We start from the raw sequence: 426,056 nt of genomic DNA, 5'->3' as shown, positions 1-426,056 counted from the left end.
GATCTTTTTCCCAGGTAACTGCGCAATTTTTAACGAAAGCGCTTCAGTTGCGCAGTTACTATATGCCCCGATTCGTTACCAATTTACAAATGCTTAACCAAACCGCCCGTTTCAGCCGATCGAGACGGCTGACGACATGACACAGATTTCAGGTGATTCGCGCATTGCCGACGGCTCGAAGTAACTGATACCAACGGTGGCTTTCCAGCCGACCGGGAGGTCAATGGCGTCGCCGTATAAATCCACTTTATCAATAGCTTGGGCGCTGTCTCTCATTTCCGCGCTTATCGTCCTCCGTTTCCGGAAAATCTTTCTGCAGCATAAAGAGATTGCCCTTGCCAGCCTTCCTCCAGCCCGAAGCGGCATCAGGCGACGTCACCGTCAGGCCGCCGATATCGGCAGGCGGCGCAAATGCCTGGCGGCAGGAGAAGAGGCCGAAAAGCACGAGAACGAAACCCAAGGCTGATTTGACCCGGCCGATCCGATCGATATGCGCGTTGCCCATGCGCCCCTGCCCTTGCGTTTCGACTACCGCCGACGGATTTGGAGCCGGGTGCGGCCATTTCAACCCCGAGCTTTCATGAAGGTTTCTTGAGGTCTGATCGCAAAGCTCAGAGCGAGCGATGCGAAACTTTCGCCTGTCGATTTCTCATGAAACCATCCCGATGCCGCTTTGCAAGCAACGAGAACTCGGTCGAGTTCAAGAAGCGCGGCAGGATCTTGAAGTTCATCCTGTTCGGCTCCGATGCCCAGGATAGATGGGCCGATCAACCTTTCGTCGTGAAGGCAATAGCGATCTGATTTTGATCAGCTCATTGTCATAGCGGCCCGTCACGACGACCTGCAGGCTGCACGCGACGAGCCTGATATTCACCAAAGTGAGAATAAAACAGACGTTGCAGTCGTTGCACTCAGTTCCCAGGCTTCTCGTCGTTTTGCAGCGGCAAGCCGGCTGCCTGCAGTCCTACAAAAAACCGCTCTTGGTCTTCGATCCGCACCAGCCGACTGGCGACCTCCTGTTTAATATTCGGGATCAACGCCGGTGAGTGGAGCTCGATCCAGTCGAGTTGCTCCTTTGCCTCGGCCTTCTTTCCCATGGAGCCGAGGATAGCGACCAGCACGAGACGATGCATCGGATTGTAATTGAGGTCCGACATGCGGGACCATAATTCCGCAGCCTGTGTATCCCCTCGCATGAAGGCGCAAAGCGCCATTCCCACCTCGTAATATCCGCGGGGGCCAGCATTTTTGCTGACGACCGCAGAAATCAGCTCGCATCCCCTGCCCCATTGGCCCGACATCGACAAGCGCAAGCCGTATTCACCGGCCACTTCAGTGTCGTTCGGATTGCTGGCATAGGCCGCCTCGCCGGCGCGCATGGCCCCGGCCAAATCTCCACCGAAAAAATTGGCAAGCATGAGGGCCTGAAGTGCGCGCGCATTCTTTGGGTCGAGTTGCACGGCGCGCTCTGCAAATTTCTTTGCGACGCCAAGCGTGGCGACGGTCGGCCTTGTGTTCAACTGATACGGAAAGCGAAACTCATCAAGATAGGTCAGGGACAACAAGGCCGTGGCATTGGAATCGGCCGATTTTTCCTCAACTGACAGTTGCAGACAGGTTTTTGCCATTTCGTGTGCACGGGCAGTCATTTCGCTGCGGTAGCTGTAATAGGACAAGACACATGAAAAGGCGTCCGCGCCATTAGCGATATTGGCGGTATCGGTCTGGAACATGACGCCAAATGGACGCGCGACTGCCGTTGCAATTTGTTCGGCAAGACTTGCCTGCGTTTTCAGGATGCCCTGCACTTTCATGTCGGCATCGTAATTGCTCGCCCAGATAACGGCCCCATCCGTCCGCCGTACAAGCCGCGCGGTTGAACGCAGCATGCTGCTTTCCAATCGCACGCCTCCCTGAAGGGCATAAAGCGGCTCTGGCGAAATCTGCCCCTCTCTGGACCGCGGCAAGTCGGTAACGACGACAATGTCGTTAAAGGGAACTAGCTTTTCAATAATGTCGTCGGTGATGCCCTGCGAAATGTCCAACGCAAGTCTCCCGTCGGAACTGCTTTCGAAGCGCTCGACGACAATGATCGGGCGACTGCCGACTCCGGATGCTATCTCAGTTCCCGCGTCAAGCGGCCTGTCATGCTGAAGCAGCGCGGCGGCCGAGAGAAGACTTAACAACACGCCTCCGGCAAGGAGCCAATTTCGGGATCGTGACAATTGGGGATCTGCCGTAATTCGCTTGATTACATCCCCGGGGGCATCAATCCGTTGTAAGCCCTCCTCCGAAGATATCGGCCATTCGGATTGCGGCATCGCTAACGTTTCAACGCCCGGCCTCACGTCGAAGACCGGAGCATAGCCGCCCCTCGGAATCGTGATGATGACCCGGTCGGCGCTGCCGGCAGTCAGATAATAGTGCTCCAGCTCTCTGCGCAGCCGCCCTGCTTCGATGCGCACGCATGGATCCTGCTGGGCGTCGAAATTCGCATCTCTGCCAAAAACGGCTTGCGCGATGGTAAACGCCTTTAAATAGTCGCGACGACCGGCAAGCGTTTCAGTCACGACAAATTCCAGGAATCGTCTCGCCCGCTCGGGAAGGCGAAATTCCGGACTGGAAAGAATGCGCTCGAGTTGCTGCTGCACTTCTTCGTGTGAAGCCAAGCCGCTGCCAGTCGCACCAACACCTGCACTTGTCATCGGTTCCCCGCCAGTTTCCGATTGCAAACAACCTGCAGTATAATGCTTCAAACAATAGTCCCGACTTGTCAGAACGGCAACGCCATTCGACAGAACCAGCTGATCGGGACAAACTAACTTTCGGCCACCGACGTTCAGGGAGGGGCAGAGAGCCTCATGCCAGCGTAAGATACAGTATACTACCGAAGCGGACGTGTATTTTACTGCCCTAGCCTCCCCGCGCGCCTTATCATTTCCGCGCATTATGGAGGAAGCGACGATGACATCACCTGAGACGCCAACATCCCATCCGATGACAAGCGCAGAGGATCTGCGCAAGCGTGCTCTGGAGCTTCAGCTTCTCGAAATGGAGCGCAACGAAAAGATCAAATCGCGGGAGGCAAAGAAACATGCCGAATTCGTGGAGGATTTTTTTCGCAAGCAAATCGGTGAAGCGGAACGCGCCGTTATCAAGCGGCTCGTGATGAAGGCAGCTGCGGACGGCAAGTACGAGGCCCTGATCTACAGCTTCCCCTCGACTTTCTGCACCGATAGCGGTCGAGCTATCAATAATAATCTTCCCGGATGGCAGAAGACGCTGCAGGGAAGGGCAAAGGAGCTTCTGGAACTGTTCGAGGAGGTTGCCAAGCCACAGGGCTACGGGCTCAAGGCGATGATCATCAACTTCCCCGACGGCATGCCGGGCGACGTGGGCTTCTTCCTGACCTGGGAACCGCCTGTCGAGTGACTGACCGACGGAGCGATTCCAAGCGAAGGAACCACAATTGAAAGCGACTGAAATCGAGCGCAAGTTTCTGGTCCGCGACGACAGTTGGCGTCATTGCGCCGACAATGGGCAGGTCCTACAGCAGGCTTATCTGTCCCACCGCAATCAGAGCTGCGTGCGCGTTCGCCTGATTGACGGACATTGTGGATACCTCACAATTAAGTTCCCCATGTCACGCCTCGCTAAAGAGGAATATGAGTACGAAATTCCCGTCGGCGAGGCACGTGATCTTCTGCTCGCCGCCGGTCACATTCTCGAGAAAACCCGCTACCGCGTTCTTCATGACGATAGACATTGGCAGGTGGACGTCTTTGCGGAACCGTACGAAGGATTGACGCTCGCCGAGATCGAAATGGCGAGCGAGGATGAGCGCTTCACGCTGCCGCAATGGCTTGGACGCGAGGTAACGGGCAACAACCGGTACTCCAACCGCGCCATGGCCGCTGCCTCGCGTGTGTCGGCCATAGCGCAGGGAGCCACCGGCTGGGATCCTACTCGCCTACGATGGTCCAATCGGCATCCGGATTGAAATCTTTTATCGCCGCGGCCCGCGCTTCGGTTTGCGGGCCGAGATCGCGCTGGTAGATGGCACTCCTCCCGTTGACGACAAATGTCTGCACGCCGGTCACCCGGTATTTGACCGGCCAAGCGATAAGGGCAAAGCCGCCCGTCATGTAGCCGTTGACGATATAGCTTTTCTTGCCCTCAAGGACTTGGTCTCCCTGTGCAGTCAGGATGCGATAGCGATAGCCAAAGTAACCTTCCCCGCGTTTGGCGGCGCCGAAGGCCGCCGTCTCGACCAGCGCGCTTGCCGGGCTTTCCTCGGGATAGACGTTCGGATCCCAGTATAGGCCATCAAGTTTGCCCGGACTGCTGATCAATTTCTTCGCGAACTCATAAATGCCATCGCCGTCACGATCCTCGGATGCGTATTGATACTGCGCCGCGACATATTCGTGCATCGTATCAAGGGTGGCGAGTTCATTTTCTCCGATGCGGCGGTTGATGATCTCTTCGAAACCGCGCTGGGTGTCAAAGGACCATTTGCCGTCCTTGCCTTCGGTCAGCGGAAACGGCAGCGGCCAGAGCCGATCGCCGATCGCAACGATCTTCATGCCTGCAGAATCCCGCAGGACCACTTGACGCTCGGCGCCCTCGCGGATCAATCCGTAGGCGATCATCGCCTCATTGCTCGAGCGCAGCTTGTCTGGCTTCAAGCCGAGCAGAGCGGCAAGATCGTCGATACTGTCGGAACTCAGGGCAGATTTCAGTTTGTCTAGAGCAAGCGATGGATTGTCGAATTTCGGCGACGGCGTTGCCGCCTTGTATTCGGCGAGATCTGTCTGCACTTGGGAGAGCGCCGGTGCCGCCGGCATTGCGCAAAGCACCGTCGCAAGCATAAACGGAATTGCGATCGATTGACGTCTCATGATGTAACTCCTTGAGCTAGAAAGAGGTTTTACCGCCGTCCGCCGCCACCGCCGCGTCCGCCACCGCCGCCACGGCCGCCACCGCCGCGACTCGGCATTGGGCGCGACCGCTGCTGGGGGGGACGCGCTGACTGGCGATGGGCGCCCATGCTCTGCGCTCCCCGCTTTGAGGAGACAGCCTCGCGACGACCGGACTGGACGTTGCCAAGCGCGCTTGGTTGCCGTCCGCGATTGTCAGGTCTGGCGGCCATCTGCGGCTTGTTGGGCTTCTTGACGGATTTCTGCGCAGGCTTTGACGGACGATTGGCTGCCTTCTGAGGACGCGCCTCGGGCCGGGATGCAGCCGGGCGATTGGCGGCCGTAGGCCTATTTCCCTGCGGCCGCTCCTTCAGTCCCTGCGCCGTGCTTTTGCGAATATCTTCCGCTCGCGCCGAATTGGCGCGATTCGCGGGTCTCTGGCTCGCCTGGATATCGTTAGCCCTGTTGCGCAACTGGTTGCGATTGTCGGCCTGCAGCCCGGACTTGATCGCCGATCGGTCCAGCTTCGAAATCTGGTCCTTGCCGATACTCAGCTTGCTGCGATCGACATTGCTCCAATCGACGTCGTTCCATTTCAGCTTTCCGTTGAAGTTACGGTCGTTCAGGCAATTGTTGCAGTCGATATCGATATCGCCATCCCAGCGGCCACCCCATACACCCCAGTCATCCCAGTTGACGACGGCTGCCCAGGCAAGGCCGGTCACCGCGCCGGCAAAGAACGTCGCCCCGGGATAATAATAGTTGTCGTAATAATCGGGGTAATAAGAGACCGGCGCTGACGCATAGTCCGGCTCATAGAGCATTTCCGGCGGATATTGCGGGATATAGATCTTTTCCGGATCGGTTGGCCGGATGATGATGTTGTCGTTTTCGGTAACAACCGTCACCTTGTCATCCGTCTTGATGATGTTCTTTGCCACCGCTTCGTCGCGAAGCTGCTGGATGGCAATCAGGACATCCTTCTGCTGGTTGGCGAGCGCATCGGCGAGCGATTGGGTCCAGTCGAGATCCTCGCTCATCATCTTGACGATGTCTGGATAGTTGAGAAGCGAGACGACACTGCCGTCCCAATCACTCTTGGGCTTGAGATCGGAATTTTTCTTCTTCGCCTCCAGGAACCGCTGCGCCTCGATAATCTGGAGAGGAAAGAGCGAGGCAGCTGAAATTGCCGCGACCAACTCGTCCGGATAGAGCGCGATCCGTGCCACCAGTACTTCTAGCTCATCATCCGACAGAAGCGCGGTTTCGGGTTGGTCGGCACTCGTCTGTGCGGGTGCCGTTGCCGGCGCAGGGGTCTGGGCTCGCGCCGGGAGGGCCGGCTGGAACGCAATGATTGCGAGAGCCGACAATCCACCAAGCAGTTTGCGAGATATTGCTTTCATAACGCACGTACCTCCCTAGGATCATTGAATGACAGAAGCGCTTACGGAGATTTCGGGCCGGTCGGCGGCGACCGCCTGAGCACCACAATCTTCGATTGGGCGATCGCCTCCCCCATTTCTTTCAACAGGGCGTCGACGAGATCTGTATATTCCTGCCGCCGCGCCTCTCGAACCGCCTCCGGTAGCCGCTCGATATGTGCCAGAGCCTGCGCCGCAGCAGCGAGATCCTCACACATGCTGTGAAAGGGTTCGTCTACATAGAAAAGCCGCTGCACCAGCCGCTTCTGTTCGGGAAAAGAAGTTTCTGCCGTCTCGAGGGCGGACAAGTATGTCGAACCACTTTCTCCCGACACCATCCCCGCCTCCGCCGTCGAACTACGCTAAGCAGATGCAAGGGACTATATAACAGGCGGATCGTCGAGAGACGTAAAATACGCGATCTTACGTTAGCCGGCTTCCGAAAAACTCGGGAAATTCCGCACACGGAAACTCGAATGGCATCATCTCACGGACCCCACCTCTTTAGTTTCCGCAGAGACGTTCTTGTCGCACGGGCCGACTACCAAGCCGCCCGTGTAGCTTACGTGATGCTACGGGTCTTTGGGCCAAAGCGGGTCTAGAATTTCATGGTCGACAGCGACGGAACGGTGTGAATTCAGATCATGCCGGGCGGCGTCGTCGCGGAGGTCGCGGTCTATACCCACCACTGGCACCACGTGGCAGTTCTGCGAAAAGTGCTTCTGCGCATGAGCAGCTGGATGAACTTCGTGTTCCTGGAACATTGAAATGAGACGCCGATCCTTTCGGCATCAGCGATGCAAACGTGATGCCGGCAAGGTGCAGAGAAACATGTCAGGAGGCCGCGGTGATAGCCAATCTTCCGATCCTGCGTGGCCTGGCCGGTTTCAATCGAGACTGGCTCCGCAGTGACATTCCGGCTGGACTTTCGATTGCGGCCGTGGGCTTGCCGAGCGCCATCGCCTATCCGGCGATCGCCGGTCTGCCGCCTGAAACCGGCATCTACGCCAGCATCGTTGGTCCGATTGCCTACGCGATCTTCGGTCCTTCCCGGCTGTTGGTCATCGGCCCCGACGCCGCCACAATGACGGTACTTGCGGCTGCGATGGCGGCGATCATTGCGGCAGAGCCCGCCGCCGCCGGCATCGATCGGGTCGCCATCGCCTCGACCCTTGCCCTCGGGGTCGGTTTCTTTTGCATCGCTGCAAAGCTGCTGAAGCTCGGCGTCCTGGCAAGTTTTCTCTCCCGCCCCATCCTTGTCGGTTTCTTCGCAGGCGTGTCCCTCTCGATCCTGGTCGGCCAGATCGGTCGTTTTACCGGAGTGAAGATCGAGTCGGAGGGATTGATCCCGCCGCTCCTCGAGATTCTCCGCAAGAGCGCTTCGATCCATTGGCCGTCGCTCCTTTTCGGCCTGCTCATGTTCGCATTGCTATGGGCAGTCCGGGCCTTCCCGGTCAAGGTCCCCGGCCCCGTTCTGGTCGTCGTCCTGTCGGTCGTTCTTTCCGCAATCTTTGATTTTCAGGGACGAGGCATCGCCGTCGTCGGCGACATTCCGAGCGGGCTGCCGATGCTCTCCTTGCCAGCACTCCATCAGATGCCGCTCGACAAGATCGTGCTCGGCTCCGCTGCGATCTTTCTTGTGAGCTTCGGCGCCGGCATCGTAGCCGCGCGCAGCTTCGCATCGCGGACCGGCGAAGAGGTCGATGCAAATCAGGAACTGATCGGCCTTGGCGCCGCCAATATCGCGCCCGGCCTCTTCGGTTCGTTTCCGATCAGCGTATCGGATTCGAGAACCGCCATAAACCTGTCGACCGGCGGCGTCTCTCAAGCTTCAGGTTTGGTTTCGGCCGCCACGCTGATTGCGGCACTTGTTTTCCTTCATAGTGCCTTGCGGATACTTCCAATCCCTGCGCTCGCGGCAATCCTTGCAACGGCAGCCATCAGCCTTATCGATGTTCATGAGCTCAAAAAGATCTGGCGCATCAGTCGCATGGAATTCGTCTTTGCGCTGATCGCAATGTGGGGCGCAATCAGCTTCGGCGTTCTCAACGGCGTAATCGTCGCCGTTGCCGCAACCCTTGTCTATCTGGTGCGCAAGACGATGTTCCCGCGCGACGGCCTTCTTGGCCGCATCCAGGGACGGCACGGTTTCTTCGACCTGGCCCGCTTTCCGGAAGCACGCCCCGTCGAGGGTGCGGCAGTCTTCGCGATCCAGGGCAACATCCTGTTCTACAACGCCGATTACCTGCGTATGCGGCTGACGACGATTGCGAAGGAGCTCACGGCCGGAACAAGGTGCTTTGTGCTGGATGCCAGCGCTATCACACATATTGATAGCACTGGCGCGACCGCGCTCGCCGCTGTGGCCGAGATCCTTGCGAAGCGAGATATCATCTTCGCAATCGCCGACCTCAGCGAAGAAAGCCGCGACATTCTCGACCGCGCTGGAGTGATCAAGGCGATCGGCGCTCACAACCTTTTCAATGGCAGGGAAGAAGCCCTGACGGCGCTCACGAGCAAGAATAGCCAAGCGGGCGATGCCGGTTCGGCAAGCACTGAGCTTTAGACGCGAAGGAGGAGAACCATGGACGAGAAATATGAACCCCAACAGGTCGATGCAGAGGCAGGCCGCAATGGCAAAGACAAAAAGAAGAAGAAGAAGTCATGGGATTATGACAAGGAAATCAGCCGCCTGCAGGTGGAACTGGCCCATCTGCAGGCTTGGATAAAAAAATCCGGCGCACGAGTGGTCATCGTCTTCGAGGGGCGCGATGCCGCCGGGAAAGGTGGCATGATCAAGCGTATCATGGAAAAGGTAAGCCCGCGCGTCTTTCGCGTGATCGCCCTGCCCGCTCCGACCGATCGCGAGAAGTCCCAGATCTATATGCAGCGCTATATCGGCTATCTGCCGGCGGCTGGGGAAATCGTGATCTTCGATCGCAGCTGGTACAACCGTGCAGGCGTCGATCGCGTCATGGGCTTCTGCAGCGAGAAGAAGGCACAGCGATTTCTTGAACTGGCGCCTCGCTTCGAAGCGGCAATCGTCGAAAGCGGCATCATTTTGTTGAAATACTTCCTGACGGTCAGCGAAGATGAACAGGATCGCCGTTTCAAGCGCCGGATCGACGACCCATTGAGACAATGGAAGCTCAGCCCCATGGATGTCGAATCCTATCAACGCTGGTGGGACTACACACGCGCCTATGACGAAATGCTGCGAATGACCGACAGCAACCATGCGCCGTGGTGGATCGTGCCATCGGATGACAAGAAGCATGCGCGGGTCAACTGCATCTCGCACATCCTGCAATCCATTCCCTATGAGCGTGTGAAGTTTGCGGCACCTGATCTCGGCAAACGCCAGAAACGCCCGTCGGATTTTGTCGAGGATAGCAGTATTCGGCACGTCGTGCCCGACACGACGTCATAGATCACCTCGGCCGGAACGGCGCGGGACGGGATGCGACGATGGAACAAACAACCGGAGATACGACGGCGCAGAGAGCCGACACGGGGCAGATTTCGATAGAGGCAAAGGTAAGCGACCTCGTCAGATTGGGTATTATCGGGCTCTTTGCCTATTGGACCCTGCTTCTCATCGCACCCTTCGCGCTGATCGTCGCCTGGTCGGCCATCCTTGCGGTGGCGCTCTTTCCGATGTTCGAGGCGCTTTCGAGACTGATCGGAAACAGGCCCGTCATTGCCGCGATTGTCATTGTCGTAGCCTGTCTCGTCCTGATCATCGTGCCCCTGGCGCTCATTGCGGTCAACGTTACCGATGCAGTACAGCCGCTTGTCGCCAAATTGCGGGCCGAGAACTTCACACTGCCCGCCGCGCCGGCGACCATTCGCGAATGGCCGGTCGTCGGGGAGCGAATTTATAACGCATGGAACCAGCTCGCTACCGACCTGGCATCAACCATCGTCAAGCTCCAAGCGCCAATACTCGAAGTCATGGGTGTCATCGTCGCAAAATTGGCCTCGCTCAGTGGCGGTGTCTTGAGCTTCGTCGCCTCGATCATTTTCTCCGGCATCCTACTCACCATGTCGCCGCGGCTGGCTGTGGCAATACAGGTCCTGGCAAGCAGGATCGCTGGCGACAAGGGCGTCGGCTTTGCGCACCTGGCCGGAATGACCGTGCGAAACGTCTCGAGGGGCGTCATAGGCGTCGCCTTCCTCCAGGCGCTCTTATGCGGATTGTGCTTTGCCCTCTTTGGCATTCCGGCCCGCGGGGCCTTGACGTTACTGGTGTTTGTCCTTTGCGTAATGCAACTCGGGCCTGCACTGGTACTCGTGCCTGCCATCATTTGGGCGTGGTTCTCCTGGCCGACTTCGACCGCGCTCATCTTCACAATCGTCGCTGTCCCGATCATGGTCGTCGACAACGTCCTGAAGCCGATCCTGATGGCGAGAGGTCTCTCGACCCCGATGCCGGTCATACTGATCGGCGTGATAGGGGGCACCCTGTCATACGGTCTGCTGGGGCTGTTTTTGGGACCGATCGTCCTCAGTGTCTTTTATGAATTGCTGAGAGCCTGGGCCTGGCCGTCAGAGGCACCAGGCGGATCGAAAAATGCTTGAAACAAAGCGTGACCGGCAAGCCGGGAGGCATGAAAACACGCCGAACTCGTGTCAGGACTTGTCACAAGTCGAAAAATCTCCATCCGCCGACGGACTACCTTCCGGTTTTTAAGTGTGCATTCCCTCCTCACCGATCGGTGCAATACATGATGACTTCTTGCTCTATCTCGCGGCAGAGTTGCTCGTACTCCTTGATCAGCACTTCCTCCCTAGGACTCTGTCTTCGAAACCGGTCCAGCGCATCGGCGGCAAGATCGTAAGCTTCAAAGATCTCGTCCAGTGTCTCACTGGCCTGGTCGGCCAAAACACGACGGAAATCGGGGAGTCTAAGCATCAATTTCCTCCGTCCACGCTCTCTGCCCATTGATTAGCTCCGCGTTAAGCACCCCCGCAAATCATACGAAATCGCTCGAGTATCAGATCGTACCATAGGAGATCTGCATTGATGTGTTTTCGGAATGAGAGTTCGGCTGGGATGCAATGGCTGTTGGGAAGCCGTTTGCGGCGAACGTGGACATGCCAGCGCGAAAACGTAGCTTTATGTGACCTAGCATATCGATAGCACGCCGCCGGACGGGGAAGACGTCTCGTTGACATGTCCTACTCCGCGCTGCCGCGATCAGTCGCGTTCAAGGCCTTCACAGTGACCGCGGCAACGACGCCGGTCAGTATAATTCCCGCAAAGCCGATCACCACTGCCAACACCCGCGCCGACACGTGCTTGGGCGTAAAATCGCCATAGCCGATAGTAAGCCCTGTAACGAAGGTGAAGTAGAGAGCTTCGTCGATTCGCCAATCCTCTATGCGCCATATCGCAAGGCCGGAGATGATCATTATCGACACAATGCCGGATAGGATCGGCCAAATTACCCGCAGCTGCTTAGCAAGCGCGATGAAGAACAGACGTCTTATTTGCCTATTGCTCGGCTCATTGCCTACTTTTGACGGCATGACTTCGACCTTTCTGCGGTCAGCGTCAGGAGAGAGCAATGAAGCGTGGAGAACTCAAGCCCGAGATCCACCAGACCGCATCAGTCGCGCTCACATCCAACCACAGTCTATTTGCCTCCGGACGATTGCCGCTTCACGGCATTCGTGGCGGCAAGACATAAAGCGTTATGGCGAAGATCAAATAAACCATCAGCACCAACACGCCGACGAACCATGCAGACCGTCCGCTATTGGTTACGAACATCGCCGTAATGGTCGCAAGCAGCACCATCACCACGACGCCTGGCGGGAACTGCAGGTCCATCGGTGACGGGCCGATCACGTAACTGAGCAAGACCAGGACGGGCGCTACGAACAAAGCGATCTGCGAAGCGCTTCCCAGCGCGATGCCCACGCTGAGGTCAAGCCGGTTCTTGCGGGCGCCGGAAAACGCCGAGGCCATTTCGGCAGCGCCGCCAACCAGTGCGACGACAATGAAACCGACAAAGGCAGGCGTCATTCCGAAAGCCTCCGCTGCCTTTTGCACGGATTCGACGAAGATCTCGCTTACCAGCGCCACGAGGACGGTGACCCCGGCGAGCGTGACCAGGGCCAGGCCGATCGGCCACGGCATTTCGTCTGTCTGTGCGTGTTCTGCGGCGGCGAAAATCTCGCGATGCGTCCTGAGGCTGAACAGCAGCCCAAGTCCGTATCCGACGATGAGCAGGAGGGCTAGGCCAAGACTGAGCTGTTGGGTGACGGCGGCTGCGGAGGTGGAGCCCATTTCAGCAACAGCCGAAGGCATCAGCAACCCGACTGTGGCGAGAAAGAGCAGGCCGGCTTGAAGACGCGCGCTGGCTCGGTTGAACTCCTGGAAGTGGTACTTAAGCCCGCCAAGCAAAAACGAAGCGCCCAGCATGAACAGCGTGTTGGTGACGATCGCGCCGGCAATGGACGATTTCACCAGCGTGTACTCGCCGGCGCGCAGGGCTGCCAGCGCGATGACCAACTCGGTGAGATTTCCCAGGGTGGCATTGAGCAGCCCGCCTGCGGCGTCACCCGTCTTGGCGGCAACTGATTCCGTAGCGTGACTGAGCAACCCGGCCAGCGGCACGATAGCAAGCACCGACAGAACAAAGAGTGTCGTGTGGGCCTCGGGGATGAATATCGCAGCAACGAACACCACCGGCACGGCGATCAGCAACCACAGCATAGGGCTGTCGCGTATCTCTTTCAAAAGGAGGCTCAACGGACGCTCCTGTTCGGGTGATGCTATTCAGGCAAGGCCGTCTGCTGGAAGAAAGTGACAGTCGCTTCATCCGGGGGACCGAACCACGTCGTAAAGAATGTGCGGAAATTCTGCGCCGCATAGGCCTGGCTAAGCGCGCGGTCGACGATGAGCCGGAAGTCCTCGTCTGCGCGCGCCAGTTCAAGACCGAGTGGCTCGTAGGTGAAATGCCGCTTCAGGACGACAAGATTGCCGGAATTGTCGCTGCGCGCCGCAACGTCCATCAGGAGCGGCATGTCCCCGAAAAGGACAGCTGAACGACCGTCAAGGACCCGCTCGATCCCTTGCTGGAAGCTGTCAACCGATGCCGTCGTCGCGGCGAGCTGAAAGGTCTTGATTTTGTCCGACAGCCAGTGCTCGCTCGTCGTCCCGGTGATCGATGAGAATGTCTTGTTCTCAAGTATCGTGCGCGCCGGCGAGCCTCGCCAGACAGGCCGGCTCGACGGTTCGCCATATTCCAGCACCTCGCGCAAAGCCAGGGGTGCGCTCGTACTGACGACAGCCCCGGTGCCGCTCGGAAAAATGGGGATCGAGAACGAAACCTGCTGTCTGCGGCTGAGTGTGACGGGCTCCGCCCCGCAAACGAGATCCACCACGCCATCCTGTATCGCACGCGCCCGCGCCTCGCCGGTGAGAGGCACCCATTCCACAGCGAGCTGCGACAGCTTCAGTTCGGCTTTCACGCTGTCGGCAACCTTGTTGCAAAGAGCAACCGCATAACCGTCGGGCGCACCGTTGTCCGTCTTGAACGAGAAGGGCCTCGCATCGGCCTCATAGCCGAATTTCAACGAACTGCTTGCGCGGACGCGGTCCAGTGTCTGTGCATGAGCGGGCGCAAAACCCACTGCTGAGACTACGATGACGAATATGGAGGCGCCTGTTGCGATCCACCGACCTTTGCTGATTGGCATGGTTTTCCTCCTTTGCTACTCGGCCGGCGCACGGTTCACGGCGAAGCGCGGTGCGATCAGGCCATAAATTATGAAGCTGATACCTGTTACCAGCATTCCACCCATCACCGCATCCTTGCCGGAAGCGTAGATAGCGAACACGCTGTAGAGCATACCGATGATGCAGACGGCGGCGTTCAGCCTGTACTTCGCCTGCGGCACGCCCGCCGCCTTCATGATGACGAACAGGGCCGAGAGTGCGATGATATAGGGCAGCACGTTGGTTACCACCGCGAGATTGACCAGAGCGGAAAACTGTTCGCTGAGCGTCGGAGAAATGGTCATCAGGGCAAGACATGTCTGCACGACGCCGAGAATGATCATCCCCTTTACCGGTGCGCCCATCTCGTTCACACGTGAGAATACGGCGGGGAACATTCGCCCCTCCGCGGCGGTGCGCGCGGTCTGCGCGATCGTGAACTGCCAGCCCAGGAGCGAACCGAGACAGGCAAGGACTGCGAGCGCCATGATGATCGAGCCGATCGTCGGGTTGAACATGGTGGCATAGGCCAGCGCGAACGGCCCGGTCGAGGCCGCAAGTTCTGCGTTCGGCACGATGCCCTGAATGACCGTCGTCGACAGGATGTAGATGACGGCGGCGCCAAGTGTGCCGAACATGCAGGCAAGCGGCACGTCGCGCTTCGGGTTCTCAACGGCATCCGAATTCTGCGCAGCCGACTCCATCCCGAGGAAGGCCCAGAGCGTCAGCGATATGCTCGATCCCATTCCTTGGCCGAGCGACAGTCCCTTCGGATTCCAGGCGGCGGCGAAGGTGCTTGAACTGAACCACAGCCACCCGATGATCGAGAGCAACCCCACTGGAATGATCACACCCCAAACCGTGATTGAACCAATACGCCCGGTGATGCGAGGCCCTCCGAAATTTGCCGCAGTCGTCAGCCAGAGAAGTACGATCAGCGCCAGACATGTCATGATCGGCGTCGAGGTCAAGACGGGAAAGAAGCCCGCGAGGTAGCCCACCGCAGAGATGCCGATCGCGACATTGCCGATGGCAAGCGACAGAAAATACAGAAAGAACACCAGGAAAAAGCCGTCCTTCCCATAGGCGTCCTCCGCATAGGCCGACATGCCCCCCGGCCGCTGGTTGAAGATCCCGGCCTGAGCGAACCCATAGGCTATCGCCATCGAGCCGATGGCGGTCACAAGCCAGGAGAGCAGCGAGATCGCACCCACCTGCGCCATGTTGGCAGGCAGCATGATGATGCCTGAACCCATCATATTGACCGCGACGATGAAGGTGAGTTGCACCAGGTTCATCTTTTTCTTGGCCGTGGCCTCACTCGCGAGATGCATTGTGTTGTCGGTCATGATGAGATCCTCCCGTCCCCCTGCTCGCGCACGACGTACGTATAGAACTTGATCCGCCCATCGATCCGTTCCTGGAATACGCCCTGGACTTCGTAGTTGAAGCCCGGGAAGCGATTGAAGGACTCTTCGAAAGCCAGGAAATAATCGCGCATCGGCCGCGCCCTTTCGTCCCACCGCTCTCCCGGCACGATCACTCCGATGCCTGGCGGATAGATCAGTGCCAGCGTCGCCGAGATCCGGCCAGCGGCTTCAACAAGCGGCACATAGTCGACATTGTTGGCCACCAGCGCTTCATAGGCCTGTTTCGGCGAAATTGCCGGTTCCGGAAAACTCTCCGAGCGGAAGCACAGGCGCTGCAGGCCCTTGACGCCCGCATCGCGATAGAACGAATGCATCTCCCGGCAGACCTGCCGCACCGTGTAGCCCGCATAACGCTCGCGATTGGCCGCAAACACCGTCGGCAGAACCTCCTGTAGAGGCGCGTCGCGATCCCAGAGGTTCTTGAACTTCACCAGCTTGGCAACCAGCGTATTCAGCTTGCTCTCATCTTCTGCCGGCGTGAGCAGGAAAAGCAGGCTGTTGAGATCGCATTTCTCCGGCACGACCCGCTGCTCGCGCAGATAGTTGGCGACCACGGTCGCCGGAATTCCGAACTCGCGATATTCGCCGGTCTCCCGGTCGATGCCGGGCGTCAGCAGCGTGAGCTTGTTGGGATCGACCATGGTGTAGCCGGGCGCATAGCCGGCGTAGCCATGCCATTTTGCCTCCGGGTCGAACCGCCAGCACTGCTGCTCGCGCTTGAGCACATCGGTGGGGATATCTTCCCAGGGTGTCTCAGCGAGGTCGCTCGTATGCTTTGAACCGGACACCGAGATCTTGTCCGGCACGAAGGGATCGAAGAACCACTGCTCTTCGGGACTTCCACCCTTGGTTTCATAATGCTTGACGAAGCCGCGCAGCTTCTTGCGAACCTCGATCCCGAGTTCGATACAACGATCCCAGAGCATTTCGCCCGCCTTGCCCTCATGCACCTTGGCGTTGACGTCAAGCGAGGCGAAGAGCGGATAGAAGGGAGAGGTTGACACATGCATCAGCAGCGATTCATTGAAGCGCTTGTGCTCAACGAACCTGCGTTGGCCGCGGATATGTTCGTCGCGTTTGTGGATCTGCGAGGCCTGTGAAAAGCCGGCGCCCTGCTTATGTACCGACTGCGTCGAGAACAATCCCGGCATGTCAGGCCGCAGGTCCTCGAGGCGCATGGGACTGTGCCCCAAAAAGAGCGGATGAAAGGCATTGTAACCGATCCAGGCTTCGTCCCAGAGAACGTAGTCGCAGAGATGACCGATCTTCTCCATCACCTGGCGCACATTGTAGATGGTGCCGTCATAGGTGGCGAGCTGGATGCAGGCGAGACGAAAGGGTCTCTCGGCATTGGCGCGGCCTTTGTCGGCAACGAGCGGATGCGCGGCAATCTTCTGCCGCAACCAACCTTCGTCCCAAGCCTCCCAATCGACCGCACCAATCATGCCGAAGGAGTTGCGGGCCGTTGGCAGGTAGATGGGAATAGCACCAGCCTGCACAAGCGCACCCTGGTGAAGGGACTTGTGATTGTTGCGGTCGAAGAGCACGAGATCGCCGCTCCGCAGCACCGCGTTAGCAACAACCTTGTTGGAGGTGCTGGTTCCGTTCAGGATGAAATAGGTGCGATCCGCGCCAAAGATGCGCGCCGCCTGCTTCTGGGCCTCGGCCGCAGGCCCTTCATGGATCAGCAGATCACCAAGATCCACATCTGCATTGCAAAGATCATTGCGGAAAATGCCCTCCCCGAAATACTTGAAGAAGAGCTGCCCCGCGGGCGACTTCCGATAGAACTGCCCGCCCTGGTGGCCGGGGCAATCGAAGGCGATATTGGCCTCGCCGTCATAGGCCATCATGCCTCCGAAGAACGGTGGCAGCAGCGACTTGCCGTAATTGACCAGGCTGGAGATGATCTGCTTGGCGTAGAAGGCCGGTGTCTGCTGCCCGAGATAGATGAAACCGTCCACCTCGCCAGCCATTTCCACAACGTCCAGGTCCGCGATGGTCAAGGTATCGGCCATCGCCCAGACGGGAGTGCGAAATCCAACGTCCCGGACGGAGCGAAGGAAGGAACGCGCACCCGCCAGGCGCCCGCCTTCGACCGAGCCGATATAGGCTCCGACGGAGGCATCCTCGGACACGTCGGCGGAATAATCATACCTCAGTTCCACCTCGAAATTCTCCGAAGCGATCTGCGTCAACAACTCCTGCACCTGCGGGTCGTCGCGATCGACGACCGCCACCACCTTCAGCATCTTGTGAAACGGGATGGCAACGGTCGGAGACTTCACATCACGCGGGATCATTGTGGCCGTCCCTCTGCAACACAATCGACGAGGTACCGACGCCCCTTGTCGCCGGCTGTGAATCGTAGGCCGTGAATATCGGTTTCGAAACCGGGAAACTTCCGGTCGAATTCACGGGCATAGAGCAGGTAGTCCTGGATCGACTTCGTCGATTCCGTGATCCGTTCACCTGGCATGATCAATGGAATGCCCGGCGGATAAGGAACGATCATCACGGCAAGGACGCGGTTCATGAGGTTGTCGATCTCGACGCTCTCGATCCGCCCTTTGACGAGGTGATCGTAGGCGTCTGCGGGCCGCAGCGCCATGTCGGGCAGCACGGTGTACATCTCGCGCTGCGCCTTCGGCACGTCATCCTTGCGGTAGATCGCGTGGATGCTTTCGCATAGATCTCGCAATCCCATGCCGGCATAGGCCTCGGGATGTGCTGCGGCGAGAGCCGGCAATGCCCGCGTCAGCGGAGCGTTGGCGTCGTAGAGATCCTTGAAATTGATCAGTTCGGTGACAAGCGTGCTCCACTTGCCACGCGTAATTCCCATCGAGAAAAGGACAAGGAAGGAATAGAGGCCGGTCTTCTCGATTTCGATGCGGCGCGAGGAAAGGAACTTCGTGATGACGCCGGCCGGGATCCCGTGTTCCTGCATGGTGCCGTTCGCCGATAATCCCGGTGAAAGGATCGTGACCTTGATGGGATCGACCATCACATGATTTTCGGCAAGGCCTTCAAAACCATGCCAGGCATCACCGGGCTTCAGAACCCATTCGGCATGGGTATCGCTCGGCGTCTGCTCGGCGACGGTCGGTTCCCACACATCGAACCACCAGCTTCCGTTCATCTGCTTCCTGACCGCGTTCATCGCACGGCGGAAACTGATTGCTTCGTCGATCGTCTCTTGCACCAGGGAGCGCCCGGCCGGCTGCTCCATCATGGCCGCCGCGACATCGCAGGAGGCAATGATGCCGTACTGCGGCGAGGTCGAGGTGTGCATCATGAAGGCTTCGTTGAAGCGCGTGACATCCAGGCGCTTGTTCTCTGCATGCTGGATGTGGATCATCGATGCCTGCGAAAGAGCCGCCAGCAGCTTGTGCGTCGACTGCGTCGCAAAGGTAATGGCGTTCTGCGAGCGCGCAGGCTGGGTGGATGAGATTCCGTGAAAGCCGTCGTAGAACTCATGGAAATTCGCGTAGGCGTACCAGGCCTCGTCGAAGTGCAGCACCTCGACCGCATCGCCAAGCGATGCTTTGATGGCATCGACGTTGTAGCAGAGCCCGTCATAGGTCGAATTGGTGATGACCATCAATCGGACCTTGCCGCTGGTTTCGCCGGCGTACCGGCTCGCAGCGATTTTCTGGGCGATAGCCTCCGGCGTAAACTGGTCCTTCGAAATCGGGCCGATAATGCCGAGCCCGTTGCGGGACGGCGTCAGGTAGATCGGCGTTGCGCCCGTCATGATCAGCGAATGCAGGATGGACTTGTGGCAATTGCGGTCGCAAAGCACGAGATCGCCGCGTCCGACCATGCCGTGCCAGACGATCTTGTTCGCGGTCGACGTGCCGCCGACGACGAACAGCGTTTCGTCGGTACCGAAAATGCGCGCCGCGTTGCGCTCGCCCTCGGCGATCGGCCCGACGTGATCCAGCAACGAACCGACGCTGCCGACCGATACGGAGATATCGGAGCGGAGCGTGTTTTCACCGAAGAACGTGTAGAAGAGCTGACCAACCGGGCTTTTGCGGAAGGCGATTCCTCCGCCATGACCGGGCGTGTGCCAGGAATATGCTCCCTCGAGCGTATACTTCATCAGAGCCTTGAACATCGGTGGCGGCAGCCGATCGAGGTAATTGCGGGCAGCCTGCACGATGGCCCGCGCCATGAACTCTGCCGAATCCTCGAATAGCCGCATGAAAGCGTTAGCGTGGCGCAACACTGTGGCCGGAACATCCTCCGCCGTCGTGTCGTCCCCGAAAAGGAAGATCGGCATCCGGTCGTTCTTCTGGCGCTTTGCGCTTAGAACCTCTTCCAGCACCTTCCAACGCGAGGCTTTGTCCTCAGTGCCGTCGACGGAAATCAGCCAGCAAGATTCCGTATTGAAAATATGTACCAGGCGACGCGCGTCCTCGTAGGAGACGCCGGAAACAACACGGAACCCCTCGTTTTCGATCGCCGCTGCCAGATCGCGCATCCCGCGCCCTGCAGCACTCTTGCCCTCAAAATCCTCGTCGATGACGGCAATGGGAAATGCCTTTTGGAACTCCATGCGCCCCTCCAGACCCGATGTTCAATGCAGCGGCCGCCGCGCAGCCACCGTCATCATGGGTGAAAAGATCGTACACACCAGGCGCATAGGCGTCGTTGATTGCAATCAACGTGGGAGCAAAATGCCATTGGGCAGAGCAAAACCACGAACTATTCGGCCCATTCCGCATCGGCGGTAAAGGCGATGGTGAGCCAGCGGTTTGCGCTTTCATCCCCGATTGCGGCACCGATTTCGTCGCGAAGCGCATCCCATTCCTCGACCGTCTTCGCAGGAAGTCCCTCGGGCACGATGAAGTAGAGCTCTATCTGCGTCGCTCGACCGACGCGGGCGACATAGGCGCGGTAGGAAAGGAAGCCGAGACGGCGAACCGTTTCTGAGGCGACATGATCGACATGATCCTTGAGCTCGACAGGTGCAATCAACAGGACTTCGGTCAGTGCCTTCCAGACCGTGCCGATCGGCAGCGGGATCATTACAAGGCAGACCAGGGCCAGCACGAAGGGATCCATGTACTTGGCAACCCAAGCGACGGGCGTCGGCTGCACGGCGAAGCCAATCAGAAATGCTATGAGCAGGGCGAACGAGATACCGCCCGACATGATCCAGGCCTTGATATCGAGTGAGATGAAATCGGATTTCAGTTTGCGGTTCAGCCTGATGCCGATGATGGCCATGACGACACAGATGAGCACCGTCGTGGCGGAATATGCGATGGCAATGCCGAAACGGAGTTCGTGTCCGCCATTGAGGATGCTGATAATCGCATTGATCAGCGCGTAGACCGCGACCGTCATCAGCACGCAGCCGTTGAGCATGAGGACGATCGGCTCAAGGTGCCAGAAACCCATGGTGAAGCGGTTGTGAACTCTGCGCGACAGCGCATCGCGCTGCGCCGATTTCACGATCAGGCTCGAAACCGACAGCGCAAGCCCGGTCATTGCAGCGTCAGCCAGCGAATAGACCCCATCAAAGGCGATGGAGAACGAGCCTGAAAGGATGCCGAAGATGATGCCGAGCGCGGCAATCACGATGGTGGCCGCAATCGAAATGCGTAGAAACCCTTGTTCGTTCCACATCGCCACCTCCCGCGCAGCCCACACGCCTCGCGCTCACTCTAGCGTGTCCGCGCCAATCGTGAAGGCATTCGAGACAATCGCCGACTACGGAGTGAACCGGATTTTCTATTCTTTGGATGGAGGTTCGCGCCCTGGAATGACTGTCCGAAGGAGCTATAGACACTGGGGAGGAAGCCCCGGAGGCTTCGTGACAACCTCGTCGAATGGCGGGCCGCGATCGCGCCCTGCGGCAATCTCGCGATCATTGCCTGAACATCATGAGAGCCGGGGCGATCTGCCCCGGCTCGACATTTGGAGGCATGGCCGGCGCAGATTTCGGTTATTCCACATAGAAAGTCATGTTGCCATTGCGCGCTCGCGTTACCCACTCAATATCATTTGGCGTGAGCTTTTTGGCCTTGAGCTGCGCCACAAGCCATTTGTTCGACCGAACTGCGGCTCTGATGGCTGCGACATGCTCCGCACTCCCCGCCCGAGGGTGTGCGCCAGTCTCTGAAAAATCTGCGATTCTGTAGCTTACAATCGTGAACCTTTTGCTATGATAGGTCCGCACCGCCTCAGGCAAACTCTCACTCCAGTTCATTCTTCGGTATTCGCGTCGATCCTGCTGGGCTTGAACCGGAACGATACCGGCAGCAGTCAATGCGACAATCCCAATGATCATGGCCATTTTCATCGTTCTAACTCCCAAGAACAAAATGATCCTCAGTCGCAAGATATCTTATGCCCAAGAGCCTCGCATTGAGTGTGATCAATAGTGTTCGAGCAAACACCCTGAATAGTTACGTGATTTACGGACACCTTCCTCTTACAATGAGGCAAGGTGGCCGACTGACAATCCAGTTTCAGCGAGGAATTTAAGGGAGACGGGCTGCGCCAGATCGTCGACCGGGGTGATCCTTATCCGGAACGTGCGCAACGCTCGTCGACTACGCATTGAACCGGATTGCAGCGCCAAGTCTTTGGAGGGAAGATCGCGCTGGGCAATGGCGGTCCAACGGAGCCATGAGCACCGGCCTTCGCGGGAGGAGACTTCATGACAACTCCGAATGGCAAGAGCCTCGGACTGGCCGCCTGTACTGCCATCGTGGTCGGAAACATGGTGGGTTCGGGCTTCTATCTCTCGCCGGCCGCAGTAGCGCCCTACGGCAATCTCGCCATCGTCGTCTGGATCGTCATGGGAGCCGGCGCGATCTGTCTCGGCCTCACATTCGCGCGGCTTGCCAGTCTCGTGCCGGCTGTCGGTGGCCCCTACGCCTACACACGGCTGGCCTACGGCGATTTTGCCGGCTTCCTCATTGCCTGGGGCTACTGGATTTCCATTTGGACATCGCTTCCCGTGATCGCCATCGCCTTCGCCGGCGTGATGATCGATCTCGTTCCCGCTTTTGCCAACCGCCTCGCAGCGACATTGCTGACGCTTGGGGTGATATGGGCGATCGTGCTGGTCAATCTTCGCGGCGTTCATGCGGCGGCCCTGTTTGCGCAGGTTACCACCTATGCCAAGCTCATGCCCTTTGGCGCTGTCGCTATCATCGGTCTTCTCTTCATCGACACCTCCCATTTCGCGGAGTTCAACCCCAGCGGCCAGCCGCTGCTAAAGTCGGTCGCGGCCTTGGCGCCGCTGACCATGTTTGCTTATCTCGGGCTGGAATCAGCAACAGTTCCCGCTGGCGATGTTCGGGACGCGAGACGAACCATTCCCCGCTCGACCGTTCTCGGAATTTCCATCGCTGCGGCTCTTTATGTGCTGGGCACCATCGTCGTCCTTGGTGTCGTGCCCCGGGAACAGCTCGTGCATTCCGTCGCGCCGTTTTCCGAAGCTGCGGGGATCATGTGGGGGCGCGGCGGGGAACTGGCAATATCGGTCGCAGTCTTGCTGTCATCGATCGGCGCCCTGAACGGCTGGACGCTGCTGATGGGGCAGGTTCCGATGGCTGCTGCCCGGGACGGGCTCTTCCCTCCCCTGTTCGCACGGCTCTCGAGCCGGGGCGTCCCGGCGGTTGGCATGATTGTCTCGGCATCATTTGCGACCATGCTGGTGCTCGTTCAAGCTTTCGGGTCGGAGGGTTTTGCTGCGGTCTATCGGCTCATGGTCGGGCTGAGCACCATGACTGCCGTCGTCCCCTATGCCTTCTGCTCGCTGGCCGGAAGCCTTGTAGCAGCCGGTGTGACCAAGGAGCGACGAATGCCGCGCGTCACCGCAATCGAGCTCATCGCCTTCATTTTCGCGATATTCACGCTCTATGGGTCCGGCGCCGAGCCGGTCCTCTATGGTCTCGTTCTGCTCATGCTTGGGATCCCGGTTTACGTCTGGCAGAGAAGAAACACGTCCGCCATGCAGGTGGACAGTGAAGAAACGGCAGCGGGTGCTGCGACACACCCGGCCGTATCCTGATAATTTCACATTGAAACCTGCGTCGCCCTCAAGCGTACCAGCTCAGGCCGGTGAAACCACTGCTGATGATCGTTCCGCGCTCGCCGCGCACCATGGCAGCTATATCCGCCAGGGCGCCGATTGCCGTGCTCTTTCCGCTGGCCTGAGCAAAATGGCAGGCGGCATCGACCTTCGGGCCCATCGAACCGGCCGGGAAGGAAAATTGCCTGAGATCGTCAGGCCGGGCTTTATGGATGGACTTCTGAGACGGCTTGCCCCAGTCCGTGCAGACGGCCTGGGCGTCTGTTGCCAGGATGAGGAGGTCGGCATCAAGTTCGCGCGCCAAAAGTTCTGAGCACAAATCCTTGTCGATCACGGCTTCGACGCCGATGAGCTTCCGGTCGCTGCCTTTTTCGTACATCGTCGGGATACCACCGCCGCCGGCACAAATGACGATCGTCCGCTGCTCCAGCAGCCACCGCACCGGACGGACCTCAAAGATGCGCTTCGGCAGCGGTGATGCGACCACACGCCGCCACTTTTCACCATCCTGCTTGAACACCCAGCCCTTCTCCGTGCGGATGCGCTCGGCATCCGCCTTCTCATAGATCGGGCCGACGAACTTGGTCGGGTTGCTGAAGCCCGGATCGTCGGCATCGACCTCGACCATCGTCAGAAGCGTTGCCAGTGGCTGCTCGAACGGCAGCAAATTGCCGAGTTCTTGTTCCAGCATGTAGCCGATCATGCCCTCGGTTTCCGCCCCCAGCACATCGAGCGGATAGGCCTCGTCAGGCTTGTAGGCCGCGCCCTGAAGCGCGAGCAGCCCGACCTGAGGCCCGTTGCCGTGGGTTATGATCAACTCATGTTCGGCCGCCAACGGCGCGATCGCTTCCGCAGCGATGCGCGCATTCCGCCGCTGGACATCCGCGGTCATGGCCTCTCCACGCCGGAGAAGGGCATTGCCGCCAAGCGCAATAACCACACGCATTTTAGTCTCCCAGAGTGGCGACAAGCAGCGCCTTGATTGTGTGCAGGCGGTTTTCGGCCTGCTCGAAGGCGATATTGGCTTCGGACTCGAAGACGTCATTGGTCACTTCGAGGCCGTTGCTCATGCCGTAGTCCTCGGCAATCTGCTTGCCCAACGTCGTCTCGGTATCGTGGTATGCCGGCAGGCAATGCATGAACTTCGTCTGAAAATTGCCCGTTGCCTTCATCAAGGCGTCGTTGACCTGGTAAGGCGTCAACAATTTGATGCGTTCGCGCCAGACGTCCTTCGGCTCGCCCATCGAGACCCAGACATCCGTGTGAATGAAATCGACACCTTGCACGGCCTCCTTGGGGTCGTCGGTAACGAGCAGGCGCGCACCGGATTTCTCCTTCAGGTCCTCGGCGATTTTCATGTACTCCCGGGACGGCCAGAGCGATTTCGGGCCGCAGATGCGCACATCCATTCCCACCAGGCACCCGACGATCAGCAGCGAGTGCCCCATGTTCGAGCGCGTGTCGCCCACATAGGCATACTTGATGTCCGCAATCGGCTTGTCGCTGTGCTCGCGCATGGTCATCACGTCGGCCAGCATCTGCGTTGGATGGTATTCATCCGTCAGACCGTTATAGACCGGCACGCCTGCAAAACGGGCGAGTGTCTCCACGCCCTGCTGCGCAGCTCCGCGATATTCGATGGCATCAAACATGCGGCCGAGAACGCGGGCAGTGTCCTTGAAGGATTCCTTGTGCCCGATCTGCGAACCGGACGGATCAAGATAGGTCACGTTGGCGCCCTGATCCGAACAGGCAACTTCGAAGGCGCATCTGGTGCGCGTGGAGGTTTTCTCGAAAATCAGACAGATTTCCTTGCCTTTCAGGTGCTCTTGCTCGGTGCGGGCATATTTGGCGCGCTTGAGGTCGCGGGCGAGATCGAGAAGGTATCGGAATTCCCGCGGGGTGTAGTCCTGCACGGTCAGAAGTGAACGATTGCGCAGATTGAAGCTCATTGTCTTGCTCCGTCGAGGCTGTTTCGTGGATGCGATGTGTCAGTATGCGGGGTCGCGCCATATCGGGCATGTCATGCAGTGCCCGCCGCCGCGGCCGCGGCCGAGTTCGGAGCCGCGAATGGTGATGACCTCAACGCCTGCTTTGCGCAGAAGCGTATTCGTGTACGTGTTGCGGTCGTAAGCGACGACCACGCCGGGCTCGAGCGCAACGACATTGTTGCCGTCGTCCCATTGTTCTCGTTCGGCCTGATAGGAATTGCCGCCGGTCTCGACTATGCGCAGCTGCGGCAAATCGAGCGCTTCGCTGACGACGTCGAGCATCGGGCGATTTTCGGGATGAATCTCGAATGTGCCCTCATCATCCTTGGGATACATGCTGTAGCAGCGGATCTGATCGACAACCTCGGCAAACAGCGTAACGACATCGCGATCGCAGAAACTGAAAACGGTATCGAGATGCATTGCCGCGCGGCTCTTCGGCATCAGACAGGCGATCACCCGCTTTACGGCATTGCCCCTGAACAGGGCCTGCGCCACTTGGCCGACTGCCTGATAGGTGGTGCGCTCGCCCATGCCGATTAGGACAGTGCCGTTCCCGATCGGCATGACGTCGCCACCCTCCATTGAGGCATTGGCAAACTGGCCGTCTGAATCACCCCACCAGATCCGGAAATCGCTCCCGAGAAAGATCGGGTGAAACTTGTAGATCGCGCGCTGGATCAGCGTCTCGGCGCGTCTTGCTGGCCAGAACATCGGGTTGCAGGTCACACCGCCGTAAATCCAGCAGGACGGATCACGCTGGAACAAGGTATTGGGAATCGGCGGGATGACAAACTCCGTTTCCTGCAAGGCGCTGAGCATCAGCGACTTTGCCTTGACATCCGGCAGGTCGGAAATCGCGATCCCGCCGATCATAAATGCGGCAAGCTGCGTGGCCGGCATTTCGTCAAGCCATGGCCGCATCGCCTCGGCGATCTGCGAGCCGAGCACATTCGGGGTGATGCGCCGATCCAATATGAAGTCTCGCGCCTGCTTGTTAGCGAGCGCCTGACCGAGCATATCGTGGAGTTCTAAAACCTCGACACCTCTCTCCTGCATTTTCAGGACAAAATCATAATGATCCTTCTGTGCCTCATGGACCCATAGGACGTCGTCAAAAAGCAGATCGTGGCAGTTTGCAGGCGTCAGCCGCTGATGTGCCAGAGACGGTCGGCACACCATGACGGTTCTCAGCTTTCCAACCTCGGAATGAACACCAAAACCACGCATGCGGTCCTCCCCGGTCTTTCGTATAGCGGCCGCGCCGCCGGCTCTTTGAACACAATCAAACGATTTTGGCCGGTCATGTCATTGATCGCAGACAAGGTGCGCTGCAGCATCCTGCGATTGGGCACATTCAATGGAGGCGTGAAACTTCGCCTCGATGGATCTGCCATATGCGCCAATGGGTGGGGTGGACTTCCAGTCGTTCACCGGTCATGGCATTCGCCCAACCATCAGGCAGGCGCCGACATGGAAAAATCAGGGCATCAACGCCTTGATCGCCGATGACGGCGAGTTCTATATCCTCTTCGAATGGAGCTTCGACAATCAACCGCCACATCACCGAATCCTCCACGACGATGCACCAGCATCAACTGGATAGAACATCCTCTCGGCTTGCCAGCACTCGGCCGACGTGCTTACTCCTCAAGCGCTTTGCACTTGTCGCGACTACGCTTGCCTGTCCCAACTCGGCGATGAGGCGATCAATGGCGATTTCACGGGCGGAAAAACATCCTGTCAGTGCGACAATCGCTCATCCTATATAGAAAGTCAGATTGCCATTACGGGTCTGTGTCACCCATTCGATGACTTCAGACGCCAGTTTCTTGGCTTTCAGTTTGAACCAGCCACTTGTTGGAACGGGCGGCCGCCCATTTGCTTGCCATAGTAGCGGAACAATCACGCCCGGGCATTGCGCCGGATCAATGGGAATGAGGAAGTCCAAGATATCGCGAGCTTCTCGCTGGGGGGCGCAAGACGACAATAGAGCCTACGCGATGCTACACCGCTCATCCGTTCAAAGGTGGTAATCTTGCATCATTATCGACGAGCAAAACGGTCCAGCGACTGCATAACTTCTCGGATGAGCGCAGGAGACCATCATGTCCATCAAGATGGAAACGCCGCATGTTGCAGAGTACGGTCCTGACGTTTCAACTATGGTCGAAGGGGACTCGTTCATACTAGGGCGCAGCCAACCTTCACGCGTGCTCCGCGAGGAAGATGAAGCGCCCAGGATGGACTGGATCCGGAAGCTCTACGAACACATGCCGGATGCGGTGTTTTTTATCACCGACAGCCATCATATTTCGGCCTGCAACAAAACGGCAGTCGCCCTGTTTGGCTACGACGAAAGCGAATTGGTCGGCCGCAAGATCGACTTCGTCTGGCGCTCGACACCAGATGTTCAACTAAGAGGACGCTGGGCAGACCAAGGCGCAGCGCGCGCCGGTCTTGCCATCACCAAAGGCGGTGCTCAATTCCCGACTGCCCTTACAATCATCAGGGGGCAGGATGCAAAGGAAGGCTTCACTGCAGCGATTTTCGAGGACTTCCGCGCCGAGCGCGAGACATTGCAGCAGGTTCAGGAGCTTCAATGCGAGATTGCCCGCCTCGCAAGAATAACCGCGCTAGGGGAAATGGCATCGACCCTTGCCCATGAGCTTTCACAACCGCTCTCGTCAATCGCTGCTTATTCGCAGGGATGCAGACGCCTCGTCATGAATGATCACCGTCGATGCGGCGAGAAGCTTCGCGAAGCCCTATCGGACATTACGCAACATGCTATGTGGGCAGGAACGATCGTCCAGAACATAAGAGACTTGGTAAAGCCCGGCGCTGGCGCAAGAAAACAGGAAGCGATGCACGAGTTGATCCATGAGGCGACCACACTCGCGTTCGTGGGATCACAGCGCAAGGGGCTCCATGCGGATCTCCGCCTCGAAGCGGCGTGGGACACGGTCATTGTCGACCGTGTCCAGATCGTGCAGGTGTTGACAAACCTTGTTCGCAATGCCCTCGAGGCAACCGACGATGTCGATCAGCCCCATATTGCGATCCGAACCAAATCCGACACATCTTCTCATCTCGTTGTCGAAGTGTCTGACAACGGCTGCGGTATCGCAGCCGAGATCGAGGAGGCATTGTTCCGTCCCTTCGTGACCAGTAAACCGCGCGGCCTCGGCATGGGGCTGGCCTTGTCCAAGCGCATTGTCGAAGCGCATGGAGGCCGCATAACTGCGCGCAAGGGGATGGATTGCGGTTCGATGCTCTGTTTCTCGCTTCCGCTGGCGGAGATCTAAACCGATGGCAAACGACCTCACGATCCATCTCGTTGACGACGAGGAGTCGCTCAGACGGTCGGTGACATTCCTATTGGTATCGGCAGGTTTTGCCGTTCGCGCGCATAGCTGCGCAAAGGCGTTTCTCGAACTTCTGCCCCTTTCCGGGAGGAACTGCCTTGTTACCGACCTCCGCATGCCGCATATCGACGGCATCGAACTGCTCCACCGCTTGCACGATTTCAACACGGACGTTCCGACGATCGTTATCACCGGCCAGGGCGATGTTGCCACAGCCGTTCTGGCGATGAAGGCCGGAGCATCAGACTTCCTGGAAAAACCTCTCAAAGAAGAAGCGTTGATGGCAGCCATCAACGGAGCGATGGGACAAAGACGTCCCGGCAGGGCGATTGCCGATCCCGAAAGTGTGGCGGCACGACTTCGTCAACTCACGGACCGCGAACACCAAGTCCTCATCGGCGTGCTTGACGGCCTGCAGAACAAGATGATCGCCTATCATCTAGGCATCAGTTCGCGGACGGTGGAAGTCCACCGTGCCAATGTGATGGCAAAAATGGGCGCGCGCAACCTGACGGAGCTCATGTGGATGGCCATTACTATTGACGCGACCGGACAGCGATCTGAAATCGAGAGGGGCGCGCCCGCCGTCCACATATTGCCCCACCTTCGCTGATCGGAAAGCAATCCTTGCAAGCAAAGACATGTAGGATATGATGCGTTAGAAGATGCTTAAATAATAGCGCGATCTTGTCGTGGGGGCGGGGCGGTCATGGGAAGCGCAAAGGTCAACACTTTCCGCAGTTTTGAGCCGACAGCAGACGAAATCTGCCTGCAAGTCGAGCGCATCCTCATGAGCGAGGAATTTCACACCCCGAAACGCGGGCGAAATTTCCTGGAATTTGTCGTCAACGAGACACTTGCGGGTCGATCGGGGTTTTTGAAGGCGTTTACGATAGCAAATATGGTTTTCGGCCGGGAAGCATCGTTCGATCCGCAAAACGATCCGGTCGTCCGGATCGAGGCCGGCCGAATAAGAAAAGCCCTCGAGCGCTACTACCTTGTCGCGGGCCAAGCGGACGAGGTCATCATTACCGTGCCGAAAGGCGGATATGTTCCCCATTTCGAATATGCTCAGGATGCGCTCGACCCCGTATCTGAGCCCGTATCTGAGAAAACGCTGGAAAAGTCGCCGGCCGGGGGACTGGATGATCAAGACGATCCGCTTCCGGACATAGGTCGCAGAGCGAGGCCAGTCGCTCTTGGCCTTGGAGCCACTCTCGTCACCGTTCTTGCGCTTCTGCTCCTCGCTCTTGCTGGCGCACTTTCGGTTTCGCGGAATGTTTCAAGCCGGGCACCGCCGCCGGGATCAGCGGAACCAAAAGTGGTTGTCGATTTTTTTGCCGAAAGCGGCCTCATTGGCGCCGGTTCGGACATCGCGCGTGGCCTGAGGGACGACGTCATCGGCCAACTCGCTCAGTTTGATGACATCGTCGTGGTTACCGGCTCGATACGCGGCGAACCTGCTGACGGCGCCGCCTATGCGCTCCAAGGCAATGTCCAGCTCGATGGCAGCAGGATGCGTGCCGCTGCGAGGTTGGTGCGTCAATCCGATGGTGCCGTCATATGGGCCGACAATTATGATGCTAATCTCGATGTTCAAAACAAGCTTGTGATTCAAGCCGATGTCGCCGGGAAAATCGCCAGCGCGATTGCACAGCCCTATGGCGCTATCTTCCAAGCCGATACGGAAACGATCGCCAGGCCTGCGGAGAATGGCGGCTCGGACGCCTATGCCTGCACCTTGATCTATTACAGCTACCGGCAGACCATGACTGAACAAAGCCATCGGAAAGCACGCGAATGCCTGCAACAGACAACCCAGCGTTTTCCCGATAACGCATCCTCTTGGGCCCTCCTGTCCATGGTCTATCTTGACGAGATACGTTTTCGCTACAAACTCGGCACGCCAGCTTCAGCCCAGCCCCTCGAACTGGCGATTGCTGCGGTGGAACGGGCAATATCGCTGGCGCCCGGCAATCCGCGCGTGCTTCGGGCTCAGATGCTGGTGAGCTTCTTCAGAGGGGATATCGGGAAGGCGCTGACGGCCGGGACCTCTGCCTATGCCGCAAATCCAGACGATGTCGAAGTTGCAGGCGAATACGGCTCCCGCCTTGCGATGTCAGGAAAATGGCAATCAGGTTGCGAATTGCTGTCGATCGCTCTCAGCAGGAACGCCGGACCTAAAGGTTTTTATGAGGTTGGCATGGCTTTATGCGCCTTCATGCGAGGCGATATCGAAGCGGCGGAGCAGTGGTCGCGACGGTCCGATCTCGATGGCAACCCCATGCACCATCTCTTGCTGCTGTCCATTCTCGGGACCGCTGGAAAGACGAATGAAGCCAGACTGGAACGGGAATGGCTCAACACCCACGCACCGGAAATGATGGGCAATGTCCATGCGGAGATCTCTCTGCGTTTGCAAAGACCGGAAGACCAGGAGCTGTTCCTCAACGGCCTGCGCGCCGCGGGAATGGTCATTTCTCCTGTCAACACGCCAAGATAGTTACGGGTCAGGGCTCTGCGTCGCCAAACTTGCGAAATTTTGAAATCTCCATCGCGATTTGCACGGCGATGTCGTCCTCGACATCGAGAATGGTCTGGCCACTCAGATCGCGATCATATTGATTTGCCCAGACGACTACCCCGTCGGCGCCGTCTATCAGGCGGATATGCAGATGCACGACCGTGCTTTCGACAAGTGCACTTCCTTGCAGGTTGAAATGCGGTCCGCTCGTTACCGCGCCGGAGCGGCCTGGAGTAAGCACGACCAGGTTTTGCACCTCCATGAGTTTTGAAATCAGCTGATCGCCCAGTCCCTTTGCAAAATTAGCTGTCTGCGCCGTGCCGTCGAGGGCGACGAGGGGGTCGACAGCAATCCTGATCCTGTTCGTCGGCGTTGAGGCAACAGGGGTCCGGGTCGCTTGCGGTGGTGATAGGTAGGATTCGAGGGGGCGAATGAGGGCTAAGATCGCCATTGCCCCGAATAGTGCAGGGACACCAATCGGCAGCAGAAGATGGCGATAGGTCGTTGGCCCCTGCTGCCCAGTCTGTTTTTGTGGATTCTCGTGATCTTGCGAAGCGGCCACTTCGCTAGCAATCGACGTGTTTTCGCCGCTCGAAAACCGCGTCGCGTAGCCTCCTTTGGGAATTGTGATACGTATCGGGTCGTTGCTTCCACACACGAGGTAATATCGCTCGAGTGCGCGGCGGATACGGCCGGCCTCTATGCGTACGACCGGATCATTCTGGGCATCGAAGGACGCGTCGCGTCCGAAAACGACCTGCGCGATCATATAGGCCTTAAGCCGTTCGCTGTGCCCTTCAAGCGTCTCTTCAACAATATACTGTAGAAAGCGACGCCCGCGCTCGGGAGCATGGAATTGCGGGCTTGCGAGTATGCGTTCAAGCTGCTCGCGCACACTTGCCGGATCTTGAGATAAGTCGCGTTCCCCTCCATCTTCCGATGCCATACGACCTCCCACGACATTTTCGTGTCGCTCTCCCCAAAGGGCGAATGCCTTATACACCGTAGAGTAATCCGGGGCTTCCGTAGCAATACGTAAGGGGTATCTCGAATATCGGGTCCCGCGGCAATTGCTTATGCTCCGATGCGGATAGGGGCGACGCAGATGCTTCAAAATCACGCAATAAATTACACGACTGCTCGAGGCCACCGGTATGGAGGCGCAGCCGCTACAACCAAAGATCAGTCGATTAGGCTCAAGGCCGATGAGACGATCTACAGCGAAGGCGAACACGCGCTTACGATCTACCACGTAGAAGCGGGCGCTGTGCGGATCTACAGACTGACGGCCGCCGGACAGAGATACATTCTGTCGTTTTACGGAAAGGGCGAATGGTTCGGACTTGAAACGGGCGATATACGCACCGATTTCGCCGAAGCCGTCTGCGAAACCTGCGTCACGCCCTTTCGCGCCAATCATGACGCCGTCGTTCCCATCGATCTTCTGCACATTGCCTTGACGAATCTTGCCAAGGCGCAACACAAACAACTCGTCATCACCGAGCAGAGCGCACTGAAGCGCGTCGCGGCCTTTGTCTGCGAAATGGCCGACCGTCATCCAGGCGATTGCGAATTTGACATGATGATTTCCCGCAGCGATATCGCCGACTATCTTGGACTGACAGTCGAAACCGTTGCCCGCTGTTTCACGAAGCTCCGCGAAAAACGTATCCTTTGCCTGAACGGCAAACTGCAACGCATCGTTCGCCTTCTCGATCGCGATGCGCTGATCAGCCTCACGATCTAACGGCAAAGCATTCGCAGGTTCGATCTCCGAAAGAAGGACTTTGACGATGACGCATACATCTCGCCGGAAATCAGGCACATCGGGCAAAATGCTCTATGCAGGCTTGATATCGTTGGCCTTTCCCATGACGGCAGTTGTGGCGCAAGACAATCCGTTTGATCAGTTCCCGGTGGTTATCCAGTGCAAATACCACGAAACCTTTCACGCCTTTTATCTGTCGCGTGTGTCTCAAGATGGAACTGCAACCTATTCTGCATCCGACCGGATCGCCGGCACCATCACGATCGACGGCAAGGCAAAGGCAATAGGCGCTGAAGGCGGAGGCAGTTGTGTCGGCAAAACCTTGTCAGAGCTTCGCGCATCGCACCAGGCCTACGACCTGAAACGCTAGGGCATCGAATTGAAAATGAGAGATCCAGAGGATCTTTCGCATCCTGGCAAGGCTGCCCCCTGCAATCGCTGCGTCCTCGGACTCGATCGCGGTGGTCGGGCCGGAGGAGACGACGGTTAGTTCAGCCCTGAGCTTCATAAAGGTTTCTTGAACGCCTCGATGCGGTGAAGCCCAACGACTTATATGAAAAAATCCAAACCTCCGGCGTCGCGCTCCTCGACCGTCCGACGGACGCCGTCCTCAGCATCGGGCGGTAGGGTACGCCTCAGCATCACGGGTTTGCACCGGCCTAACGTGACTTACCCGGCAAATGAATGTTTGCCATTTCTTGTTTTGCAGTGCACAATATTTACTGCTAACAGGGACGTGAGCCGTTGAGAATTTGCATCTACAAATCAGATGAAGTTCCTGAAGTAACGCTGTTCTTACGAGAAGGCGTACCGGTGCCCGCACATCCGAAAAGCCAAAAGTGGCGGCACATAAAAGCAGTCGTTGGCAAAGAGGTAAGGGCGGACCTTCTGACGCAAATCGAGATCGGCAATGGATGTCTTTTTGTCAAGCTTGGGGCATCTCCGAAGCACTGATCTAGGCTGCTGGAGTTGAACGCTGTTCGGCCGCCATGGAAACATGCTCGCTCATTATCGTCCCCCGCTAGATCACCAATCGGCTGTCCTCAAGCAGCGCGCCGATAGCGGCGTGCATATCGCCCTTGTGATAGGCGACACCTCCTCATGCCCACGGCTTCGCTGATCGGCGGCTCGCGCATCTCCGCACTCCATATCTGAGTTTTCAGATTGGCAGCCGCCCCGCCGATGTTCTTATTATGTTCTCGTGAATTCAATAATCAATCTGGGTGAATTGCTTTTTAAGGCTTTGCTGATGAACTGCCATCATGACAAAGCCGCCCCGCAAGCCGTCCGAGCCGCTGCTCGGTGAAGCCTACGAGCAGCTCCGCAGCCGACCGCGTCGGCGGCGAGATCCCGCTCAGCCTAATCTTCCTCACGATCCGATGCCGGCGCGTATCGCGCCGCCTCGGCCGTCACGGAAGACAGGGTTTCAGATGACAGACGACCTGGAATTGAAGCAGGCCGAAGGTCAGCAATACCCGCAGGAGACGACCGACCGGGACATGGCTGCTGGCAACTACCTCAACACGGCGATCTTGCTGGGGATCCTGTTTATTGCAATCGTCTTCAGGTTCCACAAGATCACCTTGCCGCTGGTCGACGGCTTCAGCTGGCGCGAGATAAGCACTGCAATGATGGCCGACAATTTCCAGCAGCGCAGCTGGAACATCTTCTTTCCGGAAGTCAGTTGGACCGGGCCCGGGCCAAGCTATCAGGGCCGCGAGTTCCAGATCGTCAGCTATCTCACAGCCCTGCTCTACCAACTCTTCGGTTGGCACGACTGGTTCGGCCGCATGGTTGCGGCCTTCTTCGGTCTCGTGACGGTGTTTTCGTTGCACAGGCTAACGGCCCTCTGCTGGGACGAGATGCGTGCCCACGCGGCGGCACTTGCCTACGCGCTGATGCCGGCGGCAATCATGATCGACAGCTCGTTTCTTCCCGATCCCGCGATGCTGGCCTTAGTGACCCTTGGCGTCTGGCTGTTCGCCAAATACTGGGCCGGCGGCAGCGGCTGGCTCTTGCCGCTCGCCACGGTCAGCTTCTCGCTCGGTGTGCTGTCAAAGCCACCAGGCATCGCTGCCGGTGCCGTCATCTTCTATCTGATGGTCTGCTGGATTCTGGAGAAGAAGCGAAAGCAGGCGACCTGGGTCTTCCTGTCGGGGCTTTTGAGCCTGGCCATCATCGGCGCTTATTTCAGCTGGGCGATTTATCTCGGCCGCAGCTATCCGCCGTTTCATGTCGCCGGCAGCGGCGGCTATATCTGGGATTACGGCTTCTGGACATATGTCAGGGACAGGTTCTACTTCAAATCCGTGTGGAACACCTCGGTCCTGTGGTTCTACGGCTATCCGTTCATGGTGCTGCTCGCGGTCGGCTTGTGGATGCCGGCCAGCCTCGCCGAAGACCCGAAGCAACGCACCCTTTCGGCCATTCCCTATGTGTGGCTGGCTGCCGCCCTAATCATCTATCTGGCAGCGGCGGGCGAAATCACCAGCAATGTGTGGAATCTCCACATCTTCCATGTGCCGGTCGCGATGTTCTGCGGTCGCGGCGCGCTTCTTCTGGCAACGCTTGCATCGAGAACCATTCTAACGCCGGCGGTGATGCTTCGCTCGATCTGCATCGTGGCTCTCACGCTTGCCTGGTCGACCTTGCCGCTCGTCAGGACGATGAAGAAGCCGATCGCCATGAACGGCAAGCTGCTTGGCGAGGAACTGGCGCGGTTGGCGCAACCGGGCGATCTCGTCGTCGCCATCGCCCCCGAGGTCGGCGATCCCGTCGCAGTCTACTACAGCAGGGCGCGCGGCTGGGTATTCCCGCCTGGCGGAGGCGATGCGGAATGGTCGAAATTCGTCGCGGATGACGCCACTGCGATCGCGCAGCTCGAGGAACTGCGCGCGCAGGGCGCGGACCTGTTCGGCGTGGCCAAGAACGCCACCGACAAGCAGGACCTGCTGTTCATCGAGCATCATGATGGGGTTGTCGACTATCTCGACAAGACCGCAACCAAGCTTGTGGATTCGGCTGGTTTACTGATCTACAGGATCACCCGCCCATGAGAGCCGCGACAGGCTGGGGCCGTGGGCCTTGCCTTCCCTCGGAAAAGGAAGCGCCAAATCGCGCCGGTCGTCCGCCACACAGACTATTGGCCGCATGAACTCGCCCTAATCCGTCGGACACGCTCTGGGTTGTTCACCGCTGACGATCTTTGGGAAAGCGCGCTTAAGCTAATTTAGCGAAAACTTCCTGCCCATGTAAGCACGGATAGGTTTATCGAAGTGGGTGAATAGAAAATGTGCTGCAGCAATAGCAGCTAAGAGCGTGCCGCTCACCGTGATTGCCAATGGTATGACGCCATCGCTAGCGCTTTGGAACTGAGCGCCAAGTCGAATAATAGGCTGGTGAATAGCGTAGAGCGGATAAGACAACAATCCGAAGTATGCCGCGAGTGGCCGCTCCTCGTTGGGCGGAACTGCCGCTGCCAGAGCGACAACGACTGGAATTATAATAGTGATACAGAAAAAATCGTATAACCCCCTGGGGACGGAAAACGGAAGGAATAGAACCACGATCAGGATAAAAAGCGGAATCTGAGGCGGGACCCTCCCGACGCGATGATTGATGTTCCAGCGAAAAATCAGAACACCGGCAAAAAATGAAAAACCGACTCTGACAAAACCTTCAAGGAATGTTCGCCAGTTCGAAAATCCAACTGGACCAATTGTACCCTCGATGCCGACAATTTGGAAAAGCGCGACCGCGAAGAATGCGAGAAACGCGACATCGCCCCATAAGCGAATTTTACGGCGAGCGGCCGATCCGTAAACGACGCTGGCGACCATTTCAAAGCAGAGTGACCAGAGTGGGCTGTTAATCGAGAACGCTTCTTGCCCCGCCAGTAGTCCCAAGGGCAGGAGAAGTAATGCACCCACGGTAAGAATTGGGATGTCGTGGAGAGAAATATGCGGTTCTGAAGCAAATACCGCCGCAAGAACGCCTACGGCAACACCGACCACGATCATGGGATAGAGGCGCGCCAGGCGCTTCAGGAAAAATGCACTGCTCCGCAAACCACCGGACCTTAGTTTTTGGTCATACCCGTTTGCGAGAACAAAACCGCTAAGGCAAAAAAAGAAATCCACGGCGAGATAGGCGTAAGAGCCAAGGCTGAAACCGAAGATCTGGCTCGCATGCAAGAGGACAACGGATAGCGCAGCTACCCCTCGAAGTTCGTCCAGAAACGCAATGTGGTTCGTCAATTTACCGGCCCTGCTACCGGAGGTCACATTGCCAAGTCTTCGTTTGCAACCGATTAACGGATGACCTGTTTTCTGGCTGACGGCTTGCATGCATAGCAGCCGCGGAGGTGAAAGACGCTAACAACAACGGGACGAACGCCGCACTCGATGACGGTGCCGCCGCACGGATAAAGCGCGAAGCATAGGCTAGGTTAAGCGCCTAGGCAGCGGCACGTATCCCGCGCTGTGGAATGCCTTACCATCGTCGCACCACGACCGGATCAATGTTGATCCGGTCGCAGAATCACAGTGCGGTCTATTTCCTGGATGCAGCGTCTTCAATGACCTTCGCGACTTTATCGGGATGAGAGACCATCACGACGTGAGACGCGCCTTTAACCACAACCGTCTCTTTCGAGCCCGCCCGCTCCGCCATCCATGCGAGCGCTGCCGGCGGTATGTTCTTATCCGCGTCACCATAGACGAACCAAGACGGGATCTTCCTCCAGCTCGCCGCAGTCGAGGCCTCGCCAAGAGCCTTATCAGTGATGGGGCGCTGTGTTGCGGCCATCAGCTTGCCCTCCGCCTTGGATACATCTGCAGCGAATTGATCGTGAAACGCGCTCTGCTTGATGTACAGGTCCTTTACTCCACCATCCAACGGGACGGGCTCGTCAAGGGTCGGTGCGAGCGTGCTTCCCGGAAACTTACCTGAAAGCGCAACGGCGGTTTCTCCGACATCAGGCGCGAAGGCCGCGACGAAGACGAGCGATTTGACGTTGGCGCTGTCTGCTGCTGCCTCATTGATGACTGAGCCACCGTAGGAGTGACCGACGAGAACAACGTCCGTCTTCAGTCCCGCCACCACTTTGCGCACGTAATCGCCATCCGACGTCACGCTTCGAAGCGGATTAGCAACCGCCACCACCGGATATCCATCCTTTTCCAAACGTGTAATTACGCCATTCCAGCTGGAGGCGTCGGCGAATGCGCCATGCACCAGCACGACCGTCGGCTTCTCGGCGGCGTAGGCATTCAAAAAGCTTCCCGCAGTGATTGCGGCGGCGGCGACAAACATCTTCAACATAGCTTAACTCCTTTTGTATCGCGTACGATTATTTAATGCACAATATTTTAGAAAGCAAGTCTTGGAATCCCGTTCACCTCGATTTGAAGATTGCGATGAGCCTTTGAGGTCGCGCTCATTGCTCAGACCAGGCCCGACAACTATGCCGGCCTATTGCCACATCCGGCTCGAACTCGACAAAACTCTTGCGATTCCGCCGGGCCTGGCCACTTGTCGTATTCAAAGGCGCCAGGGCTCTAATTGCAGCCAGGCGAAAGTTCAGTGGCAGATCAGTTAATCCCCTGCCGGCCGGGAGAGAAACCGCACAGCCTACTCCCCCATCGATTGGTAGAGCCAGTCGGATAGCTTTTCGGTCGCCACCCGTGCACCTGCCTCAGGAAGCAGCGCGTCTTCAGTCAATTCAACCCCGAAATACGATGCGGATGGATCCGTCACCACCTGCCGCTCATCCTCATTCGCGGTGAGATAGATCCGGGCGATTTCGTCGATACCGAATTGTTCCGGGCCGCTGATTTCGGCGATATCGTCCAAGGGCGCTCCGACTGCCAATTCCGCCAGCAATGCGGCGACGTCGCTCGCTGCGACCGGCCTCATGAACGCCGGGGGCAATCGAAACACATCGCCATCAGCACCGGTATCGATCAATCCGCTGATGAACTCGTAAAACTGTGTGGAGCGGAGAATAGTGTAGGGTCGGCCTGAAGCCCTGATGAGATTTTCCTGCACCATTTTCGCGCGAAAATAATCGCCTTCCACGAGACGAGGCGTGCCGACAACAGAGAGTGCAAGATAGTGCCTGACGCCAGCCTCGGTCGCGGCCGCGAGCAAATTCTTCGTCGAAGCCTTGAAAAAATCCAGTGCAGCACGGTCGCCGAATGATGCGGCATTGGTCACATCGACAATGACTTCGGTTCCCGCCACGGCCGCTTCGAGACCCTTGCCCGAAACCGTATCGACACCCAGCGACAATGATGCGGCCATTACCTCGTGACCTGAGCGGCGCAAGTTCTCGCTGAGCCGCGTTCCGATAAGGCCGCTTGCTCCAACCACCGTGATTTTCATATCAGCATCCTCCATCGCATGCCGTCTTCCCAAACCGCGGCACCCTTTCGGGCGACATGCATTATAGCCGCCGAGTTGCGCGGCGCGAACGGCGACACAATGACCGGAAAGCCAGACCCCTTCCACTATGTAAGAGGTCTAGCGGCTTAGACTTGGGATATAGCGGAGCCATCCCGAAGGTTAGGAAGACCAATCGGCAAGACGGAACGACATGCCGGTCTTCGTTCGCGCGGAAAATTCCGACCCGGCGCGGCGGCTACATCCCCGCGCAATGCATGGGTTTCCATGAGTTGCGGTTGCAATGTGGCGGGGTTACGGTTCGAATATGAGCCCGCCAGACCCGAAATTGAGAACAACGACAGTACGAAACGCTGACGATCCCCTGACTTTGTCTGTCCTGCAGGAACAGCTGATGATCAGCGTCTGGTCGCACCGCCCCCAACTCCTGCACCTGGGGCTTTTTATTGCGGCCTATGTGCTGGCCTGCGGATTCGCGCAGTCGCTCGCGATCGTCCCTGGAACAGGTATTTCCATCTGGCCAGCGGCGGGGCTTTTCATCGCGACACTTGTCGTCGCATCCGGCTACAGCTGGCCTTGGTGGGTGCTGGGAGGCTGCCTGGCTGAATTGTTCAGCAATTTTCTGTGGTTCCACAGTCCACTGCCTGCGGCTTTCCTGATCTACATCGGCAACGCCCTTGAAGCGGTTGCCGGGGCATGGCTCGTCAACCGGACCTTGACGCGGCCGGTTCGGTTGGAGACCTTGCAGGAGGTTCTCGCATTCGTCGTACTGGGGGCTGGGATCGCGCCCATCGTCAGCGCGACCGTGGGAAGTGCGACCCTGGCGTGGTTTGGCATACAATCGCAATCCTTCGCAGCGGCTTGGCCTCTATGGTGGATCGGGGACGCCACCGGCGTCCTGATCGTAGCGCCGCTGGCACTGGTCGTGTTTCACAGCTGGCGTGGCAAGACCCGGCTCTCGGCCGCGCAATGGGTGGAAGCTTGCGTCCTGGCACTGATCTTTCTCGGCGTTGCCGCTCTTTCTCTGAGCGGCTACCTCCCCTTCGCATACATCATCATGCCGCCTCTTCTTTGGGCCGCGGTTCGCTTCGAGTTCAAAGGCGCTGCCGTATCCTTGGCTCTCCTCGCCCTGATCACGGCGCTGTTCACGATAACAGGCACCAGCCAATTTGCCGGCGATCCCGAATCCCAGAAGCACAAGCAGGTCATGCTGCAGCTTTTTCTGGCCATCTCGGCATTTTCGGCGCTCATCGTGGCCGCCATATCCCGGCAGCACCAGCTGGCAGTGCTCACATTGCGCCAAAGCCTGGATACGCTGCGCGACCGCGAGCGGGAACTCTCGCAGCTCGTGGATATGGTTCCGAGCCACGTCTGGCGTCTGACCCCTGACGGTGAGCCGACCTTCTTTAACAAACGGATGATCGATTTTCTCGGTCTCGATGTGGCGGATTTCGACAAGCCCGGCATGAGCCGGCTGGAGGCTGTCCTGGAGGCCACCGTTCATCCCGAGGACGCGGCGGGGTTCGGAGATGCCCTTCGCCATTGCCTCGTTACCGGCGAAAGCTTCGCCATGCGGTATCGACTGCGCCGCGCCGACGGCCTCTATCGCTGGATGTCGAGCCGTGCCGAACCGATGCGGGATCAGTCGGGGCGCATCGTTCAGTGGTACGGTCTTTGTCACGATATCGACGATCAGGTTCATGCCGAAGAGGCTGTGCGGCGGAGCCAGCAACAGCTTCAGCAGATCATAGACGCCGTACCGGTCCGCATCTGGAGTGTGGAGCCCACCGGCGGCTCGTTCTATTTCAACAAGCGGTATCAGGATCATTTCCGCTCCGTTATCGCCGATTTCGACGCTCTCGGTGAGCCGCGCATCGACGATCTGCTGCAGCAGCTGGTTCATCCCGAAGACGCTCCCGACGTTCAGCGTACGCTCAGGAACTGCTTCGAAACCGGCGGCGGCTGCGCGATGCGATTTCGCTGGCGCGAAAAGGATGATGTCTACCGCTGGGCAGAGTGCCGGGTGGAGCCGCGGCGCGACGAAAACGGAACGGTCGTGGAATGGTATGGCGTTTCTCTCGACATCGACGATGAGGTGCGTGCGCTGGAGGCGTTACGCGAACGTGAGCGGGAGCTGTCATTGCTCGTCGATATGGTCCCCGTTCATATTGCCCGCATGGCGCCCAGCGGCGAGCCGACCTTCTTCAGCAAGCGTACCCTCGAATCCATCGGGGTGGATGACGTCGCGGCTTGGGACAAGCCGGACGTCAGCCGCTCGGCGGCCATCATCGGGGCGACAGTCCATCCCGAGGATGCACCCCGCATGAGAGAGGTGCTCAGCCATGCCCTCGCCACCGGCGAACCCTACACCATAAGGTATCGTCGGCGCCGTGCGGACGGCGAATATCGCTGGATGGAGGGTCGCGCAGAACCATTGCGGGATGAAAACGGAATTATTCTACAATGGTACGCTGCTGCACTCGACATCGACGACGAGGTGCGCGCGCAACAGGCCCTACGAGAGCGGGAACGCGAGCTGTCACAGCTCGTCGACATCGTTCCGAGCCTTCTCTGGCGGTTGGACTCGCAGGGCGAGCCGACTTTCTTCAACAAACGGCTGATCAATTTTCTGGGACTGGACGTTGCCGATGCAGACAAGCCCGGCATGAACCGTCTTTCCGCCATCATGGAAGCCGCCGTCCACCCTGACGATGCGGAGAGCCTCGCCGAGGCGCTCGACCATTCCTTCGTCACCGGCGAGCGCTTCTCCAAGCAATATCGCCTGCGGCGCGCCGACGGCATCTACCGCTGGATGAAAGGCAGCGCGGAGCCTCTGCGGGACGAGAGCGGCCGGATCGTCCAGTGGTACGGTCTGACGCATGACATCGACGATCAGCTGCGAGTCGAGGACGCGCTGCGAGAGAGAGAACGCTCGCTCTGGCAGATCGTCGAAACGCTGCCGGCAATGATCGATTGCGCGGCGCCTGATGGAGAACCGGTATACCGAAACCCTCAGCTCCGCGACTTCCTCGGATATAATCTCGAAGAGCTGGACGGAACGGGGAAAACCCGGCTGGACGGCACACTCGATGCCGGTGTTCATCCCGACGACGTGGCGGGGGTCAAAGAGAACTATGCCCATTCATTGTCCACCGGCGAGCCCTATGCGCGCAGGCATCGTCTGCGGCGCCACGATGGTGAATATCGCTGGGTTGAGACGCGTGCGGCGCCGATGCGCGATGCCGACGGCATCATCGTCCAGTGGAATGTCATCTGCCTTGATATCGACGGTGAGGTTCGGGCGGAGGAAGATTTGCGTCAGGCGCGAGAGGGCCTTGCACGGGCGAGCCAGGTGGCGAGCCTCGCCGAGCTTTCGGCCTCGATCGCGCACGAGGTGAACCAGCCGCTCGCGGCCGTCGTGGCCAACTCACATGCCTGTCAGCGCTGGCTCATGGCCGAACCGCCGAATATGGAGCGGGCGCAGAGGACGGTGGAGCGCATCATCCGGGATGCTAACTCAGCGGCAGATGTCGTCAGCCGTATCCGCGCCTTGTTCAAGCAATCCGCAGACCGCAGGATCCACACGACGCTCTCCGGCGTCGTCGACGAAGCGCGCAACCTCATGGCCGACGAAGCAGCGCGCCGCCGCGTTCGGATCGACATGGGCATCGACGGCAACCTTCCGCTGGTCGCAATCGACCGCGTCCAGATCCAGCAGGTGCTGATCAATCTCATCCGCAACGGCATCGAGGCGATGGACGCCGTTGCAGACGACAGGGTGATCGAGATCCGTGTGCAGCATATGGGGAATGCCGTCCGGACCGAAATCAGCGACCACGGCCCGGGCATCGAGTTTCCCGAGAGGATGTTCGAGCCGTTCTTCACGACGAAAGAAAATGGCATGGGCATGGGACTGGCAATCTGCCGCTCGATTGTCGAGCTGCATGGCGGACGATTGTGGGCCGAGAAGAACAATCCGCGCGGAGCGACGTTGATCTTCACCTTGCCCATAGAAACGAAGGCGGCGCCATGACAGCCGATGACCATATTGTCTTCATCGTTGATGACGATGGACGCATTCGGGAAGCGCTCGGCGAGCTGCTGGAATCGCATGGCATGCGCGCCATCGCCTTCGAATCAGCCTGCGATTACGTCAGAGCGGACAAGCCGGATGTCCCCGCCTGCCTCATCCTCGATATCGAGCTGCCTGACATCAACGGCCTCGATCTGCAGAAACAGATCGCCGACAGGGACCATCCGCCGATCGTGTTCATCACAGGACACGGCGACATCCCCTCCTCCGTGCGTGCGATCAAGCATGGCGCGGTGGATTTCCTGACCAAACCCTTCAGCGACGCGGACCTGATGGCGGCAATTCACGCGGCGATCGCTGAGGATCGGGAGAAGAGATCGCAACGCGCCGAACTCGACATGCTGAGGCAACACTATCTCGACCTGACGCCGCGAGAGCGCGAGGTGCTGCCTCTCGTGGTCAGCGGCCTTCTCAACAAGCAAGCAGCAGCCGAATTGGGGATCAGCGAAGTGACGCTGCAGATCCACAGAAGAAATGTGATGCAGAAAATGGCGGCGGCATCGCTCGCCGATCTCGTGCGGATCGCGGAGAGATTGGAAATACCGATAACCCACTCGCGCCGAGTGGGAGGGAATTGAACATGAACAAGACAAGACATGTGGTGGCAATTGTCGATGACGATCCAAGGCTGCTTGAATCGATGGGCGACCTTCTGGAATCCGCGGGTTATGTGGCTCGCAGCTTCTCGTCGGCGGGCTCGCTGCTCGTCAACGGGCTATCGGACCTCGACCTGCTCATCACCGATATCGGAATGCCTGGCATCGACGGCTTCGAACTTCGCGACCTGGTGAGGAAATCACGCCCGGAGCTGCCGGTATTCCTGATCACGGGCCGCCACGAGATAGCAGATCAGGGCCGCGCTCAAGGCGTGGGCGGATTTTTCCGCAAGCCTTTCGATGCCCAGGCGCTGCTGGCGGCCATCGCCAACGCTTTGCATAAATCGACAGATGGAGGGTAACATGAGAGTTGACCAGCCGTTGCTGCGGAAATCGGCGCCGTTATCGTTACAGTGCAGTTGTGAAGAGAACCAGCCGCTCGTCATTATCGTCGATGACGACGCCTCCGTTCGCGAGGCGCTGTCGGAGCTGATCCTGTCGGCTGGCTTCCAGTCGACCAGTTTTGCCTCGACCCGCGAACTGCTTGACGCCGATATCCTGGATTGCCCCGGCTGCCTGATCCTCGATGTGCGCATGCCGGGAGCAAGCGGCCTCCACCTGCAGCGCCATCTGGCTGAAAACGGCATATCCAAACCGATCATCTTCCTGACCGGGCATGGCGATATTCCGATGACCGTCCAGGCGATGAAGGCCGGCGCCGTGGATTTTCTCACCAAACCGGTGCGGGACCAGACGCTGCTCGACGCCATCACAGCGGCCATTGCGATGGATGCCGAACGAAGGGCGGAAGCCGCGGTCGCCGAGCGCAATATCAAGCGCTTGGAGACGCTGACGCAGCGCGAGCGCGAGGTTCTGCATGAAGTGGCGCGCGGACGCCTCAACAAGCAGATCGCCTTCGATCTCGGCATCAGCGAAGTGACGGTCAAGCTGCATCGCAGCAATGTCATGCACAAGATGGAGGCCGCCTCCATCGGCGAATTGATCCGAGCGTGGGAAACACTGCCCATGCAGATGCGCCAGGCTGGCGCGCGCTAAAACGCGTCGCGTCAATCCGGATCATCGACGCGCGCTTCAAGTCATTGATTTATGCTTTTAGCCGCGTGTCTTCCAATGGTGGAAGATACCGGCCTCGAACATCATCTGCGGCCGCTGTCCATTTGAGGCGAGTCGTATCCGATTTGCGCCAAAAAAAGCGATGCGGCGCCGGCAATGGGTTTCGGTCTCGCTCTCATGCGGTAATCCTAAATTAAAGCTCGGGGATATGACCTGGTGCCCAGCTTTGGTTCCCTAAAGGAGATCTCGCCGTGAACAATCAATCGTCAACCGCGCCCTCCCCTGAAACCAACGCCTTCGAAAACGAAGCAAACTTCTTGTCGGCTATGGGGAATGCCAAACGGCTTCACATTCTGCATCTGCTGGCCGAGGGAGAAATGTCCGTGAGCCTCCTGGCCGACGAGGTGGGCTTGAGCCAATCTTCGACGTCCCAGCATTTGGCAATTCTTCGAGAACAGGAACTCGTGCAGACGCGAAGAGCTGCTCAGACGATCTACTATTCACTTCAATCCGGCGCGGCCAGGGCAATGCTCGATACGCTCGCTGACATCTTCGGATCGTACCGTCGCACCGAAGTAGAATGTGTCCGAGCCCTGGGCACCCAATAAAAAATACGAAACGTCGATCCTACACAGCTGATGGTTGGCGCCGCGGCAGCGAAGAGCAGCGCAATGGCGAAGAACGCGGTTTCGAGGAGATGACTGCGGCTTGAGTGTAAGCACCAAGTCCCGCGATGCCTCGCCGACATGCCCCTCGAACACATCGATCCCTGATGTACGTTTGATGTACCCCTCCTAGACCACCGTGTGATTACGCCTCCATTGCGAATGGAGATAATGAACCACATCAGGAACGGAACAGTCAGGACGAAACGACCATGAGTATGGACAACACCTCATACCCCGGCAGACTGGAACCCGGCGAGCTGGTTCCGTCGCGCTATGCGCTTGATATCGGCGAGATTGACGTAACGGCGGTCAGCGATGGGATGCGAGCGCTGCCAGGCGCGATGTTGGGCCACAACGCTGGCCCGGCCGTCCGGGCGGACGGAGGCGATCATGGACGTATATGAGGCAGTCAAAAGTCGACGATCGGTGCGCGGGTTCAAAGACAAGCCTGTGGAGAGGGAGGTGCTTGAGCGTGTGCTGTCCGCCGCAGCTTGGTCGCCGTCAGGATCGAACATCCAGCCGTGGAACACCTACGTGATGACTGGCGCGCCGCTGGCTGAGCTCAAGACGTCCGCCGTCGAGCGCGTGGCCCATGGCGACGCCTGGGACAAGCGGCAGTACGAGATGTACCCGCCCGCACTGAAGTCCCCCTATGGGGAGCGCCGGTCCGCCTTCGGCAAGGAGCGCTACAGCGCGCTCGGTATTGCGCGCGAGGATTGGGAGGCGCGCCAGCGGGCAGCAATCGCCAACTGGAACTGTTTCGGCGCGCCCGCCGCCCTGTTCTGCTACATCGATCGTGACCTGGGCCTGCCCCAATGGGCCGACGTCGGCATGTATCTGCAGACGGTCATGCTGCTGCTCCGCGCCGAAGGTCTTCACAGTTGCCCGCAGATGGCGTGGTCGCAGGTTCGCGAGACGGTCGCGGAGGTCCTGTCACCCCCCGACGGGCTCATCCTCTTCTGCGGCATGTCGATCGGGTACGAGGACCCCACGGTCAGTTATGCCCGTACAGGCCGCGCCCCGCTCGGCGAGACGGTCACGTTCCTCGGCGAATAGTGACTTGCCATCATCATGCGAGATATTGGAGAACGCCATGACCACGCATAAAGTAGGTTATCTCATCGGCAGCCTGGCCAAGGGCTCGATCAACCGCAAGCTCGCCAAGGCGTTGGTGCGGTTCGCGCCGCCGGAACTTGAAATGTCGGAGATATCCTTCAAGGACCTGCCGCTCTACAGCTACGACTATGACGCCGACTACCCTCCGGCTGGCAAGACATTCAAGGCGGCAATCGCAGCCGTCGACGCCGTGCTGTTCGTTACGCCCGAATACAATCGATCCATACCCGGCGGGCTGAAAAACGCAATCGACTGGGCGAGCCGCCCCTACGGCACCAACTCGTTCACACGTAAGCCGTCAGCGGTGATCGGCACGTCGCCGGGCGCGATAGGCACAGCAGTCGCCCAGCAGAATTTGCGCAGCGTGCTCAGTTTCTGCAACTCTCCCCAGATGAATGCCCCGGAAGCCTACATCCAGTTCACGCCGGGCCTGATCACCGATGACGGCGAGGTCACGAAAGACACCACCGCCGATTTCCTTCGCACTTTCATGCAGGACTTCCATGTCTTCATCGCAAGGGTTCGCTCAGTGCTGCCGAAAGATGCCTAGAGCCCTGCGGGAGCTGGCCGCGTCCATCCGGGCGGCCAGCTCCTGTTTTTAAAGGGGGCAATGCCCTCAGGCGAAGGCGTAGGAGCCGTCGGGCCGCTTCGGCACGCGCCGCTGCCAATGGATGTAGCCTTCCTCTTCCATCGCCTTCTCGTCCATTTCGACGCCCCAGCCGGGCCGGTCGGGACGCAGCTCCAGATAGCCGTCCTTCGGCAGATAGGGATCGACGACGTAACGGGTTTCCCCCTCCCGCTTCTCGATATCGAGGCCGCCATAGACGTAGGCCTGTCCCTTTGGCAGCCGGTATTCGAGGATACGGAAATTCTGTGCCGCCGCAGAAAAATGAACGTTGACCGCCGTCGCAAGTGGACCCATCGGGTTGTGCGGCGCCACGCCGACGAAGAAGGCTTCGGCGAGGGTGGCAATACGGCGCATTTCGCTGATGCCGCCGACGACGCAGATGTCGGGCTGGATGAGGTCGGCGCCCTTGACCTGCAGCAGGCGCAGGAACTCGTTTCTGTTATAGAGCGACTCGCCGGTCGCCAGCACGCAGTTGAGCCCCTGTTTCAGATCGCCCCAAGCCTCGATATTTTCAGGACGCAGCGGCTCCTCGAAAAACAGAGGGTCGTAGGGCGCCAAGGCATTGCCGAGTTGCCTTGCGGCGATCGGCTCGAAAATCTTCGCATGGGCGTCGAAGGCGATCTCATATTCGTCATTGACCGTTTCGCGCAGCGAGCGGAAATAATCCGCCGAGGCTTTGACGACATTGCCCCAGCGATTGGAGTGCATGTCGATACGCCAGGGGCTGAGCTTGAAGGCGGTGAAACCCCACCCTTCCTTCAGACGATCGAACTCGTCGCGGGCCGCCGGTGCATCCGGTGCGGTATAGACGCCGGCATAGACCTTGATGCGGTCGCGCACCTCGCCGCCCAGCAGCTTGTAGACCGGGACGTTTGCCGCCTTGGCGGCGAGGTCCCACAGGCAGTGATCGAGTGCGGAGATCGCGGCAAGGCCGAGCGCGCCCGGCGGGAACCGGCTTTGCTGGATCAACAGATTGACGAGATAGTCGACGCGTGTCGGATCCTGGCCGGACAGAAATTCGTAAAGATAATCCAGGAGCGGCGGAAGCGCCTTGTCGGGGCCGTGATTGTAGCATTCGCCCCAGCCCGTTAGCCCGTCATCGGTGTCGAGCGCGACGATCACGCGGGGACGGTCCTTGTCGCGGGTCATGAAAACCCGCATGCGGTCGATCTTCATCTTTCTGTCCTTCTAGCGATTGAAATAGGTGCGGCGTGACAGGCGCGTCTGCACGTAGAGATGCTCGTTGTCGGTTCCGGGATTGTAGGCGCCGGCACTTTGCGGCACCGAGACATTGCCGTTGCTGGGGAAGCGCGCCACGAAAGCCTCGTCGATATCGCAGCCAAGTCCCGGGCCATCAGGAACGGCGATCAAGCCGTCAACCTGTTGCGGATGCGGCACGATCGTCTGGCGGCGGCCGTCCCAGTCATCGTCGAGGCGCTCGAGAATGAGGGCGTTCGGGATCGCCGCAAGCAGATGCAGAGCCGCATATTCCGCCACCGGCCCGAGCGAGCCCGAATGCGGCGCCATCTGGATATGATGCGCCTCGGCCATGGCAGCGATCTTCTTCATCTGGGTGATGCCGCCGGCCCGGCCCGTGTCCGGCTGGATCACGTCCACCAGCTCCTTTTCGATGAGCTCGCGCTCGCCGAAGATAGTCGCCGAACGTTCGCCGGCCGCAAGCGGCACATGCGCTGCGTCGCGGATGCGCCGGTAGCCGTCGAAATTCTCCGGCGCGATCGGATCTTCCACCCACATCAATTCATAGGGTTCAAGCGCCCGAACCAGCCGGCAGGCATCCGCAGGCGTCAGCCACGGCGGTCCATGCAGATCGATGGCGATGTCCATGTCGTCGCCGACGGCGTCACGCAACGCGGCGACCTTGCGGACCGGATCGGCGACACCGCCGCATTTGATCGCCTTTATGCCGCGCGCTTTGAGGGCAAGCGCTCGCTCGGGCGTATTCGCATGCGAATAGATCGGGATCCGGTCACGCACCTTGCCGCCGAGCAGCATCCAGACAGGCACGCCGAGCGCCTTGCCCTTGACGTCCCAAAGCGCCATGTCGATGCCGGTCATCGCACCGCCGCCGACCGTCCCGAGCATGCCGTGGCCCATCATGGCGATATGCATCTTCTGCCACAGCCGTTCGATATGAGCCGGATCTTCGCCCACGAGGAGTGGCGCGAGATCATGGATCGCCGTCTCGACGACGCGCGGCCAGCCCGAGCATTCACCGATGCCGGTAATGCCCTCGTCGGTATCGATCTTCAGAAAAAGCCAGTTTCTGGTGCCGCCAAACTGCTTGGAGGCGCCACCGCCAGAACGTTGGTCGGAAGCCCAGTTCGCGGGGTCGGGCTGACCGACATGCATGAGAAAAGTACGGATCCCGGTGATTTTCATCGCTGAAAAGTTCCATTTTTCAGAATGTCCGGCGCGACGTAGCGGAAACGCCGCGAATGATCGCGATCGCGCGGATCGGGGCGCGGGATCGCTGATATGAGCGCCTGCGTATAGGCGTGCTCGGGCGTGCGGCAGACCTTCTCCGCATCGCCAATTTCGACGAGCTGGCCTTTGTACATGACGCCGACACGGTCGCACATGTAGCGGATAACGCCGATGTCATGGCTGATGAAGATATAGGCGAGACCGAGTTCGTCCTGCAGGCGCATCAACAGATCGAGCACCTGCGAGCGCACGGAGACGTCGAGCGCCGAGGTTGCCTCATCGGCAACGATGACACGCGGATTGAGGGTGATGGCGCGGGCAATGCCGATGCGCTGGCGCTGGCCGCCGGAGAATGCGTGCGGGTAGCGTTCGCGCGCCCTCGGGTCGAGGCCAACCTGTTCCATCAGATGGCAAACGCGCTCCTCCAGCGCCCGCCCCTTTGCGACGCCATTGACGAGCAGCGGCTCGCCGATGATCTGGGAGACGGTCATGCGCGGGTTGAGGGAGCCGAAAGGATCCTGAAACACCATTCGCAATTCCCGCCTTGCGGCGGCAAGCGTCTGACCTTTTGCCGTTGCCAGATCGATGATGTCGCCGTCGGCGCGGCGATAGAGGATTTCACCTGCAGTCGGATCGATCAGCCGCATGATCGAGCGGCCCATCGTCGTCTTTCCGGAGCCGCTCTCGCCGACGATGCCCAGCGTTTCGCCCGGCAGAAGCGAAATGGAAACATCGTCCAGCGCTTTCACCTCACCGAAATCCATCGATACATTGCGGAGTTCGAGGATCGGTGGCGCCGTCGTATCGAGCGGCGCGCGCGCCTGCCGGATTTCGGCCTTTGCTTCCAGCTTCAGCACCGAGCCGATCAGCATGCGGGTATAGTCGTCTTGCGGCGCATGAAAAATCTGCTCGACCGGCGCATATTCCTTGGCGACGCCGTTGTGCATGACGAGCACATCGTCGGCAATCTGCGCCACGACGCCCATGTCATGCGTAATGAACAGAACGGCCATGCCCTTGGCCTTCTGCAGCCTTGCGATCAGGTCGAGAATTTCGGCCTGGGTCGTCACGTCGAGGGCCGTGGTCGGCTCGTCGGCGATCAGCAGTTGCGGTTTGCAGGCGAGCGCCATGGCAATCATAGCGCGCTGACGCATCCCGCCGGAATATTGAAAGGCATATCGGTCCAGCGCTTTATCAGGCGAGGGAATTTCGACCTGCTTGAGCAGCGATATGGCTTCAGCGCGCGCCTCTGCCTTGCTCATCCTGGTGTGAAGGCGAAGCGCCTCGACGATCTGGTTGCCGACCGTGTGGATCGGCGACAGCGACGACATCGGCTCCTGGAAGATCATGGCGATGTCGCGGCCGCGGATCGCTCGGATCTGACGCCCGCGCGGATTGAGGCTGGTCAGATCGATCGAGCCGCCGTCCTGATTGTTCAGTATGATCGATCCGCCGGATATGCGGCCGGGCGCATCGACGATCTGCAGGATCGATCGCGCCGTCACCGACTTGCCGGATCCGCTTTCGCCGACGACACAGAGCGTCTTGCCCGGCTCGATCGAGAAAGACAGATCGCTAACGGCGCGAAAGACGCCGGTGCGCAGAGGAAACTCGACCGTCAGATTTTTCACCTGGAGCAGCGGCCTACCGGCAATGGGAACGATATCGGTCATGCCGGCCTCATTTGTTGTAGGGATCGGCCGCATCGCGCAGGCCGTCGCCGAGAAGGTTGAGCGCCATCACGGCGACCACGACGGCACAGCCCGGCATGAAGAGCCATGGCGCGGTGGCGATCGAGCGAATGTTCTGGGCCTCGCGCAGAAGCACGCCCCAGGAGATGGTCGGTGGCTGCAGACCGAGCCCGAGGAAGGAGAGAGAGGTTTCGGCAAGGATCATCGCCGGCACCGCAAGCGTGATCGACGCGATGATATGGCTGGCAAAGCTCGGCAACATGTGGCGAAAGATGATGCGCCTTTCGCGAACACCGTCGAGCCTCGCGGCGGCGACGAATTCCTCGGTGCGCAAAGACAGGAAGCGGCCGCGAACGACGCGGGCGAGCTGTGCCCAACCCGTCAGCGACAGGATGATCGTGATCATCATATATTGCAGCGTCGCAGGCCAGTCCTGTGGCAGCGCCGCGGCCATTGCCAACCAGATCGGGATCGTCGGCAGCGACAGCACAAAATCGATCACCCGCTGCAGGAAGAAATCGATGCGGCCGCCGTAATATCCCGAGATACCGCCGAGCACGATGCCGAGCATGAGCGAGAAGAAGACACCGACGAGGCCGATCGACAACGAGATCTGCGAGCCTTGGACCGTTCGGCTGAAGACATCGCGCCCAAGCCTGTCGGCGCCGAACAGAAGCAATGGCGTCGTCTTGTCGGGTGAGGCGATCAGATGGATGTTGGTCCTGAACAGGCCGAACACCGAATATTCGTAGCCGCGCCCGAAGAACTCGACGTCGACACGTTTTGTCGTGTCTTCCTTGAAGATGGCGGCCAGCGTCTCAGGATCGCGGGTCAGCTTCATCGGATAATAATGCGGGCCGAAGGAGAACCCGTTCTGCGTATCGATCAGATGCAATCTCTGCGGCGGGTGAAAAGTCGCCCGCGCATTTTGCAGGTTCGGATCGTTGATGGCGAAAAAGCCGGGAAGCAGGGCGACGATATACATCAGCACGGTGACGACGAGCGCCACCATGGCCAGCCGATGCCGGCGGAAAGCCCACCAGATGAGCTGCCACTGCGACGCGACGGCGGCGCGATCCGGCGGAATGTTCGTAACGGTGATGTCGGCCATGTAAGGCTCCTATTCCAACCGGATGCGGGGATCGACCAACGCAAGCAGGATGTCGCTGATCAAAGAGCCTATCAGCGTCAGCGCGCAGATCAGCAGAACGAAGGCGCCGGCGAGATACATGTCCTGGGCCATCAGCGCCTGCAGCAGCAAAGGTGCTGCCGTCGGCAGATTGAGGACGATGGCGACGACGACCGAGCCGGAAATGAGGTTGGGCAGCAGCCAGGCAATCGTCGAGATGAACGGATTGAGCGCGATCATCAGAGGATATTTCATCAGCAGCCGGAACTCAGAGAGACCTTTTGCCCGTGCCGTTGTGACGTAAGGCTTCGGCAGCTCATCGAGCATGTTCGCGCGCATGACGCGGATGAGGCTCGCCGTCGAGGAGACGGCAAGGATGATGACGGGAAGCCAGAGATGCGAGAAGAGGTCGACCATCTTGGCGAAGCTCCAGGACGCGTTCTCATATTCCGGCGAAAAGAGCCCGCCGACATCCTGTCCGAATTCGACCGCCGCGACATACATCAGTACCAGCGCCAGCAGGAAGGACGGAACGGCCAGGCCGAAAAAGGTGAAGGCAGTGAAGAAATAGTCGCCGATCGAATATTTGCGCACCGCGGAATAGACTCCGATCGGCAGTGCGATCGCCCAGGTAGCGATCAATGTCGACAGAGCCAGAACGAGCGTCAGCGCCATACGCTCCCAGATCAGGTCAGAGACCGGCTGCTGCCATTCGAAGGAAATGCCGAAATCGCCGCGTGTAAGAATGCCCCATATCCATTTGAAATATTGGATGAGCATAGGGTCGCCGAGGCCGAAGCGCTCGCGCAACTGCGCCGCCGTGTTCTGATCGACGATCTCGTTGGAGGCTGCCAGCGTCGCAATATAGGTCGTAACATAATCGCCTGGCGGCAGCTGGATCAGCACGAAAGCGAGGAAGCTGACGGCAAACAGCGATGGAATCATCCATAGGAAGCGTTTGGCGATAAAGACCAGCATAAGGCGCCTCTTGCATTGAACGCCGCCCACCCGGCCTTGTCGGCCGTCAGGACCGGCAAGGCATCTCGGAGGGCGAACTGAAAGAAAGCGCCGTACCGTCGGGCACGGCGCTTAAGACGAAAATCAGCTCGTGAAGGTGAATTGCTGCGGCATTGCAGGGCCGGGATTGGGCCAGGACCAGCTATCCGGCTCCTTCTCGGGAACATTGCGCAGATTGTTGCGGATGATGCCGAAACCGCCGACAGCAAGGCAAAGGCCGACGGTCTCGAACTCCTCAGCCGCGATGTCGAAGATCTGCTTCATGATCGCGCCGCGTTTGTCGAGATCAGCCGTCGAACGTGCTTCGTCGAAGAGCTTCATGCGCTTCTTCTGGCTTTCCGGCGGTTCTTCGCCACGTGCACCGTTGGAGGTGTACCAAAGCGTCCACGGAATGGCATAACGCGAGCCCTGCGGATGGAAAGCGAAGAAATCGCGCGGATCGAGCATCGGATCGAGACCGCCAGGGCCCGGCCATACCGCCGCATCATGGGCATTGTCGTCGCCGCGGGTGTAATAGAGCGCCCGCTCGATCGTGTTGACCTTCATGTCGATACCGATCTGGGCCCAATGCGTCTTGACCAGTTCCAGGGCATCGACGAGGTCGGGATAGAGCGTCGGAATGACGTCGATCGAGAAGAATACTTTCTGGCCGTCGGGCCTCAGCCGGAAACCGTCGCCGCCTTTCTTGTAGCCGGCCTCATCGAGCATCGCGCCTGCCTTGTCGGCGTCATATTCAGTGAACTGGCGTGCGTATTTCTCGTTATACCAGGGATGGGTCGGACGCGGCCCAGCCTGGTAGGGCTCGCTCTGTCCGAAATAGACGATGTCGATGAGTTCCGGGCGATTGATGCCGATCGAGAGCGCTTGCCGGAACGCCTTATCCGCAAACATCTTGCGCATGGCAGGATCTTTGTGGGTGATGTTGAAGTAGATCTGGCACTGTTGCGAGGCCGAAGGCACGAGCGTCAGCAGCCGATAATCGCCTTTCTCCATGTTCTTGGACAGCGTCGGCTTGTTGGCCAGAACGCTGATATGGCGTTCCTGGATGTCGATCTTTCCCGAGATGACATTCAGCATCAGCGATTCGACGTCCTGCGAGATGCCGAAGTTGATTTCATCGATGTAGGGAAGCTGGTTGCCCTCGGTATCGACCTGCCAGAAATAAGGGTTGCGGGTCATGACGACGCGCGTCGCGCCACCGGCATAGGGCTCCTTGATCACCCATGGATCGAGTGTCGGCTTGTCGACATTACCCCATCGCGACGGGATCTCGATGTCGCCGCAACGGCTGCGGAACAGCTCCGTCCAACTGGTGACGCCGGCCTTCTTCGCATCGGCCTCGATATTCGGATTATATTTCGGCAGGAACTGGCTGCAGTAGTGCTTCGGGAACAGCGTCGGATGCTGACCAAGCGGCGTGGCGAGGTTTTCCAGATAAAGCGCGTTGGCGGCCGCAAAGGTGAACTTCACCGTATAATCGTCGATCTTCTCGACGGTGACCGGCTTGCCGGCGACCGCAAGCTGCGCCGGTGTCGAGCTGTAAAGCTCGGTGTTCTTGACGCAATCTTCGATCGCGAAGACAACGTCATCGGCCGTAAAGGGATGACCGTCCGACCAGCGCACGCCTTCGATGAGATGGAACGTGAATTGCGTTGCGTCATCGCTGACTTCCCAGCGTTCGGCAAGGTTCGGCTGCACGGCGGTAAAATCGAGGTTCCAGCGCACGAGGCTCTGGTTGCCGACCATGCGCAGGATGCCGTTATGGTCGGATGAACCGCGAAGGCCTCGGCGCAGCGAACCGCCGTAGGTGCCGACTTTCTCGAACGGCGTCACGACCATCGGCTTTTTCGGCAGGCGCTCGGCGAGCGGCGGCAGCTTTCCATCCTTGGCGAGTTGCGCAAGTGCTGGCGCTTCGCCACCTGCGGCAGAGACGCGACCGGCGATAGACAGCGCCGCGACACCAGCCATGCCGCCAAGTACGGCGCGGCGGGTGACACCACGCGACAGTATTTCATTGGCCATCGAATTCCTCCCTTTTGTGCCGGCGCAGCCTTTGCCCCGGCCGATGCGGCGGGCTCCCGACCCGCCGCTGCGCCCTCCTCGGCGCTACGACCTGAACCATAGACACGTTCGCAAATGATTACAAGAGTTGACAGATAATTACAAATTTTGTAGCGATGCAGCATCGAAATACGATGTTGTGCCGCTGAAATACGGCCAGCAGGATCAAAAACGTTCGATCTGTCAGATGCTGTGCGCCGCCCTGAACATCATGGTCGGCGACAGCCAGGGTGCGACCGTCAACGCCGTCGCATGGCGTCGAGAGACGAGAGAAAAGGACCAGAATGACATTTACGGTCGATGCCGTTTCGAACAGGGGCGCAACGCGCTTCAGCGACATCATCTACGAGAAGATCGTGGGGATGATCGCCGACGGCAACTTTCCGGTGAACGAACGACTGCCACCGGAGACGAAGCTTGCCGCAGATTTCGGCGCATCGAGACCCGTCGTGCGCGAAGCGCTTGAACGCTTGAGAGCCGACGGCTTGGTCGTTTCGCGCAAGGGTTCCGGTTCCTATGTCAGGCAAAGGCCGGATTCGTCGATGCTGAAAATGGTGCCGGTCGGCTCCTTGGCCGATGTCCAGCGGTTCTTCGAATTCCGCGCCGGTCTCGAAGCCGAGGCGGCGGAGCTTGCCGCACGGAACTGGCAGCCGGCCGACAAGGAGCGGATAACGGCAGCGCTTCTTTCGATCGAACAATGCCTGCGCAACGGAGAGCTTGGTGCCGAGGAAGACCAGGCTCTGCATGACGCAATTGCCATGGCGACCGGTAACCAGTTCCACATCACGCTGCGCGAGTGGTTCAAGCCGCATTTCGCCATCGGGCATTCCGTTACGAGAAGCTTGAGCTTGAAGCGGACGCCGGAACAGATCCGCAGCGTCCAGGACGAGCATGCGGTGATCGTCGAGGCAATCTTCGCGCACCGGGAAACCGAAGCGCATGATGCGATGAAAAAACACATACTGAATGCTCGCGCCCGCATGTTCCAAGGCGTGTGAGCACAATGGGAGGAGAAATGATGAAACGGGTCGCCATGACGGGTGCTGCCGGACGTGTAGGAACTCTGCTGCGCCCGCTCCTTCGGTCGCATGTCGAGCACCTCAGCCTGATCGATCTCCAGGAGCCTGACGAGCTTGGCGAAAACGAGAGCTTCCTAAAGGCCGATCTTACAAAGCTCGACGAGGCGACGGCTGCGCTGAAGGATGTCGACGGTGTGGTTCATCTCGCCGGCATTGCAAGCGGCATCGACATGAACGCCATTCTGCACGCGAACGTGCTTGGAACATACAATCTTTACGAAGCGGCGCGGACCAACAAGGTCCAGCGGGTCGTCTATGCATCGAGCAACCATGCCACGGGCTTTTATCCGCGCGGCCAACTCGTGTCGCCGCTCGACCCGATGCGCCCCGACAGCCCTTATGGACTTTCCAAATGCTGGGGCGAACTTGTGGCGGGGCTGTATTACGACACATCAGGCATTCGCTCTCTTTCCATCCGCATCGGCAATGCGGGCACCTATCCCAACAGCGAGCGATCTGTTGCGATCTGGATCAGCGCGCGAGACCTGGCGCAATTGGTCAGGATCGGCCTGTCGCACCCGTTGATCGCAGCAACGGTGGTTTATGGCGTTTCTGATGCCGAGGAGATCTGGTGGGACAACGGTCTGGCGGCACGATTGGGCTACCAGCCACAGGACCGGCCGCGCGATCACGCCCGCATCGAGGAGGGATCCGAAGGGCCGGTCGCGCTTGCGTTCCAGGGTGGCGGGTTCTGTGAGATCAATCACGACGGCACCATCCGCATGCGCGACGCCGAGGGTCTGGCCACGAGCCTGGAGACAGTTGAATGACGGCCCCGCTAGTCATCCGCCCGGACGTCCGTTCCGTGATCCAGCAGCCGCTGACGGTTGGTGAATCGCCGGTATGGGACGAGGAGACCGGCACTTTGTGGTTCGTCGATATTCAGGCGCCGGCGCTCGTCCGGCTCTCGGGTTCAGGAAAGATCGACCGCTTCGACATGCCGACAGCAATCGGCGCCCTCGGGCTTTGCCGCGATCACAAGATCGTCGTGGCGCTTCAGACGGGCGTCCATCTCTTCGATCCCGCCTCTGGAGATTTTGAGCTCGTGTCCGATCCAGTCGGGCGACACATCAACTGCCGCCTCAATGACGGAAAGGTCGGCCCCGACGGGCACTTCTGGATCGGCTCGATCAGCGAAGCCAAGCCGCAGATCGATGATGCCGCACTTTACCGCGTTAGCGCCGATGGCCGCACGCGGACCGTTGCAACCGGACTGACGAGCTCCAACGGCCTTGCCTGGTCGCCGGACGGCCGGCGGATGTATCACTCCGACAGCCGGCAATGCTTCCTGCAGGCATTCGACTTCGATCCTGATACGGGCGACCTCGGCGATGGGCGCCGGCTTCGCAGCTTTACGGAAGACGAGGGTCGTCCGGACGGAGCGACAACCGATCGCGATGGGTTCTACTGGAGCGCCGGCGTTTCTGCCGGTCGCCTCAACCGAATATCGCCCGAAGGCGAAATCGTCGAGATCTACATTCTGCCGGTCGCGGCACCGACAATGCCGTGTTTCGGAGGGCCGGATCTGCGCACCCTCTTTGTCACGAGCCTGTCGACGGACCGTACCGGACGTTTCGAGGCGGGGACGGTCATCGCCTTCGACGTGGATGCAAAGGGCCTGCCGCCCTTCCGCTTCGGGACCGGTCACCCTCCGGGATGACAGCGAGCCTCCCTTCGAAATGACAGCGAATAGATGGAAAGATAACGGGGAAGAAAGATGAGCATCGCAACCATGCGCAAGGCGCTTACAGGCGTATCGGGTGTTCCGGTCACCGCCTATGACGGCAAAGGTGAAGTCGAACCTCGGATCACGGCGAAAGTCTATGAGCGGGTCGCGGCAGCCGGCATTCACAACATTGTCGCTGCCGGCAATACCGGGGAATTCTATGCTCTGACGCCGCAAGAAATCAGGATCGTCCATGAGGCGGCGGTTTCAGGCGTCAACGGCAAGGCGCCGGTGACGGCGGCAATCGGCCGATCGCTGCGCGAGGCGATCGGCATGGCGAAAGATGCGGCCACGATCGGCGCATCCGCCGTCATGTCGCATCAGCCCGTCGATCCTTTCGCAGCACCTTCGTCCCAGATCGACTATTTCTGCAATCTTGCGGATGCTTCCACCCTGCCGCTCATCGCCTATGTCAGGGCCGAGGGTTTCAGTGTCGAAGATATCACCCGTCTCGCAAATCACGGCAATATTGCCGGCATCAAATTTGCCACCACCGATCTGATGCTGCTGTCCAGAGCGATCGCTGCAGCCGATCCGGCCGGCGCACTGTTCGTCTGCGGCCTGGCGGAGAGCTGGGCGCCGACATTTACGGCTGCGGGCGCGCGCGGCTTCACATCCGGTCTCGTCAATGTCGCGCCGCACCTGTCGCTTGCCGTTCACGATGCACTCGAAAGAGGAGACTTCGGCGCGGCAAGGGCTATCGTCAACCAGCTTGAACCGTTCGAGCGGATGCGGACCAAATTCCGCAATGGTGCGAACGTGACTGTCGTCAAGGAGGCCGTCACCTATTCCGGCCTCGATGTCGGCCCCGTGCGCGTGCCGGGATTGCCGCTGCTCGATCGGCATGACCGCGAGGAACTCCATCGGCTGCTTCAGCGCTGGGATGCCGCCGGCAACAACCAGATCCATCCACACCAGCAGGATTCCGCAAAGGCGGCCGGCTGAGTTCGACACGAGAGCGGCTCCGCTATTCATGGAAACGCGGAGCCGCTCTAACCCTTTGTTTTTACGCAATTCCGGACGGAAAACCGCTTCGCACTTTTCCTGGAATTGCTCTATTTCCGCAAACAACAGGATTGGGAGGTCTTGAGATGTTGAGACAGGTACTGACAACGATCGCAATTACCGGCGCCATGATGACGGCGCAGCCCAGCTTCGCGGCGTCGCCGCCCAATATGCTGGTGATCGGCACCAATCTCACGGGCATAAGGACGCTCGATCCGGCGCAGAACAACGCCCGCACGGTTTCCGAACTGATTTCGAACATTTACGACAACCTCGTGCAGCTGTCGCCGGACGACCTTAAAACGTTGAAGCCGATGCTCGCGACGCAATGGAGCGTCTCGGCGGATGGCAAGATTATCACGCTGACATTGCGCGATGATGCGGTCTTCCAGAGCGGCAACAAGGTGACGGCCGACGATGCGGCCTGGTCGATCCAGCGCGTCATCAAGATGGGCCAGGTCGGCTCCACCGACGTCGCTCTCTGGGGCTTTACACCCGACAACGTCGAAAAGCTTGTTCGGGCAAAGGACGAGCATACCCTCGAAATCGAGCTGCCGCAGGCTGTGAACACCGATCTGGTGCTCTATTCGCTTGCCGGCTCATCGATCGGCATCATCGACAAGAAGACGGCACTGTCGCATGAGGCAAATGGCGACTTCGGCGGTGCATGGCTTTCTGCCAATTCCGCCGGCAGCGGCCCGTTCGCTCTGACGCAATGGCGGCCGAACGACGTTGCGATCTTCAACGCACGGAAGGACTATTGGGGCGGGGCGCCGGCCATGGCTCGCGTCGTCGCCCGGCACATTCCAGAATCCGGCAACCTCAGACTGCAGCTCGAAGCCGGAGACGTCGATGTCGGCCAATACCTAGCAAGCGGCGACCTCGACGCCCTGTCCACCAAAAAGGACATGGTGATCGAAAGCGTTCCAGGCCTCGGTTTTTATTATATCGCGCTCAACCAGAAGGACCCGGATCTGCAGAAGCCGAAGGTTCGCGAGGCCTTCCAGCATGCCTTTGACTGGAAGGCGATCTCCGGCAACATCATGCGCTATACCGGCTTCCCCTGGCAGTCGATGATCCCGCGCGGCATGATCGGTGCCCCTGAGGAAGCTGCCTCACGTTACGATTACGATCCTGCCAAGGCCAAGCAACTGCTGGCGGAAGCCGGCTACCCCAATGGGCTGAAGAAGGTGCTCAATCCGTCAGGTGCGCCGACACTGCCCTTCGCCGAAGCGCTGCAGGCGAGCGCCCGCGCCGCCGGCCTCGATCTCGATCTCGTGCCAGGCGAATTCACGCCGGCCTTCCGCGAGCGAAAATACGAAGTGCTGCTTGGCAATTCCGGCGCCCGACTGCCTGATCCTTTCGCGGTAGCCACGCAATATGCCTACAATCCCGACAATAGCGACGAGGCGCGTCTCGGCAGCTATTATCTTTGGCGCACAGGCATGAAGGTGGACGAGCTCAACACACTCGTCGACCAATCGATGAAGGAGCGCGATACCGGCAAGCGCACGGATATCTTCAAGAAGATGGACGGCATTTACAGCGGCATGGCCTCGCCGCTCGTCATCTTCTTCCAGCGAACCGACCCTTATGTCATGCGCGCCAACGTCAAGGGCTATCATGGGCACACGACATGGTCGACGCGCTGGCATGACGTGACCAAGGAGTAGAACGCCGTGGCGAGCGCCGATCTGACATCGAAGCGAGAAAACAGCCTTCGTTCTACGGAGGGCGGGTTCGCCGATGCGGCCCCGCACCCTCTAATGAGCCTGTTGCGGCGCCTGGCAGGGCGCGCCGTCGCGGTCGTGACGACGCTGCTCGGCCTGCTCTTCCTGACCTTTTCGATGGGTCGCCTGCTGCCTGCCGACCCGGTGCTTGCCATCACCGGGGCGGAGGTCAGCAAGGAGGTTTATGATCGCGTCTATAATGAGCTGGGGCTCGGGCAACCTGTCTGGATGCAGTTCCTCGCCTATGTCGGGAAGATTGCGACAGGCGATCTCGGCACATCGGCGACGACCGGCCAGCCGATCCTCACCGATCTCCTGACGATTTTTCCCGCCACCATCGAATTGGCGGTCATCGCCATGATCATCGGGGCGATCATCGGCGTTCCGCTTGGGATCACGGCTGCCGTCAGGCGCGGAACGATCATCGATCACGTTGCCCGCATCATCGCCCTTGCCGGCCATTCCATCCCGATCTTCTGGACCGGGTTGATGGCGCTCTTCATCTTCTATGCAAAGCTCAAGCTCGTCGGCGCATCGGGCCGGATCGATGTCTTCTACGAGGGTCTCGTCACGCCGGTGACCGGCTTTCTTCTGATCGACGCGGCGATAGAGCAGCAATGGGACGTGTTTCACAACGCCCTTGGCCACATCATCCTGCCGGCAGCGATCCTCGGCTATTATTCCGTCGCCTATATCAGCCGTATGTCGCGAAGCTTCATGCTGGAGCAACTGAGCCAGGAATACATCATCACGGCGCGGGCAAAGGGGCTCGGCACCCGCAAGGTGGTCTGGCGCCATGCATTCAAGAACATCCGGGTGCAGCTTTTGACGATCATGGCGCTGACCTTCGGCGGGCTGCTCGAGGGGGCGGTGCTGATCGAGACCGTCTTCGGGTGGCCGGGGCTCGGCCAGTACCTGACCCGGGGGCTGCAGATGAACGACATGAACGTGGTCATGGGTTCCGTCCTGACGATTGGCGCCGTCTTCCTGACGATCAACATCCTGTCGGATTTCCTTTATCGCATTCTTGATCCGAGGACACGGTGACGCCATGACGATCTCTTCTGAGCACGCAGACAGCGTTAACACTGGCGGCCTTCGCAACTGGCTGCTGGCACCGGAGCCTCGAGGGTGGTTCCAGTCATCGGCGCAGCAAATTCATCAGGGCTGGCGGAAATTCAGCCTGCACCCGCTAGGACTGGCCGGGCTAGCCATCATCGTAGTGCTGATCGTCGTGGCGCTGGCCGCCCCCCTGCTGACGAGCTATGATCCGATCGTTCAGGATATGGCCGGGCGGCTTGCGCCGCCATCCGCCAGCCATTGGCTCGGCACCGACAATTTTGGCCGCGACGTCTTTTCCCGGGTGATCTATGGCGCCCGCACCACGCTCTACATCATCATGCTCGTCACGGTCATCGTCGCACCGCTCGGCCTGCTGATCGGCACCGTCTCAGGCTATTTCGGCGGCATCGTCGATGAAGTACTGATGCGCGTCACCGACATTTTCCTCTCCTTTCCCGGGCTCGTCCTCGCGCTTGGTTTTGCCGCAGCGCTCGGTCCAGGCATCACCAATGCGATCATCGCAATTTCATTGACGGCCTGGCCGCCGATCGCGCGTCTTGCCCGCGCCGAGACGCTCAGCCTGCGCAAGGCGGACTATATCGCCGCCGTACGCCTGCAGGGCGCGACATCAATCGCGATCATCACGCGCCACATCCTGCCGATGTGCATTCCCTCGGTGATCGTCCGCGTCACCCTCAACATGGCCGGCATCATCATCACTGCCGCCGGCCTCGGTTTCCTCGGCCTTGGCGCGCAGCCACCGTGGCCGGAATGGGGTTCGATGGCCGCCAGCGGACGTGAATTCATGCTCGACAGCCCCTGGGTCATCGCAGCACCCGGCATTGCCATCGCACTCGTCAGCCTCGCCTTCAACCTCGTCGGCGATGCGCTTCGCGATGTTCTCGATCCCCGAGGTTCAGAATGACGGACTTGATCGATATCCAGAACCTCGAAATCGCCTTCGGCGGCGGACAGGTGCGGGCCGTGCGCGGCGTCAGCTTTTCGCTTGGACAGGAAAAGCTCGGGATCGTCGGTGAATCCGGCTCGGGAAAGTCGACCGTCGGCCGCGCGATCATGAAGCTGCTGCCACCGACCGCGATCGTCAATGCCGAGCGGATGCGCTTTCGCGACGTGGATCTGCTCAAGGCGACCGAAAAAACGATGATGACGATCAGGGGCCGGCGGATCGGCCTGATCCTGCAGGACCCGAAATATTCGCTCAATCCCGTCATGCGGATCGGCGAACAGATTGCCGAGACCTACCGCTTCCATCATCCGAGGACGAGCAGGGCAAAGACCTGGCAGCAGGCACTCGATATGCTCGAGGCCGTTCAGATCCGCGATCCGGAGCGTGTGGCCCGCCTTTATCCGCACGAAATCTCGGGCGGGATGGGCCAGCGGGCGATGATCGCCATGATGCTGATTGCCGAACCCGAAGTGCTGATCGCCGACGAACCGACGTCAGCGCTCGATGTGACGGTGAGGCTCGAAATTCTCGCCCTGCTCGACGAGCTCGTCTTGCGCCGCAATCTCGGGCTGATCTTCATCAGTCACGATCTCAATCTCATCAGGAACTTCTGCGATCGCGTTCTCATCATGTATGCAGGGCGGGTCGTGGAAGTGCTCGAGGCGCGCGATCTCGACAAGGCCCGACACCCTTATACGCAAGGGTTGCTGGCATCCTTGCCGACGATCGAAGATCCGCCTGCCCGGCTGCCGATCCTGAAACGAGATCCGGCCTGGCTTGAAGAATTCGCATTGGAGCCGTCGCGGTGATTAAAATCGACAATCTTACGGTCCGTTTCGGGCCTGGGCAGCGGCCTGTCGTCCGAGACGTAAGCTTCGCCATCGAAAGGGGAACTGCTTTCGGCCTGGTCGGCGAGTCCGGCTGCGGGAAGTCCACTGTCCTGAGGGCGCTTTCCGGCCTCAACGCCAACTATGACGGCCGGATCGAGCTCCACGGCGAGACGTTAAATCAGCAGCGCAGCCGGCCTTTCTTCCGCCGGGTGCAGATGGTGTTCCAGGATCCCTACGGATCCCTCCATCCCCGCAAGACCATCCGCTCGCAGCTGAAAGAACCGCTGCGCAACCAGGGGCTGGATACGAATTCGGTCGACATGAACGCGGTCCTGAGATCGGTTGGCCTCGACCCGGCGCTGAGCTACAGATTTCCGCACCAGCTGTCTGGGGGCCAGCGGCAGCGCGTGGCGATCGCCCGTGCGCTGATGCTGGATCCGGACGTTCTGCTTCTCGACGAACCGACATCGGCGCTCGACGTGTCCGTTCAGGCCGAAATCCTCAATCTCCTCCAGGATCTGCGCACCAATCGCGGTCTGACCTATCTGCTCGTCAGCCATGATCTCGCCGTCGTCTCGCACATGTGCAGCCGCGTCGCCATCATGGAAGCGGGCGAGATCGTCGAACAGGTCGATGTCGGCGCCTTGCGAAAAGGTGCGGTCGAACACCCCTATTCGCAACGCCTGCTGCGCGCGAGCAGGATGTATGGAAAGGCGTAGCTGTTCTCGGCCTTTGTTGAAAAGATTAAAGCTTGCAACGCCGGCCGCGTGTCATTGGCTCAGACGCATTTAGATATGGCAGACTTCATCTCAGACGATTTTCTTCAGGCGTACTAACCAGTCGTGCAGCCTCGATATTTGCCTTCTGAAGCGCGGCGTTCATCGTCTTCCCGGATGCGATTTCCGCAGCAAGGACGCCGATGAACTCGTCTCCGGCCCCATGCGTGCTCTCAACCTCAACCTTGACTGCTGCAACGGCGATCTCTTCTCCGCTGCGATTTGCGTAGGCGACACCCGATCCCCCGGCGGTCACCACCACTTCGGGGAAGATCTTCACAAGCTTCCTCGCCGCCTCCAGAGCGCCGTCAAGCGTTTCAACAACGGGAACGCCTGCCAGCATTTCGGCTTCGATGGCATTGACGACGATGATGTCGATCAGGTGTTGCAGATCGTTCGACAGAATGCGTGCCGGGGCTGCATTGATCAGCACGCGCCCGCCTGCCTGCTTCACGGCCTTTGCCGCCGCAACGTTGGCGGCATCGGGAATCTCGTTTTGCAGGACGAGAATTGTTGTTCTGCTGAGCAGATCTCGAGCTGCCGAGACATCGTGGTCGCCAAGCGTCAGGTTGCTTCCCGACACGATAACCGCACCATAGTCGCCTTCGGCATCGAAAGTCGCGACACTCATGCCGGTTGACTGCGATGCATCACGTCGGACGAATGTATGATCGACATTTTTGCGAGCGAGATTTGCGATAAGAAAATCCCCGAAGTCATCACCAGCAACCGCCCCGATCATGAAGGTGGCGACCCCGGTGCGGGCAGCCGAAACCGCCTGATTGCCGCCCTTGCCGCCGCTTTTCGGATGCCAGGATGTCCCCGTCACTGTCTCGCCCTTTCGGGGCCGGGCCGGTCCAAAGACGGCGATATCGTAGTGAAGGCTGCCGAAGACGGTGACAACAGGCGAAAATGTCATGGGAGGCGATCTTTTCGTTTGGACGTGACGGCGGACATAGTGCGTTCAAGATTGCGTTCGGCTGCCTGATAGTCACGCTGGGCGACGGCAACGAAGATGGCATCAAGGATGTTGAGCTGGGCGATGCGCGCTGCGGCATTTTCCCCCATCAGCGGTGAACCTTGTGCGGTGGAACACAGAACCACGTCTGCGGACTGGGCGAGAGCCGAGGAATCGTAGTTGGTGATTGCAATGGTGCGCGCGCCGTTCCTGCGCGCGAGCTGGATTGCCTCGATCACAGCGATCGTGTTGCCCGAATGGGAAAAGCCAATGGCGATATCGCCATCCACCAGCAACGAGGCCGACATCAGCATCATGTGGGAATCGTCGAAGACGCTGGCGCGCACGCCGATACGAAGAAACTTGTGCGCCACATCCCGTGCGATCTGCGCCGAGCCGCCGACACCGTAAAAGTCGCGGTTTCTCGCCTGGTGGATTAGATCCGCGGCCCTGTCGAATGCTTCCATATCGAGAATGGCAAGCGTTTCCTCAAGGGCGTGGATCGAGGTGCGAAACACTTTTTGGACGATTTCAAGCGACGTATCCTCCACGGACAGTTCCTGATGCATCTCTGCCGTTGGCTGGCGGTTATACTGGCTGACGGCGGAGCGGAAGTCACGGAAACCGGAGAAGCCGAGCTTCTTGGTGATCTTGACCACCATGGCTTCGGAAACGCCGGCGTTCTCGGCGATCTGCTTGAGCGACGTCTCGTCACTGAAATCGCGCATGGCGAAAACGGTATCGACGACCTTTGCTTCGAGCGGCGTCAAGAGCGGCATCATCATGCGGATGCGTGGCCCGACGGCCTTCATGTCGAAGCTTTCAGCGTTCATCCCCGTCCCCTTGTCGCGCGATCGATCATCATGGCGACGAGGATTATAAGGCCGGTGGCGAGCAGTTGATAGAAGGCTTGAACGTTCATCAGCGTCAAACCGTTACGCATCGCACCAAGGATGATGGCGCCGAGGATCGTGCCGAGAATGCTTCCCTTGCCACCCATCAGCGAAGCGCCGCCGATGGCCGCAGCCGCAATCGCGTCAAGTTCCCATAGGTTGCCGAGGATAGGCTCGGCAGCCCCGAGACGCCCGATCAGGATCAGCGAAGCGAGTGCTGCCAGCCCCCCGGAAATGACATAGGCCGTGATCTTGGTGCGCGCAATCGGAACGCCGGCCACATAGGCTGCCTCTTCATTGCCACCGACCGCCATCAGATATTCGCCGATCGGTGTCTTCTTGAGCAGGATCCAGGCGGCAATCGCAACGACAGCGACGATAATGACTGGCGTCGGAATGCCGAAGAGATTGCCGTTGAAGAGTGAGCGGAAGCCCGTGGGAATGCCGAGAACAGGATTGCCGCCGGTATAAATGAGCGCGATGGCCCGGTAGGTGCTGAGCGTGCCGAGCGTGACGATGAACGGCTGCAGGCCGACATAGGCGACGAGCGCGCCATTGATGAAGCCGCAGACGACGCCGACGCCGAGACCGGTGAAGATCGCCAGCGGTATCGGCGTGCCGGTCAGAAGAAGGGTCGCGGTGATGACGGCGGAGATTGCGGCCGTCGGACCAACGGATAAATCGATGCCGCCCGAGATGATCACCAGCGTCATGCCGAGCGCAAGGCACGCATTGATGCTCGACTGCTGGAGGATATTGATGAGGTTTCGTTCGGAGACGAAGCCAGGAACGAGCGCGGCAAACACGGCCATGATGATAATGAGCCCGATCAGGGTTCCGGCATCGCGGAGCGAAAACGAGAAGCGGCGAAAGACCGGTGCGGGCTTAACGGATGCAGTCGAAGAACTGGTCATTGGATGTCCTGTCTGGTTCACGCGGAGCTCGCAGTGCGGGCGACGGTGGCGCCGGGGTTGGCCCCGGGAATGGCATGCGCGACGATCGCGCTTTCGCTCAGCTGGTCGCGTGGAATGTCCGCAGCGATCGAACCTTCCCGCATCACCAGCACGCGGTCCGAAAGCCGGATAACCTCCGGCAGTTCCGAGGAGACGACGATGATCGAATGGCCTTCGCGGGCAAGATCCTCGATCAGATGATAGATCTCGGACTTGGCGCCGACATCGATACCTCGGGTGGGCTCGTCGAACAGCAAGATCTGCGACTTGGCCGCTAGCCAACGGGCAATAATCGCCTTCTGCTGATTGCCGCCGCTGAAAAGGCGAATGGGGCGATCCAGTTGAAACGGCCGCAGATTGACGCGCTTCAACAAATCTTGTGCGGCCGCACGGAGCTTGCCCGTGCTGATCATGCCGCCCGACGAAAAGCTGGAAAGCGAAGCGAGCGCAATGTTGGTACTGACTGGACGTAAGGGAATGATCCCTTCCCGCTTGCGTTCTTCCGGCACGAGACCGATGCCGGCGGCGATCGCATCGCGCGGGGAGGCGAAGCGCACGACCTTGCCGTCGATGGCGATCGACCCGTCGCTCAGGCGGTCAGCGCCGGCCAGAAGCCGCAGCAGTTCCGTGCGACCGGAGCCCACGAGCCCGGCAATGCCAAGCACTTCACCCTTGTGCAGCGTGAACGACACATCGCGGATCTTCGTTGCGGATGACAGCTTCTTGGCCTCGAGCTTGACCGTATCGGTGACGAAGGAATTGTGTTCCTCTTGCATCAGCTCGCGACCGACCATCATCGCGATCACGTCCTTTTCCGAGGCACTCTTGAGATCGACCATGCCGACGAGCTTGCCGTCGCGCATGACGCTGGCGCGCTGGCAGATGCGGAAGACCTCGTCCATCTTGTGGGAGACATAGATGATCGAGACCCCACTCGCCGAAAGGCTGGCGATCACCTCTGCCAGACGGTCGAACTCGCTCGGCGTCAGGCTCGACGTCGGCTCGTCCATGGCGATGACCTTCGCCTTGTCGAGCAGCGCGCGACCGATCTCGACGATCTGGCGTTGCGCGACCTTGAGGGAGGAGATCGGCGCTGAAGGATCAATAGTCCTGTCGATCAGCGAGAGGGCTTGCGCCGCGCGGCTCTCCTGCTCACGGCGGGAGACGAAAAGACCACCCAGGCGGGTCAGCGGATGACCGAGAAACATGTTCTGGGCGACGCTCAAATGCGGCACCTGCTGCAATTCCTGGTGAATCATGGCGACGCCCACACTGCGGGCATCTATCGGCCTTTTGAGGATCAGGGCCTGACCATCGACAAAGACCGTTCCGGAGGTCGGGCGGAACACGCCGGAGAGGATTCGCAGAAGTGTGGATTTGCCGGCGCCGTTTTCGCCTAGAAGTCCGTGGATCTCGCCGGCTGCAACATCGAACGACACGTCGGCCAGGGCGTTCACCCCGGGGAAGCTCTTGGAGATCGTCTCGAATCTCAGTCGCGGCACCATCACTCCACCTCCTTCAACACATCGGGATGCCGGCCTTGACGGCCGGCATCTTTGACCTTCGCTACTTGGCTGCCTTGGCATCTTCCATCAGCACCGCCCGGACATCGACGCCCGCACCCTGGTAGCGGCTGAGATTGTCGGCGGTGATGAGGGCCTGCGGGGTCGCCACCACGCGTGGCAGCTTCTGGCCGGCAACCAGGCGCAGCGCGGCCTCGAGCGCCACTTCGCCGGTCAGGACCGGGAAGCTGTCGACCGTGCCGGTCAGTTCGCCGGCCTTGATCGAAGCGTAGGCGTCAGAGATGCCGTCGGTGCCGAAAACAGCGACCTTGCCCTGGAGGCCTGCGGCTTTCACGGCCTCGACGATGCCGAGGGCCATGCCGTCATTGTTGGCATAGAAGCCGACCAGGTCGGGATGCTGGTTAAGGATGTTGGTCGCAGCATCGTAGGACGTCTGACGATCCCAATTTCCCGGAACGCTGGCGACGACTTCGAACTTGCCGCCTTCGCTGATTGTCGATTTGAAACCGTCGGTGCGTTGCACCGCCGCATAGACGCCGGCCTGACCTTCAATGATGGCGACCTTACCGCCCTCGGGACGATGCTCGATGAACCATTTGGCCACGCGCACGCCGTTGTCGCGCTGGACGTTACCGACGTAATGCTCGGCCTGCGGAATGACGGCATCGTTGACGTTGACGACCGGAATATTGGCCGCCTTGGCCTGCTCGATGACCGGCTGCAGGTTGGCGTCCGTCTGCGGAGAGACGAGCAAGACGTTATAGCCCTGCGTGATCATGCCCTCGGCGATGGTCAGCTGGCCGAGCTGGTCACCCTCGCTCTGGGCAGCCTGATAAATGACGGGAACGTTGACCTTCTTGCCGAAGGCCGCGTAGCCTTCGCCCAGCGAGCGCCAGTATTCGTTCGTCAGTGTCTTGGAAACGGCACCGGCCTTCGTGCCTTCGGGCAGCTTGGGCAGCGCGCCAAGCTTGGCTTCGAGCTGCGACCAGTCCATGCGGTCCTTTTCGGTATCGGAATTGAGGGGCGCGAGTTCCTGCGCGACGGCCGCGCCGAACAGGAGGCTGGCGGCAATGCCGGCAGCAAGGGTCGTCTTCAAAAAGGTCGTCATCGGTTCCTCCCGGATAGGGTCGATCGGCACGCCTCCGGCATGCCTTGGGTTCAAGGGTCGTAGAAATTCAGGGTATGTTGACGGTCAGGCAGTTCAGCCGAGCATGAGTTCCTGGACAACCGCCTGCGCAGAGACTGCATCCTGTCGGTCAATCGCCCCGGAGAGACGATTGTCCTGCTCGAGGCGATCCACCACCGTCAGCATCCGCTTGACGGTCTGGATGTTCACCTCGCATTCGTGGACCGGATCGAGACCGGTCATATCGGGGAACGTGTCGAAATAGATCGCGCCGTCATAACCGTCCTTGCGGATCTGGCGTAGCAGCTCGATCGTCTGCTGGGTATGCACCGCGCCGACCATCAGACCGTCGTCGCGTTTGGCATAGCCGTCATTGAGATGAACACCCAGAACGCGGCTGTAGCGGGCAATGAGAGCTGCGGCAAATGCCGGCTGCTCGTCGGCATAGAGCACATGGGCAAAGTCCAGCGTGACGCCGAGATTGGGCATATCGACATCCTTGATCGCCAGGAGCGTGGTCGCGCAGTCGGGCATCAGGCTGTAGGAGCGTGGCTCGTTCGGCTTGTATTCGATGCTGATCTCGCAGTCGGGATCATGCATGCAAACTTCACGAATTCCGTCTATTTCGTGTTGCCAAAGCGTATGGTAGTCCGCCTGAAAGGCATAATCGAAACCATCCTGTCCAAGCCAGATCGTCATCAGCTTGCTGCCGGCGGCGCGGGCCGAGTCGATGCCCTTCTTGGTGAGATCGATCGCTTCGCGGCGAACTGCCGGATCGGGGTTGGTGAAAGCGCCGATTTTGAAGGCCGGATTGGTATAATAGCGCATGGCGAAGCCGTTGATGGCTAGGCCGAGATCACCGATCTGACGCGCCAGGACGGCCGGATCGTCGGCCACATGGTCAGGATAATTGAGATCGAGATCGGTTAGACCATCGACCTTGGCAGCGCGCGTCGCCATTTGCAGGACGGTCGGCTTGCCGGAAAGCTCCGGCCATTCGGCCGTTGGCTTCGAGGCAAAAGAATTAAGGCGGGTGGCGAATTTCAATTGGGTCACGGCTTTGGCTCACTTCAGTCGCTATGCACACTACTTCACAGAATAATTTAGATTTGTAAAGTTATAAGTGTTGTGCAATGCGTCAATTCGTTGTGGGCCGCGTCGGAGATATCTGCTTCCGCCCTTGCCTCCCTCGCCAAAGCACCGGCGTGCGGAAACCCGCCGCCGGTATTGACAGCCTTGGCTGGATGGAATTCGAAAGGGCCCCAAATGGGTCGCCTGTACGGCAGGATGTCGGCGTCAGCCGGCCATTACGGCCTCGATCTCGGCAAGCGAGGGCATGGCAGGGGCCGTCCCGCGTCTCGTCACGGCGATGCCGGCAGTGGCGCAGCCGAAGCGGACAGCATCGAGCGGCGGCGCGCCTCGCGCAAGTGCTGCTGCAAAGCCGCCGACGAAGGCATCGCCGGCGCCGGTCGTATCGATGACCGGGCCGCAGGAGACGGCTGGCACATGAGCCGACTGCCCGGCATTGTGAAACAACACGCCGCGGGCGCCGAGCGTGATGACCGCCGCACCCACTCCCTGCGCCAAAAACACGTCAGCTGCGCGTTTCGCATCGTCCAGCGTTTCGATCGGAAAGCCGACCAGGGCCGCGGCTTCTGTCTCGTTCGGGATGATATAGTCGCAGAGCCGGTAGATCTCCGCTGGAAAGGCGCCCGCGGGTGCGGGGTTGAAAATCGTGGTGACACCGGCCTTCCTTGCAATATCAAGCGCCCGATGGGCCGCGGGTGCAGGCTGTTCCAGTTGGGTGATGAACACTGCGGATTGCTCGATCGTCTCGCGCGCTCCCTCGACATCCTCGATGCCGATCGTGCCGGCTGCCCCGGCATAGACGATGATAGCGTTGTCGCCGGTGCGGTCGTTGACATAGATGAAAGCGGCCCCTGTCGGCTTGTCGTCCATGACGATCAGCTTCGCCGTCACGCCGGCCTGCTCATAGGTCTTGAGCGCCAGATCGCCGAATGTGTCGCGACCAATCTTCGAAATGAAGGACACGTCAGCTCCGGCACGCGCGGCAGCCACCGCCTGATTGGATCCCTTGCCGCCAGGGCCAACAGAAAAGCCGCTGCCGGCGATGGTTTCGCCCAGGGCCGGCATGCGCGGCGCGAGATAGGCGGTGTCGGCGACAAAAATGCCGAGAATGGAAATTCCGGTTCTCATGGCTGACACCTCACACGCCTGCAGGTGCGATGACGCCCTTGGTGAACAGGAAGCAGCCATAGAACCGCGTCTCGCCGGTCGAGATTACACAATAGGCCTTCTTGGCGAGATCGTAGAAGGCGAAGCGCTCGATGCCGTACATGGGCGAAGGTTTGCCTTCCGCCCGGTCGATCTCCGCCTGCACCTCGCTTTGCACCGCCGGCATCTCCCCCGGCGCACCCATGACTTCCATGCGGCCGGCGGAATTCTGGAGCGGTGTGTCGAGTGGCAGCACAGAGAGGATCGCACGGATCGCCTGCGGTGCCGAGAGATTGGCCATGCTGAGCGGCCTACCGATCACCGTCTGGCGGGCCACACTGTCGCTCGGGAAATTGGTATCGGACACAACAAGCGTGTCCCCATGCCCCATGGAGCGCAAGGCGTGCAGCACGTCTGCATTGAGCGCCGGGTCAAGATTTTTGAGCATTAGAAATGTCCTCCTCGTGCCTCTATTTAACGGCGCCTGCCGTCAGGCCCTTCACAATGTAGCGCTCCAGGAAAATGCCGACGAGCACCAGCGGCATGATCGCCGCCGTGGCGATGGCGGCCATTGACCACCAGTTAATCCCCTGCGACCCCGTCTGGCTTGCCACCATCACCGGCAGCGTTTTTGCATTCGAACTCGTCAGCAGTGCCGCAAAGAAATATTCGTTCCAGCAAAGAATGACCGAAAGGATGAAAGCTGCCACCATGCCGGGCAGTGCGATCGGCAGGACGATCCGTAGGAAAGCGCCCCAGATCGAGCAGCCGTCAACCAGTGCCGCCTGTTCCAGCTCGACCGGGATGGTGTCGAACTGGTCGCGCATAATCCATATCACGATCGGCAGCACCATCAGCGTGTAGATAAGAATGAGGCCGATCAGCGTATCGAGCAGCATCAGGTGCTTGTAGAGAACCAGGAACGGCATAGCGAGCACGACCGGCGGCAGGATCAACTGCGACAGGAAGAAGAAGGAAATGTCCTTGTTCGCCATCCAAAGGAATTTATAGGAGAACCGGCTGAGCCCATAGGCCGCCAGCGATCCGATGAGCACCGCCAGGAACGACGCCCCCGCTGACGCCACGATGCTGTTGAGAAAGCGACGGATGAACTCATCGCGCACAGTCGATGGCGCCAAGATCGTATCCGGCGAGAGGCCGAGCGAGCGCCAGCCCTTCCAGTCCGGCGTAAAGTCCACGAACGGGATCAGATGCCCCTGCGTCACGTTGACCGCTGTCTTGAACGAGGTCGTGATCGTCCAGTAGATCGGAAAGAGCGAGATGAAGGCCCAGAAGACCAGAGCCGCATAGATCAGCAGGCTGTTGGTCAGGAATTGCGGGCGCCGCGACCAGAGGCTCCCCGGCCTATCGGATGTTTCAGCGATGATCGCCATGGGCTTCGCCTCAATTTTCACGTTGCATCCATCGGCTCGCCCCTTTCAGGATGAGCGCGACGAAGATGATGATGATGACGAGATAGAATTCCGCAAGCATGGTGCCGTAGCCGACATTGGAACGGTCACGATATTCGCGGAAGATGAAGCTCGACACGGTATCCGTCGCCCCGCCCGGTCCGCCAGCGGTGACGTTGATGACGATATCGGCGAGCTTCAGCTGGAAGATGATGCGCAGGATGATCACTGTCATGCTGACCGGAAGCATCAGCGGAAAGGTGATCTCCTTGAAACTCTGCCAGCCTGACGCTCCATCCACTTTCGCCGCCTCCTTGATTTCGGAAGGAAGCGCCTGAAGGCCGGCGAGCAGCAGGATCATCATGAACGGGATCGACACCCAGGCATCCATGGCCATGATCGAGGTTCGCGCGAGCCACGGCGTCGAGAAGAATGCCGGATTGTCCCAGCCAAGATGGCGCGCAAGGGTCGCCGCCGGGCCGAACCGGTATTCCATGAGTGATTTTCCAATCATCCAGCTGACAGCTACCGGGCTCAGCATCAGCGGCAGGAGAAAGGCAACACGGAAGAATTTGCGCGCCTTGATCTCGGCGTTGAGCAGCAGCGCCAGCCCGAAGGCAATGACATATTGAACGAGGACCGAAAGAACATAATAGACCATGTTCAGCAGCGCGTTCCAGAAATACCGGTCCGCGAACAAAGTGCGTAGATTGTCGAGCCCGTTGAAGCGTCGGCCGGCCGCCGCGCTCAGGTTCCAATCCGTGAAAGCGATATAAAGCCCGAAGACGGTCGGGAAAACCACCATGGCGACGGTGAAGAGCACGGCAGGAAGCACGAAAACCGCGCGCTGCCCCGCCTCACCGCGGATCATCACCTGGCTCGCACACAGTGCCACCGCCCAGACGATATAGGCAAACAGCAGCGGTCGCCAGCTGACGAGGCCGAGCGCCGTGACCCCGCTCGCATCGAGGATCTGGAGAATGAGGACGGCGAACAACAAGATGGTCGCAGCGAAGAGCAGCAGCCGACCGCGCCTGGCGGCGGCGCGCTGGACCGTCGCGCCCTCCACAGGGCTGACGGCTGGGGTAATCGTATGCGACATAGGCAAGACCCTTGAGGCAGAAAGGCGTGCGGAACCGGGCAACGGTTCAGGCGGCACGACTTTGTGCCGCCTGAGATCATGGACGAGACATCCGAAGATGTCCGTCGTATATCAGGCCCCGAGCGAGGCCTTGTAGAGCGCAAGCTGCTTGTCGCGGCCGAGCTGATCGGTGATCTTCTCCCAGGCGGCAGCGATCGCATCGGCGCCGGCCTGTGCGGTTACCTGTCCGGCGAAAACCTTGGCCAGTTCGTCTTCCGCGACGCTGTAATATTGGAAGATGCCCGGAATACGCGGCTCGATAGCGGCGTTCGGATGGTTGTAGGAATTCGACTGCGAAGCGAGATAGCCTGAGATAAAGGCTTCGTCATAACCTGCCGACACCCATTCCTTGATGTCGAACTGGCTCTTGCGATAGCACTGGAAGCCGGACGGATAGGCCGCCGTCCAGAGTGCCAGATCCTTGCCGCCGAGATGGGCTGCAGCACTCCAGGCCGCTTTCTTCTTTTTCTCGTCGCTGTCGACCCGGGCCATCACATAGACGCCCCAGCCCAGATAGGCCATGTTTGGCGCGTGGTTCGGGCCGCTGGCAAGCTTTTCCCACTGGCCGGTCTTCGAATTATAGACATCGTCCGATCCCGGAAGGATGTCGAAGCCGATGGTGTCGCCAACGACCGAGCTGTCGCTGGTGCGCGCGCTTGCACCCACGTCTCCCCACCAGGAGACCATGGAACCGGTGCCGGCCAGAAATTGCTGGAAAGCTGTCGTGCCCGGATCGGCATTGAGCTGATCGCCCGCTTCCGATGGCAGGGCGTCGATGACGTCCTGAATCGCCCGGACCCATGCCGGGTTGTTGATGCGCGGCTTCATCGTGTCGGTGTCGAACAACCAGGCCTTGTCATCGGGATGCTTGGCATAGGCCGTGGCGCGGCTGCCGAGGAAGTAGAAGCCGAAACCGCCCCAAGCCTTGGGTGCGTCGAGATAGCCGACCGCTTCCATGCCGCCGATGGTCTTGCCCTTGAGGAATTTGGTGACCTCCTGAACCTTCTGCCAGGTCTTCGGAACGCCCCACTCGCCCTCGTGGCCTTCGTCCTTCCAGGCCTTCGCCAGGTCGGCATCGGCGAAGTAGTCGGTGCGGTAGTTGAAGTTGTGGCAATCGCCATCGACCGAGACGCGGTAGGTCTTGCCGTCCCAGGTGCCAACCGGCGCCTTGAGGTAGTCGACATAGTCGTCCATGTCGATCTGGGTCTTGACCCAGTCCGGCATCTCCGACGCCAGCCCCTTGCCGCAGACATCACCCTCGAACGGCGCGCCCATCTCGAGCAGGTCGAAATCGACCGTACCCGTTGCGATCGCCTGCTGCAGGCGTGGATTGTAGTCAGCCTGCGCAAGGTCGATCCAGGTGATCTTGGCGCCGGTATAATCCTCCCAAGGCTTGAGGAAGCCGCGGAACAGAACGTTATGCAGGTTCTGGTTATTCAGGCCCATGAAAGATAGTTCGACGCCGGCGAACTCGCCCTGTTTGACGCTCTTCTTCGTCGCTTCCAGGCACATTTCGCCAACTTTCTGCCAGTCGGCATCCGTCGGCGAGCCTTTGCCGACACCCGGCACCTGCAAGATCTGGCTGCGCAAGGATGCATCCTGCGCAAAGGCCGTTCCGAATGGACCGAGCATGGCGCTTCCGGCTGCGACCGCACCGAGGCTTGCACTGGTCTTCAGGATGGCGCGCCGGCTCAGGCCGATCGCCATCATTCTCTCGAAATCACTGACTTTCATATGGGTCTCCTCCCGTTGATAAACCGCCACGGTTGTGGCTGCCGGCGCTTCCTCCTCGAAGCGGCAGCAAGAACTCTCAGATAAGCCTCAGTCCGCTCTCTCCGTCAAACAGATGGACGAGGGCGGCGTTCGGCGTCATCGCGATCACATGGTCCGAGGGCTCCTCGACGCGGTCGCGAAAGACGCCGATGATCTTCTGTTGCCCAAGCTTTGCAAAGACCTGCGTTTCCGATCCGGTCGATTCAACGACCGTCACATGTGCGCTGACCGAGCCGCCAAGCGTGAAGTGCTCGGGCCGAATGCCGTAAAAGGCTGGCCGCCCGTCCGAGCCCGCAGGCGCGCGGTGGAGCGGCAGCCGAATACCCTCATCCGTCTCGAAGAACGGCTCGGCGGCAGAGCGGATGTGGCCCTTGATCAGGTTCATCGACGGCGAACCGATGAAACCGGCGACGAAGGTGTTGGCAGGCGTATCGTAAAGCGTCAGCGGCGAACCGATTTGCTCGACACGTCCGTCGCGCAGCACCACGATTCGGTCGGCCATGGTCATGGCCTCCACCTGATCATGCGTCACGTAGATCATCGTCGTTGCCAGCCGGCGCTGCAACTCCTTGATCTCGGCGCGCATCTGCACGCGCAGCTTGGCATCAAGGTTAGAGAGTGGCTCGTCAAACAGGAATACCTTGGGATCGCGCACGATCGCCCTTCCCATCGCCACGCGCTGACGCTGGCCTCCAGAAAGCTGGCGGGGATAGCGGGCAAGATACGGCACCAGATCAAGGATCTCGGCCGCCTTGCGCACCCGCCCCTCGATATCGGCCTTCGTCTCACCGCGCATCTTCAGCGCGAAGCCCATATTCTGCGCCACCGTCTTGTGCGGATAGAGCGCATAGCTCTGAAATACCATGGCGATATCGCGGTCCTTCGGCGGCAGGTCGTTGACCACCTTGCCGTCGATCCGGATGTCACCGAAGGTTATCGGTTCGAGGCCGGCGACCATGCGCAGCAGCGTCGATTTTCCGCAACCCGACGGCCCCACCAGAACGACGAACTCGCCGTCGGGGATTTCGACGGAAACGCCATGGATCACCGTCAGGCTTCCATAGGCCTTACCGACATTGACGATATTCATCGATGCCAAATATGATCCTCCTCCAACGGCGTCGCGCACTCCTCGCGACGTTTGATCGACCTTCCTGCAAAGCGGCGGCAGGTAGAGCGCTCAGCTGCACCCGCCGCCCCTATCCTGGGAGGACGTCATTCGCACCGATAACTTCACACATGGAATTACCGTTGTAAAGTAATCCATTGCAGAATTCTCAGATATTTCTCGTTTTCGTTCTCGCGACGACTTGACTAACCATAAGCATCATCGGATATGTGCGGTGCTTTTGTCCAAAAATATAAACGAAGCATTTGAGGCTGAACCCATTTCCAAACATTACGGAATTTGCATAATCTGTAAAGATTAGACCTTTGGACAGGGAGGCACAACATGCTGAGGGGAATCGATCCAGTCTTAAACGCCGAGCTGATGCATGCTTTGATGCTGATGGGGCACGGGGACCAACTGGTCTTGTGCGACGTCAACCACCCTGCCCAGACCATAGCCCGGCATACAACCTACGGCCATCTCATCGACGTTTCCGGCTGCGGCTTGGAGCGTGTCGCTGAAGCTATTCTGACGCTCTTCCCACTGGACACGTTCATCGATGCGCCGGTGAAAAGGATGCAAGTTGTTGGCGACGCCAGCGGGCAAATGCCGATTTTCGCGACGATACAAAAAGTCATCGATCGCGCTGAAGATCGCCCTGTTCGGATGGAGGCATTGGAGCGTTTCGCATTTTACGAAGCAGCGAAAAAATCCTTCGCGATCGTCAGAACCTCCGACCCAGGGCCCTATGGGTGCTTCATTTTCAGCAAAGGTGTCATCTAATCTTTGACTGCGAAATTGGTCCGAGACGCTTGCGTTTTCGGCGACCGGTACGGCTTCGGCTGCCTGCCTGCGTCGTCGCAGACCAGGACTGAATGAATTAGAGCCGTGAAGCGCTTCGTGGAGACGACGCCAGAGCGACCGGCCGTTGAGCGAGCGGCCGTTGAGCGAGCGGTCGCTTTGACGGCCTCACATGTGTTCAGGACTGATTTGGACGCAGAAACGCCGAAAGCTTTCACCGCAAAACGGCCCGCCCTGGTCTACCGCCGATCGTGAAGGCTCGGTCAAACAGCGCGGACCGTCTTGCTATTTCCAGCTCGTGTAATCGTCGGCGACGCAACCAAGAGGCGCGCGATCCTGACCAAACCGCTTCTTGAGCTGCCCGCATCCCCACTCGTTTAACGGCGCCGGCATAAGATTGTTGATGTCCATGCCAGGCGATTGGAATGGTGTCGTGGAGGTCGTGACGTACCAAAGCCAGAAGCCGACCACACCGACGAGGATCAGAAGCAACATACCGAAGAAAACCTGCAATCGCCTCCAGATCGATACCCCCGCCTGCTTGGGGTCTTCGATCAAAACCGGCACACTCCGATCGCTTTCTTGCTGATGCGCGAAAGGTGCAAGAGCCGCGTTGCGCTCATCATCGGTAAGCTTCACGCGCTGCAGACGATCGTCCAGAAGCACTGGCAGGGCAGTATTGCCGTGCCTGACAGCCAGTCCGATCGCTTTGCCATTGGCTTCCCCGACGATCAGAGGCTCTTCTCCATTCTTCATGCGCGTGTAAGCCGATCGCCCCGTTTTGTCGTTGGCAATCTTGTCATTGTAGGTGATGGAAAGGACGCCGCGTCTGCGGTCGAATGCGGTGACCTCGACCGGAACGGGGGTCAGCATGGCAGGCCGAAGCAATTGGCCCTTGACCCACCAGATGCGGATAGCGAGAAAAATCATCCCCAGGCCCATGCCGCCAAACAGTAGCGCGAACACGGTGAGCGTGATGATCCGGTTCCAGAGCATGTCCAGACCCAAGCTCATCGTCGCAAGTTCCGGATGATCGGCTGATATCACAAGACCGGTTTCGTAGTCGCCAGTATGGAAATCGACGAACATGACCTCGACTTCGGTGTCGTAGTCTCGTCCGCCGTAGCTGTAGACAAGGCGTGCCTCGCAATCGGTAAAGACTGCCTTGCGTGTCGTGCATCGCCCGTTTTGCACGTCGCCATTTTCCAGCGTCAAAGGGTTCTGGCTGATCTGGAAATCGCGGATTACGCCTGGTGCTTCCGAGACGAATAGAAAGACAGCCAGTGCCAGGATGATGGGCGTTGACCAGAAGTAAGCATTCGGGGTGGAGATGACGTTGCGCGCCAACGAGAGCGGGCGACTAGGAAGAACAAGCGAAGACAATGGCGTAGGTCCCCTCATGTGGCAGCGCAGTGCGCTGGGAAAGCTTCAGACAGTGACCGATAACGAACGAGCGGAGTTGACGTCATTCCGGCCGCTTGCACAATCCCATTGTGCGAAACTCATCTACAGCCTGAGACAGGCGATCGGCAATCCCTTTCAGCACGCGTGGGTAGCATTGGCATGGTGATCTCTTCGGCAAGGGCCGGTGGTCTTGTTCCGCGTCGAGCAAAACCGCTGCGCACTTTTACCGGAATTGCCCTACAGCCGATTGGCGCGCAACAAAGTGTCCCGCGACAGATATCCCGCAAGCGTGCCATCGGCGGCTCGGACATGCAGGCCCGGCATCTCACCGGAGAGGATGAGCGCCAAGGCGTCGTGAACCGTGGCGTCAGCGGCGATCTCGGCATCGCCGTTGGACGGTTCCGGCGTGGTCATGATCGTCGATACGGCAATCAAGCTCAGCCTTTTTATGGCTCGGTCAGGGCCGAGGAAACTCTCGACGAATTCATTGACGGGACGCGCAAGGATCTCCTGCGGGCTATCATATTGAAGGAGGCGGCCATCCCGCATGATCGCGATACGATCGCCCATCTTGATTGCCTCATCGAGGTCATGCGTGACGATGACGACGGTCTTCTTCACCTTCCTGAGAATATCGCGGAATTCGTCCTGAAGCCGGACGCGGGTGATCGGATCAATCGCGCCGAACGGTTCGTCCATCAGCATGATCGCCGGATCGGCGGCGAGAGCGCGGGCGAAACCGACGCGCTGACGCTGCCCGCCCGACAATTCGTGCGGAAGACGCTGCCGCATGATGGCCGGATCAAGACCGACGAGATCCAGGAGTTCGTCGACCCGGCGATCGCTGCGCGCCTTTTCCCAGCCGAGAAGCCGCGGGACGGTCGCAACATTGCGTGCGATCGACATATGCGGAAACAGACCAACCTGCTGGATGACATAACCGATGCTGCGGCGCAGCTCCTTCTGATCGACCCGGGCGATATCCCTGCCGTCGACCAGCACACGTCCCGTCGTGGGGGTCTCCAACTGATTGATCATGCGCATGGTCGTGGTCTTGCCGCAGCCCGAAGGACCGATCAGGGCAACCGTCGTACCGGTCTCGATCAGGAGATCGAGATTGTCGACCGCATGCTGGCCGCTTCCGTCGTAATTCTTCGTAACATGATCGAGATGAATCATCCTGATATCCGCTTTCGGCCGCTTAGCGCCGTTGAGTGAAGACGCGCTCCAGGGCGCCGAACGCCAATTCCGCAAAGATTGCGAGCAGGGCTATCGGGACCGCTCCGACGAGAAGGCGCGGCATGTTCATGATCGCAATGCCGGCATTGATGAAATCGCCAAGTCCGCCGCCGCCGATAAAGGAGGCGAGTGCCGCCCCGCCGATCACCTGGACGGCACTCGTCCTGACGCCTGACAGAATCGCGGGAACGGCCAGAGGAAGTTCGATCTCCCACAGCATCTGCCCGGCGCTCATCCCCATTCCATCGGCCGCATCGATCACCGAGGCGTCGATCTCGCGAATGCCGATGATCGTGTTCAACAGCAGCGGCGGCACGGCAAGGACGATGAGGGCGATCACCGACGGCAACAATCCGATGCCGAGGAAAGGCATCGTCGCCGACAGGATCGCAAGGCTCGGTATGGAGCGCAAGGCGCCGGCGATATTGACCACTGCAAAGGCGGCGCGGGGTGCCCGTGCGACGGCAAATCCGAGCGGCACGGCAATGACAAAAGCGATGCCGAGCGACAGGACGCACATCAGAAGATGGCGATTGAAAGCGTTGAAGAAGGTGCCGGAGTTGTCGAAGATCCAGCTGAATGCATCGATCACGATCATGCCGCTTTACCTCCACTGCGGCGGCGCAGCAGCTTTTCGAACGACGCAAAACAGTAGTCGGCAAAGAGCGCCAGAAATGACGTCAGCAGCCCGCCTGCGATGATCTTTTCAGGAAACCGCTGGTCGATGCCTTCGAAAATGATGACGCCGAGCCCGCCGGCATTGATATAGGCGGCAACGGTCGCGATGCCGATCACTGTTACCACGGCAATGCGGATGCCGCCGACAATATAGGGCATCGCCAGCGGCAGCTCGACTTCCCAGATCCGCCGCGCCGTGCCGTAGCCCATGCCGTCGGCAGCTTCGAGTATGTCACGCGGAATAGCCTGAAATCCCATGCCGATATTGCGGATCAGGATCATCAGCGAATAGGCGGCAAGACCTGTTATAGCGGGCGCCGCCCCGATACCCATGATGGGAATGAGAAGCGCAAACAGCGCCAGGCTGGGCACGGCGAACAGGATACCGGTGAAGATGACGATGGCCGCAAAACTTCGCGGTCGCCTTGCCGCCCATATCCCGACGATCAGCGAGATCACCAGGGCAATGCCGACCGATGAAAAAACGAGATACAGGTGCTCCAACAGCGCTTCGAATAGCCGGTCGAGATGTTTAGGGACCCATTTCATCGCCGAGACCTCCGCGTCCGGGCGCTCATTCGCCTGTCTACCATGGGATCCCCAATCTGCGATCGGCGTCGTCGGCTCTCTGCGGCAGAATATCGTAGGCGGACGGAGTGACCGCCGAAAATCGCCTGAGGCCGAGCCGTTCCAAAACCGCCGCTCCCTCAGGCGTTTCATGCAATGCCACGAGGCTTTGCTTTAACGCTGTGGTGATGTCCACAGGCAATGTCTGCGCGGCAACCAATAGCGGCGCGGGAAGCGGCTCGGTCGTCGCCAGAATACGAAGACCATCGATCGCGTCGGGTTCGTGCATCGACAACAATTGGAAGGCGTAAGCGTCGATCGCGCCCGCATCGATCCTGCCATCCTTGAGGGCGGCGACGATGCCTGAAGGGTTGAGCAGCGGTCCGACCGTCATGCTCTGCTTCATTTTCCCGGCAAACTGGCCGGCAAGGAAGGAGCGCGCCGCGTGGTAGCCCGATTGAGAATCGCGCACGGTCCAGCCCCAGCGTGCCGCAGCGAGATCGGCCACCGCGTTGACTGGCCCGGTGGAGGCGACGAGAATGTGGCTGGCATAGAGCGGCTGGTCCAAAGACCATGCCTCGCTCGAGACGGGTGCGGCAAGCATCGTCGGTCGCGCAGCCTCGCGCATGCGCGAAAACGGATAGCCGCACATGAAGACCGCGCCCATGTCCGGCCTCGCCCATAATTCCGACAGGGGGGCTGGTGCTGCATGAGCGATGATCTCGAGTTCTATGCTGGACTGCGAGCTGACCAGCGCAAACAGCGCGTCCCACAGGCCGCGAATGCGCGGGCTGAGATTATACATTCTCGAACAGGCGATCGGCTTGGACATCACCATGGCGACTATGCGAACCGAAGCCGCTGGCCGATGTTCATCTCTTTTGCCTTGTCGACCATGGCGGCGCCGAGCGCCACGTCGGTCGTGCTGAGGCCGCGATGCCAAAACAGGATCGTCTCCTCATCACTTTCGCGGCCGGGCTTCATGCCGCAGACGATCTGGCCGATTTCGGCATGCAAGTTCTCGGCCGTCACCTTGCCCTCGTCGACGTGACGGCGAAGCGCCCCGAAAGGTTTGCCGGGGCCGCATTGTCCCCAATCGTCGACGACGACCTTGTCCATGATATCGGTGAGATCGAATTCAAGCGCGCTCATCGTGCCATAGGGCACGACGAAGGCCCCCTTCTTCACCCATTCGGTCTTGAACAGCGGCGCTGGTTCCGGCAGGCGGCTGGCCTCGACCATGATGTCGGCGCCCTTGAGGCAATCCTGCCAATTGTCGGTGACAACGATCTTCTTGCCGAGATCCGCCTCAAGACGCTTTGCGAAGGCATCGCGACTTTCCGGCCGGCGCGAATGCACGCGGATTTCCTCGAAGTCGAAGAGATGGTCGAGAAGCCGGACATTCCAGTAAGAGGTTCCGCGCGCACCGATATGACCGAGAATCTTGCTGTCCTTGCGGGCGAGATATTTTGCGCCAAGAGCGGTGACGGCCCCGGTGCGCATGTCGGTGATAGCAGTTGCGTCGATGATGGCCTTCGGCACGCCGGTGTTCGGGTCGAACAGGTTGAGGACCGCAAGCTCCGAGGGCAGATCGACCTTATAGTTGTCGACGAAGTCACCGACAACTTTGACGCCGGCATAGTTCAGCGCTTTGACATAGCCGCGAAGCACGTTGAAATGGCCTTTGTCGGAGCTCTCTGGCACAAGATGGACGCGCGGCTCGATGACGGTTTCGCCCCTGCCCTGCGCATCCAGCGCCTTCGACACTGCATCGAGAACCTCGTCATTCGTCAACGCCAGCGCCTTGGCATCAAGGGCATTGAGATAATCGATCCAGATTTCCTGCATTTCCCGCTTCTCCACATTCCTGTCCGGCTGCTGAGCGGACGGACTTTCGAACAGACACCGTGAAAGGATCGCCACGCCAGGTCGCGGCCGGATCGATATCCGGCCGCGGGGCATGACAATCATTTCGGCAGCAGGCCGTTTTCCTTGAGGAAATCGACCGCCACGTCCTTGGCTTCCTCGTGGTCGGTCTCGACCTTGGCATTGAGGACCCGCATTTTCTCGTTGTCGAGATGGGTGCCGACCGCTTCCAGCAGTTCGGCAACTTTCGGATTGGCCTTCAGCACGTCCTGGCGGATAACGGGGGCCACGTAGTAGGGCGGAAACAGACCCTTGTCGTCTGCCAGCGGCACGAGGTTCTTCGAGCCGATCTGCCAGTCGGTCGCTGCACCGTTGGCGACGTCGATGTCCTTTTGGTCCAGTGCATCATAACGAAGACCAAGCTTGGCAAACTGCTTGAACTCCTTGAACTCGGCATCGTAGACGCGCTTCAGGCCGGGCAGGCCATCGGCGCGGTCGGGAAATTCAGCACCGCCGCCGAAGACCAGGGTCTTGGAAACCTTGGCGAGATCCGACAGGCTCTTCAGATTGCTGGCCTGCGCCGTTTCCTGCCGGACAACGATGACGTAGCCGTTGTTGATGCCGCTCGGCTTCAGCCATGTGAGGTTGAACTGCTTGGCGTAGAAATCCTTGACCTCAGTGTAGACCTTGTCGGCATCGGTCGACATCTCACCCTTGACGACAGAAGCGAGCGCTGTGCCAGTATATTCCGGATAGAGATCGATCTCGCCGGCCACCAATGCCTGGTGAGCAATCAGCGTGCCGCCGAGATTGATCTTGCGCTCGACGGTGATGCCGGCATTTTCCAAAACGGCGGCGTACATTTCGGCGAGGATAAACTGCTCGGTGAAATTCTTGCTGCCGACCTTGATGGTCTCTGCGGATGCAGGCTGGAACATGGCGGCTGCCATGATGCCGGCTGCAAAGATGCCTTTTGTCCAATTTTTCATAACCATTCCCTCTTGTTGACTTTTCAATGAACGAACCGACGGCATTCCCCAGAATGACCGCCGGCATGACCGGTCAGTGCCCTGCCCTTCTTGCCGGGGCAGTGGCGAACCGGGCTTATTGCGGGCCGAGCCCGATCAATGCGGCAATCGTCGCAAAATCCGGCCCTTGTGCGCGATCCTCTTCGAGCGCCGGGACTTGGGTGCGGACGAAAGCATAGGCTTCCGCCGATCCCTTGCCCAATTCGCCTGAGACCCCTCGCAGCTCGACGGCCTGTACCGAGGCGATCAGTTCGATGGCAGTGAGATAGCGCAGGCGCTCGACGATCGCCTGCGTCTTTGCCAAAACGCTCGGAGCCATCGACGCCTGGTCTTCGACGCCATCGGCAACAGGAATGGGCGAAAGCGAAACCGGCATGGCCAGATGGCGGATTTCGGCCTCCATGGCCGAGACGGTCTTTTGCACGGTCGCAAAGCCGGTGCGGCTCTGGCCCATCGCGGTCAGGAAGCGCGGGAGGTCGGACATGGCAGGCGACATGATCTTCATGATCCGATAGGCGGTGCCTGCCGCGCAATGCGCCATGGCCTGCCCCAGCCTTTCCCAGGCGAGCACAAACGCGGTCATGTCAAAATTGCCGTGTGAAAGAATGACGCCCTCGGATACGATCACGACAGGATTGTCGCCGGAACTGACGAGCTCAATCTCGGTCGCCTGCCTTGCCTCGTCGATCGCATGCCTCAACGCACCCCAGACCTGCGGCGTGCAACGGTAGCTCAAAGGATCCTGGAGACGTCTTGCTGCATCGGCGGCAAGCAAGGAGCTGCCCGAAAGCAGCTCCATCAGTTGAGCGGCGACACGGCGTTGCCCGAAGGCGGGTCTTGCAGCCAGAGCGCGATCGTCGAAGACGCTGACATTGGCCCGGAACGCTTCGAAATTAACGGCAATCGCCTTCAGGGACCAATCGAAGAGCCGCTCGATCTCCTCAAGCGCCAGACAGGCGAGGCCGATGGAGAGGCTGTTGGCCACAACAAGCGCATGCCCGTCCTTCGGCGCCAATTCGAGGGGCTTCAGGCCGGCCCTTTCAAGAGCGATGGCGGCCGGCAGCACTTCGCCGCCAAGCTCGATCTCGCCGAAGCCGAGAAGGCCGCGGCTCATATGGGCAAGCGGAGCCAAATCCGCCGCACCAATCGAGCCCAATGATGGGACGACGGGATGGACACTTGCATTGATGGCGGCGATCAGACCGTGGAATACTTTCAGCGAAACGCCGGAACCGCCAGCCGCCATGCCGGCAGCCCTGACGGCCATCATCGCCCGCACGGATTCCTGTGCGAGCGGTTGTCCGACGCCGACGGCGCGGGCTTGCGGCACACGCATCTGGAACGCCACGAGGTCTTCCGTTGCAAGTCGCGTGTCGACACCGGCTCCCAGTCCCGTCGTCAGGCCATAGACCGGCAGATCGTTTGCCGTATAGCGATCGACGACGGCACGCGCCGCGACAATCCGGGCTTCGACCTCGGCGGATATCTCAATCCGCGCATGACGACGGGCAACCGCTGCGATGTCCTCGATCGTCGGCGGAGCCGCGCTGAAGATGATCGATGGAGAATGGGTGGCGCTCACTGTTTCTCTCCGAGAATGGCGACGGGCTTAGAGGGACCCTTGCTGGACCGTGCTTCCAGCCGATATTGCGCGCCGGGATAGTATAAAAGCGCGCAGGTCACGACGGCCTCGCCCGACCAGGTCCGTCGAAAGACGCGCAGGCAAGGGTGATCATTCTTCAGGCCGAGATATTTGCGTATGGCCCTATCCGGTTTGACGGCCTGGACGATATGTTCGAACGCCGTTATCGGTGCGACCTGCGTCAGATATTCGTGCGGCGTCATGCTGTAGAAGTCGGCAGACAGATAATCGGGCGCCACCAGCGGATTGACATAGCGCTCCTCGACCTGAATGGGCTGGTCGTTTTCCATGTGCACGATCAGCGAATGCATCACCTCAGCGCCGAGGATCAGTTGGAGCGCGTCGGCAACGTTAGCATCCGCCTTCATCAGCCCGGCCTTGACGACCACCGCCTTATGCGTGTGACCCCGTTCCAGTATTTCGTCGGCTATGTTGCGGATTTGAAGCAGATCGACGTCGAGGTGCTTTGGCGACACGAACGTTCCGATCCCGGCGGATCGCTTGAGAACGCCCTCGAACATCAGCTCCCGCAGGGCCCGGTTCGCCGTCATGCGGCTGACGCCGAATGCCGCCACCAGTTCGCTTTCGGAGGATACCCGGTCTCCCGGCTGCAGCTTGCCCTCGGCGATGTCGGCCAGGATCTGCTCCTTGATCCTGATATAATGGCGCGCTTCGCCGGCGGCCGGTTTGACTGCTTTCGTCATGACAGCCTCGCCACGCCATTGTCGAGGATGATAGCGCTCCGCGAAGCAACGAGCCCCCTGAAGTGAATCTCGGCGCCGTTGCGCCATATCTGCAGGGTGATCGTTTCTCCGGGAAAGATCGGTGCGCTGAAACGCGCCGCGATTGCGCTCAAGCCAGTCGCCATGCCTGGATCGATGGCAGCGACGATGGCGTAGCCCGCATGGCCGAAGCTGCACAGCCCATGCAGGATCGGCCGGTCAAAGCCGCTTTTGCCGGCTGCCTGCGGATCGACATGCAGCGGATTAAGATCGCCGTTCAGGCGATAGATGAGAGCGGCGTTACCAGGGATGTCGACATTGAATTCGAAGTCCGGCTCTCCGTCCGGGACTTTGGGCAAGGGTTCAGGCGCAAATCCCCCCGAACCGCATCCACCGTCGCCGCGGCACGCGTTCGTCTGGACGATCGTCGCGATGGGCTCGTCACCGTCCGCGGTTGCGATCAGGCGCTCGAAGCTGACGAACATTCCTTTTTCAACACCGCGATCGACTACCGAGAGGACGCGTGAGCGAGAGGTCAGCGGCACATCAAGCGGGACCGGCCGGTGGATCGTCAGGCGATGTTCGGAATGCACGAGACGCGCCCAGTCGACGCCTGTCTGTCGCATCCATGGGCCTGGATGCGCTACGATATTGGCAAGGGTCGGCGCGGTCACGAGATCGCGTTCATAGACGTAGTTCAATGCCTTTTCGTCGAGCGCGTTGGTGCCGTAGCCAACCGACAGGGCGTAAAGGATGGCATCTCTTGCGGTGACCACATGTGTTGCTTGCGGCACCGGGAAGTCGAGGATGGATTGGGCCGGCAGCGTCACGATGCGGCGCCCCCAGATGTCGCGGGTTTGCGAACGCCTCCGGACAGGCGGATGCCGCCGTCAACGGACAGCAATTCACCGGTGACGAAGTCGGCACCCTGAACAAGCCAGACAATGGCGCCGGCAACGTCTTCCGGTGTCGCGACACGGCCGAGCGGCGCGGCGTCCGAAAATCGCTTGGCAGTGGCTCCATAGGCGTCCGGCCCGAGCGTGTCGCGCATCCAGCGCGTATCGATGATGCCAGGACAAACGGCATTAACGCGGATATCGGGACCGCAGGTGCGCGCCAGGGCCAAGGTCAGCGCATTCAGCGCGCCCTTGGAGGCCGTATAGGCAAGCGAGCTGCCGCCGCCAGTAAAGGCAACATTGGATGAGACATTGACGATCGCACCGCCGCCGCTGTCACGCATCGCAGGCACTGCCGCCCGGCACATCTGATAGGCGCCGATGACATTGACACCGAAAACGTTCTGAAAATCTTCGGCCGACAATGTCTCCAGATCGAAAGGATCGGATTTGACCGTCATTGCGGCATTGTTCACCAAGGCGTCGAGCCGCCCCCATCGATCGACGGCAATCGCGACCATTCGGCGGCAAGCCGCGTCATCGGCAACGTCGGCCTGGACGATCTCCACCTCCGCGCCCAGGCTGCGGCAGATATCGCCAGTCTCATCGGCCTCTTTCTTGCTGCGGCTGTAGTTGACGACCACCCTGGCACCGCCCGCGGCGAATTGTTTGACGCATGCAGCCCCGACGCCCGTTGCCGAGCCTGTGACGATGATGGCGGCTCCATCGATTTTCATGGGGCAAAGTCCTTCATGGCGTGGGGCGAAAACAGACGCGCATCCATCTGCTTCAGCCGATCTGACACCGCGACGCTCTTCGGCAGGCGATCGAGAACATGGGCGGCAAGATCGATGCCGGGGGCAAACTCCGTCAGCGTCAGGCATCCGTCAATTACCCGAAAGACAGCCCGTTCGGTGACGACGAGCTGTGATTGCCCTTCCGGCGCAAAGGCGGGGCTCGAACTGATCTGGTCGACATCATCGACGATCTTGCAGAAGCGGCCGTCCTGGATGATGTCGAGCGTGCCGTCGGCAACGGCAATTTCAGCGCCACCGGCCGAAAACGCGCCGAGATAGACAACGTGCTTGGCCGTCTGCGAAATATTGGTGAAGCCGCCGACCCCGACGATGGAATTGTTGAAGCGGCTGACATTGACCGCACCGTGCCGATCCACCTCGGCCATGCCGAGGAAGGCGATATCGAGGCCGCCGCCGTCGTAAAAATCAAACTGCGATGCCTGTGGGATGATGGCGGTCGGATTGACGGCGGCGCCAAAGGACAGCTCCTCGGCCGGCACGCCGCCGATGACGCCGGATTCGATCGTCATCGTATAATCGTCGAATCCCTCTTCGCTGGCGATGCGGCCGATCCCGGCGGCAATGCCGATGCCGAGGTTGATGGTTGGGCGATTGAGCGGCGCCAGCTCCCGGAAGGCACGTCGCTGAATAATTTTATCGACCGACAGTGGCGCCGGCTGCAGGCGGCTCATCGCCATCCGGACGCGCCCGGTATAGGCGATATTGTCCGTCTCGGCGAAACTGACGCCGTGCTGGGCCGGATCATCGCAGACGACGACATAATCGACCAGCACCGCCGGGATGCGAACATCGCCCGGCGGCAGGGAGCCGCGTTCGGCAATCCGCTTGACCTGGACGATGACGATGCCACCGGAGTTTCGGCCCGCCTGCGCCATGGCGAGCACGTCGAGCGGGAACGCCTCGTCCTCGAGGGTGATGTTGCCGTCTTCGTCGGCCGTCGTTCCGCGCAACAGCACGCAGTCGAGCGGCATCGACGGATAAAGCAGCCATTCCTTGCCGCGCAACGACACACGCTCGACAAGCGCACGCGGCGCCGTCGCATTCATGCGGCCGCCGCCATGAAGCGGATCCATGAAGGAGCCGAGCCCGATATGGGTGACCACTCCAGGCTGACCGGCGGCAATCGCCCGATAGAGCTGCGCGATGACGCCCTGCGGCCAGCAATGCGCTTCGATCTTCTCCTCGATCGCCAGCCTGCCAAGGCGCGGCGTTCCGCGCCATCCCCCGGCGATCACGCAGGCGACGAGGCCTTCATAGCCAAAGTGCCCCATGCCGCGCGTCTGACGATCGCCCGTGCTGGCAGCAAACAGAAGTGTCAGGTTGCGGGGTTTTCCAGAGGCGAGGAAACGCTCCTCGACGGCCGCCGTGATGGCTTCGGGATGACAGCATCCTCCAAAACCCGAAGCAGCGACAGTCATCCCATCTTCGAGGAGATCCGCAGCTTGCTGTGAAGAGATGACCCGCATGACGATCTTTGCTTCCCCGGCCTGTATATACAGGCTAGCCGCCGATCGTTTGTAAGGCAACTGGAATCTTTGCCAGTATTTTAGGCACACCACCTTCGATCAGACGATATTCAGCAGTCCGATCAGGCAAAGCCCAAGAGCCGCCAGCGCCAATAGCGACAGCGCCGCCGCCGCGAGGACACGACCGCCGGTATGGGCGACGGATCTGACATCGACGGAGAGACCCAAAGCGGCCATGGCGGTGACGGTGAAGGCGGCGGAGACAGCCGACACCCCGGGCAGCAGCGGCGCCGGGATCGCGTCGAGAGAACGAAGTGTCGCCATGGCTGCAAAACCGAGGATGAACCAGGGGAGAACATGGCGGAGATTGACTGCAGAGCCGCCAGCACGGCGGCCATGAACTGCACCGAGCAGAAGGATGACCGGTCCGAGCATCATCACGCGGATCAGTTTGACGAGCGTGCCCACCTGGGCGCTGACGGCTCCGGCAGAGGCCGTGGCCGCCAATACCTGCGGGACGGCATAGGCTGTCAGGCCTGCGAAAACGCCATATTGTACGGCGCTCAGACCCAAGAGCAGATGAAGAAGCGGCAGCGTCAGCACTGCCCCGATGCCGAGCAGCGCGGTAAAGGCTATCGAGGCCGCGATATCATCCGGTTTGGCGCCGATCACGGGCGCTGCGGCGGCAATCGCAGAATTGCCGCAGATCGAGTTGCCGCAAGCAACCAAGGTCGCCAGGCTGGCCGACAGTCCGAAGAGCCGTCCGATCAGAAAGCTGCCGGCCAAAGACAGAGCAACCAGAACGGCAATTCCGCCGACAAGCGGGAGCCCAGCCTGCCGAATGGCAGCCGTGCTGAGCGAGGCGCCAAGCAACACGACGGCAATTTCGAGAAGCGTCTTGGCGGCGAACTGGATGCCGGGAATGAAAGTCTGCGGCAGACAGACCGAGGAGCGCACGGCAATGCCGATCAGAATGGCAAGCACGAGGCTCTCGATCCAATGCGAGCCGAAAATCATCAACTGCAGCCGCTCAACAAGATGCGCAGCGAGCGTGACCGCCGCACAAAGAACGAGTCCCGGCAGGACAGCAGGAAACGACGGGGAACGGGAGGCGGAAACGAGCATCGGCAAGACCTTGCGCAAGGACTGCACTGTCCCACACTCAATTATCGACTTCCATTGAATAGTTTATTATGATTCATTCGGTAAAATCGAACGATTGATCATGACATTTGAACAGCTTTCCATTTTCGTCGCGGTTGCGGAACGCGAGCATCTGACCAATGCTGCCTCCGCGATCGGGCTGACGCCATCGGCCGTCAGTTCGGCGATCCGCAATCTCGAGGCCTCCTATGGCGTCGAGCTTTTCCACCGCGTCGGACGCCGCATAGAGCTGACATATGAAGGACGGGTGTTTCTAGGGGAGGCAAGAGCGACGCTGGCGCGCGCCAAGGCCGCGGCGCTTGTCTTGTCCGATCTCGGCGGCTTGCAAAAGGGTGAACTGGTCGTTTTTGCAAGCCAGACGATCGCAAGCTACTGGCTGCCGGCGATGCTGATGCGTTTCAAGATCCGCTACCCGGGCATTGACCTGAAGCTGATGATTGGCAACACGACCACGGCGGCAAAAGCGGTTCTCGATGGATTGGCCGAAGTCGGCTTCGTCGAAGGCAGCGTTGACGAGCCGGCGCTGAATATTCAGCCGCTTGCCGAGGACGAACTGCTTGTCGTCGTAGGTCCGCGTCATCCCTGGGCGCGTGGCAAGGCAATTGCACCGACGGACCTGGTTTCAGGCACGAAATGGGTCATGCGGGAAAGAGGGTCCGGAACCCGGTCGGCTTTCGAGGCGGCGATTTCCAATCTCGGCATAGCCCCCGGAAATCTGGCTGTCGCGCTTGAACTGCCGTCGAACGAGGCGGTCATATCGGCAGCAAGAGAAGGCCTCTGCGCGACGGTCGTCTCAGGTGCCGTGGCGGCGCCGCTCTTGACGCAAGGTCTTCTGGTGAAGGTGCGCTTTCATCTGCCGTCCCGGCAATTTGCAATCCTGCGGCATAAGCAAAGGCACTCCAGCCGTGCCTCATTGGCGCTGGAAACGATTTGCCGCGAGGATAAAGCTGCCGAAGTCAAAAATGGGGAGGACTGGGCGCTCTAGATGTGAGCTTCCAATAGGTTGTCCATTCGATCCGGACCGGGAAAGCTGAGGTTGTCGAAGCTTCAGTGATTCTCGGGGGACCGAATGGACATCCATATGAATGCCCGCCTCACGCCGCTCAGTCGAGCGGTAATTGCGCACCGCGTGCTGATGGAAGGACAGCGACCGATGGCCGTCGCTGCGGCTTTCGGCGTCTGCGTGAAGACTGTCTATAAGTGGGTAAGACGCTATCGACGGGAGGGCGAGGCCGGTCTCAATGATCGCAGTTCCCGACCGCACCGCCTGTATCATCCGACCTCGCAGGCCACCGCCGCCCGGATCGAGACGTTACGCCGCCTGCGCATGACCGGCCAACACATCGCCAAGGAGACGGGTGTCTCGCCAGCCACAGTCAGCCGCATTCTCAAGCGCCTTGGCCTGAACAAGCTCAAGGCCTTGGCCCCGGCTGAGCCGGTGCGGCGCTACGAACGCGACCAGCCCGGCGAACTCATCCATATCGACATCAAGAAACTCGGCAAATTCAACCGAACCGGCCACCGCATCACCGGCGATCGCACGGGGCAGAGCAACAGCCGCGGCATCGGTTGGGAATACGTCCATCTGGCCATCGACGACCACTCACGCCTGGCCTATTTGGAAATATTACCCGACGAGACGCGACGCTCCTGTCTGCGCTTTCTCTTCAATGCTTTGCGCTTCTTCAAAGCCCATGGCGTCAAGGTCCAGCGCGTCATGACCGACAACGGCACAAGCTTCCGCTCCCATCGATACGCCAAGGCGCTGCGGCGGCTCAGCATCAAACACATCCGCACCAAACCCTATACGCCGAAGACAAATGGTAAGGCCGAACGCCTCGTCCAGACCGCACTGCGCGAATGGGCATATGCCAAGGCCTACGAAACCTCGCAGCAGCGCGCCGCCGACCTGCCGCTCTGGCTCCACCGTTACAATTGGCATCGCCCGCACGGCAGCCTACAATCCAAACCGCCCGTCAGTAGACTCGGCCTGATCAAGGACAACCTGTTGAGGCTCCACATCTAGAGCCTTTCCGGGTTAGATTGAAGCATTCTGCCGGAGCAGGTTTTCGTCAGGGCAAAGGCGATTGGCGACGGGCATACCTCTTGGTACGTCCGAGCCGATCGCCTTTGCCCTGGCGGAAAGATGCCCGGCCCTTCGGGTTGGCTGAAACGGGCCGGCTGATCGACCGGCCGGCTTGGCCGTAGAGCTGGGCTACGACGCGCGCCGGCCGGTCGACCATCCGACTCCGTTTGAGCCAACAGAATGCTTCAATCTAACCCGGAAAGGCTCTAGGTGTGGATCCTCAAGAGGTTGTCTCGGTTGAGGCCGAGGCGACTGATGGGTGTTTTTGATTTCAGGCTGCCGTGCGGACGAGCCCGCGAAGGCCCCGGCGAAGGTTCCTGCTCGGGAGATGGTGGTGGCTGCGAGCCCAATCGATGCTTCCCGTATGGAACGAAAACCACGTGCGGCGGTTATATGACCGCCTTCCTCCTCAACAACCGAGCGTGGCGGTCCTGATGTAGCGCGATCGAAAGTGATTCACATGATCAAAGTCCTTGCATGCTCCATCGCCGTTGCGACGGCCGCAATGGCAACGGCAGGCGCCGCCCACGCCGACGAATCCGCCTTCTTGAAAACACTGGCGGGAAGTTGGAGCGGTAACGGGACCGTGAAAGTGCGGACAAATGCACCCACCATTAAAGTCACTTGCCGTTTCAAATCGGATGCGAATGCAAGCTCCCTCGCACTCAATGGGCGTTGTACCAGCCTTGTCGTTTTTTCCCGCGTCATCAGCGCGAACCTCAAGGCCACTGGTGACACCTACACTGGCTCCTACGTGGGCGCGGGCACCGGCACCGCGGGTCTTGGCGGAAAGCGCGCTGGTAATGCCATAAGTCTCGCGATCAGATGGGCGAAAGAAGTCAACGGCGATCGGCGTGCGCAGATGACGATCGAAAAAACCGGAGCATCGGGCATGCGCCTCACAACCATCGATACCGACCCTGCTACCGGTCGATCGGTTGTTACGAGCCGCATTGAGCTTCGTCGGAGCTGACGTCTTTTTGCGTTCAAAAAGCCACGAGTGTGCTAAAGGGTTGATAGAGAAGCGTCGAAGCTATAGTTTCGCCTTCGCAAATCGTCGAACGATACAAGGAAATATTTATCTCATGCCGACAGGTACCGTTAAATTCTTCAATGACGACAAGGGCTTCGGCTTCATCACCCCTGAGGGTGGCGGGCAGGACGTTTTTGTTCACGTGTCTGCGCTGCAAAGCGGCGGGTCGCTCCGCGAAGGCGACAAGGTCAGCTTCGAAGTTGGCCAGGATCGCAAGACCGGAAAATCGAAGGCTGAGAACGTCTCGACTCTCTGATCGAAAATCGATGGCCCAACCTGCATTGAGCGGGTTGGGCTCATCGTCACGAGCCGCAATTCCACGCATTCACTTTAGAGAATGCGAGGGGCTAATTACGCCCCTGATAGGACGCTCTCCGCGGCCTTCTCGGCAATCATTATCACCGGCGAGTTGGTGTTTCCCGACACGATCGTCGGCATGATCGATGCATCGACCACCCGCAGTTTCGCCAGCCCATGCACCCGCAATTGCGGATCGACAACCGCCATCACGTCGTTGCCCATCTTGCAGGTGCCGACCGGATGGAAGATCGTTGTGGCGATATCGCCGACGCGACGGATCAGTTCCTCGTCACTCTGGTATTCCAGGCCCGGCAGCATTTCCTGCGGCCGGTACTTGCGAATGGCGCCGGCCTCCATGAGCCGGCGGGCGTGCCGAACCGATTTCGTCGCAAGCAACCGGTCGCCGACGGTCGAAAGATAATTCGGGCGGATTTCCGGCGCCACGGAAAGGTCCGGGCCGCCAACATGCACGGTCCCCCGGCTTTCCGGCCGCAGATTGCAGACGGAGACGGTGACGGCGGGATATTTGTGCAGCGGCTCGCCGAGCCGGTCGGTGCTCAAGGGCTGTACGTGATATTCGAGATCGGCGGTCGCAACAGCGGGGTCGCTCTTGGCAAAGATACCGAGCTGGCTCGGCGCCATCGACAGTGGCCCTGACCGGCGCAGCATATATTCAAGCCCCATGCCCGCCCGGGTGAACAGGTTGTGATAGAGCTGGTTCAGCGTCTTTGCGCCCTCGATGCGGAAGACCGTACGGATTTGCAGATGGTCCTGCAGGTTTTCGCCGACACCCGGAAGTTCATGGACGACGTCGAGTCCGGCAGCCGACAGCACATCCGGGCGACCGACCCCGGAAAGCTCCAGGATTTTCGGTGAATTGATCGCACCGGCAGACAGAATGACCTCGCGACCGGCGCGAGCCAGATGATTCTGCCCGTTCAGCCGGAATCGCACGCCGGTCACCATTCTGCCGTCGAATTCCAGCCGCTCGGTTTCGGCGCTGGTCAGCACATATAGATTGGGCCGCTTCATTGCCCGGCGCAAAAAGGCCTTGGTCGTATTCCAGCGCAGGCCGCCGCGCTGGTTGACCTCGAAATAGCCTGAGCCCTCATTGTCGCCATCGTTGAAATCGTCGGTCTTCGGGATACCGAGTTCTTCTGCGGCATCACGAAAGGCATCGAGGATCGGCCAGGAAAGCCGCTGCTTTTCCACCCGCCATTCGCCGCCTGCCCCGTGCATAGGCGACTTGCCGCGATAGTTGTCCTCGGATTTCAGGAAATAGGGCAGCACGTCGTCCCAGCCCCAGCCGGAATTGCCCGCCTGCCGCCAACCGTCGTAATCGGCCGCCTGGCCGCGCATGTAGATCATGCCGTTGATCGACGAGCAGCCGCCCAGCAGTTTTCCGCGCGGATAGGGCAATGACCGGCCGTTCAGTCCGGCCTCCGCCGCCGTCTTCATCATCCAATCGGTGCGTGGATTGCCCATGCAGTAGAGATAGCCGATCGGCACATGCACCCAATGATACCGGTCGCTGCCGCCGGCTTCGAGCAACAGGACGCGGGTTTTCGGATCGGCCGACAGCCGGTTGGCCAGAACGCATCCCGCCGATCCTGCGCCGACGATGATGAAATCGTAGCTTCCCGCATCAATGGCCGCATAATTCATACGCATGTTCATGCCGCCGCCCCCGCTGCCGCCGGCGGAACCGCTGTCAGACGCCGCCAGAGCGGTGCCATCGCTTCGGCGATATCCTGATAGAGAGCGTAACGCCGCGCATAGTGTGCCTCGAGCGAGACATCCGGACGATAATACCGCTCTGCCCGAACCATGGCCGCAGCACCAGCGCCGAAGTCCGCGAAAATGCCGACGCCGGTTCCGGCCGCAATAGCCGCTCCCAGCGCACCGGTTTCACGCGAGCGGGCAACGCTGACCGGAACGCCGAGCACATCGGCGAAGATCTGCGGCCAGATCAGGCTGCGCGAGCCGCCGCCGGACAGCACGGCTTCGTTGAAGACCGCGCCCGCCTTTCGGATCGTCTCGATGTGCTGGCGATGACCGAAGGCGACACCTTCGAGAAGCGCGCGAACGAGATGTCCCTTGGTGTGCCAACCGGCAAGACCGTAGAAGCCGGCGCGCGCGTGGCCGTCCTGCTGGGCGCCATAGAGATATGGATGGTAGATCGGATCGTCTGTCGTGGGCTCGATCGCCCCGGCCAGCGCGCAGCAGGCATCAAAGGGCGAAACGCCTTCAGCATGCTCGCCTTCGAAGAACTCCCGCACCAGCCATTCGAGATTGGCAGCCGAGGTGGCGCTGTTCTCCATCGCCATGTAGCGGCTGCGATCGAAGGTCGAGGACATGAAGACTGGCTCGTCGAGGCCGGGGCTGTCGATGATGACCTGGTTGATGCTCCAGGTGCCGGCAATGATCGAGGCGCTGCCGGTGCGCGCAACGCCGGAGCCGAGCGCCGAGGCGACGACGTCGAACAGTCCGCCGACCACAGGTGTACCAGCGGCGAGCCCGGTTTGCCCCGCCACCTCTTCCGTCACCGTCCCGGCAATGTCGGCGCTTTCGATGAGCGGCGGCAAGAGGTCCATGCAATCGTCCAGTCCATAGGCCTCCATCAGCGCCTTGTCGTAGCGGCGCGCGGCAAGATCCAGCAGACCGGCCCCCGACATGTCGGACACTTCGCTGACACGCAGGCCGGTCAGGCGGTTGACGACAAAATCCTTGGAGAAGAACACCGTACCGATGCGGTTAAACAAATCCGGCCGGTGACGCTTCAGCCAGGCAAGCAATGTCGGCGTCTGGGATGGCCACGGACGCTGGCGGGCAATCGGATAGGTCCGGTCACCAACGCCGGCATCTCGCCATTCATCGACCAACCCGGCCGCCCGCGTGTCGAGCGACTGGATGCCGATGAGCGGAGCGCCGTCGCGATCAAGCGCATAAAGACCGTTGCCATGCCCGGCGCAACCGATCGCGGCGATTTCCTCCGGCTGGATCTCTGCCTTTTCGATGCAGGCGCGGATGACCTGCCGTGCATTTGTCCAGAGTTCGTCCAACCCTCGCTCGACATGCCCCGGGCTCGGCATGCGGCTGTGTCCTTCTTCGGACGCAGCCGCGATCTCGTTGCCGTGCCGGTCGAAAATCACCGCCTTGATAACGGTGTTTCCGGCGTCGAGCCCCAAAAGATACTCTCCCATGCAGAACCCTCCCGAGATTCGAAATCGCTGCTCAGCCCTGCTGATAGAGCGCAAAGGCCTGTTCGCTGCTCGCGTCCTCGTGCACGATCGCCATCAGCCCGCGCACCACGGCACTCGGATTGGCGTGCTGATAGATGTTGCGGCCATAGACCATGCCCATTGCACCCTGCCGCATCAAGGCCGCGGATTTGTCGAAGACGGCACCAAGATCCTCCTTGCCGCCGCCGCGCACGAGAACCGGGCAACGGGCTGCTTCCACCACTCTGTGGAAATCCTCGGCATTGGTGGTTGGGTCCGCCTTGACGATATCCGCACCTATCTCGCGGGCGAGCCGCGTCAACGTAACGATCTTGTCGGCATCGCCGTCGACCATGTAGCCGCCCTTTTCCGTCACCGGCTGCATCACCAACGGCTCGATCATCAGCGGCATGCCATACTTGTCGCAATCGGCCCGGACGCGGGAAATATTCTCAACGCACTGGCGGAACAGGTCCGGCTCGTCCGGCAGCATGAACAGGTTGACGACGACGCAGGCTGCATCCATCTCGATCGCGCCGATCAATGGTTCGGCCTCGTTCTGCAGCACCGCCCACATGTCGCGGTGGCGGACCCGGTTATAGGGATTGCCCATGTCGATGCGCATGACTAGCGCCGGCTTGTCCTTGCCGGGCACATGCTGCAGCAGGTCGGCCTGGCCGTAATTCATCTGGATCGCGTCCGGCCCTGCAGAAACCAGCGCCTTGACGACGGCCTGAATGTCCTCCAGCCCGTTGAGGAAGGATGGTTCGTTGCAGACGCCGTGATCGATCGCCACATCGAGGCAGCGGCCGCCGCCGAACAGCCGGTTCATCCGGACTTTGCTGTTGTGTCGCATTCTGTGCTCCTTGGTTCGTTCCTTGCGGAAAGCATGTCTTCGTCGACGCCGTGGCGTTGGTTGAGAAGGGTGAGAAAACGGTCGCGCTCACGGGCGCGATGCGCGAGCGTCCAGCGCTTTTCCTGCGCCAGCAGGTCGAGTGCGGCATCCATCATGTCGAGCGTAAGCTCGCCGGAAACGGCAAGCGTCGTGCGCCGCAAAAGCAGGTCGTCGAGATGTTCCACCGCTTCCTCGCGGATCAGGAACTGCAATTCGCGTATCGAGTAGCCGGCGTGCGGCAGCGCCGCATCGGGGCCTGCCGCGGTGAAGCCGGCAATTGCCTCGGCATCCGTGCCGTATCGGGCAAACAGCTCAGCCATGCGCCCTCCGGAAAGGCCTTTGTTGGCTGCCATCTGCGTTAGCCAGGCGAACGCGTTGGCCGGAAATGCCCGCCCGCCGCCGATCGGCCGATCGGTTGTCGCAACGCGGCGGCGCCTGCCGAGCCTTGCCAAAGCCATGTCGGCCGCCAGTTCCCCGAAGGACCGGAATGTCGTCCACTTGCCGCCGATCATGCAGAATACCGGCGGACCACCCTTGGAAGGCTCCAGCACGGTGCAGAAGTGATCGCGCGGGATGCGGCCGGTAAAACTGTCGGTGCTGGCCGGCAGCGGCCGCACGCCGGAAAACTGGAAAACGATTTGTTCGGGCCGGATGGGAATGCCCGGCAGCACGAAGGCGAGCGACTGCAGGATATAATCCCGCTCGTCCGCCTCGCAGCGCACCGTTTCCGGATCATCGACGCGGATATCGGTGGAACCGACGAGAACCTTGCCGAGATAAGGAAACAGGATGCAGATCCGCCCGTCCTCGTTCTCGTAGTAGATCATGTGATCCGCGAGCGCATCGCGCAGGTCCGCATTGTCGATGATGAGATGCGAGCCCTTGGTGCCGCCCATCAGCGGTGACGGCCGCGCTTCCGGCGAAAACAGGGTCTGATTGGCAAGGTCGATCCAGCCGCCGGTGGCGTTGATGATCAGCGCCGGTTCGACGCTAACGGACGCGCCGCCGATCTGGTCTTCGACACGATATTGGCCATCCTCTGTCCGCTGCAATTCGGCATAGTTCAGCGCCATCGCCCCGAACTTTGCTAAAAGACCATCCTGCAGAAGCTCGATGCCTAGCCGCTCCGGATGGCTGACCCAGGCGTCGAAATAGGTGGCGGAACTCTTGATGTCGGGATTGAGCGCCGGCCATTTGGCAAGCGTCGTGCGCCGGCCGCGAAACTGGTGGCGCGGCATCAGTGCCCGCTTGCGCGTCAGGAAATCATAGATGCTCAGGCCCGCCTTGATGGCGACGGCGCCACGCCGGCTCGGGCGACGGCTGAGGCCCAGAAAGCGGACGATGCCATTGCCGAGGCCGGAAAAGTTATCGAACACCGGCACCGTCGTCGGCAGCGGCGCGACATAATGGGGCGCGTTGCGCAACAGCCGGTCCCGCTCGACCAGCGATTCCTGCACCAGCTTGAATTCGCCGTTCTCAAGATAGCGAAGCCCGCCATGCACCATGCGCGACAGCGCCGAACTGGCCCCGGAGCAATAGTCGTGCTTCTCGACGAGCAGCACACTCAGTCCCTGCAGCGCCAGTTCCCGAAAGACGCTGATGCCGTTGATGCCGCCACCGATGACGCACACGTCCACCTTCGGGCTCTGGCTGAGCCCGTCCAAAATCTCTTGCCGTTTCATGATGGCGATCCGCTACCTGTCCATGTCAGTCAGTTTCGCCGCTATGGCCGTATCGATGGTCGCAAGATCGGCCGCATCCAGCCGGATGGTCCCGGCCCGCGCATTGTCGAGCGCTTGTGCCGGATTGCGCGCCCCGCAAAGTGCAAAGGTGATGCCCGGCTGCGCCAGCGTCCAGGCAATCACGATTTGGGCGATGCTCGCGCCGTGTTTTTCTGCGACCGGCCGGATGGCGTTGGCCAGCGCCGTCGCCTTCTGGCGGTTGTCGACTGAAAAGCGCGGATTGTCCTTGCGCTGGTCATCGCCGGAAAACACACGGTCGGGACCGATGGTGCCGGACAGCAACCCCAGCGCCAGCGACGAGTAGCTCAGCGTCGCAATGCTGTTGGCCTTGGTCAGTGGCAGAAGCTCCGCCTCGATCTCCCGGTCGATCATGCTGAACCGCTCCTGGATCGCATCGAGACCACCGACAGCGATATAGGCATTGAGGTCGTCGGGGCTGACATTGCTTGCGCCGATTGCCCGGATCTTGCCCGATGTGCGCAGGTCTTCCAGCGTCCGCATCGTTTCCTCGACCGAGGTCGTCGGATCCTGCCAATGGGTGATGTAGAGATCGATATAGTCGGTCCCGAGCCGCCTCAGGCTTTCCTCGACCTCGTGCAGGATCGCGTCGCGGCCGAGATAACGGTGGACCGGTTTGCCGTCTTGATCGAAGAAATGACGACCCTTCTGCGTATGCCAGACAAGGCCGCATTTGGTGGCGATGACAGCCTTGTCGCGGCGCCCAGCCAGTGCCTTGCCGACGATCTCCTCGGAACGTCCGAGCCCATAGGCTGGCGCCGTGTCGATCAGCGTCACGCCGGCATCGAGCGATGCCTGGATCGCAGCAATGGATTCGGCCTCATCGGTCCCGCCCCACATCCAGCCGCCGATAGCCCAGGTGCCCAGTCCCACCGCCGAGGCGGAAACGCCGGATTTGCCGATCTCACGTTTCAATTGCTGCCCGCTCATGCCCATTTTCCTTCGCCATTCGCCAGTGCCAGCACCCGCGCACCCGTCGCCTCATCGGTCACCAGCGTATCGAGATGATTGCCCCTGAGAACGCTGAGGATCGGGCCTGCCTTGTTCGGCCCGCTCGCCACACCGATCTTGGTGGGGATCGAGGCGAATTCCGGCAGCGTCAGCGACACCAGCGAACGGTTGAGGCTGTAGTCGCAGACCTGGCCATGATCATCGAGCAGATGCGCCAGCAATTCGCAGGAGGCGCCGGACCGCTCGATCGCGGCGCGGTCGGTGCTTGAGGACGGATGCAGGTCGTAATAGCTCGAATCGTCCGACAGGATCGAGCCAATGCCGACCACCGCCACCTTCGCCTCGCGCGCCCGTTTGAAAACGTCAGCGACGGAACGCATGTTGATCAGCATCGCCCGCTGCTCGGCATCATCGGCAAAGAGAGGCGCATGGATCTGGTAGGAACGTCCCCCAAGCCGGTCGGCCATCAAGGTCGAGACATGATTGACGTCGGTATAGTGTTTACCCTGCACGCAGCCGGTTGCTGGAATGACCTCGACATTGAACCGACGCGGCGGCTGCAGACCGGCAACGACGGCGCTCACCCCTTTGCCGCCGGTGATGCAGATCGTATCGCCGTCGGTGATCTCTTCCAGCAGCAACCTTGCTGCCGCTTCGCCGACGGCCTGGAGCGCCGTCTGCGGATTGTCGGACACGGTCGGCACCACCACGGCGCGGCCGATGCCGCCAAGCGCCCGTAGCCGTTCTTCCATGTCGACCAGCGGCTCGACCGGCGACTTGATCTTGATCTCGACCAGGCCGAGCTGGCGGCCGCGCTTGATCAGGCGGTTGACGGTGGCGTGCGAGATGCCCAGCTGATCGGCAATCTGCGCCTGTGTCAGTCCCTCGAGGAAATGCAGAACCAGAGCCTGGTGCATCTGTCGGGCGATGACGATTTCCTCGCGCGGCGCGTTTGCGGGTTTGAGTTTGGCTATCGGCATATCAGGCAGCCTTCCGCTTGTGCAGGAAATGGTCGATCGAGACGGCGGCAAGCAGAATGCAGCCTTTGATCATGTCTTGCCAATAGACGGACACGTCGAGCAAGATCAACGAGCTTGTTACGACCGACAGCAGGGCAATGCCGAGAATTGCCCCCAAGATCGTGCCGGAGCCGCCATTCAGCGATGCACCGCCGATCACCGCGGCTGCGATGATGTTGAGCTCCATGCCGACCCCAAAGGTCGGGGTCGCGGCACCGAAGCGGGACATGTAGATCACACCGGCAACACCGGACAGCGTGGCGCAGAGCACCGTCACCCAGAACTTCACCTGGTTGGTCTTGATCCCGGAATAGAGCGCCGCTTTCTCATTGCTGCCGGTGTAGAACACCTTGCGGAAGGCGGTTGCCCGGCGCAGCAGGAAATCGAACAGCACGACGACCGCGACAAAAATCAGGATCACATAGGGAACGCCGTAGAACGTGCCCTGCCCGACCGCCTTGAACGAGGGTGGCAAGGTGAACAGCGACAGCGGCGTGCCCTTGGTGATGATCAGGCAGATACCGCGTACGATCACCATCGCCGCAAGCGAGGTGATGAAATGGTTGAGGCCGACCACCGTGACGAAGAAGCCCATGACACAGCCGATCAGGCCGCTGGCAATGATCCCGATCAGGGAAGCGCTCCACGGATCGAGCCCCATCAGGAACAGCGAGCCCGACAGCACCATCGAGAAACAGACGACCGAGCCGACCGACAGGTCGATGCCGCCGACGATCAACAGGATGGTCATGCCGACGACGACGATCCCTTCCACCGAGAACGACATCAGCATCGCCCGGAAGTTGCCGAGCGTCAGAAAATGCGGCGAGGCAAAGCTCATGACGATGCAGAGCGCCAGGATGATCGCGATCAATCCCGCCTCGCGCATCGTTCCCAGCCGTTTCCAGCCGGGCGTGCGTGCCTGATGTACAGCTGCCAACGTAGCGTCCGCCATGACCTTGTCTCCTGCCCCTGCGTTTTCTTTATGCGGCATGCTCTGATGCCTTCGAATTGTTATGACCGCCGATACCCGACGCGAGCCGCATGATCGCTTCTTCCGTCATCGTCTCGCCCTCGACCTCGCCTGCAACCGTGCCCTCGTGGATGACCAGCACCCGGTCGCACAGACCAAGAAGCTCCGGCAGTTCCGACGAGATGACGACGATGCCGATGCCGGAGCCCGCGAGATCGCGCAGCAGCCGATGGATTTCCGATTTGGCGCCGACATCGATGCCGCGGGTTGGCTCGTCCATCAGGATGACCTTGGGATTGACCGCCAGCTGCTTGGCAATCGCCACTTTCTGCTGGTTTCCGCCCGACAGCGACGAGACCGGCATGTCGATGCCACCCATCCGCACGCCGAGCCGCCGGACTAGGTCGTGGGCCCGATCCGCCTCGGCTTTGGAATTCAACAGTCCCAGCGGTCCGGTCAGCGATTTCAAATCGAGAACGGCAATGTTCTGGGCGATGGAAAGATCAAGGAAAATGCCGGAGCCTTTCCGATCTTCCGACAGATAGACGACACCCGCCTGCGCGGCCTGCGCATAGGAGTGCGCCCACAGCCGCTGTCCATGCAATTGCACCTCGCCGTCGATTACCGGCCGCAATCCGCAAATGCCTTCGGCTATCTCGGTGCGGCCCGAGCCGATGAGCCCGCCGATGCCGAGAATTTCACCCTTGCGCAGGTCGAAGCTCACATCCGTGAAGCGGCTACCGTCGCCGAGATCGCGGACGCTCAAAATGATCTCGTCGGTCCGCTCCGCCAGCGCCTGCTTTTCCGGATAGAGCTGGGTGATCTCGCGTCCGACCATGCGGCGCACCACATCATCCGGCGTCAATTCCGCCACCATTTCCGTCGAGACATAGCGGCCATCGCGAAAGACGGTGACCCGGTCGCACAGGCTGAAGATTTCGGCCATGCGGTGGCTGATATAGATGATCGAAATACCCTGCGCCTTGAGGTCGCGGATGATTTCGAACAGGATCTGGGTCTCCGATTCCGTCAAAGCCGCCGTCGGTTCGTCGAAGATCAGCACGCGACAATCGAGCGTCAGTGCCTTGGCGATCTCGACAAGCTGCTGGCTGGAAATCGACAAATCACCGACTTTGCGGCGCACGTCGATTGGTGCCAGACGATTCATCACGACCTGCGCATCCCGCTCCAGCCGGCCATAATTCATGAAAGGCGAGCGGCGGCGGTTGGTCGCTGCCATGAACATGTTCTCGGCCACCGTCGCATCGGGGCAGAGCGCGATTTCCTGATGCACGAGGCCAAGCCCGAGCGATTGCGCCACGGCCGGCGACGTCACCTTTACCGGCGCGCCATCGACGAGAACGTCGCCCTCGGTCGGCTGCAGCACGCCGGCAATGATGTTCATCAGCGTCGACTTGCCCGCGCCGTTTTCGCCGCAAAGCGCATGAACCTCGCCCTTCTCCAGGCTGAAGCTCACATCCGTCAACGCCTTCACCGCCCCGAAGTGCTTGCTGACATTGCGGATTTCCAGAACCGGCACCGACGCCATCATCGTCTCCTCCTCACGCTCGCGGTGGCTGTCCGGAGTTTCCTGCCCCCGGACAGCCGGCACAAAGGCTTACTCCTCGATGCCTTTGGTGCCCCGCCGCTTCAGATACTTGTCCCAGTAGAAATCGTCGGCATTATCAGCCGTGACGATCGACAGGCCGTTGTCGACGAACGGAATGCTCATCGGGTTGAAGCCGGCGCGCTTGGCGTCGTTCATCGGGTCGATGAGTTCCGGATGCTTGGCAAGCCACAAAAGCATGAAGCCCATGTAACCCTGCATGCCCTGGTTCGGATTGATCGAACCGAACACTTCGCCCGCCTTGATCATGTCGAGGATGTTGGCATTGACGTCGGCGCACATCACGAGGATCTTGCCGCCGCTTTCCTTGTTGGCCTGCGAAGCGCCGATGGCCGAATTCGCTTCCGGCATGAAGACGGCCCCAATATTCGGATGGGCCTGCACCAAGCTCATCAGGCCCTGATAGGCCTTGTTCGGGTCCTGGTTGGACGCAGCGCGGCCGACCAGCTTCATATCAGGATATTTTTCCTCCATACGGGCGATGAAGGCGGCGATACGCTTGTCGTGGTTGTCCTGGCCCGGATTTTCCAGAACGGCATATTCACCCTTGCCACCCATCTTTTCGGCAATCGCGTCGGCCGCATAGGTGCCTTCGCGGGTATTGTCCGAGGTGACGAACGAGATGCGCTTGGAAAGCGGCGCATCGGCCGCGAAGGTCACGACCGCCGTGCCCTGGTCGATCGCCCGGTTGATCGGCTCGATGAACGGATCGGAGTTCATCGGATGAACGAGGATACCGGCCGGGTTCTGGGCCAGCGCCTGGTCGAAGGTGGCGATCTGCTTGTTGACGTCATATTCCGGCGTGCCGGTATAGGCGGTCTCGCAGCCGAGCTGCTGACCGGCCTGCTTGAACATTTCATAGACCGGGAACCAATATTCGACGCCCGATACCATGACGTTCATGACGTATTTTTCACCCGGCTTGCAGCGGAACGGATTTTCCGTGCCCGCGCTGGCCACGCCGGCCAAAAGCGTCGATGCAAGGACCGCCAACGCGGTCGTGCTTAGAAATTTGCGCAAGTTTCCTCCTCGAGGCCGAAGCCCCTCCCAAATATCCGGCGGCGCCTCAGCGGCTGCCGATGATCCATTGAAGACCGGAGTTCCTCCTCGAAGTCCGGTATGGGCAGATAATCGCAACGGCAGAGCTCTGTCAATATAATTCATACTGTGAAATATATTTCAGGTATCGACGTTCTGAATGGCGATTGATGCCGCCTTCCGGCGCTCGAAGACATCGAGAAGCGGCATTGATGTCGCTGCATCGATTTGCCTGAAGACGGTCGCTCGAAGGCCGAAGCGGACCTTCCTCGCACGCGCAGCCGTTTTGGCAAGAATCTGAAGGGTAAAGACTAAGACCGCCGGAGCCTTTGATGGACGATTGTCTGGGCTCCGCAAGTTCTGCATTTCATCGCCTTCGGCAGGTCGAAACGCTGGTCAGAGACTCTCTAGAAGAACCCCAAAAGTAGGCCGCCATTCGTAGATATCGACGCTGCCGTAAACACCGGATTGGACGAAGGGATCTCCTGCGCTGAACGCCTCGAACTCCGCGAGCGTTTCGACTTCCGCGATCACCAAGGCGGTAGAACCCTTGCCCTCCGCCGACGGTGTAGAGGGTCCGGAAAGCAGGATGCGGATCGCCGCGCCTCGCAGATAGGCCTTGTGTTCGTCGATCAATCGGGAACGTTCGGCAGCCTTGCCGGGGTCGGATACCGCATAGCGGGCAACGATCATTCTCCACTCTCCACTGGCGTCAGCACGAAATCGAAATCGGAACGCCAGACCGTCGCACGATCGACACGCTCGAAAGGCGCAACCAGGCTGTTTTTCACCCCAAACACCGTATCGGATCCCAGATAGGGATCGTCGCCGACAAAGGTGTGGGTTACCAGCTTCCGATAACCTGAAGCCGTGATCAGGTAATGGGTATGGGCAGGACGGTAGGGATGGCGGCCGAGGGAGGTCAGCATCTGGCCGACCGGGCCGTCATCCGGAATCGGATAGGAAACCGGCTTTATGCCGACGAAACTATAGGTGCCATCTGCGCTGGTGACGAAGATGCCCCGGTTGTTCCACTTCGGCTGGATGTCCGGCTGCTGGACATCGTAGAAGCCATCGGAATTATCCGACCATACATCGATCTGGGCTCCCTCGATCGGATTGCCGTTAAGATCCAGCACTCGCCCGATGAAGAGACAGCTCTCGCCCTTGCCGTCGAGAGAGATGTTTTCACCCATCTGCCGTATGGGCGCGCCGTCGACATGGAACGGCCCGAACACGGTATTTTCCGTGGCGCCCGGCGGACGCCGGTTGTTGATTGCATCCACCAGCATCGACAAACCCAGCGTATCGCTGAGCAGGATGAACTCCTGTCGCTCGTCATGACAGAGATGGCCGGTTCGGGTCAGAAAGCCGATGGCCAACTCCCATTCCTCCTGGGCCAGGCTGATATCCTTGGCAAAGGCATGCAGGTGCCTGACAAGCGACGCCATGATTTCGGCCAGACGCGGATTAATGTCCCGCCCCATCCGCGAGTTGACGGCCTCCGCGGATCTCTCTTCGCTGAAATATTCGGGCACGTGGCCATCCTCCAAAGCGTTAACGCGGCCGCGCGCCCTCCCAGGCGCTCTCCAACAAAACCCGGATCGCTTCCCGTTCGATCGGGCGCGGGTTCCAGTAGGGGTTCTGGGCGGCGAGTTCCGCCGCAGGGTCCAGATCGGCTTCCTTCATACCCAGATCGCGCAGCGCCAAGGGGGCGCCGATCGAAGCGGCAAAATCATAAAGACCGCCGCCCAGCGAGCCGCCAAAAAGATCGGTAGCGGGTTCTAACGCATCCGCTGCGGCCTCCGCATTGTAGGCGGCAGAATGGGGAAGAATGACCGCATGGGTTTCCGCATGCGGCAGATCGAAGCTACCGCCTAGCGTATGGCAGAGCTTGTGATGCAGGGCCATGCCTACCGCTCCGAGCACCGTGCCGCACAGCCAGGAACCGTAAAGCGCTTCGCTTCGCGGCTCGATGTCCCCAGGGGCATTGACGATTTGAGGTAAAGCCTGCTTCAGCGCGCGCAGGCCCTCGACCGCCATCATCGACGAAATTGGATTGCGATCCTGTGCATAGAGACCTTCGACCGCATGCGCCATTGCATTGAGCCCGCTGCTGACGCTGATGTTGACCGGCAATCCCAATGTCAATTCTGGGTCGTAGATCACCACTTCGGGCAGGATGCCAGGCCCGCGGACCGTCGTCTTCTGCCCGTTTTCTGTCTGGCCGAGGATCGGTGTAACCTCCGATCCCGCATAGGTCGTCGCCACCACGATTTGTGGCGCGTCGTTGCGATAGGCGATCGCCTTGCCGAGACCGATCGTAGATCCGCCGCCGATTGCGACCACGCAATCGGCGCCGGCCAAGTTGTATGCCGCAATCGCGCGCTCGGTCACATCGACCGGCGTATGCATCGTCGCATCGTGGAATAGTCCCGCCGCAAGCGGACCGAGGGTAGCAGCGATCCGTTCGGCCTCCGCTTTCTGGTGCGGGGTCGAAAGGATCAGCGCGCGCTTGCCGCCCTGCCCTGCAATCGCCTCGGCGAGACGGTTCAACGAGCCGCTCCCGAAGAAGACCTGGGCCGCGCTGGCCGTGTATCTGAAAGGTGCAACCATGCTATCGATCGAGTTTGAATAGCGAAACCGCGTTGGTGCGACCGATCTTCAGACGGTCGGCCTCGGAGATGGTCGTGCTGTCGAACCAGTTTGCAGCATGGTCGACGTTCTCGAATGGCCAGTCTGTCGAGAACAGAATTCGGTCCGCGCCGATTTCCAGCATAGCATCGATAAGCGATTGCGTGCGGAAGTTCCCCGACGTCGTGATGTAGAAATTCTCGTTGAAATAATCGGCAATCGGGCGTTTGGCCGGATAATTCTTTTCCACCTTGACCCACGCATTCCGGTTGTCGATGCGCCACATCATGTACGGCAGCCCCTCGCCCATGTGACCAACGATGATCCGCAAAGCCGGATGTTCGTCAAACAGGCCGGATCCCATCAAACGTAACGCATGAACAGCGGTCTCCTGCGCGAACGCCCATGTCGGACCCATCAGCCAGGAATGGCCGGCATAGATCCGGCTATCCTGCGGCAACGGGTTGCGCGGATGCAGATAGAAGGGAACGTTGAGTTTTTCGACTTCCGCCCAGAACGGACGATATTGCGGCAGGTCGTAGTAGAGCGGCGTCGTTCCGTCGCCTTCCTGCGAGAAGCCATTGACCAGTGCGCCGACGAAACCCAGCGTTGTCACGCAGCGCTGCAATTCCTGCGCGGCCGCATCTGGATCCTGCAGGGGCAAAGCTGCAAATCCCAGGAAACGGTTCGGGTTCTTGACGCATTGCTCCGCCAGAAAGTCGTTGGCGCGCCGGGAAATTTCCAGGGCCTTTGCCTTATCTGGGATCGCCTGCACGGCCGGAGCGTTCAGCGACAGGATCATTTTCTCAATGCCGTGGGCATCCATCAGCCGCAAACGCTTGTCCTGGATATCCAGAAGACGGGCGGACAGTTCCGTCCAGTAGTCGCCCGGCACGAATCCAGCCGAATCCTGTAGCGTCTCGGGAATGGCGAAATGTTCTTCAAGCGCGATCTTGCCTTGCACGATATGCTCTCTTTCCTGTCTTAAGTCGAAACAATGGGGATGGCGGATCAGAATTGTCCCTTGGGCGGTAGACCGAGCAGCTGCTGGCCGACCATGGTGCCCACGGCATCCCAGTTCATGGAAATATGGCGCCCGACGGCATTTGCATCGCGCCATGCCCGCTGGACAGGATTGGACATCTGGAGGCCGAGGCCGCCTGTCGATGCATTGAGTGCTTCCACGGCCCGAAGGGCCAGGCTGACCGCAAAGGACTGGCTACGACGGGCGAGAATCCGATCGTCCTCGGTGATCTCGCCGGTGCCATCCTCGCGGGCCTGGGCCAGTTGCTGCGCCCGGGCAATGTCGCGCAGAATGATTTCGCGGGCGGCATCCACGGATGCGGAGGCTTCCGCCACGCGAAGCTGGATCGTCGGAAATTCCGCGATCTTGTTGTTGCCACCGGCCACTGCACCACGTGTCACACGGGCCCCCATATGGTCGATATAGCTCTCCAATGCGCCCTTCGCCGCACCGACGGCTGCGCTGCCGAGGCAGAACGGAACCCCCATGAGCAGCGGAATGTTGAAAAGGCCGATACCCTTGTAGCCACGTCCGCCCGGCGTTCTGCCGGAGGTCGCATCCGGAAAGCTCAGCATGCGGTATTCCGGAACGAAGACATCCTTGAGGATCAGGCTTTTTGAGCCGGTGCCCGCGAGGCCGACAACGTCCCAGGTCTCGGCAATGGCATAATCGCTGGCGGGAACCAGAAGGAACGCCGGCACAGGACGCTCCCCCTCGCCATTTGGCGGAATGATCGCCGCACAGAGCGCCCACTGGGCATTTTCGCATCCGCTTGCAAAGGCCCAATCGCCGGTTAACCGGAAGCCACCGTCGACGCGTTCCGCCATGCGGACCGGCGCATAGGAACCGCAGAGCAGCGCATCCGGATTGCTGCCCCACACTTCCTGCTGAACCCTTTCATCGAACATGGCGAGGAGCCATTGATGCGCCGAAAGGAGGCCGGCAACCCAGCCGGTGGAGGCACAGGCCGACGACAGTTGGATATTTGCATCGACAAGCTCGGCAAACGATCCTTCGTCGCCACCGAAACGGGCAGGCTTGACGATATCGAAATAGCCGGCGGAGCGCAGCAGATCAATATTGCGTGCCGGCACGCGGCCGGATTTTTCCGTGTCGCGCGCGCCGGCACTGATCTCGTCCAACACCGGGGCGATACGATCTGCAAGACATGCGTTCTCAACCCGCGCCGAGGCGGGAAACAGGGCAGCTGTATTGTTCATGGAACTACCTTCAGTTCTGGGATGCAGGAAGCGCGTGCTGTGGCGCGCAATATTTCGAGTTCTCGTACATCAGCGCGGTCGTGTCGTCGGAATGGCGTGTATCCACCACCTGCCCGATGAAGATCGTGTGCGTTCCATAGGGAACCGCGCCCATACGGCGGCAGACAACCGAGGCATGAGCGGAGCCCAGCACCATCATGCCGCGCTCATGGCGAACCCAATCGGCAGCATCGAAGCGACGCTCAGGCGCAATCTTGCCGCTGAACCCTTCCGATACGGCTGCCTGCCTGTCGGTCAGAACGCTGACTGCGAATTCCGGCACCTCGAGCAGCATGTCGTGCAGGTAGGTGCGATTGTTCAGGCAGATAATGAGAGATGGCGGATCCATCGAAAGTGATGTGACGGCAGTAGCCGTCATTCCATGATCGGCACCGTTGCGACAGGCGGAAATGACCGTCACCGTTGCCGGGAAACGGCGCATGGTCGATCGAAACGCATCGCTGATCGGTGCGGGGGCCGGCGCTATGCCGAGGGCAGCAGTGGCAGACATGATTTCCTCCCGTGTCTCCTTGGTGTCCAAACTATTGCATTTGCAACTATTGTCAATGCAAATTTAGAAATTAGACGGGAAAATGCTTGATCTACCCAGCCGTTCTCGGCAGCAGAAAGCCAATCGTGTTGTCATCCCGGTAATTTAGGTGCATGTCGGAGGGAGCCCTCAGCAAGCCGAATCCCGCCAGCAGACAGAGACATGTACAAACTTACCGATTCCGTTCCCTATCTTCTCAATCGCGCCGGCGTGCGGATAGCCGAGGTATTCGCGCAGAGAATCGCCGAAGACAATCTCAGCGTGGCGATGTACCGGGTCCTGGCCATGCTCAAGGAACGCCGGGAGAGCACCCTGGGGGATCTCGCCGACGTCGTCTCTGTCGAGATTTCGACGCTTTCGCGCCTCGTCGGTACATTGGCCAAGCGCAAGCTGGTGTCGCGAACACGTCCGGAAGATAACGGCCGTATCGTCATCGTAAGGCTGACCCCGCAGGGCGAGGCGATGACGGAAAGGCTTATGCCGCTTGCCGTGGAACTTGAACGCACCGCGGTGCAGGACATGTCGGACGAAGAGGTCGCAGCCCTGAAGAAGGCGCTGCGCCGCATGCACAGCAACCTGCCGGCAATATCCGGAAAAGGAAAAGTTGCGAGCTGAAAAGTTTGCAGTTGCAAATATTTTATTCGCAAGTATTTAATAGCGTGTCATCGTTGTCTTGACATCGCCCTCTCACGGGCGAGTCTGGCGCTGGGAGGAACCACGCCGGCAACGATCCAGGAGGATTTGTACATGGATCGACGCGGACCTGCCGCTGGCAGGAGCGTACTTCTTGTACTCAAATGTATGGGGAGGGAAAATTGGCCATACAAGATCTCGCTATTATCAAGGAACACGTTCGCAGCCCGAATATCATCATCGCTCTTTGCGGTCTGCTGATCCTGTTCGACGGCTATGACCTGATCGTCTACGGCGCCGTCGCGCCGGCATTGCTCGGCGAAGCCAGCTGGGGCCTGACGCCCGGCCTGGTGGGACGCGCTGCCTCCATCACCCTGTTCGGTATGCTGCTGGGCGCTCTCGTTGCCGGAACACTCGCTGACAGGATAGGTCGCCGCAAGGTCATCATAGGCAGCCTGCTGAGCTTCTCCGTTATGATGATCGGCAGCGGTCTTGCGCCGAGCTTTCTCATTTTCGAGGGAACACGCTTTCTCGCCGGTCTGGGCCTTGGAGCTCTTTTTCCCACGGTAACCGCTTTAATCATCGAGTTTTCTCCGCCGAAGCGGAAGGCAATAGCCTACTCGATTGCTCTTCTCGGTTATCTGGCTGGCGGCATCATCTCGGGTATCCTCGGAATGCTGCTGGTGCAGACATACGGATGGCGTCCACTGATGATCATCGGCGGCGCACCGATCCTGCTTCTGCCCTTCTTCATCCGCCTCATCCCCGAATCCCCTGAATGGCTGGCAACGAAGAACCGCCAGACCGAAGCCAATCAGATTGCAAACCAGTACGGGCTGCCCGATCCCGTCGCCAGGCCTGTTGCGTCACGCCAGGTCGGCATCCGGTCGCTGTTTTCCGAAGGTCGCCTGCTGCCGACATTGAACGCATGGGGCATCCACTTCTGTTCGCTTCTGCTCACATTCGGCATGGTCAACTGGCTTCCGACCATCATGAACAAGATGGGCTATGACCTCGGTTCTGCCCTGCTCTTCTCGGTAACGCTCAATCTCGGAGCCGCAGTCGGCCTCCTGATCGGCGCAAGGATTGCCGACCGCGGAAACGTCAAGATAGTCGTTGCAGGGATGTTTCTTGTCGGAGCCGGCTCGATCTGGTTGCTGACGCAGGTGGATCAGGGCCTCCAGGTCTATGGTCTCGTCGCACTTGCAGGTACGGGAACGATCGGCACGCAGATCCTCGCCAACGTTCTCGTTGGAAACCTCTATCCGGTCGAAATCCGTGGAACCGGCCTTGGCTTCTCGCTCGGCATCGGCCGTATCGGAGGCATGATAGGACCGGCCATCGGCGGTGCGGTTCTGGGTGCAGGCCTGGCTCCGCAGTGGAACTTCTACATCTTCGCATCGGTAGCAGCCTTGGGATGCATGCTCGCACTCATGACGTTGCTGTATCGAAAAAAGGCTGATTGACGGCCAGGTTGTCGGCAGGCCTGCATCCAGAACCTGCCGACAAGTGGGCACAAGTGCCTAAAGAGACATCTCGCTGCCCAATTCGAGTGCAATCGCTTCAAACTGACCATTGACATCGGCAGTGTTAAGGCAGAAGCCGCATTCGGCCGCGCATGCGCGGCCGTTTTTGCGAGGATGCCACAGATGAAGACCCAGACGGGTGTCGCCAACGCCGGAAACCTGATCATAACAGGCGTCGTGCTGATGCTGCTCGGCGATCTGCTCTTTGCACTGAACGATGCAATGGGCAAATGGCTGGTCGCGAGCTTTGCCGTCGGCCAGGTGCTGGTGATCCGCTCGGTCGGCGCTTTCATCGTGCTCGGACCAATGATCCTCCGGCAAGGGCCGATGGCCCTGTTTCGCGTCGAGCAGAAAGGCCTCCAGTTCATACGTGTTTTGATGGCGACTTGCGATGTCGCGCTGTTTTATGCTGCCGTCGCCTATCTGCCGCTCGCAGATGTGATGACCTTCTATATGGCGGGACCGATCTATATCGCGGCGCTCTCGCATTTCTTTCTCGGAGAAAAGATCGGTTGGCGCCGTTGGCTGGCTGTTCTGATCGGCTTTGCAGGCGTCGTCATCGCGCTGCGTCCATCCACGGCGATGCTGTCGCTTCCATCGCTCTTCGGTCTTGTAGGCAGCTTTGCCTTTGCGCTGTCTCTGGTGATGAGCCGCTATCTGCGCTCGACCAGCGATACCACTCTGGTGACATGGCAGACGATTGCGGCCCTCGCGATCGGTATCGTCTTGAGCATTGGCCACTGGCAGCCGGCAACGCTCGTCGATTGGTCCGGCATGCTGCTGCTCGGGATCGTCGCCTCCTGCGCGCATCTGCTCATCACGCGCTCGCTGAAGCTCGCACCGGCATCGCTGCTCGCGCCGCTTCAATATACGCTGCTGCTCTGGGCAATCGTCCTCGGCTACCTCTTCTTCAACGATGTTCCCGATATGCAGATCATCATCGGTGCCGCGATCATCGTCGTTGCAGGGCTGTTCATCTTCCACCGGAAGAATCTGAAAGAGACGGTTCCGACTGAGGCCGTCCCGCCCGACGGCCATTGAAGCTATAGCGCTGCGTATCTGTAGCTTCCGTGGACTTTCCACGGAACAATCTGGACGCTTGCACGCTACTCCCGAGCATTCAAACATGGGAGATTTCAATGGCATCCATGACCCTCGAAGACCTATCCTCGCAACTGAAGAAGATCGATTTCTGCATGCTGTCGACGAACGCCGGGTCGGGCCGCATCTCGGCCCGACCGATGAGCAACAACGGCGACGTCGAATATGATGGGGATTCCTGGTTCTTTTCCTATGAAGACAGCAGAAAAATCACGGAGATCGAAGGCGTCGGCACCGTCTCGCTGACGTTCACGGCGCCTCCCAGCCTCCTCGGCAAGCCGGGGATTTTCATTGCTGTCGAGGGCGTCGCTTCGCTGGTACGGGATAAGGCGGCACTCGAAGAACATTGGATCCCCGATCTCGAGCGGTGGTTTCCTGACGGAGTGGACACTCCTGGGATCGTTCTCATCAAGGTTTCAGCGTCCTCCATCCGGTACTGGGATGGTGAGGAAAACGGCGAGGTCGCCCTGGCTCGCTCAGCGAGTTAAGGTAATGGCATAAAGGGTGCCCTACTCCGCGGACGGCTCCTCCCAGCCGAAGACGCTCCGGCCGCCGAAATCTGCGGATTGGCGAAATTCGCAGGCGATGATTTCCTTGAGGTCGGGACCCGTCACATAGCGTTCCAGCTGCCTGGATTGGTCGTCCAGGCGCTTGAGCGCCTGCAACTCCTCCTCGCGTCCCAGCCTGCCCTTCTGCACCGCCGATTTCATCACGGCGATCGTCTCGTCATAAACTTTGAGCGGGACCGGAAAAGGATGGCGATCCTTGCCGCCATGGGCGATCGAGAAGCGCGCCGGATCGGAAAATCGGCAGGGCGCACCGTGCACGACTTCCGCCACCATCGCCAGAGCGTTCACCGTGCGGGCACCGACGCCGGGAACGAGCAGCAACTCTTGGAAATCCGCTGGCCCGCGGTCGGCGGCGGCGGCCAGATTTCCGTGCAGGCGCCGCATGTTGACGTCACTCTCGCGGACATCGTGATGGGCAGGCATGATCAGGTGCGGCAGCATCGGCTGTTCGGCGGGTTCGGGCGCCGGCGCTTCGGCACGCAGCAGTGCGGCGGCTTCACGGATGATTCGGTCGGGACCGAGGGTCGCCAGCAGATCGAGCTGACCGCGCCGCGAGCGTTCGGCGCGCCTGTCGGCAAGATTGACGATCTCGCCCTGGCTCCGTCCCTCGATTGCCGCATGCGGCGAGTCGACGAAGCTCTCCAGCCCTTCGGACAGCCAGTGATACCGCCGGGCCTGACGCTTGTCGCCGTTCATGCCTTGCTGAACAACCACCCAATGGCCGTCATCGGCGACGATGAACCCGTGCAGATAGAGGTCGAACCCGTCCTGAAGGGCGGCGCTGTCGACCTTGGCGATGAGACGGCTCGTGGTCGCGAGCCCCTCCCCGTCAAGGCCGACACGCTCGCCGATCGAGACGAGCTCCTGCGGCGTCTTGCGAGAATGCGCGCCACGACCACCGCAGACATGCAGGCCGAGCTCGCCGGCGCGGGGCTTCAGCCCGCGCTTCAGCGCGCCGAGAACGCTGGTCGTGATACCGGAAGAATGCCAGTCCATGCCCATGACCGCGCCGAAGGACTGGAACCAGAAGGGATGCGCGAGCCTGCGCAGGAATTCGTCGCGGCCGTAGTGATGGACGATCGCCTCGGTGATCAGTGTTCCCAACCGCGTCATCCGGTCGCCCAGCCAATGCGGCACGCGTCCCCCGTGAAGGGGAAGATCGGCGCTGCCTGCTCGTTGTGACATCTCGTTTCCTTGCATTCTGCATCGCAGGCGGCCGTCGTCCGACGCCATCGGGGAACCCAGGCAAATTCCGGGCGTTTGTGCTCCAGTTAGAGGCCGAGGCAATCATGACGACATTCGAAACCATCTTCAATAACCCGAGCTTACCCCAGACAAAATCACAACGGCCGGGCGACCGCCAAGAACAGGAGGGCAGCGCCTTGCGCCTGAAAGGGAGTGCTGCCAAGGCGGCCTTCCTGATCAACGGCAACAGCTATTTCGCCGAGCTGGCGCGCACGTTGCGGCAGGCGCGGCGCACCATCTGGATCGTCGGGTGGGATTTCAATCCGAACATCCGGTTGGAACCCGAGAAGTCCGACGAAACGCTGGCCGACCTGTTGCATGCCCTGGCAGCGGTAAATCCGGAGCTCGAAATACGCATCCTCATCTGGGCGCTCGGCCCCGTCTATTCTGACAAGTCCCTGCGGGTGCTGCGGAAGAAAAACTTTCCCAGAAATGGGCGGATCGATTTACGCTTCGAGCCTCAGCCAACATTGCGCGGTTGTCACCATCAGAAACTCGTCTGTATCGACGATGCCGTCGCCTTCATCGGCGGCATAGACCTGACGTCGCGCCGGTGGGACACCTGGCTCCACCGCGCCAAGGATAAATTGCGACGTGACCCCAAGGGCGTTTCCTACGATCCGCTGCATGACGTTCAGGCAATGGTCACCGGCGACGCCGCAAGGCTGATCGGCGATATCGTCAGGCAGCGCTGGGAAAACGCTACCGGCGAAAACCACCTGTCGTTGGCCGAAGACGTCCCTTTCGCCTGGCCGGAGGATCTCGCCGTTTCGATGAGGGAGATCGCGGTCAGCTTCGCGCTGACGGAGCCGTCGACCGCACTTCGCCCCGGCATCAGCGACGGCATCGCCATGACATTGGACGTCATCGCCCGGGTTCGGCGGCAGCTTTACATCGAGGCGCAATATCTCGCCTCCTTCCGCGTCGCCGACGCCATTGCCGCGCGACTGCAGGAGGAAGACGGGCCTGAAGTCGTCATCATCTGCACGCGCAGCTCTCACGGGCTGATCGAAAAGCTTGTCATGGGCGGCAATCGCGACCGGGTCATCCGCCGCCTGAAACGCGCCGATCGTGCGGACCGCCTGCGCGTCTATTATGCCGTCGTGCCCGGGCCAATCGTACCCGAGCCACTCCCGCCTGGAGAGAATGGCGAGGTCGAGGTGCTCGTCCATTCCAAACTGATGATCGCCGATGACGAGCTGGTCCGCATCGGCTCCTCCAACCTCAACAATCGCTCGGAAGGACTGGATTGCGAATGCGACATGCTGTTCGAGGCCGGCAACAACGAGCATCGCCGCGCGATCGCGGATCTGCGCAATCGCCTGCTTTCGGAATATCTCGGAACCACCCCGGAAAGCTTTGCCGCAGCCTTTATGCAAAGCGGCTCGTTGATCGAGGCGGTCGACGCGCTCAATGATGGCCCTCGGGGCTTGCGGGAATTCACCGTCGAGCTGCCGGGCAGCATTTCGCCGATTTCAGGCACCGCGCTCTTCGACCCGGTTCGACCCTTCGCCCCTCTAGACCGACTGGGCCTCGGCGCGCTCGTCCGCCTCCTCATCCGCCCCGCGTGATCTCCAGCGGAAGATCACCTCGCTGATGACGAGAAGCGTTGTGCCGAACACCAGCGGAATGAAGAAATAGGCACAGCGAAACGCAATCAGCGCGCCGATCGAGGCCTCCTTCGGCACGGCATAGGAGACGGTTGCCTCGAGGACGCCCAGACCGCCTGGAACATGCGTTGCGAGAATAGCCGAATTGGCGAGGACGTAAGCCGTCACCGACCTGAAGAAGGCGACGTCGCCGAAGGCAGAGAGCATCTGGTGCAGACAGGCGGACACGAGCATGAAGTTGACCGTCCCGACCCCGACCTGCGCGACCGCGATCGAAAATCGCGGCAGCTGAAATGACCAGCGCCACAGCCGCAACGTGCCGCGGATGAAGAACGCCAGGCCCGAATAGACGACCGGCACGACCAGCGCCAGCGCACCGAAGATGCGGACGCTTGCAGGATCGATGCGCAGCAGGCGTCCGGCATCGCCGGGATTGACGATCATCGCAAGACCACCCAGCGTGATCAGCCCGAGCCCCACGGTGACACCGCAAAACAGGATGATCTTCGCCACGTCCTCCGCTGTCAGTCCCCAGCGCGAATAGAAACGATAACGGAAGGCGCCGCTGCTCAGCCCGGCAAAGCCGATATTGTGGCCGAGCGAGAGGCTGATGAAGGACGCCAGCGCAATCCTGGAATAGGGCAAGGATTTGCCGAGCGAACGGATCGCCAGGAGATCGAAACAGCCGAGGCACAGATAGGATGCCGCCGCGAAGAGCAGTGCTGTGCAAAAGGTCGAAAGAGGTATGCTGCGGACCGATTGGACGATCTCTCCCAGACTATACTGCTCGAAGATCCGACAGAGGAGAAAGACCGCGAGACAAAGGGCGGCAACGAGCAGTCCATTCCAGATTATGCTTTTCAAGCTCATCGATTGTCCATTTCCGAGATGCGAGCGCCACGGCTCGATCATCTGGAACGATCAAACGAGTTCCGTGTTCCCCCGGGGAACAAGTTCTATGTTCCCCGGGGGAACGAGCTTTCAGCGGGCCTATGCCGGATAAATCAATCAGACTCCTGACCTATAACGTCCACAGTTGCATCGGCAGTGACCGGAAGCTCGATCCCGGCCGCATCGCTTCCGTCATCGCTGAAGCTGAGGCCGATATCGTCGCGCTTCAGGAGGTCGATGTCCTCAGGCGCAGGACCGGCGGCGTCGACCAGGCCCACGCGATCGCCTCGCTTCTGAAGATGCAGGCGCATTTCCATCCGGCCCTGTCGATTGCCGAGGAGCAGTATGGCGATGCGATCATCACCTCGCTGCCGACAGGCGCGGTCAAGGCCGGCCCGCTGCCGTCCATCGGCGAACAGCGGGGCGCCTTATCCGTCGAAATACTGGTCGGCGACAGAAAACTGCTGGTCATCAACACCCATCTCGGCCTTCGCGGCCGCGAGCGCATCCGGCAGATGACGACGCTGCTGAACTCGGGCTGGCTGCGCGGCACGGCGGACGAGCCTCTTCCCACCATTCTCTGCGGCGATTTCAACGCCATTCCGTCATCAGCGACTTACCGACTTGCCACGCGGTCATTGAAGGACGCCCAGCTCGCAGGCGACGCCGCGCCGAGAGCGACCTTTCCCTCCCGTTACCCGCTGATGCGCCTCGACCACATCTTCGTCAGCGACGATCTCATCGTCAAGCAAGCGGCGGTCCTGCAAAACCGCCTGACAAGGGTTGCCTCTGACCACCTCCCTCTGTTTGCCGAAATCGGTTTCGCCTGATCAGTCATCGCTGCTGACGATTTTCACCTGGCGAACTTCCGGTTCATCGCCGCCGCCACCAACGGCAACGCCGTCGTCGCCACGGCACCCAGAGGCAGTCGCCTGATGCCCCTCGTGACGACGAAGGTCGCCGCCATTGCGGCTGCCAGCTTGAGCCAGGGCTGATTGCCGAGCTGCGCATGAGCGCTTGCATCGGCCCATCGGACGTTCTCTGTAACGACGGTCGCGGCCTGTTGTTGGATCACGTGAAGGCGAGCGCGAAGGTTTTCGATCTCTTCTCTCAGTTCTCGCAGCCGGCCTTCGAGGGCATGACCATCGGAGACCAGGAGAGGTTCCTCGACGGTGCCTTCAACCGGGGCATGACCACCGAGCGTGGCAATATACGCCCGATACTCGGCCTCGCTGGCAAAACCCTCACGTCTGATGAGATCAGGGTTGATATTCGCCTCTTCGAAGGAGGCCGGTGCGGTTTCCACACCGTCGCGCATACCCTTGTCTGTGCCGATGTCCCCGCGTTCGTCCTTGAACATGATGCGTCTCCAGTTGTTCCTGGCGATAGAACGCCCGACGGCTCAGAAGGATGCATCGGCTGCCCGCCCTCGGGCTGGACAAAATGCTGGTTTCGGCGAATATTGAAACGAATATTTCACGAGTTGTGCAGTATGAAATATTTATTCCACTGATGCGTCATGCGTCCGGCAGGGATTATGTGCAGAGCCGGTTCGAGGGGACCGGTATCTTCACCCGAGATTGATTGTCTGCTTCAAGCCATTTCCTTCCGACGGATCTAGGAATTTCGGAAGGTCAAGAGGAGGGGCGAGCAGCCGTTGGTTGCGAGCAAACCCGTGGCTGCCGCCTCAGGCGGAAGGAGGATTTCACTCGAAGGGAGGCGATCTGCAACAGCCCTGCGCCAAGGCGCCGCAACGAGACTGTGAGCCGAGGAGGGACTCATGTTGGGAAGGCTGTTGTCACGTGTTCGCATCCAGACGCAGGTGATGGTGTTCATCGTTCCCTTCGTCTTCAGCATCATGGCCGTGGGTGCGACCGGTTTTTATGCGTCGAGCTTGCTTCAGGGGCGGATGGATATTTCCAATTCCGTTCTGCAGTCGTTGAGCGGATTTCGCGATTTGTCGGCCGCGATGGGCGAATTCCTCGCCAATGCCACGCAAGAAAACCGCGATGTTGTCACCCGCAAACTTGCCGATCAGCGCGTTCTTCTGAAATCCGGCATCGATAGGCTCACCGCGGATCGCGGCGGTCAGCAGGAGCTGGAGCAAGCGCTGTCTTCCATCGACGGAATTTCGGCCCGCATGGATACACTGTGGCAACTTCAGGAAACTCGGTCGGCGCTCTTTACCGATCTACAGAAGGCGCAGAGCGTCGTCGTGTCGTCCCAGACGGATATCGTTGAAGGCTCCAAGGTCCTCCAGCGCGCCGCCGACATGCAGGAAGATGAAGCCCGCAATACGTTGGGCGATGCACAGCGCATTTCGGACTTCGCCTCCTTCGCCCAATCGCTAAACGACAAGGCTCAAGCCGCCGCCCCTATCGGCGGCCCCGATATGGAGGAACTCACCCGGCAGCAGCGCATCGTGGGAATGGCGCTCGGCGGCGAGGCACCGGAAGCCAAAAAGGCGATTGACGATGCCATTGCTTCGTTGAAGCCGCTTGTCGAAGCCTCCAGCCAGACCGAGGAGCGTACAGCCGGTCTCAGGAATGCGACGAGCCATATCGTCGGCAGGCTGCCCGAATTGCAGGAGGTCGCCTCACGGCGCGTGAAGGCGGTTACGGATAAGGCGGCCGAGACCGCCAAAACGGTCGAGCGCGCCAAAACCAGCCAGAGAGACGGCCAGAAACTCACGACCTCGGCTTACGTGATTCAGATCGTTATGGCGAAACTGACCTTGGCGCCAACGGACGCCAATCTCCAGCGGCTTTCGCAGGAAATCGCGGCTGTCAGAAAGGGCCTGGACACGCTGATTTCCAATGCCGGCGGTGTCGCGCAGTTCGATAATCTCAAAGCCAAGCTTCTGCCGGCGCTGGACAAAATGCAGAAGGCTGCCACCGACCTCGTTCGCATCAGCGCGCAGCGCCAGGACGAATTCCATTTGGCCGCGGCCGACGTGGACCGGATGTGGTCTCAGTTGACTGCATTCGCCGAAGTGCAGCGGCAGAATGCTGCTGAGGAACGCGCGGATGCCAATTCGATGTCCCTGGGAACGACGATCCTCGGCGTGGTGATCGCAATCCTCGCAGGCGTCGGGCTGACCGTTACGCTCAAGGGGCCGATCAATCAGATCACCTCGGCTATGAGGCGCTTGGCGGACGGCAAACTCGAAACATCCATCGTCGGTGACAGCCGAGCCGATGAAATCGGCGATATGGCCCGCGCCCTGGGCGTATTCAAGAATAATGCCATCGCCAAAGTCGAGATCGAGGAGCGTAGCGAGGTCGAGCGATCGAGGGCCGAGGAGGAGCGGCATCGCAATGATGAAGAAAAACGCACGGTCGAAGAGCAGATAGACTTCGCGGTTACGGCGCTGGCGGAAGGTCTCGGACGTCTGGCACGGGGCGACATTTCTCAGACGATCGCAACCCCCTTCTTCGGCCGATTGGAGCAGCTTCGTAACGATTTCAACTCGTCGCTCCTCCGGCTGCAGGAAACGATCGACCAGATCCGCACCAACACCCGGATGATCGAAGGGAACGCCGGTCAGATGGATCTTGCCGCGAACGATCTTGCGCGGCGCACCGAACAACAGGCCGTCGCACTCGAAGAGATAGCCGCAGCTATCGAAGAGATCACTACTACGGTTCGTTCGTCGGCGGCCTGCGCCGATGATGCCCACCAGATCATCACGGACACCAAACAGGTGGCCGATTCGTCATCCCAGGTCGTTGCAAGCGCCATCGACGCGATGGGCAAGATCGAAGCGGCATCCGACGAGATCGTTCAAATCATCGGCGTCATCGATGAAATCGCGTTCCAAACGAACCTGCTTGCCCTGAACGCCGGCATCGAAGCGGCCCGCGCCGGCGAGGCCGGAAAAGGCTTTGCGGTCGTGGCCCAGGAAGTGCGCGATCTGGCTCAACGCTCCGCGGAGGCCGGCCAAAGGATCAAACAGCTCATCGGACGTTCGCAGACGGAGATTACCAACGGAGCGCGTGTCGTCCGCGAGACGAGCGAAGTCCTCGAAAGCATTTCGGCGAAAGTGGTCACCGCCTCCGAGCAGATGGACGTCATCGCTCGCTCGAGCAGAGAGCAGTACAACGCCCTCCATGAAGTGAATTCTTCCGTCAACCGGATGGATCAGATGACGCAGCAGAATGCGGCCATGGTCGAAGAAACCAGCGCGGCGACGAAGGAACTTGCCGACGAGACGAGGATACTCCTCCAGTTGATCGATCAGTTCCAATTGGAGCAAACGGGGGCGCTTCGTCGAACCGCCGCGGCATAGAACGGTCATCCGCTTGGCGAGCGGCTCAAGCTTCCGCATCGCGACCTTCACCGTCGCGATGCGCTGAAACGCTCCGGCCGAAAGTCCGCCAGCAGTGGATGGCGGCGTCCGGTGGCGATCTCGTCCGCCAGCAGTTCGCCGGCAATCAGGCCGAGGGTGGCACCGCTATGGCTGAAGGCAACGAAATAACCAGGGATTGACGGCAACTCGCCGAAGACCGGCTCACCATCGCCCGGAATGGGCTTCGGACCGACCCCATAATCTTCGATCTCCAGTTGCGGATTGCCTTCGAGAACCCTTGAGGCCTCGCGCAGCAGCCCCTCCAGCGTCGATTGCCTGACATCATAGCTGCCGTCGGGCTTCACGCTCACCTCTTCCTCGGACCAGGCGGAATCGAGCGCGAAGCCGCCGCCGGGCGTCGGGCGGATGGCAATGCGAGGTGTGTTGAGCACCGCCTTCAGCGGATGGCGGAGCGGCTTGGTCCTGACGAGAAGCGCAATAGGCGTTGCATCGCCGATATGCTGGCCGACCTCAGCCACGATCGCGGGAACGTCACCGCCCGCAGCAAGCAGCACGGCATCCGCATCGCGGCGCATGCCGTCGGCCGTGATCACGCCACGGGCACGCCCGCCTTCGATATCGACCGTCGCGCGACCGGCGTCCGTGACGATCTCGCCGCCCAGCGTGCGGAATTCTTCCGTAAGCGTGCCGATCAAGGACGGAAGATCGACCCAGCCCTCCCCGGGATTGAAGATCGCGCCTTGCGGCGTCACGGCGCTTGCGTCGACACCCGGCGTCGTCGCGGCAATCCTTGCCGGGGCGAGCCATTGCGCGTGATAGCCGAGATCGCGCTCATAGTCGAAGATCTCGGCGATCTCGTTGCTACCATCGTCCGCATCCCAGGTCAGGCCGCCGTCGAAGCGCAGCCACGGCGCATTGGGATATCGGGCGGCCAGCGTGCGATACCGATCTATGCCGGCCAGACGCAGCCGGTGATAGGCATCGGCGCGTTTACGCGCCGAGTTGAGCCAGGCAAGCGAACGGCCGGAGGCGCCGTTGGCAAGCGGACCGTCGTTAATGAGCACGGTGCGGACCCCGAGCCGCGCCAGATGGACTGATGTCGAGACGCCAAAGATCCCGCCACCGATGACGACGACCTTCAAGGGTTTGGTGGAAGCATTCATGTCGATAACCTTGTTTTCTGCTCTTGCTACAGCGGGTGAAATCCGGCGCAGCCGGTGTGAGGACGACCGGGGCACCATGCGTTGCCTCGGGCGCTTCAGAGAACTTCCGCAAGGAAGCGCTTCAGCCGCTCGCTTCGGGGATTGTCGAAGATCTGCTTCGGGCAGCCGGCCTCGACGATGCGGCCCTCATCCATGAAGACGACCTGGTCGGCCACCCTGCGCGCAAATCCCATCTCATGCGTCACCACGGCCATCGTCATGCCCTGGCGGCCGAGGGCGGCCATCAGGTCGAGCACGCCCTTCACCAGTTCGGGATCGAGCGCACTCGTCACTTCGTCAAACAGCATGACCTCCGGATCCATGGCCAGCGCGCGTGCGATGGCGACGCGCTGTTGTTGCCCACCCGACAGACCTGCGGGCCGATGATCCTTACGCCCTGCAAGACCGACATCGGCCAGACGTGCCTCGGCGATGCGCCGCGCCTCCTGCCTCGGCATCTTCTTGATCTTGGTCAGCGAAAGCATGACGTTCTCGAGTGCCGTGTGGTCGGGAAACAGGTTGAAGTGCTGGAACACCATCCCCACCCGCCGGCGCAGCCTCTCCGGCTTCATCGCCAGGATGCTCTCGCCATCGAGCAGGATGTCACCACCCTTCGGTTCGACAAGCCTGTTCATGCAGCGCAGCAGCGTCGATTTGCCCGAGCCGGAAGGGCCGATGATGCAGGTGACGGTACCGGCGGCGATGTCGAGATCGACCCCCTTCAGCACGTCGAGATCGCCATAGGCCATGGTGAGGTCCCGGATGTTCAGGGCGCCGCCTTTGAAGCGCGGCGTACTCTCCTCCGCCGCCTTGGCTGTGGGACCTGGGCCGGTGGCGGCCTGCAGCTCGCTCACCTCGATTAATCCGCTCGCAGCACCCGAGCCGCGACCTTGTTTTCCGAGCCGCAGTCTCGCATCGATATAATTGACGAAGTGGGTCAGCGGCACCGTGATGACGAGGTAGAAGACGCCCGCCAGCAACAAGGGCGAAAGATTGCCCGTGACGACAGCCTGATCCTGCCCGACACGGAATATCTCCCGCTCGGAGGCGAGCAATCCCAGGAAGTAGACAAGGCTGGAATCCTTGACGTTTCCGATGAATTGATTGACCAGCGCCGGCAGAACGCGCCTGATGCCTTGCGGGATGACGATCAGGCGCATGCCCTGCCCGTGGCTCATGCTGAGCGCCCGGCAGGCTTCCATCTGGCCGCGCTCGACGCTTTGAATGCCCGATCGGAAGATTTCGCCGATATAGGCTCCGGCAATCAGGCTGAGCGCCAGGATGCCGAGCGGAAATGGCGATGGACCGAAGATCTCACGCCCGATCCGGGCAAAACCCTGGCCGATGATCAGGATCGTGACGATCGCCGGCAGCCCGCGGAAAACATCGGTGTAGATGCGTGCCGGCAGCCGCAGCCAGCGTGACTGCGAGATGCCCATCACGGCGAGAGTCATGCCGATGACGACACCGAGTACGGTCGAGGCGGCGGCCAGGATCAGCGTATTCTTCAGGCCGACGCTGATCATGCTCGGCAGAACTTCCGCCATGGCATCCCAGTCCAGGAAGCTGCGGCGCAGATTTTCAAGCCAGTTCATTCAGATCCCCATGAATTCGTGCTCGGCGCAGACGCCGCCGTCCGGCAGAGCCTTGGTAAGCCGCCCGCCATGAGCGGGCGGCTTGCGGCGTCACTTCTTGGGAAGATACTGTTCCGGCATCGGTGAGCCGGGGAACCATTTTTCATAAAGGGTCTTCCAGGTACCGTCCTGCATCGCATCGTGAAGCGCGCCGTCCAGCGCCGTGCGAAAGGCATCATTTCCCTTTCGGACCACGAAGCCAGCAGGCGCATCGAAGGACGGGATATTCACGGCAACCTTCAGAGCGGGATAGCGCTCGCCATATTGCTTGGCGGCCTCGTAGTCGAGAAAATGCGCATCGACCGTTCCGTTGTTGAGCGCGGCCACGGCAGAATTGTTGTCGGGGAATTTCACCAGATCAGTCCCCCCGAAATTCTTGGCTGCATAGACTTCCTGCAAGGTCCCCTGCACGACGCCGAGACGCTTGCCCTTGAGGCCATCGGCATCCTTGATACCGGCATCCGGGGTCAGGACAGAGAGATAACCGGCAAGATAGCCGTCGGAAAAATCGACGGTCTTCTTGCGGGCTTCGGTTGTCCCGATCGCCGCAACGGCAACGTCGAACCGTTCATTTGCGACCGACGGCAGGAGTGCTGAAAATTCCTGGCCCGTGAACGTCACCTTGTCTTTTTGAAAGCCGAGGCGGGAGACGACGTTGAGAAACAGCTCGATATCGAAACCGGTGAACTGGCCGTCCGCCGTCGCAAACGTATAGGGCTTGGAATCGCCCATCGTCCCGACGCTGATCACCCCGGGCTCGATGAGGTTATAGGGATTGTCGGCGGCGGCCGCAGAGCCTGCGCCCATCGCAAGAAGGCATGTCAAAAGGCCAGCCCGCAATGGGGCGAGGGTGGCCACGAATGATTCAAAAGGTTTCATGTTCGTTCTCCGCTCTGAAAGGAATGCTCTTGTCGGCATCGTCGGGTCGCCCTGCCCCACCGCACATTGCGATAGAGATTTCTGGACAAGATACCGGTCTCCTGTATAAAGAGACCGGTCTCACAACATATTTGATATCCGTCAATTGACCGGTCGTCAACAACTCTTGTAGTCCTCGGCTCATGGAAGATTCCGCTCATTCGAAACGTGCAGTTACGGTCGCCGACGTCGCCAAGGCCGCAAAGGTTTCGAAGGCGACGGCCGCCCGTGTGCTCGGCGGCTACGGCGTGGTCAGCGCCAAGATCACAGATCAGGTCATGGCGGCGGCCGCCGCCCTCGAATACCGCCCGAACGAGCTCGCCCGGAGCATGAGCACCGGAAGGTCCGGCATCATCGGGGTCGTGGTCGGCGATATCGAGAACGCTTTCTTCAGTCTGGCGGTACGCGGCATCAGCGACGCGGCCCGTCTTGCTGGATTCAACGTCATCATCGCGAATTCGGGCGAAGAGCTCGATGCGGAAAAATCGGCCGTCGACCTCCTGATCGGCAAACGTGTCGATGGCCTGATCGTCACTCCAGCCCGCTGCGACAGCATCGAACATCTGCGGCACGTCCGCCGCGCCGGCGTGCCGCTGGTCCTGTTCGACCGGGCCATCCCGGAACTCGATGTCGACGCCGTGACCGGCGACGACCGGGATGCGGCCATCACCGCGACCCGCTATCTGATCGCGCAAGGACATCGCCGCCTCGCCTACGTCTCTGCCATGGATGCCGAGGATGGTGGGCTCACCGATATCGGGCGGATCTCGAATTCCGCCGTCCGCGAACGCGTGGAGGGTTTTGTCAGCGTCCTGACCGAGGCGGGTTTGCCGAACCCTCTTCATTATATCAGGCTCGGCGCCACGAACCATCAACAGACGGACAGCGTGATCAAACGCCTGCTCTCGGAGGGATCGCCGCCAACGGCACTGCTGGCTTCAGACAGCCTCGTCGGCTTGCGCATCTTCAAGTCGCTGCAGTCGCTTGGCCTGTCGATCCCCAAGGACGTCTCGATGATTTCGTTTCTCGACGCCGACTGGACCAGCGTTACCGTTCCGCCGATCACCATCGTCGACCAACGCGTCTATGAGATGGGCAAGCTCGCCGGCGAGCGGCTCATCGCCCGCATCGAACGCGCCCCGCTTGCCGTCGAACGCCTGCGCGTCAGCACGAGCCTCGTCGTGCGCGGCTCCGTCGCAACTATCGACCGGTGAGAACTATGGAGTTGGCCATACCTGCATCGCTTGCGAAGCAGCGAGTAGTACCGCATTGCGATTGGTCACGAATGCCCATGGCCGCCGATTTGATATTACATGGGGCTGCTGTTGTCTTTGCCTGAGCAACGTTATTTAATACCGGAAATACTCGCTGTGGGATTTTCAGAAAGATCATGCTCCAGTCAAAAGACGCTTCATCTGAGCTGATAGATTTGATCTATGGAAGTCTATTCGGTGAGTGCGATTGGCAGGATTTTCTGGATCGCGTGGCGCAAACTTCGCCAAATGGAAAGGCCGCCCTCCATTACCACGATCTGGCCTCGCCTGTGGCCCATGTTCCTTACGTATCGGGGTTCTCGAGGACCGAGGTCGACCAGTTCAGCAGCCACTTTGCCGCTGTGAACCCCTGGATTCCGAGATTGAGCTTTGTGCCCGTCGGTCAGGGTGTCTGCGGAGACGAAATCTTTCCACGCAAGGACTTGCTCAAATCGGAATTCTACAATGATTGGCTGAAGGGACAGGCCCAATGCGAGACGAGCATTGGTGTCTCCATCATTCGGGAGGAAACCCGCACCTTCGTCCTATCGACCTGCACGTCGTCAGCAGACCCCGATTTCAACAAAGAAGCAGCCGGGCGCTACACGATACTCGCTCCCCATTTGAAAAGGGCTTTCGATTTCATCCGGAAGCGCGATCTGCTCGCCCCGGAAAGACAGACAACGCAAACGCTGTTTGATAGCATCGGCGTCGGACTGATCTACGTTTCGGAGCATGGGCGAGCACGCCAATGGAATAAGAGCGCAGAAGCCTTAATGGCGGCTGGCTTTCCTATGCATGTCGCCCCAAGCGGCAAGCTCGAACTTCAATGCGAGAAGTCGACTGCCGTTCTCGATTTCCTGACGTCAAGAAAGGGTGTGCAAACAAGGCCGCATACGGCGATCGCAAAGGGGAAGGACAAGGCTAGTTATCGGATCACACTCCTTCGGCTCCAGTCCGATGCATTCACCGAGTTCTTGGAGGGGCCGACTGTGGCCGTCATTGTCGAGCCGATGGTGGCCACGCCACTCAATGAGCGGCGAGACTTCTTAATGGAATCCTACAAACTGACTGCGACGGAGATTCGGATCGCCTCAAGCATTGCCTCCGGCCATTCTCCAAAGGAGGTGGCCATAGCCGATCACATCAGCTACGAAACGGTCAGAACCCACCTCAGAAACATCTATTCCAAGCTCGGGGTAAACTCCCGGGTTGGTTTGGTCGCGCTGCTCATGCGCTGACGATAGACTTGCAATTCGTCTCCTACCGCCCGCATGGCTCATATTGCGAACGGGTTAATACGACCTAGCAAGTCTGGAACACGGCTAGTGTTACCGTGGGCCTATACCGCAAAGCTCGAACCCGCAGCCCAGTAGAACCGCCTGGGCTTCACTCGCCGTAGATGGCAATTCCAATGGTGGCAGTGGCGACGTAAACGCAGAATCCAACGGCTACCCCAGCAAAAAACCCAGCAGCCAAGCTCGTCCTTTTGGTGATAACGATTGCGGCAGCTAGTGGTCCAAGCAGCAAACCGAGCGCTTGCACAACACCTAGCGCTCCATAGTTCATATTGTGAACTGACTGCTGGACAACATAAATCCAGACGAATATGCCGCCGAAGACGATTAAGCCTGCACCGGCTCCCAAAATCCAGCCATGCCGTCTCCACACATTCCGTAATTCCCAAAGAGCGGGAGGCAGCGCAAACGCCCACGGTATAAGATCAGTTATTGTCCACATTTACGAAACTTCACAAGTTTCTAGTCTGTGAACTAACCGTTCGAAGACGTGGCCTGGGAACACCGTCTACACTAGTCATAGAGCTCGCCGTGACCAATCTGCTCCCTGGCAGGCGCATCGCTGATTGAGGGGTCGTCGGCCGGATCTGGCTCTCTCTTGTTGGCATCGCTCAGAAACTGCGCGGCCTTAAGGAGTGCCGCGGTTATCTCCTCGGTGCCCCATCCGGCTTCATTGGCGGCTGCAATCAGCCTTTCCAACGCGTCGCGCGCGGCTACGGTCGCCTCTTCGAAGCGCTTCGCGGGAGATTCGGTCTTCGGCGGTGGAAAGGTCATCGGCGTTCCCTCCATAGGTCCGGCTATTGTGGATGAACGCGGCCCAGCGGAAATGGATGCACGACCATGCTGATTTAACAAACCGATGCCCTGCCCCGCCATACCGGCTACGACTGGCGACGTCTTTCCGCCTCAGATGACCGTTTTCAACAGAAACGGAGAGCGCTCCAACGGACGCTGGGCGAGGATTCTCAGCATCGCCGGGCCTTGTATGCCGGAAGTCGTGCAAGAGTGGCCGTCGTGATAGACCACCGTCATGACGCGGCTCAGACTATCGTATCTGATCTCTGCGATCGTCCGGGTGTGAACCGGAAAGATGAATTCATGGGGTTGAGATTCCTCCCCCGAAGTGTTCAAGCTCATTGCGATGCCCCAACGAAAAAGCAATTTTGGCTCGACCCTGCCCTGGTCTGAGCCTAACTGCGCCAATCAAGCACATATTGCTGCGACGGTCGCGTGACATCAGCGTGACACGCAGAATCAGCCGTCAATGCAATGTCCCACGGATCTCGTGTGCGAGAGCGGTTTGCGACCAGCATTCAACCGTGCGCGCCAGCGATCGAACGGCTTCGTCCACATTGAAAACCACGTCCCCGAGCCGCTCGATCTCATAATCGAGCTCATAGACCTCGACTTCGTCGAGGTCGTCACTCTGCAGCAGTCGCCTCATTGCTTCGACGAGGCGCTCAGTGCGCCCAACGACATCAAGAGCGCTGCGTATGATGATATCCAACATGAATGTCCCCTCGCTTCGATAACGAAGCGTCGGCCATAATCGTGACGCTGACAATCCTGAAATCTTGTCAGACGCGGCCTCGGATCATGTCGTAGAGATCCCTCAACTCACGCAGTGCGGGTTGGGGCCGATGGCGCGGTAGTGCGGCGCGACGTCCGGCGAATGCGAGCGCGCCGGCGATCACCGCGACGAGGAGGAGCGTCGAGGCCGGGTAGAGCTTCACCGCCGCTTCCGTCTGACGCATTGCTCTCCCGGCACTTCCTTTTGCCGACCGGGCAGCATCGAGGACTTGATCCTGAAGCGCGCCGATCTGCTTTCGCAGCACGCTCAGTTCTTCGCCCAGGTCATGATCAGGCTGCCGGGGAACGCCGACGGAGGCTGTGTTCGTATCGATGACGGCTTTCGGAACCGGCTCGCCGATCTTGGCTCCTCTGCTATCGAGGGTCGTCGTCTCAGTGCTCTTGCGGCGCGGCATGATCATTTCTCCTTCCTAGAGCATGACGCCGAAAAATGTCAGCGATTTTCGGGCGACATCATGCTCTAACTAACGAATTTAAAACAGGATTCAGACTAGCCAACCGGGCCTAAAGTCATCCTGTCTAGTCATCGTCGAGGGCGAAGACCGGCCGGTAGTGGCGCTCGGCGATCAGCAAGCTCCTGTCGGGCCGGATGATGTAGATCTCCTCAACCTGGCGTCCCCATTGATCTGTGAAATCATGCGGGAAGGAAGAACCCACGGGCGATTTCGTCAACTTCGTGCGAGGCTGGCCATTATACGTGATGCTGCCGGGAATGGGGGCCAGTCCCGCCGACGAATAACTGCCTGCGCTGGTCGTGCAGCCGGTCAGCACAACGGCAAAAACCAGCCCAAATCCTATGCTCCGCTTCATCGAGCCCTCCAGCTGCTTCGTCTTTCGCGCGGCACTCGTTTTCATCGTCAATGTAACAGGGGACGACAGACATTGTTCCAGAACATGCGAATAAGTCCTGGAGCTATCCTTCTGGCTGTCGCAACCATTTTGGGCGCACCGGTCTTCGCGTGTGCCGGAGCGGTGGAACCACCAGATGTTTTCACCGTCATTCTCTCCGTCTCACCACGGACCGTCGTTGGGCCACCGCCCATAAACATCCGGAGCCCGCCGATCACGATCCTTATTACCATGTCGAGGTGGTCGAGAAGGAGCGAGGTTCGCCGCCATGGCAATTCAAACGGCTTGCCGCGCTCGTTGTCGTAACGGCAGACGCGTTGGACAGGAACCGCCTGAGACGAAAAGCCAGGACCTATTTTTACAAGGACATCGAATTCCGGATCGCCTACGGGCCTGGCGCGCGCAACCTGTCATTCGGCAGGAGGCCGGCGTTTGCCGCACGATAATTCTTGAATGCGTTGGCGCCGCTGACAATATGCACCCATGAACGTCAGTGCATACTGAAAAGACGCGCGGCGCTGTAGGCGCGCGGATATGGTCACAGGAACGGGCCGCATCGACGAGGGAGTGTGAACAAAAGGGAGGTTCGGCCATGTTGGCAAGACCAGCAGGATATGTAGGGGCCACAATCGCTGCTCTGTGGGCGGCCCGCCAAGTCAGCCGACTTTATTCCCTCACTGAACCGTTTGGTCCTGAGTTCCTGAATGTTGCGAGAAATCTCGGCATTTTTATTCTGCCGGCGTTCGTTCTGCTCCTGGCGGGGCCTTTCAGGATGTGGTTCGACAGGTTTGCGCCACTCTATCCTTTGGTGCTCGGAGCCGGAGTCCTCAACATCTATCTTCAAGACGATGCGCTGGCTGCCGGTCTGCCGCTGATCGTGCTCGTCTACCCCTTCCTGGTCATCTTTTCGCTCGCCTATTTGTTGCGCGGGCGAGTGTCGCAGGCATAGGGACACTGGAAGGTGGCATTCAGCCGGACTGGCCGTTTCCGCGGGCGTTCGAAATGCGCACTAAATCCAGTCGAACACTTCCCGGTTTGGCATCCGATTCGAAGGGTTGCAAGAATCGAGGAAATACACTTTCTGTGTAGCGGATGAGTCGAAACGCTACCCCTGCTAGAGAAAATGCTGCCGCCCGTCGCCGGCGGAAGGATGACTATATTTTTTCAGTCCGAGCGTTCCGGCTGATCCTAACTGCACCACCCCCAAATTAGCTGACCAGATGAAAGCCGTGATATCCAGCGGCGCTCTTCGTGTCCCCCGCCTTTCCGATCTGAGAGTGGAAGGTGGCACATCTGGGAATTTCGAAATCCTCGCATCTATTTTCTACATAAGGACATCTCCATGAAGCATATGCGTAATCTCCACCTGATGATGGCAAGCACCGCGTTTCTGACGTTGGCCGGCCCGGCGCTTGCCCTTGATGGCACCGACATGATGAAGAAGCTCAATGCCGCAACCAGTGCCGGCGGTACGGTCATCACCTTCGAGAAGGCGGAAGCCGATGGCGACACGGTAACGGCGACCGGTGTCCAGGTAGGATCTTCGAGCCTGCCCGGCGATACTTTGAAGATCGGCGATCTCACCTTCGAGGGTGTTGAGGAAATCGAAGGCGGTGGCTATCACGCCAAGACCGTCTCCTTCCCGGATATCGATATCAGCCAGGAGGAAGGACGTTTTTCCACAAAGGAGATCCAGATCACCGGCCTCACGATCCCCGCCAATGCGACGGGCGATACGCTGAACGACATCCTCCTCTATGAAACGGTCAGCACCGGACCGATCGCTCTCAACATCAAGGGCAAGGACGTGCTTGCGATCGAGAGCATCGAGTCGAACCTGGGACGCCAGGATGGCGGCTTTTCCTATGACGCCAATGTCGCCGGTCTCAAGGCCGACCTGTCGCAGGTCGAGGATGCGAATGCGAAGGAGGCCATCGAGAAACTGGGCCTGACGACGCTCGACGGCACGGTGACGATGAAGGGCATCTGGGAAATCGAAAGCGGCAAGGTCGCTGTCGACGAATATGCTTTCGACTTCAAGAATATCGGCCGGCTGAATTTCGCCGTCGACTTCTCCGGTTACACGCTGGGCTTCATCAAGTCGCTGCAGGAGGCCGTGAAGACCGCCGAGGCCAATCCGAACAAGGAAGAGGCCAACCAGGCCGTGGGCCTTGCGATGTTGGGGCTGATGCAGCAGCTGACGATCAACAGTGCCTCGATCCGCTTCGACGATGCCTCGATCACCAAGAAGGCGCTCGATTATGCCGGCTCGCAGCAGGGCGTCACGGGCGACCAGCTGGCGCAATCGCTGAAAGGTCTCGTGCCGATGATGATGGCACAGCTCAACATGCCCGAGCTGCAAAACCAGGTGTCGGCTGCCGTCAACGCCTATCTCGACGGACCGAAAAGCCTGACAATCAGCGCCGCACCGGAAAAGCCGGTTCCCGTCCCGATGATCATCGGCGCGGCCATGGGCGCACCGAACACCATTCCTTCCGTGCTCGGCGTCAAGGTCACGGCGAACGACTAACGAATAGCAGAGACGCTTCACGAAGCGCCGGCTGCCGGAGGCGGGTTTTGCCGACCTGCCTCTGGAACCCCTGGGAAAGCCGAGCAACGTCCAACTAAAACTCGTCGCTGCGACGCTTCACGGCGTGCTTCAACGCCACCATATGCCTTCGCCGCTCCAGCATATAATCGGCATATCCGACGCAGATGAACAGCAATGTCGGACCGGCGTAGATGATGATGAGAGCCAATGCGATAAGAATGAATGCGCTCGTCATGGTCTTGTTTTCCATCAATATTGGTCGCCGCAACTGAAGCGGCGAAAGCGGACAGGTCCTCATCTCGGCAATGCCTGTCCCTATTCCTTCAAAATTCGCCGGCTTCCTATTCGTTCCCTCCTCGATCGATTTCCACATGCGCGACGAGCCCGATCGAACGACAATGACGAAGCTGATGGCCGCCCGGCATCGGTCACTCCCGCGGCCTTTCCTCCCGCATTGCCGCCGTCACGCTCTTCAGCAGCGGGCTCGACATCAGATCCGCGAGCAAAACCGATAGCTTCGGCTTCCAGTTCGGATAGCTGTCGCTGGTGCCTGGCACATTGGTTGGCCTTTTTTCGTCGGTGAGATCGGCGAGACGGATCGCGGCGAGAAGCGAGGGCGTTCTGGCGATGAAGCGATAGGCGCTGACGGTGAATTCCCTCAGCGTCTCCTCGCTTGCCCGCGCTTGGGAAAGCCTGGCCGGCAGGTCGAGGCCGGCAGCCTTCAGCGCCGCTTTCAGGTTCCTCCGCTCGCGCTTGCGGTCTTCGAGATGTGCCTCGGTGAGATCGGGCGGCACGATGCCGTGCTCGCACCGGGCCTGAATGTCGGCGCCGCGCCACCAGCCGGCAAGGGTCTGGTGGTCGTGCGTCGAAATGCAGGCCAAAGCCAGGACTGGATAGACGTCCGCCGGCTTGAAGCCCTTCTCATCCTGTTCATAGGAAAGGATGCGGTAGGAGAGAATGTGGGCCGCGGCCAGGTCGTCCTGCAATCCCTTGGGGATCAGTCCCAGGTCTTCTCCGATGACGAGGCACCGATGCTCGGCGGATACGTCGGCGAGGATCTGCAGCAACCGATCCTGTGGATAGCGGACATAGGCGCCGCCGTCCGGCCTGCTGCCCAATGGCACCAGGAAGAGGCGGCGAAGCGCTGCGGCGTGGTCGATGCGGATGGCGCCGGCATATCGCATGGCAGCACTTAGCATACGCCGGAAAGGCGACATATCTCCTGCGGCGATCGCGGAAGGCAGGTATCCGGCAAGGTGCCAGTCCTGCCCATCTATGGCGAAGGGATCAGGAGGGCTGCCGATCGTGGCCTTGGAGACATAGATATCCGGCTCACTCCATGTCGCCGAGCCATCGACGGCCTCCCCGACGGCAAGATCGAGATAGAGCCCGATCCGCAGGCCGGCCTTCCCGGCCCGGTCCGCCGCCTGCATCAGCTGGCGGTGGGCGAGCCACTGCAGCCACATGTGGAAGCGGACATCCTCCGCGTGTCCGCGCTCGAATTCGGCGACAGCGGCGCTGTCGAAGCGCTGGAAATCGGCCGGCCACCGTTGCCAGCCGGCGCCTGCCCCGCGCTCGACCATTGAAAGAGAGAGGCATTCGAAAAGCGCGTGCAGCCGCAGGCTGTTACCGCCTTGCGCGATAAAAGCGTCGAAATCGGCCGGATCATAGGTATCGCACTGTCGCCAGGCCGGCCAGAGATCGCGCAGGACCCTAAGCTTGATCTGTGCGACGCCGGCGTAATCGACGAGATCGGTTTGGCGAAGGCGTGCCAATTGCCGTTCGAGTTCCGGACTACAGGCAAAACCCGGTAGCCGGTCAACCGCGATATAGAGCGGATTGAGATGCTGGCGGTTCGATGGCTCATAGGGGCTGCAACGCTCGGGATCGGCGAGAAACGGTGCGTGAAGCGGGGTGAGGCCGATGAAATCACCGCCCAGCGATCCCAGGAGATCCGCCATATCGGCCAGATCCTCGAAGTCTCCTATGCCCCAGTTGCGTCCCGAACGGAGTTCGTAAAGCTGCAGGCTCACACCCCAGACCCGCGTGCTGGAAAAGAACTCCGGCAGAAATGACCTGGCGATCTTCTTAGCCGCCGGCTTAGGCTCCCGCCGCATCGCGCCGGTCTCGTGATCGGCCGCTCCCGGCAAGTCGATCTTCAATGCCGAGAGGATCTTGCGCTTGGTCTCGCCTGATATCGCCACCTCCCGATCGTCGGGACTGGGCCTGGTCGGGCTGATGCCGTGCCGGCGGGCGAGCTTGTCGAGCTCAGCAGATTTCATCGTCCGATCGCCTTCCTGTCAGCAAGCCGTCACGCCTCGCTGATTTTCCAGATCACCGTCCAGGGCGCGAGATTGCCGCCATCGCTACCGCCGAGACGGAAGATCGTCTCGCCGTCGTCCTGCTGCGAGGCGAGCGTCGCCGCCTCGGTACCGAGGTTTGCGCGCAGATGCAGACGCCGGTTTTGCGCCAGGGTCCAATCCACCGCGAGTGCGCTTCCCGCCGAGCGATAGACCGCGTTTCCGGCGCCAGCGCCTTTGAGCAATGGCACGATCCTCCGGTGTCGGAGGTCGAGAAGCGTCCTGTAAAAATCGAAGACATCGGAGGAGGCGAGTTTCGACCAGTCCAACTTGGCAGCCGCGAAGGTCGATGGCGCCGTCGGGTCGAGAAGGTCGTCGGCGTCGAAGCCCGGCAGACGGGAGAGCTCCTCACGACGGCCTTTCCTGACCTTCTCGTTCAGGTCCTCGTCGAAATCGCAGAAGAAGGGGAAAGGTTCTCTGGCGCCCCATTCCTCGCCCATGAACAGCATCGGGATCTCGGGCGCCAGCAGGTAGATCGCAGCGACAGCCTTGACGACATCAGCCGGGCTCGAAGCCAGAACCCGGTCCCCCAGCGCCCTATTGCCGATCTGGTCATGGTTCTGGATGAAGGAGATAAAAGCGGTGGGCGGCAGATGGCCGCTCGGCCTGCCGCGGCTTCCGCCGCGGTAGGGCATATGTTCCCCCTGAAACACGAAACCTTCCGCCAGCGCCCGGCCGAGCTTACCGGCGTCACCGACGTAATCGGCATAGTAGCCGAAGGTTTCGCCCGTAGCAGTGATATGCAGCACATGGTGCACGTCATCGTTCCATTGGGCGGTGAACAACCTCACTTCTCCGTTTTCGTCACGCTTCAGCAGATCGCTGTCGTTTTCCTCGTTTTCGACGATCAGATGGACAAGTCGGTCGCCGGCGGCAGCCTTGACGCGGCGGGCGAGCGCGTGAAGCAGATGCTCGGCGCTGTTGTCCTTGATGGCGTGGACGGCATCGAAGCGGAAACCGTCGAGCCTGAACTCGGTGATCCAATAGATGGCGTTCTGGATGATGAATTCGCGGATCATCTCCGATCCGTCGCCGTCGTAGTTGATGCCGTTGCCCCAGGGCGTCTTGTGGTGCTCGGTAAAGAGCGGCGCATAGGCGGGGATAAAATTGCCGTCAGGTCCGAAGTGATTGTAGACCACGTCCAGGAAAACCGAGATGCCGCGCAGGTGTGCTGCGTCAACCAGCGCCATGAAATCTTCCGGCCGGCCGTAGCTGCTGTCCGGAGCATAGGGAAGCACACCGTCATAGCCCCAGCTGTAACGGCCGGGAAATTCACTAAGCGGCATGATCTGCAGCGCCGTAACGCCCAGCGCTTGCAGATGGTCGAGCCGCTCGATCGCGGCCTTGAAAGTACCCTCCGGCGTGAAGCAGCCGATATGCATCTCGTAGATGACCATCTCTTCCCATGGCCGACCCGTCCAGTCGCTCGTCGTCCAGCGATAGGTGGAAAGGTCGACCACTTCGCTCGGCCCGCGCACATCCTGTGGCTGGAACCGCGAGGCGGGATCGGGAACTTCGGAACCGTCCGGCAGGACAAAGCGATAAAGCGTACCGGTATGGGCTTGCGCGACCGTGCAGCGGTGCCAGCCGTCCTCAGTCGCCTGCATCGGCCACGGATCAGCGCCTTCGATCTTCAACGACACGCTTTCATGCAGGGGAGCCCAGAGGCGGAATAGAATGCCCCCTTCGGTGAATGCCGGTCCGAATGTCATTTTGGTCAAGAGAAAGCCTTCGATGAAATTGGGATGGGATTTGGGTAACTTTTGCGGGAGGAAAAAGTTTCGTCCGCAAGCGGACGCGCGAAAGCGGTCGCTGTCACCAGCATGGCCGCGCCGGTCGCCTCGGCATGTTTACGCTTTGATCGTCAGGCCGCCGCGATTTTACCCGAGCGCTTGGTCCATCGCCGCCTGAAGCTGTTCCTGTGTGAATGGCTTCTTCATCCGCAGCATCCGGCCGAGGCCATGGTCTTCGGAAAACTCGGCATAGCCCGAGGCAAGGATGATGGGCAGGCCTGGAAAGGAGGAGCGAAGGTGACGCGCAAGCTCTGCGCCCGTCATCCCCGGCATGGCATGATCGGTGATGACGAGATCACAACCCTGTCCGTCAGCAAAGAATTCCAAAGCCTGGGAAGCGGAAGACGCCTCTTGCGGCAGATGCCCGAGATCCTCCAGCATTGCCACGGTTCCCGTCCTGACAAGGGCGTCGTCGTCGACGACGAGAATGGCGAGCGGCCGCGACGCCGGTTTCAAAGGCTCCGTCGCCGGAGGCTCGACGACCGGCTGCACCTTGACGAATGTCTCGGCAACGGGGAGCCACAGGGAAACGGTCGTGCCCTTGCCCCTGACGCTCGATATCTGGATCGAGCCGCCGGATTGCGCTGCCAGGCCATGCACCATCGACAGGCCGAGACCGGTGCCCTTGCCGACCCCCTTGGTGGTGAAAAACGGTTCGGCGGCACGCGAGACCGTTGCCTCGTCCATCCCCTCGCCATCGTCCGACACCGATATCCTGATGTAATTTCCGCCTGCGAGGCTGGTCGGCAGGGCTTCTTCGGCTGCCGCCGCGGCCACCGTCACGGCTCCGCCGCTTTCGAGCGCATCCCGGGCATTGACAAACAAGTTGAGCAGCGCCAGTTCCAACTGGTTGCTGTCGACCAGAAGAGGGGCGAGATCCGCCGGGATGCTCTTGTGGATTTCGATGCGCGGCCCCACCGCCTTGGCGAGAAGATCCTCGACGTTTTCGAACAGCCGGAGGAAGTCGACCGCCTGCGGCTTGAGCTCCTGGCGGCGTGCGAAGGCAAGCAGGCGCTGGGTCAGCGCGGTGCCGCGCTCGGCCGCCTGAATCGCGTTCGTCACCAGGCGTTCGCTGCGTTCATCGGCCGGAAGCCGTTTCTTCAGAAGATTCAGGCTGCCGAGAACTGCCATCAGGAGGTTATTGAAGTCGTGGGCCACGCCACCCGTCAGGTGACCGATCGTGTCGAGCTTCTGCGCCTCGAACAGCTGTGCGAGCGCCTCTTCGCGCTCCCGTGTCCGTTGATCGATCCGATGCTCGAGCTCCTCGTTGAGCTCACGCAACTGCGCTGCCGAGGCCTCGAGCTCGGCGGTGCGCTGGTGAACCCGGGCCTCCAGCTCGGCGTTCAGGCGTTCGAGTTCCCTCGTCTTCCTGTAGAGATCGGCAAAGACCCTAACCTTGGCTCTCAGCACTTCGGGGACGATCGGGACGGAGACATAGTCGACCGCGCCCACCGCATAGCCGCGCAGCCGGTCTGGTTCCGCCAGCATGACGGCGGAAACGAAGATGATCGGCGTGTTTTGATAGCGCGGATGCTGCCGGATCATGCTGACGAGCTCGAACCCATCCTGTTCGGGCATACAGACATCGACGAGGATCACCGCGATTTCGGTGCGCAACAGGTGCTCAAAAGCTTCGCGTGCGGATTGCGCCTTGATGAGGTTTTCTTGGAGCTCTTCGAGTATGACCTCGTAACTCAGGAGCTTTGCCGGTTGGTCGTCGACGAGGAGGATGTTGACGGGGTTCATGGCGAGAATCCTCAGCGATGCAGCCACATGCGAAGAGCCGACAACAGCTGTTCGGTATTGACCGGTTTCGCCAGGTAGTCGGACGCGCCCGCTTCCAGGCATTTCTCGCGGTCGCCCTTCATCGCCTTGGCCGTCAGCGCCAGGATTGGCAGCCGCCGGAACCGGGGCTCCGAACGGATGACCTGCATTGTCTCGTAGCCGTCCATTCCGGGCATCATGATGTCCATCAGCACGATCGCCACAGAGGGTTCGTTGTTGATGACGTCGATGGCTTCGCTACCGGTCGTCGCGGTCAGGACCTTCATTCCCCGGCGTTCGAGGACGCTGCTCAGCGCGAAGATGTTACGGGCATCGTCGTCGACAAGCAGCACGGTCTCGCCGACCAGATCCTCGTCCGAGCTGTGCAGGTCCTGCAGCGTCGCCTGCTTTGCCGCCGGCAGGTCGGCGACAACCCGGTGCAGGAACAGGGCCGTCTCATCCAGCAGACGCTCGGGCGATTCGACCCCCTTGACCACAACGCTGCGGGCCATGCTGTGCAGTGTCGCGTCTTCCTCAGCGGAAAGCTCCCGGCCGGTGAACACGACCACCGGCACCTCGCCGATCTCGGCGTCGTCGCGTATTTGCTCCAGCACTTCGAAGCCGGACATGTCGGGAAGGGAAAGGTCGAGCACCACGCAGTCGGCGGCATTCTGCCGAAGAGCGGCGAGAGCCTCCGAGCCGGAGCCGACGCTGGTGATATCGATGTCGTCGTGTCCGAGAAGGGCGGTGACGCTCAGACGCTCGGCCTCGTTGTCTTCGACGAGCAGCAGATGCTTGCGGCGGGGCTGCGCATAGGCCTTCAATCGCGACAGCGCCTTGCCCAGGCCTTCCGGCGTCGTCGGCTTGCTCATGAAAGCGAAGGCGCCGCGGGTCAGCCCATGCTGACGATCCTCGTCGAGGCTGATAATCTGGACCGGAATATGCCGCGTCTGCGGATTCTGCTTGAGCTGGCTCAGCACCGTCCACCCGAGCATGTCGGGCAGGAAGATGTCGAGCGAGATCGCCGCCGGCCTGTAGTCCTGCGCGAGTGCGAGCGCATCGCTACCGCGCATCGCCACCAGAACCTTGAATCCGTTGTCGCGGGCGAGATCCACCAGGACGCGGGCGTAGTGCGCGTCGTCCTCGACGACGAGCAGCACCGAGTCGCCGGCCGCTATGTGGTGGCGATCGTCTTCGACATGTTCGGTCGGCTTGTCGGCGCGGCGGTTTGCTGCCGCTTCGGCAAATTCCACGACATTTGCCGGCGGAACCGACTTCGGCGCAACCGCGCCGGCGCCCACATAGGTGAGCGGCAGGTAGAGAACGAAGGTGCTGCCGACACCGGGGGTGCTGCGCAGCTGGATCTCGCCGCCCAAGAGGTTTGCCAGTTCGCGGCTGATCGCCAGGCCGAGGCCGGTGCCGCCATATTTGCGGCTTGTCGAGGCATCCGCCTGTTGGAAGGCCTCGAAAATGATGCGTTGTTTTTCAGGCGGTATGCCGATGCCGGTGTCGACGACTTCGAAGGCGATGACAGAAGGCGCATGCTTCAACGAGGGGTGATCGGACGACCAGCCGCTCGTTGCCGAAGCGACGCGAAGCGTCACGCCGCCCTGCGCGGTGAACTTGAAGGCATTCGACAGCAGGTTCTTGAGGATCTGCTGCAGTCGCTTCGAATCCGTGATGAGGCTCTTGGCGACATCGGCGCCGACGTCGACCGAGAACGACAGGTTCCGGTTTTCGGCCTCGTGCCGGAATGGCCGCGCCATCATCTCGAGCAGGTTGCTGACAAAAATCTCCTCGGCATCGACCGAGACCGTTCCGGACTCGATCTTCGACAGGTCGAGGATGTCGCTGATGAGGTTCAACAGATCGGTTCCCGCGCCGTGGATCGTCTTTGCGAACTCGACCTGTTTGCCCGACAGGTTGCCATCCGGATTTTCTCCCAGCTGCTGGCCGAGGATGAGGATCGAATTCAGCGGCGTGCGCAGCTCATGCGACATGTTGGCGAGGAATTCGGATTTGTACTTCGATGTCAGCGCGAGCTCGGTTGCCTTTTCCTCCAGCGCGCGCCGGGCCTGCTCGATCTCCTGGTTCTTCGCCTCGACTTCGACGTTGCGTTCCTCCAGCTGCTGCGCCTTCTGTCCGAGCTGCTCGTTGGTCTGTTGCAGCTCGCGCTGCTGCGTCTGAAGCTCGGCGGCAAGCTGCTGGGACTGCTTGAGCAGGCCTTCGGTCTGCATGGTCGCTTCGATCGAGTTGAGGACGATGCCGATCGATGTCGTCAACTGGTCGAGGAAGGACAGCTGCAACTCGGTGAATTCGCCGGCCGAGGCCAACTCGATCACGGCCTTCACCTGCCCCTCGAAATGCACCGGCAGCACGATGGCGCTTCTCGGCAAGGTCGTGAACACGCCGGAGCTTATCGGAACGACATTGTCGGGAAGGTCGGTGACCAGGATGCGGCGAGCGTCGCTGGCGCACTGGCCGACAAGTCCCTGGCCGAACTCGAGACGTGCCGGGTGCGCCGCCTCGCCCCCTTTCGCGTAAACGGAGAGCAGCGACAAGATCGGCTGGCGCTCGTCGGCATCCACCTGGTAGATAACCCCTTGATGGGCACCGACCAGAGGCGCCAGCTCCGACAGCAGCATCTTGCCGACCAGCGTCAGGTCGCGCTGCCCCTGCAGCATGTTGGTGAAGCGCGCCAGGTTGGTCTTCAGCCAGTCCTGCTCGGTGTTGCGCTCGGTGGTGAGCCTGAGGTTATCGATCATCGTGTTGATGTTATCCTTGAGCTCAGCCACTTCGCCGCGCGCGTCGACCTTGATCGAGCGCGTCAGGTCACCCTTGGTGACGGCGGTCGCCACCTCGGCGATGGCGCGCACCTGCGTCGTCAAGTTGGCTGCCAGCAGGTTGACGTTGCCGGTCAAGTCCTTCCAGGTTCCCGCGGTGCCCGGAACATTCGCCTGACCGCCGAGACGGCCTTCCACGCCCACCTCGCGCGCAACCGTGGTCACCTGATCGGCAAAGGTCGCGAGCGTGTTGGTCATGTTGTTGATGGTCTCGGCAAGGGCTGCCACCTCGCCCTTGGATGCGACGGTGAGATTTTGCTCGAGGTCGCCGTTCGCCACCGCCGTCACCACCTTGACGATGCCGCGGACCTGCTCGGTCAGGTTGGCGGCCATGACGTTGACGGTGTCGGTCAAGTCTTTCCAGGTGCCGGCAACGCCAGGCACCTGCGCCTGGCCGCCGAGCTTGCCTTCGGTGCCGACTTCGCGGGCCACACGCGTCACTTCGCCGGCGAAGGCGTTGAGCTGGTCCACCATCGTATTGATGGTGTTCTTCAGTTCGAGGATTTCCCCCTTCACGTCGACGGTGATCTTGCGCGACAGGTCGCCACGCGCCACTGCTGTCGTGACTTCGGCGATGTTTCGAACCTGGGTCGTCAGATTGGCGGCGAGCAGGTTGACGTTATCGGTCAGGTCCTTCCAGGTGCCGGCGACGCCGGGAACGACAGCCTGACCGCCGAGCCTGCCATCGGTGCCGACTTCGCGGGCGACACGCGTCACTTCGCCGGCAAAGGAGCGAAGCTGATCGACCATGGTATTCAAAGTATCCTTCAGGAGCAGGATTTCGCCGCGCACGTCGACGGTGATCTTGCGCGACAGGTCGCCATTGGCGATTGCGGTCGCGACCTCGGCGATATTGCGCACCTGCGCCGTCAGGTTGCCCGCCATGGAGTTGACGCTGTCGGTGAGGTCCTTCCAGGTGCCGGCGACGCCGGAGACCTGCGCCTGGCCGCCAAGCTTGCCTTCGGTGCCGACTTCGCGGGCGACGCGCGTCACTTCGCCGGCGAAGGCGTTGAGCTGGTCCACCATTGTATTGATGGTGTTCTTCAGTTCGAGGATTTCCCCCTTCACGTCGACGGTGATCTTGCGCGACAGGTCGCCGCGCGCCACGGCCGTCGTGACTTCGGCGATGTTTCGAACCTGGCCGGTAAGGTTGGAGGCCATGGAGTTGACGTTTTCGGTGAGGTCTTTCCAGGTACCCGCGACACCCGGCACCTGCGCCTGGCCACCGAGCTTGCCCTCGGTGCCGACTTCACGGGCAACGCGCGTGACTTCGGAAGCAAAGCGGTTCAGCTGATCGACCATGGTGTTCAGCGTTTCCTTGAGCTCGAGGATTTCACCCGAGACTGACACCGTGATCTTCTTCGACAAGTCGCCATTGGCAATCGCGGTCGAGACTTCGGCGATGTTGCGCACCTGCGCCGTCAGGTTGCCCGCCATGGAATTGACGCTGTCCGTCAGATCCTTCCAAGTGCCCGCGACGCCGAGCACGTTCGCCTGGCCGCCGAGCCGGCCTTCGGTGCCGACCTCGCGCGCCACGCGCGTCACCTCGCCGGCAAAGCCGTTGAGCTGGTCGACCATCGTGTTGATGGTCTCCTTCAGTTCGAGGATTTCGCCAGACACGGTGACGGTGATCTTCTTGGACAGGTCTCCCTGGGCGACGGCGGTCGCGACTTCGGCGATGTTGCGCACCTGCCCGGTGAGGTTGGACGCCATCGAATTGACGCTGTCGGTCAGGTCCTTCCAGGTGCCGGCGACGCCGCGCACATTGGCCTGGCCGCCGAGCCGGCCCTCCGTGCCCACTTCGCGGGCGACGCGGGTGACTTCCGAGGCAAAGGCATTCAGCTGATCGACCATCGTATTGATGGTTTCCTTCAGCTCGAGGATCTCCCCCTTCACGTCGACCGTGATCTTCTTCGACAGGTCGCCATTGGCGATGGCGGTCGAGACCTCCGCGATATTGCGCACCTGCGCCGTCAGGTTGCCGCCCATCGAGTTGACGTTCTCGGTAAGATCCTTCCAGGTGCCGGCGACGCCGCGCACATTAGCCTGGCCGCCAAGCCGGCCCTCCGTGCCCACTTCGCGGGCCACACGGGTCACTTCGGAAGCAAAGGCATTGAGCTGATCGACCATCGTGTTGATCGTCTCCTTCAGCTCGAGGATTTCCCCCGACACCGTGACCGTGATCTTCTTCGACAGGTCGCCATTGGCGATCGCGGTCGAGACTTCGGCGATATTGCGCACCTGCGCCGTGAGGTTCGAGGCCATGGAATTGACGTTGTCGGTCAGGTCCTTCCAGGTGCCCGCCACACCGGGCACTTGCGCCTGGCCGCCGAGCCGACCTTCGGTGCCGACTTCACGCGCCACGCGCGTCACCTCGCCGGCGAAGCCGTTGAGCTGGTCGACCATCGTGTTGATGGTTTCCTTGAGCTCCAAGATTTCGCCCGAAACGTCGACAGTGATCTTGCGCGACAGGTCGCCGCGCGCAACGGCCGTGGTCACCTGGGCGATGTTGCGGACCTGCGCCGTCAGGTTGCCACACATGGCGTTGACGGAATCGGTCAGGTCTTTCCAGGTTCCGGCGACGCCTGGCACCAGCGCCTGGCCGCCGAGCTTGCCTTCGGTGCCGACCTCGCGCGCGACGCGCGTCACTTCCGATGCGAAGGACCTGAGCTGGTCGACCATGGTGTTGATCGCCTCCTTCAGCTGCAGGATCTCGCCGCGCACGTCGACGGTGATCTTCTTGGAAAGATCGCCATTCGCGACGGCGATCGTCACTTCCGCGATGTTGCGCACCTGCGCCGTCAGGTTCGACGCCATCGAGTTCACACTTTCGGTGAGGTCCTTCCAGACGCCCGTCACCTCCGGCACCTGCGCTTGGCCGCCGAGTTTTCCGTCGGTGCCGACCTCGCGCGCGACGCGCGTCACTTCCGATGTGAAGACGCTCAGCTGCTTGATCATCGTATTGACGATATCGGCCGAGCGTAGGAACTCACCTTTGAGCGCCCGACCGTCGACATCGAGCGGCACGGTCTGCAGAAGATCTCCCTTGGCGACCGCAGTGATCGTGCGCGTGACAGCTGTCGTCGGCCACAGAAGGTCGTCAATCAGACCGTTGATCGATCCTTCCATTTCGGACCAGGAACCGTCCGACAGGCCGAAGCGCACGCGCGTGCTCGTTCGCCCGTCCCGGCCGACCACCTGCCCGACATGTTCGAGCTGCTGGGCCATGCGCTGATTGGCGGCGATGATGTCATTGAGAGCGTCGGCGACCTTGCCGGTGACACCGGTCAGATCCGACCGCATCCGCACCGAAAAGTCGCCCCGTCTTACCGCAACCAGCACCTCCAGAAGGGCACTGGCCTCGTCCAACGCCATTGCTTTGTGGACCTGACCATTGAGGTTATCTGCCGCGGCATTGTCGCGCGCGAATTCGCTGGTTTGGTTGTTCACGAGAATCCCCCTCTTCGACGACTGGTAATTTAGTGCTCGACTGGGAAAATGGTATGGCCGTCCCGCGTTGATCCTAACATGATTCAGCGCCCAAAATGAGCCTGATAGTTGCAGATATCCAAAGTGCGCGCCGGACATCGTCTGGGTGGAATTTGCGGTTTTTCGTGCGTGGGGGAACACTTGGCTGCCGGCCGTCGTTTCCGTCCTGACAATGGAGAGCGATATGTCGAACGTCTCAAGGACAGGCAAGGAAGAGATCAACAACGCGACCAGCCAGACCACGTTCGGGAAGTCGGTCGAGAGCCAGGCGCAAATCGAGGATGCGGCTTCGCAATCGTCGCCCGACGCTGGCGACGAGATGCTCAACATCTATCGGCTGGAGCCGATCGCGGCGCCCGACGATCCGAGATGGGACAACTCCCCCGGACATGGTACCGTCGTCGTCGCTGCCAGAACGGCCGGTGATGCCAGGATCGTCGCTGCGGCTCGTGAGCTTGACTTCATGGAAGTGGATGCGGCTCCCGCCGAGGACGTCACAACGGTCAATGCCAGCGCTTTTCGCGACGACAAGCTTTACACCGTCATTGAGATCGAGCGGAACAAGCGCGATGTTAAGCGAGGGATCCTCGAAGGCGCCATCGCTGTCGACACGATCCGGCCGATTCAATCGGACTGACGTAGCAATTTACCGACGAAATCGGCGAGGCGCTACGGCGTCACCATCATAGGTCCCTCGTTCCCTTGGAGTTCTCATGAATACGGCCAACCTCCAGCTCAAGGGCCTCATCATGGCCATGGCGTCGATATGTGATGCGATCGTCGAGAAGGAACTGCTGACCAGCGGAGAACTCAATGCCGCGCTCGCGAAAGCCAAGCAGGCAGTCGAGGATGACGACGACCATGAACTGTCGGATGCCAATCGCGCCGCGATCCTGTTCCCCATCCGTGTGCTGCAGCTTGCCGAAGAGGCAGGCAGGAGAGGCGAACGGTTGACGTTTTCGGACTATGCCAAGCTTGTAGGAAAGATGACCTGAACAATGTCGAAGGCTTCGCAGACGAGAACCCGTATGTTCTCTCCCGGGCAATCGGGGCTTTCTGGAAGCTTATTGATGCACGTGGCCTCTACACATGTGGTTGACTTCATATCGGCATGAGCCATATAAATACCTTGTCAACCAAGGAGCCGCTCCATGGCCCGCCACGCATCCACTCCCGTCACAGAACAGGAAGAGCCGAATTCCATCAGAGCCGCGTTTCTGCGACGCGCGACTTCGGCGCTCGAGCGCATTTCTGCAAACGTGCCGGCAAAGGATCTGGCCGATGCGCTTTCAGCCCCGACCGACGCCGGATCGTTGGCGCAGCTTCTCAGCCGCTCGGATATGGTGGGCGCGGCGATAAACGATCTCGATCCGCTGGTTCCGGCGTTGGCTCGCAACGTCGAGCATCGGCAAAATCTCGTCGAACGGGCCGGCGGGACGATGTCAGCCGAGGACGCCGGACGGATCCTCGGCATCAGCAGACAGGCCGTCGACAAAAGGCGGCGAGCCGGCACGCTGCTTGCCATGCGCGAAGGCAGCGACTGGCGCTATCCGCTCTGCCAGTTGGATCAAGGTGAGGTGATCGCAGGGATTTCCGATGTCGTGCGTGGTTTTGCCGCCGCCGGTCCCTGGATCGCATTGGATTTTCTGCTTGCTTCCGATACGGTTCTCGGTGGTCGGACAGCTCTGCAGGCGCTGCGCGACGGCGATCGTGAAGCAGTCCGGCGTCTGATCCGGATCGAAACCTCCGGCGGCTTTGCCTGATGCCGGCAAATGCAGGCAGAGGGCCGTCGGGAGCTGCACTGCCCCCGCCCGCTTGGCTCGCCCATTCGTCATTGCCGATCGACCTCATTCCGGTCGGGCAGGTTCTCCATAGGGTCCATCGGACGCATCTCGACCCCATCTTCTTTGGACCCGGCCCCGGGATTCCCGCCACCAATCGTTTCGACAGCGCCAGCGGACGTTTCGGAATTCTCTATGTCGGGATGAGCCGCAGGGGAGCGCTTACGGAAACGATCCTGCGCAATCCCCAGCGGTTGATGGTGTCCATGACCGAAATCACCACACGCGCCATCAGTGAACTCAGCTGTATCAGACCGCTGAGGATCGTCCGCATGCACGGAACCGGCCTGCAGACCCTCGGCACTGATAATGCCAACTCCACCGGCCCCTACGGACCATGCGGCCTTTGGACCGACGCGCTTTGGGACCATGCCGACCGGCTGGATGGCCTTGCCTACCAATCGCGCCATGATTCGAGCGAGATCTGCCTCGCCCTTTTCGAACGCAGCGACATGGCGTTCGACAGAAAAGGCACGCTTCCGCTCTCCGGCATCCTCAAGGAGATTGCGGCGATCCTCGAGGTCTACGGCAAGTCGCTGTCACCGGTCGGCCCCGTTTAGACGGCGAACGCGGCTGCCGTTCGACAGGCGGTGGCACGTTGTTCCCGCAGCAATGCCTTGTCAATTTTGCGATAAGTTGATTTATTTGGTCTTGTTTTCTGGCTGTTTCTGAGGCTATACGGCGACCGCATATACTCACGCACCGGGAATTTCTTCGTGACCAGCCTCAAATCGCTTCTGGCCGCCTGCGGCCTCTCAACCATGATCGGCCTTGCCGCAGATCTGTCTTTGGCCGCTTCGACGACGTATCCGCTGACCCTGGAAAACTGCGGCGCGCAGGTGACTTTCCAGAAGGCGCCCGAACGGGCGATCGGCCTCGGCCAGAACAGCGCTGAAATCCTGCTGCTGCTCGGCCTCGAGAACAAGATGGCCGGCACGGCCTTCTGGCCGAGCAAGGTTCTGCCGCAGCTCGCAGAAGCCAATGCCAAGGTCAAGCTTCTGACCGTCGAGATGCCGACTTTCGAATCGATCCTCGCCGAAAATCCCGATTTCGTGGCGGCGGCTCTGCCGAGCCTGGTTGGGCCGAACAGCAAGGTGGCCAAGCGCGAGGATTTCGACAAGGTCGGCGTCGCGACCTATCTTTCTCCCAGCACCTGCCTCAGCACCAAGGACGTCAAGGACCAGTACGGCAGCCGCGCCGAGCTGTGGAACATGGATCTTCTCTACAAGGAGATCGACGAACTCTCTGAGATTTTCGATGTCGCCGATCGCGGCCAGGCGTTGATCGCCGACTTCAAGGCGCGCGAAGCCAAGCTTCGCTCCAGCGCTTCAAAGGACGGCAAGAACCTTTCCTACGTCTTCTGGTTCTCCAGCCCCAGCCCGTCGGCCGACGCCTATCTCGGCGGCAAGAACAGCGCGTCCGGCTTCATCGCTGATCTGCTCGGCGGACACAACGCGATATCAGCGGAAGCGGAATGGCCGACGCTCGGCTGGGAAGGCATCATCGCCTCCAATCCCGACGTCATTGTCGTCGCCAGTCTCGACCGCAATCGTTGGGAGCTCGATAAGCCGGAGGCCAAGATCAATTTCCTGAACACCGATCCGGCCGTCAGCCAGATCCCTGCCGTCAAGAACAAGGCGATCGTGATCATGGACGGCCAGGCCATGAACCCGACCGTCCGCACGGTCTACGGCGCTGAGCAGGTGGCCGGCCAGCTGAAGGCTCTCGGTCTGTTGAAGTGACGGAAGCGGGCCGTATCTTCCGGCAGCTGGGAGCCGTCCTCGCAGTGCTCCTGGCCTCTTTCTGCCTCATCGCTGTTGCCATTGGCGTCAGCGTCGGGATCGGCGACCTGCCGATCCCGCTTGCAACCACGTTTTCGGCCGTCACCAACCGGTTGGGATGGACCGCGGTCGAACTGAACCGCATCCACGAGACTGTCATCTGGGATTATCGTCTCAGCCGGGCGCTGGTTGCCGCTTTCTGCGGCGCGGGCCTTGCGCTATCGGGCGCGATCATGCAGTCGCTGCTGCGCAATCCGCTTGCCGAACCCTATGTTCTCGGCATCTCGGCCGGCGCCTCCACAGGCGCCGTCGCGATCGTCATCTTAGGCGTCGGCGCCGGCGCGGTCTCGCTTTCCGCCGGCGCCTTTGCCGGAGCCTTCGCGGCCTTCTTCTTCGTCGCCCTGCTGTCAAACGGCACGCGCGGCGGAGCCGATCGCACCATCCTCGCCGGTGTCGCCGCTTCGCAGCTTTTCAACGCCACTACGTCTTACATCGTCACGACATCGGCCAACGCCCAGCAGGCCCGCGACGTCATGTTCTGGCTGCTCGGCAGCTTCGGCGGCGTGCGCTGGCCGGAATTCGCGCTGGTCTCGATCGTTGTCGGCGTCGGCCTCGTCGGCTGCCTGTTTTACGCCCGCGTGCTCGACGCCTTCGCTTTCGGCGACGAGGCGGCATCATCACTCGGCGTCAATGTCGGCCGCGCGCGGATGGCGCTCTTTGCGCTGACGGCAATGATGACGGCGACGATCGTCAGCATGGTGGGGTCGATCGGCTTCGTCGGCCTTGTCGTGCCGCATGTCGCGCGCTTTGTCGTCGGGCCGCTGCATGTCCGCCTCCTGCCGGCTTGCGCAATAACAGGGGCGATCTTCATGGTGCTCGCCGACATCGCCGCGCGCGCCCTCATTCCGAACCAGATCCTGCCAATCGGCGTCGTCACGGCCCTGGTGGGCGTCCCCTTCTTCTCGATCATCCTCTACCGGTTCCAGCGCGCATCATGAGCATCAAGGCCGAAAACCTCATCTGGAAGATTGGCAGGAAGACCATTCTCGACGGCGTTTCCCTGGACGCGCCGCCGGGCAAGATGCTCGGCCTGCTCGGGCCGAACGGCTCGGGCAAGACCTCGCTCCTGCGGCTTCTCGCCGGCCTGAAGCGGCCGCATTCCGGCCGCATCACGCTCGACCGGAGCGACGTCGCCACGATCAGCCGCCGCGCGATCGCCCGGCGGATCGCCTTCGTCGAGCAACACGCCACCACAAATGCCAATCTCAGAGTCGTCGACGTCGTCAAGCTCGGCCGGTTCCCGCACCGGTCGATGTTTTCAGGCTGGACGAAGACCGACGACGAGGCGGTCGAAGCCGCGCTGGCGCGCGCCGGCATGGCGGAGAAACGCGACGATCGCTGGCAAAGCCTGTCGGGCGGCGAGAAGCAGCGCACCCATATCGCAAGGGCGCTCGCCCAGTCGCCCCAGGAGCTGATCCTCGACGAACCCACGAACCATCTCGATATCCAGCATCAGATCGGCCTGATGCGGCTCGTCTCCGGCCTGCCGATCACCAGCATCGTCGCCCTGCACGATCTCAATCATGCTGCCATGTTCTGCGACCAGCTGATCATCATGCAGCATGGCAGGATCGTCGCCTCCGGCGCGCCCCAGGACGTGTTGAGCGAGGATCTTCTAAGGAATGTCTTTTCCGTCGAGGCCCGTGTCGAAGCCTCTCCCTATCACTCGCGCCCGCATATCCATTATCTCAGGTGACGGTGAAACTGTCACCGAGTTGACTATCTACGGTCGTCTCAGATGACGGTGGAACCGTCATCGACGTGACCACTGTCAAGGCGACGGCCCCTGCAGAAAGATCGTGGACAGCGGCGGCAGCGTCAGCGACAGAGAGACGGGCCTGCCGTGGGCGGGCACCGGTTCGGTCGACACCGCGCCATTGACAAGGCCCGAGCCGCCATATTCCCGCGCATCCGTCGTCATCCGCTCGATCCACACACCGTCGCTGGGCACGCCGACCCTGTAGCCGTAACGCGGCACCGGCGTGAAATTCGACATGACCAGGATCGACGAAGCACGATCGGGTGCATAACGGAGCATCCCGAGCACGGAATTGACGGCGTCGTCGGCTGCCGCCCATTCGAAGCCCTCGGGATGAAAGTCGCCGAATTGCAATGCCGGCTCGTCCGCGTAGAGGCCGTTCAGATCCTTCACCAGCCGCTGAATCCCCACATGCTGGGGCCGGTCCAGCACATCCCAGGTCACCGAACCATCATGATTCCACTCGCCCGGCTGTGCGACTTCGCTCCCCATGAACAAGAGCTTCTTGCCGGGATGACCCCACATGAAGGCGAGATAGCTGCGCAGATTGGCGAATCTCTGCCATTCGTCGCCCGGCATCTTCGTCAGCAGCGAGCCCTTTCCGTAGACGACCTCGTCATGTGAAATCGGCAGAATGAAGTGTTCGGAATAGGCATAGATCATGCCGAAGGTCATCGTGCCATGGGCGTAGCTCCGGTAAATCGGATCCTTCTCGATGTAGCTCAGGCTGTCATGCATCCAGCCCATGTTCCATTTGATGTCGAACCCCAGCCCTCCCTGCTCCGGCGGCTTCGTCACGCCGGGCCAGGCAGTCGATTCCTCGGCGATCGTCATCGCGTGCGGGCAGCGCTCGTGAATGATGCTGTTCAGGTGCTTGAAGAATTCGACCGCTTCCAGATTCTCGCGGCCGCCATATTGGTTGGGGATCCATTCGCCCTCGTTGCGGCTGTAGTCGCGGTAAAGCATCGAGGCAACGGCGTCGACCCGCAAACCGTCGATATGGTAGCGCTCGAGCCATTCCAGCGCGCTGGCGATCAGGAACCCTTTCACCTCGTTGCGGCCGAGATTGTAGATCAGCGTGTTCCAGTCGCGGTGAAAGCCTTCGCGCGGATCTTCGTGCTCGTAGAGCGCGCTGCCGTCGAAGCGGGCAAGCCCCCAGACGTCTGTAGGAAAATGAGCAGGAACCCAATCGAGGATGACGCCGAGCCCGGCGCCATGGCACCGGTCGATGAAATAGGCGAAATCTTCAGGCGTCCCATATCGGCCGGTGGGCGCGAATAGCCCGAGCGGCTGATAACCCCAGGACCCACCGAACGGATGCTCCATGATCGGCAGCAGCTCGATATGGGTAAAGCCCATGTCGCTGACATAGGGAACCAGCCGCTGACTGAGTTCAACCCAGTCGAGCGACCTGTTGCCGTCCTTTAGATCTCGAAGCCAGGAGCCGGCGTGCACCTCATAGACCGAGAATGCGCCCTCCAGCCTGTCTTGGCGGGACCGGCCCTTCATCCAGCCGTCATCGGTCCATCGAAACGGCGTCGACGATGCGACGATGGAGGCGGTGGACGGAGCCGCCTCGCTCGCCCTCGCGACCGGATCGGCCTTCTGCGGCAAGCATGTCCCCTCAGCATCGATGATCTCGAACTTATATCTTTCACCGGGGGCGAGGCGCGGAACGAACAGCTCCCAGACGCCCGCCGACGGTCTCAGCCGCATCGGATTGCGCCGCCCGTCCCAGGCGTTGAAGTCGCCGACAACCGAGACGCGGCGCGCATTCGGGGCCCACACGGCGAAACGAACGCCCGATATCCCGTCGATCGACATATCAACTGCGCCGAGCGTCCGGCTCAGACTGTAGTGGGTGCCCTCCGATATCAGATGGAGGTCGAGCTCTCCGAGCAGCAGACCGAAACTGTAGGGGTCCTCGGTGATCTGAACTGCATCCGGCCATGTGATCCGCAGCCGGTATCCCGTCCTCGAGGCCGCCACCGCCGCAAACAGGCCGGACGGGTGGGCGATGCTGAACGGCGCCACCACCCGGCCGCTCGTCGCATCGATGAGATCGACCGCTTCCGCTCCGGGCAGATACACCCGCATGATCGTCATGCCGCCGCTTTGGTGGGGACCGAGGATCGAAAAGGGATCGCCATGGCGCCCCTCGATCAGGGCCCATAGCGCATCCTGTCCGATGCCCGCCAGAAGTTCCGAGCGCTCAACATTCATGCCTTGACTCCCGTCAGACGCGCTACGATTTCGGTAAGGCCGAATAGCGGGATCGGAAGCCATTTCGGTCTGTTGCGGGCTTCATAGGCGATCTCGTAGGCGGCCTTTTCGAGTAGAAAGGCATCGAGAACCCGGCGTCTTTGGTGGGGTGGCATGTCAAGCTCCTTCGATACGGAAACCGCCTGCGAATAGGCATCGAGAAAGGCCTCCTCGGCATGGCGCCCGAAGCGGGCGATCGCCTCGCGGCGGACCTCGTTGTCGTGTTCGATGACCGCGTCGTTATCGAGCTGGGCGGTGGCCACGAGGTAGCTCAGCGATCTCAAAAGCCCGGCGACATCGCGCAGCGGGTTCGTCTTGGCGCGGCGCTCGGCCAGGTTTTTCGCAGGCTCGCCCTCGAAGTCGATGATGACGGCATCACCCTCGCTGACAAGGATCTGGCCAAGATGGAAGTCGCCATGCGTGCGTGTCATCAGCGTATGGCGGGCGCTCTCCGCCAGCGTCGCGGCGAGCTCTGCGAGTTCGGAACGACGCTCGAGAAGCGGCCTTGCGAGCAGGTCGATTGCAGGGTCGGCATTCTCGTCGCGTTCCTCGAGCTTCGACATGGCATAGGCGAGCTCCCCGGCAACGGCCTTCCTCATCGCCTCGACCTCGCTGTCGCCTGATACCACCGGGCTGAAGGCCTCGTCCCCGGTCTTCGCAGCGAGTACGACATGCAATTCGCCGAGCCTGAGACCCACCATCGCGACGAAACTGATCAGCGACCGGAAGACGTCATCGTCTGGTTGGACCGCCGGATCGTTCAGCACGAGTTCGTCGGCCCCGCGGCGTAGATTGTTCAGCATCCAGTTCCAGGCGTCGCCCTGATTGCGGATCGCGCCCTGGACGATGATCAAGGTGGAACGGCGTCCGCTGGAATCGGTATGCGCGACCTCTCCGAGCAGGGGCGCCGTGTGGTCATAGCCGGCGCGGGTGAGATAGCGCGTCATCTCGACTTCCGGATGGATGCCCGGGAAGATGTGTCTGATCAGTTTGATCATCGCTACATCGCCGACGAGCAGCGAGCTGTTGGACTGTTCAGCCGATAGCCAATGCACCGGCAGCTCGTCTGAAATATCGAGACTGTCGAGCCGTTCTGTCCCAATGAATTCGAGCGTGCCGGTCCGGCCGGTGGTGCGCGAGCGGTCGCGAAGTCCGTGCAGAATGCCGCGCGCCATTGCCTCCACGGCAAATCCGTCTGTGAGGAAACCGACGCGTCTACCTTGGCGAATCCTCCCAAGCGCAAGCTGCTGGGCAAGCGCGGAAGGATGCGCATCGTCCCAGGCGACCGTGAGCGGCAGTTGGTAGGATTCGCTGTGGTTCGGCAGCTCGACCTCCAATTCGCCGAGGACGACGCCGTCGGCGAATGGGATTGGTGTCGCGGAGATCAGTCGAGCGGCCTGAACCGCCTGGTCCTTTGCCCCGAACCATCGCCGCTTAGAGAGATAGGCGGGCAGGATTTCGCCGCTCAGAATGCGCGCATGACCCGGTTCATCCACGAGGTCGAGCAGGCTACGCCGGATGACCATCGTCAACAGATCGGGAAGCTGTTCCGGCGGTGCGGTGCGCCACGCCGGCGGGTCGGCATCAGCCGTCAGCTGGAACCAGAAGAAACCGTAGGGCGGTAAGGTCAGCAGATAGGTCAACTGGCCGATCGGCGGAAACGGCGACATCCCGGTCAGTTCAATGGGCACGCGCCCCTCGAAGCTCGACAAGTCGAGTTCGACGGCCTGGGGCAGCCGCGAGAGACTTGCAACACAGAGCAGAACCTCGCCTTCATACTCCCTGAGATAGGCAAGGATCTTGCGATTTTCCGGTGAAAGGAACCGCAGCGTGCCACGCCCGAAGGCCGGATGCCTGCCGCGCAACGCCAACATTCTGCGCGTCCAGTTGAGCAGCGAATGCGCGTCCGTACTCTGCGCCTCGACGTTGACGGCCTCGAAACCGTAGAGCGGGTCGGCGACGGGCGGCAGGACGAGACGCGCCGGATCTGCCCTGGAGAAACCGCCATTGCGGTCCGGAGACCATTGCATCGGCGTCCTCACTCCATCCCGGTCGCCGAGATAGATATTGTCGCCCATGCCAATCTCGTCACCGTAATAGATCACCGGCGTTCCCGGCATCGAGAGAAGAAGCGCGTTCATCAGCTCGATCCGCCGGCGGTCGCGCTCCATTAATGGCGCCAGGCGCCGTCTGATGCCGAGATTGATGCGGGCACGTTTGTCGGATGCATAGGTCTCCCAGAGATAATCCCGCTCGGCGTCGGTCACCATTTCGAGCGTCAGCTCGTCGTGGTTGCGAAGGAAGATCGCCCATTGGCAGTTGTCTGGAATCTCCGGCGTCTGGCGCAGGATGTCGGTGATCGGAAACCGATCCTCCTTGGCGATCGCCATATACATGCGCGGCATTAGCGGGAAGTGGAAGGCCATGTGGCATTCGTCGCCCTCTCCGAAATATTCGCGCGTGTCCTCCGGCCATTGATTGGCCTCGGCAAGCAGCATCACGCCGGGATGAGTGGCATCGAGCGCGGCGCGTATGCGTTTGAGGATCCCGTGGGTTTCCGGCAGGTTTTCGTTGATCGTCCCCTCGCGCTCGACGAGGTAGGGGATCGCATCGAGACGAAACCCGTCGATGCCGGTTTCCAGCCAGAAGCGCATAACCCTCAGCAACTCCTCCATGACAAGAGGGCTGTCGAAATTCAGGTCGGGTTGATGGGAATAGAAGCGGTGCCAGTAATAGGCGCCGGCCACCGCGTCCCATGTCCAGTTGGATTTTTCCGTATCGATGAAAATGATGCGTGTTTCCGGAAATTTCTGATCGGTATCCGACCAGACGTAAAAGTCGCGCTCCGGCGATCCCGCCGGCGCCTGGCGCGCGCGCTGGAACCAGGGATGCTGGTCGGAGGTGTGGTTGATGACGAGTTCGATGATGACGCGAATATTGCGCTGGTGGGCGGCGTCGACGAAGGCTCGGAAATCCTCCATCGTCCCGTAATCGGGGCTGACATTGCCATAGTCGGCGATGTCGTAGCCGTCGTCGCGGCGCGGAGAGGGAAAGAAAGGCAGGAGCCAGATGGCATTGACGCCGAGCGCTGCGATATGATCGAGCTTCTGGTGCAGGCCGGCGAAGTCGCCGACCCCGTCGCCATTGCCATCGTAGAACGACTTGATGTGCAGCTGGTAGATGATCGCATCCTTGTACCAGAGCGGCTGCGGCGCGCTATCTGCATTCATCGTGTCCATTCATGCCTCCCTTGAGCGAATGCGCCAGATCGCATAGGGCAGGATCTCAGGATTGAGCCCGATGCTCTGCCATTTGCCGGTCCACTTGAAACGATGGCCGCCGATCAGATCTTCCGCATCCAGCGTGCCGTCGTCTCCGAGCGACCAGTGCCAGAGCGGCAGCTCGACGTCGCTTTGCTGGAAATTATGGGGGTCGAGGCTGATGGCGATCAGCAGGACGTTGTCGCGGGCGCGGCTTGCCTTCTCGAAGAACAAGATATTGTCATTTCGCGCATTCAGCAGCGTCAGCCCGAGATGCGAATGCAGCGCGGTGTTTTCGGTCCGGATGCGGTTGAGCGTCCTGATTTCGGCAATGATATTGCCCGGCCGGTCATAGTCCCAGGCCCGGATTTCGTACTTTTCGCTGTCGGCATATTCCTTGCGCTTGGCATCGGGTCGCCCCTCGCAAAGTTCGAAACCATTATAGACGCCCCACAATCCCGAAAGAGTGGCGGCAAGTGCTGCGCGGATCAGGAAGGCCGGGCGCGGTGCGTTCTGCAGGAAATCCGGATTGATATCATGGGTGTTGACGAAGAAATGCGGGCGGAAGAATTCCTTCGGCGCGGTCTCGGTCAGCTCCCGCATATATTGCTCGAGTTCCCATTTGGCATTGCGCCAGGTGAAGTAGGTATAGGACTGGGAGAAGCCGATCTTTGCCAGCCGGTACATGACCTTCGGCTTGGTGAAGGCTTCCGAGAGGAAGACGACATCGGGATGACGGGCCCTGATATCGCCGATCAGCCATTCCCAGAACGGAAAGGGCTTCGTGTGCGGATTGTCGACGCGAAACAGCTTGACGCCCTGGTCCACCCAAAGCTGCACGACATCCCTGAGCTCCACCCAAAGCGAAGGCAGGGCATCTTTCGTGTAGAAATCGACGTTGACGATGTCCTCGTATTTCTTCGGCGGGTTTTCGGCATATTTGATCGTGCCGTCGGGACGCCAGTCGAACCAGCCGGGATGCTCCTTCAACCAGGGGTGATCCGGCGACGCCTGGATCGCAAGGTCGAGAGCGATCTCCAGGCCATGCCGCCCTGCCGCCTCGACCAACCGGCGGAAATCCTCGAACTCGCCGAGCTCGGGATGGATGGCGTCATGGCCGCCATCCTCGGAGCCGATGGCATAGGGGCTTCCGGGGTCGCCCGGCCCGGCTTTCAGGCTGTTGTTGCGGCCTTTCCGGTTGGTCGAACCGATCGGATGAATCGGCGGGAAATAGAGCACGTCGAAACCCATGTCGCGGATGGCGGGCAGTCGCGGGATGACGTCGTCGAAGGTGCCGTGTCGGTCCGGATCGCCGCTCTGCGAGCGCGGGAAGATCTGGTACCAGCTGGCAAAGGCAGCCTCCTTGCGCTCGGCATCGACGGCGCTTGCCGTCGAGCGAAGCCGAAACGGCCGCCAATCCGCCTTGTTCATCAATTCGGATGTTTCGGCATCGAGCAGGATCGCCGTGCGCTCGGCATCGGAGGCGCTTTCGAGATTGTCGCCGAGGGCCTTCAATTCGGCATTGAGCGTTGGGCCGGCATGCATCTCGGCCGAGCGGACGAGGTTCAACCCCTCCTGCAGTTCGAGCTTCAGATCCAGCCTGGCATCGTTCTTCTTCGTCAGTTCGTAGCGGAAAATCGCAAACGGGTTCTTCCATGCCTCGACGGCAAATTCATAACGTCCAATGCGCTCCAGCAGGAATTCGGCGCGCCAGCGGTCGTTTTCGACCAATTGCATCTCCGTCTCATTCCAGTCCGCCGCATCGAGCGGCCGCCAGAGCAGGACCGCGGCGATCGGGTCATGGCCGTCGGCGAATATATCCGCCTCGACGGTGACGATGTCGCCGACCACCCGCTTGACGGGAAAGCGCCCTTCATCGACCCGCGGCATGATGTTTTCGATGGCGAGCCGCGGTGATGCTATCGCCTGTGCGACGTCGAGGATCGGCCGGGATGTGATCGGCGCCGGCGCCTTGCCTTCGACCACCAGGGTCTCCCCTGCCCGCAGCCGCAGAGCTGTGCCGTCGGCTGCGGCGGGAAGAAAACCGGAGGCCGCTTCGCGCAGTGCGGTCACCGGAGCGGGCGCACTTTTCCGAAGGTCCCTGTTGAGCAGGATGAACCGCACATTCTCAGTGCTACGAAGGTCTTCCGCCTCAGCCTGCAGCAGCGCTGAGACCGGTCCGTTGGCGTTGCGGATGAGCCGGAGCGACGAGGTCGGCGCATGGGGTTTCTTGCCGACCTCGGTGTTCGCAAGGCGAATTTCGGAGGAGATATCGAAGGCAAGGTCATGGCGCATCCTCCGCAAGCCCGCTCCATTCCCATGGGTCGGATCGAGCGGGGTGACTGCGCCATATTCGAAGCCCATCGGAACCATCAGGCCGCCGCCGAGTGAAGCAGCCAGCCGGAGCGCCCTTATAGCGCGCCGTTCGAGGATTTCGCGACTTTCGGTTCCGTGGGCGATCCGCCTGGCGAAGGGCGGCTCCGGAAAAGCGACCTGCCAGCCAAGCTCCTTCTGGACGCGGTGTTCTTCGATGAACCATCTCTCATCGAAATCCCACCAAGCCATCGATGAAAAACATCCGTCGAAGCCTGTATCCTTGACCGCGGCCCTGGCTCCAAAGTCAGTGCCGGGCGTCCAGGCGAGGAATTGCGCGTCCGCCTTCTCGCGCACCGCCGAAATCAGTGATTTGAAAACCGCCGGCGCAATGCGATCGATCCCGAGCGCCCTGTAGCCGGAGAGGCCGAGACCAGTCAGTCCTCGCAGCCGTTCGGTCCATTCTTCCAACAGCCGGGATAGAGACTCCGCCCCCATCGCAGTCATCGGTTCCGCCGGGTCCAATGGCGAGCGCCTCGGATCGACAGGGTGAAAGCCCGCCTTGGGATCCCGGGCCTTACCGTCGAGCATCAAGTCCATCATCAAGGCGACGCCGCTCTTGCGGGCGGCCTCCGCCAGGCGTCCCACCCCCTCCTCGACTGCGCTTCCGAGCGACAGTTGAGGATCGAGGCGGCCTAGGTCCCGGGAGGCAAAGACGCTGCGCTCCCCGCCCCGGTCGAAAAGAGGCGCCGTCAGCACACGGTCGAAACCCGTATCCGCTGCATGGTCGAAAACCTCGCGCCACGCATCGATACCCTGAAGAAGGAGTGGATTGACATAATAAATCCGGGGTGGGGTGCTCAACACACCCTGTTTTGGAGAGAATAACATCGGCCGCCGCTCGAGTTGCTTTACAGGCAAACTTCTGTTGGCGGCCGTTGTTCCACCGAAACTGCCAATTCGCGATGCGCTGGACATCACCGGCCGCATTGGCGCGGGACCGATAGGACGCGTTAATTTCGAGCATCAAAGGCGCTTGCGTCAGAAGAGAGACCTTGAAGGACTGCCGCATTTCGGTAGTCTTTCACTTCCTGGGAGGGTGACCCATTTGGCTGCTGACGGCGCACCATTGCTTCGATCGATATGCTTTAGCGCCGCCCTGTCGGCTTGCGCGCTGTGCCTGGCCTCCTGGAGCATCGACACCGATCGTTCCACTGAGAACACCCATGGCCTGTTCGAAATCCGCGAGGAGGCCAGGCGCTTCATTTCGCACGAGAACGCCAAGGGGCATCAGCAATGGGACGTGCTGGAGCCCAACCTGAAGATTCTGGTTCCCCGCTGTGCGGTGCCGCTCGAAACACAGTGGACGCCGAAGAGCCTTGGCCGCTCGAAACTGAGCGTGATGGTGATATGCACGGTCGCGGTGCCGAACAGCGTGATGAGACGTTGGGATGTCCATGTTCCGGTAGAGCGCAAGCCAAATCTGACGGGAAGCCCCGCCGCCCCGCACCGTTCGGAAAGAGCAGGCGCCCGAACGGGACTTGATGTATCCGAATGAATCTCTGCGATTTGCAATAAAGGCGACCAGACGTGAATCCATCGGTGGAATTGTGTTCATATCCCGAACTCGATGATCGAATCGTGATCGTCAGGGCGGGGGATGAGGTTGATAGCGTGTTTGTCCAGACCGAGAGGTTCAATGTGCTGATCGATACGCTCGGAACGCCCGAATTATGCCTGGCGGCGCTGGACCTGCTCGAGGAACAGACGAAGGAACGCCCGATGATCGTCATCAATTCGCACATGGATTGGGATCATTTCTGGGGGAATGCCGCCGTTGCGGGGCGCGCTCCGATTATCGCGCATGCCGCAGCGCTCGACCGTTTACGCGACCCTTCCGCACGCGAGGTCCTGAGGGACAAGGCAAGCCAGGATTCGAGGTTTCGGAACGTCGACCTCATCGGTCCCGACATTACGTTCTCCGCCTCGATGACCCTCAATGGCGGTGATCTGACGCTGGAACTCATTCATACGCCGGGTCACACGCCCGACCATATCGCCGTATGGATTCCCGAACTTCGCATCTGCCTGGCCGTCGACGCGGTGGAGTATCCCGTTCCCGAAGTCTGGAGCAAAAGTACTGATGATCTCCGCCTTATCCGTTCCTCGCTCGAGCGAATACGTGACCTGGATGCAAGGCTGATTATCCCTGCGCACGGCCGGACGTACTCCCCTTCGACGGTGGATGCGAACCTCGCCTATTTCCAAGCCCTAGCCGATCGTATCGGCAGTTTGAGCGAGAGCCAGCTGGCGGATCCACAACTCGGCAGCTCAATCGGCCTGCGGCTTGAAGACTTCGTCCCCATCCCCGACGGAATGCCTTCCGAGGTGGTGGCGTTCTACCGGAACTGCCATGAGACAAACCTTGGCGCGACGGTTCAGGCCCATATCGAAGAGACCGGAAAATGAAACTGTTGGAGGGCGGTCGAACCGGGCAGATCTGGCGTGATGGCGATACCGTGATCAGGCCTTCCGGCGCGTGGACGCCGACGGTGCACCGGTTTTTGCGCCATCTGAGGAGCAGAGGCTTTTCGGGAGCGCCGGATCCCATTGAAATAACGGGGAACCAGGAGGTCATCAGTTATGTCGCCGGGCGCGTCTGCGAAGATTTGAGCGACCAATTTGTCGGATCGGAGCCCATGCTGCTTTCCGCAGCGAAGCTTCTGCGCGACTTTCATTCGGCATCTCAAGGATTTCTGGAATCGGATCGCGAGGTCCAGACATGGATGTTGCCGCCACAGGAGCCGCGCGAGATCGTATGCCACGGAGATTATGCGCCCTACAATGTCGCCACGGCAGGTCAGGCGGCTGTCGGCATCATCGATTTCGACGCCGCCCATCCCGCGTCGCGCCTTTGGGATTTGGCCTACTCGGTTTATCGCTGGGCGCCCCTATCCGATCCCGCCAACCCACATGTGGCATTCAACCTCGACGAACAGCTGCGGCGAGCGGAACTCTTCTGTGAGGCATATGGGGCGACGGTGGACGAACGGCTCCAGCTCCCCGAGATGATCTGCAGGCGGCTTCAGGCGCTGGTCGATTTCATGCTGGCGAACGCCTCGGCTGGAGAGGCGACATTCGCGGAGGACGTCGCCACAGGAGATGCCCGGCTCTATCTAAGCGATATCGACTATATCAGAAGCCATCGGGATCGACTGCTCGAAGCTCTGTGCTGACGCCTTCGCCAGGCTTCATATCTAGAGCCACTTCCTCCGACGGAAGAAACTGAAGAGAAACAGGCACAAGAAGGCGATAACACCAAGCACGACGAAATAGCCATATTGGAATTTCAGTTCGGGCATATCGCTGAAATTCATCCCGTAGATACCGGCGATCGCGGTGGGAACGGCCAGGATCGCCGCCCATGCGGCGAGTTGGCGGGCGATCGCCGTCTGCTCCGTCTGGCCAATCATCACGCTGGCCTCGAAGGCAAAGGCGAGAACCTCGCGTAGCGCATCGATATCTTCCTGAACCCGGCGCACGTGATCCGTCACATCGCGAAACAGCGACTGGAGCGTCGGATCCATGCCGGGAAGATCGATGTGCTCGTATCGCCGACAGACGTCTACCAGCGGCACCACGGCATTGCGGAGCCGCAGCAGCTTGCGCCGCAACAGGTAAAGGCGCTCGATGTCAGACTTTGCCAGCTGTTCGCGCAGCACCAGATCCTCGAGCTTCTCGACCTCCTCCTGCACGACCTCGATCACCGGCATATAATTGTCGACGATGAAATCGAGGATGGAATAGAGAATATAATTCTCGCCGTGGGCAAGCGCTGTCGGCGTGGCCTCGCATCGCTGCCGCACCGCGAGATACGAGGACGAGTCCCCGTGGCGAACGGAGACGACATAACCGCGACCGACGAACAAATGCGTTTCGCCGAAGATGATTTCGTCATCCTTCATGTGGGCGGTCCGGGCGACGATGAACATCGCGTCCCCATAAATCTCCAGCTTCGGGCGCTGGTGGGGCTGCGCTGCATCCTCGATCGCCAGCGGATGGAGATTGAACTCGGCCTGGACCTGGTGCAGCAGCACTTCATCCGGCTCGTGCAGGCCGATCCAGACGATGGCATTCTCCCTGCTTCGCCATTCGCCGGCCTCTTCTATCCTGATGTCGCGAATGCGTTGCCCATGCTGGTAAACGGCAGCAGCCACGACGCCGGGCCGTTCATACGGAGGCGATGTGGAACCGCCACCTGATTGCGCGGAAATACTGTCCAGATCCTTTAGCCGTTCCAAATCCTGCCGTCCTCCATTTCGCGCGGATCACAAATCCGCGGCCAGCCCCTCCGCCAGTCAGGCGCTCAACCGATCATAATGCTATTTCGTAAAACATGCATCATCCGCGTCGGTGCGGGGTCTGACCAGGCGCCTTCATCGTGGCCGGGCGCCGGGCGGCGTCATGTGTCCGTGGAAATATCGTCCCAATCCTGATCCATATAGCCGGTCAGCCAGTTGAGGGCATAATGCCGTTCGTAAACCACGCCCTTGTCCAATCCGGCAGGTGGCTCCTCTCCCTTCAGCCGCGCGTTCACTGCGGCCCAATCGTAGCGGTAAATGAGATCGGTAGCGTCGAGCAGTTCTTTCTGCGGACGCAGCTTGGCACGACGCATCAGGCCGTCGGTTCCCAGTTCGCGAAGTGTGTTGGCAATGAATGGCACGTCGCAAATATGGTCGGGGCGTTCAAGATCGGAAGTGATCCCGAGCGCCCATAACATGACGTGCACGCCCTCGTAGCGCCAGGCGAAGTTGGTCCGGTCCTGATCCGAGGGATCGGGATCGTCCATGAAGACCCGTTCTTTCGGGGTGAAAAAACTTGCGGCGTCGAACTGCCGGATGAGAGCCTGACCCATTTCGTGGTCGCCGGTCTCGCCTTTCACGGCAACGATCGCAAGCGCAATCGTGCGCTGAACGACAGCCTTTGTATTTCGGCGAGTGCTCTCGCTCTCGGGCTCGATGGTCGGCAGATGATCGATGGTCGGCACGCCTTCCGACTGAAGCTGGGCGATAGACCGGGCTTTGCGTGCCCCCGCCTCGTCAGCGGGTTGCGAAACGGCTGCCTGCACCGGAAGAATCAATGCAAGAAGGGCGGAATATATGCGCTTCATCATCTCTGGCTCCTGTCATCCGTGCCGCAGCATCGATAGGCATTTTGCTGCTTTAGCGGGAGCCGGAGCGCGAAGGCGGCAGCAGTTTTCCGGAAAACTGGTAAACGGCGTTTTTACATATGGAACAAATCGTTAAATTTTTTTGGATAAAAAAGTCCTTGGCCAATCCGATATGAAACCGGATGTTCGATGGGGGCTTTCAATGCGTCGTCCAAACATAAAATCGAGTTTGCTGTTGATTTTCAGCGGCATAGCTCTTCTTTTCGGGCTTGTCGCTTATCTCGCGGTCGACGGTCTTCGAAATACGAACGGCTCCACCGAAGAAATTGCGACCAACTGGCTGCCGAGCGTGCAGGCGTCGCAAGCGATCAATCTCGCCATGACGAATTTGCGCCTCGCCTATCGTGATCACATCATCGCGCAGTCGGATGCAGAAAAGAAAACGCGCGAAGAGGCCATTAAAGTCGCTGAGGATACAGTTGGCAAAGCGGTAGACGCCTATCTCCCGCTGGCTTCGTCCGACCACGAGCGCGAACTGATCAAGACGATCAAGGAGAGCGTTGGTGGCTACATCGCCAGCAGCTCGCAACTGCTCGTCCTCTCCCGGGCCAACAAGACCGAGGAAGCCGGGCAATATCTGGGTGGAGAGATGCGCTCGCATTCGGATAAGCTCAAAGAAGCAACTGCGGCCCTGGTCGAACTGAACGTCAGCGGCAGCAACAAGGCCGCCGAACTCAGCAAGGAGACCTTCGCCTCGATAGAATTCGAGCTGTTTGCCGCGATCGGCTTTGCGGGATTGCTCGTTCTCGGCGCCGTCGTCTTCGTTCTGACGGGCATCGCCAATCCGATTACCGGCATCACCGCCTCGATGCGGCGGCTGGCCGAGGGAGACACCGGTTCAGAGATTCCGTTCGCTGACCGCGCCGACGAAATCGGATCGATGGCGGGAGCGGTGGAGATCTTCCGCCAGGCCGCGATCACCAACAAGCGAATGGCAATGGAAGCCGACGAAAACCGCAACAGGGCGGAGGCCGACCGCCTTGCCGCCCAGCAGCAGGCGGAGGCTGACGCCTCGGAACGGCTGCGCATCGCTACCTCGGGTCTCGCCGCCGGTTTGAAGCGGCTGGCCGCAGGCGACCTCGCCTTCCAGCTCAGCGAGACCTTCGCCCCCGACTTCGAGGCGCTACGCCATGACTTCAACCAGTCCGTCAACCAGCTTGGCGCGACGCTGAGAGCAATATCCGACAGCATCGGCACGATCGACGAAGGCACGCGGGAAATTTCTTCCGGGGCGAGCGATCTTGCAAAGCGCACGGAGCAGCAGGCCGCCTCGCTCGAAGAGACGGCGGCCGCGCTGGAAGAGATCACGGCGAACGTGTCGAACTCCAGCAAGCGAACCGAGGAGACGCGCACGGTGGCCACGGAGGCAAATCGCAGCGCCGGGGTCTCCGCGGAAGTCGTTTCCCACGCCGAAGAGGCGATGGGACGCATCGAGACGTCGTCGCAGCAGATCTCCAATATCATCAGCGTCATCGACGAAATCGCATTCCAGACCAACCTACTCGCATTGAATGCCGGCGTGGAAGCGGCGAGAGCCGGCGAGGCCGGCAAGGGCTTCGCCGTCGTCGCCCAGGAAGTGCGCGAACTCGCCCAGCGCTCGGCAAGTGCGGCCAAGGAAATCAAGGGCCTGATCCAGAACTCCTCGAAGGAGGTGGAAGGCGGGGTCAAGCTGGTGCGCGATACCGGCCAGGCCTTGAAGACCATCGGCGGCTTCATTACCCAGATCAATCACCATATGGATTCGATCGCCACCTCAGCGAAGGAGCAGTCCATCGGCCTCAGCGAAGTCAACGTCGCGGTCAACCGGATGGACCAGACCACGCAACAGAACGCAACCATGGTGCAACAGTCGACGGCGGCATCCGATTCGCTCGCGCAGGAAGCCCAGAAGCTTCGCGAGCTCATCGCCCAGTTCAAGCTCGACGATGTGGCCACCAGCCATTCCTCGGCCCTTCGGTCGACGGCGAGAACGATGGCGCAGCCCGCTGCTCGTGCAGCCGTGCATGCGGTTGCGGCTCGCCGTTGAACCAGGCGGCAGCAGAAAACCAGACATGAAAAGGCGCCCGGCGATTGCCGGGCGCTTTCATTCGATCATGACGCGAAGGCCGGATTGCGCCGCGCGCCCATTCTCAACACGAAATAGATCGCCCCGCCGATGGCGACGCCGAAGAACCAGCCGTAGGTTCCCCACCAGTCCGGCAGGATGGTGGTGAAGGTCGGCAGGATCGATGAGAAGAGCACGCCAACCGCAAATGCGATGAAGGCATTGCCATGCCATCCGTTCTGGAACCGGAACTCGCCATTCTCATGATAGAGCGCTTCGACGTTCAGTTGGCTTCTCCGGATGAGATAGTAATCCACCATCATGATGCCGAAGATCGGCCCCATCGTCGATCCGATGAAATTGACGAAATGCGCCGCACCCGTCTCCCAGGGAGCAAACGGGTAAAGCACGAGAGCGATCAGGGCGGCGATATATCCGCCGCGTTTGAAGTTGATCTGGCGCGGGAATACATTGGCGAAGTCGAAGGCCGGCGACACGAAGTTCGCCACGACGTTGATGCCGAGCGTTGCGATCGCGAATGTCAGCGCGGCCAGCAGCGCCAGGAACCAGCTGTCGAATTTCGCCGATATTTGTTCCGGATGCAGCAGCACCTCTCCGTAGACCGTAAAGGCGGCGGTGGTCGTAACACCTGCGACCAGGCAGAACGCCAGAAGGTTGATCGGAAGCCCCCAGAGGTTGCCTTTCCTGAGAGCCTTTTCATTCGTTGCGTAGCGCGAGAAATCGCAGAAATTTAGGTAGAGAGCCGCGAAATAGGTGATCCATGTGGCGGCCACGGCGGCAAGCGCTGCAATCGAACCAGGCTCACCCGGCACGCCTGCATCCTTGGTCTTTTCGATCAGCACGTCGCGCGGGATTTCGGACCCGAAGGAGAAGGTGCCTGATTTGGCGACCAGATAGACTGCGAGCACCAGCATCATGATCCAGACGGCCGGACCGGCCCAATCCTGGAACTTGCGAACCGTTTCCATCCCACGCTGAATGATCAGTAGCTGCAGCGCCCAGACGATGACGTAGCAGATGACCTCGAGGGTCGAGTGGCCGAGGAAGTGGCTGTTCTGGTGAAAGGCGAGCAGGTTGTCGTTGCGGATCAGCAAGGCGACGATGGCGCCGGATGCGGCGGCGGTCTGCGCCCCGTACCAGAAGCAGGCGACCACCGCCCGGACCAGTGCCGGAACATTCGCCCCAAACGTGCCGAAGGAGGCGCGCGCCAGGACCGGAAAGGGTACGCCGGTGCGCACGCCGGCATTGCCGACCAGGCTCATCAAAAAGAAGATGACCAGAGATCCGATGCCGATGGCGATGACGAAATTGACGAAGCTGCCGCACAGCAGGAACAGGCTCGCCGCCAGATAGTAACCCCACAGGCTGTGGACGTCTGACGTCCAGACGTTAAAGATGCTGAATGCACCCCATTTACGCTCCTCGGCGGGTGCAAGATCCTCGTTGTATAACGAGGGAGACGGATTTCGTACGCTCATGAATGCCCTCCCCTATCCTTGAGGCCAAATCGACCACAGGCGGAAGTCTGCTCTTCATTTGTGCAGCTGACAATTTAATAGTCACATTGTACACATCTCTTGACGATGCCTCAGGATTAGCCATGTGCGCCTGCCTGAGACACCAGTTCTCATCATTGCGAGCCGACAACACGTCCGGCCAGCCGAAAGGGACTTGCGACTGCTGCGCCGGCGGCATCGAAGACATAGGCGCCAACGTCGCCGGCGCTCGACCGTCTCCCGCTTTCGAAGGAGGCAAGCTGCGCGCCGAACTTGGCAAGCGATGCGTAGCGGTCGTGCCCCAGCCCGTCGGACGCCTGGATCGACGTAATGTCGATGACCCGAAGCCTTTCCTTCAAGGCAGCCTCCCTGATGACGGGATCGTCGATATCGAGACGTCCGACACGCGCCCGCTCTCCCGCTATGAAGCTCGAGGCCACCAGCGCCCGGTCGTCCTTCGAAACGAGAAGAGATATCGGGATCGGCATCCGCCCGATATCCTTCAGCTGGGACCGGAAAACATCGATGTCAATGTCAGGGGCGGCCAGGATCACCGCCAGTTTATCGATGACGTCGTCACGATGCTGCAGTTTGAGCTGGCGCACGGTCTCCATGACCAGGAATCCTCCCATGCTATGTCCGAAAAGGATGATGCGTTTCACCTTTCCTGAAGCCGAGAGCGAGGTGACAAGCGAGTCCAGGTCGCTGCGCGAGGACAGCGCCGCATCGCGGTCGGCGACATAGCCTGCGACGGCGGCGGCCGATGGCCAGGAAAACAGAATCGGAGAGCCCGGAATATTGGCGTCCGCGGCGATCTGCGCGGTGCGAAACAACGCCTCTTGATAACTATAATTGTAGCCATGGACGAAGATGCCGACGGTGCCATCGGACTGCGTGGAGCGGAGCGCCTCCTCTACGAATGCGTCCTTTGGAAGCTGCTTGCGCTGGATGACGGCAAATTGGCGTTCGGGATCCGGCCTCGAGGTCGGATATGTGATCGCGGTGTCCTTCCGGTTGGGAGGGACCGAAAACGCATATTGCTCGTAGGTGAGATTGTCAGCCCATGCGCTCCCGAACCCGCCGCGCGCGGTATCGGGGTTCCTGTTTGTCGCAGCGAGCACGTTTACGCGGCTCGAGGCGGCTTCATCGGATTGAAGCGATGCATTGAGATGAACCGGCAGATGGACCGGGTTCAACACATCAGGCGACGGTCGTGTAGCGCAACCGGCAAGCATCGCCAGGCCGATCGCGACCAGCATCATCTTGGCCCCCAACGGAAACTCATTCAACCGCTGGCCCGTCATCGAGTTCTCTCCTTGGAAGCCAGGACCTGCAGCGGCCGCCGCGACGGCCGCATGCGATGGACGTCGAAGCCCGTGCTCACGCCTCTGCCACGACATCGGCCTGGACGACGCCTTCATCCCGCCGGATCCTGAACCACGCGACGTAGAGCGCAGGCAGGAACAGCAGGGTGAGCGCCGTTCCGACGACGATGCCGCCCATCATGGCGTAGGCCATCGGGCCCCAGAAGATCTCGCGCGAGATCGGGATCAGCGCCAGCGTGGCCGCCGCGGCCGTCAGCATGATCGGCCGCATGCGGTGTTCGGTGGCCTCGATGACGGCCTGCCAGGGCGCCATTCCTTCACTGCGCAGATGCTCGATCTGGACGACCAGAATGACGGAGTTGCGGATCAGGATGCCGATGAGCGCCAGCACGCCGAGGATCGCGACGAAGCCCATAGGAGCATTGCTCAGCAAGAGCGCCGCGACCACGCCGATCAGGGCCGTCGGCGCGACGGCGAACACCAGGAAGAGGCGGCTGAAGCTTTGCAGCTGGATCATCAGGATCGTCGCCATCGCAAACAGCATCAGCGGAGCAACCGCCGCGATCGGCCCCTGAGCCTCGGCGCTGGATTCGACCGCGCCGCCCACTTCCACCTTGTATCCCACCGGAAGGTTTTTCTGGAACTCTTCCACCTTGGGCTTGAGCTGGTCGACGATCGTGGCCGGTTGCGTCGGACCGACGACGGCTGCCTTGACCGTTATGGTGGGTTGCCTGTCGCGACGCCAGATCGTCGGCTGCTCGAGCTCGTAGCGGAAATTCGCCACGGCGGAGAGAGGCACGACCTTGCCGTTGGAGGTGGAGAGCTGCAGATTCTCAAGCGTCTGGATGGAGTCGCGCTCGGATGCCCTGGCGCGGCCGATGACGTTGACCAGGTAGATGTCGTCTCGAACCTGGGTGGCTGTCGAGCCTTCGACGATGCCGTTGAGGGCGGTGGCAATGTCTTCGGAGGATACGCCGAGCTGGCGCGCCTTGTCCTGCAGGACATCGACCTTCACCACGCGGGACGGCTCGTTCCAGTCCAGGACCAGGTTTGCCAGAAGCGGGTGTGATCCCATGACGCCGGCAAACTGCTGCGAGAGATCGCGGACCTTTTGAATATCGGGGCCGGTGACCCGGTACTGGACCGGCTTGCCCACCGGCGGACCGATGTCGAGAAGCTTGACGAAGGCGTCGGTGCCGGGGAAGGTTTTCGTCAGATAGTCCTGCAGTTCCGCCCGCACCTTGTCGCGCACGTCCAGCCCTTTGGTGACGATGATAGTCTGTCCGAACGACACGTCGGGCGTCTGCACGTCAAAGGACAAGATGAAGCGTGGCGCACCCTGGCCGACATAGGTCGTCCAATGATCGATATCCTTGTTGTCGGCCAGCATCTCCTTTTCGAACCTGGCCATCTGCCTGTTGGTTTCGGCAATCGAGCTGTTGTGGGGGAGGTTCCAGTCGATGACGAGCTCGGTCCTGTCCGAGTTCGGGAAGAACTGCTGCTGCACCAGCCCCATGCCGCCAATGGAAAGCCCGAAGACGCCGACCGTGAGGATGATGGTGACCCAGCGCCAGCGCATTGCCAGCCCCAGAAGCCAGGAGAAGATGGAAGCGAAGCGGCCCTTCTTCTCGTGATGCGATTTCATCGTCTTCGGCAGGATCGTGACGCCGAGAAGCGGCGTGAACAGCACCGCCACCACCCAGGAAACGATCAGCGAAACTGCGATGACCACGAAAAGCGTGAAGGTGAATTCACCGGCAGCACTGTTGTTGAGACCAACCGGAATGAAGCCGGCAACGGTGACGAGCGTTCCCGTCAGCATCGGGAAGGCGGTCGATGTATAGACGTGGGTGGCGGCCTTCCTCAGATCGTCGCCCGCCTCCAGACGGGCCACCATCATCTCGACGGCGATCATGGCGTCGTCGACAAGCAGCCCGAGCGCGATGATGAGCGCGCCGAGCGAGATGCGCTGAAGCGAAATGCCGGAATATTCCATCACCACGAAGGTGATCGCCAGGACGAGCGGAATGGAGATCGCCACCACCATGCCGGCGCGAAGACCAAGGCTGATGAAGCTGATGATCAGCACGATGACGATCGCTTCGAACAGCGCGCGGGTAAATCCGGACACCGCTTCGTCGACAACGGCCGGCTGATCGGAAACGCGGTGAACGTCCACGCCGATCGGAAGGTCAGCGACAACACGCTTCATCTGCGCGTCGAGCCCCTCGCCGAACTCCAGAAGATTGGCGCCCTGCTTCATGCCGATGGCAAGCCCGATCGCCGGTTGGCCGTCGAAGCGAAACAGCGACGAGGGCGGATCCACGTAGCCGCGTTTGATCGTGGCGACGTCACTCAGCGGAAAGAAGCGGTCGTTTATTCGGAGATTGATCGATCTCAGGCTGTCCTCGGAGGTGAATTGTCCGCTGACCCGCAACGCGATGCGCTCCGGCCCGGCGTCAACGAAGCCGGATTGAGTCACGGCATTCTGCGCCTGCAGGGTCTGGATGACCGACTGTTGGTCGATCCCGAGCGCTGCGATCTGGCGTGTGGAGAATTCGAGATAGATCGCCTCGTCCTGAGCGCCGACCACATCGACCTTGCCAACGTTGGGCACGGTCAGAACCTTGGAACGGGCATCTTCCACCAGATCGCGAAGCTGGCGCTGGGTAAGCCCATCGCTGGTGAAGGCGTAGATGTTTCCGAAGACGTCGCCGAAGCGATCGTTGAAGAAAGGACCGACGACCCCCGTGGGAAAATCGCCCTTGATGTCGGCGATCATGTTGCGGATGCGCAGCCAGGTCGGCGCGACATCCTTTGCCTTGGTGGTCGGCAGCAGCTCGACGAAGACGGTCGTCTGGCCGGCAACGGTCTCGCTCTTCGTGTAGTCGAGCGATTCCAGTTCCTGGAGCTTTTTCTCGATCCTGTCGGTCACCTGCCGCGTCACCTCATCGGCGGAGGCGCCGGGCCACTGCGCGGTGATCACCATCGTCTTGATCGTGAAGTTCGGATCTTCCTCGCGGCCGAGTTTCACGTAGGAGAAGGCGCCTGCGAGAATGAAGACGATCATGAAGTACCAGACGAGCGAACGGTGTTCGAGCGCCCAGTCGGAAAGATTGAAGGACTTCACTGGCTGATCTCCTGGTCGATCCTGATGGCCTGGCCATCTTCAAGTTTATGCACGCCTGCCACGACTACCCTTTCTCCGGGGACGAGCCCTTCGGTGACGCGAACGGTGCCGCCGTCTTCGACGTCGCCGTCGATCTTCACGCGGCGGAGCGATACCTTCCTGGCGGGAGCATCGACGATCCAGACGCTCGGGCCGTCGCTGCCGGCAAGGATTGCCGAGGAAGGCAGCACGATCTCAGGATCTGCAGCGATGGTTGCAGAAGCAGTGACGACCGAGCCGAGTCTGAAGGCCTCGGGCGGATCAGCGAGCGCGATCTTGGTTCTGCTCGTGCGGGTAGCGGTCTCCGCCTCCGGGGCGATCTCGCGCACGACGCCCGACGTGCGGATCGTCGGGGCGAGCTGCAGCGTCACTTCGAAGGGCGCGCCGATTTTCAGTTTCTGGGCGGCGGCCTGGGGCACGTCGACCACAGCGTCGCGCTTGTCCGGCCGGGCGATGGTCACGACCGTTTGGCCGGCCGACACCACCTGGCCGACCTCGGCCGAGGTCGCCGTCACCACGCCATCGAATTCCGCCCGCAGCTGCGCATAGCCGAGCTGCTCCCTCGCCTTGTCGAGATTGGCCTGCGCCTTGGCGACGGCGGCTGCGGCGGTTCGCCTTGCCTGCTCGGCCTCCTCGAGTGAGGCTTCGGTGCCGGAGCGCGACTCCAGCAGCGCGCGCTGGCGCTGCTCCGTCGTCACCGCGTTTCTGAGCTGGGCGTCGCTATTTTCCACGTCCGACTGCGCGTTGCGCACGGCAAGCTCCAGCGCCAGCGGATCGATCGCGGCAACGACATCATCCTTCTTGACGAGATCTCCGACATTGACGTTGCGGGCGATCATCCGTCCGAGAATCCGGAAGCCGAGTTCGGTCTCGATCGTCGGCTCGATCGTACCGGTCAGGCCTAGGCTCGTAGCGGCCATCTGCTTGACTGTCATCGACAGCACGGGACGGGGCGCTTCGTCCTTGCTTTCCTCCTGCGGTGCGCAAGAGGAAATCAGGGCCGTGCCCACCATCAGTGCGACTATGTTGAAACGAATACTCACTTGGAAGCTTCCTTGACATAAGACACGATTTCACCCGCCCTGAGGAACTTGGTCCCGTCGGTCACCACGACATCTCCTTCCGACACGCCCGACTTCACGATGAAGCTGCCGGTCTCGTAGCCAGCGACATCCACTGCCCTTGCCGAAACTGCAGAGGATGCGGGATCGACGATCCAGATGGCAGGCTTGCCGCCCTTGGACGTCATGGCCGACCAGGGAAGCTGGATGACGTCCTGCGAGACGTAATTGAATCTTCCGACGACGGGAGCGCCGAGAGGGATCGGAGCGTCGCTCGATATCGCGACCTTGACCTTGATGGTTCCGGTGGAAGAATCGATCGTCGGCGAAATCTCGCGAACCTTCGCCGCGATCTTCTGCGTCGGGTTCGACAGAAGGGTCACGGTCCCGTCGCCGTCGATCGGGCGCAGGAACGCGCTTTCGACCACCTCAAAGACGGCATCCCGGTCGCCGTCATGGGCAAGGGTGAAGACGACCTGGGCGGCCTGCGCCACCTGCCCGACCTCGGCGTTGCGCGCGGTGATCACCCCGTCGGCATCCGCCTTCAGCTCCGTATAAGACAGGGTATCCTGGGCGGTTTCGAAAAGCGCCTGCGCCGACTTCGTCGATGCCTGCGCGGTCAGAAGTGCCTCCTGCGCCTGGTCGAGTGCCGCACGCGTCGTCACCTGCGTTCGAAACAGGCTCTGCTGGCGGTCGTATGCGAGCTGCGCCTGGGTCTGTTGCGCCTCAGCCGACTGAAGATTGGCTGCCGCCACATCCAGGTCAGCCTTCTGCTCTTCCGGATCGATGCGCGCGAGGAGTTGCCCCGCCTTCACGGACTGCCCGACCTCCACCAGCCGCTCGATGATCTTGCCGCTGACGCGGAAGGACAGATCGGTCTGGACACGGGCGCGGACATCTCCGGTGATTGCGCCACCTTGGACCAACGGCTCAGGCTTGGCGACGACAACGCCGACCTGCCGTGGGGTTGGCTCAGTCGGTCCGCGCTCATCGCTGCATGATCCGAGACCGATGGCGCATACGATCGCTGTGGCGACCAGAATGGTTCTCATAGTTGACCTCTTGCTCTCAACGGCAGCTCCTATATAATTGACTGACGCATTAGTCAATGAAACTTTGTGCCGCAGGAACGAGGGCGTGCGCAACACGGGAGGCGAGGCAAATGGCAGCTCAGAATCAGAAGAAGATCACGCGCGCGGAACAGAAAGCGCTGCGGCCCATCCAGATCCTGGATGCCGCCTTCGAGGAGTTCGTGAGAAGCGGTTTCACCGGCACGCGCGTCGAAGACATCGCCGACAGGGTCGGCGTCACCAAGGGTACGGTGTACGTCTACTTCGAGACGAAGGAGAAGCTTTTCGAAGCCATGATCAACCACTTCTCCGTGCCGTTTCAGGAGCTGCTGGGGATCACCGCAAGCCTCAGCGGCAGCGCCACCGACCGGCTGCTTTCCATTCTCGGCCTGCTCTACGACCAAATCGCCGAGGATCGCACGACACGCGAGCTGACGCGGCTCGTCATTGCCGAAGGACACCGGTTCCCCGACCTGATCGACCGCCACCACGATCAGTTCATTGAGCCGATCATCGCCAAGGTCGACGCTCTCATTCTGGAGGGTGTGGCGTCGGGGGAGTTTCGCGAAATTCCGGTGGAATTCTCCGAAATCGTCGTCGCCCCCATCCTGACGACGACAGTTCTGCGGCTGATATTCGACGACCGCCGCGTGCCCACTCCCAACAAGGAGGCCTTCCTGCGGGCCTATTTCGACCTGTTGCTCAACGGCCTGCTTGCCAAGAACTGATCGCCGAATGACGAAAAATACCGCGCAAGGCACGTAGCTTTTCTCAAGTTTTTATGTAAAAACATCGAGTTAGCCATGCCTTCGAAGGTATGACCTCAATTCGTGACGGAAAAAGTGGAACGCAAAGTCAATCTCAAGGATGTCGCGCGCGATGCTGACGTATCGCTGAGCACGGCCTCGCACGCACTGAACGGAACCGCACCGCTGACAATCGAGGTGCGCGAGAGGGTTCTGGATTCGGCAAAACGCCTGGGTTACCTCGACCGCCGGAGGAAGAAGGCAACGATCGCGACCTTACGCGTCCTGCTTCTCGCCATTCCCGACGATGCCGCGCCGGAGAGCGACCTCAACCTGGTGAGCTGGACGATCCTCAACGGCCTTCGCAGGGAGTGCGAGCGCCGCGGCATCAGGATCGTGCCCTTTGTCAGCACCGGCCGTCGCATCGACGGCGCCCAGGTCAGGCAGATCGCCCTCTCCGAGCGCGCCGACGGCATCGTGGTTCTGAACGATGATCAGCCGGAACTCATCCGAAGCCTCGCCTCCCCTGATATGCCCGTCGTCATCGTCAACGGCGAAGACCCGGCCATGCTGGTCGATACGGTCACCCCCGAAAATCGCTTCGGGGCAAGGCTCGGCATCGAGCACCTGCTCGCACTCGGGCATCGCCGCATCCTGCACCTGACCTGGAAGGGCCGCACAACGATCCAGCGCCGATATGACGGCTTTACCGACGCCTATTTCGCCGCCCAGCTTCCCGTACCGGACGACATGATCGTCGAGGCCGAGGGATATGAGCCCAGGCACGGCGAGGCTGCCATCAACACGCTGCTCGACCGCGATCCCACGATGAAAGGGGCGACCGCCGTCTTCTGCGCCGCCGACAACCTGGCGCTCGGCTGCCTGAAGGCATTGGCCGATCGCGACATACGCGTGCCCGGAGCGATCTCCGTCCTGGGCTTCGACGACATCGTCCCCGGCGAATTCAGCCGTCCGCCGCTTTCGACAATCAGCGTTCCCACCGACAGGCTCGGTGCCGCCGCCCTGGCGCTCATCGAACAGAGGCTGATTGCCAACGATCCGCAGCGGCCCGCCCATCGCCTGGAACTCGGATGTCATCTCGTCCTGCGCGGCAGCATCGCGCCGCCGCGCTAGATGTTTGGGTCCCGGGAATTGTGCTGAATCCCTGGTATTTGCCTAAACAAAATTGGAGCGGTTCAGACGAATAGGTGTGAACTTTACTGCCCAGGCAAGGGTGCATGTCACTCAACAATCGACGACCGCTTGAGAGCATGTCCAAGACAAAGACCGAAGCGCGCCGCATGAAACAAGTTCAATGCGACGCGCCTCAGCCGGGAGGAAGACAGTATGGTTCTTCGGCGGCTGCGAGGAGGTCTTTCTCCACGCCAGCACCGTTCATTTCATGCCTGTTCCGGCGATGCCCGTGGTGATGTATTTCTGCAGGAACAGGAAGACGACGGTGACAGGCAGCAGGCTGAGGAACGTCATCGCCAGGATATAGTGCCACTGCACCGAGAACTCGCCCTGGAACGCGTTCAGACCGACCTGCAGGGTGAAATTCTCGCGGCTATTGAGGACGATGAGCGGCCAGAGGAAATCGTTCCACCGCCAGAGCACCGAAAAGATCGCCAGCACCGCGAGAGCCGGTGCCGTCAGCGGCAGGATGATGCGCCAGAAGATGCAGAATTCGCTCGCCGCATCGACGCGCGCCGCCTCTATCAGCTCGTCGGGTATGGTCAGCATATATTGCCGCAGCAGGAAGACGGCGGTCGGAGAGGCGACCGTCGGCAGGATGACGCCCCAGAGATTGTCGGCAAGCCCGACCCCGACGATGACGAGATAGGCCGGCACCATGACGACAGCGAGCGGAATCATCAAAGTCGAAATGATGATGACGAAGACCGTCGTATCACCAGCAAATTTGTATTTCGATAGGGCGAAGGCCGCCATGGCGTTGACGATCAGCGTCAGGAGCGTTGCGACGAAGGTGACGAACACCGAATTCTTGAGGAAGGTCAGGAAGTTGAAGCGCGTCAGCGGATCGGTGTAATTCTGCGTGGCGACCGTCAGCTTCTGCACCGGCGTCATCCCCTTGACGTCGACGCTGACGGGTGGTCCCGGATTTGCGGGGTCGACCATCTGGGCCTTGAGGCCGATGCGGCGGACCATGGCCATTTCACGCTGCTGGCCGTCGACGGTAACCTGCCAGAGGCTGGGCGGCTTGTCGAAGCCGGGCACGGTCTGTTCGACGGCGGCCCGGGGAAGCAGCGTCGGCGGAAACCGGGTGATCTCGGCGGCCGGCTTCAGCGAGGAGAGGCCCGCCCAGAGGACCGGAAGCAACACCACAAAGGTTCCGCCGATCAGCCAGACCCATGACAATATGTCGGTTATATCGATGCGTCCGGCCCGGCGTGTGCGCGTGAAAAAGCTGATCGGGTTCATCTCAGGACTCCATTCGCTTGCCGATGCGCAGCTGTATGAGGGTGAGAACCAGAAGCACCAGCCCCATGAGAACCGATGCCGCGGATGCGAGACCGAAGAGGCGAAGATCGCTGCCGAACGCCATCTGGTAGATATATTGGACGATGAAGCTGTTGGCCGTGCCCGGACCGCCGCCATTGGTCAAAACCCAGGCCTCGTCGAAGATCTGGACGGATTTGATCATCAACAGAATGAACACGACCAGCAGGTTCGGCGCCAGCAGGGGAAGCGTGATCCTAAAAAGCGTGCGGCGTGGCGAGGCGGCATCGATGGAGGCAGCCTCGTAGAGCTCCTTCGGAATGGCCTGGAGGCCGGCCAAGAGGATGAGGGTGTAAAAACCCATATGAAACCAGACCGACACCACGACGACGAAGAAGCGCGACCAGCCGACATCGAGCAGGAAGATTTCAGGGGGAACGCCGATCATCTGGAAGAAGGCGTTCAGCAGCCCGTTGCGATCGAGGAACCATTTCCAGATGAGGCCGATGACGACGGGAGACAGCAAGACGGGATAGAAGAACATCGCCCTGAAGAAACCACGCGCGACGATCGCCCGATTGAGGATCAGCGCCGTGATCAGCGCCACCAGCAATGTGGCGACAACATTGCACGCCACGAACCAGAGCGTGTTCCACACGGCCGTCCAGAACAGCGATTCCTGGCAGGTTCCCGGCTGCAGATAATTGCCGCAGGAAAGCAGCGTGCGGAAATTGTCCAAGCCGACGAAGGGGCGCTCCGACACGAAAAGATTGGTGCCGCCGGTGAAGGCGTAACCAATCGCAATCGCGATCGGAAGGAACGTGAAGATGGCGAACAGAACGAGGTTCGGCGCCAGGAACAGCCATGGCATGCGCTTGCGGCCGAAGATGCGCTCGATCGCATTCATCGGCGCTTCGACCACCCTCATCGCCGCTTCGCCTGCCTGGGACAGCAATACACCTGCCTTGAGCGCCGCCATGTTCAGCGCCTCCCCTGTCCGGGCCGCCGGGCAAAAGCCAGGCCGCTTTCGGGATCGAACAGATGAACCCGCCCCGGCACGGCGTCGATCAGGATGTGATCCCCAGGCGCCGGCGCGAAATGGCCGGCCTCATGAATGATGATCTGCTCGTCCTGTCCTGCAAGTTTGCCATAGACATAGGTCTCGGTGCCGAGGCCCTCGTGATACTGGACGATGAACGGCAGGCCCTGCTCGCTGGAGCGTGAAAAATGCGCGGGCCGGATGCCGGCGAGAACGGCCTGGCCGACAGCAATGCCGGTAGGATCGACGTCGCTGACGATCTTGCCGCCATTGCCGACATCGATGGTGACGCCGCTTTCGTCGATGCCTGATACCTTGCCCTTGATGATGTTCATGCGCGGCGAGCCAAGGAAACCCGCGACGAAGAGATTGCGCGGGCTGTCGAACAGGTCCAGCGGTGCCCCAACCTGCTCGACCCGCCCGGCGCGCAGCACGACGATCTTGTCGGCCATCGTCATCGCCTCGACCTGGTCATGCGTGACGTAGATCATCGTCGTCTTGATGTCGCGGTGGAGCTTGGTGATCTCGGCGCGGGTCTGGACGCGCAGCGCCGCGTCGAGATTGGACAGCGGCTCGTCGAAGAGGAAAATGTCAGGTTCGCGCACGATGGCCCGGCCGATCGCCACGCGCTGGCGCTGGCCGCCCGAAAGCTGCTTCGGACGCCGGTCCAGATAGGGTTCGATCGCCAGCATCCTGGCAGCCTCGGCAATCCGCGCCTCGATCTCGGCGCGTTTGAACTTCAGGTTCTCCAGGCCGAAAGCGAGATTCTTGCGAACGCTCATATGCGGATAGAGCGCGTAGGACTGGAAGACCATCGCGATCTTGCGCTCGGCCGGCGAGAGCGCGCTGACGTCGCGCGCCCCGATCGCGATTGCGCCTGAGGTCACCTCTTCGAGGCCGGCGATGACGCGCAGCAGGGTAGACTTGCCGCATCCCGACGGACCGACGAAGACGACGAACTCGCCGTCCTTGATATCGAGTTCGACGTCATGCAGGACTTTGACCGAGCCATACGACTTGTTGACGTTGGAAAGCTTCAGTTCTGCCATGCCCCACTCCCATCAGGTGCCGCCGTTTCGAAGACGGCGTCGTTTTTGTTCCAGCCTTGCGGCAGCGGTGTCGGCCTTGTGACCCGCACCTCGTTCATCAAGATCCCGGTGACCCCCGCCACGTAGACGGCCGGCATTCCTCCCGGATAGTGCTCAAGACCGATCACCCGGCCGTCCGACCCGCGGGTCCAGGCATTAGCACGGCCGCCGCCATCGGCTTTCGGGGAAAGGTCCGCGTTTGTCGGACGCAGGTCGTAGGACCGCGCAGTGCCGAGTTGCCCAGGCTGCTGGTCCAAGGCGATGCGTGCCAGCGATGCGTTGCCGATGCCGGCCGACGAGGTCGAAATGACTGTGATCGCCCCCTCCATCCGCCCGGTTATGTCCTCGACGATGAGATTTTCGATGGCGCCCGCCGTGCGTTCCGTGACACGGTCGACAACATTGACCGTCAGCGCCTCCCCCGAGCCCCAGAAACCATCGGGGGTCTCGCGGCACTCTACCGCAATTCTCGAAAACCTGACGTTGGATATCCTGCCGCCGTCGCGGGAAAAGACGCCGAGCGCCCTGTTGGAGGAAGAGACGCTGCAATCCTCGAACACGACGTTGGTAACGTCGCCATGCGTTTCCGTGCCGATCTTCAGCGCGCAGCTGAGGCTCTGAACGGAGCAACGGCGGACGAGAATGTTTTCACATCGCCCGATGGCGACACGGTCGGGACCGATGCTCGTCTTCAGGCATATGCCATCGTCGGCCGTCGATATCCGGCAGTCCTCGATGACGGCGCCGCGGCAGGCATCCAGCACGATGCCATCGGTGTTGGGAAGGCGGCGGTCGTTGTCGATGGTCACGTTCGTGACGGCGACATCGGTGCAGTTGACGAAGTGCAACGTCCACATCGGCGAGCGGCTGATATGGATGGAGCTGATCTCGACCTCGTCGCAGCCTTCGAAGACGACGACACGGGGCCGAAATTCGGCCGGGATGAAGGTTCCAACGGTCTCGTCGTCCCCCACAATGAAGCTGTCGCAACCGGCTTCGATGCGACCCGCTCCCGTCAGGCTGATCCGCCGCGCACCGCTCGCGACGATCATGCCACGGTCCGACTTTTCGGCAATCACCGAAACGGTCGTATGCGTGTAGGCGGCATAATCCGGAACGGGACGCAGGATCGCTCCGGCGGCCAGATGAAGGTCGACGCCGGATTTGAGCTGGAGCCCGCGGCAGACATGGATGCCGGCCATGAGCTCCACGCGTCCGCCGCCCGAAGCCGACAAGCCGTCGATGGCCGCCTGCAGGCGGACCGTATCGTCGCCCTCTGCCGGCTCGATCGCGACAAGGGACACGGGGCTCATTGGCGCTCGCCGTTCTCGAGAAAGACTTCCGTCAGGAGCAGCATGGTCAGCGCCTGGCCATAAGGCGTCGGCACGTTGGGGATGCGCCTGTAGAAATCGAGGTCATGGCCCATCGGCGTGCCGTCCGAGACGCCGTGGACCACGCCTTCTTCGTCGATCTGCGCCAACACCGCCGCAAGAGCGCGCTCCGCATGGGCCCTGTCGTCCTTGTCGAGAATGCCGGCATCGATGGCGCGCAATATGCCATAGGCAATGCCTGCCGTGGCTGAGGTTTCCAACGGCGAAGACGGATCGTCCAGAAGCGTGGTGAACATGCCATCTGGCCGCTGGTATGCTTTCAAGGAGCGCACCTGGCTGACGAGGACGTTCGACAGAAAACGCCGGTCCTTCTCGCCGAGCGTCGGAACGAGATCGAAGAGCTCGGGGATGGCGACCGTGATCCAGGCGTTGCCGCGCGCCCAGAACGCATTGGCGAAATTGTGCCGCCCGTTGAAGGTCCAGCCATGATACCAGAGCCCGCTGACCGGATCGGAAAGGTAACGGGTGTGGATCACGAACTGATAGACGGCCTCGTCGATCCATTCACTGCGTTCGCAGAGCACGCCGGCCCGGGCGAGAAACAGGCAGGCCATGAACAGCGTATCGTCCCACAATTCGCCGTCGTTGAGGCGCTCCTTGACGACGTGCTGAAAGCCGCCGTCTTCGGTCTTTGGCAGTTCCTTGACGAGCCATTCGGCCCAGTCCTCGACGAGAGCGCGAAAATCCGGACGGTCGACATGCTGGACGAGGATCGCTAGCGGCAGCATCGGCGCCGTGCTGTTGATCTGGCGCGGCGGCAAGCCGCGTTCGATCTGTCCGGCATACCAGGTCACCAGTTCCTGCAGCGCTTTCTGATCATTGGTGGAAATGGCGCGCCGCAGGAAGCCGTAGAGACCGACGCCGACTTCCCAGTCCCATTCGTCGAACTGGATTCCGGAGGCGGAATTTCCGGTCACGAGACCTTCCTTGATGCCCCTGAGCCGGCTGAAAGCCGTTGCCACGCGATCGATCGTCGTCAGGAGCGCGGCGTTATCGACAGATGTTGTGTTCATGTTGGAGACCTATGTTTCAAGAGTAGAAGGGTCCGTCAGTGCCGGCGCCGGAGGCAGCACTGTCGTGTGTGAGGATCGGGTGCGGCTGATCGTGGGTGAAGGGCCTCGCCTCGCCGCCGATCGAAAGACCGTCGGCATAGGACAGGCAGATCGCCGGGCCACTCGGCGGCGTCAGGGAGAGGCGCCGAAGCCCGGGATCGAAGGAAACCGTCGTCCGGCACAGGCGTTCGGTGAATGCCTTGAAAGCGTCGCCATCGCCGCATCCGACGATACCAGCCCAGCCGCAAAGCGGTCCGTGGGAGCGTGCCTCGCGGCCGGCGGTCGGGCCGTCGGTGATCAGCTCCAGCCCGTTCGACGCCCAGAGGGCGGAAAATCCCCTGCCCGATCGCGCGATGAGCCACTTGTCTTCGATGATGAGATCGTCCAGGCCGTCGCGGCCGATATAGGCGTGCGTCCATGCATGGCGTGCGTCGCTTGTGTCCTCGACCAGCAGGGCGACGTCGCAATGCTGGGCAACGCGCGGCAGGATGCCATTGCCGGCCCAATAGGATGGCCTTTGATTGCCCCAGGGATCGTCCTCGCCGGGATGGTTGATCCACAGCCTCGCCATCGGGTGGCCGGCCAGCCGGATGTCGAGGACATGTTGCTGATGCCCCTTCTGGCCGGTCTTATGATCGACGACCGTCGAAAGCTGCGCCGCCTCGTTCTTGAACAGCACGAGTTTTCCGCTCTCGAGGCCCTGGCTGTAACGCGCCTCGACGCTTCTTGCGCGCGAGAGCGCGGCAAGCTCGGCCAGATCGGCGGGCGGCTCGTAGCCGCCGGCGCAGAACATGGTCAATGCCGCAACGCCGTTGTTCAACCAACCGGTTCCAAAGGCGACCTGGGCGAAGGGCGCAAGCTCGGTCAGCGGGCCGGCACGCAACTCCTTGTCGTAAGCGCGCCCCTGCGATCCGGCCGGAACGCCTGCGAGCGAATGCAGGGCGATCATGCGGAAGATGAGATCGATCTGGGCGCGGGCGCGCGCTGACATCGCCATCTCGGCCCAGCGCTCCAGTGCCAGCAGGCCAATGAAGTCGATCGGGTAATAGGCCGCCGAGTTCCACTCCGCCAATCCATGGGCTTCGACGCTGTCGAACCAGCGCCCGAGCCGCTCGCCGGCGATTTCCGCCTGCTGCCGCCCCGTCCGGCCCGAGGCTGAAAACACCTCGTCGGGCAGAAGAAGTCCCGCCAGCAGCTGGCTCGTGTGAAAGCAGAGCACATGGTTCTCACTCCAGAACCACATCGCGTCGTTGCCCGGCTCGTCGACCCAGTAACGGTAGGAACGAACGGAATGCCGAATGCGAGCGACCACGGCATCGGACATCCGGTCGGCATAGGCACCGAGTAGCCACAAGAGCGGCACCATGATGAAATCCGAGCAATCCTCCCGCGCATCGATGGAGGCGAGTGTCGCGTCGATGATGCGATCGAAGCTTTCCTGGTCGTGGTGACCGGTTTCCATCATCGCAATGAGGCGCCCGACGCGGTTTGCGCCGAAGCGGGCGCTGTATTCGAGCGCCTGCCGCTTGCGGGCGGCGAGCGATGCCTCTGATGGCAACGGTGAAATGCTGCTCATGAAGGCAGCATCGATGACGCGGGTGACCGAGCCCGTGCCGGAGCCGATCGTCATGTGGACGCCGTGATAACCGTCCGCAATGCCGCAGACATCGTCGGCCGTGAGGCTGCTCTGATGGGCGCGCAGCGTCAATCGTGAGTGCGCGAGAACGGGCCGTTCGTGACCATGGCCGATGACCTTGATCTCGACAGGCAAGTCGCGTTCGGGCGCGGTGCCGAATATGATCTCCAGCGGCTGATTGACGAAGACGTCGCGGGCCGGGCGGACGCCACGGGCAAGGGCCTCCAGCTCGCGGACCTCATTCTGATCCAGCGATACGGGCAACAATACGCAGAGTGGCTCCTCGTCCAGCATCTCGAGCTCGAAAAACCACGTCGTGTCGCGCTCGGCCAGGTCTTCGGTGTGAACGAGAATCTGGTTGTCGCCAGTTTCAAGGGACAGGCTTATGTCGGTCGCGCTCTCGAGATTGCGCTTGAAGGGTTCGAAGCGCACCACCTCCTGCCCGTTGACCCATATGCGAACGCCGCCGCAGGTCTTCAGTCTGAGATTTAGCGTTCGCGCAGTCTCCGTCCTGAACGTGCCCTTCAGCCATCGCCTGAGATGCGTCGGCACATGCCAGAAGCCGGTGAACTCGACGCGGCGGTTCGAGCCGGGAAGATTGAGGCTTTCGGTCGGCCAGGAGGTGTCGGGCGAGAGCGGCCGCCCCACCATGGTGGACCAGAAGGCCTTGCGGCAGGGCAGGTCGCCGACATCGACGAAACCGTTGACGAAACGATAGTTCACGCGGTCTTCGGCCGGCGCGGGCTCGCCGGGAAAATAGCTGGCGATGAGGCCGGAAACGGCCCATGCCGTGATCGTTTGCCTCTCAGCCACGCTGTATGCTGGCGCCATATCGTCCGGCTGCTTCATGCATTCCGTTTTCACAGACCGCCTCCTCCGCAATCCTATGAAAATATTTTCATTAGGTTTTTGTGCGCGCTATTTTTGCATATTGCTCAAAAACATCGCTATTGCCGCAGAAAATAGCTTGACGGAACGAATGTCAAGTATATGAAATTGATTTATCGATGGCCGAGGCCGCGATTGATGAAAATGTTTTCATGGGAGGATGAAAATGAAAACCTATCTTTCAGGTGCCTTCGCAGTGGCGCTGGCTACCGCTTCTTTCGCATGGTCCGGCGCGGCCATGGCGGAAACCAAGACAATCACCTTTCTGTTCACCGACGACGACCAGGCTTACGTCGAGCGGATGGAAGCGCTCAGCAAGGAATTCGAGACGGCGCATCCAGACATCAAGGTCAATTTCGTCTCTTCGGGCTATGATGCGGTCGCCAAGCAGCTGCCGGTACAGCTTGCCGTCGGCGAAGGCCCTGACATCGCCAAGATCACCGACTGGCAGCTTGCCCCTTATTACCTCGACATGCGTCCCTACATGAAGGACCCGGATGGCTTCGCCAAGCTGCACGGCGACAGCCTGAACACACTTCGCTTCCCCGGCGTCAACGATCCGCAGTCGATCAACGGCTATATCGCGTCGCAGACCTTCAACCTGCCCTTCGTCAACAAGACGCTGTTCGAACAGGCCGGCGAACCGCTTCCGAAGCCCACCGCCACGCTGAAGGACATCGTCGAAGCCTCGGCGCGTGTTGCCAAGGCGACCGGCGCTCAGATCCCCTTCACGATGGATCGCTCGGGCCATCGCTTTTCCGGCGCGGCATTCTCCTACGGCTCGAACTACGTTAAGGACGGCAAGTTTTTCTTCCCCGACGATGCCGCCAAGCGCTATGTCACGGATCTCTACGGCTGGACGAAGGACGGCTCCTTCCCGAAGGAAATGTGGGGTGCTGCCGGCGGAACCCAGTACAAGAACATGGGTGACGAGTTCGTCAACGGCAACGTCGTGACCTATCTCGCCGGCAACTGGATGGTCAATCCGTTCCAGAAGAAGATCGGCGACGCCTTCGACTGGACGGCGATCAGCGCGCCGTGCGGCGATGCCGGCTGCTATGCGATGCCGGGTGGCACCGCGATCGTCGGCTTCAAGCGCACCAAGTCTCCGGAGGCCGTTGCCGCGTTCATCGAATTCCTTGGCTCTGAAAAGGTCCAGCGTGAAATCGCTGAAAACTACGTCATCCTGACGGGCGCCGACATCAAGGACCCGCAATACAAGCTCGAGAGCAAGAATGCCAAGGAGGCGATGGCCGTCTTCCTCGGAAGCCGCAATAGCGTGCCGCAGGCAGCCCGGGACCTGGAACGTCTCAAGGGATCCTCCGCCATCTATCAGCTCATCGTTCAGAGGATGAGCCAGCTGATCGTCGGCGAACTCTCCCTCGACGAGACCTTCAAGGCAATGAGTGCCGACGTCGACAAGGTCAACGAGGCGCTCGCCGCCAAGTAACCGGTCACGCGTTGTCCCGCACAATGCGCGCATGCTGCAGCCACGGCCTCGCAACAGGGCCGTGGCTTTTTCGTTTCGTGCATGGCGCCTCCGCTGGCGAAGGCGTCGTGACATCCGGTTCGGGAGAGGCTATAGGCGTTGTCAGCCTTCGCCGGCTCGCGGGCGCCATGGTCAACTCACACATGCCGGCAACCCGGTTACGTCCGGCGACCCAGCGACTGTCTACCTTATAGAGGTGCATTTCCATGCCGATGGGCTCCGAGCATCCGCTGCGAAGGGAACTTCACAACGAGCTCCACGCGCGGCCGTCGCTTTACTTCGATGGCGACACGGATGTGTGGCACGTCGCCATCGTCGGAGAAAATGCCCCTCCTCAGATACCGAATTCCCTGCCGGGGCTGGAGGATGTCTCCACGACCCGCGAGGGCAACCACGGCATCGGCCGCATCGGCGACGGCCGGCTGAAGTGGGAGGCGCATACCGAGTTCCTCACCCTGACCTTCGTCGTTCCCGCGTCGGCCGAACCCGGCAGCAATCCGCCTGAAGCCTTTCAGGCCTGCTGCCGCCAGATCAACGGGAAGATCATCGCGGCCGTTCGCGTGCTGGTGCGGGACGAGAAGGACGGGCAGCGTCCGGAAAAACCGAGGCTCGACTATGTCGCCTCTCAGGTCGGCGGCGGCGACGCGGAAGTGCATTCGAACTTCCGGCTGACCGATAGCGGTTTCGTCGAATTTCTGTTCTTCAACCGCAACCTCAATGCCTATCGCACCGGCCGCATGGTCAGGCGTTTCCTGGAGATCGAGACATACCGGATGATGGCGCTGCTGGCGTTGCCGATGGCCCGCGAGACGGTCTCGAAGCTCTCCGTCTTCGACCGACGCCTCGACCTGCTGATCGCGCATATGCAGAGTGCGATCAAGGTCGACAAGGCACTGCTTTCCGAGGTGACCAGGCTCTCTTCGGACGTTCTCAACTTCTCGGCGCTCGCCCGCCACCGCTTCGGCGCGACGAAAGCCTATGCCGAAATTGTCGCGAGCAGAGTGTCGGAGCTTCGTGAGGAACGTGTCGAACAGCGCCAGCGGCTCGGCACCTTTATCGATCGGCGCTTTCAACCAGCCGTCCGCTCGGTCGAAGCCGCCGAACGCCGCCTCGATGAACTGGCCGAACGCGTCAGCCTTGCCGGAGACCTCCTTAGAACCACCGTGCAGGTTCAGCTCGAAGATCAGAACGCATCGTTGTTGACGTCGATGGAAGAACGGGCTCGCATCCAGGTGCATATCCAGCAGGCGGTCGAAGGCTTCTCCGTCATCGCCATCACCTATTACACCGTCGGCCTGGCGAAGATCTGCCTCGAAAGTATTTCCGAACTGGGTGTCGATCCCCACGTGGCGAAGCTCGCCGTTCTCGGCGCCATCCCGCTCGTGCTCTTTGCCGTCTGGACAGCGGTTCGTCACGTTCGCAAGAGCATTGCCGGCCACTCCGCCGGTCCGGCATCCGGAAGCCACTGAAGCGACGCCAGACATTCGCTCACCGCCGCCCTTTCGAGGCGGCGGCGTTTGCTTGCCTGCATCCGAACGTCAGGATGCCATCGCGTAGTGGCGATGTTCCGCCGCCCGGCCGCTGCCCGTCCTGAACCGCCGCAGCAGCTCGGCGAGGCTTTCGGTTTCATGTGTCAGGCTCTGGGCGGCCGCCGTGGTCTCTTCGACCATTGCGGCGTTCTGCTGCGTCACCTTGTCCATCTGGTCGCCGGCGGCCGAGACCTCGCGCAGGCTCGTCGCCTGCTCGCGGGCGGAAACGGCGATCTCGGCCACGGTCGCATTCATGGCGGTGACCTGCTCGACGATCTGTTCGAGCGAGAGGCCGGATTCACCCACCAGCTGGACGCCGGTCTTGACCTGCGCCGAGGAGGTGGAGATCAGCTGCTTGATCTCCCTTGCCGCGTTGGCGGAGCGCTGGGCGAGCTCGCGGACTTCCTGGGCGACGACGGCAAAGCCCTTGCCTGCCTCGCCGGCGCGCGCCGCTTCCACGCCGGCGTTCAGCGCCAGCAGGTTGGTCTGGAAGGCGATCTCGTCGATGACGCTGATGATGTTGCCGATCTTCGACGACGAATTTTGAATTTCCGTCATCGCGTCGATGGCGCGGGCAACGATCTCGCCGCCCTTTTCGGCATTGGTGCGGGCCGTTGCCACGACACCCTGCGCGCGGCTTGCGCCCTCCGCCGTTCCGTTGACGCCGCGGGTCACGTCACCCAGCGCCGCGACGGTCTCCTCCAGCGAGGCTGCCTGCTGCTCGGTGCGGCGGGCGAGATCGTTGGACGCCGTGGAGATTTCCGCAAGGCCGGACCGGATGGTGGCGACGGCGCGAATGACCGAGTCGACCGCCTCTTCGAGGCTCGCGACCGAATTGTTGAAATGATCCCGGATCCTCACATAGCGATGGTCGACTTCGCCGACGCGGACGGTGAGATCGCCCTTGGAAAGCGCGTCCAACCCGACGGAAATCTGGCGGAAGGCATGCTCCATCACCTGCGCATCGCTGAGCCGCTCGGCCTCCTGGCGGAGCCGCTCTTCCTCGGCGGCAAGACGAGCGCGTTCGGCATTGGCTTCCGCGATCAGCTTGGCGCGCCCCGTTTCCTGGAAAACCTTCAGCGAACGCGCCATGGCCCCCAGTTCGTGGCGGTGCTCAACGCCCGTTATCACGATCCCTTCCTCGCCGCGGGCAAGCTGCTCCATGGACTGCGCCATGTTACGGACCGCAGAGGAAATCAGCCGGCCGACGAAATAGGAAAGGACGAGACCGATCACGATCAACAGCCCGCTGATGACCAGCGTCGTGCTGGTCGCAGAGGCAACCGTCGCGTCTACAGAACCGTCCAGCGTCTTCTGCGCGCCCGTGACGGTGGCCTGCAGGTCCTTGAAGCCGCCTGATATTTTCGGAGCGAGCACGCTGAGCTGCGTCTGGCGAATATTGCCGGAGGCCTGCAAGACGTCCTTCATGTCGCCGAGACGGGCGGTGTAGTTCTGCATGAGCTGGCCGGCGCCCATCAGGCGCTTCTTCTGCAGTTCGTTCTTCGCGGCCTTGGCGGCGGCTTCGTTGAGCGTGACCGCTTCGGCGAGTGCCGCCTGCGCGGTGTCATAGGCCGCAAAATCGTTGGAATGCACGAAGCGCTCGGAGAAATAGAGGCTGCGGTTCAAAGCCTCCAGCGTCGCCGCCGTCATCTGCAACAGGGCCACATCGTTCTGGCGCCAGGCGCTGCGCACGACGTCGTTGAGCGCGATGCTGGTCCAGGGGCCGAATTCGGTGACCTTGGAAATCAAGGCGTCACGCCTGGCCTGAAGGGAGACGATCTGTTCGAAAGCCTTGCCGTAGGCGGCAATGTCTTGGCGGATCGCCGCAAGGCCGGACTGCAGGTCCTTGTTACCGGCAAAACGCGGGTCGTCGGCGTCGAACGCTTTCACACCGGCGCGGAAGCGGTCGACGACATCCTGCGTCGGCGTGGAGCGGAAGGCTTCCGCCGACATCTGAATCTCGTTCAGCTGGTCGCTGTAGTCCGAGATGGCGAGACTTTGACCAGCCGTGGCGCGATAGGACGCGAAGATGGAGGCGAGCCCGTTCATGCCCGAGATCGCGCTGACCGTGAGCAGGCTCATCAACAGGATCAGCGGCACGAAGCCGGAGGTGATCTGCGCGCGAATGCCGAATTTATTCCAGATATGCAACATCATAGTCCTCTTATGCTCACTGGCTCTTCGGCAGATAGGTGGCAATGTTCTCAGGTGTGACGAGTTCGAAGGGAACGTTGTTTTCGCGCGGCACCTTCTCTTTGCGAATAAGCTTGACGGCGGCATCGACAGCGGCAGCGCCCTGCCCGACGGCGCTCTGGAGAATGGTGACGTCGAGATCGCCGGCCACCATCGCGGCGAGCGCGTCGTCGGTCGCATCGACGCCGGCGACGACGACATCCTTCATCGGCATGCCGGCTTTCTTCATGGCCCGGATCGCGCCGAGCGCCATCTCGTCATTATTGGCGATGACCGCATCGAACTTGACGCCGGCCGACAGCCATTCCTGCATCTGCTGGTCGGCATAATCGCGCGACCAATAGGCGGCCTGCCGCTCGACGATCTGAAGGCCCTTGCAGTCCGGCGTGGCGATGACGTCGGAGATGTCCTGGGTGCGGGCGCGGGCCGCCGCGTGGAAGGGTTCGCCCATCAGCACGACGACGCGGCCTTTGCCTTTGAGGAGCGCGCAGACCTGCTTGGTCTCCAGCGTTCCGGACTCCTTCTCGTTGGAGGCGACCACCACCTGATTGTCCGGCAGGTCCAACAGGTTGGAAGGAACGTTGTTGATATAGATCAGTGGAATACCGGCATCTGCCGCCATCTTGGTCATTTGCGGCCCGAGGTCGCCATCGGAGACCGCAAGGATGATCGCGTCGACCTTGTCGGCAATGAGCTTCTGCACCTGCTGCTTCTGGACTTCGTTGTCGCCCTTGGCATTCTCGGTGACGAGCTTGAGGCCGGATATCGTCTGCCCATGCGAGACGACGCCGTTCAGAAGCACCGTTCTGAATTTGTCGAGATCGGACATCGAAACCCCGATCGTCTGGGCATGGGCAGCAGAGATCGATATCGCCAAGGCGATGGATGCAAGCGTGGCCGTTTTCATGAATTCCCCTGCACAATTCGTATATGAAATGCGTTATTTCAAATTTTGGTTAAATTTTACTTTTCGGCCGGAAGCAAAAGTTAAGCGCGAGGCTATGATTGCGACGGCACGAGCGCCTTCTTGGGCGGCAACCGAGCGGACTTGAAGGGCATCACAACAAACTTGATGCGATGCGCTTAAATCTTTGTTTTTTAACTATTAGCGTCCACCAAAGCCGGAGCTGACGGTGATACCCTTGTAGATCACCCTCTGCAGCACAATGGCCAGGACGACGCCCGGCAGCATGGAGATCGTCGCACCCGCCATGATGTAGTTCCACGCGGTGCCTTGCTGTGTCTGGAACAGGGTGAGCCCGAGCGGCAGCGTGGCTTTTTCAACGCCGCTGGTGGCGATCAGCGGCCAGAGGAAGCTCTTCCACTGCGCGATGAAGGTGAACAGCGACAAGAGGCCGATGGCCGGCATGGCAAGCGGAACGATGACCGTGACCAGGATGCGCAGGCGCGAAGCCCCGTCCATCATCGCCGCCTCGTCGAGATCCTTGGGAATGCCGAGGATGAACTGTCGCAGCAGAAAGGTGCCGAAGGAGCTGACGGCGACCGGCAGGATCATGCCGTGATAGGTGTTGATCCAGCCGAACTTGCTGACGATGAGAAACAGCGGGATGACCAGCATCACCTGCGGGATCATCAGCGTACTGAGATAGGTGAGCAGCAACCCCTCCCGGCCGGGAAACTTTAGCCGGGCAAAAGCGTAGGCAGACAGGCAGGATACCGCAATCACGATCGCCGTGACGCCGCAGGCGACCACGAAGGAATTCAACAGGAAGGTTCCGAACGGCAGGGAAACCAGGGCTTCGACGAATGTTCCCCAACGATACTCCTCGGGGAAGATGCGGACCGGCACGGCCATCACCTCGGCATTGGAGCGCACCGCGTTCGACACCATCCAGAAGAAGGGGAAGAGGAAAAGCAGCGCGATCAGCGAAAGTGCCGTGTAGCTGACGAAGGCGCCGACGCGCCGCAATATGCGGTGACGATGCTGGGACACGGAATGCGGATGCCGTGAGGTCGGATCAATCGTCATAATGCACCCATTTGCGCTGCATGTGGAATTGCAGGATGGTGAGCGCCATGATCATGACGAACATCACCCAGGCCAATGCGGAGGCATAGCCCATCTGGAAGTTGGTGAAGCCCTTCTGGTAGATGGCGAAACCGAGCGTGGCCGTCGCCGAGCCCGGGCCGCCGCGCGTCATCGCGAATATCTCGTCGAAGACCTGCAGCGAGGTGATCGCCGTCATCACGGTGCCAAAGAAGATGGTCGGCGATATGAGCGGCAGGCGGATGCGCCAGAAGCGCTGCCAGGCATTGGCACCGTCGATCGTCGCCGCCTCGAGGTAATGCTTCGGCACGAGGTCGAGCGCGGCGTTGAACATCACAACGTTGTAGCCGACATTCGCCCACAGGGTGACGAGCACGACCGCCTGCATGGCCCAGCTCGAGCTCAACAGGAAATTCGGCAGACCGAGGCCGAGCGCGCGGATGATGCTGTCGGCCAGCCCGTCCGGCGTGAAGATCAGCAGCCATACCACCGATGCGGCGATGGTGGGCGTGAAGGTCGGCAGGAAGAAGATCACCCGGAAGATCGCCTTGCCGCGCTTCAGGCTCGATATCCAGACCGCGAGCGTCAGCGAGACGATTATATTCAGCGCCAGATACTCGACGGCGAAGAACAGCGTGTTGCTCAATACGGTGTAGAAGGCCGGATCGACAGTGAAGAGCCTGATATAATTCTGAAAGCCGACGAAGGATGGCGTCGAGATCAGCTGCCAATTGGTAAAGCTGAGCGCCAGCGACGCCAGGATCGGCAGCGCCATGAAGACCATGAAGCCGAGGAAGCTCGGCAGCAGGAACAGCATGGCTGTCTGCGTCTCCGGCTTCAGGAAGCGCCGTGGCTGACCGGGCTGCAAGGGAACTGCGGCAACAGCGCTTTGCGACATGTCTTCCTCCATGCGCGGCAGGACCTGCCGCAGCGCGAGCTGGCGCATGACCCGAAAATCGGAATCGATTTTCCGATAGGATCATGCGCAGATTTCAAAGCGACCGCGCGTCCTGTCGGACGCGCTGGCTCTATTGCTGTGCAAGGCTCTGGATAGACTCCATCGTCTGCTTGGCATCGGCGCTGCCGGCGAAAGCCGGCGGGAAATACTGGTTGAACAGGTTTTCCACCGCCGCCCAGTTGTTGGTGATCACGTAGGGCACGGAGTGCGCCAGGGAATAGTCGATGGCCTCGCCGCCATTGGTGATGTCCTTGGCCGCCACCTTGTACCAGGCGGATTGCGACGCCGTGCGCGCCGGCAGGGCACGGCCCTGCTCAGCGAGATAGGATAAGGCTTCAGGGCTGGTCAGCACCTGGATCGCCTTCCAGGCAGCATCCTTGTTCTTGCTCGTCGTGGCGATGCCGAAACCGGAGCCTGCGGTGACGGCGGAAAGTTCGCCCTCATCGCGCGGCAGGGTGGTGAGGCCGATCTTGAACTTGGCCTGATCCTTCATGCCGATGATCGACCAGGGGCCGTCGATATACATGGCGACATTGCCCGAATTGAACCGCCCCTGGATGACATCACCGGGATCTGCGCCACCCGAGGGAACCAGCGGCGCGATCTTATCCTTGGCGGCGAAACCGACCACTCTCTCGGCGGCGGCAACTGCACTCGCACTGGTCAAGTCAAGCTCGCCGGCATCGTTGACGTATTTATCGCCCCAGGCCGCGGCCAGGACCGAATAGTTGGTCGGGGTGATACCGAAGCCATACTTGCCGTCCTTCGTCAGCTTCTTGGCGGCATCGGTGAACTCGGCAAGCGTCCAGCCCGGCTTCGGCAGCGGAACGCCGGCGGCTTCGAGCGCGTCCTGGTTATAATAGATGACCCACGGACCGACATCGTAGGGCAGGCCGTAAAGCTGCTTTTCGACGGACATGCCGCCAATGATCGAGGGGGTAAAGGCGCCGACGTCGAATTTGTCAGCCTCGATCCGGTCATTCAGGGGCTCGAGCAGCGAATAGAAGTTCGGCATGCGCAGCGACTGCATGGAAACGATGTCGGCGAGTTGGCCCGATGCCGCCAGCACCGGCAGCCTCGTCCAATAATCGACCCAGCCCGTCGTCGTCAGCGTCACCTTGATGTCGGGATACTTGGCGGTCACCATCTCTGCCAGGTGTTGCCAGCTCTTGGTGTCGGTTTCGGAGCCGGTCCACATCTGCCAGGTCAGGTTGACCTGTTCGGCCGATGCGGCAGTGGCAAAAAGACTGCTGCCGATAGCGGCAAGCAAAAGCGTTTTCTGCAGAACCTTCATGGGTTTCTCCTCCCTCCATGAACGCAAAGGACACGCGAGTGCGATCGAGCTCACGCCTTCAGGACGATCTCGATCACCGGCACGGTAACGTCCGGGCGCCGGACCGGCAGTTCGAGCGTGATCATGCCTTCCGGCACCGTCACGCCGATATTGGAATCCACATCCTTGGCATGGCTCAGCCAGTGCACCTCGCTGGCGTCGTGCAGGAACTGCGCATAGGCGATCCTGTCGGCGAGACCTTCGATGTGGATGTGGCGGTAAGGCCAATTGTAGACGTGCAGATAAAGGCGGTTACCGCGCTGGGTATAACGGCAGCCAGCCGGCACCGGATAGCGGGAGGGCCCTGCCCCATAGATGGAACGTCCGTTGACGGCCATCCAGTTCTGATAGACCTCGAGCGCGCTGATGGCGCGCGCATCGAGCGTGCCCCGGCCGGTCGGGCCGACATTCATCAGCAGGTTGCCGCCGAGCGCGACGGAATCGATCAGCAGCTGGATGATCTGTTCCGGGCTCTTCCAGGTATCTTCGTCGCGGTGATAACCCCAGGAGCCGCTGAAGGTGTGGCAGGCTTCCCAGAGTACCCCCTGGCTGGCGATGGCGGGTGCGACCCGCGGCGTATATTGCTCCGGCGTCGTGACGTCAGGCAGGTTGCCGGGCGGCAGGTCGAGGCGGTTGTTGACAATGATCTCAGGCTGCAGCTCGCGCACCAGATCAACCAGGCGCTCGCTCTCCCAGTCGGCGCGCCCCTTGCCGGGCAGGCCGCGATATTCGCGCCCGGGATAGCTGAAATCGAACCAGATGATGTCGATGCGGCCGAAGCCGGTCAGAAGCTCGCGCACCTGTTCGCGCATATAGGCAGCGTAGTTGGCTATGTTTCTGCCAGCGTTCAGCGCCTTGGCGTCGGGATGGTTGCGTAGCGGATGGTGAACGTCGATCGGGAAATCGGGATGGTGCCAGTCAAGCAGCGAATAGTAGAAGCCGATCTTCAGCCCTTCGGCGCGGAAGGCGTCGACCAGCGGCGTCAGCAGATCTTTGCCACAGGGCGTGTTCGTCGCCTTGTAGTCCGTCACCTTGCTGTCCCAGAGGCAGAAACCCTCGTGGTGCTTGGTCGTCACCACGACATATTTCATGCCGGCAAGACGCGCCCGGCGAGCCCATTCCTTGGGATCGTAGAGATCGGGATCGAAATTGTCGAAATAGCGCTGGTAGTGGTCGTCGGTCAGCTCTTCGCGGTTCTTCAACCACTCGTGCCGGGCTCCCAAGGCATAGAGGCCCCAATGGATGAACATGCCCAGGCGATCCTGGCTGAACCAGGCGTGTTTGCCCGCCCCTCCTGATGCCGGATTTTCCGGCTGGCGTTCCGAACTCATGACAGGTTTCTCCTCCCTGTTTTCCGGTTGAACGTCATATCGAACCGGTTCGGCAAATGATCATCTCGCCTGATCCTATATCTGTCAAGCCGAAATTCGCGATCACAAGATCAGAAAAGCAAACCCTGCAAAACAACTGATTTGAAGCATGCATGTTGCGCCGACCAATAAAATCGGACATAACAAGACATTAGAACCGGTTCGATAGCTATGACCACCATACGAGATGTCGCGCGCCTTGCGGGGGTTTCAATCTCGACCGTCTCGCTGGCGCTCAATAGCCCGAAGCGGGTCGGCGCCGAGACGCTTGACCGCATCCAGCAGGCGATAAAATCGACCGGTTACCGCATCGACCCGGTGGCCCAGACGCTGGCGCGCGGACGCAGTTCGCTGATCGGTTTCGTTTCGGCCAATCTCGGAAACATGTTCTTCGGCGACATCCGGCGAGAGATCGAGCACCAGGCGCTCGACCACGGCTATTTCGTCCTCATCGCCGACTCCTCCGGCAGGGCCGATCTCGAACGGGCGCTGCTGGAGCGGCTGGAGGCGCAGAAGATCGCCGGCATTGCGCTGGCGGCAAATGGGCGGGGCGAGGAGTACGCCACATTCCTGCGCGACTTCAAAACTCCGATCGTGATGTTCGACCAGAAAGTGGAGGGCGCCGAGCGCGATTTTGTCGGCTCCGACAATCCGCTGACCACCACCATCCTGACGGAACATCTGCTGCAGCTCGGCCACAGGCGCATCGGCTTCATCTCCGGGCCGAGCGGCCTGCACACTGCCGACGAGCGCCTGAAGGGCTTCATGAACACGATGGCCGGCGCCGGTGTGGACATCGATCCTTCGCTGGTGGTCGAAGGCGGCTACACCAGGACCGGCGGCCATGCACAGGCGATGCGGCTCTTGACCCGCCGCGACCGGCCGACCGCCATCATCGGCGCCAACAATATGACAGGCCTCGCAGCACTTCAGGTGATGCAGGAGATGGGTTTCCGCTGCCCTGACGACGTGTCGCTAGCGATGGTCGACGACGTGCCCTGGAGCAATGTCATCACGCCCCGCATCACCATGGTGGTGCAGGATGCGCAGAAGCTCGGGGAATTGGCGGCGCAGCGTCTGCTGGCTAGAATAGCAAGCCCGGAGGGCGCCGCCGCACCGCCGCAGGATTTCATCCTGACGCCGAGATTCGTGCGCGGGGAATCGACCAGGCGGCTGTGAGTGCTTCCACCGGTCCTCACGCATATGCCAAAGCCGCGTCGAGAGATGTAAGCGCAGTGCCGGATTTTCACTGGCCGGCCGTTATGCATTGAAAGTCGGAAAAATTTGTCATACATGTGTGATGAATTGTGAATTTCGCAATGCCGCGTTTGAACGGCATGCGGATCAAAGCCGATGCGGGGGCGTGCGTGGCTATGCAGATGAAGGATCGCAGCAAAGGCTCCGGGTCGCTGGTCTCACAGGTCGGCGAAAGCCTCCGGCAAGCCATATTGAGCGGCCAGTATTCGGCCGGCGACAAGCTTCCGAGTGAGCATGAACTGACCGAAACGCACAGCGTCAGCCGCACCGTCGTGCGCGAGGCCGTGGCCGCGCTTCGCTCCGACGGGCTTGTCGAGGTGCGTCAGGGAGCGGGTATCTTCGTCCTCGGCGCCGATCCGGTTCTCTCCGCTGGGAAAGCCGACAAGGCCCGCGTTGTTTCCGATCTGGAAGTGCTCGAGATCAGAACGCCTGTCGAAATCGAAGCCGCCGGTCTTGCGGCCTTGCGCCGCTCGCCCGCGCAGGAGGAGGCGATTTTCGAATGCCACCGGAAAATCCTCCTGTGCATCGAGAGCGATCACTCCATTCGCGAGGCGGATCTGGAACTCCATGCCGCCATCGCCGAAGCCACGAACAATCCGCTCTTCCGGCAGTTCCTGGAGTCCCAGGGCTCGGCGATCATCCCGCAGTCGCGGCTGGTCCCTGAAACAAGGACAGCCGAGCAGACCGCCTACCGAAAGCTGATACACAGGGAGCACGAAGCGATCGTCATCGCCATCTCCGACAGGGACGATCAGGCTGCCCGCAACGCCATGCGTGAGCACCTGGTCGGCAGCCAGGCAAGGTACCGCAACCTGCTGAAGGATCTGCGAAGCTTTACGAGCTGATAGTTGATCCCGGAACTGTCTGGAAGCGTCCGCAGCGATTGGCGCGAATTGTCCGCTATTTGTCCGGTGCGCGCATTTTCTCGTGCCATCAAATTGCCGAATATGGCTTCATGATCAACCGCCATGGAGCAAAAAATGTCCGGCCACGATACTGTCCTTCTCGTTATCGACGCCCAAGAGTCTTTCAGACAACGCGATTACTGGGATGAAAACCTGGCATCCGCCTACATCGATCGTCAGCAGGCTCTGATCGACGGCGCGGAAGCCGATGGAATACCCATCATCCAGATCTTCCATGTCGATGAAAACGGGCCGTTTTCGGAAGCATCCGGATTCGTCAGCACACTCGCCCCGCTCAGGATCACTCCCAAGGCGACGTTCAGGAAGGGGCGCCACAGCGCCCTGGTCGGTTCCGGTCTCGACGTGTGGCTGACCGAGAACGGCGTCCGTCGTATCCTCGTCTCCGGCATTCGCACGGAACAGTGCTGCGAGACCACCACCCGACACGCCTCCGATCTCGGCTATCAGGTCGACTATGTCGGCGAAGCGACCCTGACCTTCCCGATGACCGACGCAACGGGACGCACTTGGAGCGCAAGGGAAATCCGGGACCGGACCGAACTGGTCCTCTCAGGCCGTTTCGCTCGGATCGCGACCGTCGAACAGGCATTGGCGGGGCGCGAAAAGTCACTCGCCGCATGACGGACGCCGCGCAGCCCTTCGATATCCCGGTCTTCGTCGTCGTGCCGCCGCGCGTGCTGCTGCTCGACGTCGCCGGCCCGATCGAAGTGCTGCGCAAGGCGAACCTCGAACAGCGCACAGTCCGCTTTACCGTCACCTATATCGGCCCATCAGCGACGGTCGGCAGTTCGATCGGTCTTGCCGTTACGGGTGTCGTCGCATTGCCGGAACGCTTGCCCGATAGCGCGCTTGTCGTCATTGCCGGCAGCGCCGACGCCCCGATGGCAAACAGTCGTCCGTGGGACAAACAGGAACGCGCTGACCAGGCTGCCATTATCGCATGGCTGAAGCGCGCCATCCGTCCGGGAATTCGACTGGCTTCGATCTGCTCGGGCGCATTGCTCGCTGCCGAGGCCGGAATGCTCGACGGTCGCGAATGCACCACCCATCACGGCTGTATGGAAGATCTGATCAGGCTCGCGCCCACCGCGCGCGTCCGGGACAACCGGCTCTATGTCGAGGACGGAGACCGCCTCACGAGTGCCGGCATCACCGCCGGCATAGACCTCATGTTGCATATCGTCGCCGAAGCGGTGGGGCATGCCTGCGCGCTTGCGGTGGCGCGATATCTTGTCGTCTATCTCAGGCGCGGCGGCTCGGATCCGCAGCTTTCGCCCTGGCTTGAAGGTCGCAACCATATTCACCCGGTCATTCACCGTGCACAGGATGCGGTGGTCGCCAACCCCACTCAGGACTGGTCGGTGGCGTCCCTCGCCCGCCTCAGCGGCGCCAGCCCGCGCAACCTTTCACGGCTGTTCAACGAGCAGACGGGCATGAGCGTTACGGATTTCGTCAACCGCATGCGCGTGGCTCTTGCCCGCGAGATGCTCTCTGGTTCGCGGCTGGACATGGAGGCCGTCGCGATGCGCGCCGGCTTCGGCTCGGCGCGGCAGCTCCGCCGCGCCTGGAACCGTTTGAATGACGGCCCGCCGAGCGCGGCGCGGGCAAGGCTGCCCGCAGGTTCATAGGCTGCTCACCACCGGTCACCAGATCGCGATGACGGTCGCGGACATATTCTCTCCCAATTTTCACGTTGAAGCGCTTGCCACGACGGGGGATGCATGGATGGAATTCCACGGGCTGCTTACCCATCCGTGACTGAAAGCTAGTTGAAAGCTTCGACGTCATAGGAAGGGGCAGCATCGTGGAGGAGACACGGTCAAAGTGGCGAGACGACGATGCTAGCAAACCACAGGAGGAGATTTCCATGCGTTCTTCACGCAGCCTTTTTCACACCGTCGCTTTTTCGACGCTTCTCGCCGCAGCATCTTTGGCTACCAGCGCCGCACATGCGGCCGATAAGATCACCATCATGGTCGGCGGTTATGAGAAGCAGATCTATCTGCCCGCCAAGCTTGCCGAATCGCTGGGATACTTCAAGGACGAGGGTCTCGACGTCGAACTGCTGAATGAAGCTGCCGGCGTCGATGCCGAAAACCAGCTTCTGGCCGGCGCCGTCCAGGGCGTGGTCGGCTTCTACGACCATTGTGTGGACCTGCAGGCCAAAGGCAAATTCGTCGAATCCATCGTCCAGTTCAGCCAGGCGCCGGGCGAAGTCGAGATGGTTTCGAGCAAGCACCCTGACATCAAGTCGCCGGCCGACTTCAAGGGCAAGAGCCTCGGCGTCACTGGTCTCGGCTCGTCCACGAACTTCCTGACCCTCTTCATGGCCTCGAAGGCCGGCCTGAAGCCCGGCGACGTCGTGACGGTCCCGGTCGGCGCCGGCGGCACCTTCATCGCCGCCATGCAACAGGATCAGATCCAGGCCGGCATGACGACAGAGCCGACGATCTCGCGCATGATCAAGACCGGCGAGGCGAGCGTGCTTGTCGACATGCGCACGGTCGAGTCGACCCGTCAGGCGCTCGGTGGCACCTATCCGGCCGCCTCACTCTACATGGAAGCCTCCTGGGTCGACGCACACAAGGAAGAGGCGCAGAAGCTCGCCAACGCCTTCGTCAAGACGCTGCGCTACATCAACACGCATTCAGCTGCCGAGATCGCGGACAAGATGCCGAAAGACTTCTACGTCGGCGACAAGGACGGTTACATCAAGGCTCTCGACGACGGCAAGGGCATGTTCACACCGGATGGCGTCATGCCGGAAGACGGTCCGAAGACCGTGCTTGCCGTGCTCTCGGAGTTCTCCAAGAACGTCAAGGGCAAGCAGATCGACCTTTCCAAGACCTATACGACGGAGTTCGTCAAGAACGTCAAGTAAGGCGTCGCGTCGCTTCCGGTCCCAACCGGAAGCGGCCTCCCGATCGATCCATGGGCATTGCGTGCACGCGCCCAAAGCACGCCTCAGGTATCATCATGCAACATGACAAGAACCAGATCCCGGCGATCGAGCTGATCAACGTCAGCCGCCGCTTCGTCTCGCCGACCGGCAAGTCCCTTACGGCCTTGCGCGATTTCAACATGACGGTCGCCCGCGGGGAGTTCGTCGCCGTCGTCGGCCCTACCGGCTGCGGTAAATCGACGACGCTCAATCTTGTGACGGGTCTCGCACGCCCGAGCGCCGGTGAAGTCCGGCTGATGGGCGGGCCGATCACCGGCATTGACCCGCGTGTCGGCTTCGCGTTCCAGACCGACGCACTCTTTCCCTGGAAGAACGTGATCGACAACGTCATGGCCGGCCCGCTGTTTCGGGGCAAGTCGCGCACTGAAGCGGAAAAGAGCGCACGCGACTGGCTGGCCCGCGTCGGCCTTTCGAAATTTCTCCATCACTATCCCCACCAGCTTTCTGGCGGTATGCGCAAGCGCGTCTCCCTGGCCCAGACATTCATCAACGAGCCGGAAATCCTGCTGATGGACGAGCCGTTTTCGGCTCTCGACGTGCAGACCCGCACGGTCATGCATGAAGAGCTCTTGAAACTGTGGGCGGAGCGCAAGGCCTCGGTGGTGTTCGTGACCCACGACCTCGAAGAGGCTGTCGCCCTCGCCGACAAGGTCTACGTCCTGACCGCCGGCCCTGCGACGGTAAAGTCGGTCTATACGATCGATCTCCCCCGCCCGCGCGTCGTGTCGGAAATCCGCTACGAGCAGAGCTTCATCGACTATTGCAAGACGATCTGGGAGGACCTGCGCGAGGAGGTCGAGACCAGCTACCGCCGCGCAAGCGAAGCGGCCTGAGGGAGGATATCATGGCACACACCACACTTGAGGCCGGTTCGGCCACCATGTTTCGGCCGGGCACGTCGGACACAGAAATCGAGGCATCGGCGCTGAAGGCAATGCGCCGGCGCAAGACGCTGGTGCGCTTCTGGCAGATCGCCATCCTGGTCTTCGTGATCGGCATGTGGGAGCTGTCTTCCAACATGCAGTGGATCGATCCGTTCTTCTATTCGAGCCCAAGCGGCGTCGTTCAGCGCCTCTACGAATGGGCAACCGAGGGCACCACGGAAGGTTCTCTCTGGTATAATCTATGGGTGACGATGGAGGAGGCCCTGATCGGCTTCTTCGCGGGATCGATCACCGGCGTCTTCGTCGGCATCGGTCTTGGCCGCAACCGCTTCCTGTCGGACATTTTCTCCGTCTACATCAAGGCGATCAACTCGATACCGCGCGTCGTTCTCGCCCCCATCTTCATCATGATCATGGGTCTCGGCCTGCCCTCCAAGGTTGCACTCGCCTTCATCATGGTGTTCTTCGTGGTGTTTGCAAACGCCTTCCAGGGCGTGCGCGAGGCCGACCGCAATATGATCGCCAACGCCCGCATTCTCGGCGCCTCGGATTGGCAGGTCACCCGCACCGTGGTCATCCCATCGGCGATGAGCTGGATCTTCGCCAGTCTGCACGTGTCCTTCGGTTTCGCGATCATCGGCGCAATCGTCGGCGAATTCGTCGGCGCCCGCTTCGGTATCGGCCAGCTCATCTCGATCGCCAAGGGGACGTTCGACGCGGCCGGCATGTTCGCGGCAATCCTCCTCGTCATGGTCGTCACGCTTTTTGCCGAATACATCATGACATTGATCGAGAACCGCCTGGCGAAATGGCGTCCGCAGCAGCACCTCGATACCCAGTGATCAAATCGACCTCCTCCCAAGGCAGATCGAACTGAAGGCCGGGCGCGATGCCCGGCCTTCTTTTCATTTGATGCACTTAGGTCTAAGCGAGCGGCAGCCGCACCGTCACGACGAGCCCACCGCCTTCCGCGTCATCGAGCGAGACTGAACCTCCAGCGCCTTCGACGACCTCCCGAACGATCGCTAGCCCCAGACCACTCCCCTCGGCTTCAGTCCCCATGATCCGGTAGAAGCGTTCGAAAACCTGTTCGCGCTCCCCGCTCGGAATACCCGGCCCGTTGTCCTCGACGGTCACGACGGCGTTGCCGTCCGCCTGCCCGACGGCGACGGTCACCCGTCCGTTCGGGCGGGTATAGCGGATCGCATTGTCTATGAGGTTGACCAACATCTCGCGCAACATCGTCGCGTCGCCGTCGACAATGACCGGGCGGACGGCTTCCAGGCCGACGTCGATGTTGCGCTTGAGCGCCTCTTCAGCATGCGCTTCCAGGATCTCGCGGGCAGCCTTCGTAAGGTCGGTCGCATCGCTCCGGGGGCGCCGGCTTCCGGGCTCGGCCCGCGATAAGGTGAGGAGCTGGCTGGCAAGACGCGAAATCTGTTTCGTGCTGGTGCGAAGGGCGAAAAGCGCCTCGTCGCGGCGAGCAGCATCGGCTTCGCGGGCCGCCACGCTCGCCTGCGTCGAAATCAGCGCCAGGGGGGTTCGCAGTTGATGCGCCGCATTCGATACGAACCGTCGCTGCGCGGCCATCTGGTTCTGGACGCGCTCCATGTAGTCGTTCAGGGCGTGAACGAGCGGCTGCAGCTCGCTCTGCACCATCTCCGGCGGCAGCGGATCGAGACGGTTGCGCCCGCGCTGGCGCAGGGCGTCCCGCAGCCTCAGCGCAGGAGCCAGGCCACGCTGCAGGCCGAGGATGGTCACCAGGCTTGCGACGAAGACGAGCACGAACTGCTTCGAAAAATCTGAGAGCCACAATTGCCTTCGCATCGCATACTGGCTGTTATGCGTAACGGCGACGGTCACGGAGATCGCGCCGTCATCGGGAAGGCCGACGACAGGATGGTCGAGCATCATGACGCGAACATCGGCACCGTGGAACGTGCGATCCTCACCGGTGCGCTGGACGGCCGGCAACGGCAGGTCGGGAAAGCCGCTGACCAGACTGCCCCATGCGGTAATCACCTGATAAGATACACGGTCGCCGAAGCCCGTATCAAACATCTCCAGCGCGGAAGGCGGCACGTCCACCTGAACATTGCCGCCCTCGTCGACACGGACGGCTTCGGCAATGACGCGCGCCGACGCCAGAAGTGTTCGATCCGTCACCAGCTTTGCTGTGGCGTCAGCCGTCCAGAAGCTGTCGTAAAGATTGAAACCGATCGCGCCGAACAGGGTCAGCAGCACCCAGCAGAGCAACTGCACCCTCAGGCTCTGGCTGAGCCGCGCGATCGTCGCGCCCACCTTGGTGACGAGGCTACTGGACATGTCTGAGGAGATAGCCAAGCCCGCGCAACGTGGCAATCTGAACCGAACTGCCCTCGAGCTTCTTTCGCAGCCTGTGGACGTAGATTTCGATGGCGCTCGGATCCGCCTCGTCGTCGAAACCGAACACGCTTTCGGAAAGGGCGGCTTTCGAGACGGTGTTGCCAAGCTTCATGACGAGTTGCTCAAGCACGGCATATTCACGCGGCGTCAGTTGCAGCGGCTCGCCTGCGACGAAAAACTGCCGCGTCCCGCCGGAGAAGCGCAGGTTGCCGACGGTAATCTCGGATGATGCCCGGTCCTGGCCGCGGCGGACCACCGCACGAATCCTCGCTTCGAGCTCGGCGATTTCGAAGGGTTTGGCGAGATAGTCGTCGGCGCCGCTGTCAAGCCCTGCAACACGGCCGTCCAGGCTCGCATTCGCGGTCAAGATGATGACCGGCAGCTTGTTTCCGGACTGCCGCAATCGCTTCAACAGCGTCAATCCGTCAAGCTTGGGCAGCGCCAGGTCGAGGATCATCGCCGAATACTCCGCCACCTTGAGCATATGCTCCGCGTCCTCGCCGTCATGGGCAATGTCGATAGCGTATTGCGCCTGTCGCAGGGCTTTACCCAGCCAGGCCGCCAGATCCTTGTTGTCCTCCACCACAAGCAGTCTCATCTGACCTTCCTAGCACGTGCAAACGGTCTGACAAGCGTGACACAGTTTCCACCGCTGATACCTGGCCTCTGTTCCCGACCGAAGCAGAAGGAGATGGTATCACCTGCGATCGGTCTCCGCGTCGTCAAGACGAACGCTGACAGGAACGGAAGTTTTCAGGCGCCCATGAGCCCTCCCGGAATCGCCTTCGACCGCAACCGGGACGTCCTGGTCTCCAGCACCCGACGCCTCGATTCCCCAGATTTCGATCTGGGTCAGCGCCGGATAGGGCGAGGCGTCCTCGGCCTTGATCAGCCTGTGCAGTTCCACCCATTCGACGATGCAGGGCTCTATCAGAAAGGCTTGAGCGACGCCCGATTTCACCAACGGAAAACAGGAGGTCTTGCCGTTCGAGAAGGTGACGCTGGCCTTTTCCCACCAGGAATCATGCGGAAAGTCGGCCCGGAGATAGAAAACGATCTCGTCGATCCTGACCGGCCGGCCGAATTCCACCGTTAGCGCCGCGTGAGGATCGCGATTGATGCCCCAGCTCGTATAGGGCCAGAAGCCGTGATCATCGTTGGCCTTTTCGCCGTCGATCGCGTTACGCGCGGCAAAGACCGCTTCGCCCCGGGTTTCGACATTGGCGCGCGCATGCGGAAACAGCGTCCGATTGGCGTGATCGTCCCAGGGGTTGAGAGCGAGATTGCGCCGGTGAATGATCTCGTCCGGCCGCGTGCTTCGCGCTGATAGCCGGTGGATATCGCCCCTGAAGGCATTCGGGGAATAGGGCTTGCGTTTGTCGCCGAAGGGCACAGCGAGCGAATAGGCGCATTCCTTCATATAGACCAGGCCGGGTTGGATCGCGCCATCAAGGGAGAGGAAGACATGTCCGGGCTCGGAGACCTCCACGACCACGCGATCGCCTTCGCGATAGCTCTGGCGATAGACCAGGAACGTCTCGTCCCGGCCTGCGGAACTGGCCAGCACTGCCCCATCGGCATCCACGATCTTCAGCGTCAATTCCATGCTCGTCCTCCCCAGAGCATGATGCCGAAAAGTGTGAGCGATTTTCGGACGACATCATGCTCTAACTCTTTAATTTAGAACAGGATTCAGATTTTAGGCCGACCCGGCCTAAAATCATCCTGTTCTAGACGATCCGCAATCTCAGGAGCCTGCCGGCAAACGGCAGGCGCAGCCGATAGATTTTCTCGGGCCAGGCCGATCTCAGCCGGGCGTCGTCCACGACGATTTCATCAATTTCGATCTCGCCGGTGCCATCGACGAAAATTCTGCCGAGGTCGGCCAGATCGATCCTATCGGGGCCGACAGTCGGCACCACGCATGTCATCAGAGACAGGACCGCCGGCTTGCCCCCGTCATAGGTGTCGACGATCTCGACGTGGCGGCCGCGCAGCAGGGAAACGACGCGCCGGTAGCTGTGCAGCTGCGCCTCGGGGGAATAGGCGCCTGATATATCGAGCGATATGCGCGCGCTCCGTTCGTCAAACTCGACCTCGACATCGCGCGCGCCAAAGGCTTCGCCGGCCGACTGCATGACGCCTGCGAATGTCGGCAGGTTGTGGAAAGCCGACTGCATCGTCCATATCTCGTAGCGCCGCGCCGAAAAGGTCTTTGCGGTATAGGTCTCGACGCCGACATCGATCAGGAACGGATGTCCGTTCTTGTAAAGCGTGACACTTCCGACATCGTTATGATTGTGGCCCTCGCCATTGTTGCCGCCCTTGACGGCAAGCGAAAACTGCCGGTCGCGGGCGATGAACAGGCCGATGCCGGGATAGAAGATATCGCGCCCGGATGCAGGAGGTGGCTCGGCGGCGGCGGGGATTGCAGGGCCGACCAGCAGTTCCTGCACGCGATACCAGAGGTTCCATTCCCCGGGCAGGTGCGGATTGTCGGAAGCGGCCCTGTCGGATGCAGCGAACTCAGCCAGCATCTCAGAGCCGACCGCCTGTCCGAACAGGTATTCCCGCGCGCTGCAGGGTTCGACCACCGCGGAGGAATCCGCGAAGTTGAAATAGTAGCGGCCGGCCACATGCATATGGGCAATATATTCGGCCATGTTGCGGATCTTCGGCTGCTGCCAGACCCCGGCGAACAGGCCGGGCGCCACGGCATCCAGGATGGTCAACGCGCCATGCAGGCAGAGTGCGGCGTGGCGGTAGTAGAGCACGCCCTCCTCGCAGGCCCCGTCCTCGGCATAGTCCTTCAGGAAGGCGTCGAGGCTGCCGAGCGCCTTTCTGACGACGGCGTGACGCGTGGGCTGATCGGTTTTCAGGGAGAAGACCGTCAACAGGACGTTCTGGCTTATCCACGCCGTCCAGTTGTTCATCCGCTCCTGACCGCGGCCCATCCACCAGAAATGCCGGCCGAGATAGGGCGAAAGGATGCGGGTTTCGATCTCGCGTTCCACGCGTGCCGTAATCTCGGGGCTGATGCCGTCGAGCTCGTCGCGAAGCAATGCAACGATGGTGGCAAGCAGCGCCGCCGTTTCGGCGGCGAAGAGATCGACGACAGGCTGCGAATTGTCGGGAAGCGGCAGGCGCGCGCCGCTTCGTTCATAGGCGTTATGCGCCGGAAGCTGCCACCCGCTCTCCTCCGCAATCAGGAAGATGCCGTCGACGACCTTCGGCAGGAACCGCGCCTTGCCTTCGATGAGTTCGCCGAGCACCAGATTGTTGAGCATCCGCCGCCGCGTGAAATAAAGCTCCTCGAAGCGCGCGCGGTTGCCCGTTGCGGTGAACTCCCGGTAATCCGAAGCCGCAATCAGCGGCAAGGCGCGCGCAAGCGTCTCTTCGGCCTCGCGAATGATCAGATCCCGTACCGCTTGCGGCACAGCGCTCCATCTGGCGCGATCGGAGCAGACCGCCCCGGGCGTGAAATCGCCCAGCACATCCGGCAGCTCCCCTGAAATCTCGCTGAGCATGTCTCTCCCCGTACCGGAAAAGCATCGATGGGCGTTTGGTCTGCATGCTCACCTATCATATGTATTTTGCGCTTTCCATAAAATTCGTATGACCTATTCAGAACTTGTTTGACCAATACCGGATATGTGCTATGTCGTTGCTGGAGGAAGAGGAGGCATCGGTGTCCCTATCGAATTCGGTCATCGCGACGGATGGCGCCATGGCAACCTCCGGTCGGAAGGTCGCGGTCCTGTCCAAGCGCCAGCGCAGGATCCGCAACGCGATCGTCGCCTATTCCTTCATCGCGCCGAACTTCATCGGCTTTGCCGTCTTCACGCTCGGCCCGATCCTGTTCGCCTTCGTGCTTGCCTTCATGCATTGGGACGGTTCGAATGCGATCACCTTCGCCGGCCTCGACAATTTCTGGCGGCTCTTCGATGACAAGGCTTTTATCGCGGCGTTCTGGAACACGGTCATCTATACGGTCGCTTCCGTGCCGGCGACGCTCATATGCGCGCTTGGCCTTGCCGTACTTCTCAACCAGAAGATCGCGGGGCGCGATTTCTTCCGCACAGCGATGTTCTTCCCCTATGTCGCCTCGCTGGTGGCCGTCGCGGTCGTCTGGAACATGATCTTCAATCCCGAGATGGGACCGGTGAACATGATCCTCTACACGCTCGGCCTCGATCCCAAGAACATGCCGGGATGGGCGGCCGATCGCCACTGGGCGATGGTGACGGTGATCCTCTTCGGCATCTGGAAGAACATGGGCTATTACATGGTCATCTATCTGGCCGGCCTGCAGGGCATCAATTCGGAGCTCTATGAGGCCGCCGATCTCGATGGCGCCAATTCCTGGCAGAAGTTCATCCATGTCACGGTGCCGCAGCTCGGGCCGACGACCTTCTTCGTCACCGTCATGCTGACGATCCAGTCCTTCAAGGTGTTCGACCAGATCTACATGATCACCCAGGGCGGACCCGGCACCTCGACGCTCGTCCTCGTCTACCACATCTATAACGAGGCCTTCATTTCCTGGGATCTCGGCTATTCCAGCATGGTTGCGCTCGTTCTGTTCTTCCTCGTGCTCGCCGTCACCGTCTTCCAGTTCCGGCGCCAGAGGGAGGATGGTGAATGAGGATCGCAGGACGCAAGGTGACCCTCAAATCGGTCGCGATCTACGCCATCGTCATCGCCGTCACGCTCATCATGCTGATGCCCTTCGCCTGGATGCTCTCGGCATCCCTGAAGCTCAGCCGCGACGTCTTCGCCTTCCCGATCGAGTGGATACCGTCCGAGCCGCAATGGCATAACTACGTCGATATCTGGACGAAGATCCCGCTTGCGCTCTTCATCTACAACACCTCGAAGCTGACGATCATCGTCACGCTGCTGCAACTTTTGACCTCCAGCTTTGCCGCCTACGCCTTCGCCAAGCTGAATTTCCCCTACAAGAACACCCTGTTCCTCGGCTACATCGCCACCATCGCCATGCCCTGGCAGGTCTATATGGTGCCGCAATTCCTGCTGATGCGCGAATTCGGCCTCAACAACACCCATCTGGCACTGATCTGCCTGCAGGCTTTCACCGCCTTCGGCGTCTTCCTGATGCGGCAGTTCTACATGTCGATCCCGACCGAGCTCTGCGAGGCGGCCCGCATCGACGGCATGAACGAGTACCAGATCTGGGCGCGCATCATGCTGCCGCTGTCGAAGCCCGCGCTCTCGACACTGACGATCTTCACCTTCGTCACCACCTGGAACGATTTTCTCGGGCCGATGATCTACCTGACCAAGACCGAGCTGAAGACCGTCCAGATCGGCCTTCGCATGTTCATCTCGCAATATTCGGCCGAATACGGGCTCATCATGGCGGCCTCTGTCGTCGCCCTCATTCCGGTTCTCGTCGTCTTCCTCTCTCTCCAGCGCTTCTTCGTCGAGGGTATCGCCTCGACCGGACTGAAGGGTTAAATCCATGAACGCCGTCTCGTCCGTCGCCCCGCAGCCGATCACCGACCAGGAGGTCAAAGCCGCGCTCGATCTTGCCGTCGGGCAGATCAGGCGCAACCTTCCCGCCTTCACCCATGCCTCGCAGAACCATTCAAGCGTCGGAAATTTCTATCCCGCGGTGGCGAACGACCAATGGACCGCGGGTTTCTGGCCCGGAGAGCTGTGGCTCGCTTTCGAGCACAGCGGCGAGGCGGTTTTCCGCGATGCCGCGCAGATCCAGGTCCAATCGTTCCTGCATCGGATCGTGAACCGCATCGAGACGGATCATCACGACATGGGCTTTCTCTATTCGCCCTCCTGCATCGCCGCCTGGAAGCTTGTCGGAGATGAGGATGGCCGCAGGGCCGCCATCCTGGCAGCCGACCAGTTGATCGAGCGTTTCCAACCCGTCGGCCAGTTCATCCAGGCCTGGGGCCGCAAGGGGGTGGCGGAAGAATACCGCTACATCATCGACTGCTTGCTGAACCTGCCGCTTCTCTACTGGGCGAGCCGCGAGACCGGCGATCCGAAATATCGCGAGATCGCTCTCATTCACGCCCGCACCACGCTCGCCAATTCGGTTCGGCCGGACGATTCCACCTATCACACCTTCTACATGGACCCGGTCACGGGAGCGCCGGTGCGCGGCGCCACCAAGCAAGGTTACAGGGACGACAGCGCCTGGGCGCGCGGACAGGCCTGGGCCATCTCGGGAATGGCGCTCTCCTATCGCTATGAGCGGATCGAGGAATACCGCCAAACCTTCGACCGGCTGCTCGCCTTCTATCTCAACCGGCTGCCGGCCGACATGGTGCCCTATTGGGATCTCGTCTTTTCGGACGGCGACGGCGAGCCGCGCGACAGCTCGTCGGCGTCGATCACCGCCTGCGGCCTTCTGGAAATGGCCGATCTCGTCGAGCCGGAACCGGCCGCACGCTATCGCACCCTGGCGCGCCGCATGATGAAGAGCCTTGCCGATCACTACGCGGTCAAGGACCCAGCCGTCTCCAACGGCCTGGTGCTGCACGCCACCTATTCGAAGAAATCGCCCTTCAACACCTGCCGCGGCGAGGGTGTCGATGAATGCGTCTCCTGGGGAGATTATTATTACATGGAAGCTTTGACGCGCCTTTCGCGCAGCTGGTCTTCCTATTGGTGAATTCAGGAGGACCCGATGGCCAGCATTTCGCTTAAAGAGCTGAACAAATCCTACGGCGCGCTCACCGTCGTCCACGACATCGACCTCGAAATCGCTGACAAGGAATTCATCATCCTGGTCGGCCCCTCCGGCTGCGGTAAATCGACGACGCTGCGGATGATCGCCGGCCTCGAGGAGATATCGGGAGGAGAGCTCAAGATCGGCGGCGACGTCATGAACGACGTTCCCTCCAAGGATCGGGATATCGCCATGGTTTTCCAGAACTATGCGCTGTACCCGCATATGACCGTCTACAAGAACATGGCTTTCGGTCTGCAGCTGAGGAAGGTGTCGCGCGACTTCATCGATGCCCAGGTGCAGGACGCCGCCAGGATCCTCGACATCTCTCATCTCCTGAACCGCAAGCCGAAGGCGCTTTCGGGCGGGCAGCGCCAGCGCGTCGCGCTCGGCCGTGCGATGGTGCGCAATCCGGCGGTCTTCCTTCTCGACGAGCCGCTTTCCAATCTCGATGCCAAACTGCGCGGCACGATGCGTTCGGAAATCACCAAGCTGCACAAGCGCCTCAACGCCACCTTCATCTACGTCACCCACGACCAGGTGGAGGCCATGACCATGGCGGACCGGATCGTCGTCATGAAGGACGGGCACATCCAGCAGGTGGATACGCCGCAGAACCTCTACGACCGTCCCGTCAACATGTTCGTCGCCGGCTTCATCGGCGCGCCGCAGATGAACATGCTGCCCTCGACCATTTTGCGCCGGGACGACGGCTATATCGCCGTCTTCGACGGCCGGGAACTGCCGCTGCCTGCCCATTTCGACAAGGGCAGGATCGCCCCCTACGAGGGCCGCGAACTGGTGCTTGGCATCCGTCCGGAGAATTTCCACGAGCTGCCGCCGGCCGACATCGCACCGGAGAACCTGGCGCCCCTCAAGGCGGTCGTCGAACTGGCCGAGCCCATGGGCTCGGAAGTGCATCTGAACATGGTGGCAGGCGGGCGCAATCTCATCGCCCGCGTCTCGCCGCGCTACCGGCCTGATATCGGCGAGGAGGCGACGCTGGTCGCCGATATGACCAATGCGCAGCTGTTCGACAAGGAAACGGAACGCTCGATTCTATACTGAGGCGCCTGCGGGAGACGGCTATGCAGTGGTTGCGGGACATGTGGACGAGGGAGGGACCGGGCATTGCGAAGGATGCGCCGAAGAGGACCGGCCTTGCTCTGTTCGCCGAGATCCTCGTCCGCGAATGGTGGGAGATGGTCAAGCTGAACATCCTCTTCATCCTGGCCGGCCTCTTCGTCGTGACGCTGCCGGCAGCCCTCGCCGCCATGGCCCGGGTCTCGGTCGCCTTGGTGGAAGATCGCAACACCTATCTGCTGCGGGACTTCACGGAAGCCTTTCTGCGCTACTTCTGGCGCGCCACCGCCTGGGGCCTGGCGTTGAGCGGCGCGCTTGCAATCGGTATCCATGCGATTGTCACCTATGCCGCCGGCGCACGCGACAATCTGTTGCTGAGCGCACCACTGACGATCGCCCTCGTCGCCACCGCTTTCATCGCGGTCCTCGCCTGCCATCTCATCGTTCTCATGGTGATGCGCGATCTGCCGGCTTCTAGGCTGCTGCGCCTCGCCGCGCTCGCCTCGGTCATCCGCCCGCTCCCGGCGCTAGCCGCGCTCGCCTTCGCCGCCAGCCTGTGGCTGGCGCATATCCTCTTCTATCCGGTTTCGGTGTTCATGCCGGCAACCTTCAATTTTTCACTCGGAATGTTCGCCGTCGCATTCGGCGTCCATCGGGCGGCGGTGACGGTTCTAGACCTGCCAAACGCAACGCAGCCGCACCGCGAACCGCATATACGAGACGCTTCATAAAACAACTGATCCAGAGATGATCCAGGGAAGGAGAACGGGAATGTATTTGGATAAATTCGGGAGGACGATGAGACTTGCCTTGGCAGGTTTCACCTTGGCCGCAACGACGGCCGGCGCAGCGCTTGCCGAGGACGCCGTGACGCTCAAATGGGCTTTGTGGGACTGGGACAAGACCGCCTATTACAAGCCGTTGATCGAGGCCTATCAGGCCAAACACCCCAACGTGAAGTTCGAGCCGATGGACCTCGGCTCGCAGGACTATCAGCAGATGATCTCGACGCAGCTGACCGGCGGCTCCAAGGATATCGACATCGTCACCATCAAGGATGTGCCGGGCTACACCAACCTGGTGCGCGCCGGCAACATCGCCGATCTCAGCAGCTTCGTGAAGGATCAGAAGATCGACCCGGCTCCCTATGGCGGCCTGATCGAGGAACTGACCATCGACGGCAAGGTCTATTCGCTGCCGTTCCGCTCCGACTTCTGGATCGTCTATTACAATAAAGACATATTCGACAAAGCAGGCGTCCCCTACCCTACCAATGACATGACCTGGGCGCAATTCGACGCGACTGCCGAGAAGCTTACCGGCGGCATGGGCACCAACAAGACCTACGGCGCGCTCCTGCATACCTGGCGGTCGACCGTTCAGCTGCCCGGCGTCCTCGACGGAAAACACACGCTGGTCGACGGCGACTACGACTTCCTCAAGCCCTGGTACGATAGGGCGCTCACCCTGCAGAAGGATGGGGCGATTCCCTCCTACGCCTTCCTGAAGACGTCAAACACGCATTATTCGGCGCTCTTCTTCAACGGCACGATCGGCATGCTGCCGATGGGAACCTGGTTCGTCGGCACCCAGATCACCAAGGTGAAATCGGGTGAATCGAAGAGCAAGAACTGGGGCATCGTCAAGTTCCCGCATCCCGACGGCGTCGCGGCCGGGACAACGGCCGCGCAGATCTCCGGGCTGGCGGTCAACGCCAATTCCGACCACAAGGATGCAGCTCTCGATTTCATCAAGTTCGTCACCGGTCCTGAGGGCGCTGATGTCATCGCGTCGACGGGCACCTTCCCCGCGCTCAAGACGGATGACGTCAGCGCCAAGATCGCGGCAACGCCGGGCTTTCCTGAGGATGCGGCCAGCAAGGAGGCGCTGAAGCCGTTGAAAACCTACCTTGAGATGGCGGTCAACCCAAACGCCGCCAAGATCGAGGTGGTGCTCAACCGTGTGCATGACGCGATCATGACCGACAACACCACCGTCGACGACGGGTTGAAGGAAATGACCGAAGGCGTGAAGGCCATCAAGTAGGCCCACGAGATATCGACGGCCGCGGGTTACCATCCGCCCGCGGCCGATCGGGTTTTTCATGAATTTCGAGCTGACAATGATATATGATCCCGCCCGGGCCAATCCGCTTTTCGGCAATCCCCTGAAGACACGCGACGACCTCTCCAAGGCCGTCATCGATCTGTTCGAACCGCTGCTGCCGTATTTTTCCGAAGGCGGCGCTCGTGTGCGCCTCGGTGCAGCCGGCGCGATCTTCGACCGGGCAGCGGCGGACCTGGAAGGATTTGCGCGGCCGCTCTGGGGAATTGTTCCGCTCGCTGCCGGCGGCGGTGCGTTCCCGCATTGGGAGCTCTATCGGCGCGGGCTCGCAAACGGCACCAATCCTGCTCATCCCGAATATTGGGGCGATCTTACCGACCGCAATCAGCGGCTGGTCGAGCTCGCCGCCGTCGGCTTCGCCCTGGCGCTTGTCCCCGAGCATATCTGGGAACCGCTTGACGACAGCGATAAGAAGACGGTCGCTGCCTATCTTCTCAGAGCGCGCGAGCTGGAATTCATCGACAACAACTGGAAATTCTTTCGTGTGCTCATCGATCTCGGGCTGGAACGCGTAAGCGTGGCGTTCGATCACCGGAAAACCCTCGCCTATCTCGAAGAACTGGAAGCTTTCGACCTCGGGGAAGGCTGGTATCGCGACGGACCGGTCCGGCGGGTCGATCATTACATTCCCTTCGCCATGCATTTCTACGGCCTGATCTATGCGGTGCTGGCGCGAGGCGACGAGGCGCGCAAGGACCGCTTCCGGCGTCGCGCCCAGACCTTTGCCGGGGATATCCGCCACTGGTTCGGCCCCGATGGCGCGGCACTTGCCTTCGGCCGCAGCCAGACCTACCGCTTCGCGGCGGGCGGCTTTTGGGGCGCGCTTGCCTTTGCCGGCGTCGAAGCCCTGCCCTGGGCCGAGATCAAGGGCTATTACATGCGCCATATCCGCTGGTGGTCGGCGATGCCGATTGCCGAGCGCGACGGCGTTCTCTCCGTCGGCTACGGCTACCCGAACCTCTTCATGAGCGAGAGCTACAATTCTCCCGGGTCACCCTATTGGGCGCTGAAATTCTTCCTGCCGCTCGCTCTTGCGGGGGATCATCCGTTCTGGACCGCCGAGGAGGCGCCGCAGCCGGAATTTCCGGAGCCGGTCGCTTTGACGCCGGCGGGAATGGTCGCCATGCACACGCCGGGAAACGTGGTTGTGCTCTCCTCGGGGCAGCAGCACGACAAGATGCTCGGCGCAAACGAGAAATATTCGAAATTCGTCTATTCCACGCGCTACGCTTTCAACATCGAAGCCGACGACCGGAATTTCTCCGCCGCAAGCTTCGACGGCATGATCGGTCTCTCAGACGACGGCGTCCATTTCCGCATGCGGGAAACCCTCGAAGAGGCGTTGATAACAGGCGACCTGCTCTATTCGCGCTGGCGCCCCTGGAACGACGTCACCATCGAAACCTGGCTGCTTCCCGAAAACCCGTGGCACATCCGCCTACACCGCATCGCTACGCCGCGCGCCCTCAGCACCATCGAAGGCGGCTTTGCGATCGAACGCGCGGATTTCAATGCCGACCGCTCCGATGCAAGGGATGGCCGGGCTGTCTGGTACGGGCAGACCGACGTCAGCGCTATCGTGGATCTATCGCCCAATCCGAGGGCCGGCCATGCGATGAGCCCGATCCCAAACACCAACCTCATCCACGCCAAGACCCTGCTGCCGCAGCTGCGCGGCGAAATCGGCCCCGGAACCATCGTGCTCGCAACTGCGGCAATGGCCCTGCCCAGTCGCGAGAATTGGGCAAATGCGCTCGATAACCCGCCCGCCAACCCCCGCCTCGACGAGGTGGAGCGGCTCTTTCGAGAGAAAGGCGCGGGGGTGCCGGCATTCGCTCTCGGGACGTAGCTCGGAGGCACTGGCTTCCGGGTTTCAACCGCGAGCCGGACGGTTGATTATCGGGCGGTCAACTCGGAACGATATGCTTCGGCAATGCGCTGCGCCAACTGTGCCATTTGATCGTCAGGTATCTGCAGAACCCCGTACTCCGCCATCAGCGCGTGGTATTGCTGCTCTTCAAGAGGCACACCAGAGGCTAAGGGAACGACATGAAAATGCAGGTGGCTATTGGCTTGCTGGCTGCCGAGCGAAAGCACATAAATTCGTTCGGCGTCGAACACGCTTTTGAGCGCGCGAGACAAAATATGCACATTCTCCTGTAGTCGAAGATATTCATCGGTCGACATGTCTCGCGCCAGATCCTCGAGGTGCTCCCTCGGACAGACAAGGCAATAGCCGGGCAGAGTGGGATACTTGCTCAGGAAGATGATCGTCTCGTCGTCTTCAAAAACGCGATGATGAAAGAAGTCGGGGTCATTCCTGACCAATCCGCAGATAAAGCATGACCTTGTTCCGATGTCGTGCACATAGGCCCTGAGATCAAATGGTCGGCGTTCGTTCATCCTGAACCTCCGTCGTCTCTCGCGCGGCGGTCGCGGACGCCTGAACTATTGCGAAAGCCATTGCCGGAAAAATAACACGCGCCAAAACCGGTGGCCAACCGTAATATTTTCGGATTACTCCAAATAATTATATTTATATCTTCGGTAGAAATAGCAAAACACCCCCTCATCGCAATATTGTTGAACTAAAGTTTAGCAAAGCGTAGTGATGTACTGGCCTTTCATTTTTCAAGGCCAGAGGAGGATGCAATGCCTACCATAATGGTCCATCACAATGTCAAAGACACGAAGCACTGGCTCGCTTCACCCATCCGCAAGCAGGTATTGGAACCGATTGGCGTCACGAACATTCGCACGTTTACAGACCCTCAAACGTCTAATCGCGTTGGTTTGGTCATGGACGTTGCTGATATGGAAAAGTTGATGGCCTTCATGCAGACCAAGGCAGCGGCCGATGCGATGGCGAATGATGGTGTCTTGCCCGAGACCATGGTGTTCCTCGTGCAATCGTAAAACGCCTCTCAACCAAACCTGGAAATGCAACGCGGGAGGATGATATGACGACGTTATTCGTAAGGCACGAGGTCTCCGATTACGCCGCCTGGCGCAAGATATATGATGCGTTTTCGCCGGTGCAGAAGGCCAATGGGGTGACGGCGCAAGCCGTTTATCGAGCCATCGACAATCCGAACGATATTACCGTCACCCACGAGTTTGCCACGCTTGAAGCGGCGCAAACGTTCAGCAAGCTGGACGAGCTGAAGACGGCGATGCGCACGGGAGGCGTGCTCGGCGCGCCGACCGTGTGGTTTACCAACAAAGCATGAAATAGAGCCAACGACCTCCGCCGCTGCAACCGGAGGCCAGGTTGCAGTCGCGCTCGGCACATGACATGGAAGCCGAGCAGTGCGCTCTTGCGCCGATTGCCAACCTTGGTGGCAGTTGCAGGCGAACTGCGCAAATTTGTCCGAACTCCTATTGTCCGTTCCTGATGTCGCGCAGAAGATCCAGGCCGCGCTGGTATTTTTCCGTTTTCTTGCCAGCTTGTTCGGCCTGCCGGAGATTATCTTCGAGATCGGCCCGTTTGACGGGCAAGGCCAGCGGGTTTGATGCCGCACGTCTGACGAAGTCGTCATCCGGCTCGTCCGGCCGCCTTGTCAGAGCATTCACCGCCGAGATGATCGCCGGCGGAAAGCCTTCTTCCCTCAGCCTGTCGAGCGTCCAGCCGCTTCCCTTCTCGACGACGTCATGAAGATAGGCGACCGTTCGCGTCTCGTCACCGGAAACCAGAAGGGCTACCCGCTGGCAGTGCTCGAAGAACGGCCGGCCGGTTTTGTCCGCCTTACCTTCATGGGCCGTAAGAGCAATCTGGATGGCATGGTCGAGATGCTGCATGGCGATCACGGTCCCTCGGTCTTCCTGATCTTCCGTCGGGAAGGCTTTTCGCCCGTCGTCATCTCGATGCCAGGGACGGGAGCCACGGCGGCCTGGACAGGCCTCGCCGGCCGCCGATCGAGATCGCCGCTCTCACCGGCGCCTTGAAGCAGCGCTGCATCATCCCTATCGTCTTCATCGAGCAGGTTCTGCAGCGTCTCATGCTCATCCTCGCCGGCAAGTTCGTCGCAGGCTTGAAGCCAATGGCGCTCGTCGGCGCCATCCGGGCGGCCCTCGGCCTCCCAGATCTCGTAGGCACGGCGACGGATCTGCTCGTGCTTGTCTATAGCCATGATCGCCTCCAGGGGCATTTGATGAGCCATCCGAGGAACGGGCCCAGTCGCTTTCACGGCGTGTTGACGGTTGGAAGAAAATCCTCCACCTGTTTGCGCTTGCCCTTCGAAAGCGTCTCCACCCGTTCCTTCCAGAACCGCTCGGCCTCGGGTGGATCCTCATCCCATTGGCGAACATCGGTGATGTTGTCGTCGATCATGGACCGACGGTGGCCGCCAAGGCTGAGATATTCTTTCGCAAGCTTCAGGCTTGGGGTTTCAGTGCCGCTATCGCGATCTGATGTCGAACTCACGTTGCGCCGGGCATTTTCCAATGCTCGCTTGCGATCGGTCTCGGCTCGCTCCGTATCGGCGGAACGAGCGTCATCTGTCCCGCTCTCGGGCGGCACGTTGGATCTGGAAGTCATCATGGATCACCTCTCGATGTTGTGATCCAATAACCTTTGCAAGCAGTGAGAGTTCCGCGTGGGTTGCGATTGATTTGAGCGGGCGATCGAGCCGCACCGTCCGGGCGGCAATCAATGAACGGCCATACTCACCATTCGATAGGGGTGCACGGCCTCGAATTGCGAGATCATCGCCGTCGCCTGCTGAAATACGAGCTCGGCATTTTCTGGATCGTCACGGGCGAGTTCATCGGCATTGACGCGGATCGCTTCGGCCATGTTGTTGGAAAGTGCGGCGAAATGCGTATTGCCTTCGACATAGGCCTCACGCGCCGTGTCCTCCAGCGTTCGAGCGATATCGACGAGGATTTCCTCGCGTTCCTCGATACTGAGGTCTTTGATTATATTGGTCTTCTCTTCCATGTCACTCACTCCAAAAGACGTGGGACGCTGCTCGAGCTCATTAAGCCTCGATCATCAAAGAGTTGGGAACGCCGAAATCCGGATTCAAGTTCAGTATAGCTCGAACTCGCCTCCGGTACGGCGCCATCGCCTTCATCATTCGAACGCGGGAGCCGATTTTCTGTTCCCTGACAGGCGTTGGCACTCACGGGCAGGGAGTGCTAATTTTTCTTTCATCCCTCTTGAATTGCAAAGCCGTCGAACCAAATCATTCTCGCACGGCTCGCGGCTCGCGCGCTGCGCACCCGCCCGGATTGGTCATCCGGTCCGGCTAGGGAACAACGTCATCATTGTTTGTCGATGGAGGAAGACATGTCGTTCCGACCGCTTCATGACCGCATTCTCGTCCGCCGGGTCGATTCAGAGGAAAAGACCAAGGGCGGCATCATCATTCCCGATACCGCCAAGGAGAAACCGCAGGAAGGCGAGGTCATCGCCGTCGGCCCCGGCGCACGCAACGACGCCGGCCAGATACAGGCGCTCGACGTCAAGGCCGGCGATCGCATCCTATTCGGCAAATGGTCCGGTACCGAGATCAAGATCAACGGCGAAGACCTGCTGATCATGAAGGAAAGCGACGTGATGGGCATCATCGAAGCCCAGGGCGAAAAGAAGCAGGCCGCATGAGATCCCTGCGGACATCAGTCAATGCAGGGCAGGAGCGCATCAGCTTTTCATGGAAACGCAGAACCGCTCCAAGCTTTTATTTCTGACGCAATTCCGAACGGAAAAACCGCTACGCACTTTTCCTGGAATTGCTCTGGCTGCCTATGAAGGAGTGAGGACATGGCTGCTAAAGAAATCAAATTCAGCACCGAAGCCCGCGAGAAGATGTTGCGTGGCGTCGACATCCTGGCCAACGCCGTGAAGGCGACCCTCGGTCCGAAGGGCCGCAACGTCGTGATCGACAAGTCGTTCGGCGCCCCGCGCATCACCAAGGACGGGGTTTCGGTCGCCAAGGAAATCGAACTCGAAGACAAGTTCGAGAATATGGGCGCCCAGATGGTCCGCGAAGTTGCTTCGAAGACCAGCGACATTGCCGGCGACGGCACCACCACCGCAACGGTGCTGGCCCAGGCGATCGTCAAGGAGGGCGCCAAGGCAGTTACCTCAGGGATGAACCCGATGGACCTGAAACGCGGCATCGATCTTGCGGTCGCCGCCATCGTCGCGGAACTGAAGGCCAATGCCCGCAAGATCTCAAACAATTCCGAAATCGCCCAGGTCGGCACGATCTCCGCCAATGGCGATGCCGAAATCGGCCGCTTTTTGGCGGAAGCCATGGAAAAGGTCGGCAATGATGGCGTCATCACCGTCGAAGAAGCCAAGACCGCCGAAACCGAACTCGAAGTTGTCGAAGGCATGCAGTTCGATCGCGGCTATCTCAGCCCCTACTTCGTGACTAATGCCGACAAGATGCGGGTGGAGTTCGAAGACCCTTATATCCTCATCCACGAGAAGAAGCTCTCGAACCTGCAGTCTATGCTGCCGGTTCTCGAAGCCGTCGTCCAGTCCAGCAAGCCGCTGCTCATCATCGCTGAAGATGTCGAAGGCGAAGCCCTCGCAACGCTCGTCGTCAACAAACTGCGCGGCGGCCTGAAGATCGCCGCCGTCAAGGCGCCCGGCTTCGGCGACCGCCGCAAGGCCATGCTCGAAGACATCGCCATCCTGACCGCCGGCACCGTCATCTCCGAAGATCTCGGCATCAAGCTCGAATCCGTCACGCTCGACATGCTCGGCCGTGCCAAGAAGGTGTCGATCGAGAAGGAGAACACCACAATCGTCGACGGTTCGGGCGCCAAGACGGACATCGAAGGTCGTGTGGCCCAGATCAAGGCTCAGATCGAAGAAACCACCTCCGACTACGACCGCGAGAAGCTGCAGGAGCGCCTTGCCAAGCTCGCGGGCGGCGTTGCCGTCATCCGCGTCGGCGGCTCGACGGAGGTCGAGGTGAAGGAGAAGAAGGACCGCGTCGACGACGCGCTTCACGCAACCCGCGCGGCGGTCGAGGAAGGCATTCTGCCGGGCGGCGGTGTGGCGCTGCTGCGCGCCGTCAAGGCGCTCGACGCCGTCAAGACCGCCAATGGTGACCAGCGCGTCGGTGTCGACATCGTTCGCCGCGCGGTCGAGGCGCCGGCTCGCCAGATCGCAGAAAACGCCGGCGCGGAAGGCTCGGTCATTGTCGGCAAGCTGCGCGAGAAGAGCGAGTTCTCCTACGGCTGGAACGCTCAGACGGGCGAATATGGCGACCTTTATGCACAGGGCGTCATCGATCCGGCCAAGGTGGTTCGCACCGCGCTGCAGGATGCGGCCTCCATCGCCGGCCTTCTCGTCACGACGGAAGCCATGATCGCCGAGAAGCCCAAGAAGGACGCGCCGCCGCCAATGCCCGCCGGCCCCGGCATGGATTTCTAAGGCGTTTGCCGGCCCGCCGGCCTCGCCGGGCGGGCCTCATCCGAGGGAATAGAGATGGTTCAAACGATCAAAAACCGATCGCAGGTGCCGCTGGACTCCCGCGATCTTGAAACCTGCCAGCGCGTCTTCGACAGGCTCAGCGCCGATTACGGGGTGGCAAGGGACAGCGACGAAGCCGAACGAATGGCGAGCATCGTCATCGAGCTCTACCGACAGGGCGTGCGCGACCCCGATCACCTGCAGTCGATGGTCGAGGCGGCCCGCGGCCTCTTCGAAGCGAGCGAGCGCCCGCCTACTGCTCCGGGAATTTGACCATGGTGCCGCCGCCGGTCGCCTGGTCCGTCGGGAAGACCTCTATCCTGGCGACGTCGACGAAGACGGGAAGCTCGATGGCGTTGGAGATGATCGAGGCGATGTGGGAAGGCTGGATCGGACGGTAGCCGTCATAAAGCAGGGTCCGCGCCTGGTTGCCCGCTATTGCGGTTCGATAAAGCTCCGTCTGGACTCGACCCGGCACCACCTCGGTCACGCGAACCGAGGTCCCGAGCAGGTCGCAGCGCAGATTGTCGCAAAACAGGCTGAGCCCGGCCTTCGACGGGCCGTAGGCCGCCATGTTCGGATAGGGTGCCTGGCCGCCGCTCGAACCGATATAGATCAGGTGGCCGCGCTTTCGCTCGACCATAGCAGGCAGGAATGCGCGGGTCAGATGCATCGGGGCTTTGAGATTGATGTCGATCATGGCATCGATCTCGGACGGTTCGATCTCGCTGAATGTCGCCCGTGTCGAGAGAATGCCGGCATTGTTGACCAGGATGTCGACGTCTGTTCCGTGAAGCTGCTTGACGATTTCGGCGGTATCGCGCACATCGGCACGGACCGGCTTCGCCCCGCTTTCCCGCGCCAATTCCTCGAGCGCCTCGGCGTTTCGGCCAACGGCATAAACCGTCAGCCCCATCTCGCGTAGTTTGCCGACGGTGGCGCGACCGATGCCGCTCGTCGCACCGGTGACCAGGGCAACCTGATAGGGCAGCGGCTCAGACATAGATGTAGCCTCCGCTGACGACGACGTTTTCGCCGGTGGCATAGGTGTTGCGGCTCGATGCCATCATGACAATCCACTCCGCCATTTCGACCGGCTCGGCTGCGCGGCCAAGCGCGCTGGCCTTGGCCAGTTCCGGAAGAAATCCCAGCTCCCTGGCGCGATCCGTCGCAAAACCGGCAGGAGCGACGGAATTGACAAGGATCTGGTCCTTGGCGCATTCCTGGGCAAAAGATTTCGTCAGACTGACGACAGCCGCCTTGGTTGCGGCGTAATGCGCATTCTGGGGATGAGCCTTGAAAGCATCGACCGAGGTCACGTTGACAATCCGCCCGGTAACCTCGGGCGCGTTCACGTGCTGGCGCATATGAAGAACGGCGGCCACCATCATATGATAGGTACCCTTCACGTTGATCGCATTTTCGAGGTCCCATTCCTCGTCGGTGATCTCGAGGATAGGGCGTCTCGGATAGATGGCGGCGCTGTTGACGAGCACGTGAATCCGACCGAGCTTGCCGGCGATCTCATTGAACCCGCGATGAGCCGTTTCCGCCCGGGAAATGTCGGCAACCGCCGTTTCCACCTCGGCGCCCAGAGCGCGAAGCGCATCGGCCGAGACGCCGAGCAGCTGCTCGTTGCGATCGATGAGCCCAATCCTGGTCGCCCCATGCGATATCATCAGCTTGGCCGTCGTCAATCCGAGCCCGGAAGCGCCGCCGACGATGATTGCGGTCTGGTTCTTCAAAGTTCCACCTCAGTATTTTCAGTTACGCCACTAGCATTGTATGTTATCACTTATATGCCAACTTCGACAAAGCTCAAGTGCATTCTGAAGGTCTCGAAATGATTCCACGCCTCCGGCCGAACGGTTCAATCCCCCTTCCCGCTGTGGGATTCTTCCAGCGGCTCATCGAGGCAGGGTTCGATGGCGACATCGAAACCGGTGCGGCGAGCCGGACCGTTTTTTCGACCGACAATTCCATCTATCAGATCGAGCCGACCGGTATCCTCTTCCCCAAGGGCATCGAAGACCTGCAGATTACGGCGGCCGTGCTGTCGGAACCGGCCTTTCGCGGGATCACTGTCGCCCCGCGCGGCGGCGGAACCGGCACGAACGGTCAATCCCTCACGTCGGGCATCGTCGTCGACTGCTCGCGACATATGAATTCCATTCTCGAGATCGACCCGATCAGGAGAATTGCGCGGGTCCAGGCGGGTGTGGTCAAGGATCAGTTGAACCGGGCGCTGAAACCCTACGGCCTGTTTTTTGCGCCTGAACTCTCCACCTCCAATCGCGCCACCATCGGCGGCATGGTCTCCACCGATGCCTGCGGCCAGGGTTCATGCCTCTACGGCAAAACCAGCAACCATGTGCTGGGATTGCGCATCGTGCTTGCGAATGGGACCGACTGGTGGTCGCGCCCGCTCGATCCTGAGGTACTCGCGGAGATCGCCGGGCGACAGGACCGTGTCGGCGAAATCCACAGGACGGTCGACCGCATCGCGCGCGAAAAACGCGACCGGATCGCCGAGATTTTTCCGAAACTCAACCGCTATATGACCGGTTACGACCTCGCTCACATCCGGCGGGACGACGGACGCTTCGACCTCAATGCCATCCTCTGCGGCTCGGAGGGAACGCTGGCGATGATCGCCGAAGCCGAACTCAACCTTCTGCCAATCCCCGCCCATGCGGCATTGATCAACATTCGCTACGGGGACTTCAACACCGCATTGGAGGATGCCCGCACGCTTGTGGCACTCAAGGTCGCCTCGGTGGAAACGGTCGATGAGAAAGTTCTCGGGCTCGCCAGGGGCGACATCGTTTGGACGGGCATTGCCCGCTTTTTTCCCGACAATGCAGGCGGAACCACGAACGGCATCAATATCGCCGAAGTGCTCGCCGACGATGAGGCTGAACTCGAACGCAAACTGGCCGAGGTGACCGCCGCGCTTGCCACGGGCGCGAATGCCCGTCACCTGGGTTATACGATCGCGCGGGATCATGCCGATGTCGAGGCGATCTGGTCGATGCGCAAACGGGCGGTCGGCCTGCTCGGCAATGTGGACGGACCGGTCAGGCCTGTCGCCTTCGTCGAGGACACCGCCGTGCCGCCGGAAAACCTCGCGGCCTATATCCGCGAATTCCGCGCATTGCTTGATGGCGCGGGCCTTTCCTACGGCATGTTCGGCCATGTCGATGCCGGCGTCCTGCACGTGCGGCCTGCCCTCGATCTCACCCGCGATGACCATGTCCGGCTGGTCCGGGAGGTCAGCGACGCCGTCGTGGCGCTGACGCGTAGATATGGCGGCGTGCTCTGGGGGGAGCACGGCAAGGGGGTACGTTCCGAATATGTGCCTGAATTCTTCGGCGACCTCTATCCCAGCCTGCAGGAGATCAAACGGGCTTTCGATCCGGAAAACCGCCTCAACCCTGGCAAGATCGCAACGCCTTCCAGCGGCCAAGAGCTGCTGAAGATCGACGAGGTTCCGCTGCGGGGAGACGTCGACCGCATCATCGGCAACGAGATCCGCGCAGCCTTCGACAACGCTGCCTATTGCAACGGCAACGGCGCCTGTTTCGATTTCGACGAAACGAGCCCCATGTGCCCCTCCTACAAGGCGACACGCGATCGGCGTTTTTCGCCCAAGGGCCGCGCCGCTCTGATGCGGGAATGGCTGAGGCAGCTTGCCGAGAAGGGCATCGATCCCCGCCAGGAGGCAAAACGCCTGCGGCAGAGCGTTCCGCTCGCGAGCTTCGCGCGGCGTGTCTTCAACTCCCTGAACCCTCAAAATCGGGACGACTTTTCCCACGAAGTCCGCGCTTCGATGGACACCTGTCTGGCGTGCAAAGCCTGCGCGGGACAATGTCCCGTAAAAGTCAGCGTCCCGGCCTTCCGCTCCAAATTCCTGGAACTTTACTACGGGCGCTACCTCCGTCCGCTGAAGGATCCGCTGGTAGCAGCCATCGAGACCACCCTGCCCCTGGTCCATCGGATACGGCCGGCCTACAACCTGGTCGTCGGCACGCGAGCCGGCAGGATGATGATGCGCGTTGCCGGACTGACGTCCCTGCCCCACCTGCCGCGGCTCTCTCTGGCGAAGGAGGCCGCCCGCCTTGGCGTGCCGCTTGCGACCCCTCGGCGGATCGAGGCATTGTCGCCGCGTGAGAGGGAGCAGAGCGTCATCTTCGTCGCCGATGCGTTTACCGCCTATTTCGATCCTGAGGTCGCTCTCGCCGCGATCGGGCTTGCGCGGAAAATGGGGCTTTCGCCGTTCCTCGCCGCGTCCCACGTCAATGGCAAAGCCCTGCACGTTCATGGCTACCTCGGACGTTTCGAGGCTGCGGCCGGGCGGACCGCGCACTATCTTCAGCAGTTGAATGACGCGGGCGTGGCGCTTGTGGGGCTCGATCCGTCGATGACGCTTGCGTTCCGCAGCGAATACAAGGGGGTGCTGAAGGCGAGCATCCTCCTTCCGCAGGAATGGCTGGCCGCCAACCTCGGCCGCCTTGCCGCATCACCCTCCGCCGCCAAAGGCAGGAGCTTCCGGTTGATGGCCCATTGCACCGAACGCACCAATGCGCCCGCCTCCATTGCGCAATGGAAACAGGTGTTCGGCAGCCTCGGCATCGACCTTCAGGCAGCAGAAACGGGTTGTTGCGGAATGGCCGGTACCTTTGGCCACGAGGCCCGCAATCGACCGATCTCCGAGCGCCTCTATGCGATGAGCTGGAAGCCGGAGGTCGATGCCGCCGGCGACAACGACAGTCTCATGGCCACCGGATATTCATGCCGCTCGCAGGTGAAGGAAATCGACAACAAGCGCCTCCCGCACCCCTTTCAGGTCATCGATAAGATAATGTCTGAAAGAGCCGACATTCCGCAATCAGACGTGGCATGATATGTGATATGTGCTAAATTTGATCGTGAAAATCGGAGCAAACCAGTGTCAATCATCACGCAACGAGGCAATCTCGCGGAAATCGTCGTTGCGAAGCTGATGGAACGGATCGACTCCGGTCTTTATGCTCCCGGCGAGAAAATTCCGTCAAGTGCCCAGCTGTGCGAAGAGTTCGGCGTGTCCCGAACCGTCATTCGCGAGGCGCTCACCTCTCTCAAGGTTGGCGGACGTGTGACCGCGCGACAGGGTGCCGGCGTCTACGTGAGCGACAAGGACGCAAAGACCCTCAATTTCGAAATCAGCCGCATCGAGGACATTCGCTCCGCGATGCAGATCCTGGAATTGCGGCTCGGCGTCGAGATACAATCCGTCGCCCTTGCAGCGTCGAGGCGCACGCCGGAGGCGCTGGCTGAAATTGCCCGCGCCTACGACAACCTTGAAAACCTGGTGACGGACGATGCCGAGGTCGAAGCACGCGCCGATTTCGAGTTTCACCTTGCGATCGCCCGTGCCACCCGCAATCCCCACTTCCCGAGTTTTCTGGAAGCGGTGATAGAGAGCATCAATTTCGACCTCGTACTCAAGCATCGCCAATCGGCGCGCGGCTACAGCACCTACCTGAAGAAGATCAACAAGGAACATGCCGCGATCCTGGCCGCCATCACCCAGGGTGATGCCAAGGCTGCGAAGGCCGCGCTGATCGTCCATCTGGAGGAAAGCCTCCATCGTTACCGCACGATGCTCAATGAGCCGACGAGCAGCGAAACGGAGAATTAAGTCAGGGGAAGGAAAGGATGATCCGCCTGCTGCTACGCTTCCTGCGCTCCTATCTTACCGTTTTCCACGACCGAAAGGATCAAGGATCAGCGCCGCTGGCTTACCGTTGGGGGTGATCCTTGTCGGCGCCCCTCAAGCGACTTCACTTTCCGCTGGTCTGCTGCGGCGCCGCCCGGCTTTTTGAGGCGGCGCCTTTTCCTGCGATCACTTTCCCTGTGCGATCGCCTGGTCGCGAATTTGCGTCAGGCTCATTTTCGGCGTCAGCGCTTCCGGGTCGATCCGGATTTCGATGAGACCCGGCTTGCCGGAAGTCTCGCAGCGTTGGAAGGCGCCGGCGAAGTCCTCGGTCCTTTCCACGGTCTCACCATGGAGGCCATAGGATCGCGCCAGCGAGGCAAAGTCCGGGTTCGTCAGGCGGGTGCCGGAGACGCGGCCGGGATACTCACGCTCCTGGTGCATGCGGATCGTGCCATACATGCCGTTGTTGATGACGAGAAAGATGACGCGAGCGTCATACTGCATGGCGGTTGCGAGTTCCTGACCGTTCATCAGGAAACATCCGTCGCCGGCAAAGGCAACGACCGTGCGCGCGGGATCGGTGATCTTGGCGGCGATCGCCGCCGGCACGCCGTAGCCCATGGAACCATTCGTCGGTCCGAGCTGGGTGCGGAAGGTGCGATACTGATAGAAGCGATGCGCCCAGGCGGAATAATTGCCGGCGCCGGTGGTCAGAATGGCGTCCGGCTTGAGATGGCCGCGCAGCCATTCCATGATATCGCCCATCTGCACCGGACCGGGCACCTCAGGATGCGCGAGATTTTCGAGATAGTCGGCATGGGCCGTCCTGGTCCAGTCCTTCCACACCGGCGCAGCCCGCGGCTTCAGCTTTGCCGCCTGCGAGAGGAAACCCGCGACGCTGGCATTGATCGGCAATCGCGCGTGATAAACGCGCCCCAGCTCCTCCGCGCTCGGATGAATGTGAACGAGCAACTGCTTCGGGACCGGAATGTCGATCAGCGTATAGGCGCCAGTGGTCATCTCCCCGAGACGGGCGCCGATGGAGATCAGAAGGTCGCAATCCTTCACATGGCGGATCAGCTTCGGCCCTGCGGCAAGACCGAGGTCGCCGGCATAGTTTTCGTGCGTATTGTCGAACAGATCCTGGCAGCGGAAGGAAGCTGCGACAGGCAGGCAGAAGGCTTCCGAAAACGCCTTCAGGTCGGCAACGGCCTGCTGCGTCCAGCCGCCGCCGCCAACGACAACCATCGGGCGTTTCGCCTCGGAGAGAAGGCCGAGCAATTCCTCGAATTGCGGCGGGCCGGCAAAGCCCTCAACTCGCTTGTAGGGCGGGGTGTCGGCGACATCGACCATATCGGTCAGCATGTCTTCAGGAAGAGCGACGACCACCGGTCCCGGCCTGCCGTTGACAGCTCGGTGGAATGCCTGGCTGATGAGCTCAGGGATGCGGGCGGCATCCTCAATTTCGACTACCCACTTTGCCATTTGGCCGAACATGCGGCGATAATCGATCTCTTGGAACGCTTCGCGCTCCATCTGATCGCGCGCCACCTGCCCGATGAACAGGATCATCGGTGTCGAATCCTGGAAGGCGGTATGCACGCCCACGGACGCGTTCGTCGCGCCCGGCCCGCGGGTGACGAAGCAGATGCCGGGTTTGCCGGTCATCTTGCCGTAGGCTTCCGCCATGTAGGCGGCGCCGCCTTCCTGCCGGCAGACGATGAATTCGATGGCGTCTTCCACGTCGTGAAAGGCGTCGAGGGCAGCAAGATAGCTTTCGCCCGGCACGCCGAACACGCGCTCGACACCATGGATGCGCAAGGCATCGACGAGCGCCTGGCCGCCGCTGCGCTTGGATGTTTCGTTTTTCATCGGGAGCCCCTCTCCTATGCTTTAAATGACGGCGTCTTCAAGGAAGGGGCGGTCAGCTGCCACCCGCTCGTAGCCGAATGGCGAAAGATCAAGCGTCTTGAAGCCGCCATAGGCAATCAGTTCCGAGAGACCCCGTCCCATTGCCGGCGACTGCTGGAGACCGTGCCCCGAGAAGCCGTTTGCGAAGAGGAAATTGCTGACCTCAGTATGCGGTCCGAGGACGACATTGTGATCGAGGGTGCAATAGTCGTAGTGGCCGGCCCAGGAATTGACGACCTTGATCGCCTCAAAGGCCGGCACCCGGTTCGCCAGGATCGGCCAGATTTCCTCGTCGAATTCGTCATGCATGACGTCGAAATCGTTCGGATCTACCTCAGGGTCATGTTTGGGATAGGTGCCCATCAGATAGAACTTGCCCTCGGGCCGGAAGAAAACGCCGGTGGGGTCGATCGTCAGCCCCACCTTTCCTTCCAGGGGCGTTCGGCAATCGACGACGAACAGCGAGCGTCGGCGTGGCTCCACGGGGACGTCGAGCCCAGCCATCCCAGCGACTTTCTTGCCGTTGGTGCCTGAGGTGTTGACCATCGTGCCACAGGCAATCGTCTGGCCGCTCTTCGTCGACACGGAAACGATGCGGTCTCCCTCTCGGTTGATGGCGACGACTTCGTCTTCGATGTATTCGACGCCGAGCGAGCGCGCCTTCTTGCGAAAGCCCTGCAGCAGACCGACACTGTCGAACCAGCCCTCGCCCCGCTCGCCGGTGCTGCCGAGCGTCAATCCTTCGAGGTTCAGCCAGGGAAACCGGCGGCCGAGACCATCCGGATCGAGCAGCGTCACCTCCGCGCCGCACGAGACCTGGGTCTCGTGGTTGCGCCGGAGAACCTGATCGCCGCGATCGTCCTCGGCGAGGAACAGATAACCGGCCTCGTGAAAACCAATCTCGGGCGTGTCGTCGTCGACAATGACGTTTTCCTTGAAGTGGCGGATGAACTCCGTCCCGAACTGCGAGACTTTGACATTGATCGCATTCGAAAACTGGTGGCGGATGGAGCTGGAGGATAGCGCCGTCGCCGAACGCTGATAGGTCCAGTCCTTCTCGATCACCAGGACCGATCCGTTGAAGTCCGGGTTGGTCGCCAGAAAATATGCCGTCGAACTGCCGACCACTGCACCGCCGACGATCACCACGTCATAGGACGACTTGGAAGCTTGCATCAGGGCGTCTCACTTCTTCTCGTCTTCATAGTGGCCGGCGGCGGCAAAGCTGCCGCCCTGGAAGCGCACCGCCGGATCGTTGGGATCGCCCTGTTTCGTATTCTCGAAAACCTTGTCCGCGTAATCGTCGGCGCTGTCTTCCGGCCTGTATCCGAGCGATGCCGCCGTGCGGTTGTCCCAGAACGCCCGGCTGTTGTTGGACATGCCATAGGCGACCATGAAGCCGACGCGTTCGGCCGACAGGCTCTTTTCGACGAGCTGGCGGCAATCGCGATAGGAAAGCCAGGTGATGAGATGGCGCCGGTCCGTCGGCTCGGGGAAAGACGAGCCGATACGCAGGCTCACGGTCTCGATCCCGAACTTGTCGAAATAGTAACGGCTGAGGTTTTCGACGAAGGTCTTCGACACGCCGTAGAGACTGTCGGGGCGGGTCGGAACGTCGCCGTCGATCGTCTCGGTGCGCTCGTAAAAACCGATGGCGTGAACGGAGCTGGCATAGACGATGCGCTTGACGCCATGCTGCCGGGCTGCCTCATAGATGTTGTAGCTGCCGACGATGTTGGCGTTAAGAATGGTGTTCCAGGGGGCCTCCAGCCCTTGACCACCCATATGAATGATGGCGTCGCAGCCCTCCACGGCTTTCGAAACAGCGTCGAAATCGGAAAGGTCCGCCGGGAAATCCTCCTCGTGCGGCTCGAGGTTCTCGCAAGGCTTGCGTGCAGACAGCCTGAGGATCTTGCCAAGCCTTGTTCCTGACTTGCGCAGCTGGGTTCCCAGAGCGCCGGCCGCGCCGGTCAGAAGCGTGCGCTGATAATCGGTCATCGAATTTTCCCTTTAGCGAAGTTTGGCCAGTGCATCGGCGGTGCGCTCGATGGCAATGGCAAGATTGTCACGCGATGTCGCGAAGGAAAGGCGAATATAGGGTTCGACACCGAAAGCGGCACCGGGAACGGTGGCGACCTTGCCTTCCCTGAGGAGATAGGAGGCCAGTTCCGTATCGTTGGAAATCCTGGCGCCGTCTGGCGCCGTCTTGCCGATATAGTGGGCGCATTTGGGAAAGAGGTAAAAGGCTCCTTCCGGAGCCCGCACATCAAGACCGGGTATCGCGCTGAAGCCCCTTGCGACCAGTTGACCGCGCGCCTTGTATTCGGCAACCGCCGTCGTGACGAAGTCCTGGGGACCGTTGAGCGCGGCGGCGGCGGCAAACTGGGTGATCGAGGACGGGCAAGTCGTGCTCTGGGACTGAAGCTTGTTCAGCGCCTTGGTCAGTTCGCGCGGACCGGCCGCATAGCCGAGGCGCCATCCTGTCATGGCATAGGCCTTGGATACGCCGTTGATGATGAGCGTGCGGTCCTTCAGCTCCGGGCACGCGACGACGAACGACGTGAAGGGCACGTCGCCGCAGACGATATGTTCGTAGATCTCATCCGACATGATCGCCACGTGGGGATGCCGTGCCAGCACTGCACCAAGCGCCCTCAGTTCGTCCGCCGTATAGATCGCCCCCGTCGGATTGGACGGAGAATTGAACAGGAACCAACGCGTCTTCGGCGTGATAGCTGCTTCCAGCCGCTCGGCTGTGATCTTGAAGGCATCCTCGACACCGCAAGGCACGATCTTCGGAATGCCGCCGTGCAGGACGACGATGTCGGTGTAGGAGACCCAGTAAGGCGCCGGCACGACCACCTCGTCGCCGGGCTCCAGCGTGGCCAGGAATGCATTGAAGAGGATCTGCTTGGCGCCGTTGCCGATGGAGATCTCATCCATGGCGTAGTCGAGGCCGTTCTCGCGTTTGAACTTGGCGACGATCGCCTCGCGCAGCTCCACCAGGCCGTCCGGCGCGGTATAGCGGGTAAGCCCCTTGCGCATGGCCTCGATCGCCGCCTGAACGATATGATCAGGAGTGTCGAAATCTGGCTCGCCGAGCGACAGGTCGACGACATGCTCTCCTTTGGCCCGCATCGCCTTGGCGGCGACCGACACCGCCATGGACGGCGAGGATTTGATCGTCGCGACGCGTGTGCTTTCGAATGCAATCATGTTCATGCCTTGCCTCCCTTAGTCCGGCTCCTGCCATAGGCTTCAGCCTGTTCTTCGGTGATGTATCCATGCTTCAGGTCCTGCTCGATCGCCTCAGCCGGGCGATGTGCCGGATCGCCGTAACCGCCGCCGCCCGGAAGCGACAGAACCAGGCGCCTGCCTTCCGGCACGAATTGCAGCCCCTTGCCCTTGAGAACCGTACCGTCGTCGAGCGCGACTGCGCCGGCCGTGCCGCTCAGTCCGCCTTCGCGGCCGCGGGCGGGGTGGCCAAGCCTGTCGAACATGGCGGAGAAGCGGAAGCTGAAGCCTTCGGCCGCTTCGATCTCGATCATCTGGCCGAGACCGCCGCGTTGCGCGCCGGCACCCCCTGACCCCTCGCGCAATTCCTTGCGCCAGACGATGACGGGGCCGACATTCTCCGTCGCCTCGATCGGCATCGTGTGGACGCCGCTCGGAAAGGCAGTGGCGTTCAAGCCATCGAGAGCGGCGCGTGCGCCGGTGCCGCCGGAATTGAACATCAGGATTTCTGCGCCCCTGCCGCCGATCTGATCGGAGACGGGGCGCACGCTCATATGCAGGTTCCAGAGTGCGCTGGCACCTTCCGCAGGCACCTGGCCTGGAAGCGCCTGATGCAGCGCGCCCAGCACGAGATCCGGGACAAAATGGCCGAGAACGTGGCGGACAGCGACCGGCGCCGGCCGCTTGGCATTGAGGATGCAACCTTCCGGCGCCACCACCTCGAAAGGTGCAAGCGAGGCAGCGTTATTTGGAATTTCCGGCGCCACGACGCATTTGATGCCGTAGCAGGCATAGGCCTTGGCATAGACGAGCGGCACATTGATGCCGAACTTGCTCATGCCTGAGGTGCCGTCGAAATCGACCACGATCCCCTCGGGGCCGATGCTCAGCTTGGCGGCGAGATGCACCGGCTCATCATAGCCGTCGAGATCGAGGCTGTAGTTCCAGGAGCCATGCGGCAGCTTCTTCAGCCGCTCCAGCGTTGCCTCGCGGCTGTGCTTGAGGATGAAGCCGCCGATCGTCGACAGATCAGGGAGATTGAATTCCGTCAGCATGTCGACGAGCCGGCGCTGGCCCGTTTCGTTGCAGGCGGCGAGCGCATAGAAGTCACCGACGACCTTATCGTTTTCGCGAACATTGTTTCGGACGATATGGATCAGCGTCCGGTTCAGCTCGCCGCGCTCGAAGAATTTCATGATCGGGATGAAGAGGCCCTCTTCATAAACTTCGCGGGCATCCGGGCCGAAACCGCGGCCGCCGACATCGACGACATGCGCGGTCGAGGCGAAATAACCGACCAGCTTGCCGCGATGGAAGGAGGGCGTGACGACGGTGATGTCGTGCAAGTGGCCCGTTCCCTTCCAGGGATCATTGGTGATGTAGACGTCGCCTTCAAAGACATTGTCCGGCCCGATGTCGCGAATGAAATGCGCGACGGATTCCGCCATGGCGTTGACGTGGCCGGGCGTGCCGGTAACCGCCTGCGCCAGCATACGGCCTTCCAGGTCGAAGACGCCGGCCGACAGATCGCCCGCCTCGCGCACGGAGGTGGAGAAGGCCGTGCGGATCAGGGTCTGCGCCTGCTCTTCAACGACAGAGATCAGCCGGTTCCACATGACCTGCATATGGATATCGATCATGGATTGGTTCATGTGACTATCCTCAGATCCGGGTTGCGAGAAGGCAGCCGTCGTGCTGAACGATGGCGTTGAAGGAGGAAGTGAGAACGGTTGAGGTCTCACGCTCGACGATGACGGCGGGACCCTTGATCACGTCGCCGGACTTCAGGCCGGTGCGCTCGTGAATGCCGGCTTCGAGATAGGCGCCTTGGGAGGCCTCGAACAGGCGTCGGGTCTTGCCCGGCTGCACGATATTGCCTTCGGCGACGGAGGGAATGCGTTCGACCGGCGGGAGCGGCGAACTCGCCTTGACCGACCAGCTGACGATCTCGATATCGAGACCCTCGATGGCGCGGCCGAAGAAGCGCTCATATTCCTTTTCGAAAGAGGCCGCGATCGTCTCGGCGCTCGCAGGGTCGAAATTGTCGTCGGCAAGCGGGACCGGGATATCCCAGCCCTGCCCGGCATAGCGCATGAACAGCGTGCGCTCGATCACCGGGGAGCCGGTGTCGAGCCCGCCTTCGACAAAGCCGAGTGCTTCGGCCTTCATGGCTTGCAGCAGGCGGTTGGCCTCTAAATATTCGAAATTCGACAGGCTGAAGACGGCGCTGCGGACGGATTCGTAGCCGAACGGCGCCTTGAGGAAGCCGATCGCGGAACCGACGCCGGCGCCCGGCGGAACGAGGAAGGTCGAGATCCCCATCTTTTCGCAGAGGCGTGCGGCATGCAGCGGTCCTGCGCCACCGAAGGTGATCATGGTGAAATCGGAAATGTTCTTGCCGTTCTCGACGGTGTGGACGCGGCCGGCATTGGCCATGTTCTCGTCGACCATTTCGCACGTGCCGTAAGCGGAAGCCTCCGGGTCGAGGCCGATGACCGCGCCGATATCGTCGCTCATCGCCTGGCGGCTCGCCTCGACGGAAAGCGGGATCGCGCCGCCCGCGAAATTGGCGGGATCGAGCTTGCCGAGGATCAGATCCGCATCGGTCACGGTGGGGTTCTTGCCGCCGCGCTGGTAACAGGCTGGGCCCGGCTCGGAGGCTGCCGAATGCGGGCCGACGCGGATCTGGCGCATTGCGTCGACCGAAGCGATCGAACCACCGCCTGCGCCGATTTCGACCATCTCGACGACGGGAATGGAAATCGGCATGCCGGATCCCTTGCGGAATCGATAGGTGCGCGCGACCTCGAAAGTCTTGGCCGTCTTCGGTACCTGGTTTTCGATCAGGCAGATCTTGGCAGTCGTGCCGCCCATGTCGAAGGAAAGAACCGTATCGAGACCGTATTGACGGGCGATGTCGGCCGCGAAGATCGCGCCGCCCGCTGGACCGGATTCGACGAGGCGCACCGGAAATTCGGAGGCGCTCTCGACCGAGACGATCCCACCGCCGGAGTGGATCATGAAGACCGGGCAGCGGACGCCGATATCCTTCAGCGACACGACGAGACGGTCGAGATAGGATTTGATCGCCGGCTTGACGTAGGCATTGGCACAGACCGTGTTGAAGCGCTCGAATTCGCGCATCTGCGGAGAAACCTCCGACGAGATCGAAACGGAGAGGCCAGGAAGGCGCTTCAGGATCGCGTCGCGGACGGCGATCTCGTGTGCGCCATTGGCATAGGCATGAATGAAGCCGATCGCGACACTTTCATAGCCGCCTGCCGCGACCTTCTCGACGACGGCTGCAACCGAAGCATCGTCCAGATCAAGCAGAACCTTGCCCGCCGCATCGATACGCTCACGCACGACGAAGCGGTCAGCGCGCGCGATGAGAGCCGGCGGCAGGGAAATATTGAGATCATACTGCTCGAAACGGTTCTCGGTGCGCATCTCGAGCACGTCGCGAAAACCTTCCGTCGTCACGAAGGCGGTCCTGGCGCCGCGCCGCTCGATCAGCGCGTTGGTGGCAAGCGTCGTGCCATGGATGAGGATGCCGATCTCTGAAAGAGCGACGCCCGCCATGTCGGCGACGGCCTTCACACCCTTGAGGATCGCCCTCTCCGGCGCCGTATAGTCCGTCAGGATCTTCGTCGAGTGAAGCGTCCCGTCGAGGTCGAGAGCGATATCCGTAAAGGTGCCGCCGATATCGACGCCCACCCGGCAGTTTCGTGGCGTGCTGCTCACCGTCTTGTTCCCCGCTTTCTTAACGTTCGAGGCCGCGCTTGCGCGATCATCGATCCTGCCATTCTTCACTGTTGCAAGCGATGCCGCAACATTTCCGCTTGACGGTCTTCGTATATGTCACTTATCATATAAGTGTCAATTAAGAAAAGGACCGGAAATCTCGAAAATCGCTCTTCGCAGCGGCTGAGACAAAGAGAATTTACCTAACAAAAATAATAGCTTCACCTTCAAGGCGAAGCATGAACGCGGGCTTAAACCGCGTCGAGAACGACTAAAAATCGAACAGCTTCAACCAGAGGGAAAAACACATGAAATCCATATCGACACTTCTTAGCGCCACCGCCGTCGCCTCCGCCTTGCTGTTTTCCAACGCTTTGGCGGCCGACACGATCAAGATCGGCGTCGCCGGCCCCTTTACCGGCGCCAATGCGACCTTTGGCGAGCAGGTGTTCAGCGGCGTGTCCGCCTACGTCACCGACGTCAACGCGTCGGGCGGCATCAACGGCAAGAAGATTGAACTGGTGAAGGGTGACGACGCCTGCGAACCGAAGCAGGCCGTTGCCGTCGCCAATCGTTTCGTCGACCAGGACAAGGTCCAGGCGGTGATCGGGCATTTCTGCTCGTCCAACACGATTCCCGCTTCCGAAATCTACAATGATGCCGGCATCCTCGAAATGACGCCGTCCTCCACCAATCCGACCGTCACCGATCGCGGTTTCGACAATCTGTTTCGTGGCTGCGGCCGTGACGACCAGCAGGCCGTCGTCGCCGGCAGCTTCATTCTGGATACGCTGAAGCGGGACAAGATCGCCCTCATCCATGACAAGGACACCTATGGCCAGGGCCTGGTGGACGCCGTCAAGAAGACGATCGAAGCGCGCGGAATCAAGCCTGTGATGTACGAAGGCCTGACCCGTGGCGAACGTGACTTCAATGCGCTCGTCACCAAGATCAAGAGCTCCGGCGCCAACGCCGTGTACTTCGGCGGTCTCATTCCCGAAGGCGGCCCACTGATCCGCCAGCTCAAGGAGCAGGGTGTCGACGTGGTCATCGTCAGCGGTGACGCGTTCGCCCAGACGGAACTGGTCGCGGCAGCCGGCGGCGCTGAGAACCTCAAGAACGTCTATTATTCGGCAACACCGGATCCGCTGGCGGATCCCTCCACGCAGGGCGTCCAGGACGCGCTGAAGAAAGCCAACATCACGCCGGCAAACTACGTGCTCTATGGCTATGCCAATGCGCAGGCCGTCGTTGCCGCGCTGAAGGCCGGCGACGAACTGAAGGCCCAGGCCGACTATCTCCGCAGCAACACCGTCGATTCCGCCATCGGCAAGATCACTTGGGACGCCAAGGGCGACATCAAGGACTTCAAGTTCGTTTTCTACAACTTCGACGACAAGGGAACCCCTGTCTTGGTGAAGTAAGGCATTTTGCCCGAGCCGGCCGGACCTAAAGCTTGTCGCGCAAAAGTGTGCAGCGGTTTTGCGGTAGCGACATGCGGAAAAATAAAGACCTAAAGCGCGATCAGAGACTCTGAAAGATCGCGACGCGCTTTAGGTTCGGCCGGCTTATCCATCCCCGAAAACCATAAGAGGGGTTCACCATGGACTTTTACATCCTGGTTCAACAATTGTTCAATGGCATCACGCTGGGGACGATCTACGGCCTGATCGCGGTCGGATACACCATGGTCTACGGCGTCATCCGGATGATCAACTTTGCTCATGGCGACGTCTATATGGTATCGGCCTATATCGCCGCCATCACGCTTGCCGTCCTTGGCTATTTCGGCGTTCAGTCGGTTCCCTTCGCCTTGATATCCGTGCTGGTGATCAGCTGCGCAATCACGGCCGTCTATGGCTGGGTGATCGAGCGCGTCGCCTATCGGCCGCTTCGCGGCTCGACCAAGCTTGCTCCGCTGATATCGGCCATAGGCATCTCGCTGATGCTGCAGAGCTACGTCCAGATCGCCCAGGGCGCACGCGACCAGGGCGTGCCGACGCTCATCCAGGGGGCGTTTCGCATCGGCAACGATACCCACTTCGCACAGATCACCTACATGCAGACGGTGATCCTGTTTGCGTCACTGATCGCCATGGGGGTGCTGACCTATGTGATCAACTACACCAGGATCGGCCGCGAATGCCGCGCCACCCAGCAGAATATCCGGATCTCCGCGATACTCGGGGTCAATACCGACCGGATCATTTCGACGGTCTTCGTCATGGGTGCGGCCACTGCCGCCGTCGGCGGCACGCTCGTCACCTTCAACTACGGCTCTTTCAACTTCTTCATCGGCTTCGTCATGGGTATCAAGGCTTTTACGGCCGCGGTGCTCGGCGGGATCGGCTCGCTGCCCGGCGCCGTGCTCGGCGGCATCGTCCTCGGCCTGACCGAGGCGCTGTTCGCCGGCTATGTCAGCACCGACTACAAGGACGTCTTCGCTTTCGCATTGCTCATCACCCTCCTGTTTTTCCGACCCTATGGCCTGCTTGGCCGGCCGGAAATCCAGAAAGTCTGAGGAGGAGCAAGAACGATGGAATCCAACCGCCTTCGCGCACTCCTCAAGCAAGCGCTCCTCACTTTTACAGTCTCCCTTATCCTGTTCGGCCCGATCTCGGGGCTGGTTCTCGCCGGATTTTCGTTCACGAACGAACTGATGCGCGCGGTACTCCTAGCGGCCGTCGTCACGGCAGGACGTCTAGCGCTCTCGCTGTTCCAGATCAGCAGCCTCGGCCGAAAACTCACCCGGCGCATGGCCGGCAACGGCGCCGGTGTGACCGTCATGACCGGCAAGGAAAGGTCGCCGCTGCTGGTCCTTTCCCTGTTGTTTGTCGCCGGGTTGAGCTTGCCGTTTTTTGCCGACAAATACCTCCTGGGTATCGCGATTCTTGCCCTGATATACTGCCTTCTCGGCCTGGGGCTTAACATCGTCGTCGGGCTTGCTGGCCTGCTCGACCTCGGCTACGTCGCCTTCTACGCCGTGGGCGCCTATCTCCTGGCGCTCGGATCGCAATATCTCGGGATCGGCTTCTGGGGCGCTCTGGTGCTCGCCCCATTCCTGGCCGGCCTCTTCGGCATGATCCTCGCCTTTCCCGTTCTGAAGATGCATGGCGACTATCTTGCCATCGTGACGCTCGGATTCGGCGAGATCATTCGTCTGGTGTTGAACAACTGGCTGGAATTCACCGGCGGGCCGAACGGCGCCCCGGTTCCGGCACCCACCTTCCTCGGCCTCGAATTCACCCGTACCGCCAAACAGGGTGGCGTTCCCATTCATGAATATCTGGGCATCGCCTACAGCGCGGACTACCGGTTCTGGTTTCTCTATTTCGTGCTGTTTCTTGTCGTCTGCTTCGTCATCTACGCCGTGGAGCGACTGCGCGTCATCCCTCTCGGCCGCATGTGGGAAGCGCTGCGGGAAGACGAGATCGCCTGCCGTTCGCTCGGCGTCAATCACGTCTTCACAAAGCTCACGGCCTTCATGCTCGGCGCCTCCACGGGCGGCCTCGCCGGCGTCTTCTTCGCCGCACAACAGGGCTTTGTGAACCCGACATCCTTCACGTTCTTCGAATCCGCGCTCATCCTGGCGATCGTCGTCCTTGGCGGCCTCGGATCGACGGCGGGCGTCATCTCGGCCGCACTCGTTCTCACCATTCTTCCGGAGCTTCTGCGTGAGTTCGCCGAATACCGCGTTCTGGTCTTCGGTATCCTGATGGTGGTGATGATGTTCTGGAAACCGCGCGGCCTGGTCCGCATCAAGCGCCCGGCATTCTTTCCGAGCTCGATGAAAGAAGGCATCGGCAGCGAACTGTCCTTTGAGGGCAAGGCGGAGGCTGGACGATGAGCCCCATCCTCGAAGTACAGAATGTCACCATGCGTTTCGGCGGCATCGTCGCCAACCGGGACGTCAGCTTTTCTGTCGAACGCGGCACGGTGACCGCCCTGATCGGTCCCAACGGCGCCGGCAAGACGACGATGTTCAACTGCATCACCGGATTCTATCGCTCCAGCGAAGGCCGCATCATGCTGAACGGACGCGATGGTCCGACGGATATCGGCCAGTTGGTGACCAAACCGATGACCGGCGGCTCACACCTTGTGACGCGCGCCGGGATTGCCAGGACGTTCCAGAACATCCGCCTGTTCAAGGAAATGTCGGTCATCGAGAACCTTCTGATCGCCCAACATCTCGCCACCCGCAACAACATCCTCAGTGGCGTTTTCCGGACCCGGGCGTTCCGCAAGGCCGAGGCAGAGGCTGTCGACCGCGCCTATCACTGGCTTGGGCAAATGAAGCTTGCCGACGACGCCAACCGCCTGGCCGGCGAACTGCCTTACGGCCGGCAGCGCCGCGTCGAGATCGCCCGCGCCATGTGCACGGGCCCGAGCCTCATATGCCTCGACGAACCGGCTGCCGGCCTCAACCCTTCCGAAACGCTGGATCTGGCCGAGGTCATCCAACGGCTTTGTGCCGATCACAAGCAGACGGTTCTCGTCATCGAGCACGACATGGGTCTCGTCATGCGCATTTCGAACCACATCGTCGTGCTCGATCATGGCGAGGTGATCTCCGACGGCACGCCGCAGCATGTCGCCAACGATCCGGCCGTCGTCGCCGCTTATCTCGGTGTGAGCGAAGAAGAGGTACCAGCATGAGCCAGTCGTCCGACACGCAGGTACCGCTTCTCGAATTCGCCGGCGTTCATGCCCATTACGGCCCGGTGGAAGCGCTGAAGGCGGTGAACGTCCATATCTCAGCCGGTGAGATCGTCAGCCTGATCGGCGCAAACGGCGCCGGCAAGACCACGCTGCTTTCTTCTATCTTCGGGGCGCCGCGCGCCTCATCGGGCAAGATCCTGCATCGTGGCGAAGACATCTCGCAGATGCCGACCAGCAGGATTTCCAGGCGCGGCATAGCACTCGTCCCGGAAGGTCGGCAGATTTACCAGGAGATGTCGGTCGAAGAGAATATGATGATGGGCACGACGCCGATCGGCATGGCCCACTTCGAAGAAGACCGGAACACCATGTTCGAGCTCTTCCCGCGCCTGAAGGAGCGCCGAAATCAGACCGCCGGCACCATGTCGGGCGGCGAACAGCAGATGCTCGCCATCGCCCGCGCCATGATGGCGCGGCCGGAACTGATCCTGTTCGACGAACCGTCGCTCGGCTTGGCGCCGCTGATCGTCAAGCGCGTTTTCGAAGTTTTGCGGGAGATTGCTGCGATGGGCAAAACGATATTTCTCGTCGAGCAAAACGCCAACCATGCACTGAAGCTTTCGCAGCGGGCCTATGTCATGGTCAACGGCCGCATTCATCTCTCCGGCGACAGCGCCGCCCTGCTCGATAACCAAGACGTCCGCAAGGCCTATCTCGGACTGCACTGAACAAGGGGCTTCCAGCCGGCATAGTCAATTTGCCGATGGCCAGCGTCGACTTCCACCTGCCGCTCGGCGGCCGCAAGGGATCGTTCCTTCGATCGGCGCGAACAGGGCCGAGCGGTGCAGCAAACCGGCGTAACGCACCATGCATAAGGACGGGGTCAGACCGGATGCCGTCCGGAGGATTTACCCCGAAGAACGGTCATCTGCTCTTGCTGCACTTCATTTTCATCGTTCAAAACGGCTTGCCAAAGCCTGTTGCCGAGCCGAAGCGACACCCGTTTCGTCCCCTCGTGTTCGGCAGTACCGATTTCCACGGAGCTGACGACGGAGCCATGGCGCATGTGGCGGCGAAGATCGGCCAGCGACAATCCGAACCGTCTCGCGAGCTCCGATGATTCCAGGATAAAATCGCCATTTGAATCGCGCTCGATCAGCACCGACTTTTTCTCCAGCTACGTTCCACGCTCACCGCTCAGGCCACCGCCCGAATCGCATTGTCCCCCTTTGGCAGCAATCGCGCCACTGCGCTCAGGAGATCCGTCTGCGATATCAGGCCAAGGATCCGGTAGTCGTCGTCGACAATGATGACGGCATGCGTGCGACCGTCCGTCAGAACAGGCAACAGCGACAGAGCAGAATCCGAAGGTCTGGCCACCGCCGGCCTCGAGATCGCGTGCGCGATGGTCTCGGTGCTCATGGACAATTCCCGCAAGCCGACGGCGCCGACGAGGCGGCCCTCCGGATCCTTCACCGGCAAGGTGCGGATATTGTGCTTCAAAAGAAGATGCCGTGCAGCATCCGGTTCCGAGGCTTCGCCAATGGCGATCACGTCACGCGACATGATATCGGCACAGCTGATCTTGCCGTTTGAGCGGATGGCCGATTGCAACTCGACCTGCTGCAACAGCCGGCCGAGGTCTGCCCGATCGATATCAAAGGTTTCGTCGAGCGCTTCGAGGGCCGCATCGACATCCTCTTCGCGGAAACCCACCCGCACGGCAGACGGCAGGTCCACTGTCTGATGGGTGTTCTCCGCGGGTTTCGGAACGACGTGCGGATAATTCCGCTTGGAAAGCTTGTGGAACAACAGGCCAAGGCCGACGAGGATGCAGGAGTTCAAAGCGACGGGCACGAAGGGAAAAAGAAATCCCCAGCCGGCAACGACAGGACCGCCGAGCACGGCGGTCAGTGCGGCGGCTCCTCCCGGCGGATGCAGGCACCGCGTGAAGGACATCGCGCCGATGGCAAGCGAAACGCCGACGCCGGTCGCGATGATCGGATCGCGAATGAAATAGGCGGCAATAATCCCCATCAGAGCGGAAATCGTATTGCCGCCGATGATCGACCAAGGCTGCGCAAGCGGACTTGCCGGCACCGCGAAAAGAAGCACCGCGGACGCCCCCATCGGCGCGACGATCAGGGGAAGATGCGGCCCCTGGCCGAACAGATAGCCGCTGATGACGCCGGTGAGACCAATGGCCAGCAAAGCGCCGAGACATCCAATCAATCGCTCTCGTAAGGTCGCACCGGCCAGAATAGGTGAAAACAAACGGAAGCGGCGGAAGCGGCTCGGTCTCACCTTCGGGGAAACGGGATACTGCATGACAAGACCAATTTTAAGCGAGGATTATCTGGCGGCGAAGGAGGAAGACGTTCAGGTTAGTTTGTTGCCAGCCTGATATCTCTGCCCCTTGTCGCGCTGAGGACTTCGTGGAATGCGTTGAACGCGCTTGGGCGATCATTCCTGCGGTAGACGAGCAGCGTCTCGACAGGCCCGAGCTGATGGGTCTGGAGAGGCGTCGGCCAGTGCATGAGATCAAGGACGGATCGCGGCATGACGCCGGCCGTATTGCCCGTCGCAACGCTCGCCAAGATCGCGTGGTAGGAGCCGAGTTCGCTCGTCGGCAGGGTGCTCGATTTGCGCGCCCAGTTTTCGGCGATCCGGCGATAGGTGCAGCCGGGTTCCAAAGCGGCGAGTGATCCGACACGCAGGTCTGCGGCTGACTTGATGGAGGGATGCCCGGACGGCAACACGATCAACAGATCCTCGACGAAGACCGGCTCCATTTCGAGCGCCTTGAGTTCAGCATCGAAGCTCGAGTCTTCCTCGCGCATCGTCTTCGGTGGGCGGGCAATCAGCGCGCAATCCAGTGCATCAGAGAGAACGTCGCGGATCAGATCGCGGGACGCCCCCATCGTCAGATGAAGCGACACCTCCGGCCACATCTGATTGAATTGCGTCAGCGCCGCCGGCAGCCTGCTTGCCGCCGTGCTCTCCATGGTGCCGACCCGCAATGTCCCGGATGGGGCCAGAGGCCGCACCGCCTGGCGCGCTTCGAGCGCAAGCGCCATAAGCCGGTTGGCATAGGCGAGAAACGTCCCGCCCTCGCGCGTCAACGTCATCTTCTTGCCGTCACGGCTGAAGAGCGAAACGCCGAGGTCCTCCTCCAATTGCTGGACGCGCGTCGTCACATTCGACGGCGCCCGCCCTACGGCCTTGGCAGCCTTGGTAACGCTGCGGTCGCTGGCAACGGCGAGGAATATCTCGATCGATGAAAGGTCCAATGAAAGGATCTCGTTTGCAGAATTAAGACGATAGATAATTCTCTATATAAAAATCATTGCTCCAGCTCAAGCCAGTTTCGGATCGGACGAAAAACATGAGCCCAAGCAGACGAGCGATTGCCGAAAAAAGGGTCGCGACGCCGAGGAAATAGCCATGCAAGCCGCGACGTTGCCTCTGTCGGACGACGTTTTGAGGGTTTGAGGCTGGCATGAGGTTTGCATGCTTAGGGCTATCTGCGGATCGATCGGCGACGACCCTATGTTGCAACTTGTCTTGACCTGTCTTCTTCTGAGCGTCGCTTCAGGCTTGAGCATGCGGCGTTTTCTTCTGCCGTATTTCCCAGGCGGCGATCTCGCCGAGAAATCTGCCCCTGTGACAATCGTCGCAAGCGCCGTCTTTCTGGCGGCAATCGCTTTCACCGTCTCCGATCAAGATCTCTGGGCAAAATCCGTCATCCTGATGCTCGGCCTTTCGCTGGCAGCCATGTTCGACGATGCGAGACCCAGGCTGACGATCGCTCTCTCCGCCATCAGTCTGGCAGCCTACCTCGGGCTGCGTTCGATCGGCTGAGCATCCAACCATCACGCAAACAGATCAGTGGCGATTGAACACCGCAACTTATCGCCGGTGTCGAAGCCCAATCGAGGCGACTACATCCACCGACGAAATCATTCGTCAACAGAGCCACATCTCACAACCTGAAACATCTCCCGACGGGGGAAGAGGAAGAGTTCGCGCAATACGAGAAAATGATCTCTATTGAAGAATATTCTTCCGCTGCTATTCTGTATTATAGAACATTCGCCGCGGCACGCTGGGATCGCAGCAAGCAGAAATCGGACCTCTCGCGATCGGTGTCTCTCGACTCCAGGAAATCGAGACCATCGATCCCAGGAGCTGATCGTGACCGATGCCGAAAGCCGGTTTCGTAACGACAACGGCTCCCGTGCCGCACGGATGTTCGAGTTGCGCTGACGATGAGGAGGCGAGTGGCGATCATGGACAACGACCCGGCAGGAAAAATCTGGTCGGAATGGTATGCTTGGCATCCTGTCTTGCCGATCGATGACTCCGTGTTCTGGCTCGAGACCGTATACCGCCGGGAAAGCCCGGAAGGTCTCTGGCAATATCGTTCGTTCCGGCCCGAATTTGAACGCCGGCAGGCTCTGATCGACATACCGGTCTGTCCCGGCGCTTAGAGCAATTCCAGGAAAAGTGCGAAGCGGTTTTCCGTCCGGAATTGCGTAAAAACAAAAGGATAGAGCGGTTCTGCGCTTCCGTTAAAAGCTGAACCGCTCTAGAATCCGACAACGATCGCCAGGTAGGCCTGCGTCAACCGAGTGCCTGACTGACGAGTGCATAGGTTCTCGGCTCGTGCGCCGCCTGATGTCCCGGAACCGGAAGCCAAGGGCCGCCGAGCGACATGGTCGTCACGATGTCGTAAACGGGAAGACCGCAGCGAGAGAGGAAATCGGAAAAGGTCCCGCCCTGCTCGCGTGTGTCGAGGCGCAGGAACGCTCCTGCATGCTCGGCGGCATGTGGGCGGACGACGGCGATCGCGTCTGCGTCACTGCCCGCCACAATAGGACCGATGACATGGCCACGCCCGAACCGCCGGCAAAGCGAAAAAGCCTCGATCCTGCCGGCACGGGTTAACACGATGCCTTTGGAATTTGCCATCAACCGGGCCAGGAGCAGCTTGCGATCGGTGCCGAAGGCCACGCAGTCCAATTCGGCGATCGCTTCCAGATCGCCGGCCTCCACTGCCCGTATCACAGCACCGGACGGCAGCTCCACATCCGGCGGCGATATCGCTTCGCCCTGGCATTGAAAGACGAGTGCCTCGCGAACAAAGTTCAGGGAACGATAGAGACGTCGCGCCGCGCGCGTCGCATTCAGCCCGAGGTTGCGCCCGGCGACCTGCTCCAGCGCGTGGCCCATGAGCCATTGCCCGGCGCCATTGGTTTGAAGACGCGGCGAGGTGATGACCATACCGATCGTTGCAAATTGGGCATCGTAGGGAAACCACATCGCAGAGCCCAGGATGCGGCCGATTTCATCGATCGCCACGATGCCCTGGCCGAATTCCCGCAAGAACTGCCAGTCTTCGCCACGATGCGGCCAGGCGACGGTCATCGACAGCGCATGCAACTTGTCGAGGGCGACGCTGTCGATCCCGGCAATGTGCGTCTCGAAACTGTCGACGAACCTGGATTCGGATGTCAGTTCGCTCACTCCCACCCCCTGCCGCATTTTTCTGGCCAAGCCTGCGCCCGGAAACTTCTCTGACCAGACTAGAACAGATCGTTCGATACAATTCACTGGTTGGGCCGGCGCAAACACAACAATCGACCAAATCCGCTGCGCTTTCGGCAAATAAAGCCTGGACCGTCCTCTAAAGTCATTGACTAGGCCCGACCGGCCGCAGTCGCCGTTCACCGTGAGCCTGGAATGTCGCCTCCCGTCAGCCCAGTTGCAAGCACCCTCAAAGATCCCCGCACTGTGAGGAATCCCATGCAGGCAATTGAAATTCTCGAAAGGCTCGTTGGCTTCCCCTCCGTCGTCGGCACGCCGAATGGCGAGATCGTCGCGTGGATCCGGCACTATCTGCAGAGCCACGGCGCTGTCGTCACCGAGCTTCCCGGCCCGGAAGGCGATCGGTCGAACCTCTTCGCCACGATCGGCCCGAAGGAAACGCCGGGCTATATCCTCTCAGGCCATATGGACGTGGTCCCCGCCGCCGAAGGCGGCTGGACCAGCGATCCGTTCCGCCTGCGCGCCGAAGCGGACCGCCTCTACGGACGCGGCGCCACCGACATGAAGGGCTTCCTGGCCGTCGTTCTCGCCGCCGTCCCGGCGCTTGCGGCCATGCCACTTCGCCAGCCCGTCCACCTTGCCTTTTCCTATGATGAGGAGGCCGGCTGCCGCGGCGTGCCGCACATGATTGCCTGCCTGCCGGAGCTCTGTGCAGCCCCGCTTGGTGCAATCATCGGCGAGCCGAGCGGCATGCGGGCGATCCGCGCCCACAAGGGCAAAGCCGCCGCCCGGCTGACGGTCAGGGGCCGGTCCGGCCATTCCTCGCGCCCGGACCAGGGACTGAACGCAATCCATGCCATCACGGATGTTCTGGCCTGCGCTCGCGCCGAAGCCGAACAGCTCACCTCCGGCCCGTTCGAGCATGTCTTCGAACCGCCCTACTCCTCCCTTCAGGTCGGCACGCTGAAGGGCGGCCAGGCAGTCAACATCATTCCCGACAGTTGCGAGGCCGAGTTCGAAGCGCGGGCTATTTCCGGCGTCGATCCAGTCACGCTGCTGGCGCCGCTCCGAGTGGCGGCCGAGGCGCTGTCGCAGTTCGGCTTTCAGGTGGAATGGCGCGAACTCAGCGCCTATCCGGCACTTTCGCTTGCCGCCGATGCGCCGCTTGCGACACTGCTTGGCGAGCTGACCGGCATCGAGCCGCTCGCCGCCGTCAGCTACGGCACGGAGGCCGGCCTTTTCCAGCGCGCCGGCATCGACGCGATCATCTGCGGCCCTGGCGACATCGGCCGCGCCCACAAGCCGGACGAATTCATCCTCACCGGCGAACTGCTCGCCTGCCAGGCGATGGTCGAGGCGCTTGGCCGCCGCTGTGCCTGATGACATCCGATCAAGGAGCCGACGCAATGACCTTTCTCTTCAATTCCGACGCGAAGCGCGGCGCCATCTTCGCCGAAGCCTTCGCGCGCGAATTGCCCGACATTGCCTTCTCCATGGATCCCAAGTCGGTCGAAGCGGACGCCGTGCGCTACCTGATCACCTGGACGGTGCCGGATGATCTCGCGCGCTATCGCAATCTCGAAATCCTCTTTTCGATCGGCGCCGGCATCGACCAGTTCCGCATCGATGCCGTGCCAGCATCGGTCAAGGTCGTGCGCATGGTCGAGGACGGCATCATCAGAATGATGCAGGAATATGTGACGCTGGCCGTGCTTGCGCTCCATCGCGACCTGCCGACCTATCTCGACCAGCAGCGGCGCCGGACCTGGCAGACGATCGCGCCGGTGCAAGCCTCTGAACGCCGCATCGGCGTGCTCGGCCTCGGCATGCTTGGAAGCGCGGTGCTCGAGCGTCTGCAGCCCTTCGGTTTTCCGCTTTGCGGCTGGAGCCGCAGCCCGCGCGAGATCGACGGCATCCGATGCCTCAGCCGCCGCGACGGCCTCGATACCCTGCTTGCAACCACCGACATTCTCATCTGCCTGCTGCCGCTGACGGATGAGACGCGCGGCTTCCTGAATGCCGAGCTCTTCGCCAGATTGCCGGCCGGCGCTGCGCTCGTCCATGTCGGTCGCGGCGCTCAGCTCGATCATCAGGCGCTCGTCGACGCGCTCGACACCGGACATCTCTCCGGCGCCGTCGTCGACGTCACCGATCCGGAACCGCTGCCTGAGGACCACGCCTTCTGGAACCATCCGAAGATCCTGCTGACGCCGCACATTGCAAGCGTCACCCAAGCTGAAACCGCCGCGGCGGCCGTGATCGGCAACATCAAGCGGCACCAGGCAGGCCTCGATCCGATCGGACTGATCGATCGCAGCCGCGGCTACTGAGCTCTCAACCTAGGAAAGCAAAATCATGTCCCTCCTCAAGACGATCGACACCAATCCATCCTTCGCGCCGCGCGAGTCCGGCCCACTTCCAGAACGGCTGATCTCGGGCAATCCGGCCTTCAAGACCTGGGCGCAGGACGTCGCCCGCGGCGAGACGGTTCATAGCGGCGTGTGGGAGGCGACACCCGGCGAGACGCGCTCGATCAAGGGTGAGACGTTCGAGTTCTGCCACATCCTTTCCGGTCTGATCGAACTCACGCCGGAAGGCGGCGAACCGGTGGTCTACAAGGCCGGCGACAGCTTCGTCATGAAGCCGGGCTTCGTTGGCGTCTGGAAGACGATCGAGACGGTGCGCAAGATCTACGTCACCGTGTCGTGATGCCGACGCCGTAGATTTGACTGCCGCATCGGCGAAAACGCAATTTTTCGCCGCTGCGGCATCACCGGTCGATGCATGCTGCTCGCATTCCCCAGTTAGGCTTGCCTCAGCCCATCCCGAGGACATGCGATGACACTCAGCTTCGATCCGAACACGATATCCTTGCCCGTCGGACATTTCATTGGCGGGCGGCTGGCTCCGGCCGAGGCGGTCATCGACATGCATCGCCCATCCGACGGCAAGGCTTATGCCGGCTGTCCGCTGGCCGACGAAGCCCTTGTCGATCACGCCGTCGAAACCGCCAGGACCGCATTGAAGACGAGCAATTGGGGCGGCATGCGGCCGCGCGAGCGCACCGTGGCGCTGCAGCGCTGGGCGGACCTGATCGAAGCCGAGGCGGAGACCCTCGCCAGGCTCGAGGCGCTCTCCTCGACGCGGCCCATCGGTCATCTCGTCGCCGGCGACATCGCCGTCACCGCCGAACAGATCCGCTTCTTTGCCGAGTTCGCCGACAAGGAAGGCGGCGACCTCGTCCCGACCGACGATGCGAACTTCGGCATGATCATGACGGAACCCTATGGCGTCGTCGGCGCCATCACACCCTGGAATTTTCCCTTGTCCATGGCCGGCTGGAAGCTCGGTCCGGCGCTGGCGGCAGGCAATGCGGTGGTGTTGAAGCCGTCGGAAATGACGCCGTTTTCGACGCTCTATCTCGCCGAACTTTCGGTGCGAGCCGGCCTGCCGGCCGGTCTCGTCAACATCGTGCTCGGCGACGGCCCGACCACCGGAAATGCCATCACCGGACATCCGGGCATCTCCAAAGTCAGCTTCACCGGCTCGACGGCGGCCGGCTCGGCGATCATGACCAATATCGCCCGCACCGGCGTCAAGCCGATGACGCTGGAACTCGGCGGCAAAAGCCCGCAACTGGTCTTCGCCGATGCCGATCTCCAGCTTGCAGCCGGCGCAATCGCCGGCAGCATTCTCTCCAACGCCGGTCAGGCCTGCGTATGTGGATCCCGCCTCATCGTCGAGGCGACGGTGGCGGACGAACTCGCGGCAGCGCTCGTGGCCAGGCTGGCGGCCATCCGCCCCGGCCCCACCTGGGACGAGGCGACCGATTATTCGCCCGTCATCTCCGAACGCCAGATCGCCCGCATGGACGGCATCATCCGCGCCGCTATCGACGACGGCGCCGAATGCCTCACCGGTGGCCGCCGCCTCGACCGCGAGGGCTATTTCTACGCACCGACCCTGATTTCCGGCGTGACGGCAACATCGCCGGCGGTTCTCGAGGAAATCTTCGGACCGGTGCTGACCATTCAGACCTTCGATGACGAGGAGGAAGCGCTGAGGCTCGCCGACCATCCGGCCTATGGGCTCGCCGCCGGCCTCTTCACCCGCGACCTCTCGCGTGCCATCCGCGTGACCCGCCGCCTTCAGGCCGGCACCGTCTGGGTCAACCGCTACGGCCGCTCGCGCGACCATATCCTGCCGACCGGCGGCTATAAGCAGTCGGGCATCGGCAAGGATCTCGGCCGCGATGCCTATCTCGCCAACCGCAAGAGCAAGAGTGTGCTCATCAGCCTGTGAGGACCTGCGATGAAGACCTACAAGATCGCCCTTCTGCCCGGAGACGGCATCGGCCGCGACGTGACGGCAGCAGCCTGGGCCGTGCTCGTAAAGGCGGCTCAATCGAACGGATTTTCTCTTGATGCAACCAGCTATCCCTGGTCCTGCGACTACTATCTGGAGAACGGCAGCATGATGCCCGCCGATGGCATCGAAACGCTCAGGTCCTTCGATGCCATCCTGCTCGGTGCCGTCGGCTGGCCTCGCAAGGTACCGGATTCCGTGTCGCTGCACGGACTTCTGCTGCCGATCCGCAAGGCTTTCGTGCAATATGCCAATATCCGCCCGCACCGGCTGCTGCCGGGTGTGCAGGGGCCGTTGCGGTCTGACGGCTTCGACATCCTCTGCATTCGTGAAAATACCGAGGGCGAATATTCCGGCGCCGGTGGCCGCGTCCACCAGGGCGCCGATAATGAGGTAGCGGTCGAGACTTCGATTTTCACCCGCAAGGGGGTTGAGCGCATCCTGCGTTTCGGCTTTGAGCAGGCGCGTGCGCGCAGCGGCAAGCTTGCCTCGGTGACGAAGTCCAACGCCCAGAAATATTCGATGGTCTTCTGGGACGAGATCACCCAGAAGCTTTCTGCGGAATATCCCGATGTCGAGGTGACCAGCTACCATATCGACGCCATGGCCGCCCGCATGGTCATGGCGCCTGATAGTCTCGACGTCGTGGTCGCCTCCAACCTGTTCGGCGATATCCTGACCGACCTCGGCGCTGCCATCCAGGGGGGGCTCGGCTTTGCAGCCTCCGCCAATATCAATCCCGATCGCTCGGCGCCATCGATGTTCGAACCGGTCCACGGCTCCGCGCCCGATATCGCTCATCTCGGCATCGCCAATCCGATCGCCGCCATCTGGTCGGGCGCGATGATGCTCGAGCATTTGGGAGAAGCGGCTGCCGCCGCAAGGGTGATGGCCGCAATCGAGGCGACGACGGCACGCGGCATCGGCGCAATTCCCGGCAAGGACAAGACGGACGCGATCACGGCATCGGTGCTTTCGGCACTTGGCTGATCAATGGGGCTGATCAATGGAGAACAGAATGAACAGATTAAGGGATAGCGGCCTGTTTCGTGAGCAAGGGCTGATCGATGGAGAATGGCGCGGGGCCGCAGCCGGGCGCACGATCGAGGTGATCGACCCGGCGACGCAGCATGTGCTGGGCACAGTGCCCGACATGGACGGAGCCGATACGAGGGAGGCAATCGCCGCGGCGGAGAAAGCCTTTGGTCCATGGCGCGCAAAGACCAATGCCGAGCGTGGCGCATTGCTGGAAGCCTGGCACGATCTGATGCTCGACAATATCGAGGATCTGGCGCTGATCCTCACCCGCGAGCAGGGCAAGCCACTGACGGAAGCGCGCGGCGAAATCCGCTATGGCGCCTCGTTCATCAAATGGTTTTCCGAGGAGGCGCGCCGCATCGGTGGAACGACCATTCCCTCGCCGACGACGGACCGGCGGATCGTCGTTCTGAAGGAGCCTGTCGGCGTGTCGGCGATCATCACGCCGTGGAATTTTCCGAATGCGATGATTACCCGCAAGGTCGGGCCGGCACTCGCCGCAGGCTGCACCGTCGTCATCAAGCCATCGGACCTGACTCCCTATTCGGCGCTGGCACTTGGCGTGCTGGCGGAACGCGCCGGCATCCCGAAGGGCGTCATCAATATCGTCACCGGCATGCCGGCTGCGATCGGCGACGAGCTGATGGCCAACCAGACCGTCCGCAAGATCTCTTTCACCGGCTCGACCCGCGTCGGCTCTCTGCTGATGCGCGGCGCGGCCGACAGCGTCAAGCGGCTCAGCCTCGAACTCGGCGGCAACGCGCCCTTCATCGTCTTCGACGACGCCGATCTCGATCTTGCCGTGGAAGGCGCAATCGCATCGAAATTCCGCAATGGCGGGCAGACCTGCGTTTGCGCCAACCGCCTTCTCGTCCAGTCCGGTGTCTATGAGGCCTTCGCCGCCAAACTTTCCGCACGCGTATCGGCCATGAAGGTCGGGGCCGGCACGGATGCCGGTACGGATATCGGGCCGATGATCAACAAGGCGGCGATCGAGAAGATCAAGCGTCATGTCGACGATGCGGTGGAAAAGGGAGCAAGGATCCTCGCCACCGCGGGTTCCGTGCCTGAAGGCGATCAATATGCGGTGCCGATGGTGCTCGGCGGTGCGACGACCGAGATGCAGCTTGCCAGCGAAGAGACCTTCGGCCCCGTTGCCCCGCTTTTTCGTTTCGACAACGAGGAAGAGGCGATCCGCATTGCCAACGCCACGCCCTTCGGCCTTGCCGCCTATTTCTATACCGAAAGCCTGAAACGCTCCTGGCGTGTCGCCGAAGCGCTCGAATTCGGCATGGTCGGCCTGAACACAGGGGCCATTTCGACCGAGGTCGCTCCCTTCGGCGGCGTCAAGCAGTCCGGCCTCGGCCGTGAAGGCGCGCAGTGCGGCATCGACGAATATCTGGAAATGAAGAGCTTCCACATCGGGGGGCTCAACTGACCAGCGGTAGAGCAAAAGAAAATGGGCGCCGTGGACTCATCCTCGGCGCCCTTTTTCGTACTCGCTGATGCTTTACTGAAACCGGTCGAGTGTCTTGTAGTACAAGCCCACCAGCGGCAGGAACCAAGGTTTTCCGAAATGGCCGGGGACGGCGGGCCAGTCGAGCCCCTTGATCGGGTTACGGTCGGCCTTGCCAAGGATGGCGTCGGCCATGATCATGCCGAGATGGGTGGAGAGTTGGGCGCCGTGGCCGGAATAGCCCATGGCATACCAGACACCATCGACATAGCCGGCGCGGGGATAGCGGTCCTTGGTCATATCGACGAGCCCGCCCCAGCAATAGTCGATTTCGACGCCGGCAAGCTGCGGGAAGATTTCAGCAAGGCTGGCGCGCAGAATATCGCCGCTCCTTGCGTCCGATCGTTGATCCGACGTCGCGGAAAACCGGGCGCGACCGCCGAAGATCAGCCGCTTGTCGGGCGACAGCCGGAAATAGTTGCCGATGTTCATCGACGTGACACAGGTGCGGTTGCCGGGCATCGTAGCGGCGATTTCGGCGTCGGTCAGCGGACGGGTGGCGATCAGGAAGCTGCCGACGGAAACGATCCGGCGGCGGAAATAGTTAAAGAGCGACGGCGTATAGGCGCCTGTCGCGACCAGCACGTGGTCTGCTGTGACGGTGCCCCGTGCGGTCGTCAGGCTGTGGCGACCATTGCCCTGCCGGTGTGCGCTCACCGCCGCCCCTTCGAAGATGGTGGCGCCGTGGCGGGCGGCTGCCGTGGCGAGCCCGGCGACATAACGGCCCATATGCATCATTGCACTCTTCTTCGAGAGCATGGCGCCATGGAAGGGCGAGCAGACCTCGCTTTTCAGGTCACTCGCGGTCAGAAGTGCCGTGTCCGGATCGACTTCTCTGTGAACAGCCTCGAAATTGCGGGCAATGGCATCGAAATGCTGCGGCTTGGAAGCGAGCTTCAGCTTGCCGGCGCGGCGGAAATTGCAGTCGATTCCCTCTTCGGCAATGATCGCCTCGATCGTGTCGATGGAATCGTCGAACGCCTTGTAGAGGGCGACGGCCCGCTCCACGCCGAGTGCGGACTTGGCGGACAGGAAACTGTGGGCGAGCCCGTTGTTGAGGTGGCCGCCATTGCGCCCCGACGCTCCCCAGCCGACCCGTTCGGCTTCCAGCACCACGACCTTGACGCCGGCCTTTGCAAGCTGGCGCGCCGCGGCAAGCCCGGTAAAGCCGGCGCCGATGATGGCGACGTCGTAATGTCCTTCGACGGGGCCTTGTGCGCCGCCGGCAAAGGCTGGAGCCGTGTCGTGCCAGTAGGATTCGAACTGCATCCGCGTGTCTCCGTCAGAGCCCGACGACGCCAGGCAGGCCGGAGATGTCAGGAATTTCGACATAACCGTAATAGGGGTTGGCAGGCTCATGGCCGCGATTGACCCAAACCTTGTTCTTGATGCCGAGATCGTGGGCCGACATCAGGTCGTAGCGGAAGGAGGACGAGCAATGCAGCACGTCTTCCGGCCCGCAGCCCAGCATATCGAGCATGTATTCAAAGCCCTTGAAGCGTGGCTTATAGGACTGCGCCTGCTCGGCGGTATAGACCGCATGGAAGGGCGCGCCCAGTTTTTCGACGTTCGACATGATCTGCGAATTCATGGCGTTGGAGAGGATGACCAAAGGGATTTCCTTGGCGACCTTGGCGAGACCGGCCGGGACATCCGAATGCGGCCCCCAGGTTGGGACCCGCTCATAGATCATCCGGGCGGCTTCATCGCGAAATGTCACGCCGTTGCGCTTGCATGTCCGCTCGAGCGAATTGTGCACCACCTCGGCATAGGGTTTCCAGTCGCCCAGGATCTCGTCGAGCCGATAGGCGGCGAAATTCTTGATGAACTCCGCCATGCGCCGCTCGTCGAGCTCTTCGCCGTAGAGGTCGCGCGCCGCTTCCGCCATCTGAAAGTTGGTCAGCGTGCCGTAGCAGTCGAAGGTGATGTATTTCGGACGGAACGTCGTCATCTGCGTATCCTTGAGCGATCGGAACTGGGGACGTGTCACAATCATAGGCACCGCTTCACCCACAGCTCGCCTGAATTGGCGGCATCGGAAGCAGAATCTATCGTATCGAAAGCTGGGTTTGGCAGAAGGTTGCGCGCTTTCACCCGCGGTCAACGGCCAGCGGAGTGACGCCTTCAATCGCCGTCGTGATCGTGATCGTGATGCGACGGGAGGTCGAGGCCGAAGGTGTTGACGAGATCGGCCACCTGCGCCGGACTGAGAAAACGGGGATTGAGGTTGCGCAACAGCAGATAGAGCTTCGCCGTTTCCTCCAGTTCCTCGGTCGCAAAGACCGCCGCCTCCAGGCTGTCGCCGGCAACAACAGGTCCGTGATTGGCCAGAAGCACCGACGAATACTTGCCCGCCAGCCCGCGGATGGCGTCGGCCACATCAGGATCGCCGGGACGATAATAGGGCACCAGCGCGGTTTCGCCGGCGCGCATGAGATAATATGGCGTCATCGGCGGCAGGGCGGCGCGCGGATCGATTTCCGGCAGCATGGTCAGTGCCACCGCATGGGTGGAGTGAAGATGGACGATGGCGCGGGCGCTGCCGCGCGTATCGTAGAGGGCGGTGTGCAGCGGGATCTCCTTGGTCGGCTTGTCGCCGGACAGGAGCCGGCCTTCAGCATCGAGCCTGGAAATCCGTGCCGGGTCGAGAAAGCCGAGCGAGGCGTTGGTCGGCGTGACCAGCCAGCCACCGTCCTCCAGCCGCAACGATATGTTGCCCGACGAACCGGGCGTCAGCCCACGCTCGAACAGCGAGCGGCCGTATCGGCAGATTTCCTCACGCAGGCGCGCTTCGGACATGACAGTTCCTCCAATATTACGCAGTTGCCCCTTCGATCAGTTCAAAGCCGAGATCGACGGCCTGCGGTGGCGCATTAGCGACGACCAGCTGCGCGGCTATCTGCCCCGTCGCCACGCGCGGCGTTCGGATGGTCGACAAGGGTTGCGGTGTTGCCCGGCCGATATCGAGGCCGTTATAGCCGAAAATGGCAAGCTTCGAGGGGATCGCGATCCCTTGAGCCAGACAGTGAAAATAGCCGCCCAGCGCCATGTCGTCGTTGGAGAAATAAACCGCATCGAGATCGGTCGTGCGGGCAAGCAACCGCTCCAGCCCCAACCTGCCGTTTTCCACGGATGAAGCGCCTGCGAGAATTTCACGGCCGACGAGAGGGGCGTCATGCGCTTCGAGCGTTTCGCAAAAGCTGGAAAACCGCTTGCCGGCACGGGTATCGCGGTTCAGGTCGTGACCGACATAGCCGATCCGGCGATAACCCCGCTTGAGCAGGAAGGCAGCGCTCTCCCGTCCGGCCGCGCGGTTCGAGAAGCCGACGGCGATATCGAGAGCATCGCCGTCCAGATCGAGCAGTTCGACGATCCGACACCCGCTGGCGCGCAGCATCTTCACCGTACCCTCAGTATGCTCGTACCCTGCCAGCATGACCGCCGCCGGCCGCCAGGCAAGCATCGCGGCGGCGAGCGCTTCCTCCTTGCCCGGATCATAGTCGGTCACGGAGAATACCGCCTGATACCGGTTTTCCTCCAGAACGGCGCTGGCACCGCGCAGCACATCGGGGAAGACGATGTTGGACAGCGAGGGAATGACGAAGGCGACAAGACGCGAACCGGTGGAGGCAAGCGTTCCCGCGATCCGGTTCGGCACATAGCCCAGCCGCTCGACCGCGGCCATCACCCGCTCGCGCGTCTTGCCGGAAAACGAACCGTGGTTGCGCAGCACGCGCGACACCGTGCTCTCGCCAACACCGGCCGCTTCCGCGACCTCGGCAAGCGTTACCGTCGGTTGATGTTTGAATTCCATCGTTACGTTTGAACCCGACTGTTGAGGTGGTTATCCGGCCTGCCCGCCCGATGAGCACCGCGTTGCCACCATTTTTCACCGCTCCCGCCAAGAAGCAAGGTTTTTTTGGCAGCGCTACCAATTTGCTGTTGGCAGCGCTGCCAAAATGAATTAATGAAAATGGCAGCGCTGCCACAAATGGCTCGGCGTGCCGCGGGAGGATCGACAGGAGACCGCGGCAACAATCGGAGGAGAAAATCATGACGCTGCAGACGCAAGCGCCAGTCGTTGGCGCACATCCCGCTCAGACGCTCGAAGACCGTGCCTATGGCAAGGTATTCTGGCGCATCGTACCCTTTTTGATGCTGTGCTACGTGGTCGCCTATCTCGACCGCGTCAATGTCGGCTTCGCCAAGCTGCAGATGTCGAGCGAGCTCGGCCTCTCGGAAGCCGCCTATGGCATCGGCGCCGGCATTTTCTTCATCGGCTATTTTCTGTTTGAAGTGCCGAGCAACATCATCATGAACAAGGTTGGCGCACGGGTGTGGATCGCCCGCATCATGCTCACCTGGGGCGTCATTTCGGCCGCTTTCATGTTCACCTCTTCGGAAACCGTCTTCCATGTCCTGCGTTTCCTGCTGGGCGTTGCCGAAGCCGGATTTTTCCCCGGCATCATTCTCTATCTGACCGCGTGGTATCCGGCCCATCGCCGCGCCAGGATTATCACCACCTTCATGTCGGCGATCCCGATCTCCGCCATTTTCGGCAATCCGCTTTCGGGTCTCCTGATGGACAGTTTTCACGGCACGCACGGACTTTCCGGCTGGCAGTGGATGTTCCTGATCGAAGCCATTCCGGCCATTCTTTTCGGCGTTGCGACGTTGTTCTACCTTGATGATACGATCCAGGGCGCGAAATGGCTGAACGATGAGGAAAAAGGCGTGCTGACGGCCAATATCGAGGCGGAGAACCGGGCCAAGACCGCAAGCCCACACAGCATCGGCGCAACGCTGACCGACCGTCGCGTCTGGCTGATGTGCCTGATCTATTTCTGCTTCGTGCTCGGGCAATATGGCCTGAATTTCTGGATGCCGACCATCGTCAAGGCCTCGGGCGTCAGCGGAAACCTCAATATCGGCCTGATTTCCGCGATCCCCTATATCTGCACATTCGTTGCCATGCTGGCGCTCGGACGTTCCGCCGACAGGCTGCGCGAACGCCGCTGGCACCTGGTCGTCCCGGCCCTCATCGCCGCCGGTGGTTTCGTTGCGGCGACGATGGCGACGAGCACGACAGTCTCGATTGTCTGCCTCTCGCTGGCTGCTGCCGGCGCCATCAGTTGCGCGCCGCTATTCTGGTCGCTTCCGACGGCTTTCCTCGCCGGCACGGGCGCTGCGGCCGGCATTGCCTGGATCAATTCGGTCGGCAACCTCGCCGGGTTTCTCGGGCCGTTTCTGGTAGGCTATCTCAAAGACTTCACGGGCACCAACAGCGCCGGCATGTATCTGCTGGCGGCTGCCTTGGTCGTTGGTTCGCTGGCCGTGTTGACGGTTCCTGCGAAAACCGTCAATCGCTAAACCACAGCCCCTCCGGGATAGCACCCGGAGGGGCGCAGACCTTTCCTCACAAGACTGGAGAACCTCCTCATGCCACCGCTTGCTGAAAACTCGGGCTCGGCCGTTGTCGCAGCCGTCATCGGTCTTGGTTCCATGGGGCTTGGAATGGCCCAGTCGATGAAGCGCGCAGGTCTCGACGTCGTAGGATATGACATCACGCCGGCGGCGGTGGACCGCTTCATCGCCGACGGTGGACGTGGCGCGTCAACCCCTGCCGCTGCGGCAAAGGACGCCGACATCGTCGTCTCCGTGGTCGTCAACGGCGCGCAGACCGAGGCGGTGCTGTTCGGGCCCGAAGGTGTCGCACGTGCGATGAAGCCCGGCGCCGTCTTCATCTCGTCGGCCACCATGGATCCCGCGGTCGCACGCGATCTGGCACAGCGGGCGGAGGCTCTCGGCCTGCATTATCTCGACGCGCCGATTTCAGGCGGCGCGGCCAAGGCGGCGCGTGGTGAACTGACGATCATGGCGTCCGGCTCCATCCAGGCCTTCGACACGGCACGCCCGGGTCTCGACGCCATGGCCGGCAAGGTCTACGAGCTTGGCGACGAGGCCGGAAAAGGCGCGGCCTTCAAGATGATCAACCAGCTTCTCGCCGGCGTGCACATCGCCGCCGCCTGTGAGGCCATAACCTTTGCCGCCAAGCAGGGCCTCGACCTCGACAAGGTCTATGAGGTGATCACCGCTTCGGCCGGCAATTCCTGGATGTTCGAAAACCGCGTGCCGCATGTGTTGGCCGGAGACTATACGCCGCTCAGCAGCATCGAGATTTTCGTCAAGGATCTCGGTATCGTCCAGGACATGGCCCGCTCCGAGCGTTATCCCGTACCGCTCGCGGCAGCCGCCTTGCAGATGTATCTGGCCGCCTCCGGGGCGGGCATGGGCCGTGACGACGATTCCTCGCTCGCGCGGCTCTATGCCGAGCTTTCCGGCGCTGAATTACCCAGCTCCACCAAAGAGCCGCAGAGCCTGTAAAAGGAACGCTAGACATGCCGGTTTTCGCCGCCAACCTGACGATGATGTTCAACGAATGGGCGTTCCTCGACCGCTTCGACGCCGCAGCCGAAGCCGGCTTTGCCGCCGTCGAATACCTCTTTCCCTACGAAGCCACGCCGGAGGCGATTGCCGAACGGCTTGCCCGCAACAATCTGCAGCAGGCATTGTTCAACCTGCCGCCGGGCGACTGGGCAGCAGGCGAGCGTGGCATCGCGGCTCTTCCCGGACGGTTCGATGCGCTGAAAGCGGATGTCGAGCGGGCCCTGGACTATGCGGCGGCGACCGGCGTCAGGCGGTTGCATCTGATGGCAGGCATCGCCGACCCTCATGACCAAGACGCCGCCTCCTCTTATCGGCGCTCCGTCACCTACGCTGCCGGGCGGCTTGCGGAAAAGGGCATCGATCTCCTGCTCGAGCCGATCAACGGGCGCAACATGCCCGGATATTTCCTCAACGACTTCGCCGCGGCCGAGCGGCTGATCGCCGAATGCGGCCTGCCGAACCTGAAGCTCCAGTTCGACATCTATCACCGCCAGATCATCCATGGCGACGTCACTATGGCGTTGCGACGCCTGCTGCCGATCACCGGCCATATCCAGATCGCCAGCGTGCCGTCACGCAACGAGCCGGACGGGGAGGAACTGAACTATCCCTATCTGTTCGGCGAAATCGACCGCCTGGATTACGACGGTTTCATCGGCTGCGAATACATCCCGCGCGGCCGCACATTGGACGGTCTTGGCTGGTTCAAACCTTTTGCACGGAGCTAGACGATGGCTATTTTGCTCGGATCAATCGCTGACGACTATACCGGCGCTTCCGACCTCGCCAACACGCTGACGAAGAACGGTCTGCGCACGGTGCAGACGGTCGGCATCCCCGATCCGTCGCTCGCCCTGCCGGATGTCGACGCTGTGGTCGTTTCCCTGAAGATCCGCTCCGTCCCGGCCTCGGACGCCGTGGCGGCGGCGGCAAGCGCCGAGCGATGGCTGCGCCAGCGGGGCGCCGGCCATGTGCTTTACAAGATCTGCTCGACCTTCGATTCCACCGATGCCGGCAATATCGGTCCCGTCACCGAGGCCTTGAGCGAGGCGGCCGGCGGCGGCTCCGTGCTGGTGACACCCGCCTTTCCGGAAACGGGACGCACCGTCTATCTCGGCCATCTCTTCGTCGGCGGACAGCCGCTGAACGAAAGTCCGCTCAAGGATCACCCCCTCAATCCAATGCATGACGCCAATCTCGTGCGGGTTCTCACCCGACAATCGCGCAATGCCGTCGGACTGATCGATCTCACGACCATCGCGGCCGGACCCGGCGCCGTCAAGGCGAAGCTCGATGCTCTGCGCGCGGCAGGCGTCACTGCTGTTATCGCCGATGCGATTTTCGAACGCGATCTTGAAACGCTCGGCGAGGTCGCGTTGAAAACGCCGGTGTCCAGCGGTGCGTCCGGCCTCGGCCTCGGCCTTGCCCGCGCGCTGGTCAGCTCTGGTCGAATATCGTCCGGCGGTGCAACGACGGCGGACGCCATTCGCCCTGTGGGCGGGCTGTCGGCGATCGTTGCCGGCAGTTGCTCCAAGGCGACGCTCCACCAGCTCGCCATCGCCGAACGGTCGATGCCCGTCCTGCGGCTCGACCCGGAACGGCTGCTTGCCGGTCCCGATGAGATCGCCGCGGCGATTTCCTGGGCCGGAGACCGCATCTCCGCCGGCCCCATCGTCATCGCCGCGAGTGCTGCGCCTGAAACCGTGTCCCGGCTGCAATCGCTATACGGGCGAGAGGCCTCCGGCCACGCGATCGAGACCGCGACGTCGATCATAGCAGCCGAACTGGTGGAGAGAGGCGTGCGGCGCCTTGTGGTCGCCGGCGGCGAAACCTCAGGCGCGGCGGTCGACAGGCTCGCCATTCCGGCATTTCTGATCGGCCCGGAGATTGCGCCTGGCGTGCCGGTGCTGCGCACAGTCGGCAATGCGCAGGGCGACATGCTTCTGGCATTGAAATCGGGGAACTTCGGAGGCGAAGATTTCTTTACGGCAGCGCTGGCGATGATGCACTGACATGCCCATCGCATGTCTATGAACTGTCGAGCGCCAGGACCCACCGCCAGGATCTGGATAGGACGCATATCGGTTGATTCTAGCATAAGATGCGGCGGCCGATGATAGCAAAGCCATAAGATACTGCCTGAACCATGGCCTTCAGACGATCTGCCCGCCGGCGCTCCGGCAGACTGGCGGGCACGACATGAAGGACGCCCCCATGCAAGCAAGTCAGATCGAAATCGTCCCGTTCGGCCCGGACCATCTGGAAGCCGCCGTCGCGCTCTCCCGACAGGCGGGCTGGCCGCATCGGACGGAAGACTGGCAGTTGGCGCTCGCCTTGAGCGAAGCGATGGTTGCGGTCGAGGACGGCAAGGTCGTCGGCACCGTGCTCGTCACGCCATACAAGGGGGATTGTGCGACCATCAACATGGTCATTGTCGACGAGACGATGCGCGGTCGCGGCCTCGGCCGCAGACTGATGGACGCCGCATTGCTGACCGCCGGAGACCGACCGCTGAGGCTGGTGGCGACGACGGCAGGCCTGCCGCTCTACCAAAAGCTTGGCTTCCGCGAGACGGGAACCGTGCTGCAGCACCAGGGCCTTGCCGGAGAAATGGCCGCGCCGATGGAAACGGAAGTGGCTACCGACGCCGATCTCGCTGCCATCGCGGGGCTCGACCGACTTGCCTTCGGCGCCGACCGTGAAGGGCTGCTCTCCTATATCGCCGGGATCGGCGAATTCGCCGTCATTCGCCGCGACGGCCGCATTTCCGGGTTCGCTTGCCTGCGTCCTTTCGGCCGCGGCGAAGTGATCGGACCGGTGGTGGCCGCCGATCTCGGCGAGGCCAAGACACTGATCGAACATTTCATCGCCAGACGGCCCGGACGGTTCCTCAGGGTCGATACAACTGCCGAGACCGGGCTTTCCCCATGGCTCGCCGAACAGGGGTTCGCCCATGTCGGCGGCGGAATCACGATGAGAAAGCCGTTGGCCAACGACGCCGCCGATCCGACCGCCACCACCTTTGCCCTCGCCAGCCAGGCACTCGGCTGATCCGGAGATCTCCATGTACAGCAATTCCCTCATCGAACTCGATCGCGCCCACCTCATCCATCCGGTCGCCTCCTACCGCGGCCATGAAAAGCTTGGCGTGCGCGTGCTCGCCTCTGCCAAAGGCGCGACGGTCACCGACGCATCGGGCAAGCAACTGATCGACGGCTTCGCCGGCCTCTGGTGCGTCAATGCCGGTTACGGCCACGAAAGCATCGTCGAGGCGGCGGCCCGGCAGATGCGGGAACTCCCCTATGCGACGGCCTATTTCGGCCTCGGCTCGGAGCCCGCGATCCGGCTTGCCGGCGAACTCGCCGACCGTGCGCCGGGCGATCTCAACCACGTCTATTTCACCCTTGGCGGCTCCGATGCGGTGGACAGCACGATCCGCTTCATACGCTACTACTGGAATGCCCGTGGAAAGCCTGAGCGCGATCAATTCATCTCGGTCGAACAGGGCTATCATGGCTCCTCGACGGTCGGCGCGGGCTTGACGGCGCTGCCCGCCTTCCATGCCGGCTTCGGCGTTCCCTTCGACTGGCAGCATAAAATTCCGTCTCACTACGCCTATCGCAACCCGGCGGGCGATAATCCGCAGGCGATCATCGACGCCTCGCTTGCGGCGCTGAAAAGCAAGGTGGAGGCGATCGGGCCGGAACGAGTCGCCGCTTTCTACGTCGAGCCGATCCAGGGCTCGGGCGGCGTTCTGGTGCCGCCGACAGGCTGGATGAAGGCCATGCGCGAATTCTGCCGCGCGCATGACATCCTATTCGTCGCGGACGAGGTGATCACCGGCTTTGGCCGCACCGGCCCGCTGTTTGCCTGCAGCGAGGATGAAGTCGTGCCCGATTTCATGACGACCGCCAAGGGCCTGACCTCCGGCTACGTCCCCATGGGCGCCGTCTTCATGGCCGATCACGTCTATGAAACGATTGCCGAGGGTGCGGGTGCTGCCGCTGTCGGCCATGGTTACACCTATTCGGCCCATCCCGTCAGCGCCGCGGTCGGCCTCGAAGTCCTGAGGCTCTACGAAAACGGCCTTCTCGAAAACGGCGTCAGGGCCGGCGCGCGGCTGATGCAGGGCCTGGAGTCGCTGAGGGATCATCCGCTGGTGGGCGACGTCCGTGGCCGCGGCATGCTCGCCGCCGTCGAGCTTGTGGTCGACAAAGTCAACAAGACGCCGTTGCCTGCATCCGCCGAACCCGCCCGCCGCATCTTCGATCGCGCCTGGGAGAACGGCCTCGTCATCCGCGCCTTCGGCAATGGCGTGCTTGGCTATGCTCCACCGCTCTGCTGCACCGAAACGGAGATAGACGCGATCGTCGAGCGCACCCGCATCACCCTGGACGAGACGCTGGAGGACCCGGATGTGCGTCGGGCGCTGCGGGCCTGAGAATACCGCGAAACGGTCAGATTCGGTATTTTGTGCCGCCTCATGGCGCCTATTCGGCGAATCCGGTGCGGTGCAGGTGACACACTGAAATCAACGAAAGGCCTGGATCCCGGCACATGCGGGCCTTCCATATAAGAGCGGGACAATGACCCCGCCGGCGGAACAGAATTTTCTTCTTCGAGAACCGCGCTCCCACCGGAGCCGAACACTGGGGAATTCACGTGAGCAAGAGCCTTCCGGAATTCAAATATATGACCTTCGATGTTGTCGGCACGCTCATCGACTTCGAAGGCGGCCTCAAGACCTGCCTCGCCGAGATCGCGACCGAGGCGGGAACTGAAATCGACGGCGAGCAGGCGCTTGGCCTCTACCGTGCAGCCCGCTACTCCAAGGATGCCGACCTCTTTCCCGACGATCTCGTGCGCGTCTACCTGGCGATCGCCCCGAAGCTCGGCTTGCCCGCCGATCAAAAATATGGCGAACGGCTTCGGGATTCGGCGAAGGGCTGGAAGGGTTTCGCAGACAGCGCCGCAGCGCTGGCCAGTCTTGCGAAGGATTACCGCCTCGTTGCGATGACCAATGCCCGCCGCTGGGCATTCGATTTCTTCGAGAAAGAGCTCGGCAATCCCTTTTATGCCGCCTTCACGGCGGATGATACGGGGACCGAGAAACCCGATCCCGCCTTCTTCGAGAGGGTGTTCGACTACGTCGCCTCGGAAGGACATTCGAAGGACGACATCCTGCATGTCGCCCAGAGCCAGTACCACGATATCGGGATTTCCAGGAAACTCGGGCTGACCAATTGCTGGATCGAGCGGCGACATGCTGAGAAGGGTTACGGCGGCACGATCGAACCGGCCGAGTTCACCAAACCCGATTACCATTTCACCTCGATGGCCGGCCTTGCTGATGCCGCGGCCGCCGCGCGCGCCTGACTTTGAAAGCAGATCGGGCCCGCCCGTAACGGGCAGCCCGCCACACAAGAAAAAAGGGGAATGAGATGAACGACAAAATCACCAACTGGACCAGATCCGACGATGCCATGGTCGAAACCGCCATCCGTCGTGGCGCCACTCGTCGCGAGTTGCTGCATATGATGCTCGCGGGCGGCGTGGCGATATCAGCCGGCGGGCTCGTGCTTGGCCGCGCCGGCAAGGCGCTCGCCGCAACGCCTGTTTCCGGCGGCACGCTCAAGGCGGCCGGCTGGTCGTCCTCCACGGCCGATACGCTGGACCCCGCCAAGGCGTCGCTCTCTACCGACTATGTCCGGTGCTGCTCCTTCTATAACCGCCTCACCTTCCTCGACAAATCAGGCACGCCGCAGATGGAGCTCGCCGAAGCGATCGAGTCCAAGGATGCGAAGACCTGGACGGTCAAGCTGAAGAACGGCGTTACCTTCCATGACGGCAAGCCGCTGACCGCCGATGACGTGGTTTTCTCGCTGAAGCGCCATCTCGACCCGTCCGTCGGCTCGAAGGTCGCCAAGATCGCCGCCCAGATGACCGGCTTCAAGGCCGTGGACAAGCAGACCGTCGAGATCACGCTCGCCAGCCCGAACGCCGACCTGCCGACCATACTGTCGATGCATCACTTCATGATCGTTTCCGACGGCACGACCGATTTCACCAAGGCCAACGGCACCGGCGCTTTCGTCAAGGAAGTCTTCGAGCCGGGCGTTCGTTCGGTCGGGATCAAGAACAAGAATTACTGGAAATCCGGCCCGAACGTCGATTCCTTCGAATACTTCGCCATCAGCGACGACAATGCCCGTGTCAACGCCCTGCTTGCGGGCGACATCCATCTCGCGGCCGCGATAAATCCCCGTTCCATGCGCCTCGTCGAGGCCCAGGGCGACGGCTTCACCTTGTCGAAGACGACGTCCGGCAACTATACCAATCTCAACATGCGACTGGATATGGAGCCCGGCAACAAGCGGGACTTCATCGAGGGCATGAAGTATCTCGTCAACCGCGAACAGATCGTCAAATCGGCGCTGCGCGGTCTCGGTGAGGTCGGCAACGATCAACCCGTTTCGCCTGCGAACTTCTATCATGACGCAAACCTGAAAGCGCGGGCTTTCGATCCTGAGAAGGCGAAGTTCCACTTCGATAAGGCCGGCGTCCTCGGCCAATCCATTCCGATCATCGCTTCCGATGCGGCGAGCTCGTCGATCGACATGGCCATGATCATCCAGGCCGCCGGCGCCGAAATCGGCATGAAGCTCGATGTCCAGCGAGTGCCATCTGATGGTTACTGGGACAATTACTGGCTCAAGGCGCCGATCCACTTCGGCAATATCAACCCGCGACCGACCCCTGATATCCTCTTCTCCCTGCTCTATACCTCGGACGCTCCGTGGAACGAAAGCCAGTACAAGTCGGAGAAGTTCGACAAGATGCTGATCGAGGCGCGCGGGTCTCTCGATCAAGAGAAGCGCAAAGCGATCTACAACGAGATGCAGAGCATGATCGCCCAGGAAGCCGGCACTATCATTCCGGCCTATATCTCGAACGTCGATGCCACGACGGCCAAGCTCAAGGGCCTGGAAGCCAACCCGCTCGGCGGCCAGATGGGATACGCCTTCGCGGAATATGTCTGGCTTGAAGCCTGATAAAGCAAAGGAGACCGGGGCTGCAGCCGCGCCCCGGCTCTTCCATCTGCATTGGTGGAACTCAACTCGAACGCACAAAGGGAAGACGCCCGTGAATAGCCAGGTCTTATCCCTTGTACTGAGCAGATTGTTCGTCGCCTTGATCACCCTGGTGATCGTCTCCTTTGCCGTCTTCTTCGCGACGACGCTGTTGCCCGGAGATACGGCGACGATCCTGCTCGGCCAAGCCGCCACGCCGGAAGCTGTCGAAGGCCTGCGCAAGGCCATGCATCTCGACGAACCAGCGCTCTTTCGTTTCCTGCGCTGGTTAGTCGGGCTGCTGCAGGGCGACCTCGGCACCTCCTATGCCAACGAAATGCCGATCGCCGCTCTCATTGCCGGTCGCTTCGTCAACACGCTGAAACTTGCCGGCGTCACCGCGCTTTTCTCCGTGCCGATCGCGCTCACGCTCGGGATCACTGCGGCGATGCTGCGCGGCACCCTTTACGATCGGATTGTCACGGTGATCACGATCGGCGTCATCTCCGTACCGGAGTTCATGGTCGCGACCTCCGCCGCGCTCATCTTCGCCGTCTACCTGAAATGGCTGCCGGCGCTTTCTTTCGCCAATGAGGTCCATAGTATGACCGACCTGTTGCGCGTCTATGCCATGCCGGTGATCACCCTCACCTTCGTCGTCTCGGCCCAGATGATCCGCATGACGCGCGCAGCTGTTATCGAGACGCTCAACACGCCCTATGTCGAGATGGCATTGCTCAAAGGCGCCTCCCGGCCGCGCATTGTGTTTCGCCATGCACTGCCCAATGCGCTCGGCCCGATCGTCAATGCCGTTGCGCTTTCGCTGTCCTATCTGCTCGGAGGCGTCATCATCGTCGAGACCATTTTCAACTACCCCGGTATCGCCAAGCTGATGCTGGATGCCGTCGCCACCCGCGACCTGCCGCTGATCCAGAGCTGCGCGATGATCTTCTGCCTTGGCTACCTGCTGCTGATCACCATCGCCGATATCATCGCCATCCTTTCCAACCCGAGGCTCCGATGACCATGACCCGTTCCGAAACCGCTTCCGGCCGGCTGTCCGGAACCCGGTTTGGCTATCGCTTCAACATCGTCGGCGCGATCGGCCTTACCATCATCCTCGCGTGGGCGCTCGTCGCGATCTTTGCGCCGTTGATAATCCCCTACCCCGTCGGCGAGATCGTCGATCTCGACTATTTCGGCCCGATGAGCCGGGAACTCTGGTTCGGCTCCGATTATCTCGGCCGCGACATGCTCTCGCGAATTCTGATGGGCGCGCGCTATACGGTCGGCATCTCGCTAGCGGCGGTGACGATCGCCTGCTTCAGCGGCGTCGTGCTCGGCATGATCGCAGCGGTCGCCGGCGGCTGGCTGGACACGATCCTCAGCCGCTTCCTCGACGCTCTCAACTCCATCCCGAGCAAGCTGTTCGGTCTGGTGGTTGTCGCTGCCGTCGGCTCCTCGGTCCCTGTTCTGATAATGACGCTGTCGGTCATCTACATCCCCGGCGCCTACCGCTTCGCCCGGGCGCTCGCCGTCAACATCAATGCGATGGATTTTATCACGGTCGCGCGCATCCGTGGCGAAAGCACCCTCTATCTCATTCGCTCGGAAATCCTGCCCAACATCGTCGGGCCGGTTCTTGCCGATCTCGGCATCCGCTTCGTCTTCATCGTTTTGCTGCTCTCCGGGCTTTCCTTCCTCGGCCTTGGCGTCCAGCCGCCCTATGCCGATTGGGGTGCGCTGGTGCGCGAGAATATCGGCGGCCTGCCGTTTGGTGCGCCGGCGGTGATGTTTCCCTCGCTTGCCATCGCCAGCCTGACGATCAGCGTCAACCTGCTGATAGACAATCTGCCGCAGAAAATTCGCGACCGGAGCACGTCATGAGCAATTTCATAGAAATCCGTGACCTGAAGGTCGAGGCCACCACCGATTCCGGTCGCCGCGTCGAGATCATCAAGGGTGTCAGCCTCGATGTTGCCGAGGGCGAGATCGTCGCGCTGATCGGGGAGAGCGGCTCGGGCAAGACAACGATCGCCCTGACCCTCATGGGCCATACCCGCGCGGGCTGTCGCATCTCCGGCGGCAGCGTTTCGGTCGGCGGCAAGGACATGGTCAGGCTCAGCGAGAAGCAGCGCGCCAAGGTGCGCGGCACCGAAGTCGCCTATGTCCCGCAATCGGCGGCCGCCGCCTTCAATCCCGCCACATCGATCATGGACCAGGTGATCGAAGTCACGCGTATTCATCAGCTGATGTCGCCGGACGATGCGCGTGCCCGGGCAGTCGAGCTCTTCCGGGCGCTGTCGCTGCCGGAACCCGAGACGATCGGCAGCCGTTATCCGCATCAGGTTTCCGGTGGCCAGCTGCAGCGTCTGGCCGCCGCCATGGCGCTGATCGGCGACCCGACCCTCGTCATCTTTGACGAGCCGACGACGGCGCTCGACGTGACGACCCAGATCGAAGTGCTGCGTGCTTTCAAGTCGGTGATGAAGAAGGGCGGCATATCAGGCGTTTATGTCTCGCACGACCTTGCCGTCGTCGCGCAGATCGCCGACCGCATCGTGGTCTTGAAAGGCGGAGAGACCCAGGAAACCGGCACCACCGAAGAGATCCTCAACAACGCGAAGCACCCCTATACCAGGGAGCTGCTTGCAGCCTTCGAACCGAAACCGCGCGGCGCAGCTGGCCCCGCCGAACCCGCGACGGCTCCACTGCTGAGGATCGAAGATCTCGTAGCCGGCTATGGACAGCGTCAGGCTGACGGCCTGCCGCTCGTTCGCGCGGTCGAGCACGTGAGCCTGAAGGTGGAAAAAGGCCGTAATCTCGGCATCATCGGAGAATCCGGTTGCGGCAAGTCGACGCTCGCCCGCACCATCGCCGGCATCCTGCCGGCCGCGGTCGGCAAGATCGTCTTCGACGGCACGGAACTGCGTCGCAGCGCTCGCGAGCGCTCGCGCGACCAGTTGCGCGAGATGCAGATCGTTTTCCAATATGCCGATACCGCACTCAACCCGGCGAAATCGGTTGAGGAGATCCTCGACAGGCCCTTGGTCTTTTACCACGGCATGGATCGAAAGATGCGGAACGCCCGGATCGATCAACTGCTCGACATGGTGCGCCTGCCTCGCAATCTGCGTCATCACCGGCCGGGAGAGCTCTCGGGCGGACAGAAACAGCGCGTCAACTTCGCCCGGGCGCTCGCCGCCGATCCGAAGCTGATCCTCTGCGACGAGATCACCTCGGCGCTCGACACGGTGGTCGCCGCAGCGGTCATCGACCTGCTCAAGGAATTGCAGCGCGAACTCGGCCTCTCCTATATCTTCATCAGCCACGACCTCTCGGTGGTGGAGGCGATCTGCGACGAGATCGTCGTGATGTATGGAGGCCGTAAGGTCGAGGAAATCACATCCTCGACAGTGAAGACGCCGCAACATCCCTATTCGCAGCTGCTCTTCTCGTCGGTGCCGACGCTCGATCCGGCCTGGCTCGATGGGCTCCAGCAGGATCCGGAACTGGTGCGGGCCTATTGCCGGCACTGACCGCCGATTCCAGGTGTTACCGCGCTGCCCTCCTCGAAACCACAAGCAAGACGCTTGCCAGACCCGGCGCGCACCCGGGCAGGTCATGTTGAAAAGCCTGGGCTCCACGGCACAAGATCTGCAAGTGGCAGCGAATATGGCTTCGGAAAGAAAGCCCGAAATTCTGTCGCAAGTCCTTCCAACCAGTATGAAGCTTTAATTATAGGGAGAACAACCTGCGACAGAGAATCGGCATCTGCGCAGGACCGATTAGATCGGAGAGATGCAACGGGTGAGGTCGGTCTGGAACCCTGAGAGATTGCGTTGGGACGCTCGGCCAAGGGGAGTTTGCGGATCAGGAGCGGGGCCCGGCCGCGGTCCTTCTCGCCGGCTAAAGCGGAAACAAGGTGGTAAGCGGCATGTGGGCTTTGACGATCGGCGATTTCAGGACGACGAAGCTGAAATACTTATCGATACCGACGTCCAGGTCGGTAAGCCGCTCCATGATCGTCTGATATTCGTCGATGCCGGCGGTGACGAATTTCAGCAGATAATCGTAGCCGCCCGAAACCAGATGACATTCGATCACCTGATCGACCTTCTCGATCGCCGCCAGGAAGCGGGCGAAGTCGATTTGCCGGTGGTTCTTCAGGGTGATCTCGGTAAACACCGTCAGCGTCTGCCCGAGTTTGCTGACGTTGATCTGGGCCGAATAGCCTTCGATATAGCCTTCCGACTGCAGCTTCTTCACCCGCATCAAGCAGGGGCTAGGCGACAGATTGACCAGTTCGGCGAGCTCCACATTGGTGACGCGGCCATTCTTCTGCAGTTCGTAGAGAATTTTTACGTCGATCCGGTCGAGTTTCATCTCACACGGCCCTCACTTGCTCGAGATCGCCAATGACGCAGCAGATTATGCTGCCGTATTCCCGACATCGACCTTAACACATAAGTCAGACGTGTCGACCGCGTTGCGGGACAGGCCGAAGCACAAACCGCTGCTGGCATCCTGCCAAGACGGAATCTTCTGCTGTCACCAACCGATCTCCAGCAAAGCCGTAGCTTTGGATCCGCTAGACTACGCCTGAAACGGAGACTGTCCCATGCCCGCACCGCTCAATCGCGTCGCCACCACGCCGGAACTTCCTTCCACCGCCGATGTGGTGGTAATCGGCGGCGGCATCGTCGGCGTTTTTGCGGCCTATTATCTCACCCGGCGCGGATTGAAGGTCGCCCTCGTCGAGAAGGGCCTCATCGGCGCCGAACAATCGAGCCGCAACTGGGGCTGGTGCCGCCAGCAGAACCGCGACGCCCGCGAACTGCCGATGTCGACGAAGAGCCTCGATTTGTGGGAGCGCTTCGCCACTGAGACCGGTGAGGATACGGGCTTCCGTCGCTGCGGTCTCTTCTATCTCAGCAATAGCGACGATGAACTGTCCGGCTGGGCACGCTGGCGCGATTTCGCCCGCTCGGTCGGCGTCACGACGCACATGCTGAGCAGCGCCGAAGCGACCGAACGCGGGCGTGCCACCGGCGCCTCATGGAAGGGCGGGGTGTTTTCACCGACCGACGGCATCGCCGATCCGGCGAGTGCTGCGCCGGCCGTTGCACGTGCGATTCTGACACTCGGCGGCACGGTGCATCAGTCCTGTGCGGCCCGCGGCATCGACATCGAAGGCGGCAGGCTCTCGGGCGTCGTCACGGAACATGGCACGATCCGCACGAAAATCGCGATCCTTGCCGGCGGCGCCTGGGCCTCCTCCTTCTGCCGCCAGCTCGGCATTCGGTTTCCGCAAGCCTCGGTGCGCTCCTCGATCCTCTCCGTGTCCCCAGGAGCAAGCGGCCTGCCGGACGCGCTGCACACATCTGCGGTCTCCGTTACGCGTCGCGGCGATGGCGGCTACACATTGGCGATCAGTGGTGGCGGGCGTGTCGACTTGACGCCGCAGCAATTCCGTTACGCGCCTCAATTTCTGCCAATGTTCGTCCGGCGTTGGAGAAGCCTCGCGCTAGGCGGATTGGAGGGATTCAGGTCTGGGCACGAAACCCTGGCGCGATGGCGATTGGACGCACCCACTCCGATGGAACGAATGCGCATCCTCGATCCGAAGGTCGACCAAAGAACAATTCGGCTTACCCATTCGCGCGCGCTTGAACTCCTGCCTGCCCTGAGGAACACAAATGTCAGTGCCGTCTGGGCCGGTTATGTGGATAGCACCCCCGATGGGGTGCCGGGAATCGGTGAGATCACCACCGTTCCAGGCTTCATTCTCGCCGCCGGTTTCAGCGGCCACGGCTTCGGAATCGGTCCCGGCGCCGGTCATCTGATCGCCGATATCGCCACCGGTGACACGCCGATCGTCGATCCCCGGCCTTATCACCCGGAGCGGTTCCAGAGATCGGCCTGGGGCAAAGTCGCCGACTTCTGAAGGTGGAATGGCTCGCAGGCATTCGACCATGGCGTGCCGCAAGCCGGTGTCCTCAAGGTAAGACACGCCGCCCTAGCGGACGAGAATGCGAAATTTCCGGCATGTAAAGGCCCTCGGATAGGGGAACGAATTTCCGGACGTTCTAGCGTCGGCGCTGTAATGCTTTGAATTGCTGCTTAAATTTTGGCGCGGCACGCAGAGTGACGACATGGTGTTGCATCGTTTTGGCAATCATCGACATTCGGTATTAAGTTCTGCGTGGGGATGCAGGATAGGCGGATTACGCCGGCTCGGTCCGCCTAGCATCGAGGGGTCAATGAACTGCCCGAAAAGGAATAGCTTTCATGAACCTCTTTGCTCCAGATCTGAAGGCCGAAACCAAGGGCGAGGAATTGTGGGAGCGCGTCCGCGCCCAATACCCTGCCCAGGAACCGCTCCTGAATTTGAACAACGCTGCCGTCAGCCCGCCAACGATAGCGGTACAGGAGGCCACGATTGACGCCTATCGCTTCATCAGCCGCAATCCTGACTATAACATGTGGAGCAACCTCGATGCTGCGCTGCCCGGTATCAAGCGTGATTTGGCCGAGTTGATAGATTGCACGCCAGACGAGATTGCGCTCAACCGGAATTCCTCGGAAGGACTTTCAGCGGCGATTTTTGGAATACCGCTGACCAAGGGCGACCAGGTGTTGATCTCGAACTGGGACTATCCGAGCGTCCGTGCCGGATGGCTGCAACGGCATCACCGCGACGGAATCGAGGTCGTGAACTGCGCCTTCGATATCATGGACAGCGACGAGGATATCATTGATGCCTATGTGGAAGCGATGACGCCCCGGACTTGCGTCCTGCAACTGACGCATATGTATCACTGGAATGGACGCGTTCTTCCCATCGAGCGACTCTGCCGGATCGCGCGGGAGCGCAACATCATCACGATAGTCGATGGCGCCCAGACGTTCGCTCAAATGCCGGTCAGTTTTCGGCAACTGGATTGCGATTTCTTTATCACGAGCCTTCACAAATGGCTCGGCGCACCTGTCGGCAACGGAATGCTGATCGTCAACCGACGCCAGATCGACCGAACTTGGCCTCTGCTGGCGCCCTTCGACCAACCCGCAATGAACATAGACAAGTTCGATCACTGGAATCTGGGTACCTATAATTCCGCAATTCAGGCCGGAATTAAACCGGCGATCCAATTCCATCGGGAAATCGGCGCAGACAGGATGCACGTCCGACTGCGCGAACTCACTCGACACTGGGTCGGTCAGGCTCGCGACATTCCCGGCTTCAGGCTTCACACGCGGACCGACACTGAGAGCCTAGGTGCAATATGCCTGTTTTCAATCGACAACACCGACATGAAAAAACTGGAGAACACTCTTCGAGAGAAATACCAAATCCACACGAAATATCGCCAAGTCGAGCATGTCGAAGGTCTGCGGGTTTCGCCGCATATATATATGCTGAAGAGTGACCTTGACATGTTCGTCAGCGCGCTCAGAAATGCGTTGGCTTGAACCGGAAGCCCGTTCCTGAAGATAGAGGCGCCGGCATCGACACCTCTCAGCCAGCAAAGATAACGTCCTCAGGAGACCAGGGATATCGTGCCGGGGATCGGCGAGATCGCCATCTTGCCCGAAAATGCGGCTCGGCCAGCCCCACTCGAACCTCGAACTGCGGCAGAAATGATCACTGTCCGGATCGCTGCATAGACCCATCATCTCGCGTTGGCGTGAACCAGCCACCGAGCGTTTCCTCCAATCCGTCCGTATTGTTCTCTTCGCCGATCCAAGCAATGCAAGCGTCGGGACGGATCAGCATCGAGGGGCCCCGATCGACGGCGACGCAACGTATCCTCTGCTTGCTGGCTGCAACGAGCCTGGACGCCGTCCGCTCAGGCGAGGCGTCGAGAAGAACGCCCATGCCATCCTGCATCAGATCATAGAGCGAGACGGCGGCATCGCCGTCGCTAATCGACCTGTCGCCGATCAGCCGCCCGACCTCGTCCAGCTCCGAGCCGAGATCGTAGCGGGTGGAAAGGCCGCTCATCATCTCGCCGATGAACCGGTTGACGTTGTCGAATTGCATGAGGTTCGCCACGATGTCCCGCATCGCACCCGCCTGTGGATCGGGCCGCAGGATGGCGACCTGGGCACGGGTGTTGGCTAGAACGGCTTCGGCGACGGGTCGCCGCTCGGCCGTGTAGGTATCGAGCAGGCTTTCCGGCATGTCGCCGCGAATGACCGCCGCGAGCTTCCAGCCGAGATTTGCAGCATCCACCAGCCCGAGGCTCAAGCCCTGACCACCAAACGGCGAATGGACATGCGCCGCATCGCCGGCAAGCAGCACCCTGCCGCGGCGGTAGCTATCGGCAAGCCGGGTGTTGTCAGTCCATCGGCTGCCGCTTTCGAGCGCTTTCACGCGGACATCCGTGCCGCTGATGCGGCGCAGTACGGCTTCGATCTCCTCAGCTGTGACCGGCGCTTGCCGATCTTCAGGCGGACCGCTGAAGTCGAGCATGAACAGTCGACCGGGGAAGGGCCAGTAGGAAAATACGCCACCCGATGTGCGATTCCAGCCAATCGGCAGCAGGCGTTCGGGATGATCGATCTCGGCGACGGCCTGGTAGAACGTCAGGCTTGGGGCTGTGCCGGGGAACTCAAAGCCGGCCATCTTGCGGATGAGGCTACGCCCGCCGTCGCATCCAACGAGGTAGGAGCAGCCGATTTGGCCTGCGCCTGTCGGAGCTCTCAACTCCACGTCAATGCCGTCCGCCTGCTGCACGAAGCCGGTAACGTCAAAGGCGCGGCGCACCTCGATCCCAAGAGCGCGGGCGCGATCGGCCAGCATGGCTTCGAGGCTAGGTTGATCCACTGCGTGAGCACGCCGTTCCGGCTCTTTCTGCGCGTCCTTTCGGATAAGAGGCAGGCCAGCGAAATGACCGCTGAATTTGGACGACCGGCCACGCAGCTCCGCCCCGGCCTGCTCGGCGAACTGCTTCATCGCCGCGAGGCTCTGCGCTTCCGCGGCGGCGATGGCCGCAGCCATCCCACGACGCTGGAGTGCCTCGCTTCCAAGCGGCCCGAGCGACATTGCCTTCATGGCCATACTGGCCGACGCCAGACGCTCCAGCACGAGGACGCGCACGCCTGACAAAGTCAGCTCGATGGCGGTCAGGAGTCCGACCGGTCCTGCGCCCACAACAACAACATCAACTTGTTTTTCCATCTCACATTCCATATACTGGATATCAATATGTACTCAGTACATAAATAAATGCGCAATCAGAGACAACATGTCAATGCCATCGGACTCAATGCCACCGGACCGGCGATCCCGTAAGCGCCTCGCCACGCGACAAGGCATCTCCAACGTCGCCACGCGCCTCTTCCTGGAGCGGGGCTTCGATCATGTGACGGTCGATGAGATCGCGGCAGCCGCCGATGTCGGACGGATGACGGTGTTCAATCACTTTCCCCGCAAGGAGGACATGTTCTTCGATCGCGACGAGGAGGGTCGCGAGATGCTGCGCGAAGCTCTGCGGCAGCGCCATCCCAGCGTCTCTCCGATCGAGACGTTACGTCTGCTCGCTCATCATCTGGTTGCGGAGGAGAGCCCTTACCTCCGATTTACTGCTAGGAGCCAAAGCTTCATCGAGACGATCGAGGCCAGCGACACCCTCAAGGCTCGGGCGAGGGCAATTCGCGACGAGATCGCCCACGTCGTCGCGGTGGCGCTATCCGAAGGCGTCGGCCGAAAACCTGATGATCCTGATGCCCATCTGGCGGCCGGTATTCTCCTGGCGACGTGGACCGTGGGCTTTATCCAGGCTCACCGGACCTTTCGGCAGAGGCAAGATACAGAGGAAGCAAAAGCCGTCTTTCTCGCCGCTGTAGATAAGGGAACTACCGGCCTGAACGCTGCTCTGGCAGGCACACCTTATGCCTGAGCAATCACCCTCTGGTGGGGCCGGAATGCCCGTCTCCGCAATGTTGAGGTCTTCCGGGCGGATGCCGCAAGTGCGCGCCGCGCTTTGGCTCAATTGCGGCGGAAACGGCAGCGAACACCGCCGTCGATACGGAAGCCGCCGTCGCTGATGCCACCCTCGAAGAGGTTAGGCTAACTTCGGTTCTCCAAGCGGTTTGTTTTGCGCCACTCTTCGTACTCTCCGCGGGCATCGTCATGCAGCGGATAGTAGCGCTGTAACGACCCGCCCTCCATAAGCTTCACTCGGGAGAACTCCTCCCAATCGTGATGCTTTTGCGACTCTTCGATTACCTTCGAGGCCATTGCGACTGGAAGCACCACCACCCCGTCGTCGTCGGCGACGATGATGTCTCCGGGGATGACCGTGACACCGCCGCAGGCAATCGGAACGTTGACGGCATTGGGATAGATGCTGGTCTGCACATGGTAGTTGGGAGTCCAGCCACGCAGCCATAGGGGGAGATCTAGCTTGTCGACATTGGGCCGATCGCGCATGCACCCGTCGATTACGATGCCAGCGCCGCCTCTGCCTTTAAAATACGTCGACATCATATCGCCAAAGACACCCGAGCTCATGTCGCCGCGCGCGTCGACCACGACCACATCGCCCTCCTGCGCGTGATAGAGCACGTGCCTGTGCAACTGCGTCTCCGGATCGGCATATTCTCCCTCGGTGAAGAGGTCCGGCCGCTGCGGCATGAACTGGAGAGTCAGCGCCGGCCCGACAATCGACTTCCCGCGGTTCTGCGGCACGGGACCGACCATGTGCGGATTGCGGAAGCCCATGTGGCCAAGCGTGCCGGCAACCGTCGCGGCGCCGATTTCCTTCAGTGCGTCGATCAGCTCTTTGGGCGGTCGCGTAATGTCGGGAGTATGGGTCATTTTAGACTCCGGTGGATGAACTACCAGTTCGTAACAGAACCGTCGCGGCGCTTCAGGTGAGGCGCTTCCCAGAAACGAAAGCTCTCGGCCTTGACCGCCTCTTCGTTGACCTCGACGCCGAGCCCCGGCAGATCGCTGACCGGATAGTCGGGGCCGTCGAGCCGTGGTTGCACGGGGAAGAAGTCGGAATTGTCGAAGCCCAGCTTTGTTTCGGGCACCCTGGTCTCGAGCCAGGCGAAATTCGGCACCGCGGCGGCGAGATGGATGGTCGCGGCCGTGCAGATTGGGCCAAGGGGATTGTGCGGCATCAGGTCCACATAGTGCGCCTCGCTCCAGCCAGCTACCTTCATCGCTTCAGTGAGCCCGCCAACATTGCAAACATCGAGCCGGTTGAACTGATGGATGCCGCGCTCGATGTAGGGCAGGAACTGCCACTTGCTGGCAAATTCCTCGCCGATGGCAAACGGGATGTCGGTCATCGTGCGCAGGGATTCGTAGGCCTCCGGTGTCTCGTCTCGTATCGGCTCCTCGAGGAAATCAAGCACGCCACGGCCGAGCTTGTTGCAGAAGCTCGCCGCCTCTGCCACCGAAAGCCGATGATGATAGTCGATGCCGAGGACGACGTCGTCGCCCAGCGCCTCGCGCGCCTTGTTCAGCATGCTTGCTGTAGCGCCGATCGATTCGCGCGGCTCAAAGATGTCCTTGCTGTTTTGCCCGATGGGAAAGAAGCGGATCGTCTGCCACCCCTGTGCGCGTAGTTCGCGGGCTCGTTCGATGGCAACATCGCCCTCGGCCTCGTCACCGGTCGAGGCGAAGGTAGGAATGCGGTCGCGCTGCTTGCCGCCCAACAGATCGTAGGCCGGCACCCCCAGCGCCTTGCCCTTGATGTCATGAAGGGCAATGTCGATGGCGGAAATTGCCGCCTGCAGAACGCGCCCGCCTTCGAAGTATTGGCTGCGATAAACTTCTTGCCAGATCCGACCAATCTGCATCGGGTCGCGGCCGATGAGAAACTCGCGATAGTGCTCGATCGCGCCGGCCACGGCCTTCTCGCGACCGCTCAAGCCGCTCTCGCCCCATCCGAAGATGCCGTTGTCGGTCTCGACCTTGACGAGCATCTGGTTGCGCGTTCCTACCCATACTGGATAGGGCTTGATCGCGGTGATTTTAAGCTTCGTAGTCATCCCCACCCTCGTTCCAGACGCATCGGCTCTGTCTCAGTTGGCCTTGAGGGCCATTTCTGTTTCGCCGTCGAACAGATGCATCCGCTCCTGGTCAAACTCGAGCCAAATCGGCTCGTCGGGCGCAACGGCAATGGTCGGCGGCACGCTGACGTTGACGATGGCGCCAGACAGGAACGCCTGTACGAAGGTGACGTCGCCGGTCGGCTCCACCGTGTAGGCCTTGGCAGGAATGCTTCCTGGCACCGCACTCTTATGCAGCTTGATCGTCGAGTGACGTGCGCCGAGCACGACTTTCTTGGTGGTTGCCCTCGCGACCTTCTGGGCGTTGTGTGGCGAGAGCTCGAGGCGCCAGCCCTCCGCGCTGGTCAACACTGTATTGCCGCTTGCCGTTGATGCCTCCAGCGGAACAAGGCTCATCGCCGGGCTGCCGATGAAGCTGGCGACGAACATGTTCACCGGATGGGCAAAGACCTGCGCCGGTGAATCGTATTGCTGCAGGTAGCCGCCGTTCATCACCGCCATCCTGTCGGCCATGGTCACAGCTTCGAGTTGGTCGTGCGTCACATAGATGATCGTTGCCTTGAGGTCCTGGTGGAAGCGCTTGATCTCCGACCGCATCTGCACGCGCAGCTTCGCGTCGAGGTTGGAGAGTGGTTCGTCCATCAGGAATACCGCCGGATCTCGAACGAGGGCGCGGCCCAAGGCCACACGCTGCTGTTGCCCGCCCGAAAGTTCGCGCGGCTTGCGCTCGAGCAGTTGCGTCATGTCGAGCACTCGCGCTGCTTCCTTGACCTTCCTGTCGATCTCGTCCCTTGGCAGTTTGCGCATCTGCAGCGGGAACGCCAGGTTTTTATAGACCGATTTTTGCGGATAGAGCGCGTAATTCTGGAACACCATTGCGATGTCCCGGTCCTTGGGGTCGAGGTCGTTGACCACCCGGTCCCCGATGACGATGTCGCCCGATGTGATGGGGATCAGCCCCGCTACAAGATTGAGCGTGGTTGTTTTGCCGCAGCCTGAAGGGCCGACGAGCGCAACGAATTCGCCGTCATTGACCGTCAGCGAAACATCGTTGACAGCTTTGAAGCTGCCATAGGTCTTGACAAGATCTTTGAGGACCACGTGGGCCACCGGCAACTCCCTAGTGCTTAACGGCGCCTTCTGTCAGGGCGCGTACGAAGTATCGTTGCAGGACGAGGAACAGGACCACGACGGGCACGCTCATCATAAAGCTGGCCGCCATCAGGCCCGGAAAGTCCGTCGTATTTTCCGAGAAGAAGCGCTGGATACCGACCGGCAGTGTCAACTGGTCGTTCTTGGAGAGGAACGTGTAGGCGTAGATGTACTCGTTCCACGCGCCGATGAAGGAATAGATCGCCGTGGCGATGATTCCTGGCGCCGAGAGCGGCATCACGATCAGGACAAAGGCCTGGAACCGCGTCGCTCCGTCGATGCGCGCCGCCTGCTCGAGCTGCACCGGGATGTTGTCGTAGAAGCCCTTGAGGAGCCAGATTGCCAGCGGCAGGCCGAATGTGAGGTAGGTGAGAATGAGCGATCCATGCGTGTTCACCAGCCCGATCGCGCGCATCAGGATGAAGAGCGGCACGAGAAAGATCACAGCCGGAAACATATTGCGAAGCAAGACGGCGAAGAACAGAAAGTTCCGGCCCGGGAAGGTGAAGCGCGAAAACGCGTAGGCCGCAGGAACCGCCACGATCACCGAAAGGATGGTCGTGGCAGTGGAGACGAAAAGGCTGTTCCAGAAGAAACGAAGGAAGTCCTGGCCGACGCTGTTTTGCGGATCGAGCAGCTTCTGGTAGCTGTCAAGGGTGGGTTGGTCAGGCCACCATTGCGGCGGGAATTGCATGGCCGCGAAGCCGGACTTGATCGAGGTGATCAGCATCCAGACCATCGGCAACGCGGTGTAAAGCAGCATGAACGCGAGGAAGATGCGTCCGCCCCACCGCCATCCGTCGATGCGCATACGGCGACGGGCCTGGCCTCGAGGAGCAGTCTCGGCAATCGTGTTCATGCGGTCCCATCCTTCCGCTCGTTGCCGCTTAGAGCACGGACGTAGAAGTAGCCGAGCGACATCAGGATCAGGAACAGCAGCACCGAATAGGCCGATGCCACCCCCCAGCGCTGGCGGCCGAAGGCGAGCTCATAGATGTGAGTGATCCAGATATGCGATGCGTTCGACGGCCCGCCGCCGGTCATGATCCAGGGGATGATGAATGAATTGAAGTTGGCCACTGCCAGCAGAAGGATCGTCACCGTCGAGACGTTTCTCAAATGCGGGAAGGTGACGTGCCAAAACCGCTGCCATGCATTGGCTCCGTCGACTCTTGCGGCGCGCAGCAACTGATCGGGAACCGTCTGCAGGCCAGCCATCATCATGATCATGGCAAACGGAAACTCCCGCCAGATATTGACGACGATCAGGGAGGGCAGCACTGTGCTGACGCTGTCGATGAAATTCGGCGGCCTGTCGGCCAATCCGAGGCCGACCAGCACCGCGCCGATAATCCCAAAGTCTGAATGGTAGATCCACTTCCAGATATAGGACGCGGCGACCGCGCTGATGACCCAGGGAATGATCAGGATCGCCCGCAGGATGCCGCGGCCGACAAAGTCGCGATGAAGCGCCAGGGCGCAGGCAAACCCCAGGACAAATGAGATGAAAGTGGATCCCAATGTCCAGATCAGAGTGTTCGAGGTGACCTTCCAGAACACCGGACTTGTGAGGATGGCGGTGTAGTTGCCGAGGCCGATGAAAATCTTGTCCCGGAGCTGCAGGCCAGGCGGCGTATTAAAGAACGACAGCTCGATCGTGTAGTAAATCGGATAGGCTATGACGATGAGCATCACGGCGATCGCAGGGAGCACGTACGCGTAGTCGGCGCGATGCTCCCAAATCTTTCGCAGCACACCGGACCTATCGGGTTGCAGTCTCCGGCTAGCCTCTGCCTTGCCGATCAAGATCGTCACCGTGGCGTGCCCTTATTCTTCGGAACAACCGGCCGCACTCTTGGCGCAGCCGGTCAGATCGTGGTCAGGCTTGGTCTAGAGTCCGCCGTCCATCAGGTCTTTTACCTTCTTGGCCGCGTCGTCCGCTGCTTGGTCGACGGTCATGGCTCCGGTCAGGGCATTCTGCAGCATGTCCGGGACGATGATATTCATGATCTCGGGGGACTGCGGCAGCGCCGGGAACGGGATGCCGTATGGCAGCATCGAGGTCGTGACATCAAGGAACTTGATGTTCTCCAGACGCTCCTTCATCCATTTGGTCTTGAAGCCGTTAAGGTTTCCCGGGTTCGAGCCGGCATAGGCCATCTTCAGCGACCATTCAGGGCTCGTCCACATGCAGATGATAGCCTTTGCGGCCGGCTCGTCTACCTTGCCGCCCTCGACATATTCGGGCTTCAGGATGTGAATGTTCGAGCCGCCAAACACGACAGCACGCTTGCCGTCGGGGCCAGTCGGAATCAGGCCGTAACGCATGTTGTCGATGACGGTCTGCGCCTTGTCCTTGTCGGTAGCCGTCGCCTTTTTCTGCAGGTCGAGCATAACGTTGTAGTCGGACGGGTGCGAGATCATCATGCCGAGCTGGCCACCGAGGAAGAGGGGCTGGTTGTCGGCCTGCTGGTTGGTGAGCGCCGAAACCGGAACCGACTTGTCGCGAACATACATATCGTACGAGGCTTGCAGCGCCGCCTTGCTCTGCGGGCTATTGAGCTCGACCTGCTTATAGGTCGGGCTCGCGGTAGCTTCGTCGAAGACGCCTCCGCCATAGGCCCACAGCTGCGGCATGAAGCGATACGGCGTATTGCCGGCATTCTTGCGAGCCACGAGGCCGTAACCGGCAATGCCGAGCTTGTCGTGGATCTGCTTGGAATACTTGACGACGTCGTCCCAGGTTGCCGGAGCCTTGTCCGGATCCAGGCCTGCACGCTTGAAGATGTCGGCGTTCCAGATGAACGCCATCGTCTCGTTGTTGGTTGGAATGCCGTAGGTCACATCCTCCCAGGTCACGGCCTTCATTGCGCCGGGCCAGAAGTCCTCGGTCGAATACCCAACATCCTCGGGTTTGAGCGGCTGCAGATAGCCCTTTGAGGCGAACTCGGTGCCACCCAGGATTTGCAGGCGGACCGCCATGGGCGCTGCATTACCCAAGAGCGCGGTCCGGAACTTGTCCAGAAGGTCGTTATAGGTGAGGGCTTGTTCCTCAAGCTGGATGTTTGGATAGGTTTTGCGGAAGGTCTCGAAGAACTCCTTGTAATACTGGCGCAGGAGGTCGGGGTCGCCCTCGAACACGCCCTGATACCAGAAAGTCAGTCGCCCCTTGTAGTCGAGCGGCGTGACCTTGGCGCAATCGCCCGCCGTGTCAAAATCCTGCGTGCCGGCAATGGAGCGGACATATTCCGGCGACCACTTGCTCAAGTCGACCGGCGCACCCAGCGCCGACGCGGACATCAGCGATACCATCAAAGCAGTGGAGACAGTGCCGCGCAGGACGGCACCGCCGAGTGAAATCCTCGTCATAAGGTATCCTCCAGGTTCTCCCATGCCGCTCTGCATCGAGGCGAGCGGTCTTTGCTCATCGGCCGCGGGACGCTTTCAGCCAATGTATCCCTTCGATATTTTTATACATTTTCAGATCGCGAATTGCCTGTCAACTAGACAAATCGTACATTGTTTATAGCAATCTCGCGTGATAACGAGATCAATGTGTGTATTGATTGGGGACAGCCTTGGCCGAAACAAGCGATTTTAAAGCAAAGCCCCCCGAAGGGATCGACGCTCTCGGGGCCTCCAGCGAGGGCGCCTCGCTGTATCAACTGATCAGGGAAGACATCATCGAAGGGCGGCTGGCTGCCAACGAGCGGCTTGTGGTCACCGATCTCGCCCGGCGCCACGGCACCTCAACCAACCCGGTGCGCGAGGCTCTGCAACTGTTGCGCGGGGAAGGCTTTGTCACCCTCGTTCCCAACCGCGGAGCACGCGTGCGGCCCATAGATCAGGATTTTGTTCGGGACATCTACGAGATCGGAGTCTTGATCGAGCCGGCACTGACGCGATGGTTCGTGAATATGGCCACCGTCGAGGACATTGCTGAACTCGAACGCATCCAAGGCCTGATTGAAGAAAACGACTTCGCCGACACGTTGAGACATAGCGAGTTGGACACCGCCTTTCACACCGTAATGTACCAAAAGCACTACAACCGCCATGCCGCCGAGCTTTGGTGGAAGCATCGCGAAGTGCTTCGAGCCGTGAGCCGGCGCTTCAACTTCACGCTCGCCCGGCGTGCCGCGATCCTTAGCGAGCATCGTGAGCTCATCGCACATGTAAAAGCGGGAAATGCGAACGAGGCAGCCGAACTCATTGCACGCCATGTCGAGGGTTCCGGCCGGCACATCCTCGAACACATGCGTGCGCGTAACGCCGCTCGGGCAGGATAGAATACGCAGTCTGGAATATCGTTATCCCGACCACGTCAGTAAAGGCAGTTGAGATGAAAATCACCAGCGTTCGGCCGTGGCTAATCAGATCCGATGCTTCCTATTGGGGAGAGTTTCTGTTCGTCGAAGTGACGACCGACGAGGGGGTGAGCGGCTGGGGCGAGATCACCACCACGACAAGGCTCGCCAATCGCGCACTCTGCACGATCCTGCGGCAGATCGGTGCCGCTGTAACAGGCGAGGACCCGGCGCGTATTGAGTATCTGTGGCACAAGATATTCCGCAGCTTCACCTATATGGGCAGTCGCGGCGCCGCAGTCGAATGCGTAAGCGCCATCGACATAGCCCTTTGGGACATCCGCGGCAAAGTTCTTGGTAAGCCGATTTACGAGCTGTTGGGCGGACCGGTACGCGATGAAATCGCGCTCTACACCCATCCCAACCAGGCCAAATTCACCAGCAAGGAGGCTGTGGTCCGCGAAATTAGAGACATCGTCGAGTCCGGCCACACTGCGCTCAAGTTCGATCCTTTCCCCCACCAGGGCCGCACAGCCGATGGACAGTCCCGCGAGCAGCGGGACGGCTACCTCGATGGCAGCATGACCCGCAAGGATGAGCGCGAAGCCGCCGAACTCACGGCTCTGATCCGCGAAACGGCGGGCTCTAATGTCGACATCCTCATCGATGCGCATGGCCGCTTCGACGTTCCCACCGCCATTCGCCTCTGCCGGAGCCTCGAGGAAGCCGGTCAGATCGACTGGTTCGAGGAGCCTTGTCCGCCCGAGAGCCTCAATGCCCTCAAGCAGGTCCGTGAGAAGGTCAGTGCCGCTATCTCGTGGGGCGAGCGCGGCCACACGAAGTGGGATTTCGTGCCGGTGCTCGAAAACAAGCTCGCTGACTACATCATGCCTGATGTCACCTGGACCGGCGGCATTACCGAACTCAAGAAGATTTCGGCCCTATGCGAAGCCTACTACATCCCGGTCTCGCCGCATGACGCCGCAGGGCCGATCAACGTGGTTGCTGGAGCGCAGGTGATGATGACCGTTCCTAACTTCTACAAACTCGAAACGTCGGAGTGGAATCTCGGCAAATACGATCACCTCATCGACAGACCACTCGATGTTTCGAACGGCAGCCTCAAGCTTACGCCGAAGGCTGGTCTCGGCGTTGAGATGAACCGCGACTACCTTCAAAACCACGAGATAGAGCTGGACTAGCTAGCAACGCTCTGCGCCGCCTCAGCATGCGCGACGACGAGCCCCGCCGACCAGAACGAGGATAAATCATGCCAGAGGCAGATGGAGCCGACGAGGCGCTCAATCGGGTGAACACGCATTCCAAGCCATCCGACCTTCGGATCACCGACATGCGGGTAGCCGAAATTGTCGGCGCGCCGTTCACTTCAGCGCTGCTCAAGATTTACACCAACCAGGGCATCGTCGGGCTTGGCGAGGTGCGCGACGGCGCCAGCGCCACCTACGCGCTGATGCTGAAGAGCCGGTTGCTTGGCGAGAACCCTTGCAACATCGACCGACTGTTTCGCCGGATCAAGCAGTTCGGCGGGCACGGCCGGCAAGGCGGCGGCGTATCGGCCGTCGAAATCGCGTTGTGGGATCTTGCCGGCAAGGCCTATGGCGTCCCCATCTACCAGATGCTCGGCGGCCGGTTTCGGGAGAAAGTGCGCGTCTACTGCGACACCGACGCCACCGTGCCGAGCGGCACCGAGACCGGCAGGCGCCTCAAGCAACGCATGGAGCTCGGGTTCACCTTCCTCAAGATGGATCTGGGGCTGATGCAGATCGCGGATGTGCCCGGTGCGGTCGTGTCTCCTGCCGGCTCACTTGAAGGGTACCGCAACCACCCCGGCCGCGGCCCGCTGAAGACCATTGAAGAGCGGCGCCTCCGCAACGCTGCGTACGATTTGCATAACGTCCCACACCCGTTTACCGGCCTGCACTTTTCCGACAAGGGCCTCGACTTCCTTGAGCAATACATTGCCGAGGTTCGTGAGGTCATCGGCATGGATATTCCGCTCGCCATAGACCACATCGGCCACATCTCAGTGCAGAACGGCATTCGCCTTGCCAGGCGAATTGAAAAATACGTGCCAGCCTGGCTCGAGGATGTGATCCCATGGCAGTACACTGAGCAGTACCGACAACTGCAGGACGCCACTACGGTGCCGATCTGCACCGGTGAGGACATATACCTCAAGGAAGGCTTCGAGCCTCTGCTCAAGAGCGGCGGCATCTCCGTTATCCACCCAGACCTGCTCACCAGCGGGGGCATCCTCGAGACCAAGAAGATCGGAGATATGGCGCAGGACCGTGGTGTCGCCATGGCCATCCACATGGCAGAAAGTCCAATCGCCGCAATGGCCGCGGCACATGTGGCGACCGCGACTGAAAACTTCATGGCGCTCGAATACCACTCTGTCGATGTCGACTGGTGGGACGATATCGTCACCGGCCTTCCCAAGCCGCTCGTGAAGGACGGCTTTATCACTGTTCCGGACAAGCCGGGCCTGGGGATTGACGACGTCGTCGACGAGGTGATCTCGCAGCATCTGCAGCCGGGTGTCACCGGCATCTGGCAGCCCACGGATCACTGGGACGATGAGTATTCCTGGGATCGCACCTGGAGCTGAGGCGAAAAGGAACGAAGATGAAGATCACCGATCTCCGCTGCGCCGTTATCGGCAAACACCCGATCGTCCGCATCGTAACCGACGAAGGCCTCCATGGCTTGGGCGAAGTCGAGTTCACCAAATCCTACCTCAAGCCCTGGGTACTGCATTTCCGCGAGGCGCTGATCGGCGAGGACCCGACTGACGTCGAGAGAGTCATGCTGAAGATCCGTCAACGCGGCTCTTTCAAGCCGTACGGCGCGGCGGTAAGCGCTATCGAGCATGCGCTGTGGGATATTGCCGGCAAGGCCGCGGGCGTGCCCGTCTATAAACTGCTGGGCGGCAAGGTGCGCGACAAGGTGCGCGTCTACAACGGCTCGATCCGCCGGCAACGCACGGGCGACCGGCCGGAGGATTACGCCGCTGACGTCAAATGGATGATGGAGCAGCCGCAGAACTTCTTCATGATCAAGCAAGGAATCTCGTTCCACTCCAACATGAAGGACACCATTGAGGGCTTCCACTACGGCGTGACGCAGAAGGCCGGCTATCACGGTGCCATGGATCAGGGCGTGATCAGCGAGCGCGGTTTCAATCACATGCTCGACTGCGTGATCGCGATGAAGGAAGTGCTGGGCGACAAAGTCAGCCTGGCGCTCGACTGCGGTCCGGGCTGGATGCTGCCCGATGCGATCAAGTTCGCTCGCGCGGTCGAGAAGTACAATTTGATGTGGCTCGAGGACATGCTGACTGGCGACTATGTGCCGTGGGTCAATCCGCAGGCCTATCGGGAACTGACAACCTCCACCTCCACGCCAATCCACACTGGTGAGCAGATCTACCTGCGGCACAATTTCAAGGAACTGATCGAGACGCAGGCGGTGCGCGTCATCGGCCCAGATCCAGCCGATATTGGCGGTATTGCCGAACTCAAATGGGTCGCCGAGCACGCCTACATGCACTCGATCCTGATGGCACCGCACGGGGTCGCCAACGGCCTGCTAGGCCTCGGCGCGTTGATCAATGTCTGCGCCACCTTGCCCGCAAATTACATCGCGTTCGAATATCCGAGCGCCAGCGACCCCTGGTGGGAGGATCTGGTCGTCGGCTTGCCACCGCAGATCGTGAAGGACAGTATGGTGGACCTGCTGGAAGCGCCGGGGCTGGGCCTCGATATCGACGCCGAAGCGGCCAGGAGATATCTCAGGGAAGAGGATGCGGGCTTCTTCGACTGAACCTCCCTCCTCACGCCAACAATACCGTGTCGCGACCAGATCGCCGCCCGTCGCCCTTATAGGCCGAGGTATCGAGATTGAATCCCGGGAAGAGAGCCACTTTCCCGTCTGGAGTTTCGAGGGCGCATTTTCTGCGCCCTCGTATTGCAACTCAGCCGATGGCCATGAGGCTTGCATTGCCGCCGGCGGCCGCGGTGTTGATCGACGTCGACACCTCCTCCAGCAGCCAATTCAGGCAATAGGCTTCGGGATCGCTCGCCAATTCCTCGGCCGTCGCGGCCTGGACCAGCAGAAGCGGACCGGGCAGGTGAGCGATCTTCTGATTGACGGCCAGAACCCTGTCGCGATCCCCTTCGACGAGGGCACCCGAGAACGGTCCGTCCTTTTCCCAATCCGATGTCCAGGAAATCCGGCTGGCGACAGCCGCGGGAAGATCCGCCAGGACTGACTTCGATAGGGAACCCGCGTCCACGACGATATGGTTACCGGTCGACAGGGCTGCGGCGATCTGGCGATGAAGCCCGCTTTCCGTCTGCGGCACGAGGAGTATACGGCCGCGGGGATGGAGCGCGTAGAGATTGAGCTCCCCGACCGGACCGGTGAGTTCGCGTTCGAGCCCGAGCGCCGAACGGCTCGCATATCCACGCGCCGCCTCCCCCTCGCCCGGCAGGCCCTTCTTATCGAGCCAGACAATGTAGCCGCGAAGGGCGAGGTCCGTATGAACGGAATCCTGCTGCGGCGGCACCGGAGCGCGTTGCACCAACCGGCCGATATAGAGCGGACCGCCGGCCTTCGGACCTGTTCCCGACAAGCCGCGACCGCCGAAAGGCTGCACGCCGACGACGGCGCCGATGATGTTCCGGTTGACGTAGAGGTTGCCAGCCTTGATGCGGCTGGTCACATGCGCGATCGTTTCATCAAGCCGGGTGTGAAGCCCGAATGTGAGCCCATAACCCGATGCGTTGATGTCGTCGATCAGACGGTCGAGCCCGTTTCGCTTGAAGCGGATGACGTGCAGGACCGGTCCGAAGACCTCCCTCGTCAGGTCCGACAGCGACTTGATTTCGATAATCGTCGGCGGAACGAAGGTCCCCGCCGCGGCACTTTCGGGCAGCGGCAGCTGATCCACCTTGCGGCCTAAGCCGCGCATATGCTCGATATGCTGGTCGATCTCCGTCTTTGCGCTGTCATTGATGACTGGGCCGACGTCGATGCTCAGCCGATCGGTACGGCCGATCGTCAGTTCGCGGAAGGCGCCCTTCAGCATGTTGAGGGTCCTGTCGGCGACATCGTCCTGAAGGCAGAGAACTCTGAGCGCCGAGCAGCGCTGACCGGCGCTATCGAAAGCCGAGGCAATGACGTCGGCCACCACCTGCTCGGCCAGTGCCGAGGAGTCGACGATCATGCCGTTCTGACCGCCCGTTTCGGCGATCAGCGGAATCGGCCTGCCGCCTGCTGACAGCCGTTCCGCCAGCTGCGCCTGGATCATGCGGGCAACTTCGGTCGACCCGGTAAACATGACGCCTGCCGTTTCCTCCGCCCCGACCATGCCGGCGCCAAGGCGGCCGCTGCCGGGCACGAACTGCAAGGCACCGACAGGCACGCCCGCCTCGTGGAGGATCTTCACGCTTTCCGAAGCGATGATCGGCGTGACGCCGGCCGGTTTGGCAAGCACGGGATTGCCGGCCACCAAGGCTGCGGCGACCTGCCCGGTGAAAATCGCCAGCGGGAAATTCCACGGGCTGATGCAGACGACCGGGCCGAGGGGCGCATGCGAGGGACCGAGGGTCTTGCGCGCCTGTTCGGCGTAGTAGCGCAGGAAATCGATGGCCTCACGCACCTCGCCGACGGCATTGGCCGCGGATTTGCCGGCTTCGCGCATGACGATGCCCATCAGCGTCTTGATGCGGGCCTGCATGATGTCGGCCGCACGCTCGAGACAGGCGGCACGCTCGGCCGGCGGCACGGCGGCCCATTGTGGCGCATGCTCCGCAGCCATGCGAACGATGCGCGCTGCCTCCTCGACCTTCACTTCGGTCACCGTGCCGACAACATCCCGGTGATCGGCAGGATTGAGAACCTCCCGCGTCACCCCATCTGTAGAGCCGTCGGCAAGGATGGGAAGTGCGTGCCATAGGGTCGCAGCCGTGGTGGCGAGCGCCTCTGCCAAATCCGAAAGGGTGGCCTCATTCGAGAGATCGAGGCCGTCGGAATTGGCCCGGGCGTTACCGTAAAGAGCCTTCGGCGAGGCGATCTGCGCGTGGGGCGCGCCAACGACCGGCATGGCTGCGACGATTTCGGCGGGATCGGCGATCAGGGCCTCGACCGAGACATTCGGATCGGAGATGCGGTGCACGAAGGAGGAATTGGCGCCATTTTCCAGAAGACGTCGAACCAGATAGGCGAGCAGCGTCTCATGTGTTCCCACAGGCGCATAAATGCGGCATGGCCGGTCGAGTTTTTCCTTTCCGACAACCTCGTCATAGAGAGGTTCGCCCATGCCATGCAGGCACTGGAACTCGTATTTGCCGACGGTGAAATCAGGGCCGGCCAGACGATAGATCGTGGCGAGAGTCTGCGCATTATGGGTGGCAAATTGCGGGAAGACCGCATCCGGAGCGTCGAGCAGCTTGCGCGCGCAGGCGATGTAGGCGACATCGGTGTAGATCTTGCGGGTATAGACCGGATAGTCGTCGAGGCCGTCCAGCTGGGCGCGCTTGATCTCCGCATCCCAATAGGCGCCCTTGACGAGACGGACCATGACCCGGCGCCCGGAACGGCGTGCGAGATCGATGATGTAGTCGAGGACGAAGGGGCAGCGCTTGCCATAGGCCTGCACGACGAAGCCCAGCCCGTTCCATCCGGTGAGCTCAGGGGCAAAGCAAAGCTCCTCGAGGAGATCGAGTGAAAGCTCCAGCCGATCGGCCTCCTCCGCGTCGATATTGAGGCCGATATCATAGGTCCTGGCGAGAACGGCCAGCGCCTTGACCTTCGGCAGCAGCTCGCTCATCACCCGGCCGGCCTGCGACCTCACGTAACGCGGATGCAGGGCCGAAAGCTTGATCGATATGCCCGGGCCGTCATAGATGCCGCGCCCGTCCGACGCCTTGCCGATGGCATGAATCGCCTTTTCGTAATCCCGGTAATAGCGCTCGGCGTCAGCGCCCGTCGTGGCGGCCTCGCCCAGCATGTCGTAGGAATAGCGGAAACCACGCGCTTCCAGCGGGCGGGCGCGCTTCAGCGCCTCTGCGATCGTTTCGCCGGTGACGAACTGCTCGCCCATCATGCGCATCGCCATATCGACGCCGCGACGGATGACCGGCTCGCCGGCGCGCGCGATCAGCCGTGTCAGAGCTGCCGACAGGCTTCGGTCGTTAACCGTCGAGGTCAGCTTGCCGGTGACGACGAGACCCCAGGTGGCGGCGTTGACGAACATGGATTTTCCGCCACCGATATGGGAGGTCCAGTTGCCCTCGGCGATCTTGTCGCGGATCAGCGCGTCCCGGGTTTCGGTATCGGGAATGCGCAACAGCGCTTCGGCGAGGCACATCAGCGCCACGCCTTCCTGGCTGGAGAGTGAGTATTCCTGCACCAGCCCTTCGACACCGGTCCCCTTGTGCTTGGCGCGCAACGCCTCAATCAGGCTGCGGGCCGTGCTGCGAATGTCATAGCGTTTTGCCTCGGAGACACGCGCTGCGGCAACGAGCGGCGGCAGGCATTCGGTTTCCGGCCGGCGATAGGCTGCCGTGATGGCCCGGCGAAGTTCGGATTGCGGTCGGATCGGTGGGGCAAAGCCGGAGAACGGCGCGCCGTCGACGGGATCATGGGAGGGCGTGGAGGGGGGCGCTGCGTTCAACATGGGAGTCCCTATTCAATCGATGTTTGGTCTAGCGGATAAATGGAACAGCGGGCTCGTCGTCCCAGAGCGCATCATCCGTGAAGGCCGGGCCGGAATATTCCGTCTCGCGCAGCGGGCGCGCATCTGGTCTGTCGCGCTTGAAGGTGAGCGCCGCCGCCACAGCCCTTATTGCCACCGGCCGGTAGTGAACGAGCAGGTCGGGTTTTTGGTCATCATCCGCTTCGTTGTCATGCATGTATGATCCCCCGTTTTGAGGTCGACGCCGATACCGATCACAGCGCTCTTTCACCCGGCGCCCAATCTATCACAGCCCCAGATCGCGATCTCACTTGATTTTTACAGTTTCTAGGCCGTATGAACTTATTAATACGTCATCGAGAGTTCAAATGGCCACAGAAACTGACATCTTTAGTGAATTGGACCAGTTCGATAAAAAAATCCTCGCCGCACTCGCCGAGGACGGAAGGCTGTCGATCACCGATCTGGCTACGCGTGTCGGACTGTCGAAGACGCCATGCCAGATCCGCTTCAAAAGGCTGATCAGCGAAGGATACATCGAAGGCTTCAAGGCCATCCTCAATCCGTCGAAAATGCAGCTCGACCACATTGCTTTCGTCGAGGTGAAACTCTCCGATACCCGCGAGCATGCGCTGAAAAGCTTCAACGATGCCATCAAGAAGATCGGGGAAGTCGAAGAGTGCCATATGATTGCAGGCAGGTTCGACTATCTCCTGAAGATCCGCACCCGAGATATTGGCCGCTACCGCCGCGTCCTCGGCGAGCGCATCTCGACCCTGCCCCACGTTGCCAGCACCTCGACCAACGTCGCAATGGAGACGGTCAAGGAAGGCTGGGACAAGTCCGGTTCGAGTTTTTCGTGAATGTGATCCGTAGGAAGCTATGACGAGCTGCCGGTGCGTTGCCGCCGGAGGGACTGCGATATAGTCATTGCCATCGGCTGTCGCGCCAATGCGATCATTCCGACCATTCGCATGAAGCGATGGCTAAAGCGGTTGCGGCAAGTAGCAATCCACCCACAGCCATTCAGCCATCTCTCGCTTTTCGACCGCGTGGGCTCGATTTCACCGGCACGCTCTTGCCGTACTCTTTCCACCACGCCGTCTCGAGTGTTGGTTACCGATGCCGGTAGCGAAAGGCTTCGACGAAGGCGGAGAAAGCAGGGGATGGATGGCGCCGGCTGGGGTAATAGAGATGATACCCTTGGAACGTTGGCGCCCAGTCCGCCAGCACTTCGTGCAGTTGACCGCTGTCACAATATTGCCTGATGAGATCCCTCGGCACATAAGACAGCCCCGCCCCATCGAGAGCGGCATTGATCGCAGGTCCTATGTTGCTCATCACGAGCTGGCCTTCCACACGTACGCTGAACTCGCGGCCATCCTTTTCAAACTCCCAGGCATACAGAGCGCCTGACGTCGGAAGACGCAGGTTCACGCAATTGTGGTCCGTCAAGTCTTGCGGGGTCGAAGGTGCAGTGCGGGCCGCAAAATATTCCGGTGATCCGACCACGGCATAAGAGATATCGGGCCCGATGCGAACGGCCACCATGTCGCGCGCAATCGCCTCGCCGAGCCGCACGCCGGCATCGAATTGGCGCTCCACGATATTTGTGAAACCGTTGTCGACCATGAGTTCCACGGTGATATCGGGGTAATCCCGTAAAAATGCCGACAGCCTCGAACGGAAAACCAGCTCCACGGCATCATCGGGACATACGAGGCGGACTGTGCCCGAAGGCTTGTCGCGCAACGCGCCGAGGGCACTGATCCCGGCGGCGATGCTCTCGAAATGCGGCTGGATAGTTTCCACGAGGCGCGCACCGGCCGCCGTGGGAGCCACGTCACGCGTCGTGCGGGAGAGAAGCCGGACGCCGAGTCGGGCTTCGAGCGCGCTGATCGTATGGCTCAACGCCGAGCGCGTAACTCCCAATTTTGATGCAGCGCGCGTGAAACTCCGCTCCTGAGCCACCTCCAGAAACGCACGCATTTCCGTGAACTCGTCTCGCCGCATTGTTGAATCTCCTTCATCACGACATTCAGATTATAGCTTCTAGTCGCGCAAAACCAGTCCGGCTATCTATCTGGCAACGGACAGGAGAACGTGAATGACCGTCGAGTTGACATTGAATGAGACCTCACTGATGGACGACAGGGCGACCTCGTGGTCTGCTGTGACCTGTCTCTCGCTTCTCACTTTCCTTTTGGTGGGTCTGGAATTTCTCCCTGTGAGCCTTCTGACCCCAATCGCCAGGGACCTCTCTATTTCAGAGGGGCAAGCCGGATTGGCGATCACCGTGTCGGGTGTCTTTGCGGTTCTCACCAGCCTTTTCGGCAATGCCTTCCTGGCGAGGATCGACCGGAAGTCTGTCGTCTTGCTCTATACGGCGGTTCTTGTTGCATCGAGCTTGGCGGTTGCTCTCGCACCCAACTTCCCTGTCTTTCTCGTCGGGCGGTCCCTGGTCGGCGTTTCGATCGGCGGCTTCTGGTCGCTGTCGACGGCTATTCTGGCACGCTTGGTTTCGGACCGTGATCTGCCCAAGGCCATTGCGCTTCTGCAAGGCGGCACCGCGTTCGCGCTCGTCCTTGCCGCGCCACTCGGCAGTTTTCTTGGCGGGTTCATCGGATGGCGCGGAACCTTCTTCATTACCGTGCCGATCGGAATTGCCGCACTCGTCTGGCAACTGGTCGTTCTGCCGAGGATGCCGGCGACATCAACCGTCTCGGTGGCCAGAATATTCGGGCTGCTGCGCAATCGCACATTCGCAGTTGGAATGGCGGCGACCGGCTTGGCCTTCATTGGCCAGAACGCACTGTCCATTTATCTTCGCCCGTTCCTCGAAGGCGTCACGGGACTGGAATTGAATGTTCTGTCCATGGTGCTTCTCGGCCTCGGAGTCGGCGGGCTAGCTGGAACCTCCGTGATCGGCTTCGTCGCCCGGCGCCACCTCCTACTCGTTCTCGTAGGTCTGCCGGCTGCTCTTGCTGTCCTTGCCCTGCTGCTGATCGCTCTCGGGACGTTCGCAGCGATTACGACATTGCTGCTCGTCTTCTGGGGATTCTTCTCGACCCCGATTCCGGTGGCCTGGAACACCTGGATGGCCGCCATCGTTCCCGGTGAATTGGAAGCGGCAGGTGGCGCTGATCCAGCTCGCCATCGCAGGCGGCGCTTTTGCTGGCGGCATGCTGTTTGACGCCGCGGGATGGCGGAGCACCTTCCTTCTGGCCGCCTGCCTTCTCGCCGGCTCGGCTGTCCTGGCCGCGCTCGCCGGCCGCCGTTCCTGAGCCTTCAGAAACCAAACAGGAGATCATCATGTCCCAAGGAATTGAAAACAAAGTGGTCGTCATCACCGGGGCAAGCAGCGGGCTTGGCGAAGCCACCGCGCGTCACCTTGCGGAGCGCGGCGCGTCCGTCGTCCTCGGCGCGCGGCGTAGCAACCGCATCGCTGCGCTGGCTGAGGAGCTGTCCACCAAAGGCTATAAGGCCAAGGCAGTCCAAACCGACGTCACGGACCAACATCAAGTCAAAAAGCTCGTCGACACGGCCGTCAACGCGTTCGGTCGCATCGACGTGATGCTGAACAATGCCGGCCTGATGCCACTTGCGCCGCTCGAACGGCTCAAAGTTGACGAGTGGGATCGCATGATCGACGTAAACATCAAAGGGGTGCTCTACGGTATCGCAGCAGCGCTTCCGCACATGAAGGCGCAGAAGTCGGGGCACATCATCAACGTATCCTCCGTCTACGGTCATGTGATCGATCCGAGCGCCACCGTCTATTGCGCGACGAAATTCGCCGTGCGCGCCCTCTCGGAAGGGCTGCGGAAGGAAGTGAAGCCGTACAACATCCGGACCACGATCATTTCACCCGGCGCAGTGAGCACCGAACTCCTCGAACACATCAGCGAAAAGGACATCCAGGCGGGCACAAAGGAGTTCGTCAGCAAGATCGCCATCAGCGCGGACACGTTCGCCCGAACGGTCGCCTTCGCGGTGAACGAGCCGGACGATGTCGACATCAACGAAATCCTGTTCCGGCCGACGGCTCAACCTGTCTGACGCGAGGCGCGCTATGTCGATGACATCCAAGTTCATGAGCCGTCGCGCGGTGCTGGGCGGAACCTTGGCGGCCGCCGCTCTGCCTCTCGTGGCGCAAGGGCAGGACGAGCGCGGCCCGGCGGAGCCCGAGGCGACAGGCGTCAGGATCAGGATAGGCTTCAACAATCTAACCCTGACCGCGACACTCGCCGACAATCCGACGGCGCGTGATCTCGTTTCCATGCTGCCCCTGAACCTTAAGATCGAGGACTATGGCAGGAACGAAAAGATCGTCCATCTGCCGCGCAAGCTCACCGAAGAAGGCAGCGGTGCGTTCGGAAACGAGCAGCCGGGCGACCTTTGCTACTTCAAACCCTGGGGTAACTTGGCCCTGTTCTACGCGGATTACCGCTGGGACGGGCTGATCAGGCTCGGCCGCTTCGACAATGACTTCGAGCCGTTGCTGGTGCGCGGCGAGTATCCGGTCCGCATGGAACGCATCTGACAAAGGTTGCATGAGCAGAAATCTAAAATAGCGTTCCTCTCGGGCGTCCGTTGAGCCGAGATCGGCCAGCACGTCAAACCGATATCTGCTTCGGATGACAACCGTTGGAGAAATGGCAGGAATACTGCCACCGAAGCGTCCCCCGTTCGCCGCTTGGCATCGCCATCTCCTCCCGTGCGAACGCGGAACCGGGGCGCCGCAGATTGGTCGTCAGCAGCGGGTGAACGAGCGAGCGAGACCTTGGTGGCCGAGTAGACGCTGAAGGTCGGCAAGCCCTTCAAGCCAACAAGCGGCCTACCGCGGTCTTTGGATTTCACAGTAGACAATGCTGCGGTTTGAGCCGGACCAAACCGACACCTTCACATCCGCCCCACTCACGCTTTCACTGGCGATCAAGCCCATCTCTCGTTCTGACCGCAACAGCAGCGCCCAGTTCATGAATGTCTCCATATAGCCATCGACCTCCGTCTCCGGGGAGAAGTTGGCGAATAGGAATGTGCCGCCAGGCTTAAGCATGCTGACGCACTTCTTGGTGAGTTTTACGGCGACCGCGTCCGGCAAATAGTCATAAAGACCCGCGGCATAAACGAAATCGAACATTCCCAGCGCATGCCTTCCACCGAGCAGGGATTTGACCGACCCGTTCACCGCTTCGACGGACGTGCCGGCGAAATCGCGGGTGACGGTTCCAACGCTCATCGGGTCTTGATCCAAGGCTACCCAGCGTTTGATCGCGCCGGCGCCGAGAGCACGCGACAAGGGCCCCTCACGAAGATGCCCGGCCGCGATGGCGAGGACTTCGGTGGAACCAGGCCGGGCCAAAGCGATTTCGTCAACGCGGCGAGCCAGAATGTCTCGACGCTCTCTTACCGCGACGGATGACGAAGCATTTCGAGTGTAGGCGTAGATCGAGCGTCCCAGGTTGCTCGCTGATAAGACGGCGTCCTCAATCTCAGGTCTGCCGTAGATGAAGTCGAGAAGGCGTGCGTCGCCAGAATAGCCGCGCGGCTTTTCGAACGACCAGCGGGTCAATGGATCTTGATGAAGATAGTGAGCAACGGGATGAGATTGCGCGATCGGAACGATGACGTCCCACACCTCCGGATGAAAGCGCCGCCGTATCTGATGCAAGGCGTCGGTAAGACGCTCGATTATCGCATTAGGCTCGATGCCGGATTTGAACTGACGGATCGACACGTCAAGGCTGAGGGCAAGCTCGGCTCTGGCAACGACAAGGTGGCCGGGATCTGGGGCAGCAACCCTTCTTGCCGCCCGACGAATTTCACCCGGCGCAACAAGACTTTCACCGTCCAAGACCAGGCTTTGTGCCATTTCGAGACCCCTTTGACATAGCGTTAAGCATAAACAACCTCGAAATAGGATGCGACTAGAATCTACACGGGATAAGGGTAATTCTACTCTTGCGGGTCCGATGCTACCCCTCTAACAAAGCTAAGCAACAAGACAAACCGGTTGCAGGTTGCCGAACGCAACTCTGGAGGGCGCCGAAGTATGGCTTACTTTTCGACATACTTTAGATGGCTGTCAGTCCAGCGTTTTTGCAGGACCGCGGCCTACGCTAATGTCCAGCGCGACGAATCCACCGCCAGCTTTTCATTCGCCGAGGCCCTCAAGTCTTTGAAAACTGAAAATGATGCTGTCCGAGGGCGGAGTTCACGGCATGGTCTTTGGATCGCGGTTGCCGTTTATGTGTCCTTCGCACTTCCCGACCGTTGGCTGATCCCCGATGTTGCGCCTGTGACGATCGCCGCGCGATTCGTCGTTGCAACGATCGCTCTGCTGGTTTTCGAGACCCTGCGCCTGGCAAAAGCGCAAACCGTCTGGCTTGACGTCACATGCGCCTCGGCACTGCTTGCGGGCTATGTGGGCTGGCTTTACCCGGCGATCGCCACCCGCGACGTCACCGCCATGTCATACTACATGATATTCGGCGCCATCTTCATGATGGGCGCCAACCTCTTTTTCAGTTTCCCGTTTCGGCTTTCGGTGATCACCTCGAGCCTCGTTCTTTGCGCATTTTTCGTTACGATCGAGGAATTTTTCCCGTCAAGCCAAACCTACAAGTTTGCCTTCGGGTTGTTCTACATTTCGTGCTTTATCTTCACGTCTTTCGTCAATTGGCGATTGAACGTGGAGCGTCGAAACGTGTTGTTGAACGCGGCGGAGGCTCGCCACCAGCACTGGGAAGCGTCCGAGCGGGGAAGGTCACTTCTCGAGCTTTCACATACTGACTACCTGACAGGCATAAGCAACAGACGCGCGCTGGATCGGCGACTCGACGAATGCTGGGCCGCCTGGAAAGACGAACGACGCGACTTCTCCGTGTTCCTCATCGACGTCGACTTTTTCAAACGCTTCAATGATCGCTACGGACATCAGGAAGGAGACCGATGTCTGACTGTCATCGCCAATGCGCTGAAGGCAGTTGTAGAGTCGTCCGACGGCATGATCGGCAGGTATGGTGGCGAGGAGTTTATCGTGGTCATGCCGGATGCCCTCCCCAGGGTCGCGATGACTCTCGCCGAGAAGATCAGAGTGGAAGTCGAGTCTCTTGCGATTGCTCACGACGAGCGACCAGATGATATGTCGATCGTAACCGTCAGCATTGGCGCCGCCTTCACCCGCGAGAAAGTTGGAGAGAAAGTTGAACGAATAGTGCGTGAAGCCGACCTTGCTCTCTACAATGCCAAAGCAAGTGGCCGAAACTGCATTCGTAGTTTTGATCCGTTGTTGCCTCGCCCCGACGACTATGCTGGTAAACTCGTCCCACTGCTGGCGGCCGCCATTGATCGCAAACTGGTTTCGCTCGTGTACCAACCGATCTTCGACGTGACGAACGAGAAGGCAAGAGCTGTCGAGGCTTTGATGCGCCTCAGGATGCCGGACGGCACCGCGGTTTCGCCGAAGACATTCATTCCGGTGGCAGAACGAAGTGGCGCTATCCTCGAACTGGGCAGGTGGGCGATCGAGACGGCATGCCGCGATATATTGATGACCGATCGCATGGCTACCGTCAGCGTCAACGTGTCGCCAATACAACTGCGTTCCCCCGGCTTTGCTGCCAGTGTCGCTGATATCCTTGCTCGGTGCGGGGTCTGCGGATCGCGACTAGCCTTGGAAGTCACTGAGGGCCTGGACATGGATATGCAGTCGGAGGTGCTGAAATGCATTGCCGATCTGCGGGCACTCGGCGTCGAGATATGGCTTGACGACTTCGGCTGCGGTTTCGCGGGCCTCTCTTGGCTGAGGGCAATCGAGTTTCAGACGGTCAAGGTCGATAGAACCTTCCTGCACGACTGCTCGAACCCACGCGGTCTGATGATGCTTCAGGACATGATTGCTCTCATCCGCAATCGTGGGAATACGATCCTGGTGGAAGGCGTCGAAACTGCAGCACAGTTTTCCCTTCTCAAGGATCTTCGCATCGACCGCGTCCAGGGCTTTCATATGGGAATGCCGGTTAGCGCTGAACTTCTGAGCGCGGCATAACTCGCCTCACGGTTTCCAGATGGCTCAGCACGTTGCCGATGATCGGTGCGTGGTGCATGACGTCTCTGCCAATTGCGAATTCAGAGGTGAGCGTGGCAAGCATACCCTTATCTTCTCGCCGGGCGGTGCGCTTTCCGTACAGGCGATGAACCCGGGCGCCTCGGCCGAACCAATTACCTACACGGCAACTAAGGCAATTGGAGCCATCGCAACGAGGGCTGTGCCACCATTGTCAGAAGTCTTGCTTTTAGACGGATCACGCCGTCTGATGCAGCGAGGCAACGGATCGCTGAATCAGACGAATATTCGGCGGTTGAACCTGAGAATGAGGATCAGATGGATCACGCCAATGGCCCGCAAGCCCCGGTGAACGAACAGAGGGAAGCGCGCAGGCTTCAATACCTTACCTGGGAACACATTGTGTCCGACCTCGGCCATCCAGCCCACCTTGCCCGCAAGGCGGAACTCAGGCGATCATGCGGTGCGGAGTTGGCCGAGACGTCCTACATCGCCGAGAATGCCGCGATCTTCACCGAAAGCCTGACGATGGGCGAGCGATCCTGGATCGCCGGGCACGCGCTCGTCCGCGGCCATGTGATCCTCGGCGACGATTGCACCATCAATCCCTACGCCTGCGTTTCCGGGAAGGTGACGTGCGGCAACGGCGTGCGGATTGCTTCGCATGCCTCGATCGTCGGCTTCAATCATGGCTTCGACGATCCGGCAGTTCCCATACACCGCCAGGGTGTCGTCAGCATCGGCATAGTGATCGGTGACGATGTCTGGATCGGCGCCAATTGCGTGATCCTCGATGGCGCAACAATTGGAAATGGCGCCGTGATCGCCGCCGGAGCGGTGGTTACCGGAGACATTCCCACCATGTCGATTGCCGGTGGCGTGCCCGCCCGGGTACTGCGGAGCCGAGGCTCGGCACCCAGGAAATCCGGCACTGGAGACATCGAAGATCAATTGGTCAGGCTGGGGCAGAAGGCGAAAGACCAGTGGCCGGACATTCTTGCACGCTGGAAAACGCAGGGAGCCTATGAATCCCTGGAAGCGGACGGCGTCCGGAGGCCGGCGATCCGGCATTTATGCGATGCCATCGAGATCGCCGCCGGGTTCGGTCACCTGCCGCCCGACCTCAATCTCTCGGAAACCGTCGAGCTTCTCCAAGGCCTCCAGGAACGAGAGACCGGGCTGTTCCCGGATGAGCATTCGCGCATGCACGACAAGGCGCTGAGGGATGATCCAAAGGCGCTCTACAACGTCCTTTCGGTCGGATATGCGCTTGAGCTGCTTGGCTCCAGTCCACGGCAACCCGTCCATGCCGTCGAGTTTGGCATCGGAGAGCTTGACGAATGGCTGAGCGCCCTGCCCTGGCCAACCCGGGCATGGCACGCCGGCAGCGTGGTCGATGCGATCGGAACCGCCATGTACTTCAATGCCAAGTATTTTGGCATCGGGCATTCACGGCAGCAGCTCTTCGAGTGGCTGAGCCGGAATGCCAACAGCGTTTCAGGGCTCTGGGGCGAGCCGACCGCGGGGGAAGGATGGCTCCAGCCTGTGAACGGCTTTTATCGCCTGACGCGTGGCACCTACGCCCAGTTCGGCGCGGCACTTCCCCACCCGCATGCCTCGCTCGAAACAGTTCACCTCAATTATCGCAACCATAAGGGCTTCGTTGCTGCGAAATACAATGCGTGCAACCTGCTCGATACGATTCATCCTCTGCTGCTGATTGCCCGGCAGACCGACTACAGGCGGGCTGACGGAGAGGCGATCGCCCGCAATCTCATATCAAGGGCTCTGGGCAGATGGCGGGATGGCGAGGGATTCCCGTTTGCCGACGGTGGTGAACCGAGCTTGCAGGGGACGGAAATGTGGCTTTCCGTCATTCACCTGGCGGCCGATTTCCTGGGACTGGCAGATCACTTCGCCTTCGTCCCCAAAGGCGTCCACCGAACGGCCACTGTAGGATTGGGCTTGTGAATACGGCAGTTTCGATCAACCGTGCAATGATGCCGTCAGCCAGCCGGCGGCAAGGTCCCGCGCGTTGTTTCGCTTGGCTTTGACGGGCACGATCACGTTGTAACGATCTTCCGCGGCAAGCTCACCGCCGCCGATCCGCACCAGGGTTCCATCCTCCAGAAAAGTGCCCACCAGCATGCGCCATCCCAAGGCAATCCCTTGCCCTGCGCGCGCGGCGGCGATGGTTTCGGTATAATGGTTGAACCGAAGCGACGGCTTTACCTCGAGCTTGGCGCCGGTCAGAGAAAACCACTGCGCCCAGCTATACCAGGAACGATCAAGAACGTCCGTTTCGATGAATTCGTCGACGGAGCCTAGCGGGCCATCTCCTCGACGCCTGAGGTAATCGGGAGAGCAGACGGGGCAGATGACGTCGCCGCGCGAGGCGATGACGGTAGCATCGCTGAAAGGGGGCACACCATAGCGAATTGCCACATCGACTTCTCCGTCGTCGAGAGCGATCGGGCTGTCCTGGGATATCACTCGCACCAGAATGCCCGGGTTCGCCCGGCGGAATTCGGCCAGCCGCGGCAGCAGCCAGAAGGAAGAGAATGCAACGGTCGCCCCTATCGTCAACACGTCCTGGCTGCGCGACTGGATCGCTTCCACGCTCTCGGCGATATCGGCAAAGCTCTTCGCCAGCGTGGCTCCGAGGTTGATGCATGCCGTTGTCGGTTCGATGGCTCGATGCTTGCGCACGAATAGGGGCTGGCCGAATTCCTCCTCCAGCAACGCAATCTGCCTGCTGACTGCCGCCTGGGTGACACCCAATTCGGTCGCAGCCGTGGTGAAGCTCTTCTTCCTGAGCACCGCCTCCAGGGTCACCAGTGCCGTCAGCGACGGGATCCGTCTTCGGAAATGCATCGCAGAACTCCTCTTCACATGATAAAAACTCATGCGAACGTGATTTTTTATGCCGTTGAAACGTCAGCGTTGCAAGGGCAATCTCGGGAAACTCTCGCATAAGAGGTTCTCATGCTAAACAGGCTTCCATCTACCATTTCAGCCCTTCTCGACGCCCGCGCCGACGGTCACTCGCTGCCGGCCGGCCTTTACGTCAGAGAAGACGTGTTCGAAGCAGACCTCGAGGTCTTTTTCCACAAGCACTGGATCTGTGTCGGCCTGGACTGTGATGTTCCCGAACCCGGCGACGCCACGGTGGTCGATATCGGCAAGACGAGCCTGATCCTTCTGCGTGACGACGACGGAGAAATCCGCGTCCTGCACAATGTCTGTCGCCATCGCGGCTCCCGCCTTCTCGATCCGGGCAAGACGATCGTCTCAAAACTCGTCTGTCCCTATCACACCTGGACATATGAACTGACGGGTGAGCTCAGCTACGCGCCTCACATGGGCAAGGACTTCGACAAGGAGTGTCGGAGCCTCAAGTCCGTCACCTTCAAGTCGATCGGCGGACTGATTTATGTCTGTCTTTCCGACAATCCGCCCGAGGACATCGCTCTCCTCGAGCAGGCCATGACCGAGCGCCTCGCCCCCTACGACATCCGGAACGCAAAGATTGCCTTCCAAACTGACGTCATCGAGGACGGCAACTGGAAGCTGACGATGGAGAACAATCGCGAATGCTACCACTGCTCCGCAAACCATCCGGAGCTCTGCGTCTCCTTCGTCGATCTCGACTTCGGCTTCGACCCCGAAACTCTGAGCCCGGAGGATCGTGAACAGGCCGAAGAGCATTTCAGGCTGTATGAAGAACGGACCAAGGCGTGGGAGGCTGACGGCTTCCCCTCGGCTGCCGTCGAACAACTCGCCGACTGCGCCACCAATTTCCGCACCCAGCGCCTGATCATCGCAGGCGCCGGTGAATCCCAGACCCACGACGCCACTGCCGCATCCTCCAAGCTTCTCGGGCAGATGACCCGCAAGGATCTCGGTGACACACATCTTTGGGGCCACAACAGCTGGAACCACTTCATGGGCGACCACGCCGTGGTGGCCACCGTCATTCCGCTCTCCGCGGGCAAGACGCTGGTTAGAACCAAGTGGCTGGTCCACAAGGACGCCGTCGAAGGCGTGGATTACGATCTCGACAAGCTGACGGACGTCTGGGTCGCGACGACCGACCAGGACGCCGATCTCGTCGCCCGCTCCCATGCCGGCGCTCTCGACCCGGCATATCAGCCCGGCCCCTACTCCCGCTTCTCCGAGACGAACCTCGACAAGTTCGCCGCCTGGTACATCGACCGGATGCGCGCCCATGGATACTAGAAGCCCGCAGGCGCCCGCGCCCAGAGCCGCCCTTCACGACCTGTGGAACCCAGAGGAAGACGACGCGCTGGTCTGCCTCGACGTTCAGCAGGAGACCCACGACGTCAAGACATTCACCTTCGCCTCCCGTGAGGGTAAGCGGTTCGCGTTCAAGGCCGGGCAGTATTTTCTGTTCGACCTGGAACATAATGGAGACGCTGAAAACAGGTGCTACAGCATCTCCTCCTCGCCGCATCGGACGAACGCCTTCTCCGTGACGGTGAAGCGCGTTCCCGGCGGCAAGATCTCCAACTGGCTTCATGACACCCTGGTTCCCGGGGCAACCGTCAAGGCGAACGGCCCGCTTGGCCATTTCGTCAGGCCCGCGACGTCGAAACCGAAGCTTCTGCTGCTGTCCGGCGGTTCCGGCATTACGCCCGTCATGTCCATCCTGCGTGAGATCGCCGACAGTTGCGAACCCGCCGACGTCGTCTTCATGCATGCCGGCCGGACGCCGCAGGATCTGATCTTTCGCGACGAACTCGCCTGCATCGCCCGCAGGCTGAAAGGCCTTCGCCTCCACTTCCTCCCGGAGACCGTTGCCGGCGAGCCATCCTGGCCCGGCCTGACCGGCCGTATCTCGGCAGACTATATGCGGCTTGCGGTTCCCGATATCGCCGAGCGAACCGTGATGTGCTGCGGCCCCGCCCCGTTCATGGCCGCCGCGCGCGGCATTGCCGCCGAACTCGGCGTGCCCGGCTCGAACTACCTGGAGGAAAGCTTCGACGCCGCGGTCATCGACGAACCCGAAATCCCTGCGGTTCAGGAGGCCGCTGCCAAGGTCTTTCAGGTCACCTTCTCGAAGCAGGCCCGCAGCATCGACGTCTCCGGCGACCAGAGCGTGCTCTCATGCGCGAAGAAGGCAGGCGTCAGGATCCCGTCGTCCTGCGCGAACGGCGTCTGCGGCACCTGCAAGTCGAAGCTTACGTCAGGCACGGTCGACATGAACCACAATGGCGGAATTCGTCAGCGGGAAATCGACGCCGGCCTCTTTCTGCCCTGCTGCTCCAAGCCGCTTAGCGATCTCGTCATCGAGCGCTGAGCGCCCGGTAACGTCGCGTCACCCACCGACAACAGGGACTCACTGAGATGTTGCGAGAGGAAAGCGATTCCGCCGAGCTGACCGGCCCGACGGTCTTCAAGGATGAGCGAAAGCAGGAATATCTCAATCCCGAGGGAGTGGATCGGCCTCTCATCAGTCCTTTGCCGGCCACGACGCTCGATCGGGCTCGCCGCTATCGTCTGGAGCGCCTGCGCACGAAGATGCGCGAATGGGATTGCGGCGCCCTGCTCCTCTACGATCCCGTCAACATCCGATATGCCTTCGATTCATCGAATATGAGCATCTGGACGATGCACAACGCCTCGCGCTACGCTCTGATCCTGGCCGATGGTCCGGCCATACTTTTCGAATTCGAAGGCGCCGAACATGTCAATGACGGGCTTCCCGGCATCGACGAGATCCGGCCGGCGAAGTCATGGATATTCTTCACGGCCGGGAACCTTATGGAACCCCGGCTGAAAGCCTGGGCGGAGGAAGTCGCGGACCTCATAAAGAGCAACGGCGGCAACAAGCGCGTGGCGGTGGACAAGCTCGAACCCGCCGGCGCGTTCGAATTGCGGGAACGCGGCTTCATGCTCTTAGACGGTCAGGAGCTGGCCGAGCGGGCGCGATCCATCAAAAGCGCTGACGAAATCGAGCTGATGAGATGGACGATCCGTGTCTGCGAAGCAGGCATGGCGCGGATGTACGAGGCATCCGAGCCCGGCCGCACCGAAAGAGAGATCTGGGCCGAGCTTCACTTCGAAAACGCACGCAGCGGCGGCGAGTGGCTCGAGACCAAGCTCCTGACCGCAGGCCCGAGAACGAACCCCTGGTATCAGGAATGTTCGGACTATGCGGTCAAACGCGGGGAGATGATATCCTTCGACACCGATATGATCGGACCCTACGGCTATTGCGCCGACCTCTCGCGCTCGTGGACAGCAGGGCACGTCGCGATGAACGCCAAGCAGAAGCAACTCTACGCCGCCGCCAGGGATCAGATCGAGCACAATCTCGCCATCCTGAAGCCCGACATGACGTTTGAAGAGTTCAACGCGCTGTCGTGGCGGATTCCGGAGAAATACCAGCCTTATCGATACACGCTTGCTCTGCACGGAACCGGAATGGCGGACGAATGGCCAGGGATCCTTCTGCATCCGGATTTCGACCCTGAATTCAGCGGCCTCATCGAGGAGGGCATGGTGCTCAACGTCGAGAGCCTGATAGCCGAAGCCGGATCTGAAAGCATCAAGCTTGAAACCCAGGCTCTGATCACGGCAACGGGCGCGGAGCGGCTGGACACCTTTCCGTGGGAGGATATCTGAATAAGCTCAGTGTGCTCTCGAAGCGGCTGCACGATGCTGTGAGGGGGTCTGCCCGAATGTGCGTTTGAACGTTCGCGTGAACTGCGAGGCATTTTCAAAGCCGACATCCAGCGCGATCTCGATCAGTGGCGCCTTCGACTGGGCCAGGATCGATTTCGCCCGCTCCATGCGAACACGATTATAGGCCTTGGCAGGAGACATCCCGGTCTTGTCGATAAAGATCCTCTCCAGTTGCCGCCGAGACAGGCCCACCGTGGCGGCAAGCTTTTGAATCGACATGCTGCCATCGACGAACTGTTCCATCGTAATCATCGCCGCCTTGACGCGGGCGTCGTCATAGTCGTCGTAGAGCGGACGCCGGGGCTGTATGTCCGATGGAGTCCGGGCCTTTTCGATCTGAAGCACTTCAAGCGCGTTTCGTTCAGCGTCGCGGCTGATATATTTTCTGACCAGCAACGCCGCCATGTCGGCGGAACTGCTGCCGCCTGCGCACGATCCGCGCTGGCGATCGAGATTGAAGAGCCGGTCGGAGCGAACGCTAAGGTCGGGGAACCGCTCCCGAAACTCCTTGTAATGCAGCCAGCTCACACAGGATTCGTGCCGCTTCATCAGGCCTGCCGCAGCAAGAATGAACGAACCCGTGCACACGCCGATCAGCGGCACCTTCTTGACGTCGGCCTGCTTCAGAAAAGTGATGGTCTGCTGGTCGACAGGGTTCTCCACCGTCAGAAGGCCGCCGACGACCACGATGTAGTCGAACCTCGACGGATCGACGAAATCGGATGTCGGAGCAACCTGGACGCCGCAACTCGCGGTGATCAAGTGCCTCGTGCTGCCGATCACCTGCCAGTCTGCAAGGACCCTTCCGGAACGATCCTGCTCGTCGCTGGCAAGCCGCAGCGTGTCCACGAAGAGCGCAAAGGCGGACAGCGTGAATGATCGCGCCAGAACAAAGCCCACCTTGAGCCGGCCAGCCGACTTCGCGTCGGCGTCTGTCTGTCGATGCTGCTCAGGTCGCATAGTCATCTCCTTGCCGGCTCTTATCGCGCCGTCCGTCTTTTCAGACGAAAAGGCGCTCATCGGATCTGAAAGCCATGCGCCAGCGGATCCCGATCGTCAACGAAAATGGTGTTGTGTCCGATGACGCGTGCCCAGCCTCCGATGCTTGGAAGAATACCGCTATAGGGCCCAATGCGTGCCTCGGCTTCGACCCGGCCCTCGAAGACGGTTCCGATCAGGCTTTCATGCCGATATCTCGACCCGACGGTAAGCCGTTCCTTCCCATAGAGCTGGGCCATGCGAGCGGAGGTGCCGGTGCCGCCCGGCGAGCGATCGATGGCCTTCTCGCCATAGAAGACCGCGCAACGGCCATCCGAGGTGTCGTTCACGGGGCGGTCACACCAGATGGCATGATGCACGCCGCGAATTCTCGGATCGTCGGGATGAACGGGATCGCAAATATCGGCAAGCGCTGACCTGAGCTTCTGGCTGCAGCCGACGATATCCGATGCGGTCATGCGGTCGAGCCCGCTCCAGTTATCCTGCGGTTCGATGACCGCATAATAGTTGCCGCCATAGGATATATCGACGCGCAGGCGGCCCATTCCCGGCACATCGACCTCGACATCAGCCTCGTGCAGATAGCTTGCAACATTGTGGAGACGAACGGATTCGACATATCCGCCCTTTTCCTCATAGGTGACATCGACCCTTCCCGCAGGCGTCTCGATGGCAACCCTTCCCGGCTCCCGCGGCTTGACGAGCCCTTCCTCGATCGCGGCGGTCACGACGCCGATGGTGCCGGCGCCGCACATCGGCAGGCAGCCGCTCACTTCGATGAAAAGAACGGCAAAATCGCAATCCTCCCGGTAGGCCGGATAGATGATCGCCCCCGACATGATGTCGTGACCCCTTGGCTCGAACATCAGCGCCTGGCGCACCCAGTCGTGATCGCGGACAAAAATCTCCCGACGCTCGCTGATGGGCGCATGCGGAAGCAGTGGACCGCCTCCGGCAACAAGGCGCACGGGATTTCCTGACGTATGGGAGTCGATGCAGAAGAAGCTGTTTCTCATCTTTTGGTGTCCTTGCTCATCTCGTCTTCGGCAGCCTGTCACGGTCGAGCAGACCGCGGGACAGCCGGTCGAGCAGAAGGGCGATTGCGACGATCGCCAGGCCCGCCCGCAGGCCAAGCCCCATCTCCATGCGCGTCAGGCCGCGCGTCACCTCCGCGCCGAGACCGCCGGCGCCGACGAGCCCGGCCAACACCACCATCGCCAGGGACAGAAGGATGCATTGGTTGAGCCCGACCAGGAGCGTCTGCCTGGCCAAGGGGATCTCGATCTTCCAAAGCACCGAACGAGGCGGCGCGCCGATGGCGCTGCCGAGTTCCACGAATTCTCTCGGCACCTGGTTGAACGCCAGCGTGGTCAAGCGGAGCATCGGCGGAATGCCATAGACGATGGTGGCGATGATTGCCGGCACACGTCCAAGGCTGAAGATCATCACCGCAGGAATGAGGTAGACCCAGGGCGGCACGGTCTGCATCACGTCGAGAACCGGACGAACCATCGCCTCCAATGTCTTGTGGCGCGAGCACAGGACGCCGATCGGGAAGGCGATGAGCACGGAGATCAAGACAGCGACCGTGACCAGGGAGAGGGTCTGCATCGATGCCGTCCACAGCCCCATGAGGAGACAAAACCCCAGGCAAAGACCGGCAAGGATTGCGGCGCGCAGACCGACGGCGACAAATGCCAGGATGACGACGATCGCGATAAGCCCATAGGGCGGCACGAAGAGGAGGGCCGCCTCGAATCCGGAAAGAACCGCTTCGATCAGATAGCTGATCGCCGCAAACAGCGGATGAAGGTTGGTGTTGAGCCAATCGACTGACGGCGCCAGGAAAGCGCCGGGCGAAAACTGCAGGATGGACGGATTCATGACTTCCTCCCCGTTCCCAAACGAGCCGCGCTCTGAGTTATCCGGTCAAGCACCATGGTCAGAACCACGATGGCTATCGCTCCATTGATGGAGGTCGCGATGTCGAGCGTTCTGATCGCGCCGTAAATCGTCTCGCCGAGCCCGCCGGAACCGACGATGCCTGCGATGACGACCATGCCGAAGGCCATCATCAGGCTCTGGTTGATCCCTGCCATGATACTCGGCAGCGCAAAGGGAAGGCGAATCTTGAAGAACATCTGCGCCGGTCTGATCCCAAGCGCCTCTCCAAGTTCGATGAACTCCCTGGGCGTCATCCGGATACCGAGAGACGTCAGGCGGATTGCCGGCGGCACGGCGACGATCACCGTCGCGATCAGTGCCGTCGCCGGTCCATAGCCGAGCAGGGCGATCGCCGGCAGCAGATAGATGTATGGCGGAAGTGTCTGGATCAGATCCAGACCGGGCTCCATGAAACGATCGAGGGCGGGGAAAAAGCCGGCGGCAATACCGATCGGGATCCCGATCGCCAGGGCGAGTGCGGTTGCGGTCAATACCAGCGCCAGGGTGCTCATCGTCTCCGGCCAGAGCCCCATGGAAAAACAAAGCGCCAGCGCGACGCCGCTGAGCAGGGCGAACCAGACATTGACCAGCCGCCAGCCGATGAGCGCCACGATCAGCGCGACCAGGTAGAATGGCGGAAGCTGCAGAAGCCAGAGGATCCCGTCATAGAGCCCTTCGAGAACCTGTCTGATAGTATCGAAGAGGAATTCGCCGTTGTCGCTCACCCACTCGAGCGCCGAGTCCGTCCATTCGTCAAAAAGATCGGTGAAGCCTGAACTATCCATGTCAATCAGCTCCAGTTGTGGGACGCCGCCGTGAGATCGTGGGTGGACGTCCCCTTGACGCCCATCAGCAGGCTGCGTGGCGTGACAACGCCGACGATCTGATCATTGTCGACGACGGCGATGGCATCGCGCTCCGACTGCATCGTCAATGTGATGAGTTCGTCGATGTCGGCATCCGGCGTCGTGCGCGCCAGCGACGCGATGTCGGAATTCGGCGCGCTCTCATGGAATTCGGCGACGCTGCGCATGACGGAATGCGCCTTGATCAGATGGAGGCGGGATATGCCGGCGACGAATTCGGCGACATAAGCATCTGCCGGGTTGAGGATGATCTCTTCGGCCGTGCCGGTCTGGATGATGACGCCGTCCTTCATGATCGCAATGCGGTCACCGATCCGGATCGCCTCGTCGAGATCATGGGTGATGAAGACCGCGGACTTGCCCAACGCTTTCGTCAACTGCCGGAATTCGTCCTGAAGCTGACGCCGGATGAGTGGATCGAGGGCGCTGAACGGCTCGTCCATCAGAATGATCTCGGGGTCGGAAGCAAGCGCGCGGGCGAGCCCGACGCGTTGCTGCATGCCGCCGGAAAGCTCGTTCGGATATCGATTCACCCAGTCGGCGAGGCCGACCTTCTCGAGCGCTGCAACGGCCGTCTTGTTTCGCTCCGGCTTGGCAATTCCCTGAACCTCGAGGCCGAAGGCTGCATTTTCCAGGACTGTGCGATGCGGCAACAGAGCGACGCTTTGAAACACCATGCCGATGTTCCTGGCGCGCATCTGCCGGAGATCGACCGGCGACAGGGCGGCGAGGTCGCGTCCCTTGACGAGGACTTTCCCAGAGCTCGGCGTGATCAGCTTGTTGAGAAGGCGGATGAGCGTCGATTTTCCGCTTCCCGACAATCCCATGATGCAGAAGATTTCGCCGCGCCGAACCTCAATGCTCGCGTCGGACACGCCGACGACGCAGTTGAACTCCTTCAACACCTCCTTTTTGCCGAGGCCGCGCTCCTTGATCGACTTCATTGCCGCAGCGGACTTGTCACCGAAGACTTTCCAAAGGGATTGGCAGTCGATCAGGACGTCATTGATATCGGCATTTATGGCTTTCATAGCGATCCCCTTTGAGCCATTCGGCGCTGGCTTCTTCATTAGGTTTCAGGGTGACCGTCCGACGGATCGGACGGCCACGACGCGTTTAGTTCTTCTTGATGTTTTCCCAGCGCTTGATCAGGTCGGCATGGGCGCCGATCCAATCCTGCACGGCCTGGTCCATGGTCTTGCCTTCATTGACCGCGCCGTTGATGGCGGTGATGTCGGCGATCGGGACGTAGACGCTGGCCATTACTTCACGCGCATGCGGGTTCTCTGCGGAGAAGCCCTTGTGGCCGATCCAGTAGTAGCTCTGCGGCGGCGGGAATACGCCCTTCGGGTCCTTGAGGTACTTGACCTCGTACTTCTGAACCATCCAGGACGGCTCCCAGATCGTTACCGCAATCCACTCCTTGCGATCATAGGCGGACTTCAGCGCCGCCGTCATCGCGGCGGTGCTGCCCTCGACGAGCTGGAGCTTGAGGCCGTAGTCCTTGACCGCGTTCGAGGTATCGCGCATCAGGCCGGAACCCGGTTCGATACCGATGATCTTGCCGCTGAACTTGTCGGCGTTTTCGTTGAGCTGTTCCAGCGAGTCGATCGGGACATATTTGGGAACCGCAACGCCCTGATAGAGGCCATGCGAAACAGGCGAAATCTTTTCGAGGCGGTTCTTGTTCTTGTCCCAGTAGTCCTGCGCAACATAGTCCGTCTGCGAGGTGAGAACCTGGATGTCGCCCTTGGCGAGAGCGGCATAGGCGATGCCCCATTCGGAGAACTCGGTCACCTTGACCGTATAGCCGGCGTCTTCGAGAACCTTCTTGGTGATTCCGGTGATGGGCGTCAGGTCCTCCCAGGACATCGTACCCATGGTGATCGTTTTTTCTTCCGCGCGAGCAGGAAGGATGCTGACCCCGATCATCGCAGCGGCGCAGAGCGCCCTCCACAAATTTTTCATTGTTCTTACTCCTGTTTTACGTTCCCATTCTCATTGAAGTCTGCGAGCGGGCAGTCTTCATATTGCGTGGGCCGAGGGATCATCCCTCGCGGCCTGCGCGCAATTCCTGCAAACGGATCATCGCGTTTATGCCCAGCCAGGCGAACGGCTCCGGCGGGAGCCTCGAAGGCTCAGGGTGATCCATGTATTGTTCGAGATGCCGGGAGGCCGTTCGGGTCGCCAGTTCCGCCGCCATCATACCGGCGAGTGTGCTCTTGACCGTTCCAAGCCCGTTTTCGCAGCATGCGGAAAACAGTCCTTCTTCGATCTCGCCGAAGGCGGGCACGTGGTTCCGGCTGAGGCACAGACGACCTGCCCAACTATGTTCGAAAGGGACATCCGCGAGACCCGGGAACCGCGCGTCGAGCGCGTCTCGATGGGCCTTGGCCATCTTGCCCATGCGCCAGTCCGACGCCTCCAGCTTGCTTTCGTAGGTGTACTTCGTGCGGATTACGATCCGCGACTGGCCAGCGGAGGTAATCTTTCGAATCGTGGCTCCCATCGCATCTGCCGGGAGCAGCGCCCACTTGTCCTGCCCTGAGGCCTTCTGGCCGAAGTCGTTTGCTGGAAACGGCGCTGTCATCGAGGCATAAGCAAAGATGTGCATCAGGCGGCCGCGATAGTGCCCGAAATCGTCGATGTGGCCATTGACCCCGAGGATCACCTTTGGAGCGGTGACCTTCCCTCGGTTTGTCATGGCGGCCCAGGTGCCGCTGTCTTGCTTCAATGAAGTGACAGGAGAACGCTCGAAAATACTGACCCTGCCCGGCAGGCCCGCCGCAAAAGAGCGGATGTAATCGGCGGGCTGGATAAGCACCGCTCCGGGCGTGTACAGACCGCCGGTGTAGTAATCCGATGCGGTGATCTCCCGCATCTCTTTCGCATCGAGAAACGTATGCTTCTCGCCAGCGCCCCTCAGGGATTCTCCGAAGCTCCGGTTGAGCCTCATGCCGCGAGCGGTGGCCGCGGCGTTGATCTTTCCCGCCGGGTCGAATGTCGCGCGCGACATCCCGTATTCCTCCGCCGCTTGCGCGGCAAAGGCTATCGCTGAGCGGTTCTGGGCCATCTCCAGCCGAGTGGCGTCCGCCTCTCCACTAGAATACTCCCCGCCTGAAAGGTTGTGCGGAACGTCGATCATGAAGCCGGAATTTCGGCCCGACGTCCCCTTCCCCACTTCGCTCGCATCAAGGATAACGATCTTGTCATCCGGCCGAAGTTCGAGAAGACGGCGGGCCGCCGAGAGGCCAGCAAACCCCGCGCCGACGATCAGCCAGTCCGCGGTCACGTCGCCGTCGAGGGTCCGGACCGGGAAAGGGCGCTCGCTGACCGCCTCCCAGCCCGAGACGCCATTCTCAACAGGCAAACGTTTGACCGACTTCGAGATCATCGGATGGTCTCGTCGACCGAGCGATCCGAGACGTCGATCCAGATGGTCTTGAGTTCGCAGTAATTGTCGTGGGCGAAGACCGACTTGTCGCGGCCGCCGAAACCGGACTCCTTGTAGCCGCCGAACGGCGTGCTGGCGTCGCCTTCTCCGAAGCAGTTGACGGTGACGACGCCGGCGCGGATTTCGCGCGAGAGCTTGATGGCGTTCCTCAGGCTGCCGGTATAGACGGACGCCGTCAGACCGTAATTCGTGTCGTTGGCAAGAGCGATTGCTTCGGCAAGCGAATAGAAGGTGGTAACAGACAGCACCGGCCCGAAGATCTCTTCCTGGAAGAGGCGGCTGGCGGGCGTTACACCCTCGACCACCGTCGGTTCGATAAAGATGCCGCCATGCGTTTCGCCACCATGGGTGACCGTCAGCTTCTCCTTCCGGGCGTCGTCGAGGAAGGATTTCACCTTCTCGAAATGAGCCTTGCTGACAAGCGCGCCGATGCGGTTTGCGGGATCGAGCGGATCGCCGGTCTTCCATTCGCGCATATAGGCGCCGATGCGTTTCAGCAGCTCATCCTTGACCTTGGAATGAACGATGAGACGCGACGTGGCCGAGCAGTTCTCGCCCATATTCCAGAAGGCGCCGTTGACGACCTGCTCGGCAACGAGGTCTAGGTCTTCGGCATCGTCGAGAACGACGGCGGGGTTCTTGCCGCCGCATTCGAGCACGACGCGCTTGAGATTCGAGTCCGCTGCATAGCGCAGGAAGCGGCGGCCGGTGGGCGTCGATCCGGTAAAGGCCACCATATCGACATCCATATGCATGCCGATCGGTTCTCCGACTTCCTTGCCGCCGCCGGTCACGACATTGAACACGCCGGCTGGAATGCCCGCTTCATGGGCAAGCTCGGCGACACGCAGCGTGGTGAGCGTCGTTTCCTGCGCAGGCTTGACGATCACCGAGCAGCCGGCAGCGAGCGCCGGACCGATCTTCCAGGCCAGCATCAAAAGCGGAAAATTCCACGGAAGCACGCATCCGACGACACCGACCGGCTCACGCACGATCATCGTCAGTGCATTCGCGCCGACAGGCGCGGTGTTGTCATAGAGCTTGTCGATCAGTTCGGCGTGCCAACGGATCGTATGAATGGTATCGGGAACATCGACCGTCTGGCATTCGCCGACCGGCTTGCCGCTGTCGAGGCTTTCCATCACGGCGAGCTCGTGACGATTGTCCTCCAGCAGCCTGGCAAGCTTGAGGAGCACCGCCTTGCGTTCAGCCGGCGAACGCAGCCGCCAGCGGCCGTCGTCGAAGGCTTGCCTTGCCTTGGCGACGGCGGCGTCGACATCGGTGGCATCGCATGCGGCAATCTCGGCGAGAACCTCGCCCGTCGCGGGATTCGTCGAGGTGAATGTCTGCCCTGAATTGGCCGGACGAAATGCGCCATCGACGAAGGCATTCGTCGGAAACTGAAGACCGGCGGCGATCGCCTTGTATTCGGAAGCGGTCAAGGGTTCATGCATGATTTGCTCCCGAGGTGATCTGGCCGACCGTGCGCTTCAACGTGGCGACGACGGTCTGGAGGGTTCGTTTTTCTTCGGAGTTGAGCGGACGCAGCGGCGCACGGACCGATCCGACATTCAGCCCGATCAATTCGCATCCATGCTTGATAGATTGGACGAACTTCCCGCATTCCAGGAAATCCATGAGCGGCAGCATCGCCGTCATGATGGCGCGGCCCTTGTCGAAATTCTTTTCGAGCAAGCAGGCTTCATAGAGGGCGACATGTTCGCGCGGGAGGAAATTGGAGCCGGCGCAGACCCAGCTCTTCGCGCCCCATGCGAAGAATTCGAGCGCCTGGTCGTCCCAGCCGCAGGACAGCGCAATATGGGGAAATTTCCGGGCCAGCAGATGCAGATTGCCCATGTCGCCGGAACTTTCCTTGATGGCGATCACGTTCCTGGACTTGCCGAGCCGGGAGAAATACTCCTCGCCCATCATCACGCCCATACGAGCCGGATAGTTGTAGAGCATGATCGGCAGGTTCGCCGCGCGGTCGACGGTCAGGGCGTGGACCGCATTCTCGCGCTCGGTCGGCAGCGCGTAGGGCGGTGACGACACCAGGATCGCATCCGCGCCGATTTCCTTCGCCGCCTTTGCGTATTCGACCGAATCTTCGGTTCGCGTGGCGCCGGTCCCGATAATGAGCGGCAGCCGCGTGCCGATGACTTCCCGCGCATAGGCCGCGAGCTCGAAACGCTCCTGGCTGCTCTGGGCATAGTACTCGCCGGTCGAGCCGCCGACGATGATGCCGTGGACGCCCGCCTCGATCAGCGACTCGAGCACGGCGGCAAATCCAGCCCTGTCGATCTGACCAGTTTGGTCGAGCGGCGTCACCGCCGGCGTATAGATCCCCTCAAACTTCACGACGATTTCTCCAAGAGTTGGGTGGCGGGGCCGCCGAGGAAGGCGTCCGCCTTGAGACCTTGCGGGGCGATGAACATCTCCATGTTCTCGCGGGACAATTCCCAGTGTTCGAAAACGAGGTCGACGACGGCATTCTCGTCGTGAGCGCCGAGCGCATCGATGAAGCCGTCATGATGGCCGACGGCCACTTGAAGCCGTCGCTTCATGTCCTCGTTCCTCGGCCGGAAGAAGGTGTGGCCGATACGCGCGTGGTCGATGAGCAGCCGGCCAAGGCTCGGCTGCAGATAGACGTTGCCCGACATCTCGCCGAAAATTTCGTGGAAGCGATTGTTCTCGAGGACCATCGCCAGGGCGTCCATGTTCTCGCTGGCGGCGCGGAACCGCTCCTGGGTCTGCTTCAGGTCCGAAAGCTGAGTGGGCTTGAAGTTCTGCACGGCGAGACGGCCGATTGCCGCGTAGATCATCGGCGCGACGAGAAAGAAATTCCGCAGGGTGGAGTGGTTCATCGGGATGACCCGTGCGCCCCTGTTCTCGCGGATGTCGATATAGCCCTCACCGGCAAGGCGACGGAATATGTCGCGGACCGGCGTCCGGGAGAGCCCGTATCTTTCGCTCAAACTGGCCTCGTCCAGATCGGCGTCCGGGTCCAGTTCCATCGTCAGAATCTGCCGTTTCAGATCTTCGTAGAGATTGCTCTTGGGGGTCTTCGCCATCGTCATTCTCCGGCCGCGGGTTGCTCTACGCCGTGAAAATGGCACGCCTCTCGGGGCGAGTCAATAATTGTGTACATTACGTACACAATTAGTATTTCTTAAATACACAATGATGCCGAGCAAAGCGTCCCCGGCGCGCGTCAGGCGTCATTTCAAAGCGCTGTCCAGGGATCGGCGTTCCGCGGCGGCGGCCATTGCGGAACTTCCCAAGCGAATTATGGTGGCGGGTCTGTGAGAATTTCGGTGCAGTCGAGGTTGATGCGATTTTTATGCGCATCAACCTTGATCATCAGGCGTCGGAAGCTGGCTGCCGGCAAGCCGGTGCGCGGCCATCACGGACTATCTCGATATCCGGTGGCGGCGGTTTTGTCGGGGAGCGCCGGCTCGGCGTCCCAGAGCATTTCCGCTTCTCTCAAGTCACGGAAATGCTCTCTTTTGTTTTTACGCAATCCCGGACGCAAAAACGCTGCGCACTTTTGCTGGGAATTACTTTAGCCGATCACGAGGCCAGCACGCCGCTCTTCTTGGCGGTCCAGGTTGCGATGTAGTCCATAAGGCCAGGGTTTAGGCAATCGTAAGGCTCGAGGCCTGATGTCCTCAGCTGTGCTCTGACGGCGTCCATCTTCGCGGGGTCGAAGCCGCTTTCGATGATCGACGACACGAAGGCAGCAAAGCCCGGCTTCGCCCAGCCGCTTTCCTGGAAGCGTTCCGGATGGATGAACGACAATCCCTGAAACGGATGTTCGCGCACGACTGGCCCATACATATGCACGCCGCATTCCTTGCAGGCGGTGCGCTGGATCAAGGCAGCGGAATCGACGACAGCGAGCTTATCGCCATTCTCCAAGACTTCGACACTTTCGGTCGGAGCGACCGCCACGACCGAAAAGACTGCACCTTCGGGCTTCCAGCACTTCGTGCAGCCGCAGGCGTGATTGTGGGCGATATCGCTCTTGATTCTTACCTTCACCGGATTGCTGGCGCACTTGCAGACGAGCGTCCCGCCCGCAAAAGCAGCGTCAGTCGCCCGAAAACCTGAATCCACTGCCGGATGTATGGCTATGCTGGTCATGGGTTTCTCCTCCCCTTCTGGGCCGTTTGCGATATGCCCGGCCAAGCTCTGCAATCAGTCTCCCAATCTCCGCGCGTGCCAGCGCAGATGGTCTTCCATGAATGTCGAAATGAAGAAGTAGGAGTGGCCGTAGCCTTCCTGCATGCGAAGCCGCAGGCTGATGCCGGCCGTCTCGCAGGCTTGCCTCAGCTCTTCGGGGCGCAATCCATCCTCCAGGAAGCTGTCCGCCGTCCCTTGGTCGACGAGGAATTCCGGGAACCGGTGCCCGTCTTCGATCAGCGAGCAGGCATCATATGCCCGCCAGCGCGTTTCATCCGATCCGAGGTATTTCTGGAACGCCGGCTTTGACCAGCCGGAGACGGATGGATGGCTGATCGGCGCGAAGGCCGAGCAGCTGCTGAAGCGTTCGGGGTTCTTGAGCGCGATCGTGATCGCGCCATGTCCCCCCATCGAGTGACCGAAGATTCCCTGTCGCGTCATGTCGACCGGAAATTCGGCCGCGATAAGCTTCGGCAATTCATCGACGACGTAGCTGTACATCCGATAGTTCTGTGCGAATGGCGGCTCGGTGGCGTCGACATAAAAACCGGCACCCTTGCCGAACTGCCAATTATCCGGCTCGTCCGGGACGGCATCGCCGCGTGGACTGGTGTCGGGGCAGACGATGACAATACCGAGTTCTGCGGCAAGACGCCGATACTCTCCCTTGTCCATGACGTTTGCATGGGTGCAGGTCAGACCTGAAAGGTACCACAGAACTGGCAGCTTCCGTCCTTTGGCCTGCGGCGGTAGAAATACCGCAAAGGTCATGTCACAGTCGCAGACATCCGAGCGATTGACGTAAACGCCCTGGGTGCCGCCATGAGAATTGTCGGTCGAGATGGTTTTCATGACTCAGTAGACCACCACGCCGCGGATGCTTTTGCCCGAATGCATCAGCTCGAAGCCCTTGTTGATGTCCTCGAGCGGCATGGTGTGGGTGATCATCGGATCGATCTGGATCTTGCCCTGCATGTACCATTCGACGATCTTCGGCACGTCGGTGCGGCCGCGCGCGCCGCCGAAAGCCGTGCCCATCCAGTTGCGGCCGGTGACCAGCTGGAACGGACGGGTGGAGATTTCCTGGCCGGCACCGGCAACGCCGATGATAACCGACTTGCCCCAGCCGCGGTGCGATGCTTCCAGCGCCTGGCGCATCACCTTGGTGTTGCCGGTGCAGTCGAAGGTATAGTCGGCGCCACCGATCAGGTCGCCGTTGCGTTTGGTCAGGTTGACGAGGTAGGGCACGATGTCGTCGCCGACCTCCTTCGGATTGACGAAGTGGGTCATGCCGAACTTTTCGCCCCAGGCCTTGCGGTCAGGGTTGATATCGACGCCGATGATCATGTCGGCACCGGCAAGACGCAGGCCCTGAAGCACGTTGAGACCGATGCCGCCGAGACCGAAGACGATCGCCGTGGCGCCGATCTCCACCTTGGCGGTATTGATGACCGCGCCGATGCCGGTGGTGACGCCGCAGCCGATGTAGCAGATCTTGTCGAAGGGCGCGTCGGGATTGACCTTGGCAAGGGCGATCTCCGGCAGCACGGTGAAGTTCGAAAAAGTCGAGCACCCCATATAGTGGTGGATCTTGTCCTTGCCGATCGAAAAGCGGCTCGTTCCGTCCGGCATCAGCCCCTGGCCCTGGGTAGCGCGGATCGAGGTGCAGAGATTGGTCTTGCGGGAAAGGCAGGAATAGCACTCGCGGCATTCCGGGGTGTAGAGCGGAATGACATGGTCGCCCTTCTTGACCGAGGTGACGCCGGAGCCGACATCGACGACGATGCCGGCACCCTCATGGCCGAGAATGGCCGGAAACAGGCCTTCAGGATCGGCGCCCGACAGGGTGAAATCGTCGGTGTGGCAGATGCCCGTCGCCTTGACCTCGACCAGCACTTCGCCGGCCCGCGGTCCCTCCAGCTGCACGGTCATCACTTCCAGCGGTTTTCCTGCCTGAACGGCAACGGCGGCGCGAACGTCCATCTTGATATCCTTCCTCTTAAATTGAATTCTGATGCTACATATTCCGATAGACCGGCTTCTCAGCGATCTGCTTCGCTGCGTGACCGCCGAGACTTCATGCTCTCGCCTTCGGCCTTTTCGTTCATCTCAGGCTCGTCGTTGCCAAGCACCCATCACGTCTCCCGCTCAACCTGGCACCAGACCGCAAGCAGAGGCCGGGCTGTGCATCTTATCGCGAAAGATTGGCCGGCGTCGTTCGCAAAGACCGTGCCGACACCGGCGGAGAACCACTCGGAATCGCCAAGGCGGATTTCGCCCGGCGACAGCAGAATGAAGGCGCGCGGCTGCGTCTGAACATGATCGGGGAAACGGGTGTAGCGATCCATATAGATCACGCCGACCCTGAGATCGGCGCGTTCCTCCATGCCGCCGGGGCCGACCACGACCGCATGGGAATGCGTATCGCCAAAATTCAGGCTTGCAAACGGACCGGAGCGGCCGCGTCTCCAGAGCAGTTTGTCGGCGAGACTATGGAACTGGCTGGCGATCGCCTCGTATTTCCGTCCCGATTTCGCAAGATGGCCGATGGCGTCATCAAGCCCTTCCGGCGCGCCGGGAAGAGACCCGCCCTCCGGGCGCACCTTGCCGGTCTTGAGCAGTTTCTGGAGAACCTTGCCCGCGACGAAGCTGGCGACGGCAGGAGCCTCCGCCGACAACATCAGCCCGCCGACATCGTTGAGGAATTCCTGCAACGGCCGAGAACGTCTTTCCCTGCCGATGTCGTGTAGCCGTATGTATGCCGGCTTCTCGTCATCGTTCAGGAGAAGGTCGGCACCAGGTTTGATTGGACGTCCCACGACGCGCGCCACGTTCGGTCTCCCCCGCTAGAGTGCCTTTTGCAATTCCGGCAGGGCGTCGAAGAGATCGGCGACCAATCCGTAGTCGGCGACCTGGAAGATCGGTGCCTCCTCGTCCTTGTTGATGGCGACGATCACCTTCGAATCCTTCATGCCGGCCAGATGTTGGATGGCGCCTGAAATGCCGCAGGCAATATAGAGCTGCGGCGCCACCACCTTGCCGGTCTGGCCGACCTGCCAGTCGTTCGGCGCATAACCGGCATCGACGGCGGCACGCGATGCACCGACGGCAGCACCGAGCTTGTCGGCAAGCGGCAGGATGACCTCCCTGAACTTCTCGGCAGAGCCGAGTGCCCGGCCGCCGGAGATAATGATCTTGGCAGAGGTCAGTTCCGGACGGTCGGAGGCCGACAGCGCGTCCCTGACAAAGGTCGACAGCCCCGGATCGGAAACCGCCGGGATCGCCTCGACGGTGGCCGAACCACCTTCCGGCGCGGAGGCAAAGGATGCGGTGCGCACGGTGATCACCTTTTTGGCATCGGTCGCCTGCACCGTCTGGATGGCATTGCCGGCATAGATCGGCCGTTTGAAGGTGTCGGACGAGATCACCTCGACGATCTCCGAGACCTGGGCGACATCGAGCAGGGCTGCCACCCGCGGCAGCACGTTCTTGCCGACCGAGGTGGCGGCCGAGATGATCGTGTCGTAGCTTCCCGCCAGCGAGACGATCAGGTCGGCCAGCGGTTCGGCCAGATTATTGGCCAGTTCGTCGCTTTCGGCGAGCAGCACCTTGGAGACACCGGCAAGCTTGGCGGCGGCATCGGCAGCGGGTTTGGCAGCCTTGCCGGCAACGAGAATGTGAATATCGCCGCCGATCTTGGTTGCGGCCGTCAGCGTCTTGGCGGTCTGGTCGGACAGGCTTTGATTGTCGTGGTCAGCCAGAAGAAGAATGGTCATGATGATGGTTCCTGTTCCAACCTGATTACAGCACGCCGGCTTCGTTTTTGAGCTTGTCGATGAGTTCGGCGACCGACTTGACCTTGACGCCGGCCTTGCGGCCCGACGGCTCCTCGGTCTTCAGGACCTTGAGGCGCGGCGTGGTCGAGATGCCGAAATCATCAGGGCTCTTCTTGTCGAGAGGCTTCTTCTTCGCCTTCATGATATTCGGCAGCGAGGCATAACGCGGTTCGTTCAAGCGCAGATCCGTGGTGACCACCGCCGGCAGCTTGATCTCGATCGTCTGCAGGCCGCCATCGACCTCGCGGGTCACCTGAGCCTTGCCATCGCCGATCTCGATCTTCGAGGCGAAGGTCGCCTGGGGCATGCCCAGCAGCGCCGCCAGCATCTGGCCGGTCTGGTTGCTGTCGTCATCGATCGCCTGCTTGCCGACGATGATCAGGCCGGGCTGTTCGGCATCGGCGACAGCCTTGAGGATCTTGGCGACAGTGAGCGGCTCGATCTGATCGTCGGTCTCAACCAGGATCGCCCGGTCGGCGCCCATGGCAAGTGCGGTGCGCAGCGTCTCCTCGGCCTTGGCTGGACCGATCGAAACGACGACCACTTCCTCGGCCTTGCCGGCTTCCTTCAGCCGCAACGCCTCTTCCACCGAGATCTCGTCGAACGGGTTCATCGACATCTTCACATTGGCAAGCTCGACACCCGTGCCATCCGGCTTCACCCGGATCTTCACGTTGTAGTCGACAACCCGTTTGACTGGGACGAGTATCTTCATGGGCAACCCCCCTTTATTTCTAAACTGCTGGCCGTCAGTTCGGCCGTTCGGCAAGCAATGCCCAGAAGGCGAAGAACGGCGTGTCAAGCGACCTCATGGCATGTTTGATGCCAGGGACATTATAGAAGGATCCGCCGATACCTGGCGAAAACCAGTCCCCTTCCCCCTGCTGGAACTCTCCCTCGGAAAGCACGAGATAGACTTCCTCAGGCGCATGGTCGTGATCGGGATAGCGCACGTGAGGCGCCATCAACGTCACGCCGATCCACAGGTCGCTCCGCTCCTCCAATCCTCCCGGGCCGATAATCATCGCATTGGCATGCCCATCGACAAAATTGTCGCTGGCCGTGTGGTCATACTTGGTGCGCCGATGCCATTCAAGCATTGGCTCGATGCCTTTGAACCCCTCGATCAAACGCGTCAGCGAAGGATAGGACGTATCGACGGAAAGCGCCACATCAAGGAGAGCGCACACAGGCAATCGGCCTCCCTCCCCCGCACGCGCCGTTCCCGGGCGCTCCAGCGCAGCAGAAATCTGACGAATCGAGCGGCGAGCCTCCGGGGTATTCGTGAACTGGTCGAAAGCCACAAAAATTGCATCCAGGAAAATCTGGAGGCTTTCATTGCGTAAACTCATGACATCACCTCCCGAGACGATCGGCCGACAAGCGGCCCACTCTTGCAATCAGATATCTTTCGCGATGCGCAACCCGTCATAGACGGCTGCATGCGTGTTGCGTGCGGCAACGGCATCGCCGATCCGGAACAGCTGGAACTTGCCATCAGGATTGCGGATCACGGACTGAGGTTCTCCGGAAAGAAGCTGATCGTGCGACATTTCGCCGAGATTGCTCGAGCTGGGTTTCAGTTCGAAATAGAGTTCATCGAGCGGAATGGTCCCATGATTGACGACGATCTGGTCGAAGCTCTGCTGCTTGGCAATCCCGCCGTAATCGCTGCCGACATGGGCGACGAGCTGGTTGCCGCTCTTTTCGACGGCTTCCAGACGGTAGGTGACGGTGAAGGTCACGTCATGCTTCTGCAGAGACCGCATATAGGGCACGAGATTCATGGCCATGACCTCGGGCGCGAAGGACCGGTCCGGCGTCATGATCTCGACCTTGGCGCCTGCCTTGGCGAGAAACTCCGCCGCCTGCAGGCCGGCATGATCGCCGGCGTCGTCGAAGATCAACACGTTGGTTCCAGGCTTCACGTCGCCGGAGATGATGTCCCATGACGAAACCACCAGCTCGTTGCCGCTCGCCAGGACCTCGGTATGCGGCAGGCCGCCGGTTGCGATGATGACGACATCGGGATTCTCGGCCTCGATGGCGTCCGCTTCCGCCCAGGTGTTGAAGTGGAAGGTGACGTCGTATTTCTCGCACTGGCTCATGCGCCAGTCGATGATGCTGATCATTTCCTTGCGGCGCTCGCTTTGAGCGGTGAGCCGGATCTGACCGCCGGGATTGTTCGCCGCTTCGAAAACGACGACCTGGTGGCCGCGTTCTCCGGCGACGCGCGCCGCTTCCAGACCGGCCGGGCCGGCGCCGACGATGACGACCTTTTTCTTGGCGTCGGCCTTCGCCACGATATGCGGCATGGTCAGTTCGCGGCCGGTGGCGGCATTGTGGATGCAGAAGGCCGCCCCGCCCTGGTAGATACGATCGAGACAGTAATTGGCGCCGACACAGGGACGAATATCGTCTTCCCGCTTTTCGATGATCTTGCGGACGATATGCGGGTCGGTCATGTGGGCGCGGGTCATGCCGACCATGTCGACCTTGCCGGAGGCGATCGCGTAGCGCGCGGTGGCGACGTCAGGGATTTTCGCCGCATGGAAGGTCGGAAAGTTGGTTGCGGCGCGAATTTCGCCGGCGAAATCGAGATGCGGCGAATTCGCCATGCCCTGGATCGGGATCACGTCGGTGAGGCCCGCATCGGTATCGATGTGGCCGCGAATGACGTTCAGGTAATCGATGAGGCCGCTTTCCTTCAGGCGCCGGGAGATTTCCAAGCCTTCGGCTTTGCCGGTACCGCCGGGAAGACATTCGTCGGCGGTATAGCGCACGCCTAGAATGAAGTCGTTCCCCACTCTTTGCCGGATTGCCCTGAAGACGTCGAAACAGAAGCGCAAACGGTTATCGAGCGATCCGCCATAGGGGCCGTCGAGCTCGTTGGTGAGCGGCGAGGTGAACTGGTCGATCAGATGGCCGTAGGCCTCCAGTTCGACACCGTCCATGCCACCCGCCTTCATGCGTTCGGCAGCGTCGGCGAAATCCTTGATGATGCGCTCGATGTCCCAATCTTCCACCTTCTTCGGGAAGGCCCGGTGGGACGCTTCGCGCTGATGCGATGGCGCCACCACAGGCAGCCAGTCGCCCTTGTCCCAGCGTGTGCGCCGGCCGAGATGGGTGAGCTGGATCATGATCGCCGCTCCCTCTTCATGCACGGCGTCGGTCATCTCCCTGATCCAGGGCACGATCTCGTCCTTGTAGGCGAGCAGGTTGTTGAAGACCGGCGGGCTGTCCCTGGAAACCGCGGCCGAGCCGGCCGTCATCGTCAAGGCCACGCCGCCCTTTGCCCGCTCCACCGTATAGGCGCGATACCTCTCCTTCGGCATGCCGTCTTCCGGATAGGCCGGCTCGTGGGAGGTGACGATGATGCGGTTGCGCAGTTTCAAATGCTTGAGCTGGTAGGGCTGCAGAAGGGGATCGTTCGACATGGGCCGTGGTTCCGGATTAAAAACGTCAGAGCCGACGCTAAGCACAATGTACATATGTGTCAATGTTGAAAACATCTGGGTCGTCATTTTCGACACCAATGTACATTTTCCTTGTGCGCTGCCGTATAATTTGATAGGAGATAGCTTATGGATCAGGCTCTGAACGACACTGGCTGGCGGGGATCACAAGAGGGATGGCTGGAAGCAGCTTACCACTCGCTGCTGGATTCCGGCGTGGATTCGGTGAAAATTCTGCCGCTGGCGAAGAGGCTCAATCTCTCGCGCACGAGCTTCTACTGGTTCTTCAAGGATCGGGAGGAGCTGTTGGCCGGGCTCGTGGCGCGGTGGCGCGACAAAAATACCGGCAACATCGTCAAGCAATCCGAAGCCTACGCGGAATCGCTCGCCGAGGCGATGCTCAACGTCTTCGACTGCTGGCTCAACAATGATCTGTTCGACGCCAGGTTCGAATTTGCCGTGCGCAGCTGGGCGCTGCAGTCCGACGAGATTCTCGCCGAGGTCCGGCAAGCCGATCAGCTCCGGCTGGAAGCCCTCAAGCGCATGTTTATCCGGTTCGGGCTACCAGAAGCGACATCAGATGTCCGAGCGCGAACAACTTACCTCGTGCAGATCGGATATATCTCCATGCAAGCTAAGGAGGAACTCGCCGTCCGCATGAAACGGATTCCCGAATATATCGCGATCTACACCGGCGAAGTGCCGCAGCAGAGGGAGCTCGATCGCTTCTTCTCCCGGCATGGCTATAGGCCGGGTTAGGGAAAGCCGAGATGAGCGTTTCCTTGAGGATCGGTATAATTGGTGGCGGCGGTTGGCTTGGCGGAGCAATCGCCGGCTCGATCCTCGATGCCGGCCTGGTCGAACCTCAAAAACTCTCCCTCTCCTATCGCAGCGAAGAGCCGCGCCGCTTCCCGAATTCTTTCTTGACCACCGACAATCAGGCGCTTGCCGACCGTTCGGACGTGATCATTCTTTCCGTCCGCCCTGATGACTGGCATGCTCTTGATGTCGATGCCGGCGGCAAGCTCGTCATCTCAGTCATGGCGGGCATCCGCCTGGACGCACTTTCGGACCGCCACAACACCGGTCGCGTCGTCCGCGCCCTGCCGAATGCCGCCGCCGAATTGGCCAAGTCCTATACACCCTGGATTGGCGCGAGCGATGTCACCGAAGACGACCGGGCGCTCGTCCGCGCGATTTTTCAGGCATGCGGATCTGAGGACGAGGTCGCAAGGAAAAGCGACATCGATTACCTCACCGGCCTGTCCGGGTCCGGACCGGCTTTCCCGGCATTGCTCGCCGCCGCCATGATGAGCGATGCCGTCGCCCATGGCCTGCCGGCGGAGATTGCGCGGCGCGCCGTCAACACGGTGATGACAGGCGCCGGTCGCCTGCTGGAGCGCCGCGACGAATGTCCCGATGAGGTTGTTCAAACCTTTGTCGGCTATCGCGGAACCACGGCGGCGGCCATCGAAGGCATGCGCGCGGCCGGGTTCGACGCTTCGGTTGCGGAGGGACTATCGGCAGCATTCAAGAAATCGGTGAGTATGGGAGACGCTTCCTGACAACCGTTGGAGCGGGTCCTGCGGCGCCCCGCTCAGCAAAACTGGCCGCTAAACAGAGGGAACGAGAATGAAAAAACTACTCGCATCGACATGTCTGACGTTTGGCCTGATGGGCGGGGCGTCTTTCGCCAGCGCCGCCGAATGCGGCACTGTGACCATTGCCAGCATGAACTGGCAGAGTGCGGAGGTTCTCTCTAACCTCGACAAGCTCATCCTGAACGAAGGTTATGGCTGCGCCGCCGAAATCACCGTCGGCGATACCGTCCCGACGATTACCTCGATGGCCGAAAAGGGCCAGCCGGACATCGCGCCGGAAGCCTGGATCGACCTGCTGCCGGATGTCGTCAAGAAGGGGACGGATGAAGGCCGGATCGTCCAGGTCGGCTCTCCGCTGCCCGATGGCGGCGTACAGGGCTGGTGGATTCCCAAATATCTGGCCGACGCCCATCCCGATATCAAGACCATCGGTGATGTGCTGAAGCATCCGGAACTCTTCCCCGATCCTGAGGATTCGAAGAAGGGCGCCATCTACAACGGGCCGCAGGGCTGGGGCGGCACCGTGGTGACCACGCAGCTCTACAAGGCCTTCGAAGCCGAGAAGGCAGGCTTCACCCTCGTCGACACCGGTTCAGCTGCCGGCCTCGACGGTTCGATCGCCAAGGCCTACGAACGCAAGGAAGGCTGGGCCGGCTATTACTGGGCACCAACCGCGCTGCTCGGCAAGTATCAGATGGTCAAGCTGGAAGCCGGCGTGCCGAACGACGCTGCCGAATGGAAGCGCTGCAATACCGTCGCCGATTGCCCCGATCCGAAGCCGAATGCATGGCCGGTCGATCACGTGGTGACCCTGGTTGCCAAGCCTTTTTCGGAAAAGGTCGGGCCTGAGGTCATGGACTACCTGACGAAGCGCTCCTGGAGCAATGAGACGGTCAACAAGCTGATGGCGTGGATGACCGACAACCAGGCAACCGGCGAGGATGGTGCCAAGCACTTCCTGAAAGAAAACAAGGACCTGTGGACCAAGTGGGTCTCGCCTGAGGCAGCTGCGAAGATCGAAGCTGCTCTTTAAGACCGACTATTGCGGTGCGCCTAAAGCGCACCGCCTCTCGCTGCCGATAAAATCAAAAAGACTGCCGCGGCTCTTTGAAGAAAAAGGGGAACCGAATGGAATGGTTTTACAAATTCCCGCATATGGATGACGACGCCCTTCGCAATCTGAAGAAGGCGATCGATGACGGCTTTCGCACATTTACCCGCACCTATGGCGACGCAATCGAAAGCCTCTTCTCCCCGCTGCAGCATTTCCTCATCGCCGCCGACCGCTTCATGACGCAGACGCCGTGGCCGATCATTACTGCAATCATCCTTGTCATCGCATGGTTTGCGAGCCGCAGCCTGAAGATCGTCTTCGGCTGTCTCGTCACGCTGCTGCTGATCGGCTATTTCGACATGTGGGACGATACGATGCGGACGGTCTCGATGATCTTCGTCTGTACCGTGCTCTCCATTGCCATCGGTATCCCGATGGGGATCTTGATGGCGCGTTCCGACCGGCTGCAGCGCATCATCAATCCGATCCTCGACGTCATGCAGACGATGCCGAGCTTCGTCTATCTCATCCCTGTCGTCATGCTGCTCGGCATCGGCAAGGTGCCGGGACTGATCGCAGTGGTCATCTATGCGATACCGCCGATGATAAGGCTGACCGACCTCGGCATCCGCCTGGTCGACAAGGACGTGCTGGAGGCGGCCGACGCCTTCGGGACATCGAGTTCGCAGAAACTGTTCAAGGTCCAGCTGCCGTTGGCGCTTCCCACCATCATGGCCGGCATCAACCAGACCATCATGATGGCGCTCGCCATGGTGGTCGTCGCCTCGATGATCGGCGTCCAGGGCCTGGGCCAGCCGGTTCTGAAGGCCATCGCCAACCAGTACTTCACGCTGGGTATTTTCAACGGCCTTGCCATCGTCGGCATCGCCATCATCTTCGACCGGGTCAGCCAGGCGTATGGCAAGAGGCTCCAGAAGCATCGGGAGATCGTCCATGGCTGATCAACGTTTCGGCGGCATCAAGATCCGCCACCTTTACAAGATCTTCGGTCCCAACCCTGCCGCTCATGTCGATGCCGTCAAAAAGGGATTGTCGAAGACCGAGCTCAACGAAAAGCACGGCCACGTGCTGGGCCTGAAAGATATCAATGTCGAGATACCCTCGGGCCGCATCCAGGTCATCATGGGCCTTTCGGGTTCGGGCAAGTCGACGCTCATCCGCCACATCAATCGTCTGATCGATCCGACCGCTGGCGAAGTGCTTGTCGACGGCGTCGATGTCGTGAAAATGAACGAGACCGAATTGCGGACGTTTCGCCGGCACCAGACGGCAATGGTGTTTCAGAAGTTCGCGCTTCTGCCGCATCGGAATGTTCTCGACAATACCATCTTCGGCCTCGAAGTGCAGGGCATGGAGCGCTCGAAAGCCGCCGACGTCGCCATGCGCTGGCTGGAGCGGGTCGGCCTGAAAGGTTTCGAGAGCAAATACCCCAATCAGTTATCGGGCGGCATGCAGCAGCGCGTCGGGCTGGCCCGAGCCCTCTCGAACGATGCTCCCGTTCTGCTGATGGACGAGGCCTATTCGGCGCTCGATCCTTTGATCCGCACGGATATGCAGACGGTCCTTCTCGATATTCAGAGGGAGATCAAGAAAACCATCGTCTTCATCACCCACGATCTCGATGAAGCCCTTCGCCTGGGCGATCAGATTGCGATCCTGCGCGATGGCGAAGTCATCCAGCAGGGCACCAGCCAGGACATCGTTCTGCGTCCGGCCGACGCCTACATCGCCAACTTCGTCAAGGAGGTCAATCGAGGCCGGGTCATCCAGGTCGATGCCGTCATGACACCCTTGCATTCCGGTGCTGCGCCCGGCGGATTGACGATTGCATCAGGTACGACCGTCGAAGAGGCTGTGCGGATGTTGGCATCGGCGCCGGACGACGATGCCAGGGTGCTTTCACCATCAGGAGAAGCTTTGGGGCTTGTCACCTTCCGCCAGCTCGCGGGTGCAATGGTGAACTCGCAGGAGGTGGCTCCCCGACGCGATAGCGCCCTTTCAGTCGCCCTCTGAAGTGCGTCGCAATCAACATGCCGCCATCTCTGCAGCGGCCAACTGGCTGGGTGAGGAACTGTGTTCGCACGGTTGCGATGTCGTCGAAATCGGAGACTGCGCCGCGCCAGGCACCTATGCCTTCTATGAGGGTAGACGAGCCGCATTGGAGCTGTGATGGCAAAGCAGAGGATGAGAATGCCGATCGACGAGCTCCGCCAATTGGCGCTCGAAGCCTGCCTCGCCTGCGGCAGCAGCCCGGCCATGGCGAAGGCGCTCGTCGATGCAACGCTTTCGGCCGCCTGCTTCGGTCGTACCGAGCTGGGTTTTCCGCATTTCGTCGATTATCTCACCAGCCTGCGCGACGGGCGGATCAACGGAGACGCCAAGCCCCGCTTCGACCACGTGCTGCCGGCCCTGATTTACGCCGATGCGGACGGCGGCATAGCGCAGCTCGGGTTTGACCTGATTTACGACGACTTCGTAAAGCGCGTGAAAACCTTCGGCATTTCAGTCTTCACGCAAAGAAACAGCTATACCGCCGGGGAACTGGGATATTACGTCCGGCGCCTCGCTGAGGACGGGTTGATAGCCATCGCCGCCGCCAACGGACCGGCTTTGATGGCCGCCGCCGAAGGCGGGGAGCGCGTCTACTGCACAAATCCGCTCGCTTTCGGCGCGCCTTTGCCGGAACCCTTGCCGCCCCTCGTCATCGACCAGGCGACGAGTGCGACGGCCTTCATAACTCTTGCCGAGGCGGCAAGGGAACAGTCGCCGATTGCGCACGGCATAGCCATCGACGAGACCGGCGCAATCACCACCGATCCTGTCAAGGCGATGCTCGGCGCCCTCCTGCCCTTCGGCGGCTATAAGGGCGCCAACATCGCTCTTATCGTCGAGATGCTTTCCGCGGGTCTTTCCGGGGCCGCCTGGTCGCTCGATGCGGGCCACTTTTTCTCGGGCGAGCACCCGGTGAATGCGGGAATGACCGTGATCGCGCTATTCCCCGCGGCCGTGGATACAGGTTTCCCGGAGCGCGCCGAGGCCCAATTGGAACGGCTGCGCTCCAAGGGAGTCCGTATCCCCGGAGACAGAGCAATGCCCGCGAGCGTCACGGAAACCGATAGTCTTGACGTCGATATAGGCGTGTTAGAAACGATCCGTCGCTTGTGCCTTCGGTGAGAAAATCATTGCTCAGCTCAAAGAATCGAATGCATCGTGCCCGGCGGCAGCATGCCGAAGTTCCCATCGTTCGTGCTAAATGAGAAATTGAAGATCTCTATCCACTCTGCGCAGGCCATGACGCGGAACACGCGGCTTCCACGAAGCGCTTGCCTATACATTTTGCGCAAGGTCAGTCCAGACTGCGTCACGAAAAGCCGGTTGGCCGACAATATCGGGGCCTGACAATTGCTCCATAGCTAAGGAACAGTAAGATCAATCTCGACCAAGGCCATGATGGTTGACGGTCCCAAAACCAAGCCCTTCCATCCGTTACCCCCAAAGGATGAAAGGGATCATACATACGCACTCCATCCCGTGCGTATGCTTGCATGCCTGTCTGCCTGCCGAAGGCCATCTTTAAGCGGTCCACTAAGAACCTTCGGCAGGCGACTGCGCAGCTCGCGAATTGGGGCGCTCTCTATCGGCTACAGCTGTAAAATCGCTCCTTCAGCGTAATCGTTTTATCAGCGGGTTGTCATCATCGCCGGCAGCGTGACGTCTTGCCAATGGCCGCGGGTTCTGTCAGTTCCTGATCTGGATGGGAACTAATGCATTCAACGGGTTGGTCTTTTTGACGTCTACCATACCCGAATTCGGCCTGCATCAGCTGGCACAAGCCGCTGATCTCGATGCCGGTATGACGCGGAGATCCACCTGCTCCGTTGCAAGCTGCTGCACTCTATCCAACAATCGTCTAATATACGTCCTAGGCCGCTCATCCATGCCGTCTACAGGCTCTGATGAAGCGCCGCAGCGCAGGACGACCATCCATGACGACTGGCAAGGCTGGCAGAGGTACGTGCACCAATCCGACACTCTCGCCGGCCGCGCGTCACGCTGGCACCTGCGAGCGCTGGAGAAAAGCATGTCGAAACAGTCACATCGAACAATGGGAGCAGCATGACGGAAAATAGCACTGCGCCATTCTCATTCCGATTTAGCGGTTCGTCCTTCGACAACATGGTCGAAACGCTCGGGGGGGCTTTTGGCGCATTTGATGCCGAGCCTGTCGGCCGCGCCCAGGACTTCCATTGGGGATTGGATTTCTCGGTATGTGACACCGCCGTCCTGCTCACCGGTTATCATGAGGCGGAGTTTCAGTTCAATATCGAGCCGACCGTCGATACGGCCGAATACCTGTCGATCGTCGTGCCGCGCAGCGGCGGCATGGGGGTAACCTATGGGTCCCGCGTCGCCGAGGCCGGGCAAGGAAAACTGCTTCTTTATAACAATTTCGAGCCCAATAGCGTCATCATGCATGGGCGATCGAACGTCATCGACGAGTTGCTGATCAACTGGCCTCTCATCCTGCAAACGATCGGCCAGACGTTCGAGATGCCGTTCAGCGGCTCCCTTGACCTGCTGCCCGAACTGGATCTGTCCAAACCGGAAGGCCGGTTGATCAACAATCTCACGGAAACGATCATCTCAGGCATGCGCGACGATGGCCCCTTGCTGCAGTCGCCGATCGCCATGGCGCATATGACGCAGGCGCTCGCCGATCTGGTTGTGCGCCTGGTGCCGCACCGGCTGTCGCATTTCCTGGAGAATGGCCCCGCCCTGATCGCCCCGCGACATGTGCGCCGGGCGATCGAATTCATGCACGCCAATATCGATCAGCCGATCACAATGCCGAAGGTGGCCGAAGCGGCCGGCGTATCCAGCCGGGCGCTCGAAACCGGTTTTCGTGCCTTCAGAGGAACCTCTCCCGCTGCCTATCTGCTGACGCTTCGGCTGCGTGCCGCGCGCCAGGATCTGCTCGATCCCGAGAGCAAGGAGACCATGAAGGCCATCTGCCTCAAATGGGGCTTCTTTCATTTCGGCCGGTTTTCCGCAGTCTATAAGACGACATACGGAGAATACCCTTCCGACACCAGGAAGCGCGTGATGCGGCGATAACGCATGGGGGTTTACGTCTCGTCTCGCGGCGGCAATGTGTAATGCACTCTCATTGTCCTCAGATCCCGCTTCACGATCTGCAGCATCCCTTCGCGTTCCGCCAGGGCGTTGAGCTCCCTGAGCACGAGAGAATGCGCGATCCCCAGCATGCGCGCAAAGGTGCGACTGTCACGGGCAATCCCCAAATCTGCGGCGACAAGGAGACCGGCCTGGATGGGTGTCAGCCTGTTATCCCTGCCTTGCGCCGCAGCGACGAGGGCGAGAAAGCGATCGGCCTCCGACGCTTCTTCGCTCACGCGGCTTTTCGTCGGCGGAAGGATACCATGATCGATTTCGAGGTGGGCGTATCGCTTTCCCTACCCGCGCTGCCAAGCGGCACGAGCACGTTCAGCTCGGGATAATATCCCGCTATGCTTCCCCTCGGAATATCATAGGGCACAAAGCGGAAATCCTCTGCGACACGCTCGATGCCGTCATCATGCTCGCCGATCACGTCGACCCGGTCGCCGGCCTTGGCATTCATCGCCGTCAGGTCGGCTGGGTGAATGAAGATGACCTGCCGCTCCCCATAGACGCCGCGATATCGGTCATCGAGACCATAGACCGTCGTATTGTATTGATCGTGCGATCGGAACGTCTGCAGGGCGAAACGCCCCTCTCCCTTTCGCGCCCGCTGATGCACCGTCTCCTCCGGAAGCGCCTCCGAAGAAAATGACGCCTTGCCTGCCGGTGTATGCCACTCCCGATGGGCGGCCGTGTTGCGCAGGTGGAAACCGCGCGGCTTGCGCAGGCGCGTATTGTAGTTTTCGAAGCCGGGAATGGTCGCCTCGATGTGATCGCGGATGCGGTCGTAGTCGTCGGCGAGCTCTGCCCAGTCGACCACGACGGAGCCGACCGTCGCCTGTGCAATGCCGGCAATGATGGCGACTTCCGAGAGGAGATGCGGCGAGGCAGGGCGATTGATACCGGCAGAACCATGCACCATGCTCATCGAATCCTCGACGCTCACGAGCTGTGAGTTGCCCGCTGCATTCATATCCATCTCGGTGCGCCCGAGGCACGGCAAGATAAAGGCCGTCTCGCCGGGCATGAGATGCGAATGATTGGGTTTGGTTGCGATGTGCACCGTCAGCTTCAGCCGCCGCAGCGCCTTTTCAACGAGTGCGCTGTCAGGCGTGGCGCGCGCGAAATTGCCGCCAAGCCCGATGAAGGCATCAGCCGAGCCGTCGAGCATCGCTCCGATCGCGGCAAGGACATTGTGGCCATGTTCGCGGGGAACGGTGAAGCGGAAGTGCTTTTCCAGCGCATCGAGGAAATCCTCCGATGGCTTTTCGTTGATGCCGACGGTGCGGTCACCCTGCACGTTGGAATGGCCGCGAACCGGGCAAAGGCCGGCACCCGGCCGGCCGATATTGCCGCGCAGGAACATGAAATTGGCGATCTCGCGGATCGTCGCCACGGAATGCAGATGCTGGGTTACACCCATCGCCCAGGTGCAGATGACCCGCTCGGCGTTGACATAGACATCGGCCGCCCTCTCGATCTCCTGCCGGCTCAGTCCCGATTGGTCCTCGATGTCAGCCCAGTTCGTCGCCTCGACCGCTGCCTTGTATTGCGCAAAACCCGCGCAGTGTTCGGCGAGAAATGCATGGTCGAGTACGGAGGGCAGACCGGCGGCGACCGCTGCATCCTCTGCAGCCAGCACGACCTTCGCCATCCCGCGCACCGCAGCCATGTCGCCGCCGAGTTGCGGCTGGAGATAAAGGCTGGCGATGTCGGTCGAACCGCCGCGCAGCATCTCGATCTTGTCCTGCGGGTCGGAGAAGCGCTCCAGGCCGCGTTCGCGGATGGGATTGAAGACGACGACGCGCGCGCCGCGGATCGCCGCCCGGCGCAAGTCGCCGAGCATCCGTGGATGGTTGGTGCCCGGGTTCTGCCCAATCACGAAGATCGCGTCGGCCTCTTCGAAATCCTCCAGCAGCACGGTGCCCTTGCCCACGCCGACCGCCTGGCGCATGGCGATGCCGCTTGCCTCGTGGCACATGTTGGAGCAGTCGGGAAAATTGTTGGTGCCGTAGACGCGCACGAACAGCTGGTACAGGAAGGCGGCCTCGTTGCTCGCCCGGCCCGACGTGTAGAATTCCGCCCGATTGGGATTATCGAGGCCCGTCAGAATGCTGCCGATCTCGGCAAAGGCATCCTCCCACGCGACCGGCAGGTAACGGTCGCTCACCGCATCGTAGCGCATCGGATGGGTGAGGCGGCCGTTGAGTTCCAGTTCATAGTCCGTCAGCCGGCGAAGCTCAGATACCGTATTGTCAGCGAAGAAGGCGGGCGTTGCCCGCTTTTCCGTCGCCTCCCAGGCGACGGCCTTCACGCCGTTCTCGCAGAACTCGAACGACGATCCGTGCTCCGGATCGCCCCAGGCGCAGCCCGGGCAATCGAATCCATCCGGCTGGTTCGCCTTCAGCATCGTCCGCGCGCCTGAAATGGGCATGCCGCTTTGAAGCAAACGCTTGCCGCAGCTCTTCAAAGCGCCCCAGCCGCCGGCTGCCGCCGATTTCTTACCAATGAATTTTGTGTCCATGCGCCCTGTATTGTCGAAGCGAGGAAAACATCAAGGGCGCACGAGCGATGGCTCGATAGGAAAAACCTATCAAGGATCTAACCGGCGTCCTTCATGGCATGCCGTTCGTCGGGCGAATGTGCCAGGATGCGATTGCGACCTTGGGTCTTTGCGTCGTAGAGGGCGGCATCGGCCTCGGTCAGGAGGCGGTTAGGGTTGACCCTCAAGGTGGCTCCCGTCGCGCAGGATATGCCGATGCTGGCGGTCACCCGTCCGAATTCGCTGCCGGAATGAACGATATTCTCCTGGCTCAGCAGACGTGCGAATTGCTCGGCAACGATCATTGCCCCTTTCGCACTGGTTGCTGGGAGCAGAACCACGAATTCCTCTCCGCCGTAGCGAGCGACGATGTCTGCCGGCCGGCTTACCGACTGCCGCAGACACTTGCTGACGACACGCAGGCATTGGTCTCCGGCGGGATGGCCGTAGGTATCGTTATATGCCTTGAAGCGGTCGATATCGACCATCAGAAGGCTGAACGGCGTGTTTTTCCTGGCGCTGCCTGCGGTCTCACGGGCGAAAGCTTCGTCGAAGGCCCGGCGATTGACCATGCCGGTGAGCCCATCGGTCTCGGCCAGATTCTTCAGCTGCTCCGCCGACAGCCTGAGCGCGATTTCCGCCTGCTTCGTCGCAGTGATGTCCGAGACAACGGCCATCGCCGTGCCGTCTTCCGCAAGCCTTGTCCGGATGCTGCGCCAGTCGCCGTTGTGAAGTTGAATCTCTTCGTCCTTGTTGCTGTGCAAGGTAGCACTGGCGGCCTTGATCCACTCTTCGCGGTCATTGTCCGGAATACCGGCCCGCTCGCCTGTTTCGGCGACGCGGCGAAGAATGTCGCTGATATGCGCGCCAACCACGCGGGCGTCTCCGGACAGCGGAAACGCGGTGCGATACTGTTCGTTACAGAAAACAAGAAAACCCTTGCTGTCGTACATCGCGATACCATCGGACATGCCGGCCATCGCATGCGACAGCAGGTTCTTGCTTTCGCGCAGTTCCCGCTCCAGAGCAGCACGCTCCGTCACATCACGCGTTACCCCGGCAAGGCCGATCACCCGCCCCTGTCTATCCCTCAGCGGCACCTTGGAGGCGAGCAGGTATCTGCCTTCGATGCGCTCGGTGGAGTCGATCAGAGGCACGCCAGTGTCCATGACCTGCTGTTCGAGATAATACAATTCTTCGGCGAGCGGCCGTGACAGAAGATTGAAATCCGACAATCCGGTCATCTCTGCCGTCGTCTTGAAACGATAGAGGCGGATCATATTTTCATTGACGGTGATGAACCGGCTGTTTCGGTCCTTCACGTAGAGATAGTCGGGCGACTGCGAAAACGCGGTCACCAATATGCTTCGCTCCAGGTCCCATTGCTGTGTCTTCAACAGCACGAAACCACAGAGCACGGTCGCCAGGCAGTTCAAAACGGTCATGGGCAGACCGATGATGGCCAATACACGGGCGTGCACCAGAGTGGGAAGCACCGCCATCAAAACAACAAGCGCGGCGCCGAGCGCGAGGCTCAGCAGTGCAATGTCCATGAACCCGGGAGATCTCTTCCGGATCCAGAAATTGGCAGCCAGGCCGATGCCGGTCGCGACAGCAATTGCGATCAGACCATCGACCATTGCCGTGCCGCCGACACAGAAGCGGAAGGCCATCGCCAGCGACGCCGCAAAGGCCGCCGCGATCGGTCCACCAAACATGCCCGCCAAAGCAAGCGGCGAGAAGCGCATGTCGATATAGATGCCGGGATTGACTTCGACGGCCAGCAAAATGGATCCGATGGAGGCGCCGCCGGCTATGATTCCGAAGGCGATTTTTTCCTGTATGGCCGAACGACGCTGAAATTGGATCGAGAAATGCGCCCATAGCGAAATCGCCAGGCACACGAATGACAAGTTGCCACCGAATTGCGTCCAGATGCCATTCACTGCGTTGGATCCACCTTCCAATACATGTACCGAACCAATCATAGGGCAACACTGGTTTGAGCTTCGTTAAATTGAAGACCTATCAGGCTATACTCGTTTGCTTATGCGTCTCCAGCCCGGTCGGCAGCAATACGGCGACAGGAAAGCGGCGACTGCCGCGACGATGCGGTATGGGCACGCAGGGCCTGCTGCCAGATTTGATCACATGAGAAATAGGCGAAACCGGAATTAAAGGTCATGCTCCAGGACGGCAGGAGACATCATGTCCGCTACGCCTGCCGTTCAACGGCTAGCACCTGATGCATAAGGCATGTTTAACAACGGCATCCTCTGCATCAGGACACGTAGCCCAATGACGCAATATCGCGTTATCCGGATAAGTCTGCGCAATCGGGCCATTCCTTGAGGTGAAAGCAGTCGCGAACCCACAGCGCCCGCGTCATGCCGTCAGCAGCCGAGGCTGCCGACGGCATCGCCGCCACTTCTCTTCTACTTGCAGATCGCCGCCGCCAAGAAGCCGCGCATCGCCTCGCCATAAGGCGGCCGCATCATGTATTCCGCTTCGACCATCCTGCTCTGATGATAGACGGCGCGCGGGTGCGAGAAGGCGAGGAAGCCGAACTTCCCATGATAGGCTCCCATGCCCGAATGGCCGACGCCGCCGAAGGGCAGGCCTTCCGCCGTGACGTGGCTCATGCAGTCGTTGACCGTCACCCCGCCGGAGGTCGTGTTGTCGAGGACGCGGCGTTCCTCTTGCTGATCCTGGCTGAAGTAGTAGAGAGCGAGCGGGCGCGGCCTGGCATTGATACGGTCGATGACGTCGGCGATATCGCGATAGGGAAGGACCGGCAGCACGGGTCCGAAGATTTCCTCCTGCAGCACGCGCATGTCTTCTGTGGGATCGAGGATCAGCGTCGGAGGTATACGGTGGGCCGATTGCTGGGAGAAATTCTCTGCCGCCGGGTTGATCTCGACGACACGAGCACCCTTGGCCCTGGCATCGTCGATCAGGCCCTGGACGCGGGCGAGATGGCGGGCATTGACGATCGAGGTGTAATCAGGATTTTCCTTCAGTGTCGGATACATCGCGCCGACTGCCGCGACCGCGTGTCCGGCAAAGGCCTCGACGCTTTCCTCGGGCACATAGACATAGTCCGGCGCAAGGCAGATCTGGCCGGCGTTCAGCGTCTTGAAGGTCATGACGCGCCGCGCCGCGTCTGCGAGATCGGCCGCGCGGCCGACGATGACGGGTGATTTTCCGCCGAGCTCAAGCGTCAGCGGTGTCAGGTTTTCCGCCGCCGCGCGCATGACATGATGGGCGATCGCAGTTCCGCCGGTGAAGATCAGATGGTCGAAGGCAAGTGATGTAAAGGCCGTGCCCGTCGCCGGCCCGCCCTGAACGACTGATATTTCCGTTTCGTCGAAAGAGCCGGCGATGAGTTCCGCCATGAAGGCTGATGAAGCCGGCGTCACCTCCGACGGCTTGATCATGGCGCGGTTGCCGGCGGCAAGAATGCCGGCGAGCGGCGCAAGGGCGAGCTGATAGGGGAAATTCCAGGGGCTCAGGATCCCGACAACCCCTTTCGGCTGATAGACCACTTCTGCCACCGCATCCGGGAACAATGCCTCGTGCTGCTCGGGCTTCAGCCATTCGGCCAGATGGGCCTTGGCATATTTGAGCGAACCGACGCAGGTGAAGACGTCGAGAAGCAGGCTCGCCTCGACGCTGCGGCTGCCGAAATCCTCCGACAGGGCCGCGGCAATCGCATCCTTATGGTCGACGAGAAGGGCGATGACGCGGTCGATGCGATCGATGCGGGTCTCAATGCTTGGCGGCCCTTCCCTCAGGAAAGACGCCCTTTGCCGGTCAAGCAGCGCCTTCATCGCATCGGGACTGGTATCGGTGGCGATTGGGGTGACGGTGTTCATTGTTTCCTCCCTCGAACGGTGTCAGACGGCCGGCTGGCGCACGACCGGTTTCAGCACGATGCCCTTTTCCGAATCCTCCACCGCCTGGTTGATGTCGGCAAAATCATAGAAGGTGACGAGCCTGTCGAAGGGAAAGCGGCCCTGCCGATGCAGGTCGATCAACAACGGGATCAGCACGTCCGGATTGGAATCGCCCTCGACGATGCCGCGGACCCGGCGCCCGCCGGACAGGATATGGGTGAGGTCGAGCGTCAGCGTCGCGCCATGGGGCGAGGCCCCGACGATGCCGCAGGTGCCGCGCGGCGCCAGCACACGCACGCACTGGTCGATGACCGCAGGCACGCCGGAGGCATCGATCGAATAATCGACGCCGGCGCCGGTTAGCGCCATGATCGCGGCAACCGCGTCGCTCGCCCTGCCGTTGACGATATCAGTCGCGCCGAGCTCCGCTGCAAGCGCCAGCCGCGTCTCGTTGACATCGACGGCGATGATCCGTGAAGCACCGACGATCCGCGCCGCCATTACCGCGGCAAGACCGACGGAGCCCATGCCGAACACCGCGAGCACTTTTCCCGGTTCGATCTTGAGCGCGTTCATCACCGCGCCGGCGCCGGTCTGGATGCCGCAGGCGAGCGGCCCGAGCAGTGCCAGATCCGCATCCTCAGGCACTTTCACGATATTGCGTTCATGGCACAGGGCGTGGCTGGCGAAGGAGGATTGCCCGAAAATATTGCCGTGAACCCGCTCTCCCTCGCATGAGAGCCCGCTCGAACCGTCAGCGCGCGCACCGAAGAAATTGCGCGGGAAGAATTCGTGGCAATAGGTCTCCTCGTGATCGTTGCAGCTCGGGCAATGACCGCAGGAATTGAAGGTCATGACCACGTGATCACCGGGCTTGACCTTGGCAACGCCCCGCCCGACACGCTCGACGATGCCGGCGCCTTCATGGCCGAGCACGACCGGCTGCGGCACCGGCAAGTGCTGGTCACGCATGACGATATCGGTGTGGCAAACCCCTGTTGCCACGACGCGAACCAGGATTTCACCCTCACGCGGCTCCTCCAAATCGAGCCTTTCCAGCGAAAACGGCGTATGGGGCGCACGCGCCACCGCGGCATGAATTTTCATTGCTTTCCTCCTCCCGATGATCGGCTCGTGAACGGCCCGGCATGCCAGGCCCGTCCTCAGCGGCCGCGCTTGTAGGCGCCGAGCCCCGGCTGATAGGTCTTGTCGTCGAGGAACTGCTTCAGCCCCTCGTCGCGCCCCTTGGTCTTGTCGAGAAACAGCATCTGCTCCAGCTTGGCGTAGATGTAATCGTCGGCGAGATCCCATGGCAGGTTGCGCACCCGCTTGTAGGTGTCCTTGGCGGCCTTCAGCGTCACCGGGTTCTTTTCGAGCAGGCTGGCGCAGATCTTGCGGACCCGGATTTCCAACTCCGCCAGCGGCACCGCCTCGTTGACGAGACCCATTTCGGCGGCCTTGCGCCCGCCGAACAGTTCGCCGGTCATGATGTAATAGAGAGCGTCGCGATGGCGCATCACTTCGGCGACCGCACGGGTGACGTTGCCGCCCGGCAGAATGCCCCAGTTGATCTCGGAGAGGCCGAAATTTGCCTCCTCGGCGGCGATGGCGAGATCGCAGGAAACCAGCGGCGTGAAGGCGCCGCCGAAGCACCAGCCGTTGACCATGGCGATCGTCGGCTTTTCGAAATACATCAGCCGGCCCCACCAGTTGCCGGACTGGCGCCGCGCCTTCAGCGTGACGTCACGCGGCTTGTCGTCATTGTCGCGGAAATATTCCTTCAGATCCATGCCGGCCGACCAGGATTCGCCGGCGCCGCGCAGGACGAGGACGCCGCAGCGCTCGTCGCCCTCGAGCTCGTCGAGCACCTCGAGCATCCTAATATTCAGGGCCGGATTCATCGCATTGCGCTTTTCCGGACGATTGAGGGTCACGAAGGCGATGCCGCCATCGAATTCGACCAGAACCGGCGATTTGTCTTCAGTCATAGGGTCACTCCATTGGTTTCGGCGTGAATGCCGGGGCCGCTTCACAGGGGCTGTCGTTGAAGGGTTTCGTCGGAATGGAACTGGCGCAGGACATGTTTCTGCACCTTGCCGGAGGCGGTTCGGGGAATGGCCTCGACGAAGAGGATGCGCGCCGGACGCTTGAAGGCGGCGAGCCTAGCCGCGCAATGGCCGGCGATCTCATCGCCCGTTGCCACGGCACCCGGCCGCAGCACGATATAGGCGAGGCCGCATTCGCCCCATCGGATATCGGGAATGCCGACGACCGCGGCGTCGAGGATATCGGGATGACTTGCGAGTGCCGCTTCGACCTCGGCGGGATAAACATTCTCGCCGCCGCTGATGTACATGTCCTTCAGCCGGTCGACGATGCGATAGAAGCCGTTCGCTTCGCGTCGGCCGAGATCACCGGTGCGGTACCAGCCGTCGGCGAAGGCGGCAGCGGTTTCCTGAGGCTTGTTCCAGTAGCCCGGCGTCACCGCCGGCCCGCGCAGCCAGAGTTCGCCGATCTCGCCTTCGTCAACCTCGCGGCCGTCCTCGCCGACGATACGAATGTCGAGCAATGGCGCGGGAAGACCGACGCTGCCGGGATTATCCTGCACGGCGCGCCGGTCGATCGGTATATGCAGCACCGTTCCCGCCTCGCTCATGCCGTAACCGTTGACCAGCGCAACGCCGTCATCGAGATAGCTTTCGATCAGCGCCTGCGTCAGCGGTGCACCGCCGACGAAGAGCGCATGCAGGCCGGCGAGCGCCGCGGCGCTATAGGCAGGGTCGTTGCGCAAGGCGAGCACGATCTGCGGCACGGCGAAATAATGGGTGATGGCACGCTGCCGGTCGGCAAGGGCTGCGAGTGTGCGCGCCGGCGTGAAGCGATCGGAGACGACGAGTGTGCCGCCCAGCATCAATGTGGTTCGTGCGACGGCGATCAGACCGATCGTGTGGAAGAAAGGCAGGTCGCATAGGGCGACGGATCTCGGCCCGATCTCGCCGACCACGGAAAAATTGATGGCGGCGAAAAAGGCGTTGCGGCGGGTGATGACGACGCCTTTCGGCTGTCCCGTCGTGCCCGAGGTGTAAAGAAGGACGCAGGGTCCATCGGCATCGGCGGGCACGGGAGCGGCCGGAAGGCTCGCCTCGATCACCGCGGCGAGACCGGCCGAACCGTCTGCCGTCGATATCACCGCCATCTCGGGATCGGCGTTCGCAACGCTGGCCACCGTTGCCGCGAACTCCTCGTCATGAACGAGCAGAGCCGGCGCGCAATCGGCAAGGATCGGCCGAAGCTCGGCGGCGTTGAGGCGCCAGTTGAGTGGCACGTAGATGGCGCCGGCACGCTGGCAGGCAAAGGCAAGCACGATCGAATCCATCGAGTTGCGCGCCAGCATGGCGACACGCGCCCCATCGCGGCGCACTCCGAGCACATCGCTCAGGAAGCCGGCGCAGCAGGCGATCCGCGCATCGAGCTCGGCATAGGTGAGCTGCCTGTCGGTAGCGATTTCGAACAGAGCCGGACGGTCCGGTGCGACGCCGGCGCGGTAAAGGATCGGATCATCCGTCACCAGCCCGCAATCCGCCGACGAAGCCATCCCGGAAAAGGAATGCGCCATTTTCTCCTCCCATGCCTACCGCTCCCCGCAACAGGCATCAATTTTGTATGTAACACATACTAATATCTTTTCCCCGCGATGCAAGAGGCTGTTTGAGGCAAATCCGATCGATCGAATGGCGCGGGGAAATCCGCACTACGGATATTGACTAACCTGCTGATTTTGATGGTTATGGCGCCTGGACGAGGCGAGAACGAACGATGGCGATAAAATCACCGCAGGACGATTTCGAGGGCGAAGATGCGCCCGCGACGCCAGGCCTCGACGTCGGCCGGCTGGGCGATCTCTTGGGGTTTCATCTACGCATGGCGCATGTCGCAATCTATCGCGACTTCGCCGAAACCATGGAGGAGCTGGCGCTGACGCAGAAGCAGCTGGCGGTGATAGAACTCGTCGCCGGCAATCCGGGCGCATCGCAGATCGACCTTGCCAACACGCTCGGCACCGACCGGGCAACGATGATGGCCCTCGTCAACCGGCTGACGGCCCGCAACCTGATCGAGCGCCGTCCCTCCGCGGCGGACCGCCGGCGCCAGGAGCTTCATCTGACGAAGGCCGGACGCGCGATGCTCGCGCGGGCGCGTGCGCTGATCGACAAGCACGAGCGGCGTTTCACCGACCTGTTTTCGCGCGACGAACTGGATGCGCTGCTGGTGGCGCTGAAGCGAATATACAAGGGGAAATGAACCCGCTTCGCTGGGCAGCAGGCAGCTCCAAGCCTATAGATTTCTATTGGGAAGTTCCCGTGTTATGATCCCGATCCTGGCGTCGTCCGCCGTGGGTTCTGCACACGGAGACTTGTCTAATGAGCGAAGTGGACGTCCTTTTTGCCTCCCTGCGACAGGCGGCTGACCCGCCGACGGTTGAGTGCATCGAGAAGGTCGTCACGCATGGCTCGGATCGCGAGCTTAATCGCATCAATGCGCTCGCTTTCGCCGATAAGCACCATCTCGATCAAGAGAAAACCATCGCCGCGTTTCTCCATGCAGCCCGCATAGGCGCGTTCGAGATGACCTGGAATGTCCTTTGCCCAGGATGCGGCGGCGTCCTCGACAGCGGCGCAACCCTCAAAACCGTCGTCCACGAGACGTACCATTGCGCGCTCTGCGCAGCCGGATACGAGCCGACCCTCGACGAGATGGTCGAGGTCACGTTCACGGTCAGTCCGCGCGTGCGCAGGATTGCCGCTCACGATCCCGATCGGTTGCCGCCGCTCGAGTACTATCGCCAGATCTTCTTCAGCTCCGGAGTGGACCTGCCTGACGATCTCGAAGCGAGGTTTTCGCGCATCCAGCTGGAGATGATCGAGTTGGCTCCGGGCGAGAAGGCCTTCGTCTCCCTGCAACTGCCGGCGCAGTTCGTCATCATCTTCGATCCGGTGACACACTCGGCGCAGTTCATCGACGTGCAGGGTGAGCCCACCGACGAACGGCAAACCCTCTCGATGATCATCAGTCGGACGCATGCGCTGAACGAAACGCTGACCCTGCGCCCGGGCTCACTGCGGCTCACCCTCGAGAACCACACCGACCGCAGAGTGGTGCCGAACGTCTGCATCGCAGGAGACGAACTGCACGACCTCTTGGGCCGCAGGCGGCCTTTCCTGACAGCCAAGCGTCTGCTGACGAACCAGAGCTTCCGCGACATCTATCGGACCGACACACTCGACGTCGACCAGCGCCTCAAGATCACCAGCCTGACTTTCCTCTTCACTGACTTGAGGGGCTCGACCGCTCTCTATGAGCGCGTCGGAGATCTTGCCGCTTTCGATCTAGTGCGAGCGCATTTCCGGGTTCTTCATGAGATCGTCGCCACAGAGGCCGGAGCGGTCGTGAAGACTATAGGCGATGCCGTAATGGCGACCTTCCCGAGCCCGGACCGTGCGGTAGCGGCCGCACTCAAGATGCGGGAGGCGATGCTTCGCTTAAATGCCGAACACGGCAGCGACGACCTTCTGCTGAAGATCGGCATCCACGAGGGCCCATGCCTCGCAGTCAACCTCAACGACCGGCAGGACTACTTCGGCCAGACGGTGAATATCGCCTCCCGCGTCCAGGGCCTTGCCGATCCCAATGTCATCATGACGACGGAGGCGATCGTCGAGGATGCCCAAGTTTCAGAGATCCTGCGTGACAGCGGCATCTCATCGGCCTCCCGGATGGCGGAGCTTCAGGGCATCGGGAGAGAGGTGAGGATTTTTGCGCTGTCGTGAGTTTGGTCTTCGTGGTCAAATTAACTTCAGCAGTTTCCGGTAACGGTCGGCCCTAAGTGGACTTTTTTCGTTGTCGAAGGACACGGCTGCTTTGCGCCTAATTTTGCCGTTGAAACAGACCTTGCACCTGCCGGAAAGCAGCCATTGTCTAGTTTCAAGGTAACGGCATCTTTGCGCCGCCGATAGCGGAAGCAGGCGTCGTGGCCTTCATGTCTCGGCGAAGCTGCTTAAATGTTTTGCAAAGCATCCTGTCTTCATTCTGGGCTACGGGCTCATCGCCACCACGATGCAAGGCGGTTCAGCGGAAAAGTCATGTAAGACTGGGGCTGATTGACGCGTTTTGTGAAGCGTCTGAAGAAGCTTGGCACTGCGATCGAGACCGCCGTTCTCGCGCAGCGCATATCCGTCGATCAAGTCCTCGAACGCGTCGGAATTGTCCCCACCCGCTGTCACATCTCTGGCAGGCCGGCCTTTCGGAAGCCGTCAACAAAGTGGTCTCGTACAGATGCATCGCGCAGCGGCTGGGAGCTGAGCCAATGCCCAATCGTGAAATGAGGGTGGGCGATCAGGAACAATTCTGCTTCTCGCAGCGCCTCCTCATGGTGGCCCAACTGTGCAAGCGTAGCGGCCAGGAATTTGCGTGAGTTGGTACGATACGTGTCTTCCCTGCGGAGTGTAGCGGCTGCCGCCTCATAGTCACGCGCGGCGTATTGCGCTTGCCCAAGATGACAAAGATACCAGCACGCTGGATAGGGATTGAGCCGCAGAGCTTTTTCGATCTGCGCAAGTCCGTCGGCAACCCTGCCGTCCAGCACTGATACGTCCGACATGGCGGCCCAGGTGTCGGCGTGGTTGGGGTCCAGCTCCAGGGCCTTGGCGAAGGCGGCCTCCGATTCCTCCCATCGCCGCTCATAAGCCAAAATGGTCCCCAGAACGTAACGGCAGCCGGCATCGTTGGGATCCAGGTCGACCGCCTTCTGCGCGGACGTCACCGCCATCCGACGGTTGGGATCTTCGGGCTCGCCGAAATGAGTCCAGGCAAGCCAACGATTATAGGCGAGCAGACCAAGCGCCTCGGCATATGATGGCTCGAGCTTGACCGCGCGTTGGAGCAGCATATAGGCCTCACGCTCAGTTTGCGGCGACTCTTCCGTCAGGAGGCGGGCGCGCACACACAGGTCGTACGCCTCAAAGTTCTTCGGCCGATTGCGCTGCGGCGGGATGGTCAGTCGGCCGACGAGGGCTTCAACAATCTTGGCGTTAACTTCATCCTGTAATTCGAAAACATCTTCCACCGTCCTGTCAAACCGGTCGGCCCACAAGTGCCGGCCGCCAAGCGCGTCGACCAATTGGGCATTGATGCGGACACGGCCCATTGCGCGTCTGGCGCTCCCCTCCAGGACGTAGCGGACGCCGAGTTCCTGGGCGACCAGCCGTACGTTGACCGGCTTGCCCTTGTAGCCGTACACGGAATTGCGCGCGATGACGAACAGGCCAGCCGTTCGGGAAAGGTCAGTGATCAGGTCTTCGGTCAAGCCGTCGACGAAAGGCGCGTCCGCTTCATTCCCACTCATATTCGTGAACGGCAATACAGCGATCGAGGGCATTTCGGGCAGCGGCAATATGCTCTGCAGCGCATCCGGCCAATGCCACACGTGGACTGGGCGAGTCAGGTTCTTCAGGTAGCGTTCGCCTGCATCGAAGAACCGGTCGCCGATCTTGCCGACGATCTCGCCGTGAACGCTGGCTGAAATGCAGATACCTCCCGGCGCGGCCTGCGTCTCGAGGCGCGCCGCGACATTGACCCCGTCGCCGAGGACGTCTGAACCGTCGTCAATGACATCACCCAGATTGACGCCGACACGCAAAAGCAGGCGCCGGTCGGAGGTCTCAACAGCGGTGGTGGCCCGTTGCATTTCCAACGCTGCTGCGACCGCTTCCACCGCGCTACTGAATTCGATCAGGAAGCCGTCGCCCACAACCTTGAAGATGCGGCCGTTGTGGCGCATCACAGCCGGCTCGATAACGCCAGAACGGAGTTTCCTGAGGTTCGCCAGCGTTGCGCCTTCATCAGCCTCCATCAGGCGTGTATATCCCACCACATCGGCAACGACGATGGCGGCAAGGCGACGCTGAATAGATTGATCCGTCATGTGAGGACAAGCCTAATGACCAGATTAGCAAGTTATTGTTCAACCGCAGGTGAGTCAACAAATCGTAAGAGGTAATATCCAGGCGATCTCCACCTTCCGGCCCCAAATCTGTCATGCCTTCACGCCGGGGCAACGACCGCTTCTTGGCGCATCGCAGGCCTACGCCGGCTTGGAGTTCCGCATCAGCATGATCTCCGATCCAAGTCTGGCAAATTCCAGCCTTGACCAAATGAGCCCGAGCCTAAGGCCAATCGGCGTAACCTGAGGACAGCATGCTGTTTTCCGAGCCGGCCGACGCGCGGGCGATCTCGCGGTAGCCGGCGGGTGAAAGGCCGGTCTTGCGTTTGAAGAAATGGCTGAAATAGGTCGGGTCGCGAAAGCCGAGGCTGTCGGAGATTTCCTGGATATTGCGGGCCGAACGCTCCAATCTCAGCTTTGCCTCCTGCACAACGCGCTCGTGCAAGAGCTGGATCGGCGAGCGGCCGAGCGCCCTTTGGCAGATGGAATGCAGCCGGTCGGCCGTGACGCCCAGCTCTGCGGCATAATCGCTGATCGGCCGGTGCCGGCGGAAGCCGGCCTCGACCAGCTGCCGGTATCTCTGCAGGATCGATCCGGTTTCGCCCTGCCCGCGCTGCTCGCTTCTCTCACCATCGGAACCGCGCCACAGCGCCATCAGAATGAGCCTGATATAGGCGGATGCGACCATCCAGGAGGAGCGGGTGGGATCGCCCAATTCCCGCACGAAGCCCGAAATCAGCGGACTGATTTCGGCCACAGCTGAGGGATCCAATGCCTCGACCAGCTTGCGCTGCTCGGTGAAGATGCGCAGCGAATAGGATTCCACCTTGTCGCCGATCGCATCGACCATGATCTGCGGCGAAGCTCCGACCAGATGGGCCGCGGTTCCGGCTGATATCGACAGGTCGCATCGCGCCTGCGGAGGCAGGAAGGCAAGCAGCGGCCCGTGTAGCGGCCGATGGTCGCCATTGTCGAAATGAAGCTCCCCGCTTCCCTCGCCGAGCAGAAGGAAATGATGGAAATCGGCATAGAGTCCTTTTTGAAAACGGATACGCCGGTGCGACAGCGACGGCCCGTGCCACTCGCCCCTGGCATAGTGATGAATCCCTCCGTCCGTTGCCAAGCTTCTCCTCCACTCCCCAAGTCAAACAATGCTGTAATCGCCGGATAATTACAATATTAACCCAATAAATCGCATTCCATCCGCGCCAGATCGGCGTAACCTTTTCTCATCAGCCTTTGGGAGGAGGCTCTTCAACAGATGCAGGAACCGTCAGGCGACCCTCGTGGCGCCGCGTCCGCTCGTTTTCTCCCATGGCAACAACGCAAACCGGCATGTGGCGCCAGTACGTGGCGCCAATGCCTGGCAAATGGATGGAACAGTGTTCGCGGCAAAGCTGATGATCAACAACGAGGCGATGGATGCTTCCGAAGGGGCCACCTTCGAACGCATCGATCCGCTGACCGGCGACGTCGCAACGATCGCTTCGGCAGGATCCGTTGGCGACATGACAAGGGCAGCCAATGCGGCCGCGGCCGCTTTTCCGGACTGGTCCCAGATCGGCCCGGGCGAACGGCGCAGGCTCCTGAATGCCGCAGCCGATATCCTCGAGGCCCGCACGCCCGAACTCATTGCCGCCATGACTGGAGAAACTGGCGCCACCGCGCAATGGGCGGCGATCAATTGCGGCCTTGGCGCGGATATTCTTCGCGAGGCGGCGGCGATGACCACGCAAATATCAGGCGAGCTCATTCCTTCAGGCATTCCGGGAAGCCTCGCCATGGCGGTCCGCCAGCCGGCAGGCGTCTGCGTCGGCATTGCCCCCTGGAATGCACCTATCATCCTCGGCACCCGCGCCGTTGCCATGCCGCTTGCCTGCGGCAACACGGTTATCCTGAAAGCCTCCGAACTCTGCCCGAAGACCCATGGCCTGATCGGCGACATCCTCTGTGACGCCGGTTTCCCGCGCGGCGTCGTCAATGTCGTTTCCAATGCGCCGAGCGATGCCGCCGCCGTCGTCGACGCGCTGATCGCCCATCCGGCCGTGCGCCGCATCAATTTCACCGGCTCCACCCGTGTCGGCAGGATCATCGCCGAATCCGCGGCAAGGCATCTCAAGCGCTGCCTGCTTGAGCTCGGCGGCAAGGCGCCGTTCATCGTCCTTGCCGACGCCGATATCGATGAGGCCGTGAGTGCTGCCGCCTTCGGCGCCTTCATGAACCAGGGCCAGATCTGCATGTCGACCGAACGGATCATCCTCATGGACGAGATCGCCGACGGCTTCGTTGGCAAATTCCGAACGAAGGCCGCAACCCTTGTCGCCGGCAATCCCAAGGACGGCAACACGCCGCTCGGCACGCTGATCAACACTGAGGCCGTCCGGCGTGTCAGGTCGCTCGTCGATGATGCCCTGCAGAAGGGCGCGGTTCTCGTCTGCGGCGGCCAGGCCAACGGCACGCTGATGGACGCAACCGTCATCGATCACGTGACGCCTGCCATGCGCATCTACCGCGAGGAGAGCTTTGGACCGGTGGCGGCGATCATCCGGGTCGGTAGCGTCGACGAGGCTGTGACGGTTGCCAACGACAACGAATATGGGCTGTCGGCGGCCGTTTTCAGCGCCGACGTCAATACAGCACTTGCCGTTGCCATGCGGCTCGAATCCGGCATCTGCCACATCAACGAAGCCACAGTTTCCGACGAGCCGCAAATGCCCTTCGGCGGCGTCAAATCAAGCGGCTACGGCCGCTTCGGCGGCAAGGCCGCGATCGATGAATTCACCGAGCTCAGATGGATCACCATGGCCTCGGGAAAACGGCACTACCCGATCTGAATTGAGATCGGTCGGGATGAACACTGGGAACGGGCTGGGAGGCCCGCATCAAGAGGGAGGAATGAATTCATGAACGGCATTTTCCGCAGCGGAAAATTCAACGCGGCATCGCTGAGCCGCCGCTCTTTCATCGCATCGACCGTGGCGGGCGGTGCAGCGCTGGCGCTTTCCCGCCGCACGGCCTTCGCTCAGAGCGGCGATACGCTGAAGGTCGGCTTCATCAGTCCGCGCACCGGCCCTCTCGGCGGCTTCGGCGAGACGGACGGTTATGTGCTCGAACTGGCGCGCAAGGCGCTGGCGAACGGCCTGCAGGCGGGCGGCAAGACCTGGAAGGTTGATATTCTCGACCAGGATACTCAGTCTGACCCTTCACGCGCAGGCCAGTTGGCAAAGGACCTGATCAACAACCAGGCGATCGACCTGATGCTCGCCGTCTCGACGCCCGAAACCATCAACCCGGTGGCCGACGCCTGCGAAGCGGCCGGTATTCCCTGCCTCTCGACGGTCATGCCCTGGGAAGCCTGGTATTTCGGCCGCGGCGCCAAGCCGGGCGCGCCGTCGCCCTTCAAATGGACCTATCATTTCGGCTTCGGCGTCGAAGAGTTCCACAAGGCCTATGTGTCGCAGTGGAACCTGATCGAGACCAACAAGAAGGTCGGCGTCATGTATCCCAACGACGCCGACGGCAATGCGATCCGCACCCATCTGGCGCCGGCGCTTGCCAAGGCGGGCTTCACCATCGTCGATCCGGGAGCCTATGAAACCGGAACCACCGACTTTACCGCGCAAATCGCTCTCTTCAGGCAGGAGGGCGTGGAGATCTTCAATTCGTTCCCGATACCGCCTGACTTCGCCGCCTTCTGGCGCCAGGCTGCGCAGCAGGGCCTTACCCAGCAGATCAAGATCTGCCAGATCGCCAAGACGGGCCTGTTTCCCTCCGACATCGAGGCGCTCGGCGACCTCGGCCTGAACATCGGCAGCGCCGCCTATTGGCACAAGGCCTTCCCCTACAAATCCACGCTGACAGGCGTATCCGGAACCGAACTCGCCGACGGCTATGAGACGGCCAGCGGCAAGCAGTGGACGCAGCAGCTCGGCGCCAGCCTTGCGCTTCTCGACGCCGGCTTCGATGCACTGAAGGCCAGCACGGACGTCAAAAGCAAGGAGGCCGTCGCCGAGGCGATCAGCACGCTGAAGACCACCACGATCGCCGGCAAGGTCGATTTCACCAGCGGCCCCGTCGCCAACGTCTCTCCCGGACCGATCATCGGCACGCAATGGGTGAAAGCGGCGGAGGGCTCGAAATTCGCGCTCGACTACGTCGTCACCGAAAATGCCACCGACCCCAATGTCCCGGTCGGCGCCAAGCTTACCGCTTACAATGGATAACCAAGTGCAGCGACAGGAAGCGCAAAGGCGGCCGGGGGGAGCCTTTCTCTCGGCCAAGGGGATCCACAAGCGGTTCGGCGCGCTTGTGGTGCTGGAGAATCTGGATTTTTCCATGGGCGATGGCGAGGCGGTCGGCATTGTCGGGCCGAACGGCGCGGGCAAGACGACCCTGCTCAACGTGCTCGCCGGCGCCTTCCCGCCGAATGAGGGAAGCATTACCTTCGACGGCGCCAACGTCACGAGCCGGACGGCGGCGGAACGCTGCCGCTCCGGGCTCGTCCGGACCCATCAGATTCCCAAGCCTTTCAGCGGCATGACGACCTTCGAAAATGTCTTCGTCGCCGCATCGCACGGCAGTGCCGCAAGCCGCGACGAGGCCTATGAGCGTGTGGTGGATTCACTTTCCCTTTGCGGCATGCTCGGGGTGGCTAACCGCCCTGCCGACACGCTCGGTCTGCTGGATCGCAAACGCCTGGAGCTTGCTCGTGCGCTTGCCACGCAACCGAGGTTATTGCTGCTCGACGAGATCGGCGGCGGCCTGACCGATGGCGAGGCGAGCGAGCTCGTCGAAACCATCCTCGAATTGCGCCGCCGCGGCATCGGCATCGTCTGGATCGAACATATCGTTCACATCCTCCTGCAGGTGGCGGAGCGACTGATCTGCATGGATGCCGGCAGGATCATCGCCGATGGCGAACCGAAAATGGTCATGAGCAATGCGGAGGTGGTCAAGGCCTATCTCGGAGGAACACCCGCATGAGCCTTCTCTCCATCCGCGACCTCGACGTTCGCCACGGCCTGCTCCAGGCAGTGCGCGGGGTCAGTTTCGATATTGGCAAGGGCGAGGTGCTGGCGCTGGTCGGCGCGAACGGCGCGGGCAAGACGACGCTGCTCAGATCGATCGCCGGCGCCCATCTGCCATCCTCCGGCAGCATCCTTCTTAACGACGAAGATCTGGCCGCCGTCCCGTCCCACAAGCGGATCGCCAAGGGCATCGCTCTGGTGCCGGAAGGCCGGCGCCTGTTTTCACAGATGACGGTGGAGGAAAACCTGCTTCTCGGAAAGACCTCCGGCCGCAAGGGCGATTGGGACATCGATCGTGTCCTCGACGCCTTTCCGAACCTGAAACCCCGCCGTCACGCCAAAACCGGACACCTCTCGGGCGGGGAACAGCAGGCGACCGCCATCGGCCGGGCGCTGATGAGCAATCCCGATATTCTTCTCCTGGACGAGGTCTCGCTCGGACTTTCGCCTCTGGTCGTCGATCGCGTCTATGCCCAGTTGCAGTCACTGCTCACGTCGGGGACGACCATCGTGCTCGTCGAGCAGGATCTCGCCCGCGCCATGAGCGTGGCGAGCCGTGTCATCTGCATGCTGGAAGGACGCATCGTCCTCGACAGGCCGGCGGCGGCCGTCACGCGCGAGCACGTCACCCAGGCCTATTTCGGATTGCACCGGGCAGCCGGCGAAAGGAGCGCATCGTGATCAACACCCTGCTCCAGGGCATCCTGCTCGGCGGCTACTACGCCGTCATCGCCTGCGGACTGTCCTTCATGTTCTCGGTGATGCGGATCATCAATCTTGCGCATGGCAGCCTGGCGGTCGCAGCCGCTTACGGACTGTGGCTGCTCGCCGCCAAATTCGGCATTCCGCCCTTCGCCGGCCTGCTGATCGTGCTGCCGGTCATGGCGGCCGTCGGCTGGCTGTTACAGCGCTTCATCCTGGAACGAAGCGCCCGCGGCGGCACGCTGCTGCCGATCCTGACGACCTTCGGCCTGTCGATCGTCATCGACAACCTGCTGTTCGAGCAGTTCGGCGCCGACACCCGCTCGCTCGCACCGTTCATCGGCAACCTGTCCTATGCATCCTGGCAGCTTCCGGGCCACATCTTCGTCGGCAAGCTTGCCGTCCTGATGATGGTGACGGCGATGCTCATTCTCGGCGGGCTGCAGTTCTTCCTGAGCCGCTTTGCGCTTGGTCGCGCGATCCGCGCCACGGCCGAGGATCCCGATACGGCCGGGCTGGTCGGCATCGATGCCCGCAGGGTAAACGCCGTCGCCACGGCGATCACCATGGTCACGGTCGGGATCGCCGGTGCTTTTCTCGGGATGCGGGCAACCTTCAGCCCCTATGCCGGCGGCCCACAGCTTCTCTTCGCCTTCGAGGCGGCCGTCATTGGAGGAGCGGGATCACTATGGGGGACGCTTGCCGGCGGCATCGTTCTCGGTCTTGCCCAATCGCTCGGCGCGCAATTGCATCCGCAAGGCTTCCTGATCGGCGGCCATGCCGTGTTCCTGCTGGTGCTTTTCGTCAGGCTGTCCCGGTTCGGCATGCCGGTTCTCGATAAATTTGGCGCCTCTCTCAAACTGCGCACCCGTCTCCGGAGCCCGACATGAGCCCCAACGCGACCCTTGCCTCCACCGGAATATCGATAGAGCGCTGGACGAAATCGTCGCGGGTGGCGCTTGGCTGCATGGCCGCGGTGCTCGCCCTGCTGATGTTTGCCCCCGCCGTGCTCGGCGCCGGTGCGATCGACCGGATGACAGCCCTGTTCATCTACGTGATCCTTGCCGCCATGTGGAATGCGCTTGCCGGTTTCGGTGGGCTCGTCTCGGTCGGCCAGCAGGTGTTCTTCGGCCTCGGCGCCTATTTCACCATCCGGCTGGCCGATGCGGGGCTCAATCCCTTCGTCGCGCTGTTTGCCGCCGCGGTCGTGACCGGCGTCCTGTCAATCCCGCTTTCGCTGTTCATGCTGCGCCTGAAGGGCGGCGAGTTCGCGATCGGCATGTGGGTCATAGCCGAACTTGCCCATCTGCTCGTCAATCTCGACCGGCTGATCCAGGGGGAAACGGGAACCTCGCTGATTTCGCTCAATGTCTATGACGGCAACATGCGGCGGGCAACGATCTACTGGCTCGCCTTGATAGCCATGGCCGCCCTGCTCGGCGCTCTCTTCCTCCTGATGCGCAGCCGCGCCGGTGCCGCCATGCAGGCGATCCGCGACAATGAGGAGGCGGCAACCTCGCTCGGCGTGCGCGTGATCGCCACCAATCGGCTGCTCTTCGTGCTCGCCGCCTTCGGCATCGCGGTCGCCGGAGGCCTGTGGCTGGCGACCGCCACCACCTTCCAGCCGAAGACCTATTTCAGCGTCCAATGGACGGCCTACATGATCTTCATGGTGCTGGTCGGCGGGATCGGCAAGTTCGAAGGCGCGATCCTTGGCGCCATCCTGTTCTTCGTGATCGAGACCTTCTTCGGCGCAGCCGGCGTCTGGTACCTGATCGGCCTCGGCGCCACCGCCGTGATTTTCTCGCTCTACCTGCCGCGCGGCCTTTGGGGCGAAATCGAGCGCCGTTTCGATTTTCAACTTCTGCCCGTCGGCTATCGGCTGAAATTGCCCGGTCCGCATAAAATCCAATGGGAAGAATGAGCCGGCTTGCGTCCGGATCTCTTGCGAAAGGTGACGTTCATGCTTTTTGGTAAAACGATCCTGGTGACCGGCGTGGCTTCCGGCATCGGCGCCCGCACGGCGGAACTGGCCGGCCAGATGGGCGCCGAGGTCATTGGCGTCGATGTCCGCGAGCCTGCCAGTGGAAGTGCCGCCTTCATCAAGGGTGATCTGTCCACCGCATCAGGCGTTGCCGACATCGTTGCGCAGCTTCCGGTGCGCCTCGACGCGCTCGCCAATGTCGCCGGCCTTTCCGGCAGCACCGGCGTCGTCTCGACGCTCGCCGTCAATTTCTACGGGCTTCGCGCCCTCTCCGAAACCGTGGCACCCCGCCTGCGCGAAGGCGGCGCCATCGTCAACGTCGCCTCGATCGCCGGCTACGGCTGGCGCGCCAATCTCGAGCGGGCAAAGTCGCTCGCCGGCATAGACGGCTTTCCCGAGGTGGCGGCGATTGTCGCCGAGCACGGCCTCAAGGACGAGGAAGCCTACCCGCTCTCCAAGGAACTGCTGCTGCTCTGGACCATGCGCGCCGCCCATCAGCCGCTGTTCAAAAACCGTGGCATCCGCGTCAATGCCGTCAGCCCCGGGCCGGTGGAAACGCCGATCCTCAAGCAGTTCCGTGCCGTGCTCGGCGACGCCAGGGTCGATAGCGACATCACCCGCGTCGGCCGCGCCGGCACCTCCGCCGATATCGCACCCGCCGTGCTCTTCCTCTGCTCGGATGGTGCGCGCTGGATCAACGGCACCAACATTGCCGTCGACGGCGGCCTCGAAGCTTCCATCAACGCCGAAGTTCTCGGCTTCTAGTTCTTGTCCCCAGGAGATCTCCGATGAATATTTCCCTCCTCATAAATGGCGCCGACCGCGCAGCCTCCGGCGGCCGGACCTTTGATCGCATCGATCCCTTCACCGAGAAGCTCGCAAGCCGCGCCGCAGCGGCAAGCCTGGACGATGTTGCCGCGGCCGTTAATGCCGCCTCCGCTGCCTTTGGCGCCTGGTCGAAGACCGGCCCCGGCCAGCGCCGCGCCATCCTGATGAAGGCTGCCGACATCATGGATTCCAAAGTGGGCGAGTTTACCCAGTTGATGATCGAGGAGACGGGCGCTACCGCGCCCTGGGCCGGTTTCAATGTCATGCTCGCCGCCAACATCCTGCGCGAGGCCGGCGCCATGACGACGCAAATCACCGGCGAAATCATCCCTTCCGACAAACCCGGCACGCTCGCCATGGGCGTTCGCCAGGCCGTCGGCGTCTGCCTGGCAATTGCCCCCTGGAACGCGCCCGTCATCCTCGCCACCCGCGCCATCGCCATGCCGATCGCCTGCGGCAACACCGTCGTCCTCAAGGCATCCGAACAATGCCCCGGCACGCACCGGCTGATTGCCACAGTGCTGACCGAAGCAGGCCTGCCGGCCGGCGTCATCAACGTTCTCACCAACGCGCCGGAAGATGCGCCCGAGATCGTCACCGCGCTGATTGCCCATCCGGCCGTCAGGCGCGTGAACTTCACCGGGTCGACCAAGGTCGGCAAGATCATCGCCGAGACCTGCGGCAAACATCTCACGCCCGCCCTTCTTGAACTGGGCGGCAAGGCGCCGCTTGTTATCCTCGACGACGCCGATATCGACGGTGCCGTCAATGCCGCCATTTTCGGCGCCTTCATGCATCAGGGCCAGATCTGCATGTCGACGGAGCGGATCATCGTCGACGAGACCATCGCCGATCAGTTCGTCGCCAAACTGGCCGCCCGCGCCAGCCAGCTCCCGGCCGGCGATCCGCGTGGCCACGTCGTTCTCGGTTCGCTGATCAGCCTCGACGCCGCGAAAAAAATGGAAGAGCTGATCGCCGATGCGACGGCCAAGGGTGCAAAGCTCGTGGCCGGCGGCAAGCGCTCGGGCACCGTGGTCGAGGCGACGCTGCTCGATCATGTCACGCCCGAGATGCGCGTCTATGCGGAAGAATCCTTCGGCCCGGTCAAGCCGATCATTCGTGTTGCCGGCGAGGAAGAAGCCATCCGCATCGCCAACGACACCGAATACGGCCTGTCCTCCGCCGTCTTCAGCCGGAATGTCCAGCGGGCAATGACGGTTGCAGCGCGGATCGAATCCGGCATCTGCCACATTAACGGCCCGACCGTGCACGACGAGGCGCAAATGCCCTTCGGCGGCGTCAAGGGCAGCGGCTACGGCCGCTTCGGCGGCAAAGCGGCAATCGCCGAATTCACCGACCTGCGCTGGATCACGGTTGAGGACTCCGCCCAGCATTATCCCTTCTGAGCGGCGGGCAAATTCCGCTACGGATGGCAATCAGCTCCCGAGGCATCATCGCGCCACGCCGGCTTCACGTTTGTGGCGCGATCAGACTTAGACCGGCGACATGCGCCGATGCCCCGCGTCGACCTTTCAGATCGAGAAACCGTCCAGGGCGTCAGCAAGCTTCAGCCAAAGATCATGGGGAGGCGAGGGAATTGGCCGCGAATCTTCGTCAGAGATCCGAACTCCGAAGGCACTCCCCTTCGATCGCTATCCACAAAGTGTTATCAGACACACTGTCGAGACCGATGATCTGTGTCTTGCCGTCCAGCTTTCCGCTCGTGAGCAGTCTCACACGAGAACCTTCGAGCACATAGAGGCCGTGCAAGGTTCCTAAATGAGTCCTCCCTTGGAAGCTGCTGGAGGAGCTGAAACGCCAGATCGGACAAGCGGACACGACGCTTCTCTACGCTGCGAAAGACGTGGACCACAATCACGCTATCGTGCTTCAGCGCTTCATCGGCAAAGACTGACGCGTCGGTGACCGACGTCGATGACACACGCCCTTTCCGTGTCCGAAATTTCCGGGAACCTTTTCGACGAACCTGCATCCAATGTTCGCTTCCGAAGGCGCACCACCGTTGCCGCCGGAAGGCATCGGTCACGACACAAGGGAGACAGATCATGTTGAAGCGAATTCTCGGCGCCACTCTGATGGCAGCCTCACTCGGCACGGCTTCGATCGCCGCCGATGCCAAGCCGACCGATCCTCAGATCGCCCACATCGCCTACACAGCGGGACAGATCGATGTCACCGCGGCAGAACAGGCGTTGAAGAAGAGCAAGAATGCCGAAGTCATTGCATTCGCCAAAACCATGGAGCGCGACCACAAGGCCGTCAACGATCAGGCGCTCGCTCTCGTCAAGATGCTGAAGGTGACACCCGAAGACAACCCCGTCAGCCAGTCCTTGTCGACACAAGCAGCTAAGGAACTGACGACGCTGGAGGCGCTCGACGGCGCGGCGTTCGACAAGGCCTATGTCGAAAACGAAGTCGCCTATCACAAGTCGGTCAACGACGCGCTTGCCAACATCTTGATCCCGTCGGCTGGGAATAAAGAGCTCAAGTCGCTGCTGGAAACGGGCCTGACCCTGTTCAAGGAGCACCAGATGCATGCCGAGCATCTGGCTTCGAAGACCAAATAGACATGGCAATGGGCTTGCTGATGAAATCCCTACGGCTCCCGCTGCTCTTTGCACTACTTTGGGCAGGCAACGGGGTTGCCTCGGCGGCGGACTATCAGATCACCATCACCGGCATGAAATTCAGCTCGCCGCCTCCCGAGCTGCATGTGGGCGATGTGATCGTCTGGAGAAACGATGATATATTCCGGCACACGGCAACCGCTCGCGACAAGAGCTTCGATATCGACCTGCCGCCGACATCGGAAGCCCGCATGACGGTCGCCCAAGCGGGAGCGATTGATTTTTATTGTCGTTTTCATCCCGCTATGACGGGCAAGCTGGACGTCCGGCCATAGGCCGGGCTCCAATCGAAAGATGCGCGAGCGGGCGGAGAATTCCCCATGATAGCCATTCCGATTCCGGCCGAGCGACACCGGCAGCAGATGTCGATACTGTCCGACGCCGATCTCGTGCCCTTGGCAAAAGCAGGCGACGAGCCCGCCATCCGCACCATAGTTCAGCGTCACAATCAGCGCCTGTTCCGGACGGCGCGCGCCGTCATCCGTAACGATGCGGAGGCGGAAGATGTCGTCCAGGCCGCTTACATCAAGGCATTCACTAATCTGGCGACGTTCCGGGGCGAGGCGCAACTTTCGACATGGCTGACCCGCATTACGCTCAACGAGGCGCTGGGTCGCGTGCGGGCCCGAAAGAACACCACCGGGCTCGAGGAAATCGATATGCAGACGATGGCGCCAGGTGGCGAAGTGTTACAGTTTCCCTCCTCCCTGTCAGCAACCAATCCGGAAACCGAGCTCGCCAGGAGCCAGGCGCGGCATCTCCTCGAGAATGCGGTCGACGAACTCCCGGATGATTTTCGCGCCGTGTTCGTGCTCCGGGATGTCGAGGGCATGAGCACAGACGAGGCCGCGTCTTACCTCGGCATAAGACCCGAAACCGCCAAGACCCGGCTGCACCGGGCGCGCAAGATGATGCGCCATTCGATCGAAAAGCAGCTCTCCGGCGCATTCTCGGCCCTGTTCCCGTTCGATGGCGCCCGTTGCGCTTTCATGGCCGACCGCGTCATCGCTGCCCTTCGTCACAAGACGTTATGATGTCTCGCAATATCAGCGGGCAGCTTGCCACGCACGCCTGCCATGGTAGTCGCGGGGCGCTAAAACATGCGGAGGTTAATCGTGGTATCGAGCGCGTAACCCGCGCCATAGACAGTGCGAATCCTCAGATTGCGGAGTCCTGCAAACGCTTTTCGCAGCCGGCCAATGTGCACGTCAACGGTCCGGCTTTCTACAGCGTGCGGAACTGGCCAAACGGCCTCGATGAGTTGCTTGCGGGTACTGATCTGCCCTTGCCTTTCGATTAGGAATTTAAGGATTCTCATTTCAATAGGCGCAAGCGCTACAATCTTGCCTGAAACCACGACTGCGTGCGGCCCGAAGACAATCTCGGCGGCGGAAGCGCAATTTGGCAGAGTCGAAACCGCCGGCCGAGGGCTTATGTCGTGCAGAAAGGCGAGAAGCTTTGCAGGCGACAGAGGACGCGTGATGCCTTCGTCGAGGCCCGCCTTGATCAATTGCAGGTGCTGCGTGCGCATATCCTCGCCGATGAGTGCACCCACGGAAAGCCCCGAGCCCTTCAAGAGCGCACACAGGGGCGCAACGTCACTCGGCCAACCTGCACAATCCAGTACGACGGCGGAAAGCTCTATTGATGTGCAGGCGTCCACCACATCGTCGTCACTTGCAGCAAGACGAGCCTCAAAGCCTTCACTACGCAGAATATGCGCGAGGAGCAGATAAAGCTCGGCGTCCTGTGAGCAGACCAGAATGACCGGGGTCATGTCTATCGCCTCTTCTGTCGGTTGACGATGCGGCAAGCCCTAACTCGTTGCGAACTCGCCGCCATTGACATCTATGATGGCTCCGTTGACGAACTGTGCATCCTCCGATGCCAGAAACGCGATCACCGCGGCGACGTCGTCCGGTGCACCGAGCCGCCCCGCCGGAATACGGGCGAGCGCGTCGATGTTGGTCTTGCTTTGCGGGGAGCCTGTGAGTGGCGTCAGGATGCGACCTGGCGCCACGACATTCGATGTTATGCCGTAGGAGCCATATTGAGAGACCAGCACGCGGGATAATCCTGAAAGTGCGGCTTTGGACGTCGCGTAGCTCGCGCCGGCGATCCGCGGTATCGTCCGGCCGGCAAGAGATCCAACGAATATGACCCGTCCAAAACCGCTTTCCTTCATGGCGGGCAGAGCGGCTCGGCAGCACAACATCGTCCCTGTCAGGTTGACGGCGAGCACGTCGTTCCACTCTTCAAGGGTAAGGTCGGCGACGTGAAGAGGGCCGTCAGGACTTTTCGGCGAAATCCCCGCGTTGCAAACGAGGATCCCAGGTGCGCCTAGGACACGGGTGACTTCGCCGAAAAAGGAATTGATCGCCGCCGGTTCGCGGAGATCGACCTTTCTCGTAAGCGAGCGCTCTGGCCCGAAAGCCTCGGCAAGCGCAGAGCCCGCGGCCATGACGCTTGCTTCACCATGGCTGAAGACCGCAACCCGATGACCGGCCCTGAGAAGTCGAAACGCAGTGGCAAGACCGATCCCAGTCGTGCCACCGCTGATGACCGCAACATGCGAACTGCCACCAGGGCTCATGCCGCTTGATCCATTCCAGTAAACAGCGAAAGGGGCGGATGGGCGGCGGCCTCTGTTATTACCTCAATCAGCAAGGGCCCGTCTCCAGAGAGACCGCGCTCAAGGTATTGAGAAAGGTTGGCGGGATCCGAGATGCGTACTGCTGGGCAGCCGCAAGCTTCCGCAATTCGCCGATGATCGACGTCCGCGAAACTGCAGGCAGTCGTGAAGCTGCCGAACTTGACAGTTTCCGCATCACGTTGGAAGCCAAGGATACCGTTGTTCAACACGATGATGAGTACCGGAAGCTTGCTCCGCACCATGGTCTCCAACTCCGCCCAGCTATGCGCGAAACCGCCGTCCCCGACGATGACAACGACCGGCTTGTCGGGCTTTGCCACTTTCGCGCCGAGCGCAAGTGGCAGGCCCCACCCAAGTCCGGCAAGGCCCCGCGGCGATAGGAAGCGCATGCCGGCCGAAAGGGCTCGGAGCTGGCCCGCGACCCACATCGAGGAATAGCTCGCATCGGCAACAACGGTCGTCTCTGCCGTCAATACTTGTTGCAGGTCGGACATGACTCGCTCGGGACGGATCGGACTGTTCTCCGAACGGGCAATAGATCGTCGCTCCATGTCAAACGCGCGCCAGAAACCCGCAATCCGAGCCGTCAACTTGTCGCGCTGCGATGCGCGGTAAGAGAGATCGCGTCGGGCAAGCGCGCGGCGAAGCGCGCTGATAGTTTCGGCCGCATCGCCTGCTAATCTGACCGCTTCGTAGGTACGTCCGATTTCGGTGGGATCGACATCGATGTGGATGACTGACGCGGACCGGGGAATTTGGCGCCAACTGTCAGTGCCATTCTGATTGGTTCGCGTCCCCACCAGAATGACGAGATCGGCTTCTTCGACGAGGGCAAGCGCGTGCTGTCCAAGCGATCTCGGCCCGACGAGAGCACCGAGAACGCCAGCTGACAGCGGGTGGTATTCGTCGACCGCGCCTTTTCCCATATTGGTCGTCAGGACGGCAAGCGAGGCTTCGTCCTGTAGCGCCGAAAGCTCGCCGGCGGCATGGCTTGCATGGACGCCTCCTCCGGCGATGACGATGGGCGCCTGGGCTGCGGCGATCATCGAGGCTGCGTGCTCGATGTCGCTATCGCGTGGACGCAACCGATCGAGTGGCCAGTGGCCAAGCACAGCCTCACGACGAAACAGCGAAGGGGAGATCTGCTCACGCAAGAGGTCGGCGGGGAGCAGGAGAGCTGCCGGTCCCGGCCGGCCCGAGGCGGCTGCCGTGAAAGCAGCATCGACATAGTCGTCGATCCGCTCAGCAACGAGCACCTTGCGCACCCACTTCGTGCATGATTGGAACAGGGTGAGATGATCGAGTTCCTGGAATGCATTGCGATCAGCCTGATCTCGTTCCACATCCTGAACGAGAGCAACGACCGGAACGCTAGCCTTCAGCGCTTCGGCCAGCGGCGGAACGAGAAGCGTTGCCGCAGGTCCGTTCTGCGCTGCTACAACGCCGACCTTGCCTGACAGCCGCGCATACCCGTCGGCCATGGTCCCGCCCATGTTTTCCTGACGGTAGGCGATTTGACGTATGCCGATTGCTTCGGCCGCAAGGATAACCGCCGAAGGCAGACTCTGAGCAAAGATATGGGTGACGTCGTGCCTCTTCAGGGAAAGAGCGATCCGCTCGGCGACGGTTAGATGATCAGTTGCCATGGTCACATGCCTGCTTCGGTTGAAGTTGCTTCGAGGATTGAAAGGAAGTCTGCGAAGGCTGAGACGACCGCATCACCGTCCGCAGTTGTCATTGCCGTCGAAAGGCACGCCGCAGCGCCATTGGGAAGCAGGATGCCGCAACTGAGGAAATGCCTGGAGAGCCGCCCCATCAACTCGGCCTCTTCCGGGGCGAGATACGCCTCGCGGAAGTCCGTTGGCTGCTTTCCTTTCGGATGGATACGAAACAAGGATGCCGCCCCCGTCACGCTGAAGGCTGCCCCGTGGCGCGCGATTTCCTTTCGAAGTCCAGCCCGGATTCTATCGCCAAGGCTCTCGAGTGCAGCGAAAGCGCCATCCGTCATCGCCTCCATGGCAACCCGGCCCGCAACCATCGATACGGGATTTGCCGAAAACGTGCCGCCTTGCGGCAGCAGCGGCTTGCCGCTGTCGCTTGCGAACACCCGCATCACGTCCTTGCGCCCGCCGATCGCCCCGACGGGAAAACCTCCGCCGATGATTTTGCCGGCGGCGACCAAATCGGGGTGGAGACCATAGCGGGCCGACGCCCCAACATATGACTGCCGCAGATTAAGGACCTCATCGGCCACGATGAGAATCCCGTATTGCTTCGCGATCGCCTCGACAGCGGCAAAAAAGCTTGGCTCAGGCGCTATCAGCCCGGCGCGGCTTGGCATCGGGTCGATCAAGATACAAGCCAGTGAAGGGGCAGCCGAAGCAATTCGGCGCTCTAGATCCGCGATGTCATTGAAGCGGATAACCGTTACCTCGTCCCTTACCGAACGGGGCATTCCGCGATAGGCCGGTACGGCCTGAGACACCGAGGGATCGTTCCATATAGCCGGCGACACCGCCTGCCCCGTTTCCGCCCAGTCGTAAGCGCCGTGATAGGCGCCTTCAATCCGTGCGATGCCGGGCCGGCAAGTGAAGGCGCGAGCGGCCTTGATCGCAAACATCACAGCCTCGGTCCCGCTGCTGACAAAGCGAATATGTTCGATAGCCGGAATGCGCTCGATCAACAGCTCGGCCAGCGTGATTTCGTGCTCGGTCGGGTTAGAGAAACATGTGCCGCGATGAAGAAGATCTGCAACCGCGTCGGCAACTGGAAGAAAACCATGGCCGTGAATCAGCGTCGTGAAATTATTGTTTAGGTCGAGTAGGCGATTGCCGTCGACGTCGATGAGATAGGCCCCCTCCCCGCGCGAAATGTAGAGCGGGCTGGGCTCATGATCGACGGTGACGCGCGTGATCCCGGTTGGAAACACGCGGCGACCCTTTTTGAAGAAATGTTCGGACCTCGACCGGGGAAATCCCCGGCCGTCGCGCAAGATATAAGGGTGAAACATTCGATCTTCTCCGGCAAATGGGTCACGGCGCGACCCTTCATAATTTTGTTATTACAAAAATCATGAACCCGAAGAAGTTGCAACAAAAAAATCCGGCCACGATGTTATTGCCGCTTGAGACGCTCCTGCGCTGCTTTCTTGAGGCGCCGATAGCCGTCTCGAATGTCGTTTTCCATTGCCGCTCGGACGGCGGAGGGATCTTTATCCACCAGAGCCTCAATCGCGGCCAGGTGGTTGTGGACACCGTATTTCGCTTCCGCAAACTCAGGATAGAGGTCGTGGAACGAGGCGCCGATCCTTAACCATAGGGCCTCGATGGTCGAAAGAAGGTGCGGCATCTCGCACAGTCGATAGATGGTAAAGTGGAATTCTTTATTGTCGTGAAGAGCATCGCCGTAGCGCTTTTCCTCGAGCGAAAGTGTGATTTTTTCCTGTATTACCAATAGCTTGTCAAGCACATCATTGGTCGCACGAAGTGCGCCTTTTTCGGTCGCTAATCCTTCGAGGGCAAGCCGCATCTGCGTGACTTCGTAAAGCGCCGAAAGATCGAGATGCGGGACGATGACGGTTTTAGGACCCACCATGACGAGCGCACCCTCAAAGACCAGGCGGTTAATCGCCTCGCGCGCCGGCGTCGCACCAACCTTCAGCATTTCGGCAACCGAACGGATCGGCAACTTGTGACCGGGCTTGTATACGCCCCGCGTAAGTTGCTCCTTGATGGATGAATAGGCGAAGTCGCTGAGACGCCCGGAGTGCAATTCCGACGCCGGCGATTCCTCTTCAGTTGTATTCTCGTTCAAAATTAACTCCCCACGAGTTGACTTCTTCACATTTTTGTTGCAACAAAAATGCATTGTGTAAAAATTGATCACGCAATGTGACAGCATAACGGGATCGTGAATATTAGCAACGCCTTGGCCCCGTGCGGCCATGCCTGAACAGATGCCGGCCTTGTCGGCACGACACTCACACCACCTGGCGCCGCGCGGGCGGAGTCGGGAGGGATCAATGCATCTTAAAGCAAAGGAGATATCAGTTTGATTGGTGCGCCTGTTTTTATCGATCGCATAGGAAAGGCCTACGGCAGCCAGACTGCCGTAGGCGCAGTGACCTTGGACATTTCAGCAGGCGAATTCCTGTCGATCCTCGGTCCATCCGGATCGGGCAAGACGACGCTTCTGACAATGATCGCCGGTTTCGAAAGTCCGTCTGCCGGACGCATTATCATTGGTGGGCGCGATGTCACCGCCGTATCGCCCGATCGCCGCAATATCGGGATGGTCTTCCAGCGTTATGCTTTATTCCCGCATCTGACCGTCGCCGAAAACATCGGCTTTCCCCTGAGGATGCGCGGCATCCGCAAGGACCTCAGGGCAGAACGCGTTAGCCGGGCGCTCGACCTCGTCCAACTCCCGGACTATGCCAAGCGCTATCCCCACGAACTTTCCGGCGGCCAGCAGCAGCGGGTTGCAGTCGCGCGAGCAATGGTGTTCGAACCGCCTGTTCTCTTGATGGACGAGCCACTCGGGGCACTGGACAAGAAGCTGCGCGAATCCATGCAGATCGAGATCAAGCAGCTTCAGCGGCGCCTCGGTGCAACGGTCATCTACGTGACGCACGATCAGGAGGAGGCGTTGACGATGTCCGACCGGATCGCTGTCATGGCAAAGGGGCAACTCGTGCAGCTTGGAAGCCCGGCGGATCTTTACTGTAATCCGGAGAGTGCCTTTGTCGCCGACTTCATCGGCAAGATGAATTTCCTAACGGGAGAATTCCTGGGCAAGACCGCTGGTCGTCACACCATCAGACTGGGTGACGACGTGGTTATTGATACGCCCGGTGCCGCCCATAATTTCGAGGGTTCGGCAAAGATAGGTGATCGCGTTCGGCTCGCGCTGCGCCCTGAGCGCCTCGGCCTTGCAGCGCGGGGCGCAGGAGGACAGAACGCCCTCCCCGGTCGGATCGAAACGTCGGTCTTTGCCGGCTCCTTCGACCTTCATCTCGTTCGCACTGATTTCGGAAGCGGCGAGATCATTCAGGTGCAGATCCCTGCTGATGGAAAGAGGGAGCCCTTCGCAATGGGGGCACTCGTGGACGTCGTCGCCGAACGCGACGGCCTCCGGCTCTTTACGGTTGAGGAGGGATGAAATGACCACGACCGTCGATAATCCACGCGTTGTACCAACCCGTCCAGCGAGCTGGTTTTTCTCACGCTCGGCGCGCCAGTATTCGCATGCGCTGACGTTCCTGCTTATTGCGCCGTTGATGCTGTTACTGGCCGGAGGCTTCATCTATCCGATTGGACGGCTCGTCTCTTTGAGCTTAATGGCGCCGGGATTCACGCTGGAGCATTACGAGCGGATCGTCACCGAGCCACTCTACATGGAAGTCCTGCTTCGGACGTTGCAGACGGGCGCCATCGTAACAGTGACGAGCTTGCTGCTTGGATTTCCGGTTAGCTTTCTCATGGCGCATGCCAAAGGCAGGATGGCGATGCTCGTATCGGCCGCGGTGTTGGTCCCACTATGGACCTCAGTGCTGGTGCGATCCTATGCCTGGATCGTGCTGCTGCAGCGAAACGGCATCGTTAACGGTCTGCTGATCGAGAGCGGCCTCATTGGCAGTCCGTTGAAGCTAATCTACACCGAAGGCGCGGTGATCCTTGCGATGACGCATGTTCTCATGCCCTTCATGATCCTGCCGGTCTACAACGTTCTTCGCACTATTCCTGCAGAGTACACTCAAGCCGCCCGCAATCTCGGCGCCGGCCCGATTAGCGCGTTCTGGCGCGTGACCTTGCCGCTCAGCTTGCCTGGAATCTTTGCCGGATGCGTCATGTGCTTCATCCTGGCGATCGGTTTTTATATCACGCCGGCACTCGTCGGCGGGCCTGGAGCATTGATGATGGCAACGCTGATCGGCCAGCAAACCACCGTTCTGCTTGACTGGCCATTTGCCGCAGCGCTCGCGACCGTCCTTCTGACCACGACGCTGATCTTTGTCCTTGTGTTCCGCAAGGCGCTTTCCGTCAGCAAAGGAATGAACAGTGTCAATTGAGCCCGCAGTCACCGCCTCATTCGCCCCCTCTCCCGTCAACAGCACCCATCGGCCTTACGGCAAAGCGGCATTGCGGCTCCTTGGGGGCTTCCTGATCGGGGAAATCCTGTTCTTCCTGGTTCTGCCGACGTTGCTCGTCATCCCGATTTCGCTGAACGACAGCAGCTATATCGAGTTCCCGCCGAGGGGCCTGACGCTTCGCTGGTATATCGACTTTCTATCCGATCCGGACTGGCGCGCAGCAACGATCTTCAGTCTGCAGATTGCGCTGGCGACGACGGTCGCTTCGACGGTTATCGGTACATTGGCCGCCATCGGGCTCGTTCGCGGTAATCTGCCGGGAAAGACGCTTCTGCGGGCATTGTCGTTGGGGCCAATGATCGTTCCCCATGTTGTCTTTGGCGTTGCCCTTTATCTGGTTTTTTCCCCGCTCAGTCTGACCGGCAATTTCGCTGGTTTCCTGATCGCGCACACCGTACTTGCTGTTCCCTACGTGATCATCACCGTGTCGGCAGCACTCGAGCGCTTCGACACGTCACTCGAGCTTGCCGCACTGAATTGCGGGGCAAGCCGGAGCCGCGCCTTTATCAGCGTTGTGCTTCCTAACATCGCCCCGGCGGTGGCTGCGGCTTCGGTCTTTGCGTTTCTGGCGTCGTTCGATGAGGCAACAGTCGCCTTCTTCATTTCCGATACGGGCGGAAAAACGATCAGCCGCAAGATGTTCGAGGACATCGATTTCAATCTCACCCCGGTCATAGCGGCGGTTTCGACGCTGCTCGTCGCGGTATCGCTGCTGCTCATGGGGACCATTCATCTCCTTACCGGCCGCGGGGAGGATTAACATGATCACATCAATCGGAGAGAGGAAGAACCGATGAAAAAGCGAACGAAGATCAAGCCACTGCTTGCGGCTTGCCTCATGCTTGCCGGTGCGGGGGCGGCGCAAGCCGAGGAGCAGGTCATCATTGCGACCACAGGCGGCGCCTACGATGCCGCGCTTCGAAAATTCTGGTTCGAGCCGTTTACCGAAAAGACCGGCATCAAAGTTGTTTCCGTCGCGGCAACGAATGCCGAGATGCGGGCGAAAGCGGCGGCCATGGTCAAGACCGGCAACGTGACCTGGGACCTTTATCCGGACGGCGAGATCCAGGCGAGCGCTGAAGCGCATCGGCTTACATCTGAAGACCTGACCGACTTTTGCAAGTCTTTCCAGAGCCGGCCAGATCTGGTCGAGGATGCCTGCGTCAGCGCTGGGGCCAGGCTTTTTTCAACCGCAACGCTGATGGCCTACGACCCGACTGCCTTCAAGGATGGGAATCCGTTGAGCTGGGCCGATATGTGGAACCAGACAAAATTTCCTGGGGGTCGCTCGTTTCCAAATTTCGACGATCCGTGGAGGGTAATGGCTGCCGCGCTCCTCGCCGATGGTGTTCCGCGCGACAAACTCTTTCCGCTCGACGTTGATCGCGCCCTTAACAAGCTCGACGAGATCCGCCCGGCGATATCGCTCTGGTGGAAGACCGGTGACCAGAGCGTTCAGGGCTTTCGCAACGGCGACTACAGAATCGGGCAGATCTGGCTGACGCGCGCAAATACACTGAAGGCGGAAGGACGCCAGATCGCCTGGTCCAAACAGGCCTCGTTCCTCGTCGGCGATCGCTTGACGATTATCAAGGATGCGCCGAACCGCGCAAACGCGTTGAAGTTGATCGGCTACTGGCTTGATCATCCGGAGGCGCAGGCCGGGGTGTGCAACGAACTCCTTTGCACGCCGCCGAGCCGCAAGGCGATCGATTTGATGTCGCCGGCTGCACGCGCGGCACTGCCGAGCGACGAGGACATCCGGGATTACATCGTCATCCCGGACGCCAAATGGATCAACGACAATGCTGCGATGATGCTCGAGCGTTGGAATGCCTGGATCCGATAACGATCCCCCTTTGGCGGTGGTTCCGCCCGAAGGGGCGGAGACAGATCTTTATCCCTTGAGAGCACGATTGACGGCAGCTGCGACGTCGCGCAATTCGGATGCCGTGTGGCCGGCAGTCGGACATATTCGCAGCCCCGCCCTTCCCTTGGCCACAGTCGGGAAGAAAATGGCCGACGTGTAGTAACCAGAATCAAGTACAAGTCTGGCAGCGCCGATTGCCGCAAGCTCGTCACCGACGACGACGGTCCTGATCGGGAGTCGGGACCCTGCCTGTGCGGTCGGCACCAGCTCGTCGAAAAGAGAGATGTGTTCTGCGAGCGTCCTTTGCCGCACACCAAGTTCCGGTGTGCGGTGAATCGACTGAGAGGCCAGAGCTGCACCGATCGCCGCAACATTGATGGAGGCCGAGAAGGCATGCGCGAGAGCAAAGCGCCGGAAGATCTCTTCCTGGAACGCCGTTGCGAGCATCAGCATGCCGCCCGACGCTCCGAAGCCCTTCCCGAGCGAGGCGGCGATGATCGTCCGTTCACCGAGACCTTCTGGCATCTGTGAACGGGCAAACCCCTCGCCTCTTTCCCCGAAAATCGATATACCGTGAGCATCATCGATGTAAAGGAAGAGGCCGTATCGCTCCTGAAGCTCCCGCAACTCCTTGATCGGGGCACAGCCACCCATGGAATAGACACCGTCGCAAACATAGGCGACCGCCTCGTTCTGGCGGCAAATTTCTTCGAGCGCCTGAAGATCGTTGTGGCCTATAGTGCGCACCTCGCATTCTTCAGCAACGACGGGCTTGTTGAAGGCGAGCGTTGCATGCGCGAGACGGTCGAATACCATGACTGGTTTTTTGCCGCCCGTCAGAACGCCGGACGCAATCAGCGGAAGCGCGCTTAAGTTGGCGGCAAGCACTGTTGTGTAGGTGATAGCCCTCGCGCCGAAGAGATCAGAAAGAGCATCCTCGAGGTCTCCGAGGACTGCAAAATTGAGCCGCGTCCGGGCGCAGGACCAGTGTAGTGTTCCGTAGCGCCGAACTGTCTCTATTGCGCCTTCGATGATTGAGGGGTGATTGTCGAGCCCGAGATACGAGCAGCGGACGAAGTCGACGACGCGCTTCAATCGGCGATCCGAAACCGGCAGCTCCACCGCTCGACCGTCAGACGGATGGACATAGAGGGCCATCAAGCCGTTGAGCTGGGCGGCGGCAAAGTGGGGACTCGCGTGGCTGATCAGGCCCGCGGTGTTTCTGTGGGATGTTTTCGCCGATCCGGCGCCCGAAGCTGCCTCTTGCATGTTGTGCTCCCAAATGTTCAACGGACTTCAAGCTATGCGCGTGATCGTCGTTTATGCAACGAAGGCGACAGCAAGTTTTCGGGAAGTTTCGATGAACATGTGAACGTGGGGAAGTCACATACTTTACGCAACGTCGATTGCATATCCTTCCTTTGGCACGGTGCGGATCAAATCGCGGCCAAGCGCCCGCCTCAATGCACGCCGGAGCCGGCCGATATGAACATCGACTGTCCGAGGCTCGACGAAAGCTGATTTCGGCCAAGCGACCGCGATCAGTTCCGCGCGGCTTAGAACACGCCCCGCGTCACCCATAAGAGCGCTCAGCAGACGAAACTCGATCGGGCTGAGATTAACCGGCATACCCCTTACCAAGACACGCCGGCCGCTGACGTCCAGCTTCAGATCGTCATATATTGGAACGAAGCGGCCAGACGCTTCGTCGGAGGAATTGCCTATTTCACCGTGGAGATAAGACAGCAGCCGTTCCGGAGGCATCGGCCTTGTGAAGCTCTCATCGACGTCGGCTTTCAGGATGTCGAGATAAGCGGCCTTTTCGGCGACGAGTGCGATGAGTGTCAGTTCGTCGGCAAGCCCCTTTTCTCCCAGGCTCGACGCGATATCAGCCAGAATTTGTGAACCCGGCTGGCAGTCGACGATGATAGCTGCAGCGCCGCGCTCCTCGGCGATCGCCACGGCCTCGTTTGGAATATCGACCAGCACCGTCCTGTATCCGGCCCCCCTCAAGATGTATGACAGCATCAAATAATAGTCGGCATCCCGGGATACGATCGCCAGAAGTGCGCTCATCGGCTCGCACCGCCAGCTGTTGACCCCACCATTTCTACGTTTGCTACGACAAAACTCTCACCGGATTGCCTCATTCTAAGTGACACCTCAAGCCTGATTCGTAAAATATCGCGAAAATCGCTCTCATTGCGGGTGTTTTTATAGCTTGCCTTTCGGTTTTGTTACAACATAATGTTGAGCATGAGAAGCACTTCGCACTGAAGCGCGTATTTGCCAGGGACGGCACGTGATCGTGGCCCACTCGGTGGGATCGACGTCCGGCATAATTTGATGGCCTGTTTCCGGACGGTAACGGGGCTTTTTAATGCGCGAAATGTTCGAAAGGTTCTCAGCCGGCTGCGCCGCAACCGCACCGGATTTTTGGAGTGATGCAGATGTTGGGGACATAAGTACTGCTGTCCGTTCGCTTTACGGACAACATGCGAAAACCGCGGCAGCCTGGTGTGCCATAAGCGCTCGCTCCGACGGTCGCTCAGGCGATTTCAAGTTTTGGGTCCGAGTTTTCCAGCAGTTGGGGAAATTCGAAAACAAATGCGAGGGCCATCGGCTTTGATGTCGCACGCATGTTTACTCCGACAGCATTCCGACACTACGAATCTGTCCGGCCTTATAGGTCGGACAGATTCGCGGTGATCATGCCAGCCGCTCGGTTGAACGCAGATTTCGGGAGCGGGACGTGTAGGGGCAGCAGGGTGTCCCCACAGCGAAGGGTTCATGATCAACACGCAGAGCAGGGGGACTAGTTTTATCTGAATACGATGGCTACAAAAGTCCTGTCATGAAAGACGCCTGCCGCATCCTGCACCAGGAGTTTCAGACGCGTTGAAGGGCAGCTCGGCTGAGTTCGAGGAAATGGGGCGCATCCTCAAAGTCAGCTTATTTGAGTCATGCACCCGCGATCGACACGCTGCTTGAAGCCGTTCGCTGCCTCCGCCAAGTAATTGGGTTGACAGAATACTCCATGAGCCGAGGGATGGCCCACAGCTGACGGGCGAGCGAGCGACCGCGCGCCTGGTTCTTGATCTCGATCGCGATATAGGCGCGGGCGATCGCATTGCAGCGATTTCCTGCCGTCCATAAGCTCTCCCGCAGCTCATTCATTGGTCTCAGAGACTAATGCCACGACTGACAGCCCGCTGGTGCCGTTCCGAGATGATCTGTTCGCTGCTTTCCATGCGCACCGTCCGCTGCAGGACCTTCAACCTGTCCTGCATCGCCTCGAAAGCATTGCGCTGCGCTGGTGGCACACGATTGATGAGATCCTTTTCGCCGCGAATGATGGCATTGCGACCAAAGCGCTCGTCGAGTGCCCGGCTGACGGCGGCGAACTCCCGGCGAATGCTGGGATCGAGAGGGGCAGCGGAAGCCGTCAGCTTGCGGTCGTTGTTCTTCGCCTCGGCAGTCAGTCGCATCAGCACGTCTTCCGCCGCCGTCGACAGAGCAGGAATGGCAACCGCCATGCGCCGTCGCTCTTCGGCGATAGCCTGGCGTTCGGCATCGAGCACATTGACGTAGGCCGGACCGAGCGATCGCAAACGGGCGGCGGCTTCAGGCACGGCCTGCACCGCCTCTTTCCGCTCCCGGCCGGCGGCCAGCATCCGGTCCATCAGGCGATCGGAACCGCGCAATGCGCCATAGGCGGCCGGATCGTTGGTCACCGCGGCCGCGATGCGCTCGCCAGCAAAGCCTTTCTGAAGCAGCTCTTCGATCTTGCCGACGGCGCCGACCGGATCGCGCCAGATCGCGCTTGCCACCGCCGCCAGCGCTGCTCGCTGCTGGCGATAGAGAGGATCTGAGAGCACACGCGAGCGCGCCTCCTCGTCGATCCCGGTCCTGAACTCGGTGACGGCGGCAAGCATGGGGACATTCTCCATCCCTTGATCGGCACTGGCGCCGGCAACAATCTTCGAACGATCCCGGCGCTCGGCGAGATGCTGCTCGTCGGCAAAGCGCTTCACGGCCTCGAACAGCCGGGTCAGCTTCTCGCCTCTGCTACTGGCGAGGTCCTCTGGCATACGCTCGACCATGTTGCGTTCGCCAACCGCGTCGGCCTTCGAGGTAAACGCGCTCCAGCCGAAGCGGGCGGTCAGCGCCTCGCTGACCGCCTTGACCTCCTGGACGATCGAGCGATCTTCGGCGGCAAGCGCAAAGGCGGCCTTGTAGGCGTCGTCACCACCTTGCCTGCGCACCGCCTCGATCTCGGTAAGACGTGCCATCGCCTTTTCGGAGAGCGCCGGGATCGGCAATGCCATATGGGCGCGGCGTTGCTGCTCGTGGCTTTCGAAGCGTTCGGCATTCCGGCGGAACTGGGTGGCATGGGCGCGGACGAGCGGCAGCAAGTCCGTCAAGGCAGTGATCGCGGCATTTCGTTCGTCGCGTGCCGCACGACCGTCGACGATCAGCTCGGAACCCCGCAGGCGGCCGAGCCGCTCGGGTGCTTTGGCAAGATCATCGGCAAGCCTGCGCGGATCGACGCTTGTATCCGATGAAAGCGCGTTCAAGGCGACAAGGGCTGCATCCGGGTCACGATAGATCTTCTCCAACAGCGGCCGGAGGATGGCTTCCCGTTCCTTCCAGGCAGGAGACGAAAGCTGTGCCAGCTGCGCATCTTCCTCGGCACTCCTGGCAAAGCCCGTGGTGGGCGGGATCAGATATCGGCCGCGAGCAACATCCGCCTCCAAGACGGTTTGGGGTTCAGCCCGTTCCTCGTTGTAGGCGATGCGCCGTTCCCGCTCGATCGTGAAGCCGAGCGCAACGCTTGCCCGCTCCCACAGCTTCGCCAGCTGCTCGCGCCTCTCGGCAATCCCGGCCCACCGCCGGGAAAGGCTTTCTTCCGCCCCGGCTGCGGCAAGCGAAAGGTGATCGAGACCACGGCGGCGCGCGAAGTCGTCGGCATGGGCGCGATAACCGGCCTCGCTTTCAAAATCGAGCGTCGTCGTCTTGGCGCCGGAACGCGACAGGCGCTCTACCAGCTGCTTGAACACATCCGGTCGATGGCTTTCCCGCTCGATCCGTTGCTGACGCGCTTCGGCGGTTTCGATCCGCTTGGCTGTCCAGACGTTGCGGTCGACCTCTCTTTCCTCGAACCGCTTCTGGCCGGTTTGTTCGTCGACGATCGCAACCTTGATCGTCACCCGCTCGACGCCGTCCTTGCGCAGCGTGACGGTATCGCCTTCTGAGACGCCACCTTCCTCGAGCGCCTTCGGTAGGCTGACGCCCCATAGACGATGGAGGGTGCCGTCATCCGTTCTGACATCGGCATAGGGGCTATCGTCGGCATCCTCGTCATTCGGCCGGAACTTGGCTTGTCCTGTTTCCACGAGCGCGCCGGTGACGCCGGCGGCATGATCGACATGCGGCTTTCGTCCCCATTCCGGCTTTGCTTCAAAATCGTCCTTCGCCGCATAGAGATCGACGCGGTCTCTGTGTCTCGTCATCGACACATAGGTCAGGTGCTGGTCCATCATGCCGGTGGCGAGCACGAAGCTTCGCTCGACCGTGGCGCCTTGAGACTTGTGAATGGTCGCGGCGTAGCCATGATCGACATTGCGATAGCTGCTCTCGCTGATGACGACATCACGGCCACTGTCGAGACGGACCGAAAGCACTGCGTCGCCACGTTTGTCGCCGGTGGAAACGACCGTGCCGAGCATGCCGTTCTTCACATGTTGCGGGCCGAGACGCATTGCGCGCGCTTCAACGAAGCGGGCATTCTCCAGGAAGATGATGCGGTCGCCGGCAGCAAATTCCCGCGCGCCGCGCTCGGTCCGGAAAGCGCGGTCCTCACCAAGCGCGCCCTCTCCCACCATCACCGATCGCAGCGCCTCGTTCAGACGCTTGACGTCCTCGTTGGTGTGGGCGAGCACCAGCAGTTCGTCACCACGAAGACGACCGTCATTGCCTGCCGTGGTTGAGTTCTGGATTGCCTGTTTGCGCGCTTGGCTCCAATCGGCGACGATCCGATCGATCGTTTCCGCCCGTGTCCCTGCCTCGATCAGATGCCCCTGCTGGGCATAGGCATCGAGGCCCTTCCCGGTCTCGCCGCGCGCAAAAAGCCGCGACGCCTCGCGCGCCCATGGCTGGCGCTGGCGGCGCACGCCAGCAAGTTCGGCAAAACCGATCCGCTCAGTGATCGCCCGGAATGCCGCGCCCGCCTGGATCGGCTGCAGCTGCATCGCGTCACCAACCAGCACGACCTTCACCTCGGCTTGCTCGGCGATGTCAAGCAGGCGGGCCATCTGCTGCGACGACACCATGCCGGCCTCGTCGATGACAAGCACATTGCCACGTTCGAGCAATTCGCGTCCGCTGGCCCAGGCGAGTTCCCAGGCGGCGAGTGTCCGCGACCTGATGCCGGAACTGTCTTCCAGCCCTTCGGCGGCTTTGCCCGCAAGGGCAGCACCGATCACCCGGCGACCATCGCTCTCCCAGGCAACGCGGGCGGCGGCAAGCAAGGTCGACTTGCCGGCGCCGGCAAGACCGACCACGGCGGCGATACCTTTGTCCCGGGTGATATGGTGGATGGCATCCGCCTGTTCCGGATCGAGCCGGAAGGAGTTTTCCGGATCCTGCGTTTCGACCTGCCTGATCGCGGCTGCAACCACCCGATCGGAAACGGCAAAACCACGGCGCTCCGCCAAAACCCGCGCCGACCGCCCCATGTCATATTCGATGCGCAGCATCTCCCGCGTGGTGAAGACGGCAGGTTCGCTCGCCTTTCCCGTTTCGGCATCGATCTGCTGCGGCTTCAGCATGATGAGATCGTCCGATGCCATCAGTCGCGCGCGGATATTGGCGAAGTCCGCGGGATCGTCGACAGTGCGATGCAGCGCCTTGGCGATATCGCGCTCATCGAAGGTGGAGCGTTCATTGCTCAACTGCTTCAGCAGGAGCGCAGGATCGGCAAGCAGCCGGTCGGCCATCTCCTGGCGACGGGCAAGGTCGGCCGGAGCAAAATACATCTCCGCGTCCCTGCGGGAGAGGGCTGCCTTCTCCGGTCCGAGGTGCTTCTGCGCGATGCCATCAAGGCCCTGTTCGGCATAGGAGCGGCCATCGAGCCGGATCTCGTGACCGGCAAGCGCCAGGTGCCGGCTGGCCGTCTCCGCCCAGGCGATCTTCCACGCCTGCAAGGTTTCCTTGTCGCCAGCCCAGAGTTTGTAGACGACCTTGCCATTCGGGCGATCCGGCGTGACGACCCGCAGCGGCTTTCCGTCCTCGCCACAGACAGGAACCTTCTTTGGCCCGAACCCCTCCTCCGCCAGCGGCCTGAGCGTCGTCATCAGATGGATATGCGGGTTGCCGTCCTTGTCGTGATAGACCCAATCGGCGACCATCCCTTTCGCAGTCAGATTGTCGCGCACGAACTCCCGCACCAGCGCGATGTTCTCAGCCCGCGTCAGCTCTTCCGGCAACGCGATGATCAACTCGCGCGCCAGCTGCGCGTCGGCGCGTTTCTCGAAAGCATCGACGGCATTCCACAGCGCTTCGCTCGCCTTGGCGACGGATTGACCAGAAATCGCCGACCGCAGCCAGGCCGGTATTTGGTCCGGAAGAGCCAGCTCCTCATGCACCAGTTCGGAAGCCCCGCCGCGATAGCTGAACGACGTACCGGCCTGTTCGTCCATCATCCGGGCGCGATGGCGATAGGCGGCGGCCGAGACGACGCTGCGTCCCGCGCCCCTGCCGATCACCTGTGCTCTGACGAACATGATCGCCACTGTCGTCTCCACCTCACCCGAGCACGTCGCGACAGCGACGTATATTGCGCCCTCAAACCAATCGGAACGCAGGGCCGATGCCGCTTTTCCGGAAGACGGCCATCGGCCGAAATTCCGGCTGCGACGTTTTGGGGCTGGTCGAAAATAGCCTATTTAACTATCGTTTTGTAGTTAGTATAATCGGTCTTCGGAGGCTATTTTCGGGAAAGGGAGATTCACCAATGGCCGTAAAATCATCAATTTCTGATCTCGATGCGCAGATGGAGAAGTTGCGAGAACGTCGGCGAATTCTGATAGTTAAATCGGCGGAGCGGTTTGCCCGCGCGGCGACGAAGTCCGGGCTGGCGGAAATGGAGATCGCCGACGAGGAGGTCGAGCGGATCTTCGAAGAGATCGCCGCTCGATTTCGCAAAGAGGAGAAGAAAGGCACTAGTGCTGCATCTCCTCAAACGCGTCGACCAGCAGTTGATGGCACTGGATCGACGTCGGAGGTTTTACATGACGGCTGACCGCAAGAAGGAAGCACGCGAGAAACTCCTGCTTGGCGGCATCGTCGTGAAGGCTGGTCTGTCGACGGCCGACCGGGCTTTTCTTCTGGGTGGCCTCATCGAACTGGCAAGAGTGATAGCGGGATCGGCCGAACATAGGCGGTTGCGCGATATCGGCAAAGAGGCGTTCAGGCGCCCTTCGCTCAGTCCGTCCACACCGCGCGTCGAGGAGACCGCCGGATGGCGCTGAAGGGTCGATTGCATCCGAGCCTGCTGCTGGTCTTCGTGCCGATCGCCGTAACAGCGATCAGCGTCTACATCATCGGCTGGCGATGGCCGGCACTGGCCCACGGCCTCTCCGGCAAGATCGAATATTGGTTCCTGCAAGCGGCACCCGTGCCGGCGCTCCTGTTTGGGCCGCTCGCAGGACTTTTGACCGTCTGGGCGTTGCCGCTGCATCGCCGGCGGCCAATCGCCGTGGCCAGCCTCTTGTGCTTTCTCGTCGTCGCCGGTTTTTACGCGTTGCGCGAATATGGACGCCTCGTGCCATCGGTGGAGCGCGGCATCGTCACCTGGGACCAGGCGCTTTCCTATCTGGATCTTGTTGCCGTCATCGGCGCCCTGGCGGGCTTCATGACTGTGGCGGTTGCCGCCCGGATCTCCGTCGTCGTGCCCGAGGCAGTCAAACGGGCAAGGGGCGGAACCTTTGGCGATGCCGATTGGCTTTCAATGTCGGCGGCAGCAAGGCTCTTTCCGCCCGACGGCGAGATCGTTGTCGGCGAGCGTTACCGCGTCGACAAGGAAACCGTCCACCAAGTGCCCTTCGATCCGAAGGATCGCAGCACGTGGGGACAGGGCGGCAAGGCGCCACTCCTGACCTACAGCCAAGATTTCGATTCCACCCATATGCTCTTCTTTGCCGGATCGGGCGGATACAAGACGACCAGCAACGTCCTGCCGACCGCACTGCGTTATTCCGGCCCTTTGATCTGCCTCGATCCTTCCACCGAGGTTGCGCCGATGGTGGTTGAGCATCGCACCCGCATTCTCGGGCGCGATGTCATGGTGCTCGATCCGACCAACCCAATCATGAGCTTCAATGTCCTCGACGGCATCGAGCATTCGATGCGAAAAGAGGAGGATATCGTCGGCATCGCCCACATGCTTCTGTCCGAAAGCCTGCGTTTTGAATCTTCAACTGGCTCCTACTTCCAGAACCAGGCGCACAATCTCCTGACCGGACTGCTCGCCCATGTCATGCTGTCGCCGGAATATGCCGGCCGGCGAAACTTGCGCAGCCTGCGCCAGATCGTTTCCGAGCCTGAACCTTCCGTGCTCGCTATGCTGCGCGACATTCAGGAGCACTCGGAATCTGCCTTCATCCGTGAAACGCTTGGTGTCTTCACCAACATGACCGAACAGACCTTCTCCGGTGTCTATTCGACGGCGTCGAAGGATACGCAATGGCTCTCATTGGATAGTTACGCCGCGCTTGTCTGCGGCAACGCCTTCAGGTCGAGCGATATCGTATCGGCCAAAACGGACGTGTTCCTCAATATCCCGGCGTCGATCCTGCGCTCCTACCCCGGCATCGGGCGTGTCATCATCGGCTCTCTGATCAACGCCATGGTTCAAGCCGATGGCGGCTTCAGCCGTCGGGCGCTCTTCATGCTCGATGAGGTCGACCTGCTCGGCTACATGCGCGTGCTGGAAGAGGCACGCGATCGCGGCCGCAAGTATGGCATCAGCATGATGCTGCTCTATCAATCGGTCGGCCAGTTGGAACGGCACTTCGGGAAGGATGGCGCGACGTCATGGATCGATGGCTGCGCCTTCGCCTCCTATGCGGCGATCAAGGCCCTCGATACGGCGCGCAATGTTTCTGCCCAATGCGGGGAGATGACCGTCGAGGTTCAGGGGCGGTCGCGCAACATCGGCTGGGACACGAAAGGCGGCGGCACGCGCAAATCCGAGAGCGTCAATTTCCAGCGCCGGCCGCTGATCATGCCGCACGAGATCACCCAGTCGATGCGCAAGGACGAGCAGATCATCATCGTTCAAGGCCATAGCCCGATCCGCTGCGGCCGGGCGATCTATTTCCGGCGGAAGGATATGGACGAGCAAGCAAAGGCCAATCGCTTCGTGCGGAGTTGACGAGCTTACACGTTCAGCGCCGCCGCCCGAGTTGCGTTGGGCGGATGCGAGACCCTTGATTCCATCATGGCGGCAATCGATCTTCTCGGGATTATCGTTCTGTGCACCGAGTTCGTACGCAAACGTTAATTCGAGTTTTCAGGGCCTGCTCAACGGAATCGGCTGACCTCCGTGGCCGACTTGCGGCGACGGATGAATTCACGCAGCAGCGGCAGGAAGAAGGCTTTGCTGAAGCGGCCGGTTGGCGGCTCAGGCTCCAGATAGTATGAGTTTCCGACGATGTCGGTATTGAACTCATCGAAGATAATCCAGAGCCTGCGATCAGCATCGAGGCCAGCGCGGCGCTTTTCGATAGCCGGCACTTCCACGGCAAACCGCGACGCCTCCGGCTGCTTGGTGGTAACGGGAAAGAAGAGAACCAGATCACCATCGGGCCGCGGCATTCTCACGCCGACGGCTACCGGCCGCTCCTTGCGTCCTTCCGTCTCTCCACGCCCAGCCTCTCTCGCCCACAGATAAGGATAGCGTATGACGCTTGCGGTCTGGATCAACTCGTAGTTCATGAGCGGCCTGCCTCGTCCTCGCCTGCGTATGCCTCGACGGCGTTTTCGAACTCGGCAACCAGTTCATCAGGCATCGTTTCGATGGTCCCCACGGTACGCCGGTCCGACTGCTTCATCAGCCGTTGGTAGTCTTCGATATTGAGGAGGACCAGTCGGGGCTTATTCCGCTGGGTGATGGTCACTGGATGGCGTAGAGCCTCGGCGATGATGTCGCCAGACTTACGGGAGAGGTCGCTGGTTGAATAGGAACCGCTTGACTTAGGCATATGGGTTTCCTTTGGGTCTCTTAGTTGCTGTATTTGTTGCAACATACAGCATTTACAACAATGTTGCAAATTTGCTGATTTGACGAGTTGCGGCCTTGCCTAGGAGGGAATTGCGGCGTCCAGCAGTGCGCACCGCATGAACGGGGATGCCAGTTCCCAGGGTGATGTCCTAAATAATCGACCGAATTCTTCGTCGGTCAACCTAACCAACGTCGGAAGCCGGATCTCGACTCCACCCTCATCCGCCGTCAAAACGTTGATCCAGTCGCCGCCGTTGATGCGGTACTCATGTGTGTCGAAATCAATTTCTAGCTCGTCCAGCAAATTGATGGTGAAACGCCCGAAAATCTCGTTCTCGCCCTGCATCTGATATTCGGCGAATTCATCCTCTCCGGTGAGAAACCTTCGTTCCAATGCCATCACCATCAGGATCCGAGCGATTGCAGCTTCGAGCCCTTCAATCAGGCGATCATGAAGTTCTTGAGAGAAACCGCTGTTGTAGCCGAAGCGGTTTGCGACGACGACAAGCCCAAAACCGGCAAGCTTGGCGTAGGGCATGAGGTTCTGATCGGTTGTCATAATGTGATCTCCTTCTTGATGACGGAGATCGGCCACTCCCTGGCAAAGAGGGGGGAGACAGTGCCGTCCTTGACGCCGGATTTGCTAGAGTAAAATCGGACGTCAGAGAGAGAAGAGACCCGCGACCCCAAAGGGGTTGCGACCCTTCCGGCGTCAGCCGGCGGGGATCTCGAGGGGAACCCTCACAGGCGGACGGGCCGGTCGATCCGGGCTGGCTGCCTCGGTGTACAGTGAGAAAGAGCCGCCTTACGGCAACTCCTCTCCGGTCTGTTTTGCAAGTTCGGCGCGCGCGGCTTCCAGCTCCGCCTCGATGCGGCGACGCTCCTCAGCGGTCGGCGCTTCCCTGGCTTCAAGGCGCAGTTCCTCGATGGTGCATTCGATGTTGAAGGCGTTTTCGTTCGTCATCGTCATCTCCTTGTTGACGTGAAAGATGACGCCGGCGGTCGTGAGGATCGGGTCGGGTCAAGGTTCGCGTCAGCGACCGGCGGAGCCGGCGCGCGGAGGTGCCAATTTTTCCGCAGCGGAGGGAACCGCAGTGAAGGCAAAATTGGAGGGGCAGCGCGACCTTGAGGCGGCACGGTCCTCATGGCAGACTTGGCGAACTGAGCAGACAATCCACGTTTCGTTTGGCACCGAATACAGGCGGTGGGCAAAGCCGACCGCCTCAGGAGCCGCCACTGCGAAAGCCGGCCCCGATCGCTCGAGGCCGGCTGCTGGTCGTTCAGTTCGGGTTGTTCCAGAGGATAACCTTGCGGTTCGGCTCGCCGCCGGGGGCTTGTGCGAGATTGCCGAAGATTACGCCGATCTCCGGGGCCTCCAGCTTGACCGAGAGGTATTCCTCGCCGGTCAGGCGAGCGATGCGGTTCCAGCCCGCGCCGATCTCGAAGCCGGTCTTACGGTGGATGATGAGGTAGTCGGGTGCTTCATCGTTCGCCTTGCTGGCGTTCGGGACGATGGCGATCGGGGCGTTGACCCGGATGGTGGCGAAGATGCCTTCGAGGGTGCCGTCGCTCTTTGCGGTGAGGGTTGCGATCGTGGTGGCCATGGTACTGTCTCCTTCGGTTGCTCGGGACCATTCCCGATGGCGCCCGAAGAAGGGGCCGAGCCGTAGGCGTCACCGGAGCGCCAGCGCAGGGGAACCCCTTGCGGGTTGACGCTGATGGCGGCCGGTCCCTTAGAAAGGCGGCATGGAGAAAGGGAATGGTCTCACGCAACCGAAGGGCGGGACAAACCATCACGTCAGCCCGGGTCGCGGCTCTACAAGAGGGCTAGGAGCTCTTAGAGTGCCTCGCCGCCATTCTGCGTAAAGCTCTCATCCCGCTCCTAATCACCGCAAGCGAGAGGCGCGCGCCAACTGCCCAATGGTACGTTGCCAGTCGGTGAGATCGGCGCGGGCTGGAACCGCAGCGCTTCCTGCAGGCCGCAGGGCATGCCGGGTGGAGTTGTTAGCTCGAGGGGTCGAACACGTGATCCTTCGTCGACTTGCCCTGGTCCCGGTTGACGCATCCGACAGTATTCCATCGGGAGATCCAACCGTCAGCGCCCGGCCACACCGAGCGACTAGGGCCGGCTTCGTCGAGCGTTCTGCGCCGTCCCAAACGCGCCGACACATCACAAAACGGAATCCATCGGCTGCAAAGGATTCAAAACTCTCGTTGGACAGGATCGGTCCCCACGGGAATGATCCCCGGCATGAGCCGAATGTCGTTCCACCTCTACTGCCAGCGCATTGATGCCAGCCGCGACATGGCGCGCTATTACATGCTCGCGATCCAGCCTACCTTGTTCGGCGAAACCGCGGTCGTGCGCAGCTGGGGACGGATCGGCAGACGCGGCGGCGAGAGGACCGACGTGTTCGAGACCGAACGGGAAGCCATCGCGCATTTTCTCGAACTTGCGCGCCGGAAGCGTCGGAAGGGCTATAGGCCGGACCGAGGCTGCGATGCCATCGGGAATCTGATCTGATCGCGCGATGCATATCCGCGCGTTCGCGTCTTAGAGCAGCGCGGTAGCCGCCCGCGCAAAGGATCGTCACGCCTTCAGGCGCGAACACTGCACCGCAGGCTTCGTGAAGCTGGCTCGCCGGCGCAATAGAGCCCGGTCCGGCGAAAACGCCGGATGCGCCCCTCGGCCCTTGAAATTGATGGCGACACATGACATGTAAGGAACGACAGATGACGCAGGAGAAAGATCATGGCCATCGCCGCAAAAGCACCTTCCTCCGGAGCAGGCGGTGAACTGCAAAAAATTGAAGCACTGCTCGGCGGCTCGCGCATTCTGTCGCGTCGCCTGACCAATGCGCTCGACGCGCATGAGTTGCTTCTGCATGGTCTGCCTGCCTCGGCGCTGGATTACCTTGTCGGCAATCTCGTTGTCATCGCCAAGAATGAGTCCCTCGAAAAGGCGGTGGGCATGAGCTTGCGCACCTGGCAGCGGCGGAAGGACACGCCTTCCAAGCCGCTCAGCCAGGAACAGAGCGGCCGCGCTTGGAAGTTTGCTGAGATCCTCGCAAAGGCAACGGATATCTTCGGATCGCAGGCAGAAGCCGAACAATGGCTGGAGCGTCCCGCGGTCGCGCTTGATCAGCGCCGCCCGATCGATCTTCTCGGGACGCCCGCCGGCGTCGAGCTTGTCGAGGATCATCTCGACCGCCTGGAATACGGCGTCTATGCATGACTCTTTTGCCAATCGCGCTCGGCGGGACCGAACTGGTCGCGTGGCGGCTCGATCAGGTTGTCCATGCGCCGACATGGGATAGCGGGGAAGGCGCCTATCGGGTTGGCGGCCGCTGGAACAGCAAGGGGATTCACGCGGTCTACTGCTCGCTCGATCCCGCGACGGCGATCCTTGAAGTTGCGGTCCACAAGGGGTTCCGGGCGCTCGACACCGTGGCACATGTGATGACGGCAGCTGTCATTGCCGATGCCGGCGATGTCCATGTTGTCGATCCGGGAAGCGTGCCCAATCCCAGCTGGCTGCGCCTGGGCATTCCCGGCGCGGGACAACAAGCCTTCGGAAACGATCTGCTTCGACAGCATCGTTTCGTCGCGATCCCGAGCGCGGTCTCGCCGCATAGCTGGAACCTGATTTTTCTGGCAGGCGGCGCGGCGGGCGCCTATGCGCTGAAGTTCCAGGATGCTTTTGCTCTCGATACACGATTGCATCCACCCACGATATGAACGAGCCCGATTGCGTCGCCGCAACCTGCGACGCGATCTCATTACCATCCGGCTTTCCCCCGCACGAAGGAAAGCGCTCACTTGCCATCCTCCGCGGCTTGCCAGACCGGGAGTCCGAGCCGGCGGGCCTTGTCGGCGCGATTACCTGTGATGCCGGAGCCGGGAAAGATGATAACGCCGGTCGGCATGACCGAGAGCATCTCGTCATTACGACGAAAAGGAGCGGCCTTGGCGTGCTTCGGCCCAGCAGGCGGCGACGCGCTCAGGCCCTTCGGCGAGCCACCCTTGCGCTTCTAGGCGCGCAGCCTCATCTCCAATATACTGACTTTTTTAAGGTAGTATGAAACTGGAGTCCGTGCTACATTTTCGCACCCGGCTCGGCTCAGCAAAAAGTGATTGAGGGCGATGTGCGAAAGTTTCTGATCGGCGAACAGGCGTTCGATGAAGACGCTCCGGAGCTTCGGGCTCGCCTCGAACAGGCTTACACGCACAACGTCCGGCCACTTTGCCAATGCAAAGACCCGCCGCTCCCTATGTACATCGCGCGCGTCGACGCTCTCCATGTCATCAAGCGCATGCCGCTTTCGGGGCATCGTCATCACCCCGCCTGCCCTTCCTATGAGCCGCCCTACGAGCTATCGGGCCTTGGATCCTTGATCGGCAGCGCGATCCATATCGACGCAAATGGGAAAGCCGCCCTGAGGCTCGATTTTCCTCTGACAAAGAAAAGTGTACGAAACACGCCAGCGCTCTCAACGCACGCGTCTGAAGCCGCGCTCCGCAACGAGACGAAGAAGCTCTCGTTGCGCGCCGTCCTGCATTATCTCTGGGAGGCAGGGGAACTTACGGAATGGCGCGCGTCGTGGACCGGCAAGCGCGGTTGGAGCCGGGTGCGGGCAAGTCTTCTCAACGCCGCCTTGCAGATGACCGCGCAAGGGGACCCGTTAAGTGACATCCTGTTCGTGCCTGAAGTGTTTCATCAGGAGGACCGCGAGGGAATAGCGGCGCGGCGGGCGGCTGCGCTTGCTGGTGCCCACGCCTCCCGCCCGGGGCCCCGGAAGCTGATGGTGACCGTGGCGGAGGTCAAGGGGTTCGCCGCAGCCCGCGTTAGCCGGAAAATCGTCGTCCGCCACCTCCCCTTCCCCTTCATAATCGAGGAGGGTACGTGGAAGCGGTTGGGTGCCAGATACGAGACGGATCTCGAGCTCTGGCGATCGAGCGAAGACTTCCATCTTATCATGATTGCGACCTTCGGGATATCAGACACCGGGATCGCATCCATCGAGGAGATCGCCATGATGGTGGTCAACGAGAACTGGATTCCGTTCGAGAGCGTCCATGAGCAACATCTCCTGGAACGGCTTTCAAGGCTGAAGCGAAAGAGCGTGAAAGGCTTGCGTTTCAATCTCTCCCGCGAGCAACCGGTCGTTTCTGTAACCCTGCCGGAACAACGCCCGGCTCCCGTTGCAATGTTCATCGTGCCTCCCGGCGCCAGCGAAGATTTCGAGAATGCGCTGGCTGAGATGATCGACGCAATACCGGAAATCACACCCTGGATCTGGCACGTCACGGAGGGGGAGATGCCGAGGCTCCCCTGAAGCGAAAAGTCTTGATTTGCCTATGCTGACGAGGGGATTTGATCATCAGGCATATGCTCCACACCGACGGCACGGAGGATCGACGGTCTAGTGCCCTAGGCAGAGGGCCCCGCACCGCGCTCGCGAGGCTTTCGGCGCTACAGTGGTCCCCGTCTGCATGGTTGAGGAAGAGACGGCTCACGCCGCCGCCTCCTCGTCGAACTCCGGCTGCAAGGAATGCAGGTAGTCGACGGCCCGCTGCGCATGCGCTGCCGCGGAAAAGATGGCGCGCTTGTCGTTGCCAAGAACCTTAAGCCAGCCATCGAGATAGCTTGCGTGGTCGGGGCGTGGTTCGAGCTCGGGGACGATGCCAAGATCGGCGCAGAGAAACGAGCTGCCGAGTTCGGCAATCAGTTCTTCGCGGGCGCGTTCGCTCCTGTCTTTTGCGTAGCGGCTGAGATCACGATCAAGCCGTCGCGGTGCCCCGGTCCAGTGCGTCATCTCGTGACTGAGGACGGCGACATAGGCGGCATCGTCCCGGAAGGCATCCAAGCATGGCATCTGGATGTAATCACGAATGGCAGCATAATAGGCAGCCGATCCGCCATGCCGGATGAGTGCGCCGGTATTGGCAAAGAAGCGGCCGGCATCGCCGATCCGGCGCATCGGATCCTGGACAGGTGCGATCTCATGAAAGCGGTAAGGAAGACCGGCGATCTGATCGGCGTTGAACACGGTGTAGGTCTTGAGAAATGGAATGTCCTGTTCGATCTCCGTGCCTGTCTCGGTCGTCTCGGTGCGGATGAACGAACTGGCAAAGACTATGGTTGTGCCGGTTTCGCCCTTGCGGACGGCGCCGCCGAGTTCGATTGCCTGGCGAAACGTCATCCAGCGTGATGAGGCAAAGCCGCGGGCGATGGTTTCGGACCAGAGGAGCAGGACATTGATCCCGGTATAGGGTTGGCCATTGTGGCGCAGTGGCCGGCTGACCTCACTTGCCGCCTGTCCCGTCGTCCAGGGCCTGGTCCATGGCCGCACACCCTGTTCGAGATCGGCGATGATCCTGGTGGTGATGCGGCTGTAGATATCGGATCGTTGATTGGATGGTTGCCTGCTCATGTCTGAACCTCCGTTTCGAGGTCGCGGCCATCGCGACCTGCTACGGCGGTCCGAAAGCCGGGCGGCAAGTGCTGCCTGCACCCGCAGGGCCGCAACGCAGTGGAGGACGGCAAAGCCGTTGCCGGCGGCGCGAGCCTGGCAGGACCAGAGCCGGGGCAGGACGCGATGACTGCAATCTTAGTAGGAGGTTTTGACGGAGGCGGAAGTGGCAGATCAGCGAGTCGGCATCATGTCGCTCATATCGCCGATGAACCGCAGCGCAGATCGCTTGCTGGCCGGCCGCGCCAATGACCGGGCGATATCGGCGATGTCATCGCGCGAGGCAGTCGGCATTAGCTGCTAGGAAGCCGCCGTGACCGGGGTCCGCGCCTGTGCCAGTGGTCTGGACTTTCATCTTAGCGACGAGGCATTCTGCGCACTGTTTTCGCCCGCGGCGGCCGGTCGGCTACCAGTCATTCAAGATCAAGGTCGGTCATCCCGCCCTCAGGCGAGGGGCCGATCGGAATCGTGGCCCGCGCTGTTTGGCTCTACTTCCGCTTCAATCTGAGCCTGCGCGATGTCGAGGAAATGATGCTCGATTGCGGGATCGTCGTTTCGCATGAGACCATTCGCCGATGGTGCCGAAAGAACGGCCATTATGGGCGCCGCACACGCCATAAGGCGTCGACTGAAGACGATGTCTGGTATCTCGATGAAGTCGTGGTGCGCGTCAATGGCCAGAAATGCTGTGGAGAGCGTTTGATCAGGATGGATATGTGCTCGATGAGATCGTGCGGTCGCGCCGCAACACCAAGGCGGCCAAGCGCCTGCTGGCGCGACGCCTGAAGAAGCAGGGCATGCTGCCAAAGCGTATGATCACCAACAAATTGCGCTCCTACGGGGCGGCCCTATGACCTTACGAAGTAAGCAACGCACTTAGCGTCGATGTTCCTCCCCTTGAACCAACGCGAACACACAGTCGCTATCGGGACCAGGGATCAATCACTTTCAACCCTGTGGCCGCGAGGGCCGTTTGCGTCGGAGACGTACTCGCGCAGAACAAGCCTCTCAGCCGCCGGCGAAGCCCTCAGGCGGTAGATCTGGACGTCCTCACCGCAAAATTGGAGCGGAGACCGATCACAACGGCACGCGGACCTCACCGCGGCTAGGCAAATCGCGCCGGTCTCTAATCACCTTCTCCGAGGCGTTCCGTGAGAAACAAGTTTCGATCTTTGGCCCTGTGAGATAGACATCACAAATCCAAAAGCGCGCGTTCGGCTTCGAGCGTCGATACCCGGAGTTGCATCATGAAAATCGCGCCGCAGCAGCGGATCTATGTCTGCTTTTTTCTCTTCGCCGTATCACTTGGGGCGCTGCTGTCGAGGATGCCGGATTTGCAGGTGGCGCTTGGCGTCGACAAGTCAGAGCTTGGGTTGACGTTGATAGGGGCTGCGATCGGCGCCTTGATTTCGTTGACATTGTCTTCGCCCTTGATCGCCCGGCTCGGCGCGCGGACGACGGCATTCATTACCGTTCTCGGCACGTCTGCGTTGCTGTCGCTGGTGCCGTGGATCGGTGCGGCTCCGGTCGTGTTCTGTGTGCTCTTCGTCGAGGGGCTGCTTGCCGGGGCGCTGGAGATCAATCTCAACGTCGAGATCGACCGCATTGAAGCGCAGCTGGGACGCGGCGTGATGAACAGGGCGCATGGTTTCTGGAGCCTCGGCTTCTTCGTCACGGCGCTTGTCTCTTCGGTGGTCCGCCAAGCCGGTATTTCGATGCAGCTCCATCTCGCCATGACCTTTGCCGCGGTGCTTGTGCTCGGCATGTGGGCGATTTCCGGCATGCGCAATGCGCCGGCGCGGATCGCGTTGAACGAAGGCAAGGTGCCGCTGGTAGCGCTTCCCACCTGGGGCCTCATGCCGCTCTGCGTAATCGGCATCGCGGCCTTTCTCGTCGAAGGTGCCGGGATCGACTGGTCGGCGATCTACATGCGCGACGTGTTTTCAGCCGAGCCCTTCATCGGCGGACTGGGATTGACACTCTTTACCTTTTGCATGGCGCTGGCGCGCCTGTTCGTCGATCCATTGGTCGATCGGTTTGGCGCGCGGGCCGTCGCCACGATGCTGCTTGTTCTTTCGGCGATCGGCATCTGCGCCGTCTGGGGCGCGCCGCATGCCTATGTCGCGCTGACGGGCTTTGCCCTGATGGGCGCAGGCTGCAGCGCGGTCTATCCTCTCGCCGTCTCGGCGGCGGCCCAGCGCACAGATCGCGCGGCCCATCTCAACGTCGCTGCCCTTGGCCAGATGACCTTCGTCGTCTTCTTCCTGGCGCCGCCGCTGCTCGGTTTCATTGCCGAACATGCGGGCATCAGGACATCCTATCTCGTCTGCCTTCCGTTGATCATCTACGCGCTCTTTTCGGTCAAGGTGCTTGCTACGCGCCGGGCTGCCTGCGACGTCAGCGTTGCGAGCGTTCGGAGGGTCAACGGGTGACGGATCGAGCTGCCGGTTTCGGCGGCTCGATTGGTTCAGCGAAAAGCATAGGCGAGCACGCCGTAGCGGCGTGCTCGGTGCTCCCTTGACATGTATACGTTTGATGTCCGTCCGAGCGGCTGGATGTCATCCCGGCGCAGTTCCGCGTGATCGTCACCCGTCGCCCCTATACGCCTGCCGTGTCTGGATCGATGGTGTTGTTCAGGCTCAGGCTCCTGCAGGATTGATCCAGGCTGGATTGCCGACGGAGACGACCATCGCACATGTCCTAGTGTCCAAGCACGCCGACCCGCTCTATCGGCGAGCCCAGATCAAGGGGCAGCCAAGGCATCGATCTCAACCTCTTGATTAGCAAGGTGCTGCCAAATGACCTGTATGGCATCGCCCAGCTACCACCGTGAAGATGTGGATCGCGCTCCGAACCTCGTCATGTCTCGAGCTGCTAGGCGCCAACTCAATGAGACTTCGCAGGTAGTGGAAAAGGGCGAAAATCGAGACGCTCATCGCGCTTCAGACATTGAGGGGGTTGGGACGAGGATGGAGTGCGCGAGGCAACTGAGCGCCGGTGACGGGCAAGGCGTAAAGAGCCGGAGCAGGAACCACCTGTCCCGACTATCGGCGCGCCTCCATCGTCATCTTTCTGAAATCTCGTGGATGGTTTGCTTGCCGCCTCGATGAGACCGCCATATAACGCGCGATGACGTTTGATTCGAAGATTTTCGTCGGCCTGAGGCCAACGAGCAAAAAATCGGCTCCGCTCCGCGAGCCTTACCAGTCGAAATGCCAGTGGGACGGTTGCGAAAGCGGCGGCACCAATCGTGCGCCCGTCGGGCGAGATGCGGAAGGATTATACCTGGTGTTCTGCGCGCAACATGCGAGGGAATACAATAAGGGATATAATTTCGCGAGCAATCTGTCTGATCCAGTGACCGCCCGCTATCAGAGGGAAGCAGCAAACGGCAGCCGTAAGACGTGGGGGACCCGCGTTGATCAGGCGACAGAGATGCCGCTTCCTTCGACCGTTCGCTCCGGTACGGCAAAAACCCTTAACGCTCGCAAGATTGCTGCTCAACATCAAACAACGAAAGCTGATCTTCAGCGACGTAAGCTCAAGGTATTGGAAGCAAAAGCCTTCGAAACGCTCGGCCTTTCGCAGGACGCGACGTCTGAGGAGATTAGACGACGCTACAAGCAGATGCTGAAGATGCACCATCCAGATGCTAACCGAGGAGATCGAAACTCCGAAGATGAACTCCGGGCGGCAATCGACGCCCATAAGATTCTCAAGTTGAACGGGTTCTGCTAGGCGGGAGGTCTCGTCGCGGCCAGATGGGAGGGCCTGCCGAAGCATGTTGCGACTGCCTTGATGGCCGCTCGAACATTAGCCTCTGCGATTTGCAAGCCAGGCTGGATGGCCGCCTTGCACCAGACGCGGTCACGACCATGCCCGGGCGCGCGCAAGACTATTGGCGCGCTCAATGCCGGGGCACCCGAAGCGCGGCAATATCGGCAACAGGCGTCGCAGACCCGACAGTCCACCGGCTGCCCATGCTAGATGATCATCGCGTCGAGCGGGGGGAACGCGGTTGCCAACAAAGGCCGATCATCATGACTAGCGTGCGAATCCCGAGTAACGTTCTCGTCGCCGTCATGATCGCCTGCGTCGGCACGTGTTACGGCTTCGGCCTCAGCCTGTTTCCCCAGATCATCCCCGACATGCGGAAAGATCTTGCCTTCGACTATGCGTTCGTCGGCACTGTCACCGGCCTAGTCCAGTTTTCCACGGTGGCATTTGCCGTGCTCGGCACCTGGCTCGTCCATCGCATCGGTGCAGCGCGGACGGTGGTGGCGTCCGTGTCGCTCTGCGGGCTTTGCCTGTCGGGCATCCCCATCATCGACAATCTCTATGTTGTTGCCGGGCTGCTGATGGTCGCCGGCGCAACGGGCGCATCGACCTTCGTGCCGATGATTAATCTCGCCTCGCGGGTGGTGGGAGCTGAACAGCGCGGCTTTGCCATGAGCCTGATCTCCAGCGCGCCGGCCTTTGGCGTCCTCATCAACAGCGCACTCGTGGCCGCATACGCCGGAAGCGGCCACTGGCAGATGGTCTGGTACCTCACGGGCGCGGCCACGATTACACTGGCCATTGTCACCCACATTCTCTTCGGGCGGGCCGGCCTCTTCGACAGCGGGACAAGTCACGAAACGCGCGCGCCTACTGCCGGCAGTTCAGCAAGCCTGCGCTCCATCATGCCATGGGTGGCGCTGATCTTCGCGCTCGGCTTCATCAACGGCCTGATGCCATATCCCTATCTCACCTATCTCTCGCCGTTCCTGCGCGAGGAACTCGGCTATTCCGTCGGCTTTGCCTCATGGCTCTGGGCAACGATCGGGGCGGTGGGGATCAGCGCAGGCTTCGCCATTGGCACAATATCGTCGCGCCTCGGAGCGCGCCATGCCATGCTCGCTTGTTACTCAAGCTTCCTCGCCGCCGGCGCCCTCGTAGTCCTCGATCCCTCCATGGAACTCTCGCTCCTGTCAGGCATCTTCTTTTCGCTGGGTTTTTATCCGATCTATGGCCTGCTGCCGGCCTACGTCTCACATCGCGCCACGCCCCGCGTCGCGGTGACTGTCTTAGGCATCTGCACCGTGTTCCAAGGCATCGGCGGCACCACAGGGAACTTCTTTGGCGCCGTGATCAAGACATCGACCCAGAGTTTCAGCGGCATCTATCTCGCCGTTGCAGTTACGGCCGCCGTCGCGGCGGCGATGACGATTTTGCTGCCGAAGGACCAGAGTGTGCAGGCCGAGTAGCATCTGCCGATGCTGCCGCTGCCGGGCACAAGGGCTATTATATGTTAGCATCTTCGCCGCAATCGCCGCCTGATTTTTGCCGGTCAGGCCTTTTCGAAGAGCGGCGAGATCATACGGCAACTCGCCCCTTGCCGAGATGCTTGATCGCTTGTTCCAGTGGCCGCCGGCCATCGCAATAATCGTCCCAGGCCGATGATTTCGAGAGGATGGTCGGGACGGTGCGGATGGTGAAGCGCTTCGGGTCGAGATCCGATTTGACCTGTGTCCATGTCAACGGCATCGAGACGGTGGCACCCGGCCGGGCACGGGGCGACAAAGGTGCCACTGCCGTCGCCATCCGGTCATTGCGCAGATAATCGAGGAAGATCCGGCCATCCCTCAGGCTCTTGGTCATCTTGATCAGATAGAGATCGGGATTGTCACGCGCCATCTGCTGGCAGACGTCGTGGGCAAAACCCTTCGCTTGCGCCCACGAAAGCGGCTTGCGCTTGTTGATTGCGAGTGGCGTGACGACGTGCAGGCCCTTGCCACCAGTGGTCTTGCAAAAGCTGACCAGGCCCAACTCGTCGAGACGGTCCCGCATTTCGCGGGCTGCCGAAACGACCGCGGAGAATGGCACGTCCGGACCTGGATCAAGGTCGAAGACGAGCCGGCCCGGCACCTCAGGCTGATGCGGTTCACAATTCCAGGGATGCAGCTCGACGCCACCGATCTGCGCGACGGCAGCAAGGCCTTCGACGCGGTCGATCTGCAAATAAGGCTTTTTGTCGCCGAAGACCTTCACCAGTTCAAGCAGGTTGGAGGTGCCGGGCATCGCATGGCGCTGGAAAAACTGCTCGCCACCGATGCCGTCGGGCGTCCGGATGATGGAACATGGCCGTCCCTTGATGTGCTCGATCAGCCAGGAACCGACCATTTCGTAGTAACGGGCCAGTTCCTCCTTGGTGACAGGTTTGCCATCATTGGCATCAGGCCATAGCGGCTTGTCGGGGTTGGAAATCGTCACGCCCATGACCTCGGCCTTGGCGCCCTTTCGCCGGACCGGCATGGCCTTCGTCTCCGCCACCGGCTGCGGCACGTCTGTCTGCGCGGGTTTCGCCGGCCGTTCGGCCTTGACCTCCTTGGCCGGCTTGTCCGTGCGCAGCCCTTTGAAGGCCGCCTGCCGGACAATACCGTCGGCCGTCCAGCCTGCGAATTCGATTTCCGCCACGAGCTCGGGCTTCAGCCACGTGACCTCGGCCTCCTTCTTCGGCGCGCCGATGCCGGTGAAGGGCGATTTCGCCGTCTCGAGCGCTTTCAACTTCGGAAGCAGCGTTTCCACTTTCTTTGCGCCATATCCCGTGCCGACGCGGCCGACATAGACGAAGTGGTCGCCGTGATAGACGCCGACCAGCAGGGATCGGAATTTCCCGTTGGTCTTGGCATAGGCGCCGATCACCACCTCGTGGCCGGCGCGGCATTTCGACTTCGCCCAGTTTTCGGTGCGGCCGGATTGATAGGGTGCATCGGCCTCTTTCGAGACGATGCCTTCCAGTGAGAGCTTGCAGGCAGACCGGAGAACTGCATCACCGCCCGTTTCGAAATGCTCGACGAAACGGATGCGCGGATCGCTGCCGGCGTCGGACAGAAGCCTTTGAAGCCGCGCCTTGCGCTCGACGAGCGGTAGAGATCGCACGTCCTCGCCACCCTCATAGAGAAGGTCGAATGCGAAATAGACGAGTTCGCCGGTCTTGCCTTCCGAAAGGGCCGCCTGCAGGGCCGCGAAATCAGGAACGCCATTATCGTCGAGGGCGCAGATCTCGCCGTCGATGATCGCATCGGGCAGTGTCGATGCCGCCTCGGCGATCTCGGGATATTTTGTCGTCCAGTCGAGCCCTTTCCTGGTCTTCAGCGTCGCCTCCCCGTCCAGTACGCGCATCTGGATACGGTAGCCGTCGAACTTGATCTCGTGAATCCAGCCGGTGCCGGCGGGCGGACGCTCCAGGGTCTGGCAGAGCTGTGGCGCAATGAAATCCGGTAGATCAACCTTTGTGGCCGTTTTCGCCTTCCGATCAGCTCCAGTGTCTTCTTTTCGCTCTTCGGCAGCCAGTCCGTGATTGCTGTCCCAGACGGCATCGGCTTGAACGTCGCCGCCCTCGACCATGAAGGGCTTGGGCTTTCGTCCCTTGCCGGCGGCAATCATTTCCATGGTACGGCCAGAGGCAACTGATGTCTGGTTTTCCTCAAGTGTGGCCGCGCCGTTTTCCTCGACCGAGAATTCGTCGTGGTGCTTGATCAGCAGCCAGTTTGTCCGGCTGCCACGGTCGCGGTCGTTGCGCATGCGCACCAGCACGAAGCTGCCATGCAGGCGTTTGCCTTCCAGCGTGAATTTGAAATCGCCTTTCGCCAGCGCCTGCTCCGGGCTCTTCTTTCCTTCCGGCTCCCAATAACCGCGATCCCAGAGCATGACAGTGCCGCCGCCATACTGGCCTTTCGGAATGGTGCCTTCGAAATCACCGTAGTCCAGCGGGTGATCTTCCACTTCGACGGCCAGCCGCTTGTCGTGCGGATCGAGGGACGGGCCTTTGGTGACAGCCCAAGACTTGAAGACGCCGTCGAGTTCGAGGCGCAAATCGTAATGCAGTCGGGTCGCGTCGTGCTTCTGGATGACGAAACGACGACGGTTGCTGCGCGCGAGGCGCTTTTCGCCGCTCGGTTCGGCCGTTTTTTGAAAGTCGCGCTTCGATCGATAGGTCGACAGTTTATCGCTGGCCATGGTCGTTCCCGAAACAGTCCCGACAGCGAAATGCCGGCTGGCACTCAGAAGTTCCATCACGGCGTTCGTCCAGCCAAATAACGGGAAAAGCGGCGCTTATGCTAGACCTCGCCTCATCGGAGGCGAGGTCATCGATTCTCCTTTAATTGGCAACGAGACGCGCTGGCCGAGCCGGATGCGTGGTCGGCTTTCTCTTCCACGGGGCCAGAACGGATGGCATGCCCGCTTCGAGGCAAGCCGCCACGAAGGCTTCGCGCGCGACGATGCTGGGAATGCTGCCGTTGAGGACGCCACGACACGTTTTCACTGCGCGTTGATGGCGCTCACCATGACGCAGCGGCCATTCGTTCTCGAGAAAATCCAAGGCGTCGTATGCGCCTGCGAAGGTGCGCTCCAAACCGCACTGCAGCCGGATTCTCACCGGCTGGGTCCATAGAACATCGTTCAGCGGCATCTTTTCCTCCTTTCATGCCACCAATGGTCCTGATGAAAATGATATTGTGGGGGGTAGCCGATCGTTCAAGGCCCGTCAGACAAATCCCCTTGGTGATCAACGGGCCGTTCACCATTGCGCCTGCGATTGCCCGGCGGGGACATGCGTGAAAAGTCGATGGGCATCACACGGTCAAGAACGGCGCGCCTGTTGGCGTGACTATGAGAGCGCCTTTTCAACAATCGGCCTTAGAAAATGCCGTTCAGAAAACGGCAGCTCATCAATGGTACACCCAATTTTAGCACTCTAGTGTCCAGAGTGCCAATTTTTGTCTGGGGTGCTCTTGAACCCTGAAAACTCCGCAACCAAATCAGTTTCGTCAGCCGCCACTAACGGGGCTGAATTGGTGGAGACGCAAGTTTCCAATGCGTCTTCATTCCATGTTGCTTTACGGAGGATATGGCTATGAGAAACGAATTCGACTTCGCCCCCCTTTACCGGTCCAGCATCGGCTTTGACCGCGTTTTCAACCTCCTCAACAATGCGCAGCGGGTTCAACCTGTCGACACTTGGCCGCCTTACAATATTGTCAAGGCGGGCGATGACGACTACCGCATCGTCATTGCTGTCGCGGGTTTCGGCGAGGAGGACCTTTCGATCACGCATGAGCGAAACGTGCTCATTATTGCTGGTGAGAAAGCCGATAAGGAGGACGCGCAATATCTGCATCACGGCATCGCGGGCCGGTCGTTCGAGCGGCGCTTCGAGCTCGCCGACCATGTCAAGGTGTCTGGGGCAAGCCTGAAAAACGGTCTTCTGTCGGTCGAGTTGAAACTGGAGATCCCCGAAGAGATGAAGCCGCGGCGCATTCCCATCGGCGCCAGCGAAGCCCAGCAGGTTGAAAAGCAGACTGCACCGCTTCAGATCGAAGGCGGAAAGCAGGTTGCATAATCGAACTAGATGACGGCCGGCGCCGGACTTGCCGGCGCGGCCAGACATGGAGGTACAGATGAGTGTTCGTGATCTAATTTCGCGGGGCCGCGGCAAGAGTACGGTTCCGACCGACTATGCAGGCAGAGATCATAATCCGTTCTTGGCGCTTCATCGCGAGATGAACAGGCTGTTTGATGATGTCTTCCGTGGCTTCGAGCATCGGTTCCCGGCCAGCGGTTCTGGCTTCATGTTTGAAAGCTCCTGGCCGAAGATCGACGTCTCGGAAACCGAGAAGGAAATCCGCGTCACCGCTGATATTCCTGGCATGGACGAGAAAGACGTTGAAGTCTTGCTCGACAACGGCGTCTTGACCATCCGGGGTGAAAAGCTTGGCGAAAACGACGACAAAGACCGGCAGTTCTCCGAGCGGTTCTATGGCCGCTTCGAACGCCGTCTTTCCTTAAACAGCGAGGTAGAGGAAGACAGAATCTCGGCCTCCTTCAGGAATGGCGTTTTGACTGTCACTCTGCCCCGCTCGGGGTCGGAACAATCGACTGCTAAGCGCATCACGATCAATAGCTAAAAGAGAGATGTGTTTGGGGTGATGCGCGTTGTTTGGCAGCAGTGGCATGCGATTGTCAGGCCCTGCTGCCAATCTCGCTGTATTGGCAGCGAGGTTGCCACATGATGGCAACGCTTCGGTATTGTCGCATTCAAATGGTCGCCGACAACAACCAGCCCACCTGTGGCGTTCCGTCACCAGGATATGGCCCCGCCGTTCTGTGGCTGCATCGTTGCCGGTCTCCAGCAAACTTTCAGCGAGTTGGCGCGTTGAATATGGCGCGCTGAAACCGACGGGACCGCTGATGACCAAGGGAAATCGATTTGATGTGCTCGCCAAAGGCGGCTATGCGGCGCGCGGCGTTGTCTTTCTCCTTGTGGCCGGGCTTGCTCTCTTCTCCGGCGTGGCCGGTGGCCGGCCCGAAACGAAATCCGCGCTTTCAGCACTCCTTGGACAGCCGCTCGGTCGCGTATGGGTCGGATTGATCGGGCTCGGCCTTCTAGGATTTGTTGCCTGGAGGTTGGCGCAGTCCCTGGCAGACAGCGACGGCCACGGTAGGGACGGGAAGGCATTGGCGATCCGATCCGCGCTCTTTGGCAGCGCCATCACCTATCTCGGGCTTGCCGCATATGCGCTCGGGAACGCCTTTTTCCTGGGAGGAGGTAGCGAAGCTTCTGGTGAGAAGGATCTGGCAGGATGGATCATGTCGCAGCCGTTTGGATCCTACTTTGCGATCGCGGTCGGCGCCGGCTTCATCATCGGCGGCGTCGTGACGGCCGTGAAGGGCATCACCAGGAAGTTCGAGCGCCACCTTCAGATACCTGATCACAAGGGTATCGTGACGTTGGTATGCATCTATGGCCTTGTCGCCCGCGGCGTGGTGTTTGCGGCTACCGGAGTACTTTTCGCCTATGCAGGTTTCAGGGTGGATCCTGGACAAGCCGGTAGCATGGGCGACGCCCTGGAATGGCTGCGCCAGCTTCCGCTAGGATCCTTTCTGTATGTCGCGGTCGCCGTTGGATTGGCGGCTTTCGGACTCTATAATCTTGTCGAGGCACGGTACCGCATCGTTAGGAGCCCATCGTTGGCGGACGCTAAGCGTTCGATCCCGATGGCAGGTTCTTGACATCAGTGTTCCGGTGCCAAGGTGCCGTCATAGGTCGAGCCTGCCGATGGGATCTCAATGTCTATAAGCAGCCCATCCTCCGACCAAGTTTTCTCAATTCGCCCTTTAAGCTGCCTTTCGACCATTGCGCCGACAATCACCGTGCCAAAACCTCGTTTGGCGAATGTAGGCAGAGGGCGCGAGCCCACCTCCTGCCACCGGATATTAAAGCCTGCTCCGGACGGTTTGGGCTTCCAACTGATTGAAAGTCTGCCTCGCGCAGCGGCGAGCGCACCGTGCTGGGCTGCGTTGACAGCGAGTTCATGGAACACGAGCGCAAGGGGCTGGACGACCGGCCCATCCATTCTGATATCCGGCCCGGCAAAAAAAGCGCGGGTGGCCGCGAACGGCGTCACCTGTTGACGAATAAGCTCCTCAACAGAAATGCTTGTCCATCTTCGTTCAGCAAGCAAGGTATGGGCACGGGCGAGCGCCTGCACCCGATGCTGAATAGCGGCGGCATAAAGGGCCGGGTCATCGGCGTTGCTCAGGCGGACGATGCTGTCGACGATCGCCAGGACGTTGTTGGATCGGTGGTCGACTTCCATCAGCAGGCGATGCTCGGAGGCCTCCAGTGCCTCGATCCGCCGGTACTCCGTCATGTCGATTTGAGAGCCAAAGAAATACAGGATCCTTCCGTCATCCCCATGGACGGGACTTAGATGCAAGCGTCCAGAACTGCTCACCGCTCTTCTTATAATTGAGGATCTCGACGCTGACCTCACGCTCGCCGGCGATAGCCGCACGAATTTCGGCGACGGCAATCGGAGACGTCGCGGGACCCTGCAGGAAACGACAGTTGCGCCCCAGCACTTCAGGCGCCGCATAACCTGTCAGTTCGAGGAATGCCTTGTTTGCGAGCACGATCGGAAGATCCGGCTTTCGCCCATCGGTGACGACCATCGGCATCCGGGTGCGTTCAAATGCGATCGCTGCCAACTCCTTCCGATCGGCGGAAGCTGCTTTTGAAGATGCGGAAGGCAAATCCCCGTGGAGTTGTTCTCTCGAATGGCCTGTCATGCTTCCACGCTCACTAAGACGTCGCTTGATAACGTGGCTCGCGTATCTTTGTTTCCGAGAAGGTTGTGTGGCTTTAGCGATCGCTCCTCCGGGACTTGCCCGACAACGTGTCACGGCTGCGGCCTTTGCCAACGCGACGGCGTCCGGTATAAAATCAGGATGAGGCCTTTCAGCCTTGCAGGCCTTGAAAGGTTCGCGCGTATAATATGATCATGAAACCCTTTTCCAGTTCCAGCCGCTCCCGAGAGCGCTTTCTCGAAGCCATTCTGCAGAGCGCGATCGAGTATGCGATCATCTCCATGGATCTCGATGGCCTGGTGACTACGTGGAATGAGGGTGCGCGACGGATCCTCGGATGGGACGAGGCTGAGATTATCGGCAAGCCCGCAGCCGTCATTTTCACGCAGGAAGACCTGCAGGCGGGGATTCTCCAACGGGAGATGACCGCCGCTTTAGCGGAAGGCCATGGCAACGATGAACGCTGGCACGTTCGCAAGGACGGATCGTTGTTCTGGGCGTCGGGTCAGATGATGGCGCTGACGTCGGATGATGGCGAAGTCGAGGGCTTTGTGAAGATTCTGAGAGATCGCACCGAGCAGAGAGAAAACGAGGAGCGACAGCGCGTCCTGATGCACGAACTCTCTCACCGCATGAAAAACACGCTGGCCGTCGTTCAGGCTATCACCAGTCAATCCTTTCGAAACGCCAGCTCTCTGGAGGAAGCGGAACAATCGATCTCTGCGCGGATCAATGCTTACTCGAAAGCACACGATATTTTGCTGCAGCAAAATTGGTTGGGCACGACCATGGGAACGATTGTCGAGGCTACCGCGATTAATCTCGGACTTCAGACGTCAGGACGTTTCAAAGCAAGCGGTCCCGACGTTGAATTGAGTCCACAGGCGGCCCTTTGTTTCTCCCTCGTGCTGCACGAACTCGTCACCAACGCCAATAAGTATGGTGCGCTTTCGGAGGATACAGGGACTGTTGCAATCGAGTGGTCGGTAGGCGACAAGGCGGGCGCCCCGAGCCTGAACTTCACTTGGCAGGAGGTTGGAGGTCCGGCGGTGGAAACTCCAACCAAGAAGGGGTTCGGCACGCGGCTCGTCAGCTCCAGCCTGTCCGCTTTCGGGGAGGTCTCTCTTGATTACGCCCCGACCGGGCTCATCCTGAGGCTGGATGCGCCACTTCAGAAGCTGCAATATAAGAACTGTTCCGACGCCGAGGAATAGTTTGATTGCGACGCTAGGATGGCCGGCGCTCGAGAAATCAAAGACATCGATGATGTCATCGCGAGACGTTTGGATCTTCCTTGTTCCAGGCAACAGCGAACCCGATCCAAAGTAAGCGCTGTCCTGATCCCACGTAAGCCCACGGTGAGGGCCGTCTTGTGAGGTAACGCCGAACTCGGAAGTCCTAGTGACCTGCCACTGAACTTTCATCCGGCGGCGAGTAGAGCCCCGGCGGTTTTTGAACCGCCCCAGGATTCTGGACCACCGGAGACTGGAGTTTTCCGGCTTCATTCAAGGAGGTGGGCTGGTTGCGCCTCCCGGATTCATTAGTAAGTCTGGCACCTTATTGCCGATGGCACCATGTGGCCGAACCTCATTGTAGTCTCTGCGCCAATCCTCCATCTTTTCGCGGGCATCCGCAAGGGTCAGGAACCAATGCTGGTTCAGACATTCGGCTCGGAAGCGGCCGTTGAATGCTTCGATGAAGGCATTGTCCCCAGCACGGCAGAGGTGCTGTGAGAAAACCGGGGCAGTCACTCATTCACCAGTCGTCGCCGGGGCAAGCATAACTGCCGCTTCTCAGAGATTTTGCGGGACACACGTCTGTGTGTCACAATGGCTGGTACGCGACCTCGATAACCCGTTGTGCTTGCTCAACCAACGAATCAACCAGACTTTCGCCGTCGGCATTGAGCGGAACATCGAGATGTATCCAGATGTGGCCACCGCACTCAGTTAATCGCTGCGCGAAGCCAGACGCGACAAGACGTTCGCGGATAACCGAGAACTTGGGCGTAAGACGGTGGAAACGCAGCCAGATAGGCGTCGTGTACCCCGGAAAAGGATCGCGGACCCCCACGCTGAAGCAGGGCTCGTCTGCGCCAAGCGGTAGGCAGACATATCGACGCTGGTAGTCGTCGGGACCGTCCTTGCCCATTGGGAGGACTCGGCTCTGCTGCGCCAAGCGGCGGGTAACGCGATCCACAAGATTGACGAATACCTCTTTCCGCTCGCGCCAAGCGAACAGTTCAGAGACACTCCTCAGTGGCTCGATGTCGTAGCCCTGAAGGACCCTGTACATGGCCCGAAATTGGGCAAGGTCACCACGGAACGGTTCGGAGCGAACATCTTTCAGGGCGACCAAGACCCCTTCCCAATCGATCACCGCAACCGAAAAGTCGGACGTTGCACCCCGCTGCCAAGGACCATCCTCGGTAGGAGCGGACACACACGGCACCGATGCTTTCATCGCAGCAACCCGATAATGAGGTACCAGCACCAGCAACATTCCACTATCAGAGCTTTCTTGAAGGTCGCCAAGGTACGAACTGAGTTGGCCCTCGCCAAACGCCGCGCCCAATTTCGCCTCTATCTTGACCACGAGCTTTCCGTCAGCCGTGCAGCCCTCCAAGTCGGGGCGGGCACCGTCTTTCTGTCGAGCCTCGGCTCGCCAAGTCAAGTCGGCGTTGATAGTTCTGCCCACCATCTTGGAGATATGGTCCCCAAAGCTCTTGCGTGCATCCGAATTCTGAAGAAGGTAGGCAAGCCCCTGCGTGCACAGCAACTCTCCCTGTTTGGAGAGCGAGCTGAATTGGGCGAGGTGGCTCATGAGTAGTCGCATGATTAGCCTCTTGAACTTCAGGAGCAAAGACGAGACCTAATGGATAGCATTGATGACTTCAAGAAGTTCATCGGCACGCGCCACTGGCGTTACGCGAAAACCATGCCGCAGTGGCCGCACGAATACTCGGTACGGCAATTCGACGATCCGCCGGAGGACCAGGCCCTGTTTGAGGAAGCCGTCTCATTCATCCGTACCCAGGGCGAACGAAGGTGGTTTGAGCCAACTAGTAGAAGCTCTGTCTACCTTGACATCGACGGCCGACAGTATTGGACCATGGGCGCTCCGGTTGAGGAAACAACCATCATAAACCGTGCGTGGCTGGATTGGAGAGAGCGCCTTGTTCGGCGCGAGTCAGGTTTGTGACCTCCTGATTCGACTTTTACAAGATAGCAGCAGCCTCGAAGACCCGACACTCGGCTATTTGTAATCATCACATACTAAATCAGGGAGATCATGCATGGAACACTCGGAGTTTCAGATCGGTCTGGAGTTCTGGTGCGGGAAGAGGCGGTGGCGGTGTACCGACGTCGGAACGCGCACAGTTGTCGCGATTCGCGTCCATCCGGTTGAGATGACGACCGTCCAGGCTGGTGGCACGAAAGAGCACGAAACGCCTACTTATGAGCAGGCAGATGCGATGGGCTGGTTTGATGGCCCCCCGTTTGGAGTGGCCGAGGTGGTTTTCGACGAAGACGATCTCGAAGTCTGCTCGCTTGAGAGGAAGGACCTATGAACCAGGCTCAGAGCCAGATCGATAGGTTGCTGCCGTGGAATTATTGAGGCCGAGTAAATCTCCGCAGGGCTATCCCCTCATCCTAAAGCACTCGGCACTACAAAACGCAGCTCGGTCAACGTGTAAGCGGGACACCGCTTACGAAATCAGTGCTCACGTTATCAATGCAAAACCTCATTTGAACCGAAGTCTTTTGACTAACTGTGCCCACCTCATTCGAAGGGAATTTGGCTCAAGTTCGGACCGGGTTGCCAGCATGAAATCAGGCAACGGTACGTTTGGCATGTTGTCATAGGCTTTAAGGATGGTCTCCAGTGGCGTCAGGGTCTGGTCGCGGTCCCAATAGACGATCTTCAACCATGTGGCCGCACGCTCATATTGGCCGACTCCCAACCATGTTTCCTCGAGATTGGCCCGCAACATTCGCTGCCCGGCCTCCAACAGGTCATTGTCGCCAAATCGCGCCCGCCCTAATTTTTTCAGACAGAGCGCATAGGCAAACGCCCGTGGCTTTAACGTTGTTTTGAGTGATGGGTTTTTCGGCTTTAGATGTCGCTCATATTCTTCGACTGCGGTGTCGTATTGACCAGCCTGGAGGCTGAACGCCATGAAATCGTCGAGAGTTCCGTCGACGAGCAGTCTCCGTGAACTATACGGCAGGCCCTTGATTTCCTGAGGAACGAAACGTTGGAGCTTGTAGTCAAACTTGTCGACACCGAGTACTTTGGTAAAGCCGGTTCGCATGTATTCAATCTCTGCATCCTGAGCGGTTTTCCACGATGCTTCGTCGTTTCCTTTACCGTGCATCCAGTGGCCAAGGGCCTTGGCCCAGTGCAAAGTCCTGCGGTGGGAACAGGGAAAAGGACCAAACCTTTCCTCTTCTTTTCCCTCGATGGCCTTGTCCAACCATTGGAGCGCACGTGGAAGAACGGGTGTTATTTCCTTGTCATGACGCACCAGCCAGGCAGAGATAACATCGTTGATCTCATGCACCGCAACATTCCCCATCGGCATCGCGGGATCGTATTCGGCACGAAGTGCGCGGGCGATAGTGCCGCCCATCACCTCCCGCGTTCGAATGGGATTGAATTTTTTCAAAGCTGTCTCCGCTTATTGGGAATGGTTCGAAACCTTCGCTGGCACCGAGTTCTTGGGGTAAGCGGTGCCCTGCTCCCATACTGACGAGTTTTCTCGCTTGATGTCGAGGAGTGGAGCCGCGACGACGACGGCTCTTCGCCGTGCGCACGAGGCCAACAAACCTTGACGAGTTAAAGCACTCAACGGCAACCTCGCACGGTACTTGAGACATCCATAGACGCCGGTCGTTTTTGGCGGGTTAAAACGACGGATCAAATGTCGGGAGAAGTCCGCAATGTGCCGGATAGAAGGCTTTGAATGCATATTGCCGTGCCAGGTTATTCCACGGCAGGAGTTCCTTTATTCGGCTCTGCTTGTGGCCGTTAGCTATGGCGTTGAGAGTGGCGGTGAGACAGGCGAACGGATCGACACCGTTGAGCTTACTCGTTTATGCCGACCGGCGAACTATGCCGATTAATCAACTTTTTGCCAACGTTTCCAGCACCATAGCGGCCGCCTAGTCGGCATAGCTTAGGGTCTCTCCGTCGCAATTGTCGCGAAGGAGAGGACACATGAACGCAACTGACTATTTGAATCGCAGCGCCCTATACCGGAAGCTGGTCTACGGTCCGTATCGGGAGTTTGCGGGCGTTTACGCCGCCAAAATGTCGAACGAAGGTTTGGGGCGGCAATGCACGTGGCGGTCGCTGAGCCTGTTTCGGGATCTGATGGACTGGCATGTTGGCAATGGACATGCTCCGCAGGATTTGAATGAGGTTCACGCCGACCGCTTTCTTGAGCATCGTTTCAAACACTGGAAGCCCGACTCGGGCGATCGATCGGCGCTCCGCCGCTTGCTTTTGGCGTTACGGGAGAAAGGCTTAATACCAGCCGCGCTTCCGATTCAGCGCAGTGAGCACGAGATGATCGTCGATGTATTCGGGCAATATCTCTCGAATGAGAGAGGGCTCGCCGCCGCGACAGTGGGGAGCCACAAGCTTCTGTCGCTTCGATTTCTCCGGGAGGTGTGTCCTTTCGGCGCAGACGAGTTTGCAGCGCTCACCCCGGAGATCGTTATCGGTTATGTCGAGCGACATGCGCTCGACGGTTCCGCCGACAGTGGCAAAGCCATGTGCGGGGTTGTGCGTGCTTTCCTGCGCTATTTGCATCTGAAGGGCTTCATCTCGACGCCGCTCGCTGACTGTGTGCCGTCCATCCGCCGCTGGCGACTTGCCGGCCTTCCAACCTTCCTGCCGCCCGAGAAAGTCCAGAAGGTTCTCGATGCCTGCGATCGGACGACGGCAATGGGTCGTCGGGACTATGCGGTTCTGATGATCCTCGCCAAGCTCGGTTTGCGCGCCAGCGAAGTGGCCACCCTCAATCTTGACGATATCGACTGGCAGTCGGGCACGATCCTCGTACACGGAAAGGGACGACGACAAGCGACTATGCCGCTGCGTCACGACGTCGGAACAGCGATCGTCGCTTATATCCGGCATGGGCGCCCAGCTTCGGCATGTCGGCGAGTCTTCTTGCGAACACTTGCGCCGCATGTGGGCTTTGCCTCCGGCTGCGCCATCACGATGATCGCGAAGCAGGCACTCGAACGGGCAGGCATTGACGGCTATGCGCATCACGGTGCCCATCTTTTCCGCCACAGCCTTGCGACCGACCTTTTGCGGTCGGGCGCCAGCTTTGCCGAGATCGGTCAACTGCTCCGCCATCGAAGCATCGACAGTACAAGAATCTATGCAAAGCTCGATATTGAGAAGCTGCGGGAACTGAGCCTACCCTGGCCGGGAGGTGTCCAATGAGCCGGCTTCGCACCGCGCTTGAGCGCTACATCGGCATGCGCCAAGGGCTGGGATACAAATATGACGGTCCGGCAAAACGATTGTCGGAGTTCGTCGCTTTCATGGAAGCCCGCGGCGCCGAGACCATCACGGCGGACCTGGCAATGGAGTGGGTCACCTCGATGGGCCGGCAGCCGAGTTGGTCAATCCGACTGGCTGATGTGCGCTGCTTTGCCCAGCACCTCAGTCATTTCGATCCTTTGACGGAAGTGCCACCGAGCGACGCTGTGGCGCCGGCACGGCGGACAAAACCCTACATCTATAGTGAGGTCGAGATTCAGGCACTTCTGGCGGCAGCACTGTCGTTGCCGCCGGCCAACGCCCTGCGGCGCTGGACATATCACTGCCTGTTCGGGCTGATAGCGGTCGCCGGACTGCGCCATTCCGAAGCGCTCAGCCTGCTCCGGGCCGATGTAGATCTCGACCAGGGCGTCCTCACCATCCGAGAGACAAAGTTTGGCAAGTCACGGCTGGTGCCGCTGCATGCCACGACAATTGCTGTCCTTTCAGGCTATGCCGCCCGACGCGATGCACACCTTGGTACGCCGCGTAGTCCCTATTTCTTCGTCGCCGAACAGGGCGGCAGATTGCTGCATCAATACGTGCACCGCGTGTTCTGGCGACTATCTCGGCAAATCGGATTACGGCAGGAGGGGAAACGAGATGGCCCACGGATTCATGATCTTCGTCACCGTTTCGCCGTCCAGACCCTGATCAACTGGCATCGCGCCGGCGAAGATGTGGAACGCGAGCTGCCGGTTCTCTCGACCTTCCTCGGCCATGCGAATGTTCGCGACACCTATTGGTATCTGTCCGCCACGCCGGAACTGATGAACCATGCCGTACGGCGATTGAATAAGCGCTGGGAGGTACGGTCATGAGACGCACGAAAGACCTGGCCGTGCTGATCGAGCGGTGGTTCACAGATCGGCTCATGAAGCATCGAGGTGTAAGTTCTAACACCATCGCCTCCTATCGCGACACCTTCAGGCTCCTGTTTGCGTTCGCACAGACGCGCCTTGGGAGATCCCCATCGGAGTTGACGCTGCGGGATTTGGACGCTCCCTTCATCGGCGCATTCCTGGAGGATCTTGAGACGAAGAGATCCGCCTCGGTGCGGACCCGGAATCTCCGCCTTACAGCCATCCGCTCTTTCTTCCGATATGCGGCGTTCGAGGAGCCGGCACATAGCGCCCACATTCAGCGTGTGCTCGCGATCCCCAGCAAGCGATGTGACAAGCGGCAGCTTCAGTTTCTAACTAGGCCCGAGATTGAAGCGATCCTGGACTGCACGGATCGAAGCACGTGGCTGGGACGCCGCGACTACACTCTGCTGTTACTGGCCGCCCAAACGGGGCTGCGGGTCTCGGAGATCATCGACCTTGACCGAGATTCGGTAATGCTCGGCCGCGGTGCGCATGTGCAATGCATCGGCAAGGGCCGCAAAGAGCGAAGTACGCCGCTCACAAAGGTTGCACAGCAAGCCCTCCGTTATTGGCTCAAGGAACCAGGGAAGCGAGGCTCAACAGCCCTCTTTCCGAATACGCACGGTGGCAGGCTCAGCGCCGACGGCGTGCAGGCACTGCTGAACAAATATGTCGCCAAAGCACGTGAGCACTGCGTCTCCCTTCGCTCAAAGCGGGTGTCGCCCCATGTCTTGCGGCACTCTGCTGCCATGGAGTTGCTGCAGGCGGGCGTCGACTGCTCCGTCATTGCCCTGTGGTTGGGCCATGAAGCGATGGAAACGACGTTGACCTATCTTCATGCGCATCTCGAACTGAAGGAATCTGCACTCGCAAAGCTGAAGCCGTACGAAGGCGCCAAGGCCGAGCGATTTCGACCAAGCGACCGGCTTCTGGAATTCCTGAACACCCTCTGAGCATGAGAACTATGCCGAGTGCCAAACAACGGCGACCCGCCAAACTGGCTCGGAACGCACGGTTTGCCGTTCCTGCCAGAAGACGCACTCGGCATAGTTCGCCGGTCGGCATAAACGAGCTTATGCCGCGCGCGGCATAAGGCGGTCTCGATGAGGGAGGCGATGATCGCCCAGTTCTCCGCTCCAGCATCGTGTCCGGCGAAGAGAGCATTCTTACGATTAAGCGCTATCGGCCGGATGGTTCTCTCGACGGTGTTGTAATCGATCTCGATGGACCGTCGGTCAGGAAAACACAAAGACCATCCCAGTATTTGGCGACATAAGCCGTGGGATGAGAACATCGGTTACGATCCAAAAGTCGGTTCACGACGGTCTGGCAGTTGCTAAGGTTTGTCGACAGGCTCATCGTTTGGGTTGGGCACCGGTGCCTCCCTTGTATCTCGAGCCGGGTGTTTGTGATCGTCAGGCTCCGGTGGCACTTCTTTACGGTCAGGGTGATTGACCGGCTGGTCTTTAGGATTGCCCCCTTTGTCATTATTCTTTTTGGACATGGCCAGTACCTCCATTCAACAGTACGAACAGACTTGCGAGATCGAAAGTTCCAAGACAGCCAGACTGCCGTGGTCAGAGCATATGGTCCATCTGCAGCACAGCCACCGGCCATTCGCCAGGATGACGCTTGATGAACGCCTAAGGCCAAGGGGATGCAGGCGGATCAGCGCCAATGCGTGACGTAAGCGCCGGCGGCAAACGGCGGCGCTTACCGCAGATGCGTAGTGTGGAACCGGAGTTCTGTTCAGGTGTTCCTCTCGATCAGCAGGGAGCTTCCTATGACCTACATCGCATCACCAAGCTACGACCGTAACGACCCCAGTCGCGCTTCGAACCTCCGTCAGTGCCTCGAGACCGCCAGACGCCGCCTGGATGAGACTTCGCATGCGTCGGAAACCGAGAAAATCGAGACGCTTGTGGCTTCCGCCATCGAGGCGGGTTGGGAAGACGATGAAGTGCGCGACGCACTTAGCCCCGGTGACGAGCAAGACAACAAAATGCGGCAACAGGAACCACCTGTCCCAACTATCGGTGTGGTTCCCTCGCAAAGGGGGCATACGGACTAAACCTTGAATATACTCTGTCGAGATCTCATCTTTCGGGAGAGCATTCCTAATCGCTTTCAAGCGAGGCACACTGCAACAGCCGGTACTGATTCCGTTCTGCGTGCGACCGATGCAAATCGCTTCTCGAACTCTACGAGGTAAGTGTTGACGCAGTTCTTCGAAACAACTCAAGGCATCATGCTAGTCGGAGCGATGATTGGGGCTGGCTGTTTCGCCGCCGGCACGATCATACCGAGCGTGCTGCGGTGGACGGCTGCCGAACGCGGTCGGAACCCAAAAGCCAAAGCGCGCAGCGCGGCAATGCTGACAGCTCTGGCATTAGACGATTTTGTCGGCGCCGCATACGCTGCCGTTCACGATACGCCTGAATTCAACCCAGTCAACGAAGGCGAGTTCGTCTTCCACACAGCGGATCCGGTTCTTGTCCTCCCACGGGCTGAAGACTTGAGCCTCCTCGGCGACGAGCTCTTCCACGAAGCTTTATGGTTATCGAACCGGGTGACGAACCTTGGGAACGCGTTGGATAACCTTGATCTCTCCGGCCTAGGCTTCGACAGCTTTTTCGAGCGGCGCCAGGAGGGCTATGCGGTGATCGCGGCGAAGGCGATGGACCTCATCGAGCGACTGCTTGCCGATTTTGATCTCAGTCTTCCGGAAAAACCTGACTACTACAGGCAACGCGATGGATTTGCCTCGGTCGTACAAGCTGCTGGCGAACGCAGCAACGGCATCAAGAAGACGGCAGCGAGGGTTCCGACCCCTGGTTCCAATGTCACTCATCTCTTCCCGAAGACAGGTGAAGAGGGCGAGTAGCGTCCCGTCCGGGCGCAAGGCGCCCAGCGGACGACGGGACCGTTGACCATCACGAAGTCCTATGTCGCATCTCTCCCGATCTGGCGGCTTGACGGTGTCGTTCGGATCATCGACACTCGGTAGTCAGAGGTTAATGGACCTGATGCTTGAGAGTAGCAGCCGCAAGCCCGGCTGCGCCGCTTCCCGCAACGCGGTCTCCAAGGGGAACCACCGTGTCTTTCGGACACCCTTCTCCGGAAACTTGTCCGCGATCATCGAGACCTTAAGAAGATGGACGGCCACGTGGTATTGGTTGGGACTCGTGTCCTTCCGATAAGAAAACGTACCGAACACGGTTTTGTCGACGACGCCTGAGACCCCGGCCTCCTCGAACGCCTCTCTCAGCGCCGCGGCGCTGCTGACCTCACCACCTTCGACGTGCCCCTTCGGAATGCCCCATCGACCGTTCCGTCGGCTGCCTACAAAAAGGATTTCAACTCCACCGTTTTCGTTCCGACGGTAGCAGAGAGCACCAGCCTGCGCGATATCGCGACCAGACACCGTTTTCGTAAGTTCTGTCTGGGCGCTTTCGTTGAGCATCGTCCGCCTCCGGTTTCGAAGCCCGCGCAAGCTAGCTGGACAAAGTTGAAGAGTCCAGTTTGCTTCATCACGTCGTGACGCGACCGAACTATGACAGGGCCTCCAGCGTTGATGAGCATCCAATCAGAATGGAGCCTGCCTTGCCATCAGAAATCGAAATCAAGCTCGACCTCTCTAGCGAAGCCCTTGAGAGCCTTTTGGGTTCCGATCTTCTCGGACAGCCCGACGAGGCGCTGCAGCAGTCTTCGACCTACTTCGAGACGGACGATCGTCGGCTGTCGGAGAAGGGGTTCTCTCTGCGTGTCCGCTCTACCGGCGCGTCCCACGTCCAGACTGTGAAGGCATCCGGGCCGGCGAAATCACTGTTTGTTCGTTCAGAATGGGAGACGTCCATTGAAGGCAATGAACCCGTCCTCGACCATACGAGCCCTCTCATAAGCGAGTTCGGACCGGAACTTGAGGTGGAAGCCGCTTTCACCGTGTTCATTGAGCGTCGCGTCTGGAACATCGAGTTGAACGGCTCTCGGCTGGAGGTGGTCGTTGATCGGGGAGACGTAGTGTCTGGCAACAGGCGCTCGCCTGTTCAGGAAATCGAGGTTGAACTGAAGGACGGCGATCCGAAGGACCTATTCATCTTCATTCGCAAGATCGACGCGATCGCGCCGTTCCGATTCGGCATTCAGTCCAAGTCAGATCGGGGCCTCGCGCTTCTGGACAGGCAGCAATTCATGTTCAAGGCAGAGCGCCTCGATCTCGAACGAAACATCAAGGCGTCTAGCGCCTTTCGAGAGATCGCCGCGTCCTGCTTTCGGCAGTTCCGTCTCAACGAAGAAATCCTTCTCCAGCGACGAAATTCGGAAGCCCTTCATCAAGCGCGGGTAGCTCTGCGGCGTCTCCGCTCTGCGTTCTCTCTGTTCAGGCCGCTCCTGATGGGCGACGAGCCGAAAAGGATCCAAGAGGAGCTTCGCTGGCTCGCCGGCGTCCTCGGCGAAGCACGTAATCTCGACGTCCTGCTTATGAAAGCGAAGGACTCCGATCTTCGGGCCAAGCTCAAGGATGCCCGCAACAAGGCATACGGCGACGCTGTCGAGGCTCTGGGGTCGGCGCGAGCGCGCGCGCTCATTATCGATTTCAACGAGTGGCTTCAATGTGACCTCGATCGCACTGGCGGCAGCGCAACTTCCGAGGACACATCGGCCTCGGAGTTTGCCGCGAGGGCCATCGAGAAGATGCGTAAGAAGCTGAAAAAGCATGGCAGTGCGTTGGCTGAGACCGACGACGAGCATCGTCACCAGGTTCGCAAGGACGCTAAAAAGCTTCGCTACGCGGCCGAGTTCTTCGGATCGCTGTTCGACGACAAGCGCGGCACGCGCCGGCACCGGAAATTCATCGCAGCGATGGAGGAGCTGCAGGACTATCTTGGAGCACTGAACGATCTGGCAACCGGACCGAAGGTGCTCGCGCAGCATGGACTGGCCAACCACCCTGCTCGAGATTCTGTCGTTTCTCACGATGACAAGAATGCGTTGATCCGCATGGCGCAGTCCTCAGTAGATGAGGTCATCGACACGAAGCGCTTCTGGCGCTGACATGAGGACGCCATGAACCTCAAGCGAAGGAACCTCAGCCTATCCGGCACGGTCGAGAACGTCGATGAACATGAGCAGACACGATGAATGACATTGACGTCTATCCGAAGCCGATCCAGCAATATGGTGCATTGTGTTTCCGAAACACACCCAAGGGGCCAATGGTGCTTCTTATCACGACGCGGGAGACGAGACGTTGGATGATCCCGAAGGGCTGGCCGATATCAGGTCTTAAGCCGCGCAAGGTGGCGGAACGTGAAGCCTGGGAGGAAGCTGGCGTGATCGGAAGGGCGAAGAAGAAGCCCTTCGGCGAGTTCTTCTATGACAAACTTATGCAGGACGGAAGTGGAGCGCGACCAGTCGTTGCCGTCTTCCTACTGGAGGTCCGCCGTAACCGAAAGCGCTTTCCAGAGATGGCCGAGCGAGACTCCGTGTGGCTGACGCCAATGGAGGCCGCCCGCCGCGTAGACGAACCGGAGCTTGAGCGCCTACTGCTCAAGTTTGGACGGATGTTCAAGCGTGCGGGACGACTCCTCTAGCTCGATCGGTCGCGGACATATTATCGATGTGGGGAATTCCCGTTCCGCCTTTCGTCAGCGACGAGTTCCTCTTGGAATGTGAACTCGCCTCTACTTCTCCAGGTTAGCTTCGACCTTCTTGCGGCTGTTGCCGACTTTTTTGACAGTCTCCCTGACCTTCGACTTCGAGACCCGTTCTTTTTCCGCCTCATACTGGACCTCGTGATCCTGTCCTCCCGCCACACGGGCTCGATCTTGCGCGCGGCCTCGGCTGGTGTTTGCCGTTGGGAAGTGCCTCCTGTTGAGTTCTCTTCCTAAACGACTGATGAATCAGGAAGTTCCGGCAACGGCTAACACTGCCGACCAGGCTTTATCGAAATGGTGATCCGCGACCGGAATCAGTTTCCTAAGCAACAGGCGTAAGCCATTGAAAAATGATTCGTTTCAAGTCGGAACGAATCAGCTCGTCGAGTCTTGAGTCGCGACTCAGTGATTCGGGAGTGAAGGGTCATGGCGGGTGGTCATCGTGCTCAGTGGAAGGGCTTCCTCAAATTTAGCGAGGTGTCGTGCGGCGTCGCGCTCTACACCGCCGCTAGCACCTCGGAACGCATCACGTTCCACACGATCAACAGGTTGACTGGCAATCGCGTCAATCGCGTCTTCATCGACAGCGAGACCGAAGATCCTGTTCCGAAAGAAGCTCAGACGAAGGGCTTCGAGATCGAGAACGGCCGGTACATCATCATCGACCCCGAAGAAGTGGCCGCAGCGATCCCCGAGAGCAACAAGACGCTCGAGATCGAGGCATTCATTCCTTGCGCCGATGTCGACGACGTCTACTTCGACAAGCCCTACTATCTGACGCCCGACAAGATGGGCGGCGACGCCTTCGCCGCGTTGCGGGACGGAATGAAGAAGTCGAAGGTCGTGGCCATCGCCCGCACGGTCCTCTTCCGACGGATGCGCACGGTCCTGATCAGACCGCACGGCAAGGGTCTGATCGCAACGACGCTGAACTACGACTACGAGGTCCGCTCGTCTGCGAAGGCTTTCGAAGAAATGCCGAAGATGAAAATCGTGGGCGAGATGCTTGATCTCGCAAAGCACATCATCTCGACGAAGAAGGGCGAGTTCGATCCTGCGACCTTCGATGACCGCTATGAAGCCGCCGTGGCGGAACTGGTGAAGGCGAAGATCGAAGGTAAGGCGCTTCCGAAGCGCAAGGAAGTCAAGGTCTCGAAACCGAACGACCTTCTTGCCGCGCTTCGAGAGAGTGCCAGGATGGTGAAGGCCGCGGAGAGCAAGCCGAAGCGGACGGCCGCCAATGCCAACGCCGGTTCCAGCCGCGACAAGGCCCGTCGCGCCTCGGGCAAATCCGCGGCGGCGCCGGCCGCGCAGCGTAAAGCGAGCTGAGGAGACCAGCCATGCCGCGCCCCTACTGGAAAGGCTATCTCAAGCTGTCGCTGGTTACATGTCCCGTGGCAATGAGTCCGGCGACAAGCGACAGCGAAAAGGTTCGCTTCCACACGCTCAACAGGGAAACAGGAAATCGTGTCGTCTCACAGTACGTCGACTCGGTGACGGGCAAGCCGGTGAAGGACGAAAACGAAGCCAAGGGCTACGCCCGCGGCGAGAACGACTACGTCATTCTGACGGACGACGACCTCGACTCCGTGGCTCTTGATACGGTGAAGACCATCGACATCGACAAGTTCGTGCCGGCCGAGAGCATCGAATGGGTCTATCTCGAGAAGCCCCATTACCTTATGCCCGACGACCCGGTCGGACATGAAGCGTTTGCCGTCATTCGAGATGCGATGGCATCGGACAAAGTCGTCGGCGTCTCGAAGCTCGTAATCGGTCGTCGGGAGCGTGCGGTCGTTCTCGAACCTCGCGGCGAAGGCATCGTTCTCTGGACGCTGCGGTTCGGCGACGAAGTGCGTCCCGAGGAATCCTACTTCGAAGGAATCGATGAAGAGGCTGACCCCGAACTGATTCCGCTAGTCCAGCAGTTAATCAAGCAGAAGACCTCCCGGTGGTCCTCGGACATGGTCAGCGACCCGATCCAAGAAAGCCTGCTGAAGATCATTGCGGAGAAGAAGAGGGCTCTCAAGCCCGCCAAGAAGGCCGCGAAGGGCAAGCCGGACGCCACTCAGGGCTCGAATGTCGTGAACATCATGGACGCGTTGAAAAAGTCCGTGGCCGCAGAGCTGAAATCGGGCAAGGCCCGGTGACATCATGCACGACGTGAGCGCGATACCAATCATGGAAATTGCCGTGTCTTCGCCCGATCGAGAACACTTCGCAACGGCATCCACGATATCGGGCCTGATGGGCATCTTGATGTCGGAGAGATGGCCCAGGCATCTAAATGGTCCGACATGGCAGCACGCGCTTGCCTCATGTATGCGGTCGCCTCAAGGCGAATTGCAGCCCACGAGGGCGAGACAAGTTTTCGTGTCTGCAGCTCGAGCCGCCCATTTGAAGGTATTGCCCGACGACGAACAGCGGCTTCGGAGCCGTGCCGCGTCTCCGCGCCGGAAAGTCGTCGTGCGAAGACGTGAATTGGAAGCCGGATCGGTCGACGGGTGATCATTCTCCACCAGATGACGACCTGGACGAGCTCAGGCATTCTCATTTCTGGGTTTTCTGCTATCGTCCACAGGTCACGGGAGTAGGCGTCATGGCAGTGAGTTTGGTTCCGCATGCATTTTACTGGGCGAAGTCCTCGAAGTATTTCGACGGACAACCAACGATCGTTCGGGTCTCTACGGTCTTCGGGGAGGATCCTGACTATTGGACGCTGGCGCTCCTGGGAACCGATCAGCACGCCATGCCCGCGGACTTCGAGATCATCGCTCCGGCGGAGCTCCCAGAAGAATACCCTGTCCGGCAAGCCGCCGAGTGAGACCGTTTATCGGGCAAGCGACCGAAGGCTCTCGACGGGGCACCCTTTTTGTCGGGCGTTCACACCGCCAAACTGCCCGATGGAGAAATTTGCCATAACCCATCGGAACTTGCGGGAGGTTCGACGACGGGGCTGCCCTGCTCCCTCCAACCGATTTCGACCTCACCATCCCTCCGAACGCCAGACACGTCCAACGTCCCTGTACCCACCGAGAGCGCGCCGATACCGGTACCCGTCGCGCTCTTGCGTGATCTGCTCAGGGAATATGGATCGAGCGTGTCGTCCAACCGGATCCACCCCGCTCGCTGTAGGAACGTCGACTTTCGACCGGGTCGACCCAGTTTGAACCCTGGTGACGCGGCCAGCGTTGTTGGCAACGATACTGATGTCGTTAGATGGAACGCCTGCCTGCCCGCCCAACGGGCAAATAAAAAAGGCCGGGGCGAAATCGCACCGACCTTTCCAACATCGCTCTTCACACCAGTGCCAGTACATCCGTGGTCAAAAGCAGATAAGCGACTTCGGCAGTCGCGAACACTCGCGTGGAGCACTCACCAGCAACGCCGATGACCGTTAAATAGCGTCGGATTGTGTTTAATTCAAGTCGCCCGGCAAGAAGCTCCGCGAATCAGACGGACCGCCGTCTCGCCTGCACAACGGCCGATGGCCTGTCGGGAACTTATTGCGACCACCAAACCGGCAACAAGGTCACCGCGAACATTACCAGCACGAGGGCCAGGTAAACAGTCCATCCAATCGCCCGACGAAACGGTCTAGGCAGGCGGGTAATACGGACTAGCAGGCGATTTGCGAAGCCTGCCTCTGGGGGAACGTCTCCCTGCCCACGATTATTACGTCCGCTAGTCATTCGAGAGCTTTCAGTCAAACAAGTAAACGCTCGGGCGAAGTGGCCGCCCGGCGCACAGGAGTGTTGTCTGCTTGGGGTAAGCAACAATCGCCGAGCGACCGTATAAATAACCACCAAAGGCATTCAAAAGTTCCCACTATATAACGCTCCGCCGGAAGTGTATCCAAAGTTGTTTTTTCAGTTTATTTGAATAAAGGTAGAGAATTAAAGACGAGCGCAAACAGCCTTGTGGTCAAATCGAGCACAGAACGATCGCGCGAAAGGTTCCGCGATCGCGCAGTCCAGGCCCGGCTACCGACGAAGACGTCGAAAAGCTTCGTCAGAAGCTTCAGTATCTTACGCGAGCAAAGGTGAAGACGGAAATCGACGAATACTTCGCGAAGCCTCACGGCAAATTGGAGCGAGGGCCGATGCTAGGCTCGTTTACCTCACTGTCCATCTTCGCGTTTGATCTCGATAAACGGGGACAATCCCTTCAGGCTTGGGAGACCGGGCGGCGAAGACGAGGAAGCGGCCGACCGGGCCGCCCGGTAACAAACCTGATTGGTTTCGATCGGCTCCTTCCCCTACCCGAAAGGATTATCCGCATCCTGGACGGTTGCGAGACCGCTCGCCAGTTCATACGTTCTGTGATCCAACCTCACAGGAGCAGAAGATGCAGATCGACCTCACAGGCAAGACCGCGCTAGTCACGGGATCGACCGAAGGCATTGGATACGCGATCGTCCGCCAGCTCGCGAGGGCGGGCGCAGACGTGGTGGTCAACGGACGATCCGAAGAAAAGACCGCAAATGCCGCCGAACGCCTGAAAGGCGAAGGTGCCAGGGGAAGCGTGACCGCTGTCGCAGCCGATCTCGCAACCGCTAAAGGATGCGACGCACTCTTCGCCAAAGTTCCTCATGTGGACATCCTCATCAACAATGCGGGCATCTTTCAGCCGCTCGATTTCTTCGACGCGGACGACGAGGTATGGGACCGTCACTGGCAGGTGAACGTCATGTCCGCCGTCAGGCTTTCACGTGCATATCTACCCGGCATGCAGAAGATCGACTGGGGCCGCGTCATCTTCATCGCGTCGGAATCCGGCTTCAACATTCCGGTCGAGATGATCCACTACGGCGTCAGCAAGACGGCAGACATCGCCGTTGCCCGCGGCCTTGCCAAGCGCATGGCTGGCACGGGCGTCACGGTGAACTCCGTCCTCCCCGGCCCCACACTTTCCGAAGGCGTCGAGGCGATGCTCGCCGATGAGCGGGCGAAGACCGGGAAACCGATCGAGGAGGTCGCGGCGGACTTTGTCAAGAAGCACCGCGGCAGTTCGATCATCCAACGAGCTGCAAGCGTGGAGGAAGTCGCCAACCTCGTCACCTACCTGGCCTCCCCTTTGGCGTCCGCAACGACGGGCGCTTCGATGCGTGTGGACGGAGGGCTGATCGACACGCTCTGACTCCACCGACCTACCGCTGCAGGCGGTATGGCATGCCTACCAGCGCACCTACGACCCACCGATCGTGGGTGGTCGCCCAGACCAGTGACGCGACCAGCCCATTCGCCCTCGATCGTCGCGCGGCCTTCGAGTTCGAGGCCGAGCTCGCGAAAGAAGTCTATCGCCACCCCCAATGGCTTCGACGACGATCCCGATGTTGGCTTATCCTGGTGATACTACTCGTTGACGTGGAACACTGCTTATCCCATCTAGGGTTCATGCCGAAACACGAAAAGAACGATGTGGAGCTGGTCAGGACGTGGGTGCTGCCGCCATCAGCGACCCTGGGATCTTCGGTCCGCGTCAAGGGAATTCTCCTCGAGCTGCGGGCGCGGTTGCCGATCGCTTCGAAAAAGTCGCTGGATATCGAGCAAGGAGAACTCACGCTGGCGATGCCTGCAAGTGCCAAGGCAGAATTCCATGGCGCGGCGTCGGTTGTCGCCACTGCGCTGGAAGACATCGAAAGCATGCCTGTAATCCCGCGCGAGATCCAGGATATCCTGTCGATCAAGACGAGCGAGCGTCATCGCTGGCTCAAGGACGGCCGTCTGCCGAGCGCTGGCACGCGCACCGTGAAACTGCGCGGTCGAGCACGAAAGATCACCTTCCACGTGTTCGACCCGCGCGTCGTGGAAGACCTTCTCAATCGGGGCGTCGTCGATGAATGGCGGGAGGAGGATTTGGCGGCGACCGCGGAGAACCGACGCAGGGCAGCATACAAGGCGAAGCTGACGCGATCTCTGAAGAATGCTGGCAAGTCTTCTAAGACGATCGAACGACATCCGGACGATGCAGCGACGAAGCTGCGCGGCTGGGAAGAATTCAACGTCGACGGCCTTCTTCGGTGAACCCACCCCATATTCGCTGTCCTGGCGCCCAGGAGCACAAGCCTGTTTCACATTCAGGTTCCTGGAAATTCCTCGCCCTGACCTTCAACGTATCGATGTGCGGTCCCTGGTGAAGATGACTCGTGGCTGATGAATCGGCTTTGGTCCGCAGCGTGACCCCGGATTTTCAGGAGGAATTCTGCCATGGCTTCCCCGGCGATGCACATGAAGGTATGGAAACGTCTCGGTGAAATTTGAGGAGGATCGCATGGACCGCGGACAGGTGATCGCAGTCGCGACGGATGATAAACATCGGTTTTCGAAGAGGCAGATGAATGAGATCCACATCCTCGCGGGTCTCGGCGTCGAGGGCGACGCGCACCTGGGCGTGACCGTCAAGCACCGCTCCCGGATCCGGGCCGATCCCAGTCAGCCGAACCTGCGACAGGTTCATCTGATCCAGGCGGAGCTTTTGGACGAGCTTGCCGATCAAGGTTTCAAGGTTGGTCCGGCCGACCTGGGCGAAAACATTACCACCCGCGGCGTCGACCTTCTGGCGCTCCCGCGCGGAACGGTTCTGAAGCTCGGTGCGAACGTCGAGCTTCAGGTCACGGGGCTGCGCAATCCCTGCTCGCAGATCGACAACCTCCAGCCGGGACTTCTCAAAGCCGTCCTCGGCAGAGGACCGAACGGCGAACTCATTCGGAAGACCGGCGTCATGACGATCGTGCTCAAGGGCGGAGTCGTCGTTCCCGGCGACGCTATTGCCATCGAGTTTCCCGTCCCACCATTGCTTCCGCTCGAAGTCGTGTAGGGCGCCCGTATTGTTCATGAAGCACCCTCGCATCGACGTTCGAACGCCAGACGCCAGTTATTGCACATGATCCATTTTACCGGCGATACTCATTTCGGCGACCCGCGTGTCCTTCGTCTCGACAGACGTCCATTCTCCGACGTGGTCGAACACGATGACGCCCTGATCCGCACTTGGAACGAAACGGTCGGGCCTGACGACGAGGTTTGGCACCTGGGAGACTTCATGTCGGCAAGAGCGGGCGATTGTACCGAGCTGCTTGCCAGGTTGAACGGTCGAAAGCACCTGATCATCGGCAACAATGACCCGGCGACGACCACGAATTCGCCGGGCTGGGAAAGCGTGCAGCATTACGCGGAACTCCGCCACGAGGAACGTCATCTTATCCTGTGCCATTACGCTTTTCGAACCTGGAACCAGATGGGCAAGAAGTCGATCAATCTGCATGGCCACTCGCATGGCAGATTGAAGCCTCTTCCCCGCCAGTACGACGTCGGCGTCGATGGGCAGGGACTTCGCCCCGTCACGCTGGCGCTCCTTTTGACAAGGAAGCGTTTCGTCATGGGTGGAGGAGGCATTTTGGACGAATAGAGAAGGCGTGCAGCGAGGGCAAGCCGTTTCTCAGGCGCCAACGGCCGCTACCTGGTGGTGCGGTGTTGGAGCCGTTATGCTTTTGAGTGGACTCGAACTCTAGGCACCCCTTCCCATTCGTTCGGCCAAGCCACAAGGCACTTATCATCGGGCTCACGATGATGCCCCCGCGCAGGATGTGTCTGGGATAGCCGCCACCGCGACCCTCGCCTTCGTCGTCCTTTTTACATCCTCGATCTGGCTGTCGACAGGCAGAATTGTTCTGGGAAGTGAAAAACAAATGCCGTTGCTGGCCCGGCGATGCGGATCCGCAACCCTGCTGGTGTTCTCGGCCGTGCTGACCCTCAGCGCATTTTAACGGCACCAAGAATACCGCTACCGTCCTCATTGAAGTCTCACACCAGATTGACGAGCCGATCGGCAGTAGCCTGCAGATCGGCTCGACCCCGAACACTGTTCGTCGATGAACGATCATCGCTTCAATGGGCGGTCGAGGTCCGCCTTCGTGAAATGAGCATACATCTCGCGCAAGATCTCGTGGGCCTGAAGAAGGTCCCGGTTCCCTGCTCAAGAGCCTTCATCTTTCTGCAACATTACACAGCAGGCCTGCTCGTTTAAACGCAATCGCCCGCCCGAAGACGATCAGGCGGCTTCGGCGGAGAATCGCTCAAATAGCGGCTTGAGGCGGGGATGACGCGCTGCCTGGGGCGGGTGGATCTCAACCGTTCGACCGGATTTCGTCTCGCGCCGGAGCCATTCGCTGATGGTCTCCGCGCTCGTGTGATCAATGTAATGCAGGTGACTGCCGATGATACTGACTTTACGACCTTCAGGCAGCCCTTCGAGCGTATTAAGTAGCGCTGGCACGTCCTTGCAGGTGACCGCTCCGCGCAGCCGAACATGTATTTCGCCGTTGACTTCGGAATGCCGGATCGCCTGCTTTCGGCGCAGATAGGGAAGAACTTCGAGGATCGACAGCGCAAGTCCGAGCGCCACACCAACCAGCAAGTCCTGCAGGACGACCATCGCCACTGTGACGGCCCAGATTCCGACCGGCATGAGACCATGGTGTTCGAACAGGTGGCGCACATGATGAAGGCTGATCAGCCGCCAGCCGGTGACAATCAGGACAGCGGCGAGCGCCGTCAACGGTATCATTTCCAGAAGATCCGGCAAAAGCGCCACCAGGCCCAGGATCCATAGGCCATGCAATACTGCCGAGATTCGCGTGCGTGCCCCCGCCTGAATATTGGCCGATGACCGGACAATGACACCCGTGATAGGTAATGCACCGAGCAGGCCGCACAGTCCGTTGCCGACGCCCTGGGCAAACAGCTCCTTATTGAAGCGCGTGCGTCCGCCGTCATGCATCCGATCGACTGCCGCTGCCGAAAGAAGTGTTTCGGCGCTCGCAATGACGGCAATCATCAGGGTCGCCAAGATGACGCCGGGCTGCACCAAGTTGGCAAAATTCTCAGCGGTCGGCAGCGATATACTCTCAAGGAGTGAGGTAGGCACAGATACGTGGGCAATTGGGAGGTCGAGCGCGGTGGTCAGGACCGTGGCGGCTGCAACCCCGACAAGCGCCCCAGGAACGAGTGGCAGCGATTTGGGGCGAAATTTCTCCCAGCAGACCATCGCGAGGAGAGCGATGAGACCAACCAGCAGTGCGACGGCCTCGTTGGTCACGCTGGCGCCCGATAGTCTGCCGACGCTCTCGTCGAAAGCGGTGACATTCTCGATGCCTCCCGCCGCGGGCTTTGAGCCCATCAGAACATGGACCTGCCCGAGGATGATCAAAATGCCGATGCCGGCCAACATACCATGAACCACGGCTGGCGAAATTGCTCTGAACCAAGAGCCGATCCGGAGGAAACCCGCTATGATCTGCAGGAGACCGACGACGAGCAGGACCGGCCCCAGCAGGGCAATTCCATACTGGTCGACGAAGCCGAAGACGATGACGGTAAGACCAGCGGCAGGGCCTGAGACCTGAAGAGGCGAGCCCGCCAGAAGCCCGACAACGAGGCCACCTATGATACCGGAGACAAGTCCCATGGCCACGGGTACCCCGGAGGCGACGGCGATGCCCAGGCAGAGCGGAATGGCGACAAGAAAAACGACCAGAGACGAAGCCAGGTCGCGCGAAAATGCAGAGCTGTTTTTCATGATGTCACTATTCCCCGGCAAGCGTTGCAGAAACCCGCGGCATGACATGCGGGTGATTTCGCCCTGTGAAGGCGACTGGCAGCGCCTCACCCTCCTGCACCTCGGTAAAACTTGCCAAAGCCCCGTCATAGACTTGGACCTCGCCCGTCTCGATGTCGAAGAACCAGCCATGCAGGGTGATCTCGTTGGTCGCGAGCTTTGCAGCCACGGACGGATGCGTCTTTAAGTGGTCGAGCTGAACAACGACGTTTTCCATGCCCACTGCACGCACGCGTTCGGCTTCGGAAAGGTTGTCGGGATAGGCTTGGCAAACAATCGAAAAGGCGGCGTGACTGTGCCGCAGCCAGGCTGCGACATTCGGCATCGGTTCCAGCATTTCCGGCCGGCACAGCCCTTTCATCGCCCCGCAATCGGAGTGACCGCAAACGACAATGTCGCTGACACCTAACGCGAGGATAGCGTATTCGATAGCCGACGAGACGCCACCATTGAGGGTCGAAAAGGGCGGAACAATATTGCCTGCATTGCGGCAAACGAAGAGATCGCCGGGACCGGACTGCGTTATCGTTTCCGGCATTACGCGGCTGTCAGCACAAGATATCATCAAGGCATGTGGTTGCTGGCCTTCGCGAGCCAACTTGCGGTAAAGCGCCGAGTGACCAGGAAACACGGCGCCGCGAAAATTGGAGATACCTTTCAGGAGATCACCCATATTCGGATCCTCTTTCTAGCCGGACATCGGGTTGGGAGGTTGTCGCTCATCCGGCGGGTTGCAGAAGCGATCTTTTCGCAAGCGTAGATAAAGGGAAAGGAACTCCGAAAAAAAGAGCTCCACACCATATTGCAGCGCAACATTTTTTGAACGAGATGTGATCTGGCTAATTCCAACTCACGTCGCAGGTTATTTGCAAGACGGTCTGCCATGAGCAAATCAGATTCAAAGCTGCCGCACACGCAGTTCGTCCGGCCGCGACAACCGCATGTTTGTGGAAGCAGTGCTTTGGTGCGTACCGGCTCGCCCTGTCGCGACCCGCCGGAATGATTCGGCGAGTGTAACAATGTCTTCCGCCGTTTCAGCAGCGGGAGCCGGAAGGGTATCTCGTGGCGCACGTTCGCCGCTATCTCGCACGATCCAGACTTCGAATATGTGATCGATGAGCCCATCATCATCGGCGCCCATCAGCACGCTGGTGCACCAGCGGGGCGCCGCCAAGGGGCTGAGATACTGCTGGCCGGATCGGC

369 protein-coding genes, 19 pseudogenes and 1 other annotated feature are annotated in these 426,056 nt (G+C 60.6%); of the genes and pseudogenes, 184 read left to right on the top strand and 204 right to left on the bottom strand.

Going from position 1 to position 426,056, the window contains the following annotated elements; genetic code table 11:
- Window positions 1–274: 274 nt before the first annotated feature.
- Window positions 275–505 (bottom strand): annotated as a pseudogene (locus tag AB8B31_RS29110) (hypothetical protein); the annotation flags it as partial.
- 146 nt (window positions 506–651) lie between these two features.
- On the opposite strand from AB8B31_RS29110, the gene AB8B31_RS29105 reads away from it, so the two are divergent.
- Entirely contained in the window at window positions 652–801 is a 150-nt protein-coding gene (locus AB8B31_RS29105; RefSeq protein ID WP_018245759.1) for a hypothetical protein, read from the top strand.
- Window positions 802–911: 110 nt separating this feature from the next.
- On the opposite strand, the gene AB8B31_RS29100 is transcribed toward AB8B31_RS29105, so the two are convergent.
- Entirely contained in the window at window positions 912–2,705 is a 1,794-nt protein-coding gene (locus tag AB8B31_RS29100; RefSeq protein ID WP_131702037.1) for a tetratricopeptide repeat protein, read from the bottom strand.
- A 259-nt stretch (window positions 2,706–2,964) separates the two neighbouring features.
- On the opposite strand from AB8B31_RS29100, the gene AB8B31_RS29095 reads away from it, so the two are divergent.
- Both AB8B31_RS29095 and AB8B31_RS29090 read left to right on the top strand, forming a co-directional pair.
- Entirely contained in the window at window positions 2,965–3,432 is a 468-nt protein-coding gene (locus AB8B31_RS29095; protein WP_026230440.1) for a hypothetical protein, read from the top strand.
- 37 nt (window positions 3,433–3,469) lie between these two features.
- Entirely contained in the window at window positions 3,470–4,000 is a 531-nt protein-coding gene (locus AB8B31_RS29090; RefSeq protein WP_018245762.1) for a CYTH domain-containing protein, read from the top strand.
- Here AB8B31_RS29090 and AB8B31_RS29085 read toward each other — a convergent pair.
- From AB8B31_RS29085 to AB8B31_RS29075, 3 genes are read right to left on the bottom strand one after another with little or no spacing between them, the layout of a single operon-like run.
- Complete coding sequence (locus AB8B31_RS29085) at window positions 3,963–4,901, bottom strand: DUF2950 family protein (protein ID WP_018245763.1); 939 nt, start codon at window positions 4,899–4,901, stop codon at window positions 3,963–3,965. The two genes, AB8B31_RS29090 and AB8B31_RS29085, sit on opposite strands and share 38 nt — an antisense overlap.
- Before the next feature lie 29 nt (window positions 4,902–4,930).
- A complete protein-coding gene (locus AB8B31_RS29080) occupies window positions 4,931–6,322 on the bottom strand; it encodes a DUF3300 domain-containing protein (protein ID WP_018516611.1) in 1,392 nt (463 codons plus the stop codon).
- 41 nt (window positions 6,323–6,363) lie between these two features.
- Entirely contained in the window at window positions 6,364–6,678 is a 315-nt protein-coding gene (locus AB8B31_RS29075; protein WP_018245765.1) for a hypothetical protein, read from the bottom strand.
- 306 nt (window positions 6,679–6,984) lie between these two features.
- Here AB8B31_RS29075 and AB8B31_RS29070 point away from each other — a divergent pair.
- The 4 genes and pseudogenes from AB8B31_RS29070 to AB8B31_RS29055 form a co-directional block, all read left to right on the top strand.
- Window positions 6,985–7,107: pseudogene (locus AB8B31_RS29070) on the top strand (HlyD family secretion protein); the annotation flags it as partial.
- Window positions 7,108–7,187: 80 nt separating this feature from the next.
- Window positions 7,188–8,906, top strand: a complete 1,719-nt coding sequence (locus AB8B31_RS29065; RefSeq protein ID WP_018245767.1) for a SulP family inorganic anion transporter — start codon at window positions 7,188–7,190, stop codon at window positions 8,904–8,906.
- Between the two features lie 18 nt (window positions 8,907–8,924).
- On the top strand, window positions 8,925–9,770 hold the full coding sequence (ppk2, locus tag AB8B31_RS29060) for a polyphosphate kinase 2 (RefSeq protein ID WP_018245768.1): 846 nt from the start codon (window positions 8,925–8,927) through the stop codon (window positions 9,768–9,770).
- A 38-nt stretch (window positions 9,771–9,808) separates the two neighbouring features.
- Entirely contained in the window at window positions 9,809–10,921 is a 1,113-nt protein-coding gene (locus AB8B31_RS29055; RefSeq protein ID WP_131702036.1) for an AI-2E family transporter, read from the top strand.
- 127 nt (window positions 10,922–11,048) lie between these two features.
- On the opposite strand, the gene AB8B31_RS29050 is transcribed toward AB8B31_RS29055, so the two are convergent.
- The 9 genes from AB8B31_RS29050 to AB8B31_RS29010 all read right to left on the bottom strand — a co-directional run bounded on the left by AB8B31_RS29050 (window position 11,049) and on the right by AB8B31_RS29010 (window position 21,812).
- Window positions 11,049–11,285, bottom strand: a complete 237-nt coding sequence (locus AB8B31_RS29050) for a hypothetical protein (RefSeq protein ID WP_018245770.1) — start codon at window positions 11,283–11,285, stop codon at window positions 11,049–11,051.
- A 236-nt stretch (window positions 11,286–11,521) separates the two neighbouring features.
- Window positions 11,522–11,872, bottom strand: coding sequence for a potassium channel family protein (locus AB8B31_RS29045; protein ID WP_018245771.1), 351 nt, complete (start codon window positions 11,870–11,872; stop codon window positions 11,522–11,524).
- A 133-nt stretch (window positions 11,873–12,005) separates the two neighbouring features.
- Window positions 12,006–13,100 carry a calcium/proton exchanger gene (cax, locus tag AB8B31_RS29040; protein WP_018245772.1) on the bottom strand — a complete coding sequence of 365 codons (1,095 nt, stop codon included), beginning with the start codon at window positions 13,098–13,100 and terminating at the stop codon, window positions 12,006–12,008.
- A 23-nt stretch (window positions 13,101–13,123) separates the two neighbouring features.
- Window positions 13,124–14,050 (bottom strand): amino acid ABC transporter substrate-binding protein, encoded by a 927-nt coding sequence (locus tag AB8B31_RS29035; RefSeq protein ID WP_018245773.1) that lies wholly within the window; start codon window positions 14,048–14,050, stop codon window positions 13,124–13,126.
- Window positions 14,051–14,065: 15 nt separating this feature from the next.
- The gene (potE, locus tag AB8B31_RS29030; protein ID WP_018245774.1) at window positions 14,066–15,418 is read right to left on the bottom strand and encodes a putrescine-ornithine antiporter; all 1,353 of its coding nucleotides are present in this window, start codon (window positions 15,416–15,418) and stop codon (window positions 14,066–14,068) included.
- Window positions 15,415–17,802, bottom strand: coding sequence for an ornithine decarboxylase (speC, locus tag AB8B31_RS29025; RefSeq protein WP_018245775.1), 2,388 nt, complete (start codon window positions 17,800–17,802; stop codon window positions 15,415–15,417). The genes potE and speC overlap by 4 nt, the downstream gene beginning before the upstream one ends.
- Complete coding sequence (locus tag AB8B31_RS29020; protein ID WP_018245776.1) at window positions 17,799–20,060, bottom strand: arginine/lysine/ornithine decarboxylase; 2,262 nt, start codon at window positions 20,058–20,060, stop codon at window positions 17,799–17,801. Before AB8B31_RS29020 ends, speC begins: the two co-directional genes overlap by 4 nt.
- 149 nt (window positions 20,061–20,209) lie before the next feature.
- The gene (locus AB8B31_RS29015) at window positions 20,210–21,136 is read right to left on the bottom strand and encodes a cation diffusion facilitator family transporter (RefSeq protein ID WP_018245777.1); all 927 of its coding nucleotides are present in this window, start codon (window positions 21,134–21,136) and stop codon (window positions 20,210–20,212) included.
- A gap of 319 nt (window positions 21,137–21,455) precedes the next feature.
- Window positions 21,456–21,812 carry a hypothetical protein gene (locus AB8B31_RS29010; RefSeq protein ID WP_370090923.1) on the bottom strand — a complete coding sequence of 119 codons (357 nt, stop codon included), beginning with the start codon at window positions 21,810–21,812 and terminating at the stop codon, window positions 21,456–21,458.
- Between the two features lie 360 nt (window positions 21,813–22,172).
- Between AB8B31_RS29010 and AB8B31_RS29005 the strand changes: the two genes are divergently transcribed.
- The gene (locus tag AB8B31_RS29005) at window positions 22,173–23,534 is read left to right on the top strand and encodes an amino acid permease (protein WP_018245779.1); all 1,362 of its coding nucleotides are present in this window, start codon (window positions 22,173–22,175) and stop codon (window positions 23,532–23,534) included.
- Between the two features lie 28 nt (window positions 23,535–23,562).
- On the opposite strand, the gene arcC is transcribed toward AB8B31_RS29005, so the two are convergent.
- Genes arcC through arcA form a run of 3 tightly spaced genes read right to left on the bottom strand, consistent with a single transcriptional unit; the run spans window position 23,563 to window position 26,776 of the window.
- Window positions 23,563–24,501 (bottom strand): carbamate kinase, encoded by a 939-nt coding sequence (arcC, locus tag AB8B31_RS29000; RefSeq protein WP_018245780.1) that lies wholly within the window; start codon window positions 24,499–24,501, stop codon window positions 23,563–23,565.
- A 1-nt stretch (window position 24,502) separates the two neighbouring features.
- Window positions 24,503–25,507, bottom strand: a complete 1,005-nt coding sequence (locus AB8B31_RS28995; protein ID WP_018245781.1) for an ornithine carbamoyltransferase — start codon at window positions 25,505–25,507, stop codon at window positions 24,503–24,505.
- A gap of 39 nt (window positions 25,508–25,546) precedes the next feature.
- The gene (gene arcA / locus AB8B31_RS28990; protein WP_018516608.1) at window positions 25,547–26,776 is read right to left on the bottom strand and encodes an arginine deiminase; all 1,230 of its coding nucleotides are present in this window, start codon (window positions 26,774–26,776) and stop codon (window positions 25,547–25,549) included.
- Window positions 26,777–26,930: 154 nt separating this feature from the next.
- Here arcA and AB8B31_RS28985 point away from each other — a divergent pair, with 154 nt between their 5' ends.
- Complete coding sequence (locus AB8B31_RS28985) at window positions 26,931–27,152, top strand: hypothetical protein (protein WP_018245783.1); 222 nt, start codon at window positions 26,931–26,933, stop codon at window positions 27,150–27,152.
- A gap of 153 nt (window positions 27,153–27,305) precedes the next feature.
- On the opposite strand, the gene AB8B31_RS28980 is transcribed toward AB8B31_RS28985, so the two are convergent.
- Complete coding sequence (locus AB8B31_RS28980; protein ID WP_163925754.1) at window positions 27,306–27,497, bottom strand: hypothetical protein; 192 nt, start codon at window positions 27,495–27,497, stop codon at window positions 27,306–27,308.
- Between the two features lie 157 nt (window positions 27,498–27,654).
- Between AB8B31_RS28980 and AB8B31_RS28975 the strand changes: the two genes are divergently transcribed.
- The 3 genes from AB8B31_RS28975 to AB8B31_RS28965 all read left to right on the top strand — a co-directional run bounded on the left by AB8B31_RS28975 (window position 27,655) and on the right by AB8B31_RS28965 (window position 31,417).
- A complete protein-coding gene (locus AB8B31_RS28975) occupies window positions 27,655–28,854 on the top strand; it encodes a sensor histidine kinase (protein ID WP_018245784.1) in 1,200 nt (399 codons plus the stop codon).
- A gap of 4 nt (window positions 28,855–28,858) precedes the next feature.
- Entirely contained in the window at window positions 28,859–29,527 is a 669-nt protein-coding gene (locus AB8B31_RS28970; protein ID WP_018245785.1) for a response regulator transcription factor, read from the top strand.
- Between the two features lie 96 nt (window positions 29,528–29,623).
- Window positions 29,624–31,417: a membrane protein gene (locus AB8B31_RS28965; protein ID WP_018245786.1), complete on the top strand. Its 1,794-nt coding sequence runs from the start codon at window positions 29,624–29,626 to the stop codon at window positions 31,415–31,417.
- Between the two features lie 7 nt (window positions 31,418–31,424).
- Here AB8B31_RS28965 and AB8B31_RS28960 read toward each other — a convergent pair whose 3' ends face one another.
- Window positions 31,425–32,384, bottom strand: a complete 960-nt coding sequence (locus AB8B31_RS28960; RefSeq protein WP_018245787.1) for a membrane protein — start codon at window positions 32,382–32,384, stop codon at window positions 31,425–31,427.
- 159 nt (window positions 32,385–32,543) lie between these two features.
- Between AB8B31_RS28960 and AB8B31_RS28955 the strand changes: the two genes are divergently transcribed.
- The 3 genes from AB8B31_RS28955 (at window position 32,544) to AB8B31_RS28945 (ending at window position 36,262) form a co-directional block, all read left to right on the top strand.
- Window positions 32,544–33,185 (top strand): helix-turn-helix domain-containing protein, encoded by a 642-nt coding sequence (locus tag AB8B31_RS28955; RefSeq protein ID WP_018245788.1) that lies wholly within the window; start codon window positions 32,544–32,546, stop codon window positions 33,183–33,185.
- 88 nt (window positions 33,186–33,273) lie between these two features.
- Entirely contained in the window at window positions 33,274–33,576 is a 303-nt protein-coding gene (locus AB8B31_RS28950; protein ID WP_018245789.1) for a hypothetical protein, read from the top strand.
- Between the two features lie 1,060 nt (window positions 33,577–34,636).
- Complete coding sequence (locus tag AB8B31_RS28945) at window positions 34,637–36,262, top strand: ArnT family glycosyltransferase (RefSeq protein WP_018245790.1); 1,626 nt, start codon at window positions 34,637–34,639, stop codon at window positions 36,260–36,262.
- 168 nt (window positions 36,263–36,430) lie between these two features.
- Here AB8B31_RS28945 and AB8B31_RS28940 read toward each other — a convergent pair whose 3' ends face one another.
- The 3 genes from AB8B31_RS28940 to AB8B31_RS28930 all read right to left on the bottom strand — a co-directional run bounded on the left by AB8B31_RS28940 (window position 36,431) and on the right by AB8B31_RS28930 (window position 39,590).
- On the bottom strand, window positions 36,431–37,489 hold the full coding sequence (locus AB8B31_RS28940) for an acyltransferase family protein (RefSeq protein WP_018516606.1): 1,059 nt from the start codon (window positions 37,487–37,489) through the stop codon (window positions 36,431–36,433).
- A 268-nt stretch (window positions 37,490–37,757) separates the two neighbouring features.
- Window positions 37,758–38,528, bottom strand: coding sequence for an alpha/beta fold hydrolase (locus AB8B31_RS28935; RefSeq protein WP_018245792.1), 771 nt, complete (start codon window positions 38,526–38,528; stop codon window positions 37,758–37,760).
- A gap of 309 nt (window positions 38,529–38,837) precedes the next feature.
- The gene (locus AB8B31_RS28930) at window positions 38,838–39,590 is read right to left on the bottom strand and encodes an SDR family oxidoreductase (RefSeq protein WP_026188707.1); all 753 of its coding nucleotides are present in this window, start codon (window positions 39,588–39,590) and stop codon (window positions 38,838–38,840) included.
- A 412-nt stretch (window positions 39,591–40,002) separates the two neighbouring features.
- Between AB8B31_RS28930 and AB8B31_RS28925 the strand changes: the two genes are divergently transcribed.
- The 7 genes from AB8B31_RS28925 to AB8B31_RS28895 all read left to right on the top strand — a co-directional run bounded on the left by AB8B31_RS28925 (window position 40,003) and on the right by AB8B31_RS28895 (window position 47,705).
- Window positions 40,003–43,641, top strand: coding sequence for a PAS domain-containing protein (locus AB8B31_RS28925; RefSeq protein ID WP_018245794.1), 3,639 nt, complete (start codon window positions 40,003–40,005; stop codon window positions 43,639–43,641).
- Window positions 43,638–44,279 carry a response regulator transcription factor gene (locus AB8B31_RS28920; RefSeq protein ID WP_018245795.1) on the top strand — a complete coding sequence of 214 codons (642 nt, stop codon included), beginning with the start codon at window positions 43,638–43,640 and terminating at the stop codon, window positions 44,277–44,279. Before AB8B31_RS28925 ends, AB8B31_RS28920 begins: the two co-directional genes overlap by 4 nt.
- Window positions 44,280–44,281: 2 nt before the next feature.
- Entirely contained in the window at window positions 44,282–44,659 is a 378-nt protein-coding gene (locus AB8B31_RS28915; protein WP_018516604.1) for a response regulator, read from the top strand.
- 1 nt (window position 44,660) lies between these two features.
- Window positions 44,661–45,353: a response regulator transcription factor gene (locus AB8B31_RS28910; protein ID WP_018245797.1), complete on the top strand. Its 693-nt coding sequence runs from the start codon at window positions 44,661–44,663 to the stop codon at window positions 45,351–45,353.
- Between the two features lie 269 nt (window positions 45,354–45,622).
- Entirely contained in the window at window positions 45,623–45,979 is a 357-nt protein-coding gene (locus AB8B31_RS28905) for an ArsR/SmtB family transcription factor (RefSeq protein WP_018245798.1), read from the top strand.
- 450 nt (window positions 45,980–46,429) lie between these two features.
- Window positions 46,430–47,095, top strand: coding sequence for a nitroreductase (locus AB8B31_RS28900; protein ID WP_018245800.1), 666 nt, complete (start codon window positions 46,430–46,432; stop codon window positions 47,093–47,095).
- Window positions 47,096–47,132: 37 nt separating this feature from the next.
- Window positions 47,133–47,705: an NADPH-dependent FMN reductase gene (locus AB8B31_RS28895; RefSeq protein WP_018245801.1), complete on the top strand. Its 573-nt coding sequence runs from the start codon at window positions 47,133–47,135 to the stop codon at window positions 47,703–47,705.
- A gap of 66 nt (window positions 47,706–47,771) precedes the next feature.
- On the opposite strand, the gene AB8B31_RS28890 is transcribed toward AB8B31_RS28895, so the two are convergent.
- The 6 genes from AB8B31_RS28890 to AB8B31_RS28865 all read right to left on the bottom strand — a co-directional run bounded on the left by AB8B31_RS28890 (window position 47,772) and on the right by AB8B31_RS28865 (window position 56,087).
- Window positions 47,772–48,959 (bottom strand): galactarate dehydratase, encoded by a 1,188-nt coding sequence (locus tag AB8B31_RS28890; protein WP_018245802.1) that lies wholly within the window; start codon window positions 48,957–48,959, stop codon window positions 47,772–47,774.
- A 12-nt stretch (window positions 48,960–48,971) separates the two neighbouring features.
- Window positions 48,972–50,183: a mandelate racemase/muconate lactonizing enzyme family protein gene (locus AB8B31_RS28885; protein WP_018245803.1), complete on the bottom strand. Its 1,212-nt coding sequence runs from the start codon at window positions 50,181–50,183 to the stop codon at window positions 48,972–48,974.
- On the bottom strand, window positions 50,180–51,901 hold the full coding sequence (locus tag AB8B31_RS28880; RefSeq protein WP_018245804.1) for an ABC transporter ATP-binding protein: 1,722 nt from the start codon (window positions 51,899–51,901) through the stop codon (window positions 50,180–50,182). Before AB8B31_RS28880 ends, AB8B31_RS28885 begins: the two co-directional genes overlap by 4 nt.
- 7 nt (window positions 51,902–51,908) lie before the next feature.
- Window positions 51,909–53,030, bottom strand: a complete 1,122-nt coding sequence (locus AB8B31_RS28875) for an ABC transporter permease (protein ID WP_018245805.1) — start codon at window positions 53,028–53,030, stop codon at window positions 51,909–51,911.
- Between the two features lie 9 nt (window positions 53,031–53,039).
- Window positions 53,040–54,026 (bottom strand): ABC transporter permease, encoded by a 987-nt coding sequence (locus tag AB8B31_RS28870; protein WP_018245806.1) that lies wholly within the window; start codon window positions 54,024–54,026, stop codon window positions 53,040–53,042.
- Between the two features lie 123 nt (window positions 54,027–54,149).
- Window positions 54,150–56,087 carry an ABC transporter substrate-binding protein gene (locus AB8B31_RS28865; protein WP_018245807.1) on the bottom strand — a complete coding sequence of 646 codons (1,938 nt, stop codon included), beginning with the start codon at window positions 56,085–56,087 and terminating at the stop codon, window positions 54,150–54,152.
- A 323-nt stretch (window positions 56,088–56,410) separates the two neighbouring features.
- Between AB8B31_RS28865 and AB8B31_RS28860 the strand changes: the two genes are divergently transcribed.
- The 9 genes from AB8B31_RS28860 (at window position 56,411) to AB8B31_RS28820 (ending at window position 65,244) form a co-directional block, all read left to right on the top strand.
- On the top strand, window positions 56,411–57,124 hold the full coding sequence (locus AB8B31_RS28860) for a FadR/GntR family transcriptional regulator (RefSeq protein WP_020493434.1): 714 nt from the start codon (window positions 56,411–56,413) through the stop codon (window positions 57,122–57,124).
- Between the two features lie 20 nt (window positions 57,125–57,144).
- Complete coding sequence (locus tag AB8B31_RS28855; RefSeq protein WP_026188708.1) at window positions 57,145–57,975, top strand: NAD-dependent epimerase/dehydratase family protein; 831 nt, start codon at window positions 57,145–57,147, stop codon at window positions 57,973–57,975.
- The gene (locus tag AB8B31_RS28850) at window positions 57,972–58,865 is read left to right on the top strand and encodes an SMP-30/gluconolactonase/LRE family protein (RefSeq protein WP_018245810.1); all 894 of its coding nucleotides are present in this window, start codon (window positions 57,972–57,974) and stop codon (window positions 58,863–58,865) included. The genes AB8B31_RS28855 and AB8B31_RS28850 overlap by 4 nt, the downstream gene beginning before the upstream one ends.
- A gap of 57 nt (window positions 58,866–58,922) precedes the next feature.
- Window positions 58,923–59,876 (top strand): dihydrodipicolinate synthase family protein, encoded by a 954-nt coding sequence (locus tag AB8B31_RS28845; RefSeq protein WP_018245811.1) that lies wholly within the window; start codon window positions 58,923–58,925, stop codon window positions 59,874–59,876.
- Window positions 59,877–60,022: 146 nt separating this feature from the next.
- On the top strand, window positions 60,023–61,609 hold the full coding sequence (locus tag AB8B31_RS28840; RefSeq protein ID WP_018245812.1) for an ABC transporter substrate-binding protein: 1,587 nt from the start codon (window positions 60,023–60,025) through the stop codon (window positions 61,607–61,609).
- Between the two features lie 6 nt (window positions 61,610–61,615).
- Window positions 61,616–62,713, top strand: coding sequence for an ABC transporter permease (locus AB8B31_RS28835; protein ID WP_018245813.1), 1,098 nt, complete (start codon window positions 61,616–61,618; stop codon window positions 62,711–62,713).
- A gap of 4 nt (window positions 62,714–62,717) precedes the next feature.
- On the top strand, window positions 62,718–63,653 hold the full coding sequence (locus tag AB8B31_RS28830) for an ABC transporter permease (RefSeq protein WP_018245814.1): 936 nt from the start codon (window positions 62,718–62,720) through the stop codon (window positions 63,651–63,653).
- A complete protein-coding gene (locus tag AB8B31_RS28825; RefSeq protein WP_018245815.1) occupies window positions 63,650–64,504 on the top strand; it encodes an ABC transporter ATP-binding protein in 855 nt (284 codons plus the stop codon). Before AB8B31_RS28830 ends, AB8B31_RS28825 begins: the two co-directional genes overlap by 4 nt.
- Window positions 64,501–65,244, top strand: a complete 744-nt coding sequence (locus AB8B31_RS28820) for an ABC transporter ATP-binding protein (protein WP_018245816.1) — start codon at window positions 64,501–64,503, stop codon at window positions 65,242–65,244. Before AB8B31_RS28825 ends, AB8B31_RS28820 begins: the two co-directional genes overlap by 4 nt.
- 85 nt (window positions 65,245–65,329) lie before the next feature.
- Here the strand turns inward: AB8B31_RS28820 and AB8B31_RS28815 are convergent, their stop codons facing one another.
- The 12 genes from AB8B31_RS28815 to AB8B31_RS28760 all read right to left on the bottom strand — a co-directional run bounded on the left by AB8B31_RS28815 (window position 65,330) and on the right by AB8B31_RS28760 (window position 78,414).
- Window positions 65,330–66,220: a ribokinase gene (locus tag AB8B31_RS28815; protein ID WP_018245817.1), complete on the bottom strand. Its 891-nt coding sequence runs from the start codon at window positions 66,218–66,220 to the stop codon at window positions 65,330–65,332.
- Window positions 66,217–67,092: a MurR/RpiR family transcriptional regulator gene (locus tag AB8B31_RS28810; protein ID WP_018245818.1), complete on the bottom strand. Its 876-nt coding sequence runs from the start codon at window positions 67,090–67,092 to the stop codon at window positions 66,217–66,219. Before AB8B31_RS28810 ends, AB8B31_RS28815 begins: the two co-directional genes overlap by 4 nt.
- Window positions 67,089–68,066 carry an ABC transporter permease gene (locus AB8B31_RS28805; protein ID WP_018245819.1) on the bottom strand — a complete coding sequence of 326 codons (978 nt, stop codon included), beginning with the start codon at window positions 68,064–68,066 and terminating at the stop codon, window positions 67,089–67,091. The genes AB8B31_RS28810 and AB8B31_RS28805 overlap by 4 nt, the downstream gene beginning before the upstream one ends.
- Before the next feature lie 17 nt (window positions 68,067–68,083).
- Window positions 68,084–69,610, bottom strand: a complete 1,527-nt coding sequence (locus AB8B31_RS28800; RefSeq protein ID WP_018245820.1) for a sugar ABC transporter ATP-binding protein — start codon at window positions 69,608–69,610, stop codon at window positions 68,084–68,086.
- 61 nt (window positions 69,611–69,671) lie between these two features.
- Window positions 69,672–70,736 carry a sugar ABC transporter substrate-binding protein gene (locus AB8B31_RS28795; protein ID WP_018245821.1) on the bottom strand — a complete coding sequence of 355 codons (1,065 nt, stop codon included), beginning with the start codon at window positions 70,734–70,736 and terminating at the stop codon, window positions 69,672–69,674.
- Window positions 70,737–70,829: 93 nt separating this feature from the next.
- The gene (locus AB8B31_RS28790; RefSeq protein ID WP_018245822.1) at window positions 70,830–71,801 is read right to left on the bottom strand and encodes a sugar phosphate isomerase/epimerase family protein; all 972 of its coding nucleotides are present in this window, start codon (window positions 71,799–71,801) and stop codon (window positions 70,830–70,832) included.
- Between the two features lie 249 nt (window positions 71,802–72,050).
- The gene (gene rbsK, locus AB8B31_RS28785) at window positions 72,051–72,971 is read right to left on the bottom strand and encodes a ribokinase (protein ID WP_018245823.1); all 921 of its coding nucleotides are present in this window, start codon (window positions 72,969–72,971) and stop codon (window positions 72,051–72,053) included.
- Between the two features lie 10 nt (window positions 72,972–72,981).
- Window positions 72,982–73,437, bottom strand: a complete 456-nt coding sequence (locus AB8B31_RS28780) for an RbsD/FucU family protein (protein WP_018245824.1) — start codon at window positions 73,435–73,437, stop codon at window positions 72,982–72,984.
- A gap of 22 nt (window positions 73,438–73,459) precedes the next feature.
- Entirely contained in the window at window positions 73,460–74,383 is a 924-nt protein-coding gene (locus AB8B31_RS28775; RefSeq protein ID WP_018245825.1) for a carbohydrate ABC transporter permease, read from the bottom strand.
- A gap of 10 nt (window positions 74,384–74,393) precedes the next feature.
- Entirely contained in the window at window positions 74,394–75,503 is a 1,110-nt protein-coding gene (locus AB8B31_RS28770; protein WP_018516602.1) for a carbohydrate ABC transporter permease, read from the bottom strand.
- Between the two features lie 111 nt (window positions 75,504–75,614).
- Window positions 75,615–77,276 carry an ABC transporter substrate-binding protein gene (locus AB8B31_RS28765; protein ID WP_018245827.1) on the bottom strand — a complete coding sequence of 554 codons (1,662 nt, stop codon included), beginning with the start codon at window positions 77,274–77,276 and terminating at the stop codon, window positions 75,615–75,617.
- 76 nt (window positions 77,277–77,352) lie between these two features.
- Window positions 77,353–78,414, bottom strand: a complete 1,062-nt coding sequence (locus AB8B31_RS28760) for an ABC transporter ATP-binding protein (protein WP_018245828.1) — start codon at window positions 78,412–78,414, stop codon at window positions 77,353–77,355.
- Between the two features lie 354 nt (window positions 78,415–78,768).
- Between AB8B31_RS28760 and AB8B31_RS28755 the strand changes: the two genes are divergently transcribed.
- Window positions 78,769–79,209: an RbsD/FucU family protein gene (locus tag AB8B31_RS28755; protein ID WP_018245829.1), complete on the top strand. Its 441-nt coding sequence runs from the start codon at window positions 78,769–78,771 to the stop codon at window positions 79,207–79,209.
- Window positions 79,210–79,512: 303 nt separating this feature from the next.
- Here AB8B31_RS28755 and AB8B31_RS28750 read toward each other — a convergent pair whose 3' ends face one another.
- The 13 genes from AB8B31_RS28750 to AB8B31_RS28690 all read right to left on the bottom strand — a co-directional run bounded on the left by AB8B31_RS28750 (window position 79,513) and on the right by AB8B31_RS28690 (window position 92,678).
- The gene (locus AB8B31_RS28750) at window positions 79,513–80,628 is read right to left on the bottom strand and encodes a hypothetical protein (protein ID WP_018245830.1); all 1,116 of its coding nucleotides are present in this window, start codon (window positions 80,626–80,628) and stop codon (window positions 79,513–79,515) included.
- A gap of 240 nt (window positions 80,629–80,868) precedes the next feature.
- Entirely contained in the window at window positions 80,869–81,810 is a 942-nt protein-coding gene (locus AB8B31_RS28745) for an ABC transporter ATP-binding protein (protein ID WP_018245832.1), read from the bottom strand.
- A 22-nt stretch (window positions 81,811–81,832) separates the two neighbouring features.
- Window positions 81,833–82,468, bottom strand: coding sequence for an ABC transporter permease (locus tag AB8B31_RS28740; RefSeq protein ID WP_018245833.1), 636 nt, complete (start codon window positions 82,466–82,468; stop codon window positions 81,833–81,835).
- Window positions 82,465–83,097, bottom strand: a complete 633-nt coding sequence (locus AB8B31_RS28735; RefSeq protein ID WP_018245834.1) for an ABC transporter permease — start codon at window positions 83,095–83,097, stop codon at window positions 82,465–82,467. The genes AB8B31_RS28740 and AB8B31_RS28735 overlap by 4 nt, the downstream gene beginning before the upstream one ends.
- A 37-nt stretch (window positions 83,098–83,134) precedes the next feature.
- Entirely contained in the window at window positions 83,135–83,953 is an 819-nt protein-coding gene (locus AB8B31_RS28730) for a phosphate/phosphite/phosphonate ABC transporter substrate-binding protein (RefSeq protein ID WP_131702035.1), read from the bottom strand.
- A 5-nt stretch (window positions 83,954–83,958) separates the two neighbouring features.
- Window positions 83,959–84,963: an ornithine cyclodeaminase family protein gene (locus AB8B31_RS28725; RefSeq protein ID WP_026188710.1), complete on the bottom strand. Its 1,005-nt coding sequence runs from the start codon at window positions 84,961–84,963 to the stop codon at window positions 83,959–83,961.
- A 119-nt stretch (window positions 84,964–85,082) separates the two neighbouring features.
- On the bottom strand, window positions 85,083–86,015 hold the full coding sequence (locus AB8B31_RS28720; protein WP_018245837.1) for a glycine betaine ABC transporter substrate-binding protein: 933 nt from the start codon (window positions 86,013–86,015) through the stop codon (window positions 85,083–85,085).
- Between the two features lie 70 nt (window positions 86,016–86,085).
- A complete protein-coding gene (locus AB8B31_RS28715) occupies window positions 86,086–87,591 on the bottom strand; it encodes an HAL/PAL/TAL family ammonia-lyase (protein WP_018245838.1) in 1,506 nt (501 codons plus the stop codon).
- Complete coding sequence (gene hutC, locus AB8B31_RS28710; RefSeq protein WP_018245839.1) at window positions 87,588–88,355, bottom strand: histidine utilization repressor; 768 nt, start codon at window positions 88,353–88,355, stop codon at window positions 87,588–87,590. The genes AB8B31_RS28715 and hutC overlap by 4 nt, the downstream gene beginning before the upstream one ends.
- Window positions 88,352–89,203 (bottom strand): MaoC/PaaZ C-terminal domain-containing protein, encoded by an 852-nt coding sequence (locus tag AB8B31_RS28705; RefSeq protein ID WP_439007585.1) that lies wholly within the window; start codon window positions 89,201–89,203, stop codon window positions 88,352–88,354. The genes hutC and AB8B31_RS28705 overlap by 4 nt, the downstream gene beginning before the upstream one ends.
- Entirely contained in the window at window positions 89,200–90,006 is an 807-nt protein-coding gene (locus AB8B31_RS28700; RefSeq protein ID WP_018245841.1) for an SDR family NAD(P)-dependent oxidoreductase, read from the bottom strand. Before AB8B31_RS28700 ends, AB8B31_RS28705 begins: the two co-directional genes overlap by 4 nt.
- A complete protein-coding gene (locus AB8B31_RS28695; RefSeq protein ID WP_018245842.1) occupies window positions 90,003–91,553 on the bottom strand; it encodes an acyl CoA:acetate/3-ketoacid CoA transferase in 1,551 nt (516 codons plus the stop codon). Before AB8B31_RS28695 ends, AB8B31_RS28700 begins: the two co-directional genes overlap by 4 nt.
- Window positions 91,554–91,652: 99 nt before the next feature.
- Window positions 91,653–92,678 (bottom strand): YeiH family protein, encoded by a 1,026-nt coding sequence (locus AB8B31_RS28690; RefSeq protein WP_050566319.1) that lies wholly within the window; start codon window positions 92,676–92,678, stop codon window positions 91,653–91,655.
- A 100-nt stretch (window positions 92,679–92,778) separates the two neighbouring features.
- Here AB8B31_RS28690 and AB8B31_RS28685 point away from each other — a divergent pair, with 100 nt between their 5' ends.
- From AB8B31_RS28685 to AB8B31_RS28670, 4 genes are all read left to right on the top strand, one after another.
- On the top strand, window positions 92,779–93,702 hold the full coding sequence (locus tag AB8B31_RS28685) for a LysR family transcriptional regulator (protein WP_020572889.1): 924 nt from the start codon (window positions 92,779–92,781) through the stop codon (window positions 93,700–93,702).
- Window positions 93,703–93,786: 84 nt separating this feature from the next.
- Window positions 93,787–94,743, top strand: a complete 957-nt coding sequence (locus tag AB8B31_RS28680; protein WP_116680396.1) for an IS481 family transposase — start codon at window positions 93,787–93,789, stop codon at window positions 94,741–94,743.
- A 520-nt stretch (window positions 94,744–95,263) separates the two neighbouring features.
- Window positions 95,264–95,776, top strand: coding sequence for a hypothetical protein (locus tag AB8B31_RS28675; RefSeq protein WP_018245845.1), 513 nt, complete (start codon window positions 95,264–95,266; stop codon window positions 95,774–95,776).
- A 112-nt stretch (window positions 95,777–95,888) separates the two neighbouring features.
- Window positions 95,889–96,092: a cold-shock protein gene (locus tag AB8B31_RS28670; RefSeq protein WP_003550088.1), complete on the top strand. Its 204-nt coding sequence runs from the start codon at window positions 95,889–95,891 to the stop codon at window positions 96,090–96,092.
- 95 nt (window positions 96,093–96,187) lie between these two features.
- Here AB8B31_RS28670 and AB8B31_RS28665 read toward each other — a convergent pair whose 3' ends face one another.
- From AB8B31_RS28665 to AB8B31_RS28595, 15 genes are all read right to left on the bottom strand, one after another.
- On the bottom strand, window positions 96,188–97,813 hold the full coding sequence (locus AB8B31_RS28665) for a GMC family oxidoreductase (RefSeq protein ID WP_026188711.1): 1,626 nt from the start codon (window positions 97,811–97,813) through the stop codon (window positions 96,188–96,190).
- On the bottom strand, window positions 97,810–99,339 hold the full coding sequence (locus AB8B31_RS28660; protein ID WP_439007584.1) for an FGGY-family carbohydrate kinase: 1,530 nt from the start codon (window positions 99,337–99,339) through the stop codon (window positions 97,810–97,812). Before AB8B31_RS28660 ends, AB8B31_RS28665 begins: the two co-directional genes overlap by 4 nt.
- A 31-nt stretch (window positions 99,340–99,370) precedes the next feature.
- Entirely contained in the window at window positions 99,371–100,213 is an 843-nt protein-coding gene (locus tag AB8B31_RS28655; RefSeq protein ID WP_032981299.1) for a class I fructose-bisphosphate aldolase, read from the bottom strand.
- Entirely contained in the window at window positions 100,186–101,934 is a 1,749-nt protein-coding gene (locus AB8B31_RS28650) for a glycerol-3-phosphate dehydrogenase/oxidase (protein ID WP_018245849.1), read from the bottom strand. Before AB8B31_RS28650 ends, AB8B31_RS28655 begins: the two co-directional genes overlap by 28 nt.
- 12 nt (window positions 101,935–101,946) lie before the next feature.
- On the bottom strand, window positions 101,947–102,942 hold the full coding sequence (locus tag AB8B31_RS28645) for an aldo/keto reductase (protein WP_018245850.1): 996 nt from the start codon (window positions 102,940–102,942) through the stop codon (window positions 101,947–101,949).
- On the bottom strand, window positions 102,939–103,943 hold the full coding sequence (locus AB8B31_RS28640; RefSeq protein ID WP_011649510.1) for a sugar-binding transcriptional regulator: 1,005 nt from the start codon (window positions 103,941–103,943) through the stop codon (window positions 102,939–102,941). The genes AB8B31_RS28645 and AB8B31_RS28640 overlap by 4 nt, the downstream gene beginning before the upstream one ends.
- 1 nt (window position 103,944) lies before the next feature.
- Window positions 103,945–104,937: an ABC transporter permease gene (locus AB8B31_RS28635; RefSeq protein ID WP_018245851.1), complete on the bottom strand. Its 993-nt coding sequence runs from the start codon at window positions 104,935–104,937 to the stop codon at window positions 103,945–103,947.
- A 28-nt stretch (window positions 104,938–104,965) separates the two neighbouring features.
- On the bottom strand, window positions 104,966–106,504 hold the full coding sequence (locus AB8B31_RS28630) for a sugar ABC transporter ATP-binding protein (protein ID WP_020493436.1): 1,539 nt from the start codon (window positions 106,502–106,504) through the stop codon (window positions 104,966–104,968).
- Between the two features lie 69 nt (window positions 106,505–106,573).
- Window positions 106,574–107,602, bottom strand: a complete 1,029-nt coding sequence (locus AB8B31_RS28625; RefSeq protein WP_018245853.1) for a substrate-binding domain-containing protein — start codon at window positions 107,600–107,602, stop codon at window positions 106,574–106,576.
- A gap of 414 nt (window positions 107,603–108,016) precedes the next feature.
- The gene (locus AB8B31_RS28620; protein ID WP_018245855.1) at window positions 108,017–108,313 is read right to left on the bottom strand and encodes a YciI family protein; all 297 of its coding nucleotides are present in this window, start codon (window positions 108,311–108,313) and stop codon (window positions 108,017–108,019) included.
- The gene (locus AB8B31_RS28615) at window positions 108,310–109,158 is read right to left on the bottom strand and encodes a dioxygenase family protein (protein WP_026188712.1); all 849 of its coding nucleotides are present in this window, start codon (window positions 109,156–109,158) and stop codon (window positions 108,310–108,312) included. The genes AB8B31_RS28620 and AB8B31_RS28615 overlap by 4 nt, the downstream gene beginning before the upstream one ends.
- A gap of 19 nt (window positions 109,159–109,177) precedes the next feature.
- Window positions 109,178–110,236 (bottom strand): maleylacetate reductase, encoded by a 1,059-nt coding sequence (locus tag AB8B31_RS28610; RefSeq protein WP_018245857.1) that lies wholly within the window; start codon window positions 110,234–110,236, stop codon window positions 109,178–109,180.
- A gap of 1 nt (window position 110,237) precedes the next feature.
- Complete coding sequence (gene tsdA / locus AB8B31_RS28605) at window positions 110,238–111,218, bottom strand: gamma-resorcylate decarboxylase (protein ID WP_018245858.1); 981 nt, start codon at window positions 111,216–111,218, stop codon at window positions 110,238–110,240.
- Window positions 111,219–111,265: 47 nt separating this feature from the next.
- Window positions 111,266–112,498, bottom strand: a complete 1,233-nt coding sequence (locus AB8B31_RS28600; protein ID WP_018245859.1) for a flavin-dependent monooxygenase — start codon at window positions 112,496–112,498, stop codon at window positions 111,266–111,268.
- A 10-nt stretch (window positions 112,499–112,508) separates the two neighbouring features.
- Window positions 112,509–113,048 (bottom strand): flavin reductase family protein, encoded by a 540-nt coding sequence (locus AB8B31_RS28595; protein ID WP_018245860.1) that lies wholly within the window; start codon window positions 113,046–113,048, stop codon window positions 112,509–112,511.
- Window positions 113,049–113,249: 201 nt separating this feature from the next.
- Between AB8B31_RS28595 and AB8B31_RS28590 the strand changes: the two genes are divergently transcribed.
- From AB8B31_RS28590 to AB8B31_RS28575, 4 genes are all read left to right on the top strand, one after another.
- Entirely contained in the window at window positions 113,250–113,702 is a 453-nt protein-coding gene (locus tag AB8B31_RS28590; protein ID WP_018245861.1) for a MarR family winged helix-turn-helix transcriptional regulator, read from the top strand.
- A gap of 182 nt (window positions 113,703–113,884) precedes the next feature.
- Complete coding sequence (locus AB8B31_RS28585; RefSeq protein ID WP_018245862.1) at window positions 113,885–115,186, top strand: MFS transporter; 1,302 nt, start codon at window positions 113,885–113,887, stop codon at window positions 115,184–115,186.
- A gap of 183 nt (window positions 115,187–115,369) precedes the next feature.
- The gene (locus tag AB8B31_RS28580; protein WP_018245863.1) at window positions 115,370–116,287 is read left to right on the top strand and encodes a DMT family transporter; all 918 of its coding nucleotides are present in this window, start codon (window positions 115,370–115,372) and stop codon (window positions 116,285–116,287) included.
- Window positions 116,288–116,385: 98 nt separating this feature from the next.
- Window positions 116,386–116,835 (top strand): pyridoxamine 5'-phosphate oxidase family protein, encoded by a 450-nt coding sequence (locus tag AB8B31_RS28575; RefSeq protein WP_018245864.1) that lies wholly within the window; start codon window positions 116,386–116,388, stop codon window positions 116,833–116,835.
- Between the two features lie 21 nt (window positions 116,836–116,856).
- On the opposite strand, the gene AB8B31_RS28570 is transcribed toward AB8B31_RS28575, so the two are convergent.
- Window positions 116,857–118,101: a DUF763 domain-containing protein gene (locus tag AB8B31_RS28570; protein WP_018245865.1), complete on the bottom strand. Its 1,245-nt coding sequence runs from the start codon at window positions 118,099–118,101 to the stop codon at window positions 116,857–116,859.
- Between the two features lie 104 nt (window positions 118,102–118,205).
- On the opposite strand from AB8B31_RS28570, the gene AB8B31_RS28565 reads away from it, so the two are divergent.
- Complete coding sequence (locus AB8B31_RS28565) at window positions 118,206–119,732, top strand: phospholipase D-like domain-containing protein (RefSeq protein ID WP_131702032.1); 1,527 nt, start codon at window positions 118,206–118,208, stop codon at window positions 119,730–119,732.
- Here the strand turns inward: AB8B31_RS28565 and AB8B31_RS28560 are convergent.
- Window positions 119,679–120,641 (bottom strand): lysylphosphatidylglycerol synthase domain-containing protein, encoded by a 963-nt coding sequence (locus AB8B31_RS28560; protein WP_026188713.1) that lies wholly within the window; start codon window positions 120,639–120,641, stop codon window positions 119,679–119,681. The two genes, AB8B31_RS28565 and AB8B31_RS28560, sit on opposite strands and share 54 nt — an antisense overlap.
- 122 nt (window positions 120,642–120,763) lie before the next feature.
- Here AB8B31_RS28560 and AB8B31_RS28555 point away from each other — a divergent pair, with 122 nt between their 5' ends.
- Entirely contained in the window at window positions 120,764–121,492 is a 729-nt protein-coding gene (locus AB8B31_RS28555) for an endonuclease/exonuclease/phosphatase family protein (protein ID WP_018245868.1), read from the top strand.
- A 23-nt stretch (window positions 121,493–121,515) separates the two neighbouring features.
- Here the strand turns inward: AB8B31_RS28555 and AB8B31_RS28550 are convergent, their stop codons facing one another.
- Window positions 121,516–122,022 (bottom strand): hypothetical protein, encoded by a 507-nt coding sequence (locus tag AB8B31_RS28550; RefSeq protein WP_018245869.1) that lies wholly within the window; start codon window positions 122,020–122,022, stop codon window positions 121,516–121,518.
- 420 nt (window positions 122,023–122,442) lie between these two features.
- Here AB8B31_RS28550 and AB8B31_RS28545 point away from each other — a divergent pair, with 420 nt between their 5' ends.
- Window positions 122,443–124,950, top strand: coding sequence for a methyl-accepting chemotaxis protein (locus AB8B31_RS28545; protein WP_018245870.1), 2,508 nt, complete (start codon window positions 122,443–122,445; stop codon window positions 124,948–124,950).
- A 47-nt stretch (window positions 124,951–124,997) separates the two neighbouring features.
- On the opposite strand, the gene AB8B31_RS28540 is transcribed toward AB8B31_RS28545, so the two are convergent.
- The 3 genes from AB8B31_RS28540 to AB8B31_RS28530 all read right to left on the bottom strand — a co-directional run bounded on the left by AB8B31_RS28540 (window position 124,998) and on the right by AB8B31_RS28530 (window position 128,686).
- On the bottom strand, window positions 124,998–126,134 hold the full coding sequence (locus AB8B31_RS28540) for an NAD(P)/FAD-dependent oxidoreductase (RefSeq protein WP_018245871.1): 1,137 nt from the start codon (window positions 126,132–126,134) through the stop codon (window positions 124,998–125,000).
- Between the two features lie 95 nt (window positions 126,135–126,229).
- Entirely contained in the window at window positions 126,230–127,768 is a 1,539-nt protein-coding gene (locus tag AB8B31_RS28535) for an amino acid ABC transporter permease/ATP-binding protein (protein WP_018245872.1), read from the bottom strand.
- A 90-nt stretch (window positions 127,769–127,858) separates the two neighbouring features.
- Window positions 127,859–128,686: an ABC transporter substrate-binding protein gene (locus tag AB8B31_RS28530; RefSeq protein WP_018245873.1), complete on the bottom strand. Its 828-nt coding sequence runs from the start codon at window positions 128,684–128,686 to the stop codon at window positions 127,859–127,861.
- 182 nt (window positions 128,687–128,868) lie between these two features.
- Between AB8B31_RS28530 and AB8B31_RS28525 the strand changes: the two genes are divergently transcribed.
- Complete coding sequence (locus tag AB8B31_RS28525; protein WP_018245874.1) at window positions 128,869–129,939, top strand: LacI family DNA-binding transcriptional regulator; 1,071 nt, start codon at window positions 128,869–128,871, stop codon at window positions 129,937–129,939.
- Between the two features lie 176 nt (window positions 129,940–130,115).
- A complete protein-coding gene (locus tag AB8B31_RS28520; RefSeq protein ID WP_018245875.1) occupies window positions 130,116–131,219 on the top strand; it encodes a LuxR C-terminal-related transcriptional regulator in 1,104 nt (367 codons plus the stop codon).
- A 148-nt stretch (window positions 131,220–131,367) separates the two neighbouring features.
- On the opposite strand, the gene AB8B31_RS28515 is transcribed toward AB8B31_RS28520, so the two are convergent.
- The 6 genes from AB8B31_RS28515 to AB8B31_RS28490 all read right to left on the bottom strand — a co-directional run bounded on the left by AB8B31_RS28515 (window position 131,368) and on the right by AB8B31_RS28490 (window position 133,676).
- Complete coding sequence (locus tag AB8B31_RS28515) at window positions 131,368–131,718, bottom strand: hypothetical protein (protein WP_018517832.1); 351 nt, start codon at window positions 131,716–131,718, stop codon at window positions 131,368–131,370.
- A 71-nt stretch (window positions 131,719–131,789) separates the two neighbouring features.
- Complete coding sequence (locus AB8B31_RS28510) at window positions 131,790–132,050, bottom strand: hypothetical protein (protein WP_018245877.1); 261 nt, start codon at window positions 132,048–132,050, stop codon at window positions 131,790–131,792.
- A gap of 132 nt (window positions 132,051–132,182) precedes the next feature.
- Window positions 132,183–132,413 (bottom strand): hypothetical protein, encoded by a 231-nt coding sequence (locus AB8B31_RS28505; protein ID WP_026188714.1) that lies wholly within the window; start codon window positions 132,411–132,413, stop codon window positions 132,183–132,185.
- A 124-nt stretch (window positions 132,414–132,537) separates the two neighbouring features.
- Window positions 132,538–132,786 carry a hypothetical protein gene (locus AB8B31_RS28500; protein ID WP_018245879.1) on the bottom strand — a complete coding sequence of 83 codons (249 nt, stop codon included), beginning with the start codon at window positions 132,784–132,786 and terminating at the stop codon, window positions 132,538–132,540.
- A gap of 67 nt (window positions 132,787–132,853) precedes the next feature.
- Window positions 132,854–133,261 carry a hypothetical protein gene (locus AB8B31_RS28495; protein WP_026188715.1) on the bottom strand — a complete coding sequence of 136 codons (408 nt, stop codon included), beginning with the start codon at window positions 133,259–133,261 and terminating at the stop codon, window positions 132,854–132,856.
- Between the two features lie 124 nt (window positions 133,262–133,385).
- Window positions 133,386–133,676 carry a hypothetical protein gene (locus tag AB8B31_RS28490; RefSeq protein WP_026188716.1) on the bottom strand — a complete coding sequence of 97 codons (291 nt, stop codon included), beginning with the start codon at window positions 133,674–133,676 and terminating at the stop codon, window positions 133,386–133,388.
- 149 nt (window positions 133,677–133,825) lie between these two features.
- Here AB8B31_RS28490 and AB8B31_RS28485 point away from each other — a divergent pair, with 149 nt between their 5' ends.
- From AB8B31_RS28485 to AB8B31_RS28475, 3 genes are all read left to right on the top strand, one after another.
- The gene (locus AB8B31_RS28485) at window positions 133,826–134,161 is read left to right on the top strand and encodes a DUF5086 family protein (protein WP_245515183.1); all 336 of its coding nucleotides are present in this window, start codon (window positions 133,826–133,828) and stop codon (window positions 134,159–134,161) included.
- A 146-nt stretch (window positions 134,162–134,307) separates the two neighbouring features.
- Entirely contained in the window at window positions 134,308–134,664 is a 357-nt protein-coding gene (locus AB8B31_RS28480; protein ID WP_020493437.1) for a hypothetical protein, read from the top strand.
- A gap of 393 nt (window positions 134,665–135,057) precedes the next feature.
- Window positions 135,058–136,245, top strand: coding sequence for a hypothetical protein (locus AB8B31_RS28475; RefSeq protein WP_018245882.1), 1,188 nt, complete (start codon window positions 135,058–135,060; stop codon window positions 136,243–136,245).
- A gap of 94 nt (window positions 136,246–136,339) precedes the next feature.
- Here AB8B31_RS28475 and AB8B31_RS28470 read toward each other — a convergent pair whose 3' ends face one another.
- The 5 genes and pseudogenes from AB8B31_RS28470 to AB8B31_RS28450 all read right to left on the bottom strand — a co-directional run bounded on the left by AB8B31_RS28470 (window position 136,340) and on the right by AB8B31_RS28450 (window position 148,476).
- Entirely contained in the window at window positions 136,340–136,501 is a 162-nt protein-coding gene (locus AB8B31_RS28470; RefSeq protein WP_012755472.1) for a hypothetical protein, read from the bottom strand.
- Between the two features lie 193 nt (window positions 136,502–136,694).
- Complete coding sequence (malQ, locus tag AB8B31_RS28465) at window positions 136,695–138,548, bottom strand: 4-alpha-glucanotransferase (protein WP_131702029.1); 1,854 nt, start codon at window positions 138,546–138,548, stop codon at window positions 136,695–136,697.
- 29 nt (window positions 138,549–138,577) lie between these two features.
- Window positions 138,578–140,338, bottom strand: a complete 1,761-nt coding sequence (gene treZ, locus AB8B31_RS28460) for a malto-oligosyltrehalose trehalohydrolase (RefSeq protein ID WP_245268283.1) — start codon at window positions 140,336–140,338, stop codon at window positions 138,578–138,580.
- A 152-nt stretch (window positions 140,339–140,490) separates the two neighbouring features.
- Window positions 140,491–142,165 (bottom strand): annotated as a pseudogene (locus tag AB8B31_RS28455) (response regulator).
- A gap of 11 nt (window positions 142,166–142,176) precedes the next feature.
- On the bottom strand, window positions 142,177–148,476 hold the full coding sequence (locus tag AB8B31_RS28450) for a HAMP domain-containing protein (protein WP_018245886.1): 6,300 nt from the start codon (window positions 148,474–148,476) through the stop codon (window positions 142,177–142,179).
- 211 nt (window positions 148,477–148,687) lie between these two features.
- Between AB8B31_RS28450 and AB8B31_RS28445 the strand changes: the two genes are divergently transcribed.
- From AB8B31_RS28445 to AB8B31_RS28415, 7 genes are all read left to right on the top strand, one after another.
- Window positions 148,688–149,152 carry a hypothetical protein gene (locus AB8B31_RS28445; RefSeq protein WP_020493438.1) on the top strand — a complete coding sequence of 155 codons (465 nt, stop codon included), beginning with the start codon at window positions 148,688–148,690 and terminating at the stop codon, window positions 149,150–149,152.
- A gap of 76 nt (window positions 149,153–149,228) precedes the next feature.
- Entirely contained in the window at window positions 149,229–149,510 is a 282-nt protein-coding gene (locus AB8B31_RS28440; protein WP_018245888.1) for a hypothetical protein, read from the top strand.
- Between the two features lie 156 nt (window positions 149,511–149,666).
- Window positions 149,667–150,278, top strand: coding sequence for a helix-turn-helix domain-containing protein (locus AB8B31_RS28435; RefSeq protein ID WP_018245889.1), 612 nt, complete (start codon window positions 149,667–149,669; stop codon window positions 150,276–150,278).
- Window positions 150,278–150,916, top strand: coding sequence for an RES family NAD+ phosphorylase (locus AB8B31_RS28430; protein ID WP_018245890.1), 639 nt, complete (start codon window positions 150,278–150,280; stop codon window positions 150,914–150,916). Before AB8B31_RS28435 ends, AB8B31_RS28430 begins: the two co-directional genes overlap by 1 nt.
- Window positions 150,917–151,072: 156 nt before the next feature.
- The gene (locus tag AB8B31_RS28425) at window positions 151,073–152,098 is read left to right on the top strand and encodes an ABC transporter substrate-binding protein (protein WP_018245891.1); all 1,026 of its coding nucleotides are present in this window, start codon (window positions 151,073–151,075) and stop codon (window positions 152,096–152,098) included.
- A complete protein-coding gene (locus AB8B31_RS28420; protein ID WP_018245892.1) occupies window positions 152,095–153,135 on the top strand; it encodes a FecCD family ABC transporter permease in 1,041 nt (346 codons plus the stop codon). The genes AB8B31_RS28425 and AB8B31_RS28420 overlap by 4 nt, the downstream gene beginning before the upstream one ends.
- A complete protein-coding gene (locus tag AB8B31_RS28415) occupies window positions 153,132–153,893 on the top strand; it encodes an ABC transporter ATP-binding protein (protein WP_018245893.1) in 762 nt (253 codons plus the stop codon). The genes AB8B31_RS28420 and AB8B31_RS28415 overlap by 4 nt, the downstream gene beginning before the upstream one ends.
- Before the next feature lie 75 nt (window positions 153,894–153,968).
- Here AB8B31_RS28415 and glgB read toward each other — a convergent pair whose 3' ends face one another.
- The 3 genes from glgB to AB8B31_RS28400 are packed head-to-tail and all read right to left on the bottom strand — an operon-like array spanning window position 153,969 to window position 162,682.
- Window positions 153,969–156,179, bottom strand: coding sequence for a 1,4-alpha-glucan branching protein GlgB (glgB, locus tag AB8B31_RS28410; protein ID WP_018245894.1), 2,211 nt, complete (start codon window positions 156,177–156,179; stop codon window positions 153,969–153,971).
- On the bottom strand, window positions 156,176–159,457 hold the full coding sequence (gene treS, locus AB8B31_RS28405) for a maltose alpha-D-glucosyltransferase (protein WP_018517831.1): 3,282 nt from the start codon (window positions 159,455–159,457) through the stop codon (window positions 156,176–156,178). Before treS ends, glgB begins: the two co-directional genes overlap by 4 nt.
- Window positions 159,458–162,682 carry an alpha-1,4-glucan--maltose-1-phosphate maltosyltransferase gene (locus AB8B31_RS28400; protein WP_018245896.1) on the bottom strand — a complete coding sequence of 1,075 codons (3,225 nt, stop codon included), beginning with the start codon at window positions 162,680–162,682 and terminating at the stop codon, window positions 159,458–159,460.
- A 238-nt stretch (window positions 162,683–162,920) separates the two neighbouring features.
- Here AB8B31_RS28400 and AB8B31_RS28395 point away from each other — a divergent pair, with 238 nt between their 5' ends.
- From AB8B31_RS28395 to AB8B31_RS28385, 3 genes are read left to right on the top strand one after another with little or no spacing between them, the layout of a single operon-like run.
- Window positions 162,921–163,349: a hypothetical protein gene (locus AB8B31_RS28395; protein WP_050566360.1), complete on the top strand. Its 429-nt coding sequence runs from the start codon at window positions 162,921–162,923 to the stop codon at window positions 163,347–163,349.
- A 32-nt stretch (window positions 163,350–163,381) separates the two neighbouring features.
- Window positions 163,382–164,260 carry an MBL fold metallo-hydrolase gene (locus tag AB8B31_RS28390; protein ID WP_018245898.1) on the top strand — a complete coding sequence of 293 codons (879 nt, stop codon included), beginning with the start codon at window positions 163,382–163,384 and terminating at the stop codon, window positions 164,258–164,260.
- Window positions 164,257–165,027, top strand: a complete 771-nt coding sequence (locus AB8B31_RS28385) for a phosphotransferase (protein ID WP_130653598.1) — start codon at window positions 164,257–164,259, stop codon at window positions 165,025–165,027. The genes AB8B31_RS28390 and AB8B31_RS28385 overlap by 4 nt, the downstream gene beginning before the upstream one ends.
- A 21-nt stretch (window positions 165,028–165,048) precedes the next feature.
- Here AB8B31_RS28385 and AB8B31_RS28380 read toward each other — a convergent pair whose 3' ends face one another.
- Window positions 165,049–166,092: a magnesium and cobalt transport protein CorA gene (locus AB8B31_RS28380; RefSeq protein WP_018245900.1), complete on the bottom strand. Its 1,044-nt coding sequence runs from the start codon at window positions 166,090–166,092 to the stop codon at window positions 165,049–165,051.
- Between the two features lie 161 nt (window positions 166,093–166,253).
- Entirely contained in the window at window positions 166,254–166,964 is a 711-nt protein-coding gene (locus AB8B31_RS28375) for a DUF4272 domain-containing protein (protein ID WP_018245901.1), read from the bottom strand.
- Between the two features lie 199 nt (window positions 166,965–167,163).
- Here AB8B31_RS28375 and AB8B31_RS28370 point away from each other — a divergent pair, with 199 nt between their 5' ends.
- Window positions 167,164–169,047 carry a HAMP domain-containing methyl-accepting chemotaxis protein gene (locus AB8B31_RS28370; RefSeq protein ID WP_018245902.1) on the top strand — a complete coding sequence of 628 codons (1,884 nt, stop codon included), beginning with the start codon at window positions 167,164–167,166 and terminating at the stop codon, window positions 169,045–169,047.
- 65 nt (window positions 169,048–169,112) lie between these two features.
- Here the strand turns inward: AB8B31_RS28370 and AB8B31_RS28365 are convergent, their stop codons facing one another.
- The 5 genes from AB8B31_RS28365 to AB8B31_RS28345 all read right to left on the bottom strand — a co-directional run bounded on the left by AB8B31_RS28365 (window position 169,113) and on the right by AB8B31_RS28345 (window position 177,189).
- Window positions 169,113–170,564: an NCS1 family nucleobase:cation symporter-1 gene (locus tag AB8B31_RS28365; protein ID WP_018245903.1), complete on the bottom strand. Its 1,452-nt coding sequence runs from the start codon at window positions 170,562–170,564 to the stop codon at window positions 169,113–169,115.
- Window positions 170,565–170,716: 152 nt separating this feature from the next.
- Window positions 170,717–171,886: an alpha/beta hydrolase gene (locus tag AB8B31_RS28360; protein WP_018245904.1), complete on the bottom strand. Its 1,170-nt coding sequence runs from the start codon at window positions 171,884–171,886 to the stop codon at window positions 170,717–170,719.
- Between the two features lie 76 nt (window positions 171,887–171,962).
- The gene (locus AB8B31_RS28355) at window positions 171,963–175,037 is read right to left on the bottom strand and encodes an efflux RND transporter permease subunit (RefSeq protein ID WP_018517829.1); all 3,075 of its coding nucleotides are present in this window, start codon (window positions 175,035–175,037) and stop codon (window positions 171,963–171,965) included.
- Entirely contained in the window at window positions 175,034–176,119 is a 1,086-nt protein-coding gene (locus AB8B31_RS28350; RefSeq protein WP_018245906.1) for an efflux RND transporter periplasmic adaptor subunit, read from the bottom strand. The genes AB8B31_RS28355 and AB8B31_RS28350 overlap by 4 nt, the downstream gene beginning before the upstream one ends.
- A complete protein-coding gene (locus AB8B31_RS28345) occupies window positions 176,116–177,189 on the bottom strand; it encodes an efflux RND transporter periplasmic adaptor subunit (RefSeq protein ID WP_018245907.1) in 1,074 nt (357 codons plus the stop codon). The genes AB8B31_RS28350 and AB8B31_RS28345 overlap by 4 nt, the downstream gene beginning before the upstream one ends.
- Before the next feature lie 110 nt (window positions 177,190–177,299).
- Here AB8B31_RS28345 and AB8B31_RS28340 point away from each other — a divergent pair, with 110 nt between their 5' ends.
- Entirely contained in the window at window positions 177,300–177,935 is a 636-nt protein-coding gene (locus tag AB8B31_RS28340) for a TetR/AcrR family transcriptional regulator (protein ID WP_018245908.1), read from the top strand.
- 102 nt (window positions 177,936–178,037) lie between these two features.
- Window positions 178,038–179,087 (top strand): LacI family DNA-binding transcriptional regulator, encoded by a 1,050-nt coding sequence (locus AB8B31_RS28335; protein ID WP_245268279.1) that lies wholly within the window; start codon window positions 178,038–178,040, stop codon window positions 179,085–179,087.
- A gap of 261 nt (window positions 179,088–179,348) precedes the next feature.
- Here the strand turns inward: AB8B31_RS28335 and AB8B31_RS28330 are convergent, their stop codons facing one another.
- The 6 genes from AB8B31_RS28330 to AB8B31_RS28305 are packed head-to-tail and all read right to left on the bottom strand — an operon-like array spanning window position 179,349 to window position 187,483.
- A complete protein-coding gene (locus tag AB8B31_RS28330) occupies window positions 179,349–180,395 on the bottom strand; it encodes a carbohydrate ABC transporter permease (protein WP_439007583.1) in 1,047 nt (348 codons plus the stop codon).
- A 1-nt stretch (window position 180,396) separates the two neighbouring features.
- On the bottom strand, window positions 180,397–181,392 hold the full coding sequence (locus AB8B31_RS28325) for a carbohydrate ABC transporter permease (RefSeq protein ID WP_018245910.1): 996 nt from the start codon (window positions 181,390–181,392) through the stop codon (window positions 180,397–180,399).
- Window positions 181,393–181,394: 2 nt separating this feature from the next.
- On the bottom strand, window positions 181,395–182,501 hold the full coding sequence (locus AB8B31_RS28320) for an ABC transporter ATP-binding protein (protein WP_018245911.1): 1,107 nt from the start codon (window positions 182,499–182,501) through the stop codon (window positions 181,395–181,397).
- Entirely contained in the window at window positions 182,489–183,853 is a 1,365-nt protein-coding gene (pglB, locus tag AB8B31_RS28315) for a polygalacturonase PglB (protein WP_018245912.1), read from the bottom strand. The genes AB8B31_RS28320 and pglB overlap by 13 nt, the downstream gene beginning before the upstream one ends.
- Entirely contained in the window at window positions 183,850–184,944 is a 1,095-nt protein-coding gene (bglB, locus tag AB8B31_RS28310; RefSeq protein ID WP_018245913.1) for a beta-galactosidase BglB, read from the bottom strand. The genes pglB and bglB overlap by 4 nt, the downstream gene beginning before the upstream one ends.
- A 16-nt stretch (window positions 184,945–184,960) precedes the next feature.
- The gene (locus AB8B31_RS28305) at window positions 184,961–187,483 is read right to left on the bottom strand and encodes a hypothetical protein (RefSeq protein WP_439007582.1); all 2,523 of its coding nucleotides are present in this window, start codon (window positions 187,481–187,483) and stop codon (window positions 184,961–184,963) included.
- A gap of 190 nt (window positions 187,484–187,673) precedes the next feature.
- Here AB8B31_RS28305 and AB8B31_RS28300 point away from each other — a divergent pair, with 190 nt between their 5' ends.
- Together AB8B31_RS28300 and AB8B31_RS28295 are read left to right on the top strand one after the other, a co-directional pair.
- On the top strand, window positions 187,674–188,957 hold the full coding sequence (locus tag AB8B31_RS28300; RefSeq protein WP_026188718.1) for an ABC transporter substrate-binding protein: 1,284 nt from the start codon (window positions 187,674–187,676) through the stop codon (window positions 188,955–188,957).
- A 245-nt stretch (window positions 188,958–189,202) separates the two neighbouring features.
- Entirely contained in the window at window positions 189,203–190,465 is a 1,263-nt protein-coding gene (locus AB8B31_RS28295) for a DUF3422 domain-containing protein (RefSeq protein WP_018245916.1), read from the top strand.
- A 69-nt stretch (window positions 190,466–190,534) separates the two neighbouring features.
- Here AB8B31_RS28295 and AB8B31_RS28290 read toward each other — a convergent pair whose 3' ends face one another.
- The 6 genes from AB8B31_RS28290 to AB8B31_RS28265 form a co-directional block, all read right to left on the bottom strand.
- Window positions 190,535–192,679, bottom strand: coding sequence for a methyl-accepting chemotaxis protein (locus AB8B31_RS28290; RefSeq protein WP_131702026.1), 2,145 nt, complete (start codon window positions 192,677–192,679; stop codon window positions 190,535–190,537).
- Between the two features lie 16 nt (window positions 192,680–192,695).
- Window positions 192,696–193,625 (bottom strand): substrate-binding domain-containing protein, encoded by a 930-nt coding sequence (locus tag AB8B31_RS28285; RefSeq protein ID WP_018245918.1) that lies wholly within the window; start codon window positions 193,623–193,625, stop codon window positions 192,696–192,698.
- 198 nt (window positions 193,626–193,823) lie between these two features.
- A complete protein-coding gene (locus AB8B31_RS28280) occupies window positions 193,824–194,708 on the bottom strand; it encodes a carbohydrate ABC transporter permease (RefSeq protein ID WP_131702025.1) in 885 nt (294 codons plus the stop codon).
- Window positions 194,698–195,672, bottom strand: coding sequence for a carbohydrate ABC transporter permease (locus tag AB8B31_RS28275; protein ID WP_018245920.1), 975 nt, complete (start codon window positions 195,670–195,672; stop codon window positions 194,698–194,700). Before AB8B31_RS28275 ends, AB8B31_RS28280 begins: the two co-directional genes overlap by 11 nt.
- 82 nt (window positions 195,673–195,754) lie before the next feature.
- Complete coding sequence (locus AB8B31_RS28270) at window positions 195,755–196,978, bottom strand: ABC transporter substrate-binding protein (protein ID WP_018245921.1); 1,224 nt, start codon at window positions 196,976–196,978, stop codon at window positions 195,755–195,757.
- 50 nt (window positions 196,979–197,028) lie between these two features.
- Window positions 197,029–198,348 carry an alpha-L-fucosidase gene (locus AB8B31_RS28265; RefSeq protein ID WP_130729579.1) on the bottom strand — a complete coding sequence of 440 codons (1,320 nt, stop codon included), beginning with the start codon at window positions 198,346–198,348 and terminating at the stop codon, window positions 197,029–197,031.
- Window positions 198,349–198,558: 210 nt separating this feature from the next.
- Between AB8B31_RS28265 and AB8B31_RS28260 the strand changes: the two genes are divergently transcribed.
- The 7 genes from AB8B31_RS28260 to AB8B31_RS28230 all read left to right on the top strand — a co-directional run bounded on the left by AB8B31_RS28260 (window position 198,559) and on the right by AB8B31_RS28230 (window position 205,258).
- Window positions 198,559–199,566 carry a LacI family DNA-binding transcriptional regulator gene (locus AB8B31_RS28260; RefSeq protein WP_018517828.1) on the top strand — a complete coding sequence of 336 codons (1,008 nt, stop codon included), beginning with the start codon at window positions 198,559–198,561 and terminating at the stop codon, window positions 199,564–199,566.
- A gap of 140 nt (window positions 199,567–199,706) precedes the next feature.
- Window positions 199,707–200,489: a FadR/GntR family transcriptional regulator gene (locus AB8B31_RS28255; RefSeq protein ID WP_020493439.1), complete on the top strand. Its 783-nt coding sequence runs from the start codon at window positions 199,707–199,709 to the stop codon at window positions 200,487–200,489.
- Window positions 200,490–200,612: 123 nt separating this feature from the next.
- The gene (locus tag AB8B31_RS28250; RefSeq protein ID WP_018245925.1) at window positions 200,613–201,191 is read left to right on the top strand and encodes an isochorismatase family protein; all 579 of its coding nucleotides are present in this window, start codon (window positions 200,613–200,615) and stop codon (window positions 201,189–201,191) included.
- Complete coding sequence (locus AB8B31_RS28245; protein ID WP_018245926.1) at window positions 201,188–202,198, top strand: GlxA family transcriptional regulator; 1,011 nt, start codon at window positions 201,188–201,190, stop codon at window positions 202,196–202,198. Before AB8B31_RS28250 ends, AB8B31_RS28245 begins: the two co-directional genes overlap by 4 nt.
- A 239-nt stretch (window positions 202,199–202,437) precedes the next feature.
- Window positions 202,438–203,451, top strand: a complete 1,014-nt coding sequence (locus AB8B31_RS28240; RefSeq protein ID WP_018245927.1) for an ABC transporter substrate-binding protein — start codon at window positions 202,438–202,440, stop codon at window positions 203,449–203,451.
- A 95-nt stretch (window positions 203,452–203,546) separates the two neighbouring features.
- Window positions 203,547–204,365 carry an ABC transporter ATP-binding protein gene (locus AB8B31_RS28235; RefSeq protein ID WP_026188721.1) on the top strand — a complete coding sequence of 273 codons (819 nt, stop codon included), beginning with the start codon at window positions 203,547–203,549 and terminating at the stop codon, window positions 204,363–204,365.
- An 11-nt stretch (window positions 204,366–204,376) separates the two neighbouring features.
- On the top strand, window positions 204,377–205,258 hold the full coding sequence (locus AB8B31_RS28230; RefSeq protein WP_003549874.1) for an ABC transporter permease: 882 nt from the start codon (window positions 204,377–204,379) through the stop codon (window positions 205,256–205,258).
- Window positions 205,259–205,340: 82 nt separating this feature from the next.
- On the opposite strand, the gene AB8B31_RS28225 is transcribed toward AB8B31_RS28230, so the two are convergent.
- The 4 genes from AB8B31_RS28225 to AB8B31_RS28210 form a co-directional block, all read right to left on the bottom strand.
- The gene (locus AB8B31_RS28225; RefSeq protein WP_018245929.1) at window positions 205,341–206,741 is read right to left on the bottom strand and encodes a sensor histidine kinase; all 1,401 of its coding nucleotides are present in this window, start codon (window positions 206,739–206,741) and stop codon (window positions 205,341–205,343) included.
- Entirely contained in the window at window positions 206,731–207,399 is a 669-nt protein-coding gene (locus AB8B31_RS28220; protein WP_018245930.1) for a response regulator, read from the bottom strand. The genes AB8B31_RS28225 and AB8B31_RS28220 overlap by 11 nt, the downstream gene beginning before the upstream one ends.
- Window positions 207,400–207,498: 99 nt before the next feature.
- Window positions 207,499–208,407 carry a carbohydrate-binding protein gene (locus AB8B31_RS28215; RefSeq protein WP_018245931.1) on the bottom strand — a complete coding sequence of 303 codons (909 nt, stop codon included), beginning with the start codon at window positions 208,405–208,407 and terminating at the stop codon, window positions 207,499–207,501.
- Between the two features lie 124 nt (window positions 208,408–208,531).
- Complete coding sequence (locus tag AB8B31_RS28210; RefSeq protein ID WP_018245932.1) at window positions 208,532–210,328, bottom strand: heparinase II/III domain-containing protein; 1,797 nt, start codon at window positions 210,326–210,328, stop codon at window positions 208,532–208,534.
- A gap of 131 nt (window positions 210,329–210,459) precedes the next feature.
- Between AB8B31_RS28210 and AB8B31_RS28205 the strand changes: the two genes are divergently transcribed.
- The 7 genes from AB8B31_RS28205 to AB8B31_RS28175 all read left to right on the top strand — a co-directional run bounded on the left by AB8B31_RS28205 (window position 210,460) and on the right by AB8B31_RS28175 (window position 218,569).
- Window positions 210,460–211,446: a carbohydrate ABC transporter permease gene (locus AB8B31_RS28205; protein WP_131702024.1), complete on the top strand. Its 987-nt coding sequence runs from the start codon at window positions 210,460–210,462 to the stop codon at window positions 211,444–211,446.
- Window positions 211,443–212,279 carry a carbohydrate ABC transporter permease gene (locus AB8B31_RS28200; RefSeq protein ID WP_018245934.1) on the top strand — a complete coding sequence of 279 codons (837 nt, stop codon included), beginning with the start codon at window positions 211,443–211,445 and terminating at the stop codon, window positions 212,277–212,279. Before AB8B31_RS28205 ends, AB8B31_RS28200 begins: the two co-directional genes overlap by 4 nt.
- 4 nt (window positions 212,280–212,283) lie before the next feature.
- The gene (locus AB8B31_RS28195) at window positions 212,284–213,456 is read left to right on the top strand and encodes a glycoside hydrolase family 88 protein (protein WP_018245935.1); all 1,173 of its coding nucleotides are present in this window, start codon (window positions 212,284–212,286) and stop codon (window positions 213,454–213,456) included.
- Between the two features lie 15 nt (window positions 213,457–213,471).
- The gene (locus AB8B31_RS28190; protein WP_018245936.1) at window positions 213,472–214,581 is read left to right on the top strand and encodes an ABC transporter ATP-binding protein; all 1,110 of its coding nucleotides are present in this window, start codon (window positions 213,472–213,474) and stop codon (window positions 214,579–214,581) included.
- A gap of 20 nt (window positions 214,582–214,601) precedes the next feature.
- Window positions 214,602–215,327, top strand: a complete 726-nt coding sequence (locus tag AB8B31_RS28185; protein ID WP_018245937.1) for a YesL family protein — start codon at window positions 214,602–214,604, stop codon at window positions 215,325–215,327.
- A 40-nt stretch (window positions 215,328–215,367) separates the two neighbouring features.
- The gene (locus tag AB8B31_RS28180) at window positions 215,368–216,642 is read left to right on the top strand and encodes an ABC transporter substrate-binding protein (protein ID WP_026188722.1); all 1,275 of its coding nucleotides are present in this window, start codon (window positions 215,368–215,370) and stop codon (window positions 216,640–216,642) included.
- 76 nt (window positions 216,643–216,718) lie between these two features.
- Window positions 216,719–218,569 carry a DUF2264 domain-containing protein gene (locus tag AB8B31_RS28175; protein WP_020493440.1) on the top strand — a complete coding sequence of 617 codons (1,851 nt, stop codon included), beginning with the start codon at window positions 216,719–216,721 and terminating at the stop codon, window positions 218,567–218,569.
- Between the two features lie 47 nt (window positions 218,570–218,616).
- Here the strand turns inward: AB8B31_RS28175 and AB8B31_RS28170 are convergent, their stop codons facing one another.
- Complete coding sequence (locus AB8B31_RS28170) at window positions 218,617–219,123, bottom strand: HIT family protein (protein WP_018245940.1); 507 nt, start codon at window positions 219,121–219,123, stop codon at window positions 218,617–218,619.
- A 249-nt stretch (window positions 219,124–219,372) separates the two neighbouring features.
- Here AB8B31_RS28170 and AB8B31_RS28165 point away from each other — a divergent pair, with 249 nt between their 5' ends.
- Window positions 219,373–219,636: a hypothetical protein gene (locus tag AB8B31_RS28165; protein WP_018245941.1), complete on the top strand. Its 264-nt coding sequence runs from the start codon at window positions 219,373–219,375 to the stop codon at window positions 219,634–219,636.
- A 44-nt stretch (window positions 219,637–219,680) separates the two neighbouring features.
- The gene (locus tag AB8B31_RS28160) at window positions 219,681–219,950 is read left to right on the top strand and encodes a hypothetical protein (protein ID WP_018245942.1); all 270 of its coding nucleotides are present in this window, start codon (window positions 219,681–219,683) and stop codon (window positions 219,948–219,950) included.
- Between the two features lie 148 nt (window positions 219,951–220,098).
- Here the strand turns inward: AB8B31_RS28160 and AB8B31_RS28155 are convergent, their stop codons facing one another.
- The 4 genes from AB8B31_RS28155 to AB8B31_RS28140 all read right to left on the bottom strand — a co-directional run bounded on the left by AB8B31_RS28155 (window position 220,099) and on the right by AB8B31_RS28140 (window position 221,659).
- Window positions 220,099–220,518 carry an HD domain-containing protein gene (locus AB8B31_RS28155; RefSeq protein WP_032981504.1) on the bottom strand — a complete coding sequence of 140 codons (420 nt, stop codon included), beginning with the start codon at window positions 220,516–220,518 and terminating at the stop codon, window positions 220,099–220,101.
- A 5-nt stretch (window positions 220,519–220,523) separates the two neighbouring features.
- Entirely contained in the window at window positions 220,524–220,850 is a 327-nt protein-coding gene (locus AB8B31_RS28150) for a DUF2934 domain-containing protein (RefSeq protein WP_026188723.1), read from the bottom strand.
- 53 nt (window positions 220,851–220,903) lie between these two features.
- Window positions 220,904–221,260 (bottom strand): hypothetical protein, encoded by a 357-nt coding sequence (locus AB8B31_RS28145; protein ID WP_018245945.1) that lies wholly within the window; start codon window positions 221,258–221,260, stop codon window positions 220,904–220,906.
- Window positions 221,261–221,368: 108 nt separating this feature from the next.
- Window positions 221,369–221,659, bottom strand: a complete 291-nt coding sequence (locus AB8B31_RS28140) for a hypothetical protein (protein ID WP_018245946.1) — start codon at window positions 221,657–221,659, stop codon at window positions 221,369–221,371.
- 351 nt (window positions 221,660–222,010) lie between these two features.
- Here AB8B31_RS28140 and groES point away from each other — a divergent pair, with 351 nt between their 5' ends.
- The 3 genes from groES (at window position 222,011) to AB8B31_RS28125 (ending at window position 224,425) form a co-directional block, all read left to right on the top strand.
- Window positions 222,011–222,325 (top strand): co-chaperone GroES, encoded by a 315-nt coding sequence (gene groES / locus AB8B31_RS28135; RefSeq protein WP_018245947.1) that lies wholly within the window; start codon window positions 222,011–222,013, stop codon window positions 222,323–222,325.
- Window positions 222,326–222,484: 159 nt separating this feature from the next.
- A complete protein-coding gene (gene groL, locus AB8B31_RS28130; RefSeq protein WP_018245948.1) occupies window positions 222,485–224,113 on the top strand; it encodes a chaperonin GroEL in 1,629 nt (542 codons plus the stop codon).
- A gap of 54 nt (window positions 224,114–224,167) precedes the next feature.
- The gene (locus AB8B31_RS28125; RefSeq protein ID WP_018245949.1) at window positions 224,168–224,425 is read left to right on the top strand and encodes a hypothetical protein; all 258 of its coding nucleotides are present in this window, start codon (window positions 224,168–224,170) and stop codon (window positions 224,423–224,425) included.
- Here the strand turns inward: AB8B31_RS28125 and AB8B31_RS28120 are convergent.
- Window positions 224,406–225,155: an SDR family oxidoreductase gene (locus AB8B31_RS28120; protein ID WP_018245950.1), complete on the bottom strand. Its 750-nt coding sequence runs from the start codon at window positions 225,153–225,155 to the stop codon at window positions 224,406–224,408. The genes AB8B31_RS28125 and AB8B31_RS28120 overlap by 20 nt on opposite strands.
- A complete protein-coding gene (locus AB8B31_RS28115) occupies window positions 225,148–225,897 on the bottom strand; it encodes an SDR family NAD(P)-dependent oxidoreductase (protein ID WP_018245951.1) in 750 nt (249 codons plus the stop codon). Before AB8B31_RS28115 ends, AB8B31_RS28120 begins: the two co-directional genes overlap by 8 nt.
- Window positions 225,898–225,995: 98 nt before the next feature.
- Between AB8B31_RS28115 and ydiJ the strand changes: the two genes are divergently transcribed.
- Both ydiJ and AB8B31_RS28105 read left to right on the top strand, forming a co-directional pair.
- A complete protein-coding gene (ydiJ, locus tag AB8B31_RS28110; RefSeq protein ID WP_018245952.1) occupies window positions 225,996–229,055 on the top strand; it encodes a D-2-hydroxyglutarate dehydrogenase YdiJ in 3,060 nt (1,019 codons plus the stop codon).
- Window positions 229,056–229,100: 45 nt separating this feature from the next.
- Window positions 229,101–229,832, top strand: a complete 732-nt coding sequence (locus tag AB8B31_RS28105) for a FadR/GntR family transcriptional regulator (RefSeq protein ID WP_018245953.1) — start codon at window positions 229,101–229,103, stop codon at window positions 229,830–229,832.
- Between the two features lie 204 nt (window positions 229,833–230,036).
- On the opposite strand, the gene AB8B31_RS28100 is transcribed toward AB8B31_RS28105, so the two are convergent.
- From AB8B31_RS28100 to AB8B31_RS28075, 6 genes are read right to left on the bottom strand one after another with little or no spacing between them, the layout of a single operon-like run.
- Window positions 230,037–231,722 (bottom strand): thiamine pyrophosphate-binding protein, encoded by a 1,686-nt coding sequence (locus tag AB8B31_RS28100; RefSeq protein ID WP_018245954.1) that lies wholly within the window; start codon window positions 231,720–231,722, stop codon window positions 230,037–230,039.
- A gap of 21 nt (window positions 231,723–231,743) precedes the next feature.
- Window positions 231,744–232,937 carry an NAD(P)/FAD-dependent oxidoreductase gene (locus tag AB8B31_RS28095; RefSeq protein WP_018245955.1) on the bottom strand — a complete coding sequence of 398 codons (1,194 nt, stop codon included), beginning with the start codon at window positions 232,935–232,937 and terminating at the stop codon, window positions 231,744–231,746.
- Between the two features lie 9 nt (window positions 232,938–232,946).
- Entirely contained in the window at window positions 232,947–233,759 is an 813-nt protein-coding gene (locus AB8B31_RS28090) for an NAD-dependent epimerase/dehydratase family protein (RefSeq protein WP_018245956.1), read from the bottom strand.
- 12 nt (window positions 233,760–233,771) lie between these two features.
- Complete coding sequence (locus AB8B31_RS28085; RefSeq protein WP_018245957.1) at window positions 233,772–234,983, bottom strand: pyridoxal phosphate-dependent aminotransferase; 1,212 nt, start codon at window positions 234,981–234,983, stop codon at window positions 233,772–233,774.
- On the bottom strand, window positions 234,980–236,647 hold the full coding sequence (locus AB8B31_RS28080; protein WP_018245958.1) for a hydantoinase B/oxoprolinase family protein: 1,668 nt from the start codon (window positions 236,645–236,647) through the stop codon (window positions 234,980–234,982). Before AB8B31_RS28080 ends, AB8B31_RS28085 begins: the two co-directional genes overlap by 4 nt.
- A gap of 10 nt (window positions 236,648–236,657) precedes the next feature.
- A complete protein-coding gene (locus AB8B31_RS28075; RefSeq protein ID WP_026188724.1) occupies window positions 236,658–238,739 on the bottom strand; it encodes a hydantoinase/oxoprolinase family protein in 2,082 nt (693 codons plus the stop codon).
- A gap of 308 nt (window positions 238,740–239,047) precedes the next feature.
- On the opposite strand from AB8B31_RS28075, the gene AB8B31_RS28070 reads away from it, so the two are divergent.
- The 5 genes from AB8B31_RS28070 (at window position 239,048) to AB8B31_RS28050 (ending at window position 244,129) form a co-directional block, all read left to right on the top strand.
- A complete protein-coding gene (locus AB8B31_RS28070; RefSeq protein WP_018245960.1) occupies window positions 239,048–240,163 on the top strand; it encodes an ABC transporter substrate-binding protein in 1,116 nt (371 codons plus the stop codon).
- A gap of 179 nt (window positions 240,164–240,342) precedes the next feature.
- Entirely contained in the window at window positions 240,343–241,260 is a 918-nt protein-coding gene (locus AB8B31_RS28065; RefSeq protein ID WP_018517823.1) for an ABC transporter permease subunit, read from the top strand.
- Between the two features lie 15 nt (window positions 241,261–241,275).
- A complete protein-coding gene (livM, locus tag AB8B31_RS28060; RefSeq protein ID WP_018245962.1) occupies window positions 241,276–242,586 on the top strand; it encodes a high-affinity branched-chain amino acid ABC transporter permease LivM in 1,311 nt (436 codons plus the stop codon).
- Window positions 242,583–243,398 (top strand): ABC transporter ATP-binding protein, encoded by an 816-nt coding sequence (locus AB8B31_RS28055; protein ID WP_018245963.1) that lies wholly within the window; start codon window positions 242,583–242,585, stop codon window positions 243,396–243,398. The genes livM and AB8B31_RS28055 overlap by 4 nt, the downstream gene beginning before the upstream one ends.
- Window positions 243,395–244,129 (top strand): ABC transporter ATP-binding protein, encoded by a 735-nt coding sequence (locus AB8B31_RS28050; RefSeq protein ID WP_018245964.1) that lies wholly within the window; start codon window positions 243,395–243,397, stop codon window positions 244,127–244,129. Before AB8B31_RS28055 ends, AB8B31_RS28050 begins: the two co-directional genes overlap by 4 nt.
- Before the next feature lie 155 nt (window positions 244,130–244,284).
- Here AB8B31_RS28050 and AB8B31_RS28045 read toward each other — a convergent pair whose 3' ends face one another.
- Genes AB8B31_RS28045 through AB8B31_RS28035 form a run of 3 tightly spaced genes read right to left on the bottom strand, consistent with a single transcriptional unit; the run spans window position 244,285 to window position 246,691 of the window.
- On the bottom strand, window positions 244,285–244,563 hold the full coding sequence (locus tag AB8B31_RS28045; protein ID WP_018245965.1) for a DUF6522 family protein: 279 nt from the start codon (window positions 244,561–244,563) through the stop codon (window positions 244,285–244,287).
- Window positions 244,564–244,598: 35 nt separating this feature from the next.
- Window positions 244,599–245,729 carry an HPP family protein gene (locus tag AB8B31_RS28040; protein WP_018245966.1) on the bottom strand — a complete coding sequence of 377 codons (1,131 nt, stop codon included), beginning with the start codon at window positions 245,727–245,729 and terminating at the stop codon, window positions 244,599–244,601.
- A gap of 56 nt (window positions 245,730–245,785) precedes the next feature.
- Window positions 245,786–246,691 carry a LysR substrate-binding domain-containing protein gene (locus AB8B31_RS28035; protein WP_018245967.1) on the bottom strand — a complete coding sequence of 302 codons (906 nt, stop codon included), beginning with the start codon at window positions 246,689–246,691 and terminating at the stop codon, window positions 245,786–245,788.
- A gap of 259 nt (window positions 246,692–246,950) precedes the next feature.
- Between AB8B31_RS28035 and AB8B31_RS28030 the strand changes: the two genes are divergently transcribed.
- Together AB8B31_RS28030 and AB8B31_RS28025 are read left to right on the top strand one after the other, a co-directional pair.
- On the top strand, window positions 246,951–247,262 hold the full coding sequence (locus AB8B31_RS28030) for a hypothetical protein (protein WP_018245969.1): 312 nt from the start codon (window positions 246,951–246,953) through the stop codon (window positions 247,260–247,262).
- A 428-nt stretch (window positions 247,263–247,690) separates the two neighbouring features.
- Window positions 247,691–247,891: a hypothetical protein gene (locus tag AB8B31_RS28025; protein ID WP_026188725.1), complete on the top strand. Its 201-nt coding sequence runs from the start codon at window positions 247,691–247,693 to the stop codon at window positions 247,889–247,891.
- Between the two features lie 133 nt (window positions 247,892–248,024).
- On the opposite strand, the gene AB8B31_RS28020 is transcribed toward AB8B31_RS28025, so the two are convergent.
- A complete protein-coding gene (locus tag AB8B31_RS28020; RefSeq protein ID WP_018245971.1) occupies window positions 248,025–248,945 on the bottom strand; it encodes a GNAT family N-acetyltransferase in 921 nt (306 codons plus the stop codon).
- A 261-nt stretch (window positions 248,946–249,206) separates the two neighbouring features.
- On the opposite strand from AB8B31_RS28020, the gene argE reads away from it, so the two are divergent.
- From argE to AB8B31_RS27990, 6 genes are all read left to right on the top strand, one after another.
- A complete protein-coding gene (gene argE / locus AB8B31_RS28015; RefSeq protein ID WP_018245972.1) occupies window positions 249,207–250,328 on the top strand; it encodes an acetylornithine deacetylase in 1,122 nt (373 codons plus the stop codon).
- Between the two features lie 26 nt (window positions 250,329–250,354).
- Window positions 250,355–251,278, top strand: coding sequence for a 2-hydroxyacid dehydrogenase (locus AB8B31_RS28010; protein WP_020493441.1), 924 nt, complete (start codon window positions 250,355–250,357; stop codon window positions 251,276–251,278).
- Window positions 251,279–251,303: 25 nt separating this feature from the next.
- Entirely contained in the window at window positions 251,304–251,657 is a 354-nt protein-coding gene (locus AB8B31_RS28005) for a cupin domain-containing protein (RefSeq protein ID WP_018245974.1), read from the top strand.
- Window positions 251,658–251,786: 129 nt separating this feature from the next.
- Window positions 251,787–253,250 (top strand): aldehyde dehydrogenase family protein, encoded by a 1,464-nt coding sequence (locus AB8B31_RS28000; protein ID WP_131591754.1) that lies wholly within the window; start codon window positions 251,787–251,789, stop codon window positions 253,248–253,250.
- Window positions 253,251–253,259: 9 nt separating this feature from the next.
- Window positions 253,260–254,303, top strand: coding sequence for a tartrate dehydrogenase (locus AB8B31_RS27995; protein WP_018245976.1), 1,044 nt, complete (start codon window positions 253,260–253,262; stop codon window positions 254,301–254,303).
- 28 nt (window positions 254,304–254,331) lie between these two features.
- Window positions 254,332–255,789: an NAD-dependent succinate-semialdehyde dehydrogenase gene (locus AB8B31_RS27990; protein ID WP_018245977.1), complete on the top strand. Its 1,458-nt coding sequence runs from the start codon at window positions 254,332–254,334 to the stop codon at window positions 255,787–255,789.
- Window positions 255,790–255,861: 72 nt separating this feature from the next.
- Here the strand turns inward: AB8B31_RS27990 and AB8B31_RS27985 are convergent, their stop codons facing one another.
- From AB8B31_RS27985 to AB8B31_RS27970, 4 genes are all read right to left on the bottom strand, one after another.
- Window positions 255,862–257,136: an NAD(P)/FAD-dependent oxidoreductase gene (locus AB8B31_RS27985; RefSeq protein WP_018245978.1), complete on the bottom strand. Its 1,275-nt coding sequence runs from the start codon at window positions 257,134–257,136 to the stop codon at window positions 255,862–255,864.
- Window positions 257,137–257,149: 13 nt separating this feature from the next.
- Window positions 257,150–257,818 (bottom strand): haloacid dehalogenase type II, encoded by a 669-nt coding sequence (locus AB8B31_RS27980; RefSeq protein WP_026188726.1) that lies wholly within the window; start codon window positions 257,816–257,818, stop codon window positions 257,150–257,152.
- A gap of 173 nt (window positions 257,819–257,991) precedes the next feature.
- The gene (gene otnC, locus AB8B31_RS27975) at window positions 257,992–258,666 is read right to left on the bottom strand and encodes a 3-oxo-tetronate 4-phosphate decarboxylase (RefSeq protein ID WP_018245980.1); all 675 of its coding nucleotides are present in this window, start codon (window positions 258,664–258,666) and stop codon (window positions 257,992–257,994) included.
- A 16-nt stretch (window positions 258,667–258,682) separates the two neighbouring features.
- Window positions 258,683–259,681, bottom strand: a complete 999-nt coding sequence (locus AB8B31_RS27970; protein ID WP_018245981.1) for a LacI family DNA-binding transcriptional regulator — start codon at window positions 259,679–259,681, stop codon at window positions 258,683–258,685.
- A 239-nt stretch (window positions 259,682–259,920) separates the two neighbouring features.
- Here AB8B31_RS27970 and AB8B31_RS27965 point away from each other — a divergent pair, with 239 nt between their 5' ends.
- From AB8B31_RS27965 to AB8B31_RS27915, 11 genes are all read left to right on the top strand, one after another.
- Window positions 259,921–261,237, top strand: a complete 1,317-nt coding sequence (locus tag AB8B31_RS27965; RefSeq protein WP_020493442.1) for an MFS transporter — start codon at window positions 259,921–259,923, stop codon at window positions 261,235–261,237.
- A gap of 69 nt (window positions 261,238–261,306) precedes the next feature.
- Entirely contained in the window at window positions 261,307–262,251 is a 945-nt protein-coding gene (gene ltnD / locus AB8B31_RS27960) for an L-threonate dehydrogenase (protein WP_018245982.1), read from the top strand.
- A gap of 14 nt (window positions 262,252–262,265) precedes the next feature.
- Window positions 262,266–263,042: a 2-oxo-tetronate isomerase gene (otnI, locus tag AB8B31_RS27955; RefSeq protein WP_018245983.1), complete on the top strand. Its 777-nt coding sequence runs from the start codon at window positions 262,266–262,268 to the stop codon at window positions 263,040–263,042.
- 3 nt (window positions 263,043–263,045) lie between these two features.
- The gene (gene otnK, locus AB8B31_RS27950; RefSeq protein WP_018245984.1) at window positions 263,046–264,326 is read left to right on the top strand and encodes a 3-oxo-tetronate kinase; all 1,281 of its coding nucleotides are present in this window, start codon (window positions 263,046–263,048) and stop codon (window positions 264,324–264,326) included.
- Between the two features lie 202 nt (window positions 264,327–264,528).
- Window positions 264,529–265,365 (top strand): GNAT family N-acetyltransferase, encoded by an 837-nt coding sequence (locus tag AB8B31_RS27945; RefSeq protein WP_018245985.1) that lies wholly within the window; start codon window positions 264,529–264,531, stop codon window positions 265,363–265,365.
- Window positions 265,366–265,378: 13 nt separating this feature from the next.
- Window positions 265,379–266,755: an aspartate aminotransferase family protein gene (locus AB8B31_RS27940; RefSeq protein WP_018245986.1), complete on the top strand. Its 1,377-nt coding sequence runs from the start codon at window positions 265,379–265,381 to the stop codon at window positions 266,753–266,755.
- A gap of 221 nt (window positions 266,756–266,976) precedes the next feature.
- On the top strand, window positions 266,977–267,690 hold the full coding sequence (locus AB8B31_RS27935) for an HAD-IA family hydrolase (protein ID WP_018245987.1): 714 nt from the start codon (window positions 266,977–266,979) through the stop codon (window positions 267,688–267,690).
- 65 nt (window positions 267,691–267,755) lie between these two features.
- Window positions 267,756–269,366, top strand: a complete 1,611-nt coding sequence (locus AB8B31_RS27930; RefSeq protein WP_018245988.1) for an ABC transporter substrate-binding protein — start codon at window positions 267,756–267,758, stop codon at window positions 269,364–269,366.
- Between the two features lie 91 nt (window positions 269,367–269,457).
- The gene (locus AB8B31_RS27925; RefSeq protein WP_018245989.1) at window positions 269,458–270,408 is read left to right on the top strand and encodes an ABC transporter permease; all 951 of its coding nucleotides are present in this window, start codon (window positions 269,458–269,460) and stop codon (window positions 270,406–270,408) included.
- Window positions 270,405–271,271, top strand: coding sequence for an ABC transporter permease (locus AB8B31_RS27920; protein WP_018245990.1), 867 nt, complete (start codon window positions 270,405–270,407; stop codon window positions 271,269–271,271). Before AB8B31_RS27925 ends, AB8B31_RS27920 begins: the two co-directional genes overlap by 4 nt.
- On the top strand, window positions 271,268–272,923 hold the full coding sequence (locus AB8B31_RS27915; protein WP_018245991.1) for an ABC transporter ATP-binding protein: 1,656 nt from the start codon (window positions 271,268–271,270) through the stop codon (window positions 272,921–272,923). Before AB8B31_RS27920 ends, AB8B31_RS27915 begins: the two co-directional genes overlap by 4 nt.
- A 370-nt stretch (window positions 272,924–273,293) precedes the next feature.
- Here the strand turns inward: AB8B31_RS27915 and AB8B31_RS27910 are convergent, their stop codons facing one another.
- Window positions 273,294–273,770, bottom strand: a complete 477-nt coding sequence (locus AB8B31_RS27910; protein WP_018445089.1) for an Lrp/AsnC family transcriptional regulator — start codon at window positions 273,768–273,770, stop codon at window positions 273,294–273,296.
- Between the two features lie 235 nt (window positions 273,771–274,005).
- On the opposite strand from AB8B31_RS27910, the gene AB8B31_RS27905 reads away from it, so the two are divergent.
- Together AB8B31_RS27905 and AB8B31_RS27900 are read left to right on the top strand one after the other, a co-directional pair.
- Window positions 274,006–275,331, top strand: coding sequence for an NAD(P)/FAD-dependent oxidoreductase (locus AB8B31_RS27905; RefSeq protein ID WP_018517818.1), 1,326 nt, complete (start codon window positions 274,006–274,008; stop codon window positions 275,329–275,331).
- A 344-nt stretch (window positions 275,332–275,675) separates the two neighbouring features.
- The gene (locus AB8B31_RS27900; RefSeq protein ID WP_018245993.1) at window positions 275,676–276,857 is read left to right on the top strand and encodes an aminotransferase class V-fold PLP-dependent enzyme; all 1,182 of its coding nucleotides are present in this window, start codon (window positions 275,676–275,678) and stop codon (window positions 276,855–276,857) included.
- 172 nt (window positions 276,858–277,029) lie between these two features.
- Here AB8B31_RS27900 and AB8B31_RS27895 read toward each other — a convergent pair whose 3' ends face one another.
- Window positions 277,030–278,568, bottom strand: a complete 1,539-nt coding sequence (locus tag AB8B31_RS27895; RefSeq protein WP_018245994.1) for an FAD-dependent oxidoreductase — start codon at window positions 278,566–278,568, stop codon at window positions 277,030–277,032.
- 67 nt (window positions 278,569–278,635) lie between these two features.
- Between AB8B31_RS27895 and AB8B31_RS27890 the strand changes: the two genes are divergently transcribed.
- Window positions 278,636–279,289, top strand: coding sequence for a TetR/AcrR family transcriptional regulator (locus AB8B31_RS27890; RefSeq protein ID WP_164903070.1), 654 nt, complete (start codon window positions 278,636–278,638; stop codon window positions 279,287–279,289).
- An 18-nt stretch (window positions 279,290–279,307) separates the two neighbouring features.
- Here AB8B31_RS27890 and AB8B31_RS27885 read toward each other — a convergent pair.
- The 7 genes and pseudogenes from AB8B31_RS27885 to AB8B31_RS27855 form a co-directional block, all read right to left on the bottom strand.
- Window positions 279,308–279,456: pseudogene (locus AB8B31_RS27885) on the bottom strand (sugar ABC transporter ATP-binding protein); the annotation flags it as partial.
- A 3-nt stretch (window positions 279,457–279,459) separates the two neighbouring features.
- Complete coding sequence (locus AB8B31_RS27880) at window positions 279,460–280,209, bottom strand: ribonuclease activity regulator RraA (protein ID WP_018245997.1); 750 nt, start codon at window positions 280,207–280,209, stop codon at window positions 279,460–279,462.
- A 20-nt stretch (window positions 280,210–280,229) separates the two neighbouring features.
- On the bottom strand, window positions 280,230–281,393 hold the full coding sequence (locus tag AB8B31_RS27875) for a mandelate racemase/muconate lactonizing enzyme family protein (protein WP_018245998.1): 1,164 nt from the start codon (window positions 281,391–281,393) through the stop codon (window positions 280,230–280,232).
- A gap of 33 nt (window positions 281,394–281,426) precedes the next feature.
- Complete coding sequence (locus AB8B31_RS27870; RefSeq protein WP_018245999.1) at window positions 281,427–282,524, bottom strand: ABC transporter ATP-binding protein; 1,098 nt, start codon at window positions 282,522–282,524, stop codon at window positions 281,427–281,429.
- A 10-nt stretch (window positions 282,525–282,534) separates the two neighbouring features.
- The gene (locus tag AB8B31_RS27865; protein WP_018246000.1) at window positions 282,535–283,425 is read right to left on the bottom strand and encodes a carbohydrate ABC transporter permease; all 891 of its coding nucleotides are present in this window, start codon (window positions 283,423–283,425) and stop codon (window positions 282,535–282,537) included.
- On the bottom strand, window positions 283,422–284,381 hold the full coding sequence (locus tag AB8B31_RS27860) for a carbohydrate ABC transporter permease (protein ID WP_018246001.1): 960 nt from the start codon (window positions 284,379–284,381) through the stop codon (window positions 283,422–283,424). Before AB8B31_RS27860 ends, AB8B31_RS27865 begins: the two co-directional genes overlap by 4 nt.
- A 75-nt stretch (window positions 284,382–284,456) precedes the next feature.
- The gene (locus AB8B31_RS27855) at window positions 284,457–285,935 is read right to left on the bottom strand and encodes an ABC transporter substrate-binding protein (RefSeq protein ID WP_018246002.1); all 1,479 of its coding nucleotides are present in this window, start codon (window positions 285,933–285,935) and stop codon (window positions 284,457–284,459) included.
- Window positions 285,936–286,144: 209 nt separating this feature from the next.
- On the opposite strand from AB8B31_RS27855, the gene AB8B31_RS27850 reads away from it, so the two are divergent.
- The 4 genes from AB8B31_RS27850 to AB8B31_RS27835 all read left to right on the top strand — a co-directional run bounded on the left by AB8B31_RS27850 (window position 286,145) and on the right by AB8B31_RS27835 (window position 290,719).
- Window positions 286,145–286,855 (top strand): GntR family transcriptional regulator, encoded by a 711-nt coding sequence (locus tag AB8B31_RS27850; RefSeq protein WP_018246003.1) that lies wholly within the window; start codon window positions 286,145–286,147, stop codon window positions 286,853–286,855.
- A 53-nt stretch (window positions 286,856–286,908) separates the two neighbouring features.
- Window positions 286,909–288,075: a mandelate racemase/muconate lactonizing enzyme family protein gene (locus tag AB8B31_RS27845; protein ID WP_018246004.1), complete on the top strand. Its 1,167-nt coding sequence runs from the start codon at window positions 286,909–286,911 to the stop codon at window positions 288,073–288,075.
- A 68-nt stretch (window positions 288,076–288,143) separates the two neighbouring features.
- Window positions 288,144–289,505, top strand: a complete 1,362-nt coding sequence (locus AB8B31_RS27840) for a mandelate racemase/muconate lactonizing enzyme family protein (protein ID WP_018246005.1) — start codon at window positions 288,144–288,146, stop codon at window positions 289,503–289,505.
- A 17-nt stretch (window positions 289,506–289,522) separates the two neighbouring features.
- On the top strand, window positions 289,523–290,719 hold the full coding sequence (locus AB8B31_RS27835) for a mandelate racemase/muconate lactonizing enzyme family protein (RefSeq protein ID WP_018246006.1): 1,197 nt from the start codon (window positions 289,523–289,525) through the stop codon (window positions 290,717–290,719).
- Between the two features lie 151 nt (window positions 290,720–290,870).
- On the opposite strand, the gene putA is transcribed toward AB8B31_RS27835, so the two are convergent.
- On the bottom strand, window positions 290,871–294,578 hold the full coding sequence (putA, locus tag AB8B31_RS27830; RefSeq protein WP_018246007.1) for a trifunctional transcriptional regulator/proline dehydrogenase/L-glutamate gamma-semialdehyde dehydrogenase: 3,708 nt from the start codon (window positions 294,576–294,578) through the stop codon (window positions 290,871–290,873).
- Window positions 294,579–294,606: 28 nt separating this feature from the next.
- Window positions 294,607–294,813 carry a hypothetical protein gene (locus AB8B31_RS27825; protein ID WP_018246008.1) on the bottom strand — a complete coding sequence of 69 codons (207 nt, stop codon included), beginning with the start codon at window positions 294,811–294,813 and terminating at the stop codon, window positions 294,607–294,609.
- Window positions 294,814–294,964: 151 nt separating this feature from the next.
- Here AB8B31_RS27825 and AB8B31_RS27820 point away from each other — a divergent pair, with 151 nt between their 5' ends.
- The gene (locus tag AB8B31_RS27820; protein WP_018246009.1) at window positions 294,965–295,459 is read left to right on the top strand and encodes an Lrp/AsnC family transcriptional regulator; all 495 of its coding nucleotides are present in this window, start codon (window positions 294,965–294,967) and stop codon (window positions 295,457–295,459) included.
- A 163-nt stretch (window positions 295,460–295,622) separates the two neighbouring features.
- Here the strand turns inward: AB8B31_RS27820 and AB8B31_RS27815 are convergent.
- Both AB8B31_RS27815 and AB8B31_RS27810 read right to left on the bottom strand, forming a co-directional pair.
- Window positions 295,623–295,712, bottom strand: a pseudogene (locus AB8B31_RS27815) (winged helix-turn-helix transcriptional regulator); the annotation flags it as partial.
- The gene (locus AB8B31_RS27810; RefSeq protein WP_018246010.1) at window positions 295,713–296,609 is read right to left on the bottom strand and encodes a LysR family transcriptional regulator; all 897 of its coding nucleotides are present in this window, start codon (window positions 296,607–296,609) and stop codon (window positions 295,713–295,715) included.
- 94 nt (window positions 296,610–296,703) lie between these two features.
- On the opposite strand from AB8B31_RS27810, the pseudogene AB8B31_RS27805 reads away from it, so the two are divergent.
- The 3 genes and pseudogenes from AB8B31_RS27805 to AB8B31_RS27795 all read left to right on the top strand — a co-directional run bounded on the left by AB8B31_RS27805 (window position 296,704) and on the right by AB8B31_RS27795 (window position 299,139).
- A pseudogene (locus AB8B31_RS27805) lies at window positions 296,704–297,880 on the top strand (MFS transporter).
- Window positions 297,881–297,908: 28 nt separating this feature from the next.
- The gene (locus tag AB8B31_RS27800; protein ID WP_018246012.1) at window positions 297,909–298,655 is read left to right on the top strand and encodes an SDR family oxidoreductase; all 747 of its coding nucleotides are present in this window, start codon (window positions 297,909–297,911) and stop codon (window positions 298,653–298,655) included.
- Between the two features lie 13 nt (window positions 298,656–298,668).
- A complete protein-coding gene (locus AB8B31_RS27795; RefSeq protein WP_018246013.1) occupies window positions 298,669–299,139 on the top strand; it encodes a cyclophilin-like fold protein in 471 nt (156 codons plus the stop codon).
- Window positions 299,140–299,433: 294 nt separating this feature from the next.
- Here the strand turns inward: AB8B31_RS27795 and AB8B31_RS27790 are convergent, their stop codons facing one another.
- Window positions 299,434–300,471 (bottom strand): class I SAM-dependent methyltransferase, encoded by a 1,038-nt coding sequence (locus tag AB8B31_RS27790; RefSeq protein WP_018246014.1) that lies wholly within the window; start codon window positions 300,469–300,471, stop codon window positions 299,434–299,436.
- Window positions 300,472–300,651: 180 nt separating this feature from the next.
- Here AB8B31_RS27790 and AB8B31_RS27785 point away from each other — a divergent pair, with 180 nt between their 5' ends.
- Both AB8B31_RS27785 and AB8B31_RS27780 read left to right on the top strand, forming a co-directional pair.
- Window positions 300,652–302,649 carry a putative bifunctional diguanylate cyclase/phosphodiesterase gene (locus AB8B31_RS27785; RefSeq protein WP_018246015.1) on the top strand — a complete coding sequence of 666 codons (1,998 nt, stop codon included), beginning with the start codon at window positions 300,652–300,654 and terminating at the stop codon, window positions 302,647–302,649.
- Between the two features lie 336 nt (window positions 302,650–302,985).
- Window positions 302,986–304,638, top strand: a complete 1,653-nt coding sequence (locus tag AB8B31_RS27780) for an acyltransferase (protein WP_018246016.1) — start codon at window positions 302,986–302,988, stop codon at window positions 304,636–304,638.
- 15 nt (window positions 304,639–304,653) lie between these two features.
- Here AB8B31_RS27780 and AB8B31_RS27775 read toward each other — a convergent pair whose 3' ends face one another.
- Window positions 304,654–305,541, bottom strand: a complete 888-nt coding sequence (locus AB8B31_RS27775; protein WP_018246017.1) for a LysR substrate-binding domain-containing protein — start codon at window positions 305,539–305,541, stop codon at window positions 304,654–304,656.
- Window positions 305,542–305,652: 111 nt separating this feature from the next.
- Here AB8B31_RS27775 and AB8B31_RS27770 point away from each other — a divergent pair, with 111 nt between their 5' ends.
- Genes AB8B31_RS27770 through AB8B31_RS27760 form a run of 3 tightly spaced genes read left to right on the top strand, consistent with a single transcriptional unit; the run spans window position 305,653 to window position 309,315 of the window.
- Window positions 305,653–306,906 (top strand): aromatic ring-hydroxylating oxygenase subunit alpha, encoded by a 1,254-nt coding sequence (locus AB8B31_RS27770; RefSeq protein ID WP_018246018.1) that lies wholly within the window; start codon window positions 305,653–305,655, stop codon window positions 306,904–306,906.
- Window positions 306,896–307,987 (top strand): hybrid-cluster NAD(P)-dependent oxidoreductase, encoded by a 1,092-nt coding sequence (locus tag AB8B31_RS27765; RefSeq protein ID WP_018246019.1) that lies wholly within the window; start codon window positions 306,896–306,898, stop codon window positions 307,985–307,987. The genes AB8B31_RS27770 and AB8B31_RS27765 overlap by 11 nt, the downstream gene beginning before the upstream one ends.
- 47 nt (window positions 307,988–308,034) lie before the next feature.
- Window positions 308,035–309,315 carry a M24 family metallopeptidase gene (locus tag AB8B31_RS27760; RefSeq protein ID WP_018246020.1) on the top strand — a complete coding sequence of 427 codons (1,281 nt, stop codon included), beginning with the start codon at window positions 308,035–308,037 and terminating at the stop codon, window positions 309,313–309,315.
- A gap of 6 nt (window positions 309,316–309,321) precedes the next feature.
- On the opposite strand, the gene AB8B31_RS27755 is transcribed toward AB8B31_RS27760, so the two are convergent.
- The 18 genes from AB8B31_RS27755 to AB8B31_RS27670 all read right to left on the bottom strand — a co-directional run bounded on the left by AB8B31_RS27755 (window position 309,322) and on the right by AB8B31_RS27670 (window position 328,093).
- Window positions 309,322–310,335 carry a GlxA family transcriptional regulator gene (locus tag AB8B31_RS27755; RefSeq protein WP_018246021.1) on the bottom strand — a complete coding sequence of 338 codons (1,014 nt, stop codon included), beginning with the start codon at window positions 310,333–310,335 and terminating at the stop codon, window positions 309,322–309,324.
- Window positions 310,336–310,391: 56 nt separating this feature from the next.
- A complete protein-coding gene (locus AB8B31_RS27750; RefSeq protein WP_018246022.1) occupies window positions 310,392–311,390 on the bottom strand; it encodes a 4-hydroxyproline epimerase in 999 nt (332 codons plus the stop codon).
- A gap of 16 nt (window positions 311,391–311,406) precedes the next feature.
- Complete coding sequence (locus AB8B31_RS27745) at window positions 311,407–312,258, bottom strand: ABC transporter permease (protein WP_018246023.1); 852 nt, start codon at window positions 312,256–312,258, stop codon at window positions 311,407–311,409.
- Window positions 312,255–313,103, bottom strand: coding sequence for an ABC transporter permease (locus AB8B31_RS27740; protein ID WP_018246024.1), 849 nt, complete (start codon window positions 313,101–313,103; stop codon window positions 312,255–312,257). Before AB8B31_RS27740 ends, AB8B31_RS27745 begins: the two co-directional genes overlap by 4 nt.
- Window positions 313,104–313,108: 5 nt before the next feature.
- A complete protein-coding gene (locus tag AB8B31_RS27735; RefSeq protein ID WP_018246025.1) occupies window positions 313,109–314,254 on the bottom strand; it encodes a quaternary amine ABC transporter ATP-binding protein in 1,146 nt (381 codons plus the stop codon).
- Window positions 314,255–314,300: 46 nt separating this feature from the next.
- Window positions 314,301–315,152 (bottom strand): glycine betaine ABC transporter substrate-binding protein, encoded by an 852-nt coding sequence (locus tag AB8B31_RS27730; RefSeq protein ID WP_018246026.1) that lies wholly within the window; start codon window positions 315,150–315,152, stop codon window positions 314,301–314,303.
- A 79-nt stretch (window positions 315,153–315,231) separates the two neighbouring features.
- Window positions 315,232–316,578: an NAD(P)/FAD-dependent oxidoreductase gene (locus tag AB8B31_RS27725; protein ID WP_018246027.1), complete on the bottom strand. Its 1,347-nt coding sequence runs from the start codon at window positions 316,576–316,578 to the stop codon at window positions 315,232–315,234.
- The gene (locus AB8B31_RS27720; protein ID WP_018246028.1) at window positions 316,575–318,092 is read right to left on the bottom strand and encodes an aldehyde dehydrogenase; all 1,518 of its coding nucleotides are present in this window, start codon (window positions 318,090–318,092) and stop codon (window positions 316,575–316,577) included. The genes AB8B31_RS27725 and AB8B31_RS27720 overlap by 4 nt, the downstream gene beginning before the upstream one ends.
- The gene (locus tag AB8B31_RS27715; RefSeq protein ID WP_018246029.1) at window positions 318,085–318,996 is read right to left on the bottom strand and encodes a dihydrodipicolinate synthase family protein; all 912 of its coding nucleotides are present in this window, start codon (window positions 318,994–318,996) and stop codon (window positions 318,085–318,087) included. The genes AB8B31_RS27720 and AB8B31_RS27715 overlap by 8 nt, the downstream gene beginning before the upstream one ends.
- Entirely contained in the window at window positions 318,993–319,709 is a 717-nt protein-coding gene (locus AB8B31_RS27710; protein WP_018246030.1) for a GntR family transcriptional regulator, read from the bottom strand. The genes AB8B31_RS27715 and AB8B31_RS27710 overlap by 4 nt, the downstream gene beginning before the upstream one ends.
- Before the next feature lie 499 nt (window positions 319,710–320,208).
- The gene (gene gfa, locus AB8B31_RS27705; protein ID WP_018246031.1) at window positions 320,209–320,781 is read right to left on the bottom strand and encodes an S-(hydroxymethyl)glutathione synthase; all 573 of its coding nucleotides are present in this window, start codon (window positions 320,779–320,781) and stop codon (window positions 320,209–320,211) included.
- Window positions 320,782–320,835: 54 nt separating this feature from the next.
- Entirely contained in the window at window positions 320,836–321,672 is an 837-nt protein-coding gene (fghA, locus tag AB8B31_RS27700; protein WP_018246032.1) for an S-formylglutathione hydrolase, read from the bottom strand.
- Window positions 321,673–321,675: 3 nt separating this feature from the next.
- Complete coding sequence (locus AB8B31_RS27695; RefSeq protein ID WP_018246033.1) at window positions 321,676–322,803, bottom strand: S-(hydroxymethyl)glutathione dehydrogenase/class III alcohol dehydrogenase; 1,128 nt, start codon at window positions 322,801–322,803, stop codon at window positions 321,676–321,678.
- Window positions 322,804–322,955: 152 nt separating this feature from the next.
- Entirely contained in the window at window positions 322,956–323,651 is a 696-nt protein-coding gene (locus AB8B31_RS27690) for a dimethylsulfonioproprionate lyase family protein (protein WP_018246035.1), read from the bottom strand.
- Window positions 323,652–323,666: 15 nt separating this feature from the next.
- Entirely contained in the window at window positions 323,667–324,596 is a 930-nt protein-coding gene (locus AB8B31_RS27685; protein ID WP_018246036.1) for an electron transfer flavoprotein subunit alpha/FixB family protein, read from the bottom strand.
- Between the two features lie 25 nt (window positions 324,597–324,621).
- The gene (locus AB8B31_RS27680; protein WP_018243777.1) at window positions 324,622–325,371 is read right to left on the bottom strand and encodes an electron transfer flavoprotein subunit beta/FixA family protein; all 750 of its coding nucleotides are present in this window, start codon (window positions 325,369–325,371) and stop codon (window positions 324,622–324,624) included.
- A gap of 34 nt (window positions 325,372–325,405) precedes the next feature.
- Complete coding sequence (locus AB8B31_RS27675) at window positions 325,406–326,008, bottom strand: dimethylsulfoniopropionate lyase (RefSeq protein ID WP_018246037.1); 603 nt, start codon at window positions 326,006–326,008, stop codon at window positions 325,406–325,408.
- A gap of 48 nt (window positions 326,009–326,056) precedes the next feature.
- Window positions 326,057–328,093, bottom strand: coding sequence for an NADH:flavin oxidoreductase (locus tag AB8B31_RS27670; RefSeq protein ID WP_131703339.1), 2,037 nt, complete (start codon window positions 328,091–328,093; stop codon window positions 326,057–326,059).
- A 147-nt stretch (window positions 328,094–328,240) separates the two neighbouring features.
- Here AB8B31_RS27670 and AB8B31_RS27665 point away from each other — a divergent pair, with 147 nt between their 5' ends.
- The 7 genes from AB8B31_RS27665 to AB8B31_RS27635 all read left to right on the top strand — a co-directional run bounded on the left by AB8B31_RS27665 (window position 328,241) and on the right by AB8B31_RS27635 (window position 335,902).
- Window positions 328,241–328,870: a TetR/AcrR family transcriptional regulator gene (locus tag AB8B31_RS27665; RefSeq protein WP_018246039.1), complete on the top strand. Its 630-nt coding sequence runs from the start codon at window positions 328,241–328,243 to the stop codon at window positions 328,868–328,870.
- A gap of 11 nt (window positions 328,871–328,881) precedes the next feature.
- Window positions 328,882–329,676 carry a pyrroline-5-carboxylate reductase family protein gene (locus tag AB8B31_RS27660; protein WP_018246040.1) on the top strand — a complete coding sequence of 265 codons (795 nt, stop codon included), beginning with the start codon at window positions 328,882–328,884 and terminating at the stop codon, window positions 329,674–329,676.
- Window positions 329,677–329,743: 67 nt separating this feature from the next.
- Window positions 329,744–330,745: an ABC transporter substrate-binding protein gene (locus AB8B31_RS27655; protein WP_018246041.1), complete on the top strand. Its 1,002-nt coding sequence runs from the start codon at window positions 329,744–329,746 to the stop codon at window positions 330,743–330,745.
- 95 nt (window positions 330,746–330,840) lie between these two features.
- Window positions 330,841–331,728: an ABC transporter permease gene (locus tag AB8B31_RS27650; protein ID WP_018246042.1), complete on the top strand. Its 888-nt coding sequence runs from the start codon at window positions 330,841–330,843 to the stop codon at window positions 331,726–331,728.
- Complete coding sequence (locus AB8B31_RS27645; RefSeq protein ID WP_018246043.1) at window positions 331,721–332,800, top strand: quaternary amine ABC transporter ATP-binding protein; 1,080 nt, start codon at window positions 331,721–331,723, stop codon at window positions 332,798–332,800. The genes AB8B31_RS27650 and AB8B31_RS27645 overlap by 8 nt, the downstream gene beginning before the upstream one ends.
- A gap of 156 nt (window positions 332,801–332,956) precedes the next feature.
- Complete coding sequence (locus tag AB8B31_RS27640; RefSeq protein WP_018246044.1) at window positions 332,957–333,961, top strand: Ldh family oxidoreductase; 1,005 nt, start codon at window positions 332,957–332,959, stop codon at window positions 333,959–333,961.
- A 942-nt stretch (window positions 333,962–334,903) separates the two neighbouring features.
- Complete coding sequence (locus AB8B31_RS27635; RefSeq protein ID WP_018246046.1) at window positions 334,904–335,902, top strand: AraC family transcriptional regulator; 999 nt, start codon at window positions 334,904–334,906, stop codon at window positions 335,900–335,902.
- Window positions 335,903–335,913: 11 nt separating this feature from the next.
- Here AB8B31_RS27635 and AB8B31_RS27630 read toward each other — a convergent pair whose 3' ends face one another.
- The 7 genes from AB8B31_RS27630 to AB8B31_RS27600 all read right to left on the bottom strand — a co-directional run bounded on the left by AB8B31_RS27630 (window position 335,914) and on the right by AB8B31_RS27600 (window position 346,019).
- Window positions 335,914–336,198 carry a hypothetical protein gene (locus tag AB8B31_RS27630; RefSeq protein ID WP_018246047.1) on the bottom strand — a complete coding sequence of 95 codons (285 nt, stop codon included), beginning with the start codon at window positions 336,196–336,198 and terminating at the stop codon, window positions 335,914–335,916.
- The gene (locus AB8B31_RS27625) at window positions 336,195–338,489 is read right to left on the bottom strand and encodes an FdhF/YdeP family oxidoreductase (RefSeq protein ID WP_018246048.1); all 2,295 of its coding nucleotides are present in this window, start codon (window positions 338,487–338,489) and stop codon (window positions 336,195–336,197) included. Before AB8B31_RS27625 ends, AB8B31_RS27630 begins: the two co-directional genes overlap by 4 nt.
- 77 nt (window positions 338,490–338,566) lie before the next feature.
- Window positions 338,567–340,495, bottom strand: a complete 1,929-nt coding sequence (locus AB8B31_RS27620) for a diguanylate cyclase (protein ID WP_018246049.1) — start codon at window positions 340,493–340,495, stop codon at window positions 338,567–338,569.
- Between the two features lie 447 nt (window positions 340,496–340,942).
- Entirely contained in the window at window positions 340,943–342,382 is a 1,440-nt protein-coding gene (locus AB8B31_RS27615; RefSeq protein ID WP_018246050.1) for a coniferyl aldehyde dehydrogenase, read from the bottom strand.
- Between the two features lie 21 nt (window positions 342,383–342,403).
- Window positions 342,404–343,510, bottom strand: a complete 1,107-nt coding sequence (locus AB8B31_RS27610; RefSeq protein ID WP_018246051.1) for an NAD(P)-dependent alcohol dehydrogenase — start codon at window positions 343,508–343,510, stop codon at window positions 342,404–342,406.
- 56 nt (window positions 343,511–343,566) lie between these two features.
- On the bottom strand, window positions 343,567–344,391 hold the full coding sequence (locus AB8B31_RS27605; RefSeq protein WP_018246052.1) for a p-hydroxycinnamoyl CoA hydratase/lyase: 825 nt from the start codon (window positions 344,389–344,391) through the stop codon (window positions 343,567–343,569).
- Window positions 344,392–344,432: 41 nt separating this feature from the next.
- Entirely contained in the window at window positions 344,433–346,019 is a 1,587-nt protein-coding gene (locus AB8B31_RS27600; RefSeq protein WP_018246053.1) for an AMP-binding protein, read from the bottom strand.
- A 200-nt stretch (window positions 346,020–346,219) separates the two neighbouring features.
- On the opposite strand from AB8B31_RS27600, the gene AB8B31_RS27595 reads away from it, so the two are divergent.
- Together AB8B31_RS27595 and AB8B31_RS27590 are read left to right on the top strand one after the other, a co-directional pair.
- Window positions 346,220–346,705 (top strand): MarR family winged helix-turn-helix transcriptional regulator, encoded by a 486-nt coding sequence (locus tag AB8B31_RS27595; protein WP_018246054.1) that lies wholly within the window; start codon window positions 346,220–346,222, stop codon window positions 346,703–346,705.
- A gap of 119 nt (window positions 346,706–346,824) precedes the next feature.
- On the top strand, window positions 346,825–348,231 hold the full coding sequence (locus AB8B31_RS27590; protein WP_018246055.1) for an adenylate/guanylate cyclase domain-containing protein: 1,407 nt from the start codon (window positions 346,825–346,827) through the stop codon (window positions 348,229–348,231).
- A gap of 449 nt (window positions 348,232–348,680) precedes the next feature.
- Here the strand turns inward: AB8B31_RS27590 and AB8B31_RS27585 are convergent, their stop codons facing one another.
- Entirely contained in the window at window positions 348,681–350,384 is a 1,704-nt protein-coding gene (locus AB8B31_RS27585) for an adenylate/guanylate cyclase domain-containing protein (protein ID WP_018246057.1), read from the bottom strand.
- A gap of 241 nt (window positions 350,385–350,625) precedes the next feature.
- Window positions 350,626–351,525, bottom strand: coding sequence for a helix-turn-helix transcriptional regulator (locus AB8B31_RS27580; RefSeq protein WP_018246058.1), 900 nt, complete (start codon window positions 351,523–351,525; stop codon window positions 350,626–350,628).
- Window positions 351,526–351,772: 247 nt separating this feature from the next.
- Between AB8B31_RS27580 and AB8B31_RS27575 the strand changes: the two genes are divergently transcribed.
- From AB8B31_RS27575 to AB8B31_RS27520, 12 genes and pseudogenes are all read left to right on the top strand, one after another.
- Entirely contained in the window at window positions 351,773–353,236 is a 1,464-nt protein-coding gene (locus AB8B31_RS27575) for an aldehyde dehydrogenase (protein WP_026188727.1), read from the top strand.
- A 69-nt stretch (window positions 353,237–353,305) separates the two neighbouring features.
- A complete protein-coding gene (locus tag AB8B31_RS27570; RefSeq protein ID WP_018246060.1) occupies window positions 353,306–354,625 on the top strand; it encodes an ABC transporter substrate-binding protein in 1,320 nt (439 codons plus the stop codon).
- Window positions 354,626–354,629: 4 nt separating this feature from the next.
- On the top strand, window positions 354,630–355,385 hold the full coding sequence (locus AB8B31_RS27565; RefSeq protein ID WP_018246061.1) for an ABC transporter ATP-binding protein: 756 nt from the start codon (window positions 354,630–354,632) through the stop codon (window positions 355,383–355,385).
- The gene (locus AB8B31_RS27560; RefSeq protein WP_018246062.1) at window positions 355,382–356,110 is read left to right on the top strand and encodes an ABC transporter ATP-binding protein; all 729 of its coding nucleotides are present in this window, start codon (window positions 355,382–355,384) and stop codon (window positions 356,108–356,110) included. The genes AB8B31_RS27565 and AB8B31_RS27560 overlap by 4 nt, the downstream gene beginning before the upstream one ends.
- On the top strand, window positions 356,107–357,021 hold the full coding sequence (locus AB8B31_RS27555) for a branched-chain amino acid ABC transporter permease (protein ID WP_018246063.1): 915 nt from the start codon (window positions 356,107–356,109) through the stop codon (window positions 357,019–357,021). The genes AB8B31_RS27560 and AB8B31_RS27555 overlap by 4 nt, the downstream gene beginning before the upstream one ends.
- A complete protein-coding gene (locus tag AB8B31_RS27550; RefSeq protein WP_018517497.1) occupies window positions 357,018–358,055 on the top strand; it encodes a branched-chain amino acid ABC transporter permease in 1,038 nt (345 codons plus the stop codon). Before AB8B31_RS27555 ends, AB8B31_RS27550 begins: the two co-directional genes overlap by 4 nt.
- A 39-nt stretch (window positions 358,056–358,094) precedes the next feature.
- Window positions 358,095–358,880: a coniferyl-alcohol dehydrogenase gene (locus tag AB8B31_RS27545; protein ID WP_026188728.1), complete on the top strand. Its 786-nt coding sequence runs from the start codon at window positions 358,095–358,097 to the stop codon at window positions 358,878–358,880.
- 23 nt (window positions 358,881–358,903) lie between these two features.
- On the top strand, window positions 358,904–360,349 hold the full coding sequence (locus tag AB8B31_RS27540; protein ID WP_018246066.1) for an aldehyde dehydrogenase: 1,446 nt from the start codon (window positions 358,904–358,906) through the stop codon (window positions 360,347–360,349).
- A gap of 395 nt (window positions 360,350–360,744) precedes the next feature.
- Window positions 360,745–360,858, top strand: a pseudogene (locus AB8B31_RS27535) (DUF488 family protein); the annotation flags it as partial.
- Between the two features lie 151 nt (window positions 360,859–361,009).
- The gene (locus tag AB8B31_RS27530; RefSeq protein WP_026188729.1) at window positions 361,010–361,531 is read left to right on the top strand and encodes a DUF4142 domain-containing protein; all 522 of its coding nucleotides are present in this window, start codon (window positions 361,010–361,012) and stop codon (window positions 361,529–361,531) included.
- An 8-nt stretch (window positions 361,532–361,539) separates the two neighbouring features.
- Window positions 361,540–361,866: a cupredoxin domain-containing protein gene (locus tag AB8B31_RS27525; RefSeq protein ID WP_018246068.1), complete on the top strand. Its 327-nt coding sequence runs from the start codon at window positions 361,540–361,542 to the stop codon at window positions 361,864–361,866.
- Window positions 361,867–361,911: 45 nt separating this feature from the next.
- Window positions 361,912–362,625 carry an RNA polymerase sigma factor gene (locus AB8B31_RS27520; RefSeq protein WP_018246069.1) on the top strand — a complete coding sequence of 238 codons (714 nt, stop codon included), beginning with the start codon at window positions 361,912–361,914 and terminating at the stop codon, window positions 362,623–362,625.
- A 59-nt stretch (window positions 362,626–362,684) separates the two neighbouring features.
- Here the strand turns inward: AB8B31_RS27520 and AB8B31_RS27515 are convergent, their stop codons facing one another.
- The 5 genes from AB8B31_RS27515 to AB8B31_RS27495 form a co-directional block, all read right to left on the bottom strand.
- Window positions 362,685–363,368, bottom strand: a complete 684-nt coding sequence (locus AB8B31_RS27515; protein WP_018246070.1) for a response regulator transcription factor — start codon at window positions 363,366–363,368, stop codon at window positions 362,685–362,687.
- A 39-nt stretch (window positions 363,369–363,407) separates the two neighbouring features.
- Window positions 363,408–364,184, bottom strand: a complete 777-nt coding sequence (gene fabG, locus AB8B31_RS27510; RefSeq protein WP_018246071.1) for a 3-oxoacyl-ACP reductase FabG — start codon at window positions 364,182–364,184, stop codon at window positions 363,408–363,410.
- Window positions 364,181–365,890 (bottom strand): acetolactate synthase catalytic subunit, encoded by a 1,710-nt coding sequence (locus tag AB8B31_RS27505; protein WP_018246072.1) that lies wholly within the window; start codon window positions 365,888–365,890, stop codon window positions 364,181–364,183. Before AB8B31_RS27505 ends, fabG begins: the two co-directional genes overlap by 4 nt.
- Window positions 365,891–365,892: 2 nt before the next feature.
- Window positions 365,893–367,254: an aspartate aminotransferase family protein gene (locus tag AB8B31_RS27500; RefSeq protein ID WP_018246073.1), complete on the bottom strand. Its 1,362-nt coding sequence runs from the start codon at window positions 367,252–367,254 to the stop codon at window positions 365,893–365,895.
- Window positions 367,255–367,358: 104 nt separating this feature from the next.
- Window positions 367,359–368,057 (bottom strand): GntR family transcriptional regulator, encoded by a 699-nt coding sequence (locus tag AB8B31_RS27495; protein WP_018246074.1) that lies wholly within the window; start codon window positions 368,055–368,057, stop codon window positions 367,359–367,361.
- A 237-nt stretch (window positions 368,058–368,294) separates the two neighbouring features.
- Here AB8B31_RS27495 and AB8B31_RS27490 point away from each other — a divergent pair, with 237 nt between their 5' ends.
- The 4 genes from AB8B31_RS27490 to AB8B31_RS27475 all read left to right on the top strand — a co-directional run bounded on the left by AB8B31_RS27490 (window position 368,295) and on the right by AB8B31_RS27475 (window position 372,244).
- The gene (locus AB8B31_RS27490; protein ID WP_018246075.1) at window positions 368,295–369,404 is read left to right on the top strand and encodes an ABC transporter ATP-binding protein; all 1,110 of its coding nucleotides are present in this window, start codon (window positions 368,295–368,297) and stop codon (window positions 369,402–369,404) included.
- 1 nt (window position 369,405) lies between these two features.
- Window positions 369,406–370,314 (top strand): ABC transporter permease, encoded by a 909-nt coding sequence (locus AB8B31_RS27485; RefSeq protein ID WP_018246076.1) that lies wholly within the window; start codon window positions 369,406–369,408, stop codon window positions 370,312–370,314.
- A 70-nt stretch (window positions 370,315–370,384) separates the two neighbouring features.
- Window positions 370,385–371,155, top strand: coding sequence for an ABC transporter permease (locus tag AB8B31_RS27480; protein WP_018246077.1), 771 nt, complete (start codon window positions 370,385–370,387; stop codon window positions 371,153–371,155).
- 33 nt (window positions 371,156–371,188) lie between these two features.
- Window positions 371,189–372,244 (top strand): extracellular solute-binding protein, encoded by a 1,056-nt coding sequence (locus AB8B31_RS27475; RefSeq protein ID WP_018246078.1) that lies wholly within the window; start codon window positions 371,189–371,191, stop codon window positions 372,242–372,244.
- A 48-nt stretch (window positions 372,245–372,292) separates the two neighbouring features.
- On the opposite strand, the gene AB8B31_RS27470 is transcribed toward AB8B31_RS27475, so the two are convergent.
- From AB8B31_RS27470 to traA, 3 genes are all read right to left on the bottom strand, one after another.
- Window positions 372,293–373,534 (bottom strand): 8-amino-7-oxononanoate synthase family protein, encoded by a 1,242-nt coding sequence (locus tag AB8B31_RS27470; protein WP_018246079.1) that lies wholly within the window; start codon window positions 373,532–373,534, stop codon window positions 372,293–372,295.
- A gap of 123 nt (window positions 373,535–373,657) precedes the next feature.
- Entirely contained in the window at window positions 373,658–374,341 is a 684-nt protein-coding gene (locus tag AB8B31_RS27465; protein ID WP_018246080.1) for a winged helix-turn-helix transcriptional regulator, read from the bottom strand.
- Window positions 374,342–375,447: 1,106 nt separating this feature from the next.
- A complete protein-coding gene (traA, locus tag AB8B31_RS27460; RefSeq protein WP_166481216.1) occupies window positions 375,448–380,058 on the bottom strand; it encodes a Ti-type conjugative transfer relaxase TraA in 4,611 nt (1,536 codons plus the stop codon).
- A gap of 221 nt (window positions 380,059–380,279) precedes the next feature.
- On the opposite strand from traA, the gene AB8B31_RS27455 reads away from it, so the two are divergent.
- From AB8B31_RS27455 to traG, 3 genes are read left to right on the top strand one after another with little or no spacing between them, the layout of a single operon-like run.
- Entirely contained in the window at window positions 380,280–380,567 is a 288-nt protein-coding gene (locus tag AB8B31_RS27455; protein ID WP_018245173.1) for a TraC family protein, read from the top strand.
- Window positions 380,557–380,796: a conjugal transfer protein TraD gene (locus tag AB8B31_RS27450; protein WP_018245174.1), complete on the top strand. Its 240-nt coding sequence runs from the start codon at window positions 380,557–380,559 to the stop codon at window positions 380,794–380,796. The genes AB8B31_RS27455 and AB8B31_RS27450 overlap by 11 nt, the downstream gene beginning before the upstream one ends.
- Window positions 380,787–382,700, top strand: a complete 1,914-nt coding sequence (traG, locus tag AB8B31_RS27445; RefSeq protein ID WP_018245175.1) for a Ti-type conjugative transfer system protein TraG — start codon at window positions 380,787–380,789, stop codon at window positions 382,698–382,700. Before AB8B31_RS27450 ends, traG begins: the two co-directional genes overlap by 10 nt.
- A 149-nt stretch (window positions 382,701–382,849) precedes the next feature.
- Here traG and AB8B31_RS27440 read toward each other — a convergent pair whose 3' ends face one another.
- The 5 genes and pseudogenes from AB8B31_RS27440 to AB8B31_RS27420 form a co-directional block, all read right to left on the bottom strand.
- Complete coding sequence (locus AB8B31_RS27440) at window positions 382,850–383,263, bottom strand: hypothetical protein (protein ID WP_018245176.1); 414 nt, start codon at window positions 383,261–383,263, stop codon at window positions 382,850–382,852.
- Window positions 383,260–383,529, bottom strand: a complete 270-nt coding sequence (locus AB8B31_RS27435; RefSeq protein WP_018245177.1) for a type II toxin-antitoxin system prevent-host-death family antitoxin — start codon at window positions 383,527–383,529, stop codon at window positions 383,260–383,262. The genes AB8B31_RS27440 and AB8B31_RS27435 overlap by 4 nt, the downstream gene beginning before the upstream one ends.
- 52 nt (window positions 383,530–383,581) lie before the next feature.
- Window positions 383,582–384,108: pseudogene (locus tag AB8B31_RS27430) on the bottom strand (hypothetical protein).
- A gap of 246 nt (window positions 384,109–384,354) precedes the next feature.
- The gene (locus AB8B31_RS27425) at window positions 384,355–384,513 is read right to left on the bottom strand and encodes a hypothetical protein (RefSeq protein ID WP_018245178.1); all 159 of its coding nucleotides are present in this window, start codon (window positions 384,511–384,513) and stop codon (window positions 384,355–384,357) included.
- A 316-nt stretch (window positions 384,514–384,829) separates the two neighbouring features.
- The gene (locus AB8B31_RS27420) at window positions 384,830–385,153 is read right to left on the bottom strand and encodes a DUF736 domain-containing protein (protein ID WP_131598903.1); all 324 of its coding nucleotides are present in this window, start codon (window positions 385,151–385,153) and stop codon (window positions 384,830–384,832) included.
- Between the two features lie 635 nt (window positions 385,154–385,788).
- Here AB8B31_RS27420 and AB8B31_RS27415 point away from each other — a divergent pair.
- From AB8B31_RS27415 to AB8B31_RS27405, 3 genes are all read left to right on the top strand, one after another.
- Window positions 385,789–386,073, top strand: coding sequence for a WGR domain-containing protein (locus AB8B31_RS27415; RefSeq protein ID WP_018517764.1), 285 nt, complete (start codon window positions 385,789–385,791; stop codon window positions 386,071–386,073).
- Window positions 386,074–386,301: 228 nt separating this feature from the next.
- Complete coding sequence (gene parS, locus AB8B31_RS27410; RefSeq protein ID WP_018245181.1) at window positions 386,302–386,784, top strand: type II RES/Xre toxin-antitoxin system antitoxin; 483 nt, start codon at window positions 386,302–386,304, stop codon at window positions 386,782–386,784.
- Entirely contained in the window at window positions 386,781–387,287 is a 507-nt protein-coding gene (locus AB8B31_RS27405) for an RES family NAD+ phosphorylase (RefSeq protein ID WP_018245182.1), read from the top strand. Before parS ends, AB8B31_RS27405 begins: the two co-directional genes overlap by 4 nt.
- Window positions 387,288–387,364: 77 nt before the next feature.
- Here AB8B31_RS27405 and AB8B31_RS27400 read toward each other — a convergent pair.
- A pseudogene (locus AB8B31_RS27400) lies at window positions 387,365–387,571 on the bottom strand (hypothetical protein); the annotation flags it as partial.
- Between the two features lie 123 nt (window positions 387,572–387,694).
- On the opposite strand from AB8B31_RS27400, the gene AB8B31_RS27395 reads away from it, so the two are divergent.
- Window positions 387,695–388,885: a DUF1173 domain-containing protein gene (locus AB8B31_RS27395; protein ID WP_026188652.1), complete on the top strand. Its 1,191-nt coding sequence runs from the start codon at window positions 387,695–387,697 to the stop codon at window positions 388,883–388,885.
- 177 nt (window positions 388,886–389,062) lie between these two features.
- On the opposite strand, the gene AB8B31_RS27390 is transcribed toward AB8B31_RS27395, so the two are convergent.
- Window positions 389,063–389,983: an ArdC family protein gene (locus AB8B31_RS27390; protein ID WP_018245186.1), complete on the bottom strand. Its 921-nt coding sequence runs from the start codon at window positions 389,981–389,983 to the stop codon at window positions 389,063–389,065.
- A gap of 205 nt (window positions 389,984–390,188) precedes the next feature.
- Between AB8B31_RS27390 and AB8B31_RS27385 the strand changes: the two genes are divergently transcribed.
- Window positions 390,189–390,326: a hypothetical protein gene (locus AB8B31_RS27385; RefSeq protein WP_155256964.1), complete on the top strand. Its 138-nt coding sequence runs from the start codon at window positions 390,189–390,191 to the stop codon at window positions 390,324–390,326.
- A gap of 131 nt (window positions 390,327–390,457) precedes the next feature.
- Window positions 390,458–390,870, top strand: a pseudogene (locus AB8B31_RS27380) (IS6 family transposase); the annotation flags it as partial.
- Window positions 390,871–390,993: 123 nt separating this feature from the next.
- Here the strand turns inward: AB8B31_RS27380 and AB8B31_RS27375 are convergent.
- Window positions 390,994–391,103 (bottom strand): annotated as a pseudogene (locus tag AB8B31_RS27375) (DUF4105 domain-containing protein); the annotation flags it as partial.
- A gap of 166 nt (window positions 391,104–391,269) precedes the next feature.
- Between AB8B31_RS27375 and AB8B31_RS27370 the strand changes: the two are divergent.
- From AB8B31_RS27370 to AB8B31_RS27355, 4 genes and pseudogenes are all read left to right on the top strand, one after another.
- The gene (locus tag AB8B31_RS27370) at window positions 391,270–392,454 is read left to right on the top strand and encodes an MFS transporter (protein WP_018245188.1); all 1,185 of its coding nucleotides are present in this window, start codon (window positions 391,270–391,272) and stop codon (window positions 392,452–392,454) included.
- 110 nt (window positions 392,455–392,564) lie between these two features.
- A pseudogene (locus tag AB8B31_RS27365) lies at window positions 392,565–392,767 on the top strand (IS66 family transposase zinc-finger binding domain-containing protein); the annotation flags it as partial.
- 384 nt (window positions 392,768–393,151) lie between these two features.
- Complete coding sequence (locus AB8B31_RS27360; protein ID WP_018245189.1) at window positions 393,152–393,760, top strand: J domain-containing protein; 609 nt, start codon at window positions 393,152–393,154, stop codon at window positions 393,758–393,760.
- Window positions 393,761–394,062: 302 nt separating this feature from the next.
- Window positions 394,063–395,268, top strand: coding sequence for an MFS transporter (locus tag AB8B31_RS27355; RefSeq protein WP_018245190.1), 1,206 nt, complete (start codon window positions 394,063–394,065; stop codon window positions 395,266–395,268).
- Window positions 395,269–395,377: 109 nt separating this feature from the next.
- Here AB8B31_RS27355 and ligD read toward each other — a convergent pair whose 3' ends face one another.
- Both ligD and AB8B31_RS27345 read right to left on the bottom strand, forming a co-directional pair.
- A complete protein-coding gene (gene ligD / locus AB8B31_RS27350; protein WP_026188653.1) occupies window positions 395,378–398,023 on the bottom strand; it encodes a DNA ligase D in 2,646 nt (881 codons plus the stop codon).
- Between the two features lie 142 nt (window positions 398,024–398,165).
- Window positions 398,166–398,477: a DUF982 domain-containing protein gene (locus AB8B31_RS27345; protein ID WP_018245192.1), complete on the bottom strand. Its 312-nt coding sequence runs from the start codon at window positions 398,475–398,477 to the stop codon at window positions 398,166–398,168.
- Window positions 398,478–398,921: 444 nt separating this feature from the next.
- Here AB8B31_RS27345 and AB8B31_RS27340 point away from each other — a divergent pair, with 444 nt between their 5' ends.
- The 3 genes from AB8B31_RS27340 to AB8B31_RS27330 all read left to right on the top strand — a co-directional run bounded on the left by AB8B31_RS27340 (window position 398,922) and on the right by AB8B31_RS27330 (window position 401,077).
- Window positions 398,922–399,407, top strand: a complete 486-nt coding sequence (locus tag AB8B31_RS27340) for an Hsp20 family protein (RefSeq protein ID WP_018245193.1) — start codon at window positions 398,922–398,924, stop codon at window positions 399,405–399,407.
- Between the two features lie 58 nt (window positions 399,408–399,465).
- Entirely contained in the window at window positions 399,466–399,972 is a 507-nt protein-coding gene (locus tag AB8B31_RS27335) for an Hsp20/alpha crystallin family protein (protein ID WP_018245194.1), read from the top strand.
- A 283-nt stretch (window positions 399,973–400,255) separates the two neighbouring features.
- On the top strand, window positions 400,256–401,077 hold the full coding sequence (locus AB8B31_RS27330) for a DUF1206 domain-containing protein (RefSeq protein ID WP_018517405.1): 822 nt from the start codon (window positions 400,256–400,258) through the stop codon (window positions 401,075–401,077).
- A 2-nt stretch (window positions 401,078–401,079) separates the two neighbouring features.
- Here the strand turns inward: AB8B31_RS27330 and AB8B31_RS27325 are convergent.
- Window positions 401,080–402,136, bottom strand: a pseudogene (locus tag AB8B31_RS27325) (PAS domain-containing protein).
- A 206-nt stretch (window positions 402,137–402,342) separates the two neighbouring features.
- Here AB8B31_RS27325 and AB8B31_RS27320 point away from each other — a divergent pair.
- Window positions 402,343–403,368: a sensor histidine kinase gene (locus tag AB8B31_RS27320; protein WP_018245196.1), complete on the top strand. Its 1,026-nt coding sequence runs from the start codon at window positions 402,343–402,345 to the stop codon at window positions 403,366–403,368.
- 291 nt (window positions 403,369–403,659) lie between these two features.
- Here the strand turns inward: AB8B31_RS27320 and AB8B31_RS27315 are convergent.
- Window positions 403,660–403,863: pseudogene (locus tag AB8B31_RS27315) on the bottom strand (integrase core domain-containing protein); the annotation flags it as partial.
- A 115-nt stretch (window positions 403,864–403,978) separates the two neighbouring features.
- The gene (locus AB8B31_RS27310) at window positions 403,979–404,989 is read right to left on the bottom strand and encodes a hypothetical protein (RefSeq protein WP_245268263.1); all 1,011 of its coding nucleotides are present in this window, start codon (window positions 404,987–404,989) and stop codon (window positions 403,979–403,981) included.
- Between the two features lie 39 nt (window positions 404,990–405,028).
- Between AB8B31_RS27310 and AB8B31_RS27305 the strand changes: the two genes are divergently transcribed.
- On the top strand, window positions 405,029–405,355 hold the full coding sequence (locus AB8B31_RS27305; protein WP_018245199.1) for a hypothetical protein: 327 nt from the start codon (window positions 405,029–405,031) through the stop codon (window positions 405,353–405,355).
- A 94-nt stretch (window positions 405,356–405,449) separates the two neighbouring features.
- A complete protein-coding gene (locus AB8B31_RS27300; RefSeq protein ID WP_018245200.1) occupies window positions 405,450–405,725 on the top strand; it encodes a hypothetical protein in 276 nt (91 codons plus the stop codon).
- Between the two features lie 174 nt (window positions 405,726–405,899).
- Here AB8B31_RS27300 and AB8B31_RS27295 read toward each other — a convergent pair whose 3' ends face one another.
- Together AB8B31_RS27295 and AB8B31_RS27290 are read right to left on the bottom strand one after the other, a co-directional pair.
- Complete coding sequence (locus AB8B31_RS27295) at window positions 405,900–406,823, bottom strand: hypothetical protein (protein ID WP_018245201.1); 924 nt, start codon at window positions 406,821–406,823, stop codon at window positions 405,900–405,902.
- A gap of 238 nt (window positions 406,824–407,061) precedes the next feature.
- Window positions 407,062–407,250 (bottom strand): annotated as a pseudogene (locus AB8B31_RS27290) (transposase domain-containing protein); the annotation flags it as partial.
- A 124-nt stretch (window positions 407,251–407,374) separates the two neighbouring features.
- Between AB8B31_RS27290 and AB8B31_RS27285 the strand changes: the two are divergent.
- The 3 genes from AB8B31_RS27285 to AB8B31_RS27275 are packed head-to-tail and all read left to right on the top strand — an operon-like array spanning window position 407,375 to window position 410,534.
- Complete coding sequence (locus tag AB8B31_RS27285) at window positions 407,375–408,616, top strand: site-specific integrase (protein ID WP_096772357.1); 1,242 nt, start codon at window positions 407,375–407,377, stop codon at window positions 408,614–408,616.
- Window positions 408,613–409,536 (top strand): tyrosine-type recombinase/integrase, encoded by a 924-nt coding sequence (locus AB8B31_RS27280; protein WP_086083856.1) that lies wholly within the window; start codon window positions 408,613–408,615, stop codon window positions 409,534–409,536. The genes AB8B31_RS27285 and AB8B31_RS27280 overlap by 4 nt, the downstream gene beginning before the upstream one ends.
- Complete coding sequence (locus AB8B31_RS27275) at window positions 409,533–410,534, top strand: tyrosine-type recombinase/integrase (RefSeq protein WP_096772358.1); 1,002 nt, start codon at window positions 409,533–409,535, stop codon at window positions 410,532–410,534. Before AB8B31_RS27280 ends, AB8B31_RS27275 begins: the two co-directional genes overlap by 4 nt.
- A 143-nt stretch (window positions 410,535–410,677) precedes the next feature.
- Here the strand turns inward: AB8B31_RS27275 and AB8B31_RS27270 are convergent.
- A pseudogene (locus AB8B31_RS27270) lies at window positions 410,678–410,841 on the bottom strand (IS66 family transposase); the annotation flags it as partial.
- Between the two features lie 523 nt (window positions 410,842–411,364).
- Here AB8B31_RS27270 and AB8B31_RS27265 point away from each other — a divergent pair.
- Both AB8B31_RS27265 and AB8B31_RS27260 read left to right on the top strand, forming a co-directional pair.
- Window positions 411,365–411,652 carry a hypothetical protein gene (locus tag AB8B31_RS27265; RefSeq protein WP_026188654.1) on the top strand — a complete coding sequence of 96 codons (288 nt, stop codon included), beginning with the start codon at window positions 411,365–411,367 and terminating at the stop codon, window positions 411,650–411,652.
- Window positions 411,653–411,796: 144 nt separating this feature from the next.
- The gene (locus AB8B31_RS27260; RefSeq protein WP_439007581.1) at window positions 411,797–412,465 is read left to right on the top strand and encodes a hypothetical protein; all 669 of its coding nucleotides are present in this window, start codon (window positions 411,797–411,799) and stop codon (window positions 412,463–412,465) included.
- A gap of 123 nt (window positions 412,466–412,588) precedes the next feature.
- On the opposite strand, the gene AB8B31_RS27255 is transcribed toward AB8B31_RS27260, so the two are convergent.
- Entirely contained in the window at window positions 412,589–413,044 is a 456-nt protein-coding gene (locus AB8B31_RS27255; RefSeq protein ID WP_018245204.1) for an NUDIX hydrolase, read from the bottom strand.
- Window positions 413,045–413,184: 140 nt separating this feature from the next.
- Between AB8B31_RS27255 and AB8B31_RS27250 the strand changes: the two genes are divergently transcribed.
- Both AB8B31_RS27250 and AB8B31_RS27245 read left to right on the top strand, forming a co-directional pair.
- Complete coding sequence (locus tag AB8B31_RS27250; RefSeq protein ID WP_245268265.1) at window positions 413,185–414,633, top strand: CYTH and CHAD domain-containing protein; 1,449 nt, start codon at window positions 413,185–413,187, stop codon at window positions 414,631–414,633.
- A gap of 83 nt (window positions 414,634–414,716) precedes the next feature.
- Window positions 414,717–415,172 (top strand): NUDIX hydrolase, encoded by a 456-nt coding sequence (locus AB8B31_RS27245; protein WP_018245206.1) that lies wholly within the window; start codon window positions 414,717–414,719, stop codon window positions 415,170–415,172.
- Window positions 415,173–415,262: 90 nt separating this feature from the next.
- Here AB8B31_RS27245 and AB8B31_RS27240 read toward each other — a convergent pair whose 3' ends face one another.
- Window positions 415,263–415,478: a DUF3606 domain-containing protein gene (locus AB8B31_RS27240; protein ID WP_077988346.1), complete on the bottom strand. Its 216-nt coding sequence runs from the start codon at window positions 415,476–415,478 to the stop codon at window positions 415,263–415,265.
- Between the two features lie 183 nt (window positions 415,479–415,661).
- On the opposite strand from AB8B31_RS27240, the gene AB8B31_RS27235 reads away from it, so the two are divergent.
- The 5 genes from AB8B31_RS27235 (at window position 415,662) to AB8B31_RS27215 (ending at window position 420,374) form a co-directional block, all read left to right on the top strand.
- Entirely contained in the window at window positions 415,662–416,564 is a 903-nt protein-coding gene (locus AB8B31_RS27235; protein WP_018245208.1) for a non-homologous end joining protein Ku, read from the top strand.
- Window positions 416,565–416,575: 11 nt separating this feature from the next.
- The gene (locus AB8B31_RS27230; protein ID WP_018245209.1) at window positions 416,576–417,385 is read left to right on the top strand and encodes a non-homologous end joining protein Ku; all 810 of its coding nucleotides are present in this window, start codon (window positions 416,576–416,578) and stop codon (window positions 417,383–417,385) included.
- A gap of 4 nt (window positions 417,386–417,389) precedes the next feature.
- Window positions 417,390–417,743 carry a DUF982 domain-containing protein gene (locus AB8B31_RS27225; RefSeq protein ID WP_077988347.1) on the top strand — a complete coding sequence of 118 codons (354 nt, stop codon included), beginning with the start codon at window positions 417,390–417,392 and terminating at the stop codon, window positions 417,741–417,743.
- Between the two features lie 91 nt (window positions 417,744–417,834).
- Window positions 417,835–418,059, top strand: a complete 225-nt coding sequence (locus tag AB8B31_RS27220) for a hypothetical protein (protein ID WP_018245210.1) — start codon at window positions 417,835–417,837, stop codon at window positions 418,057–418,059.
- 1,523 nt (window positions 418,060–419,582) lie between these two features.
- A complete protein-coding gene (locus AB8B31_RS27215) occupies window positions 419,583–420,374 on the top strand; it encodes an SDR family NAD(P)-dependent oxidoreductase (protein ID WP_018245211.1) in 792 nt (263 codons plus the stop codon).
- A 71-nt stretch (window positions 420,375–420,445) separates the two neighbouring features.
- On the opposite strand, the pseudogene AB8B31_RS27210 reads toward AB8B31_RS27215, so the two are convergent.
- Window positions 420,446–420,569, bottom strand: a pseudogene (locus AB8B31_RS27210) (VOC family protein); the annotation flags it as partial.
- A gap of 62 nt (window positions 420,570–420,631) precedes the next feature.
- On the opposite strand from AB8B31_RS27210, the gene AB8B31_RS27205 reads away from it, so the two are divergent.
- The 3 genes from AB8B31_RS27205 (at window position 420,632) to AB8B31_RS27195 (ending at window position 422,645) form a co-directional block, all read left to right on the top strand.
- Window positions 420,632–421,261, top strand: coding sequence for a hypothetical protein (locus AB8B31_RS27205; protein WP_018245212.1), 630 nt, complete (start codon window positions 420,632–420,634; stop codon window positions 421,259–421,261).
- 247 nt (window positions 421,262–421,508) lie between these two features.
- Window positions 421,509–422,054 (top strand): MOSC domain-containing protein, encoded by a 546-nt coding sequence (locus tag AB8B31_RS27200; protein WP_018245213.1) that lies wholly within the window; start codon window positions 421,509–421,511, stop codon window positions 422,052–422,054.
- Between the two features lie 66 nt (window positions 422,055–422,120).
- On the top strand, window positions 422,121–422,645 hold the full coding sequence (locus AB8B31_RS27195; protein ID WP_018245214.1) for a hypothetical protein: 525 nt from the start codon (window positions 422,121–422,123) through the stop codon (window positions 422,643–422,645).
- A 400-nt stretch (window positions 422,646–423,045) separates the two neighbouring features.
- Here the strand turns inward: AB8B31_RS27195 and AB8B31_RS27190 are convergent.
- From AB8B31_RS27190 to AB8B31_RS27180, 3 genes and pseudogenes are all read right to left on the bottom strand, one after another.
- Window positions 423,046–423,261 (bottom strand): annotated as a pseudogene (locus tag AB8B31_RS27190) (IS3 family transposase); the annotation flags it as partial.
- Window positions 423,055–423,162, bottom strand: a sequence feature (AL1L pseudoknot). It overlaps the preceding pseudogene by 108 nt.
- A gap of 26 nt (window positions 423,262–423,287) precedes the next feature.
- A complete protein-coding gene (locus AB8B31_RS27185; RefSeq protein ID WP_018245215.1) occupies window positions 423,288–424,814 on the bottom strand; it encodes a SulP family inorganic anion transporter in 1,527 nt (508 codons plus the stop codon).
- Between the two features lie 7 nt (window positions 424,815–424,821).
- A complete protein-coding gene (locus AB8B31_RS27180) occupies window positions 424,822–425,526 on the bottom strand; it encodes a carbonic anhydrase (protein WP_026188655.1) in 705 nt (234 codons plus the stop codon).
- Window positions 425,527–425,761: 235 nt separating this feature from the next.
- Here AB8B31_RS27180 and AB8B31_RS27175 point away from each other — a divergent pair.
- A pseudogene (locus tag AB8B31_RS27175) lies at window positions 425,762–426,036 on the top strand (IS5/IS1182 family transposase); the annotation flags it as partial.
- Window positions 426,037–426,056 lie beyond the last annotated feature (20 nt).

This window comes from Rhizobium sp. 62_C5_N11_2, from assembly GCF_051811185.1.
GTDB classification, from domain to species: domain Bacteria; phylum Pseudomonadota; class Alphaproteobacteria; order Rhizobiales; family Rhizobiaceae; genus Rhizobium; species Rhizobium leguminosarum.
The sequence above is the reverse complement of the archived record's forward strand: the minus strand, read 5'-3'. Positions and strand labels throughout refer to the sequence as shown.

What these genes read in the sequence shown, in the direction of transcription:
- ppk2 (WP_018245768.1), top strand. Translation starts at nt 8,925, where the DNA reads ATGGACGAGAAATATGAACCCCAACAGGTCGATGCAGAGGCAGGCCGC.
- AB8B31_RS28800 (WP_018245820.1), bottom strand. Translation starts at nt 69,610, where the DNA reads ATGGTGCCGCGACTGAGATTCGAGACGATCTCCAAGAGCTTCCCCGGG.
- AB8B31_RS28440 (WP_018245888.1), top strand. Translation starts at nt 149,229, where the DNA reads ATGAATACGGCCAACCTCCAGCTCAAGGGCCTCATCATGGCCATGGCG.
- AB8B31_RS27585 (WP_018246057.1), bottom strand. Translation starts at nt 350,384, where the DNA reads ATGACGGATCAATCTATTCAGCGTCGCCTTGCCGCCATCGTCGTTGCC.
- AB8B31_RS28635 (WP_018245851.1), bottom strand. Translation starts at nt 104,937, where the DNA reads ATGGCGGACGCTACGTTGGCAGCTGTACATCAGGCACGCACGCCCGGC.
- AB8B31_RS27335 (WP_018245194.1), top strand. Translation starts at nt 399,466, where the DNA reads ATGAGTGTTCGTGATCTAATTTCGCGGGGCCGCGGCAAGAGTACGGTT.
- AB8B31_RS28915 (WP_018516604.1), top strand. Translation starts at nt 44,282, where the DNA reads ATGAACAAGACAAGACATGTGGTGGCAATTGTCGATGACGATCCAAGG.
- AB8B31_RS28630 (WP_020493436.1), bottom strand. Translation starts at nt 106,504, where the DNA reads ATGGCGTCGGTGCCGGTTCTGGAAATCCGCAATGTCAGCAAGCACTTC.
- AB8B31_RS29085 (WP_018245763.1), bottom strand. Translation starts at nt 4,901, where the DNA reads ATGAGACGTCAATCGATCGCAATTCCGTTTATGCTTGCGACGGTGCTT.
- AB8B31_RS27985 (WP_018245978.1), bottom strand. Translation starts at nt 257,136, where the DNA reads ATGCAGTTCGAATCCTACTGGCACGACACGGCTCCAGCCTTTGCCGGC.
- AB8B31_RS28385 (WP_130653598.1), top strand. Translation starts at nt 164,257, where the DNA reads ATGAAACTGTTGGAGGGCGGTCGAACCGGGCAGATCTGGCGTGATGGC.
- otnI (WP_018245983.1), top strand. Translation starts at nt 262,266, where the DNA reads ATGCCGGTTTTCGCCGCCAACCTGACGATGATGTTCAACGAATGGGCG.
- AB8B31_RS27990 (WP_018245977.1), top strand. Translation starts at nt 254,332, where the DNA reads ATGAACAGATTAAGGGATAGCGGCCTGTTTCGTGAGCAAGGGCTGATC.
- AB8B31_RS28300 (WP_026188718.1), top strand. Translation starts at nt 187,674, where the DNA reads ATGAAAACCTATCTTTCAGGTGCCTTCGCAGTGGCGCTGGCTACCGCT.
- AB8B31_RS27485 (WP_018246076.1), top strand. Translation starts at nt 369,406, where the DNA reads ATGACCACGACCGTCGATAATCCACGCGTTGTACCAACCCGTCCAGCG.
- AB8B31_RS27440 (WP_018245176.1), bottom strand. Translation starts at nt 383,263, where the DNA reads ATGAACTACGAGTTGATCCAGACCGCAAGCGTCATACGCTATCCTTAT.
- AB8B31_RS28340 (WP_018245908.1), top strand. Translation starts at nt 177,300, where the DNA reads ATGGCAGCTCAGAATCAGAAGAAGATCACGCGCGCGGAACAGAAAGCG.
- AB8B31_RS28670 (WP_003550088.1), top strand. Translation starts at nt 95,889, where the DNA reads ATGCCGACAGGTACCGTTAAATTCTTCAATGACGACAAGGGCTTCGGC.
- AB8B31_RS27540 (WP_018246066.1), top strand. Translation starts at nt 358,904, where the DNA reads ATGAATATTTCCCTCCTCATAAATGGCGCCGACCGCGCAGCCTCCGGC.
- AB8B31_RS28755 (WP_018245829.1), top strand. Translation starts at nt 78,769, where the DNA reads ATGCTGAGGGGAATCGATCCAGTCTTAAACGCCGAGCTGATGCATGCT.
- AB8B31_RS29045 (WP_018245771.1), bottom strand. Translation starts at nt 11,872, where the DNA reads ATGCCGTCAAAAGTAGGCAATGAGCCGAGCAATAGGCAAATAAGACGT.
- argE (WP_018245972.1), top strand. Translation starts at nt 249,207, where the DNA reads ATGCAGGCAATTGAAATTCTCGAAAGGCTCGTTGGCTTCCCCTCCGTC.
- speC (WP_018245775.1), bottom strand. Translation starts at nt 17,802, where the DNA reads ATGATCCCGCGTGATGTGAAGTCTCCGACCGTTGCCATCCCGTTTCAC.
- parS (WP_018245181.1), top strand. Translation starts at nt 386,302, where the DNA reads ATGGCCATCGCCGCAAAAGCACCTTCCTCCGGAGCAGGCGGTGAACTG.
- AB8B31_RS29105 (WP_018245759.1), top strand. Translation starts at nt 652, where the DNA reads ATGAAACCATCCCGATGCCGCTTTGCAAGCAACGAGAACTCGGTCGAG.
- AB8B31_RS27500 (WP_018246073.1), bottom strand. Translation starts at nt 367,254, where the DNA reads ATGTTTCACCCTTATATCTTGCGCGACGGCCGGGGATTTCCCCGGTCG.
- AB8B31_RS28050 (WP_018245964.1), top strand. Translation starts at nt 243,395, where the DNA reads ATGAGCCAGTCGTCCGACACGCAGGTACCGCTTCTCGAATTCGCCGGC.
- AB8B31_RS28185 (WP_018245937.1), top strand. Translation starts at nt 214,602, where the DNA reads ATGCAGTGGTTGCGGGACATGTGGACGAGGGAGGGACCGGGCATTGCG.
- AB8B31_RS28840 (WP_018245812.1), top strand. Translation starts at nt 60,023, where the DNA reads ATGTTGAGACAGGTACTGACAACGATCGCAATTACCGGCGCCATGATG.
- glgB (WP_018245894.1), bottom strand. Translation starts at nt 156,179, where the DNA reads ATGAATGTTGAGCGCTCGGAACTTCTGGCGGGCATCGGACAGGATGCG.
- gfa (WP_018246031.1), bottom strand. Translation starts at nt 320,781, where the DNA reads ATGACCAGCATAGCCATACATCCGGCAGTGGATTCAGGTTTTCGGGCG.
- AB8B31_RS28750 (WP_018245830.1), bottom strand. Translation starts at nt 80,628, where the DNA reads ATGAGGGGACCTACGCCATTGTCTTCGCTTGTTCTTCCTAGTCGCCCG.
- AB8B31_RS28610 (WP_018245857.1), bottom strand. Translation starts at nt 110,236, where the DNA reads ATGGTTGCACCTTTCAGATACACGGCCAGCGCGGCCCAGGTCTTCTTC.
- AB8B31_RS27980 (WP_026188726.1), bottom strand. Translation starts at nt 257,818, where the DNA reads ATGACGACGTTCCGTCCGAAATACATCACCTTCGACTGCTACGGCACG.
- AB8B31_RS28880 (WP_018245804.1), bottom strand. Translation starts at nt 51,901, where the DNA reads ATGACCGATATCGTTCCCATTGCCGGTAGGCCGCTGCTCCAGGTGAAA.
- AB8B31_RS28555 (WP_018245868.1), top strand. Translation starts at nt 120,764, where the DNA reads ATGCCGGATAAATCAATCAGACTCCTGACCTATAACGTCCACAGTTGC.
- AB8B31_RS28195 (WP_018245935.1), top strand. Translation starts at nt 212,284, where the DNA reads ATGAACGCCGTCTCGTCCGTCGCCCCGCAGCCGATCACCGACCAGGAG.
- AB8B31_RS28200 (WP_018245934.1), top strand. Translation starts at nt 211,443, where the DNA reads ATGAGGATCGCAGGACGCAAGGTGACCCTCAAATCGGTCGCGATCTAC.
- arcC (WP_018245780.1), bottom strand. Translation starts at nt 24,501, where the DNA reads ATGCGTGTGGTTATTGCGCTTGGCGGCAATGCCCTTCTCCGGCGTGGA.
- AB8B31_RS29010 (WP_370090923.1), bottom strand. Translation starts at nt 21,812, where the DNA reads ATGAAAATGGCCATGATCATTGGGATTGTCGCATTGACTGCTGCCGGT.
- AB8B31_RS28205 (WP_131702024.1), top strand. Translation starts at nt 210,460, where the DNA reads ATGTCGTTGCTGGAGGAAGAGGAGGCATCGGTGTCCCTATCGAATTCG.
- AB8B31_RS27970 (WP_018245981.1), bottom strand. Translation starts at nt 259,681, where the DNA reads ATGGAATTCAAACATCAACCGACGGTAACGCTTGCCGAGGTCGCGGAA.
- AB8B31_RS27800 (WP_018246012.1), top strand. Translation starts at nt 297,909, where the DNA reads ATGTCCCAAGGAATTGAAAACAAAGTGGTCGTCATCACCGGGGCAAGC.
- AB8B31_RS28240 (WP_018245927.1), top strand. Translation starts at nt 202,438, where the DNA reads ATGCGTTCTTCACGCAGCCTTTTTCACACCGTCGCTTTTTCGACGCTT.
- AB8B31_RS28890 (WP_018245802.1), bottom strand. Translation starts at nt 48,959, where the DNA reads ATGAAGATCGACCGCATGCGGGTTTTCATGACCCGCGACAAGGACCGT.
- AB8B31_RS27465 (WP_018246080.1), bottom strand. Translation starts at nt 374,341, where the DNA reads ATGAGCGCACTTCTGGCGATCGTATCCCGGGATGCCGACTATTATTTG.
- AB8B31_RS28865 (WP_018245807.1), bottom strand. Translation starts at nt 56,087, where the DNA reads ATGGCCAATGAAATACTGTCGCGTGGTGTCACCCGCCGCGCCGTACTT.
- AB8B31_RS28220 (WP_018245930.1), bottom strand. Translation starts at nt 207,399, where the DNA reads ATGAGACTGCTTGTGGTGGAGGACAACAAGGATCTGGCGGCCTGGCTG.
- AB8B31_RS28040 (WP_018245966.1), bottom strand. Translation starts at nt 245,729, where the DNA reads ATGCAGTATCCCGTTTCCCCGAAGGTGAGACCGAGCCGCTTCCGCCGC.
- AB8B31_RS27785 (WP_018246015.1), top strand. Translation starts at nt 300,652, where the DNA reads ATGGCTTACTTTTCGACATACTTTAGATGGCTGTCAGTCCAGCGTTTT.
- AB8B31_RS28365 (WP_018245903.1), bottom strand. Translation starts at nt 170,564, where the DNA reads ATGAGCGTACGAAATCCGTCTCCCTCGTTATACAACGAGGATCTTGCA.
- AB8B31_RS28795 (WP_018245821.1), bottom strand. Translation starts at nt 70,736, where the DNA reads ATGACGACCTTTTTGAAGACGACCCTTGCTGCCGGCATTGCCGCCAGC.
- AB8B31_RS27235 (WP_018245208.1), top strand. Translation starts at nt 415,662, where the DNA reads ATGGCGGGTGGTCATCGTGCTCAGTGGAAGGGCTTCCTCAAATTTAGC.
- AB8B31_RS29015 (WP_018245777.1), bottom strand. Translation starts at nt 21,136, where the DNA reads ATGTGGAACGAACAAGGGTTTCTACGCATTTCGATTGCGGCCACCATC.
- AB8B31_RS28540 (WP_018245871.1), bottom strand. Translation starts at nt 126,134, where the DNA reads ATGAATGCTTCCACCAAACCCTTGAAGGTCGTCGTCATCGGTGGCGGG.
- AB8B31_RS28510 (WP_018245877.1), bottom strand. Translation starts at nt 132,050, where the DNA reads ATGACCTTTCCACCGCCGAAGACCGAATCTCCCGCGAAGCGCTTCGAA.
- AB8B31_RS27300 (WP_018245200.1), top strand. Translation starts at nt 405,450, where the DNA reads ATGGAACACTCGGAGTTTCAGATCGGTCTGGAGTTCTGGTGCGGGAAG.
- AB8B31_RS29055 (WP_131702036.1), top strand. Translation starts at nt 9,809, where the DNA reads ATGGAACAAACAACCGGAGATACGACGGCGCAGAGAGCCGACACGGGG.
- AB8B31_RS28400 (WP_018245896.1), bottom strand. Translation starts at nt 162,682, where the DNA reads ATGTTATTCTCTCCAAAACAGGGTGTGTTGAGCACCCCACCCCGGATT.
- AB8B31_RS28815 (WP_018245817.1), bottom strand. Translation starts at nt 66,220, where the DNA reads ATGACATTTTCGCCTGTTGTCACCGTCTTCGGCAGCCTTCACTACGAT.
- AB8B31_RS28770 (WP_018516602.1), bottom strand. Translation starts at nt 75,503, where the DNA reads ATGTCGCATACGATTACCCCAGCCGTCAGCCCTGTGGAGGGCGCGACG.
- AB8B31_RS29075 (WP_018245765.1), bottom strand. Translation starts at nt 6,678, where the DNA reads ATGGTGTCGGGAGAAAGTGGTTCGACATACTTGTCCGCCCTCGAGACG.
- AB8B31_RS27255 (WP_018245204.1), bottom strand. Translation starts at nt 413,044, where the DNA reads ATGCTCAACGAAAGCGCCCAGACAGAACTTACGAAAACGGTGTCTGGT.
- AB8B31_RS28895 (WP_018245801.1), top strand. Translation starts at nt 47,133, where the DNA reads ATGACCACGCATAAAGTAGGTTATCTCATCGGCAGCCTGGCCAAGGGC.
- groL (WP_018245948.1), top strand. Translation starts at nt 222,485, where the DNA reads ATGGCTGCTAAAGAAATCAAATTCAGCACCGAAGCCCGCGAGAAGATG.
- AB8B31_RS28145 (WP_018245945.1), bottom strand. Translation starts at nt 221,260, where the DNA reads ATGATGACTTCCAGATCCAACGTGCCGCCCGAGAGCGGGACAGATGAC.
- AB8B31_RS28720 (WP_018245837.1), bottom strand. Translation starts at nt 86,015, where the DNA reads ATGCCGTCGGTTCGTTCATTGAAAAGTCAACAAGAGGGAATGGTTATG.
- AB8B31_RS28120 (WP_018245950.1), bottom strand. Translation starts at nt 225,155, where the DNA reads ATGTCTGAGCCGCTGCCCTATCAGGTTGCCCTGGTCACCGGTGCGACG.
- AB8B31_RS28560 (WP_026188713.1), bottom strand. Translation starts at nt 120,641, where the DNA reads ATGAGCTTGAAAAGCATAATCTGGAATGGACTGCTCGTTGCCGCCCTT.
- AB8B31_RS27605 (WP_018246052.1), bottom strand. Translation starts at nt 344,391, where the DNA reads ATGACTGAAGACAAATCGCCGGTTCTGGTCGAATTCGATGGCGGCATC.
- AB8B31_RS27285 (WP_096772357.1), top strand. Translation starts at nt 407,375, where the DNA reads ATGAACGCAACTGACTATTTGAATCGCAGCGCCCTATACCGGAAGCTG.
- AB8B31_RS27205 (WP_018245212.1), top strand. Translation starts at nt 420,632, where the DNA reads ATGCCGAAACACGAAAAGAACGATGTGGAGCTGGTCAGGACGTGGGTG.
- AB8B31_RS28780 (WP_018245824.1), bottom strand. Translation starts at nt 73,437, where the DNA reads ATGCTCAAAAATCTTGACCCGGCGCTCAATGCAGACGTGCTGCACGCC.
- ydiJ (WP_018245952.1), top strand. Translation starts at nt 225,996, where the DNA reads ATGATTCCACGCCTCCGGCCGAACGGTTCAATCCCCCTTCCCGCTGTG.
- AB8B31_RS27215 (WP_018245211.1), top strand. Translation starts at nt 419,583, where the DNA reads ATGCAGATCGACCTCACAGGCAAGACCGCGCTAGTCACGGGATCGACC.
- AB8B31_RS28415 (WP_018245893.1), top strand. Translation starts at nt 153,132, where the DNA reads ATGAGCATCAAGGCCGAAAACCTCATCTGGAAGATTGGCAGGAAGACC.
- treS (WP_018517831.1), bottom strand. Translation starts at nt 159,457, where the DNA reads ATGGACACGATGAATGCAGATAGCGCGCCGCAGCCGCTCTGGTACAAG.
- AB8B31_RS29035 (WP_018245773.1), bottom strand. Translation starts at nt 14,050, where the DNA reads ATGCCAATCAGCAAAGGTCGGTGGATCGCAACAGGCGCCTCCATATTC.
- AB8B31_RS28000 (WP_131591754.1), top strand. Translation starts at nt 251,787, where the DNA reads ATGACACTCAGCTTCGATCCGAACACGATATCCTTGCCCGTCGGACAT.
- AB8B31_RS27675 (WP_018246037.1), bottom strand. Translation starts at nt 326,008, where the DNA reads ATGAGTTTACGCAATGAAAGCCTCCAGATTTTCCTGGATGCAATTTTT.
- AB8B31_RS28325 (WP_018245910.1), bottom strand. Translation starts at nt 181,392, where the DNA reads ATGGCGGCGCTCAAGGCAGGTGTATTGCTGTCCCAGGCAGGCGAAGCG.
- AB8B31_RS27560 (WP_018246062.1), top strand. Translation starts at nt 355,382, where the DNA reads ATGAGCCTTCTCTCCATCCGCGACCTCGACGTTCGCCACGGCCTGCTC.
- AB8B31_RS28585 (WP_018245862.1), top strand. Translation starts at nt 113,885, where the DNA reads ATGTATGGGGAGGGAAAATTGGCCATACAAGATCTCGCTATTATCAAG.
- AB8B31_RS27475 (WP_018246078.1), top strand. Translation starts at nt 371,189, where the DNA reads ATGAAAAAGCGAACGAAGATCAAGCCACTGCTTGCGGCTTGCCTCATG.
- AB8B31_RS28575 (WP_018245864.1), top strand. Translation starts at nt 116,386, where the DNA reads ATGGCATCCATGACCCTCGAAGACCTATCCTCGCAACTGAAGAAGATC.
- AB8B31_RS28925 (WP_018245794.1), top strand. Translation starts at nt 40,003, where the DNA reads ATGATCAGCGTCTGGTCGCACCGCCCCCAACTCCTGCACCTGGGGCTT.
- AB8B31_RS28700 (WP_018245841.1), bottom strand. Translation starts at nt 90,006, where the DNA reads ATGAAAATCGATGGAGCCGCCATCATCGTCACAGGCTCGGCAACGGGC.
- AB8B31_RS28010 (WP_020493441.1), top strand. Translation starts at nt 250,355, where the DNA reads ATGACCTTTCTCTTCAATTCCGACGCGAAGCGCGGCGCCATCTTCGCC.
- AB8B31_RS27765 (WP_018246019.1), top strand. Translation starts at nt 306,896, where the DNA reads ATGGATACTAGAAGCCCGCAGGCGCCCGCGCCCAGAGCCGCCCTTCAC.
- AB8B31_RS28285 (WP_018245918.1), bottom strand. Translation starts at nt 193,625, where the DNA reads ATGAAAACGGCCACGCTTGCATCCATCGCCTTGGCGATATCGATCTCT.
- AB8B31_RS28500 (WP_018245879.1), bottom strand. Translation starts at nt 132,786, where the DNA reads ATGTTGGATATCATCATACGCAGCGCTCTTGATGTCGTTGGGCGCACT.
- AB8B31_RS28125 (WP_018245949.1), top strand. Translation starts at nt 224,168, where the DNA reads ATGGTTCAAACGATCAAAAACCGATCGCAGGTGCCGCTGGACTCCCGC.
- AB8B31_RS27505 (WP_018246072.1), bottom strand. Translation starts at nt 365,890, where the DNA reads ATGGCAACTGATCATCTAACCGTCGCCGAGCGGATCGCTCTTTCCCTG.
- AB8B31_RS28155 (WP_032981504.1), bottom strand. Translation starts at nt 220,518, where the DNA reads ATGCAGCATCTCGACCATGCCATCCAGATTGCTCTTACGGCCCATGAA.
- AB8B31_RS27740 (WP_018246024.1), bottom strand. Translation starts at nt 313,103, where the DNA reads ATGGATAGTTCAGGCTTCACCGATCTTTTTGACGAATGGACGGACTCG.
- AB8B31_RS27660 (WP_018246040.1), top strand. Translation starts at nt 328,882, where the DNA reads ATGAGCGTTTCCTTGAGGATCGGTATAATTGGTGGCGGCGGTTGGCTT.
- AB8B31_RS28845 (WP_018245811.1), top strand. Translation starts at nt 58,923, where the DNA reads ATGAGCATCGCAACCATGCGCAAGGCGCTTACAGGCGTATCGGGTGTT.
- AB8B31_RS27340 (WP_018245193.1), top strand. Translation starts at nt 398,922, where the DNA reads ATGAGAAACGAATTCGACTTCGCCCCCCTTTACCGGTCCAGCATCGGC.
- AB8B31_RS27390 (WP_018245186.1), bottom strand. Translation starts at nt 389,983, where the DNA reads ATGAGCAGGCAACCATCCAATCAACGATCCGATATCTACAGCCGCATC.
- AB8B31_RS27920 (WP_018245990.1), top strand. Translation starts at nt 270,405, where the DNA reads ATGACCATGACCCGTTCCGAAACCGCTTCCGGCCGGCTGTCCGGAACC.
- AB8B31_RS27180 (WP_026188655.1), bottom strand. Translation starts at nt 425,526, where the DNA reads ATGGGTGATCTCCTGAAAGGTATCTCCAATTTTCGCGGCGCCGTGTTT.
- AB8B31_RS28020 (WP_018245971.1), bottom strand. Translation starts at nt 248,945, where the DNA reads ATGCGGCAGGGGGTGGGAGTGAGCGAACTGACATCCGAATCCAGGTTC.
- putA (WP_018246007.1), bottom strand. Translation starts at nt 294,578, where the DNA reads ATGTTGAACGCAGCGCCCCCCTCCACGCCCTCCCATGATCCCGTCGAC.
- pglB (WP_018245912.1), bottom strand. Translation starts at nt 183,853, where the DNA reads ATGAGCCCCGTGTCCCTTGTCGCGATCGAGCCGGCAGAGGGCGACGAT.
- AB8B31_RS27330 (WP_018517405.1), top strand. Translation starts at nt 400,256, where the DNA reads ATGACCAAGGGAAATCGATTTGATGTGCTCGCCAAAGGCGGCTATGCG.
- AB8B31_RS28295 (WP_018245916.1), top strand. Translation starts at nt 189,203, where the DNA reads ATGCCGATGGGCTCCGAGCATCCGCTGCGAAGGGAACTTCACAACGAG.
- AB8B31_RS28970 (WP_018245785.1), top strand. Translation starts at nt 28,859, where the DNA reads ATGGCAAACGACCTCACGATCCATCTCGTTGACGACGAGGAGTCGCTC.
- AB8B31_RS28180 (WP_026188722.1), top strand. Translation starts at nt 215,368, where the DNA reads ATGTATTTGGATAAATTCGGGAGGACGATGAGACTTGCCTTGGCAGGT.
- AB8B31_RS27945 (WP_018245985.1), top strand. Translation starts at nt 264,529, where the DNA reads ATGCAAGCAAGTCAGATCGAAATCGTCCCGTTCGGCCCGGACCATCTG.
- AB8B31_RS28370 (WP_018245902.1), top strand. Translation starts at nt 167,164, where the DNA reads ATGCGTCGTCCAAACATAAAATCGAGTTTGCTGTTGATTTTCAGCGGC.
- AB8B31_RS27730 (WP_018246026.1), bottom strand. Translation starts at nt 315,152, where the DNA reads ATGAAAAATTTGTGGAGGGCGCTCTGCGCCGCTGCGATGATCGGGGTC.
- AB8B31_RS28995 (WP_018245781.1), bottom strand. Translation starts at nt 25,507, where the DNA reads ATGAGCTTCAATCTGCGCAATCGTTCACTTCTGACCGTGCAGGACTAC.
- AB8B31_RS28090 (WP_018245956.1), bottom strand. Translation starts at nt 233,759, where the DNA reads ATGACCGATTATCAGCGCACGCTTCTGACCGGCGCGGCCGGCGCTCTG.
- AB8B31_RS27890 (WP_164903070.1), top strand. Translation starts at nt 278,636, where the DNA reads ATGTCAATGCCATCGGACTCAATGCCACCGGACCGGCGATCCCGTAAG.
- AB8B31_RS28270 (WP_018245921.1), bottom strand. Translation starts at nt 196,978, where the DNA reads ATGAAGGTTCTGCAGAAAACGCTTTTGCTTGCCGCTATCGGCAGCAGT.
- AB8B31_RS28150 (WP_026188723.1), bottom strand. Translation starts at nt 220,850, where the DNA reads ATGGCTATAGACAAGCACGAGCAGATCCGTCGCCGTGCCTACGAGATC.
- AB8B31_RS27345 (WP_018245192.1), bottom strand. Translation starts at nt 398,477, where the DNA reads ATGCCGCTGAACGATGTTCTATGGACCCAGCCGGTGAGAATCCGGCTG.
- AB8B31_RS27310 (WP_245268263.1), bottom strand. Translation starts at nt 404,989, where the DNA reads ATGCGACTACTCATGAGCCACCTCGCCCAATTCAGCTCGCTCTCCAAA.
- AB8B31_RS27615 (WP_018246050.1), bottom strand. Translation starts at nt 342,382, where the DNA reads ATGAACACCGTCACCCCAATCGCCACCGATACCAGTCCCGATGCGATG.
- AB8B31_RS27655 (WP_018246041.1), top strand. Translation starts at nt 329,744, where the DNA reads ATGAAAAAACTACTCGCATCGACATGTCTGACGTTTGGCCTGATGGGC.
- AB8B31_RS28265 (WP_130729579.1), bottom strand. Translation starts at nt 198,348, where the DNA reads ATGAGTTCGGAACGCCAGCCGGAAAATCCGGCATCAGGAGGGGCGGGC.
- AB8B31_RS28235 (WP_026188721.1), top strand. Translation starts at nt 203,547, where the DNA reads ATGCAACATGACAAGAACCAGATCCCGGCGATCGAGCTGATCAACGTC.
- AB8B31_RS27200 (WP_018245213.1), top strand. Translation starts at nt 421,509, where the DNA reads ATGGACCGCGGACAGGTGATCGCAGTCGCGACGGATGATAAACATCGG.
- AB8B31_RS28955 (WP_018245788.1), top strand. Translation starts at nt 32,544, where the DNA reads ATGCTTCAAAATCACGCAATAAATTACACGACTGCTCGAGGCCACCGG.
- AB8B31_RS28275 (WP_018245920.1), bottom strand. Translation starts at nt 195,672, where the DNA reads ATGCGCCAGCTCGCGCTGCGGCAGGTCCTGCCGCGCATGGAGGAAGAC.
- AB8B31_RS28490 (WP_026188716.1), bottom strand. Translation starts at nt 133,676, where the DNA reads ATGAAGCGGAGCATAGGATTTGGGCTGGTTTTTGCCGTTGTGCTGACC.
- AB8B31_RS27525 (WP_018246068.1), top strand. Translation starts at nt 361,540, where the DNA reads ATGGGCTTGCTGATGAAATCCCTACGGCTCCCGCTGCTCTTTGCACTA.
- AB8B31_RS27810 (WP_018246010.1), bottom strand. Translation starts at nt 296,609, where the DNA reads ATGCGGCGAGACGAGTTCACGGAAATGCGTGCGTTTCTGGAGGTGGCT.
- livM (WP_018245962.1), top strand. Translation starts at nt 241,276, where the DNA reads ATGGAATCCAACCGCCTTCGCGCACTCCTCAAGCAAGCGCTCCTCACT.
- AB8B31_RS28690 (WP_050566319.1), bottom strand. Translation starts at nt 92,678, where the DNA reads ATGCTCGTTTCCGCCTCCCGTTCCCCGTCGTTTCCTGCTGTCCTGCCG.
- AB8B31_RS28480 (WP_020493437.1), top strand. Translation starts at nt 134,308, where the DNA reads ATGTTGGCAAGACCAGCAGGATATGTAGGGGCCACAATCGCTGCTCTG.
- AB8B31_RS28100 (WP_018245954.1), bottom strand. Translation starts at nt 231,722, where the DNA reads ATGAAAAACGAAACATCCAAGCGCAGCGGCGGCCAGGCGCTCGTCGAT.
- AB8B31_RS27720 (WP_018246028.1), bottom strand. Translation starts at nt 318,092, where the DNA reads ATGCATGAACCCTTGACCGCTTCCGAATACAAGGCGATCGCCGCCGGT.
- AB8B31_RS28520 (WP_018245875.1), top strand. Translation starts at nt 130,116, where the DNA reads ATGCTCCAGTCAAAAGACGCTTCATCTGAGCTGATAGATTTGATCTAT.
- rbsK (WP_018245823.1), bottom strand. Translation starts at nt 72,971, where the DNA reads ATGAGAACCGGAATTTCCATTCTCGGCATTTTTGTCGCCGACACCGCC.
- AB8B31_RS27880 (WP_018245997.1), bottom strand. Translation starts at nt 280,209, where the DNA reads ATGACCCATACTCCCGACATTACGCGACCGCCCAAAGAGCTGATCGAC.
- AB8B31_RS28160 (WP_018245942.1), top strand. Translation starts at nt 219,681, where the DNA reads ATGACGACGTTATTCGTAAGGCACGAGGTCTCCGATTACGCCGCCTGG.
- AB8B31_RS28645 (WP_018245850.1), bottom strand. Translation starts at nt 102,942, where the DNA reads ATGAGCGGGCAGCAATTGAAACGTGAGATCGGCAAATCCGGCGTTTCC.
- AB8B31_RS27415 (WP_018517764.1), top strand. Translation starts at nt 385,789, where the DNA reads ATGATCCCCGGCATGAGCCGAATGTCGTTCCACCTCTACTGCCAGCGC.
- AB8B31_RS27710 (WP_018246030.1), bottom strand. Translation starts at nt 319,709, where the DNA reads ATGGCGAAGACCCCCAAGAGCAATCTCTACGAAGATCTGAAACGGCAG.
- AB8B31_RS28950 (WP_018245789.1), top strand. Translation starts at nt 33,274, where the DNA reads ATGCTCTATGCAGGCTTGATATCGTTGGCCTTTCCCATGACGGCAGTT.
- AB8B31_RS27875 (WP_018245998.1), bottom strand. Translation starts at nt 281,393, where the DNA reads ATGACTACGAAGCTTAAAATCACCGCGATCAAGCCCTATCCAGTATGG.
- AB8B31_RS28175 (WP_020493440.1), top strand. Translation starts at nt 216,719, where the DNA reads ATGATATATGATCCCGCCCGGGCCAATCCGCTTTTCGGCAATCCCCTG.
- fabG (WP_018246071.1), bottom strand. Translation starts at nt 364,184, where the DNA reads ATGAGCCCTGGTGGCAGTTCGCATGTTGCGGTCATCAGCGGTGGCACG.
- AB8B31_RS28900 (WP_018245800.1), top strand. Translation starts at nt 46,430, where the DNA reads ATGGACGTATATGAGGCAGTCAAAAGTCGACGATCGGTGCGCGGGTTC.
- treZ (WP_245268283.1), bottom strand. Translation starts at nt 140,338, where the DNA reads ATGACATTCGGACCGGCATTCACCGAAGGGGGCATTCTATTCCGCCTC.
- AB8B31_RS28080 (WP_018245958.1), bottom strand. Translation starts at nt 236,647, where the DNA reads ATGAACCAATCCATGATCGATATCCATATGCAGGTCATGTGGAACCGG.
- AB8B31_RS27845 (WP_018246004.1), top strand. Translation starts at nt 286,909, where the DNA reads ATGAAAATCACCAGCGTTCGGCCGTGGCTAATCAGATCCGATGCTTCC.
- AB8B31_RS29005 (WP_018245779.1), top strand. Translation starts at nt 22,173, where the DNA reads ATGACAACTCCGAATGGCAAGAGCCTCGGACTGGCCGCCTGTACTGCC.
- AB8B31_RS27595 (WP_018246054.1), top strand. Translation starts at nt 346,220, where the DNA reads ATGGCGATAAAATCACCGCAGGACGATTTCGAGGGCGAAGATGCGCCC.
- AB8B31_RS28620 (WP_018245855.1), bottom strand. Translation starts at nt 108,313, where the DNA reads ATGATCGTTGCCCGCTATGCGGTATCCGACCCCGGCAAGGCTGCCGAA.
- AB8B31_RS28290 (WP_131702026.1), bottom strand. Translation starts at nt 192,679, where the DNA reads ATGTTGCATATCTGGAATAAATTCGGCATTCGCGCGCAGATCACCTCC.
- AB8B31_RS29050 (WP_018245770.1), bottom strand. Translation starts at nt 11,285, where the DNA reads ATGGGCAGAGAGCGTGGACGGAGGAAATTGATGCTTAGACTCCCCGAT.
- AB8B31_RS28695 (WP_018245842.1), bottom strand. Translation starts at nt 91,553, where the DNA reads ATGCGGGTCATCTCTTCACAGCAAGCTGCGGATCTCCTCGAAGATGGG.
- AB8B31_RS28810 (WP_018245818.1), bottom strand. Translation starts at nt 67,092, where the DNA reads ATGAACGCTGAAAGCTTCGACATGAAGGCCGTCGGGCCACGCATCCGC.
- AB8B31_RS28320 (WP_018245911.1), bottom strand. Translation starts at nt 182,501, where the DNA reads ATGGCAGAACTGAAGCTTTCCAACGTCAACAAGTCGTATGGCTCGGTC.
- AB8B31_RS28525 (WP_018245874.1), top strand. Translation starts at nt 128,869, where the DNA reads ATGGAAGATTCCGCTCATTCGAAACGTGCAGTTACGGTCGCCGACGTC.
- AB8B31_RS27635 (WP_018246046.1), top strand. Translation starts at nt 334,904, where the DNA reads ATGACGGAAAATAGCACTGCGCCATTCTCATTCCGATTTAGCGGTTCG.
- AB8B31_RS28860 (WP_020493434.1), top strand. Translation starts at nt 56,411, where the DNA reads ATGACATTTACGGTCGATGCCGTTTCGAACAGGGGCGCAACGCGCTTC.
- AB8B31_RS27825 (WP_018246008.1), bottom strand. Translation starts at nt 294,813, where the DNA reads ATGCATGACAACGAAGCGGATGATGACCAAAAACCCGACCTGCTCGTT.
- AB8B31_RS28850 (WP_018245810.1), top strand. Translation starts at nt 57,972, where the DNA reads ATGACGGCCCCGCTAGTCATCCGCCCGGACGTCCGTTCCGTGATCCAG.
- AB8B31_RS28805 (WP_018245819.1), bottom strand. Translation starts at nt 68,066, where the DNA reads ATGACCAGTTCTTCGACTGCATCCGTTAAGCCCGCACCGGTCTTTCGC.
- AB8B31_RS28920 (WP_018245795.1), top strand. Translation starts at nt 43,638, where the DNA reads ATGACAGCCGATGACCATATTGTCTTCATCGTTGATGACGATGGACGC.
- AB8B31_RS28140 (WP_018245946.1), bottom strand. Translation starts at nt 221,659, where the DNA reads ATGGAAGAGAAGACCAATATAATCAAAGACCTCAGTATCGAGGAACGC.
- AB8B31_RS28675 (WP_018245845.1), top strand. Translation starts at nt 95,264, where the DNA reads ATGATCAAAGTCCTTGCATGCTCCATCGCCGTTGCGACGGCCGCAATG.
- AB8B31_RS27735 (WP_018246025.1), bottom strand. Translation starts at nt 314,254, where the DNA reads ATGAAGAAGCCAGCGCCGAATGGCTCAAAGGGGATCGCTATGAAAGCC.
- AB8B31_RS27360 (WP_018245189.1), top strand. Translation starts at nt 393,152, where the DNA reads ATGACGTTTGATTCGAAGATTTTCGTCGGCCTGAGGCCAACGAGCAAA.
- AB8B31_RS28640 (WP_011649510.1), bottom strand. Translation starts at nt 103,943, where the DNA reads ATGCCGATAGCCAAACTCAAACCCGCAAACGCGCCGCGCGAGGAAATC.
- AB8B31_RS28885 (WP_018245803.1), bottom strand. Translation starts at nt 50,183, where the DNA reads ATGAAAATCACCGGGATCCGTACTTTTCTCATGCATGTCGGTCAGCCC.
- AB8B31_RS28345 (WP_018245907.1), bottom strand. Translation starts at nt 177,189, where the DNA reads ATGAGAACCATTCTGGTCGCCACAGCGATCGTATGCGCCATCGGTCTC.
- AB8B31_RS27220 (WP_018245210.1), top strand. Translation starts at nt 417,835, where the DNA reads ATGGCAGTGAGTTTGGTTCCGCATGCATTTTACTGGGCGAAGTCCTCG.
- AB8B31_RS28570 (WP_018245865.1), bottom strand. Translation starts at nt 118,101, where the DNA reads ATGTCACAACGAGCAGGCAGCGCCGATCTTCCCCTTCACGGGGGACGC.
- AB8B31_RS28515 (WP_018517832.1), bottom strand. Translation starts at nt 131,718, where the DNA reads ATGTGGACAATAACTGATCTTATACCGTGGGCGTTTGCGCTGCCTCCC.
- groES (WP_018245947.1), top strand. Translation starts at nt 222,011, where the DNA reads ATGTCGTTCCGACCGCTTCATGACCGCATTCTCGTCCGCCGGGTCGAT.
- AB8B31_RS27745 (WP_018246023.1), bottom strand. Translation starts at nt 312,258, where the DNA reads ATGAATCCGTCCATCCTGCAGTTTTCGCCCGGCGCTTTCCTGGCGCCG.
- AB8B31_RS28740 (WP_018245833.1), bottom strand. Translation starts at nt 82,468, where the DNA reads ATGATCGTGATCGATGCATTCAGCTGGATCTTCGACAACTCCGGCACC.
- AB8B31_RS28375 (WP_018245901.1), bottom strand. Translation starts at nt 166,964, where the DNA reads ATGATGAAGCGCATATATTCCGCCCTTCTTGCATTGATTCTTCCGGTG.
- potE (WP_018245774.1), bottom strand. Translation starts at nt 15,418, where the DNA reads ATGACCGACAACACAATGCATCTCGCGAGTGAGGCCACGGCCAAGAAA.
- AB8B31_RS27915 (WP_018245991.1), top strand. Translation starts at nt 271,268, where the DNA reads ATGAGCAATTTCATAGAAATCCGTGACCTGAAGGTCGAGGCCACCACC.
- traG (WP_018245175.1), top strand. Translation starts at nt 380,787, where the DNA reads ATGGCGCTGAAGGGTCGATTGCATCCGAGCCTGCTGCTGGTCTTCGTG.
- AB8B31_RS28660 (WP_439007584.1), bottom strand. Translation starts at nt 99,339, where the DNA reads ATGGGAGAGTATCTTTTGGGGCTCGACGCCGGAAACACCGTTATCAAG.
- AB8B31_RS27550 (WP_018517497.1), top strand. Translation starts at nt 357,018, where the DNA reads ATGAGCCCCAACGCGACCCTTGCCTCCACCGGAATATCGATAGAGCGC.
- AB8B31_RS27995 (WP_018245976.1), top strand. Translation starts at nt 253,260, where the DNA reads ATGAAGACCTACAAGATCGCCCTTCTGCCCGGAGACGGCATCGGCCGC.
- AB8B31_RS27640 (WP_018246044.1), top strand. Translation starts at nt 332,957, where the DNA reads ATGGCAAAGCAGAGGATGAGAATGCCGATCGACGAGCTCCGCCAATTG.
- AB8B31_RS28825 (WP_018245815.1), top strand. Translation starts at nt 63,650, where the DNA reads ATGACGGACTTGATCGATATCCAGAACCTCGAAATCGCCTTCGGCGGC.
- AB8B31_RS28215 (WP_018245931.1), bottom strand. Translation starts at nt 208,407, where the DNA reads ATGGAATTGACGCTGAAGATCGTGGATGCCGATGGGGCAGTGCTGGCC.
- AB8B31_RS27625 (WP_018246048.1), bottom strand. Translation starts at nt 338,489, where the DNA reads ATGGACACAAAATTCATTGGTAAGAAATCGGCGGCAGCCGGCGGCTGG.
- AB8B31_RS27930 (WP_018245988.1), top strand. Translation starts at nt 267,756, where the DNA reads ATGAACGACAAAATCACCAACTGGACCAGATCCGACGATGCCATGGTC.
- AB8B31_RS27790 (WP_018246014.1), bottom strand. Translation starts at nt 300,471, where the DNA reads ATGGCACAAAGCCTGGTCTTGGACGGTGAAAGTCTTGTTGCGCCGGGT.
- AB8B31_RS28965 (WP_018245786.1), top strand. Translation starts at nt 29,624, where the DNA reads ATGGGAAGCGCAAAGGTCAACACTTTCCGCAGTTTTGAGCCGACAGCA.
- AB8B31_RS27195 (WP_018245214.1), top strand. Translation starts at nt 422,121, where the DNA reads ATGATCCATTTTACCGGCGATACTCATTTCGGCGACCCGCGTGTCCTT.
- AB8B31_RS28590 (WP_018245861.1), top strand. Translation starts at nt 113,250, where the DNA reads ATGTACAAACTTACCGATTCCGTTCCCTATCTTCTCAATCGCGCCGGC.
- AB8B31_RS27450 (WP_018245174.1), top strand. Translation starts at nt 380,557, where the DNA reads ATGACGGCTGACCGCAAGAAGGAAGCACGCGAGAAACTCCTGCTTGGC.
- AB8B31_RS27865 (WP_018246000.1), bottom strand. Translation starts at nt 283,425, where the DNA reads ATGAACACGATTGCCGAGACTGCTCCTCGAGGCCAGGCCCGTCGCCGT.
- AB8B31_RS28545 (WP_018245870.1), top strand. Translation starts at nt 122,443, where the DNA reads ATGTTGGGAAGGCTGTTGTCACGTGTTCGCATCCAGACGCAGGTGATG.
- ligD (WP_026188653.1), bottom strand. Translation starts at nt 398,023, where the DNA reads ATGGCCAGCGATAAACTGTCGACCTATCGATCGAAGCGCGACTTTCAA.
- AB8B31_RS28065 (WP_018517823.1), top strand. Translation starts at nt 240,343, where the DNA reads ATGGACTTTTACATCCTGGTTCAACAATTGTTCAATGGCATCACGCTG.
- AB8B31_RS28260 (WP_018517828.1), top strand. Translation starts at nt 198,559, where the DNA reads ATGACCACCATACGAGATGTCGCGCGCCTTGCGGGGGTTTCAATCTCG.
- AB8B31_RS27225 (WP_077988347.1), top strand. Translation starts at nt 417,390, where the DNA reads ATGCACGACGTGAGCGCGATACCAATCATGGAAATTGCCGTGTCTTCG.
- fghA (WP_018246032.1), bottom strand. Translation starts at nt 321,672, where the DNA reads ATGAAAACCATCTCGACCGACAATTCTCATGGCGGCACCCAGGGCGTT.
- AB8B31_RS27280 (WP_086083856.1), top strand. Translation starts at nt 408,613, where the DNA reads ATGAGCCGGCTTCGCACCGCGCTTGAGCGCTACATCGGCATGCGCCAA.
- AB8B31_RS27320 (WP_018245196.1), top strand. Translation starts at nt 402,343, where the DNA reads ATGATCATGAAACCCTTTTCCAGTTCCAGCCGCTCCCGAGAGCGCTTT.
- AB8B31_RS28330 (WP_439007583.1), bottom strand. Translation starts at nt 180,395, where the DNA reads ATGAACCCGATCAGCTTTTTCACGCGCACACGCCGGGCCGGACGCATC.
- AB8B31_RS27835 (WP_018246006.1), top strand. Translation starts at nt 289,523, where the DNA reads ATGAAGATCACCGATCTCCGCTGCGCCGTTATCGGCAAACACCCGATC.
- AB8B31_RS28650 (WP_018245849.1), bottom strand. Translation starts at nt 101,934, where the DNA reads ATGAAACGGCAAGAGATTTTGGACGGGCTCAGCCAGAGCCCGAAGGTG.
- AB8B31_RS28085 (WP_018245957.1), bottom strand. Translation starts at nt 234,983, where the DNA reads ATGAACATGATTGCATTCGAAAGCACACGCGTCGCGACGATCAAATCC.
- AB8B31_RS27900 (WP_018245993.1), top strand. Translation starts at nt 275,676, where the DNA reads ATGAACCTCTTTGCTCCAGATCTGAAGGCCGAAACCAAGGGCGAGGAA.
- AB8B31_RS27725 (WP_018246027.1), bottom strand. Translation starts at nt 316,578, where the DNA reads ATGATCTCGAAGTCGGTCAAACGTTTGCCTGTTGAGAATGGCGTCTCG.
- AB8B31_RS27470 (WP_018246079.1), bottom strand. Translation starts at nt 373,534, where the DNA reads ATGCAAGAGGCAGCTTCGGGCGCCGGATCGGCGAAAACATCCCACAGA.
- AB8B31_RS28030 (WP_018245969.1), top strand. Translation starts at nt 246,951, where the DNA reads ATGTTGCAACTTGTCTTGACCTGTCTTCTTCTGAGCGTCGCTTCAGGC.
- AB8B31_RS27940 (WP_018245986.1), top strand. Translation starts at nt 265,379, where the DNA reads ATGTACAGCAATTCCCTCATCGAACTCGATCGCGCCCACCTCATCCAT.
- AB8B31_RS28685 (WP_020572889.1), top strand. Translation starts at nt 92,779, where the DNA reads ATGACATTTGAACAGCTTTCCATTTTCGTCGCGGTTGCGGAACGCGAG.
- AB8B31_RS27435 (WP_018245177.1), bottom strand. Translation starts at nt 383,529, where the DNA reads ATGCCTAAGTCAAGCGGTTCCTATTCAACCAGCGACCTCTCCCGTAAG.
- otnC (WP_018245980.1), bottom strand. Translation starts at nt 258,666, where the DNA reads ATGTCCGAAGCGCGCCTGCGTGAGGAAATCTGCCGATACGGCCGCTCG.
- AB8B31_RS28930 (WP_026188707.1), bottom strand. Translation starts at nt 39,590, where the DNA reads ATGAAAATCACGGTGGTTGGAGCAAGCGGCCTTATCGGAACGCGGCTC.
- AB8B31_RS28430 (WP_018245890.1), top strand. Translation starts at nt 150,278, where the DNA reads ATGCCGGCAAATGCAGGCAGAGGGCCGTCGGGAGCTGCACTGCCCCCG.
- AB8B31_RS27665 (WP_018246039.1), top strand. Translation starts at nt 328,241, where the DNA reads ATGGATCAGGCTCTGAACGACACTGGCTGGCGGGGATCACAAGAGGGA.
- AB8B31_RS28170 (WP_018245940.1), bottom strand. Translation starts at nt 219,123, where the DNA reads ATGAACGAACGCCGACCATTTGATCTCAGGGCCTATGTGCACGACATC.
- AB8B31_RS28245 (WP_018245926.1), top strand. Translation starts at nt 201,188, where the DNA reads ATGACGGACGCCGCGCAGCCCTTCGATATCCCGGTCTTCGTCGTCGTG.
- AB8B31_RS28875 (WP_018245805.1), bottom strand. Translation starts at nt 53,030, where the DNA reads ATGGCCGACATCACCGTTACGAACATTCCGCCGGATCGCGCCGCCGTC.
- AB8B31_RS28745 (WP_018245832.1), bottom strand. Translation starts at nt 81,810, where the DNA reads ATGATTCATCTCGATCATGTTACGAAGAATTACGACGGAAGCGGCCAG.
- AB8B31_RS28775 (WP_018245825.1), bottom strand. Translation starts at nt 74,383, where the DNA reads ATGGCGATCATCGCTGAAACATCCGATAGGCCGGGGAGCCTCTGGTCG.
- AB8B31_RS27775 (WP_018246017.1), bottom strand. Translation starts at nt 305,541, where the DNA reads ATGCATTTCCGAAGACGGATCCCGTCGCTGACGGCACTGGTGACCCTG.
- AB8B31_RS27770 (WP_018246018.1), top strand. Translation starts at nt 305,653, where the DNA reads ATGCTAAACAGGCTTCCATCTACCATTTCAGCCCTTCTCGACGCCCGC.
- AB8B31_RS27780 (WP_018246016.1), top strand. Translation starts at nt 302,986, where the DNA reads ATGGATCACGCCAATGGCCCGCAAGCCCCGGTGAACGAACAGAGGGAA.
- AB8B31_RS28025 (WP_026188725.1), top strand. Translation starts at nt 247,691, where the DNA reads ATGGACAACGACCCGGCAGGAAAAATCTGGTCGGAATGGTATGCTTGG.
- AB8B31_RS28530 (WP_018245873.1), bottom strand. Translation starts at nt 128,686, where the DNA reads ATGAAACCTTTTGAATCATTCGTGGCCACCCTCGCCCCATTGCGGGCT.
- AB8B31_RS28975 (WP_018245784.1), top strand. Translation starts at nt 27,655, where the DNA reads ATGTCCATCAAGATGGAAACGCCGCATGTTGCAGAGTACGGTCCTGAC.
- AB8B31_RS27355 (WP_018245190.1), top strand. Translation starts at nt 394,063, where the DNA reads ATGACTAGCGTGCGAATCCCGAGTAACGTTCTCGTCGCCGTCATGATC.
- AB8B31_RS28495 (WP_026188715.1), bottom strand. Translation starts at nt 133,261, where the DNA reads ATGCCGCGCCGCAAGAGCACTGAGACGACGACCCTCGATAGCAGAGGA.
- AB8B31_RS28855 (WP_026188708.1), top strand. Translation starts at nt 57,145, where the DNA reads ATGAAACGGGTCGCCATGACGGGTGCTGCCGGACGTGTAGGAACTCTG.
- AB8B31_RS27610 (WP_018246051.1), bottom strand. Translation starts at nt 343,510, where the DNA reads ATGAAAATTCATGCCGCGGTGGCGCGTGCGCCCCATACGCCGTTTTCG.
- AB8B31_RS27600 (WP_018246053.1), bottom strand. Translation starts at nt 346,019, where the DNA reads ATGGCGCATTCCTTTTCCGGGATGGCTTCGTCGGCGGATTGCGGGCTG.
- AB8B31_RS27680 (WP_018243777.1), bottom strand. Translation starts at nt 325,371, where the DNA reads ATGAAGATACTCGTCCCAGTCAAACGGGTTGTCGACTACAACGTGAAG.
- AB8B31_RS27910 (WP_018445089.1), bottom strand. Translation starts at nt 273,770, where the DNA reads ATGAAACTCGACCGGATCGACGTAAAAATTCTCTACGAACTGCAGAAG.
- AB8B31_RS28935 (WP_018245792.1), bottom strand. Translation starts at nt 38,528, where the DNA reads ATGTTGAAGATGTTTGTCGCCGCCGCCGCAATCACTGCGGGAAGCTTT.
- AB8B31_RS28475 (WP_018245882.1), top strand. Translation starts at nt 135,058, where the DNA reads ATGAAGCATATGCGTAATCTCCACCTGATGATGGCAAGCACCGCGTTT.
- AB8B31_RS27590 (WP_018246055.1), top strand. Translation starts at nt 346,825, where the DNA reads ATGAGCGAAGTGGACGTCCTTTTTGCCTCCCTGCGACAGGCGGCTGAC.
- AB8B31_RS28470 (WP_012755472.1), bottom strand. Translation starts at nt 136,501, where the DNA reads ATGACGAGCGCATTCATTCTTATCGCATTGGCTCTCATCATCATCTAC.
- AB8B31_RS27685 (WP_018246036.1), bottom strand. Translation starts at nt 324,596, where the DNA reads ATGACCATTCTTCTTCTGGCTGACCACGACAATCAAAGCCTGTCCGAC.
- AB8B31_RS27755 (WP_018246021.1), bottom strand. Translation starts at nt 310,335, where the DNA reads ATGCGACCTGAGCAGCATCGACAGACAGACGCCGACGCGAAGTCGGCT.
- AB8B31_RS28230 (WP_003549874.1), top strand. Translation starts at nt 204,377, where the DNA reads ATGGCACACACCACACTTGAGGCCGGTTCGGCCACCATGTTTCGGCCG.
- AB8B31_RS28730 (WP_131702035.1), bottom strand. Translation starts at nt 83,953, where the DNA reads ATGGTGATGTCCAAGCCGATCGCCTGTTCGAGAATGTATAATCTCAGC.
- AB8B31_RS28830 (WP_018245814.1), top strand. Translation starts at nt 62,718, where the DNA reads ATGACGATCTCTTCTGAGCACGCAGACAGCGTTAACACTGGCGGCCTT.
- AB8B31_RS27750 (WP_018246022.1), bottom strand. Translation starts at nt 311,390, where the DNA reads ATGAGAAACAGCTTCTTCTGCATCGACTCCCATACGTCAGGAAATCCC.
- AB8B31_RS27420 (WP_131598903.1), bottom strand. Translation starts at nt 385,153, where the DNA reads ATGGCCACCACGATCGCAACCCTCACCGCAAAGAGCGACGGCACCCTC.
- AB8B31_RS28945 (WP_018245790.1), top strand. Translation starts at nt 34,637, where the DNA reads ATGACAGACGACCTGGAATTGAAGCAGGCCGAAGGTCAGCAATACCCG.
- AB8B31_RS28870 (WP_018245806.1), bottom strand. Translation starts at nt 54,026, where the DNA reads ATGCTGGTCTTTATCGCCAAACGCTTCCTATGGATGATTCCATCGCTG.
- hutC (WP_018245839.1), bottom strand. Translation starts at nt 88,355, where the DNA reads ATGACGAAAGCAGTCAAACCGGCCGCCGGCGAAGCGCGCCATTATATC.
- AB8B31_RS28580 (WP_018245863.1), top strand. Translation starts at nt 115,370, where the DNA reads ATGAAGACCCAGACGGGTGTCGCCAACGCCGGAAACCTGATCATAACA.
- AB8B31_RS28910 (WP_018245797.1), top strand. Translation starts at nt 44,661, where the DNA reads ATGAGAGTTGACCAGCCGTTGCTGCGGAAATCGGCGCCGTTATCGTTA.
- AB8B31_RS27520 (WP_018246069.1), top strand. Translation starts at nt 361,912, where the DNA reads ATGATAGCCATTCCGATTCCGGCCGAGCGACACCGGCAGCAGATGTCG.
- AB8B31_RS27265 (WP_026188654.1), top strand. Translation starts at nt 411,365, where the DNA reads ATGACCTACATCGCATCACCAAGCTACGACCGTAACGACCCCAGTCGC.
- AB8B31_RS27305 (WP_018245199.1), top strand. Translation starts at nt 405,029, where the DNA reads ATGGATAGCATTGATGACTTCAAGAAGTTCATCGGCACGCGCCACTGG.
- AB8B31_RS28255 (WP_020493439.1), top strand. Translation starts at nt 199,707, where the DNA reads ATGCCGCGTTTGAACGGCATGCGGATCAAAGCCGATGCGGGGGCGTGC.
- AB8B31_RS28655 (WP_032981299.1), bottom strand. Translation starts at nt 100,213, where the DNA reads ATGCGACACAACAGCAAAGTCCGGATGAACCGGCTGTTCGGCGGCGGC.
- malQ (WP_131702029.1), bottom strand. Translation starts at nt 138,548, where the DNA reads ATGAAATCTGCTGAGCTCGACAAGCTCGCCCGCCGGCACGGCATCAGC.
- AB8B31_RS27275 (WP_096772358.1), top strand. Translation starts at nt 409,533, where the DNA reads ATGAGACGCACGAAAGACCTGGCCGTGCTGATCGAGCGGTGGTTCACA.
- AB8B31_RS27795 (WP_018246013.1), top strand. Translation starts at nt 298,669, where the DNA reads ATGTCGATGACATCCAAGTTCATGAGCCGTCGCGCGGTGCTGGGCGGA.
- AB8B31_RS28070 (WP_018245960.1), top strand. Translation starts at nt 239,048, where the DNA reads ATGAAATCCATATCGACACTTCTTAGCGCCACCGCCGTCGCCTCCGCC.
- AB8B31_RS28595 (WP_018245860.1), bottom strand. Translation starts at nt 113,048, where the DNA reads ATGTCTGCCACTGCTGCCCTCGGCATAGCGCCGGCCCCCGCACCGATC.
- AB8B31_RS28550 (WP_018245869.1), bottom strand. Translation starts at nt 122,022, where the DNA reads ATGTTCAAGGACGAACGCGGGGACATCGGCACAGACAAGGGTATGCGC.
- AB8B31_RS28435 (WP_018245889.1), top strand. Translation starts at nt 149,667, where the DNA reads ATGGCCCGCCACGCATCCACTCCCGTCACAGAACAGGAAGAGCCGAAT.
- AB8B31_RS28165 (WP_018245941.1), top strand. Translation starts at nt 219,373, where the DNA reads ATGCCTACCATAATGGTCCATCACAATGTCAAAGACACGAAGCACTGG.
- AB8B31_RS28360 (WP_018245904.1), bottom strand. Translation starts at nt 171,886, where the DNA reads ATGACGGGCCAGCGGTTGAATGAGTTTCCGTTGGGGGCCAAGATGATG.
- AB8B31_RS28960 (WP_018245787.1), bottom strand. Translation starts at nt 32,384, where the DNA reads ATGGCATCGGAAGATGGAGGGGAACGCGACTTATCTCAAGATCCGGCA.
- AB8B31_RS27650 (WP_018246042.1), top strand. Translation starts at nt 330,841, where the DNA reads ATGGAATGGTTTTACAAATTCCCGCATATGGATGACGACGCCCTTCGC.
- AB8B31_RS27455 (WP_018245173.1), top strand. Translation starts at nt 380,280, where the DNA reads ATGGCCGTAAAATCATCAATTTCTGATCTCGATGCGCAGATGGAGAAG.
- AB8B31_RS28190 (WP_018245936.1), top strand. Translation starts at nt 213,472, where the DNA reads ATGGCCAGCATTTCGCTTAAAGAGCTGAACAAATCCTACGGCGCGCTC.
- AB8B31_RS27695 (WP_018246033.1), bottom strand. Translation starts at nt 322,803, where the DNA reads ATGGACGTTCGCGCCGCCGTTGCCGTTCAGGCAGGAAAACCGCTGGAA.
- arcA (WP_018516608.1), bottom strand. Translation starts at nt 26,776, where the DNA reads ATGCGTGGTTTTGGTGTTCATTCCGAGGTTGGAAAGCTGAGAACCGTC.
- AB8B31_RS27760 (WP_018246020.1), top strand. Translation starts at nt 308,035, where the DNA reads ATGTTGCGAGAGGAAAGCGATTCCGCCGAGCTGACCGGCCCGACGGTC.
- AB8B31_RS28765 (WP_018245827.1), bottom strand. Translation starts at nt 77,276, where the DNA reads ATGAAAGTCAGTGATTTCGAGAGAATGATGGCGATCGGCCTGAGCCGG.
- AB8B31_RS27185 (WP_018245215.1), bottom strand. Translation starts at nt 424,814, where the DNA reads ATGAAAAACAGCTCTGCATTTTCGCGCGACCTGGCTTCGTCTCTGGTC.
- AB8B31_RS28535 (WP_018245872.1), bottom strand. Translation starts at nt 127,768, where the DNA reads ATGAACTGGCTTGAAAATCTGCGCCGCAGCTTCCTGGACTGGGATGCC.
- AB8B31_RS28735 (WP_018245834.1), bottom strand. Translation starts at nt 83,097, where the DNA reads ATGAAATGGGTCCCTAAACATCTCGACCGGCTATTCGAAGCGCTGTTG.
- AB8B31_RS28280 (WP_131702025.1), bottom strand. Translation starts at nt 194,708, where the DNA reads ATGACGATTGATCCGACCTCACGGCATCCGCATTCCGTGTCCCAGCAT.
- AB8B31_RS27620 (WP_018246049.1), bottom strand. Translation starts at nt 340,495, where the DNA reads ATGATTGGTTCGGTACATGTATTGGAAGGTGGATCCAACGCAGTGAAT.
- AB8B31_RS27245 (WP_018245206.1), top strand. Translation starts at nt 414,717, where the DNA reads ATGAATGACATTGACGTCTATCCGAAGCCGATCCAGCAATATGGTGCA.
- AB8B31_RS28225 (WP_018245929.1), bottom strand. Translation starts at nt 206,741, where the DNA reads ATGTCCAGTAGCCTCGTCACCAAGGTGGGCGCGACGATCGCGCGGCTC.
- AB8B31_RS27545 (WP_026188728.1), top strand. Translation starts at nt 358,095, where the DNA reads ATGCTTTTTGGTAAAACGATCCTGGTGACCGGCGTGGCTTCCGGCATC.
- AB8B31_RS29020 (WP_018245776.1), bottom strand. Translation starts at nt 20,060, where the DNA reads ATGGAGTTCCAAAAGGCATTTCCCATTGCCGTCATCGACGAGGATTTT.
- AB8B31_RS29080 (WP_018516611.1), bottom strand. Translation starts at nt 6,322, where the DNA reads ATGAAAGCAATATCTCGCAAACTGCTTGGTGGATTGTCGGCTCTCGCA.
- AB8B31_RS28665 (WP_026188711.1), bottom strand. Translation starts at nt 97,813, where the DNA reads ATGAACATGCGTATGAATTATGCGGCCATTGATGCGGGAAGCTACGAT.
- AB8B31_RS27570 (WP_018246060.1), top strand. Translation starts at nt 353,306, where the DNA reads ATGAACGGCATTTTCCGCAGCGGAAAATTCAACGCGGCATCGCTGAGC.
- AB8B31_RS28095 (WP_018245955.1), bottom strand. Translation starts at nt 232,937, where the DNA reads ATGCAAGCTTCCAAGTCGTCCTATGACGTGGTGATCGTCGGCGGTGCA.
- AB8B31_RS28210 (WP_018245932.1), bottom strand. Translation starts at nt 210,328, where the DNA reads ATGCTCAGCGAGATTTCAGGGGAGCTGCCGGATGTGCTGGGCGATTTC.
- AB8B31_RS27405 (WP_018245182.1), top strand. Translation starts at nt 386,781, where the DNA reads ATGACTCTTTTGCCAATCGCGCTCGGCGGGACCGAACTGGTCGCGTGG.
- AB8B31_RS28445 (WP_020493438.1), top strand. Translation starts at nt 148,688, where the DNA reads ATGGAGAGCGATATGTCGAACGTCTCAAGGACAGGCAAGGAAGAGATC.
- AB8B31_RS27895 (WP_018245994.1), bottom strand. Translation starts at nt 278,568, where the DNA reads ATGGAAAAACAAGTTGATGTTGTTGTTGTGGGCGCAGGACCGGTCGGA.
- AB8B31_RS28680 (WP_116680396.1), top strand. Translation starts at nt 93,787, where the DNA reads ATGGACATCCATATGAATGCCCGCCTCACGCCGCTCAGTCGAGCGGTA.
- AB8B31_RS27905 (WP_018517818.1), top strand. Translation starts at nt 274,006, where the DNA reads ATGCCCGCACCGCTCAATCGCGTCGCCACCACGCCGGAACTTCCTTCC.
- AB8B31_RS28985 (WP_018245783.1), top strand. Translation starts at nt 26,931, where the DNA reads ATGGATCTGCCATATGCGCCAATGGGTGGGGTGGACTTCCAGTCGTTC.
- AB8B31_RS27840 (WP_018246005.1), top strand. Translation starts at nt 288,144, where the DNA reads ATGCCAGAGGCAGATGGAGCCGACGAGGCGCTCAATCGGGTGAACACG.
- AB8B31_RS27645 (WP_018246043.1), top strand. Translation starts at nt 331,721, where the DNA reads ATGGCTGATCAACGTTTCGGCGGCATCAAGATCCGCCACCTTTACAAG.
- AB8B31_RS28055 (WP_018245963.1), top strand. Translation starts at nt 242,583, where the DNA reads ATGAGCCCCATCCTCGAAGTACAGAATGTCACCATGCGTTTCGGCGGC.
- AB8B31_RS28005 (WP_018245974.1), top strand. Translation starts at nt 251,304, where the DNA reads ATGTCCCTCCTCAAGACGATCGACACCAATCCATCCTTCGCGCCGCGC.
- AB8B31_RS27820 (WP_018246009.1), top strand. Translation starts at nt 294,965, where the DNA reads ATGGCCACAGAAACTGACATCTTTAGTGAATTGGACCAGTTCGATAAA.
- AB8B31_RS28600 (WP_018245859.1), bottom strand. Translation starts at nt 112,498, where the DNA reads ATGAACAATACAGCTGCCCTGTTTCCCGCCTCGGCGCGGGTTGAGAAC.
- AB8B31_RS27670 (WP_131703339.1), bottom strand. Translation starts at nt 328,093, where the DNA reads ATGTCGAACGATCCCCTTCTGCAGCCCTACCAGCTCAAGCATTTGAAA.
- AB8B31_RS27965 (WP_020493442.1), top strand. Translation starts at nt 259,921, where the DNA reads ATGACGCTGCAGACGCAAGCGCCAGTCGTTGGCGCACATCCCGCTCAG.
- AB8B31_RS28725 (WP_026188710.1), bottom strand. Translation starts at nt 84,963, where the DNA reads ATGCAGGAAATCTGGATCGATTATCTCAATGCCCTTGATGCCAAGGCG.
- AB8B31_RS27425 (WP_018245178.1), bottom strand. Translation starts at nt 384,513, where the DNA reads ATGACGAACGAAAACGCCTTCAACATCGAATGCACCATCGAGGAACTG.
- AB8B31_RS28565 (WP_131702032.1), top strand. Translation starts at nt 118,206, where the DNA reads ATGACGACATTCGAAACCATCTTCAATAACCCGAGCTTACCCCAGACA.
- AB8B31_RS29100 (WP_131702037.1), bottom strand. Translation starts at nt 2,705, where the DNA reads ATGACAAGTGCAGGTGTTGGTGCGACTGGCAGCGGCTTGGCTTCACAC.
- AB8B31_RS28505 (WP_026188714.1), bottom strand. Translation starts at nt 132,413, where the DNA reads ATGAGCTTGAACACTTCGGGGGAGGAATCTCAACCCCATGAATTCATC.
- AB8B31_RS27230 (WP_018245209.1), top strand. Translation starts at nt 416,576, where the DNA reads ATGCCGCGCCCCTACTGGAAAGGCTATCTCAAGCTGTCGCTGGTTACA.
- bglB (WP_018245913.1), bottom strand. Translation starts at nt 184,944, where the DNA reads ATGAACACAACATCTGTCGATAACGCCGCGCTCCTGACGACGATCGAT.
- otnK (WP_018245984.1), top strand. Translation starts at nt 263,046, where the DNA reads ATGGCTATTTTGCTCGGATCAATCGCTGACGACTATACCGGCGCTTCC.
- AB8B31_RS29095 (WP_026230440.1), top strand. Translation starts at nt 2,965, where the DNA reads ATGACATCACCTGAGACGCCAACATCCCATCCGATGACAAGCGCAGAG.
- AB8B31_RS27515 (WP_018246070.1), bottom strand. Translation starts at nt 363,368, where the DNA reads ATGACCCCGGTCATTCTGGTCTGCTCACAGGACGCCGAGCTTTATCTG.
- AB8B31_RS28250 (WP_018245925.1), top strand. Translation starts at nt 200,613, where the DNA reads ATGGAGCAAAAAATGTCCGGCCACGATACTGTCCTTCTCGTTATCGAC.
- AB8B31_RS27855 (WP_018246002.1), bottom strand. Translation starts at nt 285,935, where the DNA reads ATGACGAGGATTTCACTCGGCGGTGCCGTCCTGCGCGGCACTGTCTCC.
- AB8B31_RS27530 (WP_026188729.1), top strand. Translation starts at nt 361,010, where the DNA reads ATGTTGAAGCGAATTCTCGGCGCCACTCTGATGGCAGCCTCACTCGGC.
- ltnD (WP_018245982.1), top strand. Translation starts at nt 261,307, where the DNA reads ATGCCACCGCTTGCTGAAAACTCGGGCTCGGCCGTTGTCGCAGCCGTC.
- AB8B31_RS27575 (WP_026188727.1), top strand. Translation starts at nt 351,773, where the DNA reads ATGGATGGAACAGTGTTCGCGGCAAAGCTGATGATCAACAACGAGGCG.
- AB8B31_RS27370 (WP_018245188.1), top strand. Translation starts at nt 391,270, where the DNA reads ATGAAAATCGCGCCGCAGCAGCGGATCTATGTCTGCTTTTTTCTCTTC.